Origin of the sequence: Myxococcus hansupus (genome assembly GCF_000280925.3) — a bacterium.
Lineage (GTDB): Bacteria > Myxococcota > Myxococcia > Myxococcales > Myxococcaceae > Myxococcus > Myxococcus hansupus.
In genome coordinates, this window is record NZ_CP012109.1 from 4,420,555 (window position 1) to 4,881,927 (window position 461,373).

A 461,373-nucleotide genomic window follows, 5' to 3' on the forward strand; every position below is an offset into this window, starting at 1 on the left:
GCGCACCAGCGTGGCGCGGTCGTAGACGACGTCCAGGCGCACGTCCTCCGGCAGCAGGGCCCGCACCTCGGGAAGCGCGGCGGAGATGTCCCCCGTCACCGCGAGCGCGTTGGCGTCCCGCAGCATCTGAACCATGACGTACACCGTCTCGCCGCGCCCGTTGGAGGTGGCGCTGCCGATGCGTGGCAGCGCACCCTCCGTCACCTCGGCCACGTCGCCCAGCCGCACGGCCGGCGCGCCCACGCGGGGAATCAGCGCCTCCGCCAGGTCCGCGGGCACGCGAGGCCTCGCCACCGCGCGAATCAGGACATGGCGCTCGCCCACCGGGAGGCTCGCGCCCGGCGCGCTGCCCGTGGCGCGCTCCAGGGCGTCACGAAGCTGCGCCAACGTCACGCCGCGCTGAGCCAGCCGCACCGCGTCCGCGCGCACCTCCAACGTGCGCTGCTGCCCGCCCCAACTGTTGACCTCCACCACGCCGGGCACCGAGCGCAACCGGGGCCCCACCCGAAGCTGCGTCAGCTCGAGCAACTGCGCCCCGGTGCGCTCGGGCGAGGACAGCGTGAAGTGGAACACCTCACCCAGGCCGCCCGTGAGCGGGCCCAGCTCCGGCGGGTCGACGCCCGGCGGCAGCGACGCGCCGAGCACGTTGAGCCGCTCCTGCACCAACTGCCGGGCACGGTACGGGTCCACGGCGTCGGCGAAGACTGCGGTCACCGAGGAGAGGCCGTAGCGCGACAAGCTGCGCTGCGTCTCCAGTCCGGGCATGCCGCCCAGGGCCACCTCCACGGGCCGCGTCACCAGGCGCTCCACCTCCTCGGGCGTGAGGCCGGGCGCGCGCGTGAGGACGAGCACCTGGTTGGTGGTGATGTCGGGCATCGCGTCCAGCTCCAACTGGAGCGACACCGCCACGCCCGCGAGCGCGAGCATCCCCGTCAAGGCGAGCACCCAGGCCCGGTGCCGCACCGACAGGCGGACGAGGGCTTCAATCACGGCGCCACCTCATTCCCACCCGAGCCCTCCTGGCCTTGTGCGTCCAGGAGCAACACCGCGCCATCCGCCGCGACGGAGTCCCCGGTGGACACCGTGCCTTTCACGAGCGCCTCGGCGCCCGACGTCGCGAGCACCGACACCTCCCGGCGCACGGCCTTTCCATCCCCCCCACGCACGAAGATGAGGGTCCGCTCCTTCTCGAAGGCCAGGGCCCGCGCGGGCACCAGCACCGTGTCCTCCTCCGCCGATGCGTGAATGCGCAGGCGGCCTCCCAGGCCCGCGCGCAGGACGACGCCCTCCTCGGGCTCGAACCATGCGCGCCACGTGCCGTCAGCGGCGTCCACCTGGGGCGACTGGCCCACCAGCCGCACCGGCGTGGGCGCGCCCAGGGATGACACGAAGGCGAACGTCGCGCCTTCGGGAGGCCGGACGGACAACCGGGCCTCCAGGCGCGTCGGGCCATCCGACGCCACGCGCGCCAAGGCGCCACCGCCCTCTGGCTGCATCTCGCCCAGCACCGCGCGCACCTCGGTGACGACGCCGGCAATGGGGCTCTTGAGCCAGACGGTGCCCCGTTCGGCCACGCCGCGAGCTTCCCCCGGCGAAATGCCGGCCACGCGCAGGACGGCGTGCGCGGCGACCAGGGCGGCGCGCGCCTCCGCCTGCTGCGTCTGGGCGTCGGCCAGCTCGGGAAGCTTCGCCAGGCCCTGGGCGTGCAGCGCCTCCAGCCGCTCGACCTGACGCGAGTAGGCCTCGAGCCGAAGCGCGGCGGCGCTGGCCGCGCCCGCGGACTCCACGACCTCCGGCATCAACACCTCGATGAGCGGCGCCCCCTGCTCCACCTTCTGGCCAGGGCGCGCGCGGACCTGTTGGACCCGCGCGCGGAACGGCGCTGTCAGCGCCGCGGTGGTGTCCGGGCCGGAGAGCACCACGGCGGGTGCGTCCACCAGGGCGACGCGTGAGGCCGCGCGCACGGGCACCCAGGCGGAGGGCGCGGAGGACCGCGGTGGCGGCTCGGAAGCGGGGGCTGGCGTGGTGGAGGGATTCGAAGTGCAGGCCGCGCCCAGGACGAGCAGCGGCACGGTGACGAGGCGTCGGACGAAGAGCGTCATGGCAGAGCGGAAAGCAAGAGGTGGAGCCGCGCGGCGGCGAGCGAGGCCTCGCTCCGGGCAAACGCGAGCCGCGCATGGGCGGCGGCACGGGCACGGCGGGCACGAAGAACATCGGGAAGCGTGCTCTGGCCCGCACGCAGCAGGACATCGGCCAGCCGCGCGGCCTCCTCGGCCGTGGGCACCAGGGACTTCTCGACGAGGGACAGTTGCGCGTCGGCGTGCTCGCGCTCGTGGAAGGCCAGCGCCAGCTCGGCGGCGGCGCGCACCGCGGCCTCCTGCGCCTCGCCGTCCAGGCGCTCGGCCGCGGCCAGCAGGGCCCCGCGCTCGCGCTGCCCCGAATCGAACACGGGCGGCGTCACGCCCACCATCAACAGGCCACTGACGCCGCCGTAGTACTCGCGCACGCCCTGCGCGCCGAGCGTCACCTGCCAGCCTCGCGCGGCGCGGACCTCCGCCGCCCGCGCCCGCTCCGCCGCGCCAAGCAGGCGCCGCGCCTCCGCCTCCGGCAACTCACCCGCGCGCGCCAGCCACCGTGCTTCCTCGGAGGCAGGCGGCAGCGCCACCACCGGCAGGGCGTCCGCGGCCACCAGCGCCGCGGCGGGAGGACGGCCCAACAACACGGCCAGCGAGAGGCGCGCATGAGTCACCTCGGCGTCCCGGGAGAGCCCGGCGAGCCGCGCCTCCGCCTCGAAGCCCTCCGCCTCCGCCAGCTCCAGCCGGGTGGCGCCGCCCAGGGCCAACGCCTCCGCCACGGACTTCCGGAGCGTGCCCGCCAGCTCCGCCTCCTGCGCGGCCGAGGCAGCGGCTTGCTGCGCGGCCCACAGCGTCAGCCACGCCCGAGCCACCTCCAGGCGCCGATCCAACAGCGCGGCCACGGCCTCCTTCTCCAGGGCGCGCGTCTCCGCACGGGCCGCGTCGCGCTGGGCGCCCGCGAGGTTCGACAGGAAGAGCGGCTGCTCCACCCCCACCGTCATTTCGAAACCCGGACCGTCGGGCTGGGCTCGGCGCCCGGGAATCACACTGAGCGTTGGGTTGGCGGCGAGCGCCGGCAGCCGCGTGTCCCAGACCCGCCGCGTCTCCACGGCGCGCGCCAGGCTGGCGGGCAGCGCCGCCTTCGCGGCCTGGGCCTGGGCCTCCTCGAAGGAGAGCGGCTGGGAGTCGGACGCGGGAGCCGCGGCGAGAAGCGTGACGAGGAGCACCCACATGATGCGGCGCACCCTAGAGAGGGCGCGCCCACGCCGCTTGAGGGCATCCTGAGAAGATTCTCAGACAGCCCCTCAGCGGGGGTTGCTGCCGCGCAACACCGCCGCCTGCCGGCACGCCACCAGCAGCATCACCGAGAAGGTCGCCACCAGCACGACCAGCTCCTCCCAGTCCGCCAGCGGGTCCTCGTTCTCATTGAGCAGCGCCAGGCTCAGCAGGCACAGCACCAGGTGCACGGAGAACACGGGCAAGGAGGCGCGGCCCAGTGCCTCCAGCACACGCGGGCGCAGCCAGCGGAACACCTTGGGGCTGAACCAGCTCACTAGCAGCGCCAGGGCCAGGAAGTTCACCAGCCGCACCGGCGCCAGGGTCCACTTGTCGATGAGCGCCCCGTACACCCCGAAGTCGATGTTGAAGATGCCCACCTGGTAGCGCATCAGCAGCAACGCCACGCTCACCAGCAGGGCCCCCCCGAGGAGCGCGGGCGACACGTCGTCGCGCTTCTCCGGCGCCGACACGCGGCTCACGCCCAGCCACACCCCCAGCACCCAGAGGAACTGCCACGCGAAGAGGTCAAAGGACCCCGACAGCTCGATGCGCAGCGGCGGCCACGGCAGCACGGGGATGAACACCAGGAAGTCGTAGAGCGCGCGCTTCAGGCCCAACTGCGCCGACATCCAGACCAGCCCGCTCACACACAGAATCCGCGTCCACCCCAGCGTGCGCGAGCCCAGCAGAATCCACGGCGTCAACAGCAGCAGCACGACATAGAGCGGCAGGATGTCGAGCAGCGGCGGACAGTAGAGCAGGAACAGGCTGCTCCAGAGGGCGGTGACGGGGTCCTCGTGGAAGAAGGCCAGCAGGTTGTGGATGGCGGGACGGTGCGTCATCACGCCCAGCGAGCCGATGACGGCGAACGCGAACGCCAACAACGCCACGTGATAACCGTAGACCTTGAGCGCCCGCTGCCAGAGGCTGCGCCACAGGACGTTGGCGTCCGCGTCCTCGACCTTCCGGGCGTACACCACGCCGACGAGGAACGCGGACAGGAACACGAACCCCTCGGCGGCCGAGACGAAGCCAAAGGGCTGATTGCTGAGCGTATTCAGGCGGGTCGGCAGATGCGTCAGCGTCATCAAGACGAGCAACACGCCACGCAAGCTGTCGAACTCGGGTCTGCGATTCATGAGGACGAAGGTCGGCTCGGCGGGGGCTCGGGTCAGGTGGGGCGTCGAGGATGCCCTCGACGGAGAATTCCACACACTGCATAGCCCATTCCGCCGGCCAAGTCCCCGGGCGGCCCCCTGTGTCAGCAGGCAGACGGCCCATCCACCCGTCGTCTGGCCGCCTGCGTCATGGGAGCCGTTCGAGGAGCCTGCGCACCGAGTCTCGCCCCGGCCCGGACGACGTGTCCGTCACGCGCCGCAGCATCTCCTTCACCCGGCTCAGCGTCGCCAGCTCCACGTCTTCCAGCGCGGACAAGGCGGCCTCCTGCTGCTCCGGGGCCTCCACCGCGCGCAGTTGGAACTCCAGGAGCGCCACCACCGCCGGGGATGACGCATCGAGCCGAAGGAGCGCCACGGCCGCGCACGCCGCCACGGAGGGGTTCGTGTCCTGAAGCCGGCCGCTGACGCGCTCGAGGACGTCCGGGGACGCAGGCCCCGTGAGGCCCAGCAACGTGAGCGCCTCCACGCGAATGGCGGGCTCCCCCTCCTTCACCGCGCGATGGAGTGACGCCTCCAACCCCGGCAGCGCGGGCAGCGGCGCGCCCTTGCGACGGGCATCCTCGACCAGGCTCCGCAGCGCCGTCAGGGCCAGGTAGAGCCGCGCGCCTTCCACGGTGCGCACCTGCTCCAGGAGCGCGGGGGTGGCCACGCCGGGCGCCAGGGACGCCAACGCGCCCAGCGACTCCAACGCCGCGCCCGCCACGTCCTCCTCGTCCTGCAACATGGGAACGAGTCGAGGCAGCAGGGGAACCGCGGCCTCCCCCACCCGGCCCACGGCGCCCGCCGCCGCGCGCCGGACGGAGGCCCGCCCGTGGCCCAGCGCCGCTTCCAATGCCGCGCACTGGCCGGGCGCCACCCGGCACACATTGGCCAACACCAGGGCGGCGTCCTCCACCGCCGGGCTCGCGACATCGACGGTGGCCAGGGCCGCCGTCACCGCCCGCATCGCCGCGTCCGCGAGGCGCACCGGCGGTGGCCACCAGGCGGACTGCAACAACGAGAGAATGGCTCCCACCGCCGCGCCGGGTTGGCCCAGGGCATCCAGGAGGGATTGGGCCGTCCGCTCGCGCAGCGCCTCATCCTCCGCGCCCAAGGCGTCCCCCAGACCTTCCACGGCCCTCTCACGCTCCGACGCCGACGGCGAGGAGAGGAGGACGACCCATTCATCGGCAGACCGGACGCGATTCGCCACGGCAGGCTCCTCACTAGACGTTCGACACCGAGCCAGCCGCGACCCGGTGGGTGACGGACGATCATCCCGTCAGGCCCACCGGTTTCCAAGGAAGAGGCGCTCCCAGGACGGCCCTTGTCGACGCGCGGCTGACACACGGCACGGCACGCGGCTTCCGCTTCGTGCGGGTTGATACACTCAGTGTCTCTGAGACATGGGGAATGGCACACCCATACGCCCTGTAACTGACTAGGCTGCGCGCACCACCTTCGCCCCTCACGGCCCGGTACGCCGGGCACAGGAGACACTGGATGCGCGCTTCCAAGAATCCCCAGCGCTGGCTTCACACGGCCCTGCTCTGCGCCCTTTCGTGGAGCGGACAGGCCCTGGCCAGCAGCCCGGAGCTGTCCGCCGGCGCCGGCGTGAAAACGCGGCCTCACCCCAAGAACGCGAAGGCCTTGAAGCAGACCGCCGCGGACCCGCACCTCATCCCGCCGCCCCTGCCCGCCTGTCCGGGGATGATCGACAACGCGACCGTCCGGCTCGGGGTCGCGCCCGAAGGACACTTGAACATCCCCTGCCCCACCAACCCCGTCTCCAGCGGCACGCACGGAACGAGCTGGATTGGCCTGCGCTACCTGCCCACGAACGGCGAGGCCGCGGCCCCCGGGAGCCCTTGTGAGGGCTGGGGCGTCGCGAGCGCCGACCTGGGGGTCTCCGGCTTCAGCTCCGCGGACTGCGGCGCCCACAACGTCACCGTGGAGATCAACGCGCCTTCGCCCATCTCCACCATGTCCGTGGTCCGCGTGGGCAACACGTTCCGCGTGACGCACATCTACACGCCGACGTCGCTCACGAACTTCCTGTATCAGGTGAACGTCCTCATCGAGAACATCGGCACGGTGAACGTCGCCGACCTGCGCTACACGCGCGGCATCGACTACGACATCCTGCCCAACACCTTCTCCGAGTACGTCACCATCGCGGGCACCGCGGGCAACCCCTGGGTGGTGGGCGCGGTCGACAACAACTTCGTCTCGTTGGATCCGCTGGCCCCCAACTTCCCCCTCATGGGCGGCGTGGGTGACTTCACCAACCTGGGCCCGGGCGACCTGGGCGCGCAGATCGACTTCAAGCTGGGCGCGCTCGCTCCGGGCGAGGTCCGCTCCTTCCGCACGTTCTACGGCGCGGCGGGCAACCATGCGGATGCGGTCAACGCGCTCGCGGCGGTGGGGGCGAGCACGTACTCGCTGGCCAAGGGAAACTGGAACGGCTCCGGAAACCCGCTGAGCCCCTCGGGCGCGCCCACGGGGACCTTCGCCGCCACCACGGGACAGCCCAACACCTTCATGTTCGGCTTCCGTCCTCCCGAGACGCCGTCGCACTGCACGGTGGAATGCCCGGGCGTCCTGTCCCACGGCGTCTACACGGTGGACCGCGCGGGCGCGGCGGACCGCTGCGTCGTCAACGGCCAGTACGACAACCGCGTGGTCGCCGTCACCACGCTCCACGGTGAGCGCGTCGAGTTCTCCTGCATGGACTACGGCAGCCCGTACGGCAATCCCTGCAACATCGTCCCCGGCGCCGACACCTGCAACCTGACGGTGTTCCAGAAGCTGTGCAGCAGCCCGACATTCGCGCAGTACTGTCTCTAGTTCGAGTTTCACCCACCCTGGTTGGGAGTGGAGACATGCGTCTGAGCGTGCAGCGTGTTCGAGGAAGCGTGTCGCGAGTGCTGGTCTGGTTCGCCAGCATCCTGGTCGTGCTCGTCGTCGTCGCCTTGATCGCGTTCGACATGTTCATACGCTCGCGATACGAGCCCACGCTGGACGCGATGAGACAGGACGTCACGGCGCAGGTGGACCTGTTCTGCGACGAGCAGACGCAGCTCGCCGCCGACCCGTGGTTCCACGAGCCTCGCGTCGAGGGTGACGCGGGCCCGGTGCTCAACGCCTGGGTGCAGTGGGAGGACGCGGGCCCGTCGATGCCCGCGGACTCACCGCTCCAGCTCCCCGCCCACTTGAAGGAGAAGAAGACGCTGGACGAATGGTTCGCCGCGGCCCCGGACCTGTCTTCGCTGCGCTTCGAGTGGATGCGCGAGCTTCAGCGCTTCGACCGGTGGGACACCGTGCGGAACCTCCCGTTCCAGCATGAGACTCCGTACAACATGATGACGGCGCCGGTGCCCAACTTCATCGCTCTGTTGGAGTGGTCCAAGTTCCGGCTGCTCCACGGCGTCAAGACGGGGCAGCCCCTGGAGGCGGCCCGGGACGTGCGCCATCTCGCGTGGCTGTCGTACCGGACGGACAGCCTGCTCGGCGCGATGATTGCCTACGCCCTGCTGGGGCAGGAGCACAAGGCGCACGCGCTGATGGAGCAGCCCCCGGCGGAGTGGAAACCGATGAGCGAGGCGCAGCGTGGGCGCATGCGCGCCGTGGTCTGGGCGAGCATGTCGTTCGCCAGCATCGTCTCGCCCGTGGAGGTGGCCCGGAAGGCCCGAAGCTGTGGTTCGGCCATCACCCGCTGCATCGGGCTGGTCGAGGCCAGCAACCTGGCGAGGTATCTCCAGCCCATCGCCGAGCCGTCCTTCCGCGCGGCCTACGCGGAGCTCCAGAAAGAGCTGGCCACGCCCTGCCCCAGCTCCATGCTGACGATGGTGTGGGAGCACGGCGTCACCATCGATGACCGCCAGCCCCCGGGCAGCGCCATGCCCGACCCGCCGACGTGGATGCGCAGCCTTCCCGACGCTATGCGGGCAAGCACATCGCCGGAACACTCCTGGCGCTCGTCGGCCAGAAACTCGACCCGCTCAAGATGCTGACCCAGACGCCCGCCGCCGTGACGCCAGGCTCCGCCGAAACCGAGCCCTGAGTCGGGTGGGGTTCAAGGTGAGGGCGTCCAGCGGCACGCGGCTCACGCCTTCATGCTCGACGGCGGTGGCGCATCCGGCATGCGCCTTCGCCGGAGGGACGCGGCCACCAGCAACGCGATGCCGGACGCCGCAACGCCGCTGGCGAAGGGCGCACCCGGTCCCAACCGAGCGAAGAGGAAGCCGCTCCACACGGGCCCCACGACGCGCGCGAGCCCGCCCGCAGACTGCACCACGCCCAGCACGCCGCCGCGCAGCTCGCGCCCCGCGAAGCCCGAGGCGAGGCTCGCCACCAACGGCTGCAACAACCCCGTGCCCGAGCCCACCAACACCATGGCCAGCACCAGCATGGCGCCATGGTTCGCCGCCGCGATGAGCGCCAGGCCCGTCCCCATGCAGGTGGCGCCCACCAGCACCAGCGACGTGTCCCGAAACCGCCGCGTCAGCCAGCCAATGACGAAGGCCTGAAGGACGAACGTCACCAGTCCCATCAACGCGAACAGGCGCCCCACCTCGAGCTCGCCCCAACCAAACCGGGCCTGGGCCAGCAGCCCCAACGACACCTGGAGGTTCGTCATGCCAATGAACACCAGGAACATCAGCGCCAACACCGCGCCCAGGCCGGGACGGGCCAACACCTCCGGCAAGCGAACACGGGGACGTCCCGCCGCCGAAGGGTCCGTCGACCCGGGACGGTGCGTCTCCGGAAAGAAGAAGAACACGCCCAGCATCGCCGCCGCCGCGAGCACCGCGCCCGCCAGCGGTGGCGCCCACGCGCCCCACACGTGGAGCACGCTGCCAATGACGGGCCCCAGCACCATCCCCAGGCCAATGCCCGCGCCCACGCGTCCCATGCCCGCCGCGCGGCCGTGCTCGTCCGTCACGTCCGCCACCGCCGCCTGACACGCCGCCAGGTTGCCCGCCGTGGCCCCCGCGAGCAGCCGTGACGCGAACAGCAACGGCAGCAGCCGCACATGGGTGGAATAGGCAAACAGCGCCATGGAGAGCGCATTGCCCAGCAGGCTCAACAGGATGACGGGCCGCCGCCCCACGCGGTCCGACAGCCGGCCCAGGATGGGCGAGGCGATGAGCTGCGCGAGCGAGAAGAGCGCCAGCAACACCCCCGCCGTGGTGGCCGTGCCCCCCATGGACTCCACATAGAAAGGCAGCAGCGGGATGATGAGACCGAAGCCCACCAGGTCCAGGAACACCGTGACGAAGACGAGCGCGCGGACCCGTCGCTGCACGTTCCGGGGTGCGGGGGAGTTCCAGGCGGGCGAAGGCATGCACCCGATGATTCACGGCCGGACGCGCCAGGGGAACAGGATTCGTGGCCGCGGGCATCGTCAGATACAGCCGTGTTAATGTCGACATCCCCGAAACTCCCGCACATTCCTGTGGGGACCGTCCGGGGCGCGAAAGGCTTTCCACCATGTCATCCCGCCGACACAGTCTGTCTTGGGGCGTCGCCCTGCTGCTGACCCTCGCCGCCAGCGCCGCGGGCGCCACCGAGCCCACCGCATCTCCGGCCGTCCTCGCGGAGCAGTCCGCGTGTTCGCAGGAGCTGCAGTCCGATGCCAGGAACACCGAGGGCGACGTGTCCGGCCTCGTCTGCGTCAGCGTCCGGTGCAGCTCCGACCAGGACTGCGTGCAGGCCTGTCCCTCCGCCAGGACGGCGACGTGCTCGCGCAACGCCTGCAGCTACACCTACGGCGGCGGTGGCGGAGGCCCTGGCGGCCCGACCTGCCCCTCCACGCGGTGCATGTATGACGAAGACTGCGTGTGCCGGGGCGTGCAGGGTTACTGCAACGTCCGCGCGTGCGCCTACTGAGCGTCGCGTCCGTCACGTGAGTTCCCGGGCCCGGGGCTTGGTTACAACGCCCCGCCCCGCGCTCGTGGAACACGCCTCAGCGCTTGCGTGCCGCCGGCTTGCGCGCCGGCCTGGGCGACAGCAGGTCCTCGAAGAGGGAGAACACCTGCTCCGCCCCCTCCTCCAGCGCGGCGGCTCCGCGCCCGGCCCACTGTTCGAGCAGCCACCCATCCGTGGCCTGGCCAATGCCCATGAGTGACGCCAGCAGCAGCGTCTCGGGCACATCGCCGCGCACCGCGCCCACCTCGCGCCCGTCCTCCAGCACGCGCTGGAACCACGCCACCAGCGGCCCTTCGAAGCGGCCCCAGGTGTCCTGGAGCTTCGGATGGCTTCGTGCCTGAGACAGGCCCCGAAGCAGTCGGGCCGACCGCGCGTCCTCCATGACGAAGGCCACGGCCGCGAAATAACGCTCACGCAACGTGCGCCAGAACGCCTCCGCGCGGGCGGGCGCCTCCCATGCGCCGAACCGCCGCGCCAGGGCGTCCAGCATCTCGCCCATCACGGCGGCATACAGGTCGTCCTTGCTCTCGAAGTAGTAATACGCGACGCCCTTGGAGAACCCCGCCCGCTCCAGGATGCGGTTGTACGAGGCCCCGTCGAAGCCATGCTCCGCGAACTCCTCCGCCGCCACGGCGAGGAGTGTCTGTCGGCGTTCGGGGTCGAGCCTGCTGGACCTGGGACGGGGCATGGGACGCGGAGCTTCTCTCTATCAGGATGCGCCTGTCCCCGGGGCATCTCCCAGCGCCGCGCGATGGAGTTGGTGCCACGCGACGATGGCCCGGTCCGCGCGAACCAGGGTGCCGTGCGACAGCGCCCCCGAGCGAGGCAGGCTGGAACGGACCATTCGATGGTCATCCGGCTGGATGAACTGGAACTCGAACGCAATCGCCAACCGCGCGGCCAGCCACCCCAGCCCCGGCACCGGCACGTAACGCTGGTGGAAGCGCGCGGCGATCCACGTGTGCTCGCCATCCACGGGCGTACACACCACGGCGGCATCGAGCCGCGGCGAGAAGCGCAGGTGGAGCGCGCCCGGGTAACCCACATGGATGTCGAAACGAAGCCCCGTGCCCGGCGGCCCGTCCTCCTTTCGGAGCCAGCCCACCGAGCGAATGGAACCCGACTCCACCTGCACCTCATAGGGGTCCAGCCGCGTGTACCCCGGCGGCACGTAGCGCCGGTGCGCGAACGGAAAGTGATGGAGGTCCAGCATCCCCTCCATCACCCGCGTGAAGCGCGCGCTCCAGACATCATCCACGGAGGCGCTGTTCGGGCCGGGTTCGGGCGCGCTGGGGAGCCACGGCAGTTCGGGCAAAGGCTCACGTGTCACCCCGCCCAACCAGGCCCAGATGAAGCCGTGTGCTTCACGGACCGGATGCTTGCGCAGCGAAAGCGCCTTCGACGGTTTCGCCTCACGCCCTTCGCAAGGCATGGCACGGCAAGCCCCGCCACCGTCGTAACGGAAGCCATGGTACGGGCACTCCAGCATCCCCTCTCGCACCCGGCCGAGCCCGAGGTCCGCGCCACGATGAGGACAGGCCGCATCCGCGCCATGCGCCACGCCGTCCGCGTCACGCCACAACACGAGCCGCCGCCCCAGGCGCTGGAGCCCCAGCGGCGAGGAGCGCCCGAGCGCCGACGCCTGGGCCACCGCGTACCAGTGCGTGGCCCACCGCTCTTCCTGCTTCGTCCCCGTCGCTTCGTTCATGGGAGCCGCCCCTAGACCGACAGTTAGACCACTGGTCTATTATGGGGCGGCCCAATCCCCGCGCAACGGGAAACACGGGGCCGCGAGCCCCCGAGGCGGGGGGCGTCATCGCTTTTCGGGACTAGGGGGAAAGCGAGACAGCAGCTTGTGGACCGCCTCGTCGATCTTCTTCTGGAACGCCTCGGGCGACAGGTTCCGGTGGAGCTCGGCTTGCGCGGTGCCTCGCCAGACGAGCCGCTGCTCCCTCGCGTCCACGCCGTCGAGGATGAGCGTGCCCACCTCGTATTCACGGACGTAGGTGCGTGGGCCGCCCACTCCGTAGGGATACCCATAGGGCCCGTAGAAGGAACTCCAGGGGCTCCAGTAGGGCCCCCACGGATAGCCGTAGAACGAATCCACGGTGTCGATGGACAGCTTGGTATTGATGGCGCCCTGCCAGCCCACGAGGAAGTCCGGGTCGTCGGACATCTCCACCCGCTGGTAGCCGCGCGACTGCAGCTCCTTGTCCACCGCCATCCGCACGCGCACGTCCGTGATGTCGTTGTAGACGCGCGAGTCCTTGCCTTGAGGCTGCGGCAACCAGGCGTAACGCTGGAAGCGCTCGATGCGCTCGACGGCCGTGGGGTCGTAGTTGGTGTTGACCTGAACGCCCGAACAAGCCGCCAGCGCCAGCCCCAGCAGCACGGGAGTCATCCGATACAGCAGCCGCATTCGAGCCTCCTCCTGTTGGGGCGCGAACACCGCGCGACGCCCGTTCCTGAGAAAGCTAGGCGCCCGTCGCGCGGGCCTCGGGTACGGCCCGGACGTCCGGCATCCGGGGGGGAGCGGGTCCTTGCGAAAGGTGGGCTCGTCCGGGATGAAACCGACGAATCCGTTGTTCCGGCCGCGCCTTCGTGCCCCAGACCGTCTATATCCCCCGCTTTCGGCCGTTGACGGCGGCACGCCGCCCCGGCGGTCTGGCACACCCCTGCTGTTTCTCAGGAGCCACCTGTGACCCACCCCCATCGACGTTTCACCGGCGCCAGGCATGTGCTGGTGTCCGCATGCACGTCCGCCCTGCTGACCTCGTGCGCATCCTCCACGTCCGCCGAGAAACCAGAGGCCCCCGCCGCGGCGCCGCAAGCGGCCCCCGTGGCCTCCGCGCCGAAGCCCACCTACGGGACGTTCGGCTTCGACCTCGCCGGCATGGACCGGAGCATCACGCCGGGCAACGACTTCAACGGCTATGCGAATGGGACCTGGATCAAGCAGACGGAGATTCCAGCCGACCGCTCCAGCTACAGCAGCTTCACGACCCTCACGGAGCAGGCGGACCAGCGCAACCGGCAGCTCATCGAAGGGCAGAACCAGGCCGCTGAAGGGAGTGAAGCCCGGAAGGTGGGCGACATCTTCGCCAGCTACATGGACGAAGCCGCCATCGAGGCACGGGGCGCCGCGCCGCTGAAGCCCGAGCTGGACCGCATCGCCGCCATCAGCCAGCGAAGCCAGTTGGCCACGGTGCTGGGCGCGTCGCTGCGCGCGGACGTGGACGCGCTCAACATGGGTGACGTCACCACGGACCGGCTCTTCGGCCTCTGGGTGGCCGAGGACTTCAACGAGCCGTCGCGCTACGCCCCCTACCTGCTCCAGGGCGGACTGTGGCTGCCGGACCGTGACTACTACCTGGTGGACAGCCCCCGCTTCGCGGAGGTCCGCAAGAGCTACCAGGCCCACATCGCCGCGATGCTGAAGCTGGCCGGCTTCGACGACGTGGAGGCCCGGGCGGGCCGTGTCCTCGCGCTCGAGCGGAAGATGGCGCAGACGCACTGGCCCCAGGTGGACACGCGGGACGTCTCCAAGGCCAACAACCCGTGGCCCCGCGCGGAGTTCGCCAAGCGCGCGCCCGGGCTCGCCTGGAACGAGTTCTTCAACGCCGCGGGCCTGGGCGAGCATCCGCAGTTCATCGTCTGGCAGCCGAGCGCGCTCAAGGGCCTGTCGAAGCTGGCGCAGTCCGAGCCGCTCCAGGCCTGGAAGGACTACCTGGCCTTCCACGCCGTGGCCCGTGGGGCGGCCTCCCTGCCGAAGGCGTTCGTCGACGAGAGCTTCGCCTTCAATGGCAAGACGCTCAGCGGCGTCCCGACGCAGCGCGAGCGCTGGAAGCGCGGCGTCGACGCCACCAACCACTTCATGGGCGAGGCCGTGGGCAAGCTGTACGTGGCCAAGTACTTCCCGCCGGAGGTGAAGGCGGAGGCGGACGCCATGGTCCGCAACATCATCACCGCGTTCGACAAGCGCATCGACGCGCTGACGTGGATGTCGCCGGAGACGCGCACCCGGGCGAAGCAGAAGGTGTCCACGCTCCAGGCCAGCATCGGCCATCCGGAGCGGTGGCGTGACTACTCGGGGCTCGACATCGTCCGGGGTGACGCCTACGGCAACGCCGAGCGCGCCACGCTCTTCGAGTACCACCGCAACGTCGCCAAGCTGGGCAAGCCCGTGGACCGGCAGGAATGGTACATGGTGCCGCAGTTGGTGAACGCGCTGAACTCGCCGCAGCAGAACTCCATCATCTTCCCGGCGGCCATCCTCCAGCCCCCCTTCTTCGACGCGAACGCCGACCCGGCCGTCAACTACGGCGCCATTGGTGCCGTCATCGGCCACGAAATCGTCCACAGCTTCGACGACGTGGGCGCCAAGTTCGACGCGCAAGGCAAGCTGGAGAACTGGTGGACGAAGGAGGACGAGGCGAAGTTCCAGGCCGCGGGCCAGGCGCTGGCGGCGCAGTACAACGCCTACCGCCCGCTGCCGGACCTGTCCGTCAACGGCGAGCTGACCCTGGGCGAGAACATCGCCGACGTGGCGGGCGTCGCCGTGGCGTATGACGCCTACCAGCTCTCCCTGGGCGGCAAGCCCGCGCCCGTCATCGACGGCTTCACGGGCGACCAGCGCTTCTTCCTCGGCTTCGGCCAGGTGTGGCGTGGCAAGTACCGCGAGCCCTACCTGCGCCGCATCCTCATGACGGATGGACACGCACCTGGCCCCTACCGCGCCGCCACCGTGAGAAATCTCGACGCTTGGTACAACGCATTCGAGGTCCAACCGGGACAGACGCTCTTCCTGACGCCCGACCAACGTGTCCGGATTTGGTAAAGCCAGGCATGTCATTGACGGCAAATCCCGGATTGAAGGAGCGTACTGCCTTCACCCCGGAGGAGCCGGAATGATGCGCAACATGCTGCGGAGTGGCTTGGGAGTCCTCGCGGTGCTGGCCATGGTGGGCTGTGGCGGCCCCGTTGAAGACACGCAGGACCTGATGCTGGCGGACCAGGAGCAGGAATTGCCGATGTGCAAGGTGGACGAGCCTCAGCCTTGTCCCACCGGCTACACCTGCGTGAACCGGGTGTGCCGGCCGGATCCGCTGTAACGCTGTCGTCGTTCCCGCCAGGCGGCCTCGGCTGTCGCCGCCTGGCGGTTCGAAGACGTTGGAGAGTCACGTGTCACTGCCGGGTCCCGTTCTCGAAACACCGCGCCTCATCCTCCGGCCCCCCGTGGCGGACGACCTGGAGGGGTTCGTGGCGCTGCTCGCCGACCCGGAGTCGGCCCGGTTCATCGGTGGCGTCCAGCCGCGCACCATGGCGTGGCGGGCCCTGTGTGTCATGGCGGGCGCGTGGGCCCTCCAAGGCGCCGCGATGTTCTCCGTCCTGGAGAAGGCCACGGGTGCGTGGGTGGGACGCGTGGGCCCCTGGCACCCGGACGGCTGGCCAGGGACCGAGATTGGCTGGGGGCTGCGCCGCGAGTACTGGGGCCGGGGCTACGCCACCGAGGCCTCGGCGGCCACCCTCGACTGGGCCTTCGAGCACCTCGGCTGGACGGACGTCATCCACTGCATCGTCCCGGAGAACACGCCCTCCAAGCAGGTCGCGCTCCGGTTGGGCTCGAGCCTGAGAGGTCCGGGCCGCATGCCGCCACCGTTCGACACCCTGAGCGTCGAGGTGTGGGGGCAGAGCCGCGAGGCATGGCGCGCCCGGCGGAATCCGCGGGTCGGCTGATCCTGGAAAACCCCCGTCCCCACCGGCTCCGCCTGCCCGCCCCCTGGGGCTGCTGGCACCCAAATCGTCAAGAAAGACGGGAAGTTGAGGGACCGGCCAAGCGCGTGTTACGACCGGCGATGGCCAGTCCTTCTCCCCCAACTGGCCATTCGGAGCCGGCTTTCCATGAGCGAGCGCAACGACGTCCCGAGGACCACTGCTTCCGTGGCCCCCCTCCCCGTGTCTGGCGCGCCCGCGAGCCCGAACGCTCCGGCCACGGAGACGCTGGCTCAGGCCACGCCCCACCTGCCCGCGGCCAACACCCGCGCCGAGGACGAAGCCCGCGAGCGCATCGCCTCGCTGGAGCGTGAGGCCAAGGCCCTCAGCGGCGCGGAGCCCCACACCGCGGCGCTGCTCTTCCACGAGGTGGGCCTGCTCTGGGAGGAGCCGCTCAAGAATCCGCGCAACGCCGCCGTCGCGTTCCAGAACGCGTACAAGCTAGCGCCCCGCTACCTCGTCAACATCCGCGCCGCCCGCCGGCTGTTCTCGGACGTGGGCAACTGGCAGATGGTGTTGCAGTTGATGGACGCGGAGCTCGCCGCCACCGAGGACTCGCGCCACCAGGCCGCGCTGCTCTTCGAGAAGGGCATCATCCTCCAGGAGCGCCTGTCCCGCGACGAGGAGTCCGCGACCTGCCTGCGCCAGTGCCTGGACCGCCGGCCCACGGACGTCGTGGTGCTCACGCAGCTCGAGTCCGTCTACGCCTCCCGAAACGATGCGCCGGCGCTGGTGGAGGTGTACCGGCTGCTCGCCGCCGCCGTGCAACAGCCGTCGCTGCGCGCGCACTACCTCACCGCCGCGGGCCTGCTGCTCGAGGAGCGGCTGAAGCAGAAGGAAGGCGCCGCGGCCCTGTTCCGCGAGGCCTTCGCGTTGGATCGGTCCGACCTCCAGTTGCTCGCGGCGATGAAGCGCCTGGCCGAGCGCGAGGGCCGCGTCGACGAGCTGCTGGCCGCGCTGGGCGCGGAGGCCTCCGCGCTGGGCGCGCAGGCGGCGCCCGCGTACCTGCAGATCGCCAAGGTGTACGAGCGCAACGGCCGCAAGGATGACGCGCTGGCCGCGCTGCTCGCCGCGCGGCAGGTGGCCCCCAACGAGCCGCTGGTGCTCAGCGAGCTGGCCGGCATCTACGAGACGCAAGGCCGCTTCGAGGAGCTGGCCGACGTGCTGCTGGCGCGCGTGGGCTCGCTCAACGACGAGAGCGAGCTGGTGGCCACCAACCTGCGGCTGGCCGCGCTGTACGAGGAGGTCCTCAAGCGCGAGGCGGACGCGGCGGCGCGGTATCAGGCCATCGTCGCGCGCATCCCTGGCCACGCGGCGGCGCTCGCCGGCCTGGGCAAGCTGTACTACCGCATGCAGAACTGGGAGGGGCTGGTCGCCGTCTTCGACGCGGAGGTCGCCGCCGCCGAGGACGCGAAGCAGAAGGCCGCGCGAATGTACAAGGCGGCCGAAATCCTGGAGGAGCGGCTGGGACGCCAGGAAGAGGCCATCACCCGCTACAACACCTGCCTCCAGCTTCAGCCCGGCTACCTCCCCGCGCAGAAGGCCCTCACCCGCCTCTACGAGCGCCAGGGCCGCTTCGCCGAGCTGGTGGCCATGTACGAGCAGGACCTGCTCCAGACGAGCGACCGGGACCAGCTCATCACCACGCTGAACAAGATGGCGGTGGTGTATGAGGACCGGCTGGGCGACCTGGACCACGCCATCGAGTGCATGAAGCGCATCCTCGATCTGGCCTCGGACCACCTGCCCACCATCCGCAACCTCGGGCGGCTGTACGAGCGGGCCGCTCGCTACCGCGAGCTGCTGGACACGCATGACCTGGAGGCGTCGCTCGCGGGTGACACCAAGCAGGTGCTGTCGCTGCTGCACCGCAACGCGGAGATTCTCGACGAGCACCTCAAGGACCGCGCGGGCGCCATCGCCGCGTACGAGCGCGTGCTGGCGCTGTCGCCGTCCTATCTCCCCGCGCTCAAGGCGCTGGGCCGCCTATACGCGCAGGACGGCCGCTGGGAGAAGCTGGTCGACATGTACCGCGCGGAGTCGGAGAGCTCGCCGTCCACCGAGCAGGCTGCCGCGCTCATCTACAAGATTGGCGAGCTGTACGAGCAGCGCCTGAGCCAGGACAACGAGGCCATCGCCTCGTACAACGAAGCGCTGATGCTGGCGCCCAGCTACTTCCCGGCGCTGCGCGCCCTGGCCCGCATCTACCGCGCGCAGGCGGCGTGGGAGAGCCTGGTCGAGGTGCTCCGCGCCGAGGCCGCCAACCGCACCGACCCGATGGAGCGCGCCAACGCGCTCTACCAGGCCGCGGCCATCTGGGAGGAGCAGCTCCTGCGGCCGGAGCTGGCCATCGACACGTACCAGGAAGTGCTGCGCCTGACGCCGGGCCACGCCGTCACGCTGCGCGCGCTGGAGCGGCTGTACCTGGCGCAGGACAACGTGAAGGAGCTGGTCGGCATCCTGGACCGCGAGACGCAAGTGGGCGGCACGCCCGCGGCCAAGGTGACGGCGTACCTGAAGCTGGCGCGGCTGTACCTGGACCGGTTCCAGGAGCCGTCGCGCGCGGCGCAGTGCTGCGAGGCCGTGCTGAGCCTGGAGGCGGGCAACCTCACCGCGCTCACGCTGCTGGAGCGCATCCGGGCCTCGGACCGGCCGCGCCGCGCGGAGCTGCGTCAGCGCATCGCCGAGCGCGTGACGGACCCGCGGCTGGCCACCGCGCTGCGCCTGTCCGCCGCGGTGGACCTGGACCGCGCGCCCGCCGAAGGCACGCTGGAGGCGTACAAGCGCGCCTTCGAGGCGGACCCGGGCGACGCGCGCCTGGCCTTCGTGCTGGAGCGGGGCCTGCGGCAGGCCGGTGACGCCTCCGGACTGGCGCGCCTCTACACCATGCGGCTGGCCGCCGCGCAGGACGTCGACGAGGCCCTGGAGATGCTGCTGCGCACCGCCGAGCTGGCGGACACGCGCTTCAACGACTTGGAGCGCGCGGCGGCCCTCTACCACCAGGCCCTGGAGCTCCAACCCCAGTGTCTGCCCGCGCTCCAGGGCGCGCGCCGCGTGGCCCTGAAGCGGAGCGACTTCGCGAAGGCCCGCGCCATGCTGGAGGCCGAGGCCCACGCCTGCCGCGACGCGCGCGGCGCGATTGATGCTTTCGTCGCCGCGGCGAAGCTGGCCTTCCAGCAGTTGAACGACGGCGACGGCGCCTCCGCGCTGTACCGCCAGGCGCTGGAGAAGGACCCGCTGCACGCGGGCGCGCAGGCGGGCCTGGAGGAGCTGCTCGCGCAGCGCGGTGGCTCCGCGGACCTGGCGGCGCTGCAGGAGCGACGCGCCGAGGCGAAGCTCGCGCAGCGGGATGGGCTCGCCGCCGCTACGGCCTTCATCAGCGCGGCGCGCCTGCACCACGGGGCGCTGAACGACCGGACAAAGGCGCTGGAGCTGCTGGAGAAGGCGCTCTCGGCGCAGCCGGGACACCCGGAGGGCCTGGAGCTGCGGGGCGCGCTGCTGCTGGAGGCGCACCAGTACGCCGAGGCCGCGGCCATGCTCAGCCAGCGCGTGCAGTTGGGCGGCGACCCTCGCACGCTGGCCCCGTTCCATCTGACGCTGGGCAACCTGTACTCGACGCAGCTCAACGAGCCGTCCCGCGCCACCGCGCACTTCCAGACGGTGCTGGCCTCCCAGCCCCGCAACGTGGACGCCCTGGAGCGGCTGGCCGCGCTGCATGCGCAGGCGCGCAACTTCGCGGGCGCGGTGGACTGCCTGCACAAGCTGCTCCAGCAGGAGCTGCCGCCCGAGCACCGGGCCCACTTCACCCTGGAGCTGGCGCGCACCTACGACGAGGGCATGGGCGACGCCGCCGCGGCCACCCCGCTCTACCGACGGGCGCTGGAGCTGTCTCCAGCCAACGTCGGCCTCGTGGACCGGCTGGTGGTCCTCTACGAGCGCGCGCGCAACCTGCCCGAGCTGGCGCAGCTCCTGGAGGCCCAGGCCGCGGGGCAGCTCCCCGTGGACCCGAAGCGCGCCGCGACGCTGCGCATGCGGGCGGCGGACCTGTACGCGGGCCCGCTGTCCGAGCCCGCCCGCGCCACGGCGCTGTACCGGCAGGTCGTGGACGGTGACGGCACGAACCTGCAGGCACGCGCGGTGCTGGCGGAGCTGTATGCGCGGGACTCCTCGTCGGTGCCCATGTCCATCGAGGAGCACCGGCAGATTCTCCGCCAGGACCCGACGCGGGTGGACAGCCTCCACGCGCTGTTCAAGCTCTGGGAGGGGTTGAAGCAGCTCGACAAGGCGTTCTGCGCGGCGGCGGCGCTGCACTTCCTGCGCTCCGCCAACGAGGTGGAGCTGGCCTTCTACATGGAGGCCCGCACGCGGCTGTCGCAGGAGGCGCGTGAGCAACTGACGCAGACGGATGTGGACAGCGTGCTGATGCACCCGGGCGCCCGGGGCCCGCTGCTCGAGGTGCTGCGCGCGATGGGCGAGCACCTGGAGAAGGTGCACCCGCCGAACTTCGAGATTGTGGGCGTCAACCCGAAGGCGGACCGGTTGAAGCCGGACTCCGCCGTGTACAAGGCCATCCGCGCCGTGGCGCAGGTGTTCGGCGTGGAGAGCTTCGAGGTCTACCAGGCGCGGCGCGGCCTGACGGTGCTGGAGACCACGGAGCCCATGTCGGTGTGCATTGGCCAGGACGTGGTGCGGCGCTTCAACGCGCGCGAGCAGAAGTTCCTCCTGGGCCGCGCGGCGCTGGGGCTGCTGAACAAGGCGGCGGTGCTGGAGAAGCTGTCCCAGGGCGAGACGGCGGACCTGTTCGGCAGCGCCATCCGCATCCACGCGCCGCAGTTCAGCGCGCTGGGACGGCGCAACGACGAGTCCGTGAAGCAGCTCAAGCGCGCCTTCCCGCGCAAGGCAATCAAGGCGCTGGAGATGCCGGCGATGTCGCTGGGCGACGTCCAGAAGCTCGACCTCGCGCCGTGGCTGGAGGCCGTCGACTACTCCGCGGACCGGGCGGGCCTGCTGCTCTGCGGCGACGTGGCCGTGGGCCTGGGCATGGTGCTGCGCGAGGACCCGAACTTCGCGGGTGCCCGGCTGGACACGCCCGAGCCGATGATTCAGGCCGTCCGCGAAGGCGAGCGGCTGCGCACGATTCTGGCGTGGGCCTTTACGGACGACTTCTTCCGGCTGCGTCAGCGGTTGGGACTGGGGCTTTAGGCCCCGCGGTCCGGCCTCTGCTGGACGCCCAGCGGAGGGCGAACGCCGGTCGCGACCTGGCGTTCGCCCTCACCTCACGGATTACTCCTTCTCGGGGCGTAGAACTTCACCGGGCCGGCGAGCCACACGGTGGTGCCCGCCGTGCGCTCCAGCAGCTCGTTCGCCAGCTTGGTCCAGTCATCGGAGATGCCCACGACCTTCAGGCTGGAGGGGATGTAGCCCAGGAACTGCTGGGGGCCCACGGCGAGGACCGTCGCGGCCGGGGCGATGGACTGGCCCTCCACGGGCTCACCGTAGATGGCCCACGTCCTCCAGGAGCGGCTCAGCGCGTTGTAGCGCATGGGCGCGCAGCTCGTCCGGGCGATGGCCTGGGCATCCGTCTCGCTCTCCGCCGAGCAGACCTGAAGGCTGTCACCGAGCCTCACGTCCTCGAGCGGGCACGCAAGCTGGACGGAGTGACGGCACTGTCCAATGGGGCTGGGCACGCCGCGCGCGCTCCAGTAGGCCTGCACGAAGGCCGCCGAGCCCCGCGAGTCCTCCCACTGGATGGACTTGCCGAAACCCTGGAGCCAGACCCAAGGCACGGAGGTGCGCTCGACGAGCTCGTCGGCCAGTCGCTCCTTCTCCCACGAGGGACCGAAGGGCTCCTCGCTGAACGGGACATACCCCACGTAGTCCCCCGAATCCCTGGCCGCCACCGTACCGGCGCCCTCGAACGTGACGGTGCCCACCGTCGAGCCACCTGGACGTCCCGCGACGCCGCCGTCGTTGAGCCCCCAATTCACTGCCGCTCGCGCGCAGAGCACGGTGCACGTGTTCCTGGCATCTCGCATCGCGATTTCCTGGCTTTCATTGGAGCAGCCAATGGCACGGTCGAAGTTGGTGACGGCTGGCGGCTTGCAATAACAATCAATATCCACCCTGTATTTACAGTATGGCTCGAACCCCACTGGCGGATCCAAACGCCCCTGATATCCGTAGCCGATGACGCCTGGCTGACGCGCATGGACCGGAGTGCTCCAGCCCATGGCGCTCAACGCGGCAAGGAACGCCAACAGCGAAATCCCAGACATGAAACGATTCAAGCATGGCTTCGGAAACATGAATGCCTCCATTGATTTTTGACACAGACAGTCAGGCGCCGTCAGAAAAAATCCTGAGAAGTTGCGGGGACGCCCACCGCTCAGTTCTCGTAGACTTCCACCTCGTTGATACGCACGTAGCCCGGCTGCTCAACGGACCCAAGCTGGCCGAGAATGCGCAGCTTCGAGGTCGTGATGGCCGAGGAGAGATGCGTGGTCCGCGCGTGGACGTTGTCCCTGACGACGTGGAGAGTCACCCAGCCGCCCAGGACGTTCAACTCGTTCCAGACCTGGATGCTGAGCGCCTGCGGAGCACCACTGGTGCTCATGTAGAGTTCGATGCGCCGGAACGTGCGAAGGCCACCGAAGTCCAGGTCCACCCACTGAGGGAGCGCGGCGCCCGCGGCATTCGTCCAGCTCGTGTTGGGGCCAAGCTCCAGACTCGGAATGCCATCATTGACCCGAGAGGGGGAGTAGCATCCCAGCGAACAAAAGGACGAAGACGCCGAGGCGGCCGCTCCGAGCGCCAGATTCTCATGGGTGTTGTACAGCTCGATCTCGTTCACGCGAACATAGCCCGGCTGTGTGGCAGAGCCCAATCGGCCCAGCAACCGTACCCGACTGGTGACGACAGGCGCGAAGTCATGGGTTCTCTGCACCTGCGTATTGCCCGCGACGTTGGCCGTTGCAACCCAGGCGGAGCCATTCCAATACTCAAGCAAATACGACTGCGGGACACCCCCACTGCTGCCGACGACGACAGCCTGATTGATGACGTAGGGATGGCCGAGATCCACCTGAACCCACTGCGGGAGCCCCACATTGTCGGCGTTGGTCCAGCTATGGTGACCATTGAGCGTGCTGTCGCGGGAGCCGTCATTGACCCGGTCGGGTGAGTAGCAGTTCGAGCCAGGGCCGTAGCAATAGGTGGATGACGCGGAGCTGTTGCCCATCAGCGCCAGGTTCCCATTCCCAGCCCCATAAAGCGCCCGGATCCCGATCCGGTCGCGCTGCGTGAGGTGCAGATCGGCCGTGTTGGCGCCCATGCACTGCGGAGAGTGCATCACCGAGTCCGAGTCATAGGGCGTGAGCGCTCGCCAGTTGCTGTCCTCGAAGCAGGCGCCACTGCCAGAACGCGTGGACTCATGCCGCAAACCCAGGATGTGTCCCAGTTCATGGCGCAGGAGCCCTGTCAACGTCTGGGGCGCAAGATTCTCGAAGGCACTCGAGTCGATGAGCAAGTTGCGGTACGGGCGGATATCGTTTGGAAAGAAGGCTCGCGCCACATAGCCCAGGCCTGAGACAGGGCGGACGTCAAAGACCACGTTGGGATTGGTTGCGGTACAGGCACTGTCCTCGGCGGGAACGTGGATGAAATTGATGTTGGCGGCGCTTTCCCAGGCATTCGCCGCACGCGCCATCGCATCAACGATCCTGGCATGCCGGGAACCGCCGAAGCCCGTGCTCACGCAGTACGTCAGGTTGAGCTTCTGGGTGCTGTTCCACACCGCATTCGCGCTGCCCACGGCGTGCACGGTGAGCGCACCGGGCTTCGAGAGGCCATCGTAGTACTCCCGGAGCTCTTCGAGGTCCGACATCGGCATGTCACCGTCGACAATGTAGATGCCGGTCTCCGGCTCTCGATATGTGCTCCTCTCGAACTCCTCAAAGCTGAGCCGGTGGGCGCCTACGGGCCCTTCATCCGGGGCCTCCGGAGCCATTCCCGCGCCGCACCCTACCGACGCCAGTATGGCCATCAGCCGCGCTGAAACCCAGATGTTTCGCTTCGACTCCGTCCGCGACATCTGCATGCGTTCCATCTGACACCTTGGACATACATAAGGCGCTCCTCTGGACGAGCGCATGATGACTCACAGGCTGTGAGTAATTCCCGCGGCGACCCAGAAATCGTTGGCAGGCTTTTCCAAGGTCCGTCGACCCCGGAATGAGCTCGCGGACCGTATGGGATCTTTTTGGCAGACGGCATCACCCATAAGGGTGACGCCATCTCCGGACGGCATTCCCCTTGCTGTCAGGTCCGGGCCTTCCAGGTCAGCCACTCCCCTGGCCGCGCCAACTCCACGCTCACCTTCCGCGTGCGCGCGGCGGCCAGGAGGCGCGCTTCCGCGTCAGGAATCTCCTGGTAATCCTCCGAGGCCGCGAGGCCGTAGTGGATGGGCACGAGGAGCTTCGCGCCCAACACCACGGCCGCGGCCACCGCCTGCTCCGGCGTCAGGACGGCATGCACGTCGCTGACGGGCTTGCGCCAGCCGAAGCGAGCCCCGTTGATGGGCAGGAAGGCCGCATCGAAGGGACCGAGCTGTCGCCCGATGTGCCACCAGGCGCCATGCCACAACGTGTCGCCGCAGTGGATGATGCGGCGGCCTCCGCCAGAGACGACCCAAGAAACCTGGGGATCCCCATAACCGTCCGACGCGGGCACGGCGGTGACGGTGAAGTCGTTGAGCAAGAGGGGCTCATAGAGCGGAGCGGGTCGCACGCGGAAGCCCGACGCGGAGGCCACCGCGGCCATGTCCGGGGCACACACCAGGGTCCCGGTGTCCCCCAACGCCTGACGGACAGCCACTCGGTCGAAGTGGTCGGAATGGCGATGCGTCACCAGGACGAAGCGGCCTCCCTCGCTCACGTCCAATGGAACGAGCGGATCCTTCAACGCGGCCCCCCACACGGAGGGGTCACTCAATGGGTCCAGGAAGAGCGTGTCCTGGCCAAGCCGCAGCCGGACTCCGGCCCAGGCCAACCGCTGGGCGCGAAGCGCGGCGCTGTCGACAGGCTTCGTCGCACGCCCCACCCCAGGAGAGAGCAGCACCGCGCCCGCGGAGAGCGCCACCGCCGCACGCAGGAAGTCTCGACGGCCCGCCAGCGAGGGCCGAGCCAGCATGTCCCGTCCCTCCGTGTTCGAGGGCTCCATCGGGAATGGCGAAGCGTCCTGGCTCACCGGGCCTCCGGAGGGGCCACGGGGTTGATACCGAAAAGACGCACGCCGACTTCGGTTCGCGGCTGATGACGGCTCGCCGGTGGGAAGAACAGGTAGGTTCCCGGGCCCAGGCGCTGCTCTCCTTCGATGAGCTCACCGCTCATCACGAGGACCTCCTCTCCCGTGTCGTGGACGTCCACGAAGGGCCACTGGCTCCCGGGCGCCATATCCACGACCCAGACCCTCACGTCGGGGGTACTCGGCAAGTCCCTGCGCAGGCAGCCGGGGCCGATGACGACCGGTTCAATGTCGTCGATTCGCACCGACGACACGGGGGGTATGACAAGGCGCTGCGTCTTCGAAAAGCCATCTGACTGGGGCATCCGTCCGTCCTCCTGGCACTGGGATGCCGACGTTTAGGAGCCCTCCATTCATGAGCGTAGCGAAACGATTTCGCGATGATGCTGAACAGACTTCATGTGAAGCTGGCCGGCATGCTCGAGTTCCGTCACTTCAAGTTGATTGCCGCGGTCGCCGACACGGGGAGCCTGGCCGCCGCGAGCAGACAGCTTCACCTCACGTCCTCGGCGCTGAGCCACCAACTCCGCGATGCCGAGGAGCGCCTGGGCGTGCAGCTCTTCCAGCGCCGTCAACGCCGGCTGCTCCTGACCGGCTCCGGCGAGAAGCTGCTCCTCTCCGCGCGGAGGGTCCTGAACGAGGTGGCGCAGGCCGAAGCGATTTGCCGTGCGAACCCGCAGGACGACCTGCTTCGGCTCAGCACGGGCTGCTACACGGTGTATGGCTGGCTGCCGCCCATCCTGGGGCGATGGCAAGCCGAGCACCCTCGCGTCGAGCTGCGCATCGTCCTGGAGGCCACGCGGCAGCCGCTAGGGGCGCTGCTGAATGGCGAGCTGGACCTCGCACTGACGACCGATGTCCCGCCGCAGGCCCGCCTGGCCCAGACCGCACTCTTCGAGGACGAGCTCATGCTGGTGGTCCCCGAGAACCACGCGCTGGCACAGCGGGGACATGCCACCGCGGAGGACCTGGCGCGGGAGCACCTGCTCACGTATGCCGCGCCTCGGGAGCAGCTCGATGTCTTCACGCGTGTACTCTGGCCCGCGGGCATCGAGCCGCACCGGGTCTCCCCCGTCCCGCTCACCGAGGCGCTGATTGAGCTGGTGCGGGGCGGTATCGGCGTGACGGCGTTGCCCCAATGGATGCTGCCGGACCAGAGCCCGGGGCTGAGGACCATCCGGCTCACCCCTCGGGGAATTCGTCGACGATGGAGCGCCGTTACCCGCGCCTCCCGCCAGCGCCCCGCTCCGCTGACCCACTTCATCCAACTGCTTCGCGAGCGCTTCTCAGCTCCCGACGCAACAGGGCCACGGGCGGCCTCACGGCGTCGAGGCGAAAGGCCGCTCAGCCATACACGACGTGAGACCTGAGCCCTGGCCACCAGCTCATCGCCATCACGGATGTTGAGGCCGTTTTCAGATTCCCCATGAATCTGCGAAACGAATTGCGCCCACGTCATCTCTCGCAACGCGCCCAAATCCTCCGTGGGAGCATTCTCAACGCACGCGGACAGCCCGATGCCAACCACGAGAACGTGCGCGTACCGCCAGGCGCTCCACCGCATCACGACTTCAACAATGGCTCTCATGAATCCCCCCATTCAAGGCGAGGTCGCTGTGACCGCAAACACAATCGCCTCGCACAACAACCCAACAACACCCAAGTAGAAAGCAAGACAAATACACGAACAAACTCTCAATGAACCAACAACGTCACGGGCAACAATGGAGGCGGCCCAAGACTCGGTCGCTGCCGTTGTCGACGAGCCCGTCCGGCCCCACCGCCGAGCCATCCACCGCCCTGCCTTGCGTTCTCGTCGGACGCGAGTGCGTCCTGCATGTACGCCAGCTCACCGCACGCAAGGACGCCCTCCTCTCGGAGTCCACCGGCATGAAACGTGCTCAGGCCCATGCAGTGCGAACACAGCGACGGCCCAGCTAGGGAGTTCATGCGACCTGTTACATCTCGTCTCCGATAACACATTGGCATCTCACCAGGTCACCCAACAGGGCTTCAGCACCGCCCTGCGTCGCCGTGCGGCAAATTGTCGCGATGCGCTCCGCTCTCCCCAAAAGACAGAACGCATCTGAGACATGAAAACCCTTGCACACTCCGCAAACAGGGCCGTACGATGCGTGCAGTTCCCGACAGAACTGACGCATCACGGACTCCCTCGCAGTCCGACGTCATTCCCATTCCTTCATCAAAAAGGATGTTCGCATGCCGGATGCATCCATGGTGCTTTCCACGGTCGACAACACGGCCATCAAGATTGAACAGGCGCTGTACAAGCTCTACACGGCGGTCTCGGGCAAGGGCTTCAAGGACGTCCTCAACCAACTCCCCACGGTCATCCTGGACGCCGTGCAGTCCTCGCTGAGCAAGGTGCTCGACTCGGTGGCGGGCATCGTGAAGCAACTGACCGACCCGAAGGTGCTCAACGGCATCAAGGACGTCATCACCGCGGGCCGGGACGTGGTGGCCTCCACGTTGGACCTGCTGCCGTCCAGCGCCCAGGGCTTCGCGGAGACGGCGAAGCGCTTCCTCAATGTCATCGTCGACTTCGTGAGCGCGGGGGTCGAGCACATCGTGGCCATCGTCGACCTGTTGATGAAGGTCGTCGGCGCGCTCGCGGGCAAGGTGGAAGCCCTCGCCGCCGAGACCATCGCCGCCCTGAAGAAGTCGGGTCTGACACTCCCCGCCTGAGCAATCAGATTGCCGTCGAGAGTTCCCGCCGCATGACGCGCGGGAGCTCTTCTTTTCCCCCATGAGCAGGGTATCCACCCCCCTCGTCACCGAGGGTACGGAGCACGTATGGCCAGTGGCCTCATCATCCCGGGTGTCCAGGTAACGGTGGTCAAGGAAGTGCTGCCCCAGCAGCTCGCGCCGTCCGGAGTGCTGGGGCTCGTCGGCTTCACCGAGCGCGTCGAGCTGACAGAGCAGAACCAGCCCAAGGTCACACGCGCTGGAAGCTGGCCTCGTTACGTGGAGGTCCTCGGCCGGGCCAGTGCGTACAGCCTGCCCGAGGCGCGACAGGCATTGGACAATGGCGTCTCCGAGCTCGTCATCTCGCCGCTCCCGCAGAGCGCGGGAGCCACCGCGCGCGCGGCCCTTTCGGGTGACGAGACCAAGGCCAAGGCCTTCCGGGCCCTGCTCGACAAGGCGGTCCGCGACGCCTCTGCCGCGGCGGACGAGGCCAAGCGGCAATGGGACGCCCTCAAGAAGAGTCCGGAGACCGGCCCCGACGCGCTCAAGGCGGCGGAGGCCCGCAGCGTGGAGGCCAAGGCGCACCTGGATGACGCCACCGCCGCCCAGAAGGCGGGCTCGGACATCTCGAATGACAATGCCGGCATCTCACTCCTCGCGCGCGCGCCGGGCGTCTGGGCCAACGGGCTCGTCGTCCAGGTCACGTACCGCGAGACGCTGGATCCATCCGTCGCCTTTGACCTGAAGGTGCTGCGCCGGACCGCGGGCCAAGAGGAGCTGCTGGAGATGTACCGTGGCCAGTCACTCACGACGTTCGCCGCGACGATGCGGAGCTCGGCCTTCGTGAAGCTGGACGAGACGAAGGCGCTGGGGTGGCCGAAGGCGGCTGAGTACACGCTGGCGGGTGGCCAGGACGCGAGCGCCGCCGATTACGCCGCCGCGCTGGACCGGCTGCGTGACGAAGCGGACGTGGACATGGTCCTCGCCGCCGTGCAGGACTACTCCGACCTGGCCCGGGTGGCCCGCATCTACGGCGCCGTCATCAGCCACTGCAACACGCTGAGCGACGAGTGCCGGGGACGCATCGGCTTCGGCCAGGTGCCCCGGACCGGCGGCATGGACACGCATGCGCAGCTCGCGAGCACCCTGGTCAGTGACCGGTTCGTGCTGGTGGCGCCCAACGGCGTGGTCGGCGCGGTGACGGGCATGGTGGGCAGCTTGCCGTACTTCCAATCCCCCACCTTCAAGCGGCTCTCGGGGCTGGCCGACCTGCCCGCGCTGTCCACGGAGGAGCAGAAGTCGCTCCTGCGGGGCAACGTGGTGCCGGTGGTGCTGGAGCGAGGGCGCGGCACCATCGTGTTGAGAGGGCTCACCACGGATGGCGATCAGATCAACGTCCGCCGCGTGGCGGACCGGGCCGTGCGCATGCTGAAGATGGTCGGCGACCTCTTCATCGGTCTGCTGAACAACGCGGATGGACGCACCGCGCTCAAGCAGAAGCTGGTGGAGTCCCTGGTGCAGATGGAGAAGGACGGAGCGCTGGTCCCCTCCACGGACGGCAAGGATCCCGCCTTCAAGGTGGAGGTCTACTCCTCCCAGACCGACTTCGCCCAAGGCATCGTCCGCGTGAACATGGCCGTCAGGCCGGTGCGCGCCATTGACTACATCTACGCGACCATCACGGTCCAGGTTTGATGAGGAAACACGCTGATGCCCACGGTCTTCTCCGCCAACCGTAGCAGCGTCCTGGTCGACGGCACTCCCGTCGAAGGACTCCAATCCCTTGTCTTCCGCGTCGTCACCGAGCGTGAGGACATCCGCGCCATCGGCTCCAACGAGCGCGTGGACGTCATCTTCGGCCTGCGCACCGTGAAGGGGGAGCTCGTCATCCGCTCGGCCCACTTCGGGCTCGATACGCTCCTGCAGGAACGCGCGAAGTTCCAGCTCGTGGCCAGTCTGAAGCGCACCGAGGGCACCGACGACCTGCGCACGCTGTCCTTCGACGACTGCTACGTGGAAGGCAAGGCCTTCCAGGTCGACGCGCACGGCAGCGCGGCCACGACCTACGCCTTCACCGCCACCCGGATTCGCGAGGAGTAGCGCGTGTTGGAGAAGCCCACGCCCATGGCCTCGGAGCCCTTCCCTGCCGTCCCCACCTCCATCGAGGTGGACGGCCGGTGCTTCGTCGTGTGCGTGGGCGCCCCAGGCGAGACGCTGGAGGTGGACACCTCCACGGGCGAGCGCGTGCGGCTCGGCCGCTGGAGCTTTGACGCGCACCTGGCGGCACTCGACCGCCATGCCAGCGTCAATGCACAAGGGCTTCACTTCAACGCGGAAGGCTTCGCGCGTGAGGTGTTGTGTGGCCTGGAGGTCCCAGCGGCCTACCAGACGGAGCTGGCGCCCGTCGCGCTCTGGTGGGCCGCCGTAGGCGGGTACGAAACCAGCGCGGGCGTGCAGGAGGACGGGTGGCTGCGGGCGGGTTCCGTGCGCGCCCGGCTGCGGCCCTGGACCTTCGCCGAGCGTTCCCAGGCCCTGAGCGAAAGCACCCATCCCAGTGAGGGAGGTGGCAAGGCGTTCAACCTGGAGCGGTACCTGCGCAGGATGCTCCAGACCTCCCTTGTCTCGCTCGAGCCCGCCGGCATGGCGTTGTCGATGCTCGACGGAGCGACGACATCGGCACTCCTCGAGGGGGCCCTCTTCCTCAATGACACTGGAGGGCGGGATGAGGATGTGAGGCTGAAGGCCGCGGACGCGGACAGCCAGGCCTTCGCGCGGGTGACGTTGCGGCTGTGCAAGAGCCTTGGCTGGACGCCGTCCCAGGTCTGGGAGACGCCAGCGGCGGAGATCGACCGGCTGCTGACGCTGCTGGAGATGACAGAGCCCTCGGCCCCGGCGCAGCGGCCCGCGCAGCGAGCGCCGAGCCTCGCGGATCACCCAGACGCGGTGGTCATCCAGGTGGAGGACTGACCGTGCGCACCGCCATCACGACCCAGGAGCTCGTGTCACTCCTCGCTCGGCCGGCATTCCGGGCCATGGAGTCCGCCGCGCAGCAGTTGGGTATCCGGTTGCCGGGGCCCCCTCACGAAGTCACCGCCGGGCAGCCCTTGGAGGCCATGGCCCCCAGCGACAGTTCGCCAGCACCGGAACAGGCCGCGGACCGTCGTGTGGCGGCCCCCGCCAACGACCCCAACGTTCCAAGGCGGATCGACGGCGCGAGCGCGACACCTTCCGCGGTGGGTGGAGCGCGTCCACGCGACAGGCGGCTGGTCCGACTCATCTCGCACCTGGGCGCCCGCGCGGAGACTTCGGCGGCGCAACATCCGCTCCCGAGCGAAGGCTCGGCACGGAACGACGACGGAATCGGAAGGGAGGCGCTGAGCACCGGCCTCCAGCCCGCGGCGTCAACCCGTGCGACGAATGGAAACGGGGAGGCGGCGCCGTTCGCGGACTCGCGCCCCACGTCCTCGCTCCTGAACGAAGGAGACCCACCGAAGCCACGGAGCCCCGGCGCACCTGTCGCGCGTCCGTCCATGAACGTCGAAGCGCCTTGGGCGTCACACGGCGCCACCGCGGGAGTCGCCTGGAGGGAGCCACGGAGCGACGCCTCGAACGAAACGCCCCTGCTCGACGCACGGGTAGAGCCCTCGATGAAGGGAGCCGTGCCCAGCGCCGCCGAGGCAGCCTCCCCTCACCTGACGGCCCCTATCATCGCGGACGCAGTGGACGTCGCGGAGGCACGACTCTCCGGCCGACCTACGGCAGCGCAGCCAGCACCCACGCGCGGTGACTCCAGCTCCGTCAGCGCAGCGCCTGCCGTGAGCCCCGCCACGTCCAACAGCACTCCCGCGCGAGGCCATCGCCTCGTCCGGTTCCTCCCCGGCCACGCACCGACTCCCGGCGCCACGCTCACGGACGCCCCCAAGGAGCGCACCGATTCCGGCCCACGGACTCAGGAAGTGTCGAGCCCCCCACGCCGGCTCACGTTCCTCCCGGCCACCGAATCCTCGGCGCTTCCGAGGACCCCCAGGACCCAGGATGGCTCCGTCACGTCCGCCCTCACCGAGCAGGTCTCAGCGGGCCTGGCGCCGGTCCTGACACATGCCCACGAGCTCACCCAGGCCCCCGTGGCTCCGAACGCGGGGCGCCCCCCCAACGAGGGCGTGCGCAACACGTTCAACGTCAACGTCCACCTGGAGCCCACCAGCGTGTCCACCGGTCTCGACCGGCACGCGCTGGAGGAAGCGCTCATCGACCTCCTCCGCGACACCGCCCGCCGCCACGGGCTCGAGGTGTGAGGCGATGGCCGGAATTGCCTACGACGTGAAGATCGGCGCCTTCCAGGCCTCCAGCCATCCCCAGCGGGGGAACGGACAGGTGCGCTCCATCTCCTGCACGCTGACCATGGATGGCTCCGGAGGCCACTGCTATCTGGAGCTGATCGCCACGGGCGCCTCACCGCCCCAGCCGCGGCCCGGAGACGCGACGACCATCACCCTGGACGACGGCAACGGCGGCGCCACCGTCTTCACCGGAGAGGTGCAGGAGAACAAGGCCGCCGCGGACACGGCCTTCGTCGTCGGCGTCGACGGCCTGACGAAGCTCGCCCGGCTCGATGTCGAGGGGGCCTACGAGCAGATGTCGGCCGGAGCCATCGCCAAGGAGCTGATACAGAAGGCCGGGGCCACCGTCGGAACCGTCGAGGACGGCCCCAAGTTCCCCAGCTATGTGCTGCACCGGGGCCCTCGCGCGCTCCGCCACGTCCAGCAGCTCGCGGAGCAGTGCGGCTTCGACGTGTACACGGATGGCGACGGCAAGGTTCACTTCGCCGCGCCGAAGCCGGGCGGAGCAGACCACGCCTTCACCTACGCCGAGCAGGTGCTGCGCACGGGGCTCCAACAGGTGGCGACGGCCGTCGACGGCATCCAGGTCTGGGGCGAAGGCGCGGCGAGCACCCAGGGCACAGAGAAGACGCACTGGCTCATCAAGGACCTGGCGTCCGTGAGCGGCAAGGCGTCCATGGATGAGGCGTTCACCGTGAAGCCCGCCAGCGAGGGCAAGCTCATGCGGGAGGTGCGCGACGGCGCGATGCGGACAGGCGAGGACGCTGCCACCCAGGCCCGGGCGAGGATGGCGCTGCTGGCCTCCCGTCCCCTGCGCGGCTTCGTCGAGGTGTTGGGCAGCCCCAAGGTGAAGCCCGGTGACCGGGTGAAGCTCGACGCCATTCCCACGACGCACCCGGTGAACGCGCTGGCCTCCGGCAAGGTGCTGCGCGTGCGCACGGTGCGCCACACGCTGAACATGAAGACCGGCTTCGTCACCCGGATGGAGTTCTGAGATGCCCGTACGCATTGGCAAGATCGAACTCATTGGCCTGACGAACATCTACACGGAGGACGCCCGCAACCTCGTGCAGCAGCGCGTCCCAGGTCAGGCGGGCAGCGTCTTCCAGGACCTGGGCCGCGAACCCGTCACCGTGGTGATGGAAGGCATCCTGCTGGGCGAGGACACGCAGGCCAGCCTCGAGGAGTTGCGTCAGGCGCAGATGAAGGCGCGGCCGTTGTCGTTCGCCGCGGACGCGGTCGCCGGAGCGGACCTCACCGAGGTCATCATCGCCGACTTCCAGGTGAAGCAGCTCGCCGGACACCAGAACCGGTTCAGCTTCCACCTCAAGGTCCGTGAACACCAGGAGCCACCCGAGCCCGCCGACGCGGGCGTCGCCGCCGTGAACGCGGCGGTGGCCGACGACGCCGACGCGTGGGCTGGGAGCGCGATGGACGCCGCCGCCGTGTTGCAGGCCCCCGACTCCCTGATGGCCGCCGTTGACAAGAACCCCGAGCTGCTCGGGCACCTGAGCGCGGACGAGCTGGGCTCCGTCATCACCCAGGGCCAGGAGAAGCTGAGCGGCAAGAACTTCGGCTCGCTGCTGAGCACGCTGGGCCAGGTGAACCCGCAAGTCATTGGTGACCTGATCAAGACCCTGCAGAACGGAGGCAACCTGGGGGCGTTCATCGAGAAGCTCGCCACCGAAGGCATCAACGTGCTGGAGGCGCTGACCGGCGTCGACCTGGGCGCGGCGCTCAGCCTCGTGAAGGGCGTCGCCGGCGCGAGCGACTTCCTCGCGAAGCTGCGGCGCGTCGCGAACGAGGCCCAGGCCCTGGGCATGCAGATTCAAGATTTGGATCCGCTCGCCCCCTTCCAGAACCTGGAGGTGGACGGATGAGCAGCACGGCCGACGTCGTCGAAGGCATCTCCCGGCTCATCCAAGCGCTGGATGAGCTGTTCCAGACCCAGACCTTCGAGGCCCTGGTGGATTTGGTCCAGCAGCTCGGCATCGGCGGCCCCGTGAGCCAGGCCCTGCGCGCGATTGGCACGGTGCTGGAACACCTGGTCGATTGGATCTCCAAGCTGGAGAAGGTGGCGGCCATCCCGACGATGCTGGAGGCGCTGGCTCCCACGCTGGAGCAGGTCAAGGGCATCACCACGTCGCGGGAGCAGGACCTGCGGGAGGCCGGCCTGGATGCGCTCGTGCCGCTGACCACGGCGGCCCGCGCCCTGTTCGACGTCTTGAACCGGGTCCGAAAGGGCGCCGAGGCCATCTTGAAGGGGCTGCTGGACCCCGCCGCGCTGGCCCGGTTGCGGCAGTCGGTCATGGACTTCGCGGCCACGCTGAAAGCCTACGAGGAACGGCTCAAGGCGAAGCCCGCGTCCACCCAAACCATGAAGAGAGTGACCCCATGAGCGACCTGGTGACCTTGATGCGCGCCATCATCCGCGCCGAGCTTGCCTCGCTGCGTCTGGGCGACATCGGCGTGGTGACGGCCGCCTTCCCTCATGCCGAAGGCGACGTGCACAACCACGAGTGCAACGTGAAGCTGCGCGAAGGAGGCCTGGAGCTGCGCCGCGTGCCCATCACGACCCCGCATGTGGGCATGGTGAGCGCCCCACGCGTAGGTGACCTGGTGCTCATCTCCTACGTCGGTGGGGATCCCCAGCGCCCCCTCGTGGTGGGCCGGCTCTATTCCGATGAGACCCAGCCGCCCGAGCACGCCGAGGACGAGTGGCGCGTCGCCTCACCGCCCGGTGGAAAGACCTCCATCGCCATCGACAAGGACCAGTCGGTGGTCATCACCGCGGGGGAGACGGTGGTGACGGTGAAGCAGGACGACACCATCTCCATCGTGGGCAAGCAGGACCTGAGCATCCAGGTCGACGGCAACGTGAAGCTCCAGTGCACGGACTGCACGGTGGACGCGTCCGGCGACATCCACCTGGGCACGGGCGGAACCGGCGTCATCACCGAGGGAAGCCACAAGTGCTACTTCACCGGAGCCCCGCTCAAGGGCTCGAAGACGGTGAAGGCCAAGGGTTGACCCATGCCAGCCCTCAGCGCGTCCGAAATCGAGAACCTCGCCAGCAGCGCCCTCCAGTCAGCGGGCCTGCGCGGCGAGAACGCGCCCGACCTCGCCAAGGCCGTGGGGCAGGTCTGCGGGCAAGCCTTCACCCTCTTCGTCAACATGGCCATGGTGGCCCCTGGAATCCCAGCCGCCGCGTCACCGCCCCCCGGTGCGGGGAGCACGGTGGGCCCCGGCATGCTGCTGCCGCCTCCGGCTGGAGGACCCGGCGCCGCGCAAATCGAACCCCTGGCGCTGGCGGCCCTGTCCTCCAACGCGCTCAACGGCGAGCAGAAGCCCGCGTTGGCGAAGGCCCTCGCGAAGTCCATCGAGCAGGCCCTCACCCTCTTCACCCTACAGGTGAAGGTCGCGCCGGGGATGGCCATCTCGGGCTTCACGACGTCCGCCCCGGGTTCGCTCGTGGGAGCAGCGCCCGCCAAGCCCATGCTCGAGCCCCTCATCCTGGGCTTCCTCCAAGCGGAGGGCTTGCGCGGAGAGAACATTCCGGACCTGGCCGGCGCCCTGGCGCAGACCCTGTCCAACGCGCTCACGCAGATGATGTCGCGGCTCATGGTCACCCCCGGCATTCCGTCCTCGCCCGGGGCCACCGCGGGGCCGGGGAGGTTGACCTGATGACCGACACGCTGAAGACGGACCTCCGGCTCGCCTTCAAGGACACCGGCGAGGTGGACCTCGACTGGTCCAACGACGGAGGCGGCGCCAGGACGGTGGACGGCAAGGACAACCTCATCCAGGCCCTCACGCTGCGGCTGATGATCTACCGGGGACACCTGGAGCCGCTGGGCCATACCCGCTACGGCAGCAAGGTGGCGGAGCTCATCGGCGAGCCCCTGGACCGGCCGAACCTGGAGCTGCTGCGCCGGTACGTGCGCCAGGCCCTCAAGGAAGACCCCCGCGTCGAGGACGTGACGCACCTTTCGGTGACCGCGCGGCCCGACCTTCCGGGCGCGGTGGACGTACGGGCGCACGTCCTCGCCGTCACGGGGGACGCAGTGGAACTCGGGCTGGCGCTCGACCTCGGATGAGACGCAGTCGCCGCACGACACGACTTCGGGAGAACACATGGACCTCAGGGAACAGCCGGGTGTGAAGGGAACACTGACCATCGAGCTTCGCGACACGAGCGGCGCCATCGTGGGGCGATACCGGCACCACAACCTGATCACCACCCACGGCAAGCGGCTGCTGGCGGAGCTGCTGATGGGGAAGAAGAACGCCCTGCCCACGAGCTGGGCCATCGTGGTGGGCACGGGCACCGCCCCCGCCAACGTAGCGGATACCGGTTTGAAGGCGCCCATCCCCGATGAGGCGTTGGACCGCTCCCCGGACGTGGCGGTCGTGTCGCGTGGCAACACCACGGTGGTCCAGGGCACGGTGTCCGCCACGCTCCCCGCGCCCGCCGCGGGCACGGTGCAGCCGCTGACCGAGGCGGGCATCCAGATCACCGTGGGGAATGAGAAGATCCTCTTCAACCGCGTGCAGTTCCCGCCGGTGAACCGGGGGGCGAACATGGTCATGACGCTGAGCTGGGAGATTGCCTTTTGAGTCTCACCTCGCTCGACACGTCGTTCAGCGCCATCGTCGACCGGCTGCTCGAGAACCTGGGGCCGGACATCGACAAGAACGCGGGCAGCATGGCCCGCACGCTGGCGGAGTCCTACGGCCGGGAGATGGCCACCTTCTACGCCATGCTCGAACTGGCGCATCGCTCCGGCTACGTCGACACGGCCGAGGGCGCCGCGCTCGACAACGTCGTGGCCGTGCTGAGCATCGCGCGCGCCCGCGCGGGGCGGCTCACCGGCGACGTGGAGTTCAGCCGCAGCTCACCCGCGCCGGAGGACATCGGCATCCCCTCCGGCCGACGGGTGACCGGCATGCTGTCGGAGAACGCCCCCCTCCCCGCCTTCGAGACATTGGAGGATGTGGTGCTCCGCCGAGGAGAAACCCGCGTCGTCGCCCCTGTGCGGGAAGTGCAGGACGACTCGGACGCCTCCCGGAACGCGCCCCCGACCATCGACCCCGGCAAGCTCAACGTGATGCCCCGCCCCGTGCTGGGAATCGAGGCTGTCACCAACCGCGCGCCCATCCGCCGCACCAGTCAGGAGGAGACCGACGCGAACCTGCGAGCCCGCGCGCGCGCCTCGCTCCGGGACGGGGAGATGGGCACGCTCGAAGCCATCGCCGCCGCCGTGCGCCAGCAGGGCGTCCAGCAGGTCACCGTGCGAGAACCCCCGGACGCGCCTCCGGGCATCATCGAGGTGCTGGTCGGCGACCCCGACTTCGAACACCAGCCGGACGGCGTGCAACGGGTGGAGCGGGCCATCCGCGACACCAAGGCCGCCGGCATCCGCGTCCGACTCGGCTATTCACGCACCATCTACCTGCGACCCGTCTTCCAGGTGGAACCCGTGGACCCGGACCTGGACGAGGCCGCGTTCGACCGCCTCCGCCGTGAGCTGTGGCAGGCCCTGGCCCGTTTCGTCGAAGGGGTGCCAGCGGGGGAGCTCTTGAGCCGGCGCAGGCTGGAGGCCGTCCTCTTCGCCCATCCGGCCGTGCGCCATGTCAGCGACATCACCGTGCGCACCTATGTGTGGGACGCCCAGCGCAAGGCGCTCGTGGACGGACCGCGCCGCGAGCTGGGACTGGATTGGAAGTTCCAGCCCAACGAGAAGCCCGCCATCGACCTGGTGAAGGCACCGCCGGACATCTCTCGCGCGAGGCCGCTCGTCTACCGGTTGGACCTGGTGGTGTCGCTCCCTGGCTCGGACCGGCGCACGCCCGAGCAGGTGCGCCAGTCGCTCCGCGGCGCGGTGGAGGCGTACTCGTCGCGCATCATCACGGATGCCCAGGCAACAAAGCAGCCCCAGTCGGTGGTGTCGTGGGATTCACTTCGCGCCGCGCTGGGCAAGGAGGCCGGCGCGGAGGAGCTGCTGTTCGCGACCCTGACCACGGACAAGGGGCTCTCCCTCACGCTCGAGAAGACCGGCCCCGAGGCTCACCGTGCCATGAACCTGGGCGTTCAGCTCGCGCTCGGCGGCGTGGAACTGGTGTGGCTCGGATGAACCCGTCCCAACGCGCGCGCCGCATGGTGGGGTATCTGCCCCCGCTGCTCCAAAGCGGAGGGCGGATCCACCGTCTCTTCGACGCCATCGCCCAGGAGCTGGGCGTGATGGAGGGCGGCCTCACGCGCCTCATGCGCTCGCGCTGGTACTCGCTCGCCAAGGGCTTCCAGGCGGACGCCTCGCTCGCCACGAAGGCGGGCTCCGAGCTGGGCCGGATGGGCGCGCTCTTCGGGCTTCAGCCCGGTCCGGACGAAGCAGACGCCTACTTCCGGCGGCGGCTCGCCTCCCTGGTGGAGCTACACCGCACGGGACTGGGCAGCGCCCCTGCCCTGCTTCGGCTGGTCTCCTTGGTCTACCGGGCCGAACAACCCCCGGAGCTCTCGTGGGATGGAGACACGGCCGTCGGCCGTTTCATCGTGCCGGAGCCACCGGATGCGACAGGCGTTCCGGGAAGGCGCAGCATCACCGTCGAGCTCCACGACAACCCCTCGACGCCCGCGATGGCGCGCTTCCAGCGCATCCCCGCGGACCAGCGACTCCTCACCCTCAACCAGGGCCTGGACCCCGCCTTCCCCGAGGTCACGCTGACCGCGCCCGCGGACGCGGACATTCGCGTTCCCATCCTTCACCACCATGACTCCGGATTGGACGTGCTGTTCCTGGGCAGCGTGCCCCGAGGAAAGACGCTCACGCTGCGCCACCAACGCGTCCCGTTGATTGATGGCAACCCGGCGCCCGAGCCGGTGCTCCTCGCGCATCCCGCGCGCTTCGACGACAACCCTCAGCCGCTTCGCTTCGACACGGACGCGGCGCGCTTCTCCGTGTTCGACCGGGACCAGGGTCTGCCCGAGCTGGCCCCCGGGGAGAATCACTGGAGCCACGGCACGCTGAGCAAGCAGGACCTGGAGAACTACCTGCCCAGCGGGCGCAACCCCGAGTTGGAAGAGGACAGGCTCAAGGCCCTGGAGCTGGCGCTCGAGCCCAGGCAATCGCCGCCCATCGACATCCAATTCCGCTGGACCGAGGTCACCCCCGCCACGTTCTCACTCCGCATCCCGGTGGACTACATCCCTCCCCAGGCCGCGAGCCTGCCCGACCTGGTCCGGGAGCTGACGTCCGCGCTGAACTACGGCCGGGCGTCCGGCGTCCGCGCCCGCATCGAGTTCATGCTGACGATGCCGCGCGAGGTGTTCGAGGTGAGCGAGAGCCCGGCGAACGTGGCCCTCTCCACCCGCTACGCGGAGCCCTCCGGCGTCAATGACTCGCCCATCTCCGACACGCTGACCTCCTTCGGGCCCGCCATCGATTTCGAGGAGCAGCTCCCGGAGCCCGAGGATCGCCTCTCCTGGTCCGGCTACTTCGACACCACCCGCTTCAACACCTCGAGGTTCGACAAATGACCGACCCCTTCATCAAGGCCAATCCCGGAGACCCCATCCTCTCCGAACACTGGAACACCCTTCAGGTGCGGCTCATCGAGGCCATCCGCACGCACACCCACCTGGGAGGAACGGACGGGACGAAGCTGAAAGGCGGAGGGCTCGACCCGGAGACCACGCTGACGGTGAAGGAGCTGGCGGCCTCATCCAGCGTCACCGCGAAGCAGGTCGATGTGTCAGGCATGTTGACGGTGAAGGGAATCAACGTGGCCGACCGCATCACCGGCCTGGACAACGAGAAGTTCCCCGTGACGGGAGGGCGGCTCTCCGGCCCGATCACCGTGGCGGGCCACATTGGAATCGGGACGACAGACCCTCAGACCACGCTCCACGTCGTGTCACCCAGCAACATCGTGGCCCGTATCGAGGCGGGCGGCACGGGAAGCTGGGCGGAGCTCGACCTCTACAGCACGTTCAACGCCGCGAATCAGCGGAGGTGGAACCTGGCGGCGTGCGGCCATGGAGGTTTCTTGATCCGCCTGCTGTCGGACGTGCGCGGCGAGCAGTCCATACCGCTGTCCATCAGCCCGACTGGCGGCACGGTGACCCTCAAGAACCTCGCGGTCCAGGGCAACATCATCCCCTCGGTGGGAAACTCGATGAGTTCGGGCATCCAGTTCCCCACCGACCCGGGAGGCGGCAGTGGAGACCAGGCGTTCATCCGCTACTTCGTCACCGGGGGCGAGACGACCAAGCTTCGGATTGGTATCGACAACGACGTGGATGACACGCTGGGCCTGTGGCAGATGGGCAGCGAGCGGCTCACCGTCTACAACGGCAACGTCGGTATCGGAACGGAAGTGCCTCAGACAGCGCTGCACATCAAGCAGCGCGTGCCAGGGCTTGGCATCCGGCTCGAGGACATTCAGGCGCACCGGTGCTTCCAAATCCATTACGAGAACAACAACGCGACGGTCGTCTTCTACCATGAGAACGGCCTGGGCCATTTCATGCGGAATGACGGTTCGTGGAACCGGAACTCCGACGCCTCCTTGAAAGAGAACGTCGCCGAGCTCGAGGGGACTTTGGACAAGATCCTCCAGCTCAAGCCCTCCAGCTTCGACTGGAAGGGCACCGGCACCCGGGACATCGGGCTCGTCGCCCAGGACGTGGAGAAGCTCTTCCCCGAGCTCGTGGGCACCGTGCAACTCGATCAGGCTCCCGAGCCGAAAACCATCAAGGGCATCGACTATTCGAACCTGGGCGTCCTGGCCATCGCGGCGATCCAGGAGCTGAAGGCTCGTTACGACGCAACGTTGAAGGAACTCGAAGCACGCATCCAGACACTCTCGAAGGCCAGCCACCCATGAAAGACGCAATCGAACAGCGCCTTGGCGCGCTCCAAGCCGAATACGAAGCCGGACAGAAGATGCTCGCGGAGATGGACGCGAAGCGCTCTCAGCTCACCACCACGCTGCTGCGCATCGAGGGCGCGATGCAGGTCCTTCGGGAGATGCTAGCGCCGGAGCGGCTGGCCACGGACACCGTGACGAACGACTCGAAGGCGGCACGCTGAGCCATGACCCGCGCGCGCGTTGGAGCCACGTTGAGGCATGACGGGAAGGCAGTCCCCGCGGGACCCACGGCGCCCTTGGATGCCCAAGGGCTCACGGTGGCGCTCGACGTGCCGCCCAACGTGGAGCTGCTGCGCGCGTCGCTCACCGTGCAGGCACCCGGGGAGGACGTGATGGTGGATGTCCTGCCGACCGCCACCGTCGCGACCAGCCGCGGCCCGGGCCCCGTGCCCACGAACGCGCCCGTGCAGTGGTTCAGCGTGGACTGGGGGGCCCGCCGCGCCCTGATGTTCCTGCAGGTGAAGACCCGTGAGGCGAATGTGGAGGGGCGGCTCAGCATCGCCGACGGCGGCCCGTGGTATCCGCCCACGCCGGTCACCACCGTTCCCCTTGGGGACAAGGACACCACGGCGCTGCCGCTCCCCGGCATCCTGGCGAGCCGGCTGATGGTAGAGGTCTTCGCGCCCCCCGCCAATCCCGTTCCTCCGGCCACCGGACAGAAGGCGGTCGCCACGGTGTCATCCCTCGTGGTGAAGGCGGCGGCGCGGCCCCCGGACCTGACGGTCCACGTCGAGACGGAACGACCGTTCTTCCAACACGGGCTGCCATTGCAGCCCTTGCAGGAACTGACGCTGCGGGATGACGTGAGCGCGGCGCTCCAGCAGGCATGGCCCGCGGACCTGAAGGGAGGCACGGTCACCCTCGGACTCCGGGCCCCCGCGCCGTCACGCCTCCAACGGCTCGGCATCACGCTGGACACCGTCACGCTCACCCAGGTGTGGAGCCAGGGAGGGGACACGCTCGCCCTGCCGCTGACCGCGGACGAAGAAGGGATTGGCCGCGTCGAGATAGCACCGGGCCAGCCCCTGCGGGAGGTGCGGTTCCTCGCGAGGTACCAGCCTCGAGGTGAACGCGTTCCACTCTCGTTTCCCCCGCCTGAGAACCCGTCGCAGGCGCATCGGTGTGGAGCGGGGCTCGCGGCGGCACAGGCATTCTCTTCGCCAGAGGAAGGCCACGCCCTCGCGGGAATGGATTTCCATCTCCGGCCCCTCACCCGCTCCGTCATGGGCATGGTGACGCTCTTTCCGGATGAGTATGGCCGCCCGGGCACGGTGCCCCTGGCGCCAGGCGTGGCGTTCACCTTGGACGAACAGGACCCGGCGCCGTGGGACGCGCGCTGGGTGTCCATGGCGTTGCCCAAACCGCTTGCGTTCGATGCGACGCGAAACTGGTGGGCCGTGCTCACCGTCGCCCAGGGCAGCCTGCTCTGGAGCCTCGGGGATGCGGCGAGCGTAGGCGGCGCTTCGGGCCTGGCGCCACGGGCCTCTCTCTATCGGACCGAGGACACCGGCCCCTGGCTGGAGCGTGAAGTGCCGTCCCTCCGCGGACCGAGCGATGGAGCGTGGGCCTACAGCCGGCCGCGACTGCTCACGTCCTGCACCGAGCCAGCGGAGCCACCACAGGTAATTCTACGCTGGGGCACGAAGCAGCTCCCCGTGAAGCTCGATGCCCACGGGTGGGCCCGACTGGACGAGCGGGAACTCGCGGAGCTCGCCCCGCCCCCCGTTCTGGCGACGGGCTCCGCGCCCATGCTCGAGGTCGTCGTGCGTTCGCGGGTCGCGGGGGAGATCACGCTCTCCGAGCTTCGCGTGACGAGCCCCCAGCGCGACACGTACGCGCTGTTTCAGCCCTCCTGAGGGTCATCCGCCATGCTGGCCTCCGTCGAAACCTTCTTCCACGACGCGCTCCTGTCCTCGCTTCCGGATGGCGTCCCCGTCTCCACGGGGCCATCGTCAGGGCCCGCGATTGGCGTCGCGCAGCTCCTCGAAGTCATCGCGCCGAGCATGAAGCTGGCCCTCCTCGAGTCCGCGGACCTGACGGCCCGCCGTGAGCCCGCGTTCCATTTCGGGGTACACCGCTGGAAAGCCAACGGGAAGCAGCGGGACTTCGCCCTGCCCGCCTCTGTCGTGGGGCAGGTGGTGGAGGTGGAGTCCCCGCCGGGCTACCCGTTGCGGCGGGGCGACGACTACGAGGTGGAGGGGCGCACCGTGCGCTGCTACCGCCCTCCCGCCCAGGCGGACGTCGCCGTGGTGGCGCGGCTGCGCGGAGCCCACGCGTCCGGCTTCCTGGAGCGGGCTCCGTGTGACATCCCCCTCATCCTCCGGGCCTGGAGCGAGGAACACGGCGCGGCGGACGCGTTGCTGTCGAGCGCATTGAGCACGCTCCTGATCGCCGCCGCGACGATGGGCAACCTCGACGACTCCGCCTCGGACGAAGCGGGCGTGCGGATCCGGTTGTTGCGGCCCAGCGTGGTGCTCGTCGGGATGACACGTGGCGCCGAGCTGCTCCACGCGAAGCCATTCTTCCGCGCCCAGGCCGAGTTCCTCATTCGAGGGGAGCTCGAGCAACTCATCGTGGTGGGAGCGCCGCAACCCACAGGGGTCATCCGCGAGGTCCTGCCGGTTTAGTGCTCGAGCGAAGGCATCGCGCTGGACCAACCAGGGCGACACGCCGCCCTGCGGGGTCGAGCTGACGCCGTGGCTGAAGGCCATCGACCCCACGGCGGACCGGGCGGGCCCGTGGCTGAGCGCCGACGTGGCGCCGAGGGCCCTACTCCCGCCGCACCACCGCGCCCTCGGGAGGCCCGTGACGATGCGCTTCAGGGCGTCATCCACGGGCCCTTGCAGCGCGGACTCGATGGTCACCTTCACCCGGTAGTCCTTGGCGGGGTCGAACTCTGGATAGGAACCGATGGCCACGTGCGGCATGTCGAGCGCCACGCGGTCCAGCACCGCCGCGATGTCGCTCTCCCCCAGGCTTAGATAGAGACAGCTCACGGCCACCGGCGTGCCGCTCAGGCGCGCGAGCACGGTCTCCAACTGCATCCTGAAAAGCTGCGGGACGCCGGGGAGCAGGTAGACGTCATCCACCGCGAGCACCGGGAACCAGGTCCCGGACTGGGGAAGGAGCACGGCGCCTTCGGGGGCATCGGCGAGCCGCAGTCCCTCGGGCGTCACCTCGCGCTCGGGGACCCGGGACGTGATGAGGTCCAGCATCTCCTGGAGCCGCACCACCCGCCGGCCCATGGCCATGGCGACGGCGCGCACGGTGACGTCGTCATGGGTGGGGCCAATGCCGCCGCTGGTAAAGACGTAGCGGGCCTTGCGGCGGGCCCGAGCCACGGCGTCCACGATGGCGTCCACGTCGTCGAGCACCGTCTCCACGGAGACCAGCGGGATGCCCACCTCGCGCAGGCGCTTGATGAGGTGCGGCCCGTTCAGGTCCTGGACCTTGGCCGTCAGGACCTCGTTGCCGATGATGACTGCCGCTGCGCCGGTCCGCTCCATAAGGGGCGGGAGTCTAACCGAATCCGAGAGGTGGAGGGTCGACGGCGTCCCGGACCTGCCATGGACTTACATGACGGAACGTTCGGAGGATGTGGCGATTCGGGCCCGAGCGACGACCCCGAGCCCCCACGGGGCCCCGACATCGGGACCATCCGCGTGAGGTACGGCGAGCACTGGAGGGACTTCAACGACACGCGGCGTGTCCAGATGCACCATCAGGACACGGTGACCGACTTCTCTGTCTTCGGTGAGTCCGACCCCATCCCCGACGCCGAGGATGATGAGATCGGCGTCTCTCTCCGCATCGCGCTGGATCCCGCCATCCGGAACTCGGGGCCCGCCACCCTCACCCTTGCCGGAATCGCCTGGGGACAGGACCGCATGCCCCGGCCGCCACCCCAAGGCTCGCTTGCACAGTCCGAAGCCGTCCGGGACGTGTCGAGCGCCACGCTCTGCAACTGGATGCCGCGTGAGATCGATACCGAGTGGCACTACACCGGCACGCTCGAGCTGGAGACGAACACCGACACGGAGGTCAAAGGCCGGTTGGTCCTGACCGGGCTCGGCTCCTTGAACGGGAGCTGCGGTGGAGATGAGACGTCCATTGACGTCCCGTTCTCCATTGCACCGCTGCTCAACTGAGCAAGGCGGACGCGACGCCGACTCAGCGCTTCTTGCGCCCCAGCAGCTTGCGAATCTCCACCAGCGACGCGGCCGTCACCGCCTCGATGCCCTGCTCGCCGTCGATGTGGACGATGCGCTCGTGCTTCTCCCGGCGGCGGATGGCGGCCACGTACTGCTTCGCGATGCGCCGCTGCGCCTCGTCCGCCTCGAACAGCTCCGCGGCCCCGCCCCGGGCCTTGCGGCGGCGGGCCGCGACCTCGGGCGCCACGCCCACGAAGAGCGTCAGGTCCGGCGACACCGCGCAGGCATTCACCGCCTCCACCCAATCCATGGGCAGCGTCGCCCCCTGGTACGCCAGGGACGACAGGACGTAGCGGTCGCACAGGACAATCTGCCCGGCGGCCAGCGCGGGCAGCACCCGGGCCGTCAGGTGGTCCGTCCGGTCCGCGGCGAAGAGCAACGCCAGCGTCTCCGGCGCCAACGGTCCCGCCCCTCCTGGCAGGCCCAGCCGGCCCGTGAGCGCCTGACGAATCATCGTCCCCACGGGCCCATCCGAGGGCTCCCGCGTGGTCAGGACCGAGTGCCCCTCCGCGCGCAGGGCCGCGGCCAGCCGCTCCGACTGCGTCGTGGTGCCAGCGCCATCCAGCCCCTCCAGGACGATGAACCGCCCCGGGTAGCGAGACGTCGCCTTCTTCCGAGCGGCGCTCACCGGGGCAACAGGGCCGCGGGGTCGTCCAGCCGCAGCTCGCTGCGCAGGGCCAGCATCGACTCGTATTGCTTCAACTCATCCACCAGGACCTTGCGGCCCGCGCGGTAGCTGATGAAGGCGTACACGAGCAGCCCCAGCGACAGGAAGGCCGCCGCCCAGGCCAGCAGGGGCGTCCTGAGCGAATCGTAGAAGAGCTTGCCCGACGCCCCGCCGACCAGGGAGGCGATGACGGTGGCCACGCCCGCGTGGGCGAAGCGCGTGGTGCTTTCGCGGGTGGAGAGGCTGGCCTGGAGCTGGTCGAGCCGGGCCCGGAGTTCCTGCGGATTGGAAGTCATCACGGCGCCGAAGACCCTACATCAGGGGACTTCCCGCGTCGAGTCAGCGCCCCCTCCCTGGGCGGTCAGAGGACCTCCAACGGCCCCTGCCCGCCTCATCCGCGCCATCATCCCCACACACAGCCACAGACGGGTTGGCTTGCGAGCCAGAGGCACCCACGCTACATGCGCCGCTCATGCAGCCTTCCGCCCGGACCGAATCCTCCATGAGTCACGACAGCGAGCTCTCCTCCATCGAAGACGCCATTCGCGACATCCAGGAAGGCAAGTTCGTCGTCGTCGCCGACGACGAAGACCGTGAGAACGAGGGCGACCTCATCATGGCCGCGGAGAAGGTGACGCCCGAGCACATCGCCTTCATGGTGCGCCACACCAGCGGCATCATCTGCATGCCCATGCTGGCGGAACGGCTGGATGAGCTCCACCTGCCGCAGATGGTGTCGGACAACACCGAATCCCACCGTACCGCCTTCACCGTCTCCGTCGACTACCGCCACGGGACGCACACGGGCGTGTCCGCCGCTGACCGCGCCAAGACGATCCGCGCCCTGGTGGACCCCACCAGCAAGGCGGATGACTTCCTGCGCCCCGGCCACATCTTCCCGCTCCGCTACCGTGAAGGCGGCGTGCTCCGCCGCGCCGGCCACACCGAGGCCACCGTCGACCTGTCCCGCCTCGCGGGCCTGTCCGCCTCCGGCATCCTCTGCGAGCTGGTGAAGGACGACGGCACCATGATGCGGATGCCGGACCTCAAGGTCTTCGCCCGCGAGCACAACCTGAAGGTCATCACCATCGCGGACCTCATCGAGTACCGCCGCCGCAAGGACCGGCTGGTGCGCCGCGAGCCCGGCCAGCACACCGTCTCCACCCGCTACGGCGACTTCACCGCGCTCACGTACTCGTGGCTGCCGGACGGCGTGAAGTCCCTGGTGCTCATGAAGGGCGACCCCGCCTCGCGACCCAGCACCCTGGTCCGCCTGCACGCGGCCTGCGCCCTGGGCGACGTGTTCGGCTCGCCGACGTGCAACTGCAACGTGCTGCTGGATCAGGCGCTGGCGCGCATCGCCCGCGAGGGCAGCGGCGTGCTCGTGTACCTGCCCGGCATGCACGGCGACGACTTCGGCATCCATCACAAGCGCAACACCGACGGCAGCAGCGGCCCCACGCGCGGCCCGCAGGAGTCGCGCGACCTGGGCATGGGCTGCCAGATCCTCAACGACCTGGGCGTGCGCTCGCTGCAGGTGATGACCAACTCGGACATCACCTACCGCGGCCTCGCGGGCTTCGGCCTCACCATCGAGAAGCGCGTCCCGCTCCAGCCGGACTGACGCGCCCCGCCTCTGGCGGACCGGGACGGCGTCAGCCCAGGTCCGCCAGCGCGCCCCTCACGGCGTCCAGCGTCGCGGGCAGCTCCACGGGCGGGTTGGCGAACTGGCTCGCCACGTCCGCCAGCGCGCCCCGGTGGTAGCCCACCTTGAAGTCCGCGAACTTCAGGCCGTGCGCGGTGGACACCACCACCACCTTCGAGCCCCGGGCAATCACGCCCCGCGCCACCAGCTTCTCCAGCGCCGCCAGCGCCACGCCGGTGTGCGGGCACGTGAAGGTGCCCTCGCGATCCGCGCGCGCCGCCGCGTTGGCCAGCTCGGACTCGGACGCGTCCTCCACCACGCCGTCGAAGGCCTTGAGCACCTTCACCGCGCGCTTGAAGGACACCGGGTTGCCAATCTGGATGGCCGACGCCAGCGTGGGCTCGGCCTGCAGCGGCACCAGCTCCTGGAAGCCGCCTCGGAACGAGCGCGCCAGCGGGTTGGCCTTCTGCGCCTGCGCCACCGCGATGCGCGGCCGGCGGGAGATGAGCCCCAGCTCGAACATCAGCTCGAAGCCCTTGCCCAGCGCGCTGGCGTTGCCCAGGTTCCCGCCCGGAATCACCACCCAGTCCGGCGGCTCCCAACCCAGGTCCTGGCAGAGCTCCACGGCGACCATCTTCTGGCCCTCGATGCGCAGCGAGTTCATCGAGTTGGCCAGGTACAGGCCCGTGTCCGCCGTCACCGCCTGCACCAGCTTCATGCAGCCGTCGAAGTCCGTGTCCAGCGACAGCACCCGCGCGCCATTGGCGATGGGCTGCACGAGCTGCGCGAGCGACACCTTGTTGCGCGGCAGGAACACCACCGCCGGAATGCCCGCCGCCGCGCAGTAGGCGGAGAGCGCCGCGGACGTGTCGCCCGTGGAGGCACACGCCACCGCGCGCAGCGGCACGCCCCGGGCCCGCATGTGCTTCACCGCGGACACGAGCACCGTCATGCCCCAGTCCTTGAAGCTGCCCGTGGGCGAGACGCCGCACTCCTTCAACTCCAACGCGGCCAGCCCCAGCTCCGCCGCCATGCGCGGCAGCGGCTTGAGCGGCACGCGGCCCTCGCCCAGGGACACGATGTCCTCGATGGGGAGCTGCGGGTAGGCCCACTCGCGCTTGCCCCAGACGCCCGAGGCATCCGGCAGGCGCGCGGAGCCGAAGCGCGTCTCGAACCGGCGCTTCCACTCCGCGGCGGGCACGGTGCGCAAGGCGGCCACGTCATGCGCGACCTCCAGGAGCCCCCCGCAGCGCGGGCACCGGTACACCACGTCCAGCAGCGAGGCGCGGAAGTCACACCCCTCACTGCACGCGAACTCCGCGCGGAAATCCGAAGACGTTCCGTTGCTCATGCTTCCTCCTGGGCCCGGGTACCGCACTCCGGACACGGCTTTCCGGGCCGCACGGGCGTGTGGCACGACGAACAGGCGCGCCACCCGTCGTCATCGGCGGCGGGCTTCCCTGCCACGGCCGCTCCGGCGGCGGGACGCACTCTGGGCAGCCGCATGCCGCAGTTGTCGCAAAGCAACCCCGCCGCCTGCGTGTTGCGGCAGTAACGACAGACGACGGCCCCCAGGGGCGCCGCGGTGCGAACGCCGTCATCCGCCGCGCGCCCCGTGTCCAGCTCGGCCATGGGGGCCACGGGCACCGGCCCCATGTCCCGGGCCCGCGTCAGTTGGAGGTCCGGAACCATCTGCACCGGCAGGTCCGGGCCGGAGCGCACCCGCGTCAGGTCCAGGTCCGGCAGCGCCGCGACACTCACGGGGGCGCGGCCTCCCGCGTGCGGCGTTACCTCCAGCTCCGGCAGCGTCGCGATGGCAGGGGCGTCGGCCACGGGCAGCGGGAACCGCTTGCCGCAGACATCGCACTCCGTCCCTTCGGGCTGAACGTGGTCACAGAGCGGACAAATAATCATGATGTGCGAACGTTAGCGGGCCTCCGACGCCATGGCGAGCAAGCGGACGGCCAGCGTGCCGCCTGCCTCACCGGGTCGCCCACCACCCGAGCCCTTTCAGCCCTGGGAGAGCGCCTGTCCCGTCATGGGGACGAAGCGCACGGGCAGCAGGGACTCCACCTGGGGCACCTCGCCGGGCCGCAAGGCGCGATGGATGCGCAAGAGCTGCTGCGTCCCTCCCTGGGGGCCCACGGGAATCAACATGCGCCCGCCCGGCTTGAGCTGCGCGAGCAGTTGAAGCGGCACGTCCGGGGGCGCCGCCGCCGCGAGGATGGCGTCAAAGGGTGCCTCCTCGGGCCATCCCAGGGAGCCGTCCCCTTCCCGGAAGGACACGTTGTGGAAGCCTTGCGCCTCCAAGAGGCGCCGGGCCGACGCGGCCAGCTCCGGGACGATTTCCACCGTGAAGACCTGGCGGCACAGCAAGGACAGCACCGCCGTCTGGTAACCAGAGCCGGTGCCAATCTCCAGCACGCGCTCCGTCCCGTCGAGTTGGAGCGCCTCCGTCATCAACGCGACGATGTAGGGCTGACTGATGGTCTGCCCATGGCCGATGGGCAGCGGCACGTCCGCACCGGCCTCCCCGCGCGTGGCCTCGGGGATGAAGTCCGCGCGGTCGAGCCGTGCCATCGCGTCGAGCACGCGCCGGTCCTGGATGCCGTGCCGTGAGAGGTATTCTGCCCGTCCCCAATCGCCCATGCCCCTACCCTAGCCACGAATGGCCTCACGGGCACGGCGTCCGCGGACTACCCCACGCGCGCGAGCGCGAGCCGCCCTTCCCAACGCTCCTCGAGCGCCTTCACGAGGCCCTGGTTCTCCTGGGCCTTCATGTCCGGGTCCTTCTCCAGGATGCGGCGCGCCTCCGACTGCGCCATGGAGAGCAGGTCTCCGTCCCGCGCCAGGTTGGCCACCGCCAGTTCGGGCAGGCCACTCTGCCGCGTGCCCAGGAATTCTCCCGGGCCTCGAATCTCCAGGTCCTTCTCCGCGATGACGAAGCCGTCGCTGCTCTGCTCCATCACGGCGAGGCGCTCGGCGGACTCCCAGGAGCGCGCGTTGCCGGCCACCAGATGGCAGAAGCTCGCCGCCGCGCCGCGCCCCACCCGGCCCCGGAGCTGGTGGAGCTGCGACAGACCGAAGCGCTCCGCGGACTCCACCACCATCACCGACGCATTGGGGACGTCCACGCCCACCTCCACCACGGTGGTGCACACGAGCAGGTGGAGGCGCTTCTCGCGGAAGTCCTCCATGACGGTGTCCTTCTCCTCCGCCTTCATCCGCCCGTGCAGCAGCCCCACCTTCGCGTCGGGGAACACCTTGCGCAGCTTCTCCAGGCCGCGCGTGGCGTCCTCCAGGTCCAGCTTCTCCGACTCTTCCACGAGGGGGTAGACGACGTAGGCCTGATGGCCCTTCGCCAGCTCCGCGCCCACGGACTCGTAGACGAGCGCGCGCTGCTTGTCGTTGAAGACCCGCGTGCGGATGGGCGTCCGGCCCGGCGGGAGCTGGTCGATGACGGACAGGTCCAGGTCGCCGTAGAGCGTCATGGCCAGCGTGCGGGGAATGGGCGTGGCCGTCATCACCAGCACGTCCGGCTTGGGGCCCTTGCTCATCAGCGTGTGACGCTGGAGCACGCCGAAGCGGTGCTGCTCGTCAATCACGACGAGGCCCAGACGGTCGAAGGAGACGTCGGCTTGAAGCAGCGCGTGCGTGCCCACGGCCAGATGGATGTCACCCCGGGCCACGGCCTCGCGCACCTGACGCTTGGACTTCGCCGTGCCCGCCGCGCTCACCAGGCCGACCTGGTAGCCCAGCGGCGCCATCACCTTGCGGAAGTTGCGCTCGTGCTGCTCCGCGAGGATTTCCGTGGGGGCCATCACCGCCACCTGGTAGCCGGCCTGCAACGCGATGAGCGCGGAGACCATGGCCACGGCCGTCTTGCCGCTGCCCACGTCGCCCTGCACCAGCCGGTTCATGGGCTCCGCGCGCGCCATGTCGTGGCAGAGCTCCTCCACCACGCGCGCCTGTGCGCCCGTGAGCTGGAAGGGCAGCGCGCCCCGGGCCTTCTCCAGCCGCGGCGCAGACACGTCGAAGGCGATACCGACCTCCGCCTTCACCCCTTGACGCTTCAGCGCCATGCCGAGCTGGAGGAAGAACAGCTCATCGAACGCGAGCCGCCGGTGCGCGGGGCTCTGGTGCGCATCGAGCGCCTCCAAATCCGCGTCTCCGGGTGGGAAGTGGATGTAGCGCAGCGCGTCCGGCAGGCCCATCAGCTCCATGCGGTGGCGCAGGCCCATGGGCAATGGGTCGTCCAGTTCGTGCGCGAACTGTTCGCCCACGCGAGAGGTCAGCTCGCGGAAGGAGCGCTGCTCGCCGCGCTCGAAGCCCGGGTACACGGGGACGATGCGATTGAAGTGCACCGACGTGGTGGAGTCGAGGTCCTCCGCGGGCTCGATTTCCGGGTGGGCCATCTCGCGGCCCGTCATCGTGGCGCGGACCTCTCCGGAGAGGACGATTCGCTTGCCCACGGTGAACCGGCTCTTCAGCCACGGCCCCGCGTTGAAGTACGTCGCGGCGATGCTGCCCGAACGGTCGCCCACGACGGCACGGAACATCCGTCGCCCCTGCCGCCCGGGCACGAAGTCCGCCACCTTCACGATGCCGACGGTGACGCCGCGCTCACCGGGCTCCAGTTCGGCGATGGTGCGCAGTTGGCGGCGGTCCTCGTAGCAGCGAGGCAGCATGAAGAGGATGTCGCCCATGCGGCGCAGCCCCTTCTTGTCCAACGTCGAGACCAGCTTGGGCCCCAGCCGCTTGCCCAACGTCTTCAACGGAGAGGACAGTGGACCGGAGCGCGGCGCGATGGAGAGCAGCTTGGCCTCGGAGCGAGACGCCTCCGCCGCCACGGCCTGCTTCTTCTTCCGCTGCGCCTTCTCCTTCCGCGTCTTCGCCCCGGGAACCGCGCCGGGCCCCGTGTCGAAGGTGCCCTGCCGGCCGCCCGACTTGCCACGCGACGACTGCGCCCCACCCGCTTCGGACGCCCCCGGGCGCGCTGGGACGCGGTTCGTCGACCGCGCAGGCAGTGACGCCACGTCGCTCGCTTCAGCGCGCGCTGGGACGCGGTTCGTCGGCCGCGCCGGCGGTGCCATCCGTTCCTCGGATGGAGTCAGTGGCGCAGGACCGCGCGCTCCAGACACCGGCCCGTGCGCCGCGCCACGCGCTGGAGCGGAGACCTGACGATTTGGAAGCGCCCCCGCCAGCACGCGCTGCCCGTAGGCCACCGCCGCGCCGGGCATCGGCGTCTCACGCGGTCCACGAAGCGCATCCGCGGACCGAGGCGAGGCCAGGAGGCCCGCCGCCTCGGATGACGAGGCATCCCGCGGCCGCCGGCCCTCGCTGGACGCCGCGGAGCCCCCCGTCCCTCGCGAAGCGGGCACCGGATCCACGGACCTCCAGGGCGGCACGTATCCCGGGGGCGTCACACCACCAGCCGGGGCGCCCCCCTGCGCCGACGTGGGACGAGGCGGCGCCTCGCCCTCCATCGACATCCCGAGCAACTCGCCGGGCAGCTCCACGCCGCTGATCTTCAACCCCGCGACCACACGCCGAAGGGCCGCTTTGCGCCGCTCCGGAATGGGGTGGTCCACGTAGGGCAGCGCGGCCTGAAGGTGCGCCAGGGCCTTCGCGTCCACGCCGCTGGCGCCCGCGAGCGCGCGCTCCAGCACCGGGCGCAGCGACTTCACGGTGGCGAGCATCGCGAAGTCGCGCTGGCACGCATACCGGAGGGGGCCTACGAGACTGGCGAGGGGGTGGCTCACGCGGGGGTTCCGCCGTACATCCTACGGAACGGGGATGACGTCTCCCACAAAACGAGACCGGGGAAGCGAGCCCTGGCCCGCTCCCCCGGCAACTGGCTGGCGCTTCCGAAAATCAGCTCTCGCCTGCCGGGGCCTCTTCCGTGGGCTCCTCGAAGCGAATCTCCGTGATTTCCAGCTCGCGCACGCCGCCAGGGCTCTGCACCGTGGCGATGTCGCCCACCTTCTTGCCGATGAGCGCCCGGGCCACCGGCGAGGTGACGGCGATCCACCGCTTCTTCAGGTCGGCCTCGATTTCACCGACGAGCCGGTAGCTCACCGGCTTGTCCGTCTCGGTGTCGAGCAGGTCCACCGTCGCCCCGAAGATGACCTTGTCACCCCCCAGCTTGGCCGGGTCGATGACCTCCGCCCGCGCAATCCAGTCACCGAGGGTCAGGATGCGGCCCTCGATGTGGGACTGCTTCTCCTTCGCCGCGTGATACTCCGCGTTCTCGCGCAGGTCGCCATGGGCGCGAGCGACCTCGATCTCGCGCGAGATCTTCCCCCGCTCAACGGACTGGAGGTGCTTCAACTCCTCCTTCAGCTTGCGCAGTCCGGACGGGGTCATCGGGATGTTGTCGCTCCCGCTGCTCATCGACACAGCTCCTTCCACCACTCCCAGGTTCAAGACTTTTGGGGACGGGCGCTCCTCCCGGAGCACGCCCCCACGACCAAAAGGCCAATGTAGGGAACCACTGACAAGTTGGTCAATGAAACCCGTACAGGGAACGGGAGATGCACTGGGCGCGCGCCCGGTGACCCGCTAGTCTGCCCCCGTGCTGTCCGTCCAGGAATTGCGCGCGCTCGGCGCGGCGCTGCCCTCCAGTTCCTTCCAGCGTCAACTGGGGCCTTTCGCACTCATCCAACGCCCGCCCTCCGAGGCCGCGTCCGCGGTGCTCGCGCCCACGCGAATGGCGACGGCCTCGGAAATCGAGCAGGGCATGCTCACCCTGCTGTTCGAATTCGAACACCTGCGGGTCGCCACGCTGCCGCCCCTGAACGCCACGGACCGGCTGCGCATTGGCCGCCGCATGGACTGCGACCTCGTCGTCGACGATGCGTCCGTGTCGAAGATGCACGCGGAGTTGTGCTGGAACGCGGACGGGCAGATCTGCACGGTCCAGGACCTGGGCTCCACCAACGGCACCTTCCTCAACGCCCGCTCCCTGAGTGGCCGCGAAGCCGTCCTGCGCGACGGGGACATCCTGAGCGTGGGCAACGTGCAGTTCTGGTACCTGCTCACCGGCACCCTGCACGAACGCCTGCGCGCCGGTGAAGCCACCGGCCTGGGCTCGCGCAGCGGTTAGGCCTTCGTCGCGGACGCTCGCGACGCGCGCCCCGTCGGCTATGGTCCTCGGACTGGCCGGGACAGGGGGCGCACGGGAATGGCCGTCGAGGCGGAAGAGCACGAGCTACGGGAAACGGTTCGCAAGTTGGAAGCCACGGTCGCGACGCTGGAGGCCCGGCTGGCCCGGCTCGAGGACGCCCAGGTGCGTCCCGCGGAGCCCCGGCAGGTGGTCACCGGCCCCTTCACGCAGCCCCACACACCCGTGGCGCCCGCGCCGGCGAAGGCGCGGCGGGACCTGGAGGCGCACCTCGGCACGTACTGGCTGAGCCGGGTGGGCATCGTCGCGCTCATCATCGGCATCGCGTACCTCATCACCTCCTACTTCGGTGAGCTGGGCATGCTGGCGCGCGTGGCGGCCGGCTACCTGTTGAGCGCGGGCCTGGGCGCCTTCGGCCTGTGGCTGTCGCGGCGGCACCAGCTCTTCGGCCGCATCATCTTTGGCGGAGGCCTGGCCCTGGCCTACTTCGTCACCTATGCGCTGCACTTCCTGCCCTCCGTGCGGGTCATTGAAAGTCAGACGCTCGCGCTGGTCCTGCTGGCCGCGGTGGTGGTGACCATCGTGGTCATCGCGCAGCGGATGCATTCCGAGACGGTGGCCGGCATCGCGCTCTTCCTCGGTCTGCACACGGGGATGATGAGCGACATCACCACGTTCACCCTGCTGTCCACCACGATGCTGGCCGCGGGCGCGCTCTTCTTCCTCGTGCGGAACCGTTGGGTCGTCGTGCCCCTGTCCAGCCTGGTGGCCGTGTACTCCACGCACATCGTCTGGGCGCTGCGCAATGACGCCGTGGCACCCGGTGCGCCCAGCAGCGAGCGGCTCATGTTGAGCCTGGGGTTCCTCGCCCTCTACTTCATGCTCTTCACGGTGGCGCTGCTGACACGCCCCCGCGAGCTGTCCACGGTCGCGTGTCTCGCCTTCGCGCTGATCAACTGGGGTGGCCTGCTGCTGCTCGGCGGCTACGAAGTGGCGCAGTGGAGCGATGGGCGACTCTTCCTCTTCTTCGTGGTGCTGGCGCTCGCCCAGGCCGGAAGCGCCGTGGTGGCCCGGGAGCAACGCGCGCCCCCGGCCCTCTTCCACGCGTACCTCTTGTTGTGCGTGTTGACGCTGGCGGCGGCCATGCCGGCGGAGTTCAGCCGCTCCGCGCTGGTGATGGCCTGGACGGCCACGGGCGCCACCGCGGCGCTCGCCTCCCGGAGCCTGGGCGCGCCGCTGCTGCGCTGGGCGGGCATGCTCATCCTCTTCACCGCGTTGGGCACCTGCTACTTCTTCATCCCCAAGCAGGCCTTGTTGCAGGCCGTGCTGCTCGCCGCCTTCGTGCTCGCGGAGCGCGTGCATGTCCTGCCCCTGCCCACCCTCATGGCCTCACGCCCTCACGCCACGGAGGGGCTGCTGCACGCGGCGGGTGCGGCGGGCGCGGGGCTGGCCCTGGTGGGGCTGGTGAGCGCGTGGATGCCGTCGGGGCTGACGACGCTGGGCTGGGTGGTGGCCGCCTTCGGCCTGTTCGCGCTGGGGTTCGCGCTGCGGGAGCGCTGGTACCGGCTGGCGGCGCTCGCCGTGCTGGCGTTCGCGCTGCTCCGCCTGTTGCTGGTGGACCTGGCCCGCCTTCCGACCAACCAGCGCATCGTCACGTTCATCCTGCTCGGCGTGATGATGCTCGTCATTTCGTACACGTACACCCGGCTGCGGGACCGGAAGAGTTGACGCCCCGCCCGTCGTGCCGCAATCCGACGGGCGCAGCCATTTCCACGACAGAGCCCCAGAGCCCGCCATGTCCACGACCCTCCGCGACGAACGCGACTACTTCGAGCGCATCTACACCGTCACCTGCCAGGTGCCACACGGGAAGGTGGCCACCTACGGGGACATCGCCACCATCGTCGGCGACGGCTGCGACGCGCGCATCGTCGGCCATGCCCTGGGCGCCCTGGGCTCGCGCGCGGACACCGTGCCGTGGCAGCGCGTCATCAACCGCACCGGCGGTATCAGCACCTCCGGCCACGGACAGCGTGAGGCGCTGGAGGCGGAGGGCGTCACCTTCGATGAACGTGAGCAGGTGCGCATGGACACGCACCACTGGACCGGGCCGAGCGAGGACTGGGCGCGCGCGCATGGCTTCCAGCCCCTGCCCCCGCGTGCGGGCAAACCCGCGGACGCGCAAATGCGTCTGTTCTGAACAAGCGCCTGCCCTCCCGTCTGCTTGCCTCTGGGAGCAGACGCGCGAAAGTTCGGATTCCGGCCATCAGGTCGGCGTCCAAACATGTCGCTCGCGCTGCTCCGCTGGGGTGTCTTTCTCCTCTTGTGTTGGTTCGCGCCCCAGGCCCTCGCCGGTGAAGCAAACAGCCGGCGACCCACGGCCCGGGGAGCGAAGCTCGTCCGCCTCAAGAACGGACAACTGCTGCAACGCGACGCCGCGTCCGCGTACCAGCAGATGAAGGCCGAAGCGCGCACGAAGAACATCTACCTCTGGGTCCGCAGCGGCTACCGCTCTCCCGCGAAGCAGCGCCGGCTCTACGAACGCTATCGCAAGGGCAAGGGGCCTCAGGCCGCGAGGCCGGGTCGCTCCAATCATCAGCGCGGGCTCGCGGTGGACCTGGTCATCGGCGACGTCACCACCCCCACCTACGACTGGCTCGTGTCGAACGCCTGTCGCTTCGGCTTCAAGCGCACGGTGCGCTCGGAGCCGTGGCACTGGGAGTACCGCCCGCGCACGACACGCGAGCCCGAGCCCGGCTTCGACTGCGTGGGCCGTCCCTTGAAGCTCCCGCGTCCGGAGACGCCTTCCGTGGCGAGCACGGAGAAGAGCTGACGGCGGCGCGCTAACCCCAAATGCGGGGAGTCGTCAATGCGACTCCAGGACGTTCCGACCTCACGGGTTGGACCCACTTGTCCGGGGGGACTGATTTTTATCAGACACATCGACTACGGTGTGTCCCCATGCTCGTTGTCCCATCCAACCTCGATGCGGTCACCGTCCACGCGGCGGGCGCGCTCTGCACGCGTCTCGCCACGATTCCATCGGCGGGAGGAAATCTCCCCTCGCAGGTGAGAATCAACGGTCTGCCTTTGTCGTTACAGCCGGGCTCGCTGAGGGCCTCCGTCATCCGGGGCCCCGCGGGACTCGGGGTGCGGGACCTCCGCCCCACCTACGACGTCCAACTCCCGCCGGAGCTCGACGTGCCCGCGGTGTACCGCGCGCTGGATGATGCCGAGTTCCACCACATGCGCCTCGAATCGCAACTGTCACGGGTGGCACAGGAGCTGGAGGCCCTGTCCAAGCTCTCGCCCGGGTTCCCGCCCCGGCCCAAGGACGGCCCTTCCGAGCCGAGGGAAGCGCCCGTGGCGGCGATGATGTCCCTCATGTCCTTCGTGGATGCCGAGATGGCCACGCTCCACACGCGCAAGCTGGACCTGGAACGGCAACTGCGAGACGCCGAGCATGCGCTCAACCTGTGCCGCCTCCGCGCGGCCGCGACGTCTCCCGAGCTGCGCGGTGAGCGGGCTCGCATCTACCGTGGCGTCGTCTTGACGCTCACGGGCCCGCTTCCCGCGGACCAGGGTGCGCAGCTCGCGCTCGAGTATGCCGTCCAGGGCGCCCGCTGGGTGCCCACGTACGACTTGCGGCTGCCTCGGACGCTCGAGGAGGGAACGCTGCGCATGCGCGCCTCCGTGCTCCAACGCACCGGCGAAGATTGGACGGGTGTGAAGCTGTCCGTCTCCACCGCCGACGTCGCGCGGAACGCCGAGGTCCCCGAGCTGAAGGCGCTGCGCATCGGCCGCCACCAGCCCCCTCCGGCACGCTCGGGCTGGCGCGAGCCCCCAGCGGGTCTGGACGAACTGTTCGCGGGCTATGACGCGGCGATCGCCTCCGCGCCGGCCCCCACGCCTGGCGAGCCCCTCTTCGGCTCCGCGGTGCGCAGCGCTCCAGATCCCCAGGACGTCAGCAAGGAGGCCCCCCGCGGAGGGGCTGGGCCGCAGCGCGAGGCCAGGAACAAGAGCGATCTGGCCGCCCCGGACATGGCCGCGCCCCCCGGCGCTCCGCGAGGAGCGCCCCGGCCCCCAGCCCCCGCCGCGCCCGCCATGCCCGAGAAGATGAAGCGCATGTCGTCGGCCTCGGCACCGTCGCGCGCCAGCAAGCCGCGCGCGGCGCCCATGGAGGTCCTGGACGCGCCACCGGAGATGGACTTCGACGAAAGCGAAGAGGCCCTGAGCGACGAAGGCGGCACGTTGGGTGGGGGCGGCGGCGGCGCCGAGGACCGCGCCACGCCGAGGCAGGAGCCCTCCGATGCGCTGCTGGATTACGACCGGCTGGATCTGGCTTCCGCGGAGGCCCCCGGCGCCCGCGGCAGGCTCCGCCCCCGGCCCGCGAACGTCGCCCGGGAACTCCAGGTGCTGACGGCGATGAACGTTCACGTCAACATCACCACCCTCATCTCGGTGCGCGAGCAGGAGACCTCCGCCATCTGGACGGTGCCCGCCCCCGCCTGGTCCCAACCGCCCCGCGCCACGTCCCAGCACTTCGATGCGCGCTTCGACGTGGAGGCCCGCGCGGACGTGCCTTCCGACGCGGTCTGGCACACCGTGCCCGTGCTCACGGTCCCCATGGGCCTGGCCGCCGAATACGTGTGCGTCCCCTCCGTGGAGCCGCGCGCCTTCCGCACGGTCCGGCTGGAGAACCGGACGCCGTATCCGCTGCTGGCCGGTCCCGTGGACGTCACGCTGGAGAATGAGTTCCTGATGACGTCCCCGCTGCCCACCATGGCGCCCGGCTCGACGCAGCGGCTGGGGCTGGGCGTGGAGGAGTCCATCAAGGTCGCGCGCAACACGCGCTTCGACGAGGCCACGGGAGGCATGTTCGGAGGCTCGACGATGCTCACGCACCAGGTCTCGGTGGAGCTGGCGAACCGGCTGTCCAGCCGCGTCCTCGTCGAGGTGTGCGAGCGCGTCCCCAGCGTTCCGCTCAGCGCGGAGAAGGACATCAAGGTGGAGGAAATGGAGGTGGCGCCGGTGTGGCAGAAGCGCACGCCCCTGCCCGGAGAGCCCAAGGTGGAGGGCGAACGCGCGTGGCGCGTGGTGCTCCAACCCGGTGAGGCACAAACCCTGAAGGCGACATGGACCGTCAAGATTCCCGGCAACAAGATGCTCGGGGGCGGGAACCGGAGGACATGATGGGAACCCTCTTCACACTGCCGGTGGTCAAGGTCACCGTCCTGGAGGACCGGGCGCTCGTCGAGCGGCGAGGCGAAATCCCGCTGTCCACGGGCCCCCAGCGCCTGCTCATCCAGGGCCTGTCTCCGCTCGCCGTGGACCGTTCGCTCCAGGCGAAGGTCTCGGGGGGAACCATCTCCCAGGCGCGCATCCGCCGCACCGCCCTGCCCGTCACGCCCGAGGCCCAGCGCGTACACCGCACCCAGGTAGGCCAGCGCATCGCCGAGCTGGAGGAGGACGCCCGGCGCGCGGACGCGGAGGCGTCGCGGCTGGACATGCGCAAGCGGCTGCTCGAGTCCGCACGAGCCGACCTCTTCCGCGCCATCTCCGAGCAGACCGGCGCAGGACAGGCGCGGCCCGAGTCGTGGCGCGAACAGTTGGAAACCCTCCGGCGCGAGCAAGCGTCGGTCGACACGGCCGTGACGGACAACCTCCGACGAAGGAGCGAGGTGACGAGCGCCTTGGAGGAGGTGAAGGCCTCGCGGCCCTTCGCCGAGCCCTCCGAGGAGCTCAAGGTGGAGGTCCAGGCCGAGCTCGAGGTGGGCCACCCCACGGGCGGCCCCGCCACGGTCTCCGTCACCTACCTGGTGCCCTGCACGGCGTGGCGCCCCTCCTACCGGGCCACGCTGGCCCGCGACGCCGCTGGCGAATCCGTGACGCTGGAGTGCGAGGCCGTCGTCTGGCAGCGCACCGAGGAGGAGTGGAAGGACGTGGAGCTGGCCTTCTCCACCGCGCGCCCCACCCTGGGCGCGACGCCGCCCCGGCTCCAGGAAGACCGGCTGTGGCTGCGCGACAAGACGGAGCGCGAGCGGCAGGTGGTGGAGGTGGCGATCCGCGAGGAGGTCATCCAGACCACGGGCGAGCCCGGCGCGGCCCGCGGCGAGGACACCCTGCCCGGCATGGATGACGGCGGTGAGGCGCTGACCCTCTCCTCGCCCCATCGCGCGACGGTGCCCTCGGACGGCGAGCCCTACCGCGTTCCGCTCTTCCAGTTCACCGCGCCGGCGAAGTCCGAGCTGCTCGCCTGCCCCGAGCAGTCGGTGCTGGTGCATCGGGTGGCCCGCTTCGACAACACGGGTCCGTCGGTGCTGCTGGCCGGGCCGGTGAATCTGGTGCGCACCAGTGGCTATGTGGGGCGTGCGCAGCTTCGCTTCACTGGCAAGGGCGAGCGCGTGAAGCTGGGCTTCGGAAGCGAAGACGCGCTGCGCGTGTCCCGCACGGAGGACCAGGGGCGAGAGACCAGCCGCCTGACGGGCCGCAAGGTGACGACGCACAAGGTGCGGCTGTTCCTCTCCAACATGGGCGCGCAGGCGGTGCCCGTGGCCATCGAGGAGCGAATCCCCGTCTCCGAGGTGGAGTCGGTGGAGGTGCAGTTGCTGCGGGAACACACGAAACCCGCGCCTTCACGGGTGAGCGAGGATGGCATCGTCCGCTTCGAGCTGACGGCCGCGCCGCGCTCGCAGCAGGAGCTGGCGATGGACTACGTGGTGACGAGCGCGTCGAAGGTGGCGGGGCTCTGAGGCCATGAGGCTTCCACCGCGTAACAGCCCTTGAGGGCCGGGGCTTCCGCCGGGAGACTGGCGGAAGCATTCCTCGTCCGACAGGAGACCCCATGAGCCTCATCCGCGCGGTGTGCACAGTCAGCGTGTTGGTGTCCTCCACCCTTTCGTCGGTGGCCCTGGCCGCGGAGCCTCCCGAAGAGGCGGGGCCGCCGCCACAGCTCTCCGTCGAAGTGGGCGGGACCTTGGCGACAATGCGCCACCCGGCGACGGAGGTGCCCACGATTCGCTCACAGGTGCGGACGGTGAACGCACGTCGAAGCGCGGCGCGCCTGTCCGGCGGACTCCACTTCAACCTGGTCCGGGGCTCGGACCGGAGCGACTGGTGGTGGACGAACGGCATCGACTGGTACCTGGCCGGCGGCGACGTCCAGGTCCTTGCGCTGCGGCCGGGGTTGGAGAAGCGGTTCACGCTGACGCGGTCGTTGACGCTGGGCGTGAGCGCGTTTGGCAGCGCGGCGGAGGCGTCCCTTCCCACGGGGAGGGTCAACGCGCTGCGCCCCGGAGACCCGGGCTACCGGCCCGTGGGAGGCAACAACCTCTACGAAGGCCGCATGCGGAAGTGGGCTTTTGGCGCGGGCGGCCTGGTGGCGCTCCAACTCCAGCTCTCCCGCCTCGTGCATGCCCGGGTCCACGGGGGCTACACCCACTACTTCCGGGAGGCGGACGGCCTCAGGTCCACCGCTGAGGCCGAGCCCTTCACGGTGCGGCTCAACGGACCCTTCGCCGGAGCGCTCGTCGGACTGATGCTCTGACCCGCGATGCGCCCCGTGAGGAAGGAAGGGAGCGGACTCCCTTCCCTCCTGGGGATTCAGCGTCTACGGACTACGGGCTGAACATGCCGGTGAGCACGCTGGCGCGGGCTCGAGGCAGCGCGCGCTTGAAGGGGCTCGTCGCGAGGTTCGAACCGGGCTGGTACCAGCTCTGGATTTCCGCGAAGTACGTCCCGCCCGGCCGCAGCACGTCCGGGGGGAGGTGCACGCTCTGGAGGTCCGTGTGCAGCATCGCCACGCGCGACGCGGTGGTGGCGCCGTTGCTCGTCCCCAGCCGGTAGATGTTCACCACGTAGTTCGTGGCCGTGCCGACCGACGGCTTCGACCAGCGCAGCGAGGCGTCGACCCCCACGCCCGTGAGGTTCTGGAACGCGCCACGCGTGTTCACCAGGGGCGCCACCACCGGCCCGACGAGGGGCTCCACGGGCGCGGCGGTGAACGCGCTCTCCTCCTGCTCCACGCGGATGTCCACGTTCATCGTGTAAGGCGTCGCGGTCCCCAGCGCGTAGCTCTTCGTGAAGCCAGCGGAGGCGGACGCCACCTTCTGCCACGTGGCCGGGAGCGGGTTGTTGTAGGTCATGCTCCCCGTGACGATGTCCGTCCGCAGCGAGTCAGGATTGAGCTTCACGAGCAACGGCGGCCCGCTGATGGCCGCGCCCGCCGAGCTCAGCGCGGCCGGCCGGGAGGACATCCAGATCTCGTTGTACGTGCTGACCGCGGTCGGATTCACCAGGGTGCGCATGGCTTCGAAGGCCGAACGTCTCCAGTCCACCGAGAAGGTGCCGGTCGCGGCAGGCTGGGTGAAGTTTCCGCTGATGGAGTTGGGCTGCCCCTCCACCTGGGTCACGCTCGAGAGGAACACCTTGTGCATCCCGCGGTAGGGCACGCCATTCGCGCTCGTCTGAGACCGCATCTGAGCCAGGGAGAGCAAGTCCCCACGGCTGCTATCGAGCAGGACGGGGTTGGCCAGTCTGGCGTAATCGAAACTCAATCCCGAGAGCGATGTGGCGCCCGTCAGGGGGCGTCCCGTGGCGATGGAGCCCGCGTAACCGAACGCGCCCGCATTCAACGAATACACGTCCAGATAATCCTCCGGCTGCCAGGGAGACATGCCGGTGGCGGAAACCGTCAAGGGCGTGGGCTGCGAGACCAAGGTGCCATCGCGGCCCCACGCCGTGGAGCCCAGGTCGAACGTGCGGCTGGTGCTCACCAGGTAGCGCGAGCCCAGCTTCAGATACACGCGGCCCGAGGGAACATTCGGCACGGAGATGGTGCCATCCGCGGAGCCCGTGCCCGGGTAGGCCGTGAACGTCCCGGTCGAAGAATCCCGCGTGTATGCCACCACAGACGTGGCGGACTGGTCGTAAGGCTTCGTCTCGTTGCCCGACATGGCGATGAAGGTGACCTGGCTGCTCCCGGTGACCTGGGTGGACAGGCCTTGCGTCACTTCGGAGGCCGCGTCCAGTGACGCGGGGGCATCCACTGCCTCGGCCTCATCGAGCCCACCGCAGCCAACCCCTGCCATGCCGACCAGCAGCCCGACTGAAATCAATGACACTTTCATGGTGAAAGAAACCCTTTCGGCGGCGCGCAGAATCGCGCAGCGCAGGGAGATTCATATCGGGCCGGTCTGACTTTTTCGGAGGCGCTCCGAGGCCGTTTTTTCTCAGTCCCGAAGAGGCCCCTTGGTCGTCGCGTTGCGGTTGAGGCTCTTCGGGAGCAGGCGCTTCTTCATGCGCTCCTCCTGAAGCACCTGGTCGAGCGCGGCGCGAACGTCGGGAGGCAGCGGCGCGCCAGAGACAGCGCTGCAACGGTTCCGCGTCTCCAGCGGATCTTCCGAGAGGTCGTAACACTCGTACTCTCGAGGGATGAACCGCGCCGTGGCCACCTCGTCCGTGTTGCCAACGGCCCCCGCGAAGAAGCGCGGGTTGTCCGAGTAGCAACTGTACTTCCACAAGGTGTCTCCGGTGAGCTCCGGGAGCCGGGTGATGACCGTTTCAATGTGTTTGGGTTGGATGACGGCAGGGAACGCCTGGCCGGTGAGATTGTTCGTCATCTGGAGCCCGGACTCGACGTTGTCGTCCGTCATGAAATAGATGGGCGCGTGTTGCTCCGGCGTCTGGCCAAGCACCAGGCCCGAGAGGTCCCGCCCCACGAGCGGCTGGGCTTCCGAGTGATCCCGAGCCAGCTCCCGCCGCGTGGCATCGGCATCGATTCCGGCCAGACCGAGCAACGTCGGCATCAGGTCCACGTGCGACGTCACCAGCTCCGCCTTCCGTGGCTCCGGAAACAGGCGCGGGTTCGAGATGACGAACGGCACGTGCAACGTCTCCTGATAGGCGTTGTACCACTTCTGCATCATGCCGCCGTGTGAGCCTCACCCGTTTCGGTGGACGGGTTGACTACGCCGCCTACCTTCGCACTTCAGTCGTTCGCTCGTATTCCACTGGGCTGACGTAGCCGAGTGAGGAGTGACGACGCTTCCGGTTGTAGAACACCTCAATGTAATCGAACAGCACCCGTCGAGCCTCTTCGCGCGTCCGGAAGCTTCGCGTGTGGACAACCTCCAACTTCAAGCTGCTGAAGAAGCTCTCCACCACGGCATTGTCCCAGCAATTGCCCTTGCGGCTCATCGAGCAGGTGACTCCGTGCTCGTTGAGCCGCTCCCGGTAGTCCTCGCTGGCGTATTGGCAGCCCCTGTCGGAGTGATGAACCGCAGGCGCTTCGCGCCCGGGGAGCGACATGTTGAGGGCCCCTAGTCCTCTGACCGGGAGAAGTTTGGTGGGTCGTATCCGAATCTCGCCCGAGCCTTTGGGATGGTGAACCGCCAGCAGACTCGGAGTCGCTGGTGGTTGGCCCACTGCTCCCATGCGTCTGTTTCCTGGTCGAGCTTGTCGAGGGTTGGGATGCGCCGCTTGCCCAGGCACTGACGGGAGAGAAGGGAAATCTCTATCTCAGCTTGATTGAGCCAACTGCCGTGCACGGGCGTGAAATGCACAGTGAAGCGGCGCCAGAGTCGACGACCTGCTCGTACCCCGAATCGTACCTCCAAGGCTCGACAGGAGTGGGTGCTGAGGTTGTCGAGCACCAGGTGAATGGTTTCTGCTCTCGGGTAGTGGTTGGCAACGTCTCGCAGCGCTTCTGCGAACGCCTCGCTCTTCCTGTTGGAAGTAGCCTTCACGAAGTGCCAGCCCTCTTTGGGCTCCACTGCACAGAAGAGATTGGCGGTGCCGCAACGAAAGTAGGCGTAGTCTTGGCGAGCTTCCCGCCCAGGGCCGGCAGGTGAAGCAGGACGCACCCACTCCAGCAGTTGCACGGGCCTCTCATCGAAGCAGACGACAGGTTCCGCCGGGCATAGCGGGCGCGCGTACAGTTCCAGTACGTCCTCCATGCGCTCGATGTACTGAGCGTCCAGCTTTGGCACGCACCACATTTTTTTCCCGCCAAGGCTTCAAATCATGGCGCAGGAGTAGTTCGCGCACGGTCTCTCGCCCTACCTTCGCAACGAAGCCCCTGCGCACCGCCTCCTCGGCAATGAGGCGTACCGTCCAGCGGGCACGGCCCTCCGGCGGCGGCGCGCACACCATGGCGACTACTCGCTGGCCTGCCTCTCCGTCAGAAGCCGCGCCGCTCCGGGCCGTGGCCTCTCATGCAGCGCCCCGCCCAGCCCTTCCTTCAGGTAGCGGCGGCGTACGTTGCGCACCGTTGTTTGCGTGACGCCTACTGCCTCGGCCGCGCCCACCACCGTCCAGCCCTCGGCCAGCAACTGCAGTGCCCTCGCTCGCATCAACACACGCACCGACTCGCGCCCGCGGTGTGTCAGCGCCTCCAGCGCTGCGCTGTCCGCCTGCTTCAGCTTCAGCCCTTGATTCCGTGCGTGCCCCCTCATGCCTGGGGAACACGCGCGGACCGCCCGTTAATCTCCTCCCGGTCAGAGGACTAGTCCTACAGTTGTAGTTCGGAAGACTCCGCAGTCCTCCTCCTGTTGAAGGAACAGGAGGGGGAGGAGCGAGACTTCCCATGCGGCAACCATCAGACACAGAAGCCCAGGCACCGGAAGTCCGGCTGGTCGGCCGTCTCGTGACGGAGCTGGAGTCGATAGGCGCTTGGCTGCAGCCGCATTTCCGCCGGCGCGAGGCGCATGCCGCCGCCGTCGAGTACGTGAAATCCCTGCTGGGGCGGGCGCAGCGCAAGAATATGTGGGGCCTTTCGGAGGATGCAGGGCATCGAGCGCCCTATGCCTTCCAGCACCTGCTGCTGCGTGCGAAGTGGGATGCGGATGTAGTGCGGGACGACGTGCTGGAGTACGCGCGCCGGGCGCTGGGCGAAGGCGGCATTCTGGCGGTGGACGAGACGGGCTTCCTGAAGAAGGGAGCGAAGTCGGTGGGCGTCGCGCGCCAGTACACGGGCACGGCGGGCAAGGTGGAGAACGCACAGGTGGGCGTCTTCCTCTCGTACGCGACGCCTCACGGGCATGCGCTGGTGGACCGGGAGTTGTACCTACCGGAGTCGTGGGCGGAAGACGCTGGGCGCCGCGAAGTGGGAGGCATTCCGGACGAGGTGGGCTTTGAATCCAAGCCGGCACTTGCGCAAGGCATGCTGCAACGGGCGCTGGGCGCGGGACTGAAGCCCGCGTGGGTGGTGGGGGATGAAGTCTACGGGCGGGACACCACCCTGCGCCGCTTCCTTGAAGACTTGCACCAGCCCTACGTGCTGGCGGTGGCTTCCAACACGCACGTCTGGCGCGGCTTCTACCAGGTGAAGCCGGGCGACATGGTGAAGGACATCGCGCCAGAGGACTGGGTGCGCCTGTCCGCGGGAGCGGGTACCAAGGGGCCACGCCTTTACGACTGGGCGCGCATGCGTCTCAACCGACACCTGGGCCTCTCGCGGTGGCTGCTATTTCGCAGAGGCCTCGTGGACGGCAAGGTGGCCTTCTACGTCGCCCATGCCCGACGCAATGCCTCGCTGGAGTCGATGGTGCGCGCAGCGGGCAGTCGGTGGGCCGTGGAGGAGGACTTCGAATCCGCCAAGAACGAGGTGGGGCTCGCCGACTATGAGGTGCGCACCTGGACGGCTTGGCATCGGCACATGACGTTGTGCCTGGTGGCCCACGTCTTTCTCGCTGCCGCGCGTGCCATGGCCAATCTGCAACTCCAGGAGGGGCTGCCCCCAAAAGCGCTCGGCCTGCCGAGACGCAGAAACCCAATGCGAGCGTTTCTCGTCCGGCGCGGCCTTCACTGACGGCATTCGTCCGCTACTCCTTCCAGGAAGTGCGAGCGCTTCTGGTGGCGCTCCTGCGGCGTGCAGAGGCTTCGATTGCACATGTCCTGGACTGGAGTCGCTGGCGACGCCACCACCAAACCGTGGCTATGCAGTGCCACTACCGCGCCCGAAAGGCGCGGTTCAAACTGCAACTGTAGGACTAGAGCTACATCAACGGGCCCTGGGATAACTTCCCAGGGCCTGTTTCAAGCATACGAGCAAGGCCTCATTCGTGGCGGCGCTCGCTGGGATTGCGCCTCACGCTCTCACAATGCACGGAAAACACAGATCCAACCCCATATCATTCGCGATCAATCCACAGCCGCATCCAGATAGGCATTTAGTGGGCCAGTGTTCGGGCGACGACTGTACCACCAACCTCGGCTCTCTTCCGGCATGAGGAATTCCGACAAGCTTTGTCCTCCATCATCCCGGGTGACCTTGCGAAACGCCTCATCGGCTTCGTCGACCAACCTTCGCAGCAGTTCGCTGTGATGCCCAGGGAGTTTTCCAATGATGTTCTCAAGCCCATTCCGAGAATACAGCGAGTAAATATAATCATCAATTCCACCCGTATACTCGTCAAGCGTGTATGCCAGATCCTGCCAAAGTGCAAGGCTGTGCTCGACTGGATGACCGCGCCCCTCCCAAACGTGGGCCCGCATGTACGCCGTCATCTCCTTCAGAGCTGCAAGTTCGGATTCGGAACATCGCGGCTGAATTCTCATGAACACACCAATCAAAAACACTTCAAAAACAAACAAAGACCAGACTCAACTAGCTACTTTTTCCTCAATTCACTTCGAAGAGTTTTGACGTATTCCTTGTAATTGGATTTGTCGGTCCCTTCGATCGTCGGCCTCATGGCGGTGCCCAAATCAGGATGACCAGGGTCGTGAATCACAACAGTCTCTGACTCAGGGTCAATATATGCAGTTCGACCTCTCTTCAAGGGGATAACCCTTCCCTCAGTCGCCTTGGCCTCTTCAATCACTTCATCAATGAACCCTGGAAGAGCTTCCTCTGTGATTCCTATTTCCTCAAATTCTCCTTCGTGTTTTCCGGCAGCATGCCCTCGCCCGATAGACTCTCCCAAAGTGGGAGCTGCCTCTTCCTCACTACCTTCGGACAAGTGCGGCATGACCTTGGCTGCGATATAGGCAGTCGCGATGGTCGCCCCAACTGCAGCTGCCGCGACTGCCGCCTCGCAAACACCGCCGACGCACACGAGCCCCAGGAGGAGAGGGACCGCCTTACCGGAAGGGTCTGTATAGTACACCGGATTGTTGTGCGCATAGGCATAGGCCGGAACGCCCATGCCTCGTTGCGCTGCATTCAGCGCATATGCTGGGTCCTGAAGCATAGGATCCGGGCCAAAATACCGCCCTATAGCAGCGTCGTAATACCGATTCCAGTTCTCGAAGAGGTCTGTCTCCGCATCGTGATACTGCCCGGGAAACCGAAGGGGCGTCCAAACGGGAGAGGCACCAACCTGGAACCGACGATACTCGAATCCAGACAGAGAAGCTTCATCGTCATTCTGTGCCGTGGTTTTCGAGGCACGATACATCACCTGAAGTGACCCGTCGGCCTCGACGCCCGTCCACGGCGTAACCGGAAGGAATCCCTGGTCATGATGAATCATTGACGACAATCCATTCACGCCAGTCATCGGAGCGCCGGCACCATCAGCGAGATAGACGCGACTGTCCGTGTTCTGAAAATCAACAAAGGACGCGCGCAGACGAACCTGCGTCGTGGTTGCCGTAGAGGTCGGAGCCTGCAAGGTTGCCATCAATGCAGTCTGCTGCGGAGCAACCCCGAGCGGCGTGTCTACGACGAGGGCGGTACGATTGACATGTCCAAATGGATCATAATCAGCAACGCCCGAAACCAGACGACTGGAATTCATCGTAAGAACAGGCTTCCCCATTCTGTCCGTTACGACAAAATACAAGCCACAGGGAGCAGGCTCTCCATTGCGAGGACAATCTCCCACAAAATCGGCAACAGGCGGGCCATCCCGATTGACTCGCCGCTTGAAGAACGCAATCGGCCGACCAGCCAGCCAAATGTACTCATCATAAACGCCGTCCGCTGTCGCCGGATTGAGACTCGTGTGGCCTCGGTCTTCGATGAGGTTCACTCCGTCATAGAAGTACTCATCATCCAAAACGCTCCCGGTGGAGGCCCCCATGTAACGCTTCAGTCGACGCCGCCCTGCGACATCATAAAAATACTCATATCTTCTCCCGTCTGAATCCTCCACCTCGCGATAAACCGCACCGATCGCGGCATTCGTGCCATCCATCGAAGGGTCTAGATCAAGGTAGTTGATCGGGGACGATACGCTATCAGAATGCCTCTTGTGTCCCGCCACTCTCGTCACGCGGCCATCGGCATCATACTGGTACCGCTGTGTCACCGAAATTGGCCGGGCGCATGGAGGGGAACTACACGCGGGAACGGACAACGTGCGTGTCATCAACCTATCAGCAGATGTGCCACTTCCACTGTACTCAAAATCAAAACTCCATCCATCATGCAAATCAAACGTGCGATTTCCTCGCGTATCGTACTCATAGTAGCGACTTGAGAACGAACCACCCGCGCCCGCTGATGCGTTGGAGAGTTCCCTCGCGTGGCGCAACTGCAACCGGGAGTCATAACCCGCGACGCCACTTGACGACTCAGCATAGCGGATGGAGTTCGGCGGCACAGTCCCCGTCTCCAATAAGCACGTGTCTTCCTGCAGCAACTGGTCTGCTCGCCACGTGTAGACACGCTTGAAGATGTCGCCCATCACCCCGCCAGCTTCCGCCTTCGAAACCGTCAGTCCGAACATTCGCCCAGTTGAATCCGAGCCTGTCGAAAACGACGTGCTGCTGCAGCTCGTTATGGGCTGATTGGACCCGGTCCAATGGTACTCGACTTTTGCCTTCTGAGCTCCATCCGGAGCAGTAGGAGCAATCAGCACATAAGAGCGCAATCCAGCAAAAGGCTCCCACTGCACATTTTCTACCAGCGGCTGAAGTGACGACCACAATCCAGCGCCGTCTACAGTCGTGGCGGATACAGACTGGATTCGGTGGGAGCCAGGCGCCGGATGGTATTCATACAGCATACCTCTTCCACTCGGATACGTTTCACTCCTCAACCGTCCCGGACCATCGTAGTAGCGATGATGACCGCCTGTGAAAAAACAGGCGTCCGTGCGTGGCGGAACACCAGGTCGATTTCGCACACGATACTTACCAATCACATTCCCATGCACATCATATCGATACCACGTATCGCCGAACGAATCTGTCAGAACTTGAGGACGTCCCATGGACAATGAAGACAGACTCGCTGCATAAGCAGGGCATCCCCATGGCGGCGTCACCTGTTGATCATACCTGTACTCAAAAAGTGTCTCTCGGCTCAATCCGCCAACGCCGACGGGGAAGCGCACGGCCTCGGACTTCAAGACACGCCCCAGGCCGTCGTAGGTATTCTCCACCCACTGATGTCCGACGATGTTTCCCATGGTAGGCGTCTGATTCCGCACACGATTCCCTGCGGCGTCATACTCAAACCGATAAGCCCCTGTTTGACGCCAAGGCGTTACGGCTGAGACAACATTCCCGAAATCGTCGTGCCGATATTCAAAGGGAGGCTGCGTGCACTGACTGCAATCTCCCGCCGGGCCACTTCCGCCCGGGCAGCCTAGACGCACGGTTCGCAGATGTCCCGCATTGCTATATGTAAAACACGCCTTCACAGCGGGGCTATTGCTGCTTCCACTCTCTGGCGGCTCCATGAACCCAATCAACCTGCTCAGACGATCATACATGAACGCCTTGCACTGAGGGCTTGCGGGCATGCGGTGCTCCCCGGCACTGCTGGGGTCAAACCCGCCGCACAAGGGTTCGGGCGCAGTTGAACTCGATTGGTAGGGACTGCCCTGACCAATACGGTTGTTTGCCTTGTCGAACAGACTCACCTGGGAAAAGACATTCTCAGATGGACTGGCTGGGGCTGCCGCCCCCCAGGATTCGAAGGTTTGCCGCCCAAGCGGGTCGCCCTCGAAGTAACGCGTGCGGCGCACCTGGTTAGTGGCGTCCCGGTAAGTCTCACTCCGCAACTTGCCATCGTGATACGTGTAATCAACACGCTCGGAGTGAGTTGCTCCTGATGGGACACTCGAGAAAGCCTTCCACTGCAACAAGTGCGTGCGCTCGCCCCCAACGCATCCTTGCCCCAGCACGGTATTCCGCCTGAAGCAAAGCACCTCATAGCGACCGTCCATGCTTTTGATGTAGTCGCCATGCGTTACGCCATCGTCATAGCCGAATTCGGTGACCCGCTCGAGCGACGTTCCAACCGCTTCGACTTTCTTCACCAACTGGCTTCCTTCGTACACGAAGGAGGTCCCTACCCCATTGGCGTCCGTCGAAGCCAGCAATCGGCCTCGCGCGTCGTAGTCCTCGTGTTGAGTCACAATCGGCGTAGAGCTACAGCCATTCGGATACACCCTCTTAGCCTTCAAATGGCCGGCCCGGTTCCCGAGTTCATTATCGGGCCAATAGTCATAAACAACAGCAACCGCATTGGAATTGGCGCCACACGAAGTCGCCGAATCGTCCTCGACTTCACAAGGCCCTGAGACTGAACGCACGCGCCCCTTGAGGTCCTCCCCCCCCCAGAACAGACGTCACTCGTATCGTAAAATATCCCGACAGCTCGAGACACCCGCCCCCAGGCATTCGACACAGGATTGAATTTTAGCGTCTGTCCCGACTGAATCACACTCCGCAGGCGATTGGTCCTTGGATCATAATTCCTTCGAGTAGTCGCTTTGAGGCTAGGGCTCTCTTCCGCGAAGGCTGAAGGAGTAGACTCTGTCTCAACCAGCTGCTCGAATGCACGCCGGGCTGCGGGGCGTTCCGCGCCACCGTAGGTATAGGTGTACTCATGGGTCAACAATGGCACTCCACCATCCGAGTCCGCAGCCCCCAGATAAGCTCGCCGCAACTCCGCCGGTGGAAGGTAAGCGCCCGCATCCGCATTCGATGGCCAGGCCAGGGCGGTTTCATAAACGGTGTACGCGCCATTGGCCCCCTGTGCCGTGCGGGGCACATCGACCGCCCCTCCATGCCATGGCGCGTCAATCCAGCCCCACGTCCACCGATTCTCATTTGATGGAATCAATGGTGATTCCATCGCGATACACTGGAATCCACAGCTCGCACTTGCAAAGGAATGGAACAGTCGAGGCCCTTGGTCCCCTCTCGGCTTCTCACCTGCCACCGACAAATCGTGCCAGCGATACACACTCCCCGCGGCTGTACCGGTCCCATCACCGAATTGCGGAGAATCCGTTCTGACGAATTGCGCCTGGGTACGGCACGAACTGTTCGGATCATTCGAGAACGAACCGGGCCAGCAACCGTTGTTCTCGGCTCCGACGAAGTGCGTACTTTTCAGGTCCGACCCGCCATATGCGTGCGTGTCTCGCAAAACATATCCAGCATCAGCAAGGTATTGACGGACGACCGATACGCCATTCCGCTTCACCTCCCACACCGAGTGCGCCGGAGCAGGAAGCTGACCTCCATCCAGTTGGTATGCATATTCGAGCACGGCCCCCGTCACCGTATTCCCAGGCTGGTCGGGCCACCGCGCTTCGGTCAGGATTCCGGCCATTCCGTCGAGATATTGATACGTGACAGCCTCGGCCTCAACAGCACCATCCCGCCCAACAACATCCACTGACGCGAGTACACACTCGTGAGTCTTCCCTCCCAACAATGAGGATGCACGTGATGGCAGCGACTGATACCTGAACACGAGCTGTGAGCCAGTGCCCGCAACCGCGCTCCGGAGCATGGGAAAATCCGCTCCGACCGTGACATCCGTTAACTCACCCTCGTCGCCACCACACTCGTCAGGAATCTCGTAATAAAGTCGCGCGACGCGGCGATGACAAGAACCCACGACGTCGCTCCCTGCATCTTCCTTTCCTTGCTCCGAACACGCAGCCGCATCGTACTGACGCGACTCGATGTAGCTCAAATACCAAGCCCGCTCCCAGGTTCGATTGAAGTTGGTTGTGCCCCAGCCCACATTGATGTCACGACGGTCCACTGGCTCGTAGTAATACCGACCATCGGCCGCATGAACGATGAGCTGCTCCCCTACCTTCTGTACCTTCAAAGACTGCTCCGAGGAATTGGACCCGAAGCAATTGGTCTCTTCGCACGCGAAGAACGAGGTCATGACGCCCGCGCCCCCGCCAAAAACATCCCAGTGCTTCGTCTGACAGTCGACACCAGGAGATTCGGGAGTACATGCAGCGCCCGTGCGCGTCTCTGTTTTTTCCAGAATGTAGCTATGGAGGCTATGCCACCACTGCATCCTTGGAGTTGGGGCCGGGCCCTCGATGAATCCAAAGGGCGAGCCCAGCTTTCGGGCTGGCTGGGCCACCTGCCAAGCCCCTTTGGGCCCCGATGCGAAGCGAGTCAGGTTCAATCGTCCTAGAGGCCCTCTCAGAGAGAAGTCCACGTGAGAATACGAGGGCTGCAGTGAGCCAAACTCAATTGTACTGTCTGGCGATGCGGGGAACGATGTCGCGCCTCCTACTGCGGGCAGGGGGCTGAACGCTGCCTTCTCGGCGATTGCGTCCAACTCGTCGTCTGTCACCGCTTCCGAACCGCTCAGCGCGTATGCGCCGACGGCAGTAAACACAATCGAGAAGAGGATTGCCCCTCCTCGCCACCTGGAACTGCGTCGCAACGTTTCCATCACCAACTCCGCCATGAAAAAACAGCGCCAAACAAAGCCACACAAAAACCAACCCGAAACATGCCGCGAAGTAACAAGTCCGCGAAAGCAAGCCTCCTAGCGATTCCCCCTCGGAGGCAGACAAATCGATTCAGCGGCTCCTGGAACGACACTCACGCATCGCCATGATTCGGGGCAGTCCGACTTTTGTTCACAGGACTGACTGCATACGTATCCCAATCCTTGTTCGGAGCGCGTACGCACACATAGGTTGCTGAGACATTCCGACGCTCCGTGTGCACTGCAATCATCACCTAGCGCCTTGGAGGCCGGCTTTGAGGAAGGACTTGGCCGCCACTCAGTGACCACCGGCGAAACGTCCTCCCTGGGCGAAGGATTCGGCACCCCTGCCCTGTCTACAGACGGTTCACATCCCGTAGACACAATGGCAAACGCAGTCATCCCTCCCCATCCCAGCCACGCAAGGCGCGACAGCCCCCCTCGCTTCCAAAACATCCACGACCTCCACATTGGGCGTGACCTGTCCGAAACCGGTCACGGGTCTACGAGAGACCGAGATCGACTGTACAGATTCGAACTGACACTGCCCGTGGGGCATGGACGACTCGGATGAGTACGACAGTCCTCTCGGCCTTCCGACAAACGGAACAGCCAGAAAACCAATCAAAACCTATCGTCAAAAAAGGAAAAGCCCGTCAGTTAATACGGTGAGCGCCGTGATGTAGTCAGGTCGCGTCGCGAACCAGGGCCCGAAGTTGCCGGGCCGCGAGCCCGCTGGGCACGCATTGAAAGAGCGCGTTGCGGACAAATCGCCCCACGGCACTCTCCCACTGTGCGACTCGGCCCAGACTCCACGAACGAGTGACAAAGGTATTGGCCCATTCGCGGCGGCGTGACTCGTAAGCCGCCAAGGCCGCCTCCACGGGCGTCTCTCCCGCGATGCACTCGCTCAGCTCCACGGCGTCCTCGATGGCCTGACAACCGCCCTGCCCCATATTCGGCGTCATCGGGTGCGCGGCGTCTCCCAACAGCGTCACCCGGCCCCGGCTCCAGCGGCTCGCAGGCGGCCGGTCGTGGATGTCCGTGCGGACGATGTTCGCTTCGTCCGTCGCGGCGATGAGGCTTTCAATGGGCGCGTGCCAGCCCGCGAACAGCGACTGCAACTGGGCCTTCGCTTCGCCGGGAGCGTCCTTGCCCCCCGCTGGCGCGTTCTTCGTGGCGAACCAGTACGTCTGCCCGAAGCCGATGGGCACCACGCCGAAGCGCGCGCCCGGTCCCCACGTCTCGGAGACAAGCCCCGGCGTCACGCCCTGCACGTCGGCACACACGCCCCGCCAGCTCGTGTAACCCGAGTAACGCAGCGGCGCGTCGCCCCAGAGCGCACCACGCACCACCGAGCGCAACCCGTCCGCCCCGACCAGCGCGTCGCCCGTCACCGAGCTGCCGTCCGACAGGCGCACCGTGACGGTCTGCCCATCATCGTGGAACGCCGTCACGGTGAGGCCCAGCCGGACGTTCTCCTCTCCGGCGTGGGCCAGCAACAGCGACTGGAGCCGCGCGCGATGGATGCACACGAGCGGCAATCCCATCTCTTCCTGAATCCGCGCCACGGGCAGCCGCGTGAGCGCGGAACCCGAGGGTCGCAAGATGGCGCTGTCCGTGGGGCACGCACCGGCCCGCGTGACCTCGTCACACAGGCCGATGCGACGCAGCGCAGCGGTCGCGTTCATCTGCACCGTGAGCCCCGCGCCCACCCACTTCAAGGCCTCCGAGCGCTCGAAGACGGTGACGGAGAGGCCCGCGCGCCGAAGCGCGCAGGCCAGCGTGAGTCCACCGATTCCAGCTCCAGCGACGAGAACATGCCTGGGCGATGACGTGCTCATGACCCGCGCTTTAACAGGAACGGCGCAGCGAGTCGTGAGTCATGTGTCATCCAGTGGCACAAGCTCAGTGCTGCACCACCGCCACGTAGTTCCCGTACCGGGTTTGAATCTCCGACACATACTTCACGGGCTCGGTGCCTCGGACGTATCCGTGCCTGGCGCGCTGGAAGTACTGGGGCTTCTCCAGCAGCAACATCGCCTTCTCCACGTTTCCGTACCACTTGTTCGGATCCAATCCCTGCTCCGTGGCCAGGCGGCGCGCGTCCAGGACGTGTCCCAGGCCCGCGTTGTACGAAGCCAGCGCGAAGCGCAGCCGCTGCTTGAAGGGAATCTCCGGGGCAATCCGGCCCAGCATCTGGTGCATGTACTTCACACCCGCGTGGATGCCCTGCTCGGGGTCCTCGAGTTGGACGAAGCCCAGCTCCTTCCCCGTCAACGGCATCACCTGGAAGAGGCCTTGCGCCCCCACGAAGCTGCGGGCCTTCGGGTCGAAGCGGCTCTCCTGGAACATCTGCGCCACCATCAACCGCCAATCCAGGCCGTAGCGCGCCGCGTACGACTGCACCAACCCGTCGTACGGAGAGATGCTCCCTTCCGCGCTCGCGAGGCTCGCCGGAGGCGCCTGCTTGCGGCGGCTTTCGAAGTAGCGCCGGCGCGTCATGTTGTACTCGACGCCGCGGTAGGTCTTCTTCACGAAGGCGTCGAGGAACTCACGCAACTGCGCGTTCTCCTTCCGGATGGCGAAGGCGATGCCGTAATGGCCGTCCTTCCCCGCGGGCTCGCCCTGCCCCGGCAAGGTGAGCGCGGCCTCGACGTCATCGCGGAACACCTGCTCCGCCGCGAGGATGTGGCTGTCGGTGACGGTGTACGCAATCTCGCCAGCGGCGATCCGGTCCAGCAGCGCGCTGATCTCCTGGTCCTCGGGCTCCTCGACGAGCTTGAAACCGTGGGCGTCCTTCAAGGCGTTCACCGTGGCGAAGTGGCTGGCGCCCTTCGGAACGTGGATCGTCTTGCCCTTCAAATCGTCCAGGGATGCGAGCTTCGGCGCACCCGCGCGCTGGACGAGCACCTCGTCCGTGTAGAGGTACGGACGGCTGAAGCCCACCTGCTTCCCACGGGCTTCCGTGTCCGTCATCGAGGCGGCAATCATGTCGCCCCGCCCTTCGGTCAACCACGGGATGAGCTGATCGAAGGTGGGCGGAACCACGATCTCCAGCCGCACGTCGAGCTCCTTCGCCACCATGTTCGCCAGGTGGAAGTCGAAGCCGGCCTGGTCGCCTCGGTGAAGGTAGTAGGTGACGGCGCTGTTGCGCGTGAGCACGCGCAGCACGCCGCGCTTGCGGATGGCGTCCAGGTCTCCCGTGAACCGCTGCTCGCGGTACTCGGTGAGGGCGAACTCGACGAGGAACGTGTTCAGCTCCGCGCGGAGCTTCGGGTTCTCCAGCCGCATGGCCCACGCGAGCGGCCGGGCCTTGGCGATGGGGAACAGCCCTTCGACGTCCGTGTTGTACGTCTCGATGGCGGCGAGCAGGTGGCTGTCCACCACCGTCAGGGGAATCTCACCCCGGGAGACCTGCCAGACCAGGTGCTCGGGCTCGACGGACTCCGCGGCGTCGGCGATGACGAGCCCCGGTGCCTGCTTCTCCAGCGCCCGAAGCGAGGCGGCGAAGGTGGAGCTGGGCCGCACATGCACCGTCTTGCCCGCGAGGTCCTCCACCGCCTTCGGAAGGTCCGCCGCGCCCCGGCGTCCCACCAGGACTTCATTCACCCGCGTCAACGGGCGCGTGAAGGCGACCTGCTTCTCCCGGTCCTTCGTCACGGCCAGGTCCGCGGCGATGACGTCGCCGCGCCCCTCTTGAAGCAGGGGGATGAGCTTGTCGAAGCTGTCCACGGTGAGGAACTCCACCGTCAGTCCCTGCTTGGCCGCGAAACGCTCCAGCAGCGCCCGGTCCTGCGCTTTCGGCATGCCCTGCCGCGGCAGGAAGTCCTCGTCGGTGCCCTCCACGAGCACTCGCAGCACGCCGCGCTTCTGGAGCTCCGGGAGATCTCCCTTGAAGGGAGCCTCCTTCAGCCGCGCGGAGACAGGCTCGGTGATGGCCCCCGTGTGCGCCAACGCCTCCGGGAACGGTGAGTCCTCCGGATTCGCGGACGCCGACGCGGCCTTGGCGGCGGCGGGTTTCGCGGGCGTTTCGGCGGGCTCGCGCTTACAGGCGACCATCAGGAACAGCGCGGCGGACAGGAGCCACCGCGCGGACGACAGGCTCGGACGGGTCAACGGCATCAGGTTGCTTCCCCCTTCGTTTCGGATGCCCGCGACGCGCCACCCCTCGGATGGAAGCGCACGAACACCCTCGACAGAATTCTCTACCTGATTCCGTATGGTCGATTGAACCCACCCCCGGGGTTGACTTGGTCGGTGGATTGCGATGCGCGGTCGTCACCCGGCCATGCGCACACTCACATTGCGTGCGCGGTGCACGGCGTCAGGCGCGGAGGCTCAGCCGAACCAGCGGCCCGTTTCCGGCGCGAAGATGCGGACGCGCTCGGACAATTCGGAGGGCAGCCGCGCACGCAAAGTGGCATGTACGGACTCGGGCGCGAAGGCCTGGCTGAAGTGCATCAGCACGATGGCCTCGTTGCGGAACTGGCTGGCGCGCGCGATGAGTTCGTCCAGGTGGAGGTGCGCTCGCGCCTGCGCGTCCTCGACCGTGTGTCGGGCGTCGATGAAGGTGCACTCGAGAATCAGGATGCGCGAATCGAAGAGGCTCGGCTCGGTCTCCAGGACGCGGGACACGGTGTCGGTGGCGTACGCCAACTCCAGGCGCTCGACGGTGTCGAAGAGGTCCTCACCGGCTTGCCGCCGCCTCGCGATGTCCTGCGGCGGGAGACCCTGGTGCTCGGGACGGAGCTTCGTGATGCGGCGGAAGAACTGGTAGCCCAGGGAAGGCACCGGGTGGTGTGTCCGGAACGCGCGCACGAAGAGACCGTGGCCAAGCGGCTGCACGTCTCCCGGGTGCATCGGCACGGTGCGAACATCCATCGCGGTGTGGTGGAGGCGGGAGAGGACGGCGAGCGCCTCCTGGACGTTCGCCTCGATCTCCGCGGGCAGGAAGACCTGGGGCGCACCCTTGCCGATGAGGCGCCGGACGCCCAGCAAGGAGCCGAGCCCACTGGCGTGGTCCGGATGCGCGTGGCTGAGGAAGATGCGGTCGGTGCCACAGAAGGAACGGATGGGCAGCCCGACATCGAGCACCACGTCCAACTCGGGCACCTGGAGGGACGTGTACACGCCTCCCACGGAGACTCCGCGAACGGTGTACGGCCCGGCTTGGACTTCGGTCAGCATTCACCCAACTTATGGTCCGAACCGAACTCCGCCGCAACCCGGCGGACAGCCGCGGCAGCAAAGTCGGGCGTCACGACTTCTGATAGAGGTGAGGTCCGTGCATGACCACGGACCTTCTCCCGATGCACTGCTCGACGCCATCCACAAGGCACGCAAGCCCATCGCATTCCTCGTGGGCTCTCCGCTCACGGCGCTGGAGGCATCAAGCGTGCCGGGCGTCCCGGGAAGCAATCGAGCGCGAATAACGACTCTGTCGCAGAGACCGCAGCGGAGCCCCCCATCCAGCCCAAGCCGGCCCAATGCCCCTTGAACCAACGGAACCGTCCAGCAGTACACCGCAGCCCAAAGCGAGCGGGACCAGCCTCGCTCAGCGATACATTCGACTGGCGGCGGCGGTCCTGCTTGTTGGCGCGGCAGCGGTGATTGCCCTTGATGTCCCGCTGCTGCAGTCCTTGACCAGCGCTCCCGTCCCGAACCCCACGCCACAGGCCCCACCGGAGTCGGACTTCGTTCGTGACATCGAGGCACTTCGCGCTCGGAATCGCGTCAGGGAGCTCGCGACCACCCTCGATGGGACCTATGTCATCAACATGCCCACGGGGACGTTCGGCTTCACACCTGCGGAGACGCTTGGCAACATCCGCAGCGCCAACATCCACCGCACCCAGCCCGTCAATTCATACGAACTCCATCGTTTGAGAAATGGAGCGCATGTCCTGCTGGGATTCGCGAGCCGTCCTGTCGCGGAAGCGCTTGAACGCGGAACCGCGACTGCGTTTGAAGTCTCTCCGATTCCGACGACGACCCTGAAGAACCTCGTGATGGTCCCGGTGGACCGAATCCGGTCCGCCCAGCTCGCCCAAGACGTTGACCCGCTTTCCGTCAGACTCGACCTGGCCCCCGCGCCCCCCCGTTGAAAGTCAGCAGGGCCACCTCCATCGGCCAACGCGTCGCCCTGCCCGACTCCAGCTCACACGAACCCAGTTGTGAGGTCGGCACGGCACCGCGCCGTCACTCCCAGGCAGACATGGGGCCCAGGTTGACGACCTGCTGGAAGCCCTGCTCCTTCAGGAGCTGTTCGGCGCGGCTGGCCCGCTTTCCGCTGCCGCAGTAGACGACCACGGGCTGCTCCGGCGAACCCAACTCACCCAGCCGCTGTGGCAGTTCGTCCACCGGGATGTTCACCGCCCCTGGCAGATGGCTCGCAGCGAACTCTTGCGGCGTCCGGACGTCCACCAACAGTGCGCCGGACTCCACCAACCGATGCGCCTCGTCTCGCACCGGACGCTGGTGTGCACAGCCGACGAAGCACAGGACCGCGATCGCAATGACAGTCTTCATGAACGGACTCCCTGGTGGACCTGTGAGACTTCGACCTTCGCCTGCTCTCGTCTCTGTACCACCTGGACCAGGAACATCCCCGCGAACATGGCCGGGACGAAGACCCACAGCGCCAACGCCCCCGTGGACAGCGACGTCAACGCGGGCCCCGGGCAATAACCGCCGAGCCCCCAGCCCACGCCGAACACGGCAGCCCCCGCGACGAGCTTCGCATCCACCCGCTGAAGCGCCGGGACGGAGAAGCCCGCCGCGAACAAGGGGCGCACCCGCCTGCGGATGAGCGGCCGCAACGCGGCATGCACCGCGATGGCACCGCCCATCACGAACGCGAGCCTGTAATCCCACGCCCCAGCGACGTCGAGGAAGCCCAGCACCTTGGCCGGGTCCGTCATCCCACTGATGCCCAGTCCCAGGGCGAAGAGCAGACCACTGAAGAATGCACTGAAAGCACGAAGCATGACGGGCACTCGCTAGAAGACGTGGCGAACCAGGTAGACGGTGAGGACACCCGTGGCCATGAACGTCAGCGTGGCCACGATGGAACGGAGGGAGCCTCGGCTGATGCCACAGACGCCGTGGCCACTGGTGCAGCCATTCCCCAGCGTCGAGCCGATGCCCACCAGCAAGCCCGCGCCAGCCAGCAGGGCCACACCGCTCGCCGTCAGCGTGGACGGTGCCGCGAAGGACTGAGGACGCAGCCACGCGAGCAGCAGCCCGCCCGCCAGCAGCCCTCCGAAGAATTGAAGCCGCCAGGAGACGTCCCCACGCGAGGGCATCAGCAGCGAGCCCACCACGCCGCTGATGCCGGCCACCCGGCCGAGGGTGAAGAGGAGCAGCGAAGCGCTCAAGCCGATGAGCGCCCCGCCAAGGAGCGGAGCCAGGATGTCGGAAGTCATCGTCGAACAGGAGACTGACGCCCCCGTCGAGGATTCACAACCGATACACCAACGCACGAGACGAAAGACTCCCGCTGCGCCAGGATGCGCGCATCGCGCCTCCTCTTCACTCAGGGCCCTGCATGGAAACCGCTTCACTCCAGGAAATCGTCGCGCCGGAAGGCATCTGCTACGGCTGCGGAGGCAAGAACCCGCACGGCCTGCACATCCAGAGCTACTGGCATGAGGACGGTGTCCACGTCATGGCCCAGCACACGCCCGAGCCCCAGTACACAGGCTGGCCGGAGCTCGTCTACGGCGGCCTGATTGCCATGCTGGTGGACTGCCATTCCAACTGGACGGCCATGGCCTACCACTACCGCGCCGAAGGCCGCGCGCCTGGGAGCCAACCGTCCATCGAGTGCGTCACCGGAAGCCTCGGCGTGAAGTTCATCAAGCCGACGCCCATGGGTGTGCCGCTCACCCTCCGCGCCCACGTCGAGGGCGAGGTCGGCCGCAAGAGCCGGGTCCTGTGCGAGGTCTACGCCGGCGAGACGCTGACCGCGGTGGGTGACTCCATCTTCGTCCGTGTCGACACCGCGCGGTTGAAGGCAGCGGCGCACGGCCGGGAGGGCTGAACGCCCCGGCACGGGGACCAGGCGCGACGGCGCCCTACCCCTGCTTCTCCGGCAAGCCCAGCTCGGCGCGAAGCTCCTCCGTGGTGCGGCCCGCCTGGTGCCGCCGGTGGTTCTCCGCGGTGGCGAAGCTCCGCGACTCCATCCGGTCCACGTAGAGCGCGCCATCCAGGTGGTCCAGCTCGTGCTGGAGGATTCGCGCGTACCAGCCGCGCGCTCGCACCGTCACGGGCGCGCCGCGCTCGTCCAAGGCCTCCACGCGCACGCCCCGGGCTCGCGCCACCAGCGCGGCGTAGCCGCTCACGCTCAGGCAGCCCTCGTGAAACTCCGCGGTCGTCGCGTCCTCCACGACGAGCTTGGGATTGATGAGGACGTGGAACGCGACCGGCGACCGCTCGCGCGCGGCGAGGTCCTTGGCGGACAGGCCCGTCTGGTACTCCGCCCGGTCCTCGACGACGATCAACCGCAGCCCGACGCCCACCTGCGGCGCCGCGAGCCCCACGCCCGGCGCGTCTCGCATCGTGTCCCGCATCTGCTCGATGAGCCGCTGCGTCTCCGGGCTGGCAATCTCCTCCAGCGTCAGGTCTCTCGCCTTCCGCCGCAGCACCGGCTCCCCTGCCTGGACAATCTTGAGCACCATGGCGCCACCGTAGCAGGGCCCGCTACGCCCCGGAGGCACGACGACGCTCGGCCCACCGCAGGGCATGGGACGTGTCCACCCCACAGCGCTCCAGGCTCGGGAAGACGACGTCATGGAGCGCCTGAATGAAGACCTCCACCTTGCGCGCGGACGGCAGGACGCCATGCGCCAGGAGCCGGGAGCTGTCGGCTTCGCTGAAGCCTTGGGCGAAGAGCCGAGGCGCCATGCAGGACTCCAACATCGCGGGCACGTACGGCGAAAGGAACGCCACCGAGCCCTCCTTCGACACGTGGCCGAGGTAGGCCCAGCCCAGCCGACTGTGCGCGACCTCGTCACGAAGGATGTCTCTCAGCACCGCGCGCACTCGGGGCGCCCCCTCCACCGAAAGCACCGAGGTCAGCCCCGCGGTGCTCTCCGTCTCCGCGATGCAGCAGGCAGCGACGACTTCGTAGAGCACCCGTTCGCGAAAGCCCAGCTCGGGGGGTGCCGCGTCCTCGGTCTGCCCTCCGAGGGAGTCAGCGCCGGAGGACTCGTGGCCATAGGTGCGCGCCATCAGGTCACACATGCCCGCGTGGCGCCGTTCATCCTCCGCCGCGCGCCGTGCGAGCGAGACCAGAGGCTCGGGGGCATCCAACTGTTCGAGCGATGCCCCCAGCCGGGCGAACCGCGCCCCAGCGTCCAGTTCCTCCTGACGCCGGAAGGCCCAGGTCTCCGCGACGTGCCTCCGCAGCGCTTCGGGCAGGGACACGACGTGGGACGTTCTCGGCGGCCCGGGGCCTCGAACCGGGCCCTGCACCGTCGAACATCCGCCGTCAGGTTCGTCGTTCATGATGGCCTCGCAAGGCGGAGCGTACCCGACGTGGCCATCAGACCGGGTGAAAGGAATACCGTGTCGCGGTGAGTCATTGCGTTGGGCATCGCACGGACAGGATGCAATGCCGCGGGGCGCCAAACATAGTCAGGCGGCACCCCGTACCGAGTGGATAAGACTGACGGGAAGAGGACGTGCACGGGCGAGAAGGAATCGGAATGCGGCGACTTCGACGAATCGGCTGGGCCGCCCTCGCCTCGCTCGCGCTTCATGCGGGCCTCCTCGCACTTCTCTGGAGCATCGAGCCTCGGGAACGGCCACTCCTGAAGCCACCGCCTTCGGCGCCGCTGGTGGTGGAAATCGTCACCACGCCTCCGGGCGGCCCGCTCGCGCAGTCCCCTGCGGCAAGCCACGGGCAGGAGGCACCCGCGGACCACCGCAAGCCACGTCCCCCCGATACTGCGGCGCCCGGCCCGCGTCCGAAAGTGGGACCTCGCTCGACCGCGCCACGCGGGGGCGCCCCGTCAGCCCCAGCGGAACGGACCGCCACCCAAGCTCCGCGAGCCTCACCTGTCCCGGACCGGACGCCTCCAGACGAGGGCGTGCATCGCCCCACGGAACGCGCGGACATGGCCACCGCTCCCGCGCCCCCCGCGGAGGTCCTGCCCGACAGTCCACCTGCTCCGTCCGGTGGCGACCTAGAGCCGAGCACAACGCCGGAGCCGCTCGCGGTGGCACCCGATGCCCCCCGGCGCATCCCACCACCGAAGGGCACCGCCGAGTCGCTGCCCTCGTTCCTCGTCCCCGATGGAGCGTCCACCCCGGGTCCGAAGACGCCCGGAGGAAGGACGTTGCGTCCCGGCGACCCGAGTCCTTCCGCCGAGGAACTCGCCACGCAGGAACGGACCCGCGTCACGGGCCGCGTGGAGGAATTCATCGTCGACGATCAGGCGGAGCTGCGAGTCGCCAATGGCCTCATCGATTCGTACTTCAGCCGGCTTCGAGCGGCGCTCGAGAAGGGGCTCGAAGACGCACCGGTGTTTCCAGGCACGAGCCTGTTGAGGCAAGCCAAGTCCTCCTGGGCGACCCAGGCCCAGCAGTTCGGAGCGACCGGCGGCGCGGGAGGCGGGACGCAGCCCAGGACGCCCACGGCCTCGGAGCAGCTCTACGGTCTGCAGCAGCGCGCGGGAGACGAGTCCGTGGAACGTCCACGGCTCTTCGCCCAGGCCGGCGAGGAAATCCAGCGGGTGGCCACGGGCGGCGGGGTGAAGCTCCTCGTGACGCTTGAGTTGGTGCAGAACGTGGACGGCACCTTGCGCGACGTGAAGCTCGTCACCCGGAGCGGCAATCCCGCGTATGACGCCTACGTCCTGAACGCGGTGCCTGGCTCGTTGGCGAAGCTCGCCGCGCCTCCCGCCGGCGCGCGAGGTGTCCGCGCCGATGGCATCCACACGCTGTGGTCGGTGGAAGGCCGCGTTGTGTATCTGCGCAAGCTCGAAGAACTGAAGGGCCAAGACGCGTGGTACGTGGCCGCCGCGAGCACCGCGGGCATCCTGGCGGGCCGCTTCGAGGAGACCACCGGAGAAATCGAGGTCATCGACTTCCGCAACCCGCGGTTCGTGTGCCAGTCCCGCCTGCTGCGCGTCTACTGATGCTAGGCTGACCGGCCATGGCTCGTCGCAAGAAGGCCGATGAAATGGCGTCCCGCGTCCGGAACCTGCTCGCGATGGACGCGGCGGGCATCATGCGTCGGCTCGAGGCTCGCAAGGACGAGATGTTCGCGCTCTTCTCCCGCTTGCGCAGCCGAGACCCCCTGCTGGACAGCATCACCTCGCGCTACGCCAGCGGCGCCTTCGACCAGCTCATCCACCTGCCGGAGCAGGAGCAGGCCGTGGTGGACTACTTCTACGGCCGCCTCGATGAGCTGCGCTGGTACTTCACCTACACCGAGGACATGCCCGGCACCGCGCAGCTCATCTTCAACAAGCTGCACAAACGGCTGGAAGAGGCCTATCGCGTACTCGTGGTGACCCTCGGTCCTCCCGTGCCTCCGGATGGGGCCCGCGTGGTGGACGTCGAAGCCGTCCGGACGGATGCCGCGAAAGCCGCGGTCCCCAAGGCCCTGGAGCGCACCACGGCGTCATCGCGCCAGCGACGTGCCCCGCGAGCGCCTCCCGAACAGGACGCCCCATGACTTCCCCGAACGGAAGAACCGATAAAGCCTCGCGCACCATCGCGGCGTCAGCGGCCACGATCTACCGTGCCTTCGTGGAACCCGACGCGGTGGCCACCTGGCTTCCCCCCGAAGGAATGAAGGGCCACATCCAGGTCTTCGACCCCCGCGCTGGCGGGACGTACCGGATGACGCTCACATACGAGCGCTCGGAGCATCCGGCACCGGGCAAGAGCTCGGAGCGTGAAGACATCGTCAACGGCCAGTTCGTGGAGCTGGTCCCCGACGCGCGCGTGGTGCAGCGCTTCGAGTTCGAATCCGATGACCCGGCCTTCGCCGGCACGATGACCATGACCTGGAAGCTGACCCCGCGGGCGGAAGGCACCGAGGTCACCATCGTCTGCGAGAACGTCCCCGCGGGCATCCGGCAGGAAGACCACCTCGCGGGGATGACCTCGACGTTGGCCAACCTCGCGGCCTTCGTCGAAGCACCGCGAGACTGAGTCGCGCCTCCAAAGACAGGGGTTGCACCGCCCCCCACGGTTCCGATGAGGAAGGCACGGGGCGTCCCTGCTGCGTCTCATCGACAGGGTCCTACTCGGCCGAGTCTTCTGCTGAGCATCGCGACATGCTAATCCCTCCCGGCAACCGGCTCGAAACGCGCGTCAGGCATTGATCGCCGCCCCCGTCCGGCCAACATCTTTCACCGGAGTTTCGGATTTGACTCACTTCGTTCGACTCGTCGCGGTCGCAGGTCTTCTTGCGTCCGCTGCGTGCGGCTCCTCGACGTCGTCTCCCTCGGACACTGAAAAACCTCTCGAGTCCGCGCAGAGGACCTTGGAGGAACCTTTCAATCCACTGCCTTACGGCATCCAGTGGAGCATGACTCCGCGTTTTCGTGAATTCGAAGACCAGACAGCCCCGTATCTGCATCCCGAAGCCCACAATGGCTATTATGTGTCGCTTGATGGGTGCCCGCCCGACTATCCCACCGATCCCATCTTCTCCACCCTGGAGTTCGTTTGGACCATTGATGGCGTTGTCACGAATCGCGGCCCCTACTGCTGGCACGGCCACGGGTTTCCGGCGCAAGGGACGTATGACGTCCAACTGAAAGTCACATCCACCTGGCTGGGTGTGGCTTCCGTCGCGAACTACCAGCGATTCGTCACGGTTCGGGATTACCTCATCGTCAGCCTGGGTGACTCCTATGGCTCCGGCGAAGGGGCGCCCGATGTGAATGCGAACTGGGACGCGGGCTGGAACCCTGTTTGGGCGAACTATCGCTGCCACCGGTCCCTCAATTCTCCTTCGGCCCAGGCAGCGCGCGCTCTGGAGTTGAGCGACCCGCACAGCTCCGTCACCTATCTGTCCCTGGCCTGTTCCGGCGCCACCATCAACCGGACGACCTACCATTGGGATATCTGGGACTTTGGAGAGCATGGTCTCGGAGCGTTCGATGGATTCGCGGGCCCCTCGGACGGGCCTCCCCGAGGCTCCGGGCTGCTTGAAGGCTACGTGGGGGCAAACCACCCTCCCCTGGGTTCGGATGGCGTCTGGGAACCGTACGACTACCTGAGGGCCCAGGTGGATCAACTCGCGGACCTGGTGGGAGACCGGCCCATTGACGCGCTGGTCCTCAGCGCGGGTGGAAATGATATCGGGTTTGGAGACATCCTCCGTTATTGCATCATCCACATGGACTGCCACCAGTGGATTGCCGGCAACGGTCTTCGAGCCAAGGTCAACCCGCTCAAGGCAGCCCTTCCAGGTCGATATGACGCGCTGAACTCGCGGCTCAAGGACCTGGGCCTCGACATTCGAAGCACCTACCTCATGGAGTATCCTGACTTCATCCGAGGGAATTCGGGAAACATCTGTCCCGCCATTCTGGGAGAGACAAACATTGGCTCAGGACTCGGGGCTGATGTTTCCCATGGGGAACTGGTGTACCTGGAGAGCTATGTCCAGACACCGCTCAAGGACATGATGCAGCAGGCCGCGGAACGTCATGGGTGGAAGCTTGTCACGGGCTACTCCAACGAGTTCGCGGGCCTGGGTCCGGATGGCATCGGGCACGGCATCTGCGCCACACCGAACACCCGCTGGATCAATAACGCCTATGACGCAGCCGCCATGCAGGGCCCCGAAGGTTCCGAAAGCACCACCAAGGGCACCGCGCACCCGAACAAGAAGGGCTACGAAGTCATGGCGTCGTACCTTCGCAACGAACTCGACGCCACGATGCCCGCCCTGCCCCGCGTGGGCGTGTTGAAGACGAACGGCGAATCCTTCGTGAAGGAAGGCGCCTCCAGCAGCCACTGGGTCTTCGAAAGCGGAGAAATCAAAGCCCTCGCGCTCTCAGGCAACCGACTGGGTGTCCTGAAACAGAACGGGGACTTCTATCTCAAGGAAGGCTCGGTGACGGCGTTGTGGGAACTCGTCACGGGAGACGTCGAGTCCATCGCGCTCTCGGGCCGCCGCATCGGTATCGTGAAGACCGACGGCGAAGCCTACGTGAAGGAAGGCGCCTGGAACGCGGCCTGGGTCTGGCAGAGCAGCGACATCAAGTCGCTGGTGCTCTCCGGCAACCGCATCGGCGTTCTGAAACAGAACGGCGACTTCTACCTCAAGGAAGGCTCGCTCGAAGCGACCTGGAACCTGGTGACGGGGCACGTCGAATCGTTCGCACTGTCTGGGACTCGGATTGGCATCGTCAAGATCACCACCGAAGCGTATGTGAAGGACGGTGCCTGGGATGCCCCCTGGGCCTGGCAGAGCGACGATACCAAGGCCATCGCGCTCTCCGGAGAGCGCATCGGCGTCCTGAAACAGAACGGCGAGTTTCTCCTCAAGGAGGGCTCGCTCCAGGCCGCGTGGCATCTCATCACGGGCGACGTCCAGTCGATCTCACTCTCGGGTCGCCGCATCGGAATCGTGAAGACCGACGACGCGTCGTACGTGAAAGAAGGCGCGCCCAACGCTCAGTGGGGTTGGCAGAACACCGGCATCTCCCGGCAGGTGCTCGCCACCCCGTAGTCGCTGAATCCGCCTCAGGCCGCGGGCGCGGGGGCCGAAATGGCCTCCGTTGCCTGCCGCCTCGGGGCGAGCTTCTTCATGGACGTCTTGCCCACCACGACGTCCACCATCTTCTTCGCGCGCGTCCAGACGCTCTCCTGCACGTACGGGATGCCGTACTTCTCGCAGAGCGCCTTCACCTTCGGCTGCACCTCGCGGTACTTCAGCATCGGCAGGTCCGGCCAGATGTGATGCTCAATCTGGTAGTTCAGCCACAGGTGCGCGAAGTCGTTCAGGTCGCCGCCCGTCCGGTAGTTCGCACTGCCAATCACCTGCTGCACGAAGCGCTCACCGCGGCTCTCCGGCTTGGAGTCGAACCGGTACAGGTCCTCGCCGGTGTGGTTGGGCCCCACCACCAGGAACGTGTGCAGGCTGGTGAAGACGTCCGCCATCACCGAGTTGCAGAACGCGCTGAACGAGGCCCACGGCCCCAGCACCAGGTACAGCGCCGGGAAGAGCCCGAACTGCACCGCCGAGTACGGCAGGTAGCACTTCAGCAGCAGCTCCTTCAGCTCCTCGCGCGTCAGCTCCCCACCCTTGCGCCGGCCCTTGCGGCGCAGCGAGCTGAGCGTCTCCGGCGCGTAGTAGCTGGCCCGCCACGTCATCGCGAGCAGCGCGAGCTGGACGTACCGCAGCGACAGGGAGCGCTCCGGGTTGCGCAGCGTCCCCTCCGCGTTGCGCTCCAGGAGGTCGGGGTCCGCGTCCTCGCCCGTGTGCGAGTGGTGGAGCACGTTGTGCTCGAACACCCAGGCTTCCGGCAGCATCCAGTCGAGCCAGTCGAGGTAACGGCGCGAGCCCTTGGCGAAGCCCTTGCCCGTCCGGGAGGCAGGCAGGCCCGGCACGCGGTCATAACCCCGGTGCCCCACGTGGTGCATCAGCAACCAGCGCGCGGACCGGCCCACGCTGAGCGCGGCGGCGCTGAGCGGATTCGGAGCGATCCAGCACGTCGCCGCACCCAGGAGCGTCGCGGCGCGACCCCAGCCTTCGATCTTCCGCAGGTGCGCCGCGTCCGCTTCGCCCAGCGAGGCGTCCAGCTCCTCACGCAGCGCCTTCAGCTCACGGTGAAAGCCCTCCACATCCACGGATGAAATGTCGAAGTCGGGGGCGGACTGGGACGGCATGGGAGCTCTCCTCGGTCACGGAGCTGGACGCGGGGGGAATGAGGGCGGCGATTCGGCGCGAACCGTACCCGTCAGGGTCCGCGGGCGTCCAGCCACCCTTTCCGCTCGGCCCCTGTTTCAAGACGGGCCATGCGGCTCCGCACGCCCCAGGTTATACCCCGCGCCCCATGCCCAGCGGCCACGGCTATATCGACCTCGAGGGGAAGCTCGTCATTCCCACGACTCACAAGAATCTCTTCCGCTTCAACGAAGGGCTCGTGCGCCTGCGTCTCGCCGAGGGCGGCTGGGCCTTCATCGACCCGCAGGGGAAGGAACAGCTTCGCGTGGAGCGCGCCATGTACGGCTTCAGTGACGGGCTGGCGCTGACGGGCGAGGGCTTCGTCAATCCACAGGGCACCGTGGTGCTGCCGGTCCGGTTCCTCTCCAACTTCACCCGGTACGCCGTGAACGGGAAGACCTACGCCCTCGTGCGCCACTTCAGCGATGGGCTGGCCGCCGTGACGCCCTCGGGCGCGGCGGCGTCGGACAAGTACATCAACAAGGCGGGCGAGGTCGTGCTCGACGGCTTCGGGGGCGGGCTGGCGAGGTCGTTCGCCCATGGCAAGGCGCAGGTCGCGCTGAAGAAGCCCCCCAAGGGCGAGGCGAGCCGGCTCATCGACACGAAGGGCGAGTGCCTGGCCAGCTACCCGTTCAAGAGCATGGGCCTCCGCGCCAAGGAGGGCCTCACGCTGGTCCACCAGGGCAAGAAGTTCGGCTTCGTGGACGATGCCGGCGCCTGGGTCCTGGAGCCCCAGTGGTCCTCGTGGGCCGAGGACCTGAGCGAGTGCTTCTTCTCCGAAGGGCTTTGCCCCGTGAAGGTGAAGGGCCAGTACGGCTTCATCGACCGTTCGGGCCAACAGGTGATTCCCGCCATCTACGACGCCGTGATGGGCGGCTTCTTCCAGGGCGTGGCGCCGGTCAAACAAGGCACGCGGTTCGGCTACCTCCACCCGGATGGGAGCTGGGCACTGGAACCCCGCTTCACCATGGCCCAGCCCTTCGCGGATGGACGGGCCGCGGTGGCGTTCGACGATTGATGCACCCACTTCGAAAGCGAGATGCCGACATGACAGACCTGTTCGCCCCCCTCGAGCTCCGCAAGGGCGTCATCGCCCCCAACCGCATCTGGCTGGCGCCCCTGACGAACACCCAGAGCCACCCGGATGGTTCGCTCTCCGACGCGGAGCTTCGCTTCCTCGCGATGCGCGCCGACGGAGGGTTCGGCCTGGTGGAGACGTGCGCCGTCTACGTCGCCCAGGACGGCAAGGCGTGGCCCGGTGAGCTGGGCGTCCATGACGACGCGATGCTGCCCGGCATGAAGCGGTTGGCCGCCCGCATCCACGAAGGGGGCGCGCTGATCGCCGCCCAGCTCTTCCACGGCGGGCTGCGCGCCAATCCGGACGTCAGCCAACGCGAGGTCTGGAGCGCGAGCGCCTACGACGCCGAGGGCATCCACTGCCGCGAAGCCACCGAGGCCGACATCGAAGCCACCCTCCAAGCCTTCGCCGACGCGGCCCGCCGCTGCGTGGAGGCGGGCTTCGACGCCGTGGAGCTCCACGGCGCGCACGGCTACCTGCTGTCGCAGTTCCTGAGCAACGTCTTCAACCGGCGCACGGACCGCTGGGGTGGCTCACTGGAGAACCGCTGGCGGCTGCTCCAGGAGACGGTCCGCGCGGTGAAGCGGGCCGCGCCGTCCCTGGTGCTCTCCGTGCGCCTGTCGCCGGAAGACGCGCGGCAGACCCGGGGCATCGACCTGGATGAATCGCTGGAGGTCGCGCGCATGCTGAAGGCCGAGGGCGTGGACATCCTCCATCTGTCCCTGTGGAAGGCGGCCCTCAACACGCAGAAGCGGCCGGACCAGCACGCGACGCCGCTGTTCCGGCAGGCCGTGGGGCCGGACATGCGCATCGTCGTCGCGGGTGAGGTGCGCACGCGCGAAGAAGCCGAGGCCCAGCTCGCGCGCGGCGCGGATGCCGTCGCCGTGGGCCGCGCCGCCATCGCGAACCACGACTGGCCCCGGCGCGTCCAACGGGGCGAGGCGCTCCAGGTGCCGCCGCTGTCCCCCACCACGCTTCACGCGGAGGGCCTGTCCGACGTCTTCGTGAAGTACATGCGCAACTGGCGCGACTTCGTGGCCGACACACAGGAATGAGCGGCAACACGAAATAACCAGACTCCAAAGACAGCCACGTAACGACAGCGAGTGGCCGCAATTCCTTCCACGGAAACGATGGATACCGCCATAGTTGACGTGAGTCCGAATCGCGCCACCCGCACTCTGAGGCAGTGCAACCAGACGCAGTGAATCTACCCTGGTTGCGACACGGCCGTGGAACGAGAAGGATCTGCGCCTTCATGGCCCGGACTCATGTCTTGAACCACGCCTCATCCCTGTCATGTTTCGCGCACCGGTGGCTCTCGCGACTCGCGTGGCTGGTGTTGCTGTTCGCGTGGGCGCCTGAAGTCCAGGCCCTTTCCCATGAGGGGGACATGGAGCTGCGGGAGGGTTGGCGCTACCGCTGGGGTGATTCACCCCTGGGGCCCGACGGCGTGCCGCTCTGGGCCCAGGAGAACGGCGCCGAGGGCTGGCAGTCCGTGCCGGCGCTCCAGGTGCCTCCAGGCCGAGGCGACCACACCATGCTGTGGTTGAGCATCCCCATCCCCAATGCGGACTGGGGCGACCTGGCGCTGCTGCTGGGCTCCGTCTCCAACGCCTTCGAAATCTACGCCGGCGGCAAACGCGTCCACGTCAGCGGAATCATCAACCCCGAGGGCCATGAGACGCGGCAGTCCATCCTCACGCAGATGATTCCCCTGCCCGCCTCGGCCCAGGGCACGCGGGTGCTGCTGCGCATCCAGAGCACCACGAAGACGATTGGCGTGAGTCAGCTCGCCCGCGTGGGCGCGCAGCACCAGGTGATGGCGCGCATCGTCCGCGAGGGACTGGCGGCCTTCGTCACGGGAACGCTGCTGTTCATCATCGCGCTGGTGGCACTGGGCATGGCGCTCCAGGGACGGCAGCGGCGCATGCTGGCGGCGCTCGCGGTGTTCGCGGGCGGCTCGGGCGTGCTGCTGGCCTGCATGAGCAACGTCCTGGCCCTGGCCTGGGACGTGGAAGGGTCCGTGGCGCAGGTCACCTTCCTAGGGGCCTACTGCATGCTGCCGGGCCTGGGCTGGTTCATCCGGGAGAGCATCCTCGAGAACCGGCTGCGTTGGTTCCGGGTGCTGGTGGGGTCCGTGTCGCTGTCCGCGGCCTTCCAGGCCGTGCTCGTCCTGGTGGACCTGCGGCTCGCGAGCCAGGTGTTCCAGCTCACCATGCTCTATTCTATCCCCTGCCTGCTGACGTATGTCGTCGTCGTGCTCGTCGCCGCGTACCGCGGCAATGTCGACGCGCGCATCTTCAGCGCCGGGCTGGGGCTGCTCACCGTCTGCCTGGTCATCGCCATGTTGCCGATGCTGGGCTGGGCGCCGGTGCAAGGCGCGTTCGCCCACTGGGGCTTCATGGCGCTCACCGCGTCGCTGGTGGGCATCGTCGCCCGGCGGTTCATCCAGGTGGCGCGCTCGCTGGTGTCCCACGCCAGGCAGTTGGACGCGCGCCGCAAGGACGTGCAGGACCTGGCGAAAGGCATGGGCCGGGGCGCCGGGGAGCTGGTGAGCGTGGCGCAGGGCCTGCGGGCCTCCAGCGAGGAGCAGACCACGGGCGTCAGCCGTCAGACGCTCGCGCTGAAGGAGCTGGACCAGACGGTGCAAGAAATCCGTCAGGGCTCGGCGGTGACGGATGAGAAGGCCCGGGTGCTCGCCCAGTCCGTGGTGGAGGCGGAGGAGGCCGGGCGCGAGGGTGGCGCGGCCATTGCTCGGACGCTGACGAACCTGGAAGGCATCGGCGTGGAGGTGACGGAGATGGCCCAGCGCATCCTCGCGCTCGACGCGCGGACGCGGGAGATCGCCGGCATCGTGGACACGGTGAAGGGGCTGGCGGACCAGTCCAACATGCTGGCCGTCAACGCGGCCATCGAGGCGGCGCGCAGCGGGGAGCATGGCCGGGGCTTCGCGGTGGTGTCACGCGAGGTGCGCAGCCTCGCGGACCAGTCCGTCGTCGCCACCCAGCGCATCCGCGAGGTGCTCGAGGGCGTGAGCGCGGACATGCGCGACGCGGCGAAGACGAGCGAACAGGGCGTGCACCGGGTGAAGGTGAGCCTGGAGGCGGTGCGAATCTCCGGCACCCAGCTCCAGCGGCTGACGGGCATCATCAGCGACACCAGCAACAGCGTCCGGCAGATTTCCGCCGCCGTGTCCCAACAGAACGCGGGCACCGCGCAGATCGCCGTGGCCATTCAGGACATGTCCTCGCAGATGCAGAAGACGCTGAACGCCGTGCAGGCCACGCGCAACGTGGCGCGCTCCGTCCAGACGCTGGCCGAGGACATGTCCGGTTCGGCCCAGAAGGCCCTCGAGTCGGGCGCGCTGTCGGCCTGAGCCCCGCGGGCCCCTGAAACGCCAACGGCCCCACTCCCAGGAGGAGCGGGGCCGCGGGCTTCGAGAGAACCGGGCTGTCAGCGCCGGGGCATGCCCGCGGGCGCCGCGTTGATGCCCAGGTACTCCTGGAGCGGCTTCACTTCCAGGTCCGCGCGCTTGAGCGACTCCAGCGCGCCCACCGCCATGCGCGCCGCCTGCACCGTCGTGTAGTACGGCACCGAGTGCATCAGCGACTCGCGGCGGATGGAGAAGCTGTCGGCGATCTCCTGCTTGCCGAAGGTGGTGTTGATGACCAGCACGATTTCACCGTCGACAATCTTGTCGACGATGTTCGGGCGGCCCTCCTTCACCTTCTGCACCACCTGCGCCTCGATGCCCTTCGTCGCCAGGTACGTGTGCGTCCCGGCGGTGACGATGAGCGTGAAGCCCATGTTCCGCAGGCGCCGCGCCAGGTCCACCACCGCCGGCTTGTCGTCGTCCTTGACGGAGATGAACACCTTGCCGCTCTTGGGCAGCTTCACGCCCGCGGCGAGCTGGCTCTTGGCGAAGGCGGACGCGTAGTCGTTCGCCAGGCCCATCACCTCGCCGGTGGACTTCATCTCCGGCCCGAGGATGACGTCCACGCCCGCGAAGCGCGCGAAGGGGAACACGCTCTCCTTCACCGCCACGTGCTTGAACTCGGGCTCCTGCGTGGCGCCCAGCTCCTTGAGCGTCTTGCCCACCATGCAGAGGGCGGCGATCTTCGCCATCGCCACGCCGGTCGCCTTGGAGATGAACGGCACCGTGCGGCTCGCGCGCGGGTTCACTTCCAGGATGTAGATGGTCTTCCCCTGGATGGCGAACTGCACGTTCATCAGGCCCACCACGCCCAGCTCGCGCGCCAGGGCGATGGCCTGGTCCTTCATCCGCTCCACCAGGTCTGGCGACAGCGAGTGTGGCGGCAGCGTGGCCGCGGCGTCACCGGAGTGAACGCCCGCCTCCTGGATGTGCTCCAGCACGCCGCCAATCATCACCGCGCCCGTGCGGTCCGCCACCAGGTCGAGGTCCACCTCGATGGCCTCCTTCAGGAAGCGGTCGATGAGCACCGGGTGCTCAGGAGACGCGCTCACCGCCTCGCGCATGTACCGCTCCAGGCTGGACACGTCGTAGACGGTCTCCATGGCCCGGCCGCCCAGCACGTACGAGGGGCGCACCATCACGGGGTAGCCGATGCGCTCGGCCACCTTGAAGGCCTCCGCGTGGCTGCGCGCGACGCCGTTCTCCGGCTGCTTCAGGCCCAGCTTCTCGATGAGCTTGGAGAAGCGCTCGCGGTCCTCCGCGCGGTCGATGGCGTCCGGCGGCGTGCCCAGGATGGGCAGGCCGGCCTTCTCCAGCGGCACGGAGATGCGCAGCGGCGTCTGGCCACCGAACTGGACGATGGCGCCCACCGGCTTCTCGCGCTGGGACACCTCCAGCACGTCCTCGATGGTCAGCGGCTCGAAGTAGAGGCGGTCCGACGTGTCGTAGTCGGTGGACACCGTCTCCGGGTTGCAGTTGACCATCACCGTCTCGTACCCGGCCTCGCGCAGCGCGAAGGCCGCGTGCACGCAGGCGTAGTCGAACTCGATGCCCTGGCCGATGCGGATGGGGCCGCTGCCCAGGATGAGGACCTTCTGGCGGTCCGTGGGGGGCGCCTCGTCCTCCTCCTCGTAGGTGGAGTACAGGTAGGGCGTGTACGCCTCGAACTCCGCGGCGCAGGTGTCCACCCGCTTGAAGACGGGGCGGATGTTGCGCGAGTGCCGGTGCGCCCGCACCTCTTCCTCCGGGTAGCCCAGGAGCTTGCCCAGGTACTTGTCGGAGAAGCCGTGCGCCTTGGCCTGCCGGAGCACGTCGTCCGGGAGCTGGTCCAGGCGGCCGTACTCCTGCAGCGACTGCGCCTCGTTCACCAGCATCTGGATGTAGCGCAGGAACCACGGGTCGATGGCGGACAGCGCGTGCACGTCCTCCACCGTCAGGCCCTCGCGGAAGGCCTGCGCCACGAACCAGGGGCGCTCCGGGCGGGGGATGCGCAGCGCCTCGCGCAGCACCTTCTCCCGCTCCTCCTTCTCCGTGGGCAGCTCCGGGGACTCCAGGCCCACGCGGCCCAGCTCCATGGAGCGCAGCGCCTTCATGTACGCCTCGGGGAAGGTGCGGCCAATGGCCATCACCTCGCCCACCGAGCGCATGCTCGTGGTCAGCGTGCGGTCCGCGTGCGGGAACTTCTCGAAGTTGAAGCGCGGCACCTTCACCACCACGTAGTCCAGCGTCGGCTCGAAGGAGGCCGGCGTGTCCCGGGTGATGTCGTTGCGCAGCTCGTCCAGCGTGTAGCCCAGCGCCAGCTTCGCGGCGATCTTCGCGATGGGGTAGCCCGTCGCCTTCGACGCCAGCGCGCTGGAGCGCGACACGCGCGGGTTCATCTCGATGACGACCATACGGCCGTCCTTCGGATGGATGCCGAACTGGATGTTGGAGCCGCCCGTGTCGACGCCAATCTCCCGGATGATGGCCAGCGAGGCCTGCCGCATCCGCTGGTACTCACGGTCCGTCAGCGTCTGCGCGGGCGCCACGGTGATGGAGTCACCGGTGTGCACGCCCATGGGGTCCAGGTTCTCGATGGAGCAGACGATGATGACGTTGTCCGCCGTGTCGCGGACCACCTCGAGCTCGTACTCCTTCCAGCCCAGCACGCTCTCCTCCACCAGGATGGTGGAGGTGGGGCTGGCCTTCAGGCCAGAGCGGCAGATGGTCTCGAACTCCTCGCGGTTGTACGCGATGCCACCGCCGGTGCCGCCCAGCGTGAAGGACGGGCGGATGATGGCGGGGAAGCCGATGTCCTCCACCAGTTGCATCGCCTGGTCCAGCGTCGTCGCGTAGCCGCTCTTGGGCAGCGCCACGCCAATCTTCTGCATGGCCGCCTTGAAGAGCTGACGGTCCTCGGCCTTGTTGATGGCCTCCAGCGACGCGCCGATGAGCCGCACCCCGTACTTGTCCAGGATGCCCTGCTCCGCCAGCGCCTTGGCGAGGTTGAGCGCCGTCTGGCCGCCCATGGTGGGGAGCAACGAATCAGGACGCTCGGAGGCGAGAATGCGCTCGGCCGCCTCGACGGTAATCGGCTCGATGTAGGTGCGATGCGCGAACTCAGGGTCCGTCATCACGGTGGCGGGGTTGCTGTTGAGCAGCACCACCTCCACGCCTTCATCCCGGAGAGCCTTGATGGCCTGTGTACCGGAGTAGTCGAACTCGACGGCCTGCCCGATGACAATCGGACCCGAGCCAATCACCAGAACCTTGCGGATATCGGTACGCTTGGGCATCGGGGCGCCCCCATACCAACGTCCGCCCCCACATGCGAGGACTGTGTTGAGGCTGCTTGCTCGCATGCACCTCCGTGCCTGAGCGCAGTCCTCTGGTAGGCTCCGCCGCCTACGGAGGTCCCATGCGCCACTGGTCCCTGGCACTGCTCGTCTCGCTCGCTTCCCCTGCCCTCGCCCAGGATGCCGCCGCTCCCGCGCCCGAAGGCGCCCCGCCCGCGGCGGCCCCCGCCCCCACCGAGCCGGCCGTGAAGGCGCCCGCCGCCGCACCGCCGCCCGTGGCCGAGCCCGCCGCACCGAAAGCGGAGTCACCTCCCGCCGAGGCGCCCGCGAAGAAGGCGGAGGCTCCTCCCACCGAGGTGCCCGCGAAGAAGGCGGCGGCGCCCAAGGCGGAGGTGCCCTCGAAGCCCGCAGCGGCTCCGGAGCCCTCGCGCGAGGCCGCGGCGCCCCTGACGGGCCCCGTCAAGCCCACCCTTCCCCGAATTTCCCCGACTTGAAGCGCGAGCCGCTCCCCGAGGAGCCCAAGCTGTCGCTCGAGGAGCGCATCCAACGGGACATCCAGGCGGACGCTCGCTTCGTCTTCCAGAGCCTGCTGACCGGGGACGTGCGCACCATCTCCAACGAGCTGCTCTACCCGTTCGCCCTGGAGGCGGAGCGCTACGCCACGCCGGAGGAGCTGGTGTCCGCGTGGGTGAAGCAGCTTCGGATGAAGCGCACGGACCTCATCACGCTCTACGACATCGAGGTGATGCCGCTGGAGGCCATGGAGAAGAAGTACGGCAAGGCCCCCGCGCGGCTGGCGCTGGACGTGCGCAACCCCAAGGAGGTGTGGACGGCGGTGGGCAACCTCTCCGGCCGCCCCGCCGTCCTCGTGTACCGCCAGTACCGCGACGAGTTCCGCGCCTTCGCGTACACCGACTGACGGCGCGTCAGCTCAGGGCCTTGACCAGCGCTCCCAGCCGGGCGAGGCCCTTCTCCAGCACCTCGCGCGAGGTGACGAAGCTCATGCGGATGTAGCCATCCGCGCCAAAGGGCTCGCCGGGCACGGCGGCGACGCGGAAGTCGTCCAGGAGAATCTCTGAGAGCTGCATCGAGGAGGTCACCGGATTGCCCTTGTAGGAGCGTCCCAGCAGGCCCCGCACGTCCGCGAACGCGTAGAAGGCGCCCTCGGGCATCCGGCAGCGCACGCCGTCCAGCGCGTTCAGCCCCGCAACGAAGAAGTCACGGCGCTCGCGGTACTCCTTCACCATCGCGGTGATGGTGTCCGGCGGCCCCTGGAGCGCCGCCAGCGCCGCCTTCTGGCCAATGGACGAGGCGTTGGAGGTGGACTGGTCCTGCACCATCTGCATGGCGGACACCAACGGCTTCGGCCCGGCGATGTAGCCCAGGCGCCAGCCCGTCATGGAGTACGCCTTGCTCATGCCGTTGACGACCACCAGCCGCGGCACCAGGTCCGGCGCCACGTCGCTGATGCCCAGGCGCTCGTCGGTGTAGAGCAGCTTCTCGTAGATGTCGTCGGTGACGATGAGGCAGTCGTGCGGGCGCAGCACCTCGGCGATGGCCTCCAGCGCGGCGCGCGAATACACCGCGCCGGTGGGGTTGCCCGGGCTGTTGATGATGACGGCGCGCGTGTTGGGCGTGAGCGCGCGGCGGATGGCGTCCGGGGCCGGCGCGAAGCCGTCCTCCTCCCGCGTGGGGACGATGACGGGCGTGCCGCCCGCCAGGCGCACCATGTCCGGATAGCTGACCCAGAAGGGCGAGAAGATGATGACTTCGTCACCCTCCTCCAGCGCCGCCTGACAGAAGTTGTAGAGCGCCTGCTTCCCGCCGGATGTGACGAGCACCTGGTCCGGCGTGTAGCGAAGGCCGTTGTCCCGCTCGAGCTTGGTGCAGATGGCCTCGCGCAGCTCCGGGATGCCGTTGGTGGCGGTGTACTTGGTGAAACCCGCGCGCAGCGCGTCCACCGCGGCCTGCTTCACGTAGTCCGGCGTGTCGAAGTCCGGCTCTCCCGCGGCCAGGACCACCACGTCCACACCCTTGGCGGCGAGCGCCTTGGCGCGCGAGTTGAGAGCGAGCGTCGGAGACGGCTTGATGGCCTGGAGCCGGCGAGCGAGTTTCATGTCCCCTGCCTAACGCGGAGCACCACGGGGGACAAGGGGCCTGCCGCCCCTACTTCTTTCCAGCGAACTTCGCCTTCAGCCCCTGATGAACGTTGGGGGGCACCAGCCCGGTGACGTCGCCCCCGAAGGAGGCCACTTCCCGGACGAGGTTGGAGGAGATGTAGAAGTAGTCCTCCCCCGTCATCATGAAGACCGTCTCGACGTCCGGCGCGAGCTTCCGGTTCATGTTGGCCAGTTGGAACTCGTATTCGAAGTCCGACACGGCCCGCAGCCCGCGGACGATGACGCCCGCGTTGCGGCGGCGCACGTAGTCCACCAGCAGGCCGTGGAAGGCGTCCACCTCCACACGCTCGTCCTGGACGGCCTCGCGAATCAGCGCGCGGCGCTCGTCCTCGGAGAACAGCGGGGTCTTCTTCGGGTTCACCGCGATGGCGACGATGAGCCGATCGAACATCTTCAGGCTGCGCTGAATGAGGCTCAGGTGCCCGTTGGTGAGCGGATCAAAGGAACCAGGATAGATGGCGACCGGCATGCGACAGGAAGTCTCGGATGCCCCCGACAGCCGGTCAAGGACTGCTCACGGCGCCCGATAGAAGCTCACCAACGTGTCCCCGAAACGGCGCTGATCTTCCCGGTTAAGCCCGGCATGCGCGTCCGGAGCCGCCTCGCGCTTGTCGTGCTCCACCACCACCATGCCCGAGGGCGCCAGCAGCCCGGCCGCCATGATGCCGTCGAGCACCGTCTCCACCACGTGGGCCGCGTAGGGCGGGTCCGCGAAGATGAGCTCGTACCGCTCTCCGCGCCGCTTCAGCGTCTCCAGGGCCCGGGACACGGGGCGGCCACGATTTCCACCTGCCCGGCCAGCCCCAGCGAGTCCACGTTCTGCCGGCACAGCCCGAGCGCCTCGCGGTCCTGGTCCACCAGCACCGCCTGCCCCGCGCCGCGCGACACGGCCTCCAGGCCCAGCGCGCCGGTGCCCGCATAGAGGTCCAGCACGCGCTGGCCGTCCAGGAACTGGCCCAGCACGTTGAAGAGCGTCTCCCGGACGCGGTCGGCCGTGGGACGGATGTGCCGCGACGTGGACTTGGGGCCCGCCAGCGCCCGGCCCTTCACGGTGCCTGCGACGATACGCATGGGCCCCTTCTACACCGCTCCGGGCTCAGTCGCCCCGCTTCTCCGCCAGGAAGCGCAGCGTCGCCTGACCCGTGCGGGTAGCCCCGAGCGCGGCCAGGACTTCAGTGGCCTCCATGAAGGACAGCGCCTCCAGCTTCTCCCGCGCGGCGTCGTCCAGGGGCGGAAGCCGCTCCTCCATCACCCCCAGGAGCTGTCCCGCGGGCAGCCCGGCCGCCGCGGCCTTCTCCTCCACCCCGGCGCGGATCTCCGCGGGCCAGGCCCCGAGCGCCAGCCGCTCGAAGCCCCCCACGCAGTCCACCTTGCGCACCCCGGACGCCACATACGTGGGCAGCCCGTTGGGCCACAGCGCGCCCGCCTCGCTCACCGACACGCCCGTGTCGTACTGGGCGGCCAGGTCCACCAAGGTCCGCAGCAGGCCCACGTCCGGCTCGCCCTCCCCAGCGCCGCCTCCGGCACGCGGATGAAGTCCACCGGCACGTGCCACTGCCGCAGGCCTTCCAGCAGCGTCCGGTACGCGTCCACCAGGCCCCCGCTGGGGGCCGGCGCCGTCAGCTCCAGCGCGAGCTCCCGCTCCGTCACCGGGGCCACCAGCGCGGTCACCGCCTCCACCGCCTCGTAGGAGTCCAACCGGGACAGGTCCAGCGACACCAGGGAGAAGCCCGCGTCCACCACGCGGTAGATGCCTTCCTTCAAGGCGTCCAGGGTGTCCGCGTCCGCCCGGGCCACGCGGATGGGCCCGGCCTGGAGGAAGAGGGGGCGCGCATGCTCGGACTCGGCCGCCACCTGGTGCGCGGCCAGCACGAAGCGCTCCGGCGCCCCCCGGTCCGACAGGGGATGCGGGCAGGCCAGCCCCAACACGGCGTCCTCGGAGCGCGCGGCGCGCAGCAGCCCGGGCAGCGCGCCCTTCGCCTGTACGGGGAGGCACGGCAGCGACACCGGCGCGCGCGCCAGGGCGCGCAGCAGCTCGCGGGGGTTCAGCAGCGGCACACGCGAGCCGTGGCCCACCCGCGCCACCGTGTTCCCCGGCCGTAACGTCAGCACCTTGTCCAGCAGGTTCATGGACCAGGGAGAATCATCCGCCCGCGCCGCCCGAGGCAAGGCGAAGCTTCGCGCCGGCGTCCGCTGGGGCACGCGTCCGGGCAGGCCACGGAGCCCCTGGCAGGGCTCCCCGGCCACCCGGGGGCCCGTCAGTGGACCTCGCCCAGGTGGGCGTAGGACTCGCTCTCGATTTGAATCGTGGTGTGGTCGATGCCGAAGCGGTCGTACAGGTCGTGCTTCACGGCGGAGAGAATCTCGTCGTTGTTGCAGACCATGGGGTCCTGCACCACCAGGTGCGCGGACAGCGCGTACACGCCGCTGGAGATGGTCCACACGTGCAGGTCATGCACGGCCGTCACGCCCTGCGCGCGCAGCATCAACTCCTTGATTTGCGCCAGGTCCACGTGCGCTGGCACCGCCTCCATCAGCACGTCCACCGCGTCACGCACCAGGCGCACCGCGCCCACCACGATGACGACGGAGATGACGACGGAGATGATGGGGTCCACGACGTACCAGCCCGTGTACGCCATGATGCCCGCGCCCACGAGCACGCCCACCGAGGACAGCGTGTCCCCCAGCACGTGCAGGAACGCCCCGCGCACGTTCATGGAGTGGGAGCGGTGGAGGAATCCCAGCGCGCCCAGATTGGCCAACAAACCCACCGACGCGACGATGGCCATGGGCCCCAGGTCCACCACCGCGGGCTCACGCACGCGCTCCCAGGCCTCATAGAGGATGAAGCCGGTGATGCCCATCAGCAGCACGCCGTTGAGCAGCGCGCTGAGAATCTCCATGCGGTAGTAGCCGTACGTCTTCTTCACGTCCGCCGGCTTGCCCGCGAACCACAGCGCCACCAGGCTGAGCGCCAGCGCGGACACGTCCGTCAGCATGTGGCCCGCGTCGGAGAGCAGGGCCAGCGAGTTCGTCATCCAGCCGCCCACCGCCTCCGCCAGCGCGATGGTCGCCGTCAGGACCAGGGCGAAGATGAGCCGGCGCTTGTCCCGCTTCCGCTCCTCCGCCAGTCCGCCCTTCCTGGGACCGTGCGCATGACCGTGCCCATGCCCATGGCCGTGATGAGAGTGGTGGTGGCCATGGCCATCGTCGTGGTCATGCGCGTGGCCATGCCCGGATTCACCGCGGGTGTAAGGGGGAGTAGTCACTTGAGAGAGAGGTGCGGCCGACGCCCATTCATGAGGTATGAGAGCCCGGGAATCTGGCTGCCGCCAGTCCCGGCGTCCCCTGCCCCGCCGCGTGGGGAGACGCGACGGAGATGAGGATGGACTACGGGAAGCATCTGAACCTGCACACCATCATCATGCTCAGGGATGTCATCCGCAAGTGGTGGCAGGTCGAGCTTGCCTTCGCGGACCGACACGGCGTGGTGCATGCATGGCAGCACGGGGACATCACCCCTCCCCGAATGCGCCGTGCCGGCTCGCCCTGGCGTCCAAGGAGGGCTTGCGGCGCTGCGTTCAGTCCGTCCGGGTGCTCAACGAGAAGTTCAAGGCCAACAAGAAGGTGCGCCGCTCGCTCGTCCACGACTGCCACCTCAACTTCAGCATCGTCGGCGCGCCACTCTACATCGCCAATGAGTACGAAGGCTTCCTCTTCGTCGAGGGCTTCGCCCGCCAGCCGCTCGACGCGCGCGAGGCGGAGGTGCTCGTGGCGAAGGTGCGCCAGTTCGCCCCGCCCCACGCGGACCTGGACAGACTGGCTGAACAAGTGCCCGTCATCGACGGCGCCGACCTGAGCAAGCTGTCCGACCTGCTGGAGCGCGCGGCGGGAGAGATCGCCGACCACGAGGCCGTCGCCTCACAGCAGGACACGAACGTGCCCGCGGCCGCCGATGCGCTGAACGAGCGCTCCCGCTTCGAGAAGATCATCGGACGCTCCGGCCCCATGATGGAGGTGTTCCGGTTGATGGAGAAGGTGGCCAACTCCGACTCCACCGTCCTCATCAACGGCGAGTCCGGCACCGGCAAGGAGCTGGTGGCGCGCGCCATCCACCACAGCGGCCCCCGCGCGGAGCAGCCCTTCGTGGTGCAGAACTGCTCCGCCTTCAACGACAACCTCCTGGAGAGCGCCCTCTTCGGGCACACGCGCGGCGCCTTCACCGGCGCGCTGCGGGACAAGAAGGGCCTCTTCGAGGTCGCCGACGGCGGCACCTTCTTCCTGGACGAGGTGGGCGACATGTCCGCCGCCCTCCAGGTGAAGCTGCTGCGCGTGTTGCAGGAAGGCACCTTCCTCCCCGTGGGCGGCACGCAGCTCAAGGAGGTCAACGTCCGCGTCATCGCCGCCACCCACAAGGACCTGGGCGAGCTCGTCAAACGCGGCGAGTTCCGCGAGGACCTCTTCTACCGCATCAACGTCATCCGCGTGCAGTTGCCGCCCCTGCGCGAGCGCCGGGACGACATGCCGGTCCTCATCGACCACTTCCTGCGCAAACACCACCGCGAAGGCCAGCGCGCCCGGGGACTGGCGCCGGAGGCCCTGGCCATCCTCGGCGCGTACGCGTGGCCCGGGAACATCCGCGAGCTGGAGAACGAAATCGAGCGGTTGCTCGTGCTCGGGGGCGAGCTGGAGTTCATTCCCGCGGAGCTCCTCTCCAGCCGCATCCGCGACGCGGTGATTCCCGGGGGTGGGCCCTTCATCTCTCCGCGCGCGCACGGCAAGCTGCACGAGGCCGTGGAGGCCTTGGAGCGCGAGATGATTCAGCAGGGCCTGCTGCGAACGCGCTACAACAAGAGCCGGCTGGCGCGGGAGCTGGGCATCAGCCGTTCCAACCTCATCCTGAAGATTTCCCGCTACGGCCTGGACAAGGGCCTGCCCGACGACGAGGCGGAGATGGGCGACGCATGAGTGGCAGCGCGCGGTACTTCCACCAGGACCGGCTGCGCGTCCCGGACGGCGCGGAGCTGTACTACCAGGTCCAGGGGGACGGCCTTCCCGGCATCGTCCTCTGCGACGGGCTGGGCTGTGACGGCTTCGCGTGGAAGTACCTGTCGCCCTACCTGGCGCGGCGCCACCGCGTGCTGCGCTGGCACTACCGGGGCCATGGCAGCTCCACCGTGCCGCAAGACCGTTCGCGCATTGGCATGCTGTACACCTGCGACGATTTGCGGCGGATGCTGGACGCCACCGGGATGGAGCGCGTCGTCCTCTTCGGCCACTCCATGGGCGTCCAGGTGGCGCTGGAGTTCCACCGCCGCTACGCCCACCGCGTCTCCGGGCTCGTCCTGGTGTGCGGCAGCTACGGCAACCCGCTGGACACCTTCCACGACTCCACCGCCCTCAAGCGCGCCTTCCCCCTCATCCGGCGCGTGGTGGAGCGCTACCCGGCCCAGTCCGCCCGCCTCATCCACGCCATGCTGCGCACGGAGCTGGCCGTGCAGCTCGCCATCTCCCTGGAGATGAACCGCGAGCGCATCGCCCGCAACGACCTGGCCCCCTACTTCGACCACCTGGCCCGGATGGACCCTGTCGTCTTCGTGCGCACCCTGGACTCCATGGCCGAGCACAACGCCTGGGACCACCTGCCCCACGTGGACGTGCCCACCCTGGTGGTGGCCGGGGGGCAGGACAAGTTCACCCCGGGGTGGATCTCCGAGGAGATGGCGGACCGGATTCCGGGCGCCGAGTTGGAGCTCATCCCGGACGGCACCCACACCGCCCCACTCGAAGCCCCGGGGCTGGTGGAGGCCCGGGTCGAACGCTTCCTCCGTGAGCGGCTGAACGTGCGTACCGGAGTCGCTTCGCCCGAGCCCCTCCCCCCAGGGAGCCCTCCGGCCGCCCTCTAGAGGGGTGGCGGCGGCCCGCTGGAAGCAGAAAACGCCCCGCCCTGTTCAGGGATGGCAGGGACGGGGCTTCGCCATGACCTTTCGGTGAAAAGCCCGCCCGGCCGGATGCTGGACTTCCGGCTGCATTGCAGGGGACGCACTCGCGGCATATAAGCGCCCGCCTTCCGGGTTCCGGTGGGGTTCGGAAGCCCCGACCTCCCTCGGGCGTACCCCACCTTCCATCACAGTTCGGTTCGTATGATTCCTCGCGAAAACATCCGTAACGTCGCCATCGTCGCCCACGTTGACCATGGCAAGACCACGCTCGTCGATCACTTGCTTCGGCAGGCGGGCACCTTCCGTAGCAACGAGCACGTCGCCGAACGGGTGATGGACTCCAACGACCTCGAGCGCGAGAAGGGCATCACCATTCTCGCGAAGAACACCGCGGTCAACTACAAGGGCATGCAGATCAACATCATCGACACCCCGGGTCACGCCGACTTCGGTGGTGAGGTGGAGCGCGGTCTGCGCCTCGTCGATGGCGTCATCCTGCTGGTGGACGCCGCCGAAGGTCCCCTGCCCCAGACGCGCTTCGTGCTCAGCAAGGCCCTGGCCATGGGCCTGAAGACGGTGCTGGTCATCAACAAGATCGACCGCCAGGACGCCCGCGCGAAGGACGTGCTGGACCTCGTCTACTCGCTCTACATCGACCTGGGCGCGGACGAGAAGCAGTTGGAGATGCCCGTCCTCTACACCATCGCTCGCCAGGGTCAGGCGTCCACGGACCTGGACGTGCCCGGCAAGACGCTGGAGCCCCTGTACGACGCCATCATCAACCACATCCCGCCGCCGCCGAAGTCGGACGAGACGTCGCTGCAGCTCCTGGTCGCCAACCTGGACTACGACGACTACGTCGGCCGTCTGGCCGTGGGCCGCGTGCAGGCCGGCCGCATCACCGCCAACATGCCCGTGGCCGTCTGCCGCGAAGGCGGGAAGATCCAGCCGGGCAAGATCGTCAAGCTGTACGGCTTCTCCGGCCTGAAGCGCGTGGAGATTCCGGACGCCGGTCCGGGTGAAATCGTCTCCATCGCCGGCATCGAGGAGATCTCCATCGGCGACACGCTCTCCGACGTGGAGAAGCCGGTGCCGCTGCCCCGCATCACCGTGGACGAGCCCACGATGATGATGATCTTCAAGGTCAACGACGGGCCGCTGGCGGGCAAGGAAGGCAAGTTCGTCACCTCCCGCAACCTGCGTGAGCGCCTCTACCGCGAGGCGTACCGGAACGTGGCCGTCCGCGTGGAGGACACCGAGACGCCGGACGCGTTCCGCGTGGTGGGCCGTGGCGAACTCGCCCTGGCCGTCATCATCGAGAACATGCGCCGCGAAGGCTACGAGCTGACGGCCTCCAACCCGGAGCCCATCACCAAGGAGATCGACGGCCAGCTCCACGAGCCCATGGAGCTGCTCTTCTGCGACGTGCCGGAGAACAGCGTCGGCTCGGTGACCGAGCGCCTGGGGCCCCGCAAGGGCCGCATGGTGGACATGGGCAGCCTGGGCTCGGGCCGCACCCGGCTCCAGTTCCGCATCCCCGCGCGCGGCCTCATCGGCTTCCGCTCGGAGTTCCTCACCATCACCCGTGGCGAGGGCATCATGAGCAGCCAGTTCGACGGCTTCGAGCCGTGGTTCGGCTACATCCCCAAGCGGCAGAACGGCGCCATCGTCTCCGACCGCCTGGGCGACACCGTGCCGTACGCGCTCTTCAGCATCCAGGAGCGTGGCGCGCTCTTCGTCGGCGCCGGCGCCACGGTGTACGAGGGCATGATCATCGGCGAGCACTCGCACGCGTCCGAGCTGAACGTGAACTGCTGCCGTGAGAAGAAGCTCACGAACATCCGCGCCTCCGGCCGCGACGAGAACGTCATCCTCACGCCGCCGCGCGAGATGGGCCTGGAGAAGGCGCTGGAGTGGATCGCCGACGACGAGCTCGTCGAGGTGACGCCCAAGTCCATCCGCATGCGCAAGAAGGCGCTGGCGGTGGGCGAGCGCTACCGCGCCGAGCGTGACCGCAAGCGCGAGGAGCGCGCGGCCGAGTAGGCCTTCGCGTCCGCATGAAGTCCCGAGGGCCCGTTCCCACCACGTTGGGGGCGGGCCCTTCGTTCGTCCGCGCTCAGAACGTGTACTTCACCTTCGGGAAGATGGCGAAGGAGGTGATGTTGGGCCCGATGATGTAGCGGGCCAGCAGGTCCGCGCCGACGGAGAAGTGGTCCATGCCCGTGGCGTACTCCACGCCGAAGCCCAGGCCCGCGTTGGGCGCGCTGACGGCGCGTCCCGGGTCACCCTGGCCGGGGTTCACCGGCGCCGGGTCCAACCGCGTGTAGCCCGCCACCACCTTGGGCGTGAGGAACAGGCGGTCCATGACGCGCACGTGGTAGGCCGCCGTGAGGTTCAGGAAGGCCATGGTGAAGTTGTCCGACAGCGCGCACGTCTCCGTGCCGGGGAGGTAGCCCGCGAAGCAGTTCTGCGCGGACGAGCCGAGCCCGAAGTGCGCCCCCAGCGACAGCTTCTCCGTGAGGTCGTACCCGATGCCCAACTGCAGGTACGTCTGGGCGTTGGAGTAGACGTTCTCCCCGCCCACGGTGAAGAACACGCCGATGTCCGTCTCGGTGAAGAAGCCACGGCGCGGCTCGAACGGCACCCCTTCCGGTGGGGTGGCCGCAAGAACCGGAGACGACAGCAGCGCGAGCGCGGCAATCAGCAGAGACTTCTTCACGGGTCCTCCCGACAATCGTGCCCTCCCGGTGCAACACGGGAGCGGCGCAGACGTTAATGACGCCCCCTCGGAACTGGCAGTGGGGGAAAAACGAAAGTGGCGTGGACCGTTCCGTCCACGCCACTCACGGTGCTTCACAGCCGCCTGGCGGCGACTACCCCCCCGCGCCCGCGGGAGAGAAGAGCCAGGGGTACGTCACGGACACCACGCCGCCGCCCTTCGGCTCCGGGAACTTCCAGCGCCGGATTCGCGACAGCATGCAGCGCTCCGCCGCGGCGTTGTTCAGCGTCGTCTCGGAGACACTCGCGTCGGACACAGCGCCCGTGGGGTCGATGACGAAGGCCACCGCCACCTTGCCCGCGAGGCTCGGGTCCTTGTTCAGCTCGGACTCGTAGCAGTACTTGATCTCCCCCTGGTGGCGCCGGATGACCTTGGCGATGACGTCCTTGTCGAGGCCGCCCACCACCGTCGTCTTGCCGGGGATGACCTTGGTGATGGACTTGCCACGGCCGCCCAGGTCGATGCCGCCCGAGCCGCCCGTGCCGCGCCCCGTGCCCTGCGTCCCGAGGCCACCGATGCCCAGCGCGGTGCCACCACCGCCCTTGCCGGTGCCCCGCGAGCCCATGCCGCCCACGCCCTGCGCGTCACCCATGGCCGCGCCGCCCTTGAGGCCGCCCAGCGCGTCGTTGATGCCAGTGCCGAAGCCACCCGGGCCGAACACGTCCGAGGCGCCGCCGTTCAGGCCCTTGAAGGCGCCCAGCAGACCGGCCTTGCCCACCGCCTGACGGTCCTTCTCCTTCTTGCTCTTGTCCACCACCGGGGTGCCGGGCTTGGAAGGCGCCGCCTCCTGCTGCTTCGCCTCCTCCTTGCCGAACTTGCCCTCTTCGTCCTTCGCCTTGGCGCCCTCTTCCGGCGCGGAGAGCTGGAGCTTCTTCGCCTCCAGCTTCTTCTCCGGGGTGATGAGCAGCTTCGCCACGCGCTGCTGGGACTCGAAGATGTCCGCGCTCTGCGGCAGCTCCTGGCGCGGCGTCAGCACCATGGCCAGCACCACCGCCAGACCCGCCAGCAAGCAGATGCTGGTGATCTTGAAGAACGTGAAGTCGGAGTCCTTCAGCGACGCGGCGGTGATGACCGGCGACGGCTTCACGTAGCGCGCGACGAAGGACACCGTGCCCAGCGACACCTCGACGCGGTCGTGCAGGCCCAGGGTGAAGACCTGCTCGGCGTCCTCACCGGCCTGACCGGAGAGCGCGCCCGCGACCCGCAGCGCGTCCTTGGAGCGCACGTTGCCCTGGTTGGTGACGAAGGCCCGCGCCCCCGCCGGAGCGCGCACTTCCAGCGCGTCCTTCTTGCTGACCGCCAGCACGTGGCGCTTGCCCACCGACGGCGTGAAGACGTTGAAGAAGTTCCCCTTCGCCTCGCCGATGGTGACCGGGACACCGTCCTTGAAGTGCTGGACCTCCAGCATGGTGTCGCCCCACAGCAGCGCGACCTGGAGGACGCGCGCCTCGGACGTGGGCATCGCCTCGGGAGGCAGGGGCTCCTGGAGGTGCGGCGCCACCGTGCGGTGCGCCGTCGCCGCGGTGTTCGCCGCCGGCCCGGACTTGCGCGCCGTGGGCGTCGGCCGGGACTGGAGCCCCGGCGGTACCTGGCGCGACGGCGCGGGCGACTCCACCGGCACCATGCCCGGGGACGCGCCGCGCTCCACGCGGTTGCCCAGCGCCGCGGACACCGGACGCGAGGCCGGGTGCATGGGCGGCGGCGCCGGAACCAGGTTCGGCAGCTCCGTGCGCGGCGCCGCGGTCCGCACGGGAGACACCGTGCTCGCCGGAGGCAACGTGCCCTGGAACGCCGGCCTGGCCACGCGAGCCCCCGCCGGGAGCGGACGCTCCGAGGGGGTGGCGCCGAAGAGCACCTCCACCTGGCTGCCGCCGACCCTCAACACATCCCCGGGATTGAGCGCGGTGGGGAGGACCAGTCTTTGGCCTCGTACCTCCGTGCCCCCTTCACTGCCCAGGTCGATGGCCGTGACGGAGCCATCCTTGTCCACCTTGAGCATCACGTGAAGGTTCGAGACCCGCGGGTCCTGAATCTTCACCGCCGCTTGAGCGCCTGAGCCCACAATGACGCTCTCGGCCTCCGACACGGCTTCCGCCGTGGAGCCATCCGGCCCGGTGATCCGAAGCGTCAAGCCGTTGTTCTTCGCCGCCGCCATGAGGATTTTCCCTCTTCCCTTCCGCCCTGAGAACGACTGCCGCCGCCCGCTGCCGCTAGAGGTTGTCGACTGACTTCTGCAACTCTGGATCGAAGTTGTCCCGGACCTTGATGAGGCTTTGGAAGTCCGTCTTCTTCCGGTGGAGCACGTAGGAGCCCTCTGGCTTCGTGAGCTCGCCCTCCACCGCGACATCCGTGAAGTCGATGACTGTCTTCTTGCGGAAGACGGTGCGGTCCTCCTCTTGGATGACGTTCACCGTGTCTTTCGACTCCTGTGCCATCGCCACCGCTGGTGCCATCACCAGGCCCAGCAACACCGCTGATACCCGTCGCCTCATACCCAGCCTCCTCTTGCACAGCGCGATCCAACCTCAAGTCCTTGAATCCAGAGGAACTCGCCTGCTCATCCGGATGTTGCAGCCTGGAGAGGGGAAAAAAGTTCCGTCCCGCTTCGTCAGAACTCCAGCCTGCCTACCGGGGTGATGCCTTCGGTGCCTGTCCAACCCGGCCCCCGCCCCAAGTGCCGGCGAGCGGAATGGCGTGCGTTGGGTGGCTTGCATCGTCCCAGGTCGCGAAGACGGCGTTGCCACTTCGGAGAGTGGCAACGCCGTGGGGTGCTGCGTTCGTGCTGGAAGCGTGCGCCTAGGTGGCCTCGGAGCCAGCGCCTTCCGTGGCGTCACCTTCCGGCGCCACGTCCGTGCCCTGCGCGGGAGGGTTGCCCTCGGGTGCCGCGTCCGAGCCCTGCTCGGGCTGCGTGCCCGCGCCGCCCGTGGCGTCGCCTTCCGCGTCCTGCCCCGGCTGCTCGGCTTCACCCTCGGCGCCCTGCGCGGGCTGCGCGCCACCACCGCCGATGGCCTCGTCCGCCGGAGCGCCGTCGCCTTCGGCCTCCGCCGCCGCGGGTGCGGGCGCCGGCGCCTTGAGCATGTTCTGCAGGCCGCTGACCTTGGCCGTGATCATCTGCTTGTCGGTGTCCGTCGTCGTCTCCAACGCCTTGCAGCGGTCGAGGAACGCGATGGCCTTCTCCCAGCCCGCGCGGTCCGACGCGTACGCCCAGCCCGCGCCGCACACGGCCTCCGGGAGGTCCTTGCGCGTGGCCAGCACCTTCTCGAACACCTCGCCCGCGGCGATGCCCTTCTTCGGGTCGCGGCCCTTCTGACCATCCAGCGCCCAGGCCAGATACAGCGCCGCATCGGGCGAGCCGGGCTCGAGCTCCACGGCCTTGCCGAAGGAGCGCTCGGCGCCCGCGTAGTCGCGGTAGCTCAGCGCCAGCGCGCCCAGGTTGAGGTAGCCCGGGAGGAACTTCGCATCCAGGGACACCGCCTTCTGGAACTGGGACAGCGCGCGCGCCCGGTCGTCCAGCTTCAGGTAGACCATGCCCAGCAGGTTGTAGAGCGAGGCGTCGTTCTCCGCGTGCTTGCGCGCCGTCCCCGCCAGCAGCTCCGCCAGCCGGTACTTCTCCCGCGCGTAGGCCACGTGCGCTAGGTTCTTGTACGCCCCGGGGTTGTCCTTGTTGCGCACCAGGACGCGGCGAGCGGCGGCCTCCGACTCGTCCAGCTTCCCCGCCACGCGATAGGTGATGGAGAGGCTGTTGAGCAGCGAGGCGTCGTACTCGCGCCCCGGCACCTTCAGCGCGCGCTCGAACAAGGCGACGGACTCATCCACCCGCCCCTGCTCGCGGTACATGACGCCCAGGTTGACGACCGCGGGGACGTGCGCCGGGTCCAACAGGAGCACCTTCTCGTAGGCCACCCGCGCGTCGTCCGGACGGCCCTGCCGCTCGGCGATGACGCCCAGGTTGAACTGCGCGTTGAGGCTCTGCGGCAGCGCATCCACCACCGACTCGAAGCCCTTGCGCGCGGCGTCCAGGTCGCCAGCCTCATAGGACCGGAGCGCCGTCGCGAAGGCCTCCTCCGCGCTGCCGGGAGGTGCCTGAGGAGGCGCCGCGGGCTTCTGCTGCACGGGCGCCGGCTGCTGCGCGGCGGGAGGCGCCGTCTCCGGCAAGGAGGACGGCTTCTTCTGCGGACCCGACGCGCACGCCGCCGTGAAGGCCAGCGAGCCGACGAGCATCGAACGGAACCAATTCATCTGCGTCTTCCCCGCCCCCACCTGCATCCATGAATTGCGAAACGCCTTCATCGCAGCACCTCCCCGCGCCACGCGGTGGGCGCCTGCGCCGCGTCATCCGACGGCTGCTGTCCCGCCGGTTCCTGTCCCGGCTCCGTGGGCTTCTCGGACTCCGGCACGGGCGTCGTGGCGGTGGCGCCTTCCAGCACCCGCACCAGGTCCGAGCGCACCAGCGTGTCACTGCCGCGGTAGTTCACCTGCCGCACCTGCGCGTAGGCGCCGGGGCGCAGGCGGTTCACCTGGTCCTGCGCCGTCAGGGTCCACGGGCTGTAGACCCCCAGCTCGTAGGCCTTCTCCAGCGCCTTCTCCAGGGCCTCGGACGCCTTGTCCTCCAGCGGCAGGGCCAGGTTCTCCAGCTCGCCGCGGTACATGGCGAGCTGCTCCTCGTCGAGCCCCGTCGGATCCGGCGAGTCCATGATGTTGCGCGCGAAGTCCGCGTACGCCAGGCCCACGCGGGTGAGGGCCGCGATGCCCCAGTCACCCGAGCCGGTGGAGAGCACCGCGAGGTACTCCTTCTCCAGCCGCTGAATCTCCTTCTGCTTCGCCGCGAGGTCCCGGCGGATGGTGCTCACCCGCGAGAAGCGGATGCCCGTGTAGCGCTTCCACGCCGGCTCCACCGACAGGAAGCGCGCGTGGCCGTACGCATTGAGCACCGCCGTGTCCTTGCGAGCGTTCTCCGGCAGGCGGTTCCACGCCTTCACCAGCTCGCCCTGCACGCGCTCCTGCTCTCGCGCGTTCTTCAGTTGCTCGTACGCGAGCAGCTCGTGGTAGCGCGCCAGGTACACCTGCGCGGAGCTGGAGCGCGAATCCCGCCCGTAGGTCTCCGCGAAGGCACCAAAGGCGCGGGCCGCCTCGCTCCAGCGCTTCTCCTTCTCCCACGCGCTGGCCGCCGCGAAGGCCACCTGCGGCACGTCCTTGCGGTCCTTGAAGCGGGACACGTAGGCGTTGTAGGCGGCCACGGCCTTCTGCGGCTCGCCGGCGCCCTCCCACCACACACCCGCGTTGAACTGCGCGTCCGCCACCCAGCCACCGGCCTCGTCCACCAAGGCCTTGCGCTCGGCGGACAGGCGCTCGCGCCGGGTCTCCGCGTCCTCCGCGCCCGGCGCGACGTCCGCCTTGGCGGTGGCCTTGGGCTTGGACTTCTTGCCGTCGGCGTCCTGGGCCTTCAGCGCGGCGTCGTAGCTGGCGACGAAGGACTCCGCCATGGTGGCGGCCTTGCGGTACTCCGCGACCTTCTCGTAGAGACCGGCCAGCGAGTAGCGCGCCTTCAATTCGAACGGGCTGCGCGGGTACTCCTTGAGGAAGCGCTCACCCGCGGCCAGCCCCTTGTCGATTTCGCCCGCCTCCTGCGCGATGACCATCGCGTAGGTGAGCGCGCGGTCGGCGTTCTCCGACTTGGGGAACTCCGTCACGAAGCGAAGGAACTCCTCGGCGGCCTTCTTCGGGTTCTTCTCCTTCTTGTAGACGATTTCGTCCACCCACTTGTACTGGCTGCCTTCGACGACGCGGCTGACGCGCACGGCGAAGTCCGTACCGGGCTTGGACAGCTTCTTGTTGTCGAGGAACTTGCGCGACAGCGTGTTGAGCTCGAGCCACTCCTCGCGGCTCTCCAGCACGTACATGGTGAGGTCGGCCGCGTCCCGCGAGCGCCGCTCCTCCGGGAACTTCTCGATGATCTCCCCGAAGCGCCGCGCCGCGTCCACGAAGTGGCTGCGGTCGTAGAGGATGACCGCGGACTGGTAGCGCAGGTCGATTTCATCCGGCGAGTTCGGGTACAGCTTCACGTACACGTCGCACGCGGCGACGAGCCGGTCCTCGAACTTCGTGAGCGGCTCCTCCTGCCGGTCCTTCGCGTCGCGCTTGACGATCTTCTGCTTGGCGACGTCGCCCTTGTCCTTCTTCTCGTCGACCTTCTGGCCGTCGCGCAGGTCGCTCTTGGCAATCTGCCCCCGCTCGATCTTCACCAGCTTGTCGTAGGCGAGGATGGCGTTGTACGAGGCGCTCTTGCGGTACGCCTCGTTGGAGACCTCGCGCGCCGTGTCGCGGTCGGGAATCTTGAATGCCACCACGGCGTCGTACTCGGCCGCCGCGGCCTCCCACTCCTCCAGGGCCCAGAGGATTTCCGCATAGAAGAAGCGGAGGTTGAAGGCGGAGTCCGCCACGAAGTCCGGGTTCGCGTTGGAGGCGAACGCGTCCACGTACTGCTTGTAGATGTCGCGCGCGAGCCGGTAGGTCTCCACCTGGCGCGTCTTCTGCGCCTCCTGGTGGTACTCGGTCACCATGACGCGCATGGCCTCTTCGGTGACGTTGAAGGCGTTGCGCAGGACGGTCGTCTTGTCCTCGTTGGCCTTCCACCACTCGCCGCCCGGGCTGTAGAGGTCCACCATCCGCTTCATTTCCTTGCGGACCGTCTGGCGCTGGCGGAGCCCCTCGTGGGCGCGGACGATGGCCTGCTGGTACTCGGGCGCGTTGGCGCCCATGGGCGCGTCGTCCACGAGCGTGCGGTACGTGAGGATGGCGCTGTCGAAGTGACCCGCGTCCACCAGGCCCGCCGCCGTCTTCGCCAGCAGCCGGCCCACGCGCTGCTCCGGCGCCTTCTCCTTGAAGTAGGCGATGGCCTGCTTGGGCTGGTCCAACTGGACGTAGAAGACCGTCAAGTCGTTGAGCGCCTCGGTGCGCAGGTCGCCCAGCTCCGGGCTCTTGGCGGCGTAGTCCACCACCTCGTGCAGCTTCTTCAGGCCCGGCTCGTAGTCGCCGGTGTTGTAGTCACACCAGGACAGCTTGTAGACGGCGTAGGCGTAGATCTTGGGCACGCCCGAGTCCCGCGCCTTCTCGTAGTTCTGCTTGGCGGGGATGAGCTTGTTGTTCTCGAAGTAGTGGTTGCCGAGCTGGATGTACGCGTCCGGCACGAACTGCGACTTGGGGAAGTCGCGGATCAACTCCTCGTAGCGGGCCACCGCGTCCTCGCGGCGTCCCAGCTCGTAGTAGTTGTAGCCCATGGAGAAGAGCACTTCGTCGCGCTGCGGATAGTCCGGATAGGCGCGGAGGATCTCCTCGTAGATGCCCATCGTCTCCGTGCGGTAGCGCTCGCTGTCGCGGTGGTCCTGCTTCGGGGCCTCCACCTTCTCGCCCCGCGCCACGGCCGCGTCGAACTTCTTCTCCGCCTCCAGGAAGCGCGTCATCTCCACCTGGTAGAGGTACTTGGACTTCTCCCAGTAGAGCTCCGACAGGCGGTAGAGCATCTCCGCCTTCTGCGGGTTGCCGTCCCGCAGCTTGGGGATGAGCCGCTTGAAGGCCTCGATGGCCTCGTCACGCTTCTTGTCCGCGAGCGCGTCGCGCTTCGCATCGGGGATGCGCGGCAGCTCCGCGAACTTCGCCGAGGCCGGCTGCACCCGCGCCGGGCCCTGACGCACGTCCTCGGGCGCGACACCCGGCGGCGGCGCCTTCTCCTCCGCCTTGCTGGCCGCCTGCGGCTTCGCGGCCTTCTTCTTGCCCGCGGCCTTGGCCCCGGAGCTCTTCGACGCGGACGCCGAGACGGGCTTCTTTCCCGCCCTCCGGGTCTGCGTTTCCGCCGCCTCTCCCACCCCGCCGGTGATGAGCACCGCGCCCACCGCCAACGCACCGAAACGAAGAACCACCTTCATGCGAGCTCCTGCCGTGAAGCCGACCCGGCATGCGGGCAACGCAGCACCCACTGACGAGGGACGACGCAAAGTAGATGCGCACTTCTGGATTGAGAAGTGGCCAAGACGAAGGGGCCGCATCCGCGATACATCGCGCGGAGACGGCCCCTCGAAGGTGCGACGTTGGGCGACAATGCCGCCCATGAACTCACGGCGTTTGTTCCGCCGTCTTCGCGGGACAGCCACGCTTCAGCGTGTATTGGTAATAACCAATCTCATCGCGCCAGAACTCGCCCTGGAACTTCCAGTAGTTCCACGCCGCGCCAGGCATCTTCGGGCGATACAAAGACTGGCGCGTCAGCAGCGCCTTCTGGTCCACGCCCGCCATCAGCAAATCCTTCTCATCCAATGCCGTCTGCACGCGGATGATTTCCGCCTGGTCGGAGAAGGTCCGCAGATTGTCCGATGCTTCACGGATGCGGCTCTGCGCCAGCGTGCCACCCACCTGAAGCAAGGTGCTTCGCACGTCCTCCAGCGAGGCGGTGGTCTGCGCCGCCAGCGGCGTGCCCCGCCACCGGCCACCGGCCAGTGTCTTCTTTTCGGTGTCCACGCGATCCAGCATCCGCATCACCTCGCGGATGCGCTCGTTGTTGCGCAGCCACAGGTACACGGGGCGCGGGAGCCGGCGGTTCTCCGCGGCCACCAGGTTGTAGGACTGCACCAGCGCCTCTTCCTCGCCAGCGAAGGGCTCGAGCTGCTTCTCCATGGGGCCGTACAGCTCGTCGAAGGCCGCCAGCGTCGTCTTCACCTCGTCGTAGAGACACGAGTAGTAATAGACAGTCGCCTTGAGAATCCACGACTCGGGCTGGAAGGCGCCTTCGAACTGAGGCGCGTGCAACGCCTGGAGGCTGCCGAGCGCGCCGCCGAAGTCCTCGTTCTGGAAGCGCGCGAAGCCGTTCTCGAAGAGCGCCTGGTCCCAGTAGCGTGAGTAACGCGGCACCCGCTCATACGCGGCGCTGGCATCCGCGTACTCACCGCGGCGGTAGTGGAGCCGGCCCAGCGCGATGAGCGCCAGGTGCTGCGTGGCGCGCAAATCGAGCTGCCCTTCCTTCGCGGCCAACACCGCGTTGAAGGCGGCCAGCGCCTCCTTGTCCAGCACGGTGGCCTCACCGGGGCGCCCCGGGAAGCGCGGATCCGACAGCACCACGCCCAGCAGGTAGCGTGACTTCGCGTAGACGCGGCTGTCCTGGGGCACCGCCTCCAGCAGCGAGCGCGCCTCCTCGAAGCGACTCTTGCGCTGGCTCACCGTGCCCACCAGGTAGTTGATGCGCGCGAGCACCTCCTTGGGCAGCGTCACCCACCGGTCCCGGACGTCATCGGTGTAGGCCTGGTTGAGGATGCTGGGGATGAGGTTGTGCTCATCCAACTGCTGCTGCATGTCCACCAGCCCCTCCACCGCCTTCAGGTACGAGGGGTGCGAGGGCCCGGCGTTGACGATGGCCGCGTAGGCGATGAAGGCGGCGACGGGCAGGCCCTTCTTGGCCAGGGCCTGTCCCAGGAAGTACTCCGACTTGCCCTTCACTTCCGGGTCGGAGGCGCGCTCCGCGAGGTCGAAGAAGAGCGGCGCGGCGGTGTCCATGTCACCGGCGTTGAAGGCGGCCAGCGCGCGGTTGTAGCCGCCCGGGTCCTGCTGGGCGAGCACCGTGAGCGGCGCCAGGGCGACGAAGAGGCTGAGCAGTCGTTTCATGGCGGTTCGGGTCTTCCTGCGCATCAAAAGAGGACAGAGAAGCCGGCGTAGAAGCTGACGTTGTTGAGGACGTCGGAGGACGGCTCGGCCACCAGGTCGCGGCCCAGGATGATGTCCTCGCGGTAGTTCTTCCGGGTCTTCGGGTCCACGCCGTCGAACCGCTGGTAGCGGCAGCTACCGCTCAGGTTCAGCGAAGCGAAGTCCTGGTTGGAGGAGCGCGCCGCCTCCAGCGCCTCGAAGTCGGCCAGGTTGCAGCCGTCCACCCGGTCCACGCGCGCGGTGTAGATGAGGTCGCGGACCTCCACGCGCAACGCGTACGACTCACCGAACTGGAGGCGGAAGCCGCCGCCCACCGAGCCGAGGAACTTGGTGCCCGTGTCACCGAAGCGCGCGGGCACGTTGAAGGACTGGCCGTCCACCTCGTTGGTCACCGCGGGGCGGATGAGGTGCCGCGTGGACCCCACGCCCGCGCCGCCGCTGAGCACCACGCTGAACTGCGCCAGCGAGTTGTTGAGGAAGGCGAACTTGCCGTACAGCGGCGTCACTTCCACGCCCGCGTGCGCGCCCCAGACGAGCAGCAGCGACGAGGCCGCCTGCGCCTGCTCGCGGACCTTGTCGATGAGCTCCAGGTTGAAGGCGCTCTCGTTGGAGTACCAGTTGTACTGGCCCATCACCTGGAGCGCGAAGTTCTCCTGCAGGTGGTAGGTGTAGTGCGCCGCCGTGCCCGCGTGGTTGGTGTACTTGCCGTTCACCTGCACCGTGGCCGGGTACACCGTCAGCTCGTGCCGGCCCTCGTCCGCGAAGCGCTTCTTCTGGACGATGTGCACCGACACGTTGGGGTTGTAGAGCGGCGCGCCGTTCACCAGCCGCTGCTGCTGGACATCCGTGGTGCGAGGCGCATCCGACGACTCCAGGTCGGCCGCGAGCACCGGCGCGTCATCCGGCACGGGCGGCGCCTCCTGGCCGGCCATGTCCGTTGCCGGCGGCGCCGTCTGCGACTCCACCGTGGGCGCGGGCTCGGTGGCCGGCATCGGCTCCGACGCCAGGCCCGCTTCATCCGCGGAAGCGGGCGTGCGCTCCCGCTCGGGCGCCGTGCCCGTGCCGTGGCTGGGCGCGGAGTCGGAGCGGACGTTCGTGGTTCCGGGGACCCGAGGCTCGGGACGGGACGCCGGGACGCTGGGCGCCTCCGGGAGCGAGGCCGGCTGCGTGGGAGGCGGCACGGCCGTCTCCGCACCGGGCGCGGGCACCTGCTGGACCTGCGCCAACGCGAAGGCCGGAGCCGGGACGCGCGGCGCGGCCTGGGTGGCCGTGGCGACAAGGAGCGCGAGGGACAGAATCGGTCGCATAGTCAGGTGGACCTAGAAGGAGAAGGTGTAGCCAAGGTCGAACTGCACCAGGTGCGTGAGGCCAGGGCTGCGAGCGGGCTCACCCGTCGCCTCGCCCGCCTCCCATGCGTCGCGCACCAGATTGACGCGGTAGTTGTCCCGGAAGACCCAGTCGCGCAGCTCCAGGCGCACGCCGTGCCGCTCGAGGATGAAGAAGCGGAAGCCCACCGCGGCGGACACCACCGGGGCCACGCGCGACTCCTTCACCCAGTAGTTCTGGGAGGCGGAGCCGCGATCATCCACGGACGTGCGGTTGTCACAGATGCCCAGTTGGCGGTTCACCACCTGGGTGCACTGGATGACGGAGTTGCGCTGGAACGAGGCCAGGCCGCCGCCCGCCCAGACGTAGGCCTGGAAGTGCGCGGGCAGGTCCGACAGCAGGCTGAGCTTGCCGTAGATGGGCGCCCACCGGACGCCGGCCACCCCGTGCAGGTTCATCTGCCAGAGGTCCTCCAGCTCGTCGGTGACGCGCTTGTCCTCGCGGTTGAGGAAGCTTTCGGAGATGGACCGCGCCAGGCCCGTGTGACGGCTGGCCGCGTAGCCGGCGCGCGCCTCCACCGCGAAGGTGTCGAAGAGGTTGTAGGCGACACCGGCGTTGAAGACGTAGTGCGCCGTCAGGTGGGTCTGCAGCGGCAGGCCCACGCCGAAGGACACCTCCAGGTTGCCGCCCGGTTCGTACAGCCGGTTGCGGACCACGACGTTGTCGAGGACGTTCTCGTCGTCCTGCGCCGCGGAGATTGGCGCCGCCAGCGAGACTGCCAACGAAGCAAAGACGCAGAGCGTGCGTGCGATCATAATCCTGCCCGGCCCGTGGGGTGGGCCGCCATGAGCGGGAGTGTCTGGACTCCCCGAGCCACGGAGCCCGCGTCACTCAGCGGGACTCCTTCGTGGCGCCTGGATGTGCGCACGGCTTCCCAGACCGACAAGCCGAGATGGCCGGGAGTCGGAATTCTTTTCACGGTCGTCCCCACCGGACGCCCACCGGTCAACGTTTCCGGGGCATGCCGTGGCACGGGACGTGATGGAGCAGGCAGCCGGGTCGTCACGCGGGGCAAGCACCTGCCCACCCGCGGAAACCGCACGCGCCCTGCCCCGCAAAGCAAACGCCCCGCCCGGATGCCCGGAGAACCGGGCCCGGAAGCGGGGCGTTTCGAGCGTCAGACGCTCAGCAGCGAACTACGCGCCGCGCGCGGCCTTGTGCTGCGCGCGCATGGCCGCCTTGATGCTGGGACGGATGTAGACGACGCCGTCCCGGTGACCGGCCACGGCGCCCTTCACGAGCACCAGGCCCTTCTCCACGTCCACTTCCACGACGGTCAGGTTCTGGGTGGTGACCTGATCCACGCCGTAGTGGCCGGGCATCTTCTTGTTCGGGTACACGCGGCCCGGCGTCTTACGCTGACCGATGGCGCCCGGGTGACGCTGGTACTCGTGCGTACCGTGCGTCTTGGTCTGAGAGCCCTTGAAGTTCCAGCGGCGCATGACGCCGGCGAAACCGCGACCCTTGGTGACGCCCGTGACGTCGACCAGCTCGCCCTTGGCGAACATGTCGGCCTTGACGGCGTCGCCCACGTTGAAGGAGGCAGCCTCCTCCGGCGTGACGCGGAACTCCTTCAGGTGGCGGCGGTAAGGCGCGTTGGCCTTCTTGAAGAAGCCCCGCTCGGCCAGGTTGAGAATCTTCTCGCGGATCTCACCGTAACCGATGGTCACCGCGGAGTACTTGTCCTTCTCCGGGGTGCGCTTGCCAACGACCTGGCAGGTGCCCACGTCGATCACCGTGACCGGGACGAGGTTGCCCTCATCGTTGAACACCTGGGTCATGCCGATCTTCTTGCCAATCAGACCCTTCACGTCGTCCTCACTGCCAGCGCGCTGGTGGCGCGGAAAAACCCAATAAGTTCAATGACCTGGACTGCACGCGTCCCCGCGGTCGCCAGGAAGCGGCGCAATGTAGCAGACAGGTCCCCGCCGTCAAGCACTACGGGCGGGTGCCCCTCTCACTGCGCGCGATCCAACCGCGGGTAGAACGGTGCGAGCTGCGCATCGTTGATGCGCTGTGCATACACGTCTTCGCCCAGGAGGAACAGTGCTTGATCCAGATAATCCTCCGCAGCCTGGACCTGCGGCTCCTTGGCGGCGATTGCCTGGTCGATGTCCGCCATGCGGTGCTCGTGGTCCAGCTTCCGCTCCTCGGCCTGGTCCTCCATCTCCAGCATGCGCTTGTGCGCCAGGATGCCCGCCGCGCCGGGCTGGCCGGGTTCGGGCGTGAGGGCGGTGGACAGGCGGGACTCCAGATCCTCGAGCTCGCGACCGAGCCGCATCTGCTGGAGGCGGTTCTTCTTCAGGTTGGTCCGCGCCACGTCGATCTTGGCGGGGGCATCACCGATCAGCTCCATGTCGGCGATCTTCTGCTCCAGCTTGTTGAGGCCATCCTCGGCGTAGCGAAGGTCCGCCTTGCGTGACGCGAGCGTCTTGCGCAGCTCCTTCACCTTGCCGTCGATGGCGTCCACCGCCTTCTTCCACTTCTTGACGATGACGCCCTGCTTGGCCTTCTCCTCGTCCTGCACGGCGAGAAAGTCCGAATACGCCGCGTCCTCGTCATTCATCTCCTGCTCGAGCGCCGCCAGTTCATCCCGGCGCGTCACCACGGCCTCTTCGGCGCGGTAGACGCGGTCCATGGAACGGGGGCAGTTGGGCTTGCCCGGGAGCCTGTCCCGCGCGAGGTCACCCAGCTGGAAGATGAGGTCGTTGTAGCTCTCCTTCGCCATGGATGGATTTGTACGCCCAATGCGCCGGGACTGTCACCGGCGGAGCGAGCCATCCCTGTCGTTCCCTCAGGAATCCCCCGGCGCGGCGCTGGCCGGCGCGTCCGCGTGGACCACGGGGCCCAGGGCGCCCTCCGCCAGGGCCAGCAGCTCCCGGGAGCGGTCCTGCTCCTCGGTGCGGTTCAGCTCGCAGACCCACGCGGAGGAGAGGTCCGCTTGCTGCCGGGCCAGCTCGGCCGTCGTCTCATAGCGGGCCGCGGACGCCCGGGCGAAGGCGCCCTCACGGCGCAGCTCCAGCAAGGTATCCGGGTCCAGCTCGATGTTCTCGGGAGGAACCGGCAGGGGCCCGCGGCCCAGCGCGGCCAGCCGTGCGAGCAGCCGCGAGGCGTGGGCCCGGCAGAATGCGGCCAGGACCATCAACCGCGCCCGAACCCTCGCATCCGATATTCGCTCCGCCAGCGCCGTCATCCGCCGGGCGGAGACGACCTCCGCCTCCCATGCGGCGGCCAGCGCCGCGGCCAGCCGGGTATGCCTCGCACCCATCGACGTCCCCCTGTTCCCTACCTGCAAGCCGGCAACGTAGGAACGCCCCGCGCGGGATTCAACCGAGTGCGCGCTCGACCATCCAGAACCCACCAACGGCGAGGATTCCGATGGACACCGCCCTCACCGCCCGCGTGTGCAAAGCCGGACGGCGCTGGAGCATGCGGAGGATGGGCAGCAACACCGCCACCACCACCGCCTGCCCCAGCTCCACCCCCACGTTGAAGCCCAGCAGCGCCGTGGCCACGGACTCGCCCAGGCCATAGCCCGCCAGCACGCCCGCGAAGCCAAAGCCGTGGATCAGTCCGAAGAGGAACGTGACGAGCACCCGGTGCCGGTGCTCGCGAAGGATCAGGTTCTCCAACGCGACATAGATGATGGAGGCGGCGATGGCGGCCTCCACCCACCGGGCCCCCGCACCGTCCAGCACCACCCACCCCAGCGCGGCGGCCCCCAGCGTCAGCGAGTGCGCCACCGTGAAGGACGTCACCAGCCACAGCACCCGCTTGAAGCCGCCCCCCACCAGGAGCACGGCCAGCAGGAAGGCCAGGTGGTCCACGCCCTCGAAGATGTGGCGCATGCCCAGCCCCACCCAACCGGCGAAGCGTCCGGACAGCGACGTGCGCGAAACCCCGTCGGGCAGGGCCACCTCCGGCCGCGAGGCATCCGCGAACACGGCCCCGGGCAACTCCCCTTCCCTCACGCTGCCCAGGATCACCCGGTACTCGGGGGGCAGCCGCTCCAGCAGGGCGAAGCGCTGACGCAGCGGCCCCGGAGGACAGGTGAAGGTCGCCGTCAGCTCCACGAAGGCCCGCCGAGGCGACGCGGCATGCGCGGTCCGCGTGCAGGACTGGCCCCCCGCGGCCAGGGGCGCTGAGCCCCAGACTCGCGCGGAGATGGCGTCGAGCTGCCCGGCCAGCGCGTCCCGGGTGTTCAGCGCCGCCCCCGTACCCTCCAGGGACAGGAGCCGGGCCAGGGACTCCGGCGTCAGCGTCATCACCTCGCGCACCTCGGGTGACTCCGGCGCGGCGCGGTGTGCCTCAATATAAAGGATATCGGCGTCGTGCGCGGAGGCCACGCCCGTGGCCAACAGCAGCCACGCCAGCAGGGCCCGGAGGGAGACACGCGTCATGTCCCCGCCAGCCTGCCGTCAGGGACCGCGCGCGTCCACCCCGCGACTCATTCCGAGACGAAGCGCAGCTCCACCTGCTGGCGGCCGCTCATCGGATCATGCCGCGCGCCGCAGGAGAAGCAGTGGAGTGCCTGATCCCACTCCCACAGCACCTTCACCTCTTCACCGCAGCAGAGCATGGGCAGCGCGCGCAGCAGCTCGTCCGGCTCCGCGGCCATGGGGCCCGGCAGCGCCTCCGGCTCCACCGCGACGAAGGTGGGGCTCGGGTTGACGGCCAGCGTCCGCGCCACGTGCGCCAGTTGCTCGTAGCGGACGTGGTCGGCCCAGCCGCGCGCCACCGACTCCAGGTGCGTCTGCTGCGCGGGGGTGAGGAACGCGTCCGCCTCCGCGCGGTAGCCACAGTACGGGCAGCCCCAGACGGGAACGCCCTCCACGCACTCGTGCGCGTTCTCGAACGGGTAGAAGCCCTGCAGCTTGTGCAGCACCGCCCGAGCGTCCATGGGCCCCGGCCGCGTCTTGAACGGACGCTGGCACTCCGGACACTCCCGCCGCGTGAAACCGGCGGAGTCCCGCGGCAGGTCCACCCGGCACATCTCCGGCGCCTCGCGCTTCACGCCGAGGCCGCCCGGCGGCCGTGGGACACCACCGCCAACAGGAGCGTCACCATCGCGAACAAGAGCAGCAGGTGGACCCAGTACCCCTCGGTGGAACCCGTCGTCAGCCCCAGCCCCCACAACACCAACAGGATGATTCCCATCGTCCAGTACACGCCACACCTCCACGCACCACAACCTGGCGCGGGCAAACCTAGGAACAGGCACCCGAACGAGCAACCCGGTGCTTTTCACAGCCTCCCGTTGGGAACGGCACTTCTCCGACCGGGCATTTTTTCAGGACCGCCGGTGAAACCTGGAGCCCCCACGGGGCATTTTCGGCGGCCCTCTAAGGAGAGAGACGCCGCGTGCGAGTGCTGGCACGCGGGCTGCTTAGGCGCTGCTCCGTCGGCAGGTCGGTGCGTCCGCACCGGCTGCCTGGGCTCAAAGGGTGCGATCAGCACGGCGGTCGCCGGGGAGGGGTGGGATGAGGGGTTGGATGGTGGCGATGGCGGCGGGGTTCTTGGCGGGTACGGCGGCGCTGGCGTTTCCGGTGCAGGTGCCGGATGGCGCGCAGGGCGAAGGCCCCGAGCTGACGGAGCTTCGCGCCCGGTTGGCGGAGCGCGACGCGGAGCTGAAGGCCACCCTGGCCAAGCTGCAGACGTACGAGGATGAGACGCACTACGCCCAGGCCGAGGCGCTGGGCATCACGGAGATGGTGAAGGCCTCCGGCCTCCCCGCCCGTCAGCAGCGCCGGCTGGCGGTGGCCATCGTCCGCGAGGCGGCCCGGAACAACATCGACCCGCTGCTGGTCGTGGCCGTCATCCGCTGCGAGAGCTCCTTCAACAACTACGCGGTCTCCCACGTCGGGGCCATGGGCCTGATGCAGGTGATGCCGGACACGGGCACCTGGCTGGCGGACAAGGCCGGCTTGCGCCTGGGCCGCAGCAGCAACCTCTTCGACTCGGAGACGAACGTGGAGCTGGGGACCGCGTACCTGGCGGACCTGATCCAGCGCTTCGGCACGGTGGAGAAGGCCCTGGTCGCCTACAACGCCGGCCCGGGCCTGGCCCGCCGCATCCTGGCCAAGAAGGAGGCCCGGACGAAGTTCATGGCCGGCTATCCCGCCAAGGTCGTGAAGGAATTCCGCAAGCTCAAGACGGAGCAGGAGAAGGCCATCACGCTGCGTGAAGCCCAGAAGGCCAGCGGCCAGAAGAGCTGAGCGCTTCGCAACACGCCTTCCGACCGTTGCCCGACAGTCGCGAGAAAGTTGCCCCAAGGGGGTAACCAAAGCTGCGAACCATGTGCACTGTGCGCCGGGCGGGAGCACTCCACGGGTCCTCCGTGGAAGGACTGGCGCAACACCAGTCCCCCACAGGCTCCGCGCCAACTTGGAGAACACCGCGATGCCGGGGCTACAGATCCACCGTGAAGAGACCGCAGGTTCCGTGACGCTGCGGCTGGAAGGCACGCTGGATGGCAAGACGGCGGAAGAGGTCCAGACGTCGCTGAGCGGCCTGCGTGATTGCGAGGTCGTCCTGGACTTCGCCCACCTGAAGGAGTTCAAGGACAGCGCGGTGGGCGTGCTGACCCAGGGGCTGGTGGAGCGCTCCGTGCAGTTGCGCGGCCTGGCCACCCACCACGAGCGGATGTTCCGGTACTTCGGTGTGGGTACGGGGACGTCACCGCGCCCCGCGTACTACACGCCCGAAGACGTCTTCCTGGCCTAGGCGCTCCGCCGACCCAGGAGGGAGCGTCCGAGCCCATCCGCCCGGACGCGAAGCATGTTGGCGGACAAGGGAGTGGGCTACAGTGGCGGCAGATGAACCAGCCTGCCCGCGCCCTCTCCCCGGTGCCTTCTCCCGCTAACGCGCGCTCGGCGATGGAACGCATCGCCACGGAATTGGGCCGCGCGGTGCAGGGAAAACCCACCCAGCTCCAGCTCGTCGTGACGTCCCTCGTGGCCGGCGGCCACGTGCTGCTCGAGGACGTCCCGGGCGTGGGCAAGACGACCCTGGCGGAGGCGCTGGCCAAGGCCTGCGGCCTGAGCTTCGCCCGCATCCAGTTCACCGCGGACCTGATGCCCTCCGACGTGCTCGGGGCCCAGGTCTTCCACGCCCAGACGGCCACCTTCCAGTTCCGCCCCGGTCCCCTCTTCCGGCAGCTCGTGCTGGCGGACGAGCTGAACCGCGCCCCGCCGCGCACCCAGTCCGCGCTGCTGGAGGCCATGGCCCAGGGGCAGGTGTCGCTGGATGGCGCCACGCACGCCCTGCCCGTCCCCTTCGCGGTGGTGGCCACGCAGAACCCGGTGGATTTCTCCGGCACCTACCCGCTGCCCGACTCGCAGTTGGACCGCTTCATGGTGCGCATGTCGCTGGGCCACCCGACGCCCGAGGTCGAGGCCGGGCTGCTCGTCACCCGCGACGGCACCCCGCCCCTGGACGCGGTGTCCACCGTCTCCGGTCCCGAGGAGCTGGCCTCGGTGCGCGCGTTCGCCGCCGCGCTGCGGCTGGACGCCTCGGTGGCGGACTACGTGGTGCGGCTGGCCACGGCCACGCGCTCGCATGGGGACCTGGACCGCGGCGCGTCCACCCGCGCGGTGCTGGCCCTGGGCGCCGCCGCCCGCGCCAACGCGCTGTGGGACGCGCGGGACTTCGTCACCCCGGGTGACGTCCGCGCGGTGCTCGTACCCTGCTGGTCCCACCGCGTGTTGCTCCGCAGCGCCGTGCAGGGCGTGTCCGCCCGTGACGAGGCGGCCCACCTGCTGGAGGAGATTGCCCGAAAGGTCCCGGCGCCCCGGTGAAGTCCCGGCGCACCGGCTGGTGGGCCCGGGTTCGCTCGCGGCTCCGCCCCCCGCGCACCCTCAAGGTGACGCGCATCGGACGCACCTACCTGGTGGTGACGTTCGGCGTGGGCCTGGGCGCCCTCAACACCGGCAACAACCTCCTCTATTTGTTGCTCGGCCTGCTGCTGAGCATGGTGGTGGTCTCGGGCGTCCTCTCCGAGCGCTGCCTGCGCTACCTGTCGGTGCGGCGCGTGGGCGCGGACGCCGCCTTCGCCCAGGAGCCCTTCGCTTTCCGCTGGGCCATCACCCGGCACCACGGGCATGCCTTCGCGCTCACGTTGGAGGAGGAGAAGTCTCCCCTCTCCGGCGTGGGGAGCGTGGGCTACCTCGCCTCGGGCGTGGACCACGTGGTGAGGGCCAACCTCACCGCGCCACGGCGGGGGCCGGTGTACCTCACGGGCGTGCGGGTCACCACCACGTGGCCCCTGGGGTTGTTCGCCAAGACGCGGACCTTCCCCCTGGAGGCGACGGTTCTCATCTATCCGCGGCGGACCTACGCCTGCCAGGACCCGGGCGCGCCGGAACAGGGCCCCGTGGGCGACGCGGGCAATCCCCGCCGCAATGACGGCAACGGCGACGTGGCGGGCCTGCGCGAGCTGATGCCGGGCGAGGACGCGCGCCGCATCCACTGGCGAAAGAGCGCCTCCGCCGGAAAGCTGCTGCGCGTGGAGCGGGAGCGCGAGGAGCGGCGCACCTTCGTCTTGACGGTGGCGTCTGGCCTGGACGCGCAGGCCTTGGAGCGCCGCTGCGAGGAAGTGGCGGCCCTGGCCCACCGGCTCATCGAAGAGGGGCACGAAGTGGGACTCGACACGCCCGAGGAGCGCATCCGTCCCTCCGCGGGCGCCGCGCAGGAGCGCCGGCTGCTGCGGGCACTCGCCTGGCTGGGCCATGAGCGCCCGCACGGTGACGAGGAGGCGGCATGAGGAAGGGCACGCGGCTGCGGCTGGTGCTGCGGGACCTGGGCTCCGGGTTCGCCTTCGGGTCCATGGCGGTGTCCGGCCAGCTCCCCGTCTGGTCCCTGGCCCTCTATGGCCTGGCGTTGGTGCTCGCGCTGATGAACACGCGCCCGTTCGCCAACCGGGTGAAGCTCACCGCGCTGCTCTTGCTGGCCGTCGCCGTGACGTTGGGCACCAACGTGCTCGCGGGCTCGCTCAACCTAGTGGTGGCCGCCTGTGCCTTCGCCGGCCTCATCTCCGCGCAGCGGTTGCTGTCGACACCGGACTCGGCCACCGACGGGCAGGTCCACCTGTCCGGCCTGTTGATGGTGGCGGGCGGCGCGGCGCTCTCCGGTGAGCTCATCTACGGCCTCTTCCTCATCGTCTTCGGTGTGATGGCCAGCATCGCGCTGGCGCTGGGCGTGGTGGAGGCGGCCGTCCCGGAAGGCGAACCGGTGCCGGTGCGCTCGGTGATGGGCCCCCTGGCCAAGGGCGTGACGTTCGCCGTGCTGGGCGCGGTGGCCTTCTTCGTCCTCTTCCCCCGCCTCAACTGGAACATGATTGGCCCCACGGCCTCGCCCGGGCTGGGCGTGGCCACCGCGGGCTTCTCCAACAGCGTTCGGCTGGGCGGCTCGGGCACCATCAAGGACAACCCCCGCATCGTCCTGCGAGCCACCCTGACTCCCGACCCGGAGCGGGACTCGCTCAACGCGTACTGGGTGGGCCGCACCTACGACGTCTTCGACGGCCAGGAGTGGTCCAACGCGCGCCAGACGCCCGGCCCCTTCGAGTTCATGACGACGCTGCGCCCAGGCCGGGACAACCTCATCCACCAGCGGATGGAGCTGATGCCCGCCTATGGGGCCCGCACCCTGGTGGCCCTGGAGACGCCGTCCCGGCTGGGCAACGCGTTCATCAACACCCAGCGCGGCTCGCGGCGCACCCACATCTCCGAGCAGGGCGGCGGCGAGGTGCGATTCCGGGACAGCGGCATCTCCTACACCTACGAGGCGTACAGCCTTCCTCCCGGGAGCACGGGCGATGAGGTCCGCGACCTGCCCCCCGAGGAGCAGGACGCGTTGCTGTCGATTCCCGCCGGGCTGGATGTCCGCGTGGCCCAGACGGCCGCGCGCGTCTTGAACGGTGAGCGCGAGCCCCTGGCCGCCGCGCAGAAGCTGTCCGCGTGGCTGCAACGTGAATACAAATACACGTTGGAGCTGGGCGGTGACGTGGCGGATCCGGTGGCGGACTTCCTCTTCCAGCGCAAGGAGGGCCACTGCGAGCACTTCGCCACCGCGCTCACGCTGATGCTGCGCACCCAGGGGATGCGCGCGCGCCTGGCCACCGGCTTCTTCGGCGGAGAGCGCGTGACGGGCGGCTATGTGATTCGCGCCGGGGATGCACACGCCTGGACGCACGTCTTCGTCCCGGGACAGGGCTTCGTCACCGTGGACGCGACGCCCCCTTCGCACCGCGCGAGCCAGTCCTCGCGGCTCCTGGAACAACTCGTCAGCCTCTATGAGGCGGTGGAGTCGCAATGGCGCAACGCCGTCCTCGAATACAACTTCCGCGACCAGATGGACGCCGTGCGCACGGTGTTCCCCAGGAAGCGGCACGCGGCCAAGAATGAGGAAGCCTCCAGTCGCACGCCTCCTCCCCGAGCCTGGGGCGCCGCGCTGCTGGCCGCCGCCGCCGCGTATGTGCTCTGGCGGACGCTGTCACGGTACCTGTCGCGCGAGCGTCCGCTGGAGGCCACGCGCTTCGCGGATGCCGTGGAGACGATGCTCGCCTCCGCCCGTGTCACGCGCGCTGACGGCGAGACGCTGGAGGCGCTGGACGCCCGCCTGGGGAAGGAGCGGCATCCGCTCGCTCCGGCGCTCGCGCCCCTCACCCGCCGCTACCTGGAGGCCCGCTTCGGCGGCCGCCCCATGCGACAAGGCGAGGCGCAGCAGCTCCTGTCGACATTGAGAAACGCCGTCGCCAAAGAGGCGCAACGCGTCGCCAGTGAGGGCAAGCGTCCGCCCCAGGCACGCGCTTCCTGAACGTCTGACGTCAACACGAGCGCCTGACGGGCCGCCTGCCCTGGGCACTGTCCAGCGGCCGACGTCTGTCATCCGCGTGAGGCGGCGTTACGCCTTTTCCGGCGGGTTGGCCACGTCGTGGGACGTGCGCCGCTCCGAGTGCTGGCGGCCCAGGAGGACCGAATGCCAACAGTTCTGAATCTCCTACAGCTAGCGCATCCGGCGATTCATGCCGGTGCAACGTAACGGTTACAGGATTGCGGTCCTGTTCACCTGACGGAAGAGCGCCAACCCCTCGCAGACATTGGGAATGGCCCTCCGGGGCAGATTGGCACTTCCGTTGCTCATGCTCCGCTCGTCACGTCGACAGACGAAACCATCCTTTTTCGGCCTCCCCGCGAGGCCCACCGTCGGAGAAACCATCCATGCAGGCTTCCACCGAGCAGTCGTCCAACTCCGGCTCCCTGGCGATGTACCTCTCGGAGATCAACCACTACTCCCTCCTGAAGGTGGAGGAGGAGCAGGAGCTGGCGCGCCGCTTCCTCAAGGGCGACCTAGCGGCCGGCCACCGCATGGTGACCGCCAACCTGCGCTTCGTGGTGAAGGTCGCCTACGAGTACCGCTCCTACGGCATCAAGATGTCGGACCTCATCCAGGAGGGGAACATCGGCCTGATGAAGGCCGTGCAGAAGTTCGACCCGGACAAGGGTATCCGTCTCATCTCGTACGCGGTGTGGTGGATTCGCGCGTACATCCAGAACTACATCCTCAAGAGCTGGTCGCTGGTGAAGCTGGGGACCACCCAAGCGCAGCGGAAGCTGTTCTTCAGCCTGGCCCGCACGCGCCGTGAGCTGGAGAAGTTTGGCAGCGGCGAGGCGGCGGTGAACGTGGATGACATCGCCCGCCGGCTGCACGTGAAGCCGGGCGAGGTCCGGGAGATGGAGCAGCGCATGGGCGGCCGTGACTTGTCGCTCGACGCGCCCATGGGTGAGGACGGCGGCAACAGCCACGTGGACTTCGTGGTGAGCGGCGCCGCGTCCCAGGACGACGAGTTCGCGGACAAGGAGGAGGCGGGGCTCATCAACGCCCGCGTCCGCACCGCGCTGATGCGGTTGGATCCGCGCGAGCGCTTCATCATCGAGCAGCGCGTCATGAACGAGCGCCCCATGACGCTCAAGGAGCTGGGCGAGCACTTCGGCTTCTCGCGTGAGCGCGCGCGCCAGTTGGAGATTCGCGCCAAGGACAAGCTCAAGTCCGAGCTGGCCGCCCTGATGGCCGAGGTGGACCCCGAGGCGGCCGCCGTCTCGCAGTAAGCGGCGAATGACCCGGCGGGCGGCCCTGGCAATCCGGGGCTGACCCTCCTTCGAGCGCCTCCGCCCTACCGGCGGGGGCGCTTGCCATTTGAGGGCGTTGTTTCACGGGCGGCCAGGGGCCTGCTAGAAGGGGCGGGTTTTCCCTTTGAAGGAGCCCCCTGCTTGGCCCACGGTTCGCCGCCGATCTCCGAGGATCGCGTCCCGATCGCGCAGACTCAGACGCTGGTCGCCCATACCCCCTACGTCCCTCCCGACAAATCTCCGGCGGAGATGACGATGCGGGCGTTGGTGCTCGGCTCGCTGCTGGGCATCGTCTTCGCCGCCTCCTCCGTGTACCTGGCCATCAAGGTCGGCCTCACGGTCTCCGCGTCGATTCCGGTGGCGGTGCTCTCCATCGCCATCTTCCGGGCCCTGGGCAACGCCAGCATCCTGGAGAACACCATCGTCCAGACGACGGGTTCGGCCGGTGAGTCGCTCGCCTTCGGCGTGGCGGCCGCCCTGCCCGCCTTGCTCCTGCTGGGCTACGACATCAGCCTCACCCATGCCTTCCTCACGGCGGCGCTGGGCGGTGTGCTCGGCGTGCTGATGATGATTCCGCTGCGCCAGGGCCTCATCGTCCAGGAGCACGGGAAGCTCCCCTACCCCGAAGGCACCGCCAGCGCGGACGTGCTCATCGTCGGCGAGCAGGGCGGCACCAACGCGCGCACCGTCATCGCCGGCTTCGTGGTGGGCGGCGTCTACAAGCTCGCCTACTCCGGCATGAAGCTGTTCCGCGAGGTGCTGAGCACGCCGCTCAAGGGCCTCAAGAGCGCCACCCTCTCCACCGAGGTGAGCCCGGAGCTGCTGGGCGTGGGCTACATCATCGGCCCCCGCGTGGCGGCCATCACCTTCGCCGGCGGCGTGCTGAGCTACCTCATCCTCATCCCCGCCATCTCCTTCTTCGGCGGTGGGCTGGAGACGCCGCTGCTGATGCACAACGGCCTGCTCATCCGGGACATGTCGCCGGACCAGATTCGCAACGCGTACGTGCTCTACATCGGCGCGGGCGCGGTGGCGACGGGCGGCCTCATCAGCCTCATCCGCTCCCTGCCCACCATCGTCGGCGCGTTCAAGCGCAGCCTGGAGACGCTCAAGGCCTCGCGGGGTCAGGGCGCCGCGCCGCAGTTGCTGCGCACCGAGCAGGACCTGCCCATCACCGTGGTGCTGGGTGGCAGCGCGGCCCTGGTGCTGGCCATCTGGCTGGCGCCGCCGCTGGAGGTGAACTTCATCTCCGCCGTCCTCATCGTCATCTTCGGCTTCTTCTTCGTCACGGTGAGCGCGCGCATCACCGGTGAGATTGGCAGCTCCTCCAACCCCATCTCCGGCATGGTGGTGGCCACGCTGCTCATCACCTGCCTCGTCTACCTGCTCGCGGGCTGGACGTCGTCGCAGGACCGCTTCATGGCCCTCACCACGGCGGCCATCGTCGGCATCGCCGCGTCGAACGGCGGCACCACCGCGCAGGACCTCAAGACGGCCTTCCTGGTGGGCGGCACCCCCAAGCGCCAGCAGGTGGCGCTCTTCGTCGGCGTGCTCACCAGCGCGATGTTCATTGGCCTGGTGCTGGTGACGCTCAACCGCGGCGCCACCGTCACCATCCCGGAGCCCCACCCCGGCGTAGCGGTGACGCAGATGTCCGACGAGACGCGCGTCCAGCACACCTTCCCGTGGACCGTCTCCGCCGAGACGCTGGCGTCGCGCGGCCTGGACGAGGCGGCGCTGCGCAAGGCCGTGTGGGCGCAGGGCTACGAGCTGAACGCCCAGGGCGGCGCGCTGGAGCTGCGCAGTTGGCGGGACGTGTCGCCGCAGGAGCTGGGCGCGGTGACGCTCAACCTGCCCACGGGCGCGCCGGCGAAGATCGCGGACCTGGGCGCCGTCGCCGCGGGCTCGAAGCGGACCTACAAGGAAGGCTACGTGCGCGGCGCGGACACCCCGGTGCCCGCCGGCAAGTACCTGGTCGATGAGGCGGGCGCCATCCAGTACGTGGTGGACCCGGGCATCGGCGGCCGCATCAGCGTGTACGAAGGTCAGCAGCTCACGCGCTACGCGGCGCCCAAGGCCCAGCTCTTCTCGCTCATCATCGACGGCATCCTCACCCAGAAGCTGCCGTGGGACCTGGTGCTGCTGGGCGTGTTCATCGCGCTGATGCTGGAGCTGTGCGGGGTGTCGTCGCTGCCCTTCGCGGTGGGCGTCTACCTGCCCATCAGCAGCAGCGCGCCGCTCTTCGTGGGCGGCGTCGTGCGCTACATCGTGGACCGCGTGCGCGGCGCCGAGTCCGACTTCTCGCCCGGCACCCTGCTCTCGTCCGGCTTCATCGCCGGTGGCTCCATCGCGGGCGTGCTCATCGCGTTCCTCGAAATCGCCACCGACGGCGCCGGCACCCGCGCGCTCAACCTCCCCGCCCTGCTGGGCAACCAAGGGGGCCTGGGCGCCTTCCTGAACGCCGTGGGCGAGAGCGAGCACGCGCACCCGCTGTGGTCCAACCTCTGGGGCCTGATGTTCTTCGCCGGCCTCACGGCGTTCCTGCTGCGCTCCGCCCTCAAGGGTCAGAGCGCCGCCATGTCTCCGCCGCCGCAGAAGGACGCGTGAGCCGCGCGTAGGACTCGGCTGAGTCACCCTGGGGCGGCGAGGACAACCTCGCCGCCTCAGTCATTTCCGGGCCCCGGGCTCCTTCCTGAATCCTTGTCCAGGAGGCCGCGCGCACCCACCCGTGCGGGCTCAAAGCTGCGGGTGCGAATCCGGGCTGTCGACAGGGCCGGACACCGGCGCCACCGGCCCCTCGGCGCAGACGTATTCCGTCCGCAGCGGCGCGACGATGCCGAAGGTCACCGCGAAGACGGCGGGCCCCCACCAGGGCCAGGACACATCCACGCGAGAGAAGCCGTGACGACACTCCGGAGCCGTCACGTTCGACGTCGTCAGCCCGGCCACGAGACTGAAGCCCGTCTGTTCCCTCGGCGCGCCTTCACGCGGCGCGCCCGAGCGCAGGCTCATCCGGAAACACCCCGGCAGTGACATCAGCAGCAATACACACGTCATCAACCGCGCCATGGACGTCCGCTCCCTCCAGTGGATGACGCATGTGGCAATACAACCTGGAATTCCCGCATCCCCAAGGCCTGTCACCGCGACGTCACCAAGTCCCGGGACTTCCACGGGACGTCTCCTGGGTGACTGTCCAAAATCGGGTTAGGCTTGGGTGACAGCATGGCCCACCCCCCTAAAGCCAGCCAGGAATCCACCGCGGAGCCCCAGCTTTCGCCCGAGGCGAAAGAGAAGGTCGAGCTGGCGAAGAACTTCGCCTTCCACCTGCTCAAGGGCATCAAGCAAATCGGGATGTATCGTCACAACGAGTCGCGCTTCCCGGAGTTCCTGGGGAAGGCGCTCGAGTCGGTCTCCCAATACACCGAGAAGTTCGGCCCCGTCTCCATGAAGGTGGAGCAGCAGAACTTCATGCTGCTCGGCGAGCCGTTGTTCTCCGAGGACACGCCGCTCCCCTACAAGTTCTTCCGCGACGGCATCCGGCAGCTCATCTTCCGGCCGGGCCTCACGGTGGAGGAGCTGGTGACCTTCACGCTCATCGCGCTGTCCGAGCCGGAGCGCGGCGCGGAGGACGTGCTGGCGCAGCTCTGGCGCGCGAGCATGGAGCACGTCGAGTACGTGGTGGTGGAAGGCTTCTCCATGGAGAACGCCTCCGAGGAAGAGGTGCAGGTCGAGGTGGACAAGGTGGTGGGCTACCTCTACTCGCGCCTACAGACGAACTCGGATGACTACCTGCGCTTCGCGCGCGTGTCCGCAGAGGACCTGGACGCCAAGCTGGACGGCGTGGAGCAGATTCGCGGCCTCGTCGTGGGCGGCCGGCATGCCTCGGACGACCTGAAGGCGAAGCTCCAGCGCGAGGTCATGGAGGAGGAGAACGCGCGGCTCTTCCCCAAGCTGGTGAGCGCCGTGTTCCAGGTGGTGGAAGGCGGCGTGGATGACGCGTCGCTGCTCGAGGAGATCTTCGTGCAGCTCCTGGACATGCTCCTCATCCAGGACGACTTCGGCACCATCAACCAGATTGTCCTCAAGCTGCGCGCGCTGTCCCAGCGCGACGGCAGCAGCGACCTGGAGCAGATGCTGGAGAACTTCCTCCACAAGATGGGCGAGGAGCAGCGCCTGATGCGCGTGGGCGAGTCGCTGAAGACGACCCGGCCCAAGAATCCCGCCGATGTGTCGCGCTATCTCCAGGTGTTGGGCCGCGACTCCATCCTTCCCCTGCTGACGGTACTGGAGAGCATCGAGGTCGCGGACAACCGCACGCTGCTGTGCGACGCGCTCGCGGGTTTCGCGCGCGAGCTGCCCGAGCCCTTCGTCGCGCGGCTGATGTCAGACCGGCCGCAGACAGTGCGCGACATGGTCTACATCCTGGAGAAGAGCAACCACCCGGACCGGGTGAAGATGTTCGGCCAGGTGCTGAAGAGCCCCAACCTGGTGGTGAAGCTGGAGGTCATCAACATCATCGGCCGGGGTCGCACCGGCGACGCGCGGCGCATCATCGTGGACGCGCTCGCGGACCCCATCTCCCAGATTCGCATGCTGGCGGCGAAGCTGCTGCCCGAGTTCGACCGGGACAAGGGCTACGTCGACCTGATGCGGCTGGTGCGCGAGCAGGGCTTCGAGAAGAAGACGCCCGATGAGCGCGCGGCGGTGTACTCGGCCATCGGCTCCACGGGCACCCCGGGTGCCTTGTCGATGATGCAGCAGATGCTGGCGACGAAGCCCTCGCTGCTCAACAAGAAGCGGGTGTTGGAGGACAAGCTGATGGCCATCCACGGCCTGGGCGGCGCGTGCTCCATCCAGGGTTACAAGATGTTGCAGGCGGTGGTGGAGGACAAGTCACAGCCCCTGGAGGTCCTCACCTCGGCGCGCAAGGCGATGTACCAGACGAAGAAGGCGCTCTTCGGAGACTCGGCGCTGTCCGAGGAGGCATAGGCACATGGCCGAGAATCTGAAAATCACCCAGGCCCAGGAAGAGAACACCAACGAGTTCGGCCGCGAGCACAACGAGAAGCTCCAGAGCCTGGCGCGCTCGCTGGTGGCCGGCCTGTACATGCTGGTGCGCTCGGTGAAGATGTATGACCCGGAGAACGCGGTCTTCCAGAAGCCGCTGCACCAGCTCCAGGACATCATCAATCAAATCATCGGCAAGGAAGGCCGCCTGGAGCTCACGGGCGTCAAGGAGTCCTTCTACCTGAACGGCATGCTGGTGAAGGTGGACCTCAACTCCATCGAGAACCAGCGCTACCTGCTGTCGGAGATGCGCTCCAAGGACGTGGGCGGCTTCACGCTCACCAAGCCCGTCACCGTTCCGGAGCTGAAGAACTTCGTCTGGATCTTCAGCAAGGAGCAGACGGCCGCGTCCGAAGAGGACGGCCTGTCCAACCGCAAGCTGCTCAACATGCGGGTGGCCAAGTTCTCCAAGATCAAGGAGAAGCTGAACAAGGACCTGGACAACCCGGGCGACCAGAAGGTGGACCGCAAGAAGTACGCGATGACCATCTACGCTCGCGCGGTGTTCTTCCTCTCCAAGTACCTGGAGTCGGTGCGCGCCGGGAAGCCCATCAACGCCTCCAAGGCGCTGCGGCTGGTGCAGGACTTCGTCGACATCTCGTACGAGCAGCGCACGCACTTCCTGGGCATGACGACCATGCGGCGCGAGGACGACTACCTCGTGTACCACCAGGTCAACGTGTGCCTCATGAGCGTCGTCTTCGGCGCGGAGCTGGGCCTGACGAAGCCGCAGCTCCGCGACTTGGGCTACATCGCCCTCTTCCACGACGCCGGCATGGCCACGCTGTCGGAGGAGCTGTCGACGAAGCGCGGCGCGCTGACGGCCGAGGAGAAGCTGGTGGTGCAGCGCGCGCCACTCGTCTCCGTGCGCAACATCCTGATGGAGAAGGGCTTCAGCCGCTCCACGCTGCTGCGCGTGGTGACGACGTTCGAGCACAAGACGGACTTCGGCACCGCGGTGCGCGACTCACGCGGCAACATCCAGATGATCATCCCGAAGACGAACCTCGGGGTGTACGCGAAGGTCATCGCCATCTGCGACGCGTACGACGCGCTCACCTCGAAGCGGCCCTACCGCGACGCGTATGGGCCCGAGGTCGCCCTGATGCTCATGTGGTCGGAGATGCGGAACAAGTTCGACCCGGAGCTGCTGTCCGTCTTCATGCGGGTGATGGCCATCCAGCCCGTGAAGGTGCTGTCGAAGCGCCAGCAGTCGCTCAGCGTGTCCGGCCTGTAGTCCGCTTGCGGGTCGGCGCCTTCCGGGCCGCGGGGGCTTCACGCACCGGCGCGGGGGCGCTGCCTCGCAGCAGCGTCAGCGCCGCGTCGAGGTCCGGCGGGATGGGCGCCTCCAGCTTCAGGGCCTTGCCCGTGCGCGGGTGCTCGAAGGCCAGGCGCCAGGCATGCAGCGCCTGCCGGCCCAGCTTCTCCTGCACCTCGGCCGCGGCGCCCTTCGCCTTGCGCCCGGCGCCGTAGAGCGCGTCGCACAGCAGCGGGTGCCCGGCCTCGGCCAGGTGCACGCGAATCTGGTGCGTGCGGCCGGTGAGCAGGTCCACCTCCACCAGCGCCGCGCCGTCGAAGGACTCGAGGACGCGGAACAAGGTGATGGCGGTCTTCCCCTCCTTCACCTTGCCGGTGAAGCGCTGCCGGTGGATGGGGTGACGGCCGTAGAGCGTCTCGATGCGGCCTTCCGCGGGCGGCACGCCGTGCACCAGCGCGAGGTACGTCTTCTCCACCGCGCGCGTCTTGAAGGCCTTCTGCAGCGCCACCAGCGCCTGCTCGTTCTTCGCCACGACGAGGCAGCCGGTGGTGTCCTTGTCGAGCCGGTGGACGATGCCGGGCCGCAGCTCGCCGCCCACGCCGGCCAGGTCCTTCACCCGGTGCAGCAGCGCGTTGACGAGCGTGCCGGAGGCGTGCCCCGCGCCAGGGTGCACCACCATGCCCGCGGCCTTGTCGACGACGACGAGGTCACGGTCCTCGTGCAGCACGGCGAGGGGCAGCTCCTCGGCCAGCGGAACGGCGGGGACCGGCGCGGGAATGTGGAGGACGAGCAGCTCGCCGCCGCGCAGCCTTCGGGCCGGCTTGGCGGGCTGGCCGTCGGAGAGGACGTGTCCGTCCTCGATGAGGCCATGGATGCGCGAGCGCGTGAGGTCCGGGAAGGCGCGCGCGAGATACTGGTCCACGCGCTCGCCGCGGGCTTCGGGCGGAGCGCGGTGCTCTCGCGTGTCGGGCGCTACCACGGGGCGGGGGTTACCAGATCTTCGACTTCACATGCGCCTTCGAGCGCAGGACGATGTCGTTCACCGCCCGCTCGAAGAAGTTCATCTTCGTGAAGATCTCCTGGCTGACGCGGCTCTTGTAGAGCTCGCGGCCCTCTTCCAGTTCCTCCTTGAGGACCTCGAAGAGGTTGTCCTGCTCGATTCCCTTGATGATCTTCTGCTCGTTGTAGAGCGAGATATCCGAGGCAATCGCACGGGCGAGCCGCATCGCCTTGATCTTTTCCTCGTCCGTCATCGTGCTACCTACTTAGGCAGCGGCGGAAGGCGAGTCAACTTTCCTCGCAACCGCGGTGACTTCAGGACGCCGGACGCCGGCGCCCCTACTTCTTGCCCGACTTCTCAGAAGCCAGCGCCAGGTAGCTCTTGGACACCCGGAGCGGATCCAACCCCAGCTCCCGGGCGAGGTTCATCAGGATACCTCGCAGGTAGACCGCCGCCGGGAGCGCGGTGTAGCGGTCCGCCTCGACGTTCTCCAGGTGGCCCCGGGTGATGCGCGTCCGGTCCGCGACCTGCTGGAGGGTCATTCCCCGGGCCTCGCGCACCTGGCGGAGCAGTTCGCCGTTGAACTCGGCGTCCGACGGGATGTCCGGGATACGAGGGCGAGGCTCACGGGCACGGGACGCGACCTGGGACACCTGGGCCAGGGCCGCCTCCGCCGTGGCGATGGCGGTGTCCTGGGCAATCTGCGGCGCGTCGCCCAGGGGCCGTCCGGGACGGGACGCGGGACGGGACGGTTCGGGCTGAGGCTCGGCGGCGGTCGGCGCGCGGACCGGAATGATGGCCGCGGATTCGGGCACGGTCGGCGCCGCGCGTGACACGTCTGGCACCGAAGCGGTGGCGACTGGCGCGGCCGACTGGACCGGCGCTGAGGGCAGCCCCGAAGACACGACCGGCGCGGCGACAGCCCCCGCGTCCGGAGCGGCTCCGCCGGTCGATGCCACTGGGGCCTGGGTCGGCGACGCAGTGACGGGCGTGGCGGGAGTTCCCACGTCCGCAGCGGCCCCCCCGGCAGACTCCGCTGGAGATTGAGCAGGCGCAACCGCGACGGGCGCGGCGGTACTCCCTACCTCCGGAGCAGCACCACCGGCTGGTGCCGCAGCCACCTGGGCAGGCGCCGCGGCGACGACCGCCGGAATCACCGGAGCGACAGCAGCGGACGAGCTTGGGGCCACCGGCACTGCGGTCTGCGTGGAGGCCACGGGCGGCGCAGCCGGCACTGCCTCAGAAGCAACCGCCCCCACGGGAGCGGTGGCCACTGGCGACGCCGCAACGGGCCCAGCCGCCTGCACTGTCTCTGGAGAGACCGTCCCCACCGAAGCAGCTCGCACCGGCGGCGTCTCGGTTGAAACGACCACAGGCGCGGCCGGCTGAACTGGCTCGGGCGAAGCGCTCCCCAAGGCCGCTGGCGGAGTCGGCACGGGCGCGGCAGCCGCCGGCGCCACGGGCTGCATCGACGCAGCGGGCACATCCACCGCGCTGCCCAGGCTCTGCGTGTCCTGCAGCGAGCTGGACACATACGCGAACGAGAAGCCTCGGAAGAACGAGGCCCGGAAATCCGCCTGCCCCGTAGGCACCGCCACCGGAGACGCGTCGTCCTGCGACGCCGTGTCGGCGCCCTGCCCTGCCGCCTCCCGCTCCCCGCTCGCGTCCTCCGAGCCCTCTACCGGCGCCTCTCGCACTGCCCCTGCCCTCCCATTCGTCCCCGTCTCGGGGCCCTGTGTCGAAAGAGGCGCAGTCTGATCTTCCCCAGTGGACGCGGCAACCCCAACCCGCTCGGGCTCCGCACGCTTTTCCTCCACCGCGCCCCCGGTGGACACGGCCTCCATCAGCCGCCGCGCGGGCAACCCGAGGTCCTTGTCGTATTCGGCACGCAGGTCCTCGTCGGAGAGAATCTCCAGGGCCTCGGCCATCCGGGCGCGGAGCCCGTCGACCTGCCCCTCGTCCACGAGCGCATAGACGGCGATGGAGTCCGGCGAATACAGCTCCATCAACCGCGCATACGCCGCCCGAATCTCCTCGAGGGGCGCGGTGACGGGGACTTCGAGAATCTCGTAATAGGTCTGCTGCTCGAAAGGCTTCATGGTGCGGAGCGCTGGGGGGGACCGTCCAGCGCGAGGATACGCGTAGCGATGCCCTGAATGGCAGTGGCCGCCGCGGAATCCGGCCGCTCGATGAGCACGGGCCTGCGCTTGCGCACCGCGCGCCAGGCCTCGTCGTCGTACCGAATGGCGCCCAGGACATCCATTTCGATGCCGAAGAACTTCTTCCACGCGGCGGCCACCGCGGCGCCCACGGACAGGTCCGCGTCCGTGCGCGCCTGGTTCACGATGAGTCGGATGCGGAAAGCCGACAGCTCCCGCTCCAGACGCTCCGCGATGGCCGGGTCCTTCCGCCGGGCCTGGGCCAGCACGTCATGCAGCGTGCGCAGCGCGCCCTCCCGCGTGGTGAGCGCATCCTCCACGAGGTCCTCGATGCCGTACTGCGACTCCACCTGCTGGAGCTTCCGGAAGAAGGCCGCCTTGGCGAAGCGGTAGGCGTTCTCCACCGAGGTGGGCTCCGGCAGCATCACCAGCACGCCATGGTCCGCCAGGACGAAGAAGTCGATGGTGTTGAAGCTCGTCCCGGCGCCCAGGTCCAGGATGAGGTAGTCCGCCGAGGTCCCCATCAACGTGCGCAGCAACTTCTGCTTCTGCGCGTACTTGAGGTTGGCCGCATCCAGTGCGTCCTGCGCGCCGGCGATCAGCGACAGCCCCGGCACGCCCGTGGGGACGATGACCTCCTCGAGCTGCGCCTTGTTCCGACGCAGGAAGTCGGACAGCGTCGCGGTGGGTTGTCCGACGCCCAGGCACGTGTGCAGGTTGGCGCCGCCCAGGTCCACGTCCACGAGCAGCACGTTGGCGCCCGACTGAGCCAGGGCCACGCCCAGGTTGGCGGACACCATGGACTTGCCAATGCCGCCCTTCCCGCCTCCCACGGCGATGATGCGCCGGGGGCGAGGACGGCGTGACAGACCAGGAGGGCCGGAGGCCATGGGGCCTGGCTCCGTGGGGCCCTGGACACGGGATTCCGCCCGGGGCGCTCGCGAGGGTTGGGACATGCCCCCCCATCAAATCCCGAACCCGGGGTCACGTCGACTCCCCGACCTGCCGCATCCGTTCAGTGCCGCATCCCGGCCCGCGCGCGCGCCGAAAATCCGTCACTCCGGGTAAGTCACCCGGCGCCCGAGCCCCTGGCCGCCCACCGGGCGGGCGCTACTCGTCGAGCAACTCCACGTTCCAGTACGAGGCATCCGCCAGGTGCAGGAACGGCAGCCACTCCCGGTACGTCACCTTGCGGGTGGCGCCACGGAACAGCGGCGTCCAGCGCGGGCGCACCGGCTTCTTGAGCAGCTTCAGGTTGGCCTGCTCCGGCGTGCGTCCGCCCTTCTTCAGGTTGCAGGGCACGCAGGAGCACACGACGTTCTCCCACGTCGTCTTTCCGCCCTGGGTGCGCGGCATCACGTGGTCCAGGTTCAGCTCGCTGCGAGGCAGGTTCTTCCCGCAGTACTGGCAGGTGTCGTTGTCGCGCGCGTAGATGTTGAGCCGGGAGAAGCGCACCCGCCCGCGAGGCAGGTGGTCATACGCGCTGAGCACCAGGACCCGAGGCACGCGGATGGTGCGCTCGATGGTGGTGATGCAGTCCTGGGTGGCGCTCAGCTCTGCCCAATCCGCGAACTCGTACAGCCGGTACTGCGAGTCGATGGCCTTGGCCACCCCCAGATACAGAAGCGAGAATGCCCGCTTCACCGAGGTGACATGCACCGGCTGGTAGTACCGGTTGAGGACAAGCACGGCGCTGTTGATCATGGCGGGTTCCCTGGAATGGCGGCCGCGACGGCATCCGCGACCGCCTGGAGCTCCTCCTCCTCGAGACACCGGACGTCGAGAAGCACCTCGCCGTCCGTGATCCTGCCAATAACCGGCCGCATTCCCCCGCGCAGGCGGTCCAGGAATGTTTCCGGCGTCTCTAGGGTGAGGATGCACGCGAAGGACGGCAACCCGGCCAGCGGCATGGCACCCCCTCCCACCTGTCCCACCACGCTGGCCACTCGGGCACGAATGCCCCGCTGCGCCAGCAACCCCTCCAGCCGCACCGCCCTGGCGCGCAACGCCTCGGGCCGCTGGGCAAGCAGGCGGTGCACCGGAACGTCTTCCGCCCGGCCATCCCGGTACAGCTCCAAGGTGGCTTCGAGCGCGGCGACCGTCAGCTTGTCCACCCGCAGGGCCCGCATGAGCGGATGGGCCTTGATGCGCGCCAGCAGCGCGGACCGGCCCACCACGACTCCCGCCTGAGGTCCTCCCAACAACTTGTCTCCCGAAAAGGCCACCACGTCCGCGCCCGCCGCCACCGCCTGCGCCACGGTCAGCTCCCGGCTCAGCCCCTCGCCCGTCAGCGGAACCAACGCGCCCGCCCCCAGGTCCTGGAACACCGGCACCCCGTGCGCCCGCCCCAGCGCGGACAACTCCGTCACCTCCACCTCTTCCGTGAAGCCCACCAGCGCGAAGTTGGAGCGGTGCACCTTCACCAGCAGGCCCGTCTCCGGCCCCAGCGCCGCCGCGTAATCCGACCGCCGCGTGCGGTTGGTGGTCCCCACCTCCACCAGCTTCGCACCGGACTGGCGCATCACGTCGGGGACCCGGAAGCCCCCGCCAATCTCCACCAGCTCGCCGCGAGACACCACGCACTCACGGCCGGACGCCAGCGCCGCCAGCACCAGCAGCACCGCGCCCGCGCAGTTGTTGACGACCACCGCGTCCTCCGCGCCCGTCAGTGAGCGCAGCAGGCCCACCAGCGGCGCGTAGCGGCTGCCCCGCTCACCCTCGTCCAGGTCGTATTCGAGGTTGGAGTAGCCCCGGGCCACCTCCGCCACGCGCGCCACGGCCGAAGGTGCCAGGGGCGCGCGGCCCAGGTTGGTGTGCAGCACCACGCCGGTGGCGTTGAGCACGGACCGCAGTCCCGGCGTGGCCAACGTGTCCAGGGCGCGCTGAACGTCCGCGTCCTCGAAGCCGGGCCCACCCGAGGCCACCAGCCGGGCGCGGGCACGGTCCACGGCCAACCGGAGCGCGGCGACGGCACGCGCCCGGGGGACTGCGCTCAACAGGGGTTCCAGCGACGGGCGCCGCAGGAGCTGCTCGACGGAGGGGAGCGCGCGCAAGAGCGCATTCTTCCCACCGTCTCCACTGTTCGACGGGGCGCCCACGCACCCGAGTCTAGGGGAGCCGCCGGGCAAGTTCCAGGCGAGGCCCCCGACATCGCGGTGACAAAAAGGAAAAGGCCCAGCCTCCGAAGGGAGACTGAGCCTTTGTACTGAGCGTCAGGCGCTCAGTGGGAACTCAGACCGGGCGAACGTTCTGAGCCTGCAGGCCCTTGGGGCCGCAGGCCACGTCGAACTCGACCTTCTGGCCTTCCTGCAGCGTGCGGAAGCCCTGGGTCTGGATCGCAGTGTGGTGGCAGAAGAGATCCTCGCCGCCGCCGTCCTGCATGATGAACCCAAAGCCCTTCGCATCGTTGAACCACTTCACGGTACCAGTCGCCATTACTCTTCTCTTCTTCTTTCTCTTCCAGCTTCATGAATTGAGCTGGCTGCCTCACCGTGTGAAGGTTCGGCCCCTGCCGTGTGACACGTTTCCGGTCAGTTGCATAGGGGGTCACCCTCTCACGGGTGCCCTTTTTATGGGCGTGGACATAACCAACGGTGTCCACGCGTCATTCCGCCCGAATTCTCCGCTGCCACCATCCGGCCCGCACCCGAATGGCGCCGGCTTCCCTACTTCGCCGCGCTCTTCAGCACGGGCAGCTTCGGCGCCCGTCCGTACAGCAACTGGTACGTGTTGAAGGAGCGGAGCACGCGCTTGATGTAGCCGCGCGTCTCGGAGATGGGGATCTCTTCCACCCACGCGTCCAGCGCCAGGTCCGGCTTGTCGGACCTCCAACGATTCACCGCGCCCGGCCCGGCGTTGTAGCTGCCGACCGCGTAGGGCGTGTGCCCGTTGAAGCGCTTGAGCAGCCCGCCCAGGTAGTGGGCGCCCATGCGGATGTTCAGGTCGGGCTGCAGCAGTTGGTCCACGGTGAAGCGCTTGAGATTCAGCTCGCGCGCCACGCCCTTCGCGGTGGACGGCATCAACTGGGTGAGGCCCATGGCGCCCGCCCAGGACAGGGCCTTCGGGTCCAGCGCGCTCTCCTCGCGCATCAGCGCCTGGAGCAGGTCGGCTTCGACGCCTGAAGCGGCGGTGTGCTTCTCGATGAGCTCTCGGAAGGCGTTGGGATAGGCCACCTCCCACACCACCCGCGTCTCCGCGGTGATGCGCCCGCTCAAATCCTTGCGCAGCGCCAGCCGCGCCACGCCATGGGCGGAGCGCTCGTCACCGGCCTCGTGCAGCACCAGCACCAGCAGGCGCACAGCCTCCGCGGGCAGCTTCGTCCGGTTGACGGCGAGCAGCTCGGAGGACACCGCCTCGGTGAAGCCCAGGCGGTACAGTTCCACGCCCGCGCGGAAGTGCGGGTCGTCGCCCATGGGGCCTGCGAACAGCGGCCACGGGCTGGCGGCCTCGGGCACCGTGAAGATCTCCGCGGACACGCGCTCCAGCCGCGCCGGGTCCACCTTGGCCAACTGCGAGCGGGCCATGAGGCCGTAATACGTCGCGGGGTGGTCCACGGAGAGCTTCTCGAACAGCTCCGCCGCGCCCTGGATGTTCCCCTTCTCCTGCATCGTCCGAGCCCGCCAGTAGCGCGCGCGCTCCACGTCGTAGCTCTCGTCCGCCTTGGCGAACTGGGCCTCGATGCGGTCCAGGAAGGACAGGCCGGAGTCCTCGGCGCCGGTGGTGCGGGCAATCCAGTACGCCTTGAACAGCGCCTCGCCCAGGAAGTCGCCCTGCGGGTACAGCCGGGCCAGCGTGTCCAGGCGGGCCATGGCCTCCTTCGGGCGGCCCGTCTTCAGGTAGAGGTCGGCCGCGTAGAAGAGGCCGTCATCCGCGAACGAGTGGTCCGGGAACTCGCGCGCCAGCCGCTCATACGTCTCCATGCCCCGCACCTGGTCGACGATGGAGCGCGACGAGCCGAGCACGTACAGCACACGCGCCATCAGGTCGCGGTCCTGGCACTTCTCCGCCACGGGCGTCAGCACCTGGATGGCGCGCGTGTGCTGGCGTTCCTTGCGCAGGCCCTTGCCGAAGGCGAAGTGCGCGCGGCAGGCGAGCGGGTCCGGAAGCTCCAGCTTCGGCAGCAGCGGCTCGAGCTGCTCCAGGCCCGGCTTGTTGCGGTGCAATTCCACCAGCGACTCGCCCCGCCCCACCTTCGCGTCCATGGGCGGCGTCTGGCCCTTGAGGCGCCGCTCGGCCTGCTTCGCCAGGGCGGACAGCGGGTGGGCGGCCCACAGGCGCCACAGCGCGGCGCGCTCGGCGGCCTTGTCCTTCTTCTCCGCGGCGATGTCGGCGATGGCCATCAGCGCCTCGGCGCCCACGTTGCGGCCCCAGCTCGGCGCGGCCCGCGAGGTGAGCGGCTCCAACGCGGCCATGGCGCCCGTCGGGTCCTTCTTCTTGCGCAGCACCCGCGACAGCGCCAGGCGCGCGTCCACGTACAGCTTGGACTCGGGCGGCACCTGCTCCAGCAGCACCGCGGCCTCGTCGAAGCGGCGCAGGCTCTCCAGCGCCACGCCGCCGTGCGTCAGGCAGCGATCCCGCAGCGCGGGGTAGTCGGGCACCAGCGCGGTGAACTCGGCGGCGGCGGACGCGTCGTCCCCGGCGCGCACGGCGGCCAGGGCCCGCAGGTAGCGCACGGGCGGGGCGTCACCCTGGTCCTTCAGCAGCTCGCGAGCGCGGGTGTACTGTCCGCGGTCGAACGCCTCGCGGGCCTCCTTCTTCTTCCCTTCGCCGAAGTACGGCGCCAGGTCCTCCAGGCCGTAGCGGCGGCCCCGGTGCACCACCGGCGTGGGCGGCGCGGCGTTGGGGAAGGCCGGGTTGAGCACCTCCACGTAGCCCACGGGCAGCGGCGCCTTCTCCGAGTCCGGAGGCGGCGACAACTGCGCCTCCGGAGGCGCGTTGCTGGAGTGCTGGGCCGGCGCTTCGGACGCCTCGGGCTCGGCCGGGGTGGACGAAACCGCCCGAGGGGCGGGTGCCTGCGCGGACATCAGGAGCGCGGAGGCGGCGACGGCGAGCTTGGAAAGGAAGGGCTTCATACGCGGGGGCTGGGTCGCAAGGAGATGCGCGCGGGCACGCCCCAGGACAACCGGCAGGTCATGGAAAATTTCCGGAGGCTGACACAGGTTAGACTGTCCGCCTCCTCATGGACATCCGGACACAGAGCGCGCTGCTCGCATCCATCATCGGGCTCGCCCTGGGCGTGTCCATGTTGCTGCGGCCCGGCCGGCCCAGGGTACTGACGCTGTACTCCGTCTTCGCGCTGACGGTCGCCGGCTACTACCTTTCGCTGTTCTTTCACAGCATCTTCCCGGCGGCCGATTACCCGTGGACATCCCGCATCTTCGTGGGCGCCACCCTCCTGGTGGGCTCGCTGGTGCCCGGGGCCGCTGTCGCCTTCTTCCTGGAGTTCCTGGGCGTCAGCAAGGGGACGAACCTCGTCGGCCGGCGGCTCGCCCTGCTTTCCGCCTTGCTGGGGCTGACCGTGGCCGTCACCCCCCTGGCGGACAAACTCTGGGCCCGCGTCGGCATGGGCGTGTGGGTGTTGGGCACGCTGCTGACCTACGGCTCGTTGCTGCTCCACCGGGTCCGCACCACCGAATCGCGCATCGAGAAGTTCCGGCTGGCGTACCTGGCCATCGGAGCGGGCGCGGCCATCCTCTTCTCGGCGCTCGACTTCCTGGTCAGCTTCGGAATCCCCTTCCCCACGCTGGGGTCGGTCATCTCCACGCTGTACCTGTTCTTCCTGGCGCACACGCTGCTGCGGCTGCGCCTCATGGACCTGCACGAGCTGCTGGGCAAAATCGCCTCGCAGACGGTGCTGGCCAGCATCCTCGCGGCCGTCTTCACGGTGCTGACGGCGTGGGGCAAGGAGAACACGGGGCTCTTCCTCTTCAACACCGTGGTCGCCGCGTTCGTCATCCTCATCCTCCTGGAGCCGTTGAAGGTGAAGGTGGAGGAGATGGTGGTGCGCATCTTCTTCCGGGAGCGCTTCGCCCTCCTGGACTCGCTGGGCTCGCTGCGCGCGCGCATGGCGAACGTCATCGAAATCTCCGAACTGGCGCGCCTGGTGCTGGACTCCCTCCACGAGACGGGCCGCGTGACGCACGCCTCGGTGTACCTGTTGGCCGAGGACCGGCCCGGGTACCGGCTGCTGGACTCACGAGGCCCGCTGCCGGTGGCCTTCCTGGACACGGCGGTGGCGCGCGGCCTGCTCTTCGCGGCGGCCAGCGGACAGAAGGCGGTGCTGCGGGAGAACGTGGAGCGTCGCATGGCCACCATGCGGCTGCAGGCGGTGGAGGGCAAGCGCTACCGCGACGAGCTCAAGCGCCTCAACGACACGCGCGCGGCGCTGGTGCAGGTGAAGGCGGGCATCACCGTGCCGCTGATGGGCAACGACCGCGTCATCGGGTTCCTCAACCTGTGGGATGAGCGAGTCCCCGAAGCGTTCGCATCCGACGAAATCGCCATCATCCTGGAAGTGGCGGAGCGTCTGGCGACGGTGCTTGAGAACTCCAAGCTGTACGAGAAGATCCGCGAGCGAGACCGCCTGGCCGCGCTGGGTGAGATGGCCGCCGGCCTCGCGCACGAGATTCGCAATCCGCTGGGGGCCATCAAGGGCGCGGCGCAGTGTCTGGACCCGGCGCAGTTCCACGGAGAAGACGCCGAGTTCCTCGAGGTCATCGTCGAGGAGGTCAACCGCCTCAACGGCGTGGTGACGGCGTTCCTCGACTACGCGCGCCCGCTGAAGCAGAGCTTCGGCACCACCGACCTCAACGAGGTGGTGACGCGCACCATGCGGCTCATCCAGAACGATGTGCCGTCCAACCTCCACCTCGCGGTGGAGCTGGACCTGATGCTGCCGCGCGTGGACGGTGACGCGGAGCAGCTCAAGCAGGTGCTCATCAACCTGGTGCAGAACGCGGTGCAGGCCCTGGGCTCACGCGATGGCCGCATCAGCGTGCGCACCGAGAAGCCGGAGCGCTTCGGCGAGCTGCGCAGCGCCGGCGCCGAGTTCGTGGAGGTCCTCGTGTCCGACAACGGGCCGGGCATCCCACCGGACCAGCACCCGCACATCTTCGTGCCCTTCTACACGACGAAGCAGAAGGGCACCGGCCTGGGGCTGGCCATCTGCCAGCGCATCGTGAAGAACCACGGCGGCAGCATCTCCGTGCAGAGCAAGGTGGGCGAAGGCACCACGTTCGTCATCCGCCTCCCCGCCCTGCCCACGGAGCAGCAGCCCGCGGAGGTCGCCGCCGCGAACGCCCTGCCCCCGCCCGGAGCGCGCGCGTCGCAGTCGTTGCCCGTGCCCGACGAACTGCGAGACGCCGCCAGGCCCTCGAACCCGGATGCGCGCGCCAGACGGGAGCGCCGCAAGCGGGTCCGCGTGTAAACGGCCCCTCGGGAGCGCGGAGCCCGCGACGAAGAAGGCCCTGGCCCAACCCGTCATTCGGGCACATCGCGCTTTCAGCTCTCACACGGAGCCCCTATAGGGTCATCCCATGAGCGCGTGCCCCTTCTGCAAGACCGCGATGCAGCTCACGCCCAGCGGCGAGCTTCCCATGGAGACCTGTACCGCCTGCGGTGCCGTGTGGTTCGAGGGCGAAGCGCTCACGAAGGTCATGGGGGGCTCCATCTCGGACTCGCTCCTGCGGCGAGCGAAGAACGAGTCGGGCCAATGCAAGGGCTGCCGGGCGGGACTCGACTTCGTCACCCACTGCTCTGTCTGTGGCACGCGCGCCCCCACCTGCCCCCGCTGCGGCCACGCGCCCCTTCCCGTCGTCGAGGCCCTGGGCGTTCCCATGGAGGTGTGCTCGGGCTGTGCGGGCGTGGCCCTGGACGCGGGAGAACTCGAGCAGTTGCAGACGGCCGTCGAGGCCCACCGAAACGAGCCGCTGGACGCCCGGGCGAAGGTGCGGATTGAAGGCAAGCCACACTGCGTCGGGTGCCGGCGCAACCTGCAACTGAAGCATGGCTTCGTCTTCAACGAGCAACTCTTCTGCGGAAGCTGCGCGCCCCGGGAGTCCACCCCCTACTCAGAGCGGTTCAGCCACAACGACATCCCGCTGACCTTCACCTGCAAGCGCGGAGGCGAACACTTCAACTTCGATGGCTACATCGGCGCGGGACTGAAGTGGCTGCTCCACCGGATGTTTCAAGGCTGAGCCAGCGGGGCGGCCCCGGAACGGGGGCTACCCCAGCGACGCGGTCGCCTCGGCCAGCTTCTCCTGCGCGGCCTCCCAGCGGGCGTAGAGGTCTTCCAGCTCGTCCTTGCTGGCCCGGTGCGTATCCATCAACGGCTTGGCGCGCGCGAAGTCATTGTAGAGCGCGGGGTCCGCGAGCTGCGCCTCGCGCTCCTTCTGCCCGGCCTCCACCTCGGCGATGCGCGCCTCCAGCTTCGCGATCTCCTTCTTGAGGGGCCCTTCCACCACGCTGCGGCGCTGACGGGCCTCGGCCTCCAGTCGCTTGCGGTCCTTCTCCGACACGGGCCCGGAGGACGCCGCCTTGTCGCCGCGCGCGAGGCCCGCCGCCGCGGCCGCTGCCTCCGCCTGCTGAAGCTGCTGCTGGTGATACAGATAGTCATCCAGGGTGCCCGGGTGCGGCGTGAGCTTGCCATCCGCCACCTCCCACACCTGGGACGCCAGCCCGTTGATGAAGCTGCGGTTGTGGCTGACGAACAGCAGCGTGCCGCTGTAGCTCTTCAGCGCTTCAATCAGCATCTCGGACGAGTCCAGGTCCAGGTGGTTGGTGGGCTCGTCCATCAGCAGGAAGTTGGAGGGCACCAAGAGCAGCTTGGCCAGCGCCACGCGCGCGCGCTCACCACCGCTCAGCACGCCAATGGGCTTCTCGACATCGTCCCCGCTGAAGAGGAACGCGCCGAGCACGCCGCGCACGTAGCTCTCCGGCTTGTCCGCGGCCAGCGGGCGCACCTCTTCGATGATGCTGTTCTGCCGGTCCAGCTTGTCCGCGTGGTGCTGCGCGTAATAGCCCACCACCACGTTGTGCCCCAGCGTCACCGTCCCGCTGTCTGGCGTGAGCTCGCCCGCCACCATCTTCAGCAGCGTCGTCTTGCCCGCGCCGTTCGCGCCCACCACGGCGATGCGCTGCCCGCGCTCCACGCGCCCGGTGAGGCCGTTGTAGACAGTCTGCGCGCCATAGTGCTTGGTGATGCCCTCCAGCGTCACCACGTCGCGGCCGCTCCGCTCCACCTCGGGGAAGCGGAACTTCATCGTCGTCCGCTCCTCCAGGACCTGCACCTTCTCCATCTTCGCCAGCATCTTGGCGCGGCTCTGGGCCTGCCGCGCCTTGGTGGCCTTGGCGCCGAAGCGGTCGATGAAGCCCTGCAGCTCCGCGCGGCGAGACTCCACCTTCTCCGCGCGCGCCTTCAGCAGCTCCTTCTCCTCGGCGCGCAGGCGCTTGTACTCGTCGTAGTTGCCCGCGTACTCGCGCACGCCCTCCACTTCCAGGGACACCACCCGGTTGATCTGCCGGTTGAGGAAGTCCTTGTCGTGGGAGATGAGCACCAGCGCCTTGTTGGAGCGGCGCATGAAGTCGTCGAACCACGTGAGCGTGGGCACGTCCAGGTGGTTGGTGGGCTCGTCCAGGAGCAGCAGGTCCGGGTCCTGGAGCAGCAGTCCGGCCAGGGCCGCGCGCATGCGCCAGCCGCCGGACAGCGCGGAGGTAGGCTTGGCCAGGTCCGCGTCCCGGAAGCCGAGCCCCTTGAGGATGCGCTCGGCGTGGTGGCGGCCATAGCGGTTCTCGAAGTCGTCCAGCTCCGCGTGCAGTTCCGCCAGGGACTGCGACAGCTCGAGCTGGTCCTCCTCGTCCGTGGCCGCGGCGAGCGCCTCCTCGGTGACCTTGAGGCGGGCCTCCATGGCGTCGCGGCCGGGCACGGTGCTCATCACCGCCTCCACCACCGACCCGTCCGGCAGCCCGGCGATTTCCTGCGGCAGGTAGCCCGCCCGGGCCTTGCGGCTGTACTGCACCGTCCCGGAGTCCGGCTGGGCCACTCCCGCCAGGATCTTCATCAGCGAGCTCTTGCCTGTCCCGTTGGCCCCCACGAGGCCTACCCGGTCCCTTGGACCCAGAGTGAAACTGTCCTGATCGAACAGGACCTTCTTTCCATAGGAGAGGCTGAGGTCCTGGGCGATGACGAGGCTCATGGCGGCGGGGATGTAACAGCCCGCGAGCCCCTCGGGAATGTCGGATGTGCCCGCTCGTTTGCTTCACGGGCCTACAGGGGCTTTCCGGACTGGGCCAGGGCCTGTCTATACTCGGGCCCCACATGGCTGCCCCCTGTCCTCATTGCGGAAGCACCGACGGCGTCGACCACCTCTGTTCCGGCCAGAGCCTCCAGCTCCTGGGCCAGGTCCTCGACGGTCGTTACAAAATTGAAAGCGTGCTCGGTCAGGGCGGCATGGGCATGGTGTTTCGCGCCACCCAGACGTCCGTTCAACGTCCGGTGGCGGTGAAGACGCTCAACCCGTCGCTCGCCGCCGCGCCTCAGTTCTTCGAGCGGTTCCGCCGGGAGGCGGAGCTCGCCAGTCGCCTGCGCCACCCGAACGTCATCACCATCTTCGACTTTGGCCGGTCGCCGGACGGCACCTGCTACTACGTGATGGAGCTCCTGGAGGGCGAAAGCCTCAAGGAGACGGTGAAGCGCCAGGGGCCCATGTCCCTGCGCCGCGCGCTGAGCCTCGTGGAGCAGGCCTGCCAGGGTCTGGCGCACGCCCACGCCGAGGGCTGCGTCCACCGTGACTTGAAGCCGCACAACATCATGGTGCAGCAGCTCAGCGGCCAGGACTTCGTGAAGGTGCTGGACTTCGGTCTGGTGAAGGCCATGGAGTCCGAGGAGGAGGAGCAGCTCACCTCGACCGGACAGGTGCTGGGCACCCCCCAGTACATGCCGCCCGAGCAGGCCGGTGGCGAGTCCGTGGACCAGCGCTCCGACCTGTACTCCATGGCGGGCGTCCTCTACTTCTGCCTCACGGGCAGCTCGCCCTTCGGCGCGAACACCGTGCGCAAGGCGCTGACGGCGTCGCTCACCCAGGCGGTGCCGTCCGTCAACACCCGGCGCCAGGGCGCGCCCGTCCCCGCCACGCTGGATGCCTTCTTCAAGAAGGCGCTCGCCCCCGAGAAGGAGGACCGCTACCAGAACGCGCAGGAGTTCATCGACTCCATGCTGGACACGGTGGCGGACCTCTCGAACGAGGAGCTCGACGCCATGCCGAGCGGCGGCGTCTCCGGTGGCAGCGAGCGCGGCAGCAACAGCCGCAGCCGCCCGGGAAGCCGCTCCAACCGTCAGGGCAGCCAGAGCGGCATCCGCTCCTCGCGCGTGGGCGCCGCGCCCACCCTGGGCCGGGGCTCCACGCCCTCCAACGTCGTGGTGGCCAGGACGCAGGCGGGCGGCGGCACCAGCGCCTCTTCCGTGAGCCGGGCCCGGCCCGCAGCGGCCCGTAGCGCAACGCCCCCGCCGCCCCCTCCCGAGCCGGAGGGCATGTCCACCGGCAAGAAGGTGGCGCTCGTCGCGGTGCCGTTGGTGCTGCTCGGAATCGGCGCGGCCGTGGTCATGGGCAATCAGGGCGGCACGCCGCCCGCGGCGCCCGTGACGGTGAACGTGCCGCGCGACACGCCCCCGCCAACGACCCAGGTCGTGGCCAGCAACACCGGCACCGGCTCAACCGAGGCGGCCGTCATCACGGTCAGCCTGGACTCCACGCCGACCGGCGCTTCCATCTACGAGGGTGAGGAGATGGTCGGCACCACGCCCACGAAGCTGCAGTTGCGCCGCGACAAGGTGCACACCTTCACCTTCCGTTCGGCGGGCCATCAGGACAAGGACCTGACGCTGAACCTGCGCCGCATCGCGGGGGATACGCAGTCCGCCAACGTGACGCTGGAGCCGGCGCGCGCCGCGGCGCCGTCCCGTCCCGCACGTCCGGCCCCGAAGCCCGCGGGCCCCTCCGGGCCCGACATCTCCGTGTTCGAGTAGCAGCGGGTGCGCCGTGGCCTGAAGAGGCCACGGCGCGTCCACGCCCGAATCAGACGAGCTTCGCCAGCGTGGGAAGAACCTGACCGCTCTTCCCCTGGACGGAATGCTCGAAGCGGCCGGAGTTCTCCGCCGGGTCGAGGTTGATGAGCCAGGTCTCGCCCCCCGCCTCGCGCACGTGGTCCACGATGCCAGCGGCGGGGTACACGGCGCCGGAGGTCCCCGCGGCGAGGAAGATGAAGCGCCCGCCGGACGTGGAGCCTCGCAGCGCGAAGTCCTCGATGCGCTGCATGTCGGCCGGGTCCAGGTACTCGCCAAACCAGACGATGTGCGGCCGAAGCTGGGCGCCGCACGCATCACACTCCGGCACCGCGCCATTCGGGTACACGGTGGCGTCCTCGAACACCGGACGCTTGCACTGGGTGCACCGCGTCTTGAAGAGGTTGCCGTGCATCTCCACCACGCGTTGACTGCCTGCGCGCGTGTGCAGGCCGTCGATGTTCTGCGTCGCGAGCAGGAAGCGGTCCCCCAGGTGGCGCTCCCAGGCGACGAGCGCTTCGTGCCCTGGGTTGGGATGGACAGTCGCGGCGGCCTTGCGGCGTTCGGAATAGAAGCGCCAGACCAGGGCCGGGTCTTTCTGGAAGCCCTGGGGAGACGCGACGGCCTCCACGGGCTGGTCTTCCCAAAGTCCGCCCATCCCTCGGAAGGTGGGAACTCCGCTTTCAGCGGAGACACCCGCGCCCGTGAGGACGAGCAGCCAGGTACGCGAATCGAGGATGAGCGAATCCATGTCGGCTCCTGTGCGGCGGCAATTGAATCAAGCTATGGATGGGACGCGAACTCTATCGGGGCCTGACGCTTCGGACGGGTCGCGTTTCGAGGTCCGAATCATGGCGGAAGTCACCCTGGATTTGCGCGGCCTGCCCAAGGCCGAGGCCTATGCCGAGCTGAAGCAGCACGTGCTGGCGGTGCTCGAGGGAATCGACGACGACATCACCGGCATGTCCACCATGAGCTGCCTGCTGCACCACGCCTTCGGGCATCTGTGGACGGGCTTCTACCGCGTCGTGACGCCGGGGCGGCTGCTCCGCGTGGGCCCCTATCAGGGCACGCTCGGGTGCCTGGAAATCCCCTTTGGCAAGGGCGTGTGCGGTGCCGCCGCGGCGAAGGGCGAGACGGTCCTGGTGGCGGACGTCCACGCCTTCCCCGGCCACATCACCTGCGACGGGCGCTCCGCGTCGGAGATTGTCGTCCCGGTGTTCGGCCGCGACCGCGAGCTGATCGCCGTGCTCGACGTCGACTCCGAACACAAGGGCGCCTTCGACGAGGTGGACCGCCGCGAGCTGGAAGCGTTGATGCGCTGGTTCCAGAAGTAGCGGCGGCCCGGGTTCGACGTCAGCTCGCGCGGGCGTACGCCACGGCGAGCTGACCGGCGAAGCGCGCGTTGTTGGTGAGCAGCGCCAGGTTGGCCTTGAGCGTCTTGCCCCCCGTGCGCTTGGCCATCTCCGACAGCAGGAAGGGCGTCACGGCCTTGCCCCGGATGCCCTGCCGGTCCGCGTCCGCGAGCGTGGCGGCGATGTGCAGCTCCACCTCGTTGCGCGGCAGGGACGTCTCCTCGGGCGGCGGCACGGTGTAGAGCACCCCGCCCTGCCCCAGCGCCTCGAAGCGGGCGCGGGCGATGCGCGCGGCCGTGGCCACGTCGTCCGCGCGGTGCTCCAGGGGAATGCCCGAGCCCCGGCTGTAGAACGACGGCAGCTCGTCCGTGCCCACGCCGATGACGGGCACGCCGGCCGTCTCCAGCAGCTCCATCGTCTTGGGCAGATCCAACACCGACTTGGCCCCCGCGCACACCACGGCGACGGGAAAGCGCGACAGGGCGGCGATGTCCTGGGAGATGTCGAAGTGCTCGGACGCCCCACGGTGCACACCGCCAATGCCGCCCGTGGAGAAGACGCGGATGCCCGCGGCGGCGGCCAGCTCACAGGTGGCGCTCACCGTGGTGCCGCCCGAGGCGCGCGTGGCCACGGCCACGGCCAGGTCACGGGAGCCGAGCTTGAGCAGGCGCTCCTTGCCCTCGGCCAGCCGGCGCATCTGGGCCTCTTCCAGGCCCACCCACAGCTCCCCGTCGATGATGGCGGTGGCGGCGGGGACGGCACCCGCGCGCCGGATCGCCTCTTCGCACGCGCGGGCGGCGGCCAGGTTGTCCGGATAGGGAAGCCCCTGAGCCACGACGCTCGTCTCCAGCGCCACCAGGGGCTCGCCGTTCTTCAGCGCGCGGCGAACCTCTTCCGAAAAATGTAGGTCCATGCCCCTGGCGTTTAGCACGGCCGCCTCGCCACGTCGGCTTGCGCGCGAGGCCCCGCGGGCCTATTCCCCTGCCGCCGTGTCCACCTCCGCCACCCCCGTGGTCCCCGCGCCTCCGCGCGCATTCTCCGCGTCCGACCTGGCCATCGTCGGCGTCGTCATTGTCTGGGGCACCAACTACACGGTGGTGAAGGAGGCGATGGCCACGCTTCCACCGCTGGCCTTCATGTCGCTGCGCTTCACCATCGCGGCGCTGGCCATGGGCGCGCTGCTCCTGGGCATCGAAGGCTGGAAGCCCCTCCCCCGTCCGGTGTTCCTCAAGCTGATGGGGCTCGGGCTGGTGGGCAACACCGTGTACCAGCTCTGCTTCATCGTCGGTTTGGCGAACACCTCCGTGGCGAACAGCGGGATGTTGACGGCGGTGACGCCGGTGCTGGTCGCCGCCCTGGGGGCGCTGCTCGGGGTGGAGCGGCTCACCCGCCCGCTCGGGGTGGCGCTGGCCCTGGGCGTGGTGGGGATGCTGCTCGTGCTGGGAGGACGCGGCGCCTCGGAGAGCGGCGCGTCCTGGTTCGGCGACGTGCTCATCGTCGGCGCGAGCGTGTGTTGGGCCATCTATACGGTGGGCATCCGCACCGTGGGCCCGGAGGTCTCCGCGCTGCGCATCACCGCCATCAGCATGCTGACCGGGGCACCGGGCGTGGTGCTCGCGGGCGTGCCCGAGCTGCTTCGGCTGGACACCTCCCACATCCCCGTCGGCGCCTGGGCGGGACTGGTGTACTCCGCCTTGGTGCCGCTGGTGCTCGCGTACTTCATCTGGGGCCGCACGGTGCAGAAGGTCGGCAGCAGCCGCGCGGGGCTCTACAACACGGGCATTCCCGTGGTCGCGGCCCTCACCGCGTGGGCCGTCCGAGGCGAGCGGCCCACGCTGTTTCAGGTCATCGGCGCGGGGCTCGTCCTGGGTGGCGTGCTGCTCAGCCGGCGACGGTAGGCTCGCGCCCGTTCAGCCGCGACGGCCTCGCTCCACCGAGAGGCCGTACTCTTCAATCTTCTTGTCCAACGTGGGACGGCTGATGCCGAGCAGCTCGGCGGCACGCACCTTCTTTCCGGAGGCCTCTCGCAGGGCCTCGGCGATGGCATCCCGCTCCAGTCGAGCCACGCGGCCCTGGAGCGTCTTGGCCCCGGAGTCGTCTCCCTCCTGAACCTCCGGAGGAAGCTGCAGCGCGCCCACGCGGCTGTCGGCGTAGAGCAGGCCGAGCCGCTCACCCACCAACTCCAGTTCGCGCAGATTCTGGGGCCACGCGTATTCGGAGAGGAGACGGCGGGCCTCCGGGCTGAGCGTCGGAGGCTCCTTGCGAATCCGCCGGGCCGCGCGCGCCGCGAACTGCTCCAGCAGCGGCAGGATGTCCGCGCGCCGCTCCCGCATCGGCGGCGCATCCAGCTCGAACCCCGAGAGGCTTCGCGCCAGCGACGGCTCCACATCGCCTCGCGCCGAAAGCAACGTCACGGGTGCGGACGCGGTGGCCAGGATGCGCACGTCGACGGCCTCCTCGCCGCCCTGCCGCGCTGGCGCTGAACGGCGCGCCAACGCCCTCGCGAACCGCTCCGAGGCGGGCCGGGAGAGGGACTCCACATGCAGCAACACCAGCGAGCCCCCATCCGCGCGCAGCATCGCGGAGACGAGGGGCGGCTGCCCGGGCCCGCTCGCGCGACCGAACAGGGCCTCCTCCACCGCGGCGGGCGGCTCGCGGCAATCCACCACCACGAAGGGCCCCAGTGCCCGAGGCGAGCGCGCATGGACGAAGCGAGCCAGGAGCGCCTTGCCGACGCCCGCCTCACCGTGGATGACCACCGGCGCGGCGCTGGGGGCCACCCTGCGCGCCAGCTCCAGCAGCGCCCGCAGCGGCCGGGAGGTCCCCGTCAGCGCGGGCACCGAGACTTCCCCTTCCGCTCGCGAGTTCACGGTGGTGTACGCCTCGCCGCCCAGCCGCCCGAGCGCCGCGAGCAACTGCCCCTCGCCCTCGGTGAACTTCGGCTCCGCGCGCGTGACGTACAGCACGCCAAACGGCATTCCGCCCGACGCCACGAGCGGCGCGCAGAGAACGTCATCCGTCTGGATGAGCTCCTTGCGCTCCAACGCGGCCTGCGCCAACGCGCGAGGCATCGTCAACGCCTCCGCGCCCGCCACCGCGGCGGTGAGCAGCCCGTCACTGCTCCCCAGCAACGCGGCGGCGCGGTCCGCGTTGAGCGCATGGGCCACCTCGTCAGCGAGACGCCGCAGCACCAACGCGCCACTCGTCGCGCCAAGCAGCGCGATGCCCGCCGAGTACATGGCCGCCGCCGTCCCCACGTGCGGCAGGACTTCTTCGATGGGGACCTGGCCCATGTGCTCCGGCGCATCGGACACCAGCGTCACGGGCGGCGGCTCGAAGAGGGCCGTCGTCGCGCCCACGCGCACCTGGTCGCCGGGCTTGAGGACGACCTCATCGGTCAGCCGCTCGCCGTTGACGAGCGTGCCGTTGCGCGAGCGCAAGTCACGGATGCGTGCCTGACCGTCGACGACGGAAATCAACGCGTGTTTGCGGGAGACCTGATGGTCATCCAGCGGGATTTCGCACGACGGGCTGCGACCGATCGTCGCCTCCGCGAGGACGTCGTAACGTCGCCCCGCGGAAGGACCGGACAGCAGCAGAAGAGCGGGCATGGGTGCGCGGAGACTAGCGCTACGCGGTACGCGGGCAAGACTCCTGGGGGCGGACGCTACATCGGCCGTTCGGCGTTCAAGAGTTCGCGAAGCTCCCGCTCGTCCAGCGCCCGGCCCTCACGGCTGATGGCCAGCGCGTTGACCTGGGTCTCCGCGACCTCTACGTGGGCGCCCTTACGCCACTCCGTGGTGTGCACCGCGCCATCCACCAGCTTGCCCACCACCGAGCCCTCATCCCGGGCCATGACCTCCAGCCAGAGATTCTCGGTGACGGCCTTGCCCTCCGGGTGCGTCTCGAACGGCGCGCGCACCAGGAAGGTCAGCGGCTCCATCAAGCCCTTGCGTTGGAAGCGCGCCAGGAACGACGGAAGCAGCCCCTGGGCCTCCTTCCGCATGGCCTGGGTCTGCTCCTCGGGCTCCTTCTCGAAGCGCTCCCGGTAGGGCGCCAGCAACTCCGTCGTGTTGTGCCGGCCCAGCGGAGACACGACGGTGAGGAAGAGCCCCTCGTGGCCCTCGAAGGTGTCCAGGGGGACCCCGAGCAGGTTCGTCCGCGCCTCCTCGGACGGCACGAGCATGAACACCTGCCCCTCGCTGGTCCCCACCTGGGTGCGCAGCGTCGGGCCCTGCGCGAAGGCCAGGTCCGTGCACAGTTCGTGGAGGAAGCTCTCGGCGGCCAGCAGGTCCTTCTCCGCGAGGTGGAAGATCTCCAGATCCCGGGCCCCGAACTTCTCCATCCCGTGGGAGTGCACCCACAGGGGCGTGTCACCCTCCGTCGCCTCCACGGCGTGAAGGTGGACGTGGTCGCGGATGTCGAAGTCCAACTCCGTGATTTCCGCCACGTCGTCGGGCTCGTGGAGCTTGTAGGCCGTGAGGTCCACCAGGATGCCCTGCACGTGCTCCAGCAGCGTGCGCACCGCCCAGAGCGCCTCGAAGACGGGCAGCGTGGGCTGGTCGCCTCCGGGCTCCACGGACAGATGGTAGAAGACCTGGGCGCGTCCCAGCCGATCGAAAGCTTCCGGACTGCCGCTGTAGACCTCCTTGCGGAAGCGCGGCAGGCCCTCGGTCCCTCGCGTCACGCGGACCAGGACCTCGGAGCCATCCGCCCGCAGCGTGAAGCCCTCACCATCCGCGTCCGGCGTGAAGTCCACGTCGTCGTTCGCGAAGGAACCCCGCAAGGCGTCGAGCGGCACCGGACCGTCCTGCTCCGTTGCCAGCAGGTAGACCTCTTTCACAGGTGCTTCTCGATCTGCCGGAAGAGGTCCACGCGGTCCACCAGGTTGGTCAGGTAGTCGAGCTTGTCGGTGGGCAGCACCAGCACCGGCGACAGCTTGTAGCCCTCGAACCACTCCTCGTAGAGGGCGTTGAGGCGCTGGAGGTAGCGGGTGGGGATGTCCTTCTCCATGGCCCGGCCACGGATGCGGATGCGCTCACGAATCGTCTGAACCGGGCAGCGGAGGTAGATCATCAGGTCGGGGGGCCGCAGCGACTCCGAAATCGTCTCGTACAACTCCCAGTACGTCTTCCAGTCGCGCTTGTCGATGAGCCGCTGGCGGTGGAGGTTCTTGGCGAAGATCTCCGCGTCCTCGTACAGCGTCCGGTCCTGGAGCACCGTTCCAGCCGTGCGCTCCAGCTCCCGATGCAGGCGGAACTTGTGCGTCAGGAAGAAGAGCTGCGAGCGGAACGCCCACGTCTTCATGTCCTTGTAGAAGTCCGCCAGATACGGGTTCTGGTCGTTCGGTTCGAAGGAGGGCGTCAACCCGTACTTCCGGCAAAGGAAGGACGTCAGCTCCGTCTTACCGGCGCCGATGTTGCCCGCGATGGCGATGAACTTTTTCCTGGCCACACCAACCCTGCTTGTAACCCCGCCGAGCGGCGCGCACCAGAAACAACGTGTAGGTAGGACGTGGTAGAAGAAGTGCATGCCCCCCCGTCGTCCCGTTCAACGCCTGACAGGTGCCGCCGTCCTCCCGTTGAGGAATGGCCGCCTGGCAGCATGGACAGGGAGCCGCAGGCGGCACGCCCGTGGGCCCGGGCACCTTCCGGCCCTGAACATCGGCCCCCAGGAGGCGGGCTGAGGGATGCGCAAGATCTTCTGCATGTTGGTGGCTGGCGTCTGGACGGCGGTCTGCTTCCCCTCGTCACGCTGTCGTTGCTGTCGTTCACCCCATCCATCATGAACTGGGTTCCCCGCCGGTTGTGGTCGCCCGTGCTGCTGTGGGCTGGCGGCGGGAAGCTGGAGGTCATCGGCCAGGAGAACGCCGACCCGAAGCGGCCCACCATCTATGTGGCCAACCACCAGTCCACCATCGACATCCCGGCGCACTTCATGGCCGTGCCCGTCCCCTTCCGCTACGTCGCGAAGTCACAGCTCAAGTGGGTGCCCATCATCGGCTGGTACCTGTGGATCGCGGGCCACGTCTTCATCAACCGGACCAACCGGCGGAAGGCCATCGCCTCCCTGGACGAGGCCGCGAGGAAGATTCGCGCGGGCACCAGCATCTTCCTGTACCCGGAGGGCACGCGCTCCGAGGACGGCAGCATCCTCCCCTTCAAGAAGGGCCCCTTCGCCCTGGCGCTGAAGGCCCGCGTCCCCATCTGCCCCGTCACCATCGAGGGCTCGGGGAACCTGATGCCCAAGTCCACCTGGAACATCACCCCGGGCACCATCCGGGTGAAAATCGGCAAGCCCATCGACACCACCGCGTTCGCGGAGAACGACCGCGAGGGGCTCGCCCGAGCCGTCCGCGCCGTCATCATCGCCGACAGCCTGGCCCTGGGAGGCAAGGGCGGCGACCCGGATGACGCCGTGGCGGCCGCGGGCGAAGAGGGCGTCAGCGATGCCCGCAAGCAGGCCCTCCCCCTTCCCTGAGACACGCATCGAGATGACGCTCCGCCTCCTCCGTTCCCGTCCCTGGATTCGCGCCGCCGTCCTCGGCGCGGGCCTTCTGGCTGGCTGCAGCCACACCCCTTCGGCCTCCACGAGCGCCCGCCCCACCGACCCGCGCTCGCAGGCACGGGCGTACCTGGACGCGCACCAGCCCTCGAAGGCCCTGGGGCTGCTGACGGAGCTGCACCGCCAGTCACCGGACGACCTGGACGTGGCGCGCCTGCTCACCGAAGCGCACGTGAAGGCGGGCCAGACGGACGCGTGGATCGCCGAGCTCCAGAAGCGCATCGCCGCGGGTGAGCGCGCGGTCGACCAGTACATGCTGGGGCTCGCCCTGTTCTCCCGCGCTCGCGACGCGGGCGCCCCCACCGTCGCTGCCTTCGAGCGCGCCACGGCCCTGGCGCCGGACACCGCCGAGTTCCATTACCGCTTGGGGCTGGCGCTGCTGGAGTCGGAGCAATACGCGGAGGCGCTTCTTCCCCTGAAGCAGGCCACCGCGCTCGCGCCGGAGCGCACCGCGTGGCGACTGCCGTTGGCCAAGGCCCTGCACCGCACGGGAGACGCGCCAGGCGCGGTGGAGGCCCTGGGCGCGGTGGTGCGGGGCCAGCCCACGCCCGCGGAGGTCGCCACGGCGCGGGCGCTGATGGAGCAGGCCGCGGACCCCTTCTCGGGCTTTCCCAAGGCCGCGGAGGCCAAGCTCGAAGAGGGCATGCGCTTCCTGAAGGACCTGGATGCGCCCCAGCACGCCATCCTCTCCTTCGAGGAGATCCTGCTCGACTACCCGGATGTGGCGGTGGTGCATGCGCTGCTGGGCCTGGCCTATCAGCGCCTCGACGACGCCGGCCGCGCCGTGGACGAGTTCAAGCAGGCCATCGAGCGCGCCCCGAGCGACGGAAAGAACCACTTCTACCTGGGCGAGCTCTACCTGGCCCGCCAGCGGCCCGACGCAGCCCGTGCTTCGTTCGAGAAGGCCGTCGCGCTTCACCCCCTGCTCGAGACGGCGTGGTTCCACCTGGGCGACCTGCACCTGGAACGACGGGACCTCCGGGCCGCGCGCGAGGCGTTCCTCGTGGCCACGTCCCTGGCACCCGACGCGGTGGCCATGCGCGGCAAGCTGGCGCTCGTGTACCAACTGGAAGGTGACTTCGCCGGCGCCGAGCGCGAGCTGCGGCGCGTGGTCGAAAAGGACCCGGACAACATGGAGTTCAGCCTGCGGTTGGGGCTGCTCTTCACCGAGCAAGCGCTGAAGGCCTCGCGGCCCGAAGCACGGAAGACGGCCTCCTCTGAAGCGGAGCGCTGGCTGCTGAAGGTGCTGGAGACCCAGCCCGAGAACGCGGTGGCGTCGCGCGCGCTTCAGCAACTCAAGGCGCAGTAGCCATCCACGGGCCCTGCCCTCTACACTCGCTGCCCGATGAGCGACGGTCGCAAGCCCTCACCTCCCGGTACGCAGCCTCCCAAGGCCGCGTCTCCGTCCGGCTCCCAGCCCCGCACGCCGACGAACCCGGGCATGCCGCGCGCGCCGAGCGGCACCAACCTTCGGGTGATGTCCGCCGCGCGCGCCGCGCCGCTCCAGAAGGAGAAGCCGGAAGGCCCCCTCGGGAAGCGGCTCGCCGGTGACGCCTCCAACTACTTCCTCAATGGGCTGGCCATCCTCAAGGAGATGGTCGCGGACTTCCGTCAGCGCGACCGCTTCTTCAAGTACAAGGCCTCCATCGTCGCGGGCTGGCTGGTGATGACGGCCGCGAGCCTCGCCATTGCCTGTCCTGGCAGCAGCGTCCGCCGCGGGGAGATGGACGCGCGCCTGGTGCTCAGCGACAAGCTGGACCGGCCCTCCCTCACCATCTGGAACGAGAGCAAGGCGCCCTGGTACGACGTCACCCTCACCGTCAACGGCCAGTACCAGGCGGCGGTGCCGTCGGTGGCGCCCGGGGAGTTCATCACCATCACCCCCAAGCAGCTCATGGGCTCCAGCGGCGCCGCGCCGGCGGACCTGCGCTTCCAGTCGCTGCAGATGCGCAGCCGTGATGACAGCGCGGACCTGACGGAGGACCTCAATCAGGCCTGGGAGCGCATCCGGCAGACGCCGCGTCGGTAGCAGGCCCCGGAAACACGAAGGGCGCCCTTCCTTTCGGAAGCGCGCCCTCGCGTTGCTCCCAGCCCCACCTCACGATGGGACCAGGGATGCCGGCCGCGAACTACTCGGCCTTCGTCTCGGCCTCGGGCTCAGCGGCCTCGGCGTCGACAGGAGCGACCTTCTCAGGCCGGTCCACGAGCTCCAGGAGGGCCATCTCCGCGGCGTCACCGCGGCGGAAGCCGAGCCGGATGATGCGCGTGTAGCCACCGGGACGGCTGGCGTAACGGTCCTTGTACTCGCTGAACACCTTCTGCAGCACCTCGCGGTCCTTCACCGTCCGGGCCGCCAGGCGAACGTTGGCGAGGCCGCCACGCTTGCCCAGGGTGATGATCCGCTCCGCGATCTTCCGGGCCTCCTTGGCCTTGGGAAGCGTGGTGCGGATGGCCTGGTGCTCCAGCAGCGAAGTCACCATGTTGTTCAGCATCGCGAGACGGTGGCTCGTGGTGCGGTGCAGCTTCCTCTGTCCAACCTTGTGGCGCATCGTCGTGCTCCAACACTCCGGCCGTATCAGGTACCGGGTGGGATGGGCGGACCCGGCACGGGGCCCGCCACTGTCATTCGGGCCGGAAGACGTCCCAGCCCCCTCCCCTCGCGCCGCTGACCGCCGTGCCCGCGGACGCGTGAGGAGGTGCTACGTGAACCCTACTACGCCTTCGGCGCGGCGGGAGCCGGCGCCTGCTTCGGCGGCCAGTTCTCCAGCTTCATGCCCAGCGACAGGCCCATCTCCGCGAGGATCTCCTTGATCTCCTTCAGAGACTTGCGGCCGAAGTTCTTCGTCTTGAGCATCTCGGCCTCGGTGCGCTGCACGAGGTCGCCGATGGACTTGATGTTCGCCTGCTGCAGGCAGTTCGCCGAGCGGACCGACAGCTCGAGCTCATCCACCGAGCGGAACAGGTTCTCGTTGAGCTTCGCCTCTTCCTTCGGCGCCTCGGCGACGACGGGCTCCTCCGTCTCGTCGAAGTTCACGAAGACGGTGAGCTGCTCCTTGATGATCTTCGCCGCGTACGCCACCGCGTCCTGAGGGGACACGGAGCCGTCCGTCCAGACCTCGAGCGACAGCTTGTCGAAGTCCGTGACCTGACCCACGCGCGCGTTGGTGACCTGGTAGTTCACCTTGCGGATGGGCGAGAACAGCGAGTCGATGGGAATGGTGCCAATGGGCGCGCCCGCGACCTTGTTCACATTCGCCGGGGTGTAGCCACGGCCGCGGCGGCACGTCAGCTCCATCCGGAGCTTGCCACCCTCGGAGATGGTGCAGATGTGGTGGCCGGGGTTGAGGATCTCGGTGTCCGGGTCGGTGATGATGTCACCGGCCTTGACCTCCTTGGGGCCCTCCGCCTCGATGCGCAGCGTCTTGGTCTCGTTCGTGTGCATCCGAAGGAGGACTTCCTTCAGGTTCAGCACGACGTCCGTGACGTCCTCGGACACTTCGGGGATGGTCGTGAACTCGTGGTCCACGCCCTCGATCTTCACGGAGGTGATGGCGGCGCCCTGCAGCGACGACAGCAGCACCCGGCGGAGCGAGTTGCCCAGCGTCGTGCCGAAACCGCGCTCGAGCGGCTCCGCGACGAACTTGCCGTAGGTGGGGGTCGCGCTGTCCTGGTCGACCTCCATGCGGCGGGGCTTGATCAGGTCACGCCAGTTCTTCGCAACGAACGTATCTGCCATGATGGACTGCTCCTGAAAGCGTGCCGCACCACCGACTTACCCACCGGCCTGGCGGGAGGATGCACACGCGAAGACTGCGCCTGCTTCAAAGCAAGACGCCCCGGCCTCTTCGGCCAGGGCGTCCACTGCGACATCCGGAGCGCTTACTTCGAGTAGAGCTCGACGATGAGCTGCTCGGAGATGGGCATCGTCAGGTCCTCACGGTTCGGAACCGTGGTGACCGTGCCCTTGAAGGACTTCTTGTCCAGGGAGATCCACTGCGGAACGCCACGGCGGTCCACCGTCTCCAGGGCCTCCGAGATGCGGAGGACCTTGCGGCTCTTCTCCACGACCTCGACGGCGCTGCCCGGCTTCACGGCGAACGAAGGGATGTTCACCTTGCGGCCGTTGACCTGGAAGTGACCGTGACGCACCAGCTGGCGCGCCTCGTTGCGCGTGTCCGCGAATCCCATGCGGAACACCACGTTGTCCAGGCGGAGCTCCAACTGCTGCAGGAGGTTCTCACCCGTCTTGCCCTTGGCAGCGGACGCGCGGTGGTAGTAGCCGCGGAACTGGTTCTCCAGCAGGCCGTACATGCGCTTGACCTTCTGCTTCTCGCGCAGCTGCACGCCGTAGCCGGAGAACTTCACGCGGCCCTGGCCGTGCTGACCCGGAGGATAGGGGCGGCGCTCAATGGCGCACTTGTCCGTGTAGCAACGGTCGCCCTTGAGGTACATCTTCAGGTTTTCGCGCCGGCAGATGCGGCAGGCGCTGGCAGTGTAACGAGCCATGGGAGGTCCTTAGGTGATCTGGAGCATCCCCAACGCCAGAGGCGCCGGGGATGCCCGAAGAAGAGGGTTAGACGCGGCGACGCTTGGGCTGACGGCAGCCGTTGTGCGGGATGGGCGTCACGTCGCGGATGAGGTTGATCTTCAGACCGGCGGCGGCCAGCGCGCGCAGCGCGGACTCACGGCCAGCGCCCGGGCCCTTCACGAACACGGACACGTTCTTCAGACCGTGCTCCATCGCCTTCGCCGCGGCGTCGCCAGCGGCCACCTGCGCCGCGAACGGGGTGGACTTGCGGCTTCCCTTGAAGCCACGCGCCCCGGCGGACGACCAGGAGATCACGTTCCCGGACACGTCCGTGATCGTGATGATGGTGTTGTTGAACGTGGACTGGATGTGGACCACGCCATTGAGGATGTTCTTCTTGCCCTTGCGCTTGGACTTCTTGGCGGCAGGGGCCTCGCCCTCGGCGCCCGTGGACGCCGCAGTGTTGATCTCGTCAGCCATGTGGATTGCTGCTCCTGAGAGGAGGTGATCGACGCCGGCACCCTACGGCACCGGCGCTGCGACTACCGACCGGTGGCCGGCTTCGCCCGGACGATGCCCCGCTTCGGACCCTTGCGGGTACGCGCGTTGGTGTGGGTCCGCTGGCCGCGAACAGGCAGGCCCTTACGGTGACGGAGGCCCCGGTAGCAACCCAGGTCCATCAGCCGCTTGATGTTCATGGTGACTTCGCGCCGGAGGTCACCCTCCACCTTGTAGCTGGCCTCGATGATCTCGCGGATCTTGCGGGCCTGCTCCTCGGTGAGGTCCTTGGTCCGGGTCGTGGGATCGATGCCCGCCGCGGCAATGATGTCTTGCGCGGACTTGTTGCCGATCCCGTAGATGTACTGGAGCGAGATCACCGCGCGCTTGTTGGGCGGCAGATCGATGCCGGCGATACGAGCCATCTTCGGTCTTCCTTCTTGGTGGAGTTGGTCTGAAGCCAACGGCCTTGTGGCCGTTAGCCCTGGCGCTGCTTGTGCCGGGGGTTGGAGGCGCAAATCACGCGCACGATACCCTTACGGCGAACAACCTTGCACTTGTCGCAGATCTTCTTGACGGACGCCCGAACCTTCATTGGAGCGAACTTCCTTCCTCAGCTAAAGAAAAGCCCAGCGGGGTTCCCGCCATTCCCAGGCGGGCCCCTACTACTTTGCCCGGTACGTGATCCGTCCGCGCGTCAGGTCGTACGGCGACAGCTCGACCTTCACCTTGTCACCCGGGAGGATGCGGATGAAGTGCATCCTCATCTTGCCCGAGATGTGCGCGAGAACCTTGTGGCCGTTGTCCAGCACCACGCGGAACATCGCGTTCGGGAGGGGCTCCATCACCGTCCCCTCGACTTCGATGGAATCATCCTTCGGCAAGCGTCAAACTCTCTTCCCGGACCACGAACCTCTTGGAAGCGCGGCGAAGTAGCACTTTGGTCCGCAAGTGGCAAGCGTCGCGCGACAGCAAAACTTGGATTCCTACCAACCCCACATAACGGCGGGCTATTTCACCCGCAGTCACAGCATTTTCAAGCCTGTCCCTGACGTCGAGCGTACTGCCTCCACGCCCCAGGTGCTGGCCGCGGGGTGAACCTGTATCCTACCCCGTCAGGAGTCCAGGAGACCCTGAGGGCGAGCTCCAGGCGTCTTCTGGGGGAGCCAGGGGACCAGCCCCGGAAGCCCCGGCCCCCTGCCAGCCAGGATCAGGCTTTGCCCGCAGCGGCCTTGATTTCCTCGTAGATGCCCTCGGGCGTCCCCACGCCGTCCACGCTCTTGAGCAGGCCCTTCTTCTCATAAAAGGCCTTCAACGGGGACGTCTCCGAGTCGTACTTCTGCAAGCGCTTCTCGATGACGTCCGGCATGTCATCCGGCCGCTGGACGAGCCCGGTGTTGCACTTGTCGCAGTACCCCGCCCGCTTCGGAGGGCTCTGGTAGACGTGGTAGACGCTGCCGTCCGCCGGGCACACCCGGCGCCCCGAGCCGCGCTCCACGAGCTTCGCGTGCGGCACCTCGAGCGAGATGACAGCGTTGAGCTGCTTGCCCAGGCGGCCCAGCATCTTCTCCAGCGCGTCCGCCTGACCAGGCGTGCGTGGGAAGCCGTCCAGGACGAAGCCGTTGGCGACGTCCGCCTCCTTGAGGCGCTCCTCGACGATACCGATGACGACGTCATCCGGAACATACTGGCCAGCGGCCATCAGCGGGCCGGCGACCTTGCCCAGCTCCGTGCCCTCCGCGACCGCCTTGCGGAGGATGTCCCCGGTGGAGATCTGGGGGATCTGGAAGTCGGCGAACAACCGCTTCGCCTGGGTGCCCTTCCCCGCGTTCGGCGGCCCCAACAGGATCAGGTTCATGTGCTCCTCGTGCACCTGCGAATATCCTAGAACTGCACCCAGCCTGGAACGACGAGGCGCCCCTCCCCGCGACAGGGAGAGGCGCCCGGTACGCCCGCGCGGAGGCTCAGGCCGCCACGCGCACCCGGCCCCGGATGCGCGGGCCGCGAGGGCCGGCGAAGCCCTCGTAGTTACGGCTGATGAGGTGACCCTCGATCTGCTGCACCGTGTCCAGCGCCACACCCACCACGATGAGCAACGCCGTACCGCCGAAGGTGAACCGCACGCCCAGCAGACCGCTGATGACGGACGGAATCACGCACACGACGGACAGGTAGATGGCACCACCGAACGTGAGCCGGTTGAGCACCCGCTCGATGAATTCCGCCGTCTGGCGGCCGGGACGAATGCCCGGGATGTAGCCACCCTGCTTCTTGATGTTGTCCGCCACGTCGTCCGGCCGGAACGTCAGGGCCGTGTAGAAGTAGGCGAAGAAGATGACCATCACCACGAACAACCCGTTGTAGATCCACAGGTTGCCTTCGATGGCCCGCTGGAACCCCTGCAGGAACGGGAACCAGGTGCCCAGCGTCGCCGGGAAGGACAGCACGGCGCCGGCGAAGATGGGCGGAATCACGCCCGAGGTGTTCACCTTCATCGGGAAGTACGTCGCCTGGCCCGCGAACATCCGGCGGCCCGCCATCCGCTTGGCGTACTGGATGGGGATGCGGCGCATGCCGCGCTCCACGTAGACGACCGCGGCGATGATGATCAGCATGAAGACCACGAGCGCCAGCACCTCGGCCACCGAGATGACATCCTGACGCGTCAGGTCCAGTAACTGCTTGGCGCCCGGGAGCAGGCCCGCCACGATACCGGCGAAGATGATGAGCGAGATGCCGTTGCCGATGCCGCGCTCGGTGATGCGCTCACCCAGCCACATGATGAAGGCGGTACCGGCCGTGAGGCTGACCACCGTCATGAACGTGAACCAGACGCTGTCGTCGGGGACGACCACCTGGTTGAAGCCGCTCTGGCCACCGTCGGAGCGGCCCAGCGACGCCAGCCACCGCGAGATGCCGATGCCCTGCACGATGGACAGCGCGATCGTGCCGTAGCGGGTGTACTGGTTGATCTTCTGCCGGCCACCCGCGCCCTCCTTCTGGAGGCGCTCCAGGCTGGGCACGACGACCGCCAGCAGCTGCATGATGATGGACGCGCTGACGTACGGCATGATGCCCAGACCGAAGATGGACATCTGCTCCAGTGCGCCACCGGAGAAGAGGTTGAAGAGCGAGACGAGGCCGCCCGATTGCTTCTGGGCGTCCATGAACGCGTTCATCGCCGAACGGTCCACGCCTGGCGTGTTGATGAAGATGCCGATGCGATAGACGGCGAGCAGCGCGAGCGTATACGCGAGCCGACTGCGCAGCTCAGCGATACGGAAGACGTTGGCGAAGGCGTTCAGAGCCACAGGGTAGCCATCCTCTTCGAGAGGGTTCTGCCAGGACGACAAAACGCCCCTGTTCCACGAGCGGGAAAGGGGCGCAGAAGCCTACACAAGCGAAACGGCACGCACCACCAGCAAGTGATGCGTGCCTGACACGCTCAGGCCTGGGGCTGCCGGGGAGCCTTCACGCCCTTGCCCGCGTGGGCCTTGGCGGCGGACTCCGGCTTGTGGGCCACCAGCGGAATCTCTTCCACCGCGCCGCCCGCCTTCTGAATGGCGGCCTTCGCGGCCTCGGAGACCTTGTGCACCACCACGGTGACCTTCTTGGTCAGCTCGCCCCGCGCCAGAACCTTGACGCCGTGGTAACGGCCCTTCACCAGCCCGACCTTGCGCAGGGTCTCCACGTCCGCCGTGGCGCCCGCGTCGAAGTGCTGCTCGAGGTCCGACAGGTTGATGACCGCGTACACGGTCCGGTTCGGCGGCGTGAAGCCAAACTTCGGCAGACGCCGCTGCAGGGGGCTCTGGCCGCCCTCGAAGCCTTCGAACCGCATGTTGCCGGAACGGGCCTTCTGGCCCTTGCCACCCCGGCCGGCCGTCTTGCCAAGACCACTACCCTGGCCGCGGCCCACCCGCTTCTTGCGGTGCCACGAGCGCGCCGGACGCTGCAGTTTGTTCAAAGTGCTCATCGTCTCGATCCTCTCGTGACTCAGGCCTGGTGCTGCTTGACCTGATACGCGATCGCCCGCTCCCGCAGGGCGACCTTGGCCGGCTTACGACGCTTGGGCGTCGGCGCCTCGCCAGAAACGTTTTCCAGGGTGACCAGATGCTTCACCTTGAACCACATGCCGCGAATCGCGGGCGTGTCCTTGAGGATCCGCTCCTCACCAAACTTCTTCAGGCCCAGCCCACGGATGGTGTCCAGCATGTCGCTGGACGCACCCGCAAAGCTCTTCACCAGCTTCACCTTGAGCGCCATGGACTAAGCCCTCTGCTCCCCGGCGAGCTTCGCCGGCTCGACGTCCTTGCCACGGAGGCGCGAGACCTGCTCGGCGCTGCGCAGCAGCTTCAGGCCCGCGACAGTGGCCTTCAGCACGTTGTGCGGATTCCGCGACCCCTGGCTCTTGGTCAGGATGTTGCGGATACCAGCCGCCTCCAGCACCGCGCGAACCGCGCCGCCGGCGATGACGCCCGTACCCTGGCTGGCGGGCTTCAACAGCACCCAGCCAGCGCCGAAGTGCCCGAGCACCTCGTGCGGAATGGTGTGACCCACGAGCGGAACGCGGAACAGGTTCTTCTTCGCGTTCTCGCCACCCTTACGGATGGCCTCGGGGACTTCGTTGGCCTTGCCCAGGCCGACGCCCACGTGTCCGGCGCCGTCCCCCACCACCACGAGGGCGGCGAACGAGAAACGGCGGCCGCCCTTCACGACCTTGGCCACGCGGTTGATATTCACCACGCGGTCGGTGAGGTCCAGATCGTTCGGATTGATCGGAGTTGCCACTTGGGGGATTCCTTTCGAATTCTTAGAACTTCAGCCCGGCCTCGCGCGCGGCGTCGGCCACGGCGGCGATGCGCCCGTGATAAGGGAAGCCGTTGCGGTCGAACACCACCGCTTCGACGTTGGCGGCCTTGCACTTCTGCGCAATCAGGGAACCAACACGCTTCGCATCCGCCTTCTTGTCGCCCTCGTCCTGACCCTTCAGGTCCTTGGACAGCGACGAAGCGAACGCAAGCGTCTTGCCCGTGGTGTCGTCCACCACCTGCGCATAGATGTGCTTGAGGCTCTTGTAGACGGTGAGCCGCGGCCGCTCTGTCGTACCCGACAGCTTCTTGCGGATGCGGTTCTTCCTCTTGAGACGGGCTTCGATCTTCGTAGGCATGGCTGCTTCCTTTTCCGTCCGGCGGCGATGCGGCCTTCCGCCGCCGGATGATGCCACCGGACCCCGAGGGCCCGGCGGAGTTTGGAACACTCAGGAAAGGCGGGACGACTAGGTCGTGCCCGTCTTGCCCTCCTTGCGGCGGATGCGCTCCTCGGCGTACTTGATGCCCTTGCCCTTGTACGGCTCGGGCGGACGCAGCGAGCGGATGTTCACCGCCGTCGCGCCGAGGACTTCCTTGTCCGACGAGCGGAGCGTCAGACCCACGGTGGGCAGGCTGTCCTCGTTGCGCGGGGCCTTGTCGACTTCAGCCGTCACGCCCTCGGGCAGGTTGAACACCACCGGGTGCGAGTAACCGAGCGCGAAGTGAATGGCCTTGCCCTTCACCTCGGCGCGGAAACCGACGCCGCGGATATCCAGCTTCTTCTCGAAGCCCGTGGTCACACCCTTCGCGGCGTTCGCGAGGATGGTCCGGGTCAGGCCGTGCAGGCTGCGCGCCTCGCGCGAGTCATCCTCGCGCTGCACCGTCACCTGGCCGTCCTTGATCTCGACCTTGACCTTGCCAGGCAGCTTCACCGACAGCTTGCCCTTGGGGCCTTCGAAGTTGACCTGCTCGCCGGCGATGACGGCCTTCGTCTTGTCGCCAAGCTTGATCGCCAGTTTTCCAATCCGACTCATGGTTGCCTCGGTCCTGTATGCCTGGGGGGCGCACCCTCGCGGGGCGCCGCTCCCTGGCGGCTGGCTAGTAGACGGTGCAGAGCAGCTCGCCGCCGACCTTCTGCTTGCGGGCCTCGGAATCCACCATGATGCCACGCGAGGTGGAGAGAATGGAGATGCCCAGGCCACCCAGGACCTGCGGAATCTCGCGGGCGGGCGCGTAGCGGCGCAGACCCGGCTTCGACACGCGGCGGATACCGGTGATGGCGGGCGCGCGGTCCGGACCGTACTTCAGCTGCACGGAGATCTCCGGGAACACAGTGCGCTTGTTCTGCACGGTGAGCTCGTGGACCACGTACTCGCCGATGTAGCCCTCGTCCTTGAGGACCTTGATGATCTCGAGCTTGAGCTTCGAGTGGGGGATGACGACCTTGTCGTGACGCGCGCGCGAGGCGTTGCGCAGGCGGGTCAGCATGTCGCCGACGGGATCATTGACCGGCATGGAGCACCTTCTCAAGCGAGGCCCCTGTCCGGGCGCCCCGCGTTCGCAGCCACCACGCCTGCCGGGCCCATCCCGGGGGTTCGTGCTGACCGCCACTGCGAACTGCGAACTTCGGTGCGGAGGCTCCCAGAGGAGCCACCGCGGTTGCGCCTGGAGGAGTCACTCCGCCAGGCGCCCTGCCCTTCCGGCTACCAGGACGACTTGGTGACGCCGGTGATCTCGCCGCGGAGGGCGCGATTGCGGAGGCAGATACGGCACATCTTGAACTTGCGCAGGAACGCGCGCGGCCGGCCACACAGCGGGCAGCGGTTGTACTGGCGCACCGAGAACTTCGGCTTGCGCTTTGCCTGGGCGATCTTGGAGAGCTTGGCCATGTTTCGTCGGGTCCTTGGCTCGAGGGATTACTGACGGAACGGCATGCCGAAGTGACGCATCAGCGCCAGCCCCTGCTCGTCGTTGGCCGCAGTGGTGACGAAGCTGATGTTGAGCCCCTTCACCTTCTCGATCTGGTCGTAGTTGATCTCAGGGAAGATGATCTGCTCGCGCACGCCGAGCGTGTAGTTGCCCTTCCCGTCGAAAGCCTTCGGGGACACGCCCTTGAAGTCACGCACGCGCGGCAGCGCCACGGTGATGAGGCGGTCCATGAACTCGTACATGCGCTCGCCGCGCAGCGTGACGGCGGCACCGATGGCCTGGCCCTGACGCAGCTTGAAGTTCGCGATGGACTTGCGGGCGCGCGTCACGATCGGCTTCTGGCCGGTGATCGCGGCGAGCTGGTCCACCGCCGACTCCAGGATCTTGTTGTTGGCGAGCGCCTCGCCCAGACCCATGTTGACGACGATCTTCTCCAGACGCGGAACCTGCATCGGGTTCTTCAGGTTCAGCTCCTTCAGGAGGGAGGGAACACCTTCCTTGAAGAAGCGCACCTTCAGACGCGCCGGCTTGGCCTCGAGGCCTTCCTCGATGTTCGCGGCAAAGCCAACCTTCTTGGCTTCTTCCTTCTTGCCGCGCTTCGCCTTCTTTTCCTTCTGCTCGGCCTTCTTCTCGTCAGCCATCGTCCTGTCCTCTGCTTCGGGGCGCCGTCGTGGACCCAGCACGCCCGATCAGTCCTTCGTATGGAACCTGGAAACACCGCGAGGGCCCCTGTTGCTCCACGGACCCTCGATGCCTGCACGCCCGCCCTTCGCCACCACCGGGGTGGGCAAAGGGCGCGCATACATGCACCAACGCGGACACCTAGTCAATCAGGGCGTCGCAGTTCTTGCAGAACCGCTTCTTCTTGCCCTCTTCACCTTCAGTACGGATGCCCACTCGAGTCGGCTTGTCGCACTTGACGCAAACCACCTGCACGTTCGCCAGCGCGATCGTGCCCGGCTTCTCGACGATGCCCCCTTCGGGGCTCTGGGGCGTCTTCTTCATGTGACGCTTGACCAGGCGCAGACCCTCGACCGTCACGCGCTCCGCCTCGCGATCGATCTTCAGCACCTTACCGCGCTTGGTCGCCGGGTTCTTCTCGGAGGCCTCGGCCCCGGCCATGACCTGGACCGTGTCTCCCACCTTCAGCTTCTGCATGGCTTCCTCTCTCTGGCTGCTCGCCGTCCGGCCTGCTGTCCTCTCAGAGGACTTCGGGCGCCAGCGAGATGATCTTCATGAACTTGCGGGCGCGGAGCTCACGGGCGACTGGCCCGAAGATACGCGTACCGATGGGCTCCATGTCCTTGTTGATGAGGACCGCGGAGTTGCCGTCGAACTTGATGTAGCTGCCGTCCGGGCGACCCACCTCGCGCTTGGTGCGAACGATGACGGCCTTGGCCACATCACCCTTCTTCACCTTCGAGTTCGGCAGGGCCTCGCGCACCGAAACGACAATCACGTCACCGATGGACGCGTACTTGCGCTTCGAGCCACCGAGCACCTTGATGCAGAACACCTTCTTCGCGCCCGAGTTGTCCGCCACGTCGAGCACGCTCGTCATCTGAATCATCTGGAAATCTCCTATCGCCGGTGACCATCCCGCGGGGCCTCACGGCCGCGCGGAAGGGGCATGCGTGCTAGACGTTCTTGCTCTTCTCCAGCACCTCGACCACGCGCCAACGCTTGTCCTTCGACGTCGGCTTGGTCTCGGCGATCCGGACCCGATCACCCTCGTTGATGGTGATCTTCTTGGGGTAGTCGTGGTCCTCCACGTGCGCCTTGTACTTCTCGCGCAGGCTCATGATCTTCCCGTACTTCGGGTGGGGAGCCCGGCGCTGGACGGTGACGACCACCGTCTTCTGCATCTTGTTGGAGGTCACGATCCCCACGCGCGTCTTGGGACGGCCACGGGTGGAAGTCGCGGGGGCCTGCGTCTCGGTCGCTTCAGCCATCTTCTCTCTCACTGTCTCTCATGCACCCGGGCGCTCCTGCCCGGATGGCCGCACGCGCTCCTCTAGCACCTGAGCGCGCTTGGAGTCGTGGGTTTCAGCCCTGGGCCTTCGTCTTCTGGGTCAGCACGGTCAGAACCCGCGCCAGGTCCCGTCGGTGCGTGGTGCGCTCCGCCGGGTTGTCCAGCGAACCGGTCCGACGCTTCAGCTGGTCCTGGAACAGCGTCTCGCGCAGTTCGGCCGCGCGCTGCTTCAGGTCATCCGCCGACAGTTCCTTCAGTTCCTTCGCAGTCGCCATTTCACTCTCCATGCGAGCGGAAGCAGTCGTGAAGACCCGCTCCCGCCGCTCGGTGCCTTAGAGGCTCAGGTCCGCCCGCTTCACAATCTTCGTGAGCACCGGCAGCTTCGCCTGCGCCAACTTCAGCGCTCCGGTGGCCACTTCCGGCGTCATACCCTCCATCTCATAGAGGATGCGGCCGGGCTTCACCACCGCGACGTAGTACTCCACGCCACCCTTACCGGTACCCATTCGAGTCTCGGCGGGCTTCTTGGTGATGGGCTTGTCCGGGAAGATACGGATCCAGATCTTGCCGCCACGCTTGACGTGACGCGTCATCGCGATACGAGCCGCCTCAATCTGCCGAGAGGTGATCCACCCCGGCTGGAGGCTCATCAGGCCGTACTCACCGTAGGTCATGTCGCTACCCCGGTGGGCACTGCCAGGCATGCGGCCCTTGTGCATCTTGCGGTACTTCGTACGAGCAGGCTGAAGCATCGTCGCTGTCCTTCGCCGCCCTGCCCCGGGCACCCCTTTGGGGAGCGCCCGGCGCGGGTGGGCTAATTACCGGTTGGAGGGCATGGGGGCCTGGCCACCCTTGCCCGGGAGGACCTCGCCCTTGCAGACCCAGACCTTGCAGCCGATCTTGCCGTAGGTCGTCTTCGCCTCGGCGAAACCGTAGTCAATGTCCGCGCGCAGGGTGTGCAGGGGCACGCGGCCCTCGCGGTACCACTCGTAACGCGCCATCTCCGCGCCACCGAGGCGACCCGAGCAGGCCACGCGGATGCCCTTGGCGCCGAACTTCATCGCCGTCTGCAGGGCCTTCTTCATGGCACGGCGGAAGGCGATGCGGCGCTCAAGCTGCGTGGCGATGTTCTCGGCCACGAGCTGCGCGTCGGTCTCGGCCTTGCGGACCTCGACGATGTTGAGGAAGACCTCGTTCTTCGTGAACTGCTGGAGGTCCTTCTTCACCGTCTCGATGCCCGCGCCACGCTTGCCGATGACGATGCCCGGCCGCGCGGTGTGGACGTTGACCTTCACCTTGTTCGCCGCGCGCTCGATCTCCACCTTGGAGACGCCCGCGTGGTTCAGCGACTTCTTCACGAACTCGCGGATGCGGATGTCCTCGTGAAGCCACTGCGCGTAGTTCTTGTGCTCGAACCACTTGGAGTCCCAGGTCTTGATGACACCAAGCCGGAACCCGATCGGATGAACTTTCTGTCCCAACGTGATTCTCCTTGAAGCGTCCGGGCAGGGCCCGACGGGTCCTACTTCTTCGCCTCGGCGAGCACCACGTGGACGTGGGCCGTCTTCTTCTTGATCGGGGTGGCCCGGCCCATGGCGCGCGGCATGAACCGGCGCTGGGTGGGGCCCTGGTCCACGGAGATGGTCTTCACGTAGAGCGTGTCCACGTCGACCTGACCCTTGGACTTGTCAGTCGCGTTGGCCACGGCGCTCTTGATGAGCTTCTCCACCGGCTTGGCCGCGGCGCGCTTGGTGAACTTCAGGATGTTGAGGGCCGCCTCGACAGGCTTGCCCCGGATGAGCTCCGCAACGGTGGAAATCTTGCGGGGGCTCATGCGCAGAAAACGCAGATGTGCAGTCGACTCCATGGTCTTCTCCTCAGGCTCTCAGGCAATGCGCCAGGCTACTTGCCCGGGGCCTTGGCGACCTTCTTCTCCGCCGAGTGACCGCCGAACGTACGCGTCGGGGCGAACTCGCCGAGCTTGTGGCCAACCATGTTCTCCGTGACGAACACCGGGATGAACTTCTTCCCGTTGTGCACCGCGAAGGTGTGACCCACGAACTCCGGAAGAATGGTGGAGCGGCGGGACCACGTCTTTACGACGGCCTTCTTGTTCGTCTTGATCATGTCCTCGATCTTCTTCACGAGGAAGTCGTCGACGAACGGACCCTTCTTGATCGAACGAGCCATGGAATCCTCTTACTGGCTGCGCGCGCCCTGGCGGCGGCCTGAGACGATGAACTTGTCAGTGCGCTTGTTGGTGCGCGTGGTGAGACCCTTGGTCTTCTTGCCCCAAGGGGACACAGGGTGCGGGTTACCCTGACCGGACTTGCCTTCACCACCGCCGTGCGGGTGGTCGACCGGGTTCATCGCCAGACCGCGGACGGTGGGACGGATGCCCAGCCAGCGGCTCTTACCCGCCTTGCCGATACGGATGATTTCGTGCTCGATGTTGCCGACCTGGCCCACCGTGGCGCGGCACTCGATGAGCACCTTGCGGACGGTGCCGGAGGGCATACGCACCTGCGCGTAGCGGTCCTCCTTCGCCATCAACTGGCCGGACGTGCCGGCGGAGCGGATGACCTGGGCGCCGCGGCCCGGCTTCAGCTCCACGTTGTGGATGACCGTACCCACCGGGATGTTCTGCAGCGGCAGGCTGTTGCCAGGCCGGATGTCAGAGCCTTCGCCAGCGAACACGGTGTCACCCACGCTCAGACCGACCGGAGCGAGGATGTAGCGCTTGTCGCCGTCCGCGTAGTGCAGCAGCGCGATGTTGGCGGTGCGGTTCGGGTCGTACTCGACGGCCACGACCTTCGCGGGGACGCCATCCTTGTCCCGGCGCTTGAAGTCGATGACGCGGTAGCGGCGCTTGTGGCCGCCACCCTGGTGCCGGCGGGTGATGTGCCCGTGAACGTTGCGACCACCGGAGCGCTTGAGCGGCTCGGTGAGGCTCTTCTCGGGCGAGTCCTTGGTGATGTCCGCGAAGTCGGACACCGTCATCAGACGGCGGGCGGCGCTAGTCGGCTTGTACTTCTTGATGCCCATGGTGTGTTCCTCAGGCAGGCTTGACGCCGTAGCGTCAGGCCGCCCCTCCCTCGAAGAGTTCGATCGAGTCGCCCTGCTTCAGCGTCACAACCGCCTTCTTGAAGTTGGGCCGCTTGCCGATGCTACGACCCACCCGCTTGATCTTGCCGCGGACGATGTTGGTGTTCACGCCCTCGACGGTGACCTTGAACAGCGTCTCCACCGCGCGGGCCACGTCGTGCTTCGTCGCCTTGCGGTCGACGATGAACGAGTACTGACGGAACTTCTCGCGGGCCTTGTCCAGCTTCTCAGTGATGAGCGGGCCCTTGATGACGTCGTTCAGATTCATGACAGCGCCCCCTCGAGGGTCTTCGCGGCCGCGGACGTGAGAACGAGGTGCGAGTGCCGGAGAACAGCCTCGAGGTTGAGACCCTCGGGCGGCAGCACGTCGAACTTCGCCAGGTTGCGCACGCTGCGGTGCAGGTTGGTGTTGCCCTTGTCGTCGATCACCAGGGCGTTCTGCAGCTTCAGCCGCTTGGTGAGGACCTCGAAGGCCTGCTTGCTCTTCGGAGCATCCAGGGAGAAGCCGTCCAGGATGATGAGCGTCTTCTCCTGAGCCCGGAGGGACAACGCGGACTTCAGGGCGCCGCGGCGCACCTTGCGGGGCGGGCGGTAGAAGTAGTCGCGCGCCTTGGGAGCCATCGCCTTACCGCCGCCCACCCAGTGGGAAGCGCGGATGGAACCCTGACGGGCGCGGCCGGTGCCCTTCTGCTTCCAGGGCTTCTTGCCGCCGCCGCTGACCAGCGAGGTGTTCTTCACCCCGACCGTGCCGCGGCGCCGGTTGATCTGCTGCATCTTCGCCACCTCGTAAAACAGGTGAGCGTTCGGCTCGGTGCCGAAGACATCGTCGGAGAGCTCGATCTCCGACACCTTCTTCAAATCCAGGTCGACAACGTCAAACTTCGCCATGGCACTTTCCTCGCGGGGGTCGGAGTGAAACCACTCGAACGCCCACCCGCTTCCTAGGACTTGATCTCGACGTCAACGCCAGCCGACAGATCCAGCTTCATCAACGCATCCAGCGTCTGCTGCGTAGGCTCGAGAATGTCGAGCAGGCGCTTGTGCGTGCGGATCTCGAACTGCTCACGGCTCTTCTTGTCCACGTGCGGAGACCGCAGCACCGTGAACTTGTTGATGCGCGTGGGAAGGGGGATCGGACCGGCCACCTTCGCGCCCGTGCGCTTGGCCGTCTCGACGATCTCACCCGCACTCTGGTCCAGGAGCTTCGAGTCGTACGCCTTCAGCCGGATGCGGATCTTCTGTGTCGCCATTCGCAAGAACCTCTTTGGACGAACTCTGCACAGCCGCGGGAGGGCGTTACGACCGACATCCCCTGGATTTCACAGAGCCGTTTCTTCAGAACGAAGGGGCGCGGTGTCTACCATCCCGCCCCAGGGTGTGCAACTGGATTCCCACCAGCTCCCTGAGAATTCCCCATATGGGAACCCAGGGAGCCGTTGGGGGTTTACACTTATTCGACGACTTCCGCCACGACGCCGGCGCCCACCGTGCGGCCGCCCTCGCGAACAGCGAAGCGCAGCTCCTTCTCCATGGCCACCGGGGTGATGAGCTCCACCTCGATCGCGATGTTGTCGCCCGGCATCACCATTTCGACGTTGTCCGGCAGCTTCACCGAGCCCGTCACGTCCGTGGTGCGGAAGTAGAACTGCGGACGGTACCCCTTGAAGAACGGCGTGTGACGGCCGCCCTCTTCCTTCGACAGCACGTAAATCTGCGCCTTGAACTTGGTGTGCGGGGTGATGCTGCCCGGCTTCGCCAGCACCTGGCCGCGCTCCATGTCCTCACGCTTCAGGCCACGCACCAGCGCGCCGATGTTGTCGCCCGCCATGCCCTGGTCCAGCAGCTTGCGGAACATCTCCACGCCCGTGACGACCGTCTTCTGCGTCGGACGCAGACCGACAACTTCCACTTCCTCGCCGACCTTGATGATTCCGCGCTCCACGCGACCCGTGGCCACCGTGCCGCGGCCGGAGATGGAGAACACGTCCTCCACCGGCATCAGGAAGGGCTTGTCCGTCGCGCGCGCAGGCGTCGGGATGTAGCTGTCCACCGCCTCCATCAGCTTCAGGATGGCAGGCTCGCCGATGTCGCTGGTGTCACCCTCGAGCGCCTTGAGCGCCGAGCCGGGGACGATGGGGATGTCGTCGCCAGGGAACTCGTACTTCTTCAGCAGGTCCCGGACTTCCATCTCCACGAGCTCGCGCAGCTCGGGGTCGTCCAGCATGTCCACCTTGTTCAGGAAGACCACGATGTACGGAACGCCGACCTGGCGCGCCAGCAAGATGTGCTCGCGCGTCTGCGGCATCGGGCCGTCCGCCGCCGACACCACCAGGATGGCGCCGTCCATCTGCGCCGCGCCCGTGATCATGTTCTTCACGTAGTCGGCGTGACCCGGGCAGTCGACGTGGGCGTAGTGCCGGTTCGACGTCTGGTACTCCACGTGCGCGGTGGAGATGGTGATACCGCGCTCACGCTCCTCCGGCGCCTTGTCGATCTGATCGTACGCCAGGAAGGTGGCACCGCCCGTCTTCGCCAGCACCTTGGTGATGGCGGCCGTCAGCGACGTCTTGCCGTGGTCCACGTGTCCGATCGTGCCGATGTTCACGTGGGGCTTGTTACGTTCGAACTTTTCCTTGGCCATGGCCTCTCCTCACGGGGTTGCCGGTCCGAAGCCCGGCACGTCTCGACTCGCGGAAAACAACTGCGAAGGTGCTGCGTCCTGCTCCAAAGCTGCCACAACGTCAACTGAAATCGCCCGGCAGGCCCTCCGCCGGGCGGAGCCCACTCAGCGGTTGAGCGCCGACTTCGGCGCGGGCGCGTAGTGGCTGAACTGCATCGTGTACGTCGCCCTTCCCTGACTGCGGCTGCGCAGGTCGGTCGAGTAACCGAACATGGCCGCCAGGGGGACCTGTGCCTGGATGGCCTGCACCCGACCGGGCCGGGGCGTCATCCCCAGGACCTTCCCGCGGCGGCCGTTCAGGTCACCAATTACATCGCCCATGAAGTCGTCGGGCGTGACGATTTCGCAATTCATGATGGGCTCGAGCAGCACGGGCGTGGCCGTGCGCACGGCGTCCTTGAACGCCAGCGAGCCGGCGATCTTGAACGCCATCTCGCTCGAGTCGACGTCGTGCATGGAGCCGTCGAAGGCCTCCACCTTCACGTCCACCATGGGGTAGCCCGCCACGGGCCCGTTCTGCATGGCCTCGGCGCAGCCCGCCTTCACGGCGTCGACGAACTCCTTCGTGACCGCGCCACCGGTGACCTTGTTCTCGAAGGAGAAGCCCATCCCCGGCTCGTTGGGCGCCACCCGCAGCCAGATGTGGCCGTACTGGCCGCGGCCACCCGTCTGACGGATGTACTTCCCTTCCATCTCCACCTGGGAGGTCACCGTCTCGCGGTAGGCCACCTGGGGCTTGCCGATGTTCGCGTCGACCTTGAACTCGCGCAGGAGCCGGTCGACGATGATTTCCAGGTGGAGCTCGCCCATGCCGGCGATGAGCGTCTGCCCCGTCTCCTCGTTCGTCTTCACGCGGAAGGACGGGTCCTCCATGGCCAGCCGCTGCAGGGACTGGAGGATCTTGTCCTGGTCCGCCGTGGACTTCGGCTCGATGGCGATGTCGATGACCGGCTCGGGGAACTCCATCCGCTCCAGGACGATGGGGTGCTTGTCGTCACAGAGCGTGTCGCCCGTGCCGGCCAGCTTCAGGCCCACCACCGCGCAGATGTCACCGGCGTAGCACTCGGTGAGCTCGTCCTTCTTGTCGGCGCGCATCTGCACGAGCCGGCTGACGCGCTCGCGCTTGCCCTTCACCGCGTTCCACACCGCCGAGCCCGCCTCCAGCTTGCCCGAGTACACGCGGAGGAACGTCAGCGTCTGGGACTGGAACGCGGGGTCGTTCATGATCTTGAACGCCAGCGCGCTGAAGGGCGCGTCGTCCCGCGTCTCGCGCACGGCGTCCTCGCCGTTGGGCGTCTTGCCGTGGATGGGGGGCACTTCCAGCGGGCTGGGCAGGTAGTCCACCACCGCGTCCAGCAGCGGCTGCACGCCCTTGTGACGGAAGGCCGAGCCGCAGAACACCGGGAACAGCTTCAGGCCCACGCAGCCCTTGCGGATGGCGGCCCGGACCTCGTCCTCGGTCAGCTCCACGCCCTCCAGGAACTTCTCCGTGAGCGCGTCGTCCTGTTCGGCGGCGGCCTCGAGCAGCTCGGCGCGGGCGGCATCCGCCTCGTCCCGCAGCTCCTCGGGGATGTCCGTTTCGTCGTAGCGGCTCCCCTGCTCCGAGTCCTGGAACACCAGGGCCTTCATCTTCAGCAGGTCGATGACGCCGCGGTGCTTGTCCTCCGCGCCCAGCGGGAGCTGCATGCGGACCGCACGCGCGCCCAGCTTCTCGCGGATGGTGCCCACGGACATCTCGAAGTCAGCGCCCACCCGGTCCATCTTGTTGATGAAGCAGATGCGGGGGACCTTGTACTTGTCCGCCTGGCGCCAGACCGTCTCGGACTGCGGCTCCACGCCGTTCACCGCGTCGAACACGGCGATGGCGCCGTCCAACACGCGCAGGCTGCGCTCCACCTCGATGGTGAAGTCCACGTGCCCCGGCGTGTCGATGATGTTCACGCGGTAGCGCTGGTCACGCCGGTTCCAGAAGGCGGAGATCGCGGCGGACGTGATCGTGATGCCACGCTCGCGCTCCTGCACCATCCAGTCGGTGGTGGTGTTGCCTTCGTGCACCTCGCCCATCCGGTGGATGGCGCCGGTGTAGAAGAGGATGCGCTCTGTGGTCGTCGTCTTGCCGGCATCGATGTGCGCCATGATGCCGATGTTGCGGTAGCGCTCGAGGGGGTACTCACGGGCCATGACTCAATACCTCTCCTGGTAGGAAGGGCGGGCCCAAGGCCTCGACACCTGCCGGCCGGACGATTTCAGAGAACCTGCTCCACCTAACAAAACCGCCCGGATGCATCCTCTGCATCCGGGCGGCGACCGCGAAGCCTCGAGGGCCTACCAGCGGTAGTGAGCGAAGGCCTTGTTGGCCTCCGCCATCTTGTGCGTGTCTTCACGCTTCTTCACCGCGTTACCGCGGTTGTTGGCGGCGTCCATGATCTCGCCGGCCAGCTTCTCCTGCATGGTCTTCTCGCCACGCGCCTTGGAGTAGCTGATGATCCAACGCATGCCGAGGGCGACGCGGCGGTCCTGACGGACCTCGACGGGCACCTGGTAGGTGGCGCCACCGACGCGGCGGCTCTTGACCTCGAGCACCGGCTTCACGTTGTCGAGGGCCTTCTTGAAGGTCTTGAGGGGATCTTCCTTCGCGCGCTCTTCGATGAGGGCGAAGGCTCCGTAGCAAACGCCTTCCGCGATGGACTTCTTGCCCTTCCGCATCAGGTCGTTGACGAACTTGGTGACGAGCCGGTCCTGGAACTTCGGATCCGGAAGAATCTTGCGCTTGGCGACTACGCGACGGCGAGGCATCTCTTCTCTCTTCCCTTACGCCCCATTCTCCACGTGGGAGAGCACTCTCGGGGCTTCATGTACTGCAGGAGGAACTTCACTGGGACGCTCCCCAGGGTGTGGGGCGACGCGTCCGGACACTGCGATTCAGAAGGTGATCCGCGAGACGCCGATCAGCTCGGGCGCTTCGCACCGTACTTGGAGCGGCTCTGCTTGCGGCCCGCGACACCCACGGAGTCCAGCGTTCCACGGACGATGTGGTAGCGGACGCCCGGGAGGTCCTTCACACGGCCACCGCGAATCATCACCACCGAGTGCTCCTGGAGGTTGTGACCCACGCCGGGGATGTAGGACGTGACCTCGATCCCGTTCGTCAGACGAACACGGGCCACCTTGCGGAGGGCCGAGTTCGGCTTCTTCGGGGTCGTGGTGTACACGCGGGTGCAGACGCCACGCTTCTGAGGGGACTCCTTGAGCGCGGGGCTCTTGCCCTTGACGACGAGCTTCTCGCGGCCCTTGCGGACCAGCTGGCTAATGGTCGGCACTGATACCTCTTCTTCGGGTTCGTCGCCGCCCAAGACAAAAAGCGGCGCATATCTACCTACAGGACTACGGAAAGGCGCGCGAGTATAGGAAGGGGCCTATCCGTGTCAAGCACGGCCTGACCCTTGCCTACAACCGGCCAGGATCCCAGGTCACATTCCCAGCTTCGACGCTCCTGCGCACGACTGGTCTACAACGGGGCGGTCCTCTACTCCGCGTGCGCCTAGAAGTCGAGGACCATCACGACCGCGTCCTCACCCTCGTCCACGTAGTAGTTCGGGCGGATGCCCACCGGGCGGAAGCCAAACGCACGGTAGAGCTGGAGCGCGGCCTCGTTGCTCTTGCGCACCTCCAGGGTGGCCAGGGTGCAGCGCCGGGCACGCCCCCGCTCCAGGACCTCGTCCATGACGGCGCGCGCGACGCCCCGGCGACGGTGCCTGGGCGCGGTGGCCACGTTCAGCACGTGGACCTCGTCGTGGACGATCCAGAAGATGGCCAGCCCCAGCAGCTCGGGGCCCTCCTCCTCCCGTGGCTCTTCCACGAGGAGGATGGTGGACCACTCATGCTGCAGCTCCCGCTTCAGCAGGTCCTGGGACCAGGGGTTCTTGAACGCGGCCTGCTCCAGCGCCATGACGGCGGGCAGGTCCTCCACCATCATCTGCCGGATGATGTAGCCGTGCCGAGCACCCGGCGCCGACTCCTCGCGCATCCGCCTCATCGACTTGCCTCCCGGGCAAAGGGCGCCACGCGGCGCACCTGCGCCGAGGCTCGCACCTGTGCCAATTCCTCGGCCGCCAGCGCTCCGTACCGCTCCCGCACCAGCTTCTCCCGGATGCGGGTGCGCGCGGCCTCGTAGCCTTCCGCGTACTCGTCCGCGTGCTGCTCGAAGTGCCGGCGGACCTCTGTCTCGCCCACCTGGGCCCTCAGCCGGATGCGGCTGTCGAGGATGCGCTCGGCCCGCAGCCCCCGGGACAGCACCTGCTCCAGCCCCCGTGCATCCACGTCGTGCCGGACCAGGAACTGCTTCAGGGCCGCCGCCCCGCCCACCGCCGCCTGGAACGCCGCCACCCGCGCCTGGACGTCGGAGGGCTCGGCGGGGAACGCCTGGAGCCGGTCCGCGTTCAGGACCTGGACCCGCTGGTTGATGACGAGCTCCAGGGCGCCTCGGAGGGTGTCTTCATCGAGCGGGAGGTCCAGGGCCTGCATCCCTCCCCGCTGGACGAGCGCGACCCGGGCCTCGAAGCGCAGCTCGCTCAGGGTGAGGACCTGCCCCTCGATGATGGCGACCACGCGGTCCGCCACCCGACCCTCCACCGCGGACGGGGGCGTGGCCGCGGCGCCCGCGACGGGCACCAGCGAGAGCCAGCCCGCCAGCCACAGGGTATCCGCTCCGGGCCGGCGAGGCGGTGACATGGGCTCCCTCATCCTCCGGCGACTTTATACATCTCGCACGCTTCGAACAGTCCGTGCTGGCGCGTCCCTACCGGCTGGTTACGTTCAAACGGGCACACCACGGCGGGAACAAATGGCGGACGACTACTACCAGATCCTCGGCGTCGACCGGTCGGCCTCTGCGGAGGACGTCAAGAAGGCGTACCGCAAGCTGGCACGCAAGTACCACCCGGACGTCAACCCGGGCAACAAGGCCGCCGAGGAGAAGTTCAAGCAAGTCAGCGCCGCGTTCGAGGTGCTGTCGGACGCCCGGAAGCGCAAGCTCTACGACGAGTTCGGGCCCGACGCGGAGAAGATTGGCTTCGACGAGAAGAAGGCGGAGGCCTACCGGGCCTACAAATCCTCGGCCGGGAGCGCGGGCGCGGGCGGCATTCCCTATGGGAGCGAGGGCGTCGACCTGGGCGACCTCTTTGGCGACCTGTTCGGGGGCCGGGGCGGCGCGGGTGGCGCGCCAGGGGGCTTCGACATTGGCGAGATTTTCGGCCGACGCGGCCGCAGCGCCGGGCCGGAACGAGGCGAGGACCTCACCGCCCGCGTCCAGCTCAGCCTGGCCGAGGCCGTGTCCGGAACGGAGCGTCAGCTCTCCCTCACCCGGCCAGGACGGTGCTCCACGTGCAGCGGCCGGGGAACGTCGGGAACCGTGTCCACCTGCACCGTCTGCAATGGCACCGGCCGGTCCCGCCGGTCCGGGAGCCTGTTCGGCAGTGGGGGCGCGTGCCCCAACTGCCACGGCACCGGCAAGGCCGCCCCGCCCTGCCCCCAATGCAACGGCACGGGCGTGCGCGAGGAGCAGGCCCGCTTGACGGTGAAGATTCCCGCGGGTGTCCAGTCGGGCTCCAAGGTCCGGCTCGCGGGCCAGGGCGCGGCGGGGAGCCGGGGCGGGGCTCCCGGGGACCTCTACATCGAGACCGAGGTGGCCGAGCACCCCCTGGTGCGCAGGGAGGGCGACGACCTGCACCTCGACCTGCCCGTGACAGTCTCCGAGGCCTTGTTGGGCGCGGACGTCCGCGTCCCCACCTTCCAGGGGGAAGTCACCGTAAAGGTGCTCCCCCATTCCCAGTCGGGCCGCCGGATGCGGTTGAAAGGCCGCGGCGTCCCCTCCCTCAAGGGCGGGGCCCAGGGTGACCTGTACCTCCACCTCCAGGTGAAGGTCCCCGAGGAGACCACCGCGGAAGCCAAGGCCGCCGCGGAGGCCCTCGCCCGGGCTTACCAGGGCGACGTCCGCCGCGAGCTGACGCTCTAGCCTCTTGCCTCTTGTCCTGGACGCCGCACCGTCATAGACGGACGGCGCCCCACCTCTTCACGCCGCCGAACCCTACGGAGCACACGCGAACATGGGCCTCTTTGACTTCATCACAGGCGGCTCGGGCCCCGAGAAAGCCCTCAAGCTCAAGCCCAAGGTCACCCAGAAGTACGGAGACCCGGCGACGCGGCAGAAGGCCATCCAGCAGCTCGGCGAAATGAAGATTCCCGAGGCCGTCTCGGTGCTGCTGGCCCGCTTCACCCTCACCGTGGATCCGCTCACCACGGACGCTGACGAGAAGGAGCACACCTTCGAGCTGGTGAAGAGCTTCGGCAAGGACGTGGCCGTTCCGCCCATCCTCGAGTTCCTCCGCACCAGCGAACAGGCCGCGTCGTGGGCCCTGCGGCTGCTCGGCGAGCTGACGTCCGACGACCAGGTCATCACCGCCTGCGTGGACGCGCTCCAGCACCTGTCCGCCCACTACACGCGCAACCCGGAGAAGAAGGTGGTGCTGCTCCACCACGTGTCCGGGAGCCAGGACGCCCGCATCCCCCCCGTGGTGGTGCCCTTCCTGGAGGACATGTCCGACGACGTGAAGATCGCCGCGCTCAAGGCGCTCGGCGCCTTCAAGTACGAGCCGGCGCGCGAGCCCATGCTGAAGCTGCTCACCGCCGACGAGACGGCCCGCCGGGTCCAGACGTCGGCCCTGAGCGCGCTCGCCGAGGGCGGCTTCTCCGTGGAGGGCTACCAGGAGAAGGTGCAGCCCCTCCTCGTGGAGCCCTACGCCCTGGGGAACGACCAGCGCATCCAGCGCCGGGCCTGAGCCCCGGCTGTCGTCCAGGTGACACGGCCACTGTCCTCCGGAAGGCCTTGGAGGGCCGGGGCCGTTCACAGGCTCGCGGAAGTTGAGCGAGGATTCACCCCGTGCGCTCAAAGAAGAAGGGGACGCTGGCGGAAGTCGTTCCGCTGCGTCCGGTTGCGAAGGTCGCGAAGAAGGCTGCTGCTCCCAAGAAGCGTGCGGTGAAGCCGGTTCCTCCCGTGGATGGGGATGCCGCTCACCGCGCCCTCCTGGAGATGGCGCGGCACCTGACGGACAACGCGGGGCCCACCGAGGCGCTCCGCTCCCACCTCCAGACGCTGCACACGTTGCTGAAGCCGAAGGTCTGCTACGTGGCGCGCTACTTCCCCTCCCGGGAGCAGCTCCACGTCGAGCACGTGCGCGGCCGCTACGATGACCGCGTCACCGCCGCCGTCCCGGGCGAAGGGGTGGTGGGACAGTCCTTCTCCCAGAAGGCCCTGCTGCGCGAGGGTGACACCATCGCCGTGCCGCTCGAGGGCCCCCAGGGCGTGGGCGGTGTCCTGGTGGTGCTGGGCGCCCGTCGCGAGCCCTCCGACATGCTGCTGCAGTCCCTGGCCGCGCAGCTCACCGCCGCCTACGAGGTGGCGCGCCTGCGTGACGACAGCGCGCGACGCAACAAGGACCTGCAGACGGCCATCGCGGGCCTCAAGAGCCTGGAGCAGAACCGCGAGGAGCTGCTGGGCAACGTCTCGCATGACTTGAAGAACCCGCTCACCACCATCAAGTCCTACCTGGCGATGATGGGCCGCGAGAAGCTGGGGCCCCTCACGGACGCCCAGCGGCGCGCGGTGCAGATCTGCGACCGGAATTCGGACCGGATGCTGCGCATGGTGAACGACCTGCTGCTCATGTCCCGGCTTCAGTCCGGGAAGATGCAGCTCAACCAGCGCCCCTTCGGCCTCAAGGCCGTGGCGGAGGAAGTGGTGCGCTCGCTGGGGGCTTTGGCGGAGCACTGCAAGGTGCGCGTCGTCATTCCCCCCTGCCCCGAGGTCTTCGTCCGCGGCGACCGCGAGCGCATCGCCGAGGCCATCCACAACCTCGTGGAGAACGGCATCCACCACAGCGAGGCGGATGACACCGTCGAGGTGCGCGTGGCCGCGGAGGACGGGCTCGCCATGCTGACCGTCAAGGACAGCGGGCCGGGCATGTCCAGCGAGTCGCTGGAGCACGTCTTCGATGCCTTCTACCGCGCCACGCCGGGCATGCCCCGGCCGCCGGGCGCCGGGCTCGGGCTGCCCCTGGTGGGGAAGATTGTCGCCCTGCATGGCGGGCGGATGGAGAGCGCCAGCGTGCTGGGAGAGGGCAGCACGTTCCAGATGGTGCTGCCAATGTTCGCCGGCGCCGTCAGCGCGCCGGAGATGGCGCAGGCGGCGCCCAAGTCCGGCGGCATCCTCCTGGTGGAGGACGACGCGGACTGCCGCGAGGTGCTCCAACAGGTGCTGGAGCAGGAGGGCTACCGGGTGATGGCCACCTCGGGCGCCTCCGAGGCGCGGTCCATCCTCTCCCACATCCGGCCGGCCATGGTGTTGCTCGACCTGCGGCTGAGCGAGGAGGACGGGCAGTCGGTGCTCCGCTACATCCGTGGCAACGAGTCGCTGGCGGACATCGTCGTGTACATCATCTCGGGAGCCACCGAGGTGGCGTCCCTCACGGCGGGCCAGGGGCTGGAGCGCATCGACGGCTTCTTCGAGAAGCCCCTCAACCTGCCCAAGCTGCTGGACACCGTTTCCGCGGTCGTCCGGCCCAGCCGGCGAGCCCCCGCCGTTCCCTAGGTGGCGGATTCGCGACGGGCGCGCACAAGAGGTGGCCGGAAGCCACCTCGGTTTGTCTAGTATCCGCGCAGTCCCATGAGCACATCCGTCTACTCCCGTTACCGCGCCGCATTCGCCCAGGCCCTCGCCACGGCCCTGGGCGTGCCGGCCACCGACATCGAAGCCCAGGTCAAGCCCGCCGATCCGGCGCACGGCGACCTCAGCTTCGCCACCTTCCCTCTCGCCAAGGCCCAGAAGAAGGCCCCGCCCGCCATCGCCGCAGGACTGGCGCAGTCGCTCAGCGTCCCCGGGCTGGAAATCCAGGCCGTGGGTCCGTACGTCAACGCGCGCTTCGCCCCCCTGCCCTTCACGGCGGAGGTCATCGACGCCGCTCGCGGCGCGGGCATCCGCTACGGCGGTGACGCGGACGCGGGCCGTGGCAAGACGGTGGCCATCGACTACTCGTCGCCGAACATCGCCAAGCCCATTGGCTTCCACCACATCCGCACGACGTTCCTGGGCCACTGCATCGCCAACATCTACCGGGCGCTGGGCTGGCGGGTGGAAGGCATCAACTACCTGGGCGACTGGGGCAAGCAGTTCGGCCTCGTGGCCGTGGGCTTCCAGGAGTACGGCGACCCGGCCCGCATCGACGACATGGCGCACCTGGTGGAGGTGTACGTCAAGGCCAACAAGCGCGCCGAAGCCGAGCCCGAGTTCGACGAGAAGGCCCGCGCCTTCTTCCGTCGCATGGAGGCCGGTGACGCCGAGGCCCTCAAGCTCTGGAACCAGTTCCGCGACACGAGCATCAAGGGCTTCAAGAAGATCTACGCGCGGATGGGCATCGAGTTCGAGCACATCGAAGGCGAGAGCCGCTACCAGGGGAAGATGGACGCGGTCATCGACCAGATCGCGAAGAAGCCCGGCGTGAAGGAGTCGCAGGGCGCGCTCATCGTCGACCTGCCCTACGCGGAGAACGAGCCGCCCATCCTGCTGAAGAAGAACGACGGCAGCACGCTGTACGCCACGCGGGACCTGGCCGCCGCGCAGGACCGGTACGAGCGCTTCCAGTTCGACAAGTCGCTGTACGTCGTCGCGCAGGACCAGGCGCTGCACTTCCGGCAGGTGTTCCGGACGCTCAAGGAGATGGACCTGCCCTGGGCGGACCGCACCGTCCACGTCGCGTTCGGCCGCATCCACGGCATGAGCACGCGCAAGGGCCAGGTGGTGCAGCTCAACGACGTGCTGGACGAGGCGAAGGAGCGCGTCTCCGTCAAGGTGCGGGAGAACCTGGAGGCCGGCCGCATCCAGACGGATGACGCGGACGCGCTCTCCGAGCAGATCGCCCTGGGCGCCATTGCCTTCGGCGACCTCAAGCACAAGCGCGCCAGCGACTACACCTTCGACTGGGACGAGGTGCTCAGCTTCGAAGGCCACACCGGCCCCTACCTCCAGTACGCCCACGCGCGCGCCGTCAACGTGCTGCGCAAGGGCGGCGGCGCCCCCGCCGGCTATGACGCGGCGCTGCTGACGCTCCCCGAGGAGCAGGCCCTGGTGCGCGAAATCATGCGCCTGCCCGAGGTGGTGCGCGACGCGGCGGAGCAGTACGAGCCCAGCCTCGTGGCCCGACTGCTGCTCGACGTGGCCTCCGCGCTGAGCCGCTACTACACGCTCGGCAACCAGGAGCGGGACAAGCGCATCAACGTCGAAGGCAATGACGCGCTGCGTTCTGCACGACTCGCCCTGATTGACGCCGCTCGGGTTACGCTGGCCGCGGGACTGACGCTGCTGGGCATTCCCACGCCCGACAACATGTAGCCGGGAGCATTCTTGGAGACCGCGCTGTCACCGACTGCGAATCAGGGAGCGTCCTTGTTGAAGGACGAATTCGGCCCCATGGGCCGGGCGCTGGGAACGCGCTACCTGGAGAGCGTGCACTTCCCACCGGAGTCCGAGACGGAACTCCGGAACCTGCACGCCAAGGGCTTCGTGGTGCACGTCATGCGCACCACCGCCTGGGTGAACTTCCTCTACCTGACGTGGGCCATGGTGCGCCGGGCGATGCCGCCCGTGCGCGCCGTGGTGAACCTGCGCCCGTGGTTCACCAAACCCTGGCGGCAGACGAAGCAGCGCGGCGACTTCCACCAACGCTTCGAGCACGCGCGGCAGTCGGGCGGCAGCGGACTGGTGTTCCTGCGCCGCACCGCCTTGCTCCGCCCGTCCGGCAAGGAGACGCACGAAGACCCCTTCCCCGCCCTGGTGGCCATGGCGCGCCAGTCCGAGCGGCCGGTGTACCTGGTGCCGGAGCTGTTCGTCTGGGAGAAGCGGCCCGCGCGCCTGAAGCCCAACTGGGTGGACGTGGTGTTTGGAAGCCCCGAGGCACCGGGCTTTCTGCACTCCATGCTCGCCTTCTTCCGCAACTACAAGCGCGCGCAGTTCCGCGTGGGCGAGCCCATCGACCTGCAGCGCTTCGTCGCGGACAATCCGCGTGACTCGGACGAGCTGCTGGCCCGCAAGGTGCGCAGCAGCCTCCACGTCCACCTCGCGCGCGAGACGCGGGCCGTGTTCGGTCCGCCCGTGAAGCCCGCGTCCCGCGTCATCGACGAGACGCTGAGGGACCGCGCCCTGCGCAGGGTCGTGGACGAGTGCGCCGCCGAATCGGGCCGCAAGCCGGAGAGCGTGCTGCGCGAGGCCCGGCGCAACCTGGAGGCCATCGCGGCCAAGCCCAGCCCCACGGCCCTGGCGTTCACCTCGCCGGTGCTGGAGTGGGTGTTCAACCGCATCTACGATGGCATGCACGTCGACGAGGCGGGCCTGCACCGCGCGCTCAAGGCCGCGGGCCGGGCCCCCATCGTGCTGTGCCCCAGCCACAAGAGCCACGTCGACTACCTGGTGATGAGCTGGGTGCTCTGGAACCGGGGCTACGCGGTGCCCCTGGTGGCCGCGGGCGCCAACCTCTCCTTCTGGCCCCTGGGCACGTTCTTCCGCCGCTGCGGCGCGTTCTTCCTCCGGCGCTCGTTCAAGGGCGACAAGGTCTACGCCGCGTCGTTCAAGGCCTACGTGCGCAAACTGGTGCACGACGGCATCCACCAGGAGTTCTTCCCCGAAGGTGGCCGCTCCCGCACCGGCAAGCTGCTGCTGCCCAAGCTGGGCATGTTCACCTGGCAGGTGGAGTCCGTGCTGGAAGGCGCGCGCGATGACCTCATCTTCGTGCCGGTGGCCATCGACTACGAGAAGGTCGTCGAGTCCAGCAGCTACTCGAAGGAGCTCGCGGGCGGAGAGAAGAAGCCCGAGGACATCAAGGCGCTGTTGAGCGCGCCCAAGGTCCTGGCCGCGCGCTACGGCCGCATCCACCTGGGCTTCGATGAGCCCATCTCCCTGCGCGACTTCATGAAGGCGCGTGGCATCAACCCCGACGAGCCGGTGTCGGATGAGCAGAAGAAGGGGCTCGTGCGCGCGCTGGGCAACCGGGTGATGTACGGCATCAGCAAGGTGTCCACGGTGACGCCGCACGCGCTGGTCAGCACCGCCCTGCTCGCCCACCGCCGCCGGGGCCTGACGCAGCGGGAGATGGCGGATCGCATCAACATCCTGCGCCGCATCGCCGTGGAGGAAGGCTCTCCGCAGTCGGTGGAGATGCGCAACGCGCCCAGCAACCCGGAGACGATGGGCCCCATCCAGGACGCGATGCGGACGTTCATCGCCGACGAGATGGTGCGCACCCAGGAAGCGCGCGGCGAGGTCATCTACCAGGTGGAGGAAGCACGCCGCCCGGAGATGTCCTTCTACAAGAACACGCTGATGAACCTGGTGGCCGCGCGAAGCCTCGTGGCCAACGCCCTGCTCGCCAGCGGCAGCCCCGCGCCCTACGACACGGTGAAGGAGCGCGCCCTCTTCCTGTCGCGCCTCTTCAAGGTGGAGTTCATCTACCGCGTGGGCACCACGTTCGACTCCATCTTCGCGGAGACCGTGGAACGGCTGGAGCGCATGGGCCTGGTCCTCGAGGAGAACGAGACGCTCCGCGTGGCCCCCGAGGCCCACGCCCGCCCAGACCTCGAGTTCTTCGCGGACATGCTGCGCGACTACCTGGAGGCCTACCTGCTCGCGGCGATGACGCTGCAGGATGTCGCCAACGGCGCGGCCGAGGACCGGAAGAGCTTCGTCAAGTTCGCCCTGGAGACGGGCCGCGCGGAGTACCACGCAGGCCGCATCACCGCCTCCGAGTCCCTGGCCAAGGTGACGCTGGAGAACGCCGTGGCGTACCTGCTGGACCAGAAGCTGCTCATGGAGGCCGACAAGAAGCTCACGCTGGGCCCCGCAGCGGCGGAGCCGCAGGCCCGGACGCAGCTCGTCGAGGACCTCCGGAGCTACTTGAAGCGGGCTTGAAGTCCACCGGCCCTGCCCGTGCTCACGGGTGGGGCCTCTGTCGTGGCCACAGACGAGCGCCCAGGCGTCAGGGCGCCGTCGTGAGTTCCACGCGAAACTCGGCCGGTCGCGTCAGCACCGGGCCTTCTGGCGTGCTGCCACGTCACGCGCGAATCTGGTACGCCTGCGCCTCGGTACGGGCCTCGACGTGAAACGCCGCCGCATGCGACGTGGCCGCTCCCAAGCCAGTCCCCAGGATGCTCAGGACGCAAGCACCGTGCCTCCACGTCCGCCGCGCTCTCCGAGCCAGGATGCAGGACGTCAAGGTTCGGACAGTCTAGGAGAATGAACGTTGGAAGACGCCACCCCCAGCGACGTACCACCGCCCCCGCCGCCAGGGCCTCCCTCTGACGCCGAGGCGAACACGTCCCCCAGATGGATGGCCGTTGCCGGCGCGGCCCTCGCGCTCGGGTTGTTCATCCTCGTGGGTGGCACCGTCCAGCTCGCGAACCCGGCCTTCGGCATCTGGTTCACCGAGCTGGTCGTGTTCCTCGGCCTGGGCTGGCTGATGCTGCGCCACGGAGGCTGGCGCCCCATCGTCTACACCGGTTTGTCACGGGCGCCGCGAGGCGCCACGCTCCTCGGCTTCCTCCTGGGCGTGGCCAACTTCTTCGCGCTGGTGGTCCCCATCCAGTTCCTGGCCCAGTCCATCGCGCCCGAGTGGCTGACGCAGATGTTCGACAGCTCGCGCCTGTTCGCGGACCAGACACCCGTGGAGCTGGCCCTCATCCTCGCGGGCGTGTCGGTGGCGGCGCCGTTCTGCGAGGAGTTCTTCTTCCGAGGGATCTTCCAACGGGGCATCACCCCGCCACCCCCGGCATCCCCCACCCGTGCCCTGGTGATTTCGGCGGTGGTGTTCAGCGCGTTCCACCTGGACCCGGTGGGCTTCGTCGCGCGCACCGAGCTGGGCCTGCTGTTCGGGTGGCTCTATCTGCGCACCGGCTCGTTGTGGCCCAGCATCGCGGCGCACGCCGCGAACAACCTGGTGTCGTCGGTCATCTTCCTGTCGGCCAAGGCCATGGGCGACAACGCGGGTGACACGTCCGATACGACGGACCCGCGCCTGGTGCTTGCCCTGGCGGCAATCGGTTGGGCCGGCCTGGGCGCCCTGCTCGCCTACACGCGAAGGAACCCGCTCAACTGGGGCCCTGGCATCCCCGCGAGCGACGAAGAGGCACAAGCAGACCGGCCCGTCCCCTCACTCCCACGGCTGCTGCTGCCCTGGGTGGTGGGCTCCACGGTGGCCCTGGGCGCGCTCGTGGCGGTGGACTCGCGAGGCATGACGCTCAACTTCTACGACGCGCAGCATCCGCTGCCCTCGCTGAAGGAACCCGCGCCGCCCGCGCTGCATGCGGAGCGCAAGGCGCTGAGCGCGCTCCGGGCCTCCGCTCGCCGCGGTGAGCTGCCGATGGAGGCCTACTACGAGGAGCGGGAGCGGCAGAGCCGGGCGCACGAACTGAAGACGGCGCCCGGCTTGAAGCCGTGAGGAGTCAAAACCCCGCTCACACGAAGCGGTAGCTGCTGACATGGAAGACGGGGCCCACCATGGCACTGGTGAGCATGTCCCCGTCGACACGGCCCTCGGCCTCGATGCGCTGGCCGTCCTGCTTCAGCTTCCGGTCCCCGCCCGCGAGCTGGTACGTGGTGCCGTCATCGCCCTCCAGCACCCAGACGCCCGTTTCGATGTCGCGGAAGACGACTCGGCCGGTGAGCTTCATCCCTCCTCCTTCTGGAGCATCGCGCGGCCGATGACGAGGCAGATGATGGTGTTGAAGCCCAGCCAGGGCTTGGCGAGGAACGCGAAGGGCATCCACGCCAGCGCCGGAGCGCCCGTCCAGGCCGCGTAGGCCAGGAAGCCCGCGAAGCCGAGCGCCAGGCCGCCCATGGCCGGCCGCAGCCCCCGCCACTTGATGGCCGGCAGCGACAGCAACAGCGGGATGAGCGCGCTGTAGAACAGCGGGTTCACCGTCTTGCCCCGGCCGAAGATGATGCGCTCCCAGTCGGGGATGGGCGGCAGCGCGGCCACCTGCACCGCGTCCCCCACCGCGCCGTCAGCGCCACCGAACCAGACGCGCAGGAACAACGCGCCCACCGTGGCCAACAGCAGCGGGATGAAGAAGGCGGGCTTGACCAGCACGTTGAGGTAACCGGGCCGCGCACGGCCGCGCAGCGTCAGCAGCACCACGGCCAGCAGCGCCAGCGCCCAGTACAGCGGCGGCCACTGAACCGAGCTCCCCCCCAGCGCCGCCAGCGAGGCCTCCGCGTTGAGCACGCCGTGGCCGTACTGCTCGGTCCAGGCCTCGTGACCCGCCGCCTTCTTCGCGCCGGCGTAGAGGGCCTGCTCGACCTCGTCGGGGCCCTTGGCGCCGGCCGCGTAGAGCATCGCCGCCACGGCCGCCACGTGCGGCGTGGCCATGCTGGTGCCCTGGTAGTACGCGTAGATGGAGCGCGACGGGTCCCTCGGGTCGATGGTGTTCTGGAGGATGCCGCCCTGCTCGCCCAGGCGCTTCTCGCCACCGGGCGCCGCGATGTCCAGCTCCTTGCCGTAGGACGAATACGACGCCAGCGTGCCGTCCGGCCCCACCGCCGACACCGCCACCGCGCCGGGATAGGCCGCGGGGAACTCCACCTGCGGCCGCGCGGCGTTACCCGCCGCCGCCACCACGGTGACGCCCTTCTTGCGCGCGTACTCCACCGCGCTGGCCATCACCTGCGAGTAGGCGCCGCCGCCCAGCGACATGTTGATGACGTCCGCGCCGTTGTCCGCCGCGAAGCGGATGGCGTCCGCGATGTCCGCCGTGTTCCCGCCGCCGAAGTGGTTGAGCACCTTCACGGGCATCAGCGTCGCCTCGAAGGCCACGCCCGCCACGCCCTCACCATTGTTGGTGGCCTGCGCGATGGTGCCCGCCACGTGCGTGCCGTGGCCGTGGTCGTCGTTGGCGTGCTCGTCGTCGTTGACGAAGTCGTAGCCCTTCACGAACTTTACGCCCTTGAGGTCCGGCACCTGCTTGAAGTCCTCGTAGTCCTCGTAGGCGATGCCGGTATCCAGCACCGCCACGACCACGCCCTTGCCCCGGTTGCGCTCCCAGGCCTTGGGCATGTCGATCATCCGCAGGTTCCACTGCTGCTCGAACCGCGGATCATTGGGCGTGAAGCTGGCGCGGACCTCCATCAGCGGCTCGGCGGCCTCGACGGCGGGGTGCTGGCGGATGCGCGCGAGCACCGCGTCGACGTCATCCACGCCCACGGCGATGGTGAGGGCCACGGCGGCGCTCTCCACGGAGTTGAGCTCCAGGTCGATGCCCCAGTCCGTCTCCCAGGCGTCGAACTCCGCCTTGGTGGTGCCGTCCTTGAAGTCCACGACGATGGCGCCCTTCACCACGTCCCGGGGGTCGAGCGCCTGCACACTCAAGGGCGGCGGCGCGTCCTGCTCGCGCGTACCGGACGCGCAGGCGGCCGTCAGCGTCAGGGCCAGCGCCGCGCCACCCAGGTTCCATCGCACCTTCCGCATCAGGCCACTCCTTGAGAATCGATACACCCGTCTGGAAGACCCCTACGAACGAACGTCGAGACGATTGGGTCTGCACCAGCAGTCTGGATGTCACCCCTCCCGGCGTGCAAGGGCGCTCGGGACGAGAAACGTGAAGAAGTCCAAAGGTTTGCGCTGCATCGGTCATCCGCCGGAGAGCCGCCGCAGCCAGGCCGCGACGGCGCGCCCGACCTGGGGAAGGTTCCGCTGGAAGGTGGCACCGGCATCGTCAATGACCTCTAAATCGCCTCCGGCCCGGGCGACAGCGGCGGAGACGGGCGCTCTGGGCAGCCGGGTGTCCTCCTCCCCCTGCACCACCAGGAGCGGGCACGTCACCCGGGAGAAGACCTCCGGGTCCACCAGGGCCGGCGCCACCAGGCACAGGCCCCCCACCGTGGGATATTTCGCCTGGAGCGCCAGCGCCACCTGGGCTCCGCCATAAAGGGATGCCACCGCCAACGCGGACGCGCCCGTGCTCTCCAGCAGGAGCTGCATGGCCGCCTCGGCATCCGCGAGCAGCTCCAAGTCCCTGCCCCGCTGGCCCTGGCTCCCGCCCACACCCCGGTGATTGAACCGCAATGTGGGGAAACCTGCGTTCGCCGCGGCCCAGACGAGCTCCGCCGCGACGACGTGATCCATCCCGCCCCCTTCATCCGGGCGGGGCGGAATGACGAGCAGCGGCGGTGCCCGGCTCCCCCGGTGGGTGGTGCCCTCCATGACGTCCCGCCCCACCGGGACGAGCGTCGAGCGCTCGAGAAACTGGCCTTTCTGAACCATGCCCCACCTTACCCCCGGACCTCTGACGCGAGCGCCCATACACGTCGTCCGACACAGGCCCACATATGTTTTCGTGAAAAATCCGCACCCACACGAAACTTCCGTACGGCTTCGAGGACAATGCGGAAACACCCCCTGATTCCGCAGGAGCCCCCACTCATGACCAGCATCCAGCGCGGACGGACCAGCATCGCGCAGACCTCCCGCAACACCGCCGACCGCGCCCGTGAGAGTGGCTCCTCCGCCCCGCAGGCGGCCCGGAACACCGTGGCCCAGCGCAGCGCCGTGGTGGACGGCTTCGACAGCCGCTCCGCGCAGACGGCGGCCGTGGGCGGCGTCTTCAACGCGCCCGCGGGCTCCAAGGACAAGGTGTTCGACGGCAAGCTGGTGGGCGCTGGCGGCCAGACGTTCGAGCCGAACACGCCGCTGAACCAGGTGCCCGCCTTCGTTCCGGCGAACAACCCGAACGCCCAGAAGACGGTCGTCTACGTCAACGGCATCATCACCAACAAGGACGGCCAGGCGCGTGAGCTGCAAGCGCTCGCGGACAGCACGGGCATGCGCGCCATCGGCGTGCACAACGCCACGTCCGGCATGCTGGCGGATGTCATCCAGGCGGCGAAGGACAAGCTGAACAAGGGCAAGAACCCCGCGGTCGATTCGCTGTCGGACATCGTCTACAACGAGCTGAAGTCGGGCCGTGACATCCACCTGATGGGCTACAGCCACGGCGGGCTCATCACCTCGCGCGCGCTGAAGGATGTCGCCAACCGGCTGCGCATCGAAGATGGGATGTCCAAGGCGCAGGTGGAGCAGACGCTCAGCCGCGTCAACGTGGAGACCTTCGGCGCCGCGGCGGCCACCTACCCGGACGGCCCCAACTACGTGCACTACGTCAACAACAAGGACCCGGTGCCCGTCATCTTCGGCCAGGGCAGCAAGGGCTGGACGCCGGGCGACCTGTTCCGCGACGCCGGCAAGGGCGCGCAGGTCCACCACTTCTCCGAGAAGGGCATGTTCAGCGGCGCCCACTCGCTGACCGAGACGTACCTGAACCACCGCGCCCCGTTCGACGAGGCCCGCGCCGGCAACTTCTGAGACGCGCTCACCCGCTGCCGGGGTGAAACAACGGAGGCCACGAGGTTCGCACCTCGTGGCCTCTCGTGTTTTCAGGCGCTGTCTTCGCGCTACACGGACTGCAGCACGTAGAACTTGAGGTACTTCCCTTCCGGGAATTGCAGACGCACGGGGTGGTCCGGCGGCTGGTACCGCTCCTCGACGAGCGCCAGGTCCACACCGGCCTTGAAGCCCGCCTCGCGGACCGCGCCCATGAAGTCCTCCGGATTCACGCGCGCGGAACACGACGCCGTGGCCAGCAGGCCCCCCGGCCGCAGGATGGCAAGCGCCTGCCGGTTGAGGGACGCGTACCCGTCGATGGCCGCCTGCACCGCGCGCTGGGTCTTCGCGAAGGCCGGCGGGTCCAGGATGATGAGGTCGAAGGTGCGGCCCTCTTCCTTGAAGGACTGGATGATCTTGAAGACGTCCGCGGCGAGGAAGTCGTGCTTCTCCGCGGGGATGCCGTTGCGCGTGAAGTTCTCCCGCGCCAGGGCGATGGCCTCCGGGTCCTGATCCACGGAGAACACGCTGTTGGCCCCGCCCAGCGCCGCGTTGACGGAGAAGCCGCCACTGAAGCTGAAGCAGTTGAGCACGTCGCGGCCCTTCGCCAGGCGCCGGATGAGGTAGCGGTTCTCTCTCTGGTCCAGGAAGAAGCCCGTCTTCTGGCCCTTCCAGGCGTCCACGAGGAACGTCGCGCCCCGCTCGCGGATGGGAATCAGCTCCGGGGCCTCGTGCCCGTAGAGCATCTTCCCGGAGCCCCGGCCGTCGTCCTCGTCCACGTCGTCGCGGCCCACTTCGTCACGGCCGATGACGCCCTTGAGGCCCGGTACGCCGGCCTTCAGCGCCTCGATGATCAGCGGCCGGTACGGCGTCAGGCCCGCTGAGTACAGCTTCATCACCGCCCAGCCGGCATACAGGTCCACCACCACGCCCGGCAGGCCATCTCCCTCGCCGTGAATCAGGCGGTAGCTGTCCGTGTCGGTCAGGTCGATGAGGGCCGTGCGCTCGGACAGCGCCTGGCGCACCCGGCGGGTGATGAAGGCCGAGTCCACGGCTTCGCGTGGGTCTCGCGTGAACACCCGCACGGCGATGGCGGAGTGCGGGTCGTAGTACCCGCGCGCCACGAACTTCCCGTTCTCCGTCAGGTCCACCACGCTGCCGGCCGGAATCTTCGGCACGTACTCCAGCGCCTTACGGAACACCCACGGGTGCCCCGCGCGCAGGTGGCGCCCCAATCCGCGCGCCAGCTCCAGCTTCACGACATTCACGGTGTCACTCCTTATGGGCCAGGATGGCGCGAGCCAGTTCCTCGAAACCCCGCCCCTCGGGCGCCCGGGTGATGAAAGCAGGTGGCGCCTCGATGCGGTCCAGGACGGCTCGCACGTTGGCCACGCCCACGCCCAGTCCAAATGCGGCGAACATCGGGGCGTCGTTGAAAGAATCCCCGGCGTATACATAACGGCCGTCGCGCGGGTCCAGCCGTTCGCCCCAGGCCGTCCGGGCGAAGCGCCGCGTCGCGCTCAACTTGTCGAAGCGGCCCAGCCAGCAGTTGATGTGGATCGACGAGCGCACCGCCGTGACGCCCCGGGCCACCAGCAGCGACTCGATGCGGTCCGCGCCTGCGCTCCCCAGCCGGGCTTCCTCGTTGTAATCCACCGCGAGGTCCACTTCCGTGTACGCGCTGTCCATGGACAGCCGCGCGCCGGGCACCTGCTTCAGCACCCGGGCCACCTCGGCGTGCAGCCGCTTCCGGTTCGCCACCCGCTCGGCCGGCGCCTCCGCGTACACCTTCCGCAGCCGGCCATTCGCCCCCTTCAGGAAGAACAGGCCCCCGTTCTCCACGATGACGCCGTCCACGGGGAGCTGCCGCGCCCAGGCCTCACCCCACCCCGCTGGACGGCCGCTCACCAGCACCACCCGCAGGCCCGCCGCGGACAGGCGCTCCAGCGCCCGCACCGTGTCCGAGCGCAGCTTGTGGCCCGTGGTCAGCGTGCCGTCCACGTCGGTGAAGACGCCCTCCACGCGGGACAGGTCCGCCTCGCGCAGGGGGCGAGGCGAGGTCGACTTCGAGGACGCCCCCATCACATCCCATCCAGTCCGGCGAGCAGCCCCTGGAAGGTGGTGATGGTGCTCCGCAGCTCGTCGGGCGAGAGCTGGCCAATCTGGAGCTTGCGCGCCTTTCGCAGGAACGCGTCCAGCTCCGACGCCCGGCCGTAGAGGGCCTGCGCGCTCCCAGCCGCTTCGGCCAGGGTGCGGGCCGCGCTCGCGAAGTCCGAGTCCACCTGCGACAGCGCGCGCTCCAGACGAACGCCGCAGGAGGCCCACACCTCGCGGTCATGGACGATGAGCAACTGGCGCTGGTTCACCGCGGACAGGCCCTGGACGAAGGTGTCCAGCGCCTCCACCACCGTCACCAGCTCCGCGCGGGACGGGTTGGGCAGGATGGCCAGCCGGCCCACCTCGGCGCGCATCTCCACCACGTGGCGCTTGTCCTGCGCGCGCAGGTTCCGATACGCGGCCGTCCGGCCGAAAGCGTCCAGCTCCGTCTGGGCCTGCTGGGCGTTCCACTGCACGTCCTGGGCTTCGGCGTCGCGGACCTTCCTGACGCGCGCGGAGAGGATGCGTCCCAGGTCGGCGGTGATGGCGCGGACCGTCACCGCGGCCTTCACCTCCGCCGCGTAGCCAGGGACCACCTGGGCGCGCGTCACCTCGCCCAGCGTGCTGGCGGATTCGAACACCAGGTTGCTCATCTGCTCGCGGAAGCCGGCGCGGATGCGCTGAATCTCCGCCAGCAACGTCCACCGGTCACTCACCACCGACGGGTTGCGCATCGCCTCGCCCAGTTGGGTGATGCCCTGGGCAATCTGGCTCATCGCCTCCTGGACGATGGCCACGGCGGGCGCACTGCTCCCCACGCCCGGGGGCTGCACGGGGAACTGCTCCCGGATGACGTTGAGCAAGCCGTTGACGTCAATCACCGTGTCGCGGATGACGGGCGCCATCTCCTCCCACAGCGACAGGTCCGGTGAGGAGTCCACGACGGGCGATTCGTATCGCACCAGGTCGAGGTCACTCAGCCGGGCGATGGCATGCGCGGTGGCGACGTACACCTGGCGCAAGCGGCCGGCGAAGGCCGGATCCGGCTGGGACTGGAGAATTTCATCGAGCCTCGCGGACAGCGAGGCCTGGGGGGTCTCTGCGGCTTCGGACACGGGTGTCACACTCTAGCGCTCGACTTCCGCGCGGGGGAGTTCTAGCACTCGACTGCGGGCCACGCCGCTGGCTTTGGAGCGCTACGGGATGATTCAGGTCTGTCTGGTGAAAGACGGTCAACTTCTCACCGGAGGTGAAGAACTCCTCCAGGAAGAGGGCCGCAAGTGGATCGACGTCCTGCATCCGACCGAGGAGGTGTTGAGCCGGCTGGCCGCGCACTTCGGTCTGCACAAGCTGGCCGTGGAGGACTGCCTCCATCTGGACCAACGGCCCAAGCTGGAGGAATACCCCAACCACCAGTTCATCGTGCTCCAGGGATTCACCGTCACCGGCAAGGACGTGTGTGAGCTGACGCTGCACGAGCACCACTTCTTCCTCGCGCAGGACTGGCTCATCAGCGTCCACGAGCTCCCCTTCGCGGGCCACCACACCGTCGTGCGCCGCGTGAAGGACGACCCGCAAGGGACGCTCATCCGGGGCACGGACTTCGTCCTCTACATGCTGGCGGACACGCTGGTGGACGCGCAGTTCCCCATCCTCGACGCGTTCAGCGACGAGCTGGAGGACCTCGAGGTCTCCATCTTCGAGAAGCCGGAGAAGTCGCACCTGCAGCGCATCTTCGCCATGAAGCGCATGCTGGTGACGCTCCGCCGCGTGCTCTCCCCCCAGCGAGACGTGGTGGGCCTGCTGTCCCGCCGGGGCATCCCCAACGTCCACGAGAAGACGACGCTCTACTTCCGTGACGTCTATGACCACCTGGTGCGCCTGTACGAGCAGATCGACGCCGGGCGGGACATCATTGGCAACGTGATTGACGGCTACCTGTCCATGGTGGCGAACAAGACGAACGACATCTCCAAGCAGCTCACCATCTTCGCCACCATCTTCCTGCCGCTCTCATGCATCGTCGGCTTCTTCGGGCAGAACTTCGACCGGCTCTACACGCCAGGCGCCTGGTATGTGATGTGGGCCTCGATAGTGGCGCTGCCGGTGGGAATGATTTTCTGGTTCAAGCACAAAGAGTGGCTCTGACATTTCCGCGAGGAGAGGAAACATGCTGACCGTCACCGTGGATGGCATCCCCCTGCACTACCGGGACGTGGGCCAGGGCCCTTGCGTGCTGTTGCTGCACGGGTGCCCCCTCACTGGCAGCTCTTTCGACGCGCAGGTGAAGGCCCTTTCGGGGCGCTACCGCTTCATCATCCCCGACATCCGCGGCTTCGGAGAGAGTCCACTCGGCGACGGGCCCACGGAGATGTCCCTCATCGCCCGTGACGCGCTGGCGCTGCTGGATGCGCTGAAGATTGACTCGATCGTGGTGGGCGGCGTGTCCATGGGCGGATATGCGGCCATGGCGCTGCTCCGCGAGGACGCGGGCCGCGTCGGAGGGCTCGTGCTGATGGACACGCAAGCCACGGCGGATGACGCGGAGGGCAAGGCCCGGCGTGAAGCCACCGCGCAGCAGGCCCTGGAGTCCGGGTTGGAGCCCATCGCCGAAGCCATGGTGCCCAAGATGGTCGCCGCGGGGATGGACTCGCCCGTGGGCCGGGAAGTGGCGGCGATGATGCGCTCGACCACCCCCGCGGGGATGGCCGCCGCACAACGCGGCATGGGGCTGCGGCCGGACAGCAAGGACATCCTGGCGCGCTACGCCGGGCCGGCGCTCATCATCGTCGGTGAGCACGACCCCATCACTCCGCCGGCCAAGGCGAAGGAGATGGCGGGTCTCATCACGGGCGCACGGCTGGAGGTCATTCCCGGTGCCGCGCATCTTCCCAACCAGGAGCAGCCGGAGCGGGTCAACGCCGTGCTGGACAGCTTCCTCGCCTCGCTCCAAGGCCCGAACGCCTGAGCCAGGTCTGGCCCAGCGCCCGGCCCCATGCGAGCATGCGGGCCGGACGTACCCGCCCGCCTTCCTGAGAGTCCCATGGACCGCATGCACCTGAAGGACGTCGAAGACCACGAGTCCGACGGCCACTACGGCCGGATGATTCGCATGGCGCGTGAGGTGGGCTCGCCGGTCCCGCAAATCTGGCACCTGTTCGCGTACAAGCCGCGCCTGGGCGAGGCCCTGTCGCGCTTCACGCACGAAGTCATGCGGGGCCCGTCCCCCCTGTCGCCCGGCCTGCGCGAGCTGATTGCCGCGTACACGTCGCGCGGCAATGAATGCTTGTTTTGAACAGGCTCTCACGCCGCGGTCGCGGCGGAACTTCTAGGCAGTCCTGACACGGTGAAGGCGGTCCTCGAGGACGTGGCGCAAGCCCCCATCTCCGAGGCCGAGAAGGCGCTCTTTGCCTTCGTGGACACGCTCAATCACCGCGCGGCGCAGGTGGGCCGGGCGGACATCGACCGGTTGAAGGACGCGGGTTGGACGGACGAGGCCATCTTCGACACCGTGACGGTGTGCGCCCTCTTCAACTTCTACAATCGCTGGATTGATGGCACGGGCGTGCGCGACATGCCCGCGGAGATGTATCAGCGCAGTGGCCAGCGCATGGCGGTGGCGGGCTATGCGCAGCCCCCAGCGAAGAAGCCCGAGGAGTAGCGCGCCCGACCGGGGCTCAGCGCCGGTGCTTGCGCTGAGCCGCTTCGAGGACGGAGTCCTTGAGGAGGTACCCGAACCCGGCGTTTCGCAGGCGCACGGCCAGGTCCTGGGACGTGGTGCGAAGGCGCTCGGCGGTGGTCTCCAGATGCCAATCGCTCTCCGCGAGTTGGGAGAGCAGGTACGCCCGGCGCGTCTGGGCCGAGGAGAGTCGGTACGTCTTGAGGTACTCCAGGGTGCCGTCCGTACCGACGATGGCCTCGCCGATGTGGTTCTCCTCGTCCGGGTCCAGGGACGTGTGGAAGCGCTGAAGCAGGAAGCCGCCCGCCTTGTAGACACGGGTGGACGTGACATCGACGCCGAAGAGACCTCCCGCCATGAAGCCGTGGAAGTCGGCCCAGTCCTGGCGCATGCGGTTCAGCTCGCCGCGCAGGTCCTCCAGGCTGGACACGCGTGAAGCATCCAAAGTGAGCCCCAGCTCGGGCTCGTCACCGAAGCTGTACTGGAGCAGCAGCTCCCCGTAGAAGTCCTCCACCAGCGTCCTGTGCAGGGCTCGGTAGTCCTCCGGGTGGGCGACGATGAAGGCCGACAGCAGCGCATCGTCCTTGAACAGCAGCAGGCCCACCTGCTGCGAGTGGATTTCAAAGGTCCGCAGCGCGCCGTCCAACATCGGCAGGGCCCAGCCCGGCACGGAGGACTCCGAGCGCGGGTCCAGTCCCCGGGAGAGGCCCTCGCGGGAGTACTCTGCCCAGGCAATCTCCGGCCCACCGAATTGCAAGGACAGAAAGCCCTCCATGGCCAGATGCAGCGGAAGCATCCGAAGCTGCCGGCGGTCCTCGCGATGCGCCATCCGGTGCAGCAGGCGGATGGAGAAGGGGCCCGCCTTCAAGCGCTTCCCATCCGAAGGTTGAAGCTGCGCCCCGTAGACGGCCTCGGATTGACGGCCCGCCCAGGTCATCACGAGCCCGTGAGGCACGTACGAAACGTACTTGAGGCCCGGCTCCTTCAGTCCGCCCTTCACGGAGACGACGGCCGCCTCGTCGTCGTACGTCCGCAACGTCATCCGCAGGTCGCCTCGCACGGTGTCTCGCAACACGGGGACCAGCCGCATGCCGCCCCAGACCTGCGACGGCGCCAGCCGCAGCCCCGTCGGCTCCAAGCGTTGAATGAGCCGTGCATCCGTCATGACGCGACCTCCGCCTCCGATGCGAAGCACACCATCCGCGGCGCGCCGTCAGACAGCGCGAATCCGCGGTGCAGCAGCCCCGTCATGCCTCGCCCCCATCCGCCTGCGCGGCGTCCCGTGAGCCGCCGTCTTCACCCTGCCGGCCCTGGGCATCTCGCGCCAGCATCGCCTCCACGCGCGACGCGAGGTAGGCCTCCAGCTCGCCCAGCGACGCAGCGCCCTCGGCGAAGCGCGCGAAGCCCAGCACCGTGGGCACGTCCTCCGCGTCACGCACGCCCACGGTGGGCACCGCCGTCCCGAAGGAGCGCGGCGCATACCCCTCCGAGTCGAACACCGGATTGACGTGGACCAGCGCGGTGCGGCGCTCGGGGTCCAGCTTCGCGCGAAACACCCGCGTCAGCTCCGCCACCGCTTTCGGGGGATCATTGTCGTAACCGTCGGAAACGATGACCACCAGGTCCGCGCCCCAGGCCAGCGCGTCCAGCAGCGGCGTGGCGATGTCCGTCTGTCCCCGCGCGCTGACGAGGAGCGCGTCCTCCACCGGGCCCGTCCACCAGGCGCGGTACTCCTGGGCCGCCGAGGACAGCAGGTAGTGCGTGGCCAGCGCCACGCCCAGAGGACGGCGCCGCTTCTCCAAGGAGCCGGACGACGAATAGCTGTTGTCCAGGATGGCGGCCACGCGCCCCAGCCGCGACGGCGCCCGGCGCAGCACGCGGGTGGCGGCGTGCTCCAACGCGGTCTGCAGCTCGGTCTGGCGCGCCCTCCGGACCTCATGCGGCAGCGCCAGGACGTACAGCGCCAGCTTCGTCAGGGAAGCACGCCCCAGCTCCACCGGCGGCGGTGTCCCCCGCTCACGTGCCGAGGACTCCTGGAGGCGCAGTCGCTCCGCCGCAGTGAGGCGCGGCTCGATGCGCCGGAGAAACACGTCACGCGGGACGCCATGCTTCACCGCCAGCCCCTCCGCCACGGTGTACGGCAGCTCGTAGAGCGCCTCCTGCGCGTAGTGCGCGCGGCGGAAGGTCTCCAGCAGCGGCTGGGTGAAGGACCGCTTCTTCCACCCGTGGAAGAGGAACGGCGCCACTTCGCCCTCCAGCTTCAGATGTCCGTGCGACACGGCCGCGCGCAGCTTGGCGCGGTACTTCACCGCGTCGAAGGCCAGGTTGGCGCGGCCATTCACATAGTCGCGGGCCACCGCCCTGGCACGGCGGTTGTTGATGCGTCGGTTGCGCAGTGACTCCAGGACACGGAAGGCACGCTGGGATGGCAAGGCGCGCAGGGCCGCGGCGATGAGCGCGCCCTCCTCCGCCTTGTCACGGGCCTCCACCGGGCTGCCACTGGCGAGCAGGTTGAGGATGATCTGCGCCTGATTGAAGTGATTGATGCCCGCCGCGAGCGTCCGCGCATACAGCCTGCGGTAGTTGCCCAGGATATACTGGTGCAGGAACTCGATGGAGACGGACTGGCCGCGCGCATCACCGTAGAACTCCCGCTGCCCCGTGCAGGAGAAGCAGGCGTTGACGAACATGACCAGGTCCTCGCGCGCGACCTGTTCGACACGGACTTCCGCCAATGCGGCCATCGTGTGCACGTCCTCCCCAGGCAGGGTCAGGAAGCGCCGCTCGGGGAAGAGTGAAACGACTGCGGGTCAGGCTCCAAAGGCTTGAATCGGAAGTCGCATCGGAGTCCCGCGAGCGGCGCTCCGACGCTACCACACGATGAACGGCAGGGAGCCTGACGGCGCCGTGGGAGCCCGCTCAGGGCTGGCACGTCACCTGGCTGTTCTCCACGGAGCACTGCGAGCAGGAGGCCGTCTCCGTCAGCACGCCCTGCCGGCACTCCAGCACCGCCCGGCCGTCCGCGCGGCACAGCCCCGTGCCCTCCGCGCTGGAGGCGCAGCCATCCCCCGCGACGTTGTTGGAGGTGTCACAGCGCACGGACTCGCCCGTCTCGTGGCAGCCCAGCGGACCACGGCAGGGCAGCTCACGCCAGGTGCCACCCCGGCACTCCAGCGCCAGCACCTTCTCCTGACACACGAAGCCGCCCCCGTCGCAGTCACCTCCCGCGCTCGGGCCACAACCAGCAAGGAGCAGAGAGCCAACCAACGGGACGAGTGCGAGAAGGGAGCGGTTCATGGACATCGGCCAATATTTCGAGCGGCCCGCCGCCGGTCAACCACCCAATGTCTCCTGGAAGAAACGACGGAAGTTTCCACCCATGACCCGCTCGACCCAGGACTCGGGATGTCGGCGCAACAACGCTTCCGTGAGCAGCGGCAACCCCGTGACATCCTTCATGCCCTTGGGCAACGGCACCATCCCGTCATAGTCGGAACCCAGCCCGACGCCCCCTCCCCCATGACGTCCACGGCGTGTTCGATGTGACGGACCACGTCATCCACCGTGTCCCCGCCCAGGTACACGGGCGCGAAGATGATGCCCACCACCCCGCCCCGGTCCGCGATGAACCGCAGGGATTCATCGGAGAGGTTGCGCCAGCCGCCCCCCGCCGCACGCACCCCGGTGTGCGAGCAGAAGAAGCGCACGGACGGGTGGGTGAACAGGTCCTTGAGCGTGGATTCCGAGGCGTGCGCCACGTCCACGCTCAACCCCAGCCGGGCCATCTCCTCCATCACCTCGCGCCCCAGCGACGTCAGCCCCCGGTTGCCCATCATCGGAAAAGAGGAACCCCCCAGGTCATTGTTGGACAGGTGGGTGAGGCCCATGAAGCGCACCCCGCGCTGGTGAAGCTCCGCCAGCCGCTCCACCTTTCCTTCAATGGCGTGGCCCCCTTCCACCCCCAGCACCGCCGACAGCCGTCCGTGGGCCAGATTGTCCTCCAGCATGGCCCCCGTGGTCGTGATGCGCGCCGTGTCACCCGAGCGCTGGCAGAAAGACGCCATCTGCTCAATCTGCCAGAGGGCCCGTGTCCACTCGCTCGCGCGGGCCTCGCGGGGCCACCCCTGCCACGCGGCGAACACCGGGAAGCCCCCGATGAAGGGAAAGCCGCGGGTGACAATGGTGAAGCACTGCAACTTCACCCCCGCCTCGCGCAGGCGGGGGAAGTCCACATGCCCGTCCTCCGTCCGAACACACAGGTCCCGGTTCCACATCAGGGAATCCGCATGGCCGTCCGCGATGCACCACCGCTGGTGGAACTCTTTCACGTCACCCATGCGCGCAAGTCTGCCCACCCGCGCAGCCGAAACAAGCACCACCCGCATTCCCCGTCGTGGGAGGCCCACCCACGCAGGCCCCCACCCGCCGCGAGCCGGGCCTCAAGGCTCCGACCTGGACGTCCCACGTGAAGCCGTCTGGGGCCGTACGGAGTCTTCCCAGCGCAGCACGTCCGCTGTCTGGCGGCGGGCCCGCGCATCACGGCGCACCTGGGTGGCTTCACGCACGGCTTCGTTCGGACCGTAGGCGTATCCCTGTCCCGCCAGCACGGCGCGCAGCGCATCCGCCAGCTCCTGCCCGGACTGGAACCGCTCCGCGGGCTCACGCCGCAACAGCCGCCCCAGGATGGCACGCATGGCCGGCGACAGCGCCTGGGTGGCGCGCTCCACGTGCGCCGGGGCCAGACACGCCATGCGAGCGGCCATCAGCGGTGCGGGCAACCAACTGGGGACCTCCGCCAACAGCACCTCCGCTTCCAGCAGCGGCCCCGCCGCCAACGCGGCGCGCTCCACGTCCTCCAGATCCAGCAGGTGCAACCCCGTGAGGACCTCCAGCAGCACCACGCCCAGGGAGAACAGGTCCGACCGACCATCCAACGGCCGACGCGCCAGGGCTTCTGGGGAGGCATAGGCCAGATCCCCCCGGACCACATGGGACTCCGTGACGAGCCGCCCCGGCAGCTTCGCCCATGCCATCGCGAAGTCGGACAGCCGCACATGCCCGCGCGAATCCAGACGCAGGCTGCGTGGCGACACGTCCCGGTGAACGATGCCCAACGGCCGCCCCCGGGCGTCCTCCAAGGTATGCGCGTGGTGCAGTGCGTCCGCCACCTCCGCGCCCACGTAGGCGGCGAACGCTTCGGAGAACGGCCGGCGGCGCAGCGCCGCGAAGCTGATGAGCGTCTCCAGGCATTTGCCGTCCACGTATTCCATGACGAGGTGAGGCGCGCCTTCGTGGACCCGCACCAGGAACACTTGAACGATTGCGGGGTGGCTGAGCCGCATCAGCAGCTTGACCTCCTCGCGCAGGCGGGCCCGCCCCTGGACATCCCCCGCGTCCTGCAGGCGCTTGACGAGGACGAGGTCTCCGGGAACACCCGCGTAGTGCCTGCGGGCCAGCAACATCTCCCCGGGGCCCCGCGCCCCGAGGTAGCGCACCAGCTCATACGACGTGGCGCCGGTGGTGAAGAGGATGAACGGCTTCGAAGCGGGTGGCTCTGGGGGGTGCGTGGACATCTGGGGTGATGCCTCCGGGGCAGGAAGTCCTCCCCTGGGTTGGGAAGGCGTGAGAGAACCTCACGCATCCCTCCTACCACCCACGTCCGACACACCCTTCCAACCTCCCAGCACGGATTCAGGGAAAAAAGGAAACGGCCCCCGCTACCGCGGAGGCCGTCCCAGAGCGGTCCGTGAGGAAACGGACCGCCCACCGCGCCGTGAAGTAACGACGACTACTTCTTCTTCTGCACCGGCTGCGTCACGGTCAGCTCGCGAACCACCATGTCCTTGCCATCCATGACATACGAGGCGCGGACCTGAGCACCCTCTTCGATGTCACCCAGCTTCACCGGCTGGTTGTTGTGCAGGATGCGCGTCTGGTCGTTCGTCTTCAGCTCGAGCTGCTTGTTGTTGCTGGTGTCCACCACGGTCAGCTCATCGCCACCGGTGGAGAGGACACGGCCGCTGACGCTGCTCGCAGCGGCGGCGGCACCCGCGGTGCCCGAGCCACCCAGGGCCATGTCTTCATTCAAGTCGCGCTGGCGATCAGCCTCGGCCTCGGCGAGGTCCTGGCGCTCGTCCTGCACGTCCTGCTGAACACTGGCGATATCCTCGGACGCCTCGGCCTGGGTCCCAGCGATGTCCTCCTGGGCCTCCATTTGCGTGCTGGCGATATCCTCACGCGCGTCCTGGCGGATTTCCGCCGTTTCCTGCTGAGCCTCCATCTGCGCCTCGGCGACGTCCTGGCGCTGCGACTCGACATTGTCGCGCTTGCTGCAGCCAGAGACGACCAGCGACATACCGGCAACCGCAGTGACCGCCATCATGAGCTTGCGCATTTGTTCCTGCTCCTTTCATCGCGTGGATCGGGAGAAGGTTTCCCCCTCTTTTACTTGCGGCCGAGAGAGCGTTTCCCCCGGCGTTGGGCAGAAACTGGGTGCTCCCCCCTCCCTTGAACAGGGGTTGTCCCGCGCGATTTGAAGGACTAGGGGCAGACGCCTGACCACGAGGCGCACGGTCCCCCGCCCGCTCTCCATGGGAACAAGGCTGAAGAAACGGGATATCGAGGCCAGCCGAGCTTGCGCCTACGGGCGGCCATCCACAGCGGCGTCCCGTTCCACGTCCCCCGTGCCCGCGTCGTCGCACAACGGCGTGCCTTCATTCGCCCATCGCGCGATGAGCACACGCTCCTGCGCCGAAGGCATGGGAACACTGAGCCACGGCGGGGGCATGTCCTGGAACACGTAGACTCGCGCCAGGATTCGCGCGGCCATCGCCTGCGCGCCGGGAACACCCCCGGGCTCGGGTGCGTAATAGTCCAGGCGAAACGGCGCGCCATCGCTGCCGCTCGTGTCGGCGCCGTGGCAGGAACTCACGCAGTTCGCGGCGAGGATGGGTTGGATGTCCGCGCACCACGTGGGCGTGGGGCCCGCGTCCCCACCGTCTGGTGTGCCGGGAAGCCCCAGCACTTCACAGGTGCGGCCCGCGTCGCCCCGCGCCGCGACACAGACGTACGGCGGAGGGCAGTCACGGGCCTCTTCACACGCCTTGCCCGTGAAGTCGGTGGTGTCGAGCGCGCAGGCCAGCACGCCACAGACACCGAGGAAAACGCTCGCGAGAAGTCTCTTCATGATGGCGTCACGGAAGCGGCACGCCACGCGAGGACATCCATTCCCGGCGTCCGTGTCGCAGTCGGGGGCTCGGCGACAATCCACCCGCCGAGCAGCGCGAGCGCGAGGAGCCTGCTGGAAGCCATGAGCATGGCCGCGAGTATACCGGTGATGGTGGCGGACGCCCGGGCTGGCGAGCGCGTTGACAGCGCGGAGTCGCCCTTGTAGTGCGTGCCCTGGTCCCCGTCGTAAGGAGCCGTGACGCCATGCAGGTCTGGGTCAACGGAGAGACGCGCGAGGTGCCCGAAGGCATCACCCTTTCGGCACTGCTGGAGTCGCTTCAGGTGGGTGGTCCCGGCGTCGCCGTGGAGGTGAACGCGGAGGTGGTGCGCCGCGCCCGCCACCCCGAGCACCGCCTCCAGACGGGGGACCGTGTGGAAATCGTCACCTTCGTCGGCGGCGGCTAGCCAGGAGTCGGCACATGAGCATCCAGGACAAGCCTTTCACCCTCGCCGGAGTGACGTTCAGCTCCCGGCTCATCCTCGGCACGGGGAAGTATCCCAGCCACGACATCATGAAGCGCTGCCACGAGTCCTCGGGCACGGAGATGGTCACCGTCGCGGTGCGCCGTCTCGACCTGAAGGCCACCGGCGAGGCGTCCCTGATGAACTGGATCGACCACAACCGCCTGCGCCTGCTGCCCAACACGGCGCTCTGCTACACGGCGGATGACGCGGTCCGAACCTGCCGGCTCGCCGAGGAGCTGGGCATGAGCAAGTGGGTGAAGCTCGAGGTCCTCGGCGACGAGAAGACGCTCTATCCCGACGTCGAGGAGACGGTGAAGGCGGCCCGCGTCCTGGTGAAGGAGGGCTTCACCGTGCTGCCCTACACCAGCGACGACCCCATTACCGCGCGCAAGCTGGAAGACGTGGGCTGCGCGGCCGTCATGCCCCTGGGCGCGCCCATTGGCAGTGGCCTGGGCATCCGCAATCCGCACAACATCCGCCTCATCCTGGAGACGGTGAAGATCCCCGTCATCGTCGACGCGGGCGTGGGCACCGCGTCCGACGCGGCCATCGCCATGGAGCTGGGTGTGGAGGCCGTGCTGATGAACACCGCCATCGCCGGCGCGCAGGACCCGGTGCGCATGGCCGTGGCCATGAAGAAGGCCGTGGAGGCGGGCCGCGACGCGTATCTGGCCGGCCGCATCCCCCGGAAGGCGTACGGTTCAGCATCCAGCCCGATTGAAGGACTGGTCGACCCCTGACCGCCCTCCCCCGGGTCATCGTCATCACCGACTGGCGCCTGCCTCCCGAACGGTTGAGGTGGGCGCTCACCCGGGCCCTCGACGTGGGGCCCGAGGTCGCCGTGCAGCACCGCCACCCGGAGGCGACCGGACGCCAGTTCCTCGAACAAGCACGAGCGCTGGCGGCGCTGTGCCAGGCGCGCGGCAATCCGCTCTTCGTCAACGGACGCGTGGACGTCGCGCTGCTCGTGGGCGCGCACGTGCACCTCCCCGCCCATGGCCCGGCGCCCGAGGATGTCCGCCCGCTCCTGCCTCCAGGCCGGTGGATCAGCACCGCCATTCATGACGCCACGGAGGCCCGGGGCGCGGCGGGCGCGGACCTCGCCCTCGTCAGCCCTGTCTTCGCCCCGGGTTCCAAGCCCGGCGACACGCGAATCCCGCTGGGCCCGGAGGGCTTCCGCGCACTGGCCGCGTCCCTGCCCTGCCCCGCGCTGGCCCTGGGCGGCATCACGCCGGAGCGCGCACGGGCCCTGCCAGACGCGGCGGGCTTCGCGGTCATCTCTGGCGTCCTCGAAGCCGAGGACCCCGCGTTCGCGGTCCGGGCTATGCTGCGCCCCCTGTGAGCCGCCCCAACCCCACCCCGTCCGACCTGCGTCCCCTCGCCATGGGGGAGATGATTGACCGCGCCGCCACGTTCTGGCGCGCCCACCTGAAGCCGCTCTTCTTGCTGAGCTTTGGCTTCTCGCTGGTGAGCTACATCGCGACCAAGACGGCGCTGGTGGTGGGCCAGCGCGTGGCCCCGCTGCTCTACATGGCGGACGCGGAGTCGCTCGCGAAGGAGGCCCCGGAGGTCATGCTGCCGCAGGCGGCGGTCACCATCACGCTGTGGACGGGCCTGTTCCTCGTCCTCCTCTGGGTCTACTGGATGTCCACCCTGGCCGCCGCGCGCTACGTGTTGACGTCCCAGTTGGGTGACCCCGTTCGCCCGGCGGACGCCCTGCGCAGGGCCTTCTCCCGGCTGGGCACGCTGACGGCGGTCTACCTGCTGTCGCTCGGATGGTCGACGCTGGTGACCTGCGTGCTCATGCTCCCAGGTGGCCTCCTGGCCATCGCGGGCATCGCCGTGGGCGTCACCTCGGGGTCCAACACCGTGGCGATTGTGCTGGGCGTGCTGGGCGCCCTGCTCGCCGGCCTGGGCATGGTGGCCGCGCTGCTCTGGTACATGCTGCGCTTCCTGCTGGTTCCCCCCGTGTTGGCCATGGAGGACCTGGGCGCCTGGGCGACGTTCCGCAGGTCGGGGCAGCTCCTGTCGGGCCGCGTGGAGCCGGGGTTCCTCGGCCGGGTCATGGTGCGCGCGATGATTCTCTTCACCGTGGTGAGCCTCATCCTCATCTCGGTGCAGCTCGTCTCCGGCTTGCCCTCGTGGCTGGCGATGCTGCCCTACGGCAACCCGTTCGAGCCGGGAACCATGGCGCGCACGCCGCAGTTGCTGCTGGTGCCCATGGAGCTGCTGCAGACGGTGGCGCAGTCCGTCTTCTCCCCCATCAACTTCGTCTTCTGTGCGCTCTTCTACCTGGACATGCGCGTGCGCCGCGAAGCCCTGGACCTGGAGCACCAGCTCGACACGACGCCGCCCGCCGCGTAACGGCGCGCCCAGGACTCCACCGTGCCGAGCCTCCCCTTCCTCCTGCTGCTGGCCGCCCTGCCCTGCGCCGAGCGGGAGGCCACCGTCCAGAACCTGCGGGAGACCGCGGAGCACCGCCCCGCGAAGCTCACCGACGCGGTGAACGCCTTGTCGACGCGGTTGGGTGGCATGCCGCTTCCGGCCGCGAAGGACGGCGCCACCGAGCCCGAACGCGCGGAGCAGCTTGCCCGCTTTCTCGAGCAGGCCTGTGACGTCGAGGCGTTGGCACAAGGCCCCGCCGCCGTCCCCACGCCCCCGAGCGAACCCGAGCGGCTCCAAGCCATCCTCGACCGGCCGGAGTTCGCCCGCGCCCGCGAGCGTCACGGCGATGCCCTCAAGCGCCTGATGCGGGAAGTCACCACCTGGCTGGAAGGCCTCTTCGAGTCGCGCGAGGCGCAGGGCTTCGCGGTGGCCACCCGAGCGGTGATGCTGGGAGTGGCGCTCGCGCTCCTGCTCTGGGGAGCGCTGAAGCTGCGCGCACTGCGTGGGAAGCGCGCCACGAAGACAGCCACCACCGCGACCCCCGACGCGGCGCCGCTGGTGTTGGCGTCACCAGGCGAGCACCTGCGCCGCGCCCGGGCGGCCCTCACCACCGATGGTCGCGAAGCCATCCGCGAGGGACTGCTGAGCCTCCTCTCCGCGCTGGAGGAGCGGCGGCTCGCCCGGCCCGACCGCGTCAGGACCAATCGCGAGCTGGCCGCGGAACTGCCGGGACGCGGTGCGCCCGCGCCGCTGGTGCGCGAGGTGGAGCGGCTGATGGACTGGTACGACCGCGCCTTCTATTCGCTCGCGCCCGTGGCCTCGGATGAAGCGGCCCGCTTCGTCACCGAGGTGGAGAATCTGAACGGCACCCTCGCCACGGGGAGCGCCCGGTGAAGAACGTCCGGACCGTCGCCGTCTTCGGCGTGCTCATCGTCCTGGCCCTCGCGCTGGGCCTGTTCACGCGCACGGATGCTCCCGACTCACCGGTTCCCACGGTGGAGAACACCGGACCGCAGGGCGCGCGCGCGTTGTACCTGTACCTGCGTGAGGGCGGCAAAGCCGTGGACACGCGCCTCACCCCCTTGGAAGGCCTCGCCTCGACCACGCGCACCGTGGTGCTCGCGGCGCCGCAGGGCCGGCCCGTGACGGAGGACGAGGTCCAGGAGCTGGAGCGCTTCGTCCGAGGCGGTGGCACGCTCGTCTATCTCTCGACGCGGGAGATGGGAAAGCACCAGCCCGCGCTGGAGGAATGGCTCGCGCTGGAATCCGGAGTGCTGCTGCCCGCGAGTGGCCGGGGCCTGGACTCGTCCCTGACAGACGTGGGCGGCAGCACCGTGGACGTCTGGCTGCCCGTGGGCCCCCTGCACGGGCTCTCCCACTTGCGCGTCTCGCAGGACCGCGGCCTGCGCATGGTGCATGACGACGCCGTGCCCGTCGCGGGACTGGGGGGCGCTGTCGCGGTGTGGCGGCGAGCGATGGATTCGGGCGAGGTGTACGTGCTCGCGGGCGCGGACCTCGCGGAGAACCGCCGGCTGGAGATGCTGGACAACCTGCGCTTCTGGGATGCCCTGGCCGCCCGAGGTCCGCTGAGCTTCGACGAGTACCACCACGAGCCCGCGCCGCCGCCGCCCTTCGCGCGTGGCATCTGGGTCTTCGTGGCGCAGGTGTTGGCCGTGGGCCTGCTCTACACCGTCTCCCGCGGCACGCGCTTCGGCGCACCCCGGCCGCTGCGCGTGGAGCGTCACCGGTCCGCGCTGGAGTACGTGCGCAGCATGGGCTGGCTCATGCGCCGCGCGAAGGTCGAAAAGGAGCTCCTGCCCGAGTTGGACCAGGCCCTGCGGCAGCAGATGCAGGAGCGGCTGGGCATCCCCCTGGCCTTGTCCGACGCGGATGCCGCGCGCCTGTTGGAACAGGATGGCGGCATCCCCGCCTCCAGCTACCTGGAGGCGAAGGCCGACCTCGAGCGGACCCAGGCGCAGCCCTCCGTCACACCGGCGGACTACGCCCGGGTGGCCCGCGGCTACGCCCACCTGGAGCGTGCGCTGGCGGGCCGCGACGCCGCTTAGCCCGGCGCCCCGTCAGAGGGCCTTGCCGTCCGCCACGAGCGCGGCGCCCACATGGTGCCGAATCTCATCGACGCGGGCGTCCCAGCTCTCGCTGAAGATGCGCTCGGCGCGCTCGCGGTTGGGACCGGGCTTGTTCGCCAGGCACTCGTCCACCTTGCGCACGAAGTCCTCGGTGTCCTTCGCGATCTTGCAGAGCCCCACCTTGCGGACCTCGGGCAGGTCGGTGGACACCACCGGCAGGCCCGACGCGAGGTACTCGCGCACCTTGAGCGGGTTCGCGTTCAGCGTCAGCTCGCTGACCTTGAAGGGCATCAGCGCCACGTCGAACGCCTTGCTGTAGCCCGGCAGGTCCGCGTACGGCTTGCGGCCCAGCATGTGGATGTTCGGCTCGGCCTTCAGCGCGGAGTCGTCACAGTCCGGCGTCGTCTTGCCGATGATGACCACCGAGCCCTCCGGGTGCGCACGGGCCGTGGCGATGATGGCCTCCTGGTCCACCCAGTCCGCCACCAGACCGAAGAAGCCGATGATGGGCTTGGGCAGCCGCGCGATGTCCTCCGGAATGGGCGTGGCCGGGTCACACGCTTTCACGAAGTGGGAGAAGTCGGTGCCATGCCGCACCAGCACCGTGCGCGGATTGACGCGGGCCTTGTTCTCACGGAGCCGCTCCGCCGAGGTGATGCAGAGGTCGGCGCGCTTGAGCAGCCGCTCCTCCAGCTCCGCGATGTGGCGGCCATTGGTGTCGCTGAAGGCGGAGAACTCGTCCACGCAGTGGTAGATGACGAACTCCTCCCCCAGCGTGCCGGACACCGGCGCGGAGGCGGGCAGGAAGCTCCAGGAGATGGGCTTGTGGAAGCCCAGCTTCTTCATGGCGCGCAGCACCTGGAGGCGCAGCAACTGCCGGTTGGCGCCGCGCACCAGCTCCGAGCCATAGAAGGGAATCGCCAGCGGCGACAGCACGTGGAGGTTGGGCTCCACCTCGCGGAGGCCCTCGGTGAAGCGGCCCAGCTTGTTGAAGATGCGCTTCACGTCATGCGCGTTCGCCTTGGGCGCGCGGTTGCCGATGCTGTTCACCCAGAGGATGCGGTTCTCCCGGGCGAGGATCCGCATGATGTGGACCTTGGACAGCGGGTCCCCATCCCAGTCGTTGGAGAACACCACCAGGTCCCGTCCCCGCAGCGCCTTGCGCGCGAGGTCCATGTCATCACTGCGCCGCATGTCTCGTCTCCCCCAGGCCTAAACCTTGTTCGTGTGACGTCTTGATTCCGTTGTGCGAGCCCAGCTCCGCGTACAGCGAGAGCAGCTCCGGCCCCGCATCCACCTGGGACGCATGCACGGGCCCTGCCGCGATGGCCTCGCGCAGCACCCGCGCCAGGTCGCTGGCATCCCCCGCCGCGAACACCCGGGTCCCCTCCGGCCGGACGCACACATCACTGGCCACGCAGGGCACGCCCAGCGTCAGGGCCTCGCGAACGGAGATGGCGTCTCCGTCATGCGTCGTGGGCCGCACGAAGGCGTCGCCTCGCGCGATGAGCCCCAGCGCGGCGGCATGCTCCAGCTCGCCCAGCACTTCCAGGTGACCCGCGACCCGCGCCTCGCGGACATCGCGGATGAACTCGTCCGAATCCAGCCCCGGACCGAAGAGCGCCAGCCCCACGTCCGGCCACGTCTGCGCCAGCTCGCGCAAGGCCCGGAACATGAGCGTGCGCCCGTACACGGGCGAGGGATGGTGCGCCATGGTCAGCAGCGTGCGCCTGCGGGTGCGCGCGGTCTCCACCGCCGCGGGCACCGGTCCAGGCCGGACCTGGGAGGCGCAGAAGGCCGGAAGGACTTCCACCTTCTCCGCCGGCACGCCACAGCCCACCAGCGCGTCCTTCACCGCCGCGGACACCGCCACCACGCGCGAGTAGCCCGACAGCGCCAGCCGGGCGAAGTTCCGCCGCGCCGCCGACGCGGCGAGGTAGTCCGGCAGCAGCCCGGAGTGGAGGGTGATGACCCGGGGAGACTTCGCCCCCGGCACCCCGCCCACCATGCCCGCGAGCACCCAGGACTTGGGATTGTTCCCACTGGTGTGGACATGCACCGTCCACCCGGTGGCGACGTACCGCGCGAGCCGCAGGCCGAACTGAGCGGCGCCTCGAGCCGGGATGACGTCCGGAGCCAGCCGGCCGCCCTTTCCGATATCGAGCACCTTCACTTCGACCCCACGGCCGCGCAGGAAGCCATGAAGCTGTTGAACATGAACCGCGACGCCACCATGCGGCGGCGGGTAGTCCCCGACGAGGAGCACGCGCATCGATGTGTCTCCCAGGGCCTATTGCCGCAGCGTCGAGGGAGGCACCGACACCAGCGACACGCGGGGCGGAAGCTGCCCCATCTCACGCTGGTACGTGCCAAGCGGGTCCGGGTCCTGACGAATCACCCGCGCGGGCACACCGGCCACCACCGTGCCCGGCGCCACGTCCTTCACCACCACCGCGTTGGCGCCGATGACGGCGAAGTCGCCAATGTGGATGTTGCCCAGAATCTTGGCGCCCGCGCCCATGCGCACGTAGTCACCGATGACCGGCGCGCCTTCGATGCCCGAGCGCCCGCCAATGGTCACCTGCTGGGAGATGAGGCAGTGGCGCCCGACCTTCGCGGCCTTGTGGATGACCACGCCGATGCCGCCGTAGCCAAACTGCGTGCCCTCGCCAATCTCCGCGTCCTCGGGGATGTACGAGCTGTGCAGATAGTAGATGGCCTTTCGCAGCACGGCTGGCAGCAGGGGCACGCCCCGCTTCTTCAGCTTGTGCGCGAGCCGGTAGAACGTCATCGCGTCGACACCCATCACGCCTCCCAAACCCCAATTTCCGACCCGCACCAAACTAGGTACCGCCCCGCAGGGAGGGAAGTGGCCTACGCCGCCCTTCGTGCCCGCAGGCCCGCGATCAGGCTGAGCGGCCGGACGCCCGTGAAGTGCAGCACCACCAGGTAGCCGGTGAAGAACAGCGCCCCGGCCACCGCCAGCGGCAGCGCCCGCCACAGGAAGCCCGTGGGCAGGTCTGCCCAGGCCCCATGGGCCCCGGCGCGCAGCAGGAACACCGCCGCCGACGCCGCGCACGCCGCCAGCGTGGCCTTGCCCAGCGACTGCCAGGGAATCACGTCCGTCACGCCCAGCTTCCGCGCGGGGGTGGACAGCGCCGCGGGCACGCGGGCCAGCAGCATGGCCTTGCCCACCACCTCCGCCACCGCCCAGGAGCCGATACCGCCCATCAACCCGAAGTGCTTCACGCCCAGCCAGACGAGCGGCACCGTCACCGCGGCCTTCACCGCGTAGGACGCGAAGATGGCGCGCGTCTGCCCGCGGGCGCGCAGCGTTCCGTCCATGGGAAGGATGGAGAGCACCACGCCCAGCACGCTGATGCGGAACACGGGCACCGCGGGCAGGAACTTCTCGCCGAACATCGCCCCGATGAACTCCGGCGCCGCCGAGAAGAGGAACGCGGCGAACGGCAGGAAGAAGTAGGCCAGCTTGCCGGCCGCTTCCCGGAAGGCCTCCACGCCCTCCTCCAGACGGCCCTCGCGCTCCAGCTCGCCCAGGCGCACCATCAGCACCTCGCTGGTGGGCGTATAGAGGAGGTCCACCACCGGGAGCTGGAAACAGCCGACGCGGTAGAGCGCGTACAGCGCCGGCGCCACCGCGCCCGCCACCGCGTACAGGTGCGCGTTCTGCTGAGGAATGGCCAGCATCATGGCCGCGCCGAAGGGCGCCGCGTAGGAGAGCTGCTCGCGGAAGCGCTGCGCATCCACCAACGGGCCCGTGGAGCCGCGCAGCGACACCAGCCACGTCGCCAGGTAGCGCAGCCCCGCGAAGGCGGCCACCGCCATCATCATTCCGTAGAGCGAGGCCCCCAGCAGCGGCGGCACCACCATCACCGAGGCGCGCACCGCGTCCGACACCAGGTAGACGAGCGCGGACGCCTTCGTGCGCCCCTGCGACGTCAGCGACACCTCCAGCGGGAAGCTGCCCAGCAGGAAGGCGGTGTACGCGGCCAGCGGGAGCCGGTACTCGGCCAGCGCGGGATTGGAGAACCAGCCCGCCACGTACCCGAGCAGCGCGTACACGGCCACCGCGCCCACCAGGCCCGCGGCGGACATGAACAGCAACGTCTGCCCCAGGTAGGGCCGCTTCGCCTCCGCGCGGGGCAGGAAGTAATAGAGGCTCTGCACCACGCCGAACGGCAGGACGTAATAGAGCGTCGTGGCGATGAGGAACAGTTGGTAATACGTCCCGTAGTCGTCCAGGTTCAGCACCCGGGCGAGCACGAGGGGAATGGACAGCGTCAGCCCGGCGGTGAACAGCCGGGCCAACACCAAGGGGCCGGCGCGCCCGAGGAACGAGCCCCCGGACGCGGCCGACGTGGTGCTTCCGCTCACGGAACCTCCTGGACTGTCGTGGTGGCTCCGGGCGCCATCACGATTTCGTTGGTGTTCGAGGCCGGGGTGCTCAGCAGCACCGGCGCACTGGTCAACTGGTTCCCGGCTCCGGCGACGCCACCGCTCACCTGGTTTCCTCCTCCGGGAGCACTGATGAAGTGGGGCCGCTTGCCCGGCACCGGGCTGCTCATGCCCAGCACGCCGAAGCAGTCATCCAACTGGCAGCCGGTGAGCGACGACGAGTAATCACCGAGCATGCCCAGGCTGAAGTTCTCCCACAGCACCTTGCGCTTCAGGGTGAACGGGTCCCCACCGATGCGGTTGGGCATGTCCTCGGTGGTGACGCCGGAGCGGAAGCCGTTGGCGGACAGCACGCGGATGACCTCGTCGGAGTACCAGCCGTTGCAGTAGGCGAAGTCGCGGACGGTGATGCCCACCTCGCGCTCGATGGCGCGCTTGGACTCGAGAATCTCGCGCTCCACCACCTCCTGCGGCTCCAGCGTGAGCACGGTGTGCCCCAGCGTGTGCGCGCCGAACTCGAAGCCGTCGCGGGCCATGCGGCGCACTTCGTCCCAGTTCATGACGTCGCCCTGCTCCGGCACCAGGTCCGCGCCGCCGCCGAGCTGCTGCTCCAGCGCGTCGATGATGTCCGTGAGCACGCGCGAGGGGTGCTCGCCAATGAAGTCGTCCAGCGAGGCCGACACCGACTTCTGTCCGGAGAGGATGGGCCCCAGCAACTGCAGCGCGGGCGCGGGCAGCGTGTCGTAGAGCGGCTTGAAGCGGCGCTCCTGGACCCGGCGCAGCAGGTGGAACAGGCGGTCGTGGTTGAAGCGCTTCTCGGTGTTGATGAACGCCGTGGGCAGGTAGGTGATGGCCGGAACGCCCATCTCCTTCAGGACGGGATAGGCGTAGCGGTACACGTCCCGGTAGCCGTCATCGAAGGTGACGACGCACAAGTCCTTCTTCGCCACCCGGCGGCCGTTCATGACGTCCACCGCGTCACCGATGGAGGCCAGCTCGAAGCCCGCAGCGTGGGCCTCCTCCAGGTGCCGCCGGAACGTCTCCTGGGAGATGAGGAGTCCCGGAATCGACCGTTGCAGCTCACCCGTGAAGTCGCTCACCACACGGTGGTAGCTCACGATGAGGATGCGCCTTCCTCCCGACTGCGAACGGCGGTAGGCCGCCATCGCCCGCCGCATTCCGCTGTAGTGAAGCATTCCCGCCGCCGCCGCCTTGACCGCCCGCCGAATCACCTTACCCGTCGCCATTCACGCCCTCCGCGCGGATCATCCGCTGCCGCATCTCGTGCCCGCGCACAATGCAGGGGGGGTGCCAGGAGGTTGGGCACCCCGGACCGGGCAGTCGAGAGGGCTGTCCGTCGGCACGGGTCGCCTGGTGAGCAGTGGACGTTCCACTTGATGGAACCCGAACCGCCCCCTGCGGGCACCTGCGACCACATGGGGTGAAAAACCTTTCCCGCTGACGGGCCCGCTCCTTCCCCGTCCGGCCCACCGCCCCGGGTTTCACTGGTGGACACCCGGGTTTCCAGATACGAACGGCACCGCCGATGCCTCCCCTCTCCGCCGCCCCCGCCCTCGCCCTGCATGACGTCAGCAAGCGTTATGGCCGCCGGTGGGCACTGGCGCGGCTGACGTACGCGCTGCCGGCCGGGCGCTCGCTCCTGCTCACGGGCCACAACGGATCAGGCAAGACGACCCTGCTGCGACTGCTCGCCACCGCGCTCAGCCCCACGGCGGGCCGCGTGGAGGTGCTCGGCCGGGACGCGGTGGTGGACCGCGACGCGGTGCGCCGCGACGTGGCGCTCCTGTCCCACGCCAGCTTCCTCTATGAGGACCTGACCGCGCACCAGAACCTCACGGTGCTCGCCCGCCTGCTGGGGGTCCCCTCCCCTTCCGACGCGGCCAACGAGAAGCTCGCCCGGGTGGGCCTGGACCGCCGGTCCGACAGCCCGGTCCGCGGCTTCAGCGCCGGCATGCGCAAGCGCCTGGCGATTGCCCGCCTGCTGCTCAAGGCGCCGTCCATCGCCCTGCTCGACGAGCCCTTCGGTGAGCTGGACCCCTCGGGAATCCGCGACATGGAGGCCATCATCGCGGAGCTCAAGGCCAGCGGGGTCACCGTCATCCTGGCCACGCACCTCATCGAGCAGGGGCTGACGCTGTGTGAAGAGCGGCTGCACCTGCAGGACGGCCGGGCGGTGGCGGCATGAGCGCCCCCCGGCCCCGTCCCATTGGCCTGCTGACGGCCACGCTGGCCCTGCTGCGCAAGGACCTGCTCATCGAGTGGCGCACCCGCGCGCGGCTCAACGCCATCATCTTCTTCGCGCTGGCCACGCTGCTGATGTTCTCCTTCGCACTGGGCCCGGACACCAAGCTGCTGGAGAAGAACGCGGGCGGCTACTTCTGGCTGGCCATCCTCTTCGCCAGCGTGCTGGCCCTGGGCGAGTCCTTCCGCGTCGAGTCGGAGAACGCGTGCATGGACGGCATCCGGCTGGCCCCCGCGGATGCCCGCGCCATCTTCCTGTCCAAGGCGCTGGGGAACACCCTGCTGCTGACGGCGCTGGGCGCCCTGCTGGTGCCCGTGATGGTCGCCCTCTATGGGGTGAGCATCGTCACCAGCGTGGCGGACCTGGGGCTCATCCTCCTGCTCGGTTGCCTGGCCCTGAGCGCCCCCGGCACCGTCTACGCTGCGATTTCGAGCAATGCCCGGGCACGAGACGTGCTCCTGCCTTTGCTATTGTTCCCGCTCGTCATCCCGGCCCTGCTCTCCGCCGCCAAGGCGACCACGCTCGTACTTCAGGGAGACCCCATGAATCAGTTTGGCTCATGGGCGGGGCTTTTGGGCGGCTTCAATCTGATTTATTGGAGCGTAGGCTTCTTGCTGTTCCCGCGGATCATCGAGGACTGACGGATGGGAAAGTTCATCAAGTGGGGCCTGCTGGCGCTGTCGCTGGCCGTGCTCGCCACGGGGTGGTGGCTGGGGCTCGCGTGGGCGCCGCCGGACCGTGAGATGGGCGACGTGCAGCGCATCATGTACGTCCACGTTCCGCTCCAGTGGGCGGCCATGGTCGCCATGTTCGTCAACTTCGTGGCGGCCGTCAGCTACATGTTCAAGGCGAGCTGGAAGCTGGACGCCACCGCGGAGGCCTCGGCGGAAGTCGGCCTGGTGTTGGGCACCGCGGGGATGATCACCGGCGCCATCTGGGGCCGGCCCACCTGGGGCGTCTACTGGTCCTGGGACCCGCGGCTGACGTCGCAGGCCATCATGTTGGTGGCCTACACCGGCTACCTCGTCCTGCGGCGCTTCGTGGAGGACCCGGAGAAGCGCGCGACGTGGAGCTCGGTGGTGGCCATCATCGGCGCCATCAACCTGCCCATCGTGTGGTTCTCCGTGCGCTGGTGGCGCAGCCTGCACCAGGTGCAGTCCACGCCCAAGACGGTGGACCCGGAGATGACCCTGGCGCTGCGCGTGTCGGCCTTCGGCATGCTGTTCATCACCGTCTGGTTCCTGGTGGCGCGCTACCGCCAGGCCCTGGCCGAGCGCCAGGCGGAAGTGGCCCTTCCGGACGCGGTGCCTTCGGACCTCGCCGCCGCCAGCGGCGCCAACTCCTCCCGGGTGGCCTGAACATGACGACGCTTTCCACACAGATGCTGTGGCTCCTCGCCGCGGCGCCGGGCCAGGTCGGCAGTGGCCGCATCGTCGGCGGGTGGGGCTATGTCTGGGCCTGCTACGCCATTACAGTCGCCATGCTGGTTCTCTACGCCGTGTCTCTCTGGGTTCGTCGGCCCAAGGCCCCCACCGACGCCAAGGAGTGATTCGTCATGTCTCCTGTCGCGCGAAACCGTCTGATTGCCCTGGGTGCGCTGCTCGTCGCGGGAACCGGCCTGGGGTTCGTGGCCTTCGGCAACATCGGCGAGAACCTCGTCTATTACTGGAGCCCGTCGGAGATGCTGGGCCAGGGCTCCAAGGCGTACTCGGCCACCATCCGCCTGGGCGGCGTGGTGGAGGCCGGCAGCATCCAGTGGAACGCCGAGCACACCACGCTGCAGTTCCGCGTGGCGGATGACGTCAAGGAAGGCTCGCCCAGCGTGCTGGTCCGCGCCACGGAGACGCCGCCGCAGATGTTCCGCGACAAGATTGGCGTCGTCGTGGAGGGCACCTACGACAAGTCCGGCGTGTTCAGCTCCAACCGGCTGATGGTGAACCACTCCAACGAGTACCGCGCCCCCAAGGAGGGCGAGGATCCTCGGCAGTGGCAGGAGACGCTCTCCGACGCCACGACGGTCATGGGTGCGAAGTGAACGGAACCGTCGGTTACGGCCTGGTGCTCGGAGGGCTCGCGTTCGCGGCCTTCGGTGCGCTCGTGGGCCTGGTCAGTGGCCTGCGCCGCAGTGACGCGGGCCTGCCGTGGGTGATGCGCGCGGTGTGGGGCTTCGCCGCGTGCCTCATCGGCGCCAACCTGGTGATGGTGCACGCGCTCGTCACCCACGACTTCAGCGTGCGCTACGTGGCGCAGGTCGGCAGCCGCTCCACCCCACTGGTCTACACCATCGTCTCGCTGTGGAGCGCCCTGGAGGGGTCCATCCTCTTCTGGGGCCTCATCATGGGCGGCTACATCGCCGCCTTCGCCTTCATCCACCGCAAGGAGCACGCGCGCTACATGCAGTTGGCGCTGGGCACCATGCTGGCGGTGGGCGTCTTCTTCACCTTCCTCATCGCCGGTCCGGCCAACCCGTGGGGCGCGGTGTCCCCGGTGCCCATGGATGGCCCCGGTCCCAACCCGCTCCTCCAGAACCACGTCCTGATGATCATCCACCCGCCCATGCTGTACCTGGGCTACGTGGGCATGACGGTGCCGTTCGGCGTCGCGGTGGCGGGCCTGCTGCGCGGCGAGATTGGCGAGGCGTGGATGGCGCCCCTGCGGCGCTGGACGCTGGTGGCCTGGCTGTTCCTGTCCATCGGCATCATCCTCGGCGCCTGGTGGGCCTACGCCGTGCTCGGCTGGGGCGGCTACTGGGCGTGGGACCCGGTGGAGAACGCGTCCTTCCTGCCGTGGCTGACGGCGACGGCGTTCATGCACTCCACCATGGTGCAGGAGCGCAAGCGGATGCTGAAGCTGTGGACGCTCAGCCTCGCGCTCGCGTCCTTCGTGCTCACCATCCTGGGCACGTTCATGACGCGCTCGGGCATCTTCAACTCGGTGCACTCGTTCACCCAGTCGGACATCGGCCCCACGTTCCTGGTGTTCCTGGGCTTCCTCCTGGTGGTGTGCGTGGGCCTGCTGGCGGTGCGCGGCCCGCTGCTGGTGCCGGAGGGCCAGCTCGCCTCGCCCATGTCCCGTGAGGCGAGCATCCTGGTGAACAACCTGGTGTTCGTGGCCATCACCTTCACGGTGCTCCTGGGCACGCTCTACCCGCTCATCTCCGAGGCGGTGCGCGGCGTGCGCGTGAGCGTGGGCGAGCCGTACTTCAACAAGATGGCGGTGCCGGGCGGCATCGCGGTGCTCTTCCTGATGGGCGTGGGCCCGGTGCTCCCCTGGGGCAAGCCGGATCCCGCCACGCTGCGCCGCCAGTTCATCATCCCCGCCGTGGTGGGGCTGGTGGTGACGGCGGTGTGCTTCGCGGTGGGGCTGCGCGGGGTGTACCCGCTGATGACCTTCGGGCTGGCGGGCTTCGTCACCGTCATCACCCTGCGTGAGCTGGTGGCCCCGGTCCGCGTGCGCATGTCCGAGCGCAAGGAAGGCTTCGTCACCGCGCTGACGACGAGCGCCATCAAGGCCCAGCGCCGCTTCGGCGGCTACGTGGTGCACCTGGGCATCGTGCTCATCATCGTCGCCGTGGCGGCCTCGTCCGCCTACGTGAAGCACACGTCCGGGACGCTGAAGAAGGGGCAGGTCATCGAGCTGGGCGGCTACCAGATGAAGTACATGGGGCTGGTCAGCGGCGAGGAGGCCCACCGCACCTTCGTGGCCGCGCGCGTCGAGGTGACGGCCCCGGGTGGCGAGGTGTCCGAGCTCAAGCCGCGCCTCAACTACTACGAGCGCAGCACCGACCCCATCGGCACGCCCGGCGTGCGCGAGACGCCCGCCGAGGACCTGTACATGTCCTTGATGGCGTTCTCCGAGAAGGCGGGGACGGCGAGCTTCAACGTCTGGGTCTTCCCGCTGGTCGGGTGGATCTGGTGGAGCATCCCGCTGCTGGTGCTGGGCACGCTCATCGCGCTGTGGCCGCGCCGCAAGGCGGCCGTGGCCATGGCGGGCGCTCCAGCGCTGGGCTCCTCCCCTCTGACGGGTGGTGACGCCGAACGGGGAGCCGCCTGATGAAGGGCTGGCGCTACACGCTCGGCTTCGTGGTCCTCTGCGCGGGGCTGCTCTTCGTGCTCTCCAAGGGCTTCGGGCGCAACCCGCACGAGGTGCCCTTCATGCTGAAGGGCAAGCCCGCGCCGGACTTCGCGCTGCGCGCGTTGGACAGCGGCGAGAAGGTGAGCCTGGCCGACCTGAAGGGCCGGCCGGTGGTCATCAACTTCTGGGCGTCGTGGTGCGGCCCGTGCCGCATCGAGCACCCCGTGCTGGAGTGGGGCGCGCGGCAGTACGGCTCGCAGGCGGTGTTCCTGGGCGTGGTGTTCCAGGACACCGACGACAACGCGCGAGGCTTCCTCCAGCAGTACGGCGCCAGCTTCCCGCAGCTCGTGGACCCGCGCTCTCGCATGGCGCTGGACTACGGCGTCGCGGGCGTCCCGGAGACGTACTTCATCGACCCGGATGGCGTCATCCGGGGCAAGCACGTGGGTCCCATCGACCCGCAGTCGCTGGCCCTGCGCATCCAGGAGCTGTCCACGGCCCCCGCCCCCGTCGAGGCCGCGCGCCAGTAGCCCCGCAGTCACAATGAGGTGGCGGTATGCGGTGCCCGGCGTGTGGTGAAGACTCCAATTCCCGGTTGCGGTACTGCGAGAGCTGCGGCGCGAAGCTGCCGGAGCAGCCACGGGCCACGGCCAGCCGGCCCGCGCCGCGCCCCTCGCGCCCGAAGCGCGACGCCGCCGAGCCGTCCTACGCCGCGGAGATTCTCGAGGAGGTCGACGACCACGAGAGTCGGCGCCCCTACGCCGCCAGAGAGGTTCCCGAGCTGCCGCCCGAGGACAAGACGGACCCCGGTCAGTCCGAGCCCGCGTATGACGGGCCCAAGTGGCTGGCCCACGTCCCGGGACACTCCCCGTCCGTGCTCGGCGTCCTCCTGCTGGCCGGCGCCATCCTCCTGTCCCTGCTGAACATCGGCACCTGGGTGAGTTTCCCTGGCTTGCTGCTCGCGCTGGTGAGCGGCGTGGCGCTGGTCGCGAGGGAGCTTCGCGACGCGGGGGAGTCACCCGGGTTCACCGAGAAGATGCCCGCGGTGCTGATGACGCCCGAGGCGGCCACCGCGGCCACCGTGGTGTTCGTGGCGCTGGCCTTCCGTTCGCTGAGCCTGGGGGTCACCCCGCTGCTGTGGCTCGCCGGCGCCGGGCTGATTGCCCACGACCAGTACCGCAAGGTCTTCGCGGGCCCGGATGGCGTGAGCCGGTACTTCGAGCCGCGTCAGCTCCTGGTGATGCCGGAGCTGGTGGGCCTGGGCGGCGTCGCGGTGTGCCTGCTGGCGCTGTTCGCGCCCTGGGGAACGGCGAAGCTGGGCGGGGACATCATCCCGGACAACGCGCCGGTGCCGCAGGGGCCGCCCGAGCTTCGCGTCATCCAGACGCACCGGCCCACCGATGACATGCTCTACAGCTACGGCGGCGGCGTCACCACGGTGCGCGGTTGGGACCTGCCCGCGTCGGTGGTGATTGAGCTGGCACTGCTCGCGGTCCTCGCGCTGCTGGCGCTGCGCCCGGAGGTGGAGCGGCCGTCCTGGACGCGCTACCTGCCCGCGGGCGCGGTGGGGCTGTCACTGGCCTTCGCGGCGTTGAACATGCGCCTGCTGCCGGCCCCGTTCGGTTTCGTCTTCGGACTGGGCGCCGTGGGGTTCCTCGCGGTGCAGCGGCTGCGCGCGCCGCGCGAGGAGGCGCCTCCGCCCGCGCAGTACGACGACGGCTTCGAAGACGAAACGGAGATGGAAGGCGAAACAGAGCGGCAACGCTGAACGGGCGTCAGCCCGCGAAGGGCACCGGCGCCACGCCCCTGACGCCGGGTGACAGCTCGAAGAGGCCACCGGCCAGCGGCTGGGCCTCGAGCGCCTTCGCATCCAAGCCATCTCGCGCGGTGGTGACGAAGAGCCGGTCCAACGCCGGGGCCCCGAAGGCGACGCTGGTCGTCTTCGCCACGGGGAAGCGGTGCTCGGCCAGCCACGCGCCGTCCGGTGAGAAGCGACGCACACAGCCCCCCGCGTAGAAGGCAATCCACAGCCCGCCTTCCGCATCCACCGTCATCCCGTCCGGAAAGCCGTGCGGCGCCTCGAAGCGGAGGAACTCACGGCGTCGGCTCGGCACGCCGTCCGCGCTCAGGTCGAAGGCGTAGGTGACACGCTTGGGCGAGTCATTCACGTACAGGGTTCGCCCGTCCGGGCTGAACGCGGGACCATTCGACACGGTGTAGCCGTCATCGAAGCGGGCGAGGTGCCCCGCCGCGTCGAACCGGTAGAGCGCGCCCGTGGGCGACTCCTCGTGGTCATCCATGGTGCCCACCCAGAAGCGCCCTGCCGGGTCTACCTTCCCGTCATTGCAGCGGTTGTGGGTGCGCTCGGGCTCCGGGTTCAACAACCGCTCCAGACGGCCCGTGCGGGGCTCGTAGAAGGCGAGGCCCTGCTCCGTGCCCGCGATGAAGCCTCCCTGCTTCCGAGGCGCCAGCGCGGTGACACGAAGCGGCGTCTCCCAACTCTCACGGGCGCCACTGTCCAACGTCAGGCGGTGCACCTTCCGGCCCTTGATGTCGAGCCAGTAGAGCGCGCCTTCCGAAGCCATCCAGAACGGCCCCTCACCGAGCTCGGCCCGCGCCGGCCAGATGCACCGTGCCTCGTCGTGCTGGAAGACCTCCAGGGTGCCCATGCGCGGCTCCTCCAAGAAAGTGAGAGATGGACTTCCGCGCAAGGTAGCCACGCTGGGCGAGTCAGGCAGGCCCCTGTGCCCACCAAGGCTCGCGGCACGCCGGGCTCTGCCCGGCCGGCCATGCATTGCGTCCGCTGAGCAACCCACCAGGTTGAGGTCCGTTAACCCGACGCACAGAACAGGGTTATCCACGAACTTCCTGCGAAGGAGGTCCGTCAGGGTTCACGTACTTTGGGCACGCCTTCAACAACGTGACGACACAGCGCGATTCCAGGCACGGGGGGAGCGCGACATGGTCAGTCCGAGGACGGCACCAATCCGGACAGGGAACACGAGCACCTTCATCCTGAAGCAGCGGCGGCTGCATCTGGTGTTGGTGGACCCCCACGAAGTGCCGTACGCGGGCCAGGAGTACGTGCTCACCGTGGGCCGCACCGAGCACTGTGGCAGGACGGCGGCGGATGGCTCGTTGAGCCACGAGGTGCCAGGACTCGCCCAGGGGGAGCTGCTGTTGAAGGTCCGGCCGCCACTCGCGACACCGCCCCCTGCCACCAGCCCCCGTCGCGCCGCGACGCCCAGGGGCGAAACGCCGCCCTACCCCCCCGCCGTGTCAGAAGAAGACTTCCCGGATGCCACGCCCGCCGCGGCGTCCGAGCCCGTGTCACTCCACTGGGCGCTGCAACTCCAGTCCCTCGCGGGCTTCGAATCCGACGCCCTGACAGCCGCGCAGGAGCGGCTGCACAACCTGGGCTTCTGCATCGAGGGCGAGCGTGGAGCACCCGGCGCCTCGACACGGGCCGCGGTGCGAGCCTTCCAGCGGCGCCACGGCCTGCCCGAGACGGGGCAGCTCTCGGACATCCAGCGCGAGCTCATCCGCCAGCACGACGCCTGAGGCCCCCATCCATGGCACGCATTCCACTCAAGGCCAGTGTCGCCCTGGCTGCGCCCGGGGGCCGCAATCGCAACCGCCTCCGTCCCTCGAGCCATGGCATCGCGGACTTCCGCCTCCGCAGCCCGGGCGGCCCCCAATCCCGCTGTCACCACCCCGCGCCCGCCCCCGTGGTGACAGGAGGTGATGACGGCTTCCACTTCGCGCCGGGAGTGGAGCCCATCGAGCTGACGTGGCGCCTGCTCAACACCTCGGGACTGGTGCGCTCCGGCACGCTGGAGCTCTTCACGCGCCACCGCAAGGCGCCGCTCTGGTCGCGGACGCTGGGCCCCGAGCAACTCCTCCAAGGAGAGCACCGGTTCCAATGGGATGGCCGAGTCCCCTCGTGCGAAGCCTTTCCGAACGGCGTCGTCACGGTGGAGCACTCGCCGTACAAGTTGAAGCTGACGCTCCAGGGAGAGGGGCTCGCACAGTCGCCGGTGGCCTGGACGTACTTCCACGTGCTCGTCGCGGGCATGGACCTGGAGCTGGGTGACGCACGGGTGCTCGCGAAACAGCGGGACCGCGACCTCATCCGCGCGTTGAGACACCTCCCCGCGCCAGGTGAGACGGCCCAGATCCGGCTGGCCGGCAACCTCTTCAAGACGAAGCCGTCGGAGATGGCGGACAACACCGACCATCAACTGCACCAGAAGCACTGGGGCAGCGGTCCGGAGCTGCCGCTGTTCGCCCGGGTGTGGCTGAAGGACTCGCGAGGGAACCGTGTGGACGCCCCCGCCGCGCTCGGACGCGTGCGCTTCCTGTGGGATTGGGAAGACGAGACGGAGGCCATCGAGCACCACGCGCCGTCCGCCCGCGCCTTCCTGTCGAGCGCCTTGGACCGGCATCGCGCGACGTCTCGCCCCAAGGGCGACAACGCGCACCGGGACGTCGGAGGCAAACGCGGGGCACCGTCCTCCACGGTGTTCCCCAAACAAGCAGGCTACGCCCCGCGGGCCGAGCCACGTGACGGGGCCTTCCCCTTCCGAGTCACCGCATGCACCCGGCGCAAGTGGGCGGCCTACAGCCAGGCATGGACCACAGGCGCCTTCGCGGGGCGCACGGGTGTGGTGTTCCAGCCTTCGCGCATCGCGGGGGATGCGTGGCGCGTCACCGTGCAGCTCGCCTACGACAGGCGGCGCGACGGGAGCGTGGTGCTGGACATGGAGGACGACGCGCCGCTGCCCGCCGCCGTGCGAGCGTCCACCGGCATCTTTGAATCCTGGCGAGAGGTCCACATCTCGCGGCGCCTGCGCAAGGACGCGGCGGTCTCCGGCTTCTCGCTGCCCACGGTCCAAGGACACTTCGAGCGCGCGTTTCTGAGGCTGGAAGACCGGACGGGGGGTGTCTCGGAATGGAATGCCAGGGACTACAACGCGCGCATCGCCGCCGCGGTGGGGACCTCCCGTCATTGGGAGCTCCGCGCGGCCATCGACCCCACGGTGGACCAGTACGCGGCGGGCGGCCACGCCATCACCTTCCGAGCCCACGCGGAGTTCCTGACCGAGGTGAAGCGCGTGAAACACGCGGAGGACGTGGACCTTGCCCGATGGCTCGCCCCCACGCGGGAGCGACGAATGCCCCTGTTGGAGGCGCGGGACTACCACCGGCAATGTAAGGACTGGGCCAAACAGTTGCTCACCGAGGCGCTGGACTCGGCCTTGGGGACGGAGCCGGGCATCGCGCTCTTCCAGTTCTCCGGGCTCTACAATTGGGAGACCACCGTGGACGGCATTCGCGTCAACGGCTTCGCGTCGGAGTTCCCCTCGCGACAGCGAGACCGCTGCGCCGTCATCCAGTGCGCCGCGGAGGGGAACTACCGAAACGGCTTCAACACGCTCGAACAGACGCTGGCCCATGAAATCGGGCACCAGCTCTTCCTGCCCCACGCGCCCTTCCCCGTGAGCCGCACGATTGGGGGCGCGATTGCGAAGCGCCATGACGTCGACGGGAAGGACTGCCTGATGGGCTACGACTTCACCGCGGAGCGGCGCTTCTGTGGTCTGTGTTTGCTGCGCCTTCGGGGATGGAACACCCACGTCCTGGACTGTGATGGAGCCCGGAACGCGCGGCCATGAGCGCCTTCCTTCCCTGCCATTGGCTGCTCGTGCTGACGCTGTCGGCCGCGAGTCCCGCCCCTGCTCCGCCCCCAACCCGGGTGGCGCCCACGCCACCACCCGGAGGTGCCCCCATGCGCATCCAACTCCGACTCCCCAAGGCGCAACTCGTCACCTCGGAAGACCTGGACGTGCGCATCGCGCTGTCCAACGAGAGCGCCGAGCCCTTGGAGTTTCCCGACCCCTTCCGGCACTCCGACCAATCCCTGACGTACACCGTCACAGGGCCCGAGTATCCGAAGGGACACGACGTCAATCACTACACCGTCATCGCGCGTGAAGGCACACAGCCGCTGGGCGGTGTCGTGGCGCCCCAAGTGAAACTGGGCCCGGGGCGGGCGCTCGAGTCCGTGGTGCCCCTCCAGGAATGGCTGCCCATCCGCCAGCCCGGCCGCTATCGATTGACGGCCCGGCTCCATGCCGTGGGCGTCGAAGCCGTGTCCACGCCGGTCGAGTTCGAAGTCGTCGCCGGAAAGCCGGGGCCGGCCTCCGCGGGGGTGATGCTGGGGGGCGGTCCGTACTCCGGCGTGGGCACGGTCTGGCTCCAGCACCTGGAGGGGCGCACGGTGTTGATGCAGGCCGTCTTCGTCGACGAAACGGATGAGGACAGACGCGGCGTCTCCCGTCGGACCTCGAAGGCGCTGGGCTCCGTGGAGGCGGGCGCGTCCGACGCCATGGCGCCCTGGACCAACGATGCACCGGGCGGCGAGGCCGTGAGCTGGGTCGTCTGGCGTCAGGGTGCGTCCATCCTGGCCCTGGCCCCCCCGGCGACGACCGCCGCGCCCTTCCGCATCGAGTTGGAAGCGCCGCCGGACAGGATGGTCCGCCCGCCCTTGGAAACCCACGCCGGGGAACTCTTCGTCCCCGTCCTGGGAGCGGAGGGAAAGGACCTGCGGCTCTTGCGCTTCCAATCCAGCATGGAGGCGCCGCTCGTGACGCCTGGGAAGGAAGTCGGCCGCGTGCGGCTCCCCTCAGCGCCGCTCGCGGCCCGGGCCACGTTGCAACCCGCTTCGGTGGGCAATGGCATCAGCATCGTGCTCGTAAGCCAGGGGGCTGGAGGACTGGAGCTCCAACACGTGCGAGCCACGGGCGCTGGCCGCATGAGCCGCGCGGCCAGCACCCTCCTCCGCGGCCTCAGCGCCATCCCTGATTCCGAGCCCGGTGTCTGGATTGATGACGCAGGCATCGTCCATGCGACGCTGGTGGCCGCGTCGGTGAAGAACGCCCGTTTGCCCATGCTGGCGGAGGTCCGCTTCCGGTCCGACGGGAGGCTCGCGGCGCCGCCACGGATGACGCCGCTGCCCGAACTCCCGGCGAACGCGCGCGCGGCGGTCGCGAGGCACTGCCATCTGCCTCACTCCGACCGAGCCGGTGGCGTACGGTGGGCTGTGCTCTTGGAGGATGGCCGGCTGGTTCACGCGGGACAGCGCGGACCGCCTGCGTCACCCAAGCAACCGGTGGCAATGCCTCTCGAACTCCTGGAGATGCTCCAAGGCACGTTCGTCCTCACGACAGACCCCAACCAGGGGCCTGTCTTCGAATGGCTATAGGACGCGGACACGCGCTAACGAAACGGCGCGAGATAGACATAGGTCACGTCTGCGTCGATCGCATGGCCATGCTGCAGTGGGGGTACGCGTCCGCGATACGCTACGACCTGGTCATCCGGGCCAAGGCGAAACGCTATCGGTGAAATCGCCAGCGCGACGAAGAAGCTCGTGGCGCGCATCTGCACGGTGTCGCCATGGAGGGTCAGCTCGAAGCCGTATTCGCTGCCTCGGTCCAAGAAGACCAAGGGTACGGCCTGACCGCTGCGCAATTCACGCAGATGCGTACGTGCGAACTGGAACAGCGTCGGTCCGACGACGATGTTCGCATCCCTGCGCTCGCCGCCCTCGAAGTGATGTACTTCGCCCCGTTGACCGTGAACTTCCTCAAAGGCAATGAGCCGACCGCTTTCGTCTTGCGTCGCCTGTTGCAGCACGACAGGCGTGTTGTCGGCGAACGTAATGTGTGTCGAAACGCGCTCGCCGTTCGCACGCTCGACGACGCGCCGTTCATAGCGAAAGGCAGGTGCGGTGCCTCCTTCGGGCGTCACTGTCCCGACGTATATCAAATCACCATGACTGGCAGCCGGTGTCGCCAGCCGCGCCGCATGAACAGGCCTGACCGATGCGTGCCCACAGCCAACCACACCGCAAATAGCGAAGAGGAACGAATAGAGCCGTTTCATGCGAAGATGGTGCTGCACCACGGGAGTCGCCAACAATGTCGCAGGCCGCCAAACCACTGTCCGAGGGCGACATCGCCGCGTGCAACGTCATCCCTGCGTTCGAAGCGTCGCTTCTGTTCGGCGCAACCGAGGACGAACTGGCGGACCAGGTCGGCTGGTGCCGGACCGCGTTGCTTGAGCCGGACGCTCGCGTCAGCGGCGCGTCGACCTACAAGCACATGGAACTGATGTTCGAGAAGCCCCGCTATGCGGAGTTCGTCGTCGCCGCGGTTCGTGCATATGACGTCAAGAGCCTCGGCGTTGTCGGCCTCGCATGTAAAACCATGCCGAACATCGGCGTCGCCATGGCGTGTCATGCTCGATATCAAAAACTGACCAACCGCACCGCGACGTACCAGACGGAACTCCGAGCCGACGGTTTGCACATTCGTGAGCAGCGAGACGCCCCGCGCCTTGGCAGCGAGCTCATCTCCGACTACACCCTGCTCGTTGCCATTCGCCTGCTGTCGCTGCTGAGCGACGCCCCCATCCCCGTGCGGGCGATGTACAGCCGCCGAGCGCGAATGCCAGCAAGGGAGCGCGCGCTCTATGAGGAAACACTCGGCGCTTCCGTGACGACGGGTTCCGCCCTCGCCGAGCTCGTCTTGGATCCGAGTATCCTGGCGTTTGGCGTACGCAAAGCAGACGCCGAGATGGAGAGCTATTTTCGCGGTGTCCTTGAGAATGCCCTGCCGATGACCGACGAGACACCAAAGCTGCTCGTCTCGGCACAAGCCGTCATTCGCGATCAACTCCAGCAGGGAGCGCCGACCCTGAGCAAGGTCGCCCAGGCCTTGGGCCTCGGTGAGCGCACGCTACAGCGCCGTCTCAGTGAGTTCGGTCTTGGCTTTCAAGCGCTGCTCGACGACACGCGCAAAACACTGGCGGAGGGATACCTGAAGCAGCCGGAGCTGACTCTGGCCGAGGTCGCCTACCTGCTCGGCTTCGTCGAGCAGGCGTCATTCTTTCGGGCATTTCGTCGCTGGTACGGCATGACGCCACAAGCCTACCGAATGAGCATCTAAGCTCTTAGCGTCGCGACAAAGGCGGCGCTCTCATTCCCCTGCCCCGGCGCTGCCTCGGGTTGAGAGAACGGCGAGCGGCGCGCTTCAGTGACTTGCCAGCGTCGTAGACAACCTGCGACGCAGGACTGGTGATGCGACGGGTGCTCTGGTCGGCAAGATTTCCCACGGAAAACTCCTTCACGTACCCCCGACGACGTTCAAGCCTACGCGACAGACCGCTCCAACGTTGCGTGCGGACGGCGTTCAGTCATTTGAGGGAGTTTGGGCCTCGCAGGCAAGGAGGTCATCCAAGACCCCTTCCGCAAAGTGGCCGCCGCACATCCCAGTGCAAGCGAACCCATTCGCAGGGGCATGCATAAATTTACACATCCACTGCTGTTGGGAGCGGTTTGACATGTGTTTGCTTTGGCGCCATATGCAGGGATTCAGCGCCTTGCCGAAATCATGCGTCCCTGGGCCGGCATGGGTCGCGAGGCGTTCTTGAAAGTGATCTCGTGAGGGAGTGAACATGAGTGCGATTGGAAGAGTATTCTCACTGTCTGTAGTCATGGCTTTCTTCGTAGTGCCCGCGGCCCATGCCGCCATCGGCGATCGTTGCAGCCCGCAGATCTCGCACAATGGCGTGGCGAACGCGGTGTGCGGCGGTGTCTGCGCGCAATATGGGATGGGTTTCACGGGAAACTGGAGTAACGACCCCAATCATCCCCCCGTGAGGTCATGTATCGACTCGGGCGGAGGTCAGGCCGTATGTGGCTGCGCTATCACCATGCCCTCCCAGGACAGCATGTCGATAGCGCCGGCGATCCACCATTTTGACGCCGCCACGCCTCTGCGCATGCCGGTCGGATTGAAGACGACCTGCATGCAAGGTCCCGATTCGCTGAACCGCAGCGCGGTCTGCCCCGTCGTCATGGTGAACGGTCTGCATTTCTGGGCACACAGCTACAACGACAACAGGTTCGGAATGGCCTTGGTGGCCTATGATTCCAGTGGCAACGTCGTGGGGATCATCGAAAGGACGGGGGCGCGCTATGTCTGGGACATCGCGTTGGATGGCGCGAACCAGACCGTGATCCTCAAGGGGCAGGCGAGCCAGACCATCTCGGTGAGGTGGCGAGACCTGATCATCCCCCAGATGTCCGGTTCGACGACGGCCAACTACGTGATCTGGCCAACCGCCACCAGTGGCTATGCGTCGTGGACGAACGGCGCGGCGAACTACGGCTACGCCGCCCCTTACGGGACGGGGTCCAACCAGCTCCTCGATCCCTATGTGGAGCACGCCGCTGGCAAACAGTTGTGCGAGGAGAAGCAGAAGCCCTGGTTCGACTTCGTGCCCCCGACGCTGGCCGCGCCTGCGTCAACCGTCACGTGTATCGCGCCTCCCACGCCGGGGCAGTCCACGTACAACGCGGCGATGAATGCGCTGTTGAACGCAGCCGTCAACAATCACGGACTGATGGCCGATTTGCGCACGGCCACGACAGACGCGCTGCTCATCCAGGTGGCGGCCCGCTGGGGGTACACGATTACGAATGCGGACATCGCACAGAGCAGGGATCATTCCGCCATGGCGAGCCGCGCCGTTTCTTCCGAGGAGATGGCCGCCGCGTCGACCGATTCCGCGAGCTGTGGTGGCGTCAATCAGCGTCCGTGCTCGGTGTGCGCACAGGAAGTGTGTGTCTACTGGCCGTTCAACTTCTGCTGCATCAAGGAGACCTGCTCCTGCGAGCGGTACACCTCCTCGTGCGCGGCGGGCTTGCATCTCGACGGCAATGGCCTCTGCCAGGAGCCTTGCCCGTCTGGGCTCGCGACCGACAGCGCCGGTTCCTGTCCGACGACTTGCCCTGCCAATCAGATCTGCAAGGACTTCCGCGTCTTCGTCGAATACAACGACAATGGCACCAAGAGCAATGGTGTGTGTGAGTCCTGGCTGCCAAGGTCGGACTGTGCCAAGGGCATTCCCAGCACAGCGCTCGCCGCATACGAGGTGATCTTCAAGGATGGGCGCGCCTACTACAAGTCAACCAACACGCTGGTTCAAACGTGGAGTGGAAATTCGCAGAGAGAAATGCTGTACGTCATCGACGCCAGGGACAACAAGATCTACATGGTCAATGTGGAGGGGCGCTTCATCCAGGTGCGCGGAACGGCCAATTGTGTCGGAGACACCCGGCCGTCGGGTGCATCGACCGGCGACTGTAACAAGCCGAGGCTGACCACCCATGCCGGCATCTTGATGGGCTCGTTCGCGGGATTGCCGACGCCCAACTCGCAACCTGGCGAGACGGTCATGCAGAAAATCAACGTCATTGGCGCGGGAACAATCCAGGTGAACAATGGTGAAATCCAATGGATCACCAATGACAGCGGGCACTTCACGCCGAGCCAGCAAAACTTGATGAATAGCATTGCCCACATCAAGACCGCTGGGTTCCCGAATTTCCCTCCTCGCGGCGATTGTGCGTATGACCTCAAGCCGGTTCCGGGCAAGACCGGGGTCTATCGCCAGGACGCGCTCACGGGGAGTCATTGTGAATTGTGACCCCCGCGCGCCGGGGCAGTAGTCCGAAACGCAGTCACTCACAGGACTGAGCATCAGGCCCGCGAAGGTCGGGCGGGGCTTCTCCAGGCCCCGCCCGGCCTGAATTGTCGCAGGCTGGTGCATCAGCGAGGTCAGCGGCAGAGGGATGTGGCGGTTCGAGCATCAACACCACGCGCCCTCAGCCCCCTCCCGCCAGGGACAGGCACACTTGCCGCCAGCGGCTCAGCCGAGGTCCGCGGACGACACGAGTGCGTCGAGCTGATCCATCGTCGCGCGCATGCCGTGCTCCATGCCTGACGCGAGGACAGCCTCCCGCACCTCTTTCGACGGATACTGCTCACGTGAGACCAGGTGTGTCTTGCCTTCACGTTCATCGAAGGTGACGGTGATGATGACCGAACCCGCGTCCGCCATCGGCTCGAAGACCTGCGTGTACACGAGCCGAGAAGGCGGAGTGATTTCGGTGTACTGGCCGGAGAAGGCCGCCTCACTGCCGTCCGGATTGCGCAACACATAGCGGTAGGCGCCGCCAACGCGCACGTCGGCCTCGCAGCTCACCATGGTGACGCAGAGCGCCTTGGGTGCCCACCAACGCTTCACCAGGTCCGCGCGCGTCCACGCGTCGAACACGATGCGCGCAGGCGCATTGAACTTGCGAGAAATGACGATGGTGCGGTCCGACTCCAACTCCATTGAGGTAAGGCTCATCGCTTCATCCCTTCTTCTTTCGAGCATGGCGCTGCGCGGTTTCCGTGTCCTCTGCCTTGAGTTCCTCGATGACCGAGTCGAGCTGTCCCAGACGCTCGTCCCAGACATCGAGGTAGCGCTCCAGCCATGCGCTCAGCTCGCGCAACGGCTCGGGCCGCAGTCCGTAGAGGCGCTGTTGGGCACGCGCCTCCACATCCACCAGCCCGGCTTCCTTCAGAACGCGCAGGTGCTTCGACACCTGCGGCTGGTTCAGGTGCAGCGCTTCTCCAATGGCCCCCACCGAGCGGGCCCCTCCCAGCAGGTACTCCACGATGCGAAGGCGGTTCGGGTCGGCGAGCGCCGTGAAGGTCTCAATCACGAGGGCATATATTCCCGATGGGACATATTCCCGTCAAGGAATATTGCAACGACCATGGGCATGAGGGCGGAGGTGCCTCATGAGGCAGGGAGCGAAAGGGCTCCCTTCCTGCGGGCATCCACTCAGTCGGCGACCAAGGTCATGCAGACACTTTGACGCGGCGCCCCACCCAACCCTTGTCAAGCTTTCCGACATACCTCCCCAGGGTGACTGACAGATTTTCAGTCCCAGGGTTATTGGACATGGATATCCTCACACACACCCTACGGGGTTGCCTGACAAGGAGAGGCGGATGTTCAACCCGGCAGACTTCAACGCTCGCGAGCTCATGGTTCGGGAGAGGGTCATAGAAGACCTCTACAGCTCGCTGTCCATTCCGATGGTCCTCGAAGCCAGTCAAGCGTCGATTCGCGAGCTCGTCCAGGCCGACTCCCATGCGCTGTGCCTCATGCGCACTGAGCCCTCGCTCGACTTCCGATGGCATGTCCCCGGCCACCGCCTCCCAATACTCGAGGGGTACGCCGACATCATCAAACATGACTTCTTCCGGGACCCCATCATCGCCCGGCCCGGCGTGCCCATCTGCGATACGCAGCTTCTCTCTCGCAGGGAGTACGAACGAACCCTCATCTACCAACGAAGCCTGGAGCTGGCTCCACGCTTCGAACACATCATGGCCGCGCTGGTCCCCATCCGCCCCGGCCTCGTCGGCGCCCTCGCGTTCTACCGCCACGAACGACAGCCCTTCGACGCCAAGAGCAACACCGCCCTCACCAGCCTCATCCGGCACATGTCCCAATCCCTGGCCAACTGCCAAGTCTATCAAGACATGACGGCCGGAGCCCAACTGCTCCAAGAGCTCTATCAACGCAAGGACTCCGCATTGATTCTCTGGGAACCCCCGTCACGCGAGGTGTTCCGCTCCCCGCACGCCACCATCCTGCTGGAGCGCTGGTTCAGCCCTTCGGACCTCCACGCCTCCGGGCTCCCTCTCGTCTTCCACGAGAAGTTGGACGCCCTGGTTCGAATGGACGCGGACGCGCGGCTCGGGAAGACCCTCTGGGTCAACAACCATCCGGATGGCTACCGCACGTGCCGGTTCATCGAGCTGCCCGCCGGTGACGGCCCCCGCCAGTGGGCCCTCCTGCTGAACGAGTTTCCCCACGCCATTCCGCTTCCCTTGCACATGCAGCAGGCGCTCACGTCCCGCGAACTCGACATCGCGAGGGGCGTGCTTCGCAACTGGTCCAACGGGCAGATCGCCGATGATCTCAAGATCTCGGGCGAGACGGTGAAGACCCACGTGCGCAACATCTTCGAAAAGCTGGGCGTCGACAGCCGCACCGACTTCCTCTACCAGGTCGCCCACCTCAACAGACCAGTGTGAAGCGGCATGCGGCCCCTCGCAAGGAAGGGAAGTACAGCGAGGGACCGCATGCGAAGACACCTCCCGAGAGCCATGGCTCGGACGGGAGGTGCCGCCCTGCTTGAGTGCAAGCGTCTCTACCTCACGACAGGGCTGCCGGAGGCGCCGTCCTCACGGAAGATGCACGGGTAGACGCTCCGGGCGACGCGGGCGGAGAAGAGGATGGCCTCCTGGTCCTCCTGCTCCGTCAGCCCAGCGAAGATCCGAGCCATCTCCGCCACGTGGTCTCCGTCCAGGGCCCCGTGGCTGCGCAGGAACGTCACGGACTTGTGGATGTTGGGAATGGCGGCCGCCGCCCTCAGGCGCTCGGCCCACACGCCCGCCCGCGTCTGCGACAAGTACTCCAGCACGTACGCGGTCCCCAACGCCGCGGTCGGCACGCCCGCGCGGGACGTGAAGAAGTTCCACCCCGTATAGGCATCCACCGCCGGGCACCGCGCCGCCGCTTCCACGAACGCCTCCGAGCACCCCAGGTTCTTCAGGTCCGACAGCAACCACCGTTCGTGCCCCCGCTCCTCCTCCCCCTTCTGGATCAGCAACTCCGCCAGCTCCGGATGCCGGCCCAGCCGCCTCAGCCGCACACCCGCCTCGCCGAGGATCGGCGTGCTCCAGCGAGCGTAGTGGAAGGTCTGGACGAGGTAGTGGATGTAGCCCGCCTTGTCGAGGGTGCCCTCCAAGAGGCGGCGGGCGTCGTCCCGCGCATCCACCGCCGCCACCAGCCCGCGGGCCTCCTCGTCCAGCGTCGCCAGCCAATTCGTCCCCACGTGATTCTCAGTCTGTGCGTGCACGTACGTCTCCTGTCCGGTGCCCGTGAGGCTCCCGGTCACTGCGTGTTGAAGGTGTAAGGAAGGAACCGCCCTGGCCAAGGCGGCGAGACTCAGGCCGTTCTCCAGCGCGTGGAAACGCGCCACGGAGTCCGTCGGAACTTCATCAAGCGAAGTGATGAAGCGCACTGCACATCATCGGTACCCTCCTGGTAGCGAAGCGGCCCCATGTCTCGCCGCCCTCAAACATTCTTTCGTCGCAGGAGACTCAAGTTCGAATGCGGCATCGATGAAGCCAGGCGTCCTGTCATGGGGCGAAGGTCCATGCTGCCCGCGTCCACAGAGACCCTCCCCGCGCGACCCCGTCCTGGCACGTTCCGTCCAGGCGCAAGCTCCGTCACGAAACCGAGGGCACACAAGCCCCCCTACGTCCGAGCGAAGCCGAGTCAACCCATCCACCCCTGGGGTATCGTCCGCGTGAGCAATTGCCCCAACCCAATGGCTGACTCCGAAAGCCCCACAAAATCATACGCGCACAACGGCCGCACCGGGCCTGTCGGCGCGAAGTGTTGTATCAAAAAGCCATTCACACTATACAGCCATGGCTTTCCCATCTGAAGCCAACCTCACTTGGAGTCCCTCATGAGAACAAAGCTGGCTGCCACCGTGTTCGGTCTTGCTTCGCTGTTCGCCACGCCCGCGGCCCTGGCGGCCGGGGATCTGTCCCCGGTTCAGGACTGGAATTGCGACGGGGCGATCAATTCCTACGACCTGTTTCTCTATGAAACCAATATCTGGCGCCGAGGAATGCCGTCGTGGCCCCTTGGCGGCAACGGACAGCCCATCTTCGATCGAAATGGCGGATGCAATGCCTGTCACGAAAGCATGGCACCGGGTCCACAGGAGGACCTCGAGGACAACGAGCTGTTGGTGCCGTTTGGTGTGGTGACGGTTCCAAAGTGTGTCTGAGCTCCAGGGGGCAGGCCGCATGCCACGCAAAGAAAAATCGCGTCATGCCGCAATGACTTGAGGACCTACGTCTCGCGTCATTGTCCACGACAGAGACAGACAGCAAGATGCCTCCGCCGCTCTGTCTCGTCGTGCCCTCCCCAAGGAAAGTCCGAATGACCGCCTCGAAGCCACGACCCAGTTGGGTCTCGCGGCAGCCACGCGCCCATGCGCTGGCGCTGCTCGTGACCGTCCTGCTCGCGCTGCCCACGGCCGTGCGCGCCCAGCCGACGTTCACGCTGTTCGCCCCCACCTCCACCCCAGCCGTCCCCTCTGTCACCAACGACTCCGCCCCGGTGGAGCTGGGGGTGAAGTTCCAGTCCGACATCGAAGGAGACATCCTCGGCATCCGCTTCTACAAGGGCACGGCCAACACCGGCACCCACGTGGGAAGTCTCTGGAGCGCCGCTGGCGTGCGCCTCGCCTTCGCCACCTTCACCGGCGAGACGGCCTCCGGCTGGCAGGAGGTGATGTTCTCCGCGCCCGTGCGCATCAGCGCCAACACCACGTACGTCGCCTCGTACCACGCCCCCGTCGGCGCCTATGGCTTCACCAGCGCGGGACTGGCCTCGGCCGTGGACTCCCCGCCCCTCCACGCGCTGTCGGGCGCCACCAGCGGCGGCAACGGCGTCTTCACCTACGGCGCGGCGGGCTCCTTCCCCAACAGCAGCTTCGGCGACTCCAACTACTGGGTGGATGTCGTCTTCCGCCCGGCCGAGCCCGTCACCCTGTGGCCCGCCACCGCCACGCCCGCCGTCGCCTCCGTCACCAATGACTCCGCCCCCGTGGAGCTGGGCGTGAAGTTCAAGACGAGCGTGAGCGGCAACGTGCTGGGCGTGCGCTTCTACAAGGGCGCGGCCAACACCGGCACCCACGTGGGCAGCCTGTGGAGCGCCAACGGGCAGCGCCTGGCCTTCGCCACCTTCACCTCCGAGACCGCCACGGGCTGGCAGGAGGTGACGTTCGCCTCTCCCGTCGCCATCGCCGCCAACACCACGTACGTCGCCTCGTACCACGCCCCCGTCGGCGCGTACGCCTTCGACGACAGTGGCCTCGCCAGTGGACAGGACACCCCGCCCCTCTTCGCGCTGCCCGGCAGCACCAGCGGAGGCAACGGCGTCTTCACTTACGGCGCCGCGGGCTCCTTCCCCGTCAACAGCTTTGGCAACGCCAACTACTGGGTAGACGTCGTCTTCCAGGCCACCGGCGCAGTGCCACCGGTGCAGCCCCCGGGCAACACCTTCCGCATCTTCGCCCCCACCGCCACGCCCGGCACCCCCACCACCCCGGACACCGCTGCCATCGAGCTGGGCGTGAAGTTCCGCGCGGACGTGGACGGACAAGTGACGGGCGTGCGCTTCTACAAGGGCAGCGGCAACAACGGCACCCACGTGGGCAATCTGTGGAGCGCCACGGGCCAGCCGCTCGCCACCGCCACCTTCACCAACGAGACGGCCGTCGGCTGGCAGGAGGTGACATTCGCCTCCCCCGTCGCCATCACCGCCGGAACCACCTACGTGGCGTCATACTTCGCGCCCCTGGGCGGCTACTCGTTCGACAGCACCGGCCTGGCCACCGGTGTGGCCGCCCCGCCACTGCACGCCCTGCCCGGCGCCACCACTGCGGGCGGCAACGGCGTCTTCACCTATGCCTCCACGTCCACGTTCCCCAACGGCAGCCACCAGAACGCCAACTACTGGGTGGACGTCGTCTTCGAGACCTACGGACCGCCGCCCCGTCCGGGCGTCCACGGCGCGGGCCCCGTGCTGGTGGCCACCGCGCCCGGAAACCCCTTCACCGACTACCTGCGCGAAATCCTGGAGGCCGAGGGCATCGCCGCCTTCGCTACCACCGATGCCGGGAACCTGGGCGGCTCCGTCTCCCTCAATGACTACAAGGTGCTGGTGCTCGGAGAGCAGACGCTGAGCACGGCCCAGGTGACGCTCATCACGAACTGGGTCACCGCCGGCGGCAGCCTCATCGCCCTGCGACCCGCGGCGAACCTCCAGTCGCTGCTCGGACTCAATGCCGCTCAGGGCACGCAGGCCAATGGCTACATCCGGGTGAACGACACCCAGGCCCCGGGCACGGGCATCACCGCGGAGACGATGCAGTACCACGGGCTCGCGGACAGGCGCACCGTCGCCACCGGCACGCGCACCGTCGCCACGCTCTACTCGGATGCCACCACCGCGACGACGTTCACCGCCGTCAGCCAGCGCACCGTGGGCAGCGGCACCGCCACCGCCTTCATGTATGACCTGGCGAAGTCCGTCATCTATACGCGGCAGGGCAACCCGGCATGGCAGGGACAGAACCGGGACGGCTCCTCCATTGGCCCGGGCGCGCGCGCCAGCGACATGTTCTACGGCAACGCGTCCTTCGACCCGCAGCCGGACTGGGTGAACCTGGCCAAGGTCCAGATTCCCCAAGCGGACGAGCAGCAACGCCTGCTCGCCAACGTGCTGCACCAGACGAGCACCACGCCGCTGCCGCGCCTCTGGTACTTCCCCAACGCCAACAAGGCCGTCGTGGTGATGACGGGCGACGGACATCCGGGTGGCGCGTCCGCCCAACGCTGGAACCAGTACCTCGCGGACAGCCCCGCCGGTTGCAGCGTGGACGACTGGGAGTGCATCCGAGGCACCATCTACGACTACGTGGGTGGACTGAGCGCCACCCAGGCCAACACCTACGTGGCCCAGGGGTTCGAGTACGCCCTGCACATCAACACCGGCTGCGCGGACTACACGGCCAACACGCTGGACCCGAACTTCTTCACGCCGCAGCTCGCCAGCTTCGCGTCCGCCTTCCCCGCCGTCCCCGCGCCCGTCACCCACCGCATGCACTGCATCGCGTTCAGCGACTGGTCCACCCAGCCCAAGGTGTCACGGCGACACGGCATCCGCCTGGACACCAACTACTACTACTGGCCTGACTACTGGGTGCAGGACCGCCCGGGCATGTTCACCGGCTCTGGTCTGGCCATGCGCTTCGCGGACCTGGACGGAACTCCGCTGGATGTCTACCAGCTCGCCACGCAGATGACGGACGAGTCTGGCCAGTCCTATCCGCTGCACATCGACACGCTGCTGAGCAACGCGCTGGGCCCCAAGGGCTACTACGGTGCCTTCAACGCCAACATGCACGTCGACTCGCAGCCGTCGGCGGGCGCGTCCGGTTCCGCCGCCATCATCGCGTCCGCCAAGCGTGACGGGGTGCCCGTCATCACCGCGAAGCAGCTCCTGGAGTGGCTCGATGCCCGCGAGGCCACCCAGGTGTCCACCGTGGCCTTCACAGGAACGGTGCTCACCTTCAACCTCACGAGCCCCGCGCGCAACCTGTCCCTCATGGTGCCCACCCGCACCACGACGGGCCGCACGCTGCTGTCCGTCACCCGCGCGGGCGCCGCCGTGACGACGGTGACGCGCACCATCAAGGGCGTGGACTTCGCCTTCATCGACGGTGCCCTGGGCGGCACATACACCGCCACGTACAACTGAGTCGCTCGCGCCCTTCAAGGCGCGTCCACTTCCGGGGCCCGGCGCGGAGCATTCGCGCCAGGCCCCGTTTCATTTCACCAGGAGGAAGCGCGAACCAAGCCCATGGTCCGCGAGCAGCAACGGGGTTGGATTCGAAGCCCTACGCCGGGCCGAGGCCTCCGTCACCACGCCAGCAGGAACGGCACCCGGTCCACCCGCGGAGGCTTCCGAATGACGGCGGTAGCGCTAGGCGGCGAGACTCAGCCCCTGCTCCAGCGTGCGGAACCTCGTCACGGACTCCGCCGGAACTTCATCGAGTGCCATCACGAGCGGCAGCGTGAACCACTGGAAGTACGTGTCATAGAGAGGCTCTGCGATGAAGCGCGCCCCCATCGTCCTGGCGAAGAGCGCGGGCGCGCGGGGCAGCCGCAGTGCGTCCAACAACCCCCGCGCCGCCTGCGCCCGCTCCTCCGGCGTGTAGTAGGGACTGCGGGACTGCACCGGGGCCTGCTGCGGGTCAGACACGGCGACACGCCAGTGCGGACTCACCCATCCCCGGCGGGCCGCCACCTGCCAGGAAAGGTGCGCGTCCACGGGAGAGTCCGTCTCCAGGTTCGCGGACGCAATCCAGTGCGTCACCCCGCGCCGCCGGCTCTCCGCGAACATGCCCGCCTGCAGCCACGTCACGGCCTCCGAGCGCCGCCACTTCGGCAACACGCAGAAGCGCGAGGGCTCCGCGAACACCCGTCCTGGCTGGAGCAGACCCGAGAGGTCCACTCGCTGCTCCATCTCGAGCCCCACCTTCCCCCCCAGGTTCGCCGCCACCTCCGCGTTGGGCAACGCCACACGCATGGTCGCCACCGGCTCATCGCCGGCGTAGACGAGCACGTGCACCGTGGTGTCGAGCGTGTCGACGCAGGTCACCTCCCGCCGAGTCAGCGCGGACTGCTCGGACAGCAACCCCAGCTCTCCGCCGAAGACCGCCCAGCGGATGCGCGCCACGTCATCGAGCTCCCGCTGGGTGGATGCGACACGCCAGCTCCAGCGCAAGTGCCTGCACGTCATGAGTACTCTCCTGGTAGCGAAGCGGCCCCATGTCTCGCCGCCCTCACACGTTCTTTCGTCGCAGGAGGCTCGAGTTCGAATGAGGCCTCGACATGTGACGAGGAGGACTCCGAGGACTTGCTGAGGGTGGAGTTCATCCTCGGCCGAGGAAAACGTGGGCAGTTGGATTGCCGCTCAGGCACGTCAGCACGCCCCCTGCGGAGGGAACTCGGCCATTTCACTGCTTCCGCAGGGCGAGGACGGACTGGTGTCTCCGGTCACCAGTTGCTGTCCCGAAGCACCAGGCGAAGTCGCGTGGGCGCAGCCTCGGCGCGGCGCACCTCCGAGAAAATCCAACCACTTGGGATTGGAGCAGAAGCTGGCACAGCCCATGCTCTTTGGGAGAAGCAGAAGTCACCGAGGGCCGGACAAACTCCCGTCCTTCCATCCAAATCCCGCAGATTCATTCTCTGACCTCGTACCGCTTCTAGCGACGCGGCATCCCCTGGACCCGGAATGACACCGGGTCCAGGGCGTCCTCGCTTCAGGGGCTCGGTGCCGCCGTCGTGGGCTGGGTTTGGGGCTTCACCGCGGGCCCCCTCCAGCAGGTGGTAGCGGCGCACGGGCCGGTCGCCCCTGTTGCGATGGATGTCACCGTGGCGCTCATGACGCGGGCACGACGCTTGTCATCTCGGCCCTGCTCTCCGCCCGGCACTTTCGCCATGCATCTTCAGCCTCCCCGTGGAGAACCTGAAGCGGGGTTGGAACTCGAAGTACCAGCCCCGTATCGGCACTTCAGCGGACATTGCACGTCGGTCTCGCCGTGAGCGCGGCCCCCCGGGTCAACCGCGCTGGCTACCGTCAACGTCGTCGGGGTCCGCATGGACGCTCGCGCCACCCATTCCGACGCCTCCAGCGCCGGCACCTCCTTCGCCGCCCGCACCACCACCGCCTCGACCACCGCCTTTGTCTCCGCCCTTCCCTCCTCCGCCGGCGCTGGGGCGCAAGGGGCCCTGGTCGGGAATCGCGAGCCCTTGGGGAATGGGCTCGAGGTCGAGCGCCTTTCGAATGAAATCGCGCAGCGACACGACCAGCCGCGCGGTGCCCACCTTGCGCCCGGCGACCATGTCCGCGGCAGCCTCGGCGGCGAGCCGCACCTGGTCCTCGGTGCCGAGCAGCATCACATCCGACAGCGCCGCCTCGACCGCATCGCGCGTGCGCCGACGGCGTTCGAGCGCCGGATGGTCGAGCGGCGACGCGAGCACGAGGCCCGGGTCGGGCTCTTGAGTGAGGGGCTCGCCGGCCGCGAGCCGACGACGCAGGTCGCCCAGGTGGGTCGGGTCCACGACCAGCTCCCCGGTGAACGAGCCGCCGAGCGTCTTGTAGGCGGAGATCAGCGTCTTCAGCCGCTCGTTGATCTGACGGTTCTCACGTTCGCGCCGGCGCTGCACGGTCTGCATCACCAGCAGGCGGATGCTGACGACGACCATGGACACCAGCACGAGGCTGGTCAGCGTCGCCAAGAGGCCACGCCAGGAAGTGAAGTCGAGAGCGCTCATCATCGACGCGACGATAGCGCGTCCTTCTCGATGCGCCCTGCGTTAGTGCCAGGTGCCCACGCCGAAGCCCCAGGCGAAGTAGAGGCGCGACACATCCGCGAAGCCGCTGATGCGCCACGAGGTGTCAGGCGACATCAGGCCGAAGACGGACCACTGGAACAGCCGCACCTCCGCGCTGGCGGTACCATGCAAGCGTGGCCCGACGGTGTCGAAGCGGCTCGGCTCCAGGTAGCTGCCCGCGCGCAGTTGCAGCCGGTTCTCGATGGGCTCCAGCTCAACTCCGATGCGAGGTGAAATCGAGAGACGCCGCCCCGAGCGCTCCAGCCGCTGCGACAGGAACGAATCGAAGCCAATGGCATTCGACACCGCGCCGCTGAGCAGCACCGAACCGGTCAGCAGCAACTTCGAGCGCGGCAGCTCCTTGAAGCGTTCCGCGCGGTCCGGGCCCCACGGAATCTGGAGGGGGCGGGCGCCGAACTGCCACGCGACGCCCGCTTCAATCTCCCAGGGGAGCCGGACGGAGGCAGGCAGGTAGAGACCGGCGACCATCACGTTACCGGCATCATCCGCGGTGGCTGGCCCACCTGGCGTGAGGCTTCCCTTGACGGGCGCTCGGAGGGACAGCGCGGCGCGCAGCGGCAGGTGCATGGGCGTCCAGATTGCCCCCGCCTCCAGGTTGGTGCCCAGCATGTCGGCGAGCGCGTTGCTCACGTCCTGGGCGGTGTTGATGTTCAGGGCGACCGTGCGCAGCCCCACGCCCACCACCAGCTCTTCCTCGAAGAAGTTACGAGCGAGCTGAAGCTGGAAGCGGGTCATGCCCAGGTTGAGAATCTGTCCGTTCACGTCTTGGCCCAGGACGTAGCTCTGCACCGACGCGACGGCGCCCAGCCCCCAGGGGCCCCACTGGATGAGTCCCCCCAATTGGGCGAAGACGAATTCGTCCTTGGCGAAGCCCACCGAGCCGTTGTTGTCGAAGTCGGTGTCACGCAGCGAGCTGGGAAAGGTGAAGGCCAGCGACACGTCGTAGTCCACGTGCTTCGACGAATAGAGCGAACGAACTGCTGGAGCGGCGGTGTTGACGCTGAGGCCCTCCACGCCCTCGGCGATGGGCGCATAGGCGCCGGCCAGGCCCGTCACCCGCACCGGCGCCAGCACCGGGCCTTGGTACACGTCGATGGCGTAGTTCGAACCGGTCAGCGGCGGGTTGTCCGCGAGCGCGCCCCCACTGGAGGCCAGCACGGCCACGGTGACGAACCAGACGAGGGAAGACGCGCGAGGAGGGAGCATGGCCGTACAAGTCCCGTGAGGATACATGGCCAAGGGTGCTTGTTCGCCGCGCGGTGGCGCACTTTGGCGGCACCTGTCCGAAAGTGGCGCCGGGTCGAGCGGAGGGGTGGTGAGCCGCACCCCGAGCCTTGGGGTACGGCGTGCTGAAGCCCGGGACTCCGTCACGCGCCCATCACGCCGCGTCGATATCTTCCACACGTTGTCGCGGGAACAAGCATCTGTGTTTGTGAAAGGCCCACGGCACCAGGGCGGACATGACGTTCGAACACCCAATTCCAGGAGCAAGAATGTTTTTCAAGCAAGTGACTGCTGCAGGCGCGGTGCTGCTGTTCACGGCCTGTGGCCCAGAGGCGTCCACGGGCCCCGCCGTGGTGGAGCTGGATTCGCAAACACAGAGCGGCCCCTGCGAGGGCTGCGATCCGCTGGGCGACAGTGCGGAGAGTCTCGTCAACGGGATCTTCTGGCCCATTCCCACCTACACCGGGCCGTATATCTTGTTTTACGAGGACAATTTTTGCACCGGCGACAGCTTCGCCGCGGCCGTGACTCCCGACCCTCTCGTGGCGCCAAGCAATCCCATCCTCATCCCGGACGAGTCCTCCCACCGGATTGGCCTTGCGGGATGGAAGAACGACGAGGCTCGCTCGATGAAGCTCATCCGGTGGCCAGCCGGCGTGCGCGTTCGCGTCTGCGACAGCCCCAGTTGCGCGACCAACGACGACTGGACGGACTATCGCTTCAAGGTATACACGCCCGAGCAGTGCATCCACACGTTCGAGCCGCTCCCGCCCTATTATGACCCGGAGTATGGCTGGGTGACGACCACCCAACACCTCAGCCCCTTCCGAGACACGTATTGGCATTACGTCAACGGCCTTGACGGCAAGGTGTCCAAGATTCTTATCGAATCGAATCCGTAGGCCGCCTGATGGCGCTGCACCGGCACTGCGGGAGCGCCTTGAGAACACGTGGGGCCCCGATCGGGGCCCCAAAGAAGGCTACTCCTGAAACAACTGGGTGAGCTTCGCGATGGCGCCCGGAAGCCCCCGCACGCGCAGCCGGCTGCCGCTCTCGTCGTACGCCTGGGACACCACCGTGGTGTGCTCGTACACCTCCCGGATGTGCCCTTGCCGGGCGTAGGGAATCACCAGGTCGGCCTCCACCATCGAAGCCTCGAAGAAGGCGATGATGTTCTTGCGCAGCATCGCCACGTCGTCCGGCAGGTGCGCGGAGAGCATCAAGGCATCCGGGTGACTCGCGAGCAGCGCTTCCTTCTCCGCGGCGTCCAGCCGGTCCGCCTTGTTGAAGAGCAGCTTGCTGGGGACGGCGTCCGCGCCGATGTCCCGGAGCACTGTGCGGGTCACCTCGAGCTGCGCGGCCCACGTGGGGTCCGACGAATCCACCACGTACAACAGCAGTGACGCCTCCAGGGCCTCGTCCAGCGTGGAGCGGAAGGACGCGACCAGGTCGTGCGGCAGCTTCTGGATGAAGCCCACCGTGTCGGAGACCAGGATGCGCGGACGGGTCTCCGGCTGCATCGCGCGGACCGTGGTGTCGAGCGTGGCGAAGAGCTGGTCCGCGACCAGCACCGTGCTGCCCGTCAACGCATGCATCAACGAGGACTTGCCCGCGTTCGTGTAGCCCACCAGCGCCACCCGCAGCAGGTCCCTTCGCGCGTAGCGGCGGTGGTCCTGGTCCTTCTGGATGGCCGCCAGTCCCTCGCGCAGCTCCGCCAGCCGGTCACGAATCTTGCGGCGGTCCAGTTCCAGCGCGGAGTCACCCGAGCCACGCCCCTGCTGCCGCTCGCGGCCTCCCGTGGATTCGCGCAGTCGGGGGGCCAGGTAGTTGAGCCGGGCGATCTCCACCTGCATCCGCGCTTCGTGGCTCTTCGCGTGCCGGTGGAAGATGTCGACAATCACGCCCGCGCGGTCCAGCACCATCGCGCGGGTGGCCTTCTCCAGGTTGCGAAGCTGGCCAGGCGACAGCTCGTGGTCCACGACCACCACGGTGGGCCGAGGCCCCGCCGTGACATCGTCTTCTTCCGAAGGCGCGGACAGCAACGCCTCCTCCGACTCCCCGTCTTCGGCCTCCTCTTCGTCGGCCTCGACCTCGGAGTCGGCCTCCGTGTCGGCGGCGGCCTCCCACTTCTCACGGGCCTTCGACATCCGGTCGCTCGCGCCGGAGGTAATCACGCCCGGGCCCCCCGTGAGGGCCGCCAGCTCCTTGAGCTTGCCTGTCCCCAGCACGGTACCCGTGGCCAGCCGCGTCCGCTTCTGGGACACGGTCGCCACCGTGTCATACCCCAGCGTGTGCACCAGCCGGCGCAGCTCCGCGAAGTCCGCGGCGTGCTCGACGTCGGAGACGCCCGGAAGCTGGACACCGACGAGGACGGCACGCAGACGCTCAGGGAGGGTGGATATCGCCATGCGCACGCTCGTAGCACGTCGGGCCGTCCCGTGACGGGGCGAGTCCACGTCCCCGGCCCCCTTCCCGGTCCAGGCGACACCTTGCCCGGATGGGGAGGGGGCAGGAATGCCGGAGGCGGACCTCCCAGGCAGGGTAGACTCCCGCGCCCTCGCGCCACCCAAGGCTCCCATCCCATGACATTTGCTTCGCTCGGCCTATCGGACGCGCTCACCCGCGCAGTGGCTGGACTCGGATACGACGAACCCACGCCCGTGCAGCGCGCGACCATCCCCGTGGTCCTGCGAGGTGGCGATGTCTGGGCTTCGGCGAAGACGGGCTCGGGGAAGACTGCCGCCTTCCTGCTGCCCATCCTGGAAGCCCTGCGGGCACGTCCCGGCGGGTCGGTCCGGCCGGTGCGGGCCTTCATCCTGGTTCCCACGCGGGAGCTCGCCGCGCAGATCGTCGATTCCATCCAGCGGTATGGCCAACATCTGACGAAGCCGTTGAAGACCTGCCTCGCGGTCGGTGGCGTCTCCGCCAACCCCCAGATGATGGCGCTGCGAGGCGGCGCGGACGTCGTCGTGGCCACGCCCGGCCGCGCGCTGGACCTGGTGAATCAGAACGCGCTCCGGCTGGACGAGGTGGAGACGCTGGTGCTCGACGAGGCCGACCGGCTGTTCTCGTTGGGCTTCGCCGATGAGCTCAACAGCCTGCTGGCGCTGCTGCCCGAGCGCCGGCAGAACCTGTTGTTCTCCGCCACCTTCCCGCCCGCGGTGAGGAAGTTCGCGGAGCAACTGCTGCACGAGCCCACGCGCATCGACGTCGATGACGGGGAGCTGCCCTCGACAGAGTTCATCCTCCAGCGGGCCCTCCGGGTGGATGTTCCCCGGCGCACGATGCTGCTGCGGCACCTGCTGGAAACCCATGCGTGGAGCCATGTGCTCACGTTCGTGGCCAGCCGCTACACGGCGGACCATGTCGCGATGAAGCTGAACCGCGCCGGCATCGCCGCGACGTCCCTGCACGGAGAACTCAGCCAGGGGGCGCGCACGCAGGCGCTCGCGGACTTCAAGGCGAAGCGCGTGCGCGTGCTCGTGGCCACGGATGTCGCCGCTCGCGGCCTGGACATCGCGCAGCTCCCAGCGGTCGTGAACTACGACCTGCCCCGCTCCACCGTGGACTACGTGCATCGCATTGGCCGCACCGGGCGCGCGGGCGACACGGGCGTGGCCATCAGCTTCGTCAGCGCGAACACCGAAGCCCACTTCCGGCTCATCGAGAAACGCCACCAGCTCGACATCCCGCGCGAACAGGTGCCGGGCTTCGAGCCGACAGAAGAGGCCGCCACGGCCCCGCCGCCCCTGGATCCGAACGGCGGAGTGAAGGGCCGGCGCAAGAGCAAGAAGGACAAGCTGCGCGAAGCCGCTGCTGCCGCCGCCACGCAGCCTCCAAAGCGAAAGCCGTAGCGACCGTCAACGAAGCGGCCCCCTGCCCTCCCTGGGCGCGCGCGTCGCCTGAACGAAATACCGACGAGGGCGCAGTCACCGGAGGGCGAAGCCAGTAGCGTGTCCGGAGTCCCACGAGGCCCCGGCCCCGTGGACCTGGACTGGAGGACCACCCCGTGCGTCGAGATGTCGCCGTGCTGCTGGAGAACGCCCCGCCGCGGCGCCGGGCCTTGTCAGAGGCGGCGTTCGTGTTCCTCGCCGTCCTCGGGCCCTCGGCGGCGGGCCACGCGGGTCGAGTCGTCCTGGCTGTATTCGCGGCCGCGCTGCTCGCCTGGGGACTCGCCCTGCTGCGCCCCTGGGAGGCGTCGCGCGCGGGTGCCTGGCTGGGCGTCCTGGGGCTCCTGGTGGCGCTGGGCGGCACAGGCGCGGGCGCATGGGTCGCCACCGCGGCGGAGCAGGAGAAGGGCTTCTCCCTGTCCATGGCCCCCCTGTGCCTCCGCGCCCTGGGGATGATTCTGCTGGTGGCGGTGCTGCTGTGGCGCGACGACCAAGGACCCGCGCAGGTAGGACTGGTGCGCGAGGGCTGGGCGAAGGAGCTGCTGCTCGGCGTGCCGGTGCTCGTCGCCACCTACGCGGTGCACATCGCCGCGTCGGTGCCCCTGGCAGCCGTCGCCGTGGCGTTGAAGCTGGCCGACAAGGAGCTGCTGGCGCGCAAGAGCGTGGCCACCGCGCTCCTGGACACCGGTCTGGGGGTGGCCGCCTTCGCGGCCATCATGGTGGTGGTGACAGGCTTCGAGGAGTTCGTCTTCCGAGGCTTCCTCGTGCCCCGCCTGCGCGTGGTGCTGGGCCGCTGGGTGCCCGCGGTGCTGGTCGCGGCCGTGCTGTTCGCCGTGGGCCACTTCTACGAAGGCACGCTCGCCGTCTTCCAGACTTTCGTCATGGGGGCCTGGTTCGGGTTCGTCTTCTGGTTCCGAGGGCGCCTGCTGCCGCTCGTCGTCGCGCACGCGGCCTTCAACACCATCAGCTTCACGCTGGTGATGTACCTGTCGAAGTCAGGCTTCCTGGACAAGCAGCCGCCGCTTTGACGGCGAGCCAGCCGGAGTGCCTCCCATCGCGAGCCCACGAGGTGTAGGGTGCGCGAGTGCGGCTCAACGACGGCTATGTGTATCGCGAGAAGCTCGGAAGCCGACCGGGCAGCAGCGCGCTCGCTCACATGACGGACAAGTATCGTCACTCCTCGGAGGAGGAGTGGCGGGTACGCTTCGCCCGAGGCGAGGTGCGACTCGACGACGTCACCGCCGACGGCTCGGAGCCGCTGAGGCCGGGGCAGTGGCTGTGCTGGCACCGCCCCCCGTGGGAAGAGGCGGACACGCCGCAGTCTTTCGAGCGCGTGTACGAGGACGCGGAGTTGGTCGTCGTGGTGAAGCCGAGCGGGCTGCCAACCCTCCCCTCGGGCGGATTCCTGAAGAACACCCTGCTCTCGTTCGTCCAGGAGCGATGGCCCGAGGCGGTCCCCATGCACCGGCTGGGACGCGCGACGTCGGGGCTCGTGCTCTTCACCCGCACCCGCGACGCGGCCGCGCGCCTGGCGAGTGATTGGCGCGAGGGCCGCGTGCACAAGCGCTACCGCGCGCTCTCCCAGGGACTTGCGGCCCAGGAGACCTACGACATCCGCGCGCCCATCGGATTGGTGCCCCATCCGCGGCTGGGCGAAGTCCATGGCGCCACTGCGAGGGGAAAGCCCTCACACAGCACGGCCCGGGTGTTGGAGCGGCGCAGCGAGCACACCCTCTTCGAGGTGGACATCCACACCGGGCGCTCGGAGCAGATCCGCATCCACCTCGCCTTCATCGGCCACCCGCTCGTGGGGGACCCGCTCTTCGCCGTGGGCGGCCTGCCGCTGGCGGAGGACCCTGGCCTGCCTGGAGACGGCGGCTATCTGCTGCACGCGGAGTCGCTCACCTTCGTGCACCCACGCTCGGGCGAACAGGTGCAGCTTCAGGCACCGCCCCCGCTCGAGCTCCGCAGCCAGGACTCCCGACGGTAGCGCCCGGACGCATCGCTCGAGCCACGCGAACGCGCCCCCCATGCGTCTTCCACGGAGACTGCGAGAGCTTGGGCCCTGCCCGGACGCTCACCCCACGTCCACGGGGATGGTCTGCATGAAGGGCACCTGGAGGTCCGTGGGGCGCATCAGCTCGGGGCGGCCACCCGGGGTGCCGCCATTCTTGTAGGCGTTGAGCTGACCGTTGATCGTCCACTGTCCCGGCCGGTTGGCGGTTCCCTGGGAGTACTGGATGAAGGGCGTGGCGCCCGTCGGGTCGCCGTGCTTGCCGGTGGGGTGCGAATAGTCGCTGGGCGTGAAGCTCCCCGCCGGCCGCAGGTTCGGGTGCTGCGAGAGGAAGCCGTCCAGCTCCGCCTTGCCGTTCTTCGAGTAGTCCGCGTGGTGGAGGAAGGACAGGTTGTTGTTCTTCGTGTCGTGCAGGGCATGGACGGCGCAGCCGTTGAGCGCGCCCGTCACCACCGTGGTGGGCTCACCCGGACGCGGATGCAGCGGCACCCCCTGGATGCCCGCGAACTTGCCCTCCCCCGTGGAGAGGTAGTGCATGTAGTGCGCCGGGATGCCCTGGCCACCGGCGGGAGAGACAGACAGGTTCGTGTTGCCCTGGTGCTGGTGGGCATTGAGCGTCACCACCGAGTCATTGGCGTTGACGAAGGGCTTCTGGGCGGTGGGGAGGGCCACGCCCTGGGGCGCGCCGCCCGGGAACATGTTGTAGGCGTTCAGGACGTTCTGCCCCGAGTACCCCAGTGGGTTCGCACCGAACGACGAGGTGACGTCCTTGCCTGGCTGCGGCTTGGGCGGGGTGTTCACCTTGCCCGAGGAGGGCTTGCTGCCCTGCGCGTCAAACCCGTCCTTGACCGGGCCCGGCTTGGACGTGGGCTTCGACTCCACCGGCGGAGGAGCGCTCGGCTTGTTCGTGCTGCTCCCAGAGGGAGTGGGGCTCTTGGGCACGGAGGGGCTCTTGAAGCCGCCGAACTTGATGCCTTTCATGGGAGGGATTCCTGTCGTCGATGGGGGTGGGGACTCACCGGGGAAAGCTGACTGAACCCATCAGCAACTCCCGGGCCAGACGCTGAGTCAGCAGGCCCCACGAAGGATTTCCTGTCGATACCCGCGTTTGCGGGACACGGCTGGCGCCAGGGCCTCGCCCGAAGCCGCTCGACCTGGTGACGGGAGTTCGTTCCCTGGTGACTCCCGTCACCACCCACCGGCCGCGGACGCGCGCGTCTCCACGGCAAACCCGAGGAGAGGAGAGACAGCGCTCCCCTCCCCTTGGGATTGTGATTAGAGCCGACGAAGCAGCGTCCGCGTCGCGCCCCGGGCGACGGGGCCAAGGTCCTCATATTTGGTGATGAGGTTGTAGGTGTTGACGCCACCGAAGAGGCCGCCCGTCTCGCTCGTCTGGGTCGTCCCATCCGCGTAGACGGTTTCAATCGTCGCCGAATACGGGACCGAAATGCGGGCCTGCAACATGAGCACGGAGACACGGATGCTGGAGTTGGCGGGGACCTTGACCGGCACCGAGATGGCGACCTCGCTGTCGTCAGTGCTCTCCTGCTCCTGCACGTACTTCCAGCTCCCTTCGATCGTCCAGGCCACCTTGCCCTCCTTCAGACCTGGGAGGCCCCCCTTGAACTCGAGCGACTGGCTGACAGAGAGCCCTCGCTCGTGGGTGAACGAATACGAGTGCCCCTCCACGAACTTGAAGCTGAGCGTTTGCAACTGCTCCGAACTCGTGATGTTGGTCACCGTCTGGGTTCCCCCCACCTTGGGCGAGTAATCCTCGATGTTGGCCACGTTCATGTCGAAGTTGATCGCCTTGAGGCGGATCTGCCGCGCGTCCTTCACCTGCGCCCACTTCTCATTGTCGCCGCCGCCGCTCCACTCCCACGTCACCAACTGCGTACCAGCGCGGTAGGGACCATTCCCCAGGATGTTGATCTTCTGCTCCCAGTCCGCGAAGGAGTAGATGGGATTGAAGGTTTCATTGCCCTCATTGCGCCACACCGCGAGGTCATTGGTGTTGATGGCCTCCAGGCCCACGGTGATGAGCGACGCGCCCTGCTCATTGCTCGCGCGGCAGATGGCTCGCCCCGTGCTCTTGTTGATGATGGAGAACCCCTCGTCTCCACGGGTGTTCCGCACCTCCCACAGTTGGAGGTCATTCGTGTAGTCGAGATTCTGCACGGTGACGGCGTGGTTGTCCGCGCTGGCGCTGATGGCGAGCTGCTTGCCCTCGGGACTGAACGCCTTGGAAATGAAGCTCCGGTAGACGACGTCAGACATTGTGACTTCCCCCTCTTCGCGGCGCGGGTTGAATCACGCAGATGGCCGCGACGGTCGGGGGCGACAGCAATCGTCATGCCATCAACACTCTTCACCCACGAAGGCAACGCCCCCCTCGTGTGAGGACTTGGAGCGAGCCCCCGCCCCGCCGTGAATCGCGTTGAACAGGGACGCGGAGACGTCACGGAAGGACGCACGCCCCCACGCCCGACGGACTCACGAAACACTGCATGAACTGCGTGTCGCCATGGTCTGGATTGCGCCGGTCGTAAGCGACGGAGAACCACGTGCCCGGCACGACGTTCGCTGACACCGCCGCCGGACTGCCCAGAGCATGAGGCCCACGGCGAGGGGCCCTACCACCGCCACCAATGCGACCCCGATGAGGCCCATTCCGTGAGCACCTCGCGGGCGCCGGGACGGTGCTTGACCTCCGTTTGAAACGGGAATAATCAATTCGCGATTTGAGTTGAACGAACAGAGAGGAGACATCCATGACGAAGTTGACGGAGCTGTCCCGTCTCGACGGCGTGGCACAGGCGGAGCTTGTTACCCGGGGCGAAGTCAGCGCCGAGGAGCTGCTCACCGCCTGCATGGAGCGCATGGACGCACTGAACCCGCTGCTGAATGCCGCGCCGGTGCTGGACTTCGAACGTGCCCGAGCAAGGCCTCCCGCCCCGGGGCCTTTCGCGGGGGTTCCGTTCCTGGTCAAGGACGCCACGCCCTATCCCGGCCTCCGCTGGTCAATGGGCTCGCGGCTGTTCGCGAGGAACGTCGGCGACCCGGGGACGCCCTACAGCACGCGCCTGGACGCCGCGGGACTCGTCACCGTGGGAAAGAGCGCGACCTCCGAGTTCGGCATGCTGGGGAGCACCGAAACGCTCCTGGACGGCATCACCCACAATCCCTGGGAGCTTTCCCATTCGGCGGCGGGCTCGTCCGGAGGCGCCGCCGCCGCGGTGGCCGCGGGGCTCGTGCCACTCGCGCACGCGAGCGACGGCGGTGGCTCCATCCGCATCCCCGCGTCCTTCTGCGGCCTCTTCGGATTCAAACCGAGCCGAGGCCGCTGCGTGCGCGCCAGCCTGGGGGACTCCGACTTCGGAGCGCTCGTGAGTGAGCATTGTGTCAGCCGGACGGTGCGGGACAGCGCGCTGCTGCTCGCGCTCACCGAGAACCGGGACGCGGGACTTCCGCCGCTGGGGCACGTCCAGGCGCCCCTCTCGCGTCGCCTGCGCATCGGCACCTGGACACGAACGATGACCGGCGAAGAGCCAGACCCCGCCGTCCAACGGGCCTACGCGGAATCCGTCGCGCTCTGCGTGGCGCTGGGACATGACGTAGTGCCCATGGAGCCCCCCGACATCGACGGGTGGGCGTTGGGGGAGGCCTTCTTCCTGCTGGGGGGCTCCGCCGTCGCAGGCGCGGCCCAATTGATGGAACGCCTGCGCGGCACGCCTGTGTCGCCCGACGAGCTCGAGCCGTTCACCCAGGCGCTCGCGGACGTGTTCCGACGTGGTGGCCCCAGCGGCCTCAAGGATGCCCGTCGCGTGCTCGCGGAGAGCGCGGAGCGTTACCTCACCACGGTTCAGGACCTGGACGTCATCCTCACGCCCACGGTCGCGGCCGCGCCCTGGCGCATCGGGTACCTCTCCCCCGTCCTCCCCCGGGAGGAGCTGATGCGACGCATGGCGCTCGCCGTGGGCTACACGCCCATCCAGAACATGACGGGCAGCCCCGCGATGTCGGTGCCCTTGCACGTGTCAGACACGGGGCTTCCCATTGGCACCCACTTCGCCGCCGCGCCTGGAGCGGACGCCCTGCTGCTCGGACTTGCCTATCAGCTCGAAGCGGCGAGCCCATGGCATCATCGCTGGGCGCCCTACTCCTATCCCCGGTTGTTCGACGCCTGATGCCCCAGGTCCTCAAAGAAGAAGTCCGCCAACGCATCCTCACGTCCGCGCTGGAGATCTTCGCGACGCGCGGCTACGCCGACGCCACGATGAGCGACATCGCCGCGCAGGCGGGGCTCGGCACCGCGAGCCTCTATCGCTACTACGCGAACAAAGAGGCACTGTTCGATGCCGTCGTGCCCCCACGCTGGCAGCGCGGTTCGAGGCGTTGCTCGAGAAGCGAGTGCGAGCACTCGCCAGCCCGCGGCTGGGCGACGCCCCCGGCCCGAGCGACGAACGCGGCGAGGAGATGCTCCGGTTCTGGGTGGAGAACCGGCTCGCGGTGGTGGTGCTCCTCGACCGCGCGGCCGGGACCGGTTACGCCCACTACGGAGAGCGCTTCGTCGAGTTGCTCGTCGCCACCACGCTGGCGCAACTTCGCTCCGCCCACCCGGGACTTCGCATCAACGCGACAGCGCGCTTCGTGCTCACGCGCATCTTCGAGAACACCCGTCGCATGTTGGCCGCCATCCTCGCGGAGCATGAACAGGAGAAGGCCCTGCGAGAGGCCATCGAGGCCTTCTGGAGCTACCAGATTCCGGGGCTCGAAGGCTTCGCGAAATGGGTGGGCGCGCGCCTGACGCCAGTCTCCGAGTAACACCGCGACCCCATTACTCAGTCTCACTGGGTTCACGCAGGGTGGACGAGCCCGTCCCAGGCCCGATAGGATTGTCACTGCAACTTCGCAATCCTACTCACGACAAGGAGCCCCAGATGGCGCTGTCTCGTTGGGTCGTTGGAATCTCCGCACTGCTGCTGACCGCTTGTGGTGGCCCGCTCGAAATGGAAGAGGGCCTCCCCTCCGGCGACATGAGCTCCGTGGAGCAGCGCGCGGAGCAGCCCGGTGGAGGAACGCGCTATGGCCAGCACCGGACCTACTACCGCGAGGCGGCCAAGGTGAACTGGGTCGGTGCCTGGCACGCCGACTGTTCGGGCTACATCACGCAGTCGGGGCAAGTGACGCAGTACTACACGGACTCCTTCTTCATCTGCTCGTAGCGGTAGCAACGCGGTGGCCCCGGGGTGACACGCCGTGGGGCCACAGCACACCGGAAGATCGAAATGAACGAAGCCGTGAGCGAGGGAATGCAGCGAGTCCTGGCGTTCCTACAGGAGTTCACGGAGACCGAATACCGCGTCACCATGACGCGGTATGACCGGGGCCTGGATGAGCCGCAGCAGAATGCCTGCGTCCAGGTGTTGCGGAACTTCTATCACTCCATTGATGACCTCAGTCTGGACCGATACACACGAACGCGGCTGGACCTGTCAGACAAATCTCTCCACGTCTACAAGCATCCAGAGCAACCGGGGGCGCGACGGGGACGGAAGCCTGGAATTTTCTTGTGTCTATTTCGTAGCCGAAACGGATGAAGGGCTGCGCATCATCTATCACTACGCATACTCGTCCACCCATGGAGGCTGGTGGCACCCTTGCCTTCTGGAGCACCTCCAGGTCCACGCTCCGGGCCGATTGATGGAGATTCACCGGCTGACGCCCCCGAGTGACTCCCAGGCGAACCTGGAAGAGTATCACTCCGACACGATGGGGCTGACGCTGGTGCAGGTCGAATAGCGGAGGACGCGGCCCTCCGAAAGCACCCATGACAGGTGCTTTGGAGGGGATGCGTTACTTCTTCGCCTTGAACAGCTTGCCCTGACGCCACGCCGCGAAGAGCGACGCCTCGGAGTAGACGGCCCGGGCGTTGAACTTGAGCTCCACCCGGCCACCCGCCTCGGCCACCGCGGCGGCGATGGCCTCCGCCTCCGCGCGATCCATCGGCGCCGTGCGCATCGTTCCCAGGGTCTTGCGCATCGTCTCCGGGAACTGGAGCCAGAGCGGCGGCGGCTTCTGATCCAGGTACGGCGCCGGGAACCCGGTGATGGCCGCGATGCGGGCCACCACCTCCGGGCTTCGGCCCCCCGTATCCGCGAGGGTCACCTCCACCGACTCGTCCTTGCCCAGGGCCCCCGCGGTCAGCACCTTCTTCAGCGAAGCCAGGACCCCCTTGCCCTGCCCCTGCCGGAACGTGTTCATCGGATAGTGGTGCTCCACCTCGAGCGACTGGGCGCGCACGTCATGCTCGTCCTCGATGAGCAGCCGGGTCTTCAGCCGCCCGCCGACAACCAGCGAGTTGTCGTTGTAATGGCCGACGACCACATCGCCTCCGTCCAGTTGGCCGCCCACGCGAAACTCGCCACTGGTCCGAAGCGCACCCACCGCGACGTTCCCCAGGACGATGACGCTCGAGTCGGGACCTCGGTCCGTGAGCAGTCCCGCCACCGACAGGTTGCCGAGGACCACCAGCGTGCCCGCCACGTCGAAGTCCCCTGCGACCTTCAAGTCACCTGGGACGAAGACGCTCTGCCCCACTTCCACGCCAGATGCTCGCTCCGTGGGCGGGGCGGTCTCCACGCACCGCGCGGCGACCTGGGCCAGCGCTGGAGCCGCCAGGGCGCGGCGCCGGCCTTTCGCATCTCAGTAAAGAGGTCCGCGTAGGTCCCCACCGCGGGCTCCCGCCACGGCATCAGCTTATCCGTGTTCTCATCTTCAAAGAATTCACTCGAAACGAGCTGGGGAAGCATCTCATCGAAGGCAGTCTTGAAGGACGAAGGCTCGATTTGCATATCGCCACCGACCCTACACGTCCGTCCGACACATCATGCGTAAAAGCGCCCGGCACGGCTGGGCAGAGACTTCCCTTCCTCGAAAGCACAGGAAAAGTCCGAGCCTTGTCGGGACGAAGGGAAACTTCGCGCCCCATGAGCGACACGCGCGCCTAGGGATGAAGAACCGTGGGCATGTGGATGTCGCCCAGATCCACATCCTCTTCCAGGGGAACGTCCACCGTGACGGTGCGTGATGCCACTCCTGGCGCATCAAAAATCAAGGCCATCTGCCCGTGGTTCGTCGTCGGAAACAGGAAAGTGCCCTCGAGGCTGAAGACGCCGATTTCTCGGTTGATGACGTAATCCGGAAAGGGGCGGCCATCAGGTCCCAAGAGCCGGCCTCGGACGAATGAAATGCGTTGCAGCACGAGGCGGAGGTCGTTCTCGCTCGCTCCCGGTTTCATGAAAATCCAATCGTTGTCGTGGTGGGTCCCTCCCATGGAACGTGCTGGCTTGAAAGCATGGCCATCCTTCGTGGCCCAAACCGCGTGCGGCGCGGAAGACAGGCCCCGGAGGACAAATCGGCCACTGGCGTCTGTTCGAACGCCAATGGGGGGGCCACCGCAGCCAAAACCGATGTGGGGCGGCTCGGTCGAGTCGGCCTGGGGAAATCGAGAGGTTTGGATGGCGACGCCCTCCAGCGGCGTTCCGCTCGCTGTCACGACAATACCGGAGACAGTCAATCCCACGGGAAACCGCAGTTCCACCTGTGTCGCCATGCCATCGCGCAACTCGAGGTCCTGAGCGGCGGTGAGCCGGGTGACTCCCTGAACATGCTTCTGGGCCCACACGATGTAGTGCCCAGGCGGGACGGCCCCGAGGCGAAAGTGCCCCTGGGCATCTGAAGAAATGTATCGGCTGGGACTGCCTCGCTCTTCGCGTTTGGCAAGGAAGACGTCCGCCCCCACCACGGGAACGCCGTGTTCATCCAACAAAATGCCTGTGACGGTGGGACCTTGCTTCAACGCGATGCGAAGTCCTCCACTGGGTGCATGCACCGGAATGGCATCTGGCAGGAATCGCTCGTCAACGGCTTCCATTTCCCAGGGGCCGGGGCTGCAGGCTTTCAGCTCGAATCGGCCGGCGGTGTCCGTGGTCGTCTGGGGCCGCTCGCCAAATGACGCGGGATGCTTGCATGCGCGATTCAATTTGAGCGTCACGTTTGGGGCAGGCGCCCCGTGTTCGTCCACCGCCACGCCGGTGATCAACTCCGCGCGGAACAGCGTGATGTCGAACGGGGATTGGAGTTCCAGGGAGTCCAGATAGAAGTGGGCGTCCAGATAGCCGGGCGCCGACACCGTGATTTGATTCTTGTCGGGGCCAAGGGGGCCCAGGCGAAAGCGGCCATCCAGCGTCGTTGTCGTGGCTGGGTAGATCCCACCAAGGCGCTGTGGAACCCAGGAGATGTTGGCGCCTGAAATGGACTGGCGCGCCTCATCTCGAACGACGCCCTCAAGAAAAGGTGCTGGCCTCAATTCGAGTTCCGTCTCGGCCCCGTCTCGTTCGTCCAGCGTCACTTGAGCACTGGCGATCATTCCCTCATGAAAGGCCGAAAGCGTGACGCGATGACCTTCGCGGAGCCCTGAGAAGTGAAACTGCCCTTTCGCGTCGGATGTGGCGACCTGCAAGGAACCCTCCTCCGAGGAGAAATCCACGAAGAGTTCGACGCGAGCGCCGGAGATGGGATTCCCCCGAGAGAGGACCCGGCCTGCATGGTTCAGCGGCCGAGTGAGTCGCACACCGTCTTCTGGAAGGCTGGTTGCCTCATCGAGATGGAGGAGCGCTGGTCGCCAGCCCCCCTGTTCCGCCAGGAGGACATAACGCCCGAGCGGCAACGGCCCCATGCGGAACCGTCCATCTGGACCTGCGATACCGTCGAAGTATCGACCCGTTGTCACGGAGACCAGGGTGAGGTGCGTGCCCGGCAGCGGCGCGCCTCCTCCCGAGACGATTCCCTCCACCCGCAGTCCCGGGGTCAAAACCAGGCGCAGATCGTCGTGTATCCCCAGGATGTCTTGTTGCGCGGCCGCCCCCTCCTCATTCAAGGCCCAGATCGACAGGGCTCCGTCGTCCAGCCCATCCAAGAGGTAGGCGCCATCTCCGTCGGTGACGGTCTCCGCCTGGGGAATGGCTTCTCCCCTTCGAGAGGACAGCCACTCCGTCAGGGCATCGCGGCCTGCCCACTGGCAGTCCTGCAAGAGCCGGCGAGGCTTCTCTTCGAGGAGCGCCTCCCATGCCCCCGGCGCCCAGTCGGGACACGGCAGCTCCGCCAAGGACTCGTCCGCCCGCGACATGGCGGACACGTGCACGCCTGCGAGCGGTGCACCTCGCGTGTCCACCACGGTGCCACGAATGCGCCGGCGACGGTCAGGTCGAGCGACGGGGTGCAGGGCCACCGTGCCAGGACTGACAGCCCCCTGGAGACGGTTCGTGGCATGCGACGATGCCGCGAATTCCACGCCGCGCTCGACGGCCCCTGTCGTGGAATACGCGTCCCAGGCGATCAGCCCGAGGACGCTCATGGCCAGAATCGTCGACGCCCCGCCGATGTACCGGTGCCTTGCCGTCATGCTTCGACGGTAGGGCCCCGCGGCCAGGCAATCCTCACGGAACCCTCATGATTCGCGCAGCAGTCGCGCAGCGTTGTCGCCGCCTCACATCCGCGTGGAAGGCATCGTGGGAAGCATGAAGGTCGTCCAGGTGGAGAGTCAGTGGCGTTGACCTGGGTCCAGGGCGTCGTGAACAGCGCGTCGACGTCGCTGACCTTCCCCATGCAATACGTGACGGGGACGAATCTCTGCCCGGGGTGCACGGGAACGCCTTCGACGCGCCACCAACTCGTGGGCTCGCTCACCATCAACGGCACCAGCGGCGTCCCCCCTCCGTGACGGCTTCGTCCCAGATTGCCTCTCCGATTGGGAGCTGGGACCGCACGCCCTTCACGCTCAGCCGGCTGACGGGCCCGTAGGCGCCGAGCCCATCCTCACGTCAGCGACGCTTCCGCCGCGGGCACATGCGCGCGGCGGGAGCTTCTTCATCAGGGTTCTGAAGCATCACGAGCCCCCCTCACGACACATCGGCCTGGGACGTCTCGACGGGCTGAAGCATGGCCTCGTGGAGCGCCTCGGCCATGTCGAAGTAGGGAATCTTTGGCTCCAGCCCCAGGCCCCGCGCGTACTGCGTCAGCGCGCCCCGGTGGTGTGCCGTGTGGTCCAGCATGAGCTCGAAGACGTGGGCCGCCGTGAACCACGGAGGGAAAAGAGGATTGGGGAGCAGAGATGGCTGCGTGAGTTCCTCCATCGTCCTGCCGCCGAACATCTCGCTGGCGGAGTCCATGGACCGGTCGAACAACTCCGCCGCCTTCCGGAGTGACCGGCCCGCCTCTTCGACCTCGGTCGCGGCGTTCCGCTCCTCGGGACTGGTGTTCGCGCTCTGCGCCCAGGACATGTCGGCGAACCCCTGCTGGCGCCGCGACATCGTGGACCAGCCCTCGAACGCGCCGAACAAACCCGAGAGGAAGTACTCGATGGCCGCAGCCGCGTGCAGCACCTGGCCCGCGGCGGTCATGCTCTCTTGAGTGACTCGGAAGGTGGCGTCCTCGTCCCTGAAACACGCCAAGGTGCGATGGAAGAACTGCCGGTGCATGCGGAGCTTCTGAACGAACGGGTGGGTGGTGGCTGGGCTCTCGGCGGTCTGGGAGGCATCCATGGACAGCTCCGTGGCGGCATCGGAAAGCGCCTATCGCTCCTTCAGGCGCCACCCAGCGTCATGGCATGTCGGTCTGACAGTGAAACCAGCAATCCAGGGGGCGTGGACCGAGCAGACGCCACGCGGCGTCTCGAAAGGACCGGGTCGCTTCACCGCGGACTGTTCCTCGTGGAGGTTCCATGGCGTGATGGCTCACGGAAGGGAGCAACGGGACATGGCGGAGCATCAGGACTGGGGGCGGGTCGTTCCCGCTCAAGAAGCGTGGGCCCACGTGGAAGCAGCGGGGACACCCGAATGGCGAAAAGAGCTGGCCTCCTGGTGGCGGGGCGTCTCCGGGGAGGACGTCCTCTTCCACGAGGGAGACCTGCAGGCCGACTCGCTCGTCGTCGGTCCGCGACCGCTCATCGTCTCCGGCAGCGTCCGGCTGAAGGGGCTGCTCCAGGACGGCCACGCCGCGGACCACACCCTCCTGGTGGTGCTGGGCGATTTGGAAGTGGAGAACGTGGCGACGTTTTCCGCCATGTTCATCGCGGGCGATGTCCGGATTCAGGGGCTGCTCTTCGGCGACTCGTACGGCGATGACGTCTTCTGCGTCGGAGGTGGGCTGACGGCGCGCGCCCTCATCGAGCAGCACCACCACATCGGGGTGTCCGGCCCGCTCGACGTGGACGTCATCGTGGGCGACAAGCTCACCTCGACGGAGAAGCCGCGCAAGAAGCTGGAGCCGCACGAAGCGCTCCTGACGGGTGCTTTCACCGTGGAGGACGAGGACGAGGGCGACATCACCGACTCGACGGTGGACCGGAAGGGGCTCCTCGCGAAGCTGCGCGCGGGGGAGCCCGTGCTGGCCGACACCCGGCTCAGCCCCGTGGAGAAAGCCATCGCCGCCGTGAAGGAGAAGCTGGCGCGGGGCGAGCAGGCGACGCGGCTGACCCTCGCCCAGAAGAAGCTGAAGGCCATCCCCGAGGAGGTCTTCTCCCTCACCTCGCTGGAGAGCCTCACGCTGGACACCAATGACATCGCGGAGATTTCCCCGCGCATTGGCGAGCTGCGGGCACTGAAGAGCCTCAGCCTGGAGAGCCTGCCGCTGACGACGCTCCCCGAGGAGCTCTGTCGCCTCCCCGCGCTGAAGAAGCTGAGCCTCCGCTACTGCAACCACCTCAAGAGGCTCCCGGATGCCTTCGTCGAGTTGGAGGCGCTGGAGGAGCTGTACCTGGACGTGATGGCGCTGGAAAGCTTCCCCGAGGTGCTGACGCGGCTGCCTCGGTTGAAGAAGCTCTGGCTCTGGCGCTTCTTCAAGATGACACCGGGCCGGGTCCAGGGCCTGGTGGACGGGCTCGGGCGGATGCCGACACTGACGCACGCCGGCTTCCTTCAGGGGGAGCTGTCCGCGCTGCCCGGAGGACTCGCGCCACTCGCCCGACTCAAGCAGTTCAAGCTGGGCCTGGAACGCATCCCCCAGCCAGAGGTGAAGCGCCTGGAAGCGGCGCTGCCTCCCGGACGACTGCACGTGGGGTACTGAGTCGCTGAGCCGAGCATGCTGGACCGCCTCATCTCCAAACGCACCTTGGAGCAAAGACTCATCAAGGCTACCTTCCCGAATGCCTCTCAACCCAAGGAGCCCCAGATGCTGCGGAATCTCGTTTCCGGAGTCGCCCTGAGTTTCGCCTTCGTGGTGGGAATGGCTGTACCCTCGATCGTGGAGAATGAAGCTCCGGTGCTCGTATCGACGGCGCCCAGCAACGTGGTGCAGGAAGAAACGTCGGACGAGTCCGCGCGCTTGCTGGGTTGCTGCACCGGCGATGGCCAGTTCTGCGTCAACACGGCGCAATGTCAGGCCCGCGGAGCGGGCGTCTGCGGCGCCCCCTGTAACTAGACTTCGGCCCGGATGAAGTCATCCGCCCCTGCATGGTGCTCCTGGAAGACGGGGCGGCATGCAGGAGGCGGCTTTACCCGCGGGCTCGCTCAACGAAGGGAGCGCTCCAAATCCTCGCGGCTGAAGTCCTTCGAGAGGTTGCCCGTCTCGAAAGACTCCGCGAGATCGACGATGGCCGGCAACAGGGCCTGGATGCGAGCCGTCAGCCTGTCACGCACGTGGTCCTTGAACTTCTGGCTCTTGAGCCGGGCCAGCTCGCGCACGTCTTCCGGAACCCGGCCGACGAGGTCGTCGAGGGGACGCAGGCCCTGCGAGAGGGCTTTGTCAGCCTCGTCCTGGAGTCCCCTCGGCAGCGCCTTGAGCTTGCTGGCCGCGCCTTGCCGGGTGACCTCCTCAAGATGCTGGCGAAAGAGATAGGACTCGGCGAGCTGTTCGACCGTCTCATTGCCCAGCGCCTGGATGAAGATGCCCTTGAACTTGTCTCGGAATTTGCCATCGAGTTCCTCGGTGAGCTTCCAGTCCACATCGAGGGTCGAGCAGACCTTGTTCATGAAGCTCGACGCCACATCGCGCTGGGCCGAGGTGGCCACGCGGGAGGCCCAATCCGCGAGCCGTCCCTTGGCCTGGTCGAGCATCACCCTGGCTTTTCCCAGGTCATTCTTGTCGTAGTACGCGAGGACCTCGGCCCGCGTCGAATTGAAGAGCAGCAGGACACTGCCCTTCTCCGCCTGCACCAGGCTCTGGTAGGTCGACACCAGGCTGCGGTAGTGCCCCTTCTGCACCTGATAGACATCCGCGCCCCCCTGCACGGCGTCGATCAAGTCACGGTCGATGCCATCGGGGATGTCGACATCGAACAACGCGCTGATGAACTTGGCCACGTCCACGCCCTTGCCGCCCAGGTGCGCGTCATCGAGCTGGCGTGCCTTGTCGAGGGACTTCGACGTGGCGCGGGCGATGCCCTCGGAGAGGCGATTCACCGCCCCCGGGGCGAGTTCGTCGACGATTTTCTGCGCCATCCGTGCGACCTGCTGCACCACCTGGCGCTGGTCGTTCTCGAACGTCACATCCTTCGACAGCAGGAAGGTCCACTTGTCCCAGAGCTCGCCAAGCATCTTGTTGAGCAAGTCTTGATGGACGAGCAAGTCATCATGGAGCTGGGGCGTGCTCACCTGCGACAGGGCGTCGAAGAAGGCCATCTCGTGCGCGAGGGCCTGGTACCAGAAGAGCTGGAGCGCCGGCGTCAGCGGATGGTCCTTCGCCGCGTCCCCGAAGGCCCGGCTGATGTCCGCCTGCGCCGTGACACAGCGGTCCCGCCACTTGCGCTGGGTGCCGAGATTGCTGGCGCTGGCGCGCTCACTGGCGTCGAACAGGAAATCCAGTGCGCTGTTCGCCGCGGTGCCCACCTTCGAGATGCCGTCGCGCAAGGCGCGGGTCACCGAGTCGGCGGCGCCCTCGGAGGCGCGGTTCATCAAATCGTTGAGCTCCGAGACCCGGCCCGAATACCAACTCATGGAACGCTCCTTTACAGGCTCTGATGGCTGACGATGCGCCACGGACCGCCGTTGCGGCGCTGGAACCGCCAGTGCCGCTTCACCTCGACCGAGTTGAAGGTCCGGGCCTCGCCCTCGAAGAGTCCGACGTGGTCGAGCTCCAACTCGACCTCCTCGATGCGCGGGACGCCCGGGGCTTCGTCGCCGCGAATGACGACGTTCACATCCCCCATCCAGTGCACCCGCGCATCAAGAACCTTGTCGAGCAGGAGGCGCCGGGAACGCATCCACTCGCTGTCGCGACTGTTCCAGGTCCAGACCGGGTAGTAGATGGGCCGCTGACCATCCGGCACGGCGCGCCAGTCGGCGAACAGGTCGTTCCAGGTCGCCTGGTCACCGTGCTTCACGGCCGCGACCATGGCCTCGAGAATCTCACGCGGACTCGCATCGTCGGCCGGAGCCCCGAGGGCTTCATGGGTGAGCGACGCTTCTCCCGCGAAGAACGGGCCGCCCTCTCGCGTGTCACTGACGTCGACGCAGACCGCGCCGCCAATGAGCGCCGCGACCGGCTCCACCTCCAGCCCGGCGACGGCGCGGCCCGAGCCCGCGAGCAGCCGTGGGTCGGGAAGGATGCGGCCCAGCAAGGAGATATCAATCCTCACCGACGGGGTGACGCGCTTCTGGTAGCGGTGCAGGGCGGCGAAGAGCCGCTTCATGGCCGGGGACTCGACCGGGCAGAAGACCCAGGCACCCGACTGACTCCAGGCCAGGTAGGCCTTGCCCATGTCCATCAGCCACTCGCGCTGGGTCACTTGTGGCAGTGAAACGAGCTTGCCCGTCACAGCCGAGCGATCGCCACGGAACGGGTCGACCGTGGGAAAAGCCCCGAGCGTCTCCTCCGCACGCGCCGCCAGCAGGGCCTGCCAGGCCGAGGTGGCCTGAAGGCCAATGTCCTTGACCGAGGCCTCGCCCCGAGTGCGGAAGTCGAGGGCGTGGGCCGGCAACGTGACGAGCTGGCCCTCGAGGCATTCGCGAACCATCTCCCAGTCGTCGCGCATCGCCGTCGCCAGGGGCCCCGGGAAGTGCTCGACGAGGTGGTCGACACGGGGCTTGCGCTCGAGGTGCCGCGCGAACTCCATGCGCGTCCCGCGCGACGTCCGCCAGATACCGAAGGAGCCGTCCAGCAGGCGCTCCCACTCCAAGACGCACTTGTCCATCCAGCCCAGCCAGGACTCGTCGAAACCATCGCGCCCCAGGCGCTCGGGCCCCCCCGGGCCGATGATGGGCCGTGACGTCTCCGCGAGGCTCCAGATGCGCTCGTGGCGAAGGACACCCACGAACGCGTGCTCCTCCCAGCCATCGCCCGGCTCGCGTCGGCGCGCAATCCGCAACCGGACCTCATCCCCCTCCTTGCGGCCCTGCTGAGCCCAGGTCTTGGCTTCCGCGTACTGGCCCAGCAGGAATGGAACGGTGCGCCGCCAGGTGTCCAGGTCCGGAGGCTTGACGACGGGCTGGCCGTCGATTTCGAGGATGCGGTCGCCAATGCGCAGGCCCGAACCGCGGAAACCACTGTCCCAGGCAATCCATGCCACGTCGACGTGGAATGGCACGTCGTCGTAGCGAGCATCGGTCCTGAGACCGCTCCGCAGCTCGTCATGCAAGTGTTCCCGCTCGGAACCACGATTGCTCATGATGGCATCCCCCTCCCCTGCTCTCCCGGCGCTCGCGGAGAGGCAGCGCGAGTCTTTACCTCGGGGGGCATGGACAGAGCAATGCACGGGCCCGCGGGCCCATCCCCGCATCCACGATGGCCGGAACGATGCCAAAGCCTCAACCTGACTTCTCCGTCTGCCGTACGCGCAAGGGCTCAACGCGGTGCGAAATGGCCGGGCTGTAATGCCAGATACAGGCCTTCGATGGCCGCCCGAGCGAAGCGCACGAACGCGGCGACCTCCGGGCCTCGGCTCGCCAGGTCATCCTGCCGCACACCCTGATATGAATCCCGCGCGCGGTGCATGAGGCCTTGGTGCACATCCGGCAGGCGCTCGATGAGCCACTGCGCCGCGACGTCCTTGGGAGCGAAACCGCCCGTGGACAGGCTGAACCAGATCCGCGCCAGCGCGAGCACCACGTTCCGCTCGTCCCCCCGCCAATCCGCGGCTTCGTTCCCGGTGACCAGCAGATCGACGTCGCTCCGCGGTTTCAGTCCGCCCTCCACCGCCGAGCCAAACAGGTGGATGGCCTGGAGCGAAGGGGCGAGGTGGCGCCGCAGGACTTCGCTGGCGCTCGAAACTTGCGGGGCGACTTCAACAGGCACGGATGCGCTCATGGGAGACATCGATGCCAAGGCCTGGCGAATACCGCAAGCCGCCGCGGAACGCGTGTCCATGGGCCCTGTCGGGAAAAGCCAAAAGCCCCCTGGGCCACTGCATGTGGCGAGCCCAGGAGGCCTTGAACAGACGGATGCGATGCGGCTTCATCCCCGGCGCATGGGCCGGAGCGCGTCACTAACGATAGGTATCCAGGTACGCGCGATGGCTGTTCGAGAACTCGAAGTTCGTGAACGCATCCCAGTTGATGGACCAGGTCATCAGGCCCTTGAAGGCGGGGTAGCCCGCGGGATTGCGCAGCACATACGTGCCCCCGAAGGACTGGCCCTTGATGAGATAGTCGAGCGCCCTGTGCACGTTGGCGGGCACGGTGTATCCGCCCCCCGCGGCCTGCGGTGACGAAGGCAGTCCGATGAGCACCTGCTCTGGCCGCAGCCCGGGGAACATCGCCTGGGTGTTGCCGCCAACGGGGAACCCCACGAGCATCATCTCCGCCATGGCCACGTGGAAGTCCGGCGTGCTCTGCGCGTACGCCCGGCCGTCGAGCGCCATGACCGTGCCGGTGTTGTAGTGCTGCACGTGCAGGTACGTCAGCCGGTCGCGCAGCGCGTGGATGACGGGCAGGTACGCGCCCCAGGGCCCACCGTACGCGGACATGCCGCCTTGGACGTAGGCCGTCTCGGGCGCCATGGTGAGGATGAAGCCCGAGCCATTCTGGTTGAGGAGCTGGCGCGTGGCCTGGATGACGTTGACGATGCGCGGCGTCGTCGGGTTGCGGAAGTCGGTGTCACCGCCATTGAGCGACAGCGAGCTGCCTTCCAGGTCGAGGTCCAGCCCGTCGAAGCCGTACGTATCGATGAGGGCTTGCATGGTGGTGACGAAGTCCTGCCGCGCGACGGCGTCATCCAGATGAACCGTACCGTTCGCGCCACCAATGGAGATGAGCACCTTCCGGCCCTGACTCTTGAGCAGCGCGATGTCCGCCTTGAAGTCCGCGATGCTCGAATTGTACGGAGCGAAGGCCATGCGGCCCGAGCCCGGCCCTCCCACGGGCTCGGCGAAGGCGACCTGGATGACGTTGAACTTCGACGAGATGTCCCGCAGCCGGATGTTCGTCGAACCGTTGTCGAAGTTGTGCCAGTAGCCCACGATGAGCTTGTTCCCCACAGGCGGCGTTCCCGTCGTCGTCACGGAGACGCCGGCGCTCGACGCCGACCGATTGCCCGCGGCATCCCGCGCCTTCACCGTGAAGCTGTAGGTCGTGTTCGCGTTCAGCCCTGTCACCGTGACGCTGGTGGCCCCCGAGGTGGTCGCGGACGCGCCACTGGCCCCGTTGACGAAGACTTCGTAGCCGGTGACGCCCACATTGTCGGTGGACGCAGTCCAGGAGAGCGACACGCTGCTGTTGCTCACCCCGGTGGAGCGCAGGCCGCCGGGCGTGGAGGGCGGCACGGTGTCCGGCGCCGGGCGCGGTGACGTCGTCACGCTGTGCGCGTTGCTCGCCGCCGAGCGGTTGCCCGCGGCGTCCCGAGCCTTCACGGTGAACGTGTACGTCGTGTTCGCCAGCAGGCCCGTCACCGTGACGGACGTGGCGCCCGACGTCGAAGCGGACGCGGAGGCGCTCCCGTTCGTGAAGACCTCGTAGCCGGTGACTCCCACGTTGTCCGTGGCGGCGCCCCAGGACAGCGACACGCTCTCATGCGTCTTCGCCGTGGACGTGAGCGAAGGCGGAGCGGAGGGAGCCTGGGTGTCCGGAGGAGGATTCCCCGTCCGCTCCAGCCAGAGCGCTGGCGTATTGGGAGGTTCCCAGCCGACGAGGGACCGGTGCGACTGACGGCAGTCGTAGCCCCGGCCTCCATGGGAGACGATGTCGCCCACGGTGTACGACGTATCGGGCGCCCACGCCCCCCGGTCCGCCGCGAGGACATTCGCGGGGAACAGGAAGTTGAGCAAGGTCGTGAGGACCACCAGGGCGGTGAGGCCCGCCCGGTGGCGCTGTCCTGAATGCTGCATGGCGTCTGCCTTTCGTCTGAAGGAATGGCGGGCCCGGAGGCACCACCCCACAGAGAGCCGCTGAACCTGCATTTCGGGTCAAACCCGTCTCCGGATGGATGCTTGATGGCTTTCGACCGGGCCGCCAACGCTTTGGAGAGGCGCCATGAGTTCCTGGCTCCTCCTCTGTGCGCTGCTCGTCGTGGCCCTCGGCGTCCTTCCGCCCTTCTGGTTCGCGCGGCGAAGGCCCGGCTACAGCCATGTCAGGAATACCATCAGCGAGTTAGGCGAGACGGGGGCCCCTGGCGCCGGGCGCGTGGCGTGGCTTGGCTTCGCGCCCGCGGGGCTGGCCGTCCTGGCCTTCTCCGCCCTGCTCCACGCCCAGCTCACCTCGCACGGCGGGGAGGGAACCTCCGCCGTCCTGCTGTCACTCCTGGGCGTGAGCTACGTCGGCGCGGCGCTCTTTCCCTGTGACGCGGGCGCCCCCTTCTGGGGCACCTGGAAGAACCAGATGCACAACCTGGTGGCGGGGCTCGGCTACTTTGGCGCGGGCGCGGGCCTGCTCGAGATGAAGCGCGCCTTCGAGGACCTCCCAGCCCTTTCCGCGCTGGGCCCCGTCAGCGGGTTCCTGGGCCCGGTCATCCTGCTCGGCATGTTCGCCCTGTCCTTCGAGTCCCCCGTGCGAGGGCTGATACAGCGCACCGTGGAGGGCGTCATCTTCGCCTGGATGGTGGTGGTGGGCGCCTGGCTGATGGCAGCGTAATCGCGCTCAATCAGGGCGCTGAATGAAATTCCCGCCCCCTCGTCATGAAGTACACAGGGCGAGTGGGCGGCCTGAGCCGCCCCTCTGCTGGAAACCTCAATCACGGAGAAGTCCCATGCAGGCGGTTCGGAGTGCGTCCGAGGGTGGTCGTGTGCGTGAAAACCGGTCGTCCGTGAAGGGCAAGGGCTGGGCGGCGCTCGCGCTGCTGCTCCTGCCGCTGACGGCTGCCGCGGGGCCAGGACCCAACTACCGCTGGGACGAGTCACGCAACCGCCCCGGGCCCAACCGTTGTCACGACGCCTCGCAGTGCGATGGGGCACGCACCTGCAGCCCCGCCGGCTGGTGCCAGGGAGAAGCCCGCCCCACTCCGCCCCCGCCCCCGCCTCCGGGCCGAGGCCACGGCGGACGGGACCGGGAGCCGGGCCGGGGTGAGCCGCACTCCCAGCGCAGCACCCTCATCCGGAGCAAGCTCGCGGGCCTCGTGATCGACATTCAGGGCGCCAACCGCGCACCCGGCGCGAGGCTCATCGCGCACCGGGCCAAGTCCCACCGCGAAGGCAATGAGAACCAACTGTGGGAGCTGGTGCCCACGCGGGGCGGCTACCTCATCCGCAGCAGGCTCAACGGGCTCGTGCTCGACGTGGAAGGCGCATCCACGAACCCTGGAACCGGCGTCGTTACCTGGGAGGCCCACGGCCAGCCCAATCAGGTGTGGCAGCTCGTGCCCGGCCGTGCCCGCGGCACCTACTACATCCAGAGCCAGTTGAACGGCATGGTGCTCGACATCGAGGGCGCCCAGACGAACGGCTCGGGCCGGCTCATCATCTACCCCATGAAGCGCAACGCGGATGCGGCCAACCAGCTCTGGCAGCTCGACATCTGACCCGGGAAACAAGTGACGCCGAGCATGCCCCCACGGGCGTGCTCGGACGCACTCAGTCGCACTTCCACCACAACGCATGGCATTGGCGATTCCCTACGTGGAAGCAGGGTCGCCCCGACACCCCGCCAGCGCCCAATGACACTGGCGGGGTGCCGAGGCTTCAGCACCTCACGAGCGGCTCACCACCACGGGTACTCGCGAACCCGAACCTTGGCGGCACCTGTGGTGGTGCTTCCCGTCCCATGGTCGAGAACGAAGTAATACGTCTGGCCTTCCGTGGCCTCGAAGATGGGGCTCTCCGAGCAAACGGAGGGAGCGCAAGTCTCGCCCAGGAGCCGCACCCCGCCGCCTTCCACGTGGTACGTCCCGGTGGCAGGCGCCGTGAAGGCATACACGGAGTCCACGGTGGCGCTGCCGGTGTTCGCGCACGTTCCGCCGTAGGGGTTCGCGCTCCCAGGACCATAGTCGTTCGTCATCCCGATGTTGGAAGCAGCCACGCCCGGCATGGCATCGGACGCGAGCTCGACGGGCCGGGCCGTTCCGCACGTGTCATTGGGAGCGCCCATGTGCACGTACAGGTTGAAGGCCCCCTCGTAGCCACGGCTGTCGACATACAGGAAGTAGGTCCCTGGCTCGAGCCGGGCGACCGCCGTCCCGACACTCTGCTGATAGGCAAGGGCCGGAGTCGTGGCGCAGGTGAGTTGATCCGACAGTCGCGTGGTCGAACAGACGCTCCTCAAATAGATGTACGGAATGAGGTAGCTGTCGATGGTCGGCTCGACCACGAACGAGAGCTGCTGCGGCAGGCCGGGCGGCACCGTCACGGTGTAGACGAGGTCGTTGCCGGACAGGCCAAACGTGCCGCACGACGGCTCACCCGCGGTCGGACCGCTGTCGGAGGCATACGTCGTGTCCCCTCGCTCGAACGCGTCTCCCGCGGCATTGAAGACCAGCGCCTTCGCCGTAGCGCACGTGTCGTTGCGCGACGGTGTGTGGGTGGTGACCTTCAGCTCGAAGGAGCCGGCATCGGCGTCCGTCAGCCCATCGACCCAGATGACATAGGTCCCCGCGGCCTGCCTGCGGAAGCGCCTGTAGGCCTGCCGGTTGGCGTCACACGTGACGCCCGTCGGGCTCTGGACGCAGGAGCGGAGCGCCCCCGTGTAGAGCACCGGCGTCCAATCCGGGTACGGCTGGGTGGCCGTCAACTCGATGAAGACGTCCTGCGTCTCGCTCAGTGTGTACACGTAGGCGGCATCCCGCCCCCGCAGCGGACCGCTCGAGCCGCAGGTCGCGTGATGGTCATTGGACGCGTTGCGCGTATCTCCCGTGACGCGGGCGACCCCGTGCTCGAAGACGAGCGGCTGCGCGGTCTCACACGTCTCGTTCGCCGGAGGAAGAACGGGCTCGTGCAGCTCCACCCGCAGTCCGAAGCGTCCGAAGGAGGCGGGCCCGCCTGAACTCCTGTAGGCGCCGCCATCCACCCAGAGGAAGTACTCGCCTGGAGGAAGCTCTGGATAGAAGAGCTCCGCCGGCCCCGAGGTGTCCGCCACGGTGGCACCGCACGCCAGCTCCGTCGCGGTGCTCGGACTCGCGCAGCTCCCGGAGTCGCGCAGGTACACGACCGGCGCCAGTCGCGTGTCCCAGGGGGTGACAGTCACCTGGATGCTCCGAGACTCCGTCAACGTCAGCCGGTAGACGACGTCGTTGCCAGAGGCCCTGGCGGTCGGCGAACAGGACGGAGAGGCGTCCCCGCTCGTGTTGCTGTTCCCAGCCAGCGTCGTGTCTCCCTGAGCGCGGGCGACACCCTCGCCGTCGAAGACGAGCGCCTCCGCCGTGTCGCAGGTGTCGTTGCCGGGAGGTACGGGGTTCGTGTCGGTGTACGAGCCCGTCAACTCCACCCCCGAGAAGGCCGCGGCGCCATACAACCGTGCGTGGTAGGTTCCAGGCAGCGGCAGTTGGATGGTGCAGGTCTCGCTGGTGGTGCTCCCCGCCGACTGACAGTCATACACGGTGGTACTGCTCGGCGTGGCGTCGAACCTCACATACAGGTCGCTGTTGCCCGAGCCGCCGCGCGTGACGAACTTGAGCTGGGTCGCTCCCGCAGGCACCTCCAGGGTGTACACCGACGACCAGCTCCAACCCTCCCCACTGATGTTCTCCTCCGGCGTGCCGTTGGTCAGTGGGATGGCGGGGACGTACGAGCCCTTGAGTCGGGTGCCCGCGAAGTCCCTGTCGCCGTACAGCCGCACGTAATACGTCCCCGCGCGTGCTTGAGGGATGCGGCACGTCTCGCGAGGGGCAAACCCCGTGGACTTGCAGTCATACGTGCTGCTGTCCGGCGCGACGCCGTGCCGCACAAAAATGGCCGCGCCCGCCGCGAGCCCTTCCGTTTCGAACTTGAGGTCGGCCGCCCCCTCCGGCACGTCGAGGGCGTACGTGCAGGACCACGTGCCGGCGCTTCCGTGGAGCCCCTCCAGCGGCACGCCATTCGACAGCCCCCGGCCGCAGTCACTGGCGCTGTACGAGCCCGTCAGGTTGACGCCCGAGAACGCGCTGGCACCGAACAGCCGCACATAGTACGTGCCCGCCCGCGCCCGAGGGATGGTGCAGGTCTCACTGGAAGTCACGCCCGAGGATTTGCAGTCGAAAGTGCTGCCGTCGGGCGCCGAGCCGTGCCGCACGAACAGCGACGCATTCCCGGTGCCCCCGCTCGTGACGAACTTGAGGTTGCTGGCCCCGACTGGGACGTCCAAGGCGTAGAGGCAGGACCACGCGTTGGCGCCCACATGGAGGTCGTTCACCGGCACGCCGTTCGCGAGGTCCGCATGGCAGCCCATGGGGACGTAGGTGGCCGTCAGTCGCGCGCCCGAGAAGGCGCTGGCCCCATGCACGCGCACGTAATACGTGCCCGCCTGGGCCGCCGGGAAGGTGCACGCCTCGGCCGTGGAGCCGCCCGCGGACCTGCAGTCATACGTGCTGCTGTCCGGCGCGGCGCCATATCTCACGTACAAGTCACCATTGCCCGAGCCTCCACTCGTGGCGAAGCGCACGCTGCCCGCGCCCACCGGAACCTCCAGGGCGTAGGTGCAGGACCAGCTACCGGCCGCCGCGCTGAAATGAGCCGAGGTGGTGCCATTGGCGAGGGGAATGATTCCCGTGCAGACAGGCGGCACGGGCGGCGTGTACGAGCCCGTCAAGCTGACTCCCGCGTAGGGCGAGGCTCCGTGAACCCGCACGTAGTAGGTGCCCGCCCGCACCGTGGAGATGGCACACGTCTCGCTCGTGCCACTGCCCATGGAACGGCAGTCGTACGAGGTATCGCTCGGCGGGGCGCCGTGCTTCACGTAGAGGTTGTTGTCTCCCGTCCCGCCGGCCGTGACGAACTGGAGGTTCGTGGCTCCCGCCGGGACTTCCAGGGTGTAGATGGGCGACCAGCTCCCCACCGACCCACTCAACGCCGTCACCGGCACGCCGCTGGCGAGCGCGGTGGAGGTGTAGGAGGCCGTCAGGTTGACGCCGGTGAAGCTGGTGTAGCCATACAACCGCACATGGTAGGTGCCCACCTGCGCCAGCGGAATGGTGCACGTCTCACTGGTGCCCGTCGCCGACCTGCAGTCATGAGCGCTGATTTCCGGAGCGGCGCCGAACCGCACATACAGGTCGCTGTCGCCCGAGCCACCGCTGGTCGTGAACTTGAGGTTGGACGCACCAGCAGGGACGTCCAGGGTGTAGTGGCAGGACCAGGTCCCCGCGGACGCGCCGACGCCGCTCGCAGGCGCGCCGTTGGACAGGGCGACGACGCTGGTGCACCCCGTCGGGTTCAGCGAGGTGTACGAGCCCGTCAGGCTGACGCCGGAGAACGCCGCGGCGCCATGCATCCGCACGTAGTAGGTGCCCGGTTGCGCCGCGGGGATGGAGCACGTCTCGCTGTTGGTGCCTCCGGTCGACTTGCAGTCAAACGACACGTCGCTCGCGGGAGCGCCACGCTTCACGTACAGGTCGCCATTGCCCGTCCCTCCGCTGGTGACGAACCGGACGTTGCTCGCGCCCTGCGGAACCTCCAGGGTGTAGAGACACGACCAGTCATTGCCAGCCGCACCGACGCCGCCTTCCGGCGTGCCGTTGGACAGGGCATTGGTGCCGGTACACCCGACAGGCTTGCCGAGTGTGTAGGAGTTCGTCAGGTTGACGCCGGAGAAGGTCGTGGTGGGGGCATGCATGCGCACGTAATAGGTGCCGGCCTGGGCCACGGGGATGGTGCAGGTCTCACTGGAGGTGGTGCCCGTGGACTTGCAGTCATGCGCGCTGCTGTCTGGCACCGCGCCGAACCTCACGTACAGGTCCCCGTTCCCCGTCCCCCCGCTGGTGACGAACTTCAGGTCCGTCGCCCGCTCTGGCACCTCCAGGGCGTAGATGCAGGACCAGCGCTTCCCCAGCGCGCCGATACCGCCCGTCGGTGTGTTCTGCGCGAGAGGAAAGACACTGGTGCACTCCGGCGTGTACGAGGCCGTCAGGTTGACGCCCGAGAACGCGGAGTGCCCCAGCATTCTCACGTAGTAGGTGCCCGCTCGCGGCTCTGGAATGACGCAACTCTCCTGGGTGCCGGAGCCCGTCGACTCACAGTCACGCGAATAGACGGTCGGCACGGAGCCGTACTTCACATAGAGGTCGCTGTCCCCCGTGCCCCCGCTGGTGACGAACCGGAGGTCAGACGCGCCCGGCGCGACGTCCAGCGTGTAGATGCAGGACCAGTTGTGAATGGCCCCGCTGACGTTGACCGCGGGCGTGCCGTTGGCGAGCGCGACGACGTCGTCGCAACTGTTGGACTGGAAATACGAGCCCACCAGGCGGGCGCCGGAGACCGCGGTATTCCCCTGGACCCGCACGTAATACGTGCCGGCCTGGGGTGTCATGATGCGGCAGCTCTCGGTGTTGGTGCCCGCCGTCACGGACCTGCAGTCGAATGAGCTGCCGTTGGGCACGGAACCGTACTTCATCAGCAGCGAGCCATCCCCCGTGCCCCCGGACAGGTTGAAGCGGAGGTCGGAGGCACCCGCGGGCACCTCCAGCGTGTAGATGCAGGAATAGTTCCCCGAGGGGGCACTGATTCCGTCCACGGGCGTGCCATTGGCGAGCGCGTGGGTGCTATCGCAGCTCGGCGCGCCGACGGGACTGTACGTACCTGTGAGGGTGACACCGGCGACCTCGGTATAGCCGAGCATCCGGACGTAGTAGGTCCCCTCCCGAACGTTGGTGATGACGCAGCGCTCGTTGTTGTCGTAGCCCGTGGACTTACAGGTGAAGGAGCCCGTGGTGGGGGCGGAGCCATGTTTGACGAACAGGTCACCGTCGCCCGTGCCCCCGCTGGTGACGAATTCGAGACGGGTGACTTGCCCTGACACGGTCAGGGTATAGGTGCAGGACCAATCATCGGCTGCCGCGGCGACGTCACCGACGGGTGTGCCATTGCTGAGGGGAATGGGGTTGGTGCAGCTCACCGCGGAGCGCTGGACAAGGGGTTGGGCTGGCTTTTGCTCGGGCCCGGCCAGGGGCCGCGCCTCGGTGTGAGTGGGTGGCTCGCCGTGACATGCGACCACCGCGCATGCGAGCCCAAGGGTGGTGAAGAACGTCCCGACAATGTTTCTCAACGAAATTCTCCAGGGAATGGGAACACTGCTGCGCCCAGCATCGCCGCACGCTCCTCCCCTCATTGCATCAGCCCGCCGAGACCGCCGGCCCGGTCGCGGTGCTGAAGCGCATCTTCCTGGGGGAATCGGGATGGCTGGATTGCAGCAGTGACTGGAGTAACGATGCTGGGTCTGACATGACGTCGAACCACACCGTCCGATTGTGGGACGATGGAGGGAGGGTGTGGCGGACCTCAACCCGCCAGGTCCGCCCACGTCACGACGTACATGAATGACAGACGCGCCCCAGCGGCTTCAGCCGGACCGAGGCACCGATGAACGCGCCACAGACTTCGCCACGGCTGGCCTTTGTCGCGGGAGCGGCGGAAGGGTCCTTGGGCCCATCCCCCGCCCCGCACTGCTCATGGCCCCCGGGTGCCATCTCGCTTCATCTGGAGGGGCACACCGAGGTCACTCTGCCGCGGGTCAGCGTTAGAGAAGCTCGGGAACACACGTCAGAACATCCACCAACGTCACAGCCACGCCACAATCATTTGCAATGCACGTCAACAATTGAGGAACTTGCAGCGCATACGCATTGGCACACAGGGCGACACAGACCGAGTTCTCGATGGCCTGTGGCCCGAGACACGCGACGAATTCAGTGACACCCAAAGCACTGACTTCGCCCGCACCCACGGACTGCTCAGAATCCGGGGCGTCGACAGGCTGCCCTTCTTCCGAACCGGGGGGTGCGCACCCCACCGCCAGCGTCACTACACATGCACAGGCCAGCCACTTCATTTGATTCAACATGGCGATGCCCCTTTGTTCGCACGACATGCTTGAACTGCCCGCGCATCCTCCCAAAACACATCGCACTTGAACACAAACATTTCGCAACAGATCTTCTGCATTTGAGGCAACCCAGTCTTCAGTGTTCACCTCCCAAACCCTGTCCAGCCCGCACATCCCCAGCAAAGACATGTCAATTCAGTATCGCGGCACGCTCACCACAGGGCTGTCGTAGATGCGCCGTTCAGGGGACGGCGGTGGCGAGACATCCTACCGGACCGCCCCCATCCCAGGTCCGACATGAGGGGCGCGGTGCCCGGAGGCGGCGCGGTGAAGTTGCCCCGCACCAACACGTCCCAGCCCGAGCGGTGGCCTGCGTCAGTCGCTCACGCGGCGTGGACGACAGCGGAGATGCCTCGCCTGGGCACAGCGGCTGCATAGGCGTCGCTCCACGCCTGGGAGCCAAGCCGTGTTCCAGGTGCCTGCAGCCCACAAGGTCAGACATCCAGACACGACTCGCACGTACCTGCCGGACACAACGTCACACGAGGTCAAAACCCAAAAATGAAGCCAACCCCGAAGCTGAATTCGCGGCGCCGTCACGTTCGCGGCATGACCCTGATTGAAATCATGGTCGTCATCACCATTCTCGGGCTCATTGCCGCGGCGGTGGGCGTCTCCGTGATGTCGAACCTGGAGGAGGCGAAGCAGAAGACCGCCGCTCTGGACATCAAGACCTTGGAGACGGGCCTCAAGCTCCACTACATGAAGGCAGGCAGCTTCCCTGAGTCCCAGGCCGGCTTGGAGGTACTGCTGCAGGCTCGCTCAGTGGAGCGCTTGCCCAAGGACCCGTGGAACCGCGACTACGTGTACATCAATGAAGGCGGCAGTCCTGTCATCCTGTCGTACGGCGCGGACGGGGTACCAGGTGGCGAAGGCGGCGACGCGGACATCTCTTCCCAGGTGCAGTCGCCCTCGGCGAGCGCGGCCCGGCGTCCCGCGCGACTCCGGTAGCCCCAGCCCCGCCGCATCTCGTCTACGATGCGGCGGTCTGCCTCTCTTGCCGGATGCCGTCACCACCCCTGTCCTCCATGCCAACCCTGCTGGCGCTCTTGCACATCGTGGGCTGCGTGCTGCTCACGGCCGTCTTCTTCGCTCCCGCTGGGGTGCCCACGCTCGTCCACCTGCTCAAGGGCATCCTGCGGGAGTACAGCCTGGTGATGCTGTTGCCCGCACTCCTCACGGCGCTGGTGACGGTCTGGGTGGCGCATGTGGACGGGGCGAGGTGGCTGCGTTCGGGGACGGCGGCATCCGCGCTGCTCGTCGGCGTTCTCGCGGCGTGGCCCGCTGTCTCCGCATGGCGGTTGGCCCGGGCGGCGGACATTCCGCTCGACCTTCGTGCGTACTTCCAGCCCCTCGTTGGCGCCCGTCCCCTTCCAGGCCAGACCGTACGCTTCGCCGCCTTCGAAGGGCTCGAGCTGCACGCCGACGTCTTTCTTCCGGAGACAGCCACCGACAAGGCCCGCCCCGCGGTGCTCTACTTTCACGGGGGTGGTTGGCGTGGCGGGGAGCGCGGTTATGCCCGTGCCTGGGCCGACTTCCTCACCGCGCGGGGCTACGCGCTCATCTCCTTTGACTACCGGCTCTTTCCGCCTGCCACCGGCGTGACGGCCCCGGGAGACGTCAAGTGTGGCATCCGCTGGGCCAAGGACCACGCGGCCACCTACGGTATCGACCCGGACCGGCTCGTCCTGTTCGGAGAGTCCGCGGGTGGGCACCTCGCGACCCTTGCGGGGTACACCGAGGGAGATACACGCCTTCCGCCTTCCTGCGACGCTGGGGACACATCGGTGGCGGCCATCATCAGTTTCTATGCCCCAGCGATCTGGTGACCTACGCCGCGAACGCCCCGGCTTCGCTCGAGGGCTTCACGGGTGTACCTCTGCAAGGCCACCGAGCGCAGTACGAGCTGCTCTCCCCCATCAACCACGTCGGGCCACGTTCCCCGCCGACCCTGCTGTTACATGGAGGAGCCGACAGCGTGGTTCCGCTCCATGCCTCGCGAGCACTGGCCGCGCGACTGGCGCAGGCGGGCGTCTCCCACGCCCTCTTCACGCTTCCCTACGCGGAGCATGGCTTCGACATCTGGGATGGTGGCTTCGGCCGTCAGCTCGCCCGAGCGCTGGTGGGGCGGTTCCTCCAACAGCACGCGCCCGTCAACTGATGTCGGGCCTTGGGTTCAACGGGAGCTCACGACGTCCCGAGCGACTGCGCATGTTGGAAGACGTTGCCCGGATCGTACTTCTGCTTCACCTGCTGGAGCCGTGAGAGATTCTCTCCGTAGTACGCGCGTTGCCAGCCCTCCAGGCGGCGGTCGGCGTAGCCGGAGTACACCCCGCGCGGGACGGGGGACGCACCGTGTCCCACGACGCATCGACCCAGTCTCGCGCGTGCTCACGCAGGGCCTCCGTGGAGCGCGCGCCGACCACGGTCGTGTGACGAATCATCATGCGCGCGCCACGGTGCGGGAAACAGGAGGTGCCATCACCACGAGCGTAGGCACCGCCCCAGGGAATGAACTCCAGCTCCCGGTGCTGCGCGTAACGCCGGTCCACGGCGAGCGCCTCGACGCAGGTCCGAACCGACTCCGTGTCGAGCGGCGCATCGAAGAAGTTGGAGCGGGTGAACTGGTAGGCGACGTCCCGGTACGGGAGGCTCGGCATCCACGCGGGCTCCCCGTCATGATTCAACAAGCCCACGAGATAGTCCGCGGCTTGGGCCGGTGCCAATCGCCGTCCGTGCAGTTCGGACGACAAGGGCCCCAGGTGATTCTTCAAGACGTCGAAGTGCTCGGAGGCCCGAGCCTCGTCTCCCAGGATGACGCCAAAGAGCTCCACGTAGGGAGGGCTCTCGTCATCGTCGAGCAAGGTGAGCCCCAGCTCCAGGTTGATGTCCGGGTCCGCGTCGGGTGCCCACGCTTGCCAGAGTTCCACCAGCGAGGTGGCCTCGGACAGCGCCCAGCGGCCATGACAGAGTGTCAGTGGCTCCAGCGGGAAGGTTCGCAGCGTCAGCCGGGTCACGACGCCGAACCCCGCGCTTCCCGCTCCACGCAGCGCCCAGTACAAGTCCTGTGCTTCATCCCGACTCGCGTGGACGAGGCGCCCGTCCGCGAGCACGACGTCCATCCGCTCAATCTGGTCTGCGGTGAGCCCATGACGCCGTCCCAGGAAACCAAACCCACCGACGAGCCCGAGCCCCCCCAGGGCGACGAGGCCACACCCTCCCGTGGGGAGGACACGCCCATGCGCCGCCAGGGCGCGACTGACCACCGCTGCGTGGGCCCCGGCCCCGCGACGGCGACCTCCCCCTGACACTCGACGTGATTCAGCTCCGACAGGTCGAGCACCACGCCCGCGCTGGAGGACAGGTCCGCGAAGCAGTGGCCACCACTGCGCACCGAGAACGGCAACGCATGCTCGACGAGCAGCGCCAGCGTCCGCTGAACGTCCTCGGTCCTTCGGCAGTGAACCAGCACGTGAGGAAGCTCCAGCGGCTGCCCCGCCGCGAACTGCTTCTTCGCGCGCTCCAGCCGTTCGTCCCCTGAAAGAATCACCGCCCCTTGAAGCCGCTGGCCCAGCCCCGCCCAGTCCACGGCCCGGCAGCGCGCCTCGAGTTCAGTTCGTGTCATCGTCCAGTCCGTGCAGCTTCGTCTGAAGCCGGTAGAGCTCGGCGTAACGGCCATTCTCCCGCATCAAATCCTCGTGACGCCCCTGCTCCACCAGGGCGCCGCGCTCCAGGAAGTAGATGCGGTCGGCGTTGCGGACGCTCGCGAGTCGATGCGTGATGAGCACCACCGTGCGGCCTTTGGCCAGCTTCCGGAGGGACTCGTAGACGGCGTGCTCCGCCTTCGCATCCAGGGGCGCGGTCGGCTCGTCCAGGATGACCAGCGGCGCGTCCCGGTACAGCCCTCGCGCCACGGCGAGGCGCTGCCACTGTCCACCGGAGAGGTCCTGCCCGCCGAGGAACTGCCGAGAGAGCAGCGTCTCCCAGCCCCGAGGCAGCGTGTCGATGACCTCATGCGCTCGGGCCTGCTCGGCGGCTTCGAGCAGCGCTCGCGAGTCGACGTCCTCCCGCAGATGCCGGCCCAGTCGGACGTTGTCGCGCGCGCTGCGAGGCCAGCGGATGGGGTCCTGCAACACCATCACGACACGGTCCGCCACGCTGTCGGGCGTCAACGTGGTCACGTCCACGCCGTCCCAGGCGATGCGGCCCGCGCTCGGGTGGTAGAGCCCGCCCAACAACCGGGCCAGGGTGCTCTTGCCCGAACCATTCTCGCCCACCAGGGCGATGCTCTGCCCCGCCTCCAGGGACAAGGAGATGTCGCGCAACGCGAACCGCCCCTCCTGTCCCGGGTACTGGAAGCTGACGTTTCGAAGCTCGATGCGGCCGGGCCGCGCTGGCGCCTCCACGCTCGTGGGGGGACGGACGCGTGACGTCGACTGCTCGATGAACTCGCGGTAGTCGCTGATGTACAGGCCCTTCTCGAACAGCCCGTGCATCGTCACCATCAACTGGCTCAGCGCCGTGCTGGCGCTCCGAATCGCCATCACCGCCGTGCCCGCGACGGCCAACCCCAGCCACTGCGCGTGGAGCATCATGCCCAGCGCGACGAAGGTCGCCATCAGCCCCAGCCCTGACAGCAGCCGGCCCACCAGCGCCGCCCGCGCGCCAACGAGCCCCAGGCGGACCAGATGGTCCTGCAGCGCCACGGCGCTGTCCCGGTACTCGGCCAGGACGTAGTCCTGCGCTTGATGGGCGCGAATCTCCGGCGCGGACTCTCGCTGGGTGGCGAGCTCCGCCATCATCTGCACCTGACGAGTGAGGGAGATGGTCGTCGCCATGCCCCCGTACTGAAGCCTCGCCGCGTGGAGTGCCGCCCAGCCCTCGGGCAGCAGCGCCACCACGAGCAGTGGCACCAGCAGCGGGTGCAGCCACAGCAGGGCCAGTGCCGCGCCTCCCACTGCGAACAACGCGCTGCCCGCCTCCACCAAGGCCGTGGTCGCGCCTTCCAGGTGCATCAGCCCCCGGTCCTTCGCGCGGTGCAGCCGGTCATAGAAAGCCGGGTCATCAAAGCACGCCAGCTCCACGTCGAGGCTGACCCGGAACAGCGCCTCCTCCGCGACCCGGTGCACCCGGGGCGCCAGGTACGCTCCCGCCATCGTCGTGGCCGAGTCCAGGCCCAGCTTCACGAGCAACATCAAGCCCAGCAACAGCAGGGGCCCGAGCACCTCGCGTGGCTGCGTGAAACCCGGCGCCTGGGCCAGCAGGCGCCCCAGCACCTCCGTTCCCAGAAGCAGGGTCGCCGTCGTCGCCGCGCCCGCGAGCAACTGAAGGACTCCGACGGCCACGGCGACCCGGGGCGAGGCACGGCGCAGCACCGACACCACGGGCCGCACCGCCATGCCCACACGCCGCACGAGCGCCAGCATGCCGGGACCCGATGGCGCGGCCCCACCCAGACGCCAGTAGGGCTGCTCCAGCTCCGGCTGGCTCGCGTCCGTGCTCAGAACGTTCCTCCACCGAGCGTGAGAATGGACGGCAGCTCATGCTCCGGATGCGCGCGCAGCAACTGGTAGGCGACACCTCCAACGCCCGCCAGCAACCCCGGCGCGAAAGCATCTCGCGCCAGGCCACAGGAAGGCCCCTGTTCCTCGATGCTGGTGAGGATGCTCGCCAGCAGCCCTTCTCGCGTCAGGCCGTCGGGCGCCTCTCCCGCTCGCAGGGCGTGCTCCAGGAGTTCCCACGAGCCCAGGTCACCGTGGCACGCGCAGTGGTTCCAACCCAACCCGAGCTGGCGCGTCGCCGCAGCGGCCCGGCGCAGGCGCAGGCGCGTCTGAGGTCGCTCGAAGCGGGGATCCAGGTCCACGTGCGCCAGCCCGATGCCCACCGCGCCGTGACACCATGCCGCGGCCGACTTCGCGCCCTCCAACATGCGCAGGTCCAGCCAGTTCTGCTCGTCCTCATCGAATAGCGCGTCCTCGAACGCGAAGGCCTCCTGTGCCAGTTCCGCGTAGCGCGACGTCCCCGTCGCCCGGCCGAGCAGGGTCAGCGCCCAGCCCATGCCGGTGGTGCCGTGCGCGAAACCCCCGACGCCCTCGGGCCACTGCTCATGAATCCAGCAAGCCTGGCCGTTCTTACGCCGCGCGTGCTCACACACGGTGTCGCCCAGCGCGCGCGCCATCTGAAGATAGCGCGCGTTCCCCGTCCGCCGCGCCAGCGCGAGCAACGGTGGAATCGCACCCGCGGTTCCCGACAAGACGTCATGGGCATCCGCGGCCGAAGCGGATTCAGGGATGGCGTCCGCGAGCGCCTCGGCACGCGCCAGCCCCTCTCCCGCGTCACGCGTCCAGTCCAGCAACACCAGCCGCGTCCAGATTTGTGAGCCCAGGCCAATGTAGGCCCCAGGCGGAGGTGGACGCAGGCGGATGCCCTTGCGCTGGCGCAGCGCCATGAAGCGGTTCTCGGCCAGCACCAGCGTGTGCAGCACCGACGCCAGCAGGGGCTCCAGCCCGGCGACAGAGTCCGCCCTGCCCTTCTCCACTTCGCGCAGGTACCCGCCCACCAGCAGCGCGACACCGGAGGCGCCGCCGTAGAGGTCCTGCTCCAGGGGCTGAACGGACCAGCCCGTGGGCCCCCGCGTGGGCGCAATCCAGGTGACGCTGCCATCCGTCCCTCGAATCGCGGTGGAGACGAGCTGGCGCAGGATGCTGGCCGCGAGCCGGCGGCGACGGACATCGAGGTCGTCCGTGCGGATGTGCGCGGGCATCATCGACGCCGCGTCCGGCATCCACCCGTCATTGACGTAGGCGCTGACCAGGGCGGATTGGATGACGTCTCGCTCCAGCGTGAAGTCCGCGGTGCGCCAGCTCTCCAGCGCGGCGGCCACCAGGTCGCGGTGCGGCTGCCACCGTGTCCCCCGAGGCCCCTCCAGTTGGCCGTCTCCCGCCAGCGTGGTGAAGAACGGGATGTCACCTTCAAGCAGGTCCTCGACCTCCGCGGCGACCACCTCCGGCTCGCCGGGCGCCGTTGACACGTTGGCGGCCATCCGCGTCAGCAAGTCGAAGGCACGCTGGCGCGCCGGGCCATCCTTGTGCAGCGACACCGGGTGCCACAGCATGCGCGCCACTTCCGCGTACACCTCCGTGGCCCGAGGCACGACACGGATGCGGCACGACTCGAAGGGCGTGAGCAACCCTCCCAGGCGGCCCGCCCCATCCAGCGCGCGCAGCGTGGCGGTCATGCCGTCAAAGCCTGTCAGGACCTCCGGCCAGAACCGGGCGAGCGCGGGCTCGGGACTGGGATGGTTCTGGGAGACCTGGGCCGGCAACTGGGTGATGCCAATGCGTGCTTCATCCGTGCCCTTCTGGAGGATGTCGGGCTGCTGCACCTTGGGCTGCTGCCCGGGGAGCATGCCCACGGCGGAGTTGTCCACGCCGCGCCACCCCAGACCGATTCCCCGCCCCGGCAACATGCCGATGGACAGCACCGAGCCCCCCACCAGCTCCGCCGCATGATCCAACGCCTGCCCCAGCTCCGAGGGCTTGGGCGGAATGCGCGGCGTGAACAGCGTCTCGCAGTCCACGACCACGGGGGCATCCCCATGGGCGATGACGTTCTCCGAATGCAGGTCACTGCCACTCAACAGCCGCATGATGGCCAACCAGTGGCCCATGCCGCGGTAGAAGCTCCGGAGCGCGTCGTCACCGGCGGCGTACTGGTGCGAGACGAACTCAGCCCAACCGTGCGTGCCTCGGTCCACCACCGCCGGGACGCGGATGGACAGCGGGCCGTCATGCCGCGCCTTCAACGCAAGGAGGAACCGCCCCAACGCCACGTCGATGGCCACCGAGCGCGGTTTGTAGACGAGCCGCTCCGAGCCGCACTGGAGCAACGCCACCGTCTGGCCGCCGCGGTGGCTGTCTCCCGCGCCGAACGACAGTCCCGTCAGCTCGCCCACCGCCCTGCCCTGGCACAACACCCTCAGCGACGGGCGCTCCTGGCTCCAGCGTTCCGCGAAGCGCAGCGCGGCTTCCACGCGGTTGCGCACGATGGACTCCACGCGTGGCAGCATCGTGGGGTAGTTCGCCGCCTGGGCATCCCAGAAGGCGCGCCGCGACGAGAGTTCCAGGAACTGCGCCCAACGCGCCTGCGGGTCCTGGGCGTCCAGCTTCCCTGTCACCCGCGCGGCATTCAACTCCAGTACGAGCAGCCGCCCCAGCTTCAGCGTGAGCTGCGCATACAAGGATTCGCGCGTCGCGGAGACGACGACGTCGCGCTCACTCGAAGATAGCCCAGTAACCCGGTCAAGCCGGGATGCCAGCTCCTCCACCGCGGGCAGGAGCAGGCATCCCAACGACACGTCGAAGTTACTGGCGTCCGTGTCAGACGCCATGGTGGTTCAGCTCAGCAGCACTGACGGGTCTGAGAGCCAGAGCACCCCGTGCCACAGCGGCCGGAGATGACGATGGTCTCGTGGATGATGTCCGACTCGGTGAACTCACCACCGACGAACAGCGGCCCCGCGGGGTTGCTCTTGTCGGCGCTGTTGCGCCACTGCTCCACCAGCTCCGCTCCCTGGACGTTCTCGTTCATGACGGGTCTCCTGGTTACGATTGACGGATGCGTCGAACAACAAGCCAGACGGAAATCTGATTCGCTGTCGACATGAAAACGATACGCCCTGCTTTCAACGCCAAGCAAGAAGCCCAGGTCCCACCTGGGATTCATGGGACGTCGCGCGTCATCCTCACGGGCGATGTTTCGCGGTGTGTCGAACGTTTTCCTCGACTGGAGTGTAAGCAATTCCTACCAGACGCAGCATGACAATGCTCCGTGTCAATTGCTCCCTCCCAGGTCCGCTCCGGGCTTGAAGGGACGACCCCGAGGTCTTTCCCATGAGCCGCATTCCTCGTTTGAGCAGGCCCCCACAGACGCCCGACTACCGCCCGCCGACCCACCGCCCTACCAACGTCAATCCCTCGCCCGGTCCTGCAGGACCTCGACCCACGGCCCCTGGGACGCTGGGGCCTCCGTCGCAGCGCTTCGACCAGAGCGAGCCCCCACCCATGCAGTCCAGCACTCGGCCCACCCCGCCGCTGGCCATGAACCGTGTCTCCACGCTGACGCACGGCATGCCTCCAGGCTTCGTGCAACCCGCGCTCGAGAATGGCCGACTCAGCTCCGCCTTCCACCGCGAAGGTCCCGATGGGAGATACCACCGCCCCGCGGACCGGAACGGCGGCGGGGCGCTCGGTGTCTACACGCGCGCTCAGGGAAAACAGCAGGACGCCTGGCAAGCCCAGGGCTACGGCGTGGGCAGCAATCCCAACAACGTGCAGATGGTGCTCGACCCCAACCTGCTTCAGACCCGCCCCGGCTGGCGCGCCTCCTCCATTGACAACATGGGAAAGGTGCCCGGCGCCTCGCAATCGGATTTGCTAGAACTGAAGGACGGCAATCCCCTGGAGCGCACCACGGAGCTCTGGTCCAAACAAACCGAGCCCAGGCGCAACCAGGCGTTCAACACCTCCGTCTCGGGGCGGCGGCCCCAGAAGCAGAACGAGCAGGTGCACTGGGAGCACATCCCGCTCGACGGCAACCTCCGGGGCATGGTCACCACGTCCCCGCAGTCCTTCAACCAGATGATGCAGCTTCCTGGCGCCTGGCGAAGTGGACTGCCACTGCCGCAAGCCTCCCATGGCATCCAGGGGCTGGGCTACGTCCCCGTTGGAAACGGCCGCGTCCCCGTGGTCCAGACAACGCCCACCGCATCCCAGGCGAATGCCCTCAAGCTCTCCGGCATCACGGACACGGACGGCAACGTCCGCTGAGCCGCCGGACTCGCGCGGACGTTCGCCGGAGCGTTACCAGCGGCCGCTGGAGCCTCCGCCCGATGAACGTCCGCCTCCGAAGGAGCTGCTCCGGCTCGATGAACTCGAGGACGAGGACGAGGACCGGGTGCGCCGAGGCGTCCTGTGGCGTGACTTCTTGCTGTAGGGGCAGTGCTTGCATTGCACCGTGACCTCGACCTCTCCACCACTGTCATAGGTCGCGCTGCGAATCGTGCGGGTCGTCTTCCCCGCCGTCACGAAGTTGCACTTCGGACACCGGGCGTGACGCGTGAAGAGCGTCCCATAGCGATCCACCTGCGTGTCCTCGCAGTCCTCGCACCACCAGACGTCGTAGTCCACCGAGCCCAACTCCTCCTCGCGACGCTGCCCTGGCTCCAGGTGGGCATCCTCGGAGTCCTCACACAGGCGCGTCCGCAGGTTGCGACACTTCAGGCAACGGCGCGGCCGACGGCGGAGCAACGCCCGGCCCGCCAACCCCGCGGCGCCCAGGAACCCCATACCGCCCGCGATCGCGGGAATGTTCGTCTCACCGTCCATGTCCGAGTCATGGCCAATGATGATGACGGACGGATCGTAGCCGTAGGGGTTCTCCGTGACGGCCCACGGGTTCTCGGCGGCGGCCGGATCACGGGCTGTCGCCGCCACGCCGTCGGACGCGGGCTGATTGAGCTCGGATGACACGATGAGCTGATGAAGCCCTCGCGCACCTTCCAAGACCGCGTCGTCCGGGCTGCCTCGCTTGAAGGCGGGAACGACACCGGATGCCATGATGCCGTCACTGCGAGCCTGCTCGCGGGGGCCATCCACGCCGTCCCCGAGGATGATTTCCGCGGCGCGGTCGCCCAGTGCGATGAAGAGCAGCGCGCCATCGTTGCGGCCGGCCTTGCCAATCCCCACTGGTTGAAGAGCTCCAGCGCGAACTGTCGCGGCGGATGGCGCCCTGTTGTATCGACCACGACGACCGCGAGCTGGCCTTGGCCCTGGCGGACCAGGTCATTGCCAAGCCGGTCCACCTCCGTGAGCGTCTGCGGAGCCAGTGTCCTGGTCATGTCCACGGACCACGCACCGGCGGCGGGCCGGGGAACCTCGCCGACGGTGACACCCCGCGCGGCCGACGCAAAGACACTACACGCCAGGAACACCCAACACATCCATGTCCGCATGGGCGCGGACGCTACCTTGTTCCGGTCGGCGGGGTAAGGAGGGGGTCATGGACGACGTGCGCCGCCTCCTTCTGCGCAGCGGTTCAAAGGTCGATGCGAATGGGCGCCATGCGTTCTGACGAGGCGGCCAGGACGAGCCGGCGCAGCTTGGGAAAGCGCCCCGTCACCCGTGTCTGAACATCTTCCGCGAGGCACTGGGCCAGCGCCGCTGAGTCGAACTCGAGGATGATCTCCTCCAGTGAGTCCGATTGAACCTGGTCCAAATCGTAAGGCAGCAGGGAATCGACCTGGAGGGTCATCGACCGGGCTCGCGGCAGCAGGCCCACCAGCGAGGGCCCCATGCGGTAGGGCGACACCTTGATGTCCTCTGTCACGTCCACCCGCGCGCGGCGACGGCGCCAATTGAATGCGGGCCGCACGGCGACCCGGCTGTGGACGCTGCCCTTCCACTCGGGTTCGAAGCCGTGCTCGCGCAGGGACGTCACGATGGCCTCAGCCACCTTTCCGTCCGCGTCTGACAGCTCCTCTCCCTCCAAGGTGCCAAAGGCGATGTTGAGCTCACCGCCCGTGAGCGCGTGGTCCAGGTCCTGCGTATGGAAGAACGCGGCGGCCCAGGGCGACTCGCCTCGGGACTCCAACTCCTCGGCCCGCTCCCGAACCAGACTCCAGCCGGAGCTCAGGGTGTTGGTCGCCCCCATTTCCGCCACGATGCCGGCGCGATGGAGGTCCTCGAAGGCCGCCGCCAGTCGATCCACTTCCAGAATGTCCGGCCACTGCTTCTCTTCGTCGAGGCGCGCGCGCACCTTGGCGTCGAGCTGGCGCCACACTTCGCGGCGCACCCGGTCCTCGTCCAGGTCGTACCAGGACGGGTGATCGGTGGCCTCCGCCAGGTCATCCAGGCTCCGGAGGCCATAGGTGAATCCAAGCCAGAGCTGCTCCAGGGCTTTTGGTACGAGCGCGGCCTCTTCCTCGGACAGCGGTGTCGGCGTGTACGCCAGTGCCCCCAAGCGCCGGGCCAGGGTCTCCGCGCGCTCGCGCAATCCCAAGGCTTCGGCGAGCTTCGGAAACGGGACGTCGCCTCGCGTCGAGGCGAGCGCCCTGAACTCCAGGCGCCATCTCGATTCGATGAACACCTCGACGCCGGCCTGGAGGTGCCCTTCGTCATCCTGCACCACCACGGCATCCATGCCGGAGCCCTTCATCACCTCCCGGGCGACCGCCAGGATTTGACTGCGCGCGGATGGAGGCTGCGGCTCCGGTGCGAAGCCCAGCGCGAGCAACCTCCGCACCAGCTCCTCGACCTGCTCCGTCAGTCCCAGCTTCGCGATGAGTTCAGGCGCCAGGACCTCGCCCATGTTGGAGACCAGGGGACGCTCCACGACCTCGGCCGTGTCGTAGTTGATCTGGTCCAACAGGACATACCAGCGGCCGTCGTCCCAGCCGTGCAAGGAGATGTCCTTGACGCCTGCCAACACCTCGTCGGCGATGGCGCGAACCTGATCGTACTGCGACTCGTTTGACATGATGTGGTTCCCTCCCGGCGACACGCGAGGGGACCTTGCCACCCTTGCAGCTTGCTGGGAATGACGGTGATTGCGCGACAGCGTCAACCTTTCAAGCAGCCCCCCATACCGTGGCGTTGCTTTCAGATGTCACGGTGTGGATTGGCATTGAGCGTTGACGGTACGACCTGGGAGGGCACGAGGCGCTGGAGCAGATTCCTCCGCGACTTCTTCGCACCACCTGTGTTCGCAGTGGCATGCGAACTTTCACAGGGCTTTTTCTGGCGGTCTGGCTGTACGGATGTGGAACGGCTGCGCCCCTCGACGCGGAACGACCCGCTCAGGAGACGCAGGTGCCCGGCGCCGAGAGCCATCTTGGCGCGCAGGAGGCACAGCTCTCAGGGTGGACCGCCGTGCGCGCCCTGCTGGTTCAACGCGCCGCGGCCGAAGGCGTCACCGACCTGGGTCTGATGGTCTTCGACGCGAACGACAACCTCGTCTTCCAGCATATGAGAGGAAACTTCACCCCGGACCAGCGCGTGGCCGTGGCCTCCGCGTCGAAGCTGGTCTCCGGCCTTGTACTCTTCGAACTCATCCAGCGTGGCCAGCTCAGCCTCGATTCCACGACAGGCACCGTGCTCGGGTGGACGGGCGTAAAGGCGCACATCACCCTGCGCCACCTGCTCTCCTTCACGTCAGGCATGCGGCCCAACCATGAGTGCCTTCACAACCCGGCCACCACCCTCGCGGCCTGCGTCGACACGCTGCGAACGCTCGTTCCGCTCGCCGCCCCCGGGGCTCGCTTCGACTATGGCGGCACGCATCTCCAAGTCGCGGCGCGCATGGCCGAAGTCGTGACCGGCAAGTCCTGGAACACGCTCTTCCGTGAAGTCCTGGGCGTTCCCCTGGGCCACCCCGCCGAGGTGACTTACTTCACCATGCCCCGGGCGCGCATTGGCACACAGAATCCGCTCGTGGGCGGTGGCCTGCAAGCCTCCATGTCCGAGTACGCCGATTTCCTGTCGCTGACCTTCCACAAGGGGCAGACGGCAGCGCTCACGGTAGGCACGCCCGCGCTGTTCACGGCCCAGGCGCGTGAGCCTTTCCCGGATGCCGTCATCGGCAATTCGCCCATGGCGGACCTTGGATATCCGTCTGCCTATGGGCTCGCGGTCTGGCTGGAGTGTGTGACGCCAGCGCTGGGGTGCTCGCGCATCAGCTCACCGGGCGCCTTCGGCTTCACGCCCTGGCTGGACCGGAACAGCGGCTACTACGCCATCCTCGGCATGGAGCTGGCCATGACAGGCGCGGAGGGCGTTGGCGAATTCAGCTACAACCTGGAGCGAGACCTCGCGCCCCTCATCCGGAATGCCCTGACGCCCTGACGGTGTCGGAAGCCCTCCGGCGTCATGCGGGCCAGCGTCGCCTCGCTCGCATGACCGCGCGTCCTTCCGGGCCTGGATGTACACGTGCATCCAGGCCGGTGCGAAAGGGGCCACCGACAACACACCGCGTCACGAACAGCGGGACAACACCGGCTGTCAGGATGTGCGGCGTCGCCGGGTCGGGCCGGTTCACCTGCCCGGCCCCGATCCCTCAACGCGGTGGACAGCACGGGCAGGCTCCGGACGATTCCCACGCGCCCTCGTTGGGCCGTGCACCTGAAAGGACGCCCCTGATGCCTTCCGCCCCCAACGATGCGCCCCAGATTCTCGAGCTCGCCGAGACGCACGGCATCAAGCTCCAACCCGACTCCCTCTCCGTCAATGAGGCTGGACTCGACTACCGGGTCGCCATGGCCCGAGGGCTCGACGACGTGCAGTGGGTCCTCCGCATTCCCCGGCGGGACGATGTCTCCGCGAAGCTCGACGATGAGCGGAAGATCCTGGACTTCATCGCCCCCCGCCTCGGCGTTCCGGTTCCGCGATGGCAGGTCTCCCACCGCAACCTCATCGCCTATCAGGCCCTGCCCGGCAAACCCGGCCTGACGCTGGACCCCGCCACGGGCCAACCCATCTGGCACTTCGACAACACGTCGCGCGTCTATGCCGAGGACTTCGGCCGCCTGCTCCAACGGATGCACGCCATCGACATCGAGGAGGCCCGGCGCGCCGGCCTGATTGTCGAGACCCCTGAGCAGGTCCGCGCCACCTGGGCCTCCGACATCGCCCGCGTTCGCGCGGAGTTCAACGTCGCGGAGTCACTCGTCCGACGATGGGAGAACTGGCTGGCGGACGATTCTTACTGGCCCCGGCGCGTCGCGATGTCCCACGGCGAGATGTATCCCGCCCACGTGCTGATCAACTCCGACGACACCATCACCGGCGTGCTCGACTGGACCACCGCCAAGGTGGGAGACCCGGCGCGCGACTTCGTCTTCCAGAAGATGCTGGGCGTGGACGCCGTCTTCGAGGCCACCGTCGATGCCTATGTGAAGGCCGGCGGGCAGGTCTGGGACCGCCTGGGTGACCACTGTACGGAACTGCTCGCGGCGAGCCCCGTCGGCTATGCCCTCTTCGCGCTCATCACCGGCAAGCCGGAGCACCGCGAGGCCGCGGCTGCGGGGTTGATGCCCTCGGAGACCATGTAGGCAGGCCTCCCGGGCGGCGGGCCAGGGGCTCGCCGCTCAGGTTTCACTGTCCAATACGGGCGTGGGGCGCTAGGTAGGGACGGCTCGCCGGAGCCTCAGATGACCGCTGCCCTCCTGTCCCTGTCCCTCGCATTCACCCTCGTCACCGGCCAGTTCGCGCCGCAGGAAGCCGGGAGCGACCCGCTCGCGCCGGAACTGGAGGTCCGAGTCCAGGCCCTGGGCAAGCAGTTGCGCTGCGCCGTCTGCCAGGGCCTCTCCGTGGCGGACAGCCCGTCCTCCATGGCCCGCGCCCAACTGGACATGATTCGCGCGCAGGTCGCCGAGGGGAAGAGCGACGCCGAAGTCGTCGAATACTTCGTCGCGCGCTACGGCGAATGGGTGCTGCTGTCCCCCCGCGCCGAGGGCTTCAACTGGTTCGTGTGGCTGGGCCCGGTGGCGCTCGTCGTCGCGGGCGGCTTCGTCATCTGGCGACAGCTCCAGCGCGGCCCGGGTGAGCCCGCGGCCAGCACCCCTTCCGAAGAAGCGCCGAAGTCGGCGGAACCAGCGGCCTCCGCTGGAGCCCCTCCGGTGGATGAAGAAGACCCGTACCTCCAGGCCGTGCGCCGGGAGCTCGAGCGCTAGGAGCGCCAGGCCATGCAGCCCCAGACGACCAACTGGTTGCCCGGAATCATCGTTCTCGCCGTCACCTTCGTGCTGGCCGCGGTCTGGCTGCTGACCCAGCGGCGCAAGGGCGCGCTCGCGTCGGACGAGCCCCGCGATGGCGTGCTCGATGACCTGACGCAGCGGGCGCAGTCGCTCATCGACCAGCTCCGCGCGCTGGAGGCCGAGAAGCACAACCAGAGCCCCGAGCAGTACGCCGCCGAGAAGTCGCGTCTGGAGCGCGAGGCCGCCGCGGCGCTGCGCTCCAAGGACGAGCATCTCAAGCGCAAGACCACGGGCGGCCGGGTGCGGGCTCCGGCCCCAGCACCCACCGGATGGGCGGGCCGCAATCCCCAACTCGTGGGCGCGCTGTGGGGCGCTGGCGTCGTCGTGTTCTTCGGCGGGCTGGGCTACCTGCTCGTCTCCGAGCAGCAGACGCGCACCGACGGCATGGAGGCCACCGGCCGCATGCCCCCGGGCGGCGCCAACGCGCAGCAGCCGCAAGGCGCCGGGATGGATGGGCAGATGCCCGAGGGCCCGGAGATGCAGGAGGCCCGCGCGCGGCTGGACTCCAACGCCGGTGACGTGGACGCCGCGTCGATGCTGAGCCACGAGCTCATCCGTCGCCAGCAGTTCGACGAGGCCGTGAAGGTCACCGCGAAGGGGCTCGCCGCGGACCCGTTCAACGTGGAGCTGAAGGTGCACCGCGGCGTGCTGCGCGCCACCCAGGGCGACATGGACGGCGCCGAGGCCGAACTGACGGAGCTGGTGGACACGTGGCCGGACGCGCAGGAGGCGCTCATCTTCCTGGGCAGCCTCGCCCTGCGGCGCGGCGACAAGGCGGCGGCGCTGGCCCACTTCGAGCGCTTCTCCGTCGAGGTGCCGCGCAACATGCAGCCCCCGCAGCTCGGGCCCGCCATCGCCCAGCTCCGTGCCGAGGTCGCCGCCGGAATGCCCTGACGGGCGCGCGGTCGCCTACTCCGAACGCAGCACACGCGGCGTCGCGCCGGCCCTAGGGGCCCGGCCCGACGCCGCGGTCATGTCGAGGCTCAGCCGCCCGCGATTGGCTGCGGCCGACAACGGAGCGGAGGCACGTTCCAAGCCCCTCCGCCGTGCAGGGCCCCGAGCCCGGCATCAGGCCGGAGTCCGCTGCCGCTCAGGGCACGGCGGCCCGGCGGCGACGCAGGCGGCGAACCTTCTCCACCAGCGTGTCCGGCATCATCGCCTTGGCGCCGTTGCGCAGCCTGCGCGCCAGGGACTCGGACTGGGAGAACCAGCGCCCTTCCCACGTCCCCGAGTGGACGCGCACGGACACTGTCCGCCGCTGCGTCGACACCCAGTCGGACTTGTACGTCTCCGTCCCGCGAAGGAAGTCGTACTCGGTGAGGCCCGCGTCGATGGCGTCACGGAACGTCTCCCCCACCAGCACCAGTCCCACGCTGCGGTTGCGCCACGCCGGGTCATAGCCGGACTGGAAGTACACGAAGGTGTCCCGGTGGAGGATGCCGTACACCGACGCCACGGCCTGGCCGCCCACCTTCATCGTGTACATGCGCAGCCGGCCCCGCTCCGCCAGGAACTGCGTGGCGTCGCGGTGGAAGGACTCCACGCCCGAACCCTTGATGCCCTGCGAGCCACCATCCGCGGCCCACCGCGCCGAATGCAGCCGGAAGAAGTCCGAGAGGGGCGCCGCCAGCTCGCCCGGAAGGTCCGTGCGCTCGATGCGGTAGCCCTCCTGCTTCTCCAGCCACTTGCGGCGTCGCAAGAAGTTGTCGCGGCGGCCCGTGCGCTTGAGGAACGCGTCGAAGGGCTCCCCCGGCGTCAACGTCTCGTAGGGGCACACGTAGCGCTCCGCCACGCGCACGTCCTGCGCCGCGAAGGTCTCCCGGAGCACGTCCACCGTGGGCGAGCCCTCACGCAGGTCCGACAGGTCCAACACGTCCCACTCGTCGCGGAGCGCGTGCAGCATCCGGGCGAAGACCTCGGCCACCTCACGCTCGTGGCCCCTGCGCGCCACCACGTCCAGGTAGTCGCTGCCCACGTGCGTCTCGCCCAGGAAGCTCAGCCGCCGCACCGGCACGCCGGTGACGCCCAGGTACTCGACGCTCAGCGGCATCAACCCCACGAGCGTGCCGCGAGAATCCCGCGCCGTCAGCACCAGCGGGCGACGGCCCGTGGCGATGCGCCGGCACCAGGGGTACAGCCACTCCCAGGCATTGAAGGGGCCCGCGTCGCTCGCGTCCATCAGCGCGCCCCACTCCTCCCGCATCCCCGCCAGCGTGGAGAGGCTGCCCACGGCGCCCACCTCCAGCCGGTGCGCGGCACGCGGTCCTCGCGACAGCTCATCCTCCCGAATCAACGCCCGTCCTCCCGGAGGGGCCGATGCCCCTCCCCTGTCCCTTGGATGAAACTCAACCCGCGCGCTTCTTCGTCCGCCGGTCCGACTTCAAGGCCTCGCGCACCGCGTGCGCCACATCCGCCATGACCTCGGGCGACAAGTCCTGATGACACGGAATCTCCACGATGGAGCGCCGCAACTGCGCCACCTCCGGGAACTCCGACGCGTCGCACGCCGGGTGGAAGCGCTTCCAGAAGTCGATGGCGTCAATGCCCTGCGCCCGCAGCCTCGCGAGCACCTCCGCCTTGTCCTGCACCACCATCGGGTAGAACAGCGGGCACGCCCCCGGCGGGAGCTGGTTGAAGAGCGGCGGCGACACATCGCGCAGCCGGCCCAGCAGGAAGAAGTAGTTGCGGCGGCGCTGCTCGACGATGGACTCCAGGTCCTGCGACAGGGCGATCCGCTTCGTCAGCGGGCTCATGCCCAGGTCCACATGGCGGCGGTCGAAGTGCTGCGTGCCCGTGGCCACGCGCTCGATGCTGGCCGCCTTCACCGTGCCATGTCCCACCGCGCGCACGGCGCTGCGCAGCGCCCGGCCCGCCACGCCTCCGCGCAGCTCCAGGTTCTGGAGCAGCGCCGACACGGTGTGGCTGAACGTGGACGTGGACGGCGGCGCGGGCGGCTCCGGCAGGCTGTACTGACGCGGGCCGTTGACCACCAGCGCGCCCCCGTTCGGAACCGGCAGCGTCTTGTAGAGACAGAAGATGCCCACGTCGCCCGTCGTCCCCAGGGGCACGGCGCCGTCCGACGACAAGAGCGACAACGCGCAGTCCTCGATGAGGATGAGGCCGTGCTGGTCCGCCAGCTTGCGCATCTCCGCGACGGGGCCCGGGAAGCCCGCGTAGTGCGTGAGGTACAGCGCCCGCGTCTTCGGGCCGATGCGCCGGGCCACGTCGTCCAGGTCCACGTCCCAGCGGCTGCCCACGCGGTAGAAGCGCGGCGTGGCGCCCGCGTCCACCAGCGCCTCCACCTCCACGCCGTGGTGGTAGGAGGGCATCAGCACCTCGCCCGAGTCCAGCCCCAGCATCTTCACCGTGAGCCAGATGGCGTTGCGAGCGAAGTAGAAGTAGCGGACGTTGGGCGACGAGAACGGCGGCAGCGAGCCGGGCTTCGGCCGCGACAGCAACATGTGCGGCCACAGCGTGGGCAGTGACGGCACGAACAGCCGGCCAGAGTGCTTCATCGTCTCCATCGCGACACCACCTCTTTCACCGCGGGCCCCCACCGGAACTTGGCTGCACACAGCGCCTTGCCGAAGGGAGAGTCATTGAACACGTAGAGCCAGGTGTGGCGCCGGACCTCGTTCGTCCAGTCGCGCTTCCACACCATGTCCGGCCCCAGGAAATCGAACTCGTGCAGGCCCCGGTCGATGCAGCTCCCGATGACCTCGTCCACCAGGAGCTGACCCGGACTGCACTCACGCAGGCCTTCGTCGTAGCCGGGCTTCAGCAGGAAGTAGCGCCCGCCGTATTCCAGGCCGTAGTGGAAGGCCACCGGACGGCCGTCCAGCCGCAGGAAGTACAGCGCCAGCCGTTGGCGGTAGGCCGCGTCACGCGCCAGCTCCGTGTAGAAGCCCCGCGTGCGCGCATCCTGCGCCATGGCGGTGCCCCGCTCGCCCTTCCAGCCACTCTGCTCCAGCAGGAAGCCTTCCTCCAGCGCGCCCTCCAGCCCGAGCCCGCTGTCCACCCGCTCGAAGGTCAGCCGCCCCTTCTCCTCCAGCTTCCGGCGCCGGCGGCGGCAGTTGGCCTTGAACTTGGACTGCAGGGACTTCTGGAAGGCGTCCCGCGTCTTGGGCAGCGGCACGTAGGGCGAGTTGAGGGACTCCCACTCCCCCACGGACAGGCCCGCCTCCTGGGCCGCGGTGTGCAGCCGCCAGGCGGTACCGCCGTCCGGGACGTCCGTGAGCCGCAGGACATCCCAGCCGCCGAGCGAACGCAGGTGCGACACGAAGGCCGCCGCCGCCTCGCCCGGGTCCCTGGCCAGCAGGTCGAACCGGCAGGAATGGGCGTTGGCCGCCGCGGACAACTGCCGCACCGGGACGCCCAGCACTGTCGTGCGCTCCTCCCACAGCGGGAGCGCGGCGCTCAGGGTGCCCTCCGTGTCGCGCAGCGTCAGCACGCGGAGGTTCGCACCGGGAACGAAGTTGTCCATCCAGATGCGGATGAACTCATGCCGGTAGAACAGCTCGTTGGAGGTGGCCTCCACGAGCGCGTTCCACTCGGACTCCAGGGCCATGAACTCCGCGCGTCCCGTGACTTCCACGACGCGCGGCGAGGCAGAAAGGTTTCTTGCTTCCATGAGGTGTCGGGCGCCCAAGGTGGTGATGGAAGCCCGCGGCTACAAGCCGCTGCGGGCCATCTTCAGGAGGCAGGCGGCAACCTTGCGGCTGTCGTGTCGGATCCTGGACCCTGCCTTGAGCAGGTCGGCCTGGACCGGCACCACGCCCGCGGCAATCAAGTCCCGCGGATTGGCGGACACGAAGTACGAGCCGCGCCGCGCGTAACGCTGCATGGACTCCTCGGAGGGCCGCGTGCCGTTGACGAGCACCGCGTCCAGCACCGGGCCCACGTGGTCGGTGACGGCCTGCACGTGGTCCAGGCAGGACATGCCGTCCGTCTCACCCGGCTGGGTCATCAGGTTGGCCACCATGACCTTCAGCGCCCGCGTCTCCTTGAGCGCCTGGGCCACGCCGTCCACCAGCAGGTTGGGCAGCACGCTCGAGTAGAGCGAGCCCGGGCCAATGGCGATGAGGTCCGCGGTGTAGATGGCCTCCAGCAGGCCATCCGTGGGCGGCGGCGAGCGGGGGCTCAGCGTGACGCGGCGCACGCGGCCGTGCGCGCGGCAGATGTTCCGCTCCCCCACCACCTCCGTGTCGTCATGCATCTGGGCGACCAGTTGCACCGACGCCAGCGTGGACGGCAGCACGTGCCCCCGGGAGCCGAGCAGCTCGCCGGACATGCGCACCGCCTCCATGAAGTCGCCCTTCAGCTCGGCGAGCGCGGCGATGAGCAGGTTGCCCACCGCGTGGCCCGCCAGGCCGCGAGCTCCGCCGAAGCGGAACTGGAAGACGTCCTTGAGCGCGTTCTTCCCGCCCGCCAGGGCCACCAGGCAGTTGCGGATGTCGCCCGGCGGCAGCGCGCCGTGCAGGCGGCGCAGGCGGCCGGAGCTGCCTCCGTCGTCGCTCATGGCCACCACCGCGGTGATGTCGATGCCGGGCTCGCGGGCCTTCGGCATCGCGCGCCGGGCCAGCCCCCGGAGCACCATGGGCAACCCCGTGCCGCCGCCAATGGCGACGATGCGCGTCGGCCGGTCCACCTGCCCCTGCAGGACCTCGTTGTTCTGGCGTTCCTGCTCGAGCCTGCGCCGGGCTTCCGCCCACTCCGCGGGCAGCGGCGCTTCCATGTCCATTCCCACCATGACGCTTACCCCCATCCACGACGCCCGAACCCGCCTCCCCAGGCGGGCCCACCACCCCGGTTTCCAAGTCAGAAACCGGGGAAGTGGATTGCCCTACCGCGCCCCACGACCGAGCAGCACATGCCTCACGGTGTGGAAGATGATGCCCACATCCAGGAACAGCGAACCGTTCTTCACGTAGTACAGGTCGAACTCCAGCTTGTTCCGCGCATCCTCCACCGACGCGCCGTAGGGGTAGCGAATCTGAGCCCACCCCGTCAGGCCTGGCTTCACGGCCTCTCGCAGGCCATAGAACGGAATCTGCTGCTTCAACTGCTCGACGAACACTGGCCTCTCGGGGCGGGGCCCCACGAAACTCATGTCTCCCGTCAGGATGTTGAACACCTGGGGAATCTCGTCGATGCGCGTGCGGCGGATGAAGCGGCCCACCCGCGTGACACGGTCATCATTCGCCTTCGCCCAGACAGCACCATGCTTCTCCGCGTCCGTCCGCATGCTGCGGAACTTCCACAGGTGATACGTGCTACCGAACAGGCCGGTCCGCTCCTGGCGGTAGAAGATGGGCCCCTTCGAATCCAGCTTGATGGCCACCGCGACCAGCAGCAGGAAGGGCGAGGAGAGCAGTAGCAGGAGTGATGCCACCGCGATGTCGAACCCCCGCTTGAACATGCGGCGCAGCGGGGACACGGTCAGCTCGTCCGCGAAGGCGAAGTCGCTGGCCCGCAGGAACTGCACCGGAATCCGGCGAAGCACGCGCTCGCAGAAGCCCGTCGCTTCATAGACGCGCCGTCCCTCGATGCGGCAGCGCAGCAGGGCGTCCACCCAGTTGGCCCCCCGCATGTCATCCGCCGCCTGCACCACGTACGCCGCGTTCAACCGAGAGGCCGTCTGCTCCAACGGCTCGCCCGAGGTGCGCGGGTCCGTCAGGCCGACGATGCGGTAGCTGCCCTCACCGCCTGCTTCAATGGCGCTGGCCACCGCCCGTGCCTTCATGCCCTCGCCGACGATGAGCACCGTGTGCGGCGCCCCCACCAGCGCGCGGATGGACACCCGCACCATCATCGTGCCGGCCAGGGCGCCCATGGCCCCGCCCAGCAGCGTGCCCGGCGGCAACTGCACCGGCACCACCAGGGGCGTCACCAGCATGACCCCGCCCGCCGTCATCGCGGTGACACCCGCGGCCTTGAGGAACCGGTATCCCCGCTCCCGGTCCTCCGCGGCCACGCGAAGGTCATACAGGTCCAACAGGTACAGCGTGAACTGGAAGGTGACGACGAAGGCCGCGCCCAACCCCACCAGCGTGGGCCACAACTGCGCCAGGGGGGTGTGCGTTCCTTCAGGCGCGAAGAGTGCCGCGCAGGCCGCCGCGCCCATCACGCAGGCCAACGCGATCGCCGAACTCTCGGCGAGGAAGAACGTCAGTTTCTTTGCAGAGAAATAGTGGTGAAAAACGCGGAGCACGTGCCCCTCCGACCTACCCGCCCAACCGCCCCTCTTCCACCTCCGGCGCCGCTCCCCGTTGCCAGGGAGCGGCGCCGAAGCCGAACGCCTCCCACGGCTACTTCTTTTCGTAGTTCTTCAGGTACGGCGCCGAGTGGACCTCCGCGCCGTTCAGCACACACCCGACGATGGGCGCGCCGCCCAGCGTCTCCACCGCCTGATGCACGGCCTTGCCCGAGGTGACGTTCGCGCGGATGACCATCAGCACGCCGTCCGCCTGGTGGCCGAGGATGGCCGCGTCCGCGAAGGGCAGCGTCGGCGGCAGGTCGATGTAGACCTCGTCGAAGCCCTCACGCACCGCCTTGAGGAACTGCTTCATCCGCCCGCTCGCCAGCACCTGCGCGGTGTCCTCCGGCGTGACACCCGCGGGGATGAGGGCCAGGCGCGTGGAGTTGAACCGCCGCACCACGTCCCGCACCTCGCAGTCCCCCGCCAGCAGCTCCGCCAGGCCCATCTTGTTGCGCATGCCCAGCGTGGCCGCCACGCCGCCCCGGCGCAGGTCCGCATCCACCAGCAGGATGCGGCGCTCCGGGTTCGCCCGGGCCGCGGCGAGCGCCAGGTTGACGCTCGTCACCGTCTTGCCCTCGCCCGGCATCGCCGAGGTGAGCGCGACCACCTTCATCGGCCGCAGGTCCCGCATCCGCTCGAGCCTGTAGTAAAGACTACGGTATTGCTCGGCCGCGGCCGATGCCGGCGCCGTCAGGGTCACCACGCGGCGGTCCACCGCGTTGCCGCCCGCCGGGTTCTCGTCCACTCGTGGAAGGAAGTTGCCCGCCCGCTCCATCGTCTGATCCATCACCGTCCTCCGTCCTTTCAGGCGAGACTCAGTTCAACGACGTGGGGTTGGACACGCTGTTCCTCGCCCCCGAAGCCGGCATCAGAATCCGCCGCTCCGTCTTGCCCTGCATTTCCGGGACCACCGCGAGCACAGGCAGCGTCAAGCGCTGGCGAACTTCCATGCCGTCGCGGAGGCTGTCGTCACGCATCTCCAGCACCGCACCCGTCAGCACACCCAGGCCCAGGGCCAGGAGGAAGACGATGAGCATGCCCGCCATGCGGTCCGGCCGGGCCGGGGTCGCCGGCACGCCCGCCGGGGAGATGACGTTGAACAGGCTCTTGGCGCTCTTGGCCTCCAGCTCCTGTGCGATTTCCGCCTCCACCTTGCGGCTCACCACGCTCTGGTACTTGGTGCGGGAGATTTCGTAGTCGCGGTTCATCACCGCCAGCTCATGCGCCCAGCGCGGGGTGTTGTTGAGCCGGCCCTGGTACGCCTCGGCCTGCTTCTGGAGGCCGACAATCTCCTGCTGGATGCCGCCAATCAGCGAGGACACGCGGGTGCGCTCGGCGCGCTCGGCCCACAGCCGGCCCTCGGCGTCCTTGCGGCGGGCCGTCATGCCATCCAGCTCCGTCTGCAGGCGCTTCACCTCCGGGTGGTCCTCCGTCCAGTTGGTGCGTGCATTCACCAGCGACCGGGTGAGCCCGCTCTCCGCGGCCTCCAGCCGGCCCGCCTCGCTGTCCACCGCGTTGCGAGCCCGCGCCAGGTCGGAGCGGCGGGCCTCGGCGACGCGCAGCTCCTCGGACTTCGTCTGGAGCTGGTGCGACACGCGCTCCAGGCCCCGCATGTTCATCTCCATCTGCTCGGGCAGCTCACCCAGGTGGTCCACCTTGAACTGGGAGATCTTCTGCTCCCAGGCGCTCACGGCCTTGCCCATCTGCACCATCTCCTCGTTGAAGAGGTCGGTGGCGCGAGCCGCCTGCGCCTGACGAATCTTCAGCGTCTCGTCGGAGAAGATGGTCGGCAGGCGGTTGGCCACCTGCGCCGCCACCTGCGGGTCGCGGTTCGCGTAGGTGAGCTCGAACGCCGTCTCACCCTCCACGCGCACCGTGAGGTCCTTGCGCATCTGCGAAACCGCGGCCTCCATGCCCTTTTCGGACACGATGTCCGGGTAGAGGTTCATCTCCTCGATGGCCTTCTGAAGCACCGGACGCGCCAGCAACTCCTGGCGAACGGTGAGCAGCCGCTGCTCGATGATTTCGCTCACCGTGCGCTGCACCATCTCCTCACCCGGCCGCTGCGGCTCCACGCGGACAACCACGGATGCCTCGTACATGCTTGGCCGGGTCATCACGATGGCCGCACCCACCACGAAGACCACTGCTGCGATGGCACCGACCAAGGCCTTGCGTCGCCACAGGGCGCCCAGAAGCTGGTCTGCCGTCATCCCTCGCTCCATGTTCCGCTCCTCCTCCATCCCACTCGCTGTACCTACCAAGGCGTCACCACCAACCGGACGGCGAAGACATTTCGCGTCAAGTCCACCGTGCTCGCCGAATCCGCCAACCCCACCTGTGCAATGCGATCCACCGCACCCTGCGCCGCCAGGCGCCGGTCGATGCGGTACTCCACACCACCACTCACCGCGTAGCCTTGAGACACCCGCGATGCGCCTCGAAACACGGCCCAGTCCACCGACGGGGCCACCCCGTTCCGGAAGAAGCTCGCCGCGCCGAACACCGAGAACTTCTGGTTGAACCGACGCGCCAGCAGCAGCGACGCGTAGTCCGCCCACAGCGCGTTCGTGAAACCGTTCGCGCCCACCAGGTCGTGCCCCATGGACACGCCCACATCCAGCAGCTCACCTTCGCGCTGCAGCTCCACATTCACCCGCGGAACCCAGCCACCCTGCTGGCCCACCGGGGCCAGGTACCGCACGGGGCCGCCCCGGACAGTCAAGGTGGTAGGCCGCGTCAGCCGATACCGCAACCCCAGCGCCGCGCCGTGCGACTGGCTCAGGCTCCCCTCGTAGAGGAAGCCCTGGTACCGGTACTCCAGGCCCAGGCTGAGCCGCCGCGTCGTGCGGTGCCAGGCCTCCAGCGACGGCGTATGCGCATAGCCCGCCTGCTGGCCCACATCGATGATGCGCACCGCCTCGAAGCGGTAGCCCGCGCGGACGTCGATTCGCTGTGACACGCGGTTCGTCACGCCCAGCGTCGCCTGCGTGAAGAACGTGGGCAGCGTGGACCGCGCCAGGCCGTCACGCGGCAGCGAGCTGGGGTCGGTGACGCGGAACACCCGCACCGCCGCGTCCAGCCGCAGCGTGCGTGACAGCAGTTGCCGGGCCTCGAGCCCGCCCCGGTGGTCCAGCGTCGTCCTGCCCGAGCCATGCCGCATCAGCAGGTCGGCCGCGTAGAAACTGTCCAGCGTGAGCCGTGCGTCCTTCGCCTCCAGCCCCAGCCGGGGCGTCAGCTTGGTCATCAACTGCCCGGTGCCGTCGCCGCCCAGACGGAGGTCGTCGTCGAACCGCTCCTCCGCCGTCAGCCGCAGCCGAGGCTCCCAGATGGTCGCGCCCTGCGCGGCGGGCGCCGCGAACATCAGGCCCGCGAGTAGCCACTTCTTCCAGTTGCCCTTCACCGTCGCCCTCCGTCCCGCACGCCAGCCACCGTCCACGTCACCCACGCCTCTGGATAAGACACCCTTCACGGCACGACGATGGTGTCACCCGGGCGGAGCATGAGCTCATGGCCGCCATCCGGAGAGATGAGGTCGCGGTAGCGCACCGGAATCTGGCCGCCCTTGCTGTCATTGCGGATGACGACGATGCCGTCCGAGTTGGCGAAGTCCGTGAAGCCACCCGCCAGCGCGATGGCCTGCAGCAGCGACACGCGGCCGCGCAGCGGATAGGCACCCGGGTGGGCCACCTCGCCGGTGACGAACACGCGGCTGCTGTTCACCTCGCGGACGATGACCGTCACGCGCGGCTCCTGCACATACGACTGGTAGGCCTGCTTCAGCGAGTCGGCCAGCTCCGTGGGCGTCTTGCCCGCCGCGTGGACCTCCCCCACCATGGGCATGGAGATGTAGCCATCCGGACGAACTGGCAGCGTCCGGGACAGCTCAGCGTCACGCCACACGGCGATGTCCAGCACGTCCTCGCGGCCAATCCGATAGGGCTGCTCCGTGTTGTCCACCTTCACCTGAGACTGGTGCGCGCACCCACCGAGGAGCATCACGCCCAACACCGTCCAGAACCCCGCGCTCGTCTTGCCCATCGTCCACTCTCCCTCAACTGCGTGTGTCGCGCCTCCGGCCCAACAGCCGCCGGGCGTTGCTTCCGGCGGCGATGCCTTAGCAGCGCGTGTGCCACGTACCAGGGGGAGGGAAAGCCCATGGATCGCAGTGGGTTACGAAATGCCCTCCTGGAGGAGCCCATGGGGTTCGGGAAATTTTTCCGGCATCGTACCCGCGTCGCACATGGTGCTTTCTTCAGCCTTTGCTCTGATCAGAGAACGACTTTTCCCTCTCCCACCCCGCCAACTTCCCATTTCACGTGTCAGATGGCTGGCACGCGTCTTGGATTGAAGTTCGGGCGGGGTAAGGAAGTTCACAACGCGTAATGAGTTCGCGAGAACAGGGGCGGGTCGGATGAGGAAGGCAGCAGGGGCGGTGGCGGCTTCGTTCGCGATGGGTACCGGGGCCATGACGTTCATGGGCGTGGCGTTCGCAACCCAGATGGAAGCCGCAGTGGTGGCGGTGGTGGGGCTGGCGCTGTACGCAAGCAGCGCCCTGCTTACGAACAAGAGCCCGGTGACGCCGGCGACCAGCGTCGCGAAGCAGGCGTAACCGGCTTCACCTGAAAGAGGCCTGGCGCCGCGTCCTGGCGCCGGGCCTCTGGCGGTTGCACCCCGCGCCAGAGCCTGCTCTATGGTGCGCCGCCATGGCAAAGCCACAGTACTGGCTCATCAAGAGCGAACCCTCCGTCTACGCCTACGCTCAGCTCGCGAAGGACGGAAAGACGGAGTGGACGGGCGTGCGCAACTTCGAGGCGCGCAACAACATCCGGGCGATGAAGCCCGGGGACCTCTGCCTCTACTACCACTCCAACGAGGACAAGGCCGTGGTGGGCGTGGCCCAGGTGCTCACGCCGCCGGGCCCGGACTCCACCGCGCCCGGCGAGGACTGGGCCGCCACGTCCATGGGGCCCGTCACCGCCTTCACGCAGCCGGTGGAGCTGGCCACCATCAAGGCCGCCGCCGCGCTGAGCGACTTCCCGCTCGTCACCCGCGGCCGGCTGAGCGTGGCGCCCGTCACCGCCACCCACTTCAAGCAGGTGTTGAAGATGGGAAAAACAGTCCTGCCCAAGTAGTACCGTGATGCTGGTGGAGCATTGCCCCCGAGGGCATACTCGTGCGCCGTGAGCGACACTGACATCCGCAAGATTCCGGCGCGGGAGACGCGGGGCCTGCGCCACGCCATCCTCCGGCCCAGCCAGCCCCCCGACATGGCCGTGTATCCGGGTGATGATGACGCGGACACGCTCCACCTGGGGGCCTTCATGCAGGGGCGCCTGGTGGGCGTGGCCTCGCTCTACCGCGAGCCGCCGCCGGACGCGCTGCGCGCCACCACCGCATGGCGGCTGCGAGGCATGGCCGTGGACCCCACCCTGCGAGGGCACGGCCATGGCGCCGCCCTCCTGAAAGCGTGCATGGAGCATGCGGCCCAGCAGGGCGGTTCCCAGGTGTGGTGCAACGCGCGCATGACGGCGTCAGGCTTCTATCGTGCCCAGGGGTTCGCCCACCGGGGCGAGCCCTTCGACCTTCCCGGCATCGGGTCGCACCATCTGATGTGGCGCACCCTCGAGACCTCGTGATGACCACCCTCCCCGACCTCGACGCCATCCGGACGTCCATCGAACGCATCGACGAGGAAATCCTCGACGCCCTCCGCCGCCGCATGGACCTGGCGGACGACGTGGCGAAGGCCAAGCTGGCCGCGGCCGCGCCCTTCCGGGACCAGCGCCGGGAAGACCTGCTGCTGCGCCGCATCCGCACCCGCGCCGCCGAGCATGGCCTGGACCCGCATGAGGTGGAGCGCATCTGGCGCCTCTTCATCGACATGTCGGTGGCCCGCCAGCACGAGCTCGTCACGCGGCTGGACAGCACGCCGCTGCGCGTGGGCTACCCGGGCGTGGAGGGCTCCTACAGCCACCTGGCCGCGCGCCGCCGCTACGCGCACCGCTCCGGGGGCGTGCTGCTCACCGGCTTCGACCTCACGCGAGAGGCCGTGGAGGCGCTCCGCCGCGGCGAGCAGGACCTGGTGCTGCTGCCCATTGAAAACACCACCGCGGGCAGCATGAACGAGACGTACGATTTGCTCGCCGAGGGCGGCGTGGTCATCACTGCGGAGCTGGTCAGCCAGGTGGACCACCGGCTGCTGGGACTGCCCGGCGCGAGGCTGGAGGACCTGCGCGAGGTGCTGTCGCATCCGCAGGCGCTGGCGCAGTGCGAGACGTTCCTCCGCGAGAAGGTGCCCTGGGCCCGCGCGGTGCCGGACGTGGACACCGGCGGCGCGGCGCAGAAGGTCCGCGAGCGCAATGACGCGTCGGTGGCGGCCATCGCCAGCGAGACGGCGGCGCAGCGCTTCGGGTTGGAGGTGCTCGCCGCGGACCTGCAGCCGGCCTTCGACTACACGCGCTTCGTGGAGGTGGGCCGCGAGGCCACGCCCCTGGCGCCGGGCATCCCCTGCAAGACGTCGCTGATGGTGATGTTGGAGCACCGGCCCGGCACGCTGGGCGAGATGCTGCAACGCCTCACGCTGCGCGGGGTGAACCTGAGCAAGCTGGAGTCGCGCCCCATCCCCGGGCAGCCGTGGCAGTACCGCTTCTATCTGGACGTGGAGGGCCACGCGGCCTCCGCGGCGGTGACAGCGGCGCTGGAGGACATCCGTCCGCTCACCTCGTCACTGCGCGTGCTGGGCACGTACGCCCGCGCGGAGGCGCCGCATGGCTGAACCGCGACGGCGCCGCATCGCCTTCCAGGGCGAGCCCGGCGCCTACGGTGAAGAAGCGCTGCGCGTGCTCCACGGTCCGGACGCGGAGGCCGTCCCCTGCCTCACCTTCCGCGCCGTCTTCGAAGCCGTGGCCGAGGGCCGCGTGGACGGCGGCGTGGTGCCGGTGGAGAGCTCGCTGGGGGGCCCCGTGGCGGAGACGGTGGACCTGCTCCTGGAGCACGACCTGCCCGTGACGGGCGAGCTGTCCCTGCGCATCCGCCACTGCCTGCTGGCCCCGCCCGGCCAGACGTTGGAACAGATTCAGCGCGCCTGGTCGCATCCGCAGGCGCTGGCGCAGTGCGCGGGCTACCTGCGGCGGCGCGGCATCACCCCGCTGCCGGAGACGAACACCGCCATCGCCGCGCGGAAGGTGGCGGAGGAGGCGCTCCCGCACACGGCCGCCATCGCGAGCAAGCTGTCCGCGTCGCTGTATGGCCTGACGGTGCTGGAAGAAGGCGTGGAGGACTCGCCGGACAACTACACGCGCTTCCTCACCCTGGGCCCCGCGCCCGAGCGGGCGTGGACGCGCCGCAAGACGGCGCTGGCCTTCACCACGGACAACGGGCCGGGCGCGCTGTACCGCGTGCTGAGCGCCTTCTCCTCGCGCGGCCTCAACGTGGCGCGGCTGGAGTCCCGGCCCCAGCGCCGCGCGTGGGAGTACGTCTGGTGCCTGGACGTGGACGGCGCGCTGGAGGACCCGCGGGTGCGCGAGGCAGTCACAGCCGCCCAGGCCGCCTGCATCACCCTGCGGGTGCTCGGAAGCTACGGCGTGGCCTGACGCTCAGGCGGCCGGGCCACCCGTCCCGTCACCCAGCCGCACGGCCTCGTCGTACGCGCCGCGCACCAGGTTGACGTAGCGCTGGAGCGCCGGGAGCTGCTCCATCCGCAGGGCCTGCGGGCCGTCACACAGCGCGGCCTCCGGGTGCGGGTGGAAGTCCACGAGCACCATGGAGGCGCCCGCGATGAGGCCCTGGCCAATGGCGTGGAAGATGTCGGGCAGCCCGTCCGGCGGCGGCGCGGCCTGGCCAATGGCGTGCGAGGGGTCCACGCACACCGGCAGGCGGGTGAGGCGCCGCACCACGGGCACGTGCGCGAAGTCCACCATGTTGCGGTGCGGGTCCCCCAGGTGCGTCTTCACGCCGCGCAGGCAGAAGACGATTTTCGGATTGCCCTCGCTCGCCACGTACTCGCACGCGTTGAGGGACTCCTCCAGGGTGATGCCCATGCCGCGCTTGAAGAGCACGGGGAAGACGCGCTGCTGGCCAATGCTCTTGAGCAGCTCGAAGTTCTGCGCGTTGCGCGTGCCCACCTGGAGCATGACGCCCGTGGCGTTGCCGGAGCGCTCCAGCGCGTCGCGAATCTCGTCGATGTGACGCGGGTGCGTCACCTCCATCGCGACGACCTTGATGCCGTGCTTGCCCGCGGACTCGAACACCCACGGCAGACACGCCGCGCCCAGGCCCTGGAACTCGTACGGGTTGGTGCGGGGCTTGTAGGCCCCCATGCGCGTGGTGCGGATGCCGACGCGGGCGAGCGCCGCCATCATCGTGTCCACGTTCTCCGGGTTGTCCACGGCGCACAGGCCGGCGAACACGTTGACGGTGCGCTCGTCGAAGTGGATGCCGTTGTACTCGAAGCCGGCGGACGTCCGCTGGCCCTTGTGCCGGCCGATGACGCGGTACTTCTGCGACACGCGCACCACCTGCCGCACGCCCGGAATCTGCTCGAACGGCTCCACGGGCACCTGCGCCGTCGAACCCAGCAGGTAGACTTCCGTAATCGTGTACTCGGAGCCCCCGATGACGTGCGTCCGAGGCGTCACTCCCTTGTACTGAGAGGCGACCTGGAGGACGGCGGACACCACGGACTCAGGCGAGTCCGGCTCGAGCATGACGATCATCTGGTTCTCCCGGGCGGCGTTGTCAGACTTTACGCGAATTACGTGAAGTGTAGCGGAAAAAGGCCGCGTCAGGTGTAACATTCCGACCCGCCTCGCCGCGTCCGGACTTGAAACCGGGAGCGAAATCCAGTCCGTGCAGTCCCGCCAGGGATGCGCCTGCTAGGCCGGTACGGGACGGAGCCGGGTGGCGAGCTGGGCGTAGTGGTCTCTCTGCGCGGTGTCGCCCAGGTGCTCCCAGACGTCGGACAGGGCGCGGGCGCATTCGGCGTACGCCGGGGACAACTCCAGCGCGAGCTCGAAGACGTGCCGCGCCTGCCGGTAGCGGGCCTTGTCCGGACGGCGCGAGCCCCGGGTCAGCAGCGCGTTGCCCAGGTTGTAGATTTGAACGGCGGTGGATTCGCGGTAGCCCGGCGTGGGGTTGAGCTGCGTGGCGCGCTGGAGCAACTGCGCGGCGGCCTCGGGCTCTCCCAGCTCCAACTGGCACAGCGCGGCCTCGCGGTGGGCCTCGGCCTCGTTGGGGTCCACTTCGATGGCGCGCTCGAAGCAGCGCAGCGCTTCATCGAAGCGCCCGAGCGTGGCGAGCGACGCGCCCTTCCCCGTGAGCGCCGGGACGTGCTTGGCGTCCACGGCCAGCACCTTGTCGAAGGCGGCGATGGCGGCTTCGTGGTTGCCGGCCATGGACAGGCTCACGCCGTCGTTGAAGGCCGCGAACAGCAACTTGGACATCTCTCCCCCAGTGGAAGGGTTGCACCGGCCACGCTCCATGGCCGGAGGGTCAGCCTCTCACCGGGGAAGTCCGCATGGAAAGGCGCCATTCCGCAGCGCCCTTTCGTCCCGCTGATGGGAGCCATTGGCCCCGAATCAGATGCGCATTCCCAGTTGCACACCAGGCCACAGGAGGATGCCCCCAGCGTCCAACCGCGACAGACGGCTCAGGTTGCGAACGCTCTCCCCGCCCACGTCATGCAACACGTTGAACGTAGGGCCGCCGATGAGCGTGAAGCCCCGCGCCACCTGAAAGCCCGCCACCACGCGGAGCTGATGCAGAAGCCGGTTTCCCGAGAAAGATGCATCCCAGTCGTAGAGCGAGTGAGACACCACGTCCACGTCCAGGAAGAAACGTTCGGTGAGCGGCAGATGCCCGCCCAACCCCAGGCCCGTGGACCAGTGGCTGGGGCCTCGCGCGCCCTCCACGTTGCCCATGCCCACCACCAGCGTCGTGTAGAGGTGCCGGCTGCCCACCTTGATGGCGGCGTTGGCGTAGTTGAAGTCGTTGCCGAAGACCTCGACGTGGAACTGCCCGTTGCGCGCGATGCTCACCAGCCCCACCGGCACGCCCGACTCCAGTTCATTCGACACGTTGACGAGCCCGAGCTGGAGCCCGTTCATCCGGCCCGCCACGTTGACGAGCCCCACCTGCGCGCCCTTCACGTCGCCGCCCACGTTGACGATGGCCACCTGCGCGCCCCGGGCCTGCGCCGCCCAGTTCATGCCCGCCGCCACCTGAGCGCCCGCCACCCGCTCCCCCGCGTAGTTGAAGCCCGCCGCGCCCTGTACGCCGTCAACGTTGCCAGCCGTCCAGTTGCCGCCGGCCGCGAGCTGCGCGCCCGCCAGCGAGCTCCCCGACACGTTGGCCCCCACCGCGAGTTGCCCCACCGTGCCGCTGCGCCGCGCCATGTTGAACCCGACCGCGGCCTGCAGGCCCTCCGCCGTCCCGTGCACCCAGTTGCTCCCCACGGCCAACTGCGTGCCGGACATGTCGCCGCGCACCACGTTGGCGCCCACGGCCAACTGCAGGCCATCCACCTTGTCGGTGGCCACGTTCGACCCGAGCGCCACGGCCACGCCATCCAGGCGCGCCATGCGGGCCACGCCCATGGAGAACGACACGTTGTTGTCCACGGGCGCGCCGCCCGTCATCAGGTCATTCGTCTGGAGGCCGGGGAACAGGCCCACGTTGAAGAAGCGGGAGCGGCTGCCCGTGCGCTCCGCCGCGACTTCGGCCCCCGCCGTGCTCGAGGACGCCTCCACCGTCGGCATCGGGCCCCCGCCGCGCATGGCCGTCAGCTCCCCCTGCACCGCGCGGAACGCGGAGGCCGCGAGCACCGTCCGGCCGCCGTCGCCCAGCTCGAACTCCGCCTGTGACGTCTGGTCGAGCAGCTTGCGCATCACCGTGTAGCGGCCCTTCTGGAGGCCCAGCTCGGTGGTGCGGCCCGCGTACTTCTTCAGCTCCACCACCAGCCGCCCTTCGGCGTCGCGGACGTAGAGGCGACCATCCACCAGGTCCCCCAGCACCAGCACCGCCGAGGTGGAGCGCAGGTCCGTCATCACCAGGTCCCCCGTACCCGCCAGCTCGATGTCATAGGCGGGGTGCTGGGCCCCCGCGCGCGTCTCCTCGGTGCGCGCGAGCGTCTCGTGGAAGGCGAACTGGTACGCCTCGTGGAGCGTCACCCGGCCGTCCCCGGACATGTCCGCCGCGCCGCGAAGGCCCGACACCAGGTTGTGCGTGAAGAACGAACCGCCAATGCGGTCGGACTCCTGGGACACCTCGTCCTCGGAGGACGACGTGAGGATGGCGTGGCCCCGCACCGCGGAGGACGCATCCACCACGAACGCCGGGCGGCGCACCCCGCCCTTGCGCCGAGCCAGCGTGCCGGAGGCGCACGAATCCAGGATGGCGATGCGCACGTCGGCGGGGAGCGACTCCAGCGCCTTGCGCAGCTCGCGGTAGCCGAAGCGGTCCTTCTGCAGGAGCAACCCCTGCTCGTCGGAGTGGCCGGAGTAGTAGATGAGCGCCTCGATGCGCGTGCCCGGCGTGGCCGCCGCGGACAACATCGACTTGAAGCGCACCAGCGCGTCTTCCAGCGCCGCGCGGTTGCCCTCCATCATCATCAGCTTGTCCTGGGGCTGCACGCCGCCGAGTTCCTCCAGCACGTTGCCGAAGGAGCGCGCATCCGTGACGGCGTAGCGAAGCCGGGCCCGTCCCTCACCGCCGTCGTTCACGCCCACCAGCAGCGCGAAGCGGCGCACCGCGGCCTGGGGCGCGGAGGGCTGGGGAGCCGCCGCGGCCAGCACGGGCACGAGCAGCAGCAGACTGAGGAAGGACCGCGTCATCACCGCACCTTTTCCAACGTGAAGGACGTCTGGCCCAGGGTACCCGGAAGTGGCAGTGGCAGGGTGCGCGCCTCAGAGGGCTGGCGGGCAAGCGCGCGCGCCGCCTCCAGCACCTTCGCCACTTCCACGGGCCCGTCGGACGTGACGAAGAGGAAACGCTCGAAGTCCGGCGCGTCGTCGAGCTCGTAGGCGTGCGCCAGGGACACCGCCTCTCCCGTGCCCAGCGCCGTGCTGCCCGTCGACGTCGCGGGGTGGTGCAGCGTCACCGCGCCGCGCCCATCCACCGACACCACGACGCCGTGCCGGCTCCCCGCGGAGACGTAGCTGAGCTGCAGGACATCCCCGGGACGGACCTCCGCGTGGTCGGAGAGCAGCTCTGGCACCTGTGCCCCCTGCCGGTGCACGCGCAGGCGCGGATGTCCCTTGATGCGCTCGGTGGCCACCTCCACCCGGGGCGGCGACATCCCGGCGGGCTCCGGAAGCTCCTTCGGGGCCGACATGAAGAGCAGCACCAGCGAGGCGGCCACCGGCACGCTGAGCGACAACCCATGCCATCCCTGGGACTCGCCGCGCCGCGCCACCTCGTCCCGGACCTGGGCCAGCCGCTCACGCCGGGCCACCTCCGCCGCCACGGTGGCGGGCGGGTGACGCTCCAACGTCCGGCGAGAGTCCGCGTCGAGCCGGGCCAGCCGCACGGCGCCGCCGGGCTCACGCTCGAGTCGGGCGCGAGCGTCGTCCAGCGTCTCCGGCGGCAGCTCGCCCAGCGCGATTCGCTCCAGAAGCCAGTCAGGGATGCCAAGGGCCATGCGCAGCAGGTCTCCAGCGCGGCGAAAAGCCCTCGGTTCCTGGGTACTGCCGCCTCCGGCCTCGCGCGTCTCCTGGAACACCGCCCCCTCAAGAATCTGTCACCCGCCGCACGACAGCGCCGTGGCTGTCACGGGGGACGACGTGGGACAGCCTCCGGCGGGCACCCCACTCACAGGGTGAGAATCATCAGCTCCCCGTCGACGAAGGTGTCCCCCACCTTCAGCGCGTGAGGCTCCACGCCGTAGGTCCGGAACCCCACCGAGCGGTACAGCGCGTGGGCCGCGGCGTTCCCCACGGAGACGACGAGCAGCACGCACTCGAGCCCCTCCATCTTCCGCCCCTCCTCGACGAGCGCGGAGAGCAGGCGCCGGCCCACCCCCCGCGAGCGGAACTCCTGCGGCACGAACATGCCCCACACCACCGCCTTGTGGGCCAGCTTGGCCCGGACCTCCCGCTTCAGCCCCAGCGTGCCCACCAACTGGGGCCCCTCGAAGGCGCCCAGGACGACCTGGGAGGGACCGGCCTCCAGCCAGCCGCGCATGGCGTCCAGCGGCAGCGCCGCATCCTCGGCGTGCGAGGCGCCGAAGGCCTCCGGACTGTCCAGGAGCCCGCGCAGCCGCAGCGCCCGGAACGCGTCCACGTCCTCCGGCTGAAGCCGGCGCACGGAGAGGGCCGAGGGCACCGAGGGGCGGCCCTCGGCCTCCAGCAGCGCCGTGTAGCCCGCGATGAAGTCCGGGTAGCGCGGTGCCCACCCCAGCGAGCGCAGCCGGGCATTGGAGATGGCGCGGTCGCCGCGCACCGTCTCGTTGAGGCTGTCCAAGGGCACGCGGGGAGGCATCGGGACGCCCAGCCGCGCACTGAGCCAGGCCACGGGCTCCTCCGTGGGCGCGGGCCGGTCATCCGCGACGCAGAAGACGGCGCCCGCTTCTCCCCGCGCCAGCACCACGCGGATGGCGTCCACCAGGTCATCCACGTGGATGCGGGAGATGCGGCCACCGCCGCCCTCGGGAATCCGAAGCGCGCCCGACAACAGTCGCGTGTGCATGCTGCGCCCCGGCCCGTAGATGCCGGCGATGCGCATCACCCGAGCGCCCAGTTGCAGATAGCGCGACTCCGCCTCGACGCGTTCGCGCGATGACGGGGTGGACAGCTCCACCGGCGTGTCCTCGTCCACGTGGCCCCGCGCGCGGCCATACACGCCCGTGGACGAGAGGTAGATGAGCCGCTCCGGCATGCGCTCGGCCAACGCCGCGGCGATGCGGGCGTCCAGGCCGGCGTCGGGTGGCACGGAGATGACGACGTGCGCACCGGCCGTTTGCAGCAGCGCGTCTTCCACGGAGGTGACGCGGGCCCCCGCGTGTTCCAGCTCGGCGCGGCGGGCGGCGTCTCGGGTGGCCGCCAGCACGTCACGGCCCGCGCGGGCCTCGGCCACCGCGAACCGCGTGAGCGTGTATCCGGACCCCAGAAGGACGAGAGGAGGCGTCATGTCCCCGCGATAGCGAGACCGCGGGGACTGTGCAAGCAGAGGCTTGTGGCCGCTCTACAACTCCGCGCTCGCGCGCGGGTCGATGATGCCGCACTCCTTGATTTTGTAGAGCAGCGCCTTGTAGCTGATGCGCAGCTTGGTGGCCGCGCGCCGCTTGTTCCACGCGGTGCGCTGGAGCATGGCCAGTATCGCCTCGCGCTCGGCCAGCATCGCCGCCCGCTTCCCGATGTCCTTCAGGGACAGCTCCCCCGTCGGCGCGGGAGGCGGCGGCGGCTGCGGCACGTCGAACGGGTTGACGTAGCGCGGCGCGGCCACCACCGCGTTGGCGGACTCCATCACCATGGGCCCGTGCACGGGCGGCGCCAGCGGCGCGACGGAGGCCAGACCGAAGGCGGCGCCTCGCGACGGCATCTCCAGCACCTGCACGGAGGGCGGCGGCGTGCGGAAGCCCTCGTCGTGCGCGCGGCCGAACGGGCCACCGTCATCCCCCGCGTAGGACGTGGGCAGGGACGGCGCGCTCGCCGGCGCACGGACCGCCGCGCGAAGCTCGTCGAGCACCAGCGTGGGGTCCTTCAGCACGCACAGGCGGCGGACCATGTTCTCCAGCTCGCGCACGTTGCCGGGCCAGTCGTAGTCCGCGAAGGCGTGCAGCACTTCCGTGGGGAGCTCCGACACGCCGTTCACGTAGCCGCGGCCGTACTTCTTGAGGAAGTGGTCCGTCAGCGGCACCACGTCCTCCCGGCGCTCGCGCAGCGGCGGCAGGCGGATGGCCACGACGTTGAGGCGGTAGAAGAGGTCCTCGCGGAAGTTGCCCAGCGCGATTTCCTTCTCCAGGTCGCGGTTGGTGGCCACGACGACGCGGCTGTCCACGCGCACGCTCTTCTTGCCACCGACGCGGAAGAACTCCTCGTCCTGGAGCACCTGGAGCAGCTTGGCCTGGAGCCGGATGGCCATCTCGCCAATCTCGTCCAGGAAGATGGTGCCCTGGTCGGCCAGCTCGAACTTGCCCGGCTTCTCCGCCGTGGCGCCGGTGAAGGCGCCGCGCTCGTGGCCGAACAGCTCGCTCTCCAGCAGCTCGCCCGGCAGCGCCGCGCAGTTCACCTTGATGAACGGGCGGTTGCGCCGCTGGCTGCGCGCGTGGATTTCCCGGGCGATGACCTCCTTGCCCGTACCGGACTCACCCAGCAGGAGCACCGGCACGTCGGTGTCGGCGATCCGCTCCACCAGCGCCCGCGCGCGGCGCATGGACGGCGAGGTGGAGATGAGCACGCGCTGCTCCTGCGTCGTGTCCACCACCGGCGCCACGCTGCGAGGAGGCGGCAACACGGGCGCCACGGCCTGACGCTCCGGGGCACGCGTCCCCAGGGCGCGAGCGAGCGCGTCCTGGAGTTCGTCATTGCCGAACGGCTTCGACAGGTAGTCGCTGGCCCCCATCTTCATGGCCCGGACGGCATCGTCCGCGCCGGACAGCGCGCTCAGCACGATGACCGGCGCGCCACCGCCCATGGATTGATAGCGGCGCAGGACCTCCAGGCCGCTCATCTCGGGCATCACCACGTCGAGCAGCACCGCGTCGAAGGAGCCACCTGACAGCATCTCCAGCGCCTGGTTGCCATTGGCCGCACAGCGCACCTGGTACCCCGCACTGCCGAGCAGCTCGGACAGAAACGTGCGCACCGACTCTTCGTCATCCACCACCAGCACCGCGATCCGGTCCATCCCCTCGCCTCCACTCGCCCGCTGCATCGAAGTCCCAACCACCCTCACACCGACAGCCGGGCCGTGTTCCCGACCATTCGGCGAAACTCTCGTGCGCGTCGCATGTCCTGCTGCGCCGCGCGCAACAACTGCATGGGCGTCCCCACGGAGTCAGGGAAGCTCACCGTCCCCAGCTCCAAGGATGTCCGCACCACCTTGCCCTCGACCTGGAAGCGCGCCGTTTCGAAGCGCGTCGCCACGCGGGATACCACCTCCTGCACCGACTCCGCGGGCGTTCCCGGCAGCATCAGCGCGAATTGACAGTCGCCCACGCGAGCGACCGCATCCGCCTCCCGCACCGTCTGCCCCAACACCACCGCGCTGTACACCAGCAGACGCTCCGCCATGCCGCGCCCGAACTCCTTCCGGAACGCCGCCCAACCGCCCACCTCCGCCGCCATCACGGAGAAGCCGCCGCCGTAGCGCTCGGCCCGCCGGGCCTCCAGGCTGATGAGCTCCAGCAAGAAGGGCCGGTTGTAGAGTCCCGTCACCGGGTCATGAAGCGCCTGCGCCGTCCCCGCCTCTTCTCCCGCCGCCGCGCGCAGCACCGCGTCCTTCAACTGCAACTGCGCATGGAGCTTCGTCGCCAGCTCCGAACCGCTCCCCGAGCGAGGCACCAGGTCCACGCACTGCCCACGCTCCAGGCAGTAGCGCCGGGCCTCCGCGTCCTGGTCGTCCACCAGGTAGAGCAAGGGCACCGCGCCATGGCTGAGCTGCCGCAACCGACGCGCCACCTGCACGGCCGCGAAGTCCGGCGCCTGGGCGGCCAGCAACACCGCCGACGGACGGATGACCTCGAAGAGTGGCACCGCCGCGTCGAAACGCGTCACCGGCACCACCCGGAAGCCCGCCTCCGACAGGAGCAGCCGGGTCCGCTCCAGGTCCATTGCTCGTGGCTCGACGACGAGCACGGTGGGCGGCTGTCCTGCCTTACCCACTCGCTTCCTTCTCACACCCACCGTTCCACCTTCCCGCGTGTAGTTTTCTCCGCCGCTTTTGGAGGCCCGACCCCGGAATTACAGCCTCACACCCCATCCTGACTGCTTCATCCCCTCGGATTTACTAGAGAAGGGAACGTTGCTACCCATCTTGGGCAGGTGTTTTAGCAATGGTTGTGCCACCTTTGACCTCATGCAGACGCGCTTCGAACTCCGCGGGGTCGACGCGGTGCATGAAGGCCGGCACGCCCTCGATGACGACCACGGGGATGTCGTAACGCCAGCGGGTGAAGGCCTCCGCGTCCTCGAGGATGGAGATGATCCTCAGGTCGAAGGGGATGCGGGCACGGACGGACTCCACGACGGCGGCTGCCTTGTCGCAGAGAGAGCAGTTGGGTTTCGAGTAGATATCGACGCGCATGCGGGGCAGGATGGGCGGTTGATGCGTGGCTTGTCTGGCGACTTTTCGACGATGCCTCTCAAGGACCTCGTCGTCTATCTGGGGAACCGGCGAGCGACGGGGTCGCTGAAGGTGGAGCGTGGCGACGTCCGTAAGCAACTCGAACTGCGCGAGGGCCATGTGGTCAGCGCCAGTTCCAATCAGCCGCGAGAGTTCTTCGGTCAGTTCCTCATCAATATGGGGCACCTGACGGAGGACCAACTCGAGAAGGCGTTCTCCACCCAGGCGGCGACGCGCATCTTCCTGGGGAAGATTCTGGTGATGACGGGCCTGGTGCCCGAGGCCACCGTCCGGGGCACGCTCAGCCACAAGTTCCGGGAGATGATTCTGGACGCCTTCCACTGGGAGGAGGGCCAGTTCGTCTTCGAGGCCGCGGACACGGCGCCGGAGGTCGCGGGGCTGGAGGTCAGCGTGGACCTGCTGGACATCCACCGCGAGGGCGAGTTCCGCGAGACGGCCTGGCAGGCCATCCGCGCCGTCTTCCCGTCCGGCGCGGTCCGGCTAGCGGTGGACGAGCGCAAGCTGCCCGAGCGGAAGCCCGGGAGCATGGACGAGCGCATCGTCTCGCTCATCAAGGAAGGCCTCACCATCGACGGCATCGCGCTGGCGCTGCACGCGACGGACTTCTTCCTCTATCAGCGCCTGTACGCGCTCTACCGCCTGGACGCGGTGAAGATTTCGGACGAGCCGACGGTCGACGAGACCTCCATCGTCGTGGAGGACGAGGAGGACACCGGCGTCATCGGCTCCGAGACGTCATCCGACGAGGTGCTCCAGGCCGCGCAGTTGTTCCTCGACGCGGGGAACATCCGGGACGGCGAGGCGCTGGCCCGGCGCGCGCACGAGATGGCGCCCTCCCCGCGCACCGTGGAGTTCGTCAAGGCGGCTCAGGAGAAGCTGCTGGTGTTCTTGCGCAAGGAGCTGGCGGAGCCGGCGAAGGTCCCCACGCTCCAGGTGGCGCCGGCGCATCTGAAGACGCTGCAGCTCTCCGCCCCGGAGCGCTACCTGCTGTCGCGCATCGACGGGCGGCGCGACGTGGCCGCCATCGTCCACGTGTCCCCGCTCCAGGAGTTGGACGCGCTGAAGTACTTCGCCGGCTTCGTCGACGCGGGGCTGGTGACGCTGACGCCGCGCTGAGCCGGGCGGGCGCTGGCGACGCCCCGCCCCTGGAGGCTCGCGTCAGTGCTTGCCCGCGGCGGACGCGGGCGCCGTCGCCTCGACGGGCACGCGCTGGAGCCCCAGCCGGATGGCCTCGCGGCCCAGCCAGGGCGCGCGGATGCGCCACTTCGGATCATTGACGATGAGCGCGGCCACCGCGACGCGCGGGTTGTCCTTGGGCGCGAAGCCCACGAACCACGAGTAGTCCCGGAACGGCTCCCGGTCCGCCAGCGAGCCCGTCTTCCCCACCGCGCTGTCCACGCGGAAGTTCCGCTCCCGGAACACGCTGCGCGCGGTGCCCTGCGTGACGGTCGCCTCCAGGAGCGTGGTGAGGTCCTTCGCCACCTCGGGCGAGAGGACGACGTCCCCTTCGGGCGGCAGTACCGGCACGGGCCCGTCCTGCTCGAAGAGCACGGGGTCCACCCAGCGGCCCTCGTTGGCGGCGACCGCGGCCATCAACGCGCCGTGCAGCGGGGACAGGTACACGTCCCCGAAGCCCGCGCCGGTGTTGGCGAACCCGAACGGCTCCTCCGGGATGGCCGCCAGCGAGATGTCCGTCGGCACGGGGAAGTCGATCTCACGGTTGAAACGGAACCGGGCCGCCATGCGGCGCAGCCCGTCCACGGAGAGGTGCTTGCCGGTCAGCTTCGCGAAGATGACGTTGGCGCTCTTGCCCATGGCGAGCGCCAGCGAATAGCAGGAGCCGTCCCGCTCGCTGTCCTGCAGGAGCTTCTCGGACAGACGCCGCTTGCCCCCATGGAAGCACTCCTCCGAGTCCGGCGTGACGCCCGCCTCCAGCAGCGCGCTCCCGGTGACGACCTTGAAGACGCTGGCCGCGGGGAACACCGCGCGTACGGGCAGCCCCCGCAGCTCTGGCTGCGCCGCGGAGTGCTCCGCCAGCGCGAGCACGCGCCCGGTGGACGGCTCCAGCACCACGGCCGCGCCGTACGGGGTTTCATAGTTGCGGAGAATCTGCGTCAGCGACGCCTGCAGCACCGGATCAATGGTGAGGCGCGTCTTCTTGCCGCCCTTCTCCTTCACCACCAGCTTCTCGCCCTCCAGCGTGGCGCGGGCCATCAGGTCCGCCGTCTTGGACAGCGGCTTCACCTTCGCGATGGGGGGCGCCTTCTCGCGGGAAGGCACCGGCAGGGGCGGCACCATCCCAGGCTCCGCGGCCAGCGCCGCGAGGCCCCCATCCGGGGACACACCGCCGAGCACCGCCGCTGCGGAGACGGCGTCCGACGTCCCCGAGTCCGCCCCCTGCGCCTGCGCTTCCGCCTCATTTGCAACGGGCGCGGGCTCCGGCGTCAACGCCTGGGCTGCCGCCTCTTGGGCGACGGGCGCGGGCTCCGGCGTCAACGCCTGGGCTGCCGCCGCTTGGGCGACGGGCGCGGGCTCCGGCGTCAGCGCCTGAACGCCGGCGTCCGTCGCCTCGGCCAGAACCCGCGCCCCGGCGCCTCCATCCTCGGACGGGGTGGCGGAAGCGGCGGGGTTCGGCTCGGACGACCCCAGGAGGACGACGAGCGGGCACAACACGGCTGCGGACAGGAGACGGCGGTGGATGCGCATTGCAGCGAGCGGGCTCCGGGGGGTGAGCGAGCCCGAATCCTACCGGCTGAGGGCGGGCTGTCCACGGACGCTTCCCTGACTGCTTCCGCGTCCAACGAAATTCAGAAACTTGGCGTCCGGGTGTGCATCTCCGCTAGGTTCCCCCACACTTTGGACGGATTGAAAGAGACGATGGTGATCTGGAGCGCTGAGCTCCGCCGCGCGGTGCGCAGTGGCCGCGCGGTGGTGTTGCTCGGGCTCTACAGCATGTTCTCCGCCTTGGTCCTGCTGGTGGTGGGCTGGCTCACAGCCCAGGTCCGCAACGTCGTCCTCCAGCAACTGGCCAACGCGGACGCGGATACGACGGCAAACGCCACCGCGCGCATCAACGAGGAGATGCGCAAGGGCGTGCTGGGCATCTTCACCAGCAACGACTCCGCGCTGGTCGAAGCCCTGGCCCAGGTGCCGCTCGAGGTGTTGATCGTCTTCAAGATCACCCTCTTCTTCCTGCCCGCCTACATCGCGCTGATGGGCTTCGATCAGATCAGTGGCGAAGTGGGGCCGCGCTCCATCCGCTACCTCACGGTGCGCGCGCGGCGCTCGTCGGTGCTGCTGGGCAAGTTCCTGACGCAGGCCTCGCTGCTGCTCGGGCTCGTGCTCATCATCGACCTGGCCATCTTCGTCTACGCCCGCATCGCCAACCCGGACTTCGGCTTCGCCGCCATGGGCCTCAACCTGCTGAAGTTCTGGCTGGCCGCCATCGTCTACTCGCTGGCCTACGTGGCGCTCACCACCCTGTGCTCGTGCCTCTTCCGCGTCCCCGCGGTGAGCCTGGTGTTCAACTTCATCTTGATGTTCGTCTTCTGGCTGCTGTCGACCATTGGCCAGGCCCCCGGGAACACGGACAGCAGTCTGCGCTTCCTGCGCTACGTGTCGCCGTCGCACTACGCGGGCGACCTGCTGCATCCTGGCCTGGCCCAGTTTGGCACGAGCGGAGCCGCGTACGCGGGCTTCGCCTTCGTCTTCCTGATGGCGGCCTACGGCATCCTGCGCGCGAGGGACCTGTGAGCGACCTGGCCATTGAACTGTTCGGTGTCTCCAAGCGATTCGGTCCCAAGGTGGCCGTCAGCGGAGTGAGCTTCAGCGTGCCCAGAGGCTCCGTGTACGGCCTCATCGGGCCCAACGGCGCGGGCAAGACGACCACCTTCTCCATGATGTGCGGCTACCTCTATCCCTCCGAGGGCACGCTCAAGGTCATGGACGTGGACCCCACCACGCCGGGCGCCCTCAAGGGCCGGCTGGGCGCGCTCCCCCAGGACGCGGTGCTGCCGCCGGGCTGGGAGGTGGGCGCGCTGCTGACGTACTGGGCCCGGCTGTCCGCCCTCGCCAACCCCGAGCGCGAGGCCCGCGAAGCCCTGGACAAGGTGGGGCTCATGGAGGCCTGGAAGGTCCAGACACAGGCGCTCAGCCACGGCATGGCCAAGCGCGCCGCCATGGCCCAGGCGCTCATGGGCAGCCCGCCGCTGGTGCTGCTGGACGAGCCCACCGCCGGCCTGGATCCCCGCATCGCCGCCCAGGTCCGTCAGGTCATCCGCGACATGAAGGGCCGCCAGACGGTGGTGGTCTCCAGCCACAACCTCCAGGAGCTGGAGGAGCTCTGTGACGCGGCCGCCATCCTCGACAAGGGCACGCTCGCCCAGGCGGGGACCATGTCCGAGCTCACCGGCCAGGGCGCCGAGTTCCGCGTGCAGATCGCCAAGGGCCAGGTGATCATCCCCGAGCTCACCGCGATGCCCCACGTCACGGACGCGCGCATGGAGAGCGACACCGTGCTGCGCGTGAGCTTCAGCGGCGGCGTCGCGCCCGAGGAGGTCATCAGTCACGTCGTGCGGCACCTGCTCCAGCACGACGTCCTCATCCTCGGCGTCAGCCGGGGCCAGCGCCTGGAAGACCGCGTCCTCCAGATGCTCTGAGGTCCCCTGGCGGGCTGGGACACTCCAGCGCTCAGCCCGCCTTGCGCACCCAACCCACGTAGCAGTGCTCGCGCCGCTCCATGCGGACCAGTGGATTCCCCGTAGCCTGGCACCACGCCGGAAGGTCCGCCTCCAGGCCGCGGTCCGTGGAGACAAGCTCCACCAAGGTCCCGGGCGCCAATGCACGCATCGCCTTGGCGAGTTCCAGGATGGGCATGGGACACAAGGCTCCTCGAGCGTCGATGTGCACGTCGGCGTTCATGATCGAGACTCTGGCGGAATTTTTACGAGGTCTCCCAAGTTTTGGGCCCCCTGAAGGGGCTCGGCTCCATGGAAGGCCAGACCGGCTTGCTTGCGCGTCTGGAATTCCCTCTGTTAAGACCGCCGCCCTCTGCCCTCGTTGAAAACCGCTCGGGCCCACAAGCCGGCCCCATGGCGAAGGAGCATGACCTACTCATGAAGCCCAATGTCATCGTGGCCCTGTTGGTCGGCCTGGTGCTCGGGTTCGTCGGAGGCCGCGTCACGACCGGCTCTTCCACGAAGTCCGAGGTCGCCAAGGCCGCGCCGAACTCTCCCGCCGCCGCCCCCACCGCGCCGGGAGGTCGGCGTCCGGTGGACCCCACCGTCTTCAAGGTGCCCATCGAGAACTCCCCTGTCCACGGCAGCGCCGACGCGCTCATCACCGTGGTCGAGTTCTCCGACTACGAGTGCCCCTTCTGCAGCCGCGCCAACGCCACCGTCGAGCAGCTCGAGAAGCAGTACGGCAACAAGCTCCGCGTGGTGATGAAGCAGAACCCGCTCTCCTTCCACCCGCGCGCCAAGCCCGCCGCCATTGGCGCGATGGCCGCCGGTGAGCAGGGCAAGTACTGGGAGTTCCACGCCAAGCTCTTCCAGAACCAGAAGAAGCTCGATGACGCCTCGCTGGAGCAGTACGCGAAGGACATCGGCCTGGACGTGGCCAAGTGGAAGGCCGAGCTGGCCAACCCCAAGTTCCAGGACATCATCACCCGCGATCAGGCCCTGGCCAGCCAGTTGGGCGCCAGCGGCACGCCGGCCTTCTTCATCAACGGCCGCTTCCTGTCGGGCGCGCAGCCTCTCGCCAACTTCCAGGCGCTGATCGACGAGGAGCTCCCCAAGGCGGAGGCCCTGGTGAAGAGCGGCACGCCGGCCTCGCAGGTGTACGCGAAGATCATCGAGAAGGGCTCCGAGCGCGCCGCCCCCAAGGCGCAGCAGCAGCAACAGCAGCCCGCCGCCGCGGTCCGCAAGATCGAGATCCCCACCGACTCCCCCTCGTTCGGCCCGGCCACCGCGAAGGTGACCATCGTCGAGTGGTCCGACTTCGAGTGCCCGTTCTGCAGCCGCGTGGGCCCCTCGCTGGCGAAGATCAAGGAGGCCTACCCGAACGACGTGCGCGTGGTGTTCCGTCACCAGCCGCTGCCCTTCCACCCGAACGCGAAGCTGGCCGCCGAGGCCTCGCACGCCGCGCACGAGCAGGGCAAGTTCTGGGAGTACCACGACAAGCTGTTCGCCAATCAGAAGGCCCTGGACCGCGCCTCCCTGGAGAAGTACGCGCAGGAGCTGGGTCTGAACATCTCCAAGTTCAAGGGCGCCCTGGACCAGGGCAAGTTCAAGGCGAAGGTGGAGGCGGACTCGTCCGCGGGCAACGCAGTGGGCGCCAACGGCACCCCGACGTTCTTCATCAACGGCCGTGAGTTCGTGGGCGCGCAGCCCTTCGAGTCCTTCAAGCGCGTCATCGACGAGGAGATTGGCAAGGCGGACAAGCTGCTCGCCGCCGGCACCAAGCCCGCGGACCTCTACGCGAAGATCAACGCGGAGAACGTCGCCAACGCCCCGAAGGCGGCCGAGGGTGCCGCGCCGGGTGCCCCGGCCGAGCCGCCCGTTCAGAAGGTGGACGTGGGCAACGCCCCGGTGAAGGGTGAGAAGAACGCGCCCATCACCATCGTCGCCTTCTCCGACTTCGAGTGCCCGTTCTGCAGCCGCGTGGTGCCCACGCTGAAGCAGCTCGAGGACCAGTACGGCGCGAAGATCAAGGTCGCCTTCAAGAACCAGCCGCTGCCCTTCCACGCCAACGCCAAGCCGGCCGCCGCCGCCGCGCTGGCCGCGCACGAGCAGGGCAAGTTCTGGGAGTACCACGACAAGCTGTTCGCCAATCAGCGCGCGCTGGACCGCGCCTCCCTGGAGAAGTACGCGCAGGAGCTGGGCCTGAACATGGACAAGTTCAAGGCCGCCATGGACCAGGGCAAGTTCAACGCGCAGATCGAGGCGGACATGGCCCAGGCTTCCAGCCTCGGCGCCAACGGCACCCCGACGTTCTTCATCAACGGCCGCACGCTCATCGGCGCGCAGCCGGTGGACGCCTTCAAGCGCGTCATCGACGAAGAGCTGAAGAAGGGCGCGGTGGCGGACTCCAAGTAGTCCCCGCCGAGGCCTCCCAGGCCTGACGCGACAAAGGCCGTCGGACCCATGAGGTCCGGCGGCCTTCGTCTTTTCAGCGACCGCGGAGGACGCGCTCAGGACACGGCGATGGCGTCAATCTCCACCTGGGCGCCCTTGGGCAGCGCGGACACCTGCACGGTGGCCCGGGCCGGCGGCGCGCCGGTGAAGTGACGGCCGTAGACCTCGTTCACCCGGGCGAAGTCCCCCAGGTTGGTGAGGTAGATGGTGCAGCGCACGACGTGGGTGAAGTCCAGCCCGCTCGCGGCGAGCACGGCCTTCAGGTTCTCCATCACCTGCTCGGCCTGCGCGACGACGTCACCCTGCACCATCTCCATGGTGGCGGGGTTGAGGGGAATCTGACCGGAGAGGAAGGTCATCTTCCCCGCGTCCACCTGCACGGCCTGCGAGTACGGGCCAATGGCCTTGGGGGCCTGATCGGAGTGGATTGCCTTGCGAGCCATGCGGCGCACCTCGGGGTGAGGAGCGGCCCGCCACGGGCCGCCCGGGGTTTCCGGGCGCTCTATCACGAAAGGCTGGGGCCGTTAGATGCGCTCGACGGAGTAGACCCCCTGGAGCCGCTCGATGGTTCGCATCAGGTCGGTGAGCTGCTTGAGGTCGGAGATGATGACCTCGAAAGTGTTCACCGCCCGGTCATCCCCCGTGGCCCGGCAGTTGGCCTGGGAGATGTTGACGCTCTTCTTGGAGAAGGTGTTGGTGATGTCCGCGAGCAGACCCGGGCGGTCCGCGGAGAGGATGCGCAGGGTGACGGGGCGCTTGAAGTCGCCCTTCACGTCCCAGTTCACATCCACGCGCCGCTCCGGATCCGTGGCCAGCGCCTTTTCACAGCCGACCGTGTGCACCGTGACGCCCCGTCCCCGGGTGATGAAGCCGGCGATGGGGTCGCCGGGGACGGGGTTGCAACACCGTCCGAAGCGAACGAGCACGTCGTCCACGCCACCAATCTGCACGCCGCTGCGGTTGCTGCGGCCCACCAGGCGCTTGGCCAGGTCGGTGACGCGTGACAGGCCGGGCAGCACGGAGTTGCCCCCGGCCCCTCCCTGCTGCGCGGGGGACGTGGCGGCATCCGCGCGGGCGCCCGCCTCCATCGCGTTGATCTTCTCCGCGGGGACGAGGCGGTGCGACAACTGCTGCGGCGTCACCTTGCCGTAGCCGATGGCCACCAGCATGTCGTCTTCCACTCGGAAGCCGAGGTCCACGGCGACCTTCTTCATCTCGCCGTTCTTGAGCAGCTTGTTGAAGTTGAGCTGGAAGCGCTTGAGCTCGCGGTCCGCCAGCTCGCGCCCCAACTGCAGGCTCTTCTCACGCTGCTGCTGCTTGATGAAGCCGCGGATGCGCTGCTGCGCGCGGCTCGTCTTGACGAAGGTGAGCCAGTCCTTGGACGGGTGCTGCTGGGGGCTGGTGAGCACCTCCACCGTGTCCCCGTTCTTCATCTTGTAGCGGAGCGGGACGATCTTCCCGTTCACCTTTGCGCCCACGCACCGGTTGCCCACGTCCGAGTGGATGGCGTAGGCGAAGTCCACCGGCGTCGCGCCGCGCGGCAGCGAGCGCACGTCGCCCTTGGGCGTGAAGACGAAGACCTCGTCGGTGAAGAGGTCCACCTTCACCGTCTCCAGGAACTCCTTCGGGTCCTTGAGGTCCTGCTGCCACTCCATCAGTTGCCGCAGCCAGGCGAACTTCTCGTCATCCTTGGAGATGACGGCCTTGCCCTCCTTGTACTTCCAGTGGGCGGCGATGCCTTCCTCGGCGATCTTGTGCATCTCCTCGGTGCGGATCTGCACCTCGACGCGCTCGCTGAGCGGGCCGATGATCGTCGTGTGCAGCGACTGGTACATGTTGGGCTTGGGGATCGCGATGAAGTCCTTGAAGCGCCCCGGCACCGGCTTCCACATCTCGTGCACCAGACCGAGCGCCTCGTAACAAGAGGGCGCGGTGGGCGCGATGATGCGGAACGCGATGATGTCGTGAATCTGATCGAAGTCGATGCCCTGTGACTTGATCTTCTTGTAGATGCTGTAGACGTGCTTGAAGCGGCCGCTCACCTCGCCCTTCAGCCCACGCTCCGCGAGCTTCGAACGGATGACGTCGCACGTCTCCTCGATGTACTTCTCCCGCTCCTTCTTGCGCTTGTTCAGCTTCTCCGACAGCGCGAAGAACTCCTGCGGCTTCACGTAGCGGAAGCTGAGGTCCTCCAGCTCCGTCTTGATCCACGAGATGCCCAGTCGGTTGGCCAGCGGCGCGTAGATGTCCAGCGTCTCTTGCGCGATGCGGGCCTGCTTCTCTTCCGACATGTGGTCCAGCGTCCGCATGTTGTGCGTGCGGTCCGCCAGCTTCACCAGGATGACGCGGATGTCCTGCGCCATCGCGATGATCATCTTCCGGAAGTTCTCCGCCTGCTTCTCCTCTTGCGAGAGGCTGGCGGACGCGGAGAACTTGGAGAGCTTGGTGACACCATCCACCAGGTGCGCCACCTCGGAGCCGAAGAGCTCGGTCAGCTCCTCCGCCGTGGCCAGCGTGTCCTCGATGGTGTCGTGAAGGAGCCCGGTGACGATGGACGCCTCGTCCAGCTTGAGCTCGCCCAGGATGCCGGCGACCTCGAGCGGGTGGACGAGGTAGGGCTCGCCTGACTTCCGGAGCTGACCCTGATGGACCTTGGCCGAATAGACGTAGGCCTTCTTGATGATGTCCAGGTCGGGGTCGGGGTGGTACTGGGAAACCCGTTGGAGGATGTCGTTCAGGCGAATCATCGAATGAGGAGCAATCGTAACTTTGCACCAACGGAGGGGCAACGTCGCCCCACACCTGGACGTCACCTGCCTCTCGGACGCCCCCATTGGTGCGTTCGCTTTCGTTGACCCGGTGTTTTACGGCCCCGTAGATTCGGCCCGCTCATGTCACAGCTCCTGCTGTCCTCCCTCGCCGTGGTCTGCCCGAACTGTGACGGGTACAACGCCCCTCGCTCGGCCGCATGCACGCTTTGCGGGCAGGCCCTGAGCGAACAGTCCCCCGCCCCCCGGCCTGCCGCCACCCGGGCGCCCGCCGCGGTGGCCCGTCCTGGGACGCCTCCGGGCAACAAGCCTGTAGCAGTCTCCAGCTTCCCGGGAGGAAAGGTGGCGGAGCCGGTGGTTCCGCCCGCCCCCAGCGCGGTGCCCCCGGGGCTGAGACCGTCGGCGCGCACCCCGCCGCCCACCGCCGCGGGGTTGATGGTGGAGCGTCCCCCGGTCGCCCGGGCTCCCGCGGCGCCTCCGGGCATCGTGTCCCGCACGGGGGGCGCCTCCGGCCCCGCCACGACGCGGCCGCCGCCCCCAGTTCCGGACAGCGCCATGCCCGGGAGGACCGGAGCGACCACGCTGCCGCCCCGTCCCGCGCCCCCGGCGGCGTCCCGCTTCGGGCTCGCCGTCATCGCGGGCTCCGCGCGCGGCCAGCGCTACAAGCTGCCCGTCACGGGCTGTGTCGTGGGCCGACAGCGCGGCGCCATCCTGTTCTCGGATGACGTCTTCGTGTCGCCCCTGCACGCCACCTTCCTGGTGAAGGACGGCGCCCTGTACGTGCGCGACGAGTCGAGCGCGTCGGGCGTGTTCGTCACGGTGGGTGGTACGGAGGCGCTGACGCCTCGGACCCTCTTCAGCGCGGGCCAGCGGTTGTTCCGGTACACGGGCCGCATCGAGCCCCAGCCGCCCGTGTCTGGCCGCCCCGCCATCTACGGCGCGCCGATGCCCTCGGGTCAGGCGGTATACGGCGTGGAGGAGGTCCTCGTGGGCGGCCGCGCGGGCCGCGCGGTGATGACCGCGGCGCCGCTGCTCACCATCGGGCTGGCCCACTGTGACTTGAGCTTCCCGGGTGAAGAGGGCCTCGCCGGCCGGCACTGCGAGCTGTCCCCGACGCCCACGGGCGCGCTGCTGCGCGACTTGTCCGGTGGACTTGGGACGTACGTGCGCCTCGCCAGCGGCGTGGAGCGCCCGCTCCGCCCCGGCGACCGGGTGCGGCTGGGCCAGCATGTGCTCCAGGTGGAAGCGCTGGGCTGAAGCGGCCCGGCGGTGCGCCACGGTCCGCCTCACGGCGGCGTGGCCATGGCGGCAAGGTCCCGACCAGCGCGGCGGGCCATGACGGCAAGTTCCCGACCCAGGCACCGGGCGGCGCGGCCATGACGGCAGGCTCCCGAACGGCACGTCTGGAGGCGGGGCCACGACGCCAAGCTCCCGACCCGCGTGCCGGGCGGCGTGGCCATGACGGCAGGCTCCCGAACGGCACGCCGGGAGGCGCGGCCATGACGCCAAGCTCCCTACCCGCGCGCCGTGCAGCGTTGCCCTGACGCCAAGGTCCCGACCCGCGCGCCGCCCCCATGCCCTCATCGAGAGGACACGGTGCGCCGCGCTACGGCGACGACGGCTGCGCCACCGTACCGCCCAGCCGCTGCTCGATGAGCGCGCGCGCCTTGGACGAGGGCTGCTCACGCAGGTGGCGGTTCCACCAGCCGCGGGCCTCTTCCTTGTCCGGATTCGGCCGATGCCAGTACATCTCGCCCAGCTTCAGGGCCAGCTCGGGGTCTCCGCTGCGGCCAAAAGCCTCGCGATACTTGGACGCCGCCATCCCGACGTCCGCACGCTGCAGCGCCTTGTCCCCTTCCCGCGTCAGCTCCAGCGCGCGCTCCACGTTGCGCGCCCCCGACACGATGGCCCTGTCGTAAAGCGGCACATCCGGGCTCGCGCCCACGGCGGTGTGGTTCGAACCCGCGGGCACCGGAGCGTTGTTGGGCAGGGCGTACGGCAGGTCCTTGTTCCCGCCGCCCCCACCCATGAAGAAGTAGTAGGCGAAGAAGCCGGCCGCCGCGAGAACCAGCAGGATGGTCAGCGACTTGAAGAAGAACGCGACGCCCCCGTTGCCCCCCGCCCCCGGCTGCGTGTGGACCAGCGAGTCCGTCTGCTCGCGCGTGGCGTCCATCGCATCGGCGTTCGCCGGCAGCGGCTCGAGCACGCCCGGCAGGGCGCGCACGGTGGCCTCCATCGTCACTTCATTGCCCCAGCCCGGCACCGTGGCGTCGCGGACATCGCCCTGCTGCGGCCCCGCGGCGGACTTGCGCGGCAGCGGCGCCAGCACGGCGGACGAGTTCGCCGCGGCACGGCGCGGCGCGGCCTCATTGCGGCGGCGCTCCTTGTCCACCGCCTGGAGCTCGGCCTTGAAGGCCTCGGCGCTGGCGGGGCGGTCCGCTGGATTCTTCGACAGCGCCCGGAGGATGAGCCGCTCCATGGCCGGAGAGATGCGCGCGTCCGGACGGCGGCGCGTGGGCGGCGGCGGCTCCTCGGTGAGGTGCTTGGTGGCGAAGCCCACCGCCGAGTCCGACTCGAAGGGCAGCAGCCCCGTCATCAACTGGTAGAGGATGACGCCCACCGCGTACAGGTCCGAGCGATGGTCCAACTGCGAGCCGCGCGCCTGCTCCGGCGACATGTACTCGGGGGTGCCGCACACGAAGCCCGCGCGGGTGAGCGCCGGGCCGTCATCCGTGGAGTCGGTGATCTTCGCGATGCCGAAGTCGAGCACCTTGACGAAGTCCGGCTCGTTGCGCCGGGGCTCCACCATGATGTTTTCGGGCTTGAGGTCACGGTGGATGACGCCCGCACCGTGCGCGTCCGAGAGCGCGCTCAGCACCTGGCTGACGATGCGCACCACGCGCCCCTCGTTGAGGGGCCACTCGCGGCTGAGAATCTGGTGCAGGTCCTGCCCCGCCACGTACTCCATGGCGATGTAGAGGGCGCCGTCCTCGGCCTGGCCGAAGTCGAGCACGCTGATGGAGTTGGGGTGGTTGAGGCGGCTGGCGGCCTTGGCCTCGCGCTGGAAGCGCGCCACGGTGCGCTCGTCCGACAGGAGCGTGTGCCGCAGGACCTTCAGCACCACCACCTTGTCCAGGGAGAGCTGGCGGGCACGGAACACCTTGCCCATGCCGCCCTCGCCAATGAGGGCCTCGACCCGGTACTTGTAGGCAATCGTCTTGCCGACGTACTCGTCCGTATCGGGCGTGCGCACGAGGGTCGCGCCGCAGGCGGGACAGAAACGGGAGGATTCTTGGGCGTCGGCGCCGCAGGAGGGGCAGTGCAAGGAAGCGTTCCCCAAGGGGGGTGGGCCTGGGACTTCATCATGCCGCTCGGGTAGGGAGCAAGCCGCGAGCAACGCAAGGCAAGCAACCAGGCCCCAGCCCTGGTACAACCCCTAGCCCTCCATGGACGCGATGGAATACTGCCCCCGCTGTGACACCGAGAATCCCCGGGACGCCTCCGTCTGCCGTGCCTGCGGCTCGCCGCTGCGCTCCGGAACGATGGTGATGGCCGTCGCGAGTATCGCCGCGCGCCCGCAGGTTTCCATCCGCGTGGTCCGGGCGGACGGCGGCCCGGAATCCATCGTCCGAATGCAGCGAGACACCCTCACCTGCGGCCAGCAGGGGGACATCTCGCTGTCGGACGACCCCTTCATCATGCCCCTCCAGGTGCGCTTCTTCTTCTCCGGCATCCGGCTGGCGGTGGAGGACGTGGGCGGCGCCAACGGCGTCTTCGTCCGGCTGCGCCAGGAGCGCGAGGTGCCCCCTGGCGGCGAGCTGCGCCTGGGACGGCAGCGGCTCGTCCTGGAGCCGATTCCCGCCGCGGCCACCGGCCCGGGGGGGACGCAGGTCTGGGGCTCACCGGATCCCGGCTACCGGTTGCGGCTGGTGCAGTTGCTGGAAGGCGGCCTGCGCGGCGGCGCCTACCCCCTGCGCGAGGGCGACAACCTCCTCGGCCGTGAGCAGGGCGACCTCACCTTCCCCACGGACGGCTTCGTCTCCGGGCGTCACGCCGTGCTGCAGGTGAAGCAGGACCGGCTCCAGGTCCGCGACGTGGGCTCGTCCAACGGCACCTTCATCCGGCTGTCGGGCCCCACCTTCGTGGACAACGGGGACCACTTCCTCATTGGCCGGCAGTTGCTCCGCGTGGAAATCCAGGCGCCGGCGGCCTGAAAACGCGAAGGGCCGCACGGGGGCAATCCCCCGCGCGGCCCCGAAGCCCTCGGCCATCAGCCGTAGGACTTCTCCTTCTTCTCCTGCTCTTCCTTGCAGCGGATGCAGAGCGTCGTCACCGGGCGCGCCTCCAGGCGCTTGGGCGAGATGTCCTCTTCGCACCGCTCGCAGATACCGAACGTGCCGTCCTCGATGCGGACCAGCGCCTTTTCGATTTTCTGCAGCAGGAACTTCTCACGGTCCCGCAGGCGGAAGACCATCGACTGCGCGTACTCGGAAGACGCCAGGTCGATCTCGTCGGGAAGGTCGTCCGTGTCGAAACTGGACTCCTCCACCAGGGTCTTCTTGGCGCTCTCGAGCAGGCTCGTCTTGCTGTCCTCGAGCATCTTCTTGTAACGCTTGAGATCTTTCTGGTTCACAGCCTTCGCTCCAGTCCAGCGAGGGTTTGGGGCCCTGCACCCCAAAAAAAGGGCCCGAAAGCTTTATTCATGCGGACTTCGGTGTCAAGCTGACCCGGGTCCGTACCGAGGGTGAAGGGAGGGGCGTTTGACCGAGAACACGAAGTTCGACCGAGAATTTCTTCGCTCGGCCCTCTCGTTGGCGGGGAAGAACGAGGTCGACCACTTCCTTTATATCTGCGACACGCCCATTCCCGCCGAGGAGTTTCGCGGGAGGCCCGCGCGCAAGAAGCTCGTCTACGCCGTCACGATGCCCAAGCTGGCGGAGGAGCACCTCGCCAAGAAGGTCCGTGCGCTCGTCATTCCCGCCTACGACTACTCGCGCACCGAGCGGGTCAAGGTGGCGCTCGTGTCCGCGCTGTCCCAGGGCGCGTTCAAGGAAGGCGACCTCGTGCTGTGCATGACGGGCAAGGTGGGCCGCGCGCCGGACACGTTGATGCAGATGCGCATCGGCGGCTCGCTCGATGACCGGCTGGCCATCGAAGGCGTGAAGCTGGGCGACGAGTTCAATTCGCAGGTGGTGGACGCGCTCATCCAGCTCGCGCTGCAGATTGGCCAGGAGGGCTTCGAGGGCCACCCCATCGGCACCATCATCACCATTGGCGCCCACAACACCGTGCTCGAGAAGAGCCGGCAGATGACCATCAATCCGTTCCAGGGCCTCTCCGAGTCGGAACGGAACGTGCTCGACCCGAAGATTCGGGAGGCCATCAAGAACTTCTCCGTGCTGGACGGGGCCTTCGTCATCCGCGAGGACGGCGTCGTCCTGGCCGCGGGCCGCTACCTGTCCGCGGCGGACGAGGCGGTGAAGATTCCGCTCGGCCTGGGCGCGCGCCACGCGGCCGCCGCGGGCATCACCTCCACCACGGGCTGCATCGCCCTGGTGGTGAGCCAGACGTCGGGCGCGGTGCGGCTCTTCAAGGGCGGCAACATCGTCCTGGAGCTGCACCAGACGGCGCGCCGGACCTGAGCCGCGCTCAGTCGCCCTGCTCCTTGCGTTCCTCGCGGTAGATGTCCGCCAGGGCGTGTGCGCGCTCGACCTCGTCCCGCGCCGCGTCCACCACCAGCGCCTGGTCGAAGCGGGCCACGCGCTCGCGCAGGGCCTGGGTGACGATGCCGCCCGCGGTGAGCCGCGCGGAGGCGCTCTCCCGCTCGCGGCGCAGCTCCGCCACCCGGTCTCCCAGCTCACTCGCGGCCTCCAGCAACAACCGGCCGTCGGTCTCCGCGCGCTCCAGGGCCTCACGGGTGGAGGCGAGCAGGTCCTCCGCCTGGGCCTGGTCCTTCTCCAGCACGCGGACGGCGTGCACGTCACCCCGCTCCTTCGCGGTGGCGCGCCGGGAGGTCAGCTCCTCCAACCGCCGGGCATACCGCGACTGGGCGCGAGTCAGGTCCGCCTTGAGGGCCAGCAGCGTGGCCGCGGACTTGCGGACCTCGGCGGCCTGCCGGTCCAGGTTGTCGATGAGCTGGTCGAAAGCGGCCAGCGGGTCCGCTGGACGCGACGGCTCCTTCTTCCGTTTCCCGAACAAGCCGAAGAACATGGCGCGAGCCGCAGCCTACCCGAAGGGCCGGCACAACAACCTCACGCGATTGAGGGCGTCGTGCGTGGCCTGTCCACCGGCGCCCAGGGCCGACAGGTACCGTGCGGGGGTCATCCCGTACACGCCCAGCAGGTGCTGGAGCAGCAGGAGGCTCTCCGCCGCGCGCCGGTCCGCGGGCGCCAGCGAGGCCGCCTCGACCAGGGCCCCCAGGATGTCCGTCACGCGGTTCACGGCGTCGGCGCTCGGGGCCTCGGTTCCGGCCGGGCGCTCGGGCTGCTCGGGGAAGAGCGCGTCGAACGAGGCGTCCACCGCCACGGTCTCCGGAGCGTCCCGGCCCGCCGCCACGGCCTCCAGCGCCTCCAGGTGCGGCGTGAGCAGCTCGAGCGAGTCACCGGACGCGGGCACGTCCCGAGGCAACAACGTGCGCCACGGCGTGTCGAACTCGGTGCGCGCCCAGAGAATCTCCTCGTCGGACAGGTGGTGATAGAAGGCGCGGCCCCCCGCGGCCCGCTGCTCCCGCACGAGGACCCGAAGGTCGGGGTTCTCCTCACCCAGGGAGATGAAGCTCAGGGCGATGTCCAGCGCGTCCATGGGCGCGCGGGTGCGGCGGATGAGGTCCAGGTCCACGCGGTCCTCACCGTCGGTGATGAGCACCACGGTGGCCCGGGCGAGGTATGGATCCCTGCCCTGCGCGGCGCGGATGGAGTCGAAGGCGGACATCAGCGCGAGCGTGATGTCCGTCTGCCCCTCCGCGGGAGAGTCACGGAACAGCTTCTCCAACTGACGCGTGGCCTCCAGCGCCGAGTCCACCCGCGCCAGCTCGGTGGGCACGTCGTTGAAGAAGCTGAAGTACAGCGGGTCGAACGTCTCGCCCCGGCGGGCCTTCACGCGCAGGTTGTTGAGCTCGGCGATGACAATGGCGTCGCGGAAGCGGGCACGCGCGCCGTGCATGGAGCCGGACGCGTCACAGACGTACACGCGCACCGCGGTGCGCTTCACCTTCCGGGGCCGAGGCGGCGGTTCGTCGTCGAGGTAGGCGCGCACCAACTGATGGCTCGCCGCCAGGTCGCGCAGCAGCATGCGCGGGTCTGTCAGGACGAAGTTGTGGACCTCGTGGAGGCTGCCCGTCGTTTCGTAGGACATCGTCTGCGTCGGATACGGCACGCGGCGAGGCACCGCCCGGGCCGTCCGCGTGTCCGCCAGGACGATTTCCTCGGACAGCGAATCCTCCACGTCGAAGTACCGGGCGCAGCCGGCGGCCAGTTCGAAGGTGGAGAGCTGCTCGGGCCGCAGCGAGAAGGCCAGGTCCGTCAGCAACTCGTCGGGACGCAGCTCTGGCGGCGGCGCGTCGAGAGGCGCCGGCGCTTCACCGAACCAATGGGACAACCCGTCAAGCTCCGCCCGCTCCATCAGCGCCGACAGGTGCGTGGGCGCCGGGAGCAAGGGTGTCAGGGCGGCACGGGCCACATCCGCCAGGGCCGCGTCTCCCGCCTCCAACGCCCGCTCATACAAACCCTTCAGCGAGCGGTAGGCCACCTGCGGCTCACGCCGTGCCGCGTGCCGCACGTGCCGGAGCAGCTCATCCATGGAGCGCACCGCGGGGACGGCGCGCACCCGCTCGCGGGCCTCCGCCACCTTGCGCCGCAAGGCCATGCCCCGTTCGCGGTCATGGTCCGCGCCCAGGCGAATCAACAGCTCGTGCGCCAGGTCCAAATCCCTGCGCTTCTGCGTGACGTCGGTGACGTTCGCCCGGGCCCGGCCCGCGAAGAACTCGGCGGCGGCCAGCCGCGCGCTGGCGGGCGACTGACGTGAACGCGGCGCATCCAGGCGCACGTAGATTTCGAGGGTGTCATCCTCCTCGGGCTCCAGCGAAGGACGGGAGAACAGGTCCGCCACCTTCACCACACGCGACAACTGGATGAAGGCCTTCTCCAGCACCGCGTGTGCCCCCGGCAGGGGTTCTCCCGCGCGCCACGCCCGCTCCACGGCCGTCACGCACGTCTCCGCCTCTTCGAGCGCTTGGTGGGCCCTGCCGAGCAGGCCCTGCGCCAGCACGCCAGCCCGCCCCTTGCGGAGCCCCAGGTCCTTGAGCAGCAACGCGTCCGCGGACGTGTGGACGCCCACCCGGTCCAAATCCCTGTCCAACGCGGAGAGCACCGGCAGCGCGAGGTCTTCCGGACCGCGCGCGCGACGCCCCAGCAGCGACCATGACCGCCACCCGCGCCGTGCGGGCGCGGGGTGCTGGAGCGCATCCAGGCGCTTCCGCAGGTCCGAGAGCCGCCGCGCCAGCACGTTCAACGCCTCCGTTCCAGATTACCGAGCGACGTGACGTGCACCCAGGTCATGGCGCGGCCCGCCGATCCAGCACCTGCCTGCTGAAGCGCCCGAAGTCATCATCGATGCCCCGCAGTTGCTGCTCGAGTCGCCGGGCCCCCTCCCCCAGGTCTCCAGGCATGCTCCCCAGCAGCGAGAGAACGCCGCGGAGCCGCACGAGCTCGCCCTCCTTCAACGCGAGCATCGGGAAGCGGCTGCGCACCAGCCGGTCCACGGTGCGCTCGGCGTCGGCCCGCTCCGTCAGGGACTCGGGGGACGGTAGCGACGTGAGCAGTTGGGTCAACCAATTGCGCAGGTACTTCACGCGTGTCTGGACGAAGGCCAGCTCCGCGTGGGCCACCGCCGCGCGCACGGCCTCGGAGAGGAACCCTGGCACGGAGACGCCCTGGTTCGGCGACAGTTGCCCATCCAGCCCCAGGAGCGCGGCCAGCTCGCCATCCGGCGCGTTCGCGCCGAACTCCCCCCGGTAGAACACGTAGGCGTCGCCGTTGAGCACGGAGGTGGTGGCGGGGGGCGGGTTGGCCGCGTCGCGCGAGAGGCGGCGAGCATGCTCGCTCAGCCGGGATTCGATGACGTCACGGCACTCGGTGAACACCGCCTCCACGGTGACGCCTTCGCGACGAAGGTTCTCCGCGACGGACTGCACGGCGCGCCCGTACTGCTCGATGCGCTCGAAAGGCGTGGAGGTCAGCACGTCGCGGGCGTACGCGATGCCCAGGGGCAGCAGCAGCTCCTGCTTGAGCCCCTGCTGCGAGGGGTCCAGGGCGGTCAGCGAGTTCTCCAATTGGGACAGGCGGCGCGAATCCACCGACAGCGCCTCCAGCGGCTCCCTGCGGCTCCGCGCCACGTTCCCCTGGAACGCGAACATCGCGCGGCGGCGCAGCGCCGCCACGACACGGCCCCGCACGCGCACCTCCGCCTCCCGGAGACGCTCCAGCGCCGCGGGCGCCCCTTCCGCGAGCCGGCTCCCCAGTTCCACCGTCTGCGACAGCTCCTCTTCGAGGTTGTCCGCCAGCCCGACCAGGCCCTCCAGCTTGAGCCCATCCTCGAAGTCCACGCTCTCCGCGGAGAGGGCAATCATCTCCTGCGCGCCCACCAGGAAGCGGGCGGTGGCCTCGCACAGGTGCCCGAAGCCGGGCCTCAGCTCGGGAATGCCCTGGCAGAGCGCCAGGACATCGCCGAAGGACGACAGCAGCGCGAGCCCACCCCGCCCCTCTCCATGCCCCGCGATGCCTCGCGCCAACCGCTGTTCCTGCGCGGCCACCAGCGCCCGCGCCGCGGCCACCAACGGCGCGCGGTTCTGGCATGCCGAGGTCCCGGCACCAGCTTGGTCAGCAAGGACTTCGCCGTGGACGAAACGAGCGCGGGCTGCCAGTTCCGGCCCAGGGAGTCCGCCGCGCCCACCTCCTCGGAGGAAACCAGGGCATGGGCCTCACGCTCCACACCGCCGCCGAGCTCCTGCCGCACCTTGGCGAGGGACTCATCGAAGGCGCGCTGCTCCAGCCGCACGATTTCGAGCTGCGCCCGCTCGCGCGGGTCCACGACGGACTTCAGCAGGGCCTCCGTCTCCCCCGCGGACGGGCCGCCGAGCAGGAAGAACCAGCGCAGCGAGTCCAGGTCCTCGACGGTGGCCTCCAGCGTCCGCTCCGGACGGCGGTAGATCTGGTCGCGCACCACGGCGGCCTTCAGGGCCCAGAGCGCCTTCACCACCGAGCGCTGCGAGAAGTACTTCGTCGGGACGTAGTCCGGCAGCTTCGACACCTGGAGCGCCAGGGCACGCTCCAGCGCGTCCGCCAGCAACTCCACGCCTTCCATGACGTGGCTGGGCACCACCACCTTCGTCACCGCGTCCTGGAGCAGGTCCACCTGCTGCAGCGATAGCTGTGCGCGCAAGTCGGGCCGGGCGCCGTGTGAGTAGCGGTGCAGCATGGCCGCCCGGCTTTCCCGCCGGGCGAACGCCTTGGGCACGAAGCAGATGAAGCTCAGCCGGTCCGCGAAGGCCAGCAGCAACTCCGGCGAGCGGGCCAGCACCTCGGAGAGGTAGCGGTTGCTCGTCATCACGACGCACTCGGTGCGCCCGGTCGTCACGCGCCGGCCGTGCTTCAGCTCACGCTCGTACAGCACGTTGAGGATGGAGCGCAGCAGCATGTCCCGGCCGTCGAACACCTCGTCCAGGAAGGCGTGCTCCGACCCCAGCATCCCCTCGTCGGTGAGGTATTCGGTGCGCCCCGTCTCGGTGAGGACCTTGAAGTCCACCGGACCGATGAGGTCCGTCTGCACGGTCGACTCGGCGAGCTGCTTGGAGAACAGCGAGGGCAGCCCGTTGCGCTCGTCGATGATGCGCCCGAGCACCGCGCTGGCGATGGCGCTCTTGGCCGTCCCGGGAGGCCCCACCACCAGCACGTGCTCGCGCCCCAGGAGCGCCAGCTCGAGCTGGGTGAAGAGCGTCTCTCGCTCCAGATAGGCCTCCCGGAGTTCACCAAAGAAGTGACGGAAGGCCCGAGCGGCCTGGACGTAGGTGGACGGTTGAGCTTGCACGAACAGTCCCGGGGTTTGCGGGGAGCGGCCATGCTATCCGCCGCGCTCCTCTTATTTGAAGTGAACCGCGCAAGTGCCGTCCGGGCACTGACGTCCGGCGATGCGGAAGCGATAGCGGGCGACGATGCGATAGCCGGCGTCCAGGAGCTGTCGCAGTCCCGGGAGATAGTACACCCGGAGCAGCCGCCCCAGGGGCCTTTGGCCCAGCGCCAGGACCAGGGCCTCCAGCCCCTCCACCACCCGCCCGTCCGCCAGGACGAGCTGCAGGGCCTGCTCACAGCGGTCCTCCGTGACACCCGGGAAGGCCGCCAGCACGCCGTCCTCGCGAAACGAGAGCAGCCGCGTCCCCGTCTTCCCCAGCCACCGTTGGAGCTGACGCGCCGCCCCGCCGCACAGACGGCAGTGCCCGTCATAGAGAATCACGTCATGCCCCGGGGACGTCGTTCGAAGCGCCGAGCCCATGTCAGCGAGGCCTCAAGACGTCATGCAGATGCGCATGGACGCCGCGCCAGATGTCGTGCTGCCGCTCGATGGGGTCCATCAAGGCCATGCCCACCGTGGTCGCAGGCGAGCTGCCCTGGAAGGCGGAGTACTGACGAACCTGGGTGCCCCCTTCCCTGTCGTCCTCGAAGACGAACCGGTTCGTGCCCCGCAATGGATGCCCATCCAGGGTGGTGATGTGCAGGGTGTTCGCGCCGGGATCCAGGCGCACCGTGATGGGTGCCCACACGGGTGGCAGCCCCTTCTCCTCCAGGAAGAGCCTGGCCCCGTCCACCAGCGCCGTGGCTGCCGGGCGGATGCGGATGCCGGCGGCCTCGAACACCGCCGAGGGGTGGCGGACGAAGTACGCGTACGCCTGCGACGGAGCCACGCCGGGAATGCTGCTGGTGTAGTCCGTCAGTGAGGTGGGCGCCCCCTGGATGGGAGGGCTGGGCTTCAGGTGGTCCAGGTGGACGCGCGCATAGGCATCCACGGCGGTGCGATCCCCCAACAACTGGCTGTACGCGGCGGCCTCGGACTGCGCCGCCGTCAAGGCCCCCTGCCGCACCTGCTCCATCAGATTGCCCGTGGGCTTCGGAGGAAACGCGCCGCCCACGCCGAAGTCGAACCGATTGTCCGCCCCCGTCCGGGGACCCGAGCGAGGCCCCGGCACCGTCAGGCCCGGAGACGGAGGCAGGCGGGGCCCGCGATAGGCCTCCACCGTCGACCCTCCGGTGGCGGAGGCAGGCCGGCATTGCGCCGTGCGGGTCGGCGGCGGAATCGGCGGGGACGAGGATGGCCCTTCAGAGGAAACAACGCCGGGATGAAGCGGCGACGGCGACGAGGGGATTCGGGACACGCAGCGCCCTTTCACGGGTGGAAGGCCGCCCCAGCCCTTGCACCGCCATCGCCACCCCGACGCCCAGTCCCATCAACCGCTTGGAACACCCGAGCGTCCCGCTTCTCGTACGGCCGTCCTCCCTTCCGGAACACGTCCCGCCCCGCAACGCAGAAGGGCCGGCCCCACCGCGTGGGAACCGGCCCTCTGCTCACGTCAGCGACTCACCGCGGCGGGAACTACGACTGCCGGAACTCGGCGTCCACCACGTCGTCCTTCTTCGCGCTGGCCTGCGAGCCCGGCGCCGCGGAAGCATCGGCCCCCGGAGCACCCTCGGCACCCGGCGCGCCGCCCGTGGCGCGGTACATCTCCTCCGCGGCCTTGTAGCTGGCGGCCTGGAGCGCATCGAGCGCCGTCTTGATGGCGTCCTTGTCCTGGCCCTCGCGAACCGCGTTGAGCCCGGCCACCGCCTCCTCGAGCGCCTTCGCCGTGTCCGCGGACAGCTTGTCCTTGTTCTCCTTCAGCAGCTTCTCGGCCGCGTAGGACTGGCTCTCCGCCTGGTTCTTCATCTCCACCAGCTCGCGGCGGCCCTTGTCGGCCGCCTCGTTGGTGCGGGCGTCGGCGACCATCTTCTCGACCTCGTCCTTCGCGAGACCGGACGAGTGGGTGATGGTGACCTTCTGCTCCTTGCCCGTGGCCTTGTCCTTGGCGCTGACGTTGAGGATGCCGTTCGCGTCGATGTCGAACGTCACCTCGATCTGCGGCACGCCACGCGGCGCGGGGGGCATGCCCGACAGGTGGAAGCGACCAAGGCTGCGGTTGTCGCCCGCCATCTCACGCTCGCCCTGGAGGACGTGGATCTCCACCTGCGTCTGGCCGTCCGCGGCCGTGGAGAAGGTCTCCGACTTGCGCGTGGGGATGGTGGTGTTGCGCTCGATGAGCTTCGTCATCACCCCGCCCAACGTCTCCACGCCCAGGCTCAGCGGCGTCACGTCCAGCAGGAGGATGTCCTTCACCTCGCCGGAGAGCACGCCGGCCTGCACCGCGGCGCCCACGGCCACGACCTCGTCCGGGTTCACCGAGCGGTTCGGCTCCTTGCCGAACAGGCGCTTCACGGCCTCCTGCACCTTCGGGATGCGCGTGGTGCCGCCCACGAGGACGATCTCGTTGAGTTCCTTCGGGTCCACGCCGGCGTCCTTCAGACACTTGCGGCAAGGCTCCAAAGAGCGCTCGACGAGGTCGTCGATCATCGCCTCGAACTTGGCGCGCGTCAGCTTGACGTTGAGGTGCTTCGGACCCGACGCGTCCGCCGTGAGGAACGGCAGGTTGACGTCCGTCTCCATCGCGCTGGACAGCTCGATCTTCGCCTTCTCCGCCGCCTCCTTCAGGCGCTGGAGGACCATCTTGTCCTTGCTGACGTCGAGCCCGGTGTCCTTCTTGAACTCGGCGATCAGCCAGTCCATGATCCGCAGGTCGATGTTGTCGCCGCCCAGGTGCGTGTCACCGTTGGTCGCGAGCACGTCGACCACGTTCTCGCCCACTTCCAGGATGGACACGTCGAAGGTGCCGCCGCCGAAGTCATAGACGGCGATCTTCTCGTCCTTCTTCTTGTCCATGCCGTACGCGAGCGCCGCGGCGGTCGGCTCGTTCACGATGCGGCGCACCGTGAGGCCCGCGATTTCACCCGCGTCCTTGGTGGCCTGGCGCTGGGCGTCGTTGAAGTACGCCGGGACGGTGATGACCGCCTCCGTCACCTTCTCACCCAGGTAGTTCTCGGCGGCGCGCTTCAGCTTCAGCAGCACCTGCGCGCTGATCTCCGGCGCGCTGTACTGCTTGCCGTCGATGTCCACGCGCGCGTCGCCGTTGGGCCCCCGAGCCACCTTGTAGGGGACCAGCGTCGCCTCCTCGGCGACCTCGTCGTGCCGGCGGCCCATGAAGCGCTTGGCCGAATAGATGGTGCGTTCCGGGTTGGTGATGGACTGGCGCTTCGCCACCTGGCCGACCAGGCGCTCGCCGTCCTTCGTGAACGCAACCACCGAGGGCGTGATGCGGCTGCCTTCCTCGTTGACGATCACCTTGGGCTCGCGACCCTCCATGATCGCCACCACGCTGTTCGTGGTGCCCAGGTCGATCCCGATAATCTTGCCCACGGTTCGTATCCTCCGGAAAAGACTGCGTTTTTCTTGAAAGCTTCTGATGTACGCCCAACGTAACCACCCACCCCAGGCTGTCAAACAGGGAGGGCCACCGGGCCGCACATCTGAAGTTGGTGCCGCTGGCTGCGTAGCGCAGTGCGCAGGAAAAACGCGCGCTGCGTCACAGCCGTGCCACCTGGCCGCCACGGGTGCGTAACGCGCTCTACACCTCCGTCACCCCGCGGTAGCAACCGGGCGAGCCTCTGGGCAGCAGGGAACGATTCAACCCCTTGAAACTCCACGCTCGCTCGCCTGCTAACGCTTCGCGTCAAGCCTTGGCGAGGATTGTGCACTGTCCCCCGGTGTCGCCGCCCGGTCCCCCACCGGCGCCTACTTCCGGAGCCTCCTCATGCTGGTCCAACCTCTTCGCTCTCCCGATCTCCGACGTGCTCCCACATCGGAAGCGGCCGCCGAGCACAAGGTCGCGGTCCTGCTGAACGCCAACGCCCGGAAGGTGGACGCACGGGTGGTGAAGTCGCTGTCGCACGTGGTGCCGGAGCAGGACCTGTTCCTCTCCCGCTCGCCGCTGGACGCCCGGCGCATCATCCAGACGGTGCTGGAGCGCGGCTACCCCATGGTCTTCACGGGTGGCGGTGACGGCACCTTCATGGGCTTCGTGAACGAGGCCCTCCACCAGATTGGCCCGCGGGGCCGCTTCGCGGGCAAGACGGCGCCCCGCTTCGGCATCCTCAAGCTGGGCACCGGCAACGGCCTGGCCGCCTACGTCAATGCCTCCGGCACCCGGGGCGACGGCATCCTCAATGACGTGCTCCGCGCCCGCACGGGTGAGGTGCCCGGGTACCGCCCCATGGACCTGCTGATGGTGGACGGGCAGCGCGCGCCGTTCGCCGGGCTGGGCGTGGATGGCAAGGTGCTCAACGACTACATCTGGGTGAAGGAGAACCTGGGCAAGGGCCTCTTCAAGAGCGTGCTCAGCGGTGGTGGCGGCTACTTCTCCGCGGTGGCCTGCAAGACGGTGCCGCACTACCTCACCCACTCCACCTGGGTGGAGTGCGAGGTCGTCAACGGCGCCTCCGAGGCCTACCGACTGGGACCGGATGGCAACGCCGTCGGAGAGCCGCTGGCCCCCGGCGCCACGCTGTTCCGCGGCCGGCTGATGATGGCGGCGGCGGGCACCATGCCCTTCTACGGTTACGGCTTCCGGATGTTCCCGTTCGCGGGACAGCGCCGGGGCTTCATGCAGCTCCGCCTGGGCCAGGTGACGCCCACGCAGGTGCTGGCCCACCTGCCGCGCCTGTGGAATGGCCGTTGGTTCCCGGAAGGCCTCATGGACTTCCACGCCCGCGATGTCACCATCCGCTTCGCCAACCCCATGCCCTTCCAGGTGGGCGGCGACGCGGCCGGCTACCGCGAGCAGGTCTCCCTGTCCGTGGCCCCCGAGTCCGTCGAGCTGGTCGACTTCACCGGCGCGATGAACTGAGGACCACCCCGCGGGCCGCGGCTAGCCGCGGTCTCGGGACGCGGGGGGCTTCTCCCCCTGCTCCTTGCGGCGCCCCACGACGAAGGCGTAGCTGACGCTGGCCTTCCCGTTGCTCTCGCGGTGCAGCGCCACCTCTTCGCGCAACGCCGCGGGTTGCGTGCCCGGAATGGCGGCCAGGAACGCCTCGATGTCCCGGTAGTGCGCGTCCAGCTCCGTGTCATGGAGCGACTCCGCGGACTCGGGCTCGTAGCCGGCGCCTTCCACCACCTGCAGCAGCTCGCGCGGCAGCAGCATGGGGCCGGACACGCGGCGCTCCCAGAAGTCCAGCGCGGCCTTCGGCGCGAAGCGCCCCACCCTGGCGGGGAACGTGAACCCCAGCCGGCCCCGCCTCGCCAGCAGGCCGCGCATGTTCGCCAGCGTGGCCTTCAGCGGATAGAGCACCCGGCCCTGGATGAGGATGCCGTGGAAGGCGCCCTCCGGGAGGCCCAGCGCGTCGAGCGACACCCGCTGCACCTCGATCTGGTCCGACAGCCCCTTCACCCGCACGCGTTCGCGCACCGGGCCGAGGAGGGACTCGTCCGTATCGGCGGCCACCACAGAACAGCCCAGCTCCTGGGCCAGCAACACAGCGGCGTTTCCGTCGGGGCCACAGCCGAGTACCAACACTCGTGAGCCGGGCTCCAACTGAGCCACCTTGGCGAAGCGACGCGTTGCATCATCCGAGCTGAAGGCGCGCCGGACGTCCGCGGGGTGATACAGCGGGAAGGGCTCGGGCGGGCTCATGGTCCCTCATATACCCGCCCCGTCTGGAGACTTCCAGCCACCGCCGGGCCCGAATGCGACAGGGACCGGCGGAGGGCTGAGCCTTCAGAGGTAGTAGACGACGCGCTCGTCCTTGTGGAGCGCGTCGTAGATGGAGCGGCGGTGCTCCTCGGACAGCAGGTACACCGACACGCTCAAGGACACGTACTTGCCCTTGCTACTGGGTTGCTCGCTGATGGAATCCGGCGAGATGTCCGTGCCCATCAGCCGCTTGAACAGCTCGCGCACGTGCTCCGCGAAGCCGGCGTCCTTCGCGCCCATCACCTTGAAGGTGTAGACGGAGGGGTACTCGATGAGGGGCTTCTTCTCCCCTTCGGCGGCGGGGGGGCTTCCAGCGTCTTCCTTCGTCATGTCACGTACCGGCGCTACAGCAGGTTGGCGGCGAGTTCGGCCAGAGCGCTGCGCTCACCCTTGGACATGGTGATGTGCGCGGCGATCTTCTCGCTCTTGAAGCGGTTGACCACGTGAACCAGGCCGTTGTTGGTCGCGTCCACGTACGGGTTGTCGATCTGGAACGGGTCTCCCGTGAGGATGATCTTCGTGTTGTCGCCCACGCGGGTGATGATGGTCTTCACCTCGTGGGGGGTGAGGTTCTGCGCCTCGTCCACGATGATGAACTGGTTGGGCAGGCTGCGGCCGCGGATGTACGTGAGCGGCTCGATCTCCATCAGCCCCAAATCCAGCAGCTCGTGGTAGCCGCGCCCGGCCTTCTTGTCCGCGCGGCTGAGGTTCATCAGGAACTCCACGTTGTCGAAGATGGGCTGCATCCAGGGATTCAGCTTCTCCTCGACGCTGCCGGGCAGATACCCGATGTCCCGGCCCAGCGGGAAGATGGGGCGGCTGACGAGCAGCTTCTGGTAGAGCCCCTCCTCCGTCACCTTCTGCAGGCCCGCGGCGATGGCGAGCAGCGTCTTGCCCGTGCCCGCCTTGCCGACGATGGTGACCAGCTTGATGTCGTCGTTGAGCAGCAGGTCCAGGCAGAAGGCCTGCTCCATGTTGCGCGGACGCACGCCCCAGGTCCCGTCCTTGATGTGCCGCACCAGCGGCACCAGCCGGCCCTTGGAGCCGTTGAAGCGGCCCATGGCGGTGTGGGACGGGTTCGTCTCGTCCTTGAGCAGGACGACCTGGTTGGCGAACAGGGACTCGGCGTCCGGGAGCTCCACCTCGGCGCCCTGGCGGTACATCTGGTCCACCAGGTCCTTGGAGACGAGCCGCTCGGCGAACCCCGTGTACAGCTCGGTGATTTCGACGCGCTCGGTGTCGTAGTCCTCGGCGATGAGGCCCAGCGCGTCCGCGCGGATGCGGAGGTTCGTGTCCTTGGTGATGAAGACGGCCTGGGTATCAGGCTCCGCCGCCATCAGGTCGAGCGCCACCCCGAGGATGCGGTTGTCCATCAGGTTGCCGTCCGCCATGGACGACGGCAGCGCGCGGTCGGTGAAGCTCACGCGGAGCATGCCCCCGTGCGGCAAGGGGACGCCCTCCTTCAGCGAGCCCTCCGCCCGGAACGAGTCCAGGTAGCGCGCCACCAGGCGTGCGTTGCGCCCCAGCTCGGAGAGGTCGCGCTTGAACTGATCGATCTCCTCGATGACGTAGATGGGGATGATGACGTTGTTGTCTTTGAACCCGTAGATGCTGCGGGGATCGTGAAGCAGGACGTTGGTGTCGAGAATGAAGTTCTTACGCATCGTGCGTTGCGCGACCTGAAGGTTCGGGTGCGACCGCGTGGGACCGTGCGACGGCGCTTCTCCTGACCACTATAGGCACCACCACAGGGGGAAACAGCCTGCTTGTCGCGGGGACAGGCCGCTGTCCGATACCCCACGCGCCAGCCGAGGGAAATGTCAGCGGAGTTCCACGTGACTTTCGCTGGGTCAACGTGGATCAGCCCTGTAGCACGAGCGCGCGTCCGTTCAGTGCGACACGACGGGCGACAGCGGATCATACCCGAGCAGCTCCGCCACCCGCTCGGGAGGCGGCCCCGGGGGCATCCGTTCCCAGGGGAAGCGGCGCTGGAGCGTCTCCTCGTCGAGCGAAATCCGCCGTCGGGCCTCGAGTTGGAGCGCGTCGTCCCATGCGTTCGTGTCGAAGTGCTGGCCCAGCCGCGACGACAGCGGCGACAGCATGGGCGTGGACTGGAAGGCGGCCATCTGGCCAGCGTCATCGCGCATGCACCGCAGCTCCACGGCCCAGGCGTGCAGCCAGCGAGGAAGGTGCTGGCCCGCCTGACGAAGCGCGAGGAAGCGGCCCTGGGCGGCCCCGTCCACGAAGAGGAAGCGCCGATCGTAGACACACGCGGCGGCGAAGGAGGACGGCGTGAGCGCCAGCGCCTCGGTGCCGATGCGCCGGGCCATGAGCAGGAGCACGTCGAGGATGTGCCCCGCGAGCTTGAGTCCCGGGTGGCTCTGCCCGGGGAGCGGCGGCCGGTTCCAGTCGAAGTGGCGGCCCGGGTGCTGGAGCAGCAGCGAGTCCAGGTACAGCAGGGGTGTCGCCGCGAGCGCATCCCCGAGCCCGACTTCGGAGCCCGTGGTGCGGCGCAGCTCCAGGTCCGCCACGGGCGCATAGAAGCGGCGGCTCCAGAGGATGATGCGGGGATGGAACGGGTCCGCGCTGAGGACGCGGAGCTCCAGGGGCCCGACCCGCTCCTCGACGCGCTGGAACAGGCCGTAGGCACGCAGCGCGCGCTCCAGGCCCTCGGGGCTGTAGGTGCCGAAGACCAGGTCACCGCGGGACGCGCCGTTCGTGGCGAGCCCCAGGTCCTCGAGGGTCATGCCCACGTTTTCGGAGACGGCCAGGTCGGGTCCGCGCAACGCCTGATAGATGCGGCGGTAGCGGGGGTTGACGGGCTGTATCCGAGGCATGGCGTTCCTCTACTCGTAGCGGATGTCCACCACCGTGAGTTCAATCTCGCCGCGCGGCCGCCGCACCTCGACCGAGTCCCCCACCGTCTTGCGGAGGAGCGCCCGGCCCATGGGGGATTCCACGCTGATGCGGCCACCGGACGCGTCGATCTCGTCTGAACCGACAATCTGATAGGTGCTCAGGGCGCCGTCCTCGTCCTCCAGGGACACCGTGGCGCCGAAGTAGATGCGAGAGCGGTCGCTCTGCTCGGCGGGGGTGACGATGGTGGCGGTGTCGAGCCGCTTCTGGAGGAACCGGAGGCGCCGGTCGATTTCGCGAAGGCGCTTCTTCCCGTAGATGTACTCGGCGTTTTCGGAGCGGTCGCCCTGGGCGGCGGCGGCGGAGACCTCGGCGGTGACCTTGGGCCGCTCCTCATTGAGGAGGTGGACGAGCTCGCGGTGCATCCGCTCGGCCCCTGTCCGGGTGAGGTACCGGCGGAACGGGGCGCGCTCGGCGTCGTCGTCTGCCTCCGGTTCGTCGGGATGTACTTCCTGGGACATGCCTTCTGTATATCGCCGGGGGGTGACGGGGAGGAAAAGGGGCCGGAAGGGACGTTCACCGGAAGGCGGACGGTCAGACCGAGGGATGTCAGGAACGTTCCCATGCGCTCGCCAGTGGAAAGCGCCGCGAAGTGCTGGTAGGAAGCGCCTGCCCGGGGGGCTCCCGGGTGGTGGTAGAAAATTTAAAAAAGAATAGTGCGAGTCGCTAGCTCAGCTGGTAGAGCACCGGCCTTTTAAGCCGAGGGTCGGGGGTTCGATCCCCCCGCGACTCATGCAGTTGCAGTGAAAGTGTGCCGTCCCCGTCGTCTAGAGGCCCAGGACGCTGGCCTTTCAAGCCGGTAACACGGGTTCGAATCCCGTCGGGGACACTGTAAAAACGCGGGGTTGGACGAGTCAAATCGTCCAACCCCGTTCGTTTTTGGCCGTTCAGTGCTGTTAGCGTGCCCCTCTAACATCGGGCAGCGCGCCCCGCACTTTCAGCCGTCCAGCTCTCCCCTCTTCTCTACAACTTGATCCACCAGACCCATTGGGGTCGCGATACGCGCCGAAACAGTCGCCGCTCAGAGCGTCGTCACGTCATCCCGCTTGCGCTTGCCGCGACCACGAGGCGGAAGGGTCGCCATCGAATCCAGCGCCTCTTCTGCCTGAGCAGCCCGCGCCTTCAACTCGACTGCTGCGTCGGCCTTCGTGAAGGTGCCGCCAAGCCAGGCCGTCAGGTCAGCCGCCACCTCCCCCGCTGACTGGTAGCGCTCGCGGGGGGAGACCCGAAGAAGCCGGTTCAGCGTCACCCGTAGCCCCTGGGGAAGACCCTCGGTCATCGCGTCTACGTCCGCAACCGTCAGCGTCGCCGCGCGCCAGATCGCGTCGGCCACCAACGGCGGCGCCCCTGCGAGCGTGGCCCGCTTGATTGCCCGCGAGACCCGCCGACGCTTCTTTGTGGACAACGAGCCCATGACTTCGGGCGTGGTGTCGTCAGGGCAAAAGAGAAGGTTCTTCCCTGTCGCCAGTTCGAGCAGCACCACGCCCAGCGTAAAGAGGTCGGAGCGCGCGTCGACGCCCCCTCCGAGCAGCATTTCCGGTGACGAGTAGAAGTGGTCTCCCAAAGGGCCCCGCGCGGATGAGGCCACTCGGCCCGGCAAGTCGGACAGCGCGAGGCCGAAGTCGGCGAGCTGAACCGTCCCGTCCCAATTGACGAAGATGTGCTCAACGTCGACGGCTCGATGAACGATGTTGAGTGGCCGTCCCTGCTCGTCCCTCGCGGCGTGTGCGTGCTCAAGAGCCGCTGCGACCTGCGCCCCGACATAGAGCACGAAGAGCGGCGAGAACCATCGCCTACTCTCCCCGACGAGCGTCAGCAGCTCATTCAGGGAGTGGCCGTCCGAGTGCTCCGTACTGACGTACCAGTAGCCCTCCACCTTGTGGAGCCCATGCACCTTGAGGATGGCCGGGTGCTTGAGGAACGTCGCAAGGCGAACCTGCTCGTCGAGCTTCGCGCGCGCACGCATGACCCGGGCGCCTTCCGTTTCGGATGGAGCCGGAACCGCCTTGAGCAACACCTTCCCACGAGGCGCCCCGGACGCAGCTCGCAGCCGCGCCACGAAGAGGGACATCCCGTGGTGAGTCGGCCCCAAGTCCTCTCGAAACTCGTAGCCGACCCCGTCCGCCGAGAAGAGGATTGCCCCCCGCGGAATCTTGAACTCGATGGCCTTCGACATGCCGTTGCCCCTCGTGTGCGAATTCGCAACCAACGCGACGAGGGAAACGCTACCTGCAGCATCTGGTCGAGGGAACGCCCTCACAGGTCATGGGGTCAAAACGGCGCGTTCGGCCCGAAATTGACCTCCTACCTATTACGTCTTTCGCGACGCTCAGGGCCAACGGTCTACAACGTAACCGCCACCCAAGTTGTACGCCTTCACCCTGCCATCTTCGTACCCCTCGGAAGGCGACTCGACGACGAAGCAAACCGGGCGCTCGTCCTGCCCAGGGAGCTTCACTCGATCGTAGCGGATGACCAGTGCAGGCCCCTCAGAGCGGCCCATTCGATCGGAAAGGAAGTATGCCTTGCCGTAGAAGCGCGTTCCGGGGGGGGCGACCGCCCTTTGGTCTGATGGAACGCCCTTTGGAACGACCCCCATCACCTCCGCCCCGGCAGTAAACCAAACGTAGGCTTCCGTCTCATGACGGGCATCCAAGGTGAGCGCGAAACTCTGATTCACCTTCCAGCGAAGGTCCTCCCGCATCACATCCTCCGCACCAGCCGGGCAAGTGAACGCCTCAGGTCGAATCTGGGCACTGGGGCAACCCGCCGCGAGCGCCGCAACGAGCGTCATCGTCGCGCAGTCGGCAGCAACGGCGGCCTTCGTCCTCCCGCGTGACTGGCGTCCTTGGGGCGGGACCTCGGGTGACGGAGTCGTCTTCACGGTTGAACCTTCCTTCGGAGCAGCAGTTACTGGACCCGTCAGCAGTACAGGCGGAGGGCTACGTAGTGACATAGCAGGCGCAGTCGACATGAGCGGCGCGGAATGTGGAGGCCCCGAAGGGCGCGCCACACCAGCAACGGGCGGCTCCAGGAACTGCGTCCGTTCCCCCTGGCTGAGCCAGAAGCCCCCAGCCACGACAAGCGCGATGAGGGCAGAAATGCCTGCCAGGAGTCCCCGCCCTCCCCGACCAACACGCCCAGTCCACGAATCGAGGCCCGGGTTCGCAACCGCAGGCAGTACCTGGTCTGGCGGCGCCAATGGCCGCTGTTCGGACGGAGGATGCACCGGGGATAGGTACTCCGCGCTCGAATCGACCAGAAGTTCGCCCAGTTCACGGCGCAGCGCTTCAGTGTCGACGGGGCGTCTGGATGGCTCACGCGACAGAATGCAATCAACGAGGTCGTTCAGCGCTTCCGGAACACGCACGTTCAACGCACGCGCAGGAGGCGGCTTCATGACAGTGCTATTGAGCGTAACTCGCGCCTGAACCTCCGTCGGTCGGGGGTCCGTCAACAACTCATAGAGCATCGCCCCGACAGCGAAAATCTCGTCCGCAACTTGGAAGGCGTACTTCGCTCGCTGTTCGGCCTTGTGTTCCCGGAGCCATGTGAACTGTTCCGGCGCACGAAAGCGGTCCGTTCCCGGCGGCAAGCCCCAATCAGTCAGCTCTTCGGCCAACGAGTAGCTTGCACAGCTAAAGTCGATAATGACCGGCTCTCCATCGCTCTTCCGAATCAGAACGTTGGACAGCTTCAAATCCCGATGCAGAACGCCACGGCCGTGCATGTACGAAAGCGCGGCGGAAATCTTGTCGAAGACCTGCAAGACCTCCTGAACAGTGGGGTGTTTACGTTCCGCCCATTCAGCAAGGGTCCACCCCTCGACATACTCAAGCGCCAGATAGACGTTCCCCTGCTCGGAGTATCCATACCCACGGTGCTTGACGATGTTCGGATGGTCCAGGAGGAGGAGGGCCGAAAGCTCCCGAAGCGTCCGCGCGTGAGTCTGCTTGTCGTCCCCACTCGAATCCCGGTGGCGCGCCAACTTGAGCGCGCATCTGCAACCGTGCTTCTCGACGAGGTAGACGACTGCAAACCCTCCGTTTCCAAGCTCCCGAACAACACTCCATCCGTCGATGGTCACACCAGGGGATGGAAACAGCGGAATCACGTTCATGGAGTTCCCCCGGAGACAGCCTTTGGCAATCTCACATTGGGAATCATAAGCGTGCGACCATCTCCAACCACTTCCAAAGTATAAACTGGTCCATTGCTCAACTGCGTTGTTTCAGCAACCGCGAGAATGCGTCCGAATCCACCTGGAACGAATGCACCTGCGTCCACTGTCACAATCCGAGCACGCAGCGGCAAGCCGGCTCGCCCCGTCAACATAGCCTCTCGTGGCACCCATGGTGCCCGCCCGGGATGGTTCCGAATAGTGGCATCGACCAATACCCATCCCTGTCCACGATAAGCCATCGCTGAAATCACTGAGAATCCTCGCTCCGAATCAGCGCGGAGTTTGATGGGCGTCGCCGTTACGCCGTCCTTGTCAACGTACCCCAGCAGCACGAAGTCTTCGGGTCGAGGCATTCGCGGCACGTCTATCGGACACGCAATGTCCATCGGATCGGGACGTTGTACGTCGATCCGCGTATCCACTTCGGTCGGGTCCGTGACCAGTGAGAAGGCAGCTCGAGAAGGAGCCCGGCCATCCGCGAAGAAGACCCCGACTTCGTAGCGCTCGCCTTCAGGGAGGTCCGCCACAGGCTGAACAATGACCGACCGCTCACCGGCATCGAGGACGCGAATCCGCGACTCGTCGAAGGTCAGGGTCTTCCGGTTGATGGGCGCCGGAAACAGGAAGAGCGTCGGCGTGTCATGCGCAACGCGGACGACAGGAAGAGCATCCGCGGGGCTGTTTGCAACGAACACCGCTCGGTCCCGCTTTGCGCGTTCCTCTTGTGCTGCCATGGCTGGCGTCGCAGCCTCCCACGCGAGAACGAGCGCAAGGGCCAATCTGACCGGTTGGATCAAAGGCGCATGACCTCCCAGAGCAGGAAGCTACCATCGCAGATACTCGCGCAGTGGGCCTATTTCCTACAGGCCAGCACGCCCCGTGCGATGAGCGGTCCCCCTTGCCCCACTCTTGGCCTGTTGGTCCCGCCTTGGGACTCGGTGCCTCAAAGTAGCGGGTCATCCACTTCTCTCAAGGGATGGGCTTATTCGGCCTTCAACGCGAAGCTGTGGACCCACCCCTTCCGCTTCGGCTTGTTGGCCGTCTCCACCTCATAGCGCACGCCGGCCTTGCCGAAGTCCTCATACCCGACCACGACCACCGAGATGCCAGGCTTCAGCTCCGCCAAGAGGTCCTCAGCGAGCCACCGATCTGCCCTGCGAGACAGACTGATGGTGTTTGAGAACTCGGATGAAAGGACGAGGGTGGCGCGCGTCCCCTTTGCGAAATACGACCTCTGATTGAAATAGGAATCATCCAGGCTGATCTTCGCCTGCCACTCGGAAAGTGGCACGCCCGGATCGGCTGCGCTCCACTGCCCACCAGGGGCAAACTCACCGATTGCGGCGTCGGCCCCATGTTCATTCGCTCCGAGCCATACGCAGCCACGCTGACTGCCCCGAGCCTCACGGGCACGCTGTCGTAGGACTTGAGCAGCGCATGTCGGACGTTTGATTCCAGGTCCTCCCGAGAAAGCCCATGGGGCACGCGCACCCTCACGAGCAGGCGGGGGACCCCCGCTATGTCAAGGCGATCCATGTTGATGATCTCGTAGCGGGGAGTGAAGTCGGGGTTGACGCCCAGCACCTCCGCAGCCGTGGGCTGCTTCGCCAGTTCCTTCCCCGACGGCTCACGGCAGGCCAGAATCAGGACCACACCAGCAACGGGCAGCAGTCGGAGACCTCGCATGCCCGGGAGGCTACTTGCGCCCGGCTTGGCAATTCAACGGCATCAGACTACGAGGAAGCCGCGCGCAGTGGATTCATCTAGCAAAGCCTCTGCCTGCCGCGGGCAGCCATCCTCTGCCAGAGCCCCCTTCAAGAGCAACTCACCCCAGCACCACTCACGGTAGCGCCGAGGCGACATGGGGACTGCGATGGGTGGTTCAGACCTCTTCGAACTTGCCCCCGACGATGCCATTCGCTTCGAGCGCAGCTTTGACCTCTTCGTCGACAATGATGGGGATATGATAGCCCCAGAGCCGGAAGACACGGGCGTCGCGAACCTTCGATTTATCGATCCGCAGCCCCGAAACGGAGCGGTATTCGCCAAGTCGTTCCGGATCTCCGTCCTCTTCCGTGAAGAGTTGAACCTCTTCACATGCCGCGTCGTCGATACAGCGAACGGTGCGCGCTACGTTCAGCAGGTAGTACGGCTCGCGTTGCCCCTCAACTACGACGGGGAATAACTGCACGTCATCGGGCGTCATCTCACGGAACACGTAGGCCACACGCGCGCCAACAATCGGCGTTCCTCCAACGGTCGTCTTGTCGAAGTCGAGCGGCCTCCCCGGTCGGGACAATGGGACTCGCAGCAACTCAGGGGGGGCCACTGGCCTTCCTTCGACGAACGCCCAGATATTTGGAACGGTCTGCCCCGCTGGAGTGGTGGGTTCAGCGAGATACCAACGACCCGGCACATACACATCGAAATCGAGGCCGAAGAATCGTCGTTCCATGAATCATACTCCCGAGTCTTTCAGAATGAGCTTCCGCATATTAGTTCCCGCCGTCGTAAGGTCACGAGCAATTCTGCTCAACTCGTTGACCAACCTACTCCGGCACAGCGCGGTGTCTCTGCATCCCTTCATCGCAATGCTGATTCGGATCAGCACTTCCTAATGGTGCTCGCGCGCCTGAGAGCCATTGTGGTTTCTGATGCGAACCAGGTTTGCGGCGTCATCCAAACTCAATCCTGCCTGCATAAAGCAGTCCCTAAAGACAGGAGTCCACGGACCACCTGTCCTGTCGGACATATCATTCTTGTCAGTGTAAATATGGTGAATTTCGCCATCAGGGTCGCCCTGGATCCGCCCTCCGACGCCCACGGAAGGGGCAGCGCCTTCGCCTGAGCCCGTCGCGACCGCGGCAACCGCTGTCGGTTAGAAGCCCAGCCGTTCCAGTTCGGCCGCGAGCTTCGGGTTTGCTGTACGCCACTTCGGCGACAGGCGCTCGGCATCGCGGCGAGCCCACACGTCGGCGAGGGAACTCTGTTGGACCAGGGTGCGAAGCGGCGTGAGCTGAAGCCCGTTCACGTAGCCCGGCCACTACACATGGGGCGAGTCGCCGAACCTGCCGCCCCATACGAGGCCCGCCTTCGCGGATTCCTCACCCAGCACGCGGTACGCCGGCTCTCGCCAATCAGACTGAGCGCCAGGTCGCGGACTCGCGTCGCAGACGAAGTCGAAGGCGAGCCCGTAGTTTTGCGCGGACAAGCCCGCTGGCGATGCCTTGCCGCACTTCCCGGCCAAGTACAGCCGACGTAGCTCGGCCTGTTCCGTCAGGTCACGGAAGCCGTGCGTCGCGACGTAACGAATGCCTCGGGCTGCACAACGCGCGATGACCTCCAGGGACACCGCGCTGAATGGCAGATAGACGCGGTCAAGGTCGACCCGCTCGAAGTTCGCATGGGCCATCACGAGCCCCGCCCGCCCGACTGGGACATGCGAAGCAGCTCAAGCTTGACGGTCTGTCGGACCTGGGCGGGCAGGCCGACGGCGAACTCGTCGCGCCACCGCCGCAGGGCGCCCAGCTCCACGGCGTTGATGCGCTCGTTCTGCCGCGCGCCCTCTCAACGAGGGCCCGAATCTCCCCGACCAGGGACTTCGCGGCCCATGTGAGGACGCCGACGCCGGCCTTTCCAAGCAGGGAGCCGACTACGCACTGAACTGAATGAGTCTCTTCGGTAGTCACTGCATCACCAGGGTTGGGTTCCCTTGGCAAATGCGCGCGACTCCTGAAAGTGATTCAGGCAGCTATCGAAATCAATCAATAACAACCCAAGGACTGCAACATGCCGCTCTGATAGACCTTGAACGAGGTCCGAACAAAGTCGCCACATGGTCAAAATCCATGATAGAGCCAACACCCCGTTGAGCCACTGTCCACAAGGAGCGTCACGGAGGAAACCATGGCAGAACATGAACTGATCATCCGGCTGGACACGCAGCTAGATGCGAATGAGGCCAGGTTCATCAAAAAACTTACCACCCTGCGAACGCGGCTATCGCCACGCCAGTTCTTCAAAATCACAATCACCCATAACGGCAGCTTGCTGCTTCTTAGACTGGTGGCAAGCATTCAGGCGGTTGATTCGTCACGCATCCTCATCCAGCCCTTTGACCCCACTCTACTGAACGCAATCGATGAGGCAGTTCGAGCTTCTGGGTTGGAACTAGTCTCTTCGAAAAGCGAAGGTTCGCTCCAAGTATCAATCCCTCCTCTGTCCGACGAACGTCGCAAGGAGTTGAGTAATAAGCTCGTCGTTCTCACCGATCAACATCGCACCAAAGTCAGGTTCATCGCAGCAAAGGGCCGCAAAGGGATTGTCGAACTGCTCAATGACGGGAGCATAACCAAGGCTCAGCACGACACCTTGCATGTCAAGGTGGATGTATCGCAGGCAAGGAGCATTGCTGGCATAGACGCCCAAGCGAGGAAGGTGGCTGGGCTTACCTAGACTCACCTGAAGCCTCGCAGCGTACCGGGCCCACTCCAGTCGCGAGACTTGAGATTATGCGCCAGCAGCCCCCTCACAATGTAGGGCATCGCGAAGCGAACGGAAATCTTCATCACGTCGCCGGCCGCCGTAGGGTCGCCCCTCGCCACGCGGCCCGGCGCGAAACCTTCAATCGTCTCGCCTGGGGTCAGTGCATCCGTGCGTGGCCATCCGCGCGCCACGGTGCGCCAGCGATGGTCCGGCGTAGCCACGAGCACGCGACCGTCCTCCATGACCAGCCTGGAGCGCGGCGCCTTGTGTCGGCTGACGTGGGTGACTTTGAACATGCCCCCGTCCTTCTCGTCCTCGTGCATGGTGAGCACCCGCATGCCGGGCCGCAGTATCCCGGCGGGAGCAGTCGTCGCCGAACTGCGCCTTCCGTACCCGCAACTGGCTCTCGAACGGGTCACCCCAACTCGGCATCAAGCGGAATCGCGCCATCCCGACGTCGTGAGGCTGGAACGTGGACGGCATCCGACCACCGGCGCCCTCACTCGCCACGGATGCAACGCGTATCCGGTCATGAGTGAGTATTCGCCCAGCCACTTACGGCTCTACCGCTCACCGCATGGCGGGTTGAATGCGAGGCGGAATCGCTGCTCAAGGTCACGACGCGACTCATCATCGAACGAGGTCCTCGGGGTAGAACGCGAATCCACGACTCGAGCGGAGCGCTCATGCGAAGAACCAGGTTGGCAAGGCTCCGAGCGACGAGGACAGGGGCGACACGGAGCAGCCCCCGTCTTCACACGTCAGATGGACGCCGGCAGGGCTCAGCCCACCTGCGCGCGGTGAGCGACTTCGGCCGACCGGGAAACGGCCGCGTCGGCAGCTCGCCGCGTGTTGGCCTCAATGGCCACCTGGCACAGCGCGGTCTGCGCCTGAAGCTGGAGGACGAGCGCCCGCCCCCGCCCGAGGGTGACGCCAATGAACGCTCCGACAAGCCCGAACATGAGCACCCCCGTCGTGTTGTCCTTCACCGCGGACATGAACAGGGCCCCGAAGCCTCCACTGAGGAGGAAACCGCTGACGCCCGACATGATGACGATGCGGCTCGCTCGACGGTAGAGTGTTTCCGCGTAGCTGCGAATGGTGTTCGGATCGTACTGCACAAACATTGCGTGCCCCCAATACAAGCTGACCTGAAGCTTCAGGTCGATTCTGTCGAGTCGCACGATCGCGTATATCGGGCCAGAAAGGCAACCTGAGCCCGCCCGGGTACGCCGCACCTCTCCCACCGTGATGAGGCTGCGCCCTCAACCTGGTTCCTCCTGCGGATACGAGCGGTGGAGCTTCGCATCATCGCTCGGCTCCACGCGCCGTGCAAAGGTCAGGCGCTCACTTCAGATTGGCCACCCACGCCACAAGGTTGGGGAAGTGGCGCCCATGGCGGTCCATGTATCGCAGGAAGTCCTTCTTCTTCTTGTGGACTTTGATGTCGTCGAAGTCCTTGCCAATCTCTTCGGTGACTTCGCATCCGAAGACGCGGCATTCTTCAATACGCTCCTCAAGCCGCTTGAGCTCAGCCAGGGCCACTCGGAAGGCCGCGATGTTTTGCGGTGGCATTTCGCCGACGACGACATGATGGAACTTGTCGCGACCCAAGGTGTATCGTTCAGGCACTTTCCTCGTCAGCTTGTATATCTCATGATGCAGCCCGAAGACGGACATATACAGACTTTCAAGCGAGCCAAAATGCCGACCCAACGCCACGGCGACGTCTTCCTCCGTGTCGATGAGTCCGTTCAGATACTCCAGTCCTCGCATGTTGAATGTCCCCGGTTGGCGTAGGCACGCCTCCCAACGGCACGCCGTGCGGTGTCGAACCTAACAGGAGAGAACGGTGTCCGTGTAGAAATCCGAGGCGTTCTCCCACCCGGTCCCGCCGCAGTCCATGTGCCATGTCGCCTTGATGCCCGTCATGGTGACATCATAAAGACTCTCATTCAGATCCCATGACTCGTCCAATCGCACCACCCGCCTTCGACCCTCAACTGGCCGCCCTCCTGCCCTCGATGGAGGGGTTCGTCCCTCGGCAGATGACGCTGGACCAGCTCGCTCACTTCCGCGCGTTGAGCCACGTGACCCGCGAAACCCTGCTGGGTGACGCCGACGTCCGCTGCGTCGACCACCGCATCCCCGGATACCAGGGCGCTGAAATCGAGGTGTCGGTCATCACGCGCCGGGACCACGCGGTTCCGGGCCCCGCTGTCTATCACATCCATGGCGGCGGCATGGTGATGGGAACCCGCTTCGCCGGAGCAAAGCCACTCGTGGATTGGGCGCTCCAGCATGATGCCGTCTGCGTCACGGTTGAGTATCGGCTGGCCCCCGAACACCCAGCGCCCATCCCGGTGGAGGACTGCTACGCCGGCCTGACGTGGATGGCGGCGCATGCAGCCGAACTCCAGTTCGATCCCCACCAGCTCGTGATTTTCGGGGGCAGTGGCGGCGGTGGACTCGCCGCGGGCACCACGCTGCTGGCGAGAAACCGGCACGGTCCGCCCCTGCTGGGTCAGCTCCTGCAATGCCCGATGCTTGACGACCGGAACAACACGGAGTCCGCCCACCAGTACGAAGGCGTTGGCGTCTGGGACCGCACCAGCAACATGACCGCCTGGCGGGCCGTGCTCGGGGACCGATGCGGAGGCGAGGACGTGTCACCCTACTCCGCCCCCGCGCGCGCGGTGGACCTCCGGGGCCTGCCACCGACCTTCATCGACGTTGGCGCGGCGGAGACCTTCCGCGATGAAGCCATTGCCTATGCTCGCGGCATTCTGGCCGCTGGTGGGGAATGCGACCTTCACGTCTGGGGCGGGGCCTTCCACGGCTTCTACGCCATTGCCCCTCAGTCCGACGTGGCACGGGCCTGCATCACCACCCGAGACGCCTGGCTCGCACGGGTACTCGCCCGTGGCGCGAGGGGGAAGGCCTCGCCCTGACACGGACCGGCGTCAAGCGACGAGCCTCGCCTCGGGTGAATCACGCACCCTCATCACGAGCCCAGTCCGCCACCTCGCTCGCGGTGGCGCGCGCGAGCTTCGCCGCCGCCGCCGGGTCCAATCGAGCCGTCACGAGCACCCCGATGACAGCCCCCACCAGCAGCTCCACCCTGCGGGTGACGGACTTCCGAGGGATGACTCCTGCTCGTGCCGCCGCCTCCAGGGCTCGCAGCAGGTGCCCCTGCAAGAGGGCCCGATAGTCCTCCACCGCTCGATGGGCCTCCGCATCGTGCGGAGCCAGCTCCGTGGCCGTGTTGACGAGCAGGCACCCTCGCCGCGTCAGGGTCGGGGGCGCGGTGCCCATCGTGTTCGCGAGCGACTCGAAGTACGCCGTCACCTGCGACAGCCCCGCCGGGCTCGCGGCGAACACCGTCAACCGTGGCGTGATGACCTCCTGGAGGTACAGCGCCACGGCCCGCGCGAAGAGCCCCCGCTTGCTCTCGAACGCCTGGTACAGGCTGGAGCGGTTCAGCCCCGTGGCGGACTCCAGGTCCGACAGCGACGTGGCCTCGTAGCCCCGCGACCAGAACACCCCCAGCGCCTTGCGCACCGCCTCCGTTTCGTCGAACGCCCGCGTCCGCGCCACGTCACCCTCCTTGACAATTCTGGACCGATCGTTTCAATTTAATTCCGAACCGACTGGTCCAAAATACCGAATCTCCGGAGGGGAGTCATCATGTCGCCACTCGCACAGCTCTTCGCGGTCGCCGCAGCGCTCATCCACGTCCTGTTCTTCGTCATGGAGAGCATCGTCTTCTCGCAACCCAAGGTCTGGCGGCGCTTCGGGCTGAAGTCCCAGGCGGACGCGGACATCGTGAAGCCCATGGCGCTCAACCAGGGCTTCTACAACCTCTTCCTTGCGCTGGGCGTGCTGGTGGGCATCGCCCTCGTGCACACCGGCGAGGTTGCCTCCGGCGTGACGGCCGTCGTGTTCGGCTGTGCGTGCATGCTGCTGGCCGCCGTGGTGCTCGTGTCCAGCAACCGCCGCTTCTTCAAGGCCAGCCTCATCCAGGGCACCCTGCCCCTTCTGGCCCTCGCGTTCATCACCGCGCACCTGAGGGCGTGAGGGCGAATTCCAGGCGCGAAGGCCTGACGCCTGGCATCCCCACAGCGTTGGACTTTCAGCCAGTCACCCAGGATAAAGCCAAACGCCCCAAATCTCCAAACAGTGCATGTCGGGTGAACTTCTTTCGACGCGATGCAGGGCAGCGCCAGCCCTGTTTGACTTGAGCCCCTAGACTCCTGGATTCCCTCGCGTATGCCAGGAGGCTCAAGCCATGGCCGTCACGACACTGCGCCACCACGCTGTCGTCCTCAGTCTGTCCGGGCTGTTCATCGCCTGCTCAGACACCTCTGAACCGCAGGAACCGCCCCCTCCCGAGGAGCCTGCCCCCTGGGACGGAACGTACACGCCCCTGGTGGACCCGACAGATTGGGTCGACCGGGGAGCGTACGCGTCGTGCGCCTTCACACCGCCGCGTGGCACCGAACTCGACTGCGACGACCCCGGACTCTTCGACCTGTCGCAGTGCGAGCTCGGCTCGCTCTCCACCGTGGACTCGCATGGCATCTACCAGATCGACCTGCGCCACGCCGCGGGCTACGCGGACTTCGCCAGCATCCGAGTTCCTCGGGATGGCGGCACGGGGACGCTCGATGGATTCGCGTTATCGCGGCAACAACTGACTGGCACCTTCCACGTCTCAGCGAGCTACAACCAGCGAGGCGTGAACCGGCAACTGGTCTTCGCGGGCTGCGCCGTTCCCGAGCCTGGATTGGTGACAGGCTGCTTCGTCCGTTGCGCCAATGGCAAGGTCGGCTCCTCGGGCACCTTCGAGGCCGCGCGGATGACCTGGGGGCGGAATGAAGCCGAGTCATCGGGGGGCATCCAGCTCGTCTCGGAGAGCGCGGTCGCCTTGGGCATGCCGGCCGACGTCTACGTCCATCGGCAGCATGCCTACGTCGTGTCCGTCGATCGCCTCGACGGAGAAGTCCCCGGTGGCCTCACGGTCTTCGACGTCAGCGACCCGAGCCGTCCGGTCCTCACGGCGCAAATCACGCTCCCCGGTGACGCGTTCTGGAACGCGGCCTGGACGAAGGATGATGCGCTCTACATCGCCAGTCGAAGTTCCGGCGTGTTCGTCTTCGACATCTCCCAGCCTGGCAATCCCGTCCTGGTGCGCAACGTGCCGGGTGGCGCGCCCATCGACGTGCATACCCTCTTCGTGGACGGCACCCGCCTGTATGCCGTGTCCCCCGGCCCCGCGCCTCGCGGCGAGACGCTCATCTTCGACATCTCCGCACCGCTCAATCCCATCCTGCTCAACCGCTTCGAGGCGTCCGATACGACGTCCCTCATCCCCTCGGCGCACGACTCCTTCGCCTACCAGGACCGGCTCTACGTCAACCACTTCTCCTCGGGCTATGTCATCTTCGACGTGAAGGACCCGATGAACCCGGTCGAGCTGGGGACCTATACCTTCGACACCGAGAACAGCTTCGCGACCAGCCACGCGGGCGCGGTGACGACCGTCGCGGGGAAGACCATCGCCTTCGAGGGGGGCGAGTATCAGGGGGCCCACCTGCGCGTCCTGGACGTGACGGACCCCACGAACATCCCGCTCATCGGCAGGTACAAGCTCCGTCCGCAGACCTCCATCCACAACATGATTCTCAAGGGACAGAGGCTCTACATCGCCTACTACCACGAGGGGCTGCGGGTGCTGGATGTCTCCATCCCACCGCAGCCTCGCGAGCTTGCCTACTTCAACACCTTCCGCGAATCGGACCCCGGACGGACCGACAACCTGCTCGAAGGCGCCATTGGCGTCCGCGTGCCGGGAGATGGCCACGTGTACGTCGTGGACACGGCACGCGGACTCTTGATTTTCAACGAACTCTGACGGGCGTCAGACCAACTCCGCCATGGCCGCTGGGGAGAAGTCCCTCAGCGCGGTGTGGTCGCCCGTGCGAACCTTGGTCACCCACAGCGGGTCACTGAGAATCGCGCGGCCGACCGCAATCAGGTCGAACTCACCGCGCTCCATCCGCCGCACCAGGGCGTCCAGACCGACCACCGACGAACCCTTCCCGCCAAAGGCGCCCAGGAAGTCGCCCGACAAGCCCACCGAGCCCACCGAGATGACCGCCGCGCCCGTCAGCTTCTTGGCCCATCCGGCGAAGTTGAGGCCTTCCTCACCGTCAATCTCCGGGAACTCCGGCACCCAGAAACGGCGCTGCGAGCAGTGCAGCACGTCCACGCCGGCCTCCACGAGCGGAACCAGCCAGTCAGCCATGGCGTCCGGCGTGGTGGCCAGGCGTGCGGGCAGCTCCTGCTGCTTCCACTGGCTGATGCGCAGGATGAGCGGGAAGTCGGGCCCCACCGCCTTCCGCACGGCGGAGACCACCTCGGAGGCGAAGCGAGCACGCTCGCGCAGCGTCGCGCCGCCGTAGCGGTCCTCGCGCAGGTTGGTGCCACTCCAGAAGAACTGGTCGATGAGGTAGCCGTGGGCGCCGTGGAGCTCTGCCACGTCGAAGCCCAGGCGTTGGGCGTCCGCGGCGGCCCGGGCGAAGGCCGCGATGGTGTCCGCGATGTCCTCGTCGCTCATCGCCACGCCGCGCGGCTCACCCGGCGCGTTCAGGCCCGACGGACTCTCGACCGGGGCCCCCGGGCTCCACCCTCGCGGGCTGGCGGTGGCGCCGGTGTGCCAGAGCTGAGGGCCCATCCGGCCACCGGCCGCATGCACCGCCTCAATCACCTCCGCCCACCCGCGCAGCGCCGCTTCCCCGTGAAAGAGCGGGATGCCGCCGTCGTTGCGCGAGGCCGGGCGGTCAATCACCGTGCCCTCGGACAGAATCAACCCGACGCCATCCTCGGCGCGGCGCCGGTAGTAAAGCGCGTTCGCCGCCCCTGGGATGCCCTCCGGCGCGGACATTCGCGTCATCGGCGCCATCACGATGCGGTTGGCGAGTTCGAGCGACTTCAGCCGGAAGGGCTGGAACAGGATGTCAGTGGACGCTGCGGACATGGGGACATGCGCTCCGTGTTGGGTTGCGCAATAGGTATCGGGAAGATACTTAGAATCAAGGAGGCACCTTGAATCGCCCAGGTATCCCCATGGAAACCTTTCCCACCCCGTGCCAACTGAAGGTCTTCTCGGCGGACTGCCCCAGTCGCCTGCTCTTCGACCAGGTCGCCGACAAGTGGTCAATGATGGTGCTGGCGATTCTGGGCGATGGGCCCCATCGATTCAACGCCATCCGCCGCCGCATGGAAGGCGTCACCCAGAAGGCGTTGACGCAGTGCCTGCGGCGCCTCGAGCGCAACGGCCTCATCGACCGCCGCATCATCCCGGTCTCTCCCATTGGCGTGGAGTACACGCTGACGCCGCTGGGCCGTTCGCTGCTGGGCCCCTTCAAGGCGCTGTACGCCTGGATGTACGCGAACATCCCGCAGGTCGAGCAGGCCCGGCGGGCTTACGACCAACGAACCGTGGCCCAAGGCCAGGACGAAGCCGCCTGACCTCGCGCGAGCAAAGTGCGCGGTGTCCGTCACACCCGCATGCGAATCTCCGCGCCGCGCCATCTCCGCCGCCCCTTCAGAGGTCGTCCGTCCATGTCCCCTTCGTACCGCGTCCCGCGCGCGCTGGCTGTTGCCGTCCTCCCGCTCCTTTCCGCCTGCGCCTCTCCCCCCGAATGCACGGAGAACCGCGACTGTGCCTCACGAGGGCCAGACATCGTCTGCGTCGACGAGCTCTGCGTTCAGGCCGCCGCCCCCGACGCGGGAACCAAAGACGCTGGAACGGAGGACGCGGGCACGGAGGACGCGGGGGGCGTTGACCCGGAACCACCGGACGCGGGCACGGACGAGGAGGGTGGCGGAACGGATGCGGGCGCGGGGGATGCCGGTGCGCTGGATTCGGGTACGGATGGCGGCAGCTCCGCTCCGGAGGCCTCGCTGCGCATCACCGAGATCAATCCCGACAGGCAGCAGGACCTCATTGAGCTGGTGGCGGTCACCGGCGGCACGCTGACGGGCATCGTCCTCGAGGAACTCACCAACTCCGGCTTCAGGTTCACCTTCCCGCAGGGTTATTCGGTGGAGACGGGAGACGTCGTGGTGCTCCACCTCGGGGGCGCGTGCACCGATGCGCCCGGGAACCCGGGCTCCTGTGGACAAACCGCGCCCTTCACCGGCCGCGCCTGGGACTTCAGCACGCCCGGCTCGCTGAGCTACTCGGGCAAGGTCTTCGAGCTGTTCGCCTCCAATGGCGCGCCCGTGGATGGCGTTCCCTTCGTCCGAGCCTCGGGAGAGATGCCCACCAACCTCGCCGCCGCCGTGCAGCGCCTGCAGGCGGACCGCGTCTGGGACCCCACGCCCTGCATCCATAACCTCGACTCGCAGTTCGCCCGCGACCGCTACTGCCGGAACATCGCCGTGGACTGGTCCAACCTCGACGCGAACTCCAGCGTCATGCGCATCGCTGGAAGCTCACCGCTGGCAACACCCGGAGCGAAAACGCAGTGGAGCGGCCCACTGCCTTCTCGCTGGGGGACGTACTGAGCTGGAGCGGACCCCCTTCCTTGGAAGCGGGGTCCGCCCGCCACTGCCTCCGCACGTGGGCTCAGGAGGTGGGATGGCCTCCGATGACGAACGACATGTTGTCAACCCAGGCATCCCACTTCATCTCGTAGCCAATCCACCCCATCCCCGTCTGAAACACCTCCGAGGTGTTGTCGCCGTCGCCGTCCCGGCCGCCAACCTTCAGCGAGTTGCCCTTGTTGGTGATGAACTCGAGCTGGCAGACGTACTTGTCGTGCTTGACGATGATCTTCTCGAAGTACTCGTCGATGCCGCACACGAGCTGACCGCCGGTGCCCCCGTTGTCACTCGGGTTCAAGCGGAAGATGCCCAGCTTCTTGGCGTCATCCGTGCCGCTGATCGACTCCCAGTGAAGACGATTGGAGTACTTCACCTGGATGCCGTCGATGAACTTGCACGCGGCGACGCGCACGCCAGAGATGAGCCCATGCCTGGCGTTCCCGGTGCCAGGCTGGAGCATGGAGTGCTGCCACTTTCCCCCCTCGCCACCGAACTTCCGCACGTGGGTGGACAGCGTCTTCTCCGCATCCCACGCCTCGATGGCATCGAGGTACAGCGTCCCCACCGCGGCGTCGGCGCGAATCGTCTCCAGAATCCTCGCGTCCACGGGGGCCAGGTCGGTCACGTCGCGGGCCACACCGTGCTTCACCTCGGCGAAGCCCTCGTGCCGCGCGTCCCAGATGGGCCGGCGAGCCGCCTCCCCCTTCCCTTCGCACAGGTCCGTCCAACGGAAGGAGTACACGCCCAGCTTTTCGCCATCCGCGAGAGTGGTCCGATGGTCGAGCGAGCTCTCGATGTCACAAACGGAGAGGTTGGCCAAGACGCCCGTCCGCTTCATGGCGGATTGATTGCTGATCGCCATGACCGCGGCCCCCGCGGCCGTTCCCGCGGCGGTCGTCATCGCGCCCACGAGGTAGGCCGCGATCGCCGCCTTCGACCCGGGCTCCGGCAAGCAGACCAGGAGGGCAACCGCCATGACTCCGGCAACGAAGCCCACCTGCGAGGCGATGGCCATGCCAGGGTCGGGCTCATCGAAGGAGGCGCCAATCGTGTAATAGACCTGGCCGCACGGCAGGTCACACGACTCGCCGGGACGCAAGAAGACCCAGTTCAACGCCACGGTCTGCTCGGTGTAGAGCCACAGGTCGTGCACCGTCTTGTTTCGCAGACAGAGGCCCGAGCCACTCGAAATCGTGCCCGCGCCCGCCGTCAGCGCGCTCGGGAGCGTGTTGGCCGGAGAGGACGGTACCGGTTGGCTCCTGCGGGTTGGCTTGGCGTGCACCACCTTCGCACCGAAGGGCGCCAGACAGAAGTCGCAGTGCGTCTGGCTCTTGGCATTGTGATTCGAGCACCGTTGGCACGTCCAATCGTCCGCATGCGTCTTCTCGTTACGAATCCATTTCGCCATGGCTATCGCCTCCGATGGGTGGGTGATTGGCGCCGTGGCGAGTGCCCCAGCGCCGCGCCATCACGCTTGAGCACGTGACGTGCCAGACATGTCCGGCCACGACGGCTCGGAGCGGGTTTCCCCTTCGGGATGGCTCGACATGGCGAAGGCCCGCCACGCACGGCGGGCCGCCGACATATCGGCGGGCGCCGCCGGCACATCGGCGTAGACTGGGCCGGACATGGACGGGAAGCATCAGCGCATGAGGCGAGAGCAGGCGCCAGCGGACGCCACCACCGAGGAAAGCCCCCTTCAACGCGAGCCCAAGCCTCACGCAGAGCGCATCCCCGCGTTGACGCTGTTCGCGCACCCCAGGCCCCAGCGCGTGGGCGAGCGATTCTTGATGGAGGCGCTCACCACCGGGCGGGTGGTTGAACTCTCGCGCAACGCCCCTGACTTCACGCAGCCGAGAGCAGGCCTCGGGGGCCCCCTGGCGGACCCCTTCCTGAGCCGCAAGCCGCTGCGGTTCATCCCGGGTCCATCGGGAAGCCTTCACCTGGACCCCGGTGAAGGCAGCCAGGTCATCGTGTCGGGCGTCCCCCTCGTGTCCGCGCGGGAATTCAGCGCCCAGGAGGTCTCCGCGGGCATCGTGCTGGAACTGGGTGGACGGGTGGGACTGGTGCTTCACCAGACGGAACCGGGCGGCGGCGCCGACCGCGATGCGCTCACGATGGTGGGCACGAGCCTGGGTCTCCAACGTGTCCGCCAGCGCATCGCACAGGTAGCGCCCCTCGGCGTCCCGGTGCTCATCCGGGGTGAGACGGGCGCGGGCAAGGAGTTGATCGCGAGGGCCGTCCACGAGCGCAGCGCCCGACGGAACCAGCCCTTCATCAGTGTCAACCTGGCCGCGGTCCCCAAGGAGTTGGCGGCCTCGGAGTTGTTCGGGGCGCGCAAGGGTGCGTTCACGGGCGCGGTACGGGACCAGAAAGGGCTCTTCGTCGCCGCGAACGGAGGAACCCTCTTCCTGGACGAGGTGGGCGAGGCGCCCCCCGAGGTGCAGGTGATGCTCCTGCGCGTCCTGGAGACCGGTGAGTGCTACCCGGTGGGTTCACACAGTCCGGTGAAGGTGGACGTGCGGCTGCTCGCGGCCACGGATGCGCGGTTGGAGGCGCATATCGAAGACGGCCGGTTCAAGGCTCCGCTGCTCCACCGCCTCGCGGGGTATGTGATTCAGGTCCCACCGCTTCGAGAACGCCGGGAAGACATTGGACTGCTCTTCCACCACTTCGCCCATGAAGAGTTGCGCGCCTTGGGCGCGGAGCACCGGTTGACGGTGACAGATGCCCAGGCAGAACCGTGGCTGCCAGTCGGGCTGGCCTCGAGGCTGGTGCGCCATGGGTGGCCTGGCAACATCCGGCAATTGCGCAACGTGACGCGCCGGCTGATGATCGACCATCAGGACAAGCCCTGCCTCCACCTCGACCCCGAGCTCGAACGGGAGCTGGATTCGACTTCGGTGGCGAGCGAGTCCGGCCCTCCTCTCGTCCCCACGACCCTCCAGGTGAAGCGCCGCAAGGCCTCGGGCATTACCGAGGAGGAGTTGACCACCGCGCTCCGGGAATGCGCTTGGGATTTGAACCCCACCGCGGACAAGCTTGGCATCGCCCGGGCGTCGCTCTACGACTTGATTCAACGCTTCCCGAACATCCGCACCGCGGGCCGGTTGAGCGAGGCGGAGATTGCCCGATGTCATCAGGAGTGCCAGGGGGACCTGGAGGAGATGGCGCGGCGACTCGAGGTCTCACGAAAGGCGCTCGCGCGAAGGGTGAAGGAGCTGGGCCTCTAGAGACTGCGCTACCCTGAGCCCATTCACTCAACAGGAGCCCCCATGCGCCCGAACGAAACGTCCGCCCCCGTCCACCACACCATCCTCTGCACGCGGCGCGGGTTCAAGCCCGACGCGCTGCACGTCCAGCGCGGAGATAGCGTGGAGTTCTCGGGACACACCCATCTGGATCAACACGTATGGGTCTTCGAGAAGAAGGTTCGAGACACCTCGCTCTTCGGCTCGGATGACATCCAGGTTCCCAACGAAGGCAGCCTGAAGGCCTGCATCCGGACCATCTCCGAGAGCGCGAAGCACGTGACGTACGACATCCAGCTCTGGAACGAGAAAGACCCCAAGAGCGAGCCCATGAACGGGACCATCACCGTCAACCACGGCCAGGGCGAAGGTTAAGGCCCGGTGCCTCGGAGCGACTCGCGCGCTTCGCGTTCCAGGTGGCGGTTGGCGGACGAGGCCCCCGTGAGTTCCTCCCTCGCATCTCGAAGTGAGGATTCCCGCGCGTCGGAGTGAGGCGCCGCTCCGGCGCGGAGCAGCAGGAGTTGTCCGTGGAGTAGGCGCGCCTCGGGCCACCCGGGTCTTAGCGCCAGCGCGGCCTCAACGTCCGCGAGCCCCTGTGCCAAAGCCGGCCCCGAGTCCTCGCCTCGCGCCATGCGCCAGGTCCCCCACTCCCGATGAAACCGGCCAGAGGCGAGCCGTGCCGCCTCCCGCTCGGGCCCCAGCTCCACGGCTTTCTGAAACGTGCTTGAGGCCGCCGCGAAGTCATCATGCCGCCCCTGCCCCTGCCGGGCCTGCCAACGCGCCCGCAGCGCGCGGACCTCCGCCTCCCATTGCCAGCCTTCCGCGTTGCCACCACTGAGCGCCAACGCCCGGGCAAGCGCCTGAGCGGCACGGGCGAGCTCCGCTCGTGGGTCTCGCTGCCTTTCGAACTGGAACAGGGCCAACGCCGCGTGGGCCCGCGCCAGATTGATGTTCGGCTGGGCGAAAGCAGGAAGACGTTCGATGGCCTGTCGAGCGAAGTCCTTCGCGGACTGAAGGCTCGCCTCCGGAGACTCCGAGAGCACGCGCTGATAATTCGCGCGCAGCAGCAGCACCTCAGCGACATTGTGGTACGCGAAGCCCTGCTGCGGCGCCGCGGCGATGGCCCGCTCCATCGTCGCCCGGGCATCCTCCAGCAACGCGAACGGAGACTCACCTCGGTCCCAGGCCTCCTTCGCCTGTTCAAACCGCACCAGGCCCGCGCCAATCAGGAGTTGTGGCAACTGGGGATTGAGGGCACTGCCCTCCCGGTAATGGTCGAGCGCCCGACCCCAATGGGGCCGGGCATCATCGCCCCGAGCCCGACGCCGCCTTGCCGACGCCTCTTCTGACTGGGCCAGGAAGAAGTAGGTGGCCACGTGCTTGGGATTCAGTGCGCGCGCTTTGTCGAGCGCCATCCGCGCCTGCTCCAGGTCCGCATCCGGCGCCGGGCTCCTGGGAGCCGCGCTCCGCTTGAGGTACGCACCGCCCAGGTTGAGCCACCCGTCGGACAGGTCCGCGCTCAGCCGGGTTGCCGCCGAATACGCGGCCAGGGCCTTGTCGAGATGGGGAAGCGAATCCTCACCGCGTTGCTGCTCGTAAGCCGCCCAGGTTCCGAAAATCAGTCCGAGGTCGATGTAGAATTCGTAGTTCCGCTCCGCATCCGGGATGCGCTCGAACTCCGCGCTGGCTCGCAGCAATGACTCGCGGGGGTCCTGGTTGCGCTGTTGGAGGGACTGCCCCCAGCTCCAAAAACCCCGGCCGAGCTGAAGCCGCGCCTGGCTCCACGCGGGAGCCAGGCTCAACGCTTCACGCGCCGTATCGACAGCCTTGCGCAGCATCGCCTCCGCGTCCTGGCCGTGGTTCATCTGGTGCTCGGCCATGCGGCGGTAGAAGCCCGACTCCAGCCGCCTGGCTTCGGCGGAGTCCGGGAGCGCATGAAGCGCGCGCGAAACCGCCTCCGTGCCACGCGTGAAGGCTGGGAGGATGTCTCCGCGGCCATACAGCTCCATCAGCAGTACGTCGAACTCGAGCTCCGCCTGGGCCAGGTGCAGACCGGGAACGCTCTGGGCCACGTCGATCGCCGCGATGTAGGCCCGGCGGCCCGCCTCGAAGTCCGCGCGGGCGCCCTCCCCGTCCCCCTGGTTCCATCGCCGCGCCGCGCGTGTCCGAAGGATGTCCCCACGGAGCTGACGCGCCTCGTGGAACCAGGCGCGAGGTGACCCCATGGCATCCAAGCGGGCCAGCGCCTCATCGAGGCGGTCCTCGTAGAAGGCGATAAGCGCGGCCATGTAATCAGGTGAGGCGATGTTCGCGCCCTGACTCTGGCGGAGGTAGCCCAGGGCGGGATCCCGGTAACGACGGCGCACATCCGCCAGTCGCGCTTCCCGCTGCTCGGGGCTGCGCAGGCGCTCGGCTTCGTGAAGGCCGTCCTGGTACAGGCGCCCCAACACGAGCGCCAACGCCCACGCGGTGCGCGGCGCATGAAAGCCACTGGCCCAGGCCGCCTCCAGTTGCTTCAAGGCCGCCGCATCGTCTCCCAGCGCGAGGTGGCCGTGCCCCAACGCGTCGTGCCCCGGCCCCACCGCGAGCACCCCCGCGGCGTCGATCTCCGCTTCCAAGCGGGCCATTTCATCGCGAATCTCCTGACGGTCGACGCGCGTGTCGTGGAGCCGGGAGAGCGCGGAGTAACGCGCCAGGGCCTCCAGGTGATTGGCCTTCTCCGTGAAACGGCGGACGAGCTGCTCGCGGCGCGCGGACTGGCGCGAGGTGAAGCCGGCCCAGCCCACCGCGAGCGCGACCGCCACGAGCGCCCCCCCCGCCACCGCCACCGCGCCCCGGTGCTTGCGCGCCTTCTTTCGCAGCCGGTAGCCCAGGCCCGCGGACAGCGCGCGGACCGGCTCGCCTGACAGGAATCGGTCCAGGTCCTCGACGAGGGCACGGGGCGACGCATAACGGGCCGCGCGCTCCTTTTCGAGGCACTTGCGCACGATGGCCTCGAGTTCCGCTGGGATGTCCGGCACCCACGCCCGGAGCGGACGCGGCTCCTCCGTGGCGATGCGGCCAAGCACCTCCAGCGCGTTCTCGCCGGAGACCGGAAACCGGCCTGTCAGCAGGTGGTAGAGCGTGGCGCCGAGGCTGTAGACGTCCGCGCGGCGATCCAACGTGGCCACCTCGCCCCGCGCCTGCTCGGGCGCCATGAAGTACGGAGTGCCCGCCATGGCCCCGGTGGCGCCCGCGTCCCGCGACGTCCAGTCGCGCGCCAGACCAAAGTCCATCACGTACGGCTTGAGCCGTCCGTCCTCCGTGCGTTCAACCAGGATGTTGGACGGCTTGATGTCCCGGTGGATGAGACCTGCCCGATGGGCGGCCTGGACGCCCTCCGCCACGTCCCTGAGCAGCACCACTTTCTGCTCGATGCCCAGCGTCGGGTTGAATTCGTGCAGCGGCTGGCCATCGATGAACTGCATCGCGATGTACGGGCGGCCCTCGACCTCCCCCACCTCATACACCTGACACACACGCTCGTGTTCCACCCGGGCCTGGGCGCGGGCCTCCAGGAGCGAGCGTTGGAACTGTTCGGGGTTGTCGCTGCGAACGAACTTCAGCGCCACGTTGCGGCGCAGCCGCAGGTCCCGGGCGAGGAAGACCTGGCCCATGCCCCCCTGGCCGAGAAAGCGAACCCCTTGGTAGCGCTCCCAGCCTGGCACAGGGAAGACCGGGACCTTCGAAGCGTGAGGCGCTGGTGACGGCGTTCGTTCCAGCGTCGCCGCGCCCTCCTGCTCCTGACGGGTGGGAGCGGCCACCTCCACGGCGATGCGCCTGAGGGAAGCGAGCGTTTCCGGAGAGAGGGCGCGCCTGCCCGCGAGCAGTGACAAAGGGCTCTGCTGTTCACGGTGCGCCTCGTCGCGCAGGGCGGCGACATGCTTCTCGTCAATCAGCCCCTCCACCACCGCGATGTGCAACTCCGCTTCGTACTCTGGGCGCATGCCGCCGGAATTAACGCACCCCTGGGCGAGGCTCCACGACCCAGGCACACGGCACGGCCCTCCTCTGCCATCTACCTGAGAGGTCGTGTGCCGAGCCCGACCGGGCACGTTCCTTCAGCGTGCTCGCGTCATGACGCCGCCGCGTTCGAGCAGCGCGAAGAGGTCCACCAGGGCTTCCACCGGGAAGACATACCCGTACTCGGCATACGCCGCGTCGCGGATGTCCGCCACGGAGCGCTGGCCGTTGGCGTAGCTCGCGACAGCGTCCGCCAGTTGGTAGAAACGCAGCTCGCTCTCGCCGCTTTCACGCAGGGCCGAGGTGGCCGCGTCCAACGCGGACTTCACCGCCGCCACCCGGGGTTGCTCCTCCGGAGACGCCTTGCCCACCACCTCATCGAAGGCCGCGAGTTCCTGGCCCTTCACCCGGCGCGGAACGAAGGCCCGTGCCTGACGCTCGGCGGCGGAGAGCGCGGGCTCCTTGGCCAGGGGGCCGCGAAGCTTCGCGTCCGACTCGATGCGGCCCAGGGCCTGGCGCTCAGCAGGGTCCAACGCCTTGACCATGGCCGTCACCGGTGCGGCGGACGCGCCCAGGGGAAGGCACGAGCGCAGGGCCTCGCGCTCGCGTTGATACCCGGCGCGCACCACCGCGCGCGCCAGCCGGTAGCTGACGGGCAGCTCGGCCCGTCCCGCCGCGGCGAGACCGCCGCGGGCCCGGAACTCGTCCTCCGCCACACGCCGCGCACCGTGCACCGACACCAGGCGCGCCAGCTCCAGCGCGTCAGCCCCCTGGGCCCAGGCCGCGACGGTGACGGTGGCCAGCCCCGCGAAGGCGGCCCGGTGCAACTGCGTGGGGTCCACGTTGCTCGGCCGGTCCTCACTGGTGTGATAGCTGTCGTCGGGCCAGGTGGAGAAGGCCACGCCCGGGATGCCATGGTCGTTGAAGAGTTGGTGGTCCGACCCTCGGCTGTAACGGTCCATGTGGATGTCCAGCGGGTCGCGCGAGCCCGTCACGGAACCGATACGGAAGTCCTTTCGCGGCGGATAGGTCACACCGTTGAAGCGGTTCATGAAGGCGACCGTGGACTCGGACACCGCGTTCACGAAGCTGCCATTCCAGTCCGGCGTGTAGGTGAGGGAGAACCGCGAGTGCGCGCGGGACAGGCTGGCGCCCAGCATGTCGAAGTTGAACTGGGCCACTCGACGAACCGGGTCGTCTCCGTGGTGGGCGAACCACTCACGCGTGCCCTCGAACTCCGGCAGCCAGAGCACCCGGAGCGTGCGCACCGGTGGAGGCAACACGCCGCGCCGGATGAGCGACGTGTAGGTGCGGACCATCTCCAGCAACGTGGCCGCCCCGGAGGCATTGTCGTCCGCCCCGGGCTTGTAGTGGTCCAGGTGCGCGGTGAGGACGACCTCTTCCCCCGCGCGGCTCCCCGGGATGACGCCGCTGATGATGCTGAAATGGCCGGGACTGAACTCGGTGGTGACCTGTACGTCCACCTTCACGGGACCGGCCTGCATCTGCGCACGAAGCTCACGGCCGGTTCGGTCGGACACCATGAACAGGAAGGGCACGCGCGCGCCTGGCGGCACCAGCTTCTTTGGGACCATGGCCCAGCCCACCTGGTCCGGAAAGTCACCGTCCATGCGGTGGGGCAGGTTCCAGGGCGGCGTCGAGTACGAGGAGACCACGCCCACCGCGCCGTGCTTCACCACCGCCTGACGGAGAACGGCGCTGGGGTGCCCCCGCGTGAAGGCCACCTTGCCCTTCAACACCTTGCCCTCGTAGTCCGACTCCTGGGCGCCCAGGCCCACGTCGACGAGCTCCAGGTCCGTGCCCTCGAAGCTGCCGCTGCCCACCGCCAGCGACATGGACAGGTCCGCATGGGACGTCACCCGGTAACGCTGTGGCCCGGACACCCACAGTTCGCCACGCGTGGCGCGCCACTGGGGTTCCGTCTTCATGGGCTCCAGTTGAACGTCCTGGAGGCCCGCGGCCTGCGCGGCGCTTCGGACCCATTCCGCGGCCTCGGAGTACCCAGCGTGTGAGTCCCGGGGCAACAGCGCCAGGCGCTGCACGCCATCATGGATGCGGTCTCCCGAGCTCTCGTGAATGAGCGCGCGGACCACGTCATCGCGCAGGACCAGTCCCGTCGCGGGAGACACGGCCCCCACGGGGGACGGTGGTGGCGGAGCATCCGCGCGGGCCGTCAGGCCCCACAACACGCAAGCGAAGAAGACGGGCAGAAGTCGCATGGAGGCCTCGCGGAGAGCGACGGGTATCGCCCATTCCGGTGGCGCACTCCAGCGCCTCGGCCTCGGCCAGACACGCTGACAGTGAATATACGAAGGCGCTCCGCGTCTCCGGCGGGGTCGCGGCACGAAGCGCTCTTGCCGGGTACGCAGCCTTGTGACGTTGGCCGACCCGGGATTCTCCCTTCGCATCGTTCCGCTAATCGCTTCGAACGATGCCCGAATACGGACGGTAGACGGAAATGCCCGGCAAGGCCTTGAATCAGGACATGGCGCGGAGACTCGGCGAGCGGCTGGTGCTGGACGGAGTGCTGACACCGGAGCTGCTCTCACGTGCGCTCGCCCATCAGCAGGAGTCAGGGCAGAAGCTCGGGGAGTGCCTCGTCCGGCTGGGCGTGGACGAGACACCTGTCCTGCGACTGCTGGCGCAGGAATTCCAGACGCGCTTCGTGTCCACGGAGAAGCTGGCACAGGCCCAGATTTCGCCCGCGCTGCTGGAGAAGGTGCCCGTGCGGCTGGCGGAGGGCTTCGACTTCATGCCGCTGCGGCTGGCGCAGGGCGTGTTGTACGTGGCCATCGCCGAGCCGCAGCGACAGCGCGCGTTGGAGGAGATCGTGCGCACCGTGGGCGTCACGCAGGTGCTGCCCTTCGTCGCGGTGCGCAGGTCCATCCGGGCCGCCATCCGCAAGCACTACTACGCGGACGCGCTCGCGTTCGAGCACCCGCCCCAAGACGAAGCCTGTCCGCACTGTGGAGCGCCCACGCAGCCAGGGGATTTCCAATGCCCGCGGTGCGAGCTGCTGCTGGTGCGAGAGGTCGACGACCTGCCGCCCCGGGACAACGTCTCCCTGGTACGCGCGCTGCTGACGCAGCCCGAGCGCAACGGGACCCGTGGCACACCCCAGCCGGAGACCACGCGGGTCGTCACCTTCCAAGCCCCCACGGGCGGCACCCAGGCCCGGCCCTTCATCGTCGGGGGACTCAACGTGGCGAAGCTCAAGCTCAGCCCGTTCGAGGCATATGTGCTGTCGCTGGTGGACGGCCACACGTCTCTCTCGGACCTGGCACTCATCACCCAGTTGACGGACGTGGAGCTGCGAGCCCTCTTCGCGTCGTTGGAGGAGCGCGGGGTGACCAAGCTCTACGAAGTGCCGCCGCCCACGACTCGGGCCACGCACGCGCGGGCCGCCAGCTCGGGGGCCACGGTGGAGTCGCCTCCCCAGCCCCCGATGAGCGCCCAGGCGCCTCGGGTTGAGACACCGTCCACGCAGAGGCAAGTAGAGTCCGTGCCGCCCGCGCCTCGCACCGAGGATGCCAATGAAGACATCCTCCAGCGCGTCGTGCGGCTCGAACAAGCCGGCCGCCTGGCAGACGCCGTCGAGCTGCTGGAGCGAGGCATCGGACTGCTGCCCTCTCCTGCCCCGCTGTACAACCGGCTGGGGATGATTCTCCTCAACCACCAGCGGGACTACGCGCGCGCCACGGCCCTCTTCCAGAAGGCCGCGGACCTGGAGCCGGAGAACAGCCTGTTCACGATGAATCTGTACTCCGTGATGTGCCTGATGGCGGACGCCACCCACGCGGGACAGAAAGCGCGACGGTGAGGCACTCGCCCATGGGGCGCGGCGCCTACCCGTTCGATGGTGCCGCCGGAGTGGCCCCGGACGAACACTCACGTTGATACGTGGCCAGTGCCTGCTTGAAGCGAGCTCGCTCTTCGTCGGGCCATTCCTTGGGCAGCTTCGCCACTGCTTGCTGTTGATCTTCGATGGCGTCGCGGCAACGGCCTCGGTGGAAGGCCACCCGCGCCGACGTCTCGAGCGCGTAGGGGTTCTCGGGTGCGAAGCGCCGCCCCACCTTCGCCAGGGGCTCTGCTGCCTCGTACTCCCCTTCTTCCGCACGCAGCCACGCCAGTGGGAGTAGCCCGGTTCCGTGGACACCCGAGATGTGATGGAAGGAGCACGGGATGTCCGCGACTGACGAGAAGCAGAGGAAGCCCCGTAGGCCACGCCGGGAGTTCACGGCGGAGTTCAAGGCCGGGGCGGTGAGGCTGGTGCTGGAGGAGGGGAAAACGATTCCCCAGGCCGCCCGAGACTTGGACCTGACGGAGTCAGCGCTGCGGCTGTGGGTCGAGCAGACGAAGACGGACCGGGGCGGGGGCAGGCCTGGAGCGCTGACGACGGTGGAGCGCGAGGAACTCTCTCGGCTGCGCAAGGAGAACCGGGAGCTGCGGATGGAGCGGGAGATACTAAAAAACGCGGCGGCCTTCTTCGCGAAGGAGATGAAGTGAAGTTCTCCTTCATCCACGCGAAGAAGGCCCTCTTTCCCGTCGCTGTCCTCTGTCGTCACCTGGGCGTCTCACGCAGTGGCTACTACGCCTGGGCGGCGCGGCCCGAGTGCGAGCGGAAGCAACGCGACCGGGCGCTTCATCTCGAAGTGGCAGCCGTCCACCAGGAGAGCCGGGGCACGTACGGCGCTCCGCGGGTGCATGCGGAACTCAAAGCGAGAGGCCAGCGGGTGGCGCGGAAGCGAGTGGCTCGCCTGATGCGCCAGGCGGGCCTGCGTGGCCGTGCACGGCGTCGCTTCGTACGGACCACCGACTCGGCCCACCACCACCCCGTGGCGCCGAACACCCTGGAGAGGAACTTCCAACCCGGTCAGCTCCACCGTACGTGGGTGGGTGACATCACCTATGTCTGGACCGACGAGGGCTGGCTGTACCTGGCGGTGCTGCTGGACCTCTTCAGCCGCAAGGTGGTGGGCTGGGCGATGGGCGAGAGAATCGACCGCGGCCTGGTGCTGCGCGCACTCGACATGGCGTTGCTCAGCCGTCCCGCCCCGCAACTTCACCACTCGGATAGGGGCAGCCAATACGCAAGCGAGGACTACCGCCGGCTGCTGGAGGAGCACGGCATCGGATGCAGCATGTCGCGCAAGGGTAACTGCTGGGACAACGCCGTGGCGGAAAGCTTCTTCTCCACCCTGAAGTTGGAGCTCGTCTACGTCACCCGCTTCAAGACGCGTGAGGCGGCGAAGCAGTCGCTGTTCGAGTACATTGAGGTGTTCTACAACCGGAAGCGGCGCCACTCAGCCCTGGGCTACGTCTGCCCTGCGGAGTACGAGCGGATGGCCGAAACCAAGAGGCTGGCAGCATAGTCAACCTGTCCACCGAACCGGAGCAGGCCCACAGCTCTGTCGCGCCCCACCCATTCAAGGCCTGGAGATGGTTCAGGGAGTTCAACGCCTTTTCATACTGCGGGTCCTCGGGGGCATGCTTTGCCAGGAACCGTGCGAGATCCAGCAAGGCGTCCTCACTGGCGGGAAACTGCGTGACGCGGGCACGAAGCCACCGCAGTTCCTCCTCCCGGGGCAAATACGCATTCGGGTGATCGGACCTGAGATTGAACTTGAGCGAGTACTCAACGGGATGCCCCGCCAGCCTCGCGGGCTCATAGACGTAAGCCCCCAGCGTCTTGATGAACGCCTCCGTGATCCCATAGGGCGCGGATTCAATCACGGTGAACCTCCGTATCCGGCCGTTCGTTCCGAGCCGGGCACGAAGCACCACCAAGAAGCTCGTCCTCGCGTTCGTCCCACGATTCGTCAATGAGGGCGGGTCGCCCGACACCCGAATGGGCCGCTGGAATTGCTCCTGGAAGTACGTGCATGCCTCCGCGAGTTCCGCGCTGCACGCGGCGGAGATGTCGAGCCTGGCGGTCTGGACCTGGTCCTTGGAGGGTTTCCCCGCAAGCACCTGAACCGCCTCCTGGAAGACTCGGGGGGCTTCGTCCAGGGACAGCTCCCGCGTGGGAGCGGACTCATAGAAGTCACGGGCCACCACGATGCGCTTGGGCTCGTCGGGCGGGCGTTCAGCGTCCAGATAGAGTTCCATGGCGTGGGAGAGGTGACCATGGCTCGCGGGTAGCGAGGGCACACCGGCATGACGGCAGCCGGTGGCCACGGGCAAGCACACCGCAAGGAAGAGAATCAGTCGTCGCATCGGCGACGAACGCTACCCGCCTCTGCCAAACGCGTGAAAGCGCCCCCCTCTGCCTCGTAGCTCGCCAGCGTCCCAGCCTTCGCGCAGCGTATTAGGCGCCGCCCCCACACCACGGCACGCACATCCCAGGAGGCGCAGCACCATGGGAGTAGCCCGGTTCCGTGGACACCCGAGATGTGATGGAAGGAGCACGGGATGTCCGCGACTGACGAGAAGCAGAGGAAGCCCCGTAGGCCACGCCGGGAGTTCACGGCGGAGTTCAAGGCCGGGGCGGTGAGGCTGGTGCTGGAGGAGGGGAAAACGATTCCCCAGGCCGCCCGAGACTTGGACCTGACGGAGTCAGCGCTGCGGCTGTGGGTCGAGCAGACGAAGACGGACCGGGGCGGGGGCAGGCCTGGAGCGCTGACGACGGTGGAGCGCGAGGAACTCTCTCGGCTGCGCAAGGAGAACCGGGAGCTGCGGATGGAGCGGGAGATACTAAAAAACGCGGCGGCCTTCTTCGCGAAGGAGATGAAGTGAAGTTCTCCTTCATCCACGCGAAGAAGGCCCTCTTTCCCGTCGCTGTCCTCTGTCGTCACCTGGGCGTCTCACGCAGTGGCTACTACGCCTGGGCGGCGCGGCCCGAGTGCGAGCGGAAGCAACGCGACCGGGCGCTTCATCTCGAAGTGGCAGCCGTCCACCAGGAGAGCCGGGGCACGTACGGCGCTCCGCGGGTGCATGCGGAACTCAAAGCGAGAGGCCAGCGGGTGGCGCGGAAGCGAGTGGCTCGCCTGATGCGCCAGGCGGGCCTGCGTGGCCGTGCACGGCGTCGCTTCGTACGGACCACCGACTCGGCCCACCACCACCCCGTGGCGCCGAACACCCTGGAGAGGAACTTCCAACCCGGTCAGCTCCACCGTACGTGGGTGGGTGACATCACCTATGTCTGGACCGACGAGGGCTGGCTGTACCTGGCGGTGCTGCTGGACCTCTTCAGCCGCAAGGTGGTGGGCTGGGCGATGGGCGAGAGAATCGACCGCGGCCTGGTGCTGCGCGCACTCGACATGGCGTTGCTCAGCCGTCCCGCCCCGCAACTTCACCACTCGGATAGGGGCAGCCAATACGCAAGCGAGGACTACCGCCGGCTGCTGGAGGAGCACGGCATCGGATGCAGCATGTCGCGCAAGGGTAACTGCTGGGACAACGCCGTGGCGGAAAGCTTCTTCTCCACCCTGAAGTTGGAGCTCGTCTACGTCACCCGCTTCAAGACGCGTGAGGCGGCGAAGCAGTCGCTGTTCGAGTACATTGAGGTGTTCTACAACCGGAAGCGGCGCCACTCAGCCCTGGGCTACGTCTGCCCTGCGGAGTACGAGCGGATGGCCGAAACCAAGAGGCTGGCAGCATAGTCAACCTGTCCACCGAACCGGAGCAGGCCCACCATGTCCCAGCACGATATCGAGGACCTCGTCGCGCTGGACCCAGATGAGCCGCGGGACTGACAACCCCACACCATCCCAGATAGAGTCCCGCCATGGTTCCGCTGACCGACCATGCCGACCTGAAGGCGGATGCACGGGCCGCGTTGGAGGCAGAGGTGGGCTCGCTCACCCTGCTCCAGGACGTGGTGCGGTGGGGCTTCGCCAGCACGCCGCCGCGTGACGTCACGGAGGTCATCGTCCAGGACGAGTTCACCCATGACGTGGTGATGCCGTGGAAGGACGGGGGATACCTCGTCTTCGACACGACTTGACTGGGCGGCGTCCTCTCGGTCTCCGTGTGGGACCATCGACCCAGCGCAGATGAACTCCTCGACGCCCGGCTCGCCGCGGGCTGGACGCCGACGCCCACGAGCACCGTGGACGGTGACATCATCATGGGCCATGCCGCGTGCAGGGTGCCACCCCCACGTCCCTGAAGGACGTGGGCTCACCGGACGGAAGCGGGGCATCACCGGCCAAGATGCCGCTGACGCCCCGCGTGTCCCCGCTCTACTTCTTCGAGCTGCGCAGGTACCGGTAGAACTCCGAATCACCGCCCAGGAACAGCGACGTGGAGCTGTCCAGGACGTCCGGGTAGGCCTCCAGCGTCCGCATGAACTGGTAGAACTCCGGGTCCTTGCCAAACGCGTCCGCGTAGATCTTCGTCGCCTCGGCGTCCGCGGCGCCGGTGACGTCCTGGGCCTTGCGGTAGGCCTCCGAGCGGATCTCCTTCAGGTCACGCTCGCGCTGACCTCGGACCTCCGCCGCGCGGCCCATGCCTTCCGAACGGGAGCGCTCGGCGATGCGCTTGCGCTCGGAGATCATCCGCTCGAACACCTTCACCTGCACCTCGTCCACGTAGTTGATGCGGCGGATCTGCACGTCCACCAGCTCCACGCCGAACTCCTTGACGATCTCCGCGGCCCGGAGACGAATCTGGCGGGTGAGCTTGTCGCGGCCCTGGGCGACCTTCTCCAGCGACTCGGCCCGCTCCGTCTCGGCGGTGTACTCGTCGTCCTCGAAGGGCCGGTTCGTGGAGCGCACCGCTTCAATCAGCGCGAACGAAGCGATGGTGTTGCGCGTCTCACCGTCGATGATGTCATCGAGCCGGGACTGGGCGTTGCGCTCGTCACGCAGGCGCTGGAAGAAGCGCAGCGGGTCGACGATGCGCCAGCGGCCGAAGGTGTCCACCCAGATGTACTTCTTGTCCTTGGTGGGAATCTGGTTCGGGTCACCCCGCCAATCCAACCACCGCTTGTCGAACCGGTTCACGGTGTCGACAAAGGGCATCTTGAAGTGGAGCCCCGGGTCCACGACGGACGAACCCTTGGGCTCGCCGAACCGGGTGATGACGGCCTGCTCGTGCTCGTCCAGGGTGTAGGTCGCCGATACGCCCACCACGATGACGAGGAAGGCCAGCACTGCCACGGGAATCATCATGCGGTTCATCGGCGGACCTCCGTCTGGCTCGCGCTTCCGGACACCGCGGCGTCCGCCGCCTGCATGTTCAGCAGCGGCGTGAGGCCCTTCACGGATTCGTCGAGAACGACCTTCTGTCCCGCGCGCGGGAGCACCTGGCTCACGGTCTCCAGGTACATGCGGCGCCGCGTGACGTCCGGTGCCTTGCGGTACTCCTCATAGACGCGGGCGAAGCGGTCCGCCTCACCCTTGGCGCGGTTCACGCGCTCGATGGCATAACCCTCGGCGCTGCGCAGGGCCTCCTCGGCCTCGCCCTTCGCGCGGGGGATGACGCGGTTGAGCTCCGCGTAGGCCTCGTTGATGACGCGCTCCTTCTCCTGGATGGCCTGGTTCACCTCGTTGAACGAGGGCTTCACCGGGTCCGGCGGATTCACGTCCTGCAAGACGACCTGCTGGATGTCCACGCCCGTCTCGTAGCGGTCCGCCAGGTCCTGGAGCAGCAGCTTGGCCTGGGTGGCCACCGCCTGACGTCCCGTGGTGAGGACCTCGTTCACCGAGTGGTCCCCCACGACGGCGCGCATCGACGCCTCGGAGATGTCCCGCAGCATGCTCTCCACGTTCTTCACCTTGAAGAGGTACTTGTACGGGTCCTTGATCTTGTACTGGACGATCCACTCCACCACCGCGACGTTGAGGTCGCCGGTGAGCATGAGCGACTCGCGCTTCATGTCGGAGGACTGGGCCGCGTACGAAGATCCCCGCTCGGCGCCGCGCTCGGTGCGGAAGCCGAACTCCGCCTTGAGCTGCCGCTGCACCGGGACCTTCACGATGCGGTCCACCCAGAACGGCAACCGGAAGTGCGGCCCGGGTTCGACGGTGCCGGTGAAGCGACCCAGCCGCAGGATGACGCCCACCTCGTCGGGCTCCACCTGGGCGTAGCTGGTCATCATGCCCACCAGCAGGAACAGGCCCAGGACGCCGAACATGATGCGCCGGCCGAAGCCGGGTCCCAGTTGATTCCGCAGGTCACGCAGGACGTCTTCTGGGTCCTGCCCCCTTGAGTTGTTCTTCATGACTCGTGGATTCCATGCCATCCACCTGTCTTCCCCCGTGAGGGAGGCCTCATGCAAGGGGGGCCGCGCTAAAACACAGCCGTCCGCAGTCCGCGTTGACGCTCCCAGGCACGGTCGTTAGGCAAGGCCGACCTTGCAGGGAGGATTGCATTGAGTGGCCTGACGAACCGACGAATCGTGCTCGCGGCCCGGCCTGAGGGCCGGCCCACTCCGGAGAACTTCCGCGCCGAAGACACCGCCGCGCCGGAGCCAGGTGAAGGCGAGCTCCTGCTGAAGGTCCTGTATCTGTCGCTGGACCCGTACATGCGCGGCCGGATGAGCGCCGCGAAGTCGTATGCGGCGCCGCTGGGACTGGGCGAGGTCATGCTCGGCGGCACGGTCGCTCAGGTCGTTCGCTCCCGTCATCCGGACTACGCCGAAGGGGACCATGTCCTCTCCTTCTCCGGCTGGCAGTCCTATGCGGTGTCCAACGGAGAGGGCCTGCGCAAGCTCGACCCCTCGGCCGCGCCGCTCACCACGGCGTTGGGTGTGCTGGGCATGCCCGGCTTCACGGCCTACTCGGGCCTGTTCACGATTGGCCGTCCCCAGCCAGGGGAGACCGTCGTGGTGGCCGCGGCGAGCGGCCCCGTGGGCGCGACGGTGGGCCAACTGGCGCGCATCAAGGGGGCTCGCGCGGTGGGCATCGCGGGAGGGCCGGACAAGTGCGCGTATGTCCGGGATGAGCTCGGGTTCGACGCGGTCGTGGACCACCGTGCTCCGGACTTCGCCGAGCGCTTGAAGGAGGCCTGCCCCAAGGGCGTCGACGTCTACTTCGAGAACGTTGGGGGCGCGGTCTGGGACGCGGTGTTCCCCCTCTTCAACGATTTCGCCCGCATCCCAGTGTGCGGCCTGATTGCCCAGTACAACAGCACCGGTGAGTTCCCGGGCCCGGACCGCCTGCCCGGCGTCATGCGCGACGTGCTGTCCAAGAGCCTGACGCTGCGAGGCTTCATCCAGCACGAGTTCGTCCGTCAGTTCCCGGACTTCCACCGGGAGATGAGCGCCTGGATTCGCGAGGGACGCGTGCGCTACCGCGAGGACATCGTGGACGGACTCGACCGGGCCCCCGAGGCCCTCATCGGGCTCCTCGACGGCCGCAACTTCGGCAAGCTCATCGTGAAGGTGGGTGAGTCGGCATGACGGACAGCGCGCAGAAGCGCCTGGAGGTCGACGGAAGGACGCTCGCCTACCGCGACGTGGGGAGCGGGACACCCGTCGTCCTGGTCCACAGTGGCGGCTTCTCCGGGCGTCAGTGGCGGCGGTTGGGAGATGCCCTGGCGTCCACGCACCGGAGCATCATCCCGGACCTGCTCGGCTACGGCGCGTCCAGCGAATGGCCCGCCGGGGTCCCCTTCCACTTCCGCGTGGACCTCGCCGCCCTGGAGTCCCTGGTGCTGCACCTGGGGCAGCCCGTCCATCTCGTGGGGCACTCCTATGGGGGCTTCCTGGCGCTCCAGGCCGCGCTGGCACATCCCACCTGCGTGAAGTCACTGGCGGTCTTCGAGCCCGTGGCATTCGGCGTGCTCGAACCGGATGACTGGAAGGACTCACCGTTCCTGCCCTCGGCCTTCGAAGGCACGGGCGAGGCCTGGCTGTCCGCCTTCGTCTCCGGATGGAATGGCCCGGGCGCATGGGACGCGCTCAACGCCGAGACGCAGGACGCGTTCCGGAAGGTCGGCTGGAAGCTCTACCAGGAGGTCGTCACGCTGTCGGACGACCGGACCACCCGGGAGCGCTATGGGACCATCGCCGCGCCCACGCTGCTGCTCGGCGGCGAGCGGACGCCCGCGTTCGAACGGCGCGTCCTGGAGCTGCTCGCACAGGTCCTGCCCCAGGCGAAGCTCCAGGTGTTCCAGGGCATGGGCCACATGGGCCCCATCACCCATGGTCAGGACGTGAACGCGGCCATCCTGCAGCACGTGCGCGCCTGGAGTTGAGGGAGGCGCGCGACCTGCGTGCCCGGAAGCGGCGGGCACGCAGGTCCAGTGACACAGCGGCGCTCAGCCCGCCTTGGGCCGCACCGACTGGACGGCCTTCGTCGCGCCCGTCACCAGCAACACGATGAGGCCACCGGCGATGATGCCGGCCACGGCGTTCAGGAGCGTCGGCAGGAGCGCGGCCAGCAGGCCGCCCACCGCGGGCACCGTCGCCACCGAGGCGCCCGCGTGCTCGATGAAGTGATGCACGGGCGGGATGCCGTGCGTGAGGATGCCGCCGCCCACCATGAACATGGCCGCGGTGCCGACGATGGCCAGCCCCTTCATCAGGTACGGCGCCGCCGTGAGGATGCCCTTGCCCAGCTTGTGCTGGAAGCCACCCGAGACATCCTTCTGCATCAGGTAGAGGCCCGCGTCGTCGAGCTTCACGATGCCCGCGACGAGGCCATAGACGCCCACCGTCATGAGGACGGCGATGCCGGACAGCACGGCCACCTGGAGCCCGAAGCTCGCTTCGGTCATGGTGCCCAGCGAGATGACGACGATTTCGGCGGACAGGATGAAGTCGGTGCGGATGGCGCCGCGAATCTTCTCCTTCTCCATGGCCACCAGGTCGACCGTGGGGTCCGCGACCGCCTTGATGCGCTCCTGCTGCTGAACGGCCTTCTCCTCCGGGTCGTGCAGGAACTTGTGCGCGACCTTCTCGAAGCCCTCGAAGCAGAGGAAGGCGCCACCCAGCATCAACAGCGGCGTGATGAGCCAGGGCACCAGGGCGCTGATGGCCAGGGCCGCCGGAACCAGGATGGCCTTGTTGACCAACGAGCCCTTGGTGACGGCCCAGACGACGGGCAGCTCGCGATCCGCTTTGACGCCGGTGACCTGCTGCGCGTTGAGGGCAAGGTCGTCCCCGAGCACACCGGCGGTCTTCCGGGTCGCGACCTTGGTCATTGCCGCGACGTCATCCAGCAGGCTGGCGATGTCATCAATCAGGGTGAGGAGGCTGCTTCCGGCCACGAGATTCTTCCTGGTGTAGAGGGCGCGAGGGTTTCGCCTGAAACCACCCACGCCCGGGATATAGCCTGGATTAGGAACCGGGACGCGGCTTCGATAGCGCCGCTTATGTGCCTTGTTCCCCACCCCGGGTTGCGCCTAGCGTCTGTCGTTTGACCCCAGGGGGTTCGTACCGTGCGAGTGCTGCGCGCGTGGATGCTGGCGGCCATGGCCTCGTGTGCTCACGCGCCCCCGGAGAGGCCCCCAGGCCCCGTCTCGGCGACAGGCTGCGCCGCGCCAGGGACGCTCTGCTGGGACTTCGAGGAAGGACGCATCCCTGACGGCTGGACGCCCTACCGGGACGAGTTCCACGGCGAACTCCGGGTGGATGACTCGCGGGCGCGCTCGGGCCGGTACGCGTTACATGCCCGTCACCTTTCCGGGGGCACGGAGGGGAATCAAGGCGGCCCCAAGAAGACGATTCGCTTCGACCTCCCCGAGGGCTTTGGCCCCGTGCTGTGGGGCCGTGTGTATGTCTACACGAGCCCGGCCCGCCCCATGTCCCACGCGGGCCTCTTCAATGCGCGGTACCCGAGGCCCGGCCTCACGGGTGGCCCGGTGGAGACGCTCGACTGGTACGAGGTCGCCACGTACCGGCAGCGCTACATGGCCATCTGGCATCCGCCGGAGCCTCCGGGCTTCCCGGAATGGGTCCAACTGTCGGACACGCCGCTCGTGCTCGATGCGTGGGCGTGCCTGGAGTGGCTGTTCGACGGCGCCAATGGCACACAACCGGAGGCCGCGCAGCCGCGAGTCTGGCTCGACGGCGCCGAGCTCTCATGGCCGGAGACCTTCGTCTTCGCGGATCCTCCCACGGCGCAGCCGCTGGTGCGGGAGAAGGCCTCGAACTTCACCCTGCTGGAAGCAGGCGTCTTCCTGTACCAGGGGCTCTCCGTTCCCACGGATTGGTGGTTGGACGACCTGGCCGTGGGCCCTCGGCGCATCGGCTGCGAGCCCCCGCCCGAGCAGGCCCGCCCGTAAGCGCGCTGGACCTGACAGGCTGAATGGGGCATGCGTGGAGCCCCACCCACCCCGAGGCCCGAGGGCCCGGCCAGCCAGCGAGAGGAGTCCATGCGAGCCTGCCCGTGTTGCAGGGAGGTGCTGACCGCCGGAATCCTGGGCCTGGGCGTCCGCCGCCTCGCGGGAGGCTGTGAGGTGTGCGGCGACACGGTCTGCCAGGTGTGCCTTGGCACGCAGGTGCTCGACGCCGAGGCGTTCCGACAGCGCCCCTCCGTGCCAGGCGCCACGGCCGGCCGGAAGGCCCGTGGCCGCGTGTGTCGCGGGTGCTGGTGGGAGTACCTCACCGAGCGAGGCGTCTCGCCGCCCTTCCCGGCACCACCAGGACAACGGGAGCGTGCCACGCGCGCGGCGCGAGAAGCCTGTCAGCATCCCGGCGTCACGCAGGCCATGGGCTTCTGTCCCGACTGCGGAGACGAGGTCACGTGGAAGGCCGAATACGACAACCCGGTCTGCACCGCCTGCGACGCCCCCTCCCATCCGCGCTTCAACGCGTGCTGGGCTTGCGGTGAGTCGTTCGACGAGGCGAATGCGCCCGAGCCCGTGGCCCTGGGCTACCGGCTGGAGTTCGACTGCGATTCGGAAGATTGCCTGGGGAAGCTGGCGTGGCTGATGCCGTTCTGTCCCTGGTGCGGCGAAGCGAAGCACTGGGAACCGGCCAGCGGTGGCGCGCTCGAATGCACGGAGTGTGATCGCCCGCTCGACCGCGCGTGGGCCCACTGCGTCCGGTGCGGTGAAGAAGCGCCGCTGCCGGATGACTGCGGCCGGTGTGGGCAGGACCTGGAGGAGACGCCTTCCGCCGCCCGCTGCGAGGCGTGCCACCACATCGTCTGCGGGGACTGCTTCGACACCCGCGTCGTCCCCGCCGCGCATGGAGTGAGTCACGAACGGCTGTTGTGTTCGAAGTGCGGCGTGGGCTTTGCCCGGCCAGCACCTCCCGAGGCGCCTCCTGTCGAAGACGACGAGGTCGAAGAAGAAGAGGAGGAAGAGGAAGCGCCGGAGCCCGAGCCCGCGGCGCCCGTCGAACCCCCTCGCGAGCCCACCGCGTGGGAGGTGCTGGGCATCACCCCCGCGACGCCGTTCGCGGAAGCACGCCGGGCGTACCTCACGCTGGTCGCGCAATACCATCCGGACAAGGTCGCGCAGCTCGGGCCCAAGCTGCAGGCCCTCGCGCTTGAAGAGACGCGCAAACTCAACGAGGCGTGGGAGCTCGTCCGCAGGAAAACTTCATCCCCAAGCTAATCTCAATTTCCTGGAAACTCCCGTTGCGCTGTCACCGACAACCTCGCGTTGAACGGCCACGACAGGAGCCCTGGAATGACGACGAAGTGGAGGATGTGGAACACCGCGCTGATGTCCGCGGCCATCGTGTTGAGCGCCTGTGGTGGCGTCGTCGAGGAGCCGGAGACGGGCGACACGTCGGAGCTCGTCAGCGAGTCCGCGGAGCTGAACTCCCCCATCTATGACCGGGCGCGCGCGTTCGCCGCCGCCAATCCCAAGCGGGATGGTGGAACCTGGGACCAGTGGTGTGGCTCGCTGATGTGGCGCTTCGGGCAACTGCCCGAGTCCGCGGCGCGGCCCTCCGCCATCGAGGCCTACCGGGCGTCGCGCATCGTCTCGACGGACCCGACACAGGCGCCCACCGGCGCCTTCCACTGGTGGGACATTGGCGCGTACGGCCACGTGGGCGCGGACCTCAATGGCGGTGGCGGCACGGTGTTCATGGCCACGCGAAGGCTGGCGCAGTCGTGGGGTGACGCGATTGGCATCAACAGCGTCCACGGCTATTCGAGCATGACGGGCGCGCGATACCTCGGCTGGTCCATGGACTACGCGGGTGGCCGCATCGCGGGAGGAGGCACGCCGCCCCCCACCGGTGGAGCGCTGCCGCACACGACGACGGAGTACGACGGCGTCCCGGGCCCCATCTATTACAAACGCATCCAGACGGTGGCGCGGCGCGACTTCGGATACACGGGCCCCATCGACGGCGTCACGGGCGCCAACACGGAGAAGGCGCGCGTTCGCATCACCGCGCGCGAGCTGAACCGCCGCGGTGGCCCACGCACGTCCGCGCAGGAGGACGGCATCCCTGGGGCAATCTATTGGACGCGCGTGCAGACGGTGGGCCGCAGCTTCGGCTACACCGGGCCCATCGACGGCATCCCCGGCCCCAACACGTACAAGGCCGAACACAAGATTTGCGGCTACGCGGTGAACCGCGCCTTCTGACGCGGCGCCAGGGGGCCCGGACGCAGGTCACGTCCGGGGCCTCCCGCAGTGGCGGCTCAGGCGTTGGAGGAAGGCTGCACGTCGCCTCCCGCGCGAATCTTGTCGGAGCGCTCCCGCAGCTCGCGCCACGACGCCTCGTAGTCCTTCTTCAGCTTCGCCCAGTTGTCGCCGTGACTGCTCATCAGCCGCCGGAGCGAGGACTCGGTGTCATGCAACGAGCGGCGGAGGAACTGGAGCTCCTGGCGCGTGAGACGTGAATCCTCGGAGCGGGACTGCGCGAGGGAGGCATCCCAGCCATTCATCTGCGCGCCGAGTTCACGAAGCTCGGCCTCGCGCTTGCGTTCATACTCCGCCCGAACGAGCGCCATCCTGGCATCCATTTCGATGACGGACTGGTTGAGGTCGTCATACGACTGGCGGAGCTCGGCCTTGCCCTGGTCGAAGTTCTGCGTCTGCCGCTGATTCAGCAACTCCAGCTTCTGGCGGAACTTCTCGAAGACGCGGCGCACGCCCGACAGGTCCTTGAGCCTGGCGTCTGCTTCGCGGACATCGGACTGCGCCTCGGATTCGGCGATCCGGGCGTCGAGCCTCCGCTTCTCCGCATCCATCTGCTTCACATAGGCCTCTTGCTCCGTCATGGCGGGTGCCTCCTTCCGCGGAACCTTCCGGGCGCGGCGATGTGCTGACGTCATGCATGAGGGCTCACCCCCATGGACGCACACACTGCGGGAGGCGAGGCCCGGGCGTCCGGCTCCCAGGGCCTCTCGAAGACGGAGTGCTCCCCCGGCCGAGTGCTGTTCGAAGCCAGGCGCCCTGCGCATCTGGAAGAAGCCCGCCGTGGCCTCGGCCGCATGTCCGGGCGATCCGGCGGAGACGGTCGCCAGGAACTCCGTCACCCCCGCGGCGTCCAGGCCCCTTTGGCGCATGACGTCGCCCAGCAGTTGTCGAGCGCCGCCTGCCGCGACACAGCGCTGTCAGGCCCGCGTGCCACGCTGCGTCCACGGCGGAAATACAAACCTTCGAAAAACGGAAGTGGCGTCATGCCGAAGCTGAACCAGATCATCGCCGTCGAAAAGGGCGTCAAGAACCGCTCCCAGCAGGAGCTCACCCAGGCCCATCACGACCTGCAGAAGCCGCAGTTGCTCAGCGGCATCTCCCGGACGTATCAACCGCGTGACGAGGAGGGTGAGCGCTTTCCCCCCGAGTCCACGCGCGTGCAGGTGCGCACGCAGGACGTGCTCAAGAAGACGCAGGAAATCCTCACGCGGCTCTTCGACGTCACCGCGACCAAGGACCTCACCAACTGCCACGCCAAGGCGGACGTGCGCGTGGATGGCAGGGTGCTGCTGAAGGGCGTTCCCGCCACCTACCTGCTCTTCCTGGAGAAGCAGCTCGTGGACCTTCACACCTTCGTGAAGAAGCTCCCCACGTTGGACCCGTCGGAGTCGTGGGTTCCCGATCCGGCGCAGGGCCTGTGGGCGACCGAGCCCGTGCAGACGGCGAAGACGAAGAAGGTGCCTCGAAACCACGTGAAGTCCGAGGCCACGGAGAAGCACCCGGCCCAGGTGGAGGTGTATTACGAGGACATCGTCGTCGGTTATTGGAAGACGGTGAAGTTCTCCGGCGCCCTCCCCGCCACGCGCGTGAATGACTTGCTGGAGCGCGTCGAGAAATTGCAGCAGGCCGTCAAGTTCGCCCGCGAAGAGGCGAACGCCGTCGAGGTGGAAGACATGAAGGCCGGAGAGTCCCTCCTCGGCTACCTGTTCGGCTAGACTCACGGCCGCAGACCTTTCGGAGTCCAAACTCAAACTCAGCAGCAGCTTCACGCCAGACGTACGCCGGCCGTCCCCAGTGCAGGTTCGAGCCCTGCCCCCGCCACCACTTCTTCATGCGGCGGGGTAGCCCAATCACGGTAGAGGCAAGCGGCAACACGCGGACGCGAGGCACCCCAGCTTCAGATTCTCACTCCAGACTCAGCATTCGCTGTCGCAGGCCCGATCAACCGTTCCCGCCCCCTCCCTCGTGATGCTGGTGCAATTCCAGCCCGCCGCTCCATTCCACCTTGCGCGGCGGTCGTTCAATCGCAGGACCCGAGGTCTCAGCTCCAGGCAGGAACTTAAACGTGCGGGTCTCATCCATGGCAGCACCCCGGGCCCGGGCAGGAGGACACCCTGCTCGGGCCCACTCTTTTCCAGGGACGCACCGGGACTTGACGTGCCAGGTCCGGGGCGCTCGGATGCGCGGCCATGAACCCGCTGCTGACCCGCGCCGAAGCGTCGAACTACACGCAAACGTCCCTTCACGCCGACGTGCTGGCCTTCGTCGACGCACTCTGCGAGCGCACGAAGCTGGCGCGGCGGGTGGACTTCGGCCGCAGCGGCGAGGGCCAGCCCCTGGTGGCGCTCGTGGTCAGCGACCGGGGCTGCTTCACGCCGGAACAGGCACGCAAGCAGAAGAAGGTCGTGGTGATGGTGGAGGCCAACATCCACGCGGGCGAGGTCGAGGGCAAGGAGGCGCTGCTCGCGCTCGCGCGCGACCTCACGCTCACCAAGCTGGGACAGACGCTGCTCGACAAGCTGTGCCTGGTGCTGGTCCCCAACTTCAACCCGGACGGCAACGACCGCATCAGCCCCCACAACCGGAAGCTCAACCTGAAGGACCTCGAGGGCCAGGTGAACCCCGAGGGCGGCGTGGGCACCCGCTACACGGGCGAGGGCTGGAACCTCAACCGCGACAGCACGAAGCAGGAGGCCCCGGAGACGCGCGCCATGGCCGCGCTTCATCAGACCTGGTGGCCCCACGTCTTCATCGACTGCCACACCACCGACGGCAGCATTCACGCCTTCGACCTCACGTTCGACACGTCCCATTCGAACGAGCCCCTCTTCTCCGAGCTGCGCGCCTACAACCGCGCCCTGCTGGAGCGCGTGGCCAAGGCCGTGCAGACGCGCCACGGCTTCGACAGCTTCTGGTACGGCAACTACAAGGACGAAGGCGACCCCCGCTCGGGCTGGCACACCTACCCCGCGCTGCCGCGCTTCGGCAGCCACTACCGCGGGTTGCTCGGCCGGCTGGACGTGCTGCTGGAGACGTACAGCTACATCGACTTCCCGCGCCGCTGCGCGGTGATGCGCGCGTGGCTGTTGGAGCTCTTCCGCGACGCGGCCCGGCACGCGGGCGCCTACCGGGACATCACCGACGAGACGCAGGACGCCATCATCGAGCGGGGCACGACGCCCGACGTGCAGGCGCTGGTGGGCATCAACTACGGCGTGGCCACGCGGGATGCCCGGGGCGCCCTGGCCTTCGAGTACCCCGCCTACGCCCTGCCGGGAGATACGGCGAACGTCCTCGCCTACGACGAGGCCAGCATCACCGCGCGCCGCTACCCCGGGAAGCGCAAGAAGACCTACAAGATGCCGCACCACCGGACCTTCGTGCCCACGCAGTCCGTGAGCACGCCCGAGGCCTACCTGGCGCCTCCAGCGCTGGCCGAGCGGCTCGCGGGCCACGGCATCCAGTTCGAGCGGTTGACGAAGTCACGAAGCTTCACGGTGGACAGCTACCGCGTGGCCCGGCGCGAAGAGACCTTCAGCCCCGACGTGGCCGCCAACGTGCCGCCGCCCGGGGAGGCCGAGGTGCCCCTCAGCCAGAAGCCGAAGCCCGTCCGCTTCGAGACGGTCCTCACCGTGGCGCCGGAGCGCACCACCCGCGAGTTCCCCGCGGAGACGCTCTACGTGCCCACGGCCCAGCGCGCGGGGACGCTCGCCGTGTACCTGCTGGAGCCCCACTCCGACGATGGCTTCTGCCGTTGGCAGTTCCTCGACGACGCCATCACCGTGGGTGAGTTGTACCCGGTCCACCGGGTCGTGAGTCCCGCCACCGCGCCGAAGAAGGCCGAGTAGCGAGGAGGCACCCCGCACCCGGAGCCCTGAAGACGCCCGATGGTCAGGCGGCCAGGGCTCCAGGGCGGATGGCGCTCATCAGCGGCGCCACCCATCGTGACGGTTGTCCTGGTGGACGTCCCGGCGGCTCTGGTTCAGCTCGCGCTCCGCCAACTGGATGAGGTCCATGATGAGCATGCGCTTGTGGTTGAGCGCGCCGGGCTGCCGCAGTCCCTCGATGTCATCGAGCTCGCGGGCGATGGCCTTCTTGGTGCGCAGCGCCTGCTGCTCGGCGCGCACATCCGCCCGGGCCTGCGCGGCGGAGGCCTGGCCCCACATCGCGGCGCGAGGCCCGCCCCACTGCGCCACGCGCGCGTCACGCCGGCCCCGCCGTGCCTCCTTCCAGTCCTTCGCCAGCTCGCGCTGGCTCTCCTCCATCTCCTTGCGGAGCAGCTTGCGCAGGCTGGTCTCGACGTTGACCATCTGCCGCTCGCTTCGCTGCGCCCACGCGCGGTCGAAGCGGACCAGCAGGTTGCGAAGCTCTTCCAGGTCCCTGCGGTCGTCGCGGAGTTCGCGGCGCTCCACGCGCGTGGAGCGGTTTCCGAAGCCCTGGGCCTGGGCACTTCCGGTGAGGAGGAGGGCTGCGACAAGCGCGGAAGCGATGCGGTTCATGGGGTGCGTCCTCGTGAGCTCTGGGCCCGCCGTTGTGTTCTGCAGAGACTGACGGGGGTGTCGCCGACCTATTCAGAATCCATCAGCCGTTTCGCCGCGGAGCACTGTCCTACACCGCACACATTTCCCGGCCGCTCATCGCACGGAGGGGATTCCGTTCGGATGAATCAAACCCCATCTTCGTGGAATGCTGACCGGCCGCGCACCAGAACGAACGATGGAGGAGGACCGACCGCGCGCCACCATCCTCAACGTCAACGACACCCCGTCCGTCCTCTACCTCACGGGGCGCATCCTCACGAATGCGGGCTACCACGTCGTGGAGGCCTCCAGCGGCAAGGAGGCGCTCCGGCTGGCGACGGGCCGGCCGGACATGGTGCTCCTCGACGTCCACATGCCGGACATCGACGGGTACGAGGTCTGCCGGAGGCTGCGTGACCAGGAGGAAACGCGCGACCTGCTGATTGCCCACCTGTCCGCTGTCTCCGTGCGCAGGGAGGACCGGCTCCGGGGCCTGGCCCAGGGAGCGGACGCCTACTGGACGACTCCCCTGGAGGATGACGAGCTGCTCGCCAACATCGAGGCGCTCCTGCGCCTCCAGGCGCGCACCCAGTCAGCGGTCAGCGCCCGGGACGAGTTCCTCTCCATCGCCGCGCACGAGCTGCGGACGCCGATTACGGCGCTGCGGCTCAACCTGGAGCGGCTGGTCCACCACCTCTCGCGGGCCCCCGGCGACCTGATTGCGCGTGGCACCGTCGAGGCGAGCACCACGCCCGCGCTGCGGCAACTGGTGCGCCTGCAGCAACTGCTGGACACGCTGCTGGACATCTCGCGCGTGGGCAGCCGGAAGCTGCGGCTCCACATCGAGATGTTCGACCTGTCGGAGGCCGCGCGCGACATGGCCCAGCGGTTGGCCATGCCAGCCCGGGCGGCCGGTGTCACCCTGAGCCTGACGCTGCCCGAGCGCCCCACCCTGATCCTGGGTGACAGGCTCCGCCTGGAGCAGGTCATCAGCAACCTGCTCACCAATGCCTTCCGCTACGGCGACGCCAAGCCCGTCCTGCTCGAGGTGGAGGCACAGGCGGAGGTGCTGACGCTGAGCGTGCGGGACCAGGGGGTCGGCATCGCGAAGGAAGACCAGACGCGCATCTTCAATCGCTTCGAGCGCGCGGCGGCGGCCAGCGGCACGGATGGACTGGGCCTGGGCCTCTTCATCGCCCGCGAAATCGTCTCCGCGCACGGAGGCACCCTCACCGTTGAAAGCGAGCCGGGACACGGCTCGAGATTTCTCGTCACGCTGCCCCGTCACCGGACGGAAGCGTACTGACCGAAAGGAAGGCGTGTCGTGTCGTCAGGACAAGAAGGAGACAGCGGGCGAAAAGGGAAGCAGCCACGGCTCGAGACGGGCGTGCCCCGGCTGGACTTCATCACCAAGGGGGGACTCATCCAGGGTGCGTCCTACGCGCTGCTGGGGCCTCCGGGGTCGGGGAAGACCGTGCTGGCGCACCAGATTGCCTTCTGGCACGTCCAACATGGCGGCAAGGCCCTCTACGTGACGCTGCTCACCGAGTCCCATGCGCGCATGCTCGCGAACCTGGAGGTCATGGCGTTCTTCGACGCGAGCGTCATCCCCGACAAGCTCCACTACATCAGCGGCTACCGCCAATTGGAGACGGAGGGGCTCAAGGGCCTGCTGGAGATGATTCGGCGCGCGGCCCGGCAGCATCAGGCCACGCTGCTCGTCATGGATGGCATGGACGCGGCGAAGGAGTTCGCCCGCGGGGACCTGACCTACAAGCGGTTCCTCCAGGAGCTCCAGACCTTCGTCAGCATCATTGGCTGCACGACGCTGCTGCTGTCGCCCCATTACACGGGGGACATGCCGCCCGAGACCACGGCGGTGGATGGCGTCTTCGAGCTCTCTCTCTGGCTTTCGGGCCCGCGGGCCGTCCGGGAGCTGGTCGCGCTCAAATTCCGGGGCAGTGATTCGCTGCTCGGCAAACACGAGCTCGAAATCTCCGACCAGGGCATCATCGTCCACCCGCGCACCGAGGTGCAGTTCTCCGCGCCCCAGGAACGCAGCGAGGGGCCCCGCATCCGGATGGCCTTTGGCGTCCCCCGTCTGGATGAGTCACTCCACGGCGGGTTGCTGTCGGGGTCCACCACCCTGCTCCTGGGAGCGCCCGGCACGGGCAAGACGCTGCTGGGACTGCGGTTCCTCCTCGAGGGCGCCAGGCAAGGGCAGCCGGGTGTCTACTTCGGCTTCTACGAGACGTCCCAACGCCTCATGGAGAAGGCCGAGGGCGTGGGGATGGGCGACTTCAAGAAGTACGTGGACGAGGGGCTCATCGAAATCCAGTGGCAGCCGCCCCTGGAGCACAACCTGGACGCGTTGGCCGAGCGGCTCCTGGAGCGCATTCACGAACGGAACGTGAAGCGGATGCGCCTCTTCGTCGACAGCATCGCGGGGTTCCGCTCGGCGACCGTCTACCCGGAGCGGATGAGCCGCTTCTTCTCCGCCCTGTCCCACCAACTTCGGATGATGGACGTCACCACGCTCTACTCCGAGGAGACCGCGCTGTTCTCTCCGGACGTGGACGCGCCCCAACCGGACGCCACCGCGTACGTGGAGAACGTCATCCTGCTGCGCTACGTGGAGCTGCGCTCACAGCTCTACCGGCTGCTCTCCATCATGAAGATGCGCGAGAGCCAGTACGACAGCGGCATCCGCGAGTTCTCCATCACCAACGAAGGCATCACCGTCGCGGAGACCTTCGAAAGCGCCGAAGCCGTCCTCACGGGCCACGCCATCCTCGCGGGGACGCCGAACAAGTCCCGGCGCAAGCCTCCCATGGGCGCGAAGTCCGCCAAGAAGAAGAAGGCGGCGGCGGCGGCGAAGCGCAAGCCCGTCCAGCGGAGGCGCTCATGAAGACCGTACTGGTCGTCGACGACGAGACGGACATCGCGGAAGCCGTGAAGTCCATCCTCGAGGACGAAGGCTACAAGGTCGTCACGTGCACCAACGGACGTGAAGCCCTGGCCTGTCTGGAAGAGACGCGCCCGGACCTGGCCATCATCGACGTCATGATGCCGGTGATGAATGGCTTCGAGACCATTCAGGCCATCCGCCACACGGAGGCTTTCGCGACGCTGCCGGTGCTCATCATGAGCGCCATCGACCCTTCCGTCCGGCCACACGCCTATGACTGGGCGGGGTTTCTCAAGAAGCCCTTCTCGCTCGACAACCTGCTGACGCAGGTCCACAAGCTGGCGCCGCTGGCGGCGTGAGCCCTTTCGGCGGGACTGGAGCGTTCCCACTCCGGGCGCTACGCTCGGGACTTCCGGCCTTCCCGGCCGGAAGTCCTCGCCAGGAGCGCGCGCCCCGCCATGAACCCGTTCCCCCTCTTGCTGTGCGTGCTGCTCGCCGTACCCGCTGCGCACGCCGCGGACCGGGTCGCGACCGCGCGCAAGGCTCGGGCGAAGCAGGTCGCCGCGCTCTTCCAGGACGCGGGCGTGACCTGGCCGCCAGAGCGGCTCTACCTGCGCGCCTTCAAACACGAGCGGGAGTTGGAGGTCTGGGCAGGCTCACGGACCGGGGCCCTGGTGAAGGTGAAGATGTACCCGTTCTGCGCCGCCTCCGGCGAGCTGGGGCCCAAGCGCCGCCAGGGCGACCTCCAGGTCCCCGAGGGCTTCTACACCATCGACCTCTTCAACCCGGTGAGCAGCTACCACCTGTCCATGCGCGTCAACTATCCGAACGCGGCGGACCGGTTCCATCAGGTGAAGGGCGTGCCGCTTGGTGGCGACATCTACGTGCATGGTGATTGCGTGAGCATCGGCTGCATCGCCATCAAGAACGGCCCCATCGAGGAGCTGTACCTGATGACGCTCGACACCCGCGCGAAGACGAAGCGCGACGTGCCCATCCACATCTTCCCGCGCAGGCTGGATGCCGCGGGGCTCGCGGCGCTGACGAAGTCCCTGCCCAAGACCTCGCCGCTCGTCGACTTCTGGCGGAGCCTTCAGCCGGCCTATACCCAGTTCGAGGAAACACGGCGTGTCCCCGTCACCTCGGTGGACGCGAAGACGGGCCGGTACGCGGTGAAGCCCGTGCCGACCGCGCAACGCTGACCGGGCCTCAGACGACCTTGCCGGGGTTGAGCAGGCCCAACGGGTCGAGCGCCGCCTTGATGGAGCGGTGCAGGTGCATGCCCCCCGCGCCGAGCTGCGCCTCCAGGAAGGGCTGCTTGAGCGCGCCGACGCCGTGCTCACCGGTGATGGTGCCGCCCAACGCCAACGCGGCCTCGACGATTTCGTCGAACGCCGCGCGGGCTCGCACCGAGGCGTGAGCGTCGTCGCGGTCGAACACGATGGTCGGGTGCATGTTGCCGTCGCCCGCGTGGCCAAAGGTGCCAATGAGGACGGCGCGCGTGGTGGCGATGCGCTCGATGGCCGCCAGGAGTTCCGGGATGCGCGACAGCGGGACGCCCACGTCGTCGAGCAGCGTGGCCCCCTGCTTCTCCAGGGCGGGATAGGCCAGCCGACGGGCCTGCATCAGCAGTTCGCCCTCGGCCTCGTCCGTGGACTGTGTCACGAAGGTCGCGCCCGCGGCCTCGCACACAGCGGCCATGGCGGCTGTTTCCTCGGCGCCTTGCTTGCCTCCCGCGTCCGAGCGCGCCAGCAGCAGCGCGGCGGACTCCACATCCAGCCCCATGGCCGCGTGGGCCTCGACGGCACGGACGGTGGCGCGGTCCATGAGCTCCAACAGCGACGGGCGCGTGGTGGCCATGATGTCCGTCACGGCGATGCCCGCCGACACCAACGTCGGGAACGCGGCCAGCAACGTGGTCGCCGGAGGCGGACGGGGCCGCAGCTTGAGCGTGGCCTCGGTGATGATGCCCAGCGTGCCCTCCGAGCCCACGAAGAGCCGCGTCAGCCCATAACCCGCCGAGGTCTTCATCGTGCGGCCGCCGGTGCGGACCACCGAGCCATCCGCGAGCACGGCCTCCAGCCCCAGTACGGCGTCTCCCGTCACACCGTATTTCACACAGCACAGGCCGCCCGCGTTGGTGGCCAGGTTGCCGCCAATGGAGGAGAACTCCCAGCTCGCCGGGTCGGGCGCGTACCAGAGCCCCTGCTCCGCCGCCGCGGACTTCACGGCCGCGTTGAGCACGCCGGGCTGGACCACCGCGAACATGCCACGCCGGTCTACTTCCAGGACGCGGTTCATCCGCATGAGCGACAGGACGATGCCGCCCTCCACCGCGTTCGCGCCACCGGACAGCCCCGAGCCCGCACCGCGTGCGACCACGGGCACCCGGAGGGCCGTGGCGACACGCAGGACCGCCTGGACTTCCGAGGTGGACGCGGGACGCACCAGGACGCCAGGCATGCCGGCCGGCGCCCACTCCGCCTGGTCCCTGCGGTGGGACTCCAGCACATCGGCGTCGGTGACCACCGCCTCCGGAGGCAGCACCGCCTTCAGCTCACGCCACAGCGCCTCCGTGCGCGACGTGCTCACGACTCACCTCGGGTGACGACTACTTCGTGCCCAGCAGCGTGAACTCGACGCGGCGGTTCAGCTCGCGTCCACGGGGCAGCAGGTTCGGTGCCTTGGGCCGGGCGTCCCCCATGCCCACCGTGTCGATGCGGGAGGCGTCCAGGCCCGCGTCGACCAGGGCCTGGGCCACTGCCTGAGCGCGCGCCATGGACAGCGCCTGGAGGGTCGCGGCGGGCCGCTCCTTGTTGTCGGTGTGCCCTTCGATTCGCAGGCGCAGGTTCTCATCGCGCACGAGCATGTCCACCAGCAGGGCGAGCCCCGCCGTCGAGCCCTTGCGGGGCGCGGACTGCTTCTCCGCGAAGCGCGGCGGCCGTGGCAGCACCAGGGCCTCCTTCTTCACCTGCACCTTCTGGGACTTGCTCGCGGGTGCCTTCGCCAGCGTGAAGGCCACTGTCGGCGCCGCCTCGCGCGAGAGCTTCACCTTCCGCGTCTGCGCCAGGTACCCCTGCGAGAGGACATCCACGCGGTACTCGCCGGGCGGCAACATCACCTCCACCGGCTTGCTCGCCTTGCGGTCCACCACCACCCGGTGCGGCGCTCCCGACGCGGACTTCAGGTACACCGTCGCCGCGGCGGGACGCTTCCCCGCGAGCACCTTCAGCAGCAGCTTCGCCGGAGCCACGGGCCCCTGCTCTGGCGCCTCCACGGGCTTCGCGGCCACGGGAGGCGGGGTCACCACCACGGGCGTGGACACCGGAGGCACCGACACCGGAGGCGGCTTCACCGGCGCCTGGGCCACCGGCGCGGGCGTGCCCGCATCCACCTTGTCGGGAATGGCCACGTCCGCGAGCTGCGCGGTCATCTCCGCCTTCACGTCGTGGGACAGCTTCAACTTCAGGCGCGGGTCCGGCGCGGTCGGGTTGATGGCGGGCAGCACCCGCACCCGGGCGCGCAGGCCGCGCTGCACCTGCACCGTCACCGACGCCGTCAGCTTCCACAGGAAGCCGCTCTCCTCGCTGAAGAGGTTCCAGGATTCGTTCGCGTAGGTGACGTGCGAGACGAGCGTGTAGGAGCCCTCCTCCACCGTGAGCACGGCGAGCCGGTGCAGCCCGGGGCCGTTGAGCTTGTCGAGCCCGGGGATGGCCAGCGGCTGGTTGTTCACCAGGAAGTCCGCCTCCACCAGCTTGTAGCCCTTGGACGTGCCCGCGCCCGGGAGTCCCTCGAACGAGATGATGATCTCCGGAGGCGGCGTCTGGACCATCTCCTGGAGTTGCCGGTCCAGGTCCTCGCGCGCCCGTTGCTCCACGGCGGACGGCTCCGCGGCGCGCGCGGTGGCGGCGAGCAAACCCAGGAGGACGAGAACGGGAACTTGAGCGGAGATGGAAGCCACGGGGGCTCACAGCATCGCACAACCCGGGGCCGCCGCGAGTTGTCCGCCACCCAGGCTGACAACCAGACGACCCTCCGTGAACTCCCTTCCCCGCCCCGTGTATCAGGCTGATTCAGGAGTGAATGGACTTGTAGCTCCCATGCGGAGAGGTTTTCCCCTGAAAGCCCCTGCCCGGAGCCTCCGCTGCGTTCCGGCTACCCACGAGGGCCGCATCAGCGCTACGCCTATGGGTATGACCGACTTCCAGTTCCAGGACATGTTGCCGCTGGGCAAGGACGAGACGCCGTACCGGCTGCTCTCGAAGAACCACGTCTCCACCTTCGAAGCCGGCGGGCGCACCTTCCTCCAGGTCGAGCCCGAAGCGCTCACCCTGCTCACCCGCGAGGCCATGCGGGACATCGCGCACCTGCTGCGCCCCGGGCACCTGCGGCAGTTGTCGAACATCCTCGAGGACCCCGAGGCGTCGTCGAACGACCGCTTCGTGGCGCTGGAGCTGCTGAAGAACGCCAACATCGCCGCCGGCGGCGTGCTGCCCTCCTGCCAGGACACGGGCACCGCCATCGTGATGGGCAAGAAGGGCCAGTACGTCATCACCGGCGGCAATGACGAGGAGGCCATCTCGCGCGGCGTGTTCGACACGTACCAGACGTCGAACCTGCGCTACTCGCAGATGGCGCCGCTCGACATGTACAAGGAGGTCAACACCGGCAACAACCTGCCCGCGCAGATCGAGCTCTACGCGACGGACGGTGACGCCTACAAGTTCCTCTTCATGGCGAAGGGTGGCGGCTCCGCGAACAAGAGCTACCTCTTCCAGGAGACGAAGGCGCTGCTCAACCCGCAGAGCCTGTTGAACTTCGTGGACGCGAAGATTCGCGCGCTGGGCACCGCGGCCTGTCCGCCCTACCACCTGGCCATCGTCGTGGGCGGCACCTCCGCCGAGTACGCGCTGAAGACGGCCAAGTACGCCTCCGCGCGCTACCTGGACTCGCTGCCCACCGAGGGCAACAAGCAGGGCCGCGGCTTCCGCGACGTCGCGCTGGAGCAGGAGATTCTCAAGCTCACGCAGCGCACCGGCATTGGCGCGCAGTTCGGCGGCAAGTACTTCTGCCACGACGTGCGCGTCATCCGCCTGCCCCGCCATGGCGCTTCGTGCCCGGTGGCCATCGCGGTGTCGTGCTCGGCGGACCGTCAAATCCTGGGGAAGATCACCAAGGACGGCATCTTCCTGGAGCAGCTCGAGGCCGACCCGGCGAAGTACCTGCCGGAGACGACGGACGGCGAGCTGGGCGGCGAGGTGGTGAAGATCGACCTCAACCGCCCCATGAGCGAGATTCGCGCCGAGCTGTCGCGCTACCCCATCAAGACGCGCCTGTCGCTCAGCGGCCCGCTGGTGGTGGCGCGCGACATCGCCCACGCGAAGATCAAGGAGGTCCTGGACGCCGGCCACGGCATGCCCCAGTACCTCAAGGACTACATGGTCTATTACGCCGGCCCGGCGAAGACGCCGGAAGGCTACGCGTCCGGTTCCTTCGGTCCGACGACGGCCGGCCGCATGGACGCCTACGTGGACCAGTTCCAGGCCGCGGGCGGCAGCTTCGTCATGTTGGCGAAGGGCAACCGCTCGACCGCCGTCACCGAGGCTTGCAAGAAGCACGGCGGCTTCTACCTGGGCTCCATCGGAGGCCCCGCGGCCCGGCTGGCGAAGGACTGCATCACCAAGGTGGAGGTGCTGGAGTACGCCGAGCTGGGCATGGAAGCCGTGTGGAAGATCGAGGTCGTCGACTTCCCGGCCTTCATCGTCGTGGACGACAAGGGCAACGACTTCTTCGCCAACATCAACAAGCCGACGGCGGCGAAGAAGGCCTGAGGCCCGCGGAGCACTCCGCCCGGTGGCTCACACCCCGGGCGGCGTGGTGCCCTTGGGTGCCGAAGCGGAGCGCTTGGGGATGATGGAGCGGCGTGGCCCCTTGAGGGCCACGCCCAGCAGCATGGTGGCGGGCAGCAGCATCCCCAGCCCCTGGCCGAAGTTGTCGGGGGGCTTCACGATGGCCCCCAACACCAGCACGGAGAACAGCAGGCCACAGACGAGCCGGAGGATGAGCGAATTCACACCTCCAGCCTAAACAGTCCGTGGCCGCTGTCCACCGGCCCCCTACCGCGGGACTACCAGATCTTGACGCGCTGCTCGGCCGGCAGCCAGTTGCCGTCACCCTGCTTCACGCCGAACGCCTCGTAGAACTCCGGCATGTTCCGCACCACGCCGTTGACGCGGTACTGCGGCGGCGAGTGGGGGTCCGTCAGCAGCATCTGCCGCATGGCATCGTCCCGGTACAGGCCGCGCCAGATCTGCCCCCAGCCCAGGAAGAAGCGCTGGTCGCCCGTGAAGCCGTCGATGACGGCGGGCGTCTGGCCCTGGGTGGACAGCTTGTAGGCCTGGTAGGCCACGGTGAGGCCGCTCAGGTCGCCAATGTTCTCGCCCAGCGTGAGCTTGCCGTTGACCTTCATGGCCTCCAGCGGGCTGAAGCCGTTGTACTGCTCCACCAGCATGTTGGTGCGCTGCTCGAAGCCCGTCTTGTCGTCGGGCGTCCACCAGTCGCGCAGGTTGCCGTCGCCGTCGGAGCGACTGCCCTGGTCGTCGAAGCCGTGGCTGAACTCGTGGCCGATGACGCCGCCGATGGCGCCGTAGTTCGTCGCGTCGTCCGCCTCCGGGTTGAAGAACGGCGGCTGCAGGATGGCGGCCGGGAAGACAATCTCGTTCATCGTGGAGCTGTAGTAGGCGTTCACCGTCTGCGGCGTCATGCCCCACTCCTCGCGGTCAATGGGCTTGCCCAGCTTGCCCATGGCGCGGCGGTGCTCGAACAGCTCGCCCCGGCGGACGTTGCCCACCAGGTCACCGGCGACGACGTCCAGCGTCGAGTAGTCCCGCCACTTGTCCGGGTAGCCAATCTTCACGCCGAACTTCTCCAGCTTGGCCTGGGCCTGCGCCTTGGTGGCGGGGCTCATCCAGGTCAACCCGTCAATGCCCTTGCGGAAGGCCTCGCGCAGGTTGGACACCAGCTCCTGCATGCGCTTCTTGGAGTCGGGGCTGAAGTGGCGCTCCACGTAGAGCTGGCCCACGGCCTCGCCGACGACTTCGTTCACCTGGGCCACGCCGCGCTTCCAACGCGGACGGTTCTCCTCCATGCCCTGGAGCGTCTTGCCGCGGAACTCGAAGTGCGCCTGCTCGAAGGCGTTGCTGAGCAGCGGCGCGCGGGTGTCCAGCACCTTGAAGGACAGGTACTGCTTGAGCACCGGCAGCGGCGTCGACTTCAGCAGGCCCGCCAGCGCCTCGAAGTAGTCCGGCTGACGGACGATGACCGCGGGCGTGGCCTCGGCGCCCGACGCCTTGAGGAAGCGGGCCCACGAGAAGCCCGGCGTCAGCGCGTCCAGCTCCGCGACGCTCTTGAGGTTGTACGTCTTCTCCCGGTCGCGGTTGCGCGTGCGGTCCCACTGCTTGGCGGCCAGCGCCGTCTCGAACGCCATGATGTCCTGGGCGGCCTTCTTCGCGTTCTTCTCACCGGCCAGCGTCAGCAGCTTCTCGATGTAGGCCACGTAGGCGGCGCGGACCTCGACGAAGCGCGGCTCTTCCTTCGTGTAGTAGTCCCGGTCCGGCAGGCCCAGGCCCAACTGCGTGGCATAGACGATGTACCGCGTGGCCTGCTTCTGGTCCTGCCCCACGAAGATGCCGAAGGGCACCGGCACGCCTTCGTTCAGCAGCGCCGCGAACAGCTCCGGCAGCGCGTCCGCGCGCTTCACGGCACTCACGCGCTGCAGTTCGTCGTTCACCGGCTTCAGGCCCAGCGACTCGATGTGCTGGGTGTCCATGAAGCTGTTGTAGAGGTCGCCCACCTTCTGCGAGGTGGAGCCCGGGTGACGCTCCTTCGCCGAGGCGGACTCCTCGATGATGGTGCGCATCGCCAGCTCGGCCTTGTCCGCCAGCTCGATGAAGGTGCCGTAGCGGGCGCGGTCCGCGGGGATGGGCGTCGTCTTCAGCCAGTTGCCGTTGACGAAGGTGTAGAAGTCGTCCTGCGGGCGGACGGCGCGATCCAGGTTCTTCAGCTCCACGCCCAGCGAGCCCGAGGCCGCCGACGTGGCGGTCGCGGCCGGGACGGCGGGAGGCGGCGCGTCCTCCGAGGGGGCCGGCTGCTGCGTGGTCGCACAGCCAGTGAGAAGCAGGGTGCCAAGGGCGCTGCGGGCCCAGGCGCGAGGAACGAAGATCTTCTTGGGGCTCAATGCGGCTCCGAGAGAATGAGGGGCGGCGGATGCTGCCAGACGCGGAGGGTTGTCGTCCCTCCGGGCAGGCAGGAAAAACACCCGGCCGCTCACCCTATTCCACGGGAAGGCCCCCCGCTCGCACCTTCCGCGCGGAGGGCCCTCTCGGAGCGTGCGCTATGGCGCCGGCTGGCCCAGCACCGGCGCGGGCACCGGCGCTTGAGGCGCGGCCGGCGGGGGCACGGGCGGCGGAGGCGCCACCGTGACGTCCAGTGCCAGCACCTCCAAATCGTGGAAACCCTTGGCGCTCACCTCCCCGCCCCGGAACACCGCCCAGCCCGGCATGCCGCGGTGGAACGTGCGCGTCATGTGCCAGAGCTGGAGTCCGCTGTTGGCCAGGTACAGGTAGAGCGACCGCTTCGGATTCCACGGGTTCGGCAGCGCCACGGCCAGACCGTCATCCGAGCGCCCGTACGTCTTGCCCTGCCAGCGGAAGTAGCGCCGCCCCAGCTCCACGGGCAGCTTCTTCTCCTCCATCAGCCGGGCGATGAGCGCGTGGTCCTCCGCGCCGCCGAAGAGGACGAGGTCCCGGTCCGCCAGCTCCGCGTCCGTCACCTCGGCATCCGGCTTGATGGGCAGCAGGTACTCCACGAACGCGTCCGCCAGCACCTCGCGGTACCCCAGCGCCAGCGTGCGCATGGACTCCGTCTGGCGCGCCGTGCCATGGACGAGCAGCAGGCGCTCCCAGGCGTCGAGCTGGTTCGACAGCGTCTGGAAGCGCTCACGCGGCACCGGGATGTCGTTGGCCGCGTTGAACACCACGCGGACGGGGGCCTCGGCGGTGCGGAAGGTGAACGTCTCGGTGGGGCCCTTCACCTCCACGCGCTCCAAGGTGGCGCCCTTCGCCGTGCGGACCTCCACCAGGGTGACGAAGTGCCAGAGGCGCGCGGGCGGCTGCTCCACCTTCAGCGTCACCTCGTAGCCGTCCTTCACTTGCGCGGCGGTGGCGCGGATGCGCGGCTGCGGCAACCCCGTCTGCTCCACCCACTGCGCGACGAAGGGCCCCACGTCGCGACCGGTGGCCTCCAGCACGGCCCGCTTGAAGTCCGCCGTGGTGACGTCCTTGTTCGCGTAGCGACCGTGCAGGAAGTTCATCGCCTTGGAGAACCCCGCGTTGCCCAGCAGCAGCCGGAGCTGGTGCAACAGGAAGGTGCCCCGGATGCGCGGGAGCTGGTAGGCGCCGTAGCGGCCGAAGTCCGTCTTCGCGGTGGCGGGCACCACCTCCGCCTCGCGCGAGGTGGTGAAGAGATAGCGCGCGTTGAGGTCCGCCAGGGCGTTGCGCTGATACTCGAAGGCCTTCTCCGACGTCCCCCCGCCCGCGGGCAGGTCCTTCAGCAGTTTCCAGTACGCGGCGGTGCCGCTGATGAGCCAGTTGTCCCCGTCCGTCTTGGGGAACAGGGTGTTGGCCCAGAGCAGGCTCCGGTCGAAGACGAAGACGTCCTTCACCTTGGCGGTGTCGCGCGTGAGCGAGACGGGCTCCGTGGGCGGCTTCCACGTCTTGTGCGCCAGCTTGAGCTTGTCCGCCACGACGATGGGGCTGAAGGCCGTGTAGCCCAGGGACAGGTGCGGCGTGGCGCCGGGCAGGTCGGGAATCCACCGGCCGCCCACCATCTTCTCGCGCAGCGTCGTCTTCCCGTAGTGCGCCAGGAACATCAGCTTCTGGGCCATCTCGGACGTGGTCACCTTGCCGTCGCACGCGTGCGGCCGGTTGATGGGGCTGGAGGCCATCATCCGGATGGCGGCGTCCAGGTCGAAGCCCTTCTTGCCGTATTTCGCGTAGTACTCCTGGAAGGCGATGTCGCGGTTCCAGGTGTTGAAGGCCAGGTCCACCGGGGCGTTGTCCGGGTTGGGCACGTACTCCTTGCGCACCTCCAGGTCCCGGTTGTTGTTGTTGGCCCAGATGAAGTCCTTCAGGTTGCCAGGCGTATCGGCCGCCGCGCCCTTCCCGCCGGTGCGCCACAGGCGCGTCTTCTTCGTCCCGAGGAGGAGGCACGCGCCCTCGTCCGTCTTCATGTCCGCGAGCGTCCAGTCGTTCGTGTAGAGGCCGTTGTTGCCGTCCTTCATGATGCGGGCCACGTCGTCGATGGACGACGCGTACTGCGCGGCCTTGCGGATGCGGTTGCTCTGCGGCGTGCCGTTCATGTCGAACGGCGACTGCCCCACCGTCGTCTCACCGATGACGAGCCCGGAGGCGTTGACGTACCAGTCCGAGCCGCTGTGGATGCCACCCGGGAAGGTCTGCATCACGAAGCGGTGCCCCTTGGTGGGCTGCACGTCCAGCATCACGTCCCAGTGCACGCCGGTGTAGCCGCCCCACATGAAGATCTGCCCCATGATGGCGCGGCCGTCCGTCGTGGCGGACTTCGTGGCGACGAAGGAGGAGCAGTGGTCGCCCTTGCCGGCGCGCTCGGCCTCTTCTTCCGCCTTGAGGAAGGTGCGGCCGGTGAGCGGCGTGGCCGTGGCGCGGTTGGCCTCCGCGAGCTGCCCCGCATCCACGGCCGAGTTGAGGGTGACGATGTCGAGCAGGTCCAGGTCGCGGTCCTTGAACTTCGCGCCGGCCTTGTTCGCGCCGTCCGCGATGCCCTTCATCTCCTCCAGGTACTCCGCGTCGTACTTGCGCAGGAACAGCGCGTCCGCCAGCAGCCGCTGGTGGTTCCAGCCCTTGTTCGCGTCCGTCTTGTCCTTCTCGATGCCCAGCTTCTCGATGTAGCGGACGATTTCCTGCGGCGCGAGCTGGCCGAACTGGTGTCCCCGCTCATAGGGCTCGCCCTCGATGTGGACGAAAATCCAGCCGCCCTCGTCGTAGCGGAAGCCCTTGCCCGCCCAGCGCACCGTCTCCATGGGAATGTAGGCGGTGATGTCGTCCACCTTCTCCACGCGCACGTCGTCGAACCACGCGGTGCCCGTGGCCTTGCCGTTGCGGCCCAGGTGGAGCTGCACGCGGTCCGAGGACTGCGTGGCGAAGAACAGCACCGACGCGCGGCCTCCCGCGGCCGTGGCGGGCGCGGGCGAGCAGTTGGTGAAGGGGAAGCTCTTCATCGACAGGCAGGCGCCGTGCGCCGTGGGGTAGCGCGCCTGCGGGTCCGTCTGCACGCCCTGGGTGCGGACCCAGGCACTGAGCCGGTAGAGCTGCCCCACCTGGAGCTTCATCACGTCGGACTCGACGGTCGTCTCGGCGCCACCCACCGGGTTCTCGATGGCGAGGCCGCGCTTCCCTTCGCTCTTCGCCGCCGTGCTGGAGGACACCTTGCCCTGCCCCTGGGCCTTCCAGAACGCGGGGAGCGAGCCCGTGCCGCCCGCCACCTCGAAGGTGCCGTTGGGGACGAGGACCGGTGTGGAAGCCGGCGGGGGCGCGGGCGCGGCGGCCTGGGACGGCGCCGCGGCGAGCGTGCCCACGGACAGCAGCAACGCGCCGAGCAGCTTGGAGGTCATGCGTGAATCGGACATGGGAAGTCCCAACCCGGGGGGACGCCGGGCAACGGGTGGAGGTGGCCGGGGCGCATGACACCGCCCCGCTCCCCGAGCGTCAATCGCGATGCGTTCCGGGACGGCCTTGACGCGCAGCGGCTTCCCGCCAGCGCCGCATGGCCGTCAGCGGAGCACCCGGGCGCTCGCGCGGAGCAGCAGCCGGGCCGCGCGCCGCAGGGAGTCCACGCGCCGCGCCGCCGTCACCGGCGGGTCCACGGGGGCATCCCAGTCGAAGGTCCTCAGCCGCCGGAGAAAGCCCTGACGGACGCAGCCTTCCAGGCTGAAGACGTGCAGGTCGTGCGTCCACCGCACGGCCAGGCGCAGGTCTCGCGAGAACTCGCTCCAGTCCAGGGGCCTGGCGTTGAAGACCCCGGGGAACTCCACGCCACCGCCGGTGACACCCACCGCCACGGACTGGCAGCCCGGCGCATAGCTCCAGAGCACCGCGGGCCCGTAGGGGCGCAGGAAGCTGGTGTACAGCATCAGCACCTCGCGGTCCGCGCGCAGGTCCAGCACGCCCGACAGCCGCTGCACCAGCGACGAGCGGGACTCCCGCTCATCCACGATGACGGGGAACTGGTAGGTGTCCACCCGGTAGCCGTCCGCGCGGATGCGCGTCATCAGCCGCGAATACGCCTCCCGCGCGTCCTGCACGCGCCGCCCCTGGACGAGCCGCGGCAGGATTTCTCCCAACTGCCGCCACCCACCTTCCATCCAGCGGCGCAGCTCGCGGATGTCGGGCTCGATGTCCAGCCCCACGCCTTCCCACGTCAGCCCGTGCTCCCGCGACCAGGCGAGGAACGCCTCGTAGCGGGCGGTGGCCTGCTCCACGTTGCCCGCGTGGAACCAGTACCCCTGCTCCGTGGGCAGCAGCAGCCACGCGGTGACGGGGATGCCCACCCGGTTCAGCCGCTGGACCACCTGGGCGCGCTCCGGGCCCAGGTCGACGAGCCCCAAGCTCACCCCCGCCTCCAGCGCGGCCACGTCCTCCACGACGCCAGGCGTGGCGAACAGCGCTTGGAGCGGGCCCGCCTCCAGCTCGCAAAAGAAGGTCAGCATGTGAGGTTTCATGGTGGAAGCTGCGCCATACCATCCCGGAGCAATGCGATGGAACTGCACGGGGGTCGGCTGTTCGCTCACGCCCATCCGCGCGTCTCGGCGCTTGACGCCAGCGCGCGGCGCCTCACGGGCCGGAGATGTCATCCGGTTCGCAGCCCCCTCCGTGCGGCGTTGGGCGCACGGCGGCCCAGGCGTCAGAACCTGGACGGGACGTACCGTTTGCTGACGCCACCGTGACCTCCGGTGATTACGCACAGGGCATGGCGTCCCGAGATGGCATCGACACCCTGCTCCTCATCGAAAGCGTCAAGCCGCGGCTGCGCGGCATGTCCCATGCCGTGGCCTTCGTGGCGGCGCTCGTGGGGTGCCTCCAACTCGCGCTCCTGCCGACCCCGGGGACGCAGTACGTGGCGAACCTGGTGTTCGGCGGCAGCCTGGTGCTGATGTTCGGCGTGAGCGCCACCTATCACCGCTTCACGTGGGGCATGGATGCGTACCGGCGCATCCAGCGCTGCGACCACGCGGCCATCTACATCCTCATCGCGGGCTCCTTCACGCCCATGGCCACGCTGGACACGACGGGGGACACGAGCCTCTATCTGCTCTGGCTGATGTGGATTGCCGCCCTGACGGGCGCGGGGCTCACCCTCGCGGGCATCCACACTTCGCGAGGGTTGCGCTCGGGGCTCTACGTGGCGCTGGGCGCCTTGGCCACGCCGGTGATGCTGCGGCTGCCGGAGGTGATTGGTTCGGGCCGCGTGGCGTGGCTCGTGCTGGGCGGCGCCCTCTACGCCGTGGGTGCCGTCATCTACGCGCGCCGCTGGCCCGACCCGGTGCCCACCGTGTTCGGCTACCACGAGATCTTCCACCTGCTCGTCGTCGCCGCGGCGGGCGTGCACTACGCCGTCATCCTGGACATCGTGACGCGGCGCTGAAGTCCCTCAGCGCCGGTAGCAGACGTCGGCGGGCCATTCGCGCTCCGCCTTGCACAGGCGAAGGCACGCGTTGCAGTTTCCCTCCCAGCGCTCCATCCCGTCCACGCAGCGGGAGTGGGTGTCGGCGCACGCCTCCTGCCAGTCGCGGGCCGGGTATCCTGGCGCCCCAGCACCGCGCGCCGGCCGGGCCCTGAGGCTGTCCAGGTACAGGGCGGCCTGGGCTTCCGTCAGGCCGCAGTTCCCAGGCACGCGGGGATTTCGCGTGAGACAACACGACAGGGTGTCCTGACAGGTGTCCACGGTCTGCGGCGCACGGCGCTGGACGGGGTGACTCGCGCCGCTGGAGCAGCCCAGGGCCATGACGCTGAGCATGCCCGCGAGGTACATCGAGACGGTCGGCTTTGGCATGCGCATGCCAGAACACGACGCGCTTCTCGCCAGCCATCACACCCGAGGGGTATTCCCCTCGGGCCACCGCCGGTTCTACTGACGCGTTTGCCCGAACGAAAAGCGGGCTCCGCGCGGGCACAGCTCAGTACGACCAGGGGAAGCGCTTGAAGTCGCGCTTGCGCTTCTGGACGAAGGCGTCGCGGCCTTCCTGCGCCTCGTCGGTGCCGTAGGCCAGACGCGTGGCCTCACCCGCGAAGAGCTGCTGGCCCACCAGTCCGTCATCCGGCAGGTTGAAGGCGTACTTGAGCATCTTGATGGCCGTGGGGCTCTTCGTGTTGATCTCCGCCGCCCACTCCAACGCGAACTCCTCCAACTGCGCGTGAGGCACCACGGCGTTGACCATGCCCATCTGGAACGCCTCTTCCGCCGAGTAGTTCGCCCCGACGAAGAAGATCTCCCGCGCCCGCTTCTGGCCAATCTGCCGCGCCAGCAGCGCCGAGCCGTAGCCCGCGTCGAACGACGCCACGTCCGCGTCGGTCTGCTTGAACACCGCGTGCTCCTTGCTGGCGATGGTCATGTCGCAGACGACGTGCAGGCTGTGCCCACCGCCCACCGCCCAGCCCGGCACCACGGCGATGACGGCCTTGGGCAGGAAGCGAATCTGCCGCTGGACCTCCAGGATGTGCAGGCGGCCCAGGCGCGCGGGGTCGGACTCGCCCTCTTCGCCCTCGTACTTGTAGCCGTCCTTGCCGCGGATGCGCTGGTCACCACCGGAGCAGAACGCCCAGCCGCCGTCCTTGGGCGACGGGCCGTTGCCGGTGATGAGCACGCAGCCCACGTCCGTCATGAAGCGCGTGGCCTCCAACGCGCGGGACAGCTCGTCCACGGTGCGCGGCCGGAAGGCGTTGCGGACCTCGGGGCGGTTGAACGCGATACGGACCGTGCCCTGGTCCACCGCGCGGTGGAAGGTGATGTCCTTGAACTTGAAGCCCTCGACGGCCTTCCAGCGCGCCGGGTTGAAGATGTCCGAGACCATGGTGTTCTCACTCGGGGGGTAGAAGTGGCTGCGCGCGGACCCTAGGCGCCACGGCACCGTCCGTCCAGGGATGCGCGAGCACCCCGCACGGGCAGCATCTGTCCGAACCTCGCGAGAGGGCTCCGACTCCAGCGCAGGTCCCCCGTTGGGCGCTCCACACGGCCTTGGAGAAGCCCCCTGCCCTGCCTTGTCCGAAGCGGGAGGACGGGTGTTCCCTGTGCCCGAGGCGAGTCCTGAACGAGGTAGAACCATGGACCTGGACCCGAGGTTCCTGCTGCACCGGCGCGCCGTGCTGACCGCGATGGTCGGCGGCGCGACGGCCTCCCTGCTGGGCTGTCGGCGAAAGCCCGAGCCCTCCCCCATCCCAGAGGGCGTCTACATCCCCGACGTGAAGTCGGGCGAGGACGTCTTCGGCTACGTCCAGCGCCTCCGGGGTGCCTTCGATGACGCGCTCTACAAACAGGTGCTCGGCGCGGCCAATGCGTTCAAGGAAGGTGATGCGCTGGTGGGCGTGGCCGCGGCGGACGCGATGTCGCGAGAGAATGCTCGCACGCTGCTGGCGAACACCCGCGTGTCCGACGTGCGGCACCACCCGCTCCACGAGGACGCGCTCCACGCGTTGAGCCTGGAAGCGGAGGATCCTCGGGCCACGGCCGAGACGGCCCCGTGGACCCTGGGCCGTTTGAAGCAGTTCCTCCTGGAGTCCGACGAGGCCGCGATTCAGGCCATCAGCCCGGGGCTCGGCAGCGACACCATTGGCTGCGTCGTCAAGCTGATGAGCGACGCGGAGCTCATCGCGTTGGGCCGCAAGGTGTTCAACCCGCTGCCGGGCAGCAACGTGGGCGCGCGGGGATACATGGGGGCGCGCATCCAGCCCAACTCGCCCACCGACAACGTGGACGACATCCGGTGGCAGGTGTTCGACGGGTTCTCGTATGCCGTGGGCGACGTGGTGCTGGGGTGCAACCCGGTGTCGTCCACGCCGGAGTCCGTCGCCGCCATCGAGTCCGCGCTGCAGGAGATTCTCGTCACGTTCGGGCTGGTGGACGTGCTGCCGCACTGCGTGCTGTCACACATCGACGTGCAGGCGGAGGTGGAGCGCCGGCAGCCGGGGACCACGGGCGTCTGGTTCCAGAGCATCGCGGGCAGCGACAGCGCCAACGCCACGTTCGACATCTCCGTGGAGAAGATGCTCGCGTACGCGGACGAGCGCACCGGGCCGTATGGGCTCTACTTCGAAACGGGTCAGGGCGCGGACTTCACCAACGGCCATGGGCATGGCTACGACATGGTGCTCCATGAGTCGCGCAAGTACGGCTTCGCGCGGGCCCTGTCGCAGCGTGTGGCCCGAGCGCGGCGGGAGGCGGGCCACGAGGCGCAGCCGTGGGTCCACCTGAATGACGTGGCGGGCTTCATCGGGCCGGAGGTGTTCCGCACCCGCGAGCAGCTCGTGCGCTGCTGTCTGGAAGACATCGCCATGGGTAAGCTGCATGGGCTGACCATTGGCCTGGACGTCTGCTCCACGCTCCACATGGACGTGTCGTTGGATGATTTGGACTGGTGCATCGAGCGCATCATGCCGGCGAACCCGGCGTACCTGATGGCGCTGCCCACGAAGAACGACCCGATGCTGGGCTACCTCACCACCGGGTTCCAGGACCACGTCCGCGTCCGCGAGCGCTTCGGCTACAAGGTGGATGACCGGATGTGGGCCTTCTTCCAGCGCCTGGGCGTCATCGACGCGGCGGGCAGGCCCACGGCGCACTTCGGGGACCCGGTCTGGGTGTATCTCCGGTACCTGCGCGCCAAGGGAGACGTGCGGCCGGAGGCGACCATCCGCGCGGAGGCCGAGCGCCAGCTCACGGAGATTCGTGCGCGGGGTGTGCCCATGGCGCGAGGGTATGGCGCGAATCCGTGGGATTTGGAGCCCGCGTTGGACGCGGAGATGCGGCGTGTGTACGCGGACTCGAAGAAGAGTCTGTGGACGGAGCTGACGCCCGCGTTCATCTCGGCCGTGCCGGCGGGCGTGCCGCTGGTGTCGAAGTCACAGGACCGCACCGAGTACATCCTGCATCCGGAGACGGGGGAGCAGCTCGACGCCGCGTCGCTGGAGGCGGTGCTCGCGCTGCGGGCTCGCCATGAGGGGCGCTACGACGTGCAGTTGATGGTGTCGGATGGACTCAACGCACTGGCCATCATGGATGAGGGCCAGTTGGCGCCGTACCTGGAGGCGTTGCGCGCGGCACTGAGCGCCGCGGGTTACCAGCCAGCGCCGGAGCACCTGGTGCTCACGGCCGGGCGCGTGCGTGCGGGGTACCGCGTGGGTGAGGCGTTGTACGCGGGGCTGGCGGACGGTGCCCGGCACCGGGCGCTCATCCACGTCATCGGCGAGCGCCCCGGCACCGGCCACCACACCTTCTCCGCGTACATCACCGCGCCGACCGGGGACGTCTGGTCCCAGCCGGGCAAGGTGGACCACAACATCACTCGCGTGGTGTCCGGCGTCGCGACCACGGCCTACGCGCCCACCTTGGCGGCGCCAGAGACGGTGCGGCTGCTCCAACAGTTGGCGCCGCGGGGGGGATGAGTCTGGTGCTCAGTCGAAGCCGCGCGGCCTATCGAGGAAACCGCTCACGGCTCGTCGGCCATGTCATCGAGTTGGCCTTGTGCAAGCTGCCGGTAGTACGGCACGACTTCTTCGGCCAACACGTCACGCATGAGTTTCCGCGCGGTGTCGTAGTCGCCAGCACGCTGGTGTTGCCACATCACATGCAGCGCATCCGTAAGCCTGTTCGAGCCCTCCGAGATGCGGCGCGTCGCCTCTCGCATCAGCGCCAAGGCTCCCTCTTTCGTGCTCAACGCGGCCTCCGCATCGCGGATGGCGACCTCGTGCGCGGTTCGTAGCAACAGCGCTCGGACGTCATCCGAAAGCACCAGCGGCTCGTCATTCGTCAAGACGCGGCGGGACAGCGCGCGGAAGGGATTCCAATCAGGGCGGTCATCCATCAGTCAACGCCCCTTCTTTCGCTTCGGGCCACACATATCCAGGGGCCAATCCTGCTGCCCTTCGCACATGCGAAGGCAATCGTAACAGGGCCCGGCAAACAGCCCTTCTTTGCAGTCACCGTAGTTCCGAATGCACCGGCGTTTCCATTCGGGAAGCTCCGCGTTGTGAGTGTCGTCCCAGACGACAGGGACGTCACCCACTGCCTCCACGGCCATCTTGACGCCTGCCATGTGTGAGGCAGCCTCGCTCGCCGACAGGCCACACGCCTCGGGCATCCCAGGGTTACGCTGGATGCAACACGTCACGGTGTCGGTGCAGGTCGCCAGCGCGTACGTGTCGCGGCGACTGGATGCGACCGTGGTACTGCTGGTGCAGCCCAACAACGCCATGGCCCAAAGGCACGGCACGCCCAAGCGGGTAAGCTGGTTTCGCATGATGCGCAGGCTCCACGTTCCGTCTGCGCGAGGTGCCTACCACCCTGCGTGAGCAGCCGTCAGGGGAGATTTGCTCACAGGCGCTTGTTGGGCGCGTTCGCCATGCGATTCTGCGCCCCCCTGTCGCATAGCGAGTGTCAGACACTCCAGGTAGGGTAGCTCCTGCTCACGCCACCATGAACCCCGCCGAGAAAGCCGCCCTCTTCCTCGAGCGCCTCCGGGATGCGCATCCGGACGCGCGCTACGAACTCAACTGGTCCACCCCTTTCGAGCTGCTCGTGGCCACCATCCTGGCCGCGCAGTGCACGGATGAACGCGTCAACAAGGTGACCGCGACCGTCTTCCCCAAGTACCCGGGTCCCCAGGCCATCGCGGACGCGGACACCGCAGCGCTGGAGGAGGACCTCAAGCCCACCGGCTTCTTCAAGCAGAAGACCAAGTCCGTGCAGGCCATGAGCCGCGCGCTGCTGGAGAAATTCGGCGGGGAGGTGCCTCAGCGCATCGACGAACTGGTCACGCTCCCCGGCGTCGCGAGGAAGACCGCCAACGTCGTTCTCAACACCGCCTTCAACATCCCCTCCGGCATCATCGTCGACACCCACGTCGCGCGCGTCAGTCAGCGCTTGGGCCTGACGAAGAAGGAGAAACCCGAAGCGATTGAGGACGACCTCATGAAGCTCGTCCCCCAGTCCGACTGGACGTTCTTCGGCCCCGCGACCGTCCTTCACGGCCGGTACACCTGCACCGCGAAGAAGCCGAAGTGCAACGCGTGCATCGTGAGCAGCATCTGCCCACGCATTGGCGTCGAGGCCCCAGCGAGCTGACACCCGCCACGTGTGGGGCCCCACCTCGCCGGGCTACGCGTGTGTGTGGCCCCACTCCGGCGTCCCACCACGCGCCGCTCCGCGCGGCGAGCCCTCCACCAGCGACGTGACGCATTCCACGATGTGCTCGGCGTCGATGCCGGCGGCGCTCAGCAACTCCGCGGGCTTTCCAGAGCCGGGCATCTTCGTCACGGCCAGGCGAACTACCGTGGGCAGCCGCTCGCGCTCGCCCATGAAGGCCTCCAGCACCGCATCCGTCAGCCCGCCCTCGGCCCAGTGGTCCTCCACCACCACCAGCCGGCCATGCGTCTCGCGCGCGGCCTTGTGGAGCGTCTTCATGTCCACGGGCTTCACCGAGTAGAGGTCGATGACACGCACCGTGAGCCCCTCCCGCTTCATCTGTTCATACGCCTTCAGTGCCTCGTGCAACGTGATGCCCGCGGCCACCACGGTCGCCACGTCGTCGCCGGAGTGCCGCAACACCTTGCTGCCTCCAATAGGGAACGCCTCCGTGGCGGGGTAAAGCACCGGCGTCTTCTCGCGCGTGGTGCGCAGGTAGGTGATGCCCTGGCACTCCATCACCTGCGCCAACAGCTTCGCCGTCTGGTTCGCGTCGCTCGGATAGAGCACCGTGCTTCCGCTCACCGCGCGCATCATCGACAGGTCCTCCAATCCCATCTGCGAAGGACCGTCCTCGCCAATGGACACACCCGCGTGGCTGCCGCACAGGTGAATCGTCGCGTTGGAGACGGCCGCCATGCGAATCTGGTCATACGCGCGCGACAGGAAGGCCGCGAAGGTGCTGACGAAGGCCTTCTTTCCCAGCACCGCCATGCCCACCGCGGTGGACACCATGTTCTGCTCCGCGATGAACATCTCGAAATAGCGCTTCGGGTGCGCCTTGTGGAACTCGTCCGAATACGTGGAGTTGGACACCTCCGCGTCCAGCGCCACCACGTCCGGACGCGCGTTGCCCAGCGCCAGGAGCGCGTCGCCATACGCCTTGCGCGTCGCCACCTTCTCCCCGGCTTCGTACGTGGGCAGCGTCAGCGCCGCCGCCGCGTCCTGACGCGCCCCCTTCACCGCGTCCGGCTTCGCCACCTGGATGCGGACGTTCCGCTCCCCTCCGAGTTCGCCAATGGCCTCCCGGGCCTTGTCCTCTGGAAGCGGCTTGCCGTGCCAACCATCCTTGTTGGCGATGAGCGAGTAGCCACGCCCCTTCTCCGTCTTGCAGACGAGACAGGTCGGCTGGCCCTTCTTCGCCTGTGCCTCTGCGAAGGCGCGGTCGATGGCGTTCAGGTCATGGCCGTCCAGCGCGATGGCATGCCAACCGAACGCACGGGCTCGGGCCACATAGGCCTCCACGTTCCAGCCCAGCTCCGTCTCCCGGCTCTGCCCCAGTCGATTCACGTCGATGACCGCGCAGAGGTTGTCCAATTGGTAGTGACTGGCCTTGTCGAACGCCTCCCACACGGAGCCCTCGGCGGTCTCGCTGTCGCCCATCAGCACGTAGGTGCGGAAGGGCAGCCCGTCCATGCGCGCGGTGAGCGCCATGCCCACGCCGATGGCCAGGCCCTGCCCCAATGAGCCCGTCGCCACATCCACGAGCGGCAACACGTGCGGATTCGGGTGTCCCTCCAACCGGCTTCCCAACTTGCGGAGGGAGAGCAATTCCCGGTCATCGATGGCGCCAGCCGCCTTGAAGGCGGAGTAGAGGACCGGGCAGGCGTGTCCCTTGGAGAGCACGAAGCGGTCGTTGTTCCGCGCATGCGGCCGTTGGAAGTCGAAGCGCAGGTACTTCTCGAAGAGCACGGCGACGATGTCCGCCGCGGACATGGACGAGCTGGGGTGGCCCGAGCCCGCCGCCGTCGTGCAACGGATGCTGTCGATGCGCAGTTGCGCCGCGAGGTCCGCCAAGGTCGCCGTCATCGTGTCGCTCTCCGAGGTCTCTGGGACAGGAATGCCCTGGGTACGGTGTTGACGGCGCCCGCAGAGGAGAAGCGGTCCAACTCGCTGGCCCTGCGCCCGGGCGGAAACCGCGAGGGCCCGCCCGCTCGGCCGGGCGCGAGCGGCGGAGCGTGGACACTGTTAGGGAACGCCATTCGGGTGCCTCGCGCCCTCGCCGGGAGAATCCATGAATCCGCTGCGAAAGCTCGCTGAGTTCGGCCAATCCATCTGGGTGGACAACCTCCAGCGCAGCTACATCACGAAGGGCACGCTGAAGAAGTTCATCGAAGAGGATGGACTCACGGGCCTGACCTCCAACCCGACCATCTTCCAGAAGGCGGTGTCTGGCAGCGACGACTACCAGGACCTCTTCGACGCGGCGAAGGGTCGGGGCCTCTCCGGCAATGACTTGTACGAGCAACTGGCGGTGCGCGACGTCCAAGGCGCGGCGGACCTCCTTCGCGGGGTGTACGACGCGACGAAGGGACAGGACGGCTATGCATCGCTGGAGGTGTCCCCTCGGCTGGCGCTCGACACGAAGGCCACGCAGGAGGAGGCACGGCGGCTGTGGAAGACGCTCGACAGGCCCAACGTGATGATCAAGGTCCCGGGCACGGAGGCCGGCGTCCCGGCGTTCGAACAGCTCACCGCCGAGGGCATCAACGTCAACGTGACGCTGCTCTTCAGCCAAGCGCGCTACAAGCAGATCGCTGAGGCCTATGTGGCCGGACTGGAGAAGCTGGCCGCGTCCGGAGGAGATGTGAGCCGCGTCGCCAGCGTGGCGTCATTCTTTGTCAGCCGCATCGACGCCTTGGTGGACAAGGAGATTGAGAAGAAGCTGAAGGCAGGCGCCACGCCCGACCAGAAAAAGGCGCTGGAGGACCTGAGCGGCAAAGTCGCCATCGCCAACGCGAAGCTGGCGTACCGAACGTACAAGGAGGTCTTCAGTGGCGCGCGATGGAAGGCGCTCGAGGCGAAGGGCGCGAAGGTGCAGCGCGTCCTCTGGGCGAGCACCAGCACCAAGAGCCCGAAGTTGAGGGATGTGCTCTACGTGGAGGAGCTCATCGGCCGCGACACGGTGAACACCCTGCCCCCCGCGACCATCGATGCCTTCCGAGACCATGGCAAGGTGCGGGCGAGCCTGGAAGAGGACCTCCCCGGCGCGGAGGCGACCATGCGCCAGTTGGAGACGGCCGGCATCTCCATGAAGAGCGTCACCGAAGAGCTGGCGCGGGATGGCGTCCGCCTGTTCGAGGAGTCCTTCGACCAGCTACTCGCCGCGGTGGGTGAGAAGCTGAAGAAGACCTCATAGCGAAGGGCGCCTCGCTCCCCCTTGGGTCAGGGCACCAGCTGTTTCACGAGCGTCGCGAGCGCGGTGTCCGAGTCCTCCAACCACTGGATGCATTCCTCGGGGTCCACGGAAATGCCCCGTCCTACATGCGGGACGAAGACCGCGGGCACATAGGCGAGGAGGTAACTTCGTATCATCGGGCCGGTCGGCGTCTCGTGAAGGTCGTCGAAGTACCCAACCCACGTGTCCCACGGTGGCGTGTTGTGAACGTCGAAGTAACCGCCAGTCTGGGCCTCCGCTCCGCCATCCGCGGCCTCTTCGTCGGGGAAGAAGACGAGGAGGCGGCCCGGCAGAGTCCCCCACTCTATGGCGGGGACCTCAAGCCTTGAGCCCTTCAACGTCTTGTAGCGGACGCCTTGGGTCGCCCACACGAGGTTGGCCGGGCTGAGCCCAAGTCGACCCCATGCCTCGATATCCACTGGGTCAGGAAGCCCGCGCAGGCTCTCGCGAGGGGCTTGGTCGCGGGCCCGTGCCTCACACCAGGCGACCGTCTGCGCGAGTTCCGTGCGCAGTCGTTCGAGTGACGAGGTACAGTCGGGCTTGGACGAGATGAGCCGAGGAGACATGGCGAGAGCATGCCTTCGCGGACGTCCGCATCCAAGCGTTGGCAGGAGACCGAGCCCAAAGCACAGACGCGGCGAAGTCCAATTCGCGCGTGCGAGGTTGGGATTGGCGTGTCCGCTCCCGGGAGAACGGCGCGGACTGTCCGATCCTGGGACGCCAAAACATAATCATTCCCAATATGACGCATGGCAATCGGAACACGGCTGTGGCGTTTTCCCGTCACCATGGTCCCTGCCTCCGATTCCGCGGTTCAAGCGGCGCCCGCCGAAGCCCGTCCGGTGGATGCCAGTGAGCGATTGGAACTCCTCGATGCTTTGCGCGGCTTCGCGCTGCTCGGGGTCTTCGTCTCCAATGTAATGATGTGGTTCAGCGGACGGGTGTTCCGCCCTCCCGAAGTAGCCGAGGCCGCGGACAAAGCGGCCCCGCTGCTGGATTCCATCACCCAGTACGCCTACGAGATTCTCGTCTCCGGGAAATTCATCACCCTGTTCGCCTTCCTCTTCGGCCTGGGCTTCGCGGTGCAGCTCGGCCGCGCGGAGGCGCGGGGCGCGTCCATCGCCCCCCTCTACGCCCGGCGGCTCGTCGTGCTGTTCGGCATCGGGCTGATGCACCTGTTCCTGCTCTGGTATGGCGACATCCTTGCCTCCTATGCCGTCATGGGCTTTGGCCTGTTGCTGCTGAGGCGGCGCTCCGCTCGGACGTTGCTCATTGTCGCGGCGGCGCTTTGCTTCGTCTGGCCCATCATCCAGATCGTCATCATCCGCCTGCCTCGAATCCTGGCGGACACCCCCGAGGCGGGAGCCGCCATCATGAAGGCGGCGCGTGAACGCAGCCTGGCGAATCAGGCGGAGCTCCTGGCGGTCATCACCCAGGGGAGCTGGCTGAACGTGGTGATTCAGAACGCGCGCTACTACATCGCCGACTTCCTGCCGATGATCGCCGTCTCCAGCCTGTCCACCCTGGGCCGGTTCGTGCTCGGGCTCTGGGCCGGTCAGCAACGCATCTTCCACGACGTGTCCCGCCATCTGCGACTCTTCCGCCGCATGCTGGGCTGGGGGCTCGTGGCGGGCGTGGTGGGCAGCAGCGCGGGATTGACGGTCCACCTGCTCATGCGCTTCAAGGTCTACACGCCGGAGACGCTGCCGCTGTGGATTCCCTACGTGTTGGCTCCGCTGCGCAACCTGGCGCAGATAGGGTTCGCCGCCGCCTATGTGGCGTGCATCACCCTGCTCTTCCAGCGCACGGTCTGGCAGCGGGTGCTGAGCGTCCTCGCCCCCGCGGGCCGCATGGCGCTGACGAACTACCTGTCCCAAACGGTCATCAGCCTGCTCGTCTTCTACGGCTTCGGCTTGGGTCAGGTGAGCAAGCACGGCCCCTTCGCGTGCGTGGTCTTCTGCCTGAGCATCTTCTGCGTCCAGGTCCTGTGGAGCCACCTGTGGCTGGCGCGCTTCCGCTTCGGGCCCGTGGAGTGGGTGTGGCGCTCGCTGACGTACGGGAAGGCGCAGCCTATGCGGCGCTCCTCGTCGGACAGTCCCCCCTCGCCCATGGCGGCGTGAGGGCATGGGGAGGCCAGCGCGGCGCCAAGTCCTATGAGAAGCGGTACTTCACGGCCCGATTGTCAGCGACCTTCGTCGCGGTGCACACATCGACCCGGCCCGATGTTCCCCCGATCGCCCCCTGGACTTTCCTCCCGCGCGCGTGGTGAGCATCAAACAGCCCATGTCGAACCTGGACCTGTTTCCGCCGGCCCCACCCTCGTCCGAGCCGGGCCCGCTGGACCGGCTGTTGAAAGTGTCCCGCCTCTACGTGGAGACGGGTGTCGAGGAGCACCTGCGAGGCCGGGAGATTCTCGCGCGCTTCCCGGACGCGGAGCGCATCCCCGTGGCGTCGCACCAGGGCATCCCCGGCCTGTTCGGCAACGAAGGCAACGCGGAGGCGTGGAACCGCATCAAGGGCAGCACGCTGGTGCTGGGCGTGAAGAAGACGATGTCCTTCACGCCCAATGGCCGAAGCTGTGACTTCATCCCGCCGTCCGCCGCCAACGGCTGCGTCATGAGCTGCGCCTACTGCTACGTGCCCCGCCACAAGGGCTTCGCCAACCCCGTCACCGTCTTCGTCAACATCGACCGCATCCTGGCGTCCATCCGCCGCCACGCGCGACGGCTGGGGCCCAAGACGGAGCCCAACAGCGTGGACCCGCGCTACTGGGCCTATGACATCGGCTGCAACAGCGACTGCGCCGCGGACGCCGCGCTCAGCGACAACGTGCGCGACCTGGTGCGCCTGTTCACCACGCTGCCCAACGCCATGGGCACCTTCGCCACCAAGTGGGTGAACCGCGAGCTGCTCACCTACGCCCCCAAGGGCAAGACGCGCATCCGCTTCAGCCTGATGCCCGCCGCCAAGGCGAAGCTGCTCGACGTGCGCACCAGCCCCATCGCCGAGCGCCTTGCCGCCATCGACGACTTCGTGGCCGCCGGATACGAGGTCCACCTCAACTTCTCCCCGGTCGTCGTCTACGAGGGCTGGCAGGAGGAGTACGACGCGCTGTTCCAACAGGTGGACGCGGCCATGGGCCCCGCCGCCAAGGCGCAGCTCGCCGCGGAGGTCATCTTCCTCACCCACCACGCGGGCCTCCACGAGGTGAACCTGCGCTGGCACCCCAAGGCCGAGTCCCTGCTCTGGACGCCGGACACCCAGGAGGCCAAGGTGTCCCAGGGCGGAGGCCACAACGTGCGCTACCGCACCGGCCTCAAGGGCCGGCTGGTGGCCGAATTCCAGGAATTGATGGCCCGCCGCCTGCCCTACTGCCGGGTGCGCTACGCGTTTTGAGCCGTCCCCCGTGTCAGGGGTGTGACGGAGTCGGCCCGGGCTGTGGCAGACTCGACCGGACCATGTGGGATTGGGTCCGCCAACTGGCGGAGTGGTCGCGGGACGATGTTCCGTTCGCCGTGGCGACCGTGACGGTGTGTCAGGGAAGTACCCCCGCCGAGCCCGGCGCGAAGCTGCTCGTGCGCGCGGATGGGACGTTCCACGGCACCGTCGGTGGAGGACACCTGGAGCAGCTCGTCCTGGCGGACGCCCGCGCCTGCCTGGAGAAAGGGGAACCCCGTGCGTACCGGTATCCGCTGGGCTCGAAGCTCGGCCAATGCTGCGGCGGCGTGGTGGATGTCTTCGTGGAGCCCGTGAATCACGGCCCGCGCCTGTACCTCTTCGGTGCCGGCCACGTGGGCCAGGCCCTGTGCCGCACGCTGGACGGCACCCCTTTTCAGGTCCACCTCGTGGACGAGCGCCCGGAGTGGCTCCAGGGCGAGCGCATCCCCGCCTCCGTCATCCGCCATGGAGACGGCTGGGACACCTTCGCCTCCCGCGCCGTCTGGGACGCGCGCCGCACGTACGTCGCGGTGATGACGCACCGGCACGACGTGGACCAGGACATCATCGCCTTCGCCCTGGAGAAGCCCGCGCGCTACGTGGGCCTCATCGGCAGCAACACGAAGTGGGCCCGCTTCCGGCAGCGGCTGGAAGCCCGGGGCGCCACCGCGGCCCAGTTGGCCCGCGTGCGCTGTCCCATGGGCCTGGAGATTGGTGGCAAGTCGCCCCAGGAAGTCGCGGTGAGCATCGCCGCGGGGCTCCTCCAACTCCACCACCAGGGCGCCAACGCCCCGGGTGCGGACACTGACACTTCCGCCGAGGCACCGGCCTCGGAGACGCCCCGCCTGCGCGGGGTCTCCTCAGGAGAATGAGCAACATGTTCGAGTTCCGGCTCAATGGCGCGACGGTCCGCGTCGACGGCGTCTCCCCCAACACCACGCTGCTCGACTTCCTGCGCAACCGAGGCCTCACGGGGACCAAGCAAGGCTGCGCCGAGGGTGACTGCGGCGCGTGCACCGTGGCGCTGGTGGACCGGGATGCCCAGGGCAACCGCTGTCTGCGCGCCTTCAACGCCTGCATCGCCCTGGTGCCCATGGTGGCCGGCCGCGAGCTGGTGACGGTGGAAGGCGTGGGCAGCAGCGAGAAGCCCCACCCCGTGCAGCAGGCCATGGTGAAGCACTACGGTTCGCAGTGCGGCTTCTGCACGCCGGGCTTCATCGTCTCCATGGCGGAGGGGTATTCGCGCAAGGACGTCTGTACCCCGTCGTCGGTGGCGGACCAGTTGTGTGGCAACCTCTGCCGCTGCACCGGCTACCGCCCCATCCGCGACGCGATGATGGAGGCGCTGGCCGAGCGCGACGCGGACGCGTCCCCCGCCACCGCGATTCCCTCCGCGCCGCTCGGAGGTCCGGCCGAGCCCCTGTCCGCGCTGCACTACGAGGCCACCGGACAGACGTTTCTGCGGCCCACCTCGTGGAAAGAGCTGCTCGATTTGCGCGCCCGGCACCCCGAGGCGCACCTGGTCGCGGGCGCCACCGAGCTGGGCGTGGACATCACCAAGAAGGCCCGCCGCTTCCCCTTCCTCATCTCCACCGAGGGCGTGGAGTCCCTGCGCGAGGTGCGCCGCGAGAAGGACTGCTGGTATGTGGGCGGCGCGGCGTCGCTGGTGGCGCTGGAGGAGGCGCTGGGTGACGCGCTGCCCGAGGTGACGAAGATGCTCAACGTCTTCGCCTCGCGGCAGATTCGCCAGCGCGCCACCCTGGCCGGCAACCTGGTGACGGCCTCGCCCATTGGTGACATGGCGCCGGTGCTGCTCGCGCTGGATGCGCGGCTCGTGCTGGGCTCGGTCCGGGGCGAGCGCACGGTGGCGCTGTCGGAGTTCTTCCTCGCCTACCGGAAGACGGCGCTCCAGGCCGACGAGGTCGTCCGCCACATCGTCATTCCCCATCCCGCGGTACCCGAGCGCGGACAGCGGCTGTCCGACTCCTTCAAGGTGTCCAAGCGCCGCGAGCTGGACATCAGCATCGTCGCCGCGGGCTTCCGCGTGGAGCTGGACGCCCATGGCGTGGTGAGTCTGGCGCGGCTGGGCTACGGCGGCGTCGCGGCCACGCCGGTGCGCGCGGTGCGTGCGGAAGCGGCGCTCACGGGCCAGCCCTGGACGCGAGAGACGGTGGACCAGGTGCTGCCGGTGCTCGCGGAGGAAATCACGCCCATCAGCGACCAGCGCGGCAGCGCCGAGTACCGTCGCGGTCTGGTGGCCGGCCTGTTCGAGAAGTTCTTCGCTGGCACCTACAGCCCCGTGCTGGACGCCGCGCCGGGCTTCGAAAAGGGAGACGCGCAGGTCCCCGCCGACGCGGGCCGTGCGCTGCGGCACGAAAGCGCGATGGGCCACGTGACGGGGAGCGCGCGGTACGTGGACGACCTGGCGCAGCGGCAGCCCATGCTGGAGGTCTGGCCGGTGTGCGCGCCCCATGCCCACGCCCGCATCCTCAAGCGGGACCCGACCGCGGCGCGCAAGGTTCCCGGCGTGGTGCGGGTGCTCATGGCCGAGGACATCCCCGGCACGAATGACACCGGCCCCATCCGCCACGACGAGCCGCTGCTGGCCGACCGCGAGGTGCTGTTCCACGGGCAGATTGTCGCGCTGGTGGTGGGCGAGTCCGTGGAGGCCTGCCGCGCGGGCGCTCGCGCCGTGGAGGTGGAGTACGAGCCCCTGCCCGCCATCCTCACCGTCGAGGACGCGATGGCGCAGGGCAGCTACCACACCGAGCCGCACGTCATCCGCCGGGGCGACGTGGACGCGGCGCTGGCCAGCAGCCCCCACCGTCTGTCCGGAACGATGGCCATTGGCGGCCAGGAGCACTTCTACCTGGAGACCCAGGCCGCCTTCGCCGAACGCGGGGATGACGGCGACATCACCGTGGTCTCCTCGACGCAGCACCCGTCCGAGGTGCAGGCCATCATCTCGCACGTGCTGCACCTGCCGCGCAGCCGCGTGGTGGTGAAGTCGCCGCGCATGGGCGGCGGCTTCGGTGGCAAGGAGACGCAGGGCAACTCGCCCGCCGCGCTGGTCGCGCTGGCCTCGTGGCACACCGGGCGCCCGACGCGGTGGATGATGGACCGCGACGTGGACATGGTGGTGACGGGCAAGCGCCACCCGTTCCATGCGGCCTACGAAGTGGGCTTCGATGACGAGGGCAAGCTGCTGGCCCTGCGCGTGCAGTTGGTGTCCAACGGCGGATGGTCCCTGGACCTGTCCGAGTCCATCACCGACCGCGCGCTGTTCCACCTGGACAACGCGTACTACGTGCCGGCGCTGACCTACACCGGCCGGGTGGCGAAGACACACCTGGTCTCCAACACCGCCTTCCGCGGCTTCGGCGGCCCACAGGGGATGCTGGTGACGGAGGAGGTCCTCGCGCACGTGGCCCGGAGCGTGGGCGTTCCCGCGGACGTGGTGCGCGAGCGCAACCTCTACCGGGGCACCGGTGAGACGAACACCACGCACTACGGACAGGAGCTGGAGGACGAGCGCATCCACCGCGTGTGGGAGGAGCTGAAGCGCACGTCGGACTTCGAGCAGCGGCGCGCGGAGGTGGACGCCTTCAACGCCAGGTCGCCGTTCATCAAGCGGGGGCTCGCCATCACCCCCATGAAGTTCGGCATCTCCTTCACCGCCACCTTTCTCAACCAGGCTGGCGCGCTGGTGCACCTGTACCGCGACGGTTCGGTGATGGTGTCGCACGGCGGAACGGAGATGGGCCAGGGCCTGCACACGAAGGTGCAGGGCGTGGCCATGCGTGAGCTGGGCGTCGAGGCCAGCGCGGTGCGCATCGCGAAGACGGCGACGGACAAGGTGCCCAACACCTCCGCCACCGCGGCCTCCAGTGGCTCGGACTTGAACGGCGCCGCGGTGCGACTGGCCTGCATCACCCTGCGCGAGCGGTTGGCGCCGGTGGCGGTGCGACTGCTGGCGGACCGTCACGGGCGCACGGTGGCTCCGGAGGCCTTGCTCTTCAGCGAGGGCAAGGTGGGGCTGCGGGGCGAGCCCGAGGTGTCCCTGCCCTTCGCCAACGTGGTGGAGGCCGCCTACCTGGCGCGCGTGGGCCTCTCCGCGACGGGCTACTACCAGACGCCGGGCATCGGCTACGACAAGGCCAAGGGCCGCGGGCGCCCCTTCCTCTACTTCGCCTACGGCGCGTCCGTGTGCGAGGTGGAGGTGGACGGCCACACGGGCGTCAAGCGCGTGCTGCGCGTGGACCTGTTGGAAGACGTGGGCGACTCGCTCAACCCCGGCGTGGACCGTGGGCAGATTGAAGGTGGCTTCGTCCAGGGTCTGGGCTGGCTCACGGGCGAGGAGCTGCGCTGGGATGCGAATGGCCGGCTGCTGACGCACTCGGCCAGCACCTACGCGGTGCCCGCCTTCAGCGACGCGCCCATCGACTTCCGGGTCCGGCTGCTGGAGCGCGCGCACCAGCACAACACCATTCATGGAAGTAAGGCCGTGGGCGAGCCGCCGCTCATGCTCGCCATGTCCGCGCGCGAGGCGCTGCGCGATGCAGTGGGGGCCTTCGGTCAGGCGGGCGGCGGCGTCGCGCTGGCGTCCCCCGCCACGCACGAGGCACTGTTCCTCGCCATCCAGAAGCGCCTGTCACGCGGCGCCCGCGAGGACGGACGCGAGGCAGCGTGACATATGTATGTCACCAAGCGCCTATCACCCGGCGCCAGGGAGGGCGGCCGCGAGGCGGCGTGACATATGTCGCCAAGCGCCTGTCACCCGGCGCCAGTGAAGGTGGCCTCGAGTCGGCGTGACATACATATGTCACCGCGAGGCCTGGAGGCGCTCCCGCCGGTAGCCCTCTGGGCTGGTGCCCCACCAGCGCTTGAAGGCCCGGTGGAACGCCACCGGGTCCGCGTAGCCGAGGAGGAAGGAGACTTCGGCGATGGACATCCGCCGCTGGAGGTATGACGCGGACAGCTCACGGCGCAGGGCTTCGACGATGGCCGCGTAGCTCTGCCCCTCCGCCGCCAGCCGCCGCTGGAGCGTGCGCGGAGGTTGGCGCAGCGCCCGGGCGACGGCCACGAAGGAGAAGTCGCCTCCCGCCAACGCGCGCCCCACTTGCTCCCGGACGCGTTCGCTGACAGTCATCACACCAGCGGGCAGGCGCTCCAACACCCGCTGCGCCTGACGCTCGAACATGGTGTTGAGCAACGCATCCGCGTGAACGAAGGGCCGCTGGGCGGCCTCGTGGGAGAAGTCGATGGCGCTGAAGGCCGCGCCGAACTCCAGGGGACAGCCGAAGAGGGCTTCGTGCTCGCGGAGGTCCGGGGGTGCTTCATGCCGGAAGCGGACGCACAGCGGCCGCACGTCCACGCCGGTGAAGGCCCGCACGCCGGTGGCGAACTGCACGAGCGCCGCCTCGACGAGGTGCCGGTGCGCGGGACGCGGGGCGCCCACGGGCGTGAAGCGCATCCGGACACCGCCCTCCAGTTCCTCCATCTGGAAGCGCTCCCCGTCTCCCCAGACGCGCTGGTAGCGACAGCCGCGCACCATGGCGTCGTGGAGCGTCGCGCTGGTGAGGACGACAAAGGTGGCCGGGTCATCCAGGTCCACCAGGTCCACGCGGGCAATGTGCAGGCCCAGGTTGGCGTCGCCGGACAAGGCCTCGGCCCGCTCCAGCAGGCCGTCCAGCGCGGCATAGGGAATCCGCAGCTCCGGGTCGTCGAGGTCCTCCTCCCGAAAGCCCGCCTCGCGGCACAGCGCCTCGACGGGAAGCCCCAGCGTCCCCGCGAGCCGGAGCGCCTGACGCGCCAGCCGGGCGGACAACGCGGGTTCATGGAGGGAGGACTCCGTCGGCTTCACCACGTCCCGACGCTAATGGTGGGCTGGCGCGCGCGGCAAGCCGTTCTGTCGCCAGCCGTCAGTGCGCGGACACCGAAGGGCTTGCACGCTCGGTCCATGGACGACACGCCCTCACTGCTTCCCCGACTGCACCTCTTCGAGTTCACCGACCAGGACTGGTTTCCCAACGCGCTGCGGGACTTGGCCACCGACTACCTCCACACCATCAGCACGCGCATGGGCATGTTCGACGCCGCCACGGAAATCCTGGCGCGAGGCCTCCTGAGCGCGCAGGGCCCGGAGCTGGTGGACCTGGGCTCGGGCGGCCGGGGCCCCCTGCCGAGACTGCGCAAGCTGCTCGCGGAGAAGCACGGCATCGACGCGCGCGTGATGCTCACCGACAAGTTCCCCAACACCCAGGCCGCCGAACGGGCGCGGGCGGAGGGCGTCGACTACCAGGAGCGCTCGGTGGACGCGCTCCAGGTGCCCGCGGACCTGCGGGGCATGCGCACGCTCTTCAACGCCCTGCACCACTTCCGGCCCGATGAGGCCCGCGCCGTGCTCGCCGACGCGCAGGCCCGGGGCGTTCCCATCGCCGCGTTCGAGACGGTCCGCCGCACGCCCCCGGCCATCCTGTCCATGCTGCTGGTGCCGCTGCTGGTGCTCATCTTCACGCCGATGGTCAGGCCGCTGACGCCGATGCGCCTGCTGCTGACGTACGTGCTCCCGGTGGCCCCCCTCATCATCTTCTGGGACGGGCTGGTGTCCGCGCTGCGCACCCACCAACCCGACGAGCTGCGGCGGATGACGGACTCGCTCGCGCGCGACGGCTACCGGTGGGAGGTGGGCGAGGCGAAGGCGCCCGGGAAGCCCGCCATCACCTACGTGCTCGGCCGGCCCCAGCGCTGAGGCTCAACGCACGTGCAGCAGGGCCAGGAGCACGAAGATGCCGTTGAGGCCCACGCCCACGGACATGTACCCGCCGCTCGCCTGGGACATGCCCGCGGCGACGTTGACGTGGCCAATGTAGCTCCAGGCCAGCTTGGCGCCCACCTCCGCGCCCACGTTGAAGCCAGGGTCGCGGGAGTAACGGGTCGCCGTGCCCATCATCACGCGGCCGTAGGGCACCAGCCAGGACCTCGCGAAGTGCTGATAGCCCACGAAGCCGTTCCACTCGGAGACGCCCAGGCTCGTATAGGCCAGGTTCGTCCCGATGCTGAGCCGCCGGTCCAGGAAGGCCATGGGCTGGATGTTGAGGGCGAGGTCCGCCGTGGGCCGCCACGCGCCAATGCGGTACTGCATGGCGAAGTCGAAGGGCGGCTTGTCGAGCGCCGGCGCCTCATGGCGCAGCTTCGCCGCGGCCCGCGCGTGGTCGGGACCGCCGCGCGCCTCGTACAACTCCGCGAGCGCCAGGGCGCCCTCCTCGCTGTCGTTCTCATACACGGTGACGAGCGGCGCCTCCGCGCCGGCCAGGTTCCCGTCCGCGATGCGCAACCGCCCCAGCGCCAGGCAGCCTCGCTCCGAGCCCCCGTCACACGCGCGCACGAAGGCATCCTCGGCCTGGCTCCGGTCTCCATCCTGCAGGAGTTGATCGCCCCACTCGTTGCACGCCCAGAGCTGGCCTCGGTCGCAAGCCGTGCCCCGAGGAAGGGCCTGCGAGGTCGCGCAGGCCACGAAGAGAGGGGTCATCAACACCAGGACTGCCAGTCGCCGCATGTCCGGTATTCAACCACAAGCAGGCTCGGATGGCTGCCTGCCCTCCGAACGGACGGGACAGCCCGGCCAGCCCTCTATTCCCAGTGTGCCCCCTGGCCATGGGGAGGGGGAGCACAGACCTTGGGGAAGAAGGAGGATCCGTGGCGCCAGTTGCCTATCAAGAAGACGGGGGGTTTCGATGAAGGTCCCGGAGATGCTGGAGCACCTGCCGGGGGTCGGCCCCCTGCTCGGTCGCATGGCCCACGGACAGGACGAGACGCTGCCGCGGCGAGAAACGACCGTCACCTTGCCGGACTTCGCCGCCGTGAGCCTGCCCCGGACGGAACGGGCGCTCGGCGACGGCCGAACAGTCCTCGTTCGTCACCCGTCGGCGCGCGCACCCCGCGGCCCCGGGCTCTCGGTGATGACCTACAACATCCTGCTCGGCGGACAACGCCGGGAGGCGCTGCTGGCCTACTTCGACGAACTCGAGGCCCAGGGCCGGATGCCGGACGTGATTGGCCTCCAGGAGGCCAACGTCCCCATTTCGGTGCTCCTGGCGGAGCGCTACGGCTTCCACCTGGCCTATCAAGGCCATGACGGTGGCCCCGGCAGCCGGCTGCTGAACGGCAAGGCCTTCCTCACCCGCCACCCGCTCGTGGACGCGGCGCACTTCACGTACGACATCCCCGACGCGGAGCGGGACGCCGCCATCATGCGGCGCGGGGGAGACCCCTGCGAGATTCCCGAGGACCGCGGCGCGCTCTTCGTGCGGCTGGAGGTGGAGGGGCACCCCGTCGTCCTCTACAACGTGCACCACACGTTGGGAGACTCCAGCATCAACGCGCTCAACCTCCGGCAGCTCAACGCGCTGTTGCACCAACGCGAGGTCATCCACGCGGTGGTGCTGGGGGACTTCAACGCCAACACCGCCATCAAGACGGGTGGCTCGTGGTTGATGGCGCACCTGCGGACGTACGACGACACCGACACGGTGGAGGAGTACGAGGTGCGCTACGGAGAACCCCACGCCAGCGTAGGGGACCGGGGCGTGGGCAACATCGCCGACCCCCGGCTGCGCCATGAGTTGCACGTGCTGGAAGAGGGCCTGCCGGAGACCATCGCGCACGCCACCACCGCCCAGGTGCGGCTGCCGGACGGCGTGCTGATGACACCGAAGCAGGCCTGCGCCGAGCTGCGCTCCGGCAAGGTGAAGCGTGGCAGCGAACACTGGCTGCGGCTCCAGGATATCGCCGACAGCGCCACCCTCACGTCGCTGCCTGACGAAAACGGCGTGGTGCCCGCGACGGGCAAGCGCTTCGACAACCTGTACGCCAGCCCGGGACTGGTGCCCCGCCTCTTCGAGGTGGACCGAAGCACCGAGTCCTCGGACCATCAACCCGTGATTGCCCACTACGACGTGCGCAGCCCCGGAGCGAAGGACGGCAAGCCCGCCGCCAACACCCCGCAGCGCCCTTCCTGACGTGAAAGGCCTGGCCCCTCCGCTGGGGCCAGGCCCGTCCGTCTCGGCTCAGGGACCCGCGGGACACGCCGGCATCGACGTAATCCACGCGTCCATGAGCGCCGTGCCCTCCGTGTCCTTGATGGCCGAGGCCAGGGGCGGCATGCGCGTCGTCGACAGCGAGTGCATGCGCCGCGCGAGCACCGACTTCGACGGGTCACCCGGCGCGATGAGCATGGCCCCCTCCACGCCCAGCTCCCCTTGCTGCGGAGCCAGGCCGCAGACCTTCATCCCGGCCACCGGCGTGGAGAAGCGCAGGTCCGACTCGCCGCGCCCCAGGCCGTTGGGCCGGTGGCAGACGGCGCAGTTCGCGTGGAGGTAGGCCTTCGCGCGCGCCTCCACGGGCTCGGGGCCGCCATACGTGGGCATGCGGGGCAACTGCTCCACGGGCCCGGGGAGCGTCAGCACGCCGATGTGCGCCAGCGTCGCGAGCTGCGGCGCCAGCCGCGCGCCCGGGTATTCGAAGTCCCGGTTGAGCTGCGCGACCTCCAGCCCCAGCACGAAGCCCGCGGTGGCGTTGTGGCACTGCATGCACTCGCCCCGGCTGGGGAAGGTCCAGGTCTGCGTCCCCACCAGCTTCGACTTGCCCGCGTCCAGCAGCACCGCGTCCGTGCCCGCGTCGTTCCACTCGTACGAGTAACCCGCCCAGACCCCGTCCGGGTGGCGCATGAAGAGCCGCGTCTCCACCCGGCGCCCGCCCAGGAGGAAGGTCTTCACGGCCACCGTGCCGTTGGGCGCATCCAGCACGCCCTCCGGCCCCACCGTCATCGACGTGCCATCCGGGACGCCCATGAAGCGCTCCTTCTGCGCGCCGTCCGACCACAGCGGGGCATTCACGTCATACGGGATGAGGCCCGCCGCCGGCAGCTTCACGTCCGCCGGGTTCGCGCAGCCGGTGGCGGACAACAGCGTGGGGAAGGCCTCGCTGCCCGGCGCCGCGGGCAAGGTGGGGATGATGCGGTGCAGGCCACCACCCGCGAAGTCCAACACGAAGAGCTCACCGTCGTTCATCTCCGCGAAGGAGGAGATGCTGAGCGCGGTGGTGAAGAGCACCTCCGGCTTCGCGCCGCCGCCCGGCACGGCATCCCCTGGCAGCGACCAGACGCGGCCCGAACCGAAGTCACCGAAGACGTACCGCCCCACGAGCGCTGGCACCGCGGTCCCCCGGTACACGTAGCCGCCCGTGACGGAGACGCCCTCGCCTCGGCCGTAGGTGGCCACGGGAGGCGTCAGCCCCGGGGCGTCACAACCACCGCGCACGCATTCGGTGCCCTCCAGGATGCTCCACCCGTAGTTGCCGCCCAGCTCGACGCGGTTGATCTCCTCCTGGAGCTTCTCGCCCACGTCCCCCAGCCACAGGGCGCCGGTGCTCCGGTCGAAGCTCCAGCGCCACGGGTTGCGGAAGCCAGTGGCGTAGATTTCCTTCCGGCCGCCCGCCGTCGCGTACGGATTGGTGGGCGGGATGGCGTAGGGCCGCACGCCGTTCACATCCAGCCGCAGCATCTTCCCCAAGAGCTCGTTGGGGTTCTGCGACGTCCGGTTCGGGTCGATGCGCCCGCCGCCATCACCGAAGGCGAAGTAGAGAAAGCCGTCCGGACCGAACGCGAGGTGTCCGCCCTTGTGCGTCGAGAAGGACTGGTCCTGTTCGAGCACCACCTCCGCGCTCGCCGGATCCAGCGTGGCGCCACCATCCAGGCTGCGGAAGCGGACGATGGACGAGCGCAGCCCTCCCATCTCGGTGGGCCCCACGTAGGAGAGGAACACCTCGCCATTGGTGGCGAACGCCGGGTGGAAGGCCATGCCCAGCAGACCCGTTTCGTCGTACTCCGCGTTCACCCGGGCAGCGACGTCGATGAACACCGAGTTCACGGGTGGAGCCGCGCTCGGATCGAACCAGCGCACCTGGCCGCCCCGCTCCACCACATAGATGCGGCGGTTGTCGCCCGGCGCCTGGAGCGCGAACACGGGCTGGGAGAAGCTCAGCTCCGGAAAGGCGCGCTCGATGTTCACCCCCGTGGGGTCCGCGGGCCGAGGGGGCGCGACACACGTGGGGTTGGCGGGCCGCGCGTCCATCCCGAAGAGCGCCTGCGCATCCGGGCCGTCCGCGTCTGACGACGGCGGCGTGCCCCCATCGCCCTCCGCGCCCGTCCCCGCGTCGCTCGTGGGGTCGATGATTTCGTTTCCATCCCCGGGCCCAGACCCATCCGAGGCACCCGGACATGCGAGGGAGATGCCGAGCAGGCTTAACGCGAGCACCAGCAGGCTCAGCAGTATCGGCAGTGATGGATGTCGTTGTTTCATGGCGATGCGGTGGTCAGAGGCAGGGCCGGAAGCCAGGGCCCTGTTCTCCCGTCGGAGTCGGGTCTGCCGAATGCCGGACCGCGTACGCGCCTGGCGTCGTGAAGTGGGCGGAGGCTCGTTCCTGGGACGTCGCGGCATGGACACGCCGCGGCAGCGGACACTCACGCGAGTGAACAGGGCGACACGGCGGGGGCTTACTCCCCTGCTCCGTCCCGAGGCGGACCGGCAATCGGGGGCCGGCCTCACCGCGCGCGGGCACCTAGATTGCTCGGAAAGGAGGCTCCATGAAGACAGGCAGAGGGATTCTTCGCCCGTGGGCTCGCGCGGTCCTCACCGTCGCCTTCAGCGCCGCGCCGTTGACTGCGGCGGCGGCCGCCCAGGACACCGCGCCCCAGGTGTCGTGCTACCAGCGCGCCATGGACGGCGGGCTGGACGACTCCATGGCCACGCAGCTCTGCCGGGGCGCCCGCTCCGCGTCACCCGCCGACTGCTTCCTGCGCGTCCAGGATGAGGGCTCGCTGAGTCAGAGCCAATCCGTCCAGCTCTGCCAGTTCACCGCGCCCGACGAGGACCCCGCGGGGTGTTACATCCAGGCCCGGCAGCAAACCTTCTCCGAGCCTTCGCGCGTGATGCAGCTCTGCCAGCCCGCGCAGCTCTACTGTCCGGGCTTCGTGAACTGAGCGCGGTGCGCGGGCAGCGGAAGCTGAAGCAGCTCGCGCAAGCGCGTGAGGTCCACCGGCTTCACCAGGTGCTCGTCGAAGCCGGCGTCCAGGGCCTTGCGCCGGTCCTCTTCCAGGCCGTACCCCGTCACCGCGATGAGCACCAGGCCCCGCCCCTCCTCCGTGCCACGCAGCGCCCGGGCCACCTCGTAGCCGTCCATCCCCGGCAGTCCGATGTCGAGCAGGACGATGTCGGGCCGCAGCGAACGCGCCGTCTGGAGGCCCGAGGGGCCATCCGCGGCCTCGCTGACGGTGTGCCCCTCCAGCTCCAACAACTCCCGGACGAGCAGACGGCTGTCCTCGTGGTCATCCACCAGCAGCACATGGCGCCCGGTGGAGGCTTCCGGCGCGGACACCGCGGGCGCGGGCGTCTGTTCGACGTGCCCCCGAGGCAACCGCACCGTGAAGGTGCTGCCCTTCGACACCCCTTCACTTCGCGCCCGCACCGTTCCGCCGTGCAGCTCCACCAGCCGCTTCACCAACGTCAGGCCAATGCCCAGGCCGCCCTGGGCACGGTCCAGGGTGCGCTCCGCCTGGAAGAAGAGCTCGAACACCCGCTCCTGGAGCTCCAATGACAGCCCGTCACCGGTGTCGGAGACCTCGAGCACCACCTGGCCAGACTCCTCGCGGGTCACCACCCGGACGAGGCCTCCCGGCGGCGTGTACTTGAGCGCGTTGGACACCAGGTTGGAGGCGACCTGCTCCAGGCGGCTCGGGTCGCCCTGGAGCCAGGCCGGCGTGACGTCCAGCTCCACGCGGTGCGCCTGCGTCTTCCCGGAGGACTCCAGCGCCGCGACAGCGCGCCGCACGCACTCCGCCAGGTCCATGGCGCCCTTCTGCAGCAGGATGCGTCCACTGCTCACGCGCTCCACGTCGAGCAGGTCATCCACCAGCCGGGCCAGGTGAAAGGACTGACGCTCCACCAGCGCCCGTGTCCGCTCACGGCTGGCCGCGTCTTCCGTCACCGCCAGCACCTTCACGCCATGGGTGATGGCGGACAGCGGATTTCGAAGCTCGTGGCCCAACATGGCGAGGAACTGGTCCTTCGCGCGGTTGGCCGCCTCCGCCTCGGTCATCTTCGTGCGAAGTGCCTCCTCCCGCTCCGTCACCATGGCCGCCGTGAGCGCGAGCGTCGCCCGCAGGTCTTCCAGCTCGGAGATGCCCGTGGCCCCCACGCTGGTGAAGGCATCCGGTGAGTCCGGCCGCTCGCGGGCCGCGCGGGCCAGGTCTCGGAGCGGATGGGTGATGCGGCGCCCCGCCCAGGTGGCCCAGGCGGCGGCGATGACGCAACACCCGGCCCCTGCGATGAGCAGCGCGACCAGGGATTGATTCACCGACGCCTTGAACACCTCGCGGGGCCCTGAGAACGACACCGTCCACGGCACCAACTGCAAGCGCGCGAAGGCCGCGTAGGACTTCATCCCGTCCACGGTCCGCGACGCGAAGAAACCCTCCCGGCCAGCGCGAATCTTCTCGATGTATTCGGCGCGCGCCTTCGTGCCGACGTAGCGCGCGCGGGCGCGGCTGCGCGAGAGGATGATGCCGTCCTCGTCCACCAGCGTGCCCACCCAGTCCTGCGGGATGCGCTGCTCATCCCAGAGCCGGTCGAAGTGCTGCATGGAGTACGAGGCCACCAGCACCCCGGAGAGCACGCCCTGGCGCCGCACCGGCATCGCCACCACCACGGTGGGCGGGCCATGGAGGCGCTGGTACGGAAAATCGGAGATGGTCGCCTGCCCCGTCGCGACCACCTCGCGCACGTAGGGCCGGTCATCCACCTGCGCGGTCAGGTCGGTGCCGAAGGGCTGGTCCGTGGTGAAGATCGTCCGCCCCTCCACATCCAGCAAGGAGAGCGAACCCCAAGGCTCCTGCGTGCGCACCACCGATTGGCAGGTGGCGTAGAAGGTTTTCAAGTCGCCCTGGGCCAATGGCGCGGAGTGAGACAACACCTCCAGCGCCCGCACGGACTGGCCCAGCTCCCGCTCCACCACGAGCGCCAGCGCGCGGGCCGTCTCACGCATGCCCTGGGCCCGGGCCTCCCGTTGGGAGTCCGCGAAGCGACTCACCACGCCCGCGGCGAAGAGCACCAACGGCACGAGCAGCCCCAGCGCGAGCAACCCCAGGTAGAAGCGAAGTGAACGCGACTTCATCGACCGGGCACCCGAAGGAAATCGTGCAAGGGACGGTCGGCAACCTCCCGATGAAGCATCACCGTCCCATCGTGCCCGGGCGTCAGGACCGGGTGCCCCCCAGTACACTGGATTGACGAACAATGAACAGTGCTCCGCGCACGGCGGCCGACCGTCTGCTGGAGGATGGATGCCCGCCCGCCGTGAGGGCTCCACGGGGAGGTCGCGTTGACTGCGGGAGAAACGGGGGCGCACAGTCGCGAGCGCCATGAGCGAACCAAACACGCCGTATCAGTCGTGGCTGGAGTCCTTCGCCAGCGAGCACGGCGCCACCGCCGGCACCGTGCATCTCCAACAAGGAGACGACCTCTTCCTCGTCGCGGCGCTCAACATCCCGCCGCCCCTGATGTCGGCCGTCCAGCACGTGCCGCACGGCAAGGGAATGGCCGGGCTCGCCCAGGTGCGCAAGGCGCCCGTGCAGACGTGCAACCTCAAGGAGGAGACGTCCCCGGACATCAAGCCGGGCGCGAAGGCCGTGGATGCTCGCGCGGCCGTGGCGCTGCCCGTGCTCGACGCGACGGGCCGGGTCCGCGCGGTGGTGGGCATCGCCTTCACCGAGGAAGGCGCGCTGGCCATCGACCGTGAGAAGTCGCTGATGGCGGCGGCGGCCCGGCTGCCGCTCGCGGATGGCTGAGCCCACGCACGGGCTGTCCGTCACGGCGGCGAGCCGTCCCTCCGGGCGCGCCATCTCTGGATGGACGGCCTTTTGCGGTCTGCTGCTCGCCGGGGTCCTGGTGCCCTTCGCCCTCTTCGGGGCCAGCCTGGAGTCCGCGGCCCAGCACTTCCTCGCCGCGCGTCCCCCCTCCTGGCAGGTGGCGCTGCTGCTGGGCGGCCTGCTCGCGGGGGACGTCGTGCTGCCCGTGCCCTCCAGCCTGGTGGGCACCGCGGCCGGGGCCCTGCTGGGCTTCTGGGGCGGCGCCGCGACGTCATGGCTGGGCATGATGGCCGGCTGCCTGAGCGGCTACCTGCTCGGCGCCAGGGCGGGAACAGCGGCGCTGCGGCGCATGGCAGGCGGCGCGGAGGTCACCCGGCTGGCGCGCGCGGCCGAACGGATGGGGCCCTGGTTCCTGCTCGTGTTCCGCGCCGTGCCGGTGCTGGCGGAGACGTCCGTGCTCTTCGCGGGCACCAGCCGCATGGCCCCACGGGCCTTCTTCATCACCAGCGCCCTGGCGAACCTGGGCGTGTCGGTGACGTACGCGGCGCTGGGTGCCAGCGCCGCGGAGCTGGAGTCGTTCCTGCTGCTCTTCGCGGGCATGGTGCTGCTGCCAGGGCTCGCTCTGGCCTGGGTGCGGCGGCGGACACCGCCGCATCCCGACGCGTGAGAGCGCGCTGGCCTGGGACTCAGCCGCGCGCGGAACGGGCGTCGCGGCCCTTGGCGCGGGCGGCCTTGGCGAGCGCGGTGTTGCCCTGCTCGTCGCCGCGCATCCACTCCTTCATCGCGGGCACCACCGTCTTGCTCCACGTCTTGCCCGCGCGAATCACCAGGTAGGCGTTGACCAGCGCGTCCACCATGGCGGCCATCTGCTCCATCAGGAAGAGGCGCTCGGAGAGCTGGTCATCCTCTTCCTCGCTCATCAGCGCCGGCAGCTTGCCCGCGCGGATGTCGAGGAACTCGGAGTCGACCGTGGCCTCGAACTCCTTCTCGCCGTGCGTGAAGCGCAGCCGCGCCTGAGCCACGAGCAGGCCCCGGTCCAGCGAGTGCTTCACCTGCTGCGAGTACGGCGCCAACGTGCCCTTGGCGCTCATCTCCGTGACGTCACCCGAGATGCCCCGCAGCACCACGCGGCCCATGAAGAGCACGCTGACGCCTTCGCCCTCCACCTCCACGAGCGCGCCACCTTCCTCGGTGCGCCACAGCAGCCACGTGAGGAACTCACGGCCCAGGTAGGCGCGGCCGCGCAGGAGCTGCTCGCGCGCTTTGCCCTTTTCGACCTCGGCCTCGTCCTGCTGCTCCTCGGTGGCGCCGCCGTCCACGCCGACGTCGCCCCGCATGAAGGCCGCTTCGGCCCGCGCCTCTTCACGCCTCGCCATGTGCCACCTCGTCCGAAGCCGTCGCCGGCAGGTCCATGCCAATCAGCTCCGCGGTGGGACCCAGCGCGGACTCGTCGATGCCCGCCGCCTGCGCCATGGCCGCCGGCGTCATGCCGAAGAAGTTCACGTTCAGCCCGCCTTCCAGCGCGACGGTGATTTCGTCCACCACCTTGCGCGACGCGGACCAGATCTGCACCTGCTGCGTCTTCAGGTTCCAGCTCACGTCCACCGTCGTCGTGCGGGGCGTGGCGCGCTTGCGCAGCATCGTGCGGATTTCGCCGCGGCTCTGCGTCTTCTCGCCACGGCTGGGCGGGCGGCCGTTCTCCTTTTCGAAGGCGGAGGCCCACTTGGTCAGCTCGGCCTTGAGCGCCGCCGCCGGCACCTTGATGGTGTCGATGCGGAAGGCGAACAGGGCGTACTCGCCATAGTAGAGACGGCCGGCGGGGAACTCGCTGGACTCCTCGTTCTCGAGCTCCACGAAGCCCACGCCGCGCTCCTCTTCGGAGTTACGGTCGATGGGCTCGAACGCGTGGGCCTTGAGGCCGCGCGTCAGCCAGCGTTTGACATCCGAGGGCGCTTCCTTCGCCGGTTCGACCCGGAAGCGCGACAACGTGACAGCACCACGAAGGACAGGCATGGGGCGCGGCAGGATGGGGGTCGAGCGGCGTGCCGTCAAGGCACTCGGTGTGGCAGACAGGCACCTTCCCTGCATGACACTCCCGCGCCGTGGCGGTAGCGTCCCCTCCGACATGCGCCGCGTCCCGTCCGCTTCGCTGCTGCTCGTGGCCTCCCTGGCGCTCTCCGGCTGCTTCCACGCGAAGAAGCCCGAGGCCAGCGCCACCACCCTCCCCGCCCTGGCCCACGGCCTCATCGAGACGCTGGAGGCCGAGGGCGCCCTGGCGAGCGCCTATGTCGTGGACGCGCGCACCGGCGAGCCGCTCTTCAAGCACCGCGAGCACATGCGGCTGCTGCCCGCCTCCACGATGAAGGTCGTCTCCACCGCGTCGGTGCTCTCCGCCCTGGGGCCGGACTACCGCTTCCAGACACCGGTGGCCCTGGCCGGCACGCTGGACGGCGGCCTGTTCCTGGGGGACGTCCTGGTGGACCCGACGGGAGACCCGTCCCTGGGCTCCTGGCGCTTCGCGGAGACGGCGCTGGCCTGCGAGCAGGTCGCGGACGCCATGCAGGCCCGAGGCATCCGCCAGTGGCGCGGCCACGTGCGTGTGCAAGCCGCCCAGGACGCGGAGTTCCCCTTCGGCCCCGGCTGGGCCTGGGACGACGCCGCCTACGCCTACAGCGCCGCCCCCACCGCCTTCGTCTTCCGGGAGAACGTGGTGGACGTCCTGCTGTCGCGACAGGCCGGCGCGGACTGCGCCCAACCGCCCACGATTCAAGTGACCCCGGCCTTCGCGACCCTGACGGCGGTGGTCCAGGTGGACCTGAGCGCGGAGCGGCCGTCGCTGGCATGCGTGCGCCAGCGCGGCGGCCCGGGCGTGCGCTGCATGTGGCGCTCCCCCGCGGACACGTGCCCCCGCAGCGCCGCCGTCAAGCTGTCGGTGGATGAGCCCGAGCAGCTCTTCTCCGCCTGCGTCGAGACCGCCCTGCTCAAGCGCGGCATCCCCCGGCTGCCGCTGACGCTGGAGGCGCCCTCCGCCCCCGCGCCCCTGGTGCCCTCGCCGCTCGTCACGCTGAGCAGCCCGCCCCTGTCGGAGCTGGTGAAGGTGACGAACAAGGAGTCCCTCAACCTGTACGCGGAGCGGCTGGGGTTGCTCTTCGCGCGCCAGCTCACGGGCTCGGAGAGCTACACCGCCCTGCGCGGCGCGTTGACGGACGAGCTCACGCGCCGGGGCATTCCCGCACGTGACTTGCGCCCGGTCGATGGCAGCGGCCTGTCCCGCTACAACCTGGCCACCGCGCGCGGCCTGGTGGGCGTCATCTTCACCAGCCTCCGCGAGCGTTACGGAGACGCCCTGCTGGACAGCCTGCCCGTGGCCGGCCAGGACGGCACCCTGGCCACCCGGCCCGTCACCGCCGAGACGGCGGGCCGCATCCGCGCGAAGACGGGCACCCTCTCCGGTCAGAAATGCTTCGTGGGCGTGGTGGACCGGCCCGGCGACGACGAGCACCCTCGCGTCGTGTTCGCGTTGATGCTGGGCAACATGGATGACGGCACCGCCCTGCCCGCCAACGTGGCGTTCGACCGGTTCACGGAGGCGCTGGTCACACTGCCGCTGCGCTGATTCCACGCCGCCTGGACGGCGGGTGCGCTGGCGAACACCCGAGCCGCGACGGCATTCCCAAAGCAGCGAGTGCCTTTCCCCACGCAGGGGACGTGGCAGGCTGCGTCCACCTTTCCCAACCCCCGAGGTGAACCATGAAGCTGAAGACCGCATTGACGGCGGCGGTGCTGAGCCTGCCGTTGGTTGCGCCGGCTGCCCCTGCTCCCGTCGCCGCCAAGACGGCCCCTCACAAGGGCGCCGCGAAGGTCCCCGCGACGGCGAAGCAGGAGACGGTGAACACCTATCACGGCACCGAGGTGAAGGACCCGTACCAGTGGCTGGAGGCCTCCTCCGACGCGAACGTGAAGCAGTGGAACGACGCCCAGAACGCGTACACGCGGGCCCTCCTGGACAAGCTCCCCGGGCGCGAGGCCATCCGTCAGCGCGTCTCCGAAATCCTCGGCCACAAGTCCCCGGGCTATGGGGCGCTGCACGAGGCGGGCGGCACCTTGTTCGCCATGAAGTCGCAGCCGCCCAAGCAGCAGTCCTTCCTGGTCGTGCTCGGCTCGGTGAATGACCCGTCGAAGGAGCGCGTGCTGCTGGACCCCATGGTGGTGGACCCGTCGGGACACACCACCATCGACTGGTTCGTGCCCACGCTGGACGGAAAGAAGATCGCCATCTCCCTGTCGAAGAACGGCACGGAGAGCGGTGACGTCACCGTCTACGACGTGGCCACCGGCAAGCCGCTGCCCAACGAGGTGGTGCCCCGGGTGAACGGCGGCACCGCGGGTGGCAGCCTGGCGTGGACCGCGGACGGCAAGGGCTTCTTCTACACGCGCTATCCGCGTGGCACCGAGCGCCCGGAGGCGGACCAGGACTTCTTCCAGCAGGTGTACTTCCACCAGCTCGGCACGCCCACGGAGAAGGACACGTATGTCCTGGGCAAGGACTTCCCGCGCATCGCGATGTCGAACCTGGACACGTCACACGACGGCCAGCACATCTCCGCGGTCGTGGCCAACGGCGACGGCGGCGAGTACATGCTGTACCTGCGCGACCCGGCCGGGAAGTGGACGCAGGTGTCGAAGTTCGAGGACAAGGTCATCCGCGCCCGCTTCGGTCATGACGGCGCGCTGTACCTGCTCAGCCGCAAGGACGCGCCGCGCGGCAAGGTGCTGCGCCTGCCGCTGGCCACGCCCACGCTGGCCAAGGCGACGGTGCTGGTGCCGGAGGGCGAGGCCAGCATCCAGGGCCTCTTCCCCACCAAGTCGCGGCTCTACGTGAACGAGCAGCTCGGGGGACCGTCCCAGCTCCGCATCGTGGACCTGAAGGGTCAGGCGCTGGGCCTGGTGCCCACCCTGCCCGTCTCCTCCGTGGGCGGACTGGTGAGCCAGGGCGATGACGACCTGCTCTTCGTCAACACCAGCTTCACCCAGCCGATGGCCTGGTACCGGTACTCGGCGAAGGACCACTCGGTGGAGAAGACGCCGCTGGCCCGCACGTCGCCGCTGGACTTGAGCGACGTGGAGGTGGTGCGGCAGTTCGCCACGTCCAAGGACGGCACGAAGGTGCCGGTGAGCATCCTCAAGAAGAAGAGCACCAAGCTCAACGGCACCAACCCCGCGCTGCTGACGGGCTACGGCGGCTTCAACATCTCCATCTCCCCGAACTTCAACGCGCTGGCGGGCTTCTGGCTGGAGCAAGGCGGCGTGTTCGCCGTGGCCAACCTGCGCGGCGGCTCGGAGTACGGCGAGCAGTGGCACGCCCAGGGCTCACTCACCCAGAAGCAGAACGTCTTCGACGACTTCTACGCCGTCGCGAAGCTGCTGGTGGACCAGAAGTACACGCAGCCCAAGAAGCTGGCCATCCAGGGTGGCAGCAACGGCGGCCTGCTGATGGGCGCGGCCGTCACCCAGCACCCGGAGATGTATGGCGCCGTCGTGGCCCGCGTGGGCCTCTACGACATGCTCCGAGTGGAGCTCACGCCCAACGGCCAGTTCAACATCACCGAGTACGGCTCGGTGAAGGACCCGGAGCAGTTCAAGGCGCTGCACGCGTACTCTCCGCTCCACAACGTGAAGGACGGCGCGAAGTACCCCTCCGTGCTCTTCACCTCCGGCGCGAATGACCCGCGCGTGGACCCGTTCCACTCGCGGAAGATGGTGGCCCGGATGCAGGAGGCGACGAAGGCTCCGAACCCCATCCTGCTGCGCGCCAACGCGGAGACGGGCCACGGCGCCGGCACGCCGCTGAACGCGCGCATCGAGGAAGAGGTGGACGTGTACTCGTTCGTGTTCAACGCCCTGGGCATGAAGTACCTGCCGCCGGCGAAGAAGGTCGCGGCGCCCAAGCCGCAGTAGCCGCGTGAGGCCCGCATCCACCGCCGACCGAACCCTGGCGCGGCGGTGGATGGGGTGAACTCAAACGTCTCAGCAGGTCCAGGTGCAGGCCGTGCCGCCCCAGACCTGGTTGCAACGCCCTTCCGTCTGCGGAAGCGAATCACAGAAGCTCTGGGCCGTACCGGGCAGCGCCTGGCAGCACGGCGGCGGCGGCGGCGGCGAGCACGTCCAGACACAGGCGGTGCCGCCCCAGACCTGGTTGCAGCGACCTTCCGTCTGCGGGAGTGAGTCACAGAAGGCCTGCGTCGTCCCCGGCAGGGCCTGGCAGCACCCGGAGTCGAGCGCGGCCTCGGCGGCCACACCTTCGGTGGCCATGCCGTCCTCCTCCACAGCGCCACAGCCCATCAGTCCCGCCACCGCCAGCATCACGGCGCCGGGCAACACGAAACGCTTCCATGAATCACGCATGTGAAATCACCTTTCTCGAGCAAGCTGCGCTGTCAGCCTAACTCCAGGAAAGATGGAAAAGCACGACGCATGTTTCAGAGGCCGAGCACCTCGAACGCGCGGGCGTCGGGCTCGACGAAGCGCAGGAGGGCCTCCCCTTCCTTCACCAGGGCATCACGGTCCTTCTTCTTCTTGAGCGGCACGAAGGGCTCGGTGACGAGCGTGGCCACCGCGCGCTTGCGCTCCACGGTCCACGTCCCCGCGACAAAGCCATCCACCAGGAACGTGGCGGGGACTCGCAGGTTCTTCGTGACGAGCTTGGAGCGGTACGCCTCGTCCACCAACCGGGCCCGGTCGTCATGCCCGAGCACCAGGCTGTCGAAGTCCGGCAGGAAGCGCGCGGGCGCGGGCGTGTCCTCATCCGGTCGAGGGGCCGTGGGCACGTCGAAGAGCTCACGGCCGTTCTCGTCGCGGAACGTGCGCAGCGTGGGACGGAGCGCTTCGAAGACGGGCTTCAAGCCCTTGAGTCCGGACCACGTCTGGGCATCACTCACCGACGCCGGGCCGAACGCCGCGAGGTAGCGCTGGACGAGCGTGGGCAGGTCCGCCTCCGCCTTCAACGTGGCCCCCAACCATGACTCCGCGACCGCGAAGTCCGTGGTGCCGGGATAGCCCCATTCCGTGTCCGTGGGGACCTGGATGAGCGGCAGGAACATCCGCACCGCGAAGCCCATCGCGCGCTCGTCCGTCTCGGGGTGTCGGGCCACCAGGTGGTCCCGCAGCGCCTCGAAGGTCCGCGGTGCCTCCTCGAAGAAGGCGCGTCCCTCCCGAACCAGCGGCGGGATGTCCAGGCCCTTCGCCCGCTCGCGCAACACCGAGGCCACCGACGCTTCGAGCATCGGCGCGAAGGTGGACCGCAGGTGCAGATAGTCCTTCGCGCTGGCGAGGTGCAGGGTGCCGCGCATCAACGTGGCCCGCACCACGTCCCGGCGCTGGAGCAAGGCGTGGAGGGCCTCCCGGTCAAAGCCGACGAGCCGTGACCACAGTCCCATGAAGGGCGGCCTGGCCTGCTGGGCTTGAAGCGCCAGGAGCCGCTCCACCGCCGCGAGCACGGGGACCTGCTCACGCGAAAGCAACATCTGCCGGGCCAGCGTCGCGCGGTTGAGGGCTCTGCGGGTCAACGGGGTGTCGGGCATGGGGCCTCTCGTCGCGAGTCGCGACGGTGTACCACCCCACGGAACGAAGGGAAGCCGCCGCCGCGCCCTGGAGGTGGAGACTTCGCGGTGTCAGCATGCGTCCCATGGACGTGAGCTGGCTGGAGATGATCGCGACCCCCGCGGCGCTGGTGGACCTGGACCGCGTGGACGCCAACCTGCAACGCGTGGCCCGCTACACCCAGCAGCACGGGCTGCGGTGGCGCCCTCACACGAAGACCCACAAGACGCCCGAGTTCGCCAGACGCCAGCTCGAAGCGGGGGCCCACGGCGTCACCGTGGCCACGGTCCGCGAAGCCGAGGTCATGGCCGAGGTCTGCGACGACGTGCTGCTGGCCTACCCCGCCGTAGGCGAGGAGCGGCTCGGCCGGCTGATGAACCTGCCTTCGCGGGTGCGGCTCACCGTGGCGTTGGACTCTGTCGAAGCGCTGCACCACCTGGGCCGCCACGCGCGGACCGCGCAGCGCACGGTGGGCGTCCTCGTGGAATTGGAGATGGGCATGCGCCGCGTGGGCGTGGCCACGCCCGAGGACGCCCTCTCGATCGCCCGCGCGGCGGCGTCCACACCCGGCATCGAGTACCGGGGTGTCACCTTCTACGCGGGCCATCTTCGCGCCCCGGGCGGAGCGCTGGGCTCCGAGATGCGCGCCCAGTCCGAGCGCCTGGCCCTGTTCGTGGACACCCTGTCCCGCGAGGGGCTCCGGCCCGACATCGTCAGCGGCGGCTCCACACCCACGCTGTGGCGCTCACACGAGGTCACAGGACTCACGGAGATTCGCCCGGGCATCAACATCTTCAACGACCGCAACTCCGTGTCGGCGGGCGCCTGTGCGTGGGACGCGTGCGCCTACTCCGTGCTGTCCACGGTGGTCAGCACGTCGGTGCCCGGCCAGGCCGTCATCGACGCGGGCTCCAAGGCGCTCGCGAAGGAGGAAGGGTTCGACCCGTCGGGTGGGTACGGTGCCCTGCTCGACAGGCCGGAGGTGCGGGTGCAGGGCCTGTCCGAGGAACACGGGCTGTTGGACCTGTCCCGCACGGACTGGCGCCCGCGCGTGGGCGAACTCGTGCGCGTGGTGCCCAACCACGTCTGTGCCTCCGTGAACCTCCACGAACGTCTGTACCTGGTGCGGCAGGGCCACTACGTCGCCGCCCACGCCATCACCGCTCGCGGCTGGTGAGCCGGTCCACTCATTCCAGCCGCTGAAGCTCCTTCGCGAGCAACGTCTCCAGCTCGCGAATGCTGCGGTAGACGATGCAGCGGTAGGACGCGACGTCGAAGCGGAGCTCGCTCACGTCGCGCACCAGCAACACCGTCGGCCGGTTGCGGCCCCACGCGTAGCCGACCTCCAGGTACACGTTGGGGTTCGCCAGGGAGAGGTCGGCGATCACCACCTTCGCCGTCTCGATGCGCTCACGGATGCGCTGGATGATGGGGCCGTCGAACACCGCCTGGTCCACGCGTTCGCACAGCAGCCCCGCGGCCTTCACCGGCCCCTGGATGCCGTAATGGTAGGTGTCCTCCAACTCCGGAGCGAAAGGCATCGCAACGAAGGCGTGAGGCTTTGCCATGGACACCGTGCCGGCCGACGCCAGCGGCGGCGCCTGGGTCGCCACGGCCATTCGCCTGACACGAAAGATGCCTTCGGGAAGTGCCTCGACGCCCGGGGTGTCGTTCAGGCCGCGGGCAATGGCCTTGGCAAGTCGTTGCGCGCGCCGCGCATCCCGCTCCACCACCGTGAAGCGCGTCAGGGATTGAGGCCCGGTGCCCCGCTGAAAGGCTTCGACGAGCCCGCCCACGAAAGCCAACACGGCCTCGTCCTCGTCCAATCCGTAGTTGGGGCCGTGGACGGTGCTGGCGACATGCGCGAGGCCTGAATGGGATTCCAGCGCATACAGCGCGCGCACCGCGAACTGACGAATCTCGTGGTAGCCGAAATCCCCCAGACGCACCGTGCCCAGGAAGAGCGCCCGTGGCGCCGTCAGGGCACCTCGCGTCTCGACGAGGCGATATGCGCCGGGCAGGAGCTCGAGCTGGGACGTCGGCGCGCCCGCGTGCTCCAGGCGCGTCGCGGCCTGACCCGACGCGCCGTAGAAGCTCTGTGCATATTTGAACAGCACCGCGTCCGCCTGGAACTCGGTGATGTCTCCCACCTTCAACGCCATGTCGATGTACTGGCCCATTGACTCTCACTGTAAAGCCTCGCGCCGGCTGTTCCCAAGCAGACGCCAATCAATGCCCATCAGGGCATGACGCAATGCGCCTCTCTTTTTCTCGGCTATCAAGTACGTCCTGTCTGAAGATCTCCGTTTGTGTTGTGTTATGGATCGAACCCGACCCTTGGGGGGTCCATCCCGACACAGCCATAACGGCGGGGGACACGGAGGAGAGTCATATGGAGCGCATCGCAATCGTTGGCGCTGGCACTGCAGGACTTCACCTGGGCCTGAAACTGCTGTCCCACGGTGTCCCCGTGACGATCTACACGGAGCAGGAGCCGAGCCGGCTCAGGGGTTCCCGTCTGCTCAACACCGTGGCGCACCATGCCCCCACGCGCATGCGTGAGCGCGTGTTGGGCGTGGACCACTGGAGTGGCCCCAACGCGGACATGCACTACATCGGCATCCATGTGAATGGCGGTCCCCACCCGTTCAGCCTCCGGGGACGCGTGGACTCGCCTTCCATCTTCGTGGATTACCGTCAGTACCAGCCGCGCCTCGCGGAGGACTTCGTCGCGCGCGGCGGCAGGCTGGAGGTGCTCCCGGTGGACCTGGACGTGCTGGAGCGCCTGTCGGGGCAACACGCGCTGGTGGTGGTGGCCACCGGCAAGAATGGCCTGACGCGCCTGTTCCCCCGCGTGCCCGAGCTGTCGCCGCACACGCAGCCGCCGCGCATGTTGTTCGCCGCGCTGCTCAAGGGCCTGCGCATGCAGGAGCCCATTGGCATGAACGCGAACCTGATTCCGGGCCAGGGCGAAATCTTCGAGTCGCAGGTCGTCACCGAGGGCGGCCGGGTGCCCAGCGTGCTCATCGAGGCCCTTCCAGGAAGCGAGCTGTCGCGGCTGAGCACGCAGCGCTACGACGAGGACCCGCGCGCCTTCGAGGCGCTGCTGATGGACATGCTGCGGCGCTTCGCGCCCACGACGTACGAGCGCGTGGACCCGGCGAACTTCGGCGTGCGCGGGCCGCTCGACTACCTCCAGGGTTCCTTCACGCCGGTGGTGCGCCGGGGCTGGGCGCAACTCGCGAGCGGCCGCTTCGCCCTGGCGGTGGGCGACACGCACGTGACGAACGACCCCGTCGCGGGCCAGGGCGCCAACGCGGGCTCCGCGTCCGCCTTCGCGCTGGCGGAGAACATCGTCACCGCGCTGGCCGAGCAGCGGCCCTTTGACGAAGCGTTCTGTCGCGAGGCCGAGGCGAGCTCGTGGGCCGCCACCGCGCCGGCGACGCATTGGACCAACGCCCTGCTCCAGCCGCCGCCTCCGCACGTCATCGAGCTGCTGGCCGCCGGCAGCAAGGACGTCCGCGTTGCCGATGCCATCGCCACCGCCTTCGTGACGCCGGAGCTCATCCTCTCCGCATGTGCCTGCCCGGAGAGCACCGCGGCGTTCATCGCGCGCTACCGCCCCGCCGCCCGCGAGGCGGCCCCGCCCGTCAGCCCGCTCGCGTGGCATCCGCCGCCCGAGGAGACCCCGGTCCACGTGTCACTGACGCGCTGAGTGCGTCGGTGAGACACCGCGAGGGCGAGGACACGCGCTCGCCCTCGCCGCAGCGGCGTGCTGGCACGTCATTCCCACCTGCTGGAGCGGTGTGCCGCGGTTATCTTCCGCGCCATGCGATTCGCCATCGTGGGTTCTGGAGGCGTCGGTGGGTTCTTCGGCGCGAGACTGGTCCGGGCCGGTCATGACGTGACGTTCCTCGCTCGCGGCGCGCACCTGCGCGCCATGCGGGAGCGCGGGTTGACGCTCCGCACGCCGGAGGAGGACTTCACCGTGCCCGTCAAGGCGGAGGAGGACGTCCAGCGCTTCGGCCCCGTGGACGTCGTCTTCCTCGCGGTGAAGAACTACGACGTGGCCTCCGTGCTGCCCGTCGTGAAGACGTTGCTGGCGCCCCGGGAAGGCTCCGCCCGCGGCGAGGCACCTCCCTGGGTGGTGACCTTGCAGAACGGCGTGGACAGTCCCGCCGAAGTGGCCGCCGTCGTCGGAGAAGCCGCCGTCATGGGCGGCACCACGTACATCTCCGCCGCCATCAGCGAGCCCGGCGTCATCACCCAGACGGGCACGAACCACCGCATGGTGCTGGGCGAGGTCTTTGGCGATTTGTCCCGTGTCTCGGCCCGGGCCCAGGCCCTGCGAGACGTGCTGGACGGCGCGGGCCTCCACGTCGAGGCCGTGGCGGACGCGCGGGGCGCGCTCTGGGACAAGCTGTCATTCCTGGGCTGCATGTCCGGCTTCGCCACCGCGGCCCGGCGCCCCGTGGGTGCCCTTCGGGACAGTCAGGCGTTTCGCGACGCCTTCAAACAGGCCACCCTCGAGGTGCTCCAGGTCGCCGCCGCCGAGGGCGTCACGACGACGCGGACCCCGGACTCCCTGGTGCAGTACATGGACGGCCTGCCAGCCAACATGCGCCCGTCCATGCTCGTCGACCTGGAGAACGGCAAGCCGCTGGAGGTCGAATACCTCCAGGGCGCGGTGGTGCGCCGGGGCCAGGCGCGCGGCGTCCCCACGCCGGTGATGAGCACGCTCTACGCCCTGCTCCTGCCGCACGCCCAGGGCGAACGGAAGGGCTGACGCGCACCGCCGGGTTGGAGGCCAGCCAACAGCCCGCCCTCCAGGCCCAGCGCAATCGCTGGGCCGGATGCGCATATGAAGGGCCTATGACCGAGCCGAAGTCCCGTCCTCCCGAGAAGGAACTGCCCCCGGTCCTGAGCCGCGTGGCATTCCTCGCGGTCGTCTCTGGCCTCACGCCGCTCATCCCCGTCCCCTTCCTGGACGACTATGCCCTCCGGCAGGCCCGCGAGAGCATGGTGCTCACCCTCCTCTCCGAGCACGACCTGCCCAAGAAGCCGGCCCGGGCCGTGGAGATGCTCGCCGGTTCGCACATCGGGCGGACGGCGGGCGGACGGCTGTTGAGCTCCCTCAAGGGCCTGGCGCTGTTCCCCGTGCGCAAGGTGTTCCGGAAGGTCTTCTTCGTCCTGTGGGTGAAGGACTGCGTGGACGTGGCCTCGTCCGCCCTGCACCACGGCTACCTGCTCAACCACGCCCTGGAGCGCGGCGATTTGAAGGCCGACGAACTCGAAGGCGCCCAGCCCGAGAAGATTCACGACGCCATCGTCGCGGCCTGCGCGGAGCTGGACCCGCGCCCCATCAACCAGGCCCTGCGCAGGCTCTTCGCGGGCAGCCGGCTGCTGATGGCCGAGGCCACCCGCGCCTTCTTCAGCGACCAGGCCCCCGGCCCCCGGACGCCGTCACCGGACGAGAGCGCCGAGGTGAAGACGCTGACCGAGCGCCTCATCGCGGCGCTCTGGGAGGAGCGCGGGTACTTCGTCACGCTGCAAGCGCACTACGACACGCACCTGAAGGCGCGCCGGGCCGCGTAGGTTTCACGGCGCGGTGTCCGCGGCGGTGGCGGACAGGGGCTCGCGGATGCGCCGCGAGAAGTCCGGCCGCCCGTCCGCGGCCAGCGCCCGGGCGTTGATGTGGTACCGCTGGCGCACCTGCTCCAGGGGCACGTCCTGGTCGATGAGCTTCAGCTCGTAGGCCAGCGCGTCGGAGAAGGCGGGCAACAGGGTGCGGTGGTCGTACGGCACCCGCGCCTCACTCACCGTCTCCAGGTGCCGCACCAGGTTGGTGGTGCAGTTGTTGGTGAGCGTGTCGTAGAACTCCGGCTTCTCGTGCAGCGCGTTCATCCGCGCCACCATGTCGAGGAAGAAGCGGGCGATGCGCTCCTTCGACGCGTCCACCGGATACATGTAGACGTCGTCCTTGCGGTGGTTGGAGCGCAACTGCACCAGGTCCCGCTCGTCCCCCACCACGTAGACGAGCTCGAACTGGCGGAAGAGGCCCCCAGCGCGGAGAACGTCTCGCCCTTCTCGCGCCGGACCTCGACGGAGAAGACGAGATAGCGGCCGTCGGCGAAGCCGAAGCTCACCATGGTGTGGGCCGCGCCCCAGACGCCGGAGAAGGGCTCCACGACGAACCAGGCGCCGGTGAGCTCCCGCGTATCGTAGGTGGCCGAGTACCAGGCCGCGTCCCAATCCGACGTGTCTCGGTAACGGAAGTCCCGGACGTCGTACAATGTGACACGGGAGCCCACCACCTCCCCGCGAGCGGAGCGGGTCAAGTCGGGCGCCCAATCCCGCTGGGTCGCGGGATGCACCGTCTGGGTCCACCCCCAGACGGCCGCGCACCCCAGCGCCATGGCCCCCACCGCCGCGCGCTTCGAGTGAAAGCGCCACGCCGCCACGGCGGCGCCGGCCAGCAGCAAGGCGGCCAATCCCCGCACGAAGGCAGGACCTTGGGGGCCCGCCCCGTCAAGGCCAGGGCGAGCGAGGCCCAGACGCCCCCCACCGCGAGAAACAGGGCCGTGACGATACGAAAAACCTGAGACATGGCCCGCGAGTATAGGCGGCACCCCGTCTCAGCGCGCCCACGCCTTCCGTGTCTTGACCCCTTTTCCTGGATTGTGCCCAGAATGCGGCCCATTTCAGGAGATCTTCATCATGGCGGATGAGCGCGAGGACACGACTGTCTACAAGGTCGTGCTGAACCACGAGGAGCAGTACTCCATCTGGCCTGCCGACCGCGAGAACGCGCTCGGCTGGAAGGATGCGGGCAAGCAGGGCTCGAAGGCCGAGTGCCTGGAGTACATCAAGGAGGTCTGGACGGACATGCGTCCGCTGAGCCTCCGCAAGAAGATGGAAGAGCTGAAGCAGTAGTTCCGGCCACGGCCGTGCGCACGCCCCCTGCGAACCCGGGCCACCAGGCCTGGGTCCGGGGGGCGTGCTGCATGCGCGGTCCGATGTTTCGCCTAGAGGTCCGGCGGAGGCCGGACGCCCAGGTGGCACGCCCTCAACGCAAGCTGCGTGCGGTTCTCCGCGCCCAGCTTCCGGTAGAGCTGCGTGACGTGAGACTTCACCGTGCGCTCGGCGATCTGCAGGTGCGCGGCGATCTTCAAATTGTCCGCGCCGCCCGCCACGTACGCCAGCACCTCACGCTCGCGCTGCGTGAGCGCCAGCAGCACGCTCGCGGTGGGCGACGTCACCGGCGGATGCTCGAAGTCGTTCCGCAAGAGCTGCACCGGGAACAACCGCTCGCCACGGACCAGGGAGTTGATGGCGGACGCAACCGCCGTCGTTCCCAACCCCGCACGGAACAGGTAGCCCGACGCACCCTCGTCGAAGCACTGCGAGATGATCTCCGGCGTGCTCACCGCGGAGAGCAACAGCATCCGCACCTCGAGCCGCCGCTTGCGGGCTTCCCGCAAGAGGTTGATGCCCTCGGTGACGGAGCAGCCCACGGCCGCTTCGCTGTCGCCTTCCACATCCATCACCGCGACCTGCGGCGGGTCCGTTCCCAGGCTGTCGAGGAACAGGCGCACATCCCTCGTCACCGAGGAGATCTGGACGCCTTCACCTCGGAGCCCGTCAGCGAGGCCCTGCCAGGCCGCCCACGGTCCTTCGAGAATCGATACACGAATCGCTGCTTGATTGGTTGCCATGCGAAGGCCCCCCAGCCGTCATGGCGAAAACTGCATGAACAGACAACTGACCACAGCCGGCTCCGGTACGACTTGGGCCAGTGGGTTGCATGACAGGGATGAACGAGCACGTCCGCTGAGCCACTCCGGAGTCGGCCTACCGATATACGACTCGACTCCTGGCTGTTTTTGACTTTCAGCTACCTCTGACGTCCCTGCGGGCCGCACCTCCTTCAGCCCAGGTTCATGGTCCGACGAAGAAACCCTATCACTGGGAAAGCGCAGACGCGAACCAGCCCCAACGGGAGTGTCCAGTGTGCATGAATTAGAGCCCGTTACAGGGGTTTCATCCGTTGGTTCGTTGTCGCTGTTTCCCGCACGACACGCGGCCGCGTCCACAAGTCGATGAAGCCGCCCTCATTCGACCCCATGACTGTCTTCCCGGCCACACGCGGTTGGGACCTGAAAATCCCGCAACTCGAAGGCGAATCGAGGCGCGACACAACCGCGTAGGTGGAAGGCAGACGTGTATGCTGCGCCCCCAGCATGCGCTCTGCTCCGACACCCCATCTCGACGTCGCCACCCCCGAGCGTGTGGCGCTCACCCTCCCCGTCGCGGGCATTGGCTACCGGTGTCTCGCGTGGCTGGTGGACGCGAGCCTGTTGTTCTTCTTCTGGCTCATCGCGTACTTCGTCTTCACCCTGCTGGTGTCGGACGTGCTCGGCGTCTTCCAGGGGCTGTCGGGCGTGGCGCAGACCTTGATGGTGGTGGGCGTCTTCGCCACGCAGTGGCTGTACTGGACGGTGAGCGAGGTCCTCTTCCACGGACAGACGGTGGGCAAGCGGGCGCTCGGCATCCGCGTGGTGCGGTGGGATGGCTCACCGGTGGGCGTGTACGAGAGCGCGGTCCGCAACCTGTGCCGCGCGGTGGACTTCCTGCCCATGCTGTACGCCGCGGCCTGCGTGAGCATGCTGCTGACCCGCCAGCACCGGCGGCTCGGGGATTTGCTCGCTGGCACGCTGCTGGTGCGCGAGGAGCGCATCGACCTGGACAAGTACACCGCCGCGCCAGAAGCGGCGGCGCCGGTGACGTCGGCCGAGGGCGCGCGGACGCTCACGCCGGAGGACGTGGAGCTGGTGTTGTCCTTCCTGTCGCGG

392 protein-coding genes, 2 tRNA genes and 13 pseudogenes (2 of these 407 cut by a window edge) are annotated in these 461,373 nt (G+C 68.2%); 179 read left to right on the top strand and 228 right to left on the bottom strand.

The features are described 5' to 3' along the window. The 5 genes from A176_RS16735 to A176_RS16755 form a co-directional block, all read right to left on the bottom strand. Positions 1 to 990: the 5' portion of an efflux RND transporter permease subunit gene (locus tag A176_RS16735; protein WP_002639353.1), read on the bottom strand. It extends 2,100 nt beyond the left edge of the window; the window shows 990 of its 3,090 coding nt (coding positions 1-990); it begins with the start codon at positions 988 to 990; its stop codon lies off the left edge, out of view. Further along, on the bottom strand, positions 987 to 2,102 hold the full coding sequence (locus A176_RS16740) for an efflux RND transporter periplasmic adaptor subunit (RefSeq protein WP_002639354.1): 1,116 nt from the start codon (positions 2,100 to 2,102) through the stop codon (positions 987 to 989). The genes A176_RS16735 and A176_RS16740 overlap by 4 nt, the downstream gene beginning before the upstream one ends. Next, positions 2,099 to 3,307: a TolC family protein gene (locus A176_RS16745; protein ID WP_002639355.1), complete on the bottom strand. Its 1,209-nt coding sequence runs from the start codon at positions 3,305 to 3,307 to the stop codon at positions 2,099 to 2,101. The genes A176_RS16740 and A176_RS16745 overlap by 4 nt, the downstream gene beginning before the upstream one ends. Before the next feature lie 72 nt (positions 3,308 to 3,379). Continuing rightward, on the bottom strand, positions 3,380 to 4,492 hold the full coding sequence (opgC, locus tag A176_RS16750; RefSeq protein ID WP_226994351.1) for an OpgC domain-containing protein: 1,113 nt from the start codon (positions 4,490 to 4,492) through the stop codon (positions 3,380 to 3,382). A gap of 166 nt (positions 4,493 to 4,658) precedes the next feature. After that, on the bottom strand, positions 4,659 to 5,723 hold the full coding sequence (locus tag A176_RS16755) for a serine/threonine-protein kinase (RefSeq protein ID WP_049872320.1): 1,065 nt from the start codon (positions 5,721 to 5,723) through the stop codon (positions 4,659 to 4,661). 290 nt (positions 5,724 to 6,013) lie between these two features. Between A176_RS16755 and A176_RS16760 the strand changes: the two genes are divergently transcribed. Continuing rightward, positions 6,014 to 7,357, top strand: a complete 1,344-nt coding sequence (locus A176_RS16760; RefSeq protein WP_002639359.1) for a hypothetical protein — start codon at positions 6,014 to 6,016, stop codon at positions 7,355 to 7,357. A gap of 68 nt (positions 7,358 to 7,425) precedes the next feature. Beyond that, positions 7,426 to 8,523: a hypothetical protein gene (locus A176_RS16765; protein WP_158513092.1), complete on the top strand. Its 1,098-nt coding sequence runs from the start codon at positions 7,426 to 7,428 to the stop codon at positions 8,521 to 8,523. Between the two features lie 92 nt (positions 8,524 to 8,615). On the opposite strand, the gene A176_RS16770 is transcribed toward A176_RS16765, so the two are convergent. Beyond that, positions 8,616 to 9,857, bottom strand: a complete 1,242-nt coding sequence (locus A176_RS16770) for an MFS transporter (RefSeq protein ID WP_021781395.1) — start codon at positions 9,855 to 9,857, stop codon at positions 8,616 to 8,618. A 146-nt stretch (positions 9,858 to 10,003) separates the two neighbouring features. Here A176_RS16770 and A176_RS16775 point away from each other — a divergent pair, with 146 nt between their 5' ends. After that, positions 10,004 to 10,402, top strand: a complete 399-nt coding sequence (locus A176_RS16775) for a hypothetical protein (RefSeq protein ID WP_002639362.1) — start codon at positions 10,004 to 10,006, stop codon at positions 10,400 to 10,402. Between the two features lie 76 nt (positions 10,403 to 10,478). Here A176_RS16775 and A176_RS16780 read toward each other — a convergent pair whose 3' ends face one another. From A176_RS16780 to A176_RS16790, 3 genes are all read right to left on the bottom strand, one after another. Continuing rightward, positions 10,479 to 11,129, bottom strand: coding sequence for a TetR/AcrR family transcriptional regulator (locus tag A176_RS16780; RefSeq protein ID WP_044890446.1), 651 nt, complete (start codon positions 11,127 to 11,129; stop codon positions 10,479 to 10,481). Positions 11,130 to 11,150: 21 nt separating this feature from the next. Continuing rightward, on the bottom strand, positions 11,151 to 12,149 hold the full coding sequence (locus tag A176_RS16785) for an aromatic ring-hydroxylating oxygenase subunit alpha (protein WP_002639364.1): 999 nt from the start codon (positions 12,147 to 12,149) through the stop codon (positions 11,151 to 11,153). A 105-nt stretch (positions 12,150 to 12,254) separates the two neighbouring features. After that, on the bottom strand, positions 12,255 to 12,860 hold the full coding sequence (locus tag A176_RS16790) for a DUF4136 domain-containing protein (protein WP_002639365.1): 606 nt from the start codon (positions 12,858 to 12,860) through the stop codon (positions 12,255 to 12,257). Positions 12,861 to 13,139: 279 nt separating this feature from the next. Here A176_RS16790 and A176_RS16795 point away from each other — a divergent pair, with 279 nt between their 5' ends. The 4 genes from A176_RS16795 to A176_RS16810 all read left to right on the top strand — a co-directional run bounded on the left by A176_RS16795 (position 13,140) and on the right by A176_RS16810 (position 21,415). Beyond that, positions 13,140 to 15,278 (top strand): M13 family metallopeptidase, encoded by a 2,139-nt coding sequence (locus A176_RS16795; protein WP_002639366.1) that lies wholly within the window; start codon positions 13,140 to 13,142, stop codon positions 15,276 to 15,278. 70 nt (positions 15,279 to 15,348) lie between these two features. Continuing rightward, positions 15,349 to 15,552: a hypothetical protein gene (locus A176_RS16800; protein WP_002639367.1), complete on the top strand. Its 204-nt coding sequence runs from the start codon at positions 15,349 to 15,351 to the stop codon at positions 15,550 to 15,552. A gap of 70 nt (positions 15,553 to 15,622) precedes the next feature. Continuing rightward, positions 15,623 to 16,177 (top strand): GNAT family N-acetyltransferase, encoded by a 555-nt coding sequence (locus A176_RS16805; protein WP_002639368.1) that lies wholly within the window; start codon positions 15,623 to 15,625, stop codon positions 16,175 to 16,177. 165 nt (positions 16,178 to 16,342) lie between these two features. Then, the gene (locus A176_RS16810; RefSeq protein ID WP_002639369.1) at positions 16,343 to 21,415 is read left to right on the top strand and encodes a tetratricopeptide repeat protein; all 5,073 of its coding nucleotides are present in this window, start codon (positions 16,343 to 16,345) and stop codon (positions 21,413 to 21,415) included. Between the two features lie 74 nt (positions 21,416 to 21,489). On the opposite strand, the gene A176_RS16815 is transcribed toward A176_RS16810, so the two are convergent. The 4 genes from A176_RS16815 to A176_RS16830 all read right to left on the bottom strand — a co-directional run bounded on the left by A176_RS16815 (position 21,490) and on the right by A176_RS16830 (position 25,818). Next, complete coding sequence (locus tag A176_RS16815; protein ID WP_049872322.1) at positions 21,490 to 22,248, bottom strand: hypothetical protein; 759 nt, start codon at positions 22,246 to 22,248, stop codon at positions 21,490 to 21,492. Between the two features lie 350 nt (positions 22,249 to 22,598). Next, a complete protein-coding gene (locus A176_RS37605) occupies positions 22,599 to 24,317 on the bottom strand; it encodes a M57 family metalloprotease (protein WP_063787451.1) in 1,719 nt (572 codons plus the stop codon). Positions 24,318 to 24,529: 212 nt separating this feature from the next. After that, positions 24,530 to 25,399, bottom strand: a complete 870-nt coding sequence (locus A176_RS16825) for an MBL fold metallo-hydrolase (RefSeq protein WP_226994352.1) — start codon at positions 25,397 to 25,399, stop codon at positions 24,530 to 24,532. Positions 25,400 to 25,452: 53 nt separating this feature from the next. After that, positions 25,453 to 25,818 (bottom strand): cupin domain-containing protein, encoded by a 366-nt coding sequence (locus A176_RS16830; protein WP_044890448.1) that lies wholly within the window; start codon positions 25,816 to 25,818, stop codon positions 25,453 to 25,455. Positions 25,819 to 25,893: 75 nt separating this feature from the next. On the opposite strand from A176_RS16830, the gene A176_RS16835 reads away from it, so the two are divergent. From A176_RS16835 to A176_RS39980, 19 genes are all read left to right on the top strand, one after another. Next, entirely contained in the window at positions 25,894 to 26,883 is a 990-nt protein-coding gene (locus tag A176_RS16835; RefSeq protein WP_002639374.1) for a LysR substrate-binding domain-containing protein, read from the top strand. An 850-nt stretch (positions 26,884 to 27,733) separates the two neighbouring features. Next, on the top strand, positions 27,734 to 28,219 hold the full coding sequence (locus A176_RS16840; RefSeq protein ID WP_002639375.1) for a hypothetical protein: 486 nt from the start codon (positions 27,734 to 27,736) through the stop codon (positions 28,217 to 28,219). A gap of 108 nt (positions 28,220 to 28,327) precedes the next feature. Then, complete coding sequence (locus tag A176_RS16845; protein ID WP_002639376.1) at positions 28,328 to 29,914, top strand: hypothetical protein; 1,587 nt, start codon at positions 28,328 to 28,330, stop codon at positions 29,912 to 29,914. 15 nt (positions 29,915 to 29,929) lie between these two features. Beyond that, on the top strand, positions 29,930 to 30,319 hold the full coding sequence (locus tag A176_RS16850) for a hypothetical protein (RefSeq protein ID WP_002639377.1): 390 nt from the start codon (positions 29,930 to 29,932) through the stop codon (positions 30,317 to 30,319). A gap of 3 nt (positions 30,320 to 30,322) precedes the next feature. Further along, on the top strand, positions 30,323 to 31,186 hold the full coding sequence (locus tag A176_RS16855; RefSeq protein ID WP_002639378.1) for a hypothetical protein: 864 nt from the start codon (positions 30,323 to 30,325) through the stop codon (positions 31,184 to 31,186). Positions 31,187 to 32,175: 989 nt separating this feature from the next. Next, positions 32,176 to 32,514, top strand: coding sequence for a hypothetical protein (locus tag A176_RS16860; protein ID WP_002639379.1), 339 nt, complete (start codon positions 32,176 to 32,178; stop codon positions 32,512 to 32,514). A 4-nt stretch (positions 32,515 to 32,518) separates the two neighbouring features. Continuing rightward, positions 32,519 to 33,553: a hypothetical protein gene (locus A176_RS16865; protein ID WP_021781398.1), complete on the top strand. Its 1,035-nt coding sequence runs from the start codon at positions 32,519 to 32,521 to the stop codon at positions 33,551 to 33,553. A gap of 1 nt (position 33,554) precedes the next feature. Further along, entirely contained in the window at positions 33,555 to 34,439 is an 885-nt protein-coding gene (locus A176_RS16870; protein WP_002639381.1) for a hypothetical protein, read from the top strand. Beyond that, complete coding sequence (locus tag A176_RS39075; protein WP_002639382.1) at positions 34,436 to 34,957, top strand: hypothetical protein; 522 nt, start codon at positions 34,436 to 34,438, stop codon at positions 34,955 to 34,957. Before A176_RS16870 ends, A176_RS39075 begins: the two co-directional genes overlap by 4 nt. Then, complete coding sequence (locus tag A176_RS16880; RefSeq protein WP_002639383.1) at positions 34,954 to 35,589, top strand: phage baseplate assembly protein V; 636 nt, start codon at positions 34,954 to 34,956, stop codon at positions 35,587 to 35,589. The genes A176_RS39075 and A176_RS16880 overlap by 4 nt, the downstream gene beginning before the upstream one ends. 3 nt (positions 35,590 to 35,592) lie before the next feature. Further along, positions 35,593 to 36,243, top strand: coding sequence for a hypothetical protein (locus A176_RS16885; RefSeq protein WP_002639384.1), 651 nt, complete (start codon positions 35,593 to 35,595; stop codon positions 36,241 to 36,243). Beyond that, positions 36,243 to 36,656, top strand: a complete 414-nt coding sequence (locus tag A176_RS16890) for a DUF2634 domain-containing protein (RefSeq protein ID WP_002639385.1) — start codon at positions 36,243 to 36,245, stop codon at positions 36,654 to 36,656. Before A176_RS16885 ends, A176_RS16890 begins: the two co-directional genes overlap by 1 nt. A gap of 37 nt (positions 36,657 to 36,693) precedes the next feature. Next, complete coding sequence (locus tag A176_RS16895; protein ID WP_044890451.1) at positions 36,694 to 37,176, top strand: hypothetical protein; 483 nt, start codon at positions 36,694 to 36,696, stop codon at positions 37,174 to 37,176. Next, complete coding sequence (locus A176_RS16900; RefSeq protein ID WP_002639387.1) at positions 37,173 to 38,693, top strand: baseplate J/gp47 family protein; 1,521 nt, start codon at positions 37,173 to 37,175, stop codon at positions 38,691 to 38,693. The genes A176_RS16895 and A176_RS16900 overlap by 4 nt, the downstream gene beginning before the upstream one ends. After that, the gene (locus tag A176_RS16905; RefSeq protein WP_044890452.1) at positions 38,690 to 40,093 is read left to right on the top strand and encodes a hypothetical protein; all 1,404 of its coding nucleotides are present in this window, start codon (positions 38,690 to 38,692) and stop codon (positions 40,091 to 40,093) included. The genes A176_RS16900 and A176_RS16905 overlap by 4 nt, the downstream gene beginning before the upstream one ends. Beyond that, a complete protein-coding gene (locus tag A176_RS16910) occupies positions 40,090 to 41,442 on the top strand; it encodes a tail fiber domain-containing protein (RefSeq protein WP_002639389.1) in 1,353 nt (450 codons plus the stop codon). The genes A176_RS16905 and A176_RS16910 overlap by 4 nt, the downstream gene beginning before the upstream one ends. Continuing rightward, a complete protein-coding gene (locus A176_RS16915; RefSeq protein WP_002639390.1) occupies positions 41,439 to 41,648 on the top strand; it encodes a hypothetical protein in 210 nt (69 codons plus the stop codon). The genes A176_RS16910 and A176_RS16915 overlap by 4 nt, the downstream gene beginning before the upstream one ends. A gap of 3 nt (positions 41,649 to 41,651) precedes the next feature. Continuing rightward, a complete protein-coding gene (locus A176_RS16920; RefSeq protein ID WP_144429556.1) occupies positions 41,652 to 43,343 on the top strand; it encodes a hypothetical protein in 1,692 nt (563 codons plus the stop codon). A 12-nt stretch (positions 43,344 to 43,355) separates the two neighbouring features. Further along, a complete protein-coding gene (locus A176_RS39980) occupies positions 43,356 to 44,114 on the top strand; it encodes a hypothetical protein (protein WP_002639392.1) in 759 nt (252 codons plus the stop codon). A gap of 142 nt (positions 44,115 to 44,256) precedes the next feature. On the opposite strand, the pseudogene A176_RS16930 reads toward A176_RS39980, so the two are convergent. Then, a pseudogene (locus A176_RS16930) lies at positions 44,257 to 44,993 on the bottom strand (competence/damage-inducible protein A). Between the two features lie 60 nt (positions 44,994 to 45,053). Between A176_RS16930 and A176_RS16935 the strand changes: the two are divergent. Further along, complete coding sequence (locus A176_RS16935) at positions 45,054 to 45,635, top strand: hypothetical protein (RefSeq protein WP_144429557.1); 582 nt, start codon at positions 45,054 to 45,056, stop codon at positions 45,633 to 45,635. A gap of 22 nt (positions 45,636 to 45,657) precedes the next feature. Here the strand turns inward: A176_RS16935 and tmk are convergent, their stop codons facing one another. Together tmk and A176_RS16945 are read right to left on the bottom strand one after the other, a co-directional pair. Continuing rightward, a complete protein-coding gene (gene tmk, locus A176_RS16940; RefSeq protein ID WP_002639395.1) occupies positions 45,658 to 46,326 on the bottom strand; it encodes a dTMP kinase in 669 nt (222 codons plus the stop codon). Further along, on the bottom strand, positions 46,323 to 46,661 hold the full coding sequence (locus A176_RS16945) for a hypothetical protein (RefSeq protein WP_044890454.1): 339 nt from the start codon (positions 46,659 to 46,661) through the stop codon (positions 46,323 to 46,325). The genes tmk and A176_RS16945 overlap by 4 nt, the downstream gene beginning before the upstream one ends. A gap of 176 nt (positions 46,662 to 46,837) precedes the next feature. Here A176_RS16945 and ribB point away from each other — a divergent pair, with 176 nt between their 5' ends. Further along, positions 46,838 to 47,989 carry a 3,4-dihydroxy-2-butanone-4-phosphate synthase gene (gene ribB / locus A176_RS16950; RefSeq protein ID WP_002639397.1) on the top strand — a complete coding sequence of 384 codons (1,152 nt, stop codon included), beginning with the start codon at positions 46,838 to 46,840 and terminating at the stop codon, positions 47,987 to 47,989. A gap of 31 nt (positions 47,990 to 48,020) precedes the next feature. On the opposite strand, the gene thrC is transcribed toward ribB, so the two are convergent. The 5 genes from thrC to greA form a co-directional block, all read right to left on the bottom strand. Beyond that, positions 48,021 to 49,361, bottom strand: coding sequence for a threonine synthase (gene thrC, locus A176_RS16955; RefSeq protein WP_002639398.1), 1,341 nt, complete (start codon positions 49,359 to 49,361; stop codon positions 48,021 to 48,023). Then, the gene (locus A176_RS16960) at positions 49,358 to 49,924 is read right to left on the bottom strand and encodes a hypothetical protein (RefSeq protein ID WP_044890455.1); all 567 of its coding nucleotides are present in this window, start codon (positions 49,922 to 49,924) and stop codon (positions 49,358 to 49,360) included. Before A176_RS16960 ends, thrC begins: the two co-directional genes overlap by 4 nt. Before the next feature lie 96 nt (positions 49,925 to 50,020). Continuing rightward, entirely contained in the window at positions 50,021 to 50,659 is a 639-nt protein-coding gene (locus tag A176_RS16965; RefSeq protein WP_002639400.1) for a protein-L-isoaspartate(D-aspartate) O-methyltransferase, read from the bottom strand. A 47-nt stretch (positions 50,660 to 50,706) separates the two neighbouring features. Further along, positions 50,707 to 53,772, bottom strand: a complete 3,066-nt coding sequence (recG, locus tag A176_RS16970) for an ATP-dependent DNA helicase RecG (RefSeq protein ID WP_002639401.1) — start codon at positions 53,770 to 53,772, stop codon at positions 50,707 to 50,709. A gap of 112 nt (positions 53,773 to 53,884) precedes the next feature. After that, positions 53,885 to 54,403, bottom strand: coding sequence for a transcription elongation factor GreA (gene greA / locus A176_RS16975; RefSeq protein ID WP_002639402.1), 519 nt, complete (start codon positions 54,401 to 54,403; stop codon positions 53,885 to 53,887). A 181-nt stretch (positions 54,404 to 54,584) separates the two neighbouring features. Between greA and A176_RS16980 the strand changes: the two genes are divergently transcribed. The 7 genes from A176_RS16980 (at position 54,585) to A176_RS17010 (ending at position 62,679) form a co-directional block, all read left to right on the top strand. Next, complete coding sequence (locus tag A176_RS16980; protein WP_002639403.1) at positions 54,585 to 55,115, top strand: FHA domain-containing protein; 531 nt, start codon at positions 54,585 to 54,587, stop codon at positions 55,113 to 55,115. A 78-nt stretch (positions 55,116 to 55,193) separates the two neighbouring features. Beyond that, positions 55,194 to 56,861, top strand: coding sequence for a DUF2339 domain-containing protein (locus tag A176_RS16985; protein ID WP_002639404.1), 1,668 nt, complete (start codon positions 55,194 to 55,196; stop codon positions 56,859 to 56,861). Positions 56,862 to 56,928: 67 nt separating this feature from the next. Continuing rightward, complete coding sequence (locus A176_RS16990; RefSeq protein WP_002639405.1) at positions 56,929 to 57,333, top strand: MGMT family protein; 405 nt, start codon at positions 56,929 to 56,931, stop codon at positions 57,331 to 57,333. 84 nt (positions 57,334 to 57,417) lie between these two features. After that, positions 57,418 to 57,966 (top strand): M15 family metallopeptidase, encoded by a 549-nt coding sequence (locus A176_RS16995; RefSeq protein WP_002639406.1) that lies wholly within the window; start codon positions 57,418 to 57,420, stop codon positions 57,964 to 57,966. Positions 57,967 to 58,094: 128 nt separating this feature from the next. Then, the gene (locus A176_RS17000; RefSeq protein ID WP_044890456.1) at positions 58,095 to 60,326 is read left to right on the top strand and encodes a DUF4139 domain-containing protein; all 2,232 of its coding nucleotides are present in this window, start codon (positions 58,095 to 58,097) and stop codon (positions 60,324 to 60,326) included. Continuing rightward, complete coding sequence (locus A176_RS17005; protein WP_002639408.1) at positions 60,326 to 61,885, top strand: DUF4139 domain-containing protein; 1,560 nt, start codon at positions 60,326 to 60,328, stop codon at positions 61,883 to 61,885. The genes A176_RS17000 and A176_RS17005 overlap by 1 nt, the downstream gene beginning before the upstream one ends. A gap of 92 nt (positions 61,886 to 61,977) precedes the next feature. Beyond that, the gene (locus tag A176_RS17010; RefSeq protein ID WP_002639409.1) at positions 61,978 to 62,679 is read left to right on the top strand and encodes a hypothetical protein; all 702 of its coding nucleotides are present in this window, start codon (positions 61,978 to 61,980) and stop codon (positions 62,677 to 62,679) included. Positions 62,680 to 62,749: 70 nt separating this feature from the next. Here the strand turns inward: A176_RS17010 and A176_RS17015 are convergent, their stop codons facing one another. The 5 genes and pseudogenes from A176_RS17015 to A176_RS17030 form a co-directional block, all read right to left on the bottom strand. Continuing rightward, positions 62,750 to 64,261, bottom strand: coding sequence for a hypothetical protein (locus A176_RS17015; protein WP_002639410.1), 1,512 nt, complete (start codon positions 64,259 to 64,261; stop codon positions 62,750 to 62,752). Between the two features lie 102 nt (positions 64,262 to 64,363). Further along, entirely contained in the window at positions 64,364 to 65,059 is a 696-nt protein-coding gene (locus tag A176_RS17020) for a sulfatase-like hydrolase/transferase (protein ID WP_002639411.1), read from the bottom strand. Between the two features lie 49 nt (positions 65,060 to 65,108). Then, positions 65,109 to 65,429: pseudogene (locus A176_RS38035) on the bottom strand (IS3 family transposase); the annotation flags it as partial. A gap of 23 nt (positions 65,430 to 65,452) precedes the next feature. Further along, positions 65,453 to 66,130, bottom strand: coding sequence for an IS630 family transposase (locus A176_RS38040; RefSeq protein WP_082282761.1), 678 nt, complete (start codon positions 66,128 to 66,130; stop codon positions 65,453 to 65,455). Positions 66,131 to 66,289: 159 nt separating this feature from the next. Next, entirely contained in the window at positions 66,290 to 66,586 is a 297-nt protein-coding gene (locus A176_RS17030) for a helix-turn-helix domain-containing protein (RefSeq protein ID WP_002639413.1), read from the bottom strand. A gap of 131 nt (positions 66,587 to 66,717) precedes the next feature. Between A176_RS17030 and A176_RS17035 the strand changes: the two genes are divergently transcribed. Further along, the gene (locus A176_RS17035) at positions 66,718 to 67,941 is read left to right on the top strand and encodes an IS701 family transposase (RefSeq protein ID WP_021781402.1); all 1,224 of its coding nucleotides are present in this window, start codon (positions 66,718 to 66,720) and stop codon (positions 67,939 to 67,941) included. A gap of 332 nt (positions 67,942 to 68,273) precedes the next feature. Here the strand turns inward: A176_RS17035 and A176_RS38700 are convergent, their stop codons facing one another. The 5 genes from A176_RS38700 to A176_RS17050 all read right to left on the bottom strand — a co-directional run bounded on the left by A176_RS38700 (position 68,274) and on the right by A176_RS17050 (position 79,977). Continuing rightward, positions 68,274 to 68,726 carry a hypothetical protein gene (locus A176_RS38700; protein WP_144429558.1) on the bottom strand — a complete coding sequence of 151 codons (453 nt, stop codon included), beginning with the start codon at positions 68,724 to 68,726 and terminating at the stop codon, positions 68,274 to 68,276. A gap of 17 nt (positions 68,727 to 68,743) precedes the next feature. Next, positions 68,744 to 72,346 carry an RHS repeat-associated core domain-containing protein gene (locus A176_RS38705; protein ID WP_193409895.1) on the bottom strand — a complete coding sequence of 1,201 codons (3,603 nt, stop codon included), beginning with the start codon at positions 72,344 to 72,346 and terminating at the stop codon, positions 68,744 to 68,746. 3,127 nt (positions 72,347 to 75,473) lie between these two features. Next, positions 75,474 to 76,631 (bottom strand): FAD-dependent monooxygenase, encoded by a 1,158-nt coding sequence (locus A176_RS17040; RefSeq protein ID WP_002633480.1) that lies wholly within the window; start codon positions 76,629 to 76,631, stop codon positions 75,474 to 75,476. A 64-nt stretch (positions 76,632 to 76,695) separates the two neighbouring features. Next, positions 76,696 to 78,912, bottom strand: coding sequence for an MltF family protein (locus A176_RS17045; protein ID WP_002633481.1), 2,217 nt, complete (start codon positions 78,910 to 78,912; stop codon positions 76,696 to 76,698). Positions 78,913 to 79,128: 216 nt separating this feature from the next. Continuing rightward, positions 79,129 to 79,977 (bottom strand): MBL fold metallo-hydrolase, encoded by an 849-nt coding sequence (locus tag A176_RS17050; RefSeq protein WP_044890458.1) that lies wholly within the window; start codon positions 79,975 to 79,977, stop codon positions 79,129 to 79,131. 419 nt (positions 79,978 to 80,396) lie between these two features. Here A176_RS17050 and A176_RS17055 point away from each other — a divergent pair, with 419 nt between their 5' ends. Continuing rightward, positions 80,397 to 80,894 carry a hypothetical protein gene (locus A176_RS17055; RefSeq protein WP_002633483.1) on the top strand — a complete coding sequence of 166 codons (498 nt, stop codon included), beginning with the start codon at positions 80,397 to 80,399 and terminating at the stop codon, positions 80,892 to 80,894. A 94-nt stretch (positions 80,895 to 80,988) separates the two neighbouring features. On the opposite strand, the gene A176_RS17060 is transcribed toward A176_RS17055, so the two are convergent. From A176_RS17060 to A176_RS17070, 3 genes are read right to left on the bottom strand one after another with little or no spacing between them, the layout of a single operon-like run. Then, positions 80,989 to 81,318 (bottom strand): rhodanese-like domain-containing protein, encoded by a 330-nt coding sequence (locus tag A176_RS17060; RefSeq protein ID WP_044890459.1) that lies wholly within the window; start codon positions 81,316 to 81,318, stop codon positions 80,989 to 80,991. Beyond that, entirely contained in the window at positions 81,315 to 81,776 is a 462-nt protein-coding gene (locus A176_RS17065; RefSeq protein ID WP_002633485.1) for a DUF6691 family protein, read from the bottom strand. Before A176_RS17065 ends, A176_RS17060 begins: the two co-directional genes overlap by 4 nt. A gap of 12 nt (positions 81,777 to 81,788) precedes the next feature. Further along, positions 81,789 to 82,214: a YeeE/YedE family protein gene (locus tag A176_RS17070; RefSeq protein WP_021781403.1), complete on the bottom strand. Its 426-nt coding sequence runs from the start codon at positions 82,212 to 82,214 to the stop codon at positions 81,789 to 81,791. Between the two features lie 122 nt (positions 82,215 to 82,336). Here A176_RS17070 and A176_RS17075 point away from each other — a divergent pair, with 122 nt between their 5' ends. Continuing rightward, positions 82,337 to 82,831, top strand: a complete 495-nt coding sequence (locus A176_RS17075) for a PaaI family thioesterase (protein WP_002633487.1) — start codon at positions 82,337 to 82,339, stop codon at positions 82,829 to 82,831. Between the two features lie 34 nt (positions 82,832 to 82,865). On the opposite strand, the gene def is transcribed toward A176_RS17075, so the two are convergent. Both def and A176_RS17085 read right to left on the bottom strand, forming a co-directional pair. Next, positions 82,866 to 83,468: a peptide deformylase gene (gene def / locus A176_RS17080; RefSeq protein WP_002633488.1), complete on the bottom strand. Its 603-nt coding sequence runs from the start codon at positions 83,466 to 83,468 to the stop codon at positions 82,866 to 82,868. A gap of 22 nt (positions 83,469 to 83,490) precedes the next feature. Beyond that, positions 83,491 to 84,297 (bottom strand): ferritin-like domain-containing protein, encoded by an 807-nt coding sequence (locus tag A176_RS17085; RefSeq protein WP_226994354.1) that lies wholly within the window; start codon positions 84,295 to 84,297, stop codon positions 83,491 to 83,493. A 611-nt stretch (positions 84,298 to 84,908) separates the two neighbouring features. On the opposite strand from A176_RS17085, the gene A176_RS17090 reads away from it, so the two are divergent. From A176_RS17090 to A176_RS17105, 4 genes are all read left to right on the top strand, one after another. Further along, on the top strand, positions 84,909 to 85,931 hold the full coding sequence (locus A176_RS17090) for a TonB C-terminal domain-containing protein (protein WP_021781404.1): 1,023 nt from the start codon (positions 84,909 to 84,911) through the stop codon (positions 85,929 to 85,931). 17 nt (positions 85,932 to 85,948) lie between these two features. Continuing rightward, positions 85,949 to 86,473 (top strand): hypothetical protein, encoded by a 525-nt coding sequence (locus tag A176_RS17095; protein WP_044890461.1) that lies wholly within the window; start codon positions 85,949 to 85,951, stop codon positions 86,471 to 86,473. Next, positions 86,470 to 86,955, top strand: a complete 486-nt coding sequence (locus tag A176_RS17100; protein ID WP_044890462.1) for an SRPBCC family protein — start codon at positions 86,470 to 86,472, stop codon at positions 86,953 to 86,955. Before A176_RS17095 ends, A176_RS17100 begins: the two co-directional genes overlap by 4 nt. 379 nt (positions 86,956 to 87,334) lie before the next feature. Then, positions 87,335 to 89,491 (top strand): SGNH/GDSL hydrolase family protein, encoded by a 2,157-nt coding sequence (locus tag A176_RS17105; RefSeq protein WP_144429559.1) that lies wholly within the window; start codon positions 87,335 to 87,337, stop codon positions 89,489 to 89,491. A 14-nt stretch (positions 89,492 to 89,505) separates the two neighbouring features. On the opposite strand, the gene A176_RS17110 is transcribed toward A176_RS17105, so the two are convergent. Then, complete coding sequence (locus tag A176_RS17110; RefSeq protein WP_002633497.1) at positions 89,506 to 90,651, bottom strand: fatty acid desaturase family protein; 1,146 nt, start codon at positions 90,649 to 90,651, stop codon at positions 89,506 to 89,508. Positions 90,652 to 90,818: 167 nt separating this feature from the next. Between A176_RS17110 and A176_RS17115 the strand changes: the two genes are divergently transcribed. From A176_RS17115 to A176_RS17125, 3 genes are all read left to right on the top strand, one after another. After that, positions 90,819 to 91,727 (top strand): WG repeat-containing protein, encoded by a 909-nt coding sequence (locus A176_RS17115; RefSeq protein ID WP_002633503.1) that lies wholly within the window; start codon positions 90,819 to 90,821, stop codon positions 91,725 to 91,727. Between the two features lie 29 nt (positions 91,728 to 91,756). After that, the gene (locus A176_RS17120; protein ID WP_044890463.1) at positions 91,757 to 92,842 is read left to right on the top strand and encodes an NADH:flavin oxidoreductase; all 1,086 of its coding nucleotides are present in this window, start codon (positions 91,757 to 91,759) and stop codon (positions 92,840 to 92,842) included. A gap of 338 nt (positions 92,843 to 93,180) precedes the next feature. After that, entirely contained in the window at positions 93,181 to 95,166 is a 1,986-nt protein-coding gene (locus A176_RS17125) for a methyl-accepting chemotaxis protein (RefSeq protein WP_226994355.1), read from the top strand. 77 nt (positions 95,167 to 95,243) lie between these two features. Here the strand turns inward: A176_RS17125 and carB are convergent, their stop codons facing one another. Further along, complete coding sequence (gene carB, locus A176_RS17130; protein ID WP_002633509.1) at positions 95,244 to 98,498, bottom strand: carbamoyl-phosphate synthase large subunit; 3,255 nt, start codon at positions 98,496 to 98,498, stop codon at positions 95,244 to 95,246. 122 nt (positions 98,499 to 98,620) lie between these two features. Here carB and A176_RS39345 point away from each other — a divergent pair, with 122 nt between their 5' ends. Both A176_RS39345 and A176_RS39350 read left to right on the top strand, forming a co-directional pair. Beyond that, complete coding sequence (locus A176_RS39345) at positions 98,621 to 98,992, top strand: hypothetical protein (protein ID WP_049872324.1); 372 nt, start codon at positions 98,621 to 98,623, stop codon at positions 98,990 to 98,992. Beyond that, positions 98,989 to 99,417 carry a hypothetical protein gene (locus A176_RS39350; protein ID WP_049872325.1) on the top strand — a complete coding sequence of 143 codons (429 nt, stop codon included), beginning with the start codon at positions 98,989 to 98,991 and terminating at the stop codon, positions 99,415 to 99,417. The genes A176_RS39345 and A176_RS39350 overlap by 4 nt, the downstream gene beginning before the upstream one ends. Before the next feature lie 7 nt (positions 99,418 to 99,424). Here A176_RS39350 and A176_RS17145 read toward each other — a convergent pair whose 3' ends face one another. The 5 genes and pseudogenes from A176_RS17145 to A176_RS17165 all read right to left on the bottom strand — a co-directional run bounded on the left by A176_RS17145 (position 99,425) and on the right by A176_RS17165 (position 103,950). Next, on the bottom strand, positions 99,425 to 100,615 hold the full coding sequence (locus A176_RS17145) for a pyridoxal phosphate-dependent aminotransferase (protein WP_002633513.1): 1,191 nt from the start codon (positions 100,613 to 100,615) through the stop codon (positions 99,425 to 99,427). A 49-nt stretch (positions 100,616 to 100,664) separates the two neighbouring features. Next, a complete protein-coding gene (coaD, locus tag A176_RS17150; protein WP_002633515.1) occupies positions 100,665 to 101,147 on the bottom strand; it encodes a pantetheine-phosphate adenylyltransferase in 483 nt (160 codons plus the stop codon). A 45-nt stretch (positions 101,148 to 101,192) separates the two neighbouring features. After that, positions 101,193 to 101,749 (bottom strand): annotated as a pseudogene (rsmD, locus tag A176_RS41040) (16S rRNA (guanine(966)-N(2))-methyltransferase RsmD). 25 nt (positions 101,750 to 101,774) lie between these two features. After that, positions 101,775 to 102,808: pseudogene (locus tag A176_RS17160) on the bottom strand (hypothetical protein). Positions 102,809 to 102,936: 128 nt separating this feature from the next. Then, positions 102,937 to 103,950, bottom strand: a complete 1,014-nt coding sequence (locus A176_RS17165) for a cation diffusion facilitator family transporter (RefSeq protein WP_002633521.1) — start codon at positions 103,948 to 103,950, stop codon at positions 102,937 to 102,939. Between the two features lie 116 nt (positions 103,951 to 104,066). Between A176_RS17165 and A176_RS17170 the strand changes: the two are divergent. The 3 genes and pseudogenes from A176_RS17170 (at position 104,067) to typA (ending at position 108,666) form a co-directional block, all read left to right on the top strand. Then, positions 104,067 to 105,649: pseudogene (locus tag A176_RS17170) on the top strand (sigma 54-interacting transcriptional regulator). Then, positions 105,646 to 106,587: an alpha/beta fold hydrolase gene (locus A176_RS17175; protein WP_002633528.1), complete on the top strand. Its 942-nt coding sequence runs from the start codon at positions 105,646 to 105,648 to the stop codon at positions 106,585 to 106,587. Before A176_RS17170 ends, A176_RS17175 begins: the two are co-directional and overlap by 4 nt. Before the next feature lie 237 nt (positions 106,588 to 106,824). Next, positions 106,825 to 108,666 carry a translational GTPase TypA gene (gene typA / locus A176_RS17180; protein WP_002633530.1) on the top strand — a complete coding sequence of 614 codons (1,842 nt, stop codon included), beginning with the start codon at positions 106,825 to 106,827 and terminating at the stop codon, positions 108,664 to 108,666. A gap of 73 nt (positions 108,667 to 108,739) precedes the next feature. Here the strand turns inward: typA and cglE are convergent, their stop codons facing one another. The 14 genes from cglE to A176_RS38710 all read right to left on the bottom strand — a co-directional run bounded on the left by cglE (position 108,740) and on the right by A176_RS38710 (position 125,644). Then, complete coding sequence (gene cglE, locus A176_RS17185) at positions 108,740 to 109,342, bottom strand: adventurous gliding motility protein CglE (RefSeq protein ID WP_002633531.1); 603 nt, start codon at positions 109,340 to 109,342, stop codon at positions 108,740 to 108,742. A 154-nt stretch (positions 109,343 to 109,496) separates the two neighbouring features. Next, complete coding sequence (locus A176_RS17190) at positions 109,497 to 111,557, bottom strand: TonB family protein (protein WP_002633532.1); 2,061 nt, start codon at positions 111,555 to 111,557, stop codon at positions 109,497 to 109,499. A gap of 55 nt (positions 111,558 to 111,612) precedes the next feature. Next, complete coding sequence (locus A176_RS17195; RefSeq protein ID WP_144429560.1) at positions 111,613 to 111,894, bottom strand: hypothetical protein; 282 nt, start codon at positions 111,892 to 111,894, stop codon at positions 111,613 to 111,615. A gap of 304 nt (positions 111,895 to 112,198) precedes the next feature. After that, on the bottom strand, positions 112,199 to 113,692 hold the full coding sequence (locus A176_RS17200; RefSeq protein WP_002633534.1) for a tetratricopeptide repeat protein: 1,494 nt from the start codon (positions 113,690 to 113,692) through the stop codon (positions 112,199 to 112,201). Further along, positions 113,689 to 117,324: a tetratricopeptide repeat protein gene (locus A176_RS17205; RefSeq protein WP_002633535.1), complete on the bottom strand. Its 3,636-nt coding sequence runs from the start codon at positions 117,322 to 117,324 to the stop codon at positions 113,689 to 113,691. Before A176_RS17205 ends, A176_RS17200 begins: the two co-directional genes overlap by 4 nt. 187 nt (positions 117,325 to 117,511) lie before the next feature. After that, positions 117,512 to 119,050, bottom strand: a complete 1,539-nt coding sequence (locus A176_RS17210; protein ID WP_002633536.1) for a tol-pal system YbgF family protein — start codon at positions 119,048 to 119,050, stop codon at positions 117,512 to 117,514. Between the two features lie 23 nt (positions 119,051 to 119,073). Beyond that, positions 119,074 to 120,396, bottom strand: a complete 1,323-nt coding sequence (locus A176_RS17215; RefSeq protein WP_002633537.1) for an outer membrane beta-barrel domain-containing protein — start codon at positions 120,394 to 120,396, stop codon at positions 119,074 to 119,076. Between the two features lie 12 nt (positions 120,397 to 120,408). Next, the gene (locus A176_RS17220; protein ID WP_002633538.1) at positions 120,409 to 121,230 is read right to left on the bottom strand and encodes an outer membrane beta-barrel domain-containing protein; all 822 of its coding nucleotides are present in this window, start codon (positions 121,228 to 121,230) and stop codon (positions 120,409 to 120,411) included. Between the two features lie 381 nt (positions 121,231 to 121,611). Further along, on the bottom strand, positions 121,612 to 122,286 hold the full coding sequence (gene rplC, locus A176_RS17225) for a 50S ribosomal protein L3 (protein WP_002633539.1): 675 nt from the start codon (positions 122,284 to 122,286) through the stop codon (positions 121,612 to 121,614). Positions 122,287 to 122,432: 146 nt separating this feature from the next. Then, complete coding sequence (locus A176_RS17230; RefSeq protein ID WP_002633541.1) at positions 122,433 to 123,203, bottom strand: hypothetical protein; 771 nt, start codon at positions 123,201 to 123,203, stop codon at positions 122,433 to 122,435. A 66-nt stretch (positions 123,204 to 123,269) separates the two neighbouring features. Continuing rightward, complete coding sequence (locus tag A176_RS17235; protein ID WP_002633542.1) at positions 123,270 to 123,743, bottom strand: hypothetical protein; 474 nt, start codon at positions 123,741 to 123,743, stop codon at positions 123,270 to 123,272. Positions 123,744 to 123,801: 58 nt separating this feature from the next. After that, positions 123,802 to 124,875 carry a HupE/UreJ family protein gene (locus tag A176_RS17240; protein ID WP_002633543.1) on the bottom strand — a complete coding sequence of 358 codons (1,074 nt, stop codon included), beginning with the start codon at positions 124,873 to 124,875 and terminating at the stop codon, positions 123,802 to 123,804. Between the two features lie 47 nt (positions 124,876 to 124,922). Next, the gene (locus A176_RS17245) at positions 124,923 to 125,489 is read right to left on the bottom strand and encodes a hypothetical protein (protein WP_002633544.1); all 567 of its coding nucleotides are present in this window, start codon (positions 125,487 to 125,489) and stop codon (positions 124,923 to 124,925) included. Then, positions 125,486 to 125,644, bottom strand: a complete 159-nt coding sequence (locus A176_RS38710) for a lmo0937 family membrane protein (protein ID WP_002633545.1) — start codon at positions 125,642 to 125,644, stop codon at positions 125,486 to 125,488. Before A176_RS38710 ends, A176_RS17245 begins: the two co-directional genes overlap by 4 nt. Positions 125,645 to 125,955: 311 nt before the next feature. On the opposite strand from A176_RS38710, the gene A176_RS17250 reads away from it, so the two are divergent. The 7 genes from A176_RS17250 to A176_RS17280 all read left to right on the top strand — a co-directional run bounded on the left by A176_RS17250 (position 125,956) and on the right by A176_RS17280 (position 135,210). Next, positions 125,956 to 126,690, top strand: coding sequence for a lytic transglycosylase domain-containing protein (locus tag A176_RS17250; protein ID WP_044890466.1), 735 nt, complete (start codon positions 125,956 to 125,958; stop codon positions 126,688 to 126,690). 184 nt (positions 126,691 to 126,874) lie between these two features. Continuing rightward, entirely contained in the window at positions 126,875 to 127,198 is a 324-nt protein-coding gene (locus tag A176_RS17255; protein WP_044890467.1) for an STAS domain-containing protein, read from the top strand. 92 nt (positions 127,199 to 127,290) lie between these two features. Beyond that, entirely contained in the window at positions 127,291 to 128,271 is a 981-nt protein-coding gene (locus tag A176_RS17260) for an AAA family ATPase (protein ID WP_044890468.1), read from the top strand. Next, positions 128,268 to 129,236, top strand: coding sequence for a DUF58 domain-containing protein (locus A176_RS17265; protein WP_002633549.1), 969 nt, complete (start codon positions 128,268 to 128,270; stop codon positions 129,234 to 129,236). The genes A176_RS17260 and A176_RS17265 overlap by 4 nt, the downstream gene beginning before the upstream one ends. Further along, entirely contained in the window at positions 129,233 to 131,290 is a 2,058-nt protein-coding gene (locus A176_RS17270; protein ID WP_002633550.1) for a transglutaminase TgpA family protein, read from the top strand. The genes A176_RS17265 and A176_RS17270 overlap by 4 nt, the downstream gene beginning before the upstream one ends. Before the next feature lie 404 nt (positions 131,291 to 131,694). Further along, a complete protein-coding gene (locus A176_RS17275; protein WP_002633551.1) occupies positions 131,695 to 132,582 on the top strand; it encodes an RNA polymerase factor sigma-32 in 888 nt (295 codons plus the stop codon). 162 nt (positions 132,583 to 132,744) lie between these two features. Then, positions 132,745 to 135,210, top strand: a complete 2,466-nt coding sequence (locus A176_RS17280) for an OPT family oligopeptide transporter (protein ID WP_044890469.1) — start codon at positions 132,745 to 132,747, stop codon at positions 135,208 to 135,210. Positions 135,211 to 135,339: 129 nt separating this feature from the next. Here A176_RS17280 and A176_RS17285 read toward each other — a convergent pair whose 3' ends face one another. Continuing rightward, entirely contained in the window at positions 135,340 to 135,672 is a 333-nt protein-coding gene (locus tag A176_RS17285) for a hypothetical protein (RefSeq protein WP_002633553.1), read from the bottom strand. A gap of 156 nt (positions 135,673 to 135,828) precedes the next feature. On the opposite strand from A176_RS17285, the gene A176_RS17290 reads away from it, so the two are divergent. Both A176_RS17290 and A176_RS17295 read left to right on the top strand, forming a co-directional pair. Next, a complete protein-coding gene (locus A176_RS17290) occupies positions 135,829 to 137,595 on the top strand; it encodes a HEAT repeat domain-containing protein (protein WP_002633555.1) in 1,767 nt (588 codons plus the stop codon). A gap of 4 nt (positions 137,596 to 137,599) precedes the next feature. Next, positions 137,600 to 138,910, top strand: a complete 1,311-nt coding sequence (locus A176_RS17295; RefSeq protein WP_002633557.1) for an HD-GYP domain-containing protein — start codon at positions 137,600 to 137,602, stop codon at positions 138,908 to 138,910. On the opposite strand, the gene A176_RS17300 is transcribed toward A176_RS17295, so the two are convergent. From A176_RS17300 to A176_RS17335, 8 genes are all read right to left on the bottom strand, one after another. Next, a complete protein-coding gene (locus A176_RS17300; RefSeq protein ID WP_002633559.1) occupies positions 138,891 to 139,910 on the bottom strand; it encodes an RluA family pseudouridine synthase in 1,020 nt (339 codons plus the stop codon). The two genes, A176_RS17295 and A176_RS17300, sit on opposite strands and share 20 nt — an antisense overlap. Positions 139,911 to 139,920: 10 nt before the next feature. Further along, positions 139,921 to 140,184 (bottom strand): hypothetical protein, encoded by a 264-nt coding sequence (locus tag A176_RS17305; protein ID WP_002633560.1) that lies wholly within the window; start codon positions 140,182 to 140,184, stop codon positions 139,921 to 139,923. 85 nt (positions 140,185 to 140,269) lie between these two features. Then, positions 140,270 to 142,030, bottom strand: a complete 1,761-nt coding sequence (locus tag A176_RS17310; RefSeq protein WP_002633561.1) for a helix-turn-helix domain-containing protein — start codon at positions 142,028 to 142,030, stop codon at positions 140,270 to 140,272. Continuing rightward, a complete protein-coding gene (locus tag A176_RS17315; protein WP_002633562.1) occupies positions 142,027 to 142,980 on the bottom strand; it encodes a P-loop NTPase in 954 nt (317 codons plus the stop codon). The genes A176_RS17310 and A176_RS17315 overlap by 4 nt, the downstream gene beginning before the upstream one ends. Positions 142,981 to 143,200: 220 nt before the next feature. Continuing rightward, positions 143,201 to 143,794, bottom strand: a complete 594-nt coding sequence (locus tag A176_RS17320; protein ID WP_002633563.1) for an HNH endonuclease — start codon at positions 143,792 to 143,794, stop codon at positions 143,201 to 143,203. After that, a complete protein-coding gene (gene selA, locus A176_RS17325) occupies positions 143,791 to 145,188 on the bottom strand; it encodes an L-seryl-tRNA(Sec) selenium transferase (RefSeq protein WP_044890470.1) in 1,398 nt (465 codons plus the stop codon). Before selA ends, A176_RS17320 begins: the two co-directional genes overlap by 4 nt. A 133-nt stretch (positions 145,189 to 145,321) precedes the next feature. Then, positions 145,322 to 145,525, bottom strand: a complete 204-nt coding sequence (locus A176_RS17330; RefSeq protein WP_002633565.1) for a cold-shock protein — start codon at positions 145,523 to 145,525, stop codon at positions 145,322 to 145,324. A gap of 230 nt (positions 145,526 to 145,755) precedes the next feature. Next, positions 145,756 to 148,161, bottom strand: a complete 2,406-nt coding sequence (locus A176_RS17335) for a transglycosylase SLT domain-containing protein (protein WP_002633566.1) — start codon at positions 148,159 to 148,161, stop codon at positions 145,756 to 145,758. 107 nt (positions 148,162 to 148,268) lie between these two features. Between A176_RS17335 and A176_RS17340 the strand changes: the two genes are divergently transcribed. Together A176_RS17340 and A176_RS17345 are read left to right on the top strand one after the other, a co-directional pair. Next, positions 148,269 to 150,515, top strand: a complete 2,247-nt coding sequence (locus A176_RS17340; protein ID WP_002633567.1) for a sensor histidine kinase — start codon at positions 148,269 to 148,271, stop codon at positions 150,513 to 150,515. A 109-nt stretch (positions 150,516 to 150,624) separates the two neighbouring features. Then, a complete protein-coding gene (locus A176_RS17345; RefSeq protein ID WP_002633568.1) occupies positions 150,625 to 151,287 on the top strand; it encodes a TFIIB-type zinc ribbon-containing protein in 663 nt (220 codons plus the stop codon). 27 nt (positions 151,288 to 151,314) lie between these two features. Here the strand turns inward: A176_RS17345 and A176_RS17350 are convergent, their stop codons facing one another. Next, positions 151,315 to 153,285, bottom strand: a complete 1,971-nt coding sequence (locus A176_RS17350) for an ABC-F family ATP-binding cassette domain-containing protein (RefSeq protein ID WP_002633569.1) — start codon at positions 153,283 to 153,285, stop codon at positions 151,315 to 151,317. Positions 153,286 to 153,407: 122 nt separating this feature from the next. Here A176_RS17350 and A176_RS17355 point away from each other — a divergent pair, with 122 nt between their 5' ends. Further along, positions 153,408 to 155,114: a serine/threonine protein kinase gene (locus tag A176_RS17355; protein WP_021781406.1), complete on the top strand. Its 1,707-nt coding sequence runs from the start codon at positions 153,408 to 153,410 to the stop codon at positions 155,112 to 155,114. Between the two features lie 49 nt (positions 155,115 to 155,163). Here A176_RS17355 and A176_RS17360 read toward each other — a convergent pair whose 3' ends face one another. Continuing rightward, a complete protein-coding gene (locus A176_RS17360; RefSeq protein ID WP_002633571.1) occupies positions 155,164 to 155,901 on the bottom strand; it encodes an NAD-dependent deacylase in 738 nt (245 codons plus the stop codon). Between the two features lie 100 nt (positions 155,902 to 156,001). Here A176_RS17360 and A176_RS17365 point away from each other — a divergent pair, with 100 nt between their 5' ends. Continuing rightward, positions 156,002 to 156,487, top strand: a complete 486-nt coding sequence (locus tag A176_RS17365) for a GAF domain-containing protein (protein WP_002633572.1) — start codon at positions 156,002 to 156,004, stop codon at positions 156,485 to 156,487. A 19-nt stretch (positions 156,488 to 156,506) separates the two neighbouring features. On the opposite strand, the gene A176_RS17370 is transcribed toward A176_RS17365, so the two are convergent. Further along, the gene (locus A176_RS17370; protein WP_002633573.1) at positions 156,507 to 157,418 is read right to left on the bottom strand and encodes a pseudouridine-5'-phosphate glycosidase; all 912 of its coding nucleotides are present in this window, start codon (positions 157,416 to 157,418) and stop codon (positions 156,507 to 156,509) included. A gap of 76 nt (positions 157,419 to 157,494) precedes the next feature. Between A176_RS17370 and A176_RS17375 the strand changes: the two genes are divergently transcribed. Further along, the gene (locus tag A176_RS17375; protein ID WP_002633574.1) at positions 157,495 to 158,403 is read left to right on the top strand and encodes a DMT family transporter; all 909 of its coding nucleotides are present in this window, start codon (positions 157,495 to 157,497) and stop codon (positions 158,401 to 158,403) included. Between the two features lie 12 nt (positions 158,404 to 158,415). On the opposite strand, the gene A176_RS17380 is transcribed toward A176_RS17375, so the two are convergent. From A176_RS17380 to A176_RS17390, 3 genes are read right to left on the bottom strand one after another with little or no spacing between them, the layout of a single operon-like run. Beyond that, entirely contained in the window at positions 158,416 to 160,116 is a 1,701-nt protein-coding gene (locus A176_RS17380; RefSeq protein WP_002633575.1) for a sigma-54-dependent Fis family transcriptional regulator, read from the bottom strand. A 56-nt stretch (positions 160,117 to 160,172) separates the two neighbouring features. Then, positions 160,173 to 161,348, bottom strand: coding sequence for a DUF2314 domain-containing protein (locus A176_RS17385; RefSeq protein WP_002633576.1), 1,176 nt, complete (start codon positions 161,346 to 161,348; stop codon positions 160,173 to 160,175). Then, positions 161,345 to 161,959 carry a deoxynucleoside kinase gene (locus tag A176_RS17390; RefSeq protein ID WP_044890472.1) on the bottom strand — a complete coding sequence of 205 codons (615 nt, stop codon included), beginning with the start codon at positions 161,957 to 161,959 and terminating at the stop codon, positions 161,345 to 161,347. Before A176_RS17390 ends, A176_RS17385 begins: the two co-directional genes overlap by 4 nt. A 235-nt stretch (positions 161,960 to 162,194) precedes the next feature. On the opposite strand from A176_RS17390, the pseudogene A176_RS17395 reads away from it, so the two are divergent. From A176_RS17395 to A176_RS17405, 3 genes and pseudogenes are all read left to right on the top strand, one after another. Continuing rightward, a pseudogene (locus A176_RS17395) lies at positions 162,195 to 162,985 on the top strand (lysophospholipid acyltransferase family protein). Between the two features lie 13 nt (positions 162,986 to 162,998). Next, complete coding sequence (locus tag A176_RS17400) at positions 162,999 to 164,378, top strand: tetratricopeptide repeat protein (protein ID WP_002633579.1); 1,380 nt, start codon at positions 162,999 to 163,001, stop codon at positions 164,376 to 164,378. Positions 164,379 to 164,414: 36 nt separating this feature from the next. Then, positions 164,415 to 165,098: a hypothetical protein gene (locus A176_RS17405; protein ID WP_044890473.1), complete on the top strand. Its 684-nt coding sequence runs from the start codon at positions 164,415 to 164,417 to the stop codon at positions 165,096 to 165,098. Between the two features lie 100 nt (positions 165,099 to 165,198). Here A176_RS17405 and rplQ read toward each other — a convergent pair whose 3' ends face one another. From rplQ to A176_RS17580, 35 genes are all read right to left on the bottom strand, one after another. Next, positions 165,199 to 165,618, bottom strand: a complete 420-nt coding sequence (gene rplQ / locus A176_RS17410) for a 50S ribosomal protein L17 (RefSeq protein ID WP_002633581.1) — start codon at positions 165,616 to 165,618, stop codon at positions 165,199 to 165,201. A gap of 164 nt (positions 165,619 to 165,782) precedes the next feature. Further along, a complete protein-coding gene (locus tag A176_RS17415; RefSeq protein WP_002633582.1) occupies positions 165,783 to 166,805 on the bottom strand; it encodes a DNA-directed RNA polymerase subunit alpha in 1,023 nt (340 codons plus the stop codon). Between the two features lie 143 nt (positions 166,806 to 166,948). Then, on the bottom strand, positions 166,949 to 167,575 hold the full coding sequence (gene rpsD / locus A176_RS17420) for a 30S ribosomal protein S4 (protein ID WP_002633583.1): 627 nt from the start codon (positions 167,573 to 167,575) through the stop codon (positions 166,949 to 166,951). A 67-nt stretch (positions 167,576 to 167,642) separates the two neighbouring features. Next, entirely contained in the window at positions 167,643 to 168,077 is a 435-nt protein-coding gene (gene rpsK, locus A176_RS17425) for a 30S ribosomal protein S11 (protein WP_002633584.1), read from the bottom strand. 62 nt (positions 168,078 to 168,139) lie between these two features. After that, positions 168,140 to 168,520: a 30S ribosomal protein S13 gene (gene rpsM, locus A176_RS17430; protein ID WP_002633585.1), complete on the bottom strand. Its 381-nt coding sequence runs from the start codon at positions 168,518 to 168,520 to the stop codon at positions 168,140 to 168,142. A gap of 53 nt (positions 168,521 to 168,573) precedes the next feature. Further along, a complete protein-coding gene (gene rpmJ, locus A176_RS17435; protein ID WP_002633586.1) occupies positions 168,574 to 168,690 on the bottom strand; it encodes a 50S ribosomal protein L36 in 117 nt (38 codons plus the stop codon). A 70-nt stretch (positions 168,691 to 168,760) separates the two neighbouring features. After that, positions 168,761 to 168,979 carry a translation initiation factor IF-1 gene (infA, locus tag A176_RS17440; RefSeq protein WP_002614803.1) on the bottom strand — a complete coding sequence of 73 codons (219 nt, stop codon included), beginning with the start codon at positions 168,977 to 168,979 and terminating at the stop codon, positions 168,761 to 168,763. Between the two features lie 326 nt (positions 168,980 to 169,305). Next, on the bottom strand, positions 169,306 to 169,953 hold the full coding sequence (locus A176_RS17445; protein WP_044890503.1) for an adenylate kinase: 648 nt from the start codon (positions 169,951 to 169,953) through the stop codon (positions 169,306 to 169,308). Positions 169,954 to 170,059: 106 nt separating this feature from the next. After that, positions 170,060 to 171,406: a preprotein translocase subunit SecY gene (gene secY, locus A176_RS17450; protein WP_021781407.1), complete on the bottom strand. Its 1,347-nt coding sequence runs from the start codon at positions 171,404 to 171,406 to the stop codon at positions 170,060 to 170,062. 134 nt (positions 171,407 to 171,540) lie between these two features. Next, positions 171,541 to 172,068 carry a 50S ribosomal protein L15 gene (gene rplO / locus A176_RS17455; protein WP_002633589.1) on the bottom strand — a complete coding sequence of 176 codons (528 nt, stop codon included), beginning with the start codon at positions 172,066 to 172,068 and terminating at the stop codon, positions 171,541 to 171,543. Positions 172,069 to 172,088: 20 nt separating this feature from the next. Continuing rightward, positions 172,089 to 172,358 carry a 50S ribosomal protein L30 gene (gene rpmD, locus A176_RS17460; protein ID WP_002633590.1) on the bottom strand — a complete coding sequence of 90 codons (270 nt, stop codon included), beginning with the start codon at positions 172,356 to 172,358 and terminating at the stop codon, positions 172,089 to 172,091. Between the two features lie 3 nt (positions 172,359 to 172,361). After that, positions 172,362 to 172,883, bottom strand: coding sequence for a 30S ribosomal protein S5 (rpsE, locus tag A176_RS17465; protein WP_002633591.1), 522 nt, complete (start codon positions 172,881 to 172,883; stop codon positions 172,362 to 172,364). A gap of 22 nt (positions 172,884 to 172,905) precedes the next feature. Next, positions 172,906 to 173,262 carry a 50S ribosomal protein L18 gene (rplR, locus tag A176_RS17470; protein WP_002633592.1) on the bottom strand — a complete coding sequence of 119 codons (357 nt, stop codon included), beginning with the start codon at positions 173,260 to 173,262 and terminating at the stop codon, positions 172,906 to 172,908. 108 nt (positions 173,263 to 173,370) lie between these two features. After that, positions 173,371 to 173,937 (bottom strand): 50S ribosomal protein L6, encoded by a 567-nt coding sequence (rplF, locus tag A176_RS17475; RefSeq protein ID WP_002633593.1) that lies wholly within the window; start codon positions 173,935 to 173,937, stop codon positions 173,371 to 173,373. Positions 173,938 to 174,001: 64 nt separating this feature from the next. Further along, positions 174,002 to 174,418: a 30S ribosomal protein S8 gene (gene rpsH / locus A176_RS17480; protein WP_002633594.1), complete on the bottom strand. Its 417-nt coding sequence runs from the start codon at positions 174,416 to 174,418 to the stop codon at positions 174,002 to 174,004. Between the two features lie 188 nt (positions 174,419 to 174,606). Further along, positions 174,607 to 174,792 carry a type Z 30S ribosomal protein S14 gene (locus tag A176_RS17485; RefSeq protein ID WP_002633595.1) on the bottom strand — a complete coding sequence of 62 codons (186 nt, stop codon included), beginning with the start codon at positions 174,790 to 174,792 and terminating at the stop codon, positions 174,607 to 174,609. A gap of 27 nt (positions 174,793 to 174,819) precedes the next feature. Beyond that, on the bottom strand, positions 174,820 to 175,473 hold the full coding sequence (gene rplE / locus A176_RS17490) for a 50S ribosomal protein L5 (protein WP_002633596.1): 654 nt from the start codon (positions 175,471 to 175,473) through the stop codon (positions 174,820 to 174,822). A gap of 181 nt (positions 175,474 to 175,654) precedes the next feature. Further along, positions 175,655 to 175,990, bottom strand: a complete 336-nt coding sequence (gene rplX, locus A176_RS17495) for a 50S ribosomal protein L24 (RefSeq protein ID WP_002633597.1) — start codon at positions 175,988 to 175,990, stop codon at positions 175,655 to 175,657. A 43-nt stretch (positions 175,991 to 176,033) separates the two neighbouring features. Further along, complete coding sequence (gene rplN / locus A176_RS17500; RefSeq protein ID WP_002633598.1) at positions 176,034 to 176,402, bottom strand: 50S ribosomal protein L14; 369 nt, start codon at positions 176,400 to 176,402, stop codon at positions 176,034 to 176,036. A 67-nt stretch (positions 176,403 to 176,469) separates the two neighbouring features. Continuing rightward, positions 176,470 to 176,796: a 30S ribosomal protein S17 gene (gene rpsQ / locus A176_RS17505; protein WP_002633599.1), complete on the bottom strand. Its 327-nt coding sequence runs from the start codon at positions 176,794 to 176,796 to the stop codon at positions 176,470 to 176,472. An 82-nt stretch (positions 176,797 to 176,878) separates the two neighbouring features. Continuing rightward, the gene (gene rpmC / locus A176_RS17510; RefSeq protein WP_082207202.1) at positions 176,879 to 177,091 is read right to left on the bottom strand and encodes a 50S ribosomal protein L29; all 213 of its coding nucleotides are present in this window, start codon (positions 177,089 to 177,091) and stop codon (positions 176,879 to 176,881) included. A gap of 45 nt (positions 177,092 to 177,136) precedes the next feature. After that, entirely contained in the window at positions 177,137 to 177,556 is a 420-nt protein-coding gene (gene rplP, locus A176_RS17515; RefSeq protein ID WP_002633601.1) for a 50S ribosomal protein L16, read from the bottom strand. A gap of 66 nt (positions 177,557 to 177,622) precedes the next feature. After that, positions 177,623 to 178,285: a 30S ribosomal protein S3 gene (gene rpsC, locus A176_RS17520; RefSeq protein WP_002633602.1), complete on the bottom strand. Its 663-nt coding sequence runs from the start codon at positions 178,283 to 178,285 to the stop codon at positions 177,623 to 177,625. A 41-nt stretch (positions 178,286 to 178,326) separates the two neighbouring features. After that, entirely contained in the window at positions 178,327 to 178,671 is a 345-nt protein-coding gene (gene rplV, locus A176_RS17525) for a 50S ribosomal protein L22 (RefSeq protein WP_002633603.1), read from the bottom strand. 35 nt (positions 178,672 to 178,706) lie between these two features. Further along, on the bottom strand, positions 178,707 to 178,994 hold the full coding sequence (rpsS, locus tag A176_RS17530) for a 30S ribosomal protein S19 (RefSeq protein WP_002633604.1): 288 nt from the start codon (positions 178,992 to 178,994) through the stop codon (positions 178,707 to 178,709). A gap of 9 nt (positions 178,995 to 179,003) precedes the next feature. Further along, the gene (gene rplB / locus A176_RS17535; protein WP_002633605.1) at positions 179,004 to 179,849 is read right to left on the bottom strand and encodes a 50S ribosomal protein L2; all 846 of its coding nucleotides are present in this window, start codon (positions 179,847 to 179,849) and stop codon (positions 179,004 to 179,006) included. 34 nt (positions 179,850 to 179,883) lie between these two features. Next, on the bottom strand, positions 179,884 to 180,177 hold the full coding sequence (locus A176_RS17540) for a 50S ribosomal protein L23 (RefSeq protein WP_002633606.1): 294 nt from the start codon (positions 180,175 to 180,177) through the stop codon (positions 179,884 to 179,886). Further along, complete coding sequence (gene rplD, locus A176_RS17545; RefSeq protein WP_002633607.1) at positions 180,174 to 180,797, bottom strand: 50S ribosomal protein L4; 624 nt, start codon at positions 180,795 to 180,797, stop codon at positions 180,174 to 180,176. Before rplD ends, A176_RS17540 begins: the two co-directional genes overlap by 4 nt. Before the next feature lie 53 nt (positions 180,798 to 180,850). Next, on the bottom strand, positions 180,851 to 181,159 hold the full coding sequence (gene rpsJ, locus A176_RS17550) for a 30S ribosomal protein S10 (RefSeq protein ID WP_002633608.1): 309 nt from the start codon (positions 181,157 to 181,159) through the stop codon (positions 180,851 to 180,853). Positions 181,160 to 181,359: 200 nt separating this feature from the next. Continuing rightward, positions 181,360 to 182,550: an elongation factor Tu gene (gene tuf / locus A176_RS17555; RefSeq protein WP_049872326.1), complete on the bottom strand. Its 1,191-nt coding sequence runs from the start codon at positions 182,548 to 182,550 to the stop codon at positions 181,360 to 181,362. Between the two features lie 144 nt (positions 182,551 to 182,694). Then, entirely contained in the window at positions 182,695 to 184,770 is a 2,076-nt protein-coding gene (gene fusA / locus A176_RS17560) for an elongation factor G (protein ID WP_002637379.1), read from the bottom strand. Between the two features lie 144 nt (positions 184,771 to 184,914). Continuing rightward, positions 184,915 to 185,385: a 30S ribosomal protein S7 gene (gene rpsG / locus A176_RS17565; protein WP_002637380.1), complete on the bottom strand. Its 471-nt coding sequence runs from the start codon at positions 185,383 to 185,385 to the stop codon at positions 184,915 to 184,917. Positions 185,386 to 185,537: 152 nt separating this feature from the next. Continuing rightward, entirely contained in the window at positions 185,538 to 185,909 is a 372-nt protein-coding gene (gene rpsL / locus A176_RS17570) for a 30S ribosomal protein S12 (protein WP_002637381.1), read from the bottom strand. 221 nt (positions 185,910 to 186,130) lie between these two features. Further along, positions 186,131 to 186,625, bottom strand: coding sequence for a ribosomal protein S18-alanine N-acetyltransferase (gene rimI, locus A176_RS17575; protein ID WP_002637382.1), 495 nt, complete (start codon positions 186,623 to 186,625; stop codon positions 186,131 to 186,133). After that, the gene (locus tag A176_RS17580; RefSeq protein ID WP_002637383.1) at positions 186,622 to 187,320 is read right to left on the bottom strand and encodes a hypothetical protein; all 699 of its coding nucleotides are present in this window, start codon (positions 187,318 to 187,320) and stop codon (positions 186,622 to 186,624) included. The genes rimI and A176_RS17580 overlap by 4 nt, the downstream gene beginning before the upstream one ends. A gap of 112 nt (positions 187,321 to 187,432) precedes the next feature. Here A176_RS17580 and A176_RS17585 point away from each other — a divergent pair, with 112 nt between their 5' ends. The 6 genes from A176_RS17585 (at position 187,433) to A176_RS17610 (ending at position 197,123) form a co-directional block, all read left to right on the top strand. Further along, positions 187,433 to 188,602 (top strand): DnaJ C-terminal domain-containing protein, encoded by a 1,170-nt coding sequence (locus A176_RS17585; RefSeq protein ID WP_002637384.1) that lies wholly within the window; start codon positions 187,433 to 187,435, stop codon positions 188,600 to 188,602. A gap of 91 nt (positions 188,603 to 188,693) precedes the next feature. Continuing rightward, entirely contained in the window at positions 188,694 to 189,425 is a 732-nt protein-coding gene (locus tag A176_RS17590) for a HEAT repeat domain-containing protein (protein ID WP_002637385.1), read from the top strand. 101 nt (positions 189,426 to 189,526) lie between these two features. After that, positions 189,527 to 191,233, top strand: a complete 1,707-nt coding sequence (locus tag A176_RS17595) for an ATP-binding response regulator (protein WP_002637386.1) — start codon at positions 189,527 to 189,529, stop codon at positions 191,231 to 191,233. 75 nt (positions 191,234 to 191,308) lie between these two features. Continuing rightward, positions 191,309 to 193,030, top strand: coding sequence for an arginine--tRNA ligase (argS, locus tag A176_RS17600; protein ID WP_002637387.1), 1,722 nt, complete (start codon positions 191,309 to 191,311; stop codon positions 193,028 to 193,030). A gap of 12 nt (positions 193,031 to 193,042) precedes the next feature. After that, positions 193,043 to 195,598, top strand: coding sequence for a 1-acyl-sn-glycerol-3-phosphate acyltransferase (locus A176_RS17605; protein WP_002637388.1), 2,556 nt, complete (start codon positions 193,043 to 193,045; stop codon positions 195,596 to 195,598). A gap of 331 nt (positions 195,599 to 195,929) precedes the next feature. Then, entirely contained in the window at positions 195,930 to 197,123 is a 1,194-nt protein-coding gene (locus A176_RS17610; protein ID WP_002637389.1) for a type II CAAX endopeptidase family protein, read from the top strand. A gap of 16 nt (positions 197,124 to 197,139) precedes the next feature. On the opposite strand, the gene A176_RS17615 is transcribed toward A176_RS17610, so the two are convergent. From A176_RS17615 to A176_RS40880, 3 genes are all read right to left on the bottom strand, one after another. Beyond that, the gene (locus A176_RS17615; RefSeq protein WP_002637390.1) at positions 197,140 to 197,355 is read right to left on the bottom strand and encodes a DUF5818 domain-containing protein; all 216 of its coding nucleotides are present in this window, start codon (positions 197,353 to 197,355) and stop codon (positions 197,140 to 197,142) included. Beyond that, positions 197,352 to 199,148: a S8 family serine peptidase gene (locus A176_RS17620; protein ID WP_002637391.1), complete on the bottom strand. Its 1,797-nt coding sequence runs from the start codon at positions 199,146 to 199,148 to the stop codon at positions 197,352 to 197,354. The genes A176_RS17615 and A176_RS17620 overlap by 4 nt, the downstream gene beginning before the upstream one ends. A 162-nt stretch (positions 199,149 to 199,310) precedes the next feature. After that, positions 199,311 to 199,943 carry an alpha/beta hydrolase gene (locus A176_RS40880; protein ID WP_002637392.1) on the bottom strand — a complete coding sequence of 211 codons (633 nt, stop codon included), beginning with the start codon at positions 199,941 to 199,943 and terminating at the stop codon, positions 199,311 to 199,313. 159 nt (positions 199,944 to 200,102) lie between these two features. On the opposite strand from A176_RS40880, the gene A176_RS17630 reads away from it, so the two are divergent. Then, on the top strand, positions 200,103 to 201,041 hold the full coding sequence (locus A176_RS17630) for a hypothetical protein (protein ID WP_002637393.1): 939 nt from the start codon (positions 200,103 to 200,105) through the stop codon (positions 201,039 to 201,041). Positions 201,042 to 201,130: 89 nt separating this feature from the next. On the opposite strand, the gene A176_RS17635 is transcribed toward A176_RS17630, so the two are convergent. From A176_RS17635 to A176_RS17645, 3 genes are read right to left on the bottom strand one after another with little or no spacing between them, the layout of a single operon-like run. Further along, positions 201,131 to 202,327 carry a class I SAM-dependent rRNA methyltransferase gene (locus A176_RS17635; protein ID WP_002637394.1) on the bottom strand — a complete coding sequence of 399 codons (1,197 nt, stop codon included), beginning with the start codon at positions 202,325 to 202,327 and terminating at the stop codon, positions 201,131 to 201,133. A gap of 4 nt (positions 202,328 to 202,331) precedes the next feature. Then, positions 202,332 to 203,141: an HAD-IIB family hydrolase gene (locus A176_RS17640; RefSeq protein WP_002637395.1), complete on the bottom strand. Its 810-nt coding sequence runs from the start codon at positions 203,139 to 203,141 to the stop codon at positions 202,332 to 202,334. Continuing rightward, the gene (locus tag A176_RS17645) at positions 203,141 to 204,280 is read right to left on the bottom strand and encodes a hypothetical protein (protein WP_044890808.1); all 1,140 of its coding nucleotides are present in this window, start codon (positions 204,278 to 204,280) and stop codon (positions 203,141 to 203,143) included. Before A176_RS17645 ends, A176_RS17640 begins: the two co-directional genes overlap by 1 nt. 79 nt (positions 204,281 to 204,359) lie before the next feature. Between A176_RS17645 and A176_RS17650 the strand changes: the two genes are divergently transcribed. The 4 genes from A176_RS17650 (at position 204,360) to A176_RS17665 (ending at position 206,817) form a co-directional block, all read left to right on the top strand. Next, complete coding sequence (locus tag A176_RS17650; RefSeq protein WP_002637397.1) at positions 204,360 to 205,304, top strand: magnesium transporter CorA family protein; 945 nt, start codon at positions 204,360 to 204,362, stop codon at positions 205,302 to 205,304. Positions 205,305 to 205,326: 22 nt separating this feature from the next. After that, positions 205,327 to 206,124, top strand: coding sequence for an alpha/beta fold hydrolase (locus A176_RS17655; protein ID WP_002637398.1), 798 nt, complete (start codon positions 205,327 to 205,329; stop codon positions 206,122 to 206,124). A gap of 75 nt (positions 206,125 to 206,199) precedes the next feature. After that, positions 206,200 to 206,451, top strand: a complete 252-nt coding sequence (locus tag A176_RS17660) for a carboxymuconolactone decarboxylase family protein (protein ID WP_002637399.1) — start codon at positions 206,200 to 206,202, stop codon at positions 206,449 to 206,451. A 51-nt stretch (positions 206,452 to 206,502) separates the two neighbouring features. Next, positions 206,503 to 206,817 (top strand): carboxymuconolactone decarboxylase family protein, encoded by a 315-nt coding sequence (locus A176_RS17665; protein ID WP_002637400.1) that lies wholly within the window; start codon positions 206,503 to 206,505, stop codon positions 206,815 to 206,817. A gap of 16 nt (positions 206,818 to 206,833) precedes the next feature. Here the strand turns inward: A176_RS17665 and A176_RS17670 are convergent, their stop codons facing one another. The 7 genes and pseudogenes from A176_RS17670 to A176_RS17700 form a co-directional block, all read right to left on the bottom strand. Beyond that, positions 206,834 to 208,000 carry an ARPP-2 domain-containing protein gene (locus A176_RS17670; RefSeq protein ID WP_002637401.1) on the bottom strand — a complete coding sequence of 389 codons (1,167 nt, stop codon included), beginning with the start codon at positions 207,998 to 208,000 and terminating at the stop codon, positions 206,834 to 206,836. An 82-nt stretch (positions 208,001 to 208,082) separates the two neighbouring features. Further along, positions 208,083 to 209,579, bottom strand: coding sequence for a hypothetical protein (locus A176_RS17675; protein WP_002637402.1), 1,497 nt, complete (start codon positions 209,577 to 209,579; stop codon positions 208,083 to 208,085). A gap of 175 nt (positions 209,580 to 209,754) precedes the next feature. Continuing rightward, on the bottom strand, positions 209,755 to 210,132 hold the full coding sequence (locus A176_RS17680) for a hypothetical protein (protein WP_226994357.1): 378 nt from the start codon (positions 210,130 to 210,132) through the stop codon (positions 209,755 to 209,757). 36 nt (positions 210,133 to 210,168) lie between these two features. Beyond that, positions 210,169 to 211,220 (bottom strand): annotated as a pseudogene (locus tag A176_RS17685) (dipeptidase). Between the two features lie 54 nt (positions 211,221 to 211,274). Next, positions 211,275 to 212,408, bottom strand: coding sequence for a serine/threonine-protein kinase (locus A176_RS17690; protein ID WP_002637406.1), 1,134 nt, complete (start codon positions 212,406 to 212,408; stop codon positions 211,275 to 211,277). Positions 212,409 to 212,623: 215 nt separating this feature from the next. Beyond that, a complete protein-coding gene (locus A176_RS17695; RefSeq protein ID WP_002637407.1) occupies positions 212,624 to 213,229 on the bottom strand; it encodes a hypothetical protein in 606 nt (201 codons plus the stop codon). A 246-nt stretch (positions 213,230 to 213,475) separates the two neighbouring features. Then, positions 213,476 to 214,021 carry a hypothetical protein gene (locus A176_RS17700; protein ID WP_044890819.1) on the bottom strand — a complete coding sequence of 182 codons (546 nt, stop codon included), beginning with the start codon at positions 214,019 to 214,021 and terminating at the stop codon, positions 213,476 to 213,478. A 245-nt stretch (positions 214,022 to 214,266) separates the two neighbouring features. Here A176_RS17700 and thiS point away from each other — a divergent pair, with 245 nt between their 5' ends. The 6 genes from thiS to A176_RS17730 are packed head-to-tail and all read left to right on the top strand — an operon-like array spanning position 214,267 to position 218,978. Then, positions 214,267 to 214,467 (top strand): sulfur carrier protein ThiS, encoded by a 201-nt coding sequence (thiS, locus tag A176_RS17705; RefSeq protein ID WP_002637410.1) that lies wholly within the window; start codon positions 214,267 to 214,269, stop codon positions 214,465 to 214,467. Between the two features lie 14 nt (positions 214,468 to 214,481). Beyond that, positions 214,482 to 215,267: a thiazole synthase gene (locus A176_RS17710; protein WP_002637411.1), complete on the top strand. Its 786-nt coding sequence runs from the start codon at positions 214,482 to 214,484 to the stop codon at positions 215,265 to 215,267. A 53-nt stretch (positions 215,268 to 215,320) separates the two neighbouring features. Continuing rightward, complete coding sequence (locus A176_RS17715; protein WP_002637412.1) at positions 215,321 to 215,869, top strand: thiamine phosphate synthase; 549 nt, start codon at positions 215,321 to 215,323, stop codon at positions 215,867 to 215,869. A 50-nt stretch (positions 215,870 to 215,919) separates the two neighbouring features. Beyond that, positions 215,920 to 216,891 carry a hypothetical protein gene (locus A176_RS17720; RefSeq protein ID WP_082282928.1) on the top strand — a complete coding sequence of 324 codons (972 nt, stop codon included), beginning with the start codon at positions 215,920 to 215,922 and terminating at the stop codon, positions 216,889 to 216,891. 21 nt (positions 216,892 to 216,912) lie between these two features. Then, positions 216,913 to 217,806: a DUF4129 domain-containing protein gene (locus A176_RS17725; protein WP_002637414.1), complete on the top strand. Its 894-nt coding sequence runs from the start codon at positions 216,913 to 216,915 to the stop codon at positions 217,804 to 217,806. Beyond that, positions 217,803 to 218,978 (top strand): DUF4350 domain-containing protein, encoded by a 1,176-nt coding sequence (locus A176_RS17730; RefSeq protein ID WP_002637415.1) that lies wholly within the window; start codon positions 217,803 to 217,805, stop codon positions 218,976 to 218,978. Before A176_RS17725 ends, A176_RS17730 begins: the two co-directional genes overlap by 4 nt. A 12-nt stretch (positions 218,979 to 218,990) precedes the next feature. Here the strand turns inward: A176_RS17730 and exoP are convergent, their stop codons facing one another. The 5 genes from exoP to exoL form a co-directional block, all read right to left on the bottom strand. Further along, positions 218,991 to 220,193 carry a spore coat polysaccharide biosynthesis glycosyltransferase ExoP gene (gene exoP / locus A176_RS17735; RefSeq protein ID WP_002637416.1) on the bottom strand — a complete coding sequence of 401 codons (1,203 nt, stop codon included), beginning with the start codon at positions 220,191 to 220,193 and terminating at the stop codon, positions 218,991 to 218,993. Then, positions 220,180 to 221,271 carry a spore coat polysaccharide biosynthesis glycosyltransferase ExoO gene (gene exoO / locus A176_RS17740; RefSeq protein ID WP_021781535.1) on the bottom strand — a complete coding sequence of 364 codons (1,092 nt, stop codon included), beginning with the start codon at positions 221,269 to 221,271 and terminating at the stop codon, positions 220,180 to 220,182. The genes exoP and exoO overlap by 14 nt, the downstream gene beginning before the upstream one ends. A gap of 18 nt (positions 221,272 to 221,289) precedes the next feature. Continuing rightward, a complete protein-coding gene (locus tag A176_RS17745; protein ID WP_002637417.1) occupies positions 221,290 to 221,805 on the bottom strand; it encodes a serine O-acetyltransferase in 516 nt (171 codons plus the stop codon). Positions 221,806 to 221,873: 68 nt separating this feature from the next. After that, positions 221,874 to 223,394, bottom strand: coding sequence for a spore coat polysaccharide flippase ExoM (gene exoM / locus A176_RS17750; RefSeq protein WP_002637418.1), 1,521 nt, complete (start codon positions 223,392 to 223,394; stop codon positions 221,874 to 221,876). Continuing rightward, positions 223,391 to 224,581: a spore coat polysaccharide deacetylase ExoL gene (exoL, locus tag A176_RS17755; protein ID WP_044890817.1), complete on the bottom strand. Its 1,191-nt coding sequence runs from the start codon at positions 224,579 to 224,581 to the stop codon at positions 223,391 to 223,393. The genes exoM and exoL overlap by 4 nt, the downstream gene beginning before the upstream one ends. 380 nt (positions 224,582 to 224,961) lie before the next feature. Here exoL and ccmA point away from each other — a divergent pair, with 380 nt between their 5' ends. Genes ccmA through A176_RS17795 form a run of 8 tightly spaced genes read left to right on the top strand, consistent with a single transcriptional unit; the run spans position 224,962 to position 231,520 of the window. After that, entirely contained in the window at positions 224,962 to 225,621 is a 660-nt protein-coding gene (ccmA, locus tag A176_RS17760; RefSeq protein WP_002637420.1) for a heme ABC exporter ATP-binding protein CcmA, read from the top strand. Continuing rightward, entirely contained in the window at positions 225,618 to 226,319 is a 702-nt protein-coding gene (locus A176_RS17765) for a heme exporter protein CcmB (RefSeq protein WP_002637421.1), read from the top strand. Before ccmA ends, A176_RS17765 begins: the two co-directional genes overlap by 4 nt. A gap of 3 nt (positions 226,320 to 226,322) precedes the next feature. Beyond that, positions 226,323 to 227,036 (top strand): cytochrome c biogenesis protein CcsA, encoded by a 714-nt coding sequence (gene ccsA / locus A176_RS17770; protein WP_002637422.1) that lies wholly within the window; start codon positions 226,323 to 226,325, stop codon positions 227,034 to 227,036. A gap of 2 nt (positions 227,037 to 227,038) precedes the next feature. After that, positions 227,039 to 227,227 carry a heme exporter protein CcmD gene (locus A176_RS17775; RefSeq protein ID WP_044890804.1) on the top strand — a complete coding sequence of 63 codons (189 nt, stop codon included), beginning with the start codon at positions 227,039 to 227,041 and terminating at the stop codon, positions 227,225 to 227,227. A gap of 6 nt (positions 227,228 to 227,233) precedes the next feature. Beyond that, complete coding sequence (locus A176_RS17780; protein WP_002637424.1) at positions 227,234 to 227,713, top strand: cytochrome c maturation protein CcmE; 480 nt, start codon at positions 227,234 to 227,236, stop codon at positions 227,711 to 227,713. Continuing rightward, positions 227,710 to 229,731 carry a heme lyase CcmF/NrfE family subunit gene (locus tag A176_RS17785; protein ID WP_002637425.1) on the top strand — a complete coding sequence of 674 codons (2,022 nt, stop codon included), beginning with the start codon at positions 227,710 to 227,712 and terminating at the stop codon, positions 229,729 to 229,731. Before A176_RS17780 ends, A176_RS17785 begins: the two co-directional genes overlap by 4 nt. Beyond that, complete coding sequence (locus A176_RS17790) at positions 229,731 to 230,282, top strand: TlpA family protein disulfide reductase (protein ID WP_002637426.1); 552 nt, start codon at positions 229,731 to 229,733, stop codon at positions 230,280 to 230,282. The genes A176_RS17785 and A176_RS17790 overlap by 1 nt, the downstream gene beginning before the upstream one ends. A 26-nt stretch (positions 230,283 to 230,308) precedes the next feature. Then, positions 230,309 to 231,520: a zinc ribbon domain-containing protein gene (locus tag A176_RS17795; protein ID WP_002637427.1), complete on the top strand. Its 1,212-nt coding sequence runs from the start codon at positions 230,309 to 230,311 to the stop codon at positions 231,518 to 231,520. A 7-nt stretch (positions 231,521 to 231,527) separates the two neighbouring features. Here the strand turns inward: A176_RS17795 and A176_RS17800 are convergent, their stop codons facing one another. Next, positions 231,528 to 232,421: an SMP-30/gluconolactonase/LRE family protein gene (locus A176_RS17800; RefSeq protein ID WP_002637428.1), complete on the bottom strand. Its 894-nt coding sequence runs from the start codon at positions 232,419 to 232,421 to the stop codon at positions 231,528 to 231,530. Between the two features lie 292 nt (positions 232,422 to 232,713). Between A176_RS17800 and A176_RS17805 the strand changes: the two genes are divergently transcribed. The 3 genes from A176_RS17805 to A176_RS17815 all read left to right on the top strand — a co-directional run bounded on the left by A176_RS17805 (position 232,714) and on the right by A176_RS17815 (position 237,016). Continuing rightward, positions 232,714 to 233,313 (top strand): peptidoglycan-binding domain-containing protein, encoded by a 600-nt coding sequence (locus tag A176_RS17805; protein ID WP_002637429.1) that lies wholly within the window; start codon positions 232,714 to 232,716, stop codon positions 233,311 to 233,313. Between the two features lie 11 nt (positions 233,314 to 233,324). Then, positions 233,325 to 235,427: a hypothetical protein gene (locus A176_RS17810; protein ID WP_002637430.1), complete on the top strand. Its 2,103-nt coding sequence runs from the start codon at positions 233,325 to 233,327 to the stop codon at positions 235,425 to 235,427. A gap of 113 nt (positions 235,428 to 235,540) precedes the next feature. Continuing rightward, positions 235,541 to 237,016, top strand: a complete 1,476-nt coding sequence (locus A176_RS17815) for a hypothetical protein (RefSeq protein ID WP_226994358.1) — start codon at positions 235,541 to 235,543, stop codon at positions 237,014 to 237,016. 14 nt (positions 237,017 to 237,030) lie between these two features. Here the strand turns inward: A176_RS17815 and A176_RS38715 are convergent, their stop codons facing one another. After that, positions 237,031 to 237,699: a hypothetical protein gene (locus tag A176_RS38715; protein ID WP_144429561.1), complete on the bottom strand. Its 669-nt coding sequence runs from the start codon at positions 237,697 to 237,699 to the stop codon at positions 237,031 to 237,033. Between the two features lie 35 nt (positions 237,700 to 237,734). On the opposite strand from A176_RS38715, the gene A176_RS17825 reads away from it, so the two are divergent. Beyond that, positions 237,735 to 238,763 carry an AraC family transcriptional regulator gene (locus A176_RS17825; protein WP_002637432.1) on the top strand — a complete coding sequence of 343 codons (1,029 nt, stop codon included), beginning with the start codon at positions 237,735 to 237,737 and terminating at the stop codon, positions 238,761 to 238,763. A gap of 547 nt (positions 238,764 to 239,310) precedes the next feature. After that, the gene (locus A176_RS17830) at positions 239,311 to 241,308 is read left to right on the top strand and encodes a hypothetical protein (RefSeq protein WP_226994359.1); all 1,998 of its coding nucleotides are present in this window, start codon (positions 239,311 to 239,313) and stop codon (positions 241,306 to 241,308) included. 222 nt (positions 241,309 to 241,530) lie between these two features. Here the strand turns inward: A176_RS17830 and A176_RS17835 are convergent, their stop codons facing one another. Together A176_RS17835 and A176_RS17840 are read right to left on the bottom strand one after the other, a co-directional pair. Then, positions 241,531 to 242,016 carry an SRPBCC family protein gene (locus tag A176_RS17835; protein WP_275472537.1) on the bottom strand — a complete coding sequence of 162 codons (486 nt, stop codon included), beginning with the start codon at positions 242,014 to 242,016 and terminating at the stop codon, positions 241,531 to 241,533. Positions 242,017 to 242,020: 4 nt separating this feature from the next. Next, entirely contained in the window at positions 242,021 to 242,374 is a 354-nt protein-coding gene (locus A176_RS17840) for an ArsR/SmtB family transcription factor (protein ID WP_002637435.1), read from the bottom strand. Between the two features lie 292 nt (positions 242,375 to 242,666). On the opposite strand from A176_RS17840, the gene A176_RS17845 reads away from it, so the two are divergent. Further along, complete coding sequence (locus A176_RS17845; protein ID WP_002637436.1) at positions 242,667 to 243,761, top strand: helix-turn-helix transcriptional regulator; 1,095 nt, start codon at positions 242,667 to 242,669, stop codon at positions 243,759 to 243,761. A gap of 116 nt (positions 243,762 to 243,877) precedes the next feature. Here the strand turns inward: A176_RS17845 and A176_RS17850 are convergent, their stop codons facing one another. Next, positions 243,878 to 244,588 (bottom strand): iron-containing redox enzyme family protein, encoded by a 711-nt coding sequence (locus A176_RS17850; RefSeq protein WP_044890816.1) that lies wholly within the window; start codon positions 244,586 to 244,588, stop codon positions 243,878 to 243,880. Between the two features lie 618 nt (positions 244,589 to 245,206). Between A176_RS17850 and A176_RS38720 the strand changes: the two genes are divergently transcribed. Together A176_RS38720 and A176_RS17855 are read left to right on the top strand one after the other, a co-directional pair. Further along, positions 245,207 to 245,533, top strand: coding sequence for a hypothetical protein (locus tag A176_RS38720; protein WP_144429562.1), 327 nt, complete (start codon positions 245,207 to 245,209; stop codon positions 245,531 to 245,533). Positions 245,534 to 245,688: 155 nt separating this feature from the next. After that, positions 245,689 to 249,075, top strand: a complete 3,387-nt coding sequence (locus A176_RS17855; RefSeq protein WP_002637439.1) for a DUF4082 domain-containing protein — start codon at positions 245,689 to 245,691, stop codon at positions 249,073 to 249,075. A 225-nt stretch (positions 249,076 to 249,300) separates the two neighbouring features. On the opposite strand, the gene A176_RS17860 is transcribed toward A176_RS17855, so the two are convergent. From A176_RS17860 to A176_RS17870, 3 genes are all read right to left on the bottom strand, one after another. Next, positions 249,301 to 250,119: a GNAT family N-acetyltransferase gene (locus A176_RS17860; protein WP_002637440.1), complete on the bottom strand. Its 819-nt coding sequence runs from the start codon at positions 250,117 to 250,119 to the stop codon at positions 249,301 to 249,303. 821 nt (positions 250,120 to 250,940) lie between these two features. After that, on the bottom strand, positions 250,941 to 251,621 hold the full coding sequence (locus tag A176_RS17865) for a hypothetical protein (RefSeq protein WP_002637441.1): 681 nt from the start codon (positions 251,619 to 251,621) through the stop codon (positions 250,941 to 250,943). Between the two features lie 78 nt (positions 251,622 to 251,699). Continuing rightward, positions 251,700 to 252,944 (bottom strand): hypothetical protein, encoded by a 1,245-nt coding sequence (locus tag A176_RS17870; RefSeq protein ID WP_002637442.1) that lies wholly within the window; start codon positions 252,942 to 252,944, stop codon positions 251,700 to 251,702. 287 nt (positions 252,945 to 253,231) lie between these two features. On the opposite strand from A176_RS17870, the gene A176_RS17875 reads away from it, so the two are divergent. Further along, positions 253,232 to 253,864, top strand: a complete 633-nt coding sequence (locus A176_RS17875; protein WP_002637443.1) for a hypothetical protein — start codon at positions 253,232 to 253,234, stop codon at positions 253,862 to 253,864. 78 nt (positions 253,865 to 253,942) lie between these two features. Here A176_RS17875 and hflX read toward each other — a convergent pair whose 3' ends face one another. After that, complete coding sequence (gene hflX, locus A176_RS17880) at positions 253,943 to 255,370, bottom strand: GTPase HflX (RefSeq protein ID WP_002637444.1); 1,428 nt, start codon at positions 255,368 to 255,370, stop codon at positions 253,943 to 253,945. Positions 255,371 to 255,589: 219 nt separating this feature from the next. Between hflX and A176_RS17885 the strand changes: the two genes are divergently transcribed. From A176_RS17885 to A176_RS17895, 3 genes are all read left to right on the top strand, one after another. After that, a complete protein-coding gene (locus tag A176_RS17885) occupies positions 255,590 to 256,816 on the top strand; it encodes a DEAD/DEAH box helicase (protein WP_002637445.1) in 1,227 nt (408 codons plus the stop codon). A gap of 155 nt (positions 256,817 to 256,971) precedes the next feature. Further along, positions 256,972 to 257,880, top strand: a complete 909-nt coding sequence (locus A176_RS17890; protein WP_002637446.1) for a CPBP family intramembrane glutamic endopeptidase — start codon at positions 256,972 to 256,974, stop codon at positions 257,878 to 257,880. A 56-nt stretch (positions 257,881 to 257,936) separates the two neighbouring features. Further along, the gene (locus A176_RS17895) at positions 257,937 to 258,842 is read left to right on the top strand and encodes an RluA family pseudouridine synthase (protein ID WP_002637447.1); all 906 of its coding nucleotides are present in this window, start codon (positions 257,937 to 257,939) and stop codon (positions 258,840 to 258,842) included. Positions 258,843 to 258,929: 87 nt separating this feature from the next. Here the strand turns inward: A176_RS17895 and A176_RS17900 are convergent, their stop codons facing one another. Further along, positions 258,930 to 259,847: a hypothetical protein gene (locus A176_RS17900; RefSeq protein WP_002637448.1), complete on the bottom strand. Its 918-nt coding sequence runs from the start codon at positions 259,845 to 259,847 to the stop codon at positions 258,930 to 258,932. 294 nt (positions 259,848 to 260,141) lie between these two features. After that, positions 260,142 to 261,143 (bottom strand): ETX/MTX2 family pore-forming toxin, encoded by a 1,002-nt coding sequence (locus tag A176_RS17905; protein WP_002637449.1) that lies wholly within the window; start codon positions 261,141 to 261,143, stop codon positions 260,142 to 260,144. 494 nt (positions 261,144 to 261,637) lie between these two features. On the opposite strand from A176_RS17905, the gene A176_RS17910 reads away from it, so the two are divergent. From A176_RS17910 to A176_RS17920, 3 genes are all read left to right on the top strand, one after another. After that, positions 261,638 to 263,053, top strand: a complete 1,416-nt coding sequence (locus tag A176_RS17910) for an amidase (protein ID WP_002637451.1) — start codon at positions 261,638 to 261,640, stop codon at positions 263,051 to 263,053. A gap of 223 nt (positions 263,054 to 263,276) precedes the next feature. Continuing rightward, positions 263,277 to 263,690 carry a hypothetical protein gene (locus A176_RS40000; protein WP_226994449.1) on the top strand — a complete coding sequence of 138 codons (414 nt, stop codon included), beginning with the start codon at positions 263,277 to 263,279 and terminating at the stop codon, positions 263,688 to 263,690. 116 nt (positions 263,691 to 263,806) lie between these two features. Next, entirely contained in the window at positions 263,807 to 264,091 is a 285-nt protein-coding gene (locus A176_RS17920; protein WP_002637453.1) for a DUF6289 family protein, read from the top strand. Between the two features lie 631 nt (positions 264,092 to 264,722). On the opposite strand, the gene A176_RS17930 is transcribed toward A176_RS17920, so the two are convergent. Continuing rightward, positions 264,723 to 265,508 carry a hypothetical protein gene (locus A176_RS17930; RefSeq protein WP_144429563.1) on the bottom strand — a complete coding sequence of 262 codons (786 nt, stop codon included), beginning with the start codon at positions 265,506 to 265,508 and terminating at the stop codon, positions 264,723 to 264,725. A gap of 364 nt (positions 265,509 to 265,872) precedes the next feature. Next, positions 265,873 to 268,284 (bottom strand): carboxypeptidase-like regulatory domain-containing protein, encoded by a 2,412-nt coding sequence (locus tag A176_RS17940; RefSeq protein WP_021781529.1) that lies wholly within the window; start codon positions 268,282 to 268,284, stop codon positions 265,873 to 265,875. Between the two features lie 189 nt (positions 268,285 to 268,473). Here A176_RS17940 and A176_RS39080 point away from each other — a divergent pair, with 189 nt between their 5' ends. After that, positions 268,474 to 268,650 carry a hypothetical protein gene (locus A176_RS39080; protein ID WP_002637456.1) on the top strand — a complete coding sequence of 59 codons (177 nt, stop codon included), beginning with the start codon at positions 268,474 to 268,476 and terminating at the stop codon, positions 268,648 to 268,650. A gap of 178 nt (positions 268,651 to 268,828) precedes the next feature. On the opposite strand, the gene A176_RS17945 is transcribed toward A176_RS39080, so the two are convergent. Next, entirely contained in the window at positions 268,829 to 269,470 is a 642-nt protein-coding gene (locus tag A176_RS17945; protein ID WP_002637457.1) for a DinB family protein, read from the bottom strand. A 214-nt stretch (positions 269,471 to 269,684) separates the two neighbouring features. Between A176_RS17945 and A176_RS17950 the strand changes: the two genes are divergently transcribed. Both A176_RS17950 and A176_RS17955 read left to right on the top strand, forming a co-directional pair. Next, positions 269,685 to 270,992 carry a leucine-rich repeat domain-containing protein gene (locus tag A176_RS17950; protein WP_044890796.1) on the top strand — a complete coding sequence of 436 codons (1,308 nt, stop codon included), beginning with the start codon at positions 269,685 to 269,687 and terminating at the stop codon, positions 270,990 to 270,992. 15 nt (positions 270,993 to 271,007) lie between these two features. Then, a complete protein-coding gene (locus tag A176_RS17955) occupies positions 271,008 to 271,346 on the top strand; it encodes a hypothetical protein (RefSeq protein ID WP_044890795.1) in 339 nt (112 codons plus the stop codon). An 89-nt stretch (positions 271,347 to 271,435) separates the two neighbouring features. Here the strand turns inward: A176_RS17955 and A176_RS17960 are convergent, their stop codons facing one another. From A176_RS17960 to A176_RS17975, 4 genes are all read right to left on the bottom strand, one after another. Beyond that, a complete protein-coding gene (locus A176_RS17960) occupies positions 271,436 to 272,860 on the bottom strand; it encodes a hypothetical protein (RefSeq protein WP_002637461.1) in 1,425 nt (474 codons plus the stop codon). 11 nt (positions 272,861 to 272,871) lie between these two features. After that, entirely contained in the window at positions 272,872 to 274,530 is a 1,659-nt protein-coding gene (locus A176_RS17965) for a PDZ domain-containing protein (protein WP_021781527.1), read from the bottom strand. Between the two features lie 176 nt (positions 274,531 to 274,706). Further along, on the bottom strand, positions 274,707 to 275,168 hold the full coding sequence (locus A176_RS17970; protein WP_049872330.1) for an aminoglycoside adenylyltransferase domain-containing protein: 462 nt from the start codon (positions 275,166 to 275,168) through the stop codon (positions 274,707 to 274,709). Between the two features lie 178 nt (positions 275,169 to 275,346). Next, positions 275,347 to 277,182, bottom strand: a complete 1,836-nt coding sequence (locus A176_RS17975; RefSeq protein ID WP_002637464.1) for a fibronectin type III domain-containing protein — start codon at positions 277,180 to 277,182, stop codon at positions 275,347 to 275,349. A gap of 145 nt (positions 277,183 to 277,327) precedes the next feature. On the opposite strand from A176_RS17975, the gene A176_RS17980 reads away from it, so the two are divergent. Both A176_RS17980 and A176_RS17985 read left to right on the top strand, forming a co-directional pair. Next, on the top strand, positions 277,328 to 277,924 hold the full coding sequence (locus A176_RS17980) for a DUF998 domain-containing protein (RefSeq protein WP_044890793.1): 597 nt from the start codon (positions 277,328 to 277,330) through the stop codon (positions 277,922 to 277,924). 151 nt (positions 277,925 to 278,075) lie between these two features. Next, entirely contained in the window at positions 278,076 to 278,807 is a 732-nt protein-coding gene (locus A176_RS17985) for an RICIN domain-containing protein (protein WP_158513094.1), read from the top strand. Positions 278,808 to 278,986: 179 nt separating this feature from the next. Here A176_RS17985 and A176_RS17990 read toward each other — a convergent pair whose 3' ends face one another. Then, on the bottom strand, positions 278,987 to 284,455 hold the full coding sequence (locus tag A176_RS17990) for a PPC domain-containing protein (protein WP_002640317.1): 5,469 nt from the start codon (positions 284,453 to 284,455) through the stop codon (positions 278,987 to 278,989). 1,338 nt (positions 284,456 to 285,793) lie between these two features. On the opposite strand from A176_RS17990, the gene gspG reads away from it, so the two are divergent. Beyond that, complete coding sequence (gene gspG, locus A176_RS17995) at positions 285,794 to 286,243, top strand: type II secretion system major pseudopilin GspG (RefSeq protein ID WP_002640316.1); 450 nt, start codon at positions 285,794 to 285,796, stop codon at positions 286,241 to 286,243. A gap of 206 nt (positions 286,244 to 286,449) precedes the next feature. Next, positions 286,450 to 287,453: pseudogene (locus A176_RS41045) on the top strand (alpha/beta hydrolase fold domain-containing protein). Positions 287,454 to 287,479: 26 nt separating this feature from the next. Here A176_RS41045 and A176_RS40010 read toward each other — a convergent pair. The 5 genes and pseudogenes from A176_RS40010 to A176_RS18020 form a co-directional block, all read right to left on the bottom strand. Then, a complete protein-coding gene (locus A176_RS40010; RefSeq protein WP_338042844.1) occupies positions 287,480 to 287,656 on the bottom strand; it encodes a BBE domain-containing protein in 177 nt (58 codons plus the stop codon). A 779-nt stretch (positions 287,657 to 288,435) separates the two neighbouring features. Continuing rightward, positions 288,436 to 288,971: pseudogene (locus A176_RS41225) on the bottom strand (FAD-binding oxidoreductase); the annotation flags it as partial. After that, positions 288,904 to 290,718: an ABC transporter ATP-binding protein gene (locus A176_RS18010; RefSeq protein WP_002640313.1), complete on the bottom strand. Its 1,815-nt coding sequence runs from the start codon at positions 290,716 to 290,718 to the stop codon at positions 288,904 to 288,906. The gene A176_RS18010 and the pseudogene A176_RS41225, both read right to left, overlap by 68 nt. 74 nt (positions 290,719 to 290,792) lie before the next feature. Continuing rightward, on the bottom strand, positions 290,793 to 293,681 hold the full coding sequence (locus A176_RS18015) for a type 2 lanthipeptide synthetase LanM family protein (protein WP_002640312.1): 2,889 nt from the start codon (positions 293,679 to 293,681) through the stop codon (positions 290,793 to 290,795). Positions 293,682 to 293,692: 11 nt separating this feature from the next. Then, positions 293,693 to 293,881 (bottom strand): DUF6229 family protein, encoded by a 189-nt coding sequence (locus A176_RS18020; RefSeq protein ID WP_002640311.1) that lies wholly within the window; start codon positions 293,879 to 293,881, stop codon positions 293,693 to 293,695. 473 nt (positions 293,882 to 294,354) lie between these two features. Between A176_RS18020 and A176_RS18025 the strand changes: the two genes are divergently transcribed. Next, on the top strand, positions 294,355 to 295,119 hold the full coding sequence (locus A176_RS18025) for a hypothetical protein (protein WP_002640310.1): 765 nt from the start codon (positions 294,355 to 294,357) through the stop codon (positions 295,117 to 295,119). 33 nt (positions 295,120 to 295,152) lie between these two features. Here A176_RS18025 and A176_RS18030 read toward each other — a convergent pair. Further along, positions 295,153 to 296,303, bottom strand: a pseudogene (locus tag A176_RS18030) (TPM domain-containing protein). Positions 296,304 to 296,386: 83 nt separating this feature from the next. Continuing rightward, positions 296,387 to 297,826, bottom strand: a complete 1,440-nt coding sequence (locus A176_RS18035) for a DUF6891 domain-containing protein (RefSeq protein ID WP_002640308.1) — start codon at positions 297,824 to 297,826, stop codon at positions 296,387 to 296,389. A 332-nt stretch (positions 297,827 to 298,158) separates the two neighbouring features. Between A176_RS18035 and A176_RS18040 the strand changes: the two genes are divergently transcribed. From A176_RS18040 to A176_RS18055, 4 genes are all read left to right on the top strand, one after another. Continuing rightward, on the top strand, positions 298,159 to 299,190 hold the full coding sequence (locus A176_RS18040) for a serine hydrolase domain-containing protein (RefSeq protein WP_002640307.1): 1,032 nt from the start codon (positions 298,159 to 298,161) through the stop codon (positions 299,188 to 299,190). Positions 299,191 to 299,483: 293 nt separating this feature from the next. Beyond that, positions 299,484 to 300,395 (top strand): macrolide 2'-phosphotransferase, encoded by a 912-nt coding sequence (locus tag A176_RS18045; RefSeq protein ID WP_002640306.1) that lies wholly within the window; start codon positions 299,484 to 299,486, stop codon positions 300,393 to 300,395. A gap of 99 nt (positions 300,396 to 300,494) precedes the next feature. Further along, positions 300,495 to 301,016, top strand: a complete 522-nt coding sequence (locus tag A176_RS18050) for a cytochrome c-type biogenesis protein (RefSeq protein ID WP_002640305.1) — start codon at positions 300,495 to 300,497, stop codon at positions 301,014 to 301,016. A 12-nt stretch (positions 301,017 to 301,028) separates the two neighbouring features. Then, entirely contained in the window at positions 301,029 to 301,994 is a 966-nt protein-coding gene (locus A176_RS18055) for a tetratricopeptide repeat protein (protein WP_002640304.1), read from the top strand. A gap of 196 nt (positions 301,995 to 302,190) precedes the next feature. Here the strand turns inward: A176_RS18055 and A176_RS18060 are convergent, their stop codons facing one another. The 9 genes from A176_RS18060 to A176_RS18100 all read right to left on the bottom strand — a co-directional run bounded on the left by A176_RS18060 (position 302,191) and on the right by A176_RS18100 (position 312,399). Continuing rightward, positions 302,191 to 303,393, bottom strand: a complete 1,203-nt coding sequence (locus A176_RS18060) for a GNAT family N-acetyltransferase (protein ID WP_002640303.1) — start codon at positions 303,391 to 303,393, stop codon at positions 302,191 to 302,193. Positions 303,394 to 303,445: 52 nt separating this feature from the next. Continuing rightward, entirely contained in the window at positions 303,446 to 304,615 is a 1,170-nt protein-coding gene (locus A176_RS18065) for a DegT/DnrJ/EryC1/StrS family aminotransferase (RefSeq protein WP_044890790.1), read from the bottom strand. Beyond that, entirely contained in the window at positions 304,612 to 305,730 is a 1,119-nt protein-coding gene (locus tag A176_RS18070; RefSeq protein WP_002640301.1) for a GNAT family N-acetyltransferase, read from the bottom strand. Before A176_RS18070 ends, A176_RS18065 begins: the two co-directional genes overlap by 4 nt. A gap of 39 nt (positions 305,731 to 305,769) precedes the next feature. Beyond that, complete coding sequence (locus tag A176_RS18075) at positions 305,770 to 306,849, bottom strand: gluconeogenesis factor YvcK family protein (RefSeq protein WP_002640300.1); 1,080 nt, start codon at positions 306,847 to 306,849, stop codon at positions 305,770 to 305,772. A gap of 93 nt (positions 306,850 to 306,942) precedes the next feature. Next, the gene (exoE, locus tag A176_RS18080) at positions 306,943 to 308,310 is read right to left on the bottom strand and encodes a polyisoprenyl-phosphate hexose-1-phosphate transferase ExoE (RefSeq protein ID WP_002640299.1); all 1,368 of its coding nucleotides are present in this window, start codon (positions 308,308 to 308,310) and stop codon (positions 306,943 to 306,945) included. A 97-nt stretch (positions 308,311 to 308,407) separates the two neighbouring features. Further along, positions 308,408 to 309,145 (bottom strand): CpsD/CapB family tyrosine-protein kinase, encoded by a 738-nt coding sequence (locus A176_RS18085; RefSeq protein ID WP_002640298.1) that lies wholly within the window; start codon positions 309,143 to 309,145, stop codon positions 308,408 to 308,410. A 28-nt stretch (positions 309,146 to 309,173) separates the two neighbouring features. Continuing rightward, a complete protein-coding gene (locus A176_RS18090; RefSeq protein ID WP_002640297.1) occupies positions 309,174 to 310,601 on the bottom strand; it encodes a GumC family protein in 1,428 nt (475 codons plus the stop codon). Between the two features lie 14 nt (positions 310,602 to 310,615). After that, positions 310,616 to 311,761 (bottom strand): porin family protein, encoded by a 1,146-nt coding sequence (locus A176_RS18095; RefSeq protein ID WP_002640296.1) that lies wholly within the window; start codon positions 311,759 to 311,761, stop codon positions 310,616 to 310,618. A 65-nt stretch (positions 311,762 to 311,826) separates the two neighbouring features. Then, a complete protein-coding gene (locus A176_RS18100) occupies positions 311,827 to 312,399 on the bottom strand; it encodes a polysaccharide biosynthesis/export family protein (protein WP_002640295.1) in 573 nt (190 codons plus the stop codon). Positions 312,400 to 312,793: 394 nt separating this feature from the next. Between A176_RS18100 and A176_RS18105 the strand changes: the two genes are divergently transcribed. The 5 genes from A176_RS18105 (at position 312,794) to pheA (ending at position 315,953) form a co-directional block, all read left to right on the top strand. Continuing rightward, a complete protein-coding gene (locus tag A176_RS18105; RefSeq protein ID WP_002640294.1) occupies positions 312,794 to 312,970 on the top strand; it encodes a hypothetical protein in 177 nt (58 codons plus the stop codon). A 94-nt stretch (positions 312,971 to 313,064) separates the two neighbouring features. Next, entirely contained in the window at positions 313,065 to 313,493 is a 429-nt protein-coding gene (locus tag A176_RS18110; RefSeq protein WP_002640293.1) for an EVE domain-containing protein, read from the top strand. 48 nt (positions 313,494 to 313,541) lie between these two features. Further along, positions 313,542 to 313,997 (top strand): GNAT family N-acetyltransferase, encoded by a 456-nt coding sequence (locus tag A176_RS18115; protein WP_002640292.1) that lies wholly within the window; start codon positions 313,542 to 313,544, stop codon positions 313,995 to 313,997. Next, on the top strand, positions 313,997 to 315,136 hold the full coding sequence (locus A176_RS18120; protein WP_002640291.1) for a bifunctional chorismate mutase/prephenate dehydratase: 1,140 nt from the start codon (positions 313,997 to 313,999) through the stop codon (positions 315,134 to 315,136). The genes A176_RS18115 and A176_RS18120 overlap by 1 nt, the downstream gene beginning before the upstream one ends. Next, the gene (gene pheA, locus A176_RS18125; RefSeq protein ID WP_002640290.1) at positions 315,129 to 315,953 is read left to right on the top strand and encodes a prephenate dehydratase; all 825 of its coding nucleotides are present in this window, start codon (positions 315,129 to 315,131) and stop codon (positions 315,951 to 315,953) included. Before A176_RS18120 ends, pheA begins: the two co-directional genes overlap by 8 nt. A gap of 3 nt (positions 315,954 to 315,956) precedes the next feature. Here pheA and A176_RS18130 read toward each other — a convergent pair whose 3' ends face one another. From A176_RS18130 to A176_RS18165, 8 genes are all read right to left on the bottom strand, one after another. After that, positions 315,957 to 317,075, bottom strand: coding sequence for a 3-deoxy-7-phosphoheptulonate synthase (locus A176_RS18130; RefSeq protein ID WP_002640289.1), 1,119 nt, complete (start codon positions 317,073 to 317,075; stop codon positions 315,957 to 315,959). A gap of 159 nt (positions 317,076 to 317,234) precedes the next feature. Beyond that, the gene (locus A176_RS18135) at positions 317,235 to 317,801 is read right to left on the bottom strand and encodes a tetratricopeptide repeat protein (protein WP_021781524.1); all 567 of its coding nucleotides are present in this window, start codon (positions 317,799 to 317,801) and stop codon (positions 317,235 to 317,237) included. Positions 317,802 to 317,936: 135 nt separating this feature from the next. After that, a complete protein-coding gene (locus A176_RS18140) occupies positions 317,937 to 320,189 on the bottom strand; it encodes a caspase family protein (RefSeq protein WP_044890787.1) in 2,253 nt (750 codons plus the stop codon). After that, positions 320,189 to 320,995: a hypothetical protein gene (locus A176_RS18145; RefSeq protein WP_044890786.1), complete on the bottom strand. Its 807-nt coding sequence runs from the start codon at positions 320,993 to 320,995 to the stop codon at positions 320,189 to 320,191. Before A176_RS18145 ends, A176_RS18140 begins: the two co-directional genes overlap by 1 nt. Before the next feature lie 170 nt (positions 320,996 to 321,165). Beyond that, positions 321,166 to 322,482 (bottom strand): GNAT family N-acetyltransferase, encoded by a 1,317-nt coding sequence (locus tag A176_RS18150; protein WP_002640286.1) that lies wholly within the window; start codon positions 322,480 to 322,482, stop codon positions 321,166 to 321,168. Positions 322,483 to 322,536: 54 nt separating this feature from the next. Next, positions 322,537 to 324,201 (bottom strand): sigma-54-dependent transcriptional regulator, encoded by a 1,665-nt coding sequence (locus A176_RS18155; RefSeq protein ID WP_002640285.1) that lies wholly within the window; start codon positions 324,199 to 324,201, stop codon positions 322,537 to 322,539. A 44-nt stretch (positions 324,202 to 324,245) separates the two neighbouring features. Continuing rightward, a complete protein-coding gene (locus A176_RS18160; RefSeq protein WP_002640284.1) occupies positions 324,246 to 325,178 on the bottom strand; it encodes a GGDEF domain-containing protein in 933 nt (310 codons plus the stop codon). Between the two features lie 142 nt (positions 325,179 to 325,320). Next, positions 325,321 to 325,599, bottom strand: a complete 279-nt coding sequence (locus A176_RS18165; protein ID WP_044890785.1) for a glutaredoxin family protein — start codon at positions 325,597 to 325,599, stop codon at positions 325,321 to 325,323. A gap of 21 nt (positions 325,600 to 325,620) precedes the next feature. Here A176_RS18165 and A176_RS18170 point away from each other — a divergent pair, with 21 nt between their 5' ends. Next, complete coding sequence (locus A176_RS18170) at positions 325,621 to 326,775, top strand: DUF4388 domain-containing protein (RefSeq protein WP_021781521.1); 1,155 nt, start codon at positions 325,621 to 325,623, stop codon at positions 326,773 to 326,775. 42 nt (positions 326,776 to 326,817) lie between these two features. On the opposite strand, the gene A176_RS18175 is transcribed toward A176_RS18170, so the two are convergent. Then, the gene (locus tag A176_RS18175; RefSeq protein ID WP_002640281.1) at positions 326,818 to 328,365 is read right to left on the bottom strand and encodes a penicillin-binding transpeptidase domain-containing protein; all 1,548 of its coding nucleotides are present in this window, start codon (positions 328,363 to 328,365) and stop codon (positions 326,818 to 326,820) included. A gap of 171 nt (positions 328,366 to 328,536) precedes the next feature. Between A176_RS18175 and A176_RS18180 the strand changes: the two genes are divergently transcribed. Further along, positions 328,537 to 329,412: an ABC transporter permease gene (locus tag A176_RS18180; protein WP_193409794.1), complete on the top strand. Its 876-nt coding sequence runs from the start codon at positions 328,537 to 328,539 to the stop codon at positions 329,410 to 329,412. After that, complete coding sequence (locus A176_RS18185) at positions 329,409 to 330,317, top strand: ABC transporter ATP-binding protein (RefSeq protein ID WP_002640279.1); 909 nt, start codon at positions 329,409 to 329,411, stop codon at positions 330,315 to 330,317. Before A176_RS18180 ends, A176_RS18185 begins: the two co-directional genes overlap by 4 nt. Before the next feature lie 31 nt (positions 330,318 to 330,348). On the opposite strand, the gene A176_RS18190 is transcribed toward A176_RS18185, so the two are convergent. Then, positions 330,349 to 330,579 carry a sulfurtransferase TusA family protein gene (locus tag A176_RS18190; RefSeq protein WP_044890783.1) on the bottom strand — a complete coding sequence of 77 codons (231 nt, stop codon included), beginning with the start codon at positions 330,577 to 330,579 and terminating at the stop codon, positions 330,349 to 330,351. 194 nt (positions 330,580 to 330,773) lie between these two features. On the opposite strand from A176_RS18190, the gene A176_RS18195 reads away from it, so the two are divergent. Then, the gene (locus A176_RS18195) at positions 330,774 to 332,753 is read left to right on the top strand and encodes a DsbA family protein (protein WP_002640277.1); all 1,980 of its coding nucleotides are present in this window, start codon (positions 330,774 to 330,776) and stop codon (positions 332,751 to 332,753) included. A 95-nt stretch (positions 332,754 to 332,848) separates the two neighbouring features. Here the strand turns inward: A176_RS18195 and A176_RS18200 are convergent, their stop codons facing one another. Beyond that, positions 332,849 to 333,244 (bottom strand): RidA family protein, encoded by a 396-nt coding sequence (locus tag A176_RS18200; RefSeq protein ID WP_193409795.1) that lies wholly within the window; start codon positions 333,242 to 333,244, stop codon positions 332,849 to 332,851. Between the two features lie 72 nt (positions 333,245 to 333,316). Beyond that, positions 333,317 to 335,539 (bottom strand): RelA/SpoT family protein, encoded by a 2,223-nt coding sequence (locus A176_RS18205; RefSeq protein WP_002640275.1) that lies wholly within the window; start codon positions 335,537 to 335,539, stop codon positions 333,317 to 333,319. Between the two features lie 144 nt (positions 335,540 to 335,683). On the opposite strand from A176_RS18205, the gene A176_RS18210 reads away from it, so the two are divergent. Beyond that, the gene (locus A176_RS18210; RefSeq protein WP_044890782.1) at positions 335,684 to 336,817 is read left to right on the top strand and encodes an FHA domain-containing protein; all 1,134 of its coding nucleotides are present in this window, start codon (positions 335,684 to 335,686) and stop codon (positions 336,815 to 336,817) included. Between the two features lie 349 nt (positions 336,818 to 337,166). On the opposite strand, the gene A176_RS18215 is transcribed toward A176_RS18210, so the two are convergent. Next, on the bottom strand, positions 337,167 to 338,885 hold the full coding sequence (locus A176_RS18215; RefSeq protein ID WP_144429567.1) for a serine/threonine-protein kinase: 1,719 nt from the start codon (positions 338,883 to 338,885) through the stop codon (positions 337,167 to 337,169). Between the two features lie 121 nt (positions 338,886 to 339,006). On the opposite strand from A176_RS18215, the gene A176_RS18220 reads away from it, so the two are divergent. Continuing rightward, positions 339,007 to 339,774: an FHA domain-containing protein gene (locus tag A176_RS18220; RefSeq protein WP_002640272.1), complete on the top strand. Its 768-nt coding sequence runs from the start codon at positions 339,007 to 339,009 to the stop codon at positions 339,772 to 339,774. 56 nt (positions 339,775 to 339,830) lie between these two features. Here the strand turns inward: A176_RS18220 and A176_RS18225 are convergent, their stop codons facing one another. Continuing rightward, positions 339,831 to 340,193 (bottom strand): TraR/DksA family transcriptional regulator, encoded by a 363-nt coding sequence (locus A176_RS18225; RefSeq protein ID WP_002640271.1) that lies wholly within the window; start codon positions 340,191 to 340,193, stop codon positions 339,831 to 339,833. Positions 340,194 to 340,320: 127 nt separating this feature from the next. Here A176_RS18225 and A176_RS18230 point away from each other — a divergent pair, with 127 nt between their 5' ends. Further along, positions 340,321 to 341,202 carry a DNA integrity scanning protein DisA nucleotide-binding domain protein gene (locus A176_RS18230; protein ID WP_002640270.1) on the top strand — a complete coding sequence of 294 codons (882 nt, stop codon included), beginning with the start codon at positions 340,321 to 340,323 and terminating at the stop codon, positions 341,200 to 341,202. A 7-nt stretch (positions 341,203 to 341,209) separates the two neighbouring features. Here the strand turns inward: A176_RS18230 and A176_RS18235 are convergent, their stop codons facing one another. The 6 genes and pseudogenes from A176_RS18235 to dnaK form a co-directional block, all read right to left on the bottom strand. After that, positions 341,210 to 341,770 carry a PspA/IM30 family protein gene (locus tag A176_RS18235; protein ID WP_002640269.1) on the bottom strand — a complete coding sequence of 187 codons (561 nt, stop codon included), beginning with the start codon at positions 341,768 to 341,770 and terminating at the stop codon, positions 341,210 to 341,212. Positions 341,771 to 341,785: 15 nt separating this feature from the next. Further along, a complete protein-coding gene (locus A176_RS18240; protein WP_002640268.1) occupies positions 341,786 to 344,062 on the bottom strand; it encodes a vWA domain-containing protein in 2,277 nt (758 codons plus the stop codon). A 49-nt stretch (positions 344,063 to 344,111) separates the two neighbouring features. Beyond that, a pseudogene (locus A176_RS18245) lies at positions 344,112 to 346,642 on the bottom strand (AAA family ATPase). Between the two features lie 51 nt (positions 346,643 to 346,693). Beyond that, the gene (locus A176_RS18250) at positions 346,694 to 347,104 is read right to left on the bottom strand and encodes a thiol-disulfide oxidoreductase DCC family protein (RefSeq protein WP_002640266.1); all 411 of its coding nucleotides are present in this window, start codon (positions 347,102 to 347,104) and stop codon (positions 346,694 to 346,696) included. 1 nt (position 347,105) lies between these two features. Next, positions 347,106 to 347,843, bottom strand: a complete 738-nt coding sequence (locus A176_RS18255) for a hypothetical protein (RefSeq protein WP_002640265.1) — start codon at positions 347,841 to 347,843, stop codon at positions 347,106 to 347,108. A gap of 356 nt (positions 347,844 to 348,199) precedes the next feature. Further along, positions 348,200 to 350,110 carry a molecular chaperone DnaK gene (gene dnaK / locus A176_RS18260; protein WP_002640264.1) on the bottom strand — a complete coding sequence of 637 codons (1,911 nt, stop codon included), beginning with the start codon at positions 350,108 to 350,110 and terminating at the stop codon, positions 348,200 to 348,202. Between the two features lie 394 nt (positions 350,111 to 350,504). Here dnaK and A176_RS18265 point away from each other — a divergent pair, with 394 nt between their 5' ends. Beyond that, the gene (locus A176_RS18265; RefSeq protein ID WP_002640263.1) at positions 350,505 to 351,596 is read left to right on the top strand and encodes a diacylglycerol/lipid kinase family protein; all 1,092 of its coding nucleotides are present in this window, start codon (positions 350,505 to 350,507) and stop codon (positions 351,594 to 351,596) included. Between the two features lie 21 nt (positions 351,597 to 351,617). On the opposite strand, the gene A176_RS18270 is transcribed toward A176_RS18265, so the two are convergent. The 5 genes from A176_RS18270 to greB form a co-directional block, all read right to left on the bottom strand. Next, positions 351,618 to 352,379 carry an SAM-dependent methyltransferase gene (locus A176_RS18270; protein ID WP_002640262.1) on the bottom strand — a complete coding sequence of 254 codons (762 nt, stop codon included), beginning with the start codon at positions 352,377 to 352,379 and terminating at the stop codon, positions 351,618 to 351,620. An 84-nt stretch (positions 352,380 to 352,463) separates the two neighbouring features. Then, positions 352,464 to 352,769, bottom strand: coding sequence for an HP0495 family protein (locus A176_RS18275; protein WP_002640261.1), 306 nt, complete (start codon positions 352,767 to 352,769; stop codon positions 352,464 to 352,466). Positions 352,770 to 352,783: 14 nt separating this feature from the next. Next, positions 352,784 to 354,103 (bottom strand): PhoH family protein, encoded by a 1,320-nt coding sequence (locus tag A176_RS18280; RefSeq protein WP_002640260.1) that lies wholly within the window; start codon positions 354,101 to 354,103, stop codon positions 352,784 to 352,786. A gap of 225 nt (positions 354,104 to 354,328) precedes the next feature. Further along, a complete protein-coding gene (locus A176_RS18285) occupies positions 354,329 to 355,276 on the bottom strand; it encodes a hypothetical protein (RefSeq protein WP_002640259.1) in 948 nt (315 codons plus the stop codon). Positions 355,277 to 355,285: 9 nt separating this feature from the next. Beyond that, complete coding sequence (greB, locus tag A176_RS18290) at positions 355,286 to 355,816, bottom strand: transcription elongation factor GreB (RefSeq protein ID WP_002640258.1); 531 nt, start codon at positions 355,814 to 355,816, stop codon at positions 355,286 to 355,288. Between the two features lie 199 nt (positions 355,817 to 356,015). Here greB and A176_RS18295 point away from each other — a divergent pair. Together A176_RS18295 and A176_RS18300 are read left to right on the top strand one after the other, a co-directional pair. Beyond that, a tRNA-Lys gene (locus A176_RS18295) sits at positions 356,016 to 356,088 on the top strand. Positions 356,089 to 356,111: 23 nt separating this feature from the next. Continuing rightward, positions 356,112 to 356,184: transfer RNA gene (locus tag A176_RS18300), tRNA-Glu, on the top strand. A gap of 192 nt (positions 356,185 to 356,376) precedes the next feature. On the opposite strand, the gene A176_RS18305 is transcribed toward A176_RS18300, so the two are convergent. From A176_RS18305 to A176_RS18325, 7 genes and pseudogenes are all read right to left on the bottom strand, one after another. Next, positions 356,377 to 357,531, bottom strand: a complete 1,155-nt coding sequence (locus A176_RS18305; protein ID WP_002640257.1) for a serine/threonine protein kinase — start codon at positions 357,529 to 357,531, stop codon at positions 356,377 to 356,379. A 153-nt stretch (positions 357,532 to 357,684) separates the two neighbouring features. Further along, the gene (locus A176_RS18310) at positions 357,685 to 359,475 is read right to left on the bottom strand and encodes a serine/threonine protein kinase (protein WP_002640256.1); all 1,791 of its coding nucleotides are present in this window, start codon (positions 359,473 to 359,475) and stop codon (positions 357,685 to 357,687) included. Continuing rightward, on the bottom strand, positions 359,472 to 360,335 hold the full coding sequence (locus A176_RS38055) for a DUF2381 family protein (RefSeq protein ID WP_082282766.1): 864 nt from the start codon (positions 360,333 to 360,335) through the stop codon (positions 359,472 to 359,474). The genes A176_RS18310 and A176_RS38055 overlap by 4 nt, the downstream gene beginning before the upstream one ends. A gap of 185 nt (positions 360,336 to 360,520) precedes the next feature. Continuing rightward, entirely contained in the window at positions 360,521 to 360,664 is a 144-nt protein-coding gene (locus tag A176_RS39085; RefSeq protein ID WP_002640255.1) for a hypothetical protein, read from the bottom strand. A 756-nt stretch (positions 360,665 to 361,420) separates the two neighbouring features. Continuing rightward, positions 361,421 to 361,993 carry an imm11 family protein gene (locus A176_RS18320; protein ID WP_044890778.1) on the bottom strand — a complete coding sequence of 191 codons (573 nt, stop codon included), beginning with the start codon at positions 361,991 to 361,993 and terminating at the stop codon, positions 361,421 to 361,423. Between the two features lie 3 nt (positions 361,994 to 361,996). Further along, a pseudogene (locus tag A176_RS41320) lies at positions 361,997 to 362,416 on the bottom strand (AHH domain-containing protein); the annotation flags it as partial. A gap of 165 nt (positions 362,417 to 362,581) precedes the next feature. Further along, positions 362,582 to 362,950, bottom strand: coding sequence for a M15 family metallopeptidase (locus tag A176_RS18325; protein ID WP_002640252.1), 369 nt, complete (start codon positions 362,948 to 362,950; stop codon positions 362,582 to 362,584). A 494-nt stretch (positions 362,951 to 363,444) separates the two neighbouring features. Here A176_RS18325 and A176_RS38065 point away from each other — a divergent pair, with 494 nt between their 5' ends. Continuing rightward, on the top strand, positions 363,445 to 363,993 hold the full coding sequence (locus tag A176_RS38065) for a ribosome-recycling factor (protein ID WP_082282768.1): 549 nt from the start codon (positions 363,445 to 363,447) through the stop codon (positions 363,991 to 363,993). A gap of 2 nt (positions 363,994 to 363,995) precedes the next feature. On the opposite strand, the gene A176_RS18335 is transcribed toward A176_RS38065, so the two are convergent. The 3 genes from A176_RS18335 to A176_RS18345 form a co-directional block, all read right to left on the bottom strand. Further along, entirely contained in the window at positions 363,996 to 364,361 is a 366-nt protein-coding gene (locus A176_RS18335) for a Hint domain-containing protein (RefSeq protein ID WP_002640250.1), read from the bottom strand. 444 nt (positions 364,362 to 364,805) lie between these two features. Then, a complete protein-coding gene (locus A176_RS18340) occupies positions 364,806 to 365,207 on the bottom strand; it encodes a hypothetical protein (RefSeq protein ID WP_226993909.1) in 402 nt (133 codons plus the stop codon). Positions 365,208 to 365,370: 163 nt separating this feature from the next. Next, the gene (locus A176_RS18345; protein WP_021781519.1) at positions 365,371 to 365,799 is read right to left on the bottom strand and encodes a hypothetical protein; all 429 of its coding nucleotides are present in this window, start codon (positions 365,797 to 365,799) and stop codon (positions 365,371 to 365,373) included. Positions 365,800 to 365,987: 188 nt separating this feature from the next. Here A176_RS18345 and A176_RS18350 point away from each other — a divergent pair, with 188 nt between their 5' ends. Then, positions 365,988 to 366,974 carry an alpha/beta hydrolase gene (locus tag A176_RS18350; RefSeq protein ID WP_044890776.1) on the top strand — a complete coding sequence of 329 codons (987 nt, stop codon included), beginning with the start codon at positions 365,988 to 365,990 and terminating at the stop codon, positions 366,972 to 366,974. Positions 366,975 to 367,014: 40 nt separating this feature from the next. Here A176_RS18350 and A176_RS18355 read toward each other — a convergent pair whose 3' ends face one another. Then, the gene (locus A176_RS18355; RefSeq protein WP_002640245.1) at positions 367,015 to 367,620 is read right to left on the bottom strand and encodes a TetR/AcrR family transcriptional regulator; all 606 of its coding nucleotides are present in this window, start codon (positions 367,618 to 367,620) and stop codon (positions 367,015 to 367,017) included. Positions 367,621 to 367,710: 90 nt separating this feature from the next. Here A176_RS18355 and A176_RS18360 point away from each other — a divergent pair, with 90 nt between their 5' ends. Beyond that, positions 367,711 to 368,100: a DUF1304 domain-containing protein gene (locus A176_RS18360; protein ID WP_002640244.1), complete on the top strand. Its 390-nt coding sequence runs from the start codon at positions 367,711 to 367,713 to the stop codon at positions 368,098 to 368,100. Between the two features lie 211 nt (positions 368,101 to 368,311). Beyond that, on the top strand, positions 368,312 to 369,937 hold the full coding sequence (locus A176_RS18365) for an LVIVD repeat-containing protein (protein ID WP_002640243.1): 1,626 nt from the start codon (positions 368,312 to 368,314) through the stop codon (positions 369,935 to 369,937). 6 nt (positions 369,938 to 369,943) lie between these two features. Here A176_RS18365 and A176_RS18370 read toward each other — a convergent pair whose 3' ends face one another. Beyond that, a complete protein-coding gene (locus A176_RS18370; protein ID WP_002640242.1) occupies positions 369,944 to 371,062 on the bottom strand; it encodes an NADH:flavin oxidoreductase in 1,119 nt (372 codons plus the stop codon). 89 nt (positions 371,063 to 371,151) lie between these two features. Between A176_RS18370 and A176_RS18375 the strand changes: the two genes are divergently transcribed. Next, on the top strand, positions 371,152 to 371,556 hold the full coding sequence (locus A176_RS18375; protein WP_002640241.1) for a winged helix-turn-helix transcriptional regulator: 405 nt from the start codon (positions 371,152 to 371,154) through the stop codon (positions 371,554 to 371,556). A 93-nt stretch (positions 371,557 to 371,649) separates the two neighbouring features. Continuing rightward, entirely contained in the window at positions 371,650 to 372,597 is a 948-nt protein-coding gene (locus A176_RS18380; RefSeq protein WP_002640240.1) for a lipoprotein TP_1001-related protein, read from the top strand. Positions 372,598 to 372,658: 61 nt separating this feature from the next. Here the strand turns inward: A176_RS18380 and A176_RS18385 are convergent, their stop codons facing one another. Further along, entirely contained in the window at positions 372,659 to 374,044 is a 1,386-nt protein-coding gene (locus A176_RS18385) for a jacalin family lectin (protein WP_044890775.1), read from the bottom strand. Positions 374,045 to 374,285: 241 nt separating this feature from the next. On the opposite strand from A176_RS18385, the gene A176_RS18390 reads away from it, so the two are divergent. Both A176_RS18390 and A176_RS18395 read left to right on the top strand, forming a co-directional pair. Beyond that, positions 374,286 to 375,869: a sigma 54-interacting transcriptional regulator gene (locus tag A176_RS18390; protein ID WP_002640165.1), complete on the top strand. Its 1,584-nt coding sequence runs from the start codon at positions 374,286 to 374,288 to the stop codon at positions 375,867 to 375,869. Between the two features lie 42 nt (positions 375,870 to 375,911). Then, positions 375,912 to 376,262, top strand: a complete 351-nt coding sequence (locus A176_RS18395; RefSeq protein WP_002640166.1) for a hypothetical protein — start codon at positions 375,912 to 375,914, stop codon at positions 376,260 to 376,262. Here A176_RS18395 and A176_RS18400 read toward each other — a convergent pair. Next, positions 376,259 to 379,873: a serine/threonine-protein kinase gene (locus A176_RS18400; RefSeq protein WP_044890774.1), complete on the bottom strand. Its 3,615-nt coding sequence runs from the start codon at positions 379,871 to 379,873 to the stop codon at positions 376,259 to 376,261. The genes A176_RS18395 and A176_RS18400 overlap by 4 nt on opposite strands. A gap of 114 nt (positions 379,874 to 379,987) precedes the next feature. Then, the gene (locus A176_RS18405; protein WP_002640168.1) at positions 379,988 to 382,129 is read right to left on the bottom strand and encodes a M28 family peptidase; all 2,142 of its coding nucleotides are present in this window, start codon (positions 382,127 to 382,129) and stop codon (positions 379,988 to 379,990) included. Between the two features lie 266 nt (positions 382,130 to 382,395). Here A176_RS18405 and A176_RS18410 point away from each other — a divergent pair, with 266 nt between their 5' ends. The 4 genes from A176_RS18410 (at position 382,396) to A176_RS18440 (ending at position 387,855) form a co-directional block, all read left to right on the top strand. Further along, positions 382,396 to 383,730, top strand: a complete 1,335-nt coding sequence (locus tag A176_RS18410) for a GspE/PulE/PilB domain-containing protein (RefSeq protein WP_144429568.1) — start codon at positions 382,396 to 382,398, stop codon at positions 383,728 to 383,730. Between the two features lie 362 nt (positions 383,731 to 384,092). Beyond that, a protein-coding gene (locus A176_RS18420) for an IS3 family transposase (RefSeq protein WP_226993910.1) occupies positions 384,093 to 385,282 on the top strand; the annotation gives its coding sequence in 2 pieces (ribosomal slippage) (positions 384,093 to 384,375 and positions 384,375 to 385,282; 1,191 coding nt in all). 1,039 nt (positions 385,283 to 386,321) lie between these two features. Further along, positions 386,322 to 387,511, top strand: a protein-coding gene (locus A176_RS18435; RefSeq protein ID WP_226993910.1) for an IS3 family transposase whose coding sequence is annotated in 2 segments (ribosomal slippage) — positions 386,322 to 386,604 and positions 386,604 to 387,511 — 1,191 coding nt in all. Because the reading frame shifts where the segments join, the coding sequence is not laid out codon by codon here. A gap of 125 nt (positions 387,512 to 387,636) precedes the next feature. Further along, entirely contained in the window at positions 387,637 to 387,855 is a 219-nt protein-coding gene (locus A176_RS18440; protein WP_002640478.1) for a hypothetical protein, read from the top strand. A gap of 238 nt (positions 387,856 to 388,093) precedes the next feature. On the opposite strand, the gene hflC is transcribed toward A176_RS18440, so the two are convergent. After that, positions 388,094 to 389,032 (bottom strand): protease modulator HflC, encoded by a 939-nt coding sequence (gene hflC, locus A176_RS18445; protein ID WP_002640480.1) that lies wholly within the window; start codon positions 389,030 to 389,032, stop codon positions 388,094 to 388,096. Continuing rightward, positions 389,029 to 390,075 carry an FtsH protease activity modulator HflK gene (gene hflK, locus A176_RS18450; RefSeq protein WP_002640481.1) on the bottom strand — a complete coding sequence of 349 codons (1,047 nt, stop codon included), beginning with the start codon at positions 390,073 to 390,075 and terminating at the stop codon, positions 389,029 to 389,031. The genes hflC and hflK overlap by 4 nt, the downstream gene beginning before the upstream one ends. 150 nt (positions 390,076 to 390,225) lie before the next feature. Here hflK and A176_RS18455 point away from each other — a divergent pair, with 150 nt between their 5' ends. Continuing rightward, entirely contained in the window at positions 390,226 to 391,254 is a 1,029-nt protein-coding gene (locus A176_RS18455) for an NADP-dependent oxidoreductase (protein WP_002640482.1), read from the top strand. Beyond that, positions 391,251 to 392,051: an alpha/beta fold hydrolase gene (locus tag A176_RS18460; RefSeq protein WP_002640483.1), complete on the top strand. Its 801-nt coding sequence runs from the start codon at positions 391,251 to 391,253 to the stop codon at positions 392,049 to 392,051. Before A176_RS18455 ends, A176_RS18460 begins: the two co-directional genes overlap by 4 nt. A gap of 63 nt (positions 392,052 to 392,114) precedes the next feature. On the opposite strand, the gene A176_RS18465 is transcribed toward A176_RS18460, so the two are convergent. Next, on the bottom strand, positions 392,115 to 393,065 hold the full coding sequence (locus A176_RS18465; RefSeq protein ID WP_002640484.1) for a DUF808 domain-containing protein: 951 nt from the start codon (positions 393,063 to 393,065) through the stop codon (positions 392,115 to 392,117). Between the two features lie 171 nt (positions 393,066 to 393,236). Between A176_RS18465 and A176_RS18470 the strand changes: the two genes are divergently transcribed. The 3 genes from A176_RS18470 to A176_RS18480 all read left to right on the top strand — a co-directional run bounded on the left by A176_RS18470 (position 393,237) and on the right by A176_RS18480 (position 396,350). Further along, a complete protein-coding gene (locus tag A176_RS18470) occupies positions 393,237 to 394,082 on the top strand; it encodes a hypothetical protein (RefSeq protein ID WP_226993911.1) in 846 nt (281 codons plus the stop codon). A gap of 90 nt (positions 394,083 to 394,172) precedes the next feature. Beyond that, entirely contained in the window at positions 394,173 to 395,360 is a 1,188-nt protein-coding gene (locus A176_RS18475; RefSeq protein ID WP_044891025.1) for a J domain-containing protein, read from the top strand. A gap of 75 nt (positions 395,361 to 395,435) precedes the next feature. Continuing rightward, the gene (locus A176_RS18480) at positions 395,436 to 396,350 is read left to right on the top strand and encodes a hypothetical protein (protein ID WP_044891024.1); all 915 of its coding nucleotides are present in this window, start codon (positions 395,436 to 395,438) and stop codon (positions 396,348 to 396,350) included. Positions 396,351 to 396,406: 56 nt separating this feature from the next. On the opposite strand, the gene A176_RS18485 is transcribed toward A176_RS18480, so the two are convergent. Continuing rightward, complete coding sequence (locus A176_RS18485) at positions 396,407 to 396,988, bottom strand: hypothetical protein (protein WP_002640489.1); 582 nt, start codon at positions 396,986 to 396,988, stop codon at positions 396,407 to 396,409. Between the two features lie 402 nt (positions 396,989 to 397,390). Here A176_RS18485 and A176_RS18490 point away from each other — a divergent pair, with 402 nt between their 5' ends. Both A176_RS18490 and A176_RS18495 read left to right on the top strand, forming a co-directional pair. Beyond that, positions 397,391 to 398,122 (top strand): DUF7873 family protein, encoded by a 732-nt coding sequence (locus tag A176_RS18490; RefSeq protein WP_002640490.1) that lies wholly within the window; start codon positions 397,391 to 397,393, stop codon positions 398,120 to 398,122. A 474-nt stretch (positions 398,123 to 398,596) separates the two neighbouring features. Further along, on the top strand, positions 398,597 to 400,255 hold the full coding sequence (locus A176_RS18495) for a M14 family metallopeptidase (RefSeq protein ID WP_002640491.1): 1,659 nt from the start codon (positions 398,597 to 398,599) through the stop codon (positions 400,253 to 400,255). Positions 400,256 to 400,333: 78 nt separating this feature from the next. Here the strand turns inward: A176_RS18495 and A176_RS18500 are convergent, their stop codons facing one another. Continuing rightward, positions 400,334 to 400,906, bottom strand: coding sequence for a hypothetical protein (locus tag A176_RS18500; protein ID WP_002640492.1), 573 nt, complete (start codon positions 400,904 to 400,906; stop codon positions 400,334 to 400,336). 217 nt (positions 400,907 to 401,123) lie between these two features. Between A176_RS18500 and A176_RS18505 the strand changes: the two genes are divergently transcribed. From A176_RS18505 to A176_RS18520, 4 genes are all read left to right on the top strand, one after another. Then, positions 401,124 to 402,233 (top strand): hybrid sensor histidine kinase/response regulator, encoded by a 1,110-nt coding sequence (locus A176_RS18505; RefSeq protein ID WP_002640493.1) that lies wholly within the window; start codon positions 401,124 to 401,126, stop codon positions 402,231 to 402,233. An 18-nt stretch (positions 402,234 to 402,251) separates the two neighbouring features. Then, positions 402,252 to 403,835: a DUF7125 family protein gene (locus tag A176_RS18510; RefSeq protein WP_021781610.1), complete on the top strand. Its 1,584-nt coding sequence runs from the start codon at positions 402,252 to 402,254 to the stop codon at positions 403,833 to 403,835. Then, positions 403,832 to 404,194, top strand: coding sequence for a response regulator (locus A176_RS18515; RefSeq protein WP_002640495.1), 363 nt, complete (start codon positions 403,832 to 403,834; stop codon positions 404,192 to 404,194). The genes A176_RS18510 and A176_RS18515 overlap by 4 nt, the downstream gene beginning before the upstream one ends. A 99-nt stretch (positions 404,195 to 404,293) precedes the next feature. Beyond that, positions 404,294 to 405,037 (top strand): L,D-transpeptidase family protein, encoded by a 744-nt coding sequence (locus A176_RS18520; protein ID WP_002640496.1) that lies wholly within the window; start codon positions 404,294 to 404,296, stop codon positions 405,035 to 405,037. Positions 405,038 to 405,044: 7 nt separating this feature from the next. Here A176_RS18520 and A176_RS18525 read toward each other — a convergent pair whose 3' ends face one another. Together A176_RS18525 and A176_RS18530 are read right to left on the bottom strand one after the other, a co-directional pair. Beyond that, complete coding sequence (locus tag A176_RS18525; protein ID WP_002640497.1) at positions 405,045 to 406,427, bottom strand: FAD-binding oxidoreductase; 1,383 nt, start codon at positions 406,425 to 406,427, stop codon at positions 405,045 to 405,047. 19 nt (positions 406,428 to 406,446) lie between these two features. Further along, a complete protein-coding gene (locus A176_RS18530) occupies positions 406,447 to 407,796 on the bottom strand; it encodes an OmpA family protein (protein WP_002640498.1) in 1,350 nt (449 codons plus the stop codon). A 232-nt stretch (positions 407,797 to 408,028) separates the two neighbouring features. On the opposite strand from A176_RS18530, the gene A176_RS18535 reads away from it, so the two are divergent. Next, positions 408,029 to 409,666: a fumarate hydratase gene (locus tag A176_RS18535; protein ID WP_002640499.1), complete on the top strand. Its 1,638-nt coding sequence runs from the start codon at positions 408,029 to 408,031 to the stop codon at positions 409,664 to 409,666. 27 nt (positions 409,667 to 409,693) lie between these two features. On the opposite strand, the gene A176_RS18540 is transcribed toward A176_RS18535, so the two are convergent. The 4 genes from A176_RS18540 to A176_RS18555 form a co-directional block, all read right to left on the bottom strand. Beyond that, positions 409,694 to 409,909 carry a hypothetical protein gene (locus A176_RS18540; RefSeq protein ID WP_002640500.1) on the bottom strand — a complete coding sequence of 72 codons (216 nt, stop codon included), beginning with the start codon at positions 409,907 to 409,909 and terminating at the stop codon, positions 409,694 to 409,696. Between the two features lie 53 nt (positions 409,910 to 409,962). Next, complete coding sequence (locus A176_RS18545; RefSeq protein WP_002640501.1) at positions 409,963 to 412,071, bottom strand: M13 family metallopeptidase; 2,109 nt, start codon at positions 412,069 to 412,071, stop codon at positions 409,963 to 409,965. Between the two features lie 156 nt (positions 412,072 to 412,227). Continuing rightward, positions 412,228 to 415,557 (bottom strand): C45 family autoproteolytic acyltransferase/hydrolase, encoded by a 3,330-nt coding sequence (locus A176_RS18550; RefSeq protein ID WP_002640502.1) that lies wholly within the window; start codon positions 415,555 to 415,557, stop codon positions 412,228 to 412,230. A 144-nt stretch (positions 415,558 to 415,701) separates the two neighbouring features. Continuing rightward, a complete protein-coding gene (locus tag A176_RS18555; protein WP_002640503.1) occupies positions 415,702 to 416,637 on the bottom strand; it encodes a hypothetical protein in 936 nt (311 codons plus the stop codon). 260 nt (positions 416,638 to 416,897) lie between these two features. Here A176_RS18555 and trhA point away from each other — a divergent pair, with 260 nt between their 5' ends. After that, positions 416,898 to 417,572 carry a PAQR family membrane homeostasis protein TrhA gene (gene trhA / locus A176_RS18560; RefSeq protein ID WP_044891038.1) on the top strand — a complete coding sequence of 225 codons (675 nt, stop codon included), beginning with the start codon at positions 416,898 to 416,900 and terminating at the stop codon, positions 417,570 to 417,572. A gap of 6 nt (positions 417,573 to 417,578) precedes the next feature. Here the strand turns inward: trhA and A176_RS18565 are convergent, their stop codons facing one another. After that, positions 417,579 to 417,980: a hypothetical protein gene (locus tag A176_RS18565; protein ID WP_044891037.1), complete on the bottom strand. Its 402-nt coding sequence runs from the start codon at positions 417,978 to 417,980 to the stop codon at positions 417,579 to 417,581. 124 nt (positions 417,981 to 418,104) lie between these two features. Beyond that, on the bottom strand, positions 418,105 to 418,998 hold the full coding sequence (locus tag A176_RS18570) for a 1,4-dihydroxy-2-naphthoyl-CoA synthase (RefSeq protein WP_002640507.1): 894 nt from the start codon (positions 418,996 to 418,998) through the stop codon (positions 418,105 to 418,107). A 250-nt stretch (positions 418,999 to 419,248) separates the two neighbouring features. Here A176_RS18570 and eutB point away from each other — a divergent pair, with 250 nt between their 5' ends. After that, positions 419,249 to 421,585, top strand: coding sequence for an ethanolamine ammonia-lyase subunit EutB (gene eutB / locus A176_RS18575; protein ID WP_002640508.1), 2,337 nt, complete (start codon positions 419,249 to 419,251; stop codon positions 421,583 to 421,585). A 44-nt stretch (positions 421,586 to 421,629) separates the two neighbouring features. Here the strand turns inward: eutB and A176_RS18580 are convergent, their stop codons facing one another. Then, positions 421,630 to 422,004: a DUSAM domain-containing protein gene (locus A176_RS18580; RefSeq protein WP_002640509.1), complete on the bottom strand. Its 375-nt coding sequence runs from the start codon at positions 422,002 to 422,004 to the stop codon at positions 421,630 to 421,632. A gap of 3 nt (positions 422,005 to 422,007) precedes the next feature. Beyond that, positions 422,008 to 422,439, bottom strand: a complete 432-nt coding sequence (locus A176_RS41235; RefSeq protein ID WP_226993912.1) for a hypothetical protein — start codon at positions 422,437 to 422,439, stop codon at positions 422,008 to 422,010. Positions 422,440 to 422,615: 176 nt separating this feature from the next. On the opposite strand from A176_RS41235, the gene nth reads away from it, so the two are divergent. Continuing rightward, on the top strand, positions 422,616 to 423,263 hold the full coding sequence (gene nth, locus A176_RS18590; protein ID WP_002640511.1) for an endonuclease III: 648 nt from the start codon (positions 422,616 to 422,618) through the stop codon (positions 423,261 to 423,263). A gap of 33 nt (positions 423,264 to 423,296) precedes the next feature. Here the strand turns inward: nth and A176_RS18595 are convergent, their stop codons facing one another. Continuing rightward, the gene (locus A176_RS18595) at positions 423,297 to 425,225 is read right to left on the bottom strand and encodes a transketolase (RefSeq protein WP_226994401.1); all 1,929 of its coding nucleotides are present in this window, start codon (positions 425,223 to 425,225) and stop codon (positions 423,297 to 423,299) included. A gap of 172 nt (positions 425,226 to 425,397) precedes the next feature. Here A176_RS18595 and tal point away from each other — a divergent pair, with 172 nt between their 5' ends. Next, positions 425,398 to 426,522, top strand: coding sequence for a transaldolase (gene tal, locus A176_RS18600; RefSeq protein WP_002640513.1), 1,125 nt, complete (start codon positions 425,398 to 425,400; stop codon positions 426,520 to 426,522). A gap of 26 nt (positions 426,523 to 426,548) precedes the next feature. Here the strand turns inward: tal and A176_RS40025 are convergent, their stop codons facing one another. Next, positions 426,549 to 427,127, bottom strand: coding sequence for a hypothetical protein (locus tag A176_RS40025; RefSeq protein WP_049872335.1), 579 nt, complete (start codon positions 427,125 to 427,127; stop codon positions 426,549 to 426,551). A gap of 183 nt (positions 427,128 to 427,310) precedes the next feature. On the opposite strand from A176_RS40025, the gene A176_RS18610 reads away from it, so the two are divergent. The 4 genes from A176_RS18610 (at position 427,311) to xdhB (ending at position 434,689) form a co-directional block, all read left to right on the top strand. After that, complete coding sequence (locus tag A176_RS18610; RefSeq protein ID WP_226993913.1) at positions 427,311 to 428,681, top strand: DUF418 domain-containing protein; 1,371 nt, start codon at positions 427,311 to 427,313, stop codon at positions 428,679 to 428,681. 163 nt (positions 428,682 to 428,844) lie between these two features. After that, positions 428,845 to 429,957, top strand: coding sequence for a spore photoproduct lyase family protein (locus tag A176_RS18615; protein WP_044891033.1), 1,113 nt, complete (start codon positions 428,845 to 428,847; stop codon positions 429,955 to 429,957). A gap of 62 nt (positions 429,958 to 430,019) precedes the next feature. After that, the gene (gene xdhC / locus A176_RS18620; protein WP_002640517.1) at positions 430,020 to 430,871 is read left to right on the top strand and encodes a xanthine dehydrogenase accessory protein XdhC; all 852 of its coding nucleotides are present in this window, start codon (positions 430,020 to 430,022) and stop codon (positions 430,869 to 430,871) included. Further along, a complete protein-coding gene (xdhB, locus tag A176_RS18625; RefSeq protein ID WP_044891022.1) occupies positions 430,868 to 434,689 on the top strand; it encodes a xanthine dehydrogenase molybdopterin binding subunit in 3,822 nt (1,273 codons plus the stop codon). Before xdhC ends, xdhB begins: the two co-directional genes overlap by 4 nt. A gap of 132 nt (positions 434,690 to 434,821) precedes the next feature. Here xdhB and A176_RS18630 read toward each other — a convergent pair whose 3' ends face one another. After that, complete coding sequence (locus A176_RS18630) at positions 434,822 to 435,865, bottom strand: AraC family transcriptional regulator (RefSeq protein ID WP_002640519.1); 1,044 nt, start codon at positions 435,863 to 435,865, stop codon at positions 434,822 to 434,824. A gap of 93 nt (positions 435,866 to 435,958) precedes the next feature. Between A176_RS18630 and A176_RS18635 the strand changes: the two genes are divergently transcribed. Continuing rightward, positions 435,959 to 436,750 (top strand): class I SAM-dependent methyltransferase, encoded by a 792-nt coding sequence (locus tag A176_RS18635; RefSeq protein ID WP_002640520.1) that lies wholly within the window; start codon positions 435,959 to 435,961, stop codon positions 436,748 to 436,750. 3 nt (positions 436,751 to 436,753) lie between these two features. Here A176_RS18635 and A176_RS18640 read toward each other — a convergent pair whose 3' ends face one another. Further along, a complete protein-coding gene (locus tag A176_RS18640) occupies positions 436,754 to 437,557 on the bottom strand; it encodes a tetratricopeptide repeat protein (RefSeq protein WP_002640521.1) in 804 nt (267 codons plus the stop codon). A gap of 178 nt (positions 437,558 to 437,735) precedes the next feature. Here A176_RS18640 and A176_RS18645 point away from each other — a divergent pair, with 178 nt between their 5' ends. Then, the gene (locus tag A176_RS18645; protein WP_002640522.1) at positions 437,736 to 439,019 is read left to right on the top strand and encodes an endonuclease/exonuclease/phosphatase family protein; all 1,284 of its coding nucleotides are present in this window, start codon (positions 437,736 to 437,738) and stop codon (positions 439,017 to 439,019) included. A gap of 48 nt (positions 439,020 to 439,067) precedes the next feature. Here A176_RS18645 and A176_RS18650 read toward each other — a convergent pair whose 3' ends face one another. Next, complete coding sequence (locus A176_RS18650) at positions 439,068 to 441,359, bottom strand: PQQ-dependent sugar dehydrogenase (protein ID WP_002640523.1); 2,292 nt, start codon at positions 441,357 to 441,359, stop codon at positions 439,068 to 439,070. A gap of 284 nt (positions 441,360 to 441,643) precedes the next feature. On the opposite strand from A176_RS18650, the gene A176_RS18655 reads away from it, so the two are divergent. Beyond that, positions 441,644 to 442,039 (top strand): hypothetical protein, encoded by a 396-nt coding sequence (locus A176_RS18655; protein ID WP_002640524.1) that lies wholly within the window; start codon positions 441,644 to 441,646, stop codon positions 442,037 to 442,039. Here A176_RS18655 and A176_RS18660 read toward each other — a convergent pair. Next, positions 442,015 to 444,228: a hybrid sensor histidine kinase/response regulator gene (locus A176_RS18660; protein ID WP_002640525.1), complete on the bottom strand. Its 2,214-nt coding sequence runs from the start codon at positions 444,226 to 444,228 to the stop codon at positions 442,015 to 442,017. The genes A176_RS18655 and A176_RS18660 overlap by 25 nt on opposite strands. Positions 444,229 to 444,475: 247 nt before the next feature. Here A176_RS18660 and A176_RS18665 point away from each other — a divergent pair, with 247 nt between their 5' ends. Next, entirely contained in the window at positions 444,476 to 444,901 is a 426-nt protein-coding gene (locus A176_RS18665; protein WP_002640526.1) for a GAF domain-containing protein, read from the top strand. Next, the gene (locus A176_RS18670; RefSeq protein WP_002640527.1) at positions 444,894 to 445,589 is read left to right on the top strand and encodes a TVP38/TMEM64 family protein; all 696 of its coding nucleotides are present in this window, start codon (positions 444,894 to 444,896) and stop codon (positions 445,587 to 445,589) included. The genes A176_RS18665 and A176_RS18670 overlap by 8 nt, the downstream gene beginning before the upstream one ends. A gap of 19 nt (positions 445,590 to 445,608) precedes the next feature. Here the strand turns inward: A176_RS18670 and A176_RS18675 are convergent, their stop codons facing one another. Continuing rightward, the gene (locus A176_RS18675) at positions 445,609 to 446,298 is read right to left on the bottom strand and encodes a hypothetical protein (protein ID WP_002640528.1); all 690 of its coding nucleotides are present in this window, start codon (positions 446,296 to 446,298) and stop codon (positions 445,609 to 445,611) included. After that, positions 446,285 to 446,935, bottom strand: a complete 651-nt coding sequence (gene rdgC / locus A176_RS18680; protein WP_021781608.1) for a recombination-associated protein RdgC — start codon at positions 446,933 to 446,935, stop codon at positions 446,285 to 446,287. The genes A176_RS18675 and rdgC overlap by 14 nt, the downstream gene beginning before the upstream one ends. A 112-nt stretch (positions 446,936 to 447,047) precedes the next feature. On the opposite strand from rdgC, the gene dacB reads away from it, so the two are divergent. Both dacB and A176_RS18690 read left to right on the top strand, forming a co-directional pair. Next, positions 447,048 to 448,538, top strand: coding sequence for a D-alanyl-D-alanine carboxypeptidase/D-alanyl-D-alanine endopeptidase (gene dacB / locus A176_RS18685; RefSeq protein ID WP_002640530.1), 1,491 nt, complete (start codon positions 447,048 to 447,050; stop codon positions 448,536 to 448,538). Positions 448,539 to 448,672: 134 nt separating this feature from the next. Further along, the gene (locus tag A176_RS18690; protein WP_002640531.1) at positions 448,673 to 450,880 is read left to right on the top strand and encodes a prolyl oligopeptidase family serine peptidase; all 2,208 of its coding nucleotides are present in this window, start codon (positions 448,673 to 448,675) and stop codon (positions 450,878 to 450,880) included. A gap of 69 nt (positions 450,881 to 450,949) precedes the next feature. On the opposite strand, the gene A176_RS18695 is transcribed toward A176_RS18690, so the two are convergent. Both A176_RS18695 and A176_RS18700 read right to left on the bottom strand, forming a co-directional pair. Beyond that, the gene (locus A176_RS18695; RefSeq protein WP_002640532.1) at positions 450,950 to 451,327 is read right to left on the bottom strand and encodes a hypothetical protein; all 378 of its coding nucleotides are present in this window, start codon (positions 451,325 to 451,327) and stop codon (positions 450,950 to 450,952) included. Between the two features lie 74 nt (positions 451,328 to 451,401). After that, positions 451,402 to 452,502: a winged helix DNA-binding domain-containing protein gene (locus tag A176_RS18700; protein ID WP_002640533.1), complete on the bottom strand. Its 1,101-nt coding sequence runs from the start codon at positions 452,500 to 452,502 to the stop codon at positions 451,402 to 451,404. A 95-nt stretch (positions 452,503 to 452,597) separates the two neighbouring features. Between A176_RS18700 and A176_RS18705 the strand changes: the two genes are divergently transcribed. Continuing rightward, on the top strand, positions 452,598 to 453,698 hold the full coding sequence (locus A176_RS18705) for a D-TA family PLP-dependent enzyme (RefSeq protein WP_226993914.1): 1,101 nt from the start codon (positions 452,598 to 452,600) through the stop codon (positions 453,696 to 453,698). A 10-nt stretch (positions 453,699 to 453,708) separates the two neighbouring features. On the opposite strand, the gene A176_RS18710 is transcribed toward A176_RS18705, so the two are convergent. Next, positions 453,709 to 454,701 carry a hypothetical protein gene (locus A176_RS18710; protein WP_002640688.1) on the bottom strand — a complete coding sequence of 331 codons (993 nt, stop codon included), beginning with the start codon at positions 454,699 to 454,701 and terminating at the stop codon, positions 453,709 to 453,711. Between the two features lie 212 nt (positions 454,702 to 454,913). Here A176_RS18710 and A176_RS18715 point away from each other — a divergent pair, with 212 nt between their 5' ends. The 3 genes from A176_RS18715 (at position 454,914) to A176_RS18725 (ending at position 458,116) form a co-directional block, all read left to right on the top strand. After that, entirely contained in the window at positions 454,914 to 456,236 is a 1,323-nt protein-coding gene (locus A176_RS18715; RefSeq protein WP_002640687.1) for a styrene monooxygenase/indole monooxygenase family protein, read from the top strand. 114 nt (positions 456,237 to 456,350) lie between these two features. Beyond that, the gene (locus tag A176_RS18720) at positions 456,351 to 457,307 is read left to right on the top strand and encodes a ketopantoate reductase family protein (protein ID WP_044891021.1); all 957 of its coding nucleotides are present in this window, start codon (positions 456,351 to 456,353) and stop codon (positions 457,305 to 457,307) included. An 86-nt stretch (positions 457,308 to 457,393) separates the two neighbouring features. Continuing rightward, entirely contained in the window at positions 457,394 to 458,116 is a 723-nt protein-coding gene (locus A176_RS18725) for a hypothetical protein (protein WP_002640685.1), read from the top strand. Positions 458,117 to 458,119: 3 nt separating this feature from the next. Here the strand turns inward: A176_RS18725 and A176_RS41240 are convergent. After that, positions 458,120 to 458,937 (bottom strand): annotated as a pseudogene (locus A176_RS41240) (Lnb N-terminal periplasmic domain-containing protein). A 301-nt stretch (positions 458,938 to 459,238) separates the two neighbouring features. Here A176_RS41240 and A176_RS18735 point away from each other — a divergent pair. Beyond that, on the top strand, positions 459,239 to 459,454 hold the full coding sequence (locus A176_RS18735; protein WP_002640683.1) for an MbtH family protein: 216 nt from the start codon (positions 459,239 to 459,241) through the stop codon (positions 459,452 to 459,454). 92 nt (positions 459,455 to 459,546) lie between these two features. On the opposite strand, the gene fruA is transcribed toward A176_RS18735, so the two are convergent. After that, on the bottom strand, positions 459,547 to 460,236 hold the full coding sequence (fruA, locus tag A176_RS18740) for a response regulator transcription factor FruA (RefSeq protein WP_002640682.1): 690 nt from the start codon (positions 460,234 to 460,236) through the stop codon (positions 459,547 to 459,549). 525 nt (positions 460,237 to 460,761) lie between these two features. Between fruA and A176_RS18745 the strand changes: the two genes are divergently transcribed. After that, positions 460,762 to 461,373, top strand: the 5' portion of a protein-coding gene (locus A176_RS18745) for an RDD family protein (RefSeq protein WP_002640681.1). Its footprint extends 153 nt past the window's final position; 612 of the gene's 765 nt are visible here — the first part of the coding sequence; it begins with the start codon at positions 460,762 to 460,764; its stop codon lies off the right edge, out of view.

Bases quoted from the DNA above. Each gene is read 5' to 3' on its own strand.
- xdhC (WP_002640517.1), top strand. From the start codon at position 430,020: ATGTGGGATTGGGTCCGCCAACTGGCGGAGTGGTCGCGGGACGATGTT.
- A176_RS17585 (WP_002637384.1), top strand. From the start codon at position 187,433: ATGGCGGACGACTACTACCAGATCCTCGGCGTCGACCGGTCGGCCTCT.
- A176_RS18020 (WP_002640311.1), bottom strand. From the start codon at position 293,881: ATGAACGAGAACGTCCAGGGAGCGGAGCTGGTGGAGCAGTGGCGCAAC.
- A176_RS17315 (WP_002633562.1), bottom strand. From the start codon at position 142,980: ATGGCCTCCGGCCCTCCTGGTCTGTCACGCCGTCCTCGCCCCCGGCGC.
- A176_RS18535 (WP_002640499.1), top strand. From the start codon at position 408,029: ATGACCGACTTCCAGTTCCAGGACATGTTGCCGCTGGGCAAGGACGAG.
- A176_RS16935 (WP_144429557.1), top strand. From the start codon at position 45,054: ATGGACTTACATGACGGAACGTTCGGAGGATGTGGCGATTCGGGCCCG.
- A176_RS17070 (WP_021781403.1), bottom strand. From the start codon at position 82,214: ATGACTTCCGACATCCTGGCTCCGCTCCTTGGCGGGGCGCTCATCGGC.
- A176_RS16790 (WP_002639365.1), bottom strand. From the start codon at position 12,860: ATGCGGCTGCTGTATCGGATGACTCCCGTGCTGCTGGGGCTGGCGCTG.
- A176_RS18065 (WP_044890790.1), bottom strand. From the start codon at position 304,615: ATGAAGCACTCTGGCCGGCTGTTCGTGCCGTCACTGCCCACGCTGTGG.
- A176_RS17940 (WP_021781529.1), bottom strand. From the start codon at position 268,284: ATGAGCGTCCTCGGGCTGATCGCCTGGGACGCGTATTCCACGACAGGG.
- A176_RS18110 (WP_002640293.1), top strand. From the start codon at position 313,065: ATGGCAAAGCCACAGTACTGGCTCATCAAGAGCGAACCCTCCGTCTAC.
- A176_RS17365 (WP_002633572.1), top strand. From the start codon at position 156,002: ATGGCGGAAGTCACCCTGGATTTGCGCGGCCTGCCCAAGGCCGAGGCC.
- A176_RS17835 (WP_275472537.1), bottom strand. From the start codon at position 242,016: ATGAGCCTTACCTCAATGGAGTTGGAGTCGGACCGCACCATCGTCATT.
- A176_RS18075 (WP_002640300.1), bottom strand. From the start codon at position 306,849: ATGGTGGGAATGGACATGGAAGCGCCGCTGCCCGCGGAGTGGGCGGAA.
- A176_RS18150 (WP_002640286.1), bottom strand. From the start codon at position 322,482: ATGACGCCTCCTCTCGTCCTTCTGGGGTCCGGATACACGCTCACGCGG.
- A176_RS18690 (WP_002640531.1), top strand. From the start codon at position 448,673: ATGAAGCTGAAGACCGCATTGACGGCGGCGGTGCTGAGCCTGCCGTTG.
- A176_RS16775 (WP_002639362.1), top strand. From the start codon at position 10,004: ATGTCATCCCGCCGACACAGTCTGTCTTGGGGCGTCGCCCTGCTGCTG.
- A176_RS17950 (WP_044890796.1), top strand. From the start codon at position 269,685: ATGGCGGAGCATCAGGACTGGGGGCGGGTCGTTCCCGCTCAAGAAGCG.
- A176_RS18520 (WP_002640496.1), top strand. From the start codon at position 404,294: ATGAACCCGTTCCCCCTCTTGCTGTGCGTGCTGCTCGCCGTACCCGCT.
- A176_RS17005 (WP_002639408.1), top strand. From the start codon at position 60,326: ATGGGAACCCTCTTCACACTGCCGGTGGTCAAGGTCACCGTCCTGGAG.
- A176_RS17090 (WP_021781404.1), top strand. From the start codon at position 84,909: ATGGCCACCGCTCCCGCGCCCCCCGCGGAGGTCCTGCCCGACAGTCCA.
- A176_RS18490 (WP_002640490.1), top strand. From the start codon at position 397,391: ATGCCGAAGCTGAACCAGATCATCGCCGTCGAAAAGGGCGTCAAGAAC.
- A176_RS18265 (WP_002640263.1), top strand. From the start codon at position 350,505: ATGCTGGTCCAACCTCTTCGCTCTCCCGATCTCCGACGTGCTCCCACA.
- A176_RS17095 (WP_044890461.1), top strand. From the start codon at position 85,949: ATGGCTCGTCGCAAGAAGGCCGATGAAATGGCGTCCCGCGTCCGGAAC.
- exoO (WP_021781535.1), bottom strand. From the start codon at position 221,271: ATGCGCGTGCTCCTCGTCGGGGACTACCCGCCGCCGCATGGTGGCGTC.
- rplQ (WP_002633581.1), bottom strand. From the start codon at position 165,618: ATGCGCCACAAGGTTGGACAGAGGAAGCTGCACCGCACCACGAGCCAC.
- A176_RS38715 (WP_144429561.1), bottom strand. From the start codon at position 237,699: ATGAAACGGCTCTATTCGTTCCTCTTCGCTATTTGCGGTGTGGTTGGC.
- xdhB (WP_044891022.1), top strand. From the start codon at position 430,868: ATGAGCAACATGTTCGAGTTCCGGCTCAATGGCGCGACGGTCCGCGTC.
- A176_RS17045 (WP_002633481.1), bottom strand. From the start codon at position 78,912: ATGCCGTTGACCCGTCCGAGCCTGTCGTCCGCGCGGTGGCTCCTGTCC.
- A176_RS18710 (WP_002640688.1), bottom strand. From the start codon at position 454,701: ATGGGCCAGTACATCGACATGGCGTTGAAGGTGGGAGACATCACCGAG.
- A176_RS18130 (WP_002640289.1), bottom strand. From the start codon at position 317,075: ATGATCGTCATGCTCGAGCCGGACTCGCCTGAGTCCGTGGTGTCCGCC.
- A176_RS17870 (WP_002637442.1), bottom strand. From the start codon at position 252,944: ATGCTCCCTCCTCGCGCGTCTTCCCTCGTCTGGTTCGTCACCGTGGCC.
- A176_RS16965 (WP_002639400.1), bottom strand. From the start codon at position 50,659: ATGGGCGATTGGGGACGGGCAGAATACCTCTCACGGCACGGCATCCAG.
- A176_RS17065 (WP_002633485.1), bottom strand. From the start codon at position 81,776: ATGCTTCGTGCTTTCAGTGCATTCTTCAGTGGTCTGCTCTTCGCCCTG.
- A176_RS17330 (WP_002633565.1), bottom strand. From the start codon at position 145,525: ATGGCGACTGGTACCGTGAAGTGGTTCAACGATGCGAAGGGCTTTGGG.
- A176_RS16890 (WP_002639385.1), top strand. From the start codon at position 36,243: ATGACCGACACGCTGAAGACGGACCTCCGGCTCGCCTTCAAGGACACC.
- A176_RS17980 (WP_044890793.1), top strand. From the start codon at position 277,328: ATGAGTTCCTGGCTCCTCCTCTGTGCGCTGCTCGTCGTGGCCCTCGGC.
- thrC (WP_002639398.1), bottom strand. From the start codon at position 49,361: ATGAGCAACGGAACGTCTTCGGATTTCCGCGCGGAGTTCGCGTGCAGT.
- A176_RS17775 (WP_044890804.1), top strand. From the start codon at position 227,039: ATGACGACGCTTTCCACACAGATGCTGTGGCTCCTCGCCGCGGCGCCG.
- A176_RS17290 (WP_002633555.1), top strand. From the start codon at position 135,829: ATGGCCCACCCCCCTAAAGCCAGCCAGGAATCCACCGCGGAGCCCCAG.
- thiS (WP_002637410.1), top strand. From the start codon at position 214,267: ATGCAGGTCTGGGTCAACGGAGAGACGCGCGAGGTGCCCGAAGGCATC.
- rplB (WP_002633605.1), bottom strand. From the start codon at position 179,849: ATGGGCATCAAGAAGTACAAGCCGACTAGCGCCGCCCGCCGTCTGATG.
- A176_RS16905 (WP_044890452.1), top strand. From the start codon at position 38,690: ATGAACCCGTCCCAACGCGCGCGCCGCATGGTGGGGTATCTGCCCCCG.
- A176_RS17900 (WP_002637448.1), bottom strand. From the start codon at position 259,847: ATGAAAGGCATCAAGTTCGGCGGCTTCAAGAGCCCCTCCGTGCCCAAG.
- A176_RS18085 (WP_002640298.1), bottom strand. From the start codon at position 309,145: ATGGATCAGACGATGGAGCGGGCGGGCAACTTCCTTCCACGAGTGGAC.
- rplF (WP_002633593.1), bottom strand. From the start codon at position 173,937: ATGAGTCGGATTGGAAAACTGGCGATCAAGCTTGGCGACAAGACGAAG.
- rplE (WP_002633596.1), bottom strand. From the start codon at position 175,473: ATGGCTGACGAGAAGAAGGCCGAGCAGAAGGAAAAGAAGGCGAAGCGC.
- A176_RS18550 (WP_002640502.1), bottom strand. From the start codon at position 415,557: ATGTCCGATTCACGCATGACCTCCAAGCTGCTCGGCGCGTTGCTGCTG.
- A176_RS17795 (WP_002637427.1), top strand. From the start codon at position 230,309: ATGCGGTGCCCGGCGTGTGGTGAAGACTCCAATTCCCGGTTGCGGTAC.
- A176_RS17860 (WP_002637440.1), bottom strand. From the start codon at position 250,119: ATGACGTGCAGGCACTTGCGCTGGAGCTGGCGTGTCGCATCCACCCAG.
- A176_RS17305 (WP_002633560.1), bottom strand. From the start codon at position 140,184: ATGACGGACGAGGAAAAGATCAAGGCGATGCGGCTCGCCCGTGCGATT.
- argS (WP_002637387.1), top strand. From the start codon at position 191,309: ATGAGCACATCCGTCTACTCCCGTTACCGCGCCGCATTCGCCCAGGCC.
- A176_RS17295 (WP_002633557.1), top strand. From the start codon at position 137,600: ATGGCCGAGAATCTGAAAATCACCCAGGCCCAGGAAGAGAACACCAAC.
- A176_RS16740 (WP_002639354.1), bottom strand. From the start codon at position 2,102: ATGACGCTCTTCGTCCGACGCCTCGTCACCGTGCCGCTGCTCGTCCTG.
- A176_RS18310 (WP_002640256.1), bottom strand. From the start codon at position 359,475: ATGAACGTGATTCCGCTGTTTCCATCCCCTGGTGTGACCATCGACGGA.
- A176_RS16840 (WP_002639375.1), top strand. From the start codon at position 27,734: ATGCCGGATGCATCCATGGTGCTTTCCACGGTCGACAACACGGCCATC.
- A176_RS17235 (WP_002633542.1), bottom strand. From the start codon at position 123,743: ATGGGTGCGAGGCATACCCGGCTGGCCGCGGCGCTGGCCGCCGCATGG.
- A176_RS18280 (WP_002640260.1), bottom strand. From the start codon at position 354,103: ATGCGTAAGAACTTCATTCTCGACACCAACGTCCTGCTTCACGATCCC.
- A176_RS17640 (WP_002637395.1), bottom strand. From the start codon at position 203,141: ATGGGGGCGTCCTCGAAGTCGACCTCGCCTCGCCCCCTGCGCGAGGCG.
- A176_RS16850 (WP_002639377.1), top strand. From the start codon at position 29,930: ATGCCCACGGTCTTCTCCGCCAACCGTAGCAGCGTCCTGGTCGACGGC.
- A176_RS16830 (WP_044890448.1), bottom strand. From the start codon at position 25,818: ATGCCCCAGTCAGATGGCTTTTCGAAGACGCAGCGCCTTGTCATACCC.
- A176_RS16895 (WP_044890451.1), top strand. From the start codon at position 36,694: ATGGACCTCAGGGAACAGCCGGGTGTGAAGGGAACACTGACCATCGAG.
- A176_RS18335 (WP_002640250.1), bottom strand. From the start codon at position 364,361: ATGCGGGTGCTCACCATGCACGAGGACGAGAAGGACGGGGGCATGTTC.
- A176_RS17695 (WP_002637407.1), bottom strand. From the start codon at position 213,229: ATGCGCAAGCTCATGATGGCGGTCACTGCGGTTGCCGGTATGTCGCTG.
- A176_RS17190 (WP_002633532.1), bottom strand. From the start codon at position 111,557: ATGGCGGCGGCGAAGAACAACGGCTTGACGCTTCGGATCACCGGGCCG.
- rplR (WP_002633592.1), bottom strand. From the start codon at position 173,262: ATGCCTACGAAGATCGAAGCCCGTCTCAAGAGGAAGAACCGCATCCGC.
- fusA (WP_002637379.1), bottom strand. From the start codon at position 184,770: ATGGCCCGTGAGTACCCCCTCGAGCGCTACCGCAACATCGGCATCATG.
- rdgC (WP_021781608.1), bottom strand. From the start codon at position 446,935: ATGCCTGTCCTTCGTGGTGCTGTCACGTTGTCGCGCTTCCGGGTCGAA.
- A176_RS18515 (WP_002640495.1), top strand. From the start codon at position 403,832: ATGAAGACCGTACTGGTCGTCGACGACGAGACGGACATCGCGGAAGCC.
- ribB (WP_002639397.1), top strand. From the start codon at position 46,838: ATGCAGCCTTCCGCCCGGACCGAATCCTCCATGAGTCACGACAGCGAG.
- A176_RS16920 (WP_144429556.1), top strand. From the start codon at position 41,652: ATGACCCGCGCGCGCGTTGGAGCCACGTTGAGGCATGACGGGAAGGCA.
- ccsA (WP_002637422.1), top strand. From the start codon at position 226,323: ATGGGAAAGTTCATCAAGTGGGGCCTGCTGGCGCTGTCGCTGGCCGTG.
- A176_RS18250 (WP_002640266.1), bottom strand. From the start codon at position 347,104: ATGGGCTCGGCGCTTCGAACGACGTCCCCGGGGCATGACGTGATTCTC.
- pheA (WP_002640290.1), top strand. From the start codon at position 315,129: ATGGCTGAACCGCGACGGCGCCGCATCGCCTTCCAGGGCGAGCCCGGC.
- A176_RS18570 (WP_002640507.1), bottom strand. From the start codon at position 418,998: ATGGTCTCGGACATCTTCAACCCGGCGCGCTGGAAGGCCGTCGAGGGC.
- A176_RS18480 (WP_044891024.1), top strand. From the start codon at position 395,436: ATGACGACGAAGTGGAGGATGTGGAACACCGCGCTGATGTCCGCGGCC.
- fruA (WP_002640682.1), bottom strand. From the start codon at position 460,236: ATGGCAACCAATCAAGCAGCGATTCGTGTATCGATTCTCGAAGGACCG.
- A176_RS18615 (WP_044891033.1), top strand. From the start codon at position 428,845: ATGTCGAACCTGGACCTGTTTCCGCCGGCCCCACCCTCGTCCGAGCCG.
- A176_RS18715 (WP_002640687.1), top strand. From the start codon at position 454,914: ATGGAGCGCATCGCAATCGTTGGCGCTGGCACTGCAGGACTTCACCTG.
- A176_RS17920 (WP_002637453.1), top strand. From the start codon at position 263,807: ATGGCGCTGTCTCGTTGGGTCGTTGGAATCTCCGCACTGCTGCTGACC.
- A176_RS17855 (WP_002637439.1), top strand. From the start codon at position 245,689: ATGACCGCCTCGAAGCCACGACCCAGTTGGGTCTCGCGGCAGCCACGC.
- A176_RS18050 (WP_002640305.1), top strand. From the start codon at position 300,495: ATGACCGCTGCCCTCCTGTCCCTGTCCCTCGCATTCACCCTCGTCACC.
- A176_RS17260 (WP_044890468.1), top strand. From the start codon at position 127,291: ATGAACCAGCCTGCCCGCGCCCTCTCCCCGGTGCCTTCTCCCGCTAAC.
- A176_RS17285 (WP_002633553.1), bottom strand. From the start codon at position 135,672: ATGGCGCGGTTGATGACGTGTGTATTGCTGCTGATGTCACTGCCGGGG.
- A176_RS18140 (WP_044890787.1), bottom strand. From the start codon at position 320,189: ATGACGCGGTCCTTCCTCAGTCTGCTGCTGCTCGTGCCCGTGCTGGCC.
- rimI (WP_002637382.1), bottom strand. From the start codon at position 186,625: ATGAGGCGGATGCGCGAGGAGTCGGCGCCGGGTGCTCGGCACGGCTAC.
- A176_RS17380 (WP_002633575.1), bottom strand. From the start codon at position 160,116: ATGCCCGCTCTTCTGCTGCTGTCCGGTCCTTCCGCGGGGCGACGTTAC.
- A176_RS18120 (WP_002640291.1), top strand. From the start codon at position 313,997: ATGACCACCCTCCCCGACCTCGACGCCATCCGGACGTCCATCGAACGC.
- greB (WP_002640258.1), bottom strand. From the start codon at position 355,816: ATGTCCCAGGAAGTACATCCCGACGAACCGGAGGCAGACGACGACGCC.
- A176_RS17655 (WP_002637398.1), top strand. From the start codon at position 205,327: ATGCTGACCGTCACCGTGGATGGCATCCCCCTGCACTACCGGGACGTG.
- gspG (WP_002640316.1), top strand. From the start codon at position 285,794: ATGAAGCCAACCCCGAAGCTGAATTCGCGGCGCCGTCACGTTCGCGGC.
- A176_RS18090 (WP_002640297.1), bottom strand. From the start codon at position 310,601: ATGGAGGAGGAGCGGAACATGGAGCGAGGGATGACGGCAGACCAGCTT.
- A176_RS17355 (WP_021781406.1), top strand. From the start codon at position 153,408: ATGGCTGCCCCCTGTCCTCATTGCGGAAGCACCGACGGCGTCGACCAC.
- A176_RS16870 (WP_002639381.1), top strand. From the start codon at position 33,555: ATGCCCGTACGCATTGGCAAGATCGAACTCATTGGCCTGACGAACATC.
- A176_RS17060 (WP_044890459.1), bottom strand. From the start codon at position 81,318: ATGAAGACTGTCATTGCGATCGCGGTCCTGTGCTTCGTCGGCTGTGCA.
- A176_RS17335 (WP_002633566.1), bottom strand. From the start codon at position 148,161: ATGAAGCCCTTCCTTTCCAAGCTCGCCGTCGCCGCCTCCGCGCTCCTG.
- rplO (WP_002633589.1), bottom strand. From the start codon at position 172,068: ATGAGCACTTTGAACAAACTGCAGCGTCCGGCGCGCTCGTGGCACCGC.
- A176_RS17220 (WP_002633538.1), bottom strand. From the start codon at position 121,230: ATGATCGCACGCACGCTCTGCGTCTTTGCTTCGTTGGCAGTCTCGCTG.
- A176_RS18385 (WP_044890775.1), bottom strand. From the start codon at position 374,044: ATGGCGAAATGGATTCGTAACGAGAAGACGCATGCGGACGATTGGACG.
- A176_RS17205 (WP_002633535.1), bottom strand. From the start codon at position 117,324: ATGAAGGTGGTTCTTCGTTTCGGTGCGTTGGCGGTGGGCGCGGTGCTC.
- A176_RS38040 (WP_082282761.1), bottom strand. From the start codon at position 66,130: ATGTGGTGCGTGCCAAAGCTGGACGCTCAGTACATCGAGCGCATGGAG.
- A176_RS18070 (WP_002640301.1), bottom strand. From the start codon at position 305,730: ATGGAAGCAAGAAACCTTTCTGCCTCGCCGCGCGTCGTGGAAGTCACG.
- A176_RS17195 (WP_144429560.1), bottom strand. From the start codon at position 111,894: ATGAGGCGACGGGTATCAGCGGTGTTGCTGGGCCTGGTGATGGCACCA.
- A176_RS40880 (WP_002637392.1), bottom strand. From the start codon at position 199,943: ATGGTTCAGAAAGGCCAGTTTCTCGAGCGCTCGACGCTCGTCCCGGTG.
- A176_RS16995 (WP_002639406.1), top strand. From the start codon at position 57,418: ATGTCGCTCGCGCTGCTCCGCTGGGGTGTCTTTCTCCTCTTGTGTTGG.
- A176_RS17210 (WP_002633536.1), bottom strand. From the start codon at position 119,050: ATGAAACGACTGCTCAGCCTCTTCGTCGCCCTGGCGCCGCTCACGGTG.
- A176_RS18165 (WP_044890785.1), bottom strand. From the start codon at position 325,599: ATGCGCGTCGATATCTACTCGAAACCCAACTGCTCTCTCTGCGACAAG.
- A176_RS18350 (WP_044890776.1), top strand. From the start codon at position 365,988: ATGACTCGTCCAATCGCACCACCCGCCTTCGACCCTCAACTGGCCGCC.
- A176_RS38065 (WP_082282768.1), top strand. From the start codon at position 363,445: ATGGCAGAACATGAACTGATCATCCGGCTGGACACGCAGCTAGATGCG.
- ccmA (WP_002637420.1), top strand. From the start codon at position 224,962: ATGCCTCCCCTCTCCGCCGCCCCCGCCCTCGCCCTGCATGACGTCAGC.
- A176_RS18390 (WP_002640165.1), top strand. From the start codon at position 374,286: ATGAGGCGAGAGCAGGCGCCAGCGGACGCCACCACCGAGGAAAGCCCC.
- A176_RS18285 (WP_002640259.1), bottom strand. From the start codon at position 355,276: ATGCCTCGGATACAGCCCGTCAACCCCCGCTACCGCCGCATCTATCAG.
- A176_RS17405 (WP_044890473.1), top strand. From the start codon at position 164,415: ATGAGCGACGGTCGCAAGCCCTCACCTCCCGGTACGCAGCCTCCCAAG.
- A176_RS18055 (WP_002640304.1), top strand. From the start codon at position 301,029: ATGCAGCCCCAGACGACCAACTGGTTGCCCGGAATCATCGTTCTCGCC.
- A176_RS18100 (WP_002640295.1), bottom strand. From the start codon at position 312,399: ATGGGCAAGACGAGCGCGGGGTTCTGGACGGTGTTGGGCGTGATGCTC.
- A176_RS18275 (WP_002640261.1), bottom strand. From the start codon at position 352,769: ATGACGAAGGAAGACGCTGGAAGCCCCCCCGCCGCCGAAGGGGAGAAG.
- A176_RS17965 (WP_021781527.1), bottom strand. From the start codon at position 274,530: ATGAGCAATCGTGGTTCCGAGCGGGAACACTTGCATGACGAGCTGCGG.
- A176_RS17910 (WP_002637451.1), top strand. From the start codon at position 261,638: ATGACGAAGTTGACGGAGCTGTCCCGTCTCGACGGCGTGGCACAGGCG.
- rpmJ (WP_002633586.1), bottom strand. From the start codon at position 168,690: ATGAAGGTTCGGGCGTCCGTCAAGAAGATCTGCGACAAGTGCAAGGTT.
- A176_RS17175 (WP_002633528.1), top strand. From the start codon at position 105,646: ATGAGTGGCAGCGCGCGGTACTTCCACCAGGACCGGCTGCGCGTCCCG.
- A176_RS16780 (WP_044890446.1), bottom strand. From the start codon at position 11,129: ATGCCCCGTCCCAGGTCCAGCAGGCTCGACCCCGAACGCCGACAGACA.
- A176_RS17680 (WP_226994357.1), bottom strand. From the start codon at position 210,132: ATGAACCGCTCCCTTCTCGCACTCGTCCCGTTGGTTGGCTCTCTGCTC.
- A176_RS18580 (WP_002640509.1), bottom strand. From the start codon at position 422,004: ATGGATGACCGCCCTGATTGGAATCCCTTCCGCGCGCTGTCCCGCCGC.
- A176_RS18395 (WP_002640166.1), top strand. From the start codon at position 375,912: ATGCGCCCGAACGAAACGTCCGCCCCCGTCCACCACACCATCCTCTGC.
- A176_RS18485 (WP_002640489.1), bottom strand. From the start codon at position 396,988: ATGACGGAGCAAGAGGCCTATGTGAAGCAGATGGATGCGGAGAAGCGG.
- A176_RS18670 (WP_002640527.1), top strand. From the start codon at position 444,894: ATGGCTGAGCCCACGCACGGGCTGTCCGTCACGGCGGCGAGCCGTCCC.
- A176_RS17370 (WP_002633573.1), bottom strand. From the start codon at position 157,418: ATGGACCTACATTTTTCGGAAGAGGTTCGCCGCGCGCTGAAGAACGGC.
- A176_RS17845 (WP_002637436.1), top strand. From the start codon at position 242,667: ATGTTCAACCCGGCAGACTTCAACGCTCGCGAGCTCATGGTTCGGGAG.
- A176_RS18210 (WP_044890782.1), top strand. From the start codon at position 335,684: ATGTCACAGCTCCTGCTGTCCTCCCTCGCCGTGGTCTGCCCGAACTGT.
- A176_RS18175 (WP_002640281.1), bottom strand. From the start codon at position 328,365: ATGCGCATCCACCGCCGTCTCCTGTCCGCAGCCGTGTTGTGCCCGCTC.
- A176_RS18145 (WP_044890786.1), bottom strand. From the start codon at position 320,995: ATGGCCCTTGGCATCCCTGACTGGCTTCTGGAGCGAATCGCGCTGGGC.
- A176_RS39345 (WP_049872324.1), top strand. From the start codon at position 98,621: ATGCGCCACTGGTCCCTGGCACTGCTCGTCTCGCTCGCTTCCCCTGCC.
- A176_RS16960 (WP_044890455.1), bottom strand. From the start codon at position 49,924: ATGATTATTTGTCCGCTCTGTGACCACGTTCAGCCCGAAGGGACGGAG.
- A176_RS17675 (WP_002637402.1), bottom strand. From the start codon at position 209,579: ATGGCCGCATTGGCGGAAGTCCGTGTCGAACAGGTCGCGCGCGAGGAC.
- A176_RS18015 (WP_002640312.1), bottom strand. From the start codon at position 293,681: ATGGCGTCTGACACGGACGCCAGTAACTTCGACGTGTCGTTGGGATGC.
- hflK (WP_002640481.1), bottom strand. From the start codon at position 390,075: ATGAAGAACAACTCAAGGGGGCAGGACCCAGAAGACGTCCTGCGTGAC.
- A176_RS17200 (WP_002633534.1), bottom strand. From the start codon at position 113,692: ATGAAGGCGTTTCGCAATTCATGGATGCAGGTGGGGGCGGGGAAGACG.
- A176_RS18380 (WP_002640240.1), top strand. From the start codon at position 371,650: ATGTCCCCTTCGTACCGCGTCCCGCGCGCGCTGGCTGTTGCCGTCCTC.
- A176_RS17350 (WP_002633569.1), bottom strand. From the start codon at position 153,285: ATGAGCCTCGTCATCGCCCAGGACCTCAGCCTCTCCTATGGAAAGAAG.
- A176_RS17360 (WP_002633571.1), bottom strand. From the start codon at position 155,901: ATGGATTCGCTCATCCTCGATTCGCGTACCTGGCTGCTCGTCCTCACG.
- A176_RS17215 (WP_002633537.1), bottom strand. From the start codon at position 120,396: ATGCGACCGATTCTGTCCCTCGCGCTCCTTGTCGCCACGGCCACCCAG.
- A176_RS18180 (WP_193409794.1), top strand. From the start codon at position 328,537: ATGGTGATCTGGAGCGCTGAGCTCCGCCGCGCGGTGCGCAGTGGCCGC.
- nth (WP_002640511.1), top strand. From the start codon at position 422,616: ATGAACCCCGCCGAGAAAGCCGCCCTCTTCCTCGAGCGCCTCCGGGAT.
- rpmC (WP_082207202.1), bottom strand. From the start codon at position 177,091: ATGGAGAGTGAAATGGCGACTGCGAAGGAACTGAAGGAACTGTCGGCG.
- A176_RS18155 (WP_002640285.1), bottom strand. From the start codon at position 324,201: ATGGACCGGATCGCGGTGCTGGTGGTGGATGACGAAGAGTCGGTGCGC.
- A176_RS17310 (WP_002633561.1), bottom strand. From the start codon at position 142,030: ATGAAGCCTTTCGAGCAGCAGACCTATTACGAGATTCTCGAAGTCCCC.
- A176_RS17805 (WP_002637429.1), top strand. From the start codon at position 232,714: ATGGTCAGTCCGAGGACGGCACCAATCCGGACAGGGAACACGAGCACC.
- A176_RS16945 (WP_044890454.1), bottom strand. From the start codon at position 46,661: ATGACTTCCAATCCGCAGGAACTCCGGGCCCGGCTCGACCAGCTCCAG.
- A176_RS18720 (WP_044891021.1), top strand. From the start codon at position 456,351: ATGCGATTCGCCATCGTGGGTTCTGGAGGCGTCGGTGGGTTCTTCGGC.
- A176_RS17110 (WP_002633497.1), bottom strand. From the start codon at position 90,651: ATGCCGTCCCAGTCCGCCCCCGACTTCGACATTTCATCCGTGGATGTG.
- A176_RS17690 (WP_002637406.1), bottom strand. From the start codon at position 212,408: ATGTCCACGCACCCCCCAGAGCCACCCGCTTCGAAGCCGTTCATCCTC.
- rpsS (WP_002633604.1), bottom strand. From the start codon at position 178,994: ATGGCTCGTTCGATCAAGAAGGGTCCGTTCGTCGACGACTTCCTCGTG.
- A176_RS18695 (WP_002640532.1), bottom strand. From the start codon at position 451,327: ATGCGTGATTCATGGAAGCGTTTCGTGTTGCCCGGCGCCGTGATGCTG.
- A176_RS18400 (WP_044890774.1), bottom strand. From the start codon at position 379,873: ATGCGCCCAGAGTACGAAGCGGAGTTGCACATCGCGGTGGTGGAGGGG.
- A176_RS16865 (WP_021781398.1), top strand. From the start codon at position 32,519: ATGGCCGGAATTGCCTACGACGTGAAGATCGGCGCCTTCCAGGCCTCC.
- A176_RS17765 (WP_002637421.1), top strand. From the start codon at position 225,618: ATGAGCGCCCCCCGGCCCCGTCCCATTGGCCTGCTGACGGCCACGCTG.
- A176_RS17270 (WP_002633550.1), top strand. From the start codon at position 129,233: ATGAGGAAGGGCACGCGGCTGCGGCTGGTGCTGCGGGACCTGGGCTCC.
- A176_RS40025 (WP_049872335.1), bottom strand. From the start codon at position 427,127: ATGTCTCCTCGGCTCATCTCGTCCAAGCCCGACTGTACCTCGTCACTC.
- A176_RS16770 (WP_021781395.1), bottom strand. From the start codon at position 9,857: ATGCCTTCGCCCGCCTGGAACTCCCCCGCACCCCGGAACGTGCAGCGA.
- A176_RS18645 (WP_002640522.1), top strand. From the start codon at position 437,736: ATGAAGGTCCCGGAGATGCTGGAGCACCTGCCGGGGGTCGGCCCCCTG.
- A176_RS18170 (WP_021781521.1), top strand. From the start codon at position 325,621: ATGCGTGGCTTGTCTGGCGACTTTTCGACGATGCCTCTCAAGGACCTC.
- A176_RS17125 (WP_226994355.1), top strand. From the start codon at position 93,181: ATGGAGCTGCGGGAGGGTTGGCGCTACCGCTGGGGTGATTCACCCCTG.
- A176_RS18135 (WP_021781524.1), bottom strand. From the start codon at position 317,801: ATGTCCAAGTTGCTGTTCGCGGCCTTCAACGACGGCGTGAGCCTGTCC.
- A176_RS16990 (WP_002639405.1), top strand. From the start codon at position 56,929: ATGTCCACGACCCTCCGCGACGAACGCGACTACTTCGAGCGCATCTAC.
- A176_RS18205 (WP_002640275.1), bottom strand. From the start codon at position 335,539: ATGATTCGCCTGAACGACATCCTCCAACGGGTTTCCCAGTACCACCCC.
- A176_RS18025 (WP_002640310.1), top strand. From the start codon at position 294,355: ATGCAGTCCAGCACTCGGCCCACCCCGCCGCTGGCCATGAACCGTGTC.
- A176_RS17810 (WP_002637430.1), top strand. From the start codon at position 233,325: ATGGCACGCATTCCACTCAAGGCCAGTGTCGCCCTGGCTGCGCCCGGG.
- A176_RS18500 (WP_002640492.1), bottom strand. From the start codon at position 400,906: ATGAACCGCATCGCTTCCGCGCTTGTCGCAGCCCTCCTCCTCACCGGA.
- A176_RS17485 (WP_002633595.1), bottom strand. From the start codon at position 174,792: ATGGCCAAGCTCTCCAAGATCGCCCAGGCAAAGCGCAAGCCGAAGTTC.
- A176_RS18675 (WP_002640528.1), bottom strand. From the start codon at position 446,298: ATGGCGAGGCGTGAAGAGGCGCGGGCCGAAGCGGCCTTCATGCGGGGC.
- A176_RS18655 (WP_002640524.1), top strand. From the start codon at position 441,644: ATGAAGACAGGCAGAGGGATTCTTCGCCCGTGGGCTCGCGCGGTCCTC.
- A176_RS17710 (WP_002637411.1), top strand. From the start codon at position 214,482: ATGAGCATCCAGGACAAGCCTTTCACCCTCGCCGGAGTGACGTTCAGC.
- A176_RS17255 (WP_044890467.1), top strand. From the start codon at position 126,875: ATGCCGGGGCTACAGATCCACCGTGAAGAGACCGCAGGTTCCGTGACG.
- A176_RS38720 (WP_144429562.1), top strand. From the start codon at position 245,207: ATGAGAACAAAGCTGGCTGCCACCGTGTTCGGTCTTGCTTCGCTGTTC.
- coaD (WP_002633515.1), bottom strand. From the start codon at position 101,147: ATGCCGGTCGCCATCTATCCTGGTTCCTTTGATCCGCTCACCAACGGG.
- A176_RS17905 (WP_002637449.1), bottom strand. From the start codon at position 261,143: ATGTCTGACGTCGTCTACCGGAGCTTCATTTCCAAGGCGTTCAGTCCC.
- A176_RS17540 (WP_002633606.1), bottom strand. From the start codon at position 180,177: ATGAATCTGAACGACGTCATCAAGGGCCCGCTCATCACTGAGAAGCTG.
- typA (WP_002633530.1), top strand. From the start codon at position 106,825: ATGATTCCTCGCGAAAACATCCGTAACGTCGCCATCGTCGCCCACGTT.
- A176_RS16985 (WP_002639404.1), top strand. From the start codon at position 55,194: ATGGCCGTCGAGGCGGAAGAGCACGAGCTACGGGAAACGGTTCGCAAG.
- A176_RS17745 (WP_002637417.1), bottom strand. From the start codon at position 221,805: ATGGGTGTCGACGCGATGACGTTCTACCGGCTCGCGCACAAGCTGAAG.
- A176_RS18010 (WP_002640313.1), bottom strand. From the start codon at position 290,718: ATGCTGGCGCTCGTGCGGCGTGTGGGCATGGCGGTGCGGCCCGTGGTG.
- dacB (WP_002640530.1), top strand. From the start codon at position 447,048: ATGCGCCGCGTCCCGTCCGCTTCGCTGCTGCTCGTGGCCTCCCTGGCG.
- A176_RS17015 (WP_002639410.1), bottom strand. From the start codon at position 64,261: ATGAAAGTGTCATTGATTTCAGTCGGGCTGCTGGTCGGCATGGCAGGG.
- def (WP_002633488.1), bottom strand. From the start codon at position 83,468: ATGGTGCTCAAGATTGTCCAGGCAGGGGAGCCGGTGCTGCGGCGGAAG.
- A176_RS18555 (WP_002640503.1), bottom strand. From the start codon at position 416,637: ATGCTGACCTTCTTTTGCGAGCTGGAGGCGGGCCCGCTCCAAGCGCTG.
- A176_RS18650 (WP_002640523.1), bottom strand. From the start codon at position 441,359: ATGAAACAACGACATCCATCACTGCCGATACTGCTGAGCCTGCTGGTG.
- A176_RS17415 (WP_002633582.1), bottom strand. From the start codon at position 166,805: ATGGCAGATACGTTCGTTGCGAAGAACTGGCGTGACCTGATCAAGCCC.
- A176_RS17275 (WP_002633551.1), top strand. From the start codon at position 131,695: ATGCAGGCTTCCACCGAGCAGTCGTCCAACTCCGGCTCCCTGGCGATG.
- A176_RS17400 (WP_002633579.1), top strand. From the start codon at position 162,999: ATGACGCTCCGCCTCCTCCGTTCCCGTCCCTGGATTCGCGCCGCCGTC.
- A176_RS41235 (WP_226993912.1), bottom strand. From the start codon at position 422,439: ATGCGAAACCAGCTTACCCGCTTGGGCGTGCCGTGCCTTTGGGCCATG.
- A176_RS17035 (WP_021781402.1), top strand. From the start codon at position 66,718: ATGCGGCAACCATCAGACACAGAAGCCCAGGCACCGGAAGTCCGGCTG.
- rpsJ (WP_002633608.1), bottom strand. From the start codon at position 181,159: ATGGCGACACAGAAGATCCGCATCCGGCTGAAGGCGTACGACTCGAAG.
- A176_RS16880 (WP_002639383.1), top strand. From the start codon at position 34,954: ATGAGCGACCTGGTGACCTTGATGCGCGCCATCATCCGCGCCGAGCTT.
- A176_RS18375 (WP_002640241.1), top strand. From the start codon at position 371,152: ATGGAAACCTTTCCCACCCCGTGCCAACTGAAGGTCTTCTCGGCGGAC.
- A176_RS17000 (WP_044890456.1), top strand. From the start codon at position 58,095: ATGCTCGTTGTCCCATCCAACCTCGATGCGGTCACCGTCCACGCGGCG.
- A176_RS17010 (WP_002639409.1), top strand. From the start codon at position 61,978: ATGAGCCTCATCCGCGCGGTGTGCACAGTCAGCGTGTTGGTGTCCTCC.
- A176_RS17780 (WP_002637424.1), top strand. From the start codon at position 227,234: ATGTCTCCTGTCGCGCGAAACCGTCTGATTGCCCTGGGTGCGCTGCTC.
- A176_RS17120 (WP_044890463.1), top strand. From the start codon at position 91,757: ATGACAGACCTGTTCGCCCCCCTCGAGCTCCGCAAGGGCGTCATCGCC.
- A176_RS18360 (WP_002640244.1), top strand. From the start codon at position 367,711: ATGTCGCCACTCGCACAGCTCTTCGCGGTCGCCGCAGCGCTCATCCAC.
- rpsG (WP_002637380.1), bottom strand. From the start codon at position 185,385: ATGCCTCGCCGTCGCGTAGTCGCCAAGCGCAAGATTCTTCCGGATCCG.
- A176_RS18410 (WP_144429568.1), top strand. From the start codon at position 382,396: ATGGCGCGGAGACTCGGCGAGCGGCTGGTGCTGGACGGAGTGCTGACA.
- exoL (WP_044890817.1), bottom strand. From the start codon at position 224,581: ATGGCGGCCTACCGCCGTTCGCAGTCGGGAGGAAGGCGCATCCTCATC.
- A176_RS18035 (WP_002640308.1), bottom strand. From the start codon at position 297,826: ATGTCAAACGAGTCGCAGTACGATCAGGTTCGCGCCATCGCCGACGAG.
- A176_RS17615 (WP_002637390.1), bottom strand. From the start codon at position 197,355: ATGAAGCTCACCGGCCGAGTCGTCTTCCGCGACATCGAAACGGGCGTC.
- A176_RS17815 (WP_226994358.1), top strand. From the start codon at position 235,541: ATGCGCATCCAACTCCGACTCCCCAAGGCGCAACTCGTCACCTCGGAA.
- tuf (WP_049872326.1), bottom strand. From the start codon at position 182,550: ATGGCCAAGGAAAAGTTCGAACGTAACAAGCCCCACGTGAACATCGGC.
- A176_RS17115 (WP_002633503.1), top strand. From the start codon at position 90,819: ATGCCCAGCGGCCACGGCTATATCGACCTCGAGGGGAAGCTCGTCATT.
- A176_RS18565 (WP_044891037.1), bottom strand. From the start codon at position 417,980: ATGCCAAAGCCGACCGTCTCGATGTACCTCGCGGGCATGCTCAGCGTC.
- A176_RS18270 (WP_002640262.1), bottom strand. From the start codon at position 352,379: ATGAGCCCGCCCGAGCCCTTCCCGCTGTATCACCCCGCGGACGTCCGG.
- exoP (WP_002637416.1), bottom strand. From the start codon at position 220,193: ATGCGGCGCAGTGATGACATGGACCTCGCGCGCAAGGCGCTGCGGGGA.
- A176_RS17825 (WP_002637432.1), top strand. From the start codon at position 237,735: ATGTCGCAGGCCGCCAAACCACTGTCCGAGGGCGACATCGCCGCGTGC.
- A176_RS16760 (WP_002639359.1), top strand. From the start codon at position 6,014: ATGCGCGCTTCCAAGAATCCCCAGCGCTGGCTTCACACGGCCCTGCTC.
- A176_RS17620 (WP_002637391.1), bottom strand. From the start codon at position 199,148: ATGCGGAAGGTGCGATGGAACCTGGGTGGCGCGGCGCTGGCCCTGACG.
- A176_RS16915 (WP_002639390.1), top strand. From the start codon at position 41,439: ATGAAAGACGCAATCGAACAGCGCCTTGGCGCGCTCCAAGCCGAATAC.
- A176_RS18370 (WP_002640242.1), bottom strand. From the start codon at position 371,062: ATGTCCGCAGCGTCCACTGACATCCTGTTCCAGCCCTTCCGGCTGAAG.
- A176_RS17320 (WP_002633563.1), bottom strand. From the start codon at position 143,794: ATGATCAACAGCGCCGTGCTTGTCCTCAACCGGTACTACCAGCCGGTG.
- hflX (WP_002637444.1), bottom strand. From the start codon at position 255,370: ATGGCGATATCCACCCTCCCTGAGCGTCTGCGTGCCGTCCTCGTCGGT.
- A176_RS39075 (WP_002639382.1), top strand. From the start codon at position 34,436: ATGAGCAGCACGGCCGACGTCGTCGAAGGCATCTCCCGGCTCATCCAA.
- A176_RS18345 (WP_021781519.1), bottom strand. From the start codon at position 365,799: ATGCGAGGACTGGAGTATCTGAACGGACTCATCGACACGGAGGAAGAC.
- A176_RS17580 (WP_002637383.1), bottom strand. From the start codon at position 187,320: ATGTCACCGCCTCGCCGGCCCGGAGCGGATACCCTGTGGCTGGCGGGC.
- rpmD (WP_002633590.1), bottom strand. From the start codon at position 172,358: ATGGCGCTCAAGGTGAAGCTGGTGAAGAGCTTTGCGGGTGCGTCCAGC.
- A176_RS16845 (WP_002639376.1), top strand. From the start codon at position 28,328: ATGGCCAGTGGCCTCATCATCCCGGGTGTCCAGGTAACGGTGGTCAAG.
- rplD (WP_002633607.1), bottom strand. From the start codon at position 180,797: ATGGCGAAGTTTGACGTTGTCGACCTGGATTTGAAGAAGGTGTCGGAG.
- A176_RS17030 (WP_002639413.1), bottom strand. From the start codon at position 66,586: ATGAGGGGGCACGCACGGAATCAAGGGCTGAAGCTGAAGCAGGCGGAC.
- A176_RS17975 (WP_002637464.1), bottom strand. From the start codon at position 277,182: ATGCAGCATTCAGGACAGCGCCACCGGGCGGGCCTCACCGCCCTGGTG.
- rpsH (WP_002633594.1), bottom strand. From the start codon at position 174,418: ATGCCGGTCAATGATCCCGTCGGCGACATGCTGACCCGCCTGCGCAAC.
- A176_RS17955 (WP_044890795.1), top strand. From the start codon at position 271,008: ATGCTGGACCGCCTCATCTCCAAACGCACCTTGGAGCAAAGACTCATC.
- A176_RS18045 (WP_002640306.1), top strand. From the start codon at position 299,484: ATGCCTTCCGCCCCCAACGATGCGCCCCAGATTCTCGAGCTCGCCGAG.
- A176_RS18365 (WP_002640243.1), top strand. From the start codon at position 368,312: ATGGCCGTCACGACACTGCGCCACCACGCTGTCGTCCTCAGTCTGTCC.
- A176_RS17240 (WP_002633543.1), bottom strand. From the start codon at position 124,875: ATGACGCGTGTCTCCCTCCGGGCCCTGCTGGCGTGGCTGCTGTTGGCC.
- A176_RS17020 (WP_002639411.1), bottom strand. From the start codon at position 65,059: ATGATGCAGAAGTGGTACAACGCCTATCAGGAGACGTTGCACGTGCCG.
- A176_RS17250 (WP_044890466.1), top strand. From the start codon at position 125,956: ATGAGGGGTTGGATGGTGGCGATGGCGGCGGGGTTCTTGGCGGGTACG.
- rpsK (WP_002633584.1), bottom strand. From the start codon at position 168,077: ATGGCTGACGAGATCAACACTGCGGCGTCCACGGGCGCCGAGGGCGAG.
- rplX (WP_002633597.1), bottom strand. From the start codon at position 175,990: ATGCAGAAGCTGAAGGTGGGAGACACGGTCCAGGTCATGGCCGGGGCC.
- A176_RS17945 (WP_002637457.1), bottom strand. From the start codon at position 269,470: ATGGATGCCTCCCAGACCGCCGAGAGCCCAGCCACCACCCACCCGTTC.
- A176_RS17970 (WP_049872330.1), bottom strand. From the start codon at position 275,168: ATGAGCGCATCCGTGCCTGTTGAAGTCGCCCCGCAAGTTTCGAGCGCC.
- A176_RS17650 (WP_002637397.1), top strand. From the start codon at position 204,360: ATGATTCAGGTCTGTCTGGTGAAAGACGGTCAACTTCTCACCGGAGGT.
- A176_RS17085 (WP_226994354.1), bottom strand. From the start codon at position 84,297: ATGAACGACGAACCTGACGGCGGATGTTCGACGGTGCAGGGCCCGGTT.
- A176_RS18440 (WP_002640478.1), top strand. From the start codon at position 387,637: ATGGTTCCGCTGACCGACCATGCCGACCTGAAGGCGGATGCACGGGCC.
- A176_RS17790 (WP_002637426.1), top strand. From the start codon at position 229,731: ATGAAGGGCTGGCGCTACACGCTCGGCTTCGTGGTCCTCTGCGCGGGG.
- A176_RS17700 (WP_044890819.1), bottom strand. From the start codon at position 214,021: ATGAAGAGACTTCTCGCGAGCGTTTTCCTCGGTGTCTGTGGCGTGCTG.
- A176_RS18505 (WP_002640493.1), top strand. From the start codon at position 401,124: ATGGAGGAGGACCGACCGCGCGCCACCATCCTCAACGTCAACGACACC.
- A176_RS18705 (WP_226993914.1), top strand. From the start codon at position 452,598: ATGCGTCCCATGGACGTGAGCTGGCTGGAGATGATCGCGACCCCCGCG.
- A176_RS18700 (WP_002640533.1), bottom strand. From the start codon at position 452,502: ATGCCCGACACCCCGTTGACCCGCAGAGCCCTCAACCGCGCGACGCTG.
- opgC (WP_226994351.1), bottom strand. From the start codon at position 4,492: ATGAATCGCAGACCCGAGTTCGACAGCTTGCGTGGCGTGTTGCTCGTC.
- A176_RS16745 (WP_002639355.1), bottom strand. From the start codon at position 3,307: ATGTGGGTGCTCCTCGTCACGCTTCTCGCCGCGGCTCCCGCGTCCGAC.
- A176_RS17050 (WP_044890458.1), bottom strand. From the start codon at position 79,977: ATGCTGACCGAAGTCCAAGCCGGGCCGTACACCGTTCGCGGAGTCTCC.
- carB (WP_002633509.1), bottom strand. From the start codon at position 98,498: ATGCCCAAGCGTACCGATATCCGCAAGGTTCTGGTGATTGGCTCGGGT.
- A176_RS18725 (WP_002640685.1), top strand. From the start codon at position 457,394: ATGACCGAGCCGAAGTCCCGTCCTCCCGAGAAGGAACTGCCCCCGGTC.
- A176_RS18635 (WP_002640520.1), top strand. From the start codon at position 435,959: ATGGACGACACGCCCTCACTGCTTCCCCGACTGCACCTCTTCGAGTTC.
- A176_RS17875 (WP_002637443.1), top strand. From the start codon at position 253,232: ATGTTTTTCAAGCAAGTGACTGCTGCAGGCGCGGTGCTGCTGTTCACG.
- A176_RS18735 (WP_002640683.1), top strand. From the start codon at position 459,239: ATGGCGGATGAGCGCGAGGACACGACTGTCTACAAGGTCGTGCTGAAC.
- A176_RS18460 (WP_002640483.1), top strand. From the start codon at position 391,251: ATGACGGACAGCGCGCAGAAGCGCCTGGAGGTCGACGGAAGGACGCTC.
- A176_RS18235 (WP_002640269.1), bottom strand. From the start codon at position 341,770: ATGTTCTTCGGCTTGTTCGGGAAACGGAAGAAGGAGCCGTCGCGTCCA.
- A176_RS17830 (WP_226994359.1), top strand. From the start codon at position 239,311: ATGGCTTTCTTCGTAGTGCCCGCGGCCCATGCCGCCATCGGCGATCGT.
- A176_RS17630 (WP_002637393.1), top strand. From the start codon at position 200,103: ATGACCAGCATCCAGCGCGGACGGACCAGCATCGCGCAGACCTCCCGC.
- A176_RS17145 (WP_002633513.1), bottom strand. From the start codon at position 100,615: ATGAAACTCGCTCGCCGGCTCCAGGCCATCAAGCCGTCTCCGACGCTC.
- A176_RS17040 (WP_002633480.1), bottom strand. From the start codon at position 76,631: ATGAGCACGTCATCGCCCAGGCATGTTCTCGTCGCTGGAGCTGGAATC.
- A176_RS18405 (WP_002640168.1), bottom strand. From the start codon at position 382,129: ATGCGACTTCTGCCCGTCTTCTTCGCTTGCGTGTTGTGGGGCCTGACG.
- A176_RS17075 (WP_002633487.1), top strand. From the start codon at position 82,337: ATGGAAACCGCTTCACTCCAGGAAATCGTCGCGCCGGAAGGCATCTGC.
- A176_RS18195 (WP_002640277.1), top strand. From the start codon at position 330,774: ATGAAGCCCAATGTCATCGTGGCCCTGTTGGTCGGCCTGGTGCTCGGG.
- A176_RS17670 (WP_002637401.1), bottom strand. From the start codon at position 208,000: ATGACGGATGCACGGCTCATTCAACGCTTGGAGCCGACGGGGCTGCGG.
- A176_RS18495 (WP_002640491.1), top strand. From the start codon at position 398,597: ATGAACCCGCTGCTGACCCGCGCCGAAGCGTCGAACTACACGCAAACG.
- A176_RS18305 (WP_002640257.1), bottom strand. From the start codon at position 357,531: ATGTCGAAGGCCATCGAGTTCAAGATTCCGCGGGGGGCAATCCTCTTC.
- rplV (WP_002633603.1), bottom strand. From the start codon at position 178,671: ATGGAGTCGACTGCACATCTGCGTTTTCTGCGCATGAGCCCCCGCAAG.
- A176_RS16825 (WP_226994352.1), bottom strand. From the start codon at position 25,399: ATGCTGGCTCGGCCCTCGCTGGCGGGCCGTCGAGACTTCCTGCGTGCG.
- A176_RS17100 (WP_044890462.1), top strand. From the start codon at position 86,470: ATGACTTCCCCGAACGGAAGAACCGATAAAGCCTCGCGCACCATCGCG.
- greA (WP_002639402.1), bottom strand. From the start codon at position 54,403: ATGAGCAGCGGGAGCGACAACATCCCGATGACCCCGTCCGGACTGCGC.
- A176_RS16815 (WP_049872322.1), bottom strand. From the start codon at position 22,248: ATGCGAGATGCCAGGAACACGTGCACCGTGCTCTGCGCGCGAGCGGCA.
- A176_RS18320 (WP_044890778.1), bottom strand. From the start codon at position 361,993: ATGGAACGACGATTCTTCGGCCTCGATTTCGATGTGTATGTGCCGGGT.
- A176_RS18220 (WP_002640272.1), top strand. From the start codon at position 339,007: ATGGACGCGATGGAATACTGCCCCCGCTGTGACACCGAGAATCCCCGG.
- A176_RS16810 (WP_002639369.1), top strand. From the start codon at position 16,343: ATGAGCGAGCGCAACGACGTCCCGAGGACCACTGCTTCCGTGGCCCCC.
- rplP (WP_002633601.1), bottom strand. From the start codon at position 177,556: ATGCTTCAGCCTGCTCGTACGAAGTACCGCAAGATGCACAAGGGCCGC.
- A176_RS17800 (WP_002637428.1), bottom strand. From the start codon at position 232,421: ATGGGCACCCTGGAGGTCTTCCAGCACGACGAGGCACGGTGCATCTGG.
- A176_RS16800 (WP_002639367.1), top strand. From the start codon at position 15,349: ATGATGCGCAACATGCTGCGGAGTGGCTTGGGAGTCCTCGCGGTGCTG.
- eutB (WP_002640508.1), top strand. From the start codon at position 419,249: ATGGACCTGGACCCGAGGTTCCTGCTGCACCGGCGCGCCGTGCTGACC.
- A176_RS18325 (WP_002640252.1), bottom strand. From the start codon at position 362,950: ATGGCCCATGCGAACTTCGAGCGGGTCGACCTTGACCGCGTCTATCTG.
- trhA (WP_044891038.1), top strand. From the start codon at position 416,898: ATGGCGTCCCGAGATGGCATCGACACCCTGCTCCTCATCGAAAGCGTC.
- rpsD (WP_002633583.1), bottom strand. From the start codon at position 167,575: ATGGCTCGTTACACTGCCAGCGCCTGCCGCATCTGCCGGCGCGAAAAC.
- A176_RS17720 (WP_082282928.1), top strand. From the start codon at position 215,920: ATGATTGACCGCGCCGCCACGTTCTGGCGCGCCCACCTGAAGCCGCTC.
- rpsM (WP_002633585.1), bottom strand. From the start codon at position 168,520: ATGGCTCGTATCGCCGGCATCGATCTGCCGCCCAACAAGCGCGCGGTG.
- A176_RS18660 (WP_002640525.1), bottom strand. From the start codon at position 444,228: ATGAAGTCGCGTTCACTTCGCTTCTACCTGGGGTTGCTCGCGCTGGGG.
- A176_RS18190 (WP_044890783.1), bottom strand. From the start codon at position 330,579: ATGAACGCCGACGTGCACATCGACGCTCGAGGAGCCTTGTGTCCCATG.
- A176_RS17105 (WP_144429559.1), top strand. From the start codon at position 87,335: ATGACTCCGCGTTTTCGTGAATTCGAAGACCAGACAGCCCCGTATCTG.
- A176_RS17590 (WP_002637385.1), top strand. From the start codon at position 188,694: ATGGGCCTCTTTGACTTCATCACAGGCGGCTCGGGCCCCGAGAAAGCC.
- tal (WP_002640513.1), top strand. From the start codon at position 425,398: ATGAATCCGCTGCGAAAGCTCGCTGAGTTCGGCCAATCCATCTGGGTG.
- A176_RS18665 (WP_002640526.1), top strand. From the start codon at position 444,476: ATGAGCGAACCAAACACGCCGTATCAGTCGTGGCTGGAGTCCTTCGCC.
- A176_RS37605 (WP_063787451.1), bottom strand. From the start codon at position 24,317: ATGGAACGCATGCAGATGTCGCGGACGGAGTCGAAGCGAAACATCTGG.
- A176_RS17340 (WP_002633567.1), top strand. From the start codon at position 148,269: ATGGACATCCGGACACAGAGCGCGCTGCTCGCATCCATCATCGGGCTC.
- A176_RS17445 (WP_044890503.1), bottom strand. From the start codon at position 169,953: ATGAACCTGATCCTGTTGGGGCCGCCGAACGCGGGGAAGGGCACCCAG.
- A176_RS17960 (WP_002637461.1), bottom strand. From the start codon at position 272,860: ATGAGTTGGTATTCGGGCCGGGTCTCGGAGCTCAACGATTTGATGAAC.
- hflC (WP_002640480.1), bottom strand. From the start codon at position 389,032: ATGAACCGCATGATGATTCCCGTGGCAGTGCTGGCCTTCCTCGTCATC.
- A176_RS16885 (WP_002639384.1), top strand. From the start codon at position 35,593: ATGCCAGCCCTCAGCGCGTCCGAAATCGAGAACCTCGCCAGCAGCGCC.
- rplN (WP_002633598.1), bottom strand. From the start codon at position 176,402: ATGATTCAGATGACGAGCGTGCTCGACGTGGCGGACAACTCGGGCGCG.
- A176_RS16785 (WP_002639364.1), bottom strand. From the start codon at position 12,149: ATGAACGAAGCGACGGGGACGAAGCAGGAAGAGCGGTGGGCCACGCAC.
- A176_RS18475 (WP_044891025.1), top strand. From the start codon at position 394,173: ATGCGAGCCTGCCCGTGTTGCAGGGAGGTGCTGACCGCCGGAATCCTG.
- A176_RS17345 (WP_002633568.1), top strand. From the start codon at position 150,625: ATGAGCGCGTGCCCCTTCTGCAAGACCGCGATGCAGCTCACGCCCAGC.
- A176_RS17660 (WP_002637399.1), top strand. From the start codon at position 206,200: ATGGACCGCATGCACCTGAAGGACGTCGAAGACCACGAGTCCGACGGC.
- A176_RS16910 (WP_002639389.1), top strand. From the start codon at position 40,090: ATGACCGACCCCTTCATCAAGGCCAATCCCGGAGACCCCATCCTCTCC.
- A176_RS17230 (WP_002633541.1), bottom strand. From the start codon at position 123,203: ATGGCGAAGGAGAGCTACAACGACCTCATCTTCCAGCTGGGTGACCTC.
- A176_RS16835 (WP_002639374.1), top strand. From the start codon at position 25,894: ATGATGCTGAACAGACTTCATGTGAAGCTGGCCGGCATGCTCGAGTTC.
- A176_RS18640 (WP_002640521.1), bottom strand. From the start codon at position 437,557: ATGCGGCGACTGGCAGTCCTGGTGTTGATGACCCCTCTCTTCGTGGCC.
- A176_RS39980 (WP_002639392.1), top strand. From the start codon at position 43,356: ATGCTGGCCTCCGTCGAAACCTTCTTCCACGACGCGCTCCTGTCCTCG.
- A176_RS18610 (WP_226993913.1), top strand. From the start codon at position 427,311: ATGGCAATCGGAACACGGCTGTGGCGTTTTCCCGTCACCATGGTCCCT.